Origin of the sequence: Streptomyces sp. LN549 (assembly GCF_043203805.1) — a bacterium.
Classification (GTDB): Bacteria; Actinomycetota; Actinomycetes; order Streptomycetales; family Streptomycetaceae; genus Streptomyces.
Window position 1 is genome coordinate 1,205,691 of record NZ_JAZHRI010000002.1, and the last position, 461,373, is coordinate 1,667,063.

The 461,373-nt window shown below is 70.5% G+C and carries 382 protein-coding genes, 7 tRNA genes, 3 rRNA genes, 7 pseudogenes and 2 riboswitches (2 of these 401 running past the window's edge); of the genes and pseudogenes, 151 read left to right on the forward strand and 248 right to left on the reverse strand.

Annotation, left to right across the window (positions count from 1 at the left end; translation table 11 throughout):
- The 3 genes in view from SH922_RS05370 to SH922_RS05380 are tightly spaced (each overlapping or abutting the next) and all read left to right on the forward strand, a layout consistent with a single transcriptional unit that may run on beyond the window.
- On the forward strand, nucleotides 1-496 hold the 3' portion of the coding sequence (locus SH922_RS05370; protein ID WP_393063471.1) for a CoA transferase subunit A. It extends 353 nt beyond the left edge of the window; 496 of the gene's 849 nt are visible here — the last part of the coding sequence; its start codon lies off the left edge, out of view; it ends in the stop codon at nucleotides 494-496.
- On the forward strand, nucleotides 493-1,272 hold the full coding sequence (locus SH922_RS05375; protein WP_393055215.1) for a CoA-transferase subunit beta: 780 nt from the start codon (nucleotides 493-495) through the stop codon (nucleotides 1,270-1,272). Before SH922_RS05370 ends, SH922_RS05375 begins: the two co-directional genes overlap by 4 nt.
- Nucleotides 1,269-2,336, forward strand: a complete 1,068-nt coding sequence (locus SH922_RS05380; RefSeq protein ID WP_393055217.1) for an NAD(P)H-dependent flavin oxidoreductase — start codon at nucleotides 1,269-1,271, stop codon at nucleotides 2,334-2,336. Before SH922_RS05375 ends, SH922_RS05380 begins: the two co-directional genes overlap by 4 nt.
- Nucleotides 2,337-2,510: 174 nt before the next feature.
- Here the strand turns inward: SH922_RS05380 and SH922_RS05385 are convergent.
- Nucleotides 2,511-2,966 (reverse strand): annotated as a pseudogene (locus tag SH922_RS05385) (helix-turn-helix domain-containing protein); the annotation flags it as partial.
- A gap of 70 nt (nucleotides 2,967-3,036) precedes the next feature.
- Nucleotides 3,037-4,473, reverse strand: coding sequence for a helix-turn-helix domain-containing protein (locus SH922_RS05390; RefSeq protein ID WP_393055219.1), 1,437 nt, complete (start codon nucleotides 4,471-4,473; stop codon nucleotides 3,037-3,039).
- Between the two features lie 268 nt (nucleotides 4,474-4,741).
- On the opposite strand from SH922_RS05390, the gene SH922_RS05395 reads away from it, so the two are divergent.
- Nucleotides 4,742-6,109 carry a M64 family metallopeptidase gene (locus SH922_RS05395; protein WP_393055221.1) on the forward strand — a complete coding sequence of 456 codons (1,368 nt, stop codon included), beginning with the start codon at nucleotides 4,742-4,744 and terminating at the stop codon, nucleotides 6,107-6,109.
- Nucleotides 6,110-6,183: 74 nt separating this feature from the next.
- On the opposite strand, the gene SH922_RS05400 is transcribed toward SH922_RS05395, so the two are convergent.
- The 5 genes from SH922_RS05400 to SH922_RS05420 all read right to left on the reverse strand — a co-directional run bounded on the left by SH922_RS05400 (nucleotide 6,184) and on the right by SH922_RS05420 (nucleotide 11,277).
- Nucleotides 6,184-7,143, reverse strand: coding sequence for a DUF4862 family protein (locus tag SH922_RS05400; RefSeq protein WP_393055223.1), 960 nt, complete (start codon nucleotides 7,141-7,143; stop codon nucleotides 6,184-6,186).
- A 394-nt stretch (nucleotides 7,144-7,537) separates the two neighbouring features.
- On the reverse strand, nucleotides 7,538-8,695 hold the full coding sequence (locus tag SH922_RS05405; protein WP_393055225.1) for an acetyl-CoA C-acetyltransferase: 1,158 nt from the start codon (nucleotides 8,693-8,695) through the stop codon (nucleotides 7,538-7,540).
- Between the two features lie 34 nt (nucleotides 8,696-8,729).
- The gene (locus SH922_RS05410) at nucleotides 8,730-9,323 is read right to left on the reverse strand and encodes a TetR/AcrR family transcriptional regulator (protein WP_393063472.1); all 594 of its coding nucleotides are present in this window, start codon (nucleotides 9,321-9,323) and stop codon (nucleotides 8,730-8,732) included.
- A 5-nt stretch (nucleotides 9,324-9,328) separates the two neighbouring features.
- The gene (locus SH922_RS05415; protein WP_393055227.1) at nucleotides 9,329-10,114 is read right to left on the reverse strand and encodes an SDR family oxidoreductase; all 786 of its coding nucleotides are present in this window, start codon (nucleotides 10,112-10,114) and stop codon (nucleotides 9,329-9,331) included.
- The gene (locus SH922_RS05420) at nucleotides 10,111-11,277 is read right to left on the reverse strand and encodes an acyl-CoA dehydrogenase family protein (protein ID WP_393055228.1); all 1,167 of its coding nucleotides are present in this window, start codon (nucleotides 11,275-11,277) and stop codon (nucleotides 10,111-10,113) included. The genes SH922_RS05415 and SH922_RS05420 overlap by 4 nt, the downstream gene beginning before the upstream one ends.
- Nucleotides 11,278-11,323: 46 nt before the next feature.
- On the opposite strand from SH922_RS05420, the gene SH922_RS05425 reads away from it, so the two are divergent.
- The 5 genes from SH922_RS05425 to SH922_RS05445 are packed head-to-tail and all read left to right on the forward strand — an operon-like array spanning nucleotide 11,324 to nucleotide 16,255.
- Nucleotides 11,324-12,172 carry an enoyl-CoA hydratase gene (locus SH922_RS05425; protein ID WP_393055230.1) on the forward strand — a complete coding sequence of 283 codons (849 nt, stop codon included), beginning with the start codon at nucleotides 11,324-11,326 and terminating at the stop codon, nucleotides 12,170-12,172.
- Nucleotides 12,172-13,347: an acyl-CoA dehydrogenase family protein gene (locus SH922_RS05430; RefSeq protein ID WP_393055232.1), complete on the forward strand. Its 1,176-nt coding sequence runs from the start codon at nucleotides 12,172-12,174 to the stop codon at nucleotides 13,345-13,347. Before SH922_RS05425 ends, SH922_RS05430 begins: the two co-directional genes overlap by 1 nt.
- The gene (locus tag SH922_RS05435) at nucleotides 13,347-14,333 is read left to right on the forward strand and encodes an acyl-CoA dehydrogenase family protein (protein WP_393055234.1); all 987 of its coding nucleotides are present in this window, start codon (nucleotides 13,347-13,349) and stop codon (nucleotides 14,331-14,333) included. Before SH922_RS05430 ends, SH922_RS05435 begins: the two co-directional genes overlap by 1 nt.
- 24 nt (nucleotides 14,334-14,357) lie before the next feature.
- Entirely contained in the window at nucleotides 14,358-15,431 is a 1,074-nt protein-coding gene (locus tag SH922_RS05440) for an acyl-CoA dehydrogenase family protein (RefSeq protein WP_393055236.1), read from the forward strand.
- A gap of 35 nt (nucleotides 15,432-15,466) precedes the next feature.
- On the forward strand, nucleotides 15,467-16,255 hold the full coding sequence (locus SH922_RS05445; RefSeq protein WP_393055237.1) for an SDR family oxidoreductase: 789 nt from the start codon (nucleotides 15,467-15,469) through the stop codon (nucleotides 16,253-16,255).
- A 103-nt stretch (nucleotides 16,256-16,358) separates the two neighbouring features.
- On the opposite strand, the gene SH922_RS05450 is transcribed toward SH922_RS05445, so the two are convergent.
- Nucleotides 16,359-16,490, reverse strand: coding sequence for a hypothetical protein (locus tag SH922_RS05450; protein ID WP_393063473.1), 132 nt, complete (start codon nucleotides 16,488-16,490; stop codon nucleotides 16,359-16,361).
- A gap of 83 nt (nucleotides 16,491-16,573) precedes the next feature.
- Nucleotides 16,574-16,729, reverse strand: a pseudogene (locus SH922_RS05455) (flavin-dependent monooxygenase); the annotation flags it as partial.
- Nucleotides 16,730-16,904: 175 nt separating this feature from the next.
- On the opposite strand from SH922_RS05455, the gene SH922_RS05460 reads away from it, so the two are divergent.
- Together SH922_RS05460 and SH922_RS05465 are read left to right on the forward strand one after the other, a co-directional pair.
- Complete coding sequence (locus SH922_RS05460; protein ID WP_393055239.1) at nucleotides 16,905-19,070, forward strand: prolyl oligopeptidase family serine peptidase; 2,166 nt, start codon at nucleotides 16,905-16,907, stop codon at nucleotides 19,068-19,070.
- Between the two features lie 73 nt (nucleotides 19,071-19,143).
- Entirely contained in the window at nucleotides 19,144-19,599 is a 456-nt protein-coding gene (locus SH922_RS05465; RefSeq protein WP_393055241.1) for a Rieske (2Fe-2S) protein, read from the forward strand.
- A 30-nt stretch (nucleotides 19,600-19,629) separates the two neighbouring features.
- Here SH922_RS05465 and SH922_RS05470 read toward each other — a convergent pair whose 3' ends face one another.
- Nucleotides 19,630-20,280, reverse strand: a complete 651-nt coding sequence (locus tag SH922_RS05470; protein ID WP_393055243.1) for a cysteine hydrolase — start codon at nucleotides 20,278-20,280, stop codon at nucleotides 19,630-19,632.
- 112 nt (nucleotides 20,281-20,392) lie between these two features.
- On the opposite strand from SH922_RS05470, the gene SH922_RS05475 reads away from it, so the two are divergent.
- From SH922_RS05475 to SH922_RS05490, 4 genes are all read left to right on the forward strand, one after another.
- Complete coding sequence (locus SH922_RS05475) at nucleotides 20,393-20,869, forward strand: pyridoxamine 5'-phosphate oxidase family protein (RefSeq protein WP_393055245.1); 477 nt, start codon at nucleotides 20,393-20,395, stop codon at nucleotides 20,867-20,869.
- Between the two features lie 290 nt (nucleotides 20,870-21,159).
- On the forward strand, nucleotides 21,160-21,771 hold the full coding sequence (locus SH922_RS05480) for a TetR/AcrR family transcriptional regulator (protein ID WP_393055247.1): 612 nt from the start codon (nucleotides 21,160-21,162) through the stop codon (nucleotides 21,769-21,771).
- A 49-nt stretch (nucleotides 21,772-21,820) separates the two neighbouring features.
- Nucleotides 21,821-22,492, forward strand: a complete 672-nt coding sequence (locus tag SH922_RS05485; protein WP_393055249.1) for an enoyl-CoA hydratase-related protein — start codon at nucleotides 21,821-21,823, stop codon at nucleotides 22,490-22,492.
- 99 nt (nucleotides 22,493-22,591) lie between these two features.
- Nucleotides 22,592-22,729, forward strand: coding sequence for a hypothetical protein (locus SH922_RS05490; RefSeq protein ID WP_393055251.1), 138 nt, complete (start codon nucleotides 22,592-22,594; stop codon nucleotides 22,727-22,729).
- A 125-nt stretch (nucleotides 22,730-22,854) separates the two neighbouring features.
- Here SH922_RS05490 and SH922_RS05495 read toward each other — a convergent pair whose 3' ends face one another.
- Complete coding sequence (locus tag SH922_RS05495) at nucleotides 22,855-23,046, reverse strand: hypothetical protein (protein ID WP_393055253.1); 192 nt, start codon at nucleotides 23,044-23,046, stop codon at nucleotides 22,855-22,857.
- Nucleotides 23,047-23,079: 33 nt separating this feature from the next.
- Here SH922_RS05495 and SH922_RS05500 point away from each other — a divergent pair, with 33 nt between their 5' ends.
- A complete protein-coding gene (locus SH922_RS05500) occupies nucleotides 23,080-23,565 on the forward strand; it encodes a pyridoxamine 5'-phosphate oxidase family protein (protein ID WP_393055255.1) in 486 nt (161 codons plus the stop codon).
- A 104-nt stretch (nucleotides 23,566-23,669) separates the two neighbouring features.
- Here the strand turns inward: SH922_RS05500 and SH922_RS05505 are convergent, their stop codons facing one another.
- Nucleotides 23,670-23,900 (reverse strand): hypothetical protein, encoded by a 231-nt coding sequence (locus tag SH922_RS05505; protein ID WP_393055257.1) that lies wholly within the window; start codon nucleotides 23,898-23,900, stop codon nucleotides 23,670-23,672.
- 123 nt (nucleotides 23,901-24,023) lie between these two features.
- Here SH922_RS05505 and SH922_RS05510 point away from each other — a divergent pair, with 123 nt between their 5' ends.
- Nucleotides 24,024-24,527, forward strand: a complete 504-nt coding sequence (locus SH922_RS05510) for a DUF4265 domain-containing protein (RefSeq protein WP_393055259.1) — start codon at nucleotides 24,024-24,026, stop codon at nucleotides 24,525-24,527.
- An 81-nt stretch (nucleotides 24,528-24,608) separates the two neighbouring features.
- Here SH922_RS05510 and SH922_RS05515 read toward each other — a convergent pair whose 3' ends face one another.
- A complete protein-coding gene (locus SH922_RS05515; RefSeq protein ID WP_393055261.1) occupies nucleotides 24,609-25,532 on the reverse strand; it encodes a LysR family transcriptional regulator in 924 nt (307 codons plus the stop codon).
- Nucleotides 25,533-25,570: 38 nt separating this feature from the next.
- Between SH922_RS05515 and SH922_RS05520 the strand changes: the two genes are divergently transcribed.
- Nucleotides 25,571-26,689, forward strand: coding sequence for a DMT family transporter (locus SH922_RS05520; RefSeq protein WP_393055263.1), 1,119 nt, complete (start codon nucleotides 25,571-25,573; stop codon nucleotides 26,687-26,689).
- A 1-nt stretch (nucleotide 26,690) separates the two neighbouring features.
- Here the strand turns inward: SH922_RS05520 and SH922_RS05525 are convergent, their stop codons facing one another.
- Nucleotides 26,691-28,022, reverse strand: a complete 1,332-nt coding sequence (locus SH922_RS05525; RefSeq protein WP_393055265.1) for an aminotransferase class I/II-fold pyridoxal phosphate-dependent enzyme — start codon at nucleotides 28,020-28,022, stop codon at nucleotides 26,691-26,693.
- 35 nt (nucleotides 28,023-28,057) lie between these two features.
- Between SH922_RS05525 and SH922_RS05530 the strand changes: the two genes are divergently transcribed.
- Nucleotides 28,058-28,759, forward strand: coding sequence for a pyridoxamine 5'-phosphate oxidase family protein (locus SH922_RS05530; protein ID WP_393055267.1), 702 nt, complete (start codon nucleotides 28,058-28,060; stop codon nucleotides 28,757-28,759).
- A gap of 55 nt (nucleotides 28,760-28,814) precedes the next feature.
- Here SH922_RS05530 and SH922_RS05535 read toward each other — a convergent pair whose 3' ends face one another.
- The 4 genes from SH922_RS05535 to SH922_RS05550 form a co-directional block, all read right to left on the reverse strand.
- Nucleotides 28,815-29,771, reverse strand: coding sequence for a DMT family transporter (locus SH922_RS05535; protein ID WP_393055269.1), 957 nt, complete (start codon nucleotides 29,769-29,771; stop codon nucleotides 28,815-28,817).
- Between the two features lie 171 nt (nucleotides 29,772-29,942).
- Nucleotides 29,943-31,382 carry an NF041680 family putative transposase gene (locus SH922_RS05540; RefSeq protein ID WP_393055271.1) on the reverse strand — a complete coding sequence of 480 codons (1,440 nt, stop codon included), beginning with the start codon at nucleotides 31,380-31,382 and terminating at the stop codon, nucleotides 29,943-29,945.
- 301 nt (nucleotides 31,383-31,683) lie between these two features.
- On the reverse strand, nucleotides 31,684-32,688 hold the full coding sequence (locus tag SH922_RS05545) for a DMT family transporter (protein ID WP_393055274.1): 1,005 nt from the start codon (nucleotides 32,686-32,688) through the stop codon (nucleotides 31,684-31,686).
- 136 nt (nucleotides 32,689-32,824) lie between these two features.
- Complete coding sequence (locus SH922_RS05550; protein WP_393055276.1) at nucleotides 32,825-33,259, reverse strand: nuclear transport factor 2 family protein; 435 nt, start codon at nucleotides 33,257-33,259, stop codon at nucleotides 32,825-32,827.
- Between the two features lie 86 nt (nucleotides 33,260-33,345).
- Between SH922_RS05550 and SH922_RS05555 the strand changes: the two genes are divergently transcribed.
- Nucleotides 33,346-33,921: a TetR/AcrR family transcriptional regulator gene (locus tag SH922_RS05555; RefSeq protein ID WP_393055278.1), complete on the forward strand. Its 576-nt coding sequence runs from the start codon at nucleotides 33,346-33,348 to the stop codon at nucleotides 33,919-33,921.
- 9 nt (nucleotides 33,922-33,930) lie between these two features.
- Here SH922_RS05555 and SH922_RS05560 read toward each other — a convergent pair whose 3' ends face one another.
- Nucleotides 33,931-34,464: a Clp protease N-terminal domain-containing protein gene (locus SH922_RS05560; protein WP_393055280.1), complete on the reverse strand. Its 534-nt coding sequence runs from the start codon at nucleotides 34,462-34,464 to the stop codon at nucleotides 33,931-33,933.
- A 244-nt stretch (nucleotides 34,465-34,708) separates the two neighbouring features.
- Here SH922_RS05560 and SH922_RS05565 point away from each other — a divergent pair, with 244 nt between their 5' ends.
- Both SH922_RS05565 and SH922_RS05570 read left to right on the forward strand, forming a co-directional pair.
- The gene (locus SH922_RS05565; protein ID WP_393055282.1) at nucleotides 34,709-34,903 is read left to right on the forward strand and encodes a hypothetical protein; all 195 of its coding nucleotides are present in this window, start codon (nucleotides 34,709-34,711) and stop codon (nucleotides 34,901-34,903) included.
- Nucleotides 34,904-34,981: 78 nt separating this feature from the next.
- Nucleotides 34,982-35,413 (forward strand): SRPBCC family protein, encoded by a 432-nt coding sequence (locus tag SH922_RS05570; RefSeq protein WP_393055284.1) that lies wholly within the window; start codon nucleotides 34,982-34,984, stop codon nucleotides 35,411-35,413.
- A 102-nt stretch (nucleotides 35,414-35,515) separates the two neighbouring features.
- Here SH922_RS05570 and SH922_RS05575 read toward each other — a convergent pair whose 3' ends face one another.
- Nucleotides 35,516-36,142, reverse strand: a complete 627-nt coding sequence (locus SH922_RS05575) for a PadR family transcriptional regulator (protein WP_393055286.1) — start codon at nucleotides 36,140-36,142, stop codon at nucleotides 35,516-35,518.
- A 167-nt stretch (nucleotides 36,143-36,309) separates the two neighbouring features.
- Here SH922_RS05575 and SH922_RS05580 point away from each other — a divergent pair, with 167 nt between their 5' ends.
- Complete coding sequence (locus SH922_RS05580) at nucleotides 36,310-37,131, forward strand: PhzF family phenazine biosynthesis protein (protein WP_393055288.1); 822 nt, start codon at nucleotides 36,310-36,312, stop codon at nucleotides 37,129-37,131.
- A gap of 65 nt (nucleotides 37,132-37,196) precedes the next feature.
- Here SH922_RS05580 and SH922_RS05585 read toward each other — a convergent pair whose 3' ends face one another.
- Nucleotides 37,197-37,976: a CPBP family intramembrane glutamic endopeptidase gene (locus tag SH922_RS05585; protein ID WP_393055290.1), complete on the reverse strand. Its 780-nt coding sequence runs from the start codon at nucleotides 37,974-37,976 to the stop codon at nucleotides 37,197-37,199.
- Nucleotides 37,977-38,160: 184 nt separating this feature from the next.
- Between SH922_RS05585 and SH922_RS05590 the strand changes: the two genes are divergently transcribed.
- Nucleotides 38,161-39,948, forward strand: coding sequence for a substrate-binding and VWA domain-containing protein (locus tag SH922_RS05590; protein ID WP_393055292.1), 1,788 nt, complete (start codon nucleotides 38,161-38,163; stop codon nucleotides 39,946-39,948).
- 119 nt (nucleotides 39,949-40,067) lie between these two features.
- On the opposite strand, the gene SH922_RS05595 is transcribed toward SH922_RS05590, so the two are convergent.
- Nucleotides 40,068-41,573 carry a glutamate-cysteine ligase family protein gene (locus tag SH922_RS05595; protein ID WP_393055294.1) on the reverse strand — a complete coding sequence of 502 codons (1,506 nt, stop codon included), beginning with the start codon at nucleotides 41,571-41,573 and terminating at the stop codon, nucleotides 40,068-40,070.
- A 481-nt stretch (nucleotides 41,574-42,054) separates the two neighbouring features.
- On the opposite strand from SH922_RS05595, the gene SH922_RS05600 reads away from it, so the two are divergent.
- Both SH922_RS05600 and SH922_RS05605 read left to right on the forward strand, forming a co-directional pair.
- Complete coding sequence (locus SH922_RS05600; RefSeq protein ID WP_393055296.1) at nucleotides 42,055-42,648, forward strand: hypothetical protein; 594 nt, start codon at nucleotides 42,055-42,057, stop codon at nucleotides 42,646-42,648.
- A gap of 339 nt (nucleotides 42,649-42,987) precedes the next feature.
- Nucleotides 42,988-43,194: a DUF5999 family protein gene (locus tag SH922_RS05605; protein WP_136326371.1), complete on the forward strand. Its 207-nt coding sequence runs from the start codon at nucleotides 42,988-42,990 to the stop codon at nucleotides 43,192-43,194.
- A gap of 93 nt (nucleotides 43,195-43,287) precedes the next feature.
- Here SH922_RS05605 and gcvP read toward each other — a convergent pair whose 3' ends face one another.
- Nucleotides 43,288-46,173 (reverse strand): aminomethyl-transferring glycine dehydrogenase, encoded by a 2,886-nt coding sequence (gene gcvP / locus SH922_RS05610; protein WP_393055298.1) that lies wholly within the window; start codon nucleotides 46,171-46,173, stop codon nucleotides 43,288-43,290.
- Nucleotides 46,174-46,366: 193 nt separating this feature from the next.
- A riboswitch (glycine riboswitch) is annotated at nucleotides 46,367-46,463 on the reverse strand.
- A gap of 101 nt (nucleotides 46,464-46,564) precedes the next feature.
- On the opposite strand from gcvP, the gene SH922_RS05615 reads away from it, so the two are divergent.
- Nucleotides 46,565-46,945 carry a PRC-barrel domain-containing protein gene (locus tag SH922_RS05615; protein ID WP_393055300.1) on the forward strand — a complete coding sequence of 127 codons (381 nt, stop codon included), beginning with the start codon at nucleotides 46,565-46,567 and terminating at the stop codon, nucleotides 46,943-46,945.
- On the opposite strand, the gene SH922_RS05620 is transcribed toward SH922_RS05615, so the two are convergent.
- The 13 genes from SH922_RS05620 to SH922_RS05680 form a co-directional block, all read right to left on the reverse strand.
- Nucleotides 46,870-48,318 carry a DNA polymerase IV gene (locus SH922_RS05620; RefSeq protein ID WP_393055302.1) on the reverse strand — a complete coding sequence of 483 codons (1,449 nt, stop codon included), beginning with the start codon at nucleotides 48,316-48,318 and terminating at the stop codon, nucleotides 46,870-46,872. The two genes, SH922_RS05615 and SH922_RS05620, sit on opposite strands and share 76 nt — an antisense overlap.
- 93 nt (nucleotides 48,319-48,411) lie before the next feature.
- Nucleotides 48,412-49,029, reverse strand: a complete 618-nt coding sequence (locus tag SH922_RS05625; protein WP_393055304.1) for a MerR family transcriptional regulator — start codon at nucleotides 49,027-49,029, stop codon at nucleotides 48,412-48,414.
- A 167-nt stretch (nucleotides 49,030-49,196) separates the two neighbouring features.
- A complete protein-coding gene (locus SH922_RS05630; RefSeq protein WP_006123076.1) occupies nucleotides 49,197-49,670 on the reverse strand; it encodes a bifunctional nuclease family protein in 474 nt (157 codons plus the stop codon).
- A gap of 53 nt (nucleotides 49,671-49,723) precedes the next feature.
- A complete protein-coding gene (locus tag SH922_RS05635; RefSeq protein WP_393055306.1) occupies nucleotides 49,724-50,467 on the reverse strand; it encodes a MerR family transcriptional regulator in 744 nt (247 codons plus the stop codon).
- Nucleotides 50,468-50,513: 46 nt separating this feature from the next.
- Entirely contained in the window at nucleotides 50,514-51,302 is a 789-nt protein-coding gene (locus SH922_RS05640; RefSeq protein ID WP_393055308.1) for an FHA domain-containing protein, read from the reverse strand.
- A 190-nt stretch (nucleotides 51,303-51,492) separates the two neighbouring features.
- A complete protein-coding gene (locus SH922_RS05645) occupies nucleotides 51,493-52,281 on the reverse strand; it encodes a DUF881 domain-containing protein (protein WP_393055310.1) in 789 nt (262 codons plus the stop codon).
- 5 nt (nucleotides 52,282-52,286) lie between these two features.
- A complete protein-coding gene (locus SH922_RS05650; RefSeq protein WP_003970459.1) occupies nucleotides 52,287-52,619 on the reverse strand; it encodes a small basic family protein in 333 nt (110 codons plus the stop codon).
- Nucleotides 52,616-53,539 carry a DUF881 domain-containing protein gene (locus tag SH922_RS05655; protein WP_393055312.1) on the reverse strand — a complete coding sequence of 308 codons (924 nt, stop codon included), beginning with the start codon at nucleotides 53,537-53,539 and terminating at the stop codon, nucleotides 52,616-52,618. The genes SH922_RS05650 and SH922_RS05655 overlap by 4 nt, the downstream gene beginning before the upstream one ends.
- Nucleotides 53,540-53,693: 154 nt before the next feature.
- Nucleotides 53,694-56,189 (reverse strand): mannose-1-phosphate guanyltransferase, encoded by a 2,496-nt coding sequence (locus tag SH922_RS05660; RefSeq protein ID WP_327712143.1) that lies wholly within the window; start codon nucleotides 56,187-56,189, stop codon nucleotides 53,694-53,696.
- A 112-nt stretch (nucleotides 56,190-56,301) separates the two neighbouring features.
- The gene (locus SH922_RS05665; protein WP_393055313.1) at nucleotides 56,302-56,910 is read right to left on the reverse strand and encodes a CDP-alcohol phosphatidyltransferase family protein; all 609 of its coding nucleotides are present in this window, start codon (nucleotides 56,908-56,910) and stop codon (nucleotides 56,302-56,304) included.
- Nucleotides 56,911-57,057: 147 nt separating this feature from the next.
- Nucleotides 57,058-57,174: ribosomal RNA gene (gene rrf, locus SH922_RS05670) — 5S ribosomal RNA — on the reverse strand.
- A 79-nt stretch (nucleotides 57,175-57,253) separates the two neighbouring features.
- Nucleotides 57,254-60,378: ribosomal RNA gene (locus tag SH922_RS05675) — 23S ribosomal RNA — on the reverse strand.
- A gap of 300 nt (nucleotides 60,379-60,678) precedes the next feature.
- A 16S ribosomal RNA gene (locus tag SH922_RS05680) occupies nucleotides 60,679-62,203 on the reverse strand.
- The 16S, 23S and 5S rRNA genes sit together here, the layout of an rRNA operon.
- Nucleotides 62,204-62,892: 689 nt before the next feature.
- On the opposite strand from SH922_RS05680, the gene SH922_RS05685 reads away from it, so the two are divergent.
- Both SH922_RS05685 and ptsP read left to right on the forward strand, forming a co-directional pair.
- Nucleotides 62,893-63,342, forward strand: coding sequence for a PTS glucose transporter subunit IIA (locus SH922_RS05685; RefSeq protein ID WP_393055315.1), 450 nt, complete (start codon nucleotides 62,893-62,895; stop codon nucleotides 63,340-63,342).
- A 76-nt stretch (nucleotides 63,343-63,418) separates the two neighbouring features.
- Nucleotides 63,419-65,089 carry a phosphoenolpyruvate--protein phosphotransferase gene (ptsP, locus tag SH922_RS05690; protein ID WP_393055317.1) on the forward strand — a complete coding sequence of 557 codons (1,671 nt, stop codon included), beginning with the start codon at nucleotides 63,419-63,421 and terminating at the stop codon, nucleotides 65,087-65,089.
- A gap of 80 nt (nucleotides 65,090-65,169) precedes the next feature.
- On the opposite strand, the gene SH922_RS05695 is transcribed toward ptsP, so the two are convergent.
- Both SH922_RS05695 and SH922_RS05700 read right to left on the reverse strand, forming a co-directional pair.
- Nucleotides 65,170-66,087 (reverse strand): hypothetical protein, encoded by a 918-nt coding sequence (locus tag SH922_RS05695; RefSeq protein WP_393055319.1) that lies wholly within the window; start codon nucleotides 66,085-66,087, stop codon nucleotides 65,170-65,172.
- A 67-nt stretch (nucleotides 66,088-66,154) separates the two neighbouring features.
- A complete protein-coding gene (locus tag SH922_RS05700; RefSeq protein ID WP_393055321.1) occupies nucleotides 66,155-68,131 on the reverse strand; it encodes an acetoacetate--CoA ligase in 1,977 nt (658 codons plus the stop codon).
- A 242-nt stretch (nucleotides 68,132-68,373) separates the two neighbouring features.
- Between SH922_RS05700 and SH922_RS05705 the strand changes: the two genes are divergently transcribed.
- Nucleotides 68,374-70,725 (forward strand): glycoside hydrolase family 31 protein, encoded by a 2,352-nt coding sequence (locus SH922_RS05705; protein WP_393055323.1) that lies wholly within the window; start codon nucleotides 68,374-68,376, stop codon nucleotides 70,723-70,725.
- Between the two features lie 70 nt (nucleotides 70,726-70,795).
- Here SH922_RS05705 and SH922_RS05710 read toward each other — a convergent pair whose 3' ends face one another.
- Nucleotides 70,796-71,305, reverse strand: a complete 510-nt coding sequence (locus tag SH922_RS05710) for an NUDIX domain-containing protein (RefSeq protein WP_393055325.1) — start codon at nucleotides 71,303-71,305, stop codon at nucleotides 70,796-70,798.
- 114 nt (nucleotides 71,306-71,419) lie between these two features.
- Between SH922_RS05710 and SH922_RS05715 the strand changes: the two genes are divergently transcribed.
- The 6 genes from SH922_RS05715 (at nucleotide 71,420) to glpK (ending at nucleotide 76,969) form a co-directional block, all read left to right on the forward strand.
- Nucleotides 71,420-72,226: a M15 family metallopeptidase gene (locus tag SH922_RS05715; protein WP_393055327.1), complete on the forward strand. Its 807-nt coding sequence runs from the start codon at nucleotides 71,420-71,422 to the stop codon at nucleotides 72,224-72,226.
- A gap of 128 nt (nucleotides 72,227-72,354) precedes the next feature.
- Nucleotides 72,355-72,702 (forward strand): Mpo1-like protein, encoded by a 348-nt coding sequence (locus SH922_RS05720; protein WP_393055330.1) that lies wholly within the window; start codon nucleotides 72,355-72,357, stop codon nucleotides 72,700-72,702.
- Between the two features lie 48 nt (nucleotides 72,703-72,750).
- Nucleotides 72,751-73,230 carry a Zn-ribbon domain-containing OB-fold protein gene (locus SH922_RS05725; protein ID WP_393055332.1) on the forward strand — a complete coding sequence of 160 codons (480 nt, stop codon included), beginning with the start codon at nucleotides 72,751-72,753 and terminating at the stop codon, nucleotides 73,228-73,230.
- Nucleotides 73,227-74,417: a lipid-transfer protein gene (locus tag SH922_RS05730; protein ID WP_393055335.1), complete on the forward strand. Its 1,191-nt coding sequence runs from the start codon at nucleotides 73,227-73,229 to the stop codon at nucleotides 74,415-74,417. The genes SH922_RS05725 and SH922_RS05730 overlap by 4 nt, the downstream gene beginning before the upstream one ends.
- Before the next feature lie 235 nt (nucleotides 74,418-74,652).
- Nucleotides 74,653-75,414, forward strand: a complete 762-nt coding sequence (locus tag SH922_RS05735; protein ID WP_393055338.1) for an MIP/aquaporin family protein — start codon at nucleotides 74,653-74,655, stop codon at nucleotides 75,412-75,414.
- 37 nt (nucleotides 75,415-75,451) lie between these two features.
- Nucleotides 75,452-76,969 carry a glycerol kinase GlpK gene (gene glpK, locus SH922_RS05740; RefSeq protein WP_393055341.1) on the forward strand — a complete coding sequence of 506 codons (1,518 nt, stop codon included), beginning with the start codon at nucleotides 75,452-75,454 and terminating at the stop codon, nucleotides 76,967-76,969.
- Between the two features lie 89 nt (nucleotides 76,970-77,058).
- Here glpK and SH922_RS05745 read toward each other — a convergent pair whose 3' ends face one another.
- From SH922_RS05745 to SH922_RS05760, 4 genes are read right to left on the reverse strand one after another with little or no spacing between them, the layout of a single operon-like run.
- The gene (locus SH922_RS05745; RefSeq protein WP_393055344.1) at nucleotides 77,059-77,664 is read right to left on the reverse strand and encodes an ATP/GTP-binding protein; all 606 of its coding nucleotides are present in this window, start codon (nucleotides 77,662-77,664) and stop codon (nucleotides 77,059-77,061) included.
- A complete protein-coding gene (locus SH922_RS05750; protein WP_393055347.1) occupies nucleotides 77,645-78,067 on the reverse strand; it encodes a DUF742 domain-containing protein in 423 nt (140 codons plus the stop codon). The genes SH922_RS05745 and SH922_RS05750 overlap by 20 nt, the downstream gene beginning before the upstream one ends.
- Before the next feature lie 9 nt (nucleotides 78,068-78,076).
- Nucleotides 78,077-78,520 (reverse strand): roadblock/LC7 domain-containing protein, encoded by a 444-nt coding sequence (locus SH922_RS05755; RefSeq protein ID WP_219568140.1) that lies wholly within the window; start codon nucleotides 78,518-78,520, stop codon nucleotides 78,077-78,079.
- Entirely contained in the window at nucleotides 78,517-81,378 is a 2,862-nt protein-coding gene (locus tag SH922_RS05760; protein ID WP_393055352.1) for a nitrate- and nitrite sensing domain-containing protein, read from the reverse strand. The genes SH922_RS05755 and SH922_RS05760 overlap by 4 nt, the downstream gene beginning before the upstream one ends.
- Nucleotides 81,379-81,780: 402 nt before the next feature.
- On the opposite strand from SH922_RS05760, the gene SH922_RS05765 reads away from it, so the two are divergent.
- Nucleotides 81,781-82,275, forward strand: a complete 495-nt coding sequence (locus SH922_RS05765; RefSeq protein WP_393055356.1) for a hypothetical protein — start codon at nucleotides 81,781-81,783, stop codon at nucleotides 82,273-82,275.
- A 33-nt stretch (nucleotides 82,276-82,308) separates the two neighbouring features.
- Here SH922_RS05765 and SH922_RS05770 read toward each other — a convergent pair whose 3' ends face one another.
- From SH922_RS05770 to SH922_RS05795, 6 genes are all read right to left on the reverse strand, one after another.
- Nucleotides 82,309-87,120, reverse strand: a complete 4,812-nt coding sequence (locus tag SH922_RS05770) for a hypothetical protein (protein WP_393055359.1) — start codon at nucleotides 87,118-87,120, stop codon at nucleotides 82,309-82,311.
- An 85-nt stretch (nucleotides 87,121-87,205) separates the two neighbouring features.
- Entirely contained in the window at nucleotides 87,206-88,159 is a 954-nt protein-coding gene (locus SH922_RS05775) for a hypothetical protein (RefSeq protein ID WP_393055362.1), read from the reverse strand.
- A 142-nt stretch (nucleotides 88,160-88,301) separates the two neighbouring features.
- On the reverse strand, nucleotides 88,302-89,828 hold the full coding sequence (locus SH922_RS05780) for a hypothetical protein (RefSeq protein WP_393055365.1): 1,527 nt from the start codon (nucleotides 89,826-89,828) through the stop codon (nucleotides 88,302-88,304).
- Nucleotides 89,829-89,900: 72 nt separating this feature from the next.
- Nucleotides 89,901-93,554, reverse strand: coding sequence for a hydantoinase B/oxoprolinase family protein (locus SH922_RS05785; protein ID WP_393055368.1), 3,654 nt, complete (start codon nucleotides 93,552-93,554; stop codon nucleotides 89,901-89,903).
- Nucleotides 93,555-93,727: 173 nt separating this feature from the next.
- Nucleotides 93,728-95,149 (reverse strand): HEAT repeat domain-containing protein, encoded by a 1,422-nt coding sequence (locus tag SH922_RS05790; RefSeq protein WP_393055371.1) that lies wholly within the window; start codon nucleotides 95,147-95,149, stop codon nucleotides 93,728-93,730.
- Nucleotides 95,150-95,366: 217 nt separating this feature from the next.
- The gene (locus tag SH922_RS05795; protein ID WP_393055374.1) at nucleotides 95,367-95,759 is read right to left on the reverse strand and encodes an ankyrin repeat domain-containing protein; all 393 of its coding nucleotides are present in this window, start codon (nucleotides 95,757-95,759) and stop codon (nucleotides 95,367-95,369) included.
- Between the two features lie 313 nt (nucleotides 95,760-96,072).
- On the opposite strand from SH922_RS05795, the gene SH922_RS05800 reads away from it, so the two are divergent.
- Both SH922_RS05800 and SH922_RS05805 read left to right on the forward strand, forming a co-directional pair.
- Nucleotides 96,073-96,267: a hypothetical protein gene (locus SH922_RS05800; protein ID WP_018103962.1), complete on the forward strand. Its 195-nt coding sequence runs from the start codon at nucleotides 96,073-96,075 to the stop codon at nucleotides 96,265-96,267.
- Between the two features lie 38 nt (nucleotides 96,268-96,305).
- Nucleotides 96,306-97,898, forward strand: coding sequence for a hypothetical protein (locus SH922_RS05805; RefSeq protein ID WP_393055377.1), 1,593 nt, complete (start codon nucleotides 96,306-96,308; stop codon nucleotides 97,896-97,898).
- A gap of 70 nt (nucleotides 97,899-97,968) precedes the next feature.
- Here the strand turns inward: SH922_RS05805 and SH922_RS05810 are convergent, their stop codons facing one another.
- Complete coding sequence (locus SH922_RS05810; protein ID WP_393055380.1) at nucleotides 97,969-99,468, reverse strand: PLP-dependent aminotransferase family protein; 1,500 nt, start codon at nucleotides 99,466-99,468, stop codon at nucleotides 97,969-97,971.
- 102 nt (nucleotides 99,469-99,570) lie between these two features.
- Between SH922_RS05810 and SH922_RS05815 the strand changes: the two genes are divergently transcribed.
- The 4 genes from SH922_RS05815 (at nucleotide 99,571) to SH922_RS05830 (ending at nucleotide 103,065) form a co-directional block, all read left to right on the forward strand.
- Complete coding sequence (locus SH922_RS05815) at nucleotides 99,571-100,233, forward strand: YitT family protein (RefSeq protein ID WP_393055384.1); 663 nt, start codon at nucleotides 99,571-99,573, stop codon at nucleotides 100,231-100,233.
- Nucleotides 100,230-100,994, forward strand: a complete 765-nt coding sequence (locus tag SH922_RS05820; protein ID WP_393055387.1) for a glycerophosphodiester phosphodiesterase — start codon at nucleotides 100,230-100,232, stop codon at nucleotides 100,992-100,994. The genes SH922_RS05815 and SH922_RS05820 overlap by 4 nt, the downstream gene beginning before the upstream one ends.
- Before the next feature lie 45 nt (nucleotides 100,995-101,039).
- On the forward strand, nucleotides 101,040-102,416 hold the full coding sequence (locus SH922_RS05825; protein WP_393055390.1) for an MFS transporter: 1,377 nt from the start codon (nucleotides 101,040-101,042) through the stop codon (nucleotides 102,414-102,416).
- A gap of 274 nt (nucleotides 102,417-102,690) precedes the next feature.
- Nucleotides 102,691-103,065 carry an RNA polymerase-binding protein RbpA gene (locus SH922_RS05830; RefSeq protein ID WP_003959706.1) on the forward strand — a complete coding sequence of 125 codons (375 nt, stop codon included), beginning with the start codon at nucleotides 102,691-102,693 and terminating at the stop codon, nucleotides 103,063-103,065.
- A gap of 235 nt (nucleotides 103,066-103,300) precedes the next feature.
- On the opposite strand, the gene fxsA is transcribed toward SH922_RS05830, so the two are convergent.
- The 4 genes from fxsA to SH922_RS05850 all read right to left on the reverse strand — a co-directional run bounded on the left by fxsA (nucleotide 103,301) and on the right by SH922_RS05850 (nucleotide 107,383).
- Complete coding sequence (gene fxsA / locus SH922_RS05835) at nucleotides 103,301-103,876, reverse strand: FxsA family membrane protein (protein ID WP_393055393.1); 576 nt, start codon at nucleotides 103,874-103,876, stop codon at nucleotides 103,301-103,303.
- A gap of 69 nt (nucleotides 103,877-103,945) precedes the next feature.
- Nucleotides 103,946-104,713, reverse strand: coding sequence for a polyprenol monophosphomannose synthase (locus tag SH922_RS05840; RefSeq protein ID WP_393055397.1), 768 nt, complete (start codon nucleotides 104,711-104,713; stop codon nucleotides 103,946-103,948).
- Nucleotides 104,714-105,239: 526 nt separating this feature from the next.
- The gene (locus SH922_RS05845; RefSeq protein ID WP_393055400.1) at nucleotides 105,240-106,880 is read right to left on the reverse strand and encodes an amidohydrolase; all 1,641 of its coding nucleotides are present in this window, start codon (nucleotides 106,878-106,880) and stop codon (nucleotides 105,240-105,242) included.
- Between the two features lie 62 nt (nucleotides 106,881-106,942).
- Nucleotides 106,943-107,383, reverse strand: coding sequence for an Lrp/AsnC family transcriptional regulator (locus SH922_RS05850; protein ID WP_350993488.1), 441 nt, complete (start codon nucleotides 107,381-107,383; stop codon nucleotides 106,943-106,945).
- Nucleotides 107,384-107,586: 203 nt separating this feature from the next.
- Between SH922_RS05850 and SH922_RS05855 the strand changes: the two genes are divergently transcribed.
- Nucleotides 107,587-107,988 (forward strand): hypothetical protein, encoded by a 402-nt coding sequence (locus tag SH922_RS05855; RefSeq protein ID WP_393055404.1) that lies wholly within the window; start codon nucleotides 107,587-107,589, stop codon nucleotides 107,986-107,988.
- A 457-nt stretch (nucleotides 107,989-108,445) separates the two neighbouring features.
- Here the strand turns inward: SH922_RS05855 and SH922_RS05860 are convergent, their stop codons facing one another.
- Nucleotides 108,446-109,618, reverse strand: coding sequence for an acyl-CoA dehydrogenase family protein (locus tag SH922_RS05860; RefSeq protein ID WP_393055407.1), 1,173 nt, complete (start codon nucleotides 109,616-109,618; stop codon nucleotides 108,446-108,448).
- Between the two features lie 384 nt (nucleotides 109,619-110,002).
- On the opposite strand from SH922_RS05860, the gene SH922_RS05865 reads away from it, so the two are divergent.
- Entirely contained in the window at nucleotides 110,003-111,277 is a 1,275-nt protein-coding gene (locus tag SH922_RS05865) for a glycoside hydrolase family 18 protein (RefSeq protein ID WP_393055410.1), read from the forward strand.
- 94 nt (nucleotides 111,278-111,371) lie between these two features.
- Here SH922_RS05865 and SH922_RS05870 read toward each other — a convergent pair whose 3' ends face one another.
- Together SH922_RS05870 and SH922_RS05875 are read right to left on the reverse strand one after the other, a co-directional pair.
- Complete coding sequence (locus tag SH922_RS05870; protein ID WP_393055414.1) at nucleotides 111,372-111,524, reverse strand: SCO1431 family membrane protein; 153 nt, start codon at nucleotides 111,522-111,524, stop codon at nucleotides 111,372-111,374.
- 118 nt (nucleotides 111,525-111,642) lie between these two features.
- Nucleotides 111,643-111,783: pseudogene (locus tag SH922_RS05875) on the reverse strand (peptidase C39 family protein); the annotation flags it as partial.
- 557 nt (nucleotides 111,784-112,340) lie between these two features.
- Here SH922_RS05875 and SH922_RS05880 point away from each other — a divergent pair.
- A complete protein-coding gene (locus tag SH922_RS05880) occupies nucleotides 112,341-112,754 on the forward strand; it encodes a GNAT family N-acetyltransferase (protein WP_393055418.1) in 414 nt (137 codons plus the stop codon).
- Between the two features lie 345 nt (nucleotides 112,755-113,099).
- On the opposite strand, the gene SH922_RS05885 is transcribed toward SH922_RS05880, so the two are convergent.
- The 7 genes from SH922_RS05885 to SH922_RS05915 form a co-directional block, all read right to left on the reverse strand.
- Nucleotides 113,100-114,746, reverse strand: a complete 1,647-nt coding sequence (locus SH922_RS05885; RefSeq protein WP_393055422.1) for a glycoside hydrolase family 28 protein — start codon at nucleotides 114,744-114,746, stop codon at nucleotides 113,100-113,102.
- Nucleotides 114,743-116,713: a beta-mannosidase gene (locus tag SH922_RS05890; protein WP_393055425.1), complete on the reverse strand. Its 1,971-nt coding sequence runs from the start codon at nucleotides 116,711-116,713 to the stop codon at nucleotides 114,743-114,745. The genes SH922_RS05885 and SH922_RS05890 overlap by 4 nt, the downstream gene beginning before the upstream one ends.
- A gap of 91 nt (nucleotides 116,714-116,804) precedes the next feature.
- On the reverse strand, nucleotides 116,805-118,361 hold the full coding sequence (locus SH922_RS05895; RefSeq protein WP_393055428.1) for a hypothetical protein: 1,557 nt from the start codon (nucleotides 118,359-118,361) through the stop codon (nucleotides 116,805-116,807).
- A gap of 17 nt (nucleotides 118,362-118,378) precedes the next feature.
- The gene (locus SH922_RS05900) at nucleotides 118,379-120,517 is read right to left on the reverse strand and encodes a hypothetical protein (protein WP_393055431.1); all 2,139 of its coding nucleotides are present in this window, start codon (nucleotides 120,515-120,517) and stop codon (nucleotides 118,379-118,381) included.
- Nucleotides 120,518-120,521: 4 nt separating this feature from the next.
- Nucleotides 120,522-121,409 carry a carbohydrate ABC transporter permease gene (locus SH922_RS05905; RefSeq protein ID WP_393055434.1) on the reverse strand — a complete coding sequence of 296 codons (888 nt, stop codon included), beginning with the start codon at nucleotides 121,407-121,409 and terminating at the stop codon, nucleotides 120,522-120,524.
- Nucleotides 121,406-122,383 carry a carbohydrate ABC transporter permease gene (locus SH922_RS05910; protein ID WP_392667606.1) on the reverse strand — a complete coding sequence of 326 codons (978 nt, stop codon included), beginning with the start codon at nucleotides 122,381-122,383 and terminating at the stop codon, nucleotides 121,406-121,408. Before SH922_RS05910 ends, SH922_RS05905 begins: the two co-directional genes overlap by 4 nt.
- On the reverse strand, nucleotides 122,380-123,624 hold the full coding sequence (locus tag SH922_RS05915; RefSeq protein ID WP_393055437.1) for an extracellular solute-binding protein: 1,245 nt from the start codon (nucleotides 123,622-123,624) through the stop codon (nucleotides 122,380-122,382). The genes SH922_RS05910 and SH922_RS05915 overlap by 4 nt, the downstream gene beginning before the upstream one ends.
- Before the next feature lie 537 nt (nucleotides 123,625-124,161).
- On the opposite strand from SH922_RS05915, the gene SH922_RS05920 reads away from it, so the two are divergent.
- Both SH922_RS05920 and SH922_RS05925 read left to right on the forward strand, forming a co-directional pair.
- Complete coding sequence (locus tag SH922_RS05920; protein WP_393055440.1) at nucleotides 124,162-125,193, forward strand: LacI family DNA-binding transcriptional regulator; 1,032 nt, start codon at nucleotides 124,162-124,164, stop codon at nucleotides 125,191-125,193.
- A gap of 279 nt (nucleotides 125,194-125,472) precedes the next feature.
- Entirely contained in the window at nucleotides 125,473-128,040 is a 2,568-nt protein-coding gene (locus tag SH922_RS05925) for a glycoside hydrolase family 2 protein (protein WP_393055443.1), read from the forward strand.
- A gap of 397 nt (nucleotides 128,041-128,437) precedes the next feature.
- Here SH922_RS05925 and SH922_RS05930 read toward each other — a convergent pair whose 3' ends face one another.
- A complete protein-coding gene (locus tag SH922_RS05930; protein ID WP_393055446.1) occupies nucleotides 128,438-128,614 on the reverse strand; it encodes a hypothetical protein in 177 nt (58 codons plus the stop codon).
- A gap of 200 nt (nucleotides 128,615-128,814) precedes the next feature.
- On the opposite strand from SH922_RS05930, the gene SH922_RS05935 reads away from it, so the two are divergent.
- Nucleotides 128,815-129,228 (forward strand): aldo/keto reductase, encoded by a 414-nt coding sequence (locus SH922_RS05935; RefSeq protein ID WP_393063474.1) that lies wholly within the window; start codon nucleotides 128,815-128,817, stop codon nucleotides 129,226-129,228.
- Nucleotides 129,229-129,232: 4 nt separating this feature from the next.
- Here SH922_RS05935 and SH922_RS05940 read toward each other — a convergent pair whose 3' ends face one another.
- Nucleotides 129,233-130,156, reverse strand: coding sequence for a DUF2690 domain-containing protein (locus SH922_RS05940; RefSeq protein ID WP_393055449.1), 924 nt, complete (start codon nucleotides 130,154-130,156; stop codon nucleotides 129,233-129,235).
- A gap of 244 nt (nucleotides 130,157-130,400) precedes the next feature.
- On the opposite strand from SH922_RS05940, the gene SH922_RS05945 reads away from it, so the two are divergent.
- Both SH922_RS05945 and SH922_RS05950 read left to right on the forward strand, forming a co-directional pair.
- Nucleotides 130,401-131,237 (forward strand): peptidoglycan-binding protein, encoded by an 837-nt coding sequence (locus SH922_RS05945; protein ID WP_393055452.1) that lies wholly within the window; start codon nucleotides 130,401-130,403, stop codon nucleotides 131,235-131,237.
- A gap of 95 nt (nucleotides 131,238-131,332) precedes the next feature.
- Nucleotides 131,333-132,613, forward strand: coding sequence for a GH25 family lysozyme (locus SH922_RS05950; RefSeq protein WP_393055455.1), 1,281 nt, complete (start codon nucleotides 131,333-131,335; stop codon nucleotides 132,611-132,613).
- Nucleotides 132,614-132,808: 195 nt separating this feature from the next.
- On the opposite strand, the gene SH922_RS05955 is transcribed toward SH922_RS05950, so the two are convergent.
- Nucleotides 132,809-134,179 (reverse strand): peptidase C39 family protein, encoded by a 1,371-nt coding sequence (locus tag SH922_RS05955; protein WP_393055458.1) that lies wholly within the window; start codon nucleotides 134,177-134,179, stop codon nucleotides 132,809-132,811.
- A 174-nt stretch (nucleotides 134,180-134,353) separates the two neighbouring features.
- On the opposite strand from SH922_RS05955, the gene SH922_RS05960 reads away from it, so the two are divergent.
- Together SH922_RS05960 and SH922_RS05965 are read left to right on the forward strand one after the other, a co-directional pair.
- Complete coding sequence (locus SH922_RS05960; protein ID WP_393055461.1) at nucleotides 134,354-134,983, forward strand: uridine kinase; 630 nt, start codon at nucleotides 134,354-134,356, stop codon at nucleotides 134,981-134,983.
- 359 nt (nucleotides 134,984-135,342) lie between these two features.
- Nucleotides 135,343-137,256: an AAA family ATPase gene (locus SH922_RS05965; RefSeq protein WP_393055465.1), complete on the forward strand. Its 1,914-nt coding sequence runs from the start codon at nucleotides 135,343-135,345 to the stop codon at nucleotides 137,254-137,256.
- 58 nt (nucleotides 137,257-137,314) lie between these two features.
- Here SH922_RS05965 and SH922_RS05970 read toward each other — a convergent pair whose 3' ends face one another.
- The 10 genes from SH922_RS05970 to ribD all read right to left on the reverse strand — a co-directional run bounded on the left by SH922_RS05970 (nucleotide 137,315) and on the right by ribD (nucleotide 145,848).
- Nucleotides 137,315-138,412, reverse strand: coding sequence for a hemolysin family protein (locus SH922_RS05970; RefSeq protein ID WP_393055468.1), 1,098 nt, complete (start codon nucleotides 138,410-138,412; stop codon nucleotides 137,315-137,317).
- On the reverse strand, nucleotides 138,409-139,779 hold the full coding sequence (locus SH922_RS05975) for a hemolysin family protein (protein WP_393055471.1): 1,371 nt from the start codon (nucleotides 139,777-139,779) through the stop codon (nucleotides 138,409-138,411). Before SH922_RS05975 ends, SH922_RS05970 begins: the two co-directional genes overlap by 4 nt.
- A gap of 184 nt (nucleotides 139,780-139,963) precedes the next feature.
- Entirely contained in the window at nucleotides 139,964-140,416 is a 453-nt protein-coding gene (locus tag SH922_RS05980) for a PH domain-containing protein (RefSeq protein ID WP_393055474.1), read from the reverse strand.
- 22 nt (nucleotides 140,417-140,438) lie between these two features.
- Entirely contained in the window at nucleotides 140,439-141,287 is an 849-nt protein-coding gene (gene hisG, locus SH922_RS05985) for an ATP phosphoribosyltransferase (RefSeq protein WP_393055477.1), read from the reverse strand.
- Between the two features lie 62 nt (nucleotides 141,288-141,349).
- On the reverse strand, nucleotides 141,350-141,622 hold the full coding sequence (locus SH922_RS05990) for a phosphoribosyl-ATP diphosphatase (protein ID WP_018524273.1): 273 nt from the start codon (nucleotides 141,620-141,622) through the stop codon (nucleotides 141,350-141,352).
- A 35-nt stretch (nucleotides 141,623-141,657) separates the two neighbouring features.
- Nucleotides 141,658-142,143: a 6,7-dimethyl-8-ribityllumazine synthase gene (gene ribH / locus SH922_RS05995; RefSeq protein ID WP_148016350.1), complete on the reverse strand. Its 486-nt coding sequence runs from the start codon at nucleotides 142,141-142,143 to the stop codon at nucleotides 141,658-141,660.
- A 50-nt stretch (nucleotides 142,144-142,193) separates the two neighbouring features.
- Nucleotides 142,194-143,492, reverse strand: a complete 1,299-nt coding sequence (locus SH922_RS06000; RefSeq protein WP_393055481.1) for a bifunctional 3,4-dihydroxy-2-butanone-4-phosphate synthase/GTP cyclohydrolase II — start codon at nucleotides 143,490-143,492, stop codon at nucleotides 142,194-142,196.
- Nucleotides 143,489-144,133, reverse strand: coding sequence for a nicotinamide riboside transporter PnuC (locus SH922_RS06005; RefSeq protein WP_393055484.1), 645 nt, complete (start codon nucleotides 144,131-144,133; stop codon nucleotides 143,489-143,491). Before SH922_RS06005 ends, SH922_RS06000 begins: the two co-directional genes overlap by 4 nt.
- Nucleotides 144,130-144,747 carry a riboflavin synthase gene (locus SH922_RS06010; protein WP_393055487.1) on the reverse strand — a complete coding sequence of 206 codons (618 nt, stop codon included), beginning with the start codon at nucleotides 144,745-144,747 and terminating at the stop codon, nucleotides 144,130-144,132. Before SH922_RS06010 ends, SH922_RS06005 begins: the two co-directional genes overlap by 4 nt.
- Nucleotides 144,748-145,848 carry a bifunctional diaminohydroxyphosphoribosylaminopyrimidine deaminase/5-amino-6-(5-phosphoribosylamino)uracil reductase RibD gene (ribD, locus tag SH922_RS06015; protein WP_393055490.1) on the reverse strand — a complete coding sequence of 367 codons (1,101 nt, stop codon included), beginning with the start codon at nucleotides 145,846-145,848 and terminating at the stop codon, nucleotides 144,748-144,750. It lies immediately after the preceding gene.
- Between the two features lie 155 nt (nucleotides 145,849-146,003).
- Nucleotides 146,004-146,134, reverse strand: a riboswitch (FMN riboswitch).
- Nucleotides 146,135-146,398: 264 nt separating this feature from the next.
- On the opposite strand from ribD, the pseudogene SH922_RS06020 reads away from it, so the two are divergent.
- A pseudogene (locus SH922_RS06020) lies at nucleotides 146,399-148,743 on the forward strand (chitinase C-terminal domain-containing protein).
- Nucleotides 148,744-149,197: 454 nt separating this feature from the next.
- Here the strand turns inward: SH922_RS06020 and SH922_RS06025 are convergent.
- Nucleotides 149,198-150,376, reverse strand: coding sequence for an ROK family protein (locus SH922_RS06025; protein WP_393055493.1), 1,179 nt, complete (start codon nucleotides 150,374-150,376; stop codon nucleotides 149,198-149,200).
- Between the two features lie 150 nt (nucleotides 150,377-150,526).
- Between SH922_RS06025 and SH922_RS06030 the strand changes: the two genes are divergently transcribed.
- From SH922_RS06030 to SH922_RS06040, 3 genes are all read left to right on the forward strand, one after another.
- Entirely contained in the window at nucleotides 150,527-151,759 is a 1,233-nt protein-coding gene (locus SH922_RS06030) for an MFS transporter (RefSeq protein ID WP_393055496.1), read from the forward strand.
- 141 nt (nucleotides 151,760-151,900) lie between these two features.
- Complete coding sequence (locus SH922_RS06035; protein ID WP_393055499.1) at nucleotides 151,901-153,292, forward strand: uracil-xanthine permease family protein; 1,392 nt, start codon at nucleotides 151,901-151,903, stop codon at nucleotides 153,290-153,292.
- 163 nt (nucleotides 153,293-153,455) lie between these two features.
- Nucleotides 153,456-154,364, forward strand: coding sequence for a UTP--glucose-1-phosphate uridylyltransferase (locus tag SH922_RS06040; RefSeq protein ID WP_393055502.1), 909 nt, complete (start codon nucleotides 153,456-153,458; stop codon nucleotides 154,362-154,364).
- A gap of 155 nt (nucleotides 154,365-154,519) precedes the next feature.
- Here the strand turns inward: SH922_RS06040 and SH922_RS06045 are convergent, their stop codons facing one another.
- From SH922_RS06045 to SH922_RS06070, 6 genes are all read right to left on the reverse strand, one after another.
- Nucleotides 154,520-155,452: a GNAT family N-acetyltransferase gene (locus SH922_RS06045; RefSeq protein WP_393055505.1), complete on the reverse strand. Its 933-nt coding sequence runs from the start codon at nucleotides 155,450-155,452 to the stop codon at nucleotides 154,520-154,522.
- On the reverse strand, nucleotides 155,449-157,596 hold the full coding sequence (locus tag SH922_RS06050) for a peptidase C14 (RefSeq protein WP_393055508.1): 2,148 nt from the start codon (nucleotides 157,594-157,596) through the stop codon (nucleotides 155,449-155,451). Before SH922_RS06050 ends, SH922_RS06045 begins: the two co-directional genes overlap by 4 nt.
- Before the next feature lie 77 nt (nucleotides 157,597-157,673).
- The gene (locus tag SH922_RS06055; protein ID WP_393055511.1) at nucleotides 157,674-158,513 is read right to left on the reverse strand and encodes an SDR family NAD(P)-dependent oxidoreductase; all 840 of its coding nucleotides are present in this window, start codon (nucleotides 158,511-158,513) and stop codon (nucleotides 157,674-157,676) included.
- Nucleotides 158,514-158,662: 149 nt separating this feature from the next.
- Nucleotides 158,663-159,508: an amidohydrolase family protein gene (locus tag SH922_RS06060; protein ID WP_393055514.1), complete on the reverse strand. Its 846-nt coding sequence runs from the start codon at nucleotides 159,506-159,508 to the stop codon at nucleotides 158,663-158,665.
- The gene (locus SH922_RS06065) at nucleotides 159,505-160,692 is read right to left on the reverse strand and encodes a mandelate racemase/muconate lactonizing enzyme family protein (protein WP_393055517.1); all 1,188 of its coding nucleotides are present in this window, start codon (nucleotides 160,690-160,692) and stop codon (nucleotides 159,505-159,507) included. Before SH922_RS06065 ends, SH922_RS06060 begins: the two co-directional genes overlap by 4 nt.
- The gene (locus tag SH922_RS06070) at nucleotides 160,692-162,062 is read right to left on the reverse strand and encodes an aspartate aminotransferase family protein (RefSeq protein ID WP_393055520.1); all 1,371 of its coding nucleotides are present in this window, start codon (nucleotides 162,060-162,062) and stop codon (nucleotides 160,692-160,694) included. The genes SH922_RS06065 and SH922_RS06070 overlap by 1 nt, the downstream gene beginning before the upstream one ends.
- 310 nt (nucleotides 162,063-162,372) lie before the next feature.
- On the opposite strand from SH922_RS06070, the gene SH922_RS06075 reads away from it, so the two are divergent.
- The 12 genes from SH922_RS06075 to SH922_RS06130 all read left to right on the forward strand — a co-directional run bounded on the left by SH922_RS06075 (nucleotide 162,373) and on the right by SH922_RS06130 (nucleotide 176,632).
- Nucleotides 162,373-163,230 (forward strand): IclR family transcriptional regulator, encoded by an 858-nt coding sequence (locus SH922_RS06075; protein ID WP_393055523.1) that lies wholly within the window; start codon nucleotides 162,373-162,375, stop codon nucleotides 163,228-163,230.
- Nucleotides 163,231-163,439: 209 nt separating this feature from the next.
- A complete protein-coding gene (locus SH922_RS06080; protein ID WP_393055526.1) occupies nucleotides 163,440-165,587 on the forward strand; it encodes a peptidase C14 in 2,148 nt (715 codons plus the stop codon).
- Nucleotides 165,588-165,629: 42 nt separating this feature from the next.
- A complete protein-coding gene (locus SH922_RS06085) occupies nucleotides 165,630-166,886 on the forward strand; it encodes a Gfo/Idh/MocA family protein (protein WP_393055529.1) in 1,257 nt (418 codons plus the stop codon).
- Nucleotides 166,887-166,927: 41 nt separating this feature from the next.
- On the forward strand, nucleotides 166,928-168,181 hold the full coding sequence (locus tag SH922_RS06090; RefSeq protein ID WP_393055532.1) for an ABC transporter substrate-binding protein: 1,254 nt from the start codon (nucleotides 166,928-166,930) through the stop codon (nucleotides 168,179-168,181).
- Nucleotides 168,182-168,287: 106 nt separating this feature from the next.
- Nucleotides 168,288-169,193, forward strand: a complete 906-nt coding sequence (locus SH922_RS06095) for a carbohydrate ABC transporter permease (RefSeq protein ID WP_393055535.1) — start codon at nucleotides 168,288-168,290, stop codon at nucleotides 169,191-169,193.
- Between the two features lie 2 nt (nucleotides 169,194-169,195).
- Nucleotides 169,196-170,143 (forward strand): carbohydrate ABC transporter permease, encoded by a 948-nt coding sequence (locus tag SH922_RS06100; RefSeq protein WP_393055538.1) that lies wholly within the window; start codon nucleotides 169,196-169,198, stop codon nucleotides 170,141-170,143.
- 6 nt (nucleotides 170,144-170,149) lie between these two features.
- Nucleotides 170,150-171,178, forward strand: a complete 1,029-nt coding sequence (locus SH922_RS06105; RefSeq protein ID WP_393055541.1) for an NAD-dependent epimerase/dehydratase family protein — start codon at nucleotides 170,150-170,152, stop codon at nucleotides 171,176-171,178.
- 8 nt (nucleotides 171,179-171,186) lie between these two features.
- Complete coding sequence (locus SH922_RS06110) at nucleotides 171,187-172,242, forward strand: dihydrodipicolinate synthase family protein (protein WP_393055544.1); 1,056 nt, start codon at nucleotides 171,187-171,189, stop codon at nucleotides 172,240-172,242.
- Nucleotides 172,226-173,251: a hydroxyacid dehydrogenase gene (locus SH922_RS06115; protein ID WP_393055547.1), complete on the forward strand. Its 1,026-nt coding sequence runs from the start codon at nucleotides 172,226-172,228 to the stop codon at nucleotides 173,249-173,251. Before SH922_RS06110 ends, SH922_RS06115 begins: the two co-directional genes overlap by 17 nt.
- Before the next feature lie 312 nt (nucleotides 173,252-173,563).
- Nucleotides 173,564-174,676, forward strand: a complete 1,113-nt coding sequence (locus SH922_RS06120) for a DUF6421 family protein (RefSeq protein WP_393055550.1) — start codon at nucleotides 173,564-173,566, stop codon at nucleotides 174,674-174,676.
- A gap of 122 nt (nucleotides 174,677-174,798) precedes the next feature.
- Nucleotides 174,799-175,644: a DUF6202 family protein gene (locus SH922_RS06125; protein ID WP_393055553.1), complete on the forward strand. Its 846-nt coding sequence runs from the start codon at nucleotides 174,799-174,801 to the stop codon at nucleotides 175,642-175,644.
- Between the two features lie 13 nt (nucleotides 175,645-175,657).
- Complete coding sequence (locus SH922_RS06130; RefSeq protein ID WP_393055556.1) at nucleotides 175,658-176,632, forward strand: GNAT family N-acetyltransferase; 975 nt, start codon at nucleotides 175,658-175,660, stop codon at nucleotides 176,630-176,632.
- 124 nt (nucleotides 176,633-176,756) lie between these two features.
- On the opposite strand, the gene SH922_RS06135 is transcribed toward SH922_RS06130, so the two are convergent.
- Nucleotides 176,757-177,650: a RimK family alpha-L-glutamate ligase gene (locus SH922_RS06135; RefSeq protein WP_393055559.1), complete on the reverse strand. Its 894-nt coding sequence runs from the start codon at nucleotides 177,648-177,650 to the stop codon at nucleotides 176,757-176,759.
- Between the two features lie 220 nt (nucleotides 177,651-177,870).
- On the opposite strand from SH922_RS06135, the gene SH922_RS06140 reads away from it, so the two are divergent.
- From SH922_RS06140 to SH922_RS06170, 7 genes are read left to right on the forward strand one after another with little or no spacing between them, the layout of a single operon-like run.
- Nucleotides 177,871-179,559, forward strand: a complete 1,689-nt coding sequence (locus tag SH922_RS06140; RefSeq protein ID WP_393055562.1) for an AMP-binding protein — start codon at nucleotides 177,871-177,873, stop codon at nucleotides 179,557-179,559.
- Nucleotides 179,556-181,100: an MFS transporter gene (locus SH922_RS06145; protein ID WP_393055565.1), complete on the forward strand. Its 1,545-nt coding sequence runs from the start codon at nucleotides 179,556-179,558 to the stop codon at nucleotides 181,098-181,100. Before SH922_RS06140 ends, SH922_RS06145 begins: the two co-directional genes overlap by 4 nt.
- Nucleotides 181,097-182,299, forward strand: coding sequence for an NAD(P)/FAD-dependent oxidoreductase (locus SH922_RS06150; protein ID WP_393055568.1), 1,203 nt, complete (start codon nucleotides 181,097-181,099; stop codon nucleotides 182,297-182,299). Before SH922_RS06145 ends, SH922_RS06150 begins: the two co-directional genes overlap by 4 nt.
- Before the next feature lie 48 nt (nucleotides 182,300-182,347).
- Nucleotides 182,348-185,446: an amino acid adenylation domain-containing protein gene (locus SH922_RS06155; protein ID WP_393055571.1), complete on the forward strand. Its 3,099-nt coding sequence runs from the start codon at nucleotides 182,348-182,350 to the stop codon at nucleotides 185,444-185,446.
- A 49-nt stretch (nucleotides 185,447-185,495) separates the two neighbouring features.
- Nucleotides 185,496-186,488, forward strand: coding sequence for an aldo/keto reductase (locus SH922_RS06160; protein WP_393055574.1), 993 nt, complete (start codon nucleotides 185,496-185,498; stop codon nucleotides 186,486-186,488).
- Nucleotides 186,476-187,231: a sulfotransferase family protein gene (locus SH922_RS06165; protein ID WP_393055577.1), complete on the forward strand. Its 756-nt coding sequence runs from the start codon at nucleotides 186,476-186,478 to the stop codon at nucleotides 187,229-187,231. The genes SH922_RS06160 and SH922_RS06165 overlap by 13 nt, the downstream gene beginning before the upstream one ends.
- Nucleotides 187,232-187,251: 20 nt before the next feature.
- Nucleotides 187,252-188,082 carry a family 3 encapsulin nanocompartment shell protein gene (locus SH922_RS06170; protein WP_393055580.1) on the forward strand — a complete coding sequence of 277 codons (831 nt, stop codon included), beginning with the start codon at nucleotides 187,252-187,254 and terminating at the stop codon, nucleotides 188,080-188,082.
- Nucleotides 188,083-188,192: 110 nt separating this feature from the next.
- Here SH922_RS06170 and SH922_RS06175 read toward each other — a convergent pair whose 3' ends face one another.
- From SH922_RS06175 to SH922_RS06195, 5 genes are all read right to left on the reverse strand, one after another.
- On the reverse strand, nucleotides 188,193-189,893 hold the full coding sequence (locus SH922_RS06175; protein WP_393055584.1) for a flavin monoamine oxidase family protein: 1,701 nt from the start codon (nucleotides 189,891-189,893) through the stop codon (nucleotides 188,193-188,195).
- 50 nt (nucleotides 189,894-189,943) lie between these two features.
- The gene (locus tag SH922_RS06180; RefSeq protein ID WP_393055587.1) at nucleotides 189,944-190,741 is read right to left on the reverse strand and encodes a carbon-nitrogen hydrolase family protein; all 798 of its coding nucleotides are present in this window, start codon (nucleotides 190,739-190,741) and stop codon (nucleotides 189,944-189,946) included.
- A 250-nt stretch (nucleotides 190,742-190,991) separates the two neighbouring features.
- On the reverse strand, nucleotides 190,992-191,447 hold the full coding sequence (locus tag SH922_RS06185) for an Lrp/AsnC family transcriptional regulator (RefSeq protein ID WP_018103925.1): 456 nt from the start codon (nucleotides 191,445-191,447) through the stop codon (nucleotides 190,992-190,994).
- 178 nt (nucleotides 191,448-191,625) lie between these two features.
- On the reverse strand, nucleotides 191,626-193,083 hold the full coding sequence (locus SH922_RS06190; RefSeq protein WP_393055591.1) for an aldehyde dehydrogenase family protein: 1,458 nt from the start codon (nucleotides 193,081-193,083) through the stop codon (nucleotides 191,626-191,628).
- A 196-nt stretch (nucleotides 193,084-193,279) separates the two neighbouring features.
- Complete coding sequence (locus tag SH922_RS06195; RefSeq protein ID WP_393055595.1) at nucleotides 193,280-194,746, reverse strand: GuaB1 family IMP dehydrogenase-related protein; 1,467 nt, start codon at nucleotides 194,744-194,746, stop codon at nucleotides 193,280-193,282.
- A gap of 306 nt (nucleotides 194,747-195,052) precedes the next feature.
- Here SH922_RS06195 and SH922_RS06200 point away from each other — a divergent pair, with 306 nt between their 5' ends.
- Nucleotides 195,053-196,075, forward strand: coding sequence for a terpene cyclase (locus SH922_RS06200; RefSeq protein ID WP_393055598.1), 1,023 nt, complete (start codon nucleotides 195,053-195,055; stop codon nucleotides 196,073-196,075).
- 73 nt (nucleotides 196,076-196,148) lie between these two features.
- On the opposite strand, the gene SH922_RS06205 is transcribed toward SH922_RS06200, so the two are convergent.
- The 5 genes from SH922_RS06205 to fmt form a co-directional block, all read right to left on the reverse strand.
- Complete coding sequence (locus tag SH922_RS06205) at nucleotides 196,149-197,165, reverse strand: sugar-binding transcriptional regulator (protein ID WP_393063475.1); 1,017 nt, start codon at nucleotides 197,163-197,165, stop codon at nucleotides 196,149-196,151.
- Between the two features lie 164 nt (nucleotides 197,166-197,329).
- On the reverse strand, nucleotides 197,330-198,013 hold the full coding sequence (gene rpe / locus SH922_RS06210) for a ribulose-phosphate 3-epimerase (RefSeq protein WP_393055601.1): 684 nt from the start codon (nucleotides 198,011-198,013) through the stop codon (nucleotides 197,330-197,332).
- 216 nt (nucleotides 198,014-198,229) lie between these two features.
- Entirely contained in the window at nucleotides 198,230-198,445 is a 216-nt protein-coding gene (locus SH922_RS06215; protein ID WP_393055604.1) for a DUF6243 family protein, read from the reverse strand.
- A gap of 206 nt (nucleotides 198,446-198,651) precedes the next feature.
- The gene (locus SH922_RS06220; protein WP_393055607.1) at nucleotides 198,652-200,085 is read right to left on the reverse strand and encodes an RsmB/NOP family class I SAM-dependent RNA methyltransferase; all 1,434 of its coding nucleotides are present in this window, start codon (nucleotides 200,083-200,085) and stop codon (nucleotides 198,652-198,654) included.
- Nucleotides 200,086-200,196: 111 nt separating this feature from the next.
- Nucleotides 200,197-201,129: a methionyl-tRNA formyltransferase gene (gene fmt, locus SH922_RS06225; protein ID WP_393055610.1), complete on the reverse strand. Its 933-nt coding sequence runs from the start codon at nucleotides 201,127-201,129 to the stop codon at nucleotides 200,197-200,199.
- Between the two features lie 241 nt (nucleotides 201,130-201,370).
- Here fmt and SH922_RS06230 point away from each other — a divergent pair, with 241 nt between their 5' ends.
- Nucleotides 201,371-201,928, forward strand: a complete 558-nt coding sequence (locus SH922_RS06230) for a hypothetical protein (protein WP_393055613.1) — start codon at nucleotides 201,371-201,373, stop codon at nucleotides 201,926-201,928.
- Between the two features lie 145 nt (nucleotides 201,929-202,073).
- Here SH922_RS06230 and SH922_RS06235 read toward each other — a convergent pair whose 3' ends face one another.
- The 14 genes from SH922_RS06235 to pyrR all read right to left on the reverse strand — a co-directional run bounded on the left by SH922_RS06235 (nucleotide 202,074) and on the right by pyrR (nucleotide 218,887).
- A complete protein-coding gene (locus SH922_RS06235) occupies nucleotides 202,074-204,233 on the reverse strand; it encodes a primosomal protein N' (RefSeq protein ID WP_393055616.1) in 2,160 nt (719 codons plus the stop codon).
- Between the two features lie 174 nt (nucleotides 204,234-204,407).
- Entirely contained in the window at nucleotides 204,408-205,616 is a 1,209-nt protein-coding gene (gene metK / locus SH922_RS06240) for a methionine adenosyltransferase (protein WP_393055619.1), read from the reverse strand.
- A gap of 240 nt (nucleotides 205,617-205,856) precedes the next feature.
- The gene (gene coaBC / locus SH922_RS06245) at nucleotides 205,857-207,059 is read right to left on the reverse strand and encodes a bifunctional phosphopantothenoylcysteine decarboxylase/phosphopantothenate--cysteine ligase CoaBC (RefSeq protein WP_393055623.1); all 1,203 of its coding nucleotides are present in this window, start codon (nucleotides 207,057-207,059) and stop codon (nucleotides 205,857-205,859) included.
- 147 nt (nucleotides 207,060-207,206) lie between these two features.
- Nucleotides 207,207-207,479 carry a DNA-directed RNA polymerase subunit omega gene (gene rpoZ / locus SH922_RS06250; RefSeq protein ID WP_003970369.1) on the reverse strand — a complete coding sequence of 91 codons (273 nt, stop codon included), beginning with the start codon at nucleotides 207,477-207,479 and terminating at the stop codon, nucleotides 207,207-207,209.
- A gap of 92 nt (nucleotides 207,480-207,571) precedes the next feature.
- The gene (gene gmk, locus SH922_RS06255) at nucleotides 207,572-208,189 is read right to left on the reverse strand and encodes a guanylate kinase (RefSeq protein WP_148016321.1); all 618 of its coding nucleotides are present in this window, start codon (nucleotides 208,187-208,189) and stop codon (nucleotides 207,572-207,574) included.
- A 38-nt stretch (nucleotides 208,190-208,227) separates the two neighbouring features.
- The gene (locus SH922_RS06260) at nucleotides 208,228-208,551 is read right to left on the reverse strand and encodes an integration host factor (RefSeq protein ID WP_018524251.1); all 324 of its coding nucleotides are present in this window, start codon (nucleotides 208,549-208,551) and stop codon (nucleotides 208,228-208,230) included.
- Between the two features lie 245 nt (nucleotides 208,552-208,796).
- The gene (gene pyrF / locus SH922_RS06265; RefSeq protein ID WP_393055628.1) at nucleotides 208,797-209,636 is read right to left on the reverse strand and encodes an orotidine-5'-phosphate decarboxylase; all 840 of its coding nucleotides are present in this window, start codon (nucleotides 209,634-209,636) and stop codon (nucleotides 208,797-208,799) included.
- Complete coding sequence (locus tag SH922_RS06270; protein ID WP_393055631.1) at nucleotides 209,633-210,742, reverse strand: quinone-dependent dihydroorotate dehydrogenase; 1,110 nt, start codon at nucleotides 210,740-210,742, stop codon at nucleotides 209,633-209,635. Before SH922_RS06270 ends, pyrF begins: the two co-directional genes overlap by 4 nt.
- Before the next feature lie 116 nt (nucleotides 210,743-210,858).
- On the reverse strand, nucleotides 210,859-214,167 hold the full coding sequence (gene carB / locus SH922_RS06275) for a carbamoyl-phosphate synthase large subunit (protein WP_393055634.1): 3,309 nt from the start codon (nucleotides 214,165-214,167) through the stop codon (nucleotides 210,859-210,861).
- Nucleotides 214,160-215,302: a glutamine-hydrolyzing carbamoyl-phosphate synthase small subunit gene (carA, locus tag SH922_RS06280; RefSeq protein WP_393055638.1), complete on the reverse strand. Its 1,143-nt coding sequence runs from the start codon at nucleotides 215,300-215,302 to the stop codon at nucleotides 214,160-214,162. The genes carB and carA overlap by 8 nt, the downstream gene beginning before the upstream one ends.
- Nucleotides 215,299-215,901, reverse strand: a complete 603-nt coding sequence (locus tag SH922_RS06285; RefSeq protein WP_393055642.1) for a hypothetical protein — start codon at nucleotides 215,899-215,901, stop codon at nucleotides 215,299-215,301. Before SH922_RS06285 ends, carA begins: the two co-directional genes overlap by 4 nt.
- Nucleotides 215,898-217,184: a dihydroorotase gene (locus SH922_RS06290; RefSeq protein WP_393055645.1), complete on the reverse strand. Its 1,287-nt coding sequence runs from the start codon at nucleotides 217,182-217,184 to the stop codon at nucleotides 215,898-215,900. Before SH922_RS06290 ends, SH922_RS06285 begins: the two co-directional genes overlap by 4 nt.
- A 2-nt stretch (nucleotides 217,185-217,186) precedes the next feature.
- Nucleotides 217,187-218,215 carry an aspartate carbamoyltransferase catalytic subunit gene (locus SH922_RS06295; RefSeq protein ID WP_393055648.1) on the reverse strand — a complete coding sequence of 343 codons (1,029 nt, stop codon included), beginning with the start codon at nucleotides 218,213-218,215 and terminating at the stop codon, nucleotides 217,187-217,189.
- A gap of 87 nt (nucleotides 218,216-218,302) precedes the next feature.
- On the reverse strand, nucleotides 218,303-218,887 hold the full coding sequence (gene pyrR, locus SH922_RS06300) for a bifunctional pyr operon transcriptional regulator/uracil phosphoribosyltransferase PyrR (RefSeq protein WP_266776531.1): 585 nt from the start codon (nucleotides 218,885-218,887) through the stop codon (nucleotides 218,303-218,305).
- A 221-nt stretch (nucleotides 218,888-219,108) separates the two neighbouring features.
- Here pyrR and bldD point away from each other — a divergent pair, with 221 nt between their 5' ends.
- Nucleotides 219,109-219,609, forward strand: coding sequence for a transcriptional regulator BldD (gene bldD / locus SH922_RS06305; RefSeq protein WP_018103903.1), 501 nt, complete (start codon nucleotides 219,109-219,111; stop codon nucleotides 219,607-219,609).
- A gap of 198 nt (nucleotides 219,610-219,807) precedes the next feature.
- Here the strand turns inward: bldD and nusB are convergent, their stop codons facing one another.
- The 13 genes from nusB to SH922_RS06370 form a co-directional block, all read right to left on the reverse strand.
- Nucleotides 219,808-220,239: a transcription antitermination factor NusB gene (gene nusB / locus SH922_RS06310; RefSeq protein ID WP_024490948.1), complete on the reverse strand. Its 432-nt coding sequence runs from the start codon at nucleotides 220,237-220,239 to the stop codon at nucleotides 219,808-219,810.
- Between the two features lie 2 nt (nucleotides 220,240-220,241).
- Nucleotides 220,242-220,808, reverse strand: coding sequence for an elongation factor P (gene efp, locus SH922_RS06315; RefSeq protein ID WP_014157376.1), 567 nt, complete (start codon nucleotides 220,806-220,808; stop codon nucleotides 220,242-220,244).
- Nucleotides 220,809-220,858: 50 nt separating this feature from the next.
- A complete protein-coding gene (locus SH922_RS06320) occupies nucleotides 220,859-221,965 on the reverse strand; it encodes an aminopeptidase P family protein (RefSeq protein ID WP_393055654.1) in 1,107 nt (368 codons plus the stop codon).
- Between the two features lie 100 nt (nucleotides 221,966-222,065).
- On the reverse strand, nucleotides 222,066-222,941 hold the full coding sequence (locus SH922_RS06325) for a Pro-rich N-terminal domain-containing protein (RefSeq protein WP_393055657.1): 876 nt from the start codon (nucleotides 222,939-222,941) through the stop codon (nucleotides 222,066-222,068).
- 137 nt (nucleotides 222,942-223,078) lie between these two features.
- A complete protein-coding gene (gene aroQ, locus SH922_RS06330; RefSeq protein WP_326735100.1) occupies nucleotides 223,079-223,519 on the reverse strand; it encodes a type II 3-dehydroquinate dehydratase in 441 nt (146 codons plus the stop codon).
- On the reverse strand, nucleotides 223,516-225,147 hold the full coding sequence (aroB, locus tag SH922_RS06335) for a 3-dehydroquinate synthase (protein WP_393055662.1): 1,632 nt from the start codon (nucleotides 225,145-225,147) through the stop codon (nucleotides 223,516-223,518). The genes aroQ and aroB overlap by 4 nt, the downstream gene beginning before the upstream one ends.
- Nucleotides 225,144-226,328, reverse strand: coding sequence for a chorismate synthase (gene aroC, locus SH922_RS06340; RefSeq protein ID WP_359086583.1), 1,185 nt, complete (start codon nucleotides 226,326-226,328; stop codon nucleotides 225,144-225,146). The genes aroB and aroC overlap by 4 nt, the downstream gene beginning before the upstream one ends.
- 146 nt (nucleotides 226,329-226,474) lie before the next feature.
- Nucleotides 226,475-227,311: a shikimate dehydrogenase gene (locus SH922_RS06345; protein ID WP_393055666.1), complete on the reverse strand. Its 837-nt coding sequence runs from the start codon at nucleotides 227,309-227,311 to the stop codon at nucleotides 226,475-226,477.
- Nucleotides 227,298-229,064, reverse strand: a complete 1,767-nt coding sequence (gene mltG / locus SH922_RS06350; RefSeq protein WP_393055668.1) for an endolytic transglycosylase MltG — start codon at nucleotides 229,062-229,064, stop codon at nucleotides 227,298-227,300. Before mltG ends, SH922_RS06345 begins: the two co-directional genes overlap by 14 nt.
- A 93-nt stretch (nucleotides 229,065-229,157) precedes the next feature.
- A complete protein-coding gene (ruvX, locus tag SH922_RS06355) occupies nucleotides 229,158-229,631 on the reverse strand; it encodes a Holliday junction resolvase RuvX (RefSeq protein ID WP_359140914.1) in 474 nt (157 codons plus the stop codon).
- Nucleotides 229,632-229,639: 8 nt separating this feature from the next.
- A complete protein-coding gene (alaS, locus tag SH922_RS06360; RefSeq protein ID WP_393055671.1) occupies nucleotides 229,640-232,309 on the reverse strand; it encodes an alanine--tRNA ligase in 2,670 nt (889 codons plus the stop codon).
- Nucleotides 232,309-232,659, reverse strand: a complete 351-nt coding sequence (locus tag SH922_RS06365; protein ID WP_393055674.1) for a DUF6167 family protein — start codon at nucleotides 232,657-232,659, stop codon at nucleotides 232,309-232,311. Before SH922_RS06365 ends, alaS begins: the two co-directional genes overlap by 1 nt.
- Before the next feature lie 7 nt (nucleotides 232,660-232,666).
- Entirely contained in the window at nucleotides 232,667-233,107 is a 441-nt protein-coding gene (locus tag SH922_RS06370) for a DUF948 domain-containing protein (protein ID WP_393063476.1), read from the reverse strand.
- A 211-nt stretch (nucleotides 233,108-233,318) separates the two neighbouring features.
- Between SH922_RS06370 and SH922_RS06375 the strand changes: the two are divergent.
- Nucleotides 233,319-235,548 (forward strand): annotated as a pseudogene (locus SH922_RS06375) (ATP-binding protein).
- Between the two features lie 18 nt (nucleotides 235,549-235,566).
- Here SH922_RS06375 and rpsD read toward each other — a convergent pair.
- Nucleotides 235,567-236,181 (reverse strand): 30S ribosomal protein S4, encoded by a 615-nt coding sequence (rpsD, locus tag SH922_RS06380; RefSeq protein ID WP_136327444.1) that lies wholly within the window; start codon nucleotides 236,179-236,181, stop codon nucleotides 235,567-235,569.
- 188 nt (nucleotides 236,182-236,369) lie between these two features.
- Here rpsD and SH922_RS06385 point away from each other — a divergent pair, with 188 nt between their 5' ends.
- Nucleotides 236,370-237,068 (forward strand): DUF2470 domain-containing protein, encoded by a 699-nt coding sequence (locus SH922_RS06385; RefSeq protein ID WP_393055678.1) that lies wholly within the window; start codon nucleotides 236,370-236,372, stop codon nucleotides 237,066-237,068.
- A gap of 9 nt (nucleotides 237,069-237,077) precedes the next feature.
- Here SH922_RS06385 and SH922_RS06390 read toward each other — a convergent pair whose 3' ends face one another.
- From SH922_RS06390 to SH922_RS06405, 4 genes are all read right to left on the reverse strand, one after another.
- Nucleotides 237,078-238,463, reverse strand: a complete 1,386-nt coding sequence (locus SH922_RS06390) for a replication-associated recombination protein A (RefSeq protein ID WP_393055681.1) — start codon at nucleotides 238,461-238,463, stop codon at nucleotides 237,078-237,080.
- Between the two features lie 74 nt (nucleotides 238,464-238,537).
- A complete protein-coding gene (locus SH922_RS06395; protein WP_393055684.1) occupies nucleotides 238,538-239,173 on the reverse strand; it encodes a vitamin K epoxide reductase family protein in 636 nt (211 codons plus the stop codon).
- A 358-nt stretch (nucleotides 239,174-239,531) separates the two neighbouring features.
- Nucleotides 239,532-240,794, reverse strand: coding sequence for a histidine--tRNA ligase (gene hisS / locus SH922_RS06400; RefSeq protein ID WP_393055687.1), 1,263 nt, complete (start codon nucleotides 240,792-240,794; stop codon nucleotides 239,532-239,534).
- 13 nt (nucleotides 240,795-240,807) lie between these two features.
- Nucleotides 240,808-241,494 (reverse strand): MBL fold metallo-hydrolase, encoded by a 687-nt coding sequence (locus tag SH922_RS06405; RefSeq protein ID WP_350996319.1) that lies wholly within the window; start codon nucleotides 241,492-241,494, stop codon nucleotides 240,808-240,810.
- Nucleotides 241,495-241,642: 148 nt separating this feature from the next.
- Between SH922_RS06405 and SH922_RS06410 the strand changes: the two genes are divergently transcribed.
- From SH922_RS06410 to SH922_RS06420, 3 genes are all read left to right on the forward strand, one after another.
- Nucleotides 241,643-242,440: a peptidylprolyl isomerase gene (locus SH922_RS06410; protein WP_393055691.1), complete on the forward strand. Its 798-nt coding sequence runs from the start codon at nucleotides 241,643-241,645 to the stop codon at nucleotides 242,438-242,440.
- A gap of 199 nt (nucleotides 242,441-242,639) precedes the next feature.
- A complete protein-coding gene (locus SH922_RS06415) occupies nucleotides 242,640-243,869 on the forward strand; it encodes a DUF349 domain-containing protein (protein ID WP_393055694.1) in 1,230 nt (409 codons plus the stop codon).
- Between the two features lie 472 nt (nucleotides 243,870-244,341).
- Nucleotides 244,342-244,644 carry an ALF repeat-containing protein gene (locus tag SH922_RS06420; RefSeq protein WP_393055697.1) on the forward strand — a complete coding sequence of 101 codons (303 nt, stop codon included), beginning with the start codon at nucleotides 244,342-244,344 and terminating at the stop codon, nucleotides 244,642-244,644.
- Nucleotides 244,645-244,704: 60 nt separating this feature from the next.
- Here SH922_RS06420 and SH922_RS06425 read toward each other — a convergent pair whose 3' ends face one another.
- Both SH922_RS06425 and SH922_RS06430 read right to left on the reverse strand, forming a co-directional pair.
- Nucleotides 244,705-247,275, reverse strand: a complete 2,571-nt coding sequence (locus SH922_RS06425) for a RelA/SpoT family protein (protein ID WP_393055700.1) — start codon at nucleotides 247,273-247,275, stop codon at nucleotides 244,705-244,707.
- Nucleotides 247,276-247,457: 182 nt separating this feature from the next.
- Nucleotides 247,458-248,201: a metallophosphoesterase gene (locus SH922_RS06430; RefSeq protein WP_393055703.1), complete on the reverse strand. Its 744-nt coding sequence runs from the start codon at nucleotides 248,199-248,201 to the stop codon at nucleotides 247,458-247,460.
- A 172-nt stretch (nucleotides 248,202-248,373) separates the two neighbouring features.
- Here SH922_RS06430 and SH922_RS06435 point away from each other — a divergent pair, with 172 nt between their 5' ends.
- Entirely contained in the window at nucleotides 248,374-248,988 is a 615-nt protein-coding gene (locus tag SH922_RS06435) for a CGNR zinc finger domain-containing protein (protein WP_393055706.1), read from the forward strand.
- Nucleotides 248,989-249,084: 96 nt separating this feature from the next.
- Here the strand turns inward: SH922_RS06435 and SH922_RS06440 are convergent, their stop codons facing one another.
- The 14 genes and pseudogenes from SH922_RS06440 to pgsA all read right to left on the reverse strand — a co-directional run bounded on the left by SH922_RS06440 (nucleotide 249,085) and on the right by pgsA (nucleotide 262,020).
- Nucleotides 249,085-249,636, reverse strand: coding sequence for an adenine phosphoribosyltransferase (locus tag SH922_RS06440; RefSeq protein WP_351002167.1), 552 nt, complete (start codon nucleotides 249,634-249,636; stop codon nucleotides 249,085-249,087).
- Nucleotides 249,633-250,736 carry a protein translocase subunit SecF gene (gene secF, locus SH922_RS06445; protein ID WP_393055710.1) on the reverse strand — a complete coding sequence of 368 codons (1,104 nt, stop codon included), beginning with the start codon at nucleotides 250,734-250,736 and terminating at the stop codon, nucleotides 249,633-249,635. Before secF ends, SH922_RS06440 begins: the two co-directional genes overlap by 4 nt.
- A gap of 1 nt (nucleotide 250,737) precedes the next feature.
- Nucleotides 250,738-252,480, reverse strand: a complete 1,743-nt coding sequence (gene secD, locus SH922_RS06450) for a protein translocase subunit SecD (protein ID WP_393055714.1) — start codon at nucleotides 252,478-252,480, stop codon at nucleotides 250,738-250,740.
- A 146-nt stretch (nucleotides 252,481-252,626) separates the two neighbouring features.
- Nucleotides 252,627-253,112 (reverse strand): preprotein translocase subunit YajC, encoded by a 486-nt coding sequence (yajC, locus tag SH922_RS06455; protein WP_393055717.1) that lies wholly within the window; start codon nucleotides 253,110-253,112, stop codon nucleotides 252,627-252,629.
- A gap of 164 nt (nucleotides 253,113-253,276) precedes the next feature.
- A complete protein-coding gene (gene ruvB, locus SH922_RS06460; RefSeq protein WP_393055720.1) occupies nucleotides 253,277-254,350 on the reverse strand; it encodes a Holliday junction branch migration DNA helicase RuvB in 1,074 nt (357 codons plus the stop codon).
- A 79-nt stretch (nucleotides 254,351-254,429) separates the two neighbouring features.
- The gene (gene ruvA, locus SH922_RS06465) at nucleotides 254,430-255,056 is read right to left on the reverse strand and encodes a Holliday junction branch migration protein RuvA (RefSeq protein ID WP_393055723.1); all 627 of its coding nucleotides are present in this window, start codon (nucleotides 255,054-255,056) and stop codon (nucleotides 254,430-254,432) included.
- Nucleotides 255,053-255,628, reverse strand: a complete 576-nt coding sequence (ruvC, locus tag SH922_RS06470; RefSeq protein WP_393055726.1) for a crossover junction endodeoxyribonuclease RuvC — start codon at nucleotides 255,626-255,628, stop codon at nucleotides 255,053-255,055. Before ruvC ends, ruvA begins: the two co-directional genes overlap by 4 nt.
- Before the next feature lie 133 nt (nucleotides 255,629-255,761).
- Nucleotides 255,762-256,514 carry a YebC/PmpR family DNA-binding transcriptional regulator gene (locus tag SH922_RS06475; protein ID WP_123468415.1) on the reverse strand — a complete coding sequence of 251 codons (753 nt, stop codon included), beginning with the start codon at nucleotides 256,512-256,514 and terminating at the stop codon, nucleotides 255,762-255,764.
- Nucleotides 256,515-256,575: 61 nt separating this feature from the next.
- Entirely contained in the window at nucleotides 256,576-257,169 is a 594-nt protein-coding gene (gene pdxT, locus SH922_RS06480) for a pyridoxal 5'-phosphate synthase glutaminase subunit PdxT (RefSeq protein ID WP_351002152.1), read from the reverse strand.
- Between the two features lie 6 nt (nucleotides 257,170-257,175).
- Nucleotides 257,176-258,096 (reverse strand): pyridoxal 5'-phosphate synthase lyase subunit PdxS, encoded by a 921-nt coding sequence (gene pdxS, locus SH922_RS06485; protein WP_393055730.1) that lies wholly within the window; start codon nucleotides 258,094-258,096, stop codon nucleotides 257,176-257,178.
- Between the two features lie 170 nt (nucleotides 258,097-258,266).
- On the reverse strand, nucleotides 258,267-258,812 hold the full coding sequence (locus SH922_RS06490; protein WP_393055733.1) for a hypothetical protein: 546 nt from the start codon (nucleotides 258,810-258,812) through the stop codon (nucleotides 258,267-258,269).
- A 240-nt stretch (nucleotides 258,813-259,052) separates the two neighbouring features.
- Nucleotides 259,053-260,212 (reverse strand): annotated as a pseudogene (locus SH922_RS06495) (glycosyltransferase family 4 protein).
- A gap of 201 nt (nucleotides 260,213-260,413) precedes the next feature.
- Nucleotides 260,414-261,343, reverse strand: a complete 930-nt coding sequence (locus tag SH922_RS06500) for a phosphatidylinositol mannoside acyltransferase (RefSeq protein ID WP_393055736.1) — start codon at nucleotides 261,341-261,343, stop codon at nucleotides 260,414-260,416.
- Nucleotides 261,340-262,020, reverse strand: a complete 681-nt coding sequence (gene pgsA, locus SH922_RS06505) for a phosphatidylinositol phosphate synthase (RefSeq protein WP_326735128.1) — start codon at nucleotides 262,018-262,020, stop codon at nucleotides 261,340-261,342. Before pgsA ends, SH922_RS06500 begins: the two co-directional genes overlap by 4 nt.
- 436 nt (nucleotides 262,021-262,456) lie before the next feature.
- On the opposite strand from pgsA, the gene SH922_RS06510 reads away from it, so the two are divergent.
- Both SH922_RS06510 and SH922_RS06515 read left to right on the forward strand, forming a co-directional pair.
- Complete coding sequence (locus tag SH922_RS06510; RefSeq protein WP_393055741.1) at nucleotides 262,457-264,682, forward strand: elongation factor G-like protein EF-G2; 2,226 nt, start codon at nucleotides 262,457-262,459, stop codon at nucleotides 264,680-264,682.
- A gap of 147 nt (nucleotides 264,683-264,829) precedes the next feature.
- The gene (locus SH922_RS06515; RefSeq protein ID WP_393055744.1) at nucleotides 264,830-266,500 is read left to right on the forward strand and encodes a hypothetical protein; all 1,671 of its coding nucleotides are present in this window, start codon (nucleotides 264,830-264,832) and stop codon (nucleotides 266,498-266,500) included.
- Nucleotides 266,501-266,616: 116 nt separating this feature from the next.
- On the opposite strand, the gene SH922_RS06520 is transcribed toward SH922_RS06515, so the two are convergent.
- The gene (locus tag SH922_RS06520) at nucleotides 266,617-267,180 is read right to left on the reverse strand and encodes an HIT domain-containing protein (RefSeq protein WP_359084245.1); all 564 of its coding nucleotides are present in this window, start codon (nucleotides 267,178-267,180) and stop codon (nucleotides 266,617-266,619) included.
- A gap of 66 nt (nucleotides 267,181-267,246) precedes the next feature.
- Here SH922_RS06520 and SH922_RS06525 point away from each other — a divergent pair, with 66 nt between their 5' ends.
- Nucleotides 267,247-267,924, forward strand: a complete 678-nt coding sequence (locus tag SH922_RS06525) for a potassium channel family protein (protein WP_393055748.1) — start codon at nucleotides 267,247-267,249, stop codon at nucleotides 267,922-267,924.
- A gap of 28 nt (nucleotides 267,925-267,952) precedes the next feature.
- On the opposite strand, the gene thrS is transcribed toward SH922_RS06525, so the two are convergent.
- The 3 genes from thrS to SH922_RS06540 all read right to left on the reverse strand — a co-directional run bounded on the left by thrS (nucleotide 267,953) and on the right by SH922_RS06540 (nucleotide 271,854).
- Entirely contained in the window at nucleotides 267,953-269,929 is a 1,977-nt protein-coding gene (gene thrS, locus SH922_RS06530; protein WP_393055751.1) for a threonine--tRNA ligase, read from the reverse strand.
- Nucleotides 269,930-270,034: 105 nt separating this feature from the next.
- Nucleotides 270,035-271,288, reverse strand: a complete 1,254-nt coding sequence (locus tag SH922_RS06535; RefSeq protein WP_393055754.1) for a hypothetical protein — start codon at nucleotides 271,286-271,288, stop codon at nucleotides 270,035-270,037.
- Nucleotides 271,288-271,854 carry a DUF4365 domain-containing protein gene (locus SH922_RS06540; RefSeq protein ID WP_393055757.1) on the reverse strand — a complete coding sequence of 189 codons (567 nt, stop codon included), beginning with the start codon at nucleotides 271,852-271,854 and terminating at the stop codon, nucleotides 271,288-271,290. Before SH922_RS06540 ends, SH922_RS06535 begins: the two co-directional genes overlap by 1 nt.
- 191 nt (nucleotides 271,855-272,045) lie before the next feature.
- Here SH922_RS06540 and SH922_RS06545 point away from each other — a divergent pair, with 191 nt between their 5' ends.
- On the forward strand, nucleotides 272,046-272,771 hold the full coding sequence (locus tag SH922_RS06545; protein ID WP_393055760.1) for a 3'-5' exonuclease: 726 nt from the start codon (nucleotides 272,046-272,048) through the stop codon (nucleotides 272,769-272,771).
- 77 nt (nucleotides 272,772-272,848) lie between these two features.
- Here the strand turns inward: SH922_RS06545 and SH922_RS06550 are convergent.
- Together SH922_RS06550 and SH922_RS06555 are read right to left on the reverse strand one after the other, a co-directional pair.
- Nucleotides 272,849-272,920 (reverse strand) — tRNA-Val (locus SH922_RS06550).
- Between the two features lie 39 nt (nucleotides 272,921-272,959).
- A complete protein-coding gene (locus SH922_RS06555) occupies nucleotides 272,960-273,406 on the reverse strand; it encodes an SRPBCC family protein (RefSeq protein WP_393055763.1) in 447 nt (148 codons plus the stop codon).
- 83 nt (nucleotides 273,407-273,489) lie between these two features.
- Between SH922_RS06555 and SH922_RS06560 the strand changes: the two genes are divergently transcribed.
- A complete protein-coding gene (locus tag SH922_RS06560; RefSeq protein WP_393055766.1) occupies nucleotides 273,490-276,009 on the forward strand; it encodes an SCO7613 C-terminal domain-containing membrane protein in 2,520 nt (839 codons plus the stop codon).
- Between the two features lie 36 nt (nucleotides 276,010-276,045).
- Here SH922_RS06560 and SH922_RS06565 read toward each other — a convergent pair whose 3' ends face one another.
- The 7 genes from SH922_RS06565 to SH922_RS06595 form a co-directional block, all read right to left on the reverse strand.
- Nucleotides 276,046-278,790 carry a Tat pathway signal sequence domain protein gene (locus SH922_RS06565; RefSeq protein WP_393055769.1) on the reverse strand — a complete coding sequence of 915 codons (2,745 nt, stop codon included), beginning with the start codon at nucleotides 278,788-278,790 and terminating at the stop codon, nucleotides 276,046-276,048.
- Nucleotides 278,791-278,881: 91 nt separating this feature from the next.
- Nucleotides 278,882-279,463: a hypothetical protein gene (locus SH922_RS06570; RefSeq protein ID WP_393055773.1), complete on the reverse strand. Its 582-nt coding sequence runs from the start codon at nucleotides 279,461-279,463 to the stop codon at nucleotides 278,882-278,884.
- A 6-nt stretch (nucleotides 279,464-279,469) separates the two neighbouring features.
- Nucleotides 279,470-280,336: a carbohydrate ABC transporter permease gene (locus SH922_RS06575; RefSeq protein WP_393055776.1), complete on the reverse strand. Its 867-nt coding sequence runs from the start codon at nucleotides 280,334-280,336 to the stop codon at nucleotides 279,470-279,472.
- Complete coding sequence (locus SH922_RS06580; protein WP_393055779.1) at nucleotides 280,333-281,322, reverse strand: carbohydrate ABC transporter permease; 990 nt, start codon at nucleotides 281,320-281,322, stop codon at nucleotides 280,333-280,335. The genes SH922_RS06575 and SH922_RS06580 overlap by 4 nt, the downstream gene beginning before the upstream one ends.
- 13 nt (nucleotides 281,323-281,335) lie before the next feature.
- Nucleotides 281,336-282,619 carry an ABC transporter substrate-binding protein gene (locus SH922_RS06585; RefSeq protein WP_393055782.1) on the reverse strand — a complete coding sequence of 428 codons (1,284 nt, stop codon included), beginning with the start codon at nucleotides 282,617-282,619 and terminating at the stop codon, nucleotides 281,336-281,338.
- Between the two features lie 176 nt (nucleotides 282,620-282,795).
- Nucleotides 282,796-282,867: transfer RNA gene (locus SH922_RS06590), tRNA-Val, on the reverse strand.
- 54 nt (nucleotides 282,868-282,921) lie between these two features.
- The gene (locus tag SH922_RS06595) at nucleotides 282,922-283,413 is read right to left on the reverse strand and encodes a TIGR02611 family protein (RefSeq protein ID WP_393055785.1); all 492 of its coding nucleotides are present in this window, start codon (nucleotides 283,411-283,413) and stop codon (nucleotides 282,922-282,924) included.
- 190 nt (nucleotides 283,414-283,603) lie between these two features.
- Here SH922_RS06595 and SH922_RS06600 point away from each other — a divergent pair, with 190 nt between their 5' ends.
- Entirely contained in the window at nucleotides 283,604-284,017 is a 414-nt protein-coding gene (locus tag SH922_RS06600) for an SsgA family sporulation/cell division regulator (RefSeq protein WP_003959770.1), read from the forward strand.
- 332 nt (nucleotides 284,018-284,349) lie between these two features.
- Nucleotides 284,350-284,925 (forward strand): CGNR zinc finger domain-containing protein, encoded by a 576-nt coding sequence (locus tag SH922_RS06605; RefSeq protein ID WP_393055787.1) that lies wholly within the window; start codon nucleotides 284,350-284,352, stop codon nucleotides 284,923-284,925.
- Nucleotides 284,926-284,929: 4 nt separating this feature from the next.
- Here the strand turns inward: SH922_RS06605 and SH922_RS06610 are convergent, their stop codons facing one another.
- From SH922_RS06610 to SH922_RS06625, 4 genes are all read right to left on the reverse strand, one after another.
- Complete coding sequence (locus tag SH922_RS06610) at nucleotides 284,930-285,085, reverse strand: hypothetical protein (protein WP_164494018.1); 156 nt, start codon at nucleotides 285,083-285,085, stop codon at nucleotides 284,930-284,932.
- A 189-nt stretch (nucleotides 285,086-285,274) separates the two neighbouring features.
- Nucleotides 285,275-286,246 (reverse strand): acetylxylan esterase, encoded by a 972-nt coding sequence (locus SH922_RS06615; RefSeq protein ID WP_393055791.1) that lies wholly within the window; start codon nucleotides 286,244-286,246, stop codon nucleotides 285,275-285,277.
- Between the two features lie 71 nt (nucleotides 286,247-286,317).
- A complete protein-coding gene (locus SH922_RS06620) occupies nucleotides 286,318-287,337 on the reverse strand; it encodes a LacI family DNA-binding transcriptional regulator (RefSeq protein WP_393055794.1) in 1,020 nt (339 codons plus the stop codon).
- 205 nt (nucleotides 287,338-287,542) lie between these two features.
- Entirely contained in the window at nucleotides 287,543-288,004 is a 462-nt protein-coding gene (locus SH922_RS06625) for a hypothetical protein (protein WP_393055797.1), read from the reverse strand.
- A gap of 215 nt (nucleotides 288,005-288,219) precedes the next feature.
- Between SH922_RS06625 and SH922_RS06630 the strand changes: the two genes are divergently transcribed.
- Nucleotides 288,220-288,735 carry a DsbA family protein gene (locus SH922_RS06630; RefSeq protein WP_393055800.1) on the forward strand — a complete coding sequence of 172 codons (516 nt, stop codon included), beginning with the start codon at nucleotides 288,220-288,222 and terminating at the stop codon, nucleotides 288,733-288,735.
- A gap of 293 nt (nucleotides 288,736-289,028) precedes the next feature.
- Here the strand turns inward: SH922_RS06630 and SH922_RS06635 are convergent, their stop codons facing one another.
- The 3 genes from SH922_RS06635 to SH922_RS06645 form a co-directional block, all read right to left on the reverse strand.
- Complete coding sequence (locus SH922_RS06635) at nucleotides 289,029-289,865, reverse strand: GNAT family N-acetyltransferase (RefSeq protein WP_393055803.1); 837 nt, start codon at nucleotides 289,863-289,865, stop codon at nucleotides 289,029-289,031.
- A gap of 96 nt (nucleotides 289,866-289,961) precedes the next feature.
- Nucleotides 289,962-290,783, reverse strand: coding sequence for an aminotransferase class IV (locus tag SH922_RS06640; protein ID WP_393055806.1), 822 nt, complete (start codon nucleotides 290,781-290,783; stop codon nucleotides 289,962-289,964).
- Nucleotides 290,780-291,817 carry a chorismate-binding protein gene (locus tag SH922_RS06645; protein ID WP_393063477.1) on the reverse strand — a complete coding sequence of 346 codons (1,038 nt, stop codon included), beginning with the start codon at nucleotides 291,815-291,817 and terminating at the stop codon, nucleotides 290,780-290,782. The genes SH922_RS06640 and SH922_RS06645 overlap by 4 nt, the downstream gene beginning before the upstream one ends.
- 163 nt (nucleotides 291,818-291,980) lie before the next feature.
- On the opposite strand from SH922_RS06645, the gene SH922_RS06650 reads away from it, so the two are divergent.
- The 5 genes from SH922_RS06650 to SH922_RS06670 all read left to right on the forward strand — a co-directional run bounded on the left by SH922_RS06650 (nucleotide 291,981) and on the right by SH922_RS06670 (nucleotide 292,423).
- Nucleotides 291,981-292,053, forward strand: a tRNA-Gly gene (locus SH922_RS06650).
- Between the two features lie 37 nt (nucleotides 292,054-292,090).
- Nucleotides 292,091-292,164: transfer RNA gene (locus SH922_RS06655), tRNA-Cys, on the forward strand.
- A gap of 1 nt (nucleotide 292,165) precedes the next feature.
- Nucleotides 292,166-292,237 (forward strand) — tRNA-Val (locus SH922_RS06660).
- Nucleotides 292,238-292,256: 19 nt separating this feature from the next.
- A tRNA-Val gene (locus tag SH922_RS06665) sits at nucleotides 292,257-292,328 on the forward strand.
- A 23-nt stretch (nucleotides 292,329-292,351) separates the two neighbouring features.
- Nucleotides 292,352-292,423: transfer RNA gene (locus SH922_RS06670), tRNA-Val, on the forward strand.
- A 109-nt stretch (nucleotides 292,424-292,532) separates the two neighbouring features.
- On the opposite strand, the gene SH922_RS06675 is transcribed toward SH922_RS06670, so the two are convergent.
- The 4 genes from SH922_RS06675 to SH922_RS06690 form a co-directional block, all read right to left on the reverse strand.
- Nucleotides 292,533-292,817 (reverse strand): zf-TFIIB domain-containing protein, encoded by a 285-nt coding sequence (locus SH922_RS06675; RefSeq protein ID WP_393055809.1) that lies wholly within the window; start codon nucleotides 292,815-292,817, stop codon nucleotides 292,533-292,535.
- Between the two features lie 68 nt (nucleotides 292,818-292,885).
- Complete coding sequence (locus SH922_RS06680; protein ID WP_393055812.1) at nucleotides 292,886-293,992, reverse strand: phosphotransferase family protein; 1,107 nt, start codon at nucleotides 293,990-293,992, stop codon at nucleotides 292,886-292,888.
- A 319-nt stretch (nucleotides 293,993-294,311) separates the two neighbouring features.
- Nucleotides 294,312-294,521, reverse strand: coding sequence for a hypothetical protein (locus SH922_RS06685; protein ID WP_359143113.1), 210 nt, complete (start codon nucleotides 294,519-294,521; stop codon nucleotides 294,312-294,314).
- A gap of 186 nt (nucleotides 294,522-294,707) precedes the next feature.
- On the reverse strand, nucleotides 294,708-294,968 hold the full coding sequence (locus tag SH922_RS06690; protein WP_356317275.1) for a hypothetical protein: 261 nt from the start codon (nucleotides 294,966-294,968) through the stop codon (nucleotides 294,708-294,710).
- A 205-nt stretch (nucleotides 294,969-295,173) separates the two neighbouring features.
- Here SH922_RS06690 and SH922_RS06695 point away from each other — a divergent pair, with 205 nt between their 5' ends.
- Nucleotides 295,174-296,454, forward strand: a complete 1,281-nt coding sequence (locus tag SH922_RS06695) for a protein kinase (protein ID WP_393055817.1) — start codon at nucleotides 295,174-295,176, stop codon at nucleotides 296,452-296,454.
- A 145-nt stretch (nucleotides 296,455-296,599) separates the two neighbouring features.
- Nucleotides 296,600-296,992, forward strand: coding sequence for a hypothetical protein (locus SH922_RS06700; protein WP_393055820.1), 393 nt, complete (start codon nucleotides 296,600-296,602; stop codon nucleotides 296,990-296,992).
- An 83-nt stretch (nucleotides 296,993-297,075) separates the two neighbouring features.
- On the opposite strand, the gene SH922_RS06705 is transcribed toward SH922_RS06700, so the two are convergent.
- The 8 genes from SH922_RS06705 to SH922_RS06740 form a co-directional block, all read right to left on the reverse strand.
- A complete protein-coding gene (locus SH922_RS06705) occupies nucleotides 297,076-297,975 on the reverse strand; it encodes a TrmH family RNA methyltransferase (RefSeq protein WP_393055823.1) in 900 nt (299 codons plus the stop codon).
- 64 nt (nucleotides 297,976-298,039) lie between these two features.
- Nucleotides 298,040-299,293 carry a uroporphyrinogen-III C-methyltransferase gene (cobA, locus tag SH922_RS06710; RefSeq protein WP_393055826.1) on the reverse strand — a complete coding sequence of 418 codons (1,254 nt, stop codon included), beginning with the start codon at nucleotides 299,291-299,293 and terminating at the stop codon, nucleotides 298,040-298,042.
- A 244-nt stretch (nucleotides 299,294-299,537) separates the two neighbouring features.
- Complete coding sequence (gene cobT / locus SH922_RS06715) at nucleotides 299,538-303,065, reverse strand: nicotinate-nucleotide--dimethylbenzimidazole phosphoribosyltransferase (RefSeq protein WP_393055829.1); 3,528 nt, start codon at nucleotides 303,063-303,065, stop codon at nucleotides 299,538-299,540.
- A 333-nt stretch (nucleotides 303,066-303,398) separates the two neighbouring features.
- Nucleotides 303,399-304,628, reverse strand: a complete 1,230-nt coding sequence (cbiE, locus tag SH922_RS06720) for a precorrin-6y C5,15-methyltransferase (decarboxylating) subunit CbiE (RefSeq protein WP_393055833.1) — start codon at nucleotides 304,626-304,628, stop codon at nucleotides 303,399-303,401.
- A 113-nt stretch (nucleotides 304,629-304,741) separates the two neighbouring features.
- On the reverse strand, nucleotides 304,742-305,419 hold the full coding sequence (locus SH922_RS06725) for a GNAT family N-acetyltransferase (protein ID WP_359084279.1): 678 nt from the start codon (nucleotides 305,417-305,419) through the stop codon (nucleotides 304,742-304,744).
- A gap of 101 nt (nucleotides 305,420-305,520) precedes the next feature.
- Nucleotides 305,521-306,387: a MetQ/NlpA family ABC transporter substrate-binding protein gene (locus SH922_RS06730; protein WP_393055838.1), complete on the reverse strand. Its 867-nt coding sequence runs from the start codon at nucleotides 306,385-306,387 to the stop codon at nucleotides 305,521-305,523.
- A 73-nt stretch (nucleotides 306,388-306,460) separates the two neighbouring features.
- Nucleotides 306,461-307,132: a methionine ABC transporter permease gene (locus SH922_RS06735; RefSeq protein ID WP_350994075.1), complete on the reverse strand. Its 672-nt coding sequence runs from the start codon at nucleotides 307,130-307,132 to the stop codon at nucleotides 306,461-306,463.
- The gene (locus tag SH922_RS06740) at nucleotides 307,129-308,178 is read right to left on the reverse strand and encodes a methionine ABC transporter ATP-binding protein (protein WP_393055843.1); all 1,050 of its coding nucleotides are present in this window, start codon (nucleotides 308,176-308,178) and stop codon (nucleotides 307,129-307,131) included. The genes SH922_RS06735 and SH922_RS06740 overlap by 4 nt, the downstream gene beginning before the upstream one ends.
- Nucleotides 308,179-308,803: 625 nt before the next feature.
- Between SH922_RS06740 and SH922_RS06745 the strand changes: the two genes are divergently transcribed.
- Together SH922_RS06745 and SH922_RS06750 are read left to right on the forward strand one after the other, a co-directional pair.
- On the forward strand, nucleotides 308,804-309,163 hold the full coding sequence (locus SH922_RS06745; protein ID WP_362549649.1) for a hypothetical protein: 360 nt from the start codon (nucleotides 308,804-308,806) through the stop codon (nucleotides 309,161-309,163).
- Between the two features lie 2 nt (nucleotides 309,164-309,165).
- Complete coding sequence (locus tag SH922_RS06750; protein ID WP_393055847.1) at nucleotides 309,166-309,603, forward strand: hypothetical protein; 438 nt, start codon at nucleotides 309,166-309,168, stop codon at nucleotides 309,601-309,603.
- Between the two features lie 3 nt (nucleotides 309,604-309,606).
- Here the strand turns inward: SH922_RS06750 and SH922_RS06755 are convergent, their stop codons facing one another.
- From SH922_RS06755 to SH922_RS06765, 3 genes are all read right to left on the reverse strand, one after another.
- Nucleotides 309,607-310,110 carry a GNAT family N-acetyltransferase gene (locus tag SH922_RS06755; RefSeq protein WP_393063478.1) on the reverse strand — a complete coding sequence of 168 codons (504 nt, stop codon included), beginning with the start codon at nucleotides 310,108-310,110 and terminating at the stop codon, nucleotides 309,607-309,609.
- Between the two features lie 37 nt (nucleotides 310,111-310,147).
- Nucleotides 310,148-310,714 (reverse strand): sigma-70 family RNA polymerase sigma factor, encoded by a 567-nt coding sequence (locus SH922_RS06760; RefSeq protein WP_393055850.1) that lies wholly within the window; start codon nucleotides 310,712-310,714, stop codon nucleotides 310,148-310,150.
- 149 nt (nucleotides 310,715-310,863) lie between these two features.
- Nucleotides 310,864-312,018 carry a glycerophosphodiester phosphodiesterase gene (locus SH922_RS06765; RefSeq protein WP_393055853.1) on the reverse strand — a complete coding sequence of 385 codons (1,155 nt, stop codon included), beginning with the start codon at nucleotides 312,016-312,018 and terminating at the stop codon, nucleotides 310,864-310,866.
- A gap of 234 nt (nucleotides 312,019-312,252) precedes the next feature.
- Between SH922_RS06765 and SH922_RS06770 the strand changes: the two genes are divergently transcribed.
- Entirely contained in the window at nucleotides 312,253-312,924 is a 672-nt protein-coding gene (locus SH922_RS06770; RefSeq protein ID WP_350994084.1) for a lysophospholipid acyltransferase family protein, read from the forward strand.
- Between the two features lie 187 nt (nucleotides 312,925-313,111).
- On the opposite strand, the gene SH922_RS06775 is transcribed toward SH922_RS06770, so the two are convergent.
- The gene (locus SH922_RS06775) at nucleotides 313,112-314,656 is read right to left on the reverse strand and encodes an MFS transporter (protein WP_393055858.1); all 1,545 of its coding nucleotides are present in this window, start codon (nucleotides 314,654-314,656) and stop codon (nucleotides 313,112-313,114) included.
- Nucleotides 314,653-315,204, reverse strand: coding sequence for a TetR/AcrR family transcriptional regulator (locus SH922_RS06780; protein WP_393055861.1), 552 nt, complete (start codon nucleotides 315,202-315,204; stop codon nucleotides 314,653-314,655). The genes SH922_RS06775 and SH922_RS06780 overlap by 4 nt, the downstream gene beginning before the upstream one ends.
- Before the next feature lie 85 nt (nucleotides 315,205-315,289).
- Here SH922_RS06780 and SH922_RS06785 point away from each other — a divergent pair, with 85 nt between their 5' ends.
- Complete coding sequence (locus SH922_RS06785) at nucleotides 315,290-315,811, forward strand: hypothetical protein (RefSeq protein WP_393055864.1); 522 nt, start codon at nucleotides 315,290-315,292, stop codon at nucleotides 315,809-315,811.
- 22 nt (nucleotides 315,812-315,833) lie between these two features.
- On the opposite strand, the gene SH922_RS06790 is transcribed toward SH922_RS06785, so the two are convergent.
- The 3 genes from SH922_RS06790 to argH all read right to left on the reverse strand — a co-directional run bounded on the left by SH922_RS06790 (nucleotide 315,834) and on the right by argH (nucleotide 319,273).
- Complete coding sequence (locus tag SH922_RS06790; RefSeq protein ID WP_393055867.1) at nucleotides 315,834-316,724, reverse strand: sigma-70 family RNA polymerase sigma factor; 891 nt, start codon at nucleotides 316,722-316,724, stop codon at nucleotides 315,834-315,836.
- Between the two features lie 78 nt (nucleotides 316,725-316,802).
- Nucleotides 316,803-317,774, reverse strand: coding sequence for an aldo/keto reductase (locus tag SH922_RS06795; RefSeq protein WP_393055870.1), 972 nt, complete (start codon nucleotides 317,772-317,774; stop codon nucleotides 316,803-316,805).
- A gap of 65 nt (nucleotides 317,775-317,839) precedes the next feature.
- Entirely contained in the window at nucleotides 317,840-319,273 is a 1,434-nt protein-coding gene (gene argH / locus SH922_RS06800; protein ID WP_393055873.1) for an argininosuccinate lyase, read from the reverse strand.
- Between the two features lie 306 nt (nucleotides 319,274-319,579).
- Here argH and SH922_RS06805 point away from each other — a divergent pair, with 306 nt between their 5' ends.
- On the forward strand, nucleotides 319,580-320,173 hold the full coding sequence (locus SH922_RS06805; protein WP_393055876.1) for a pyridoxamine 5'-phosphate oxidase family protein: 594 nt from the start codon (nucleotides 319,580-319,582) through the stop codon (nucleotides 320,171-320,173).
- A gap of 94 nt (nucleotides 320,174-320,267) precedes the next feature.
- Nucleotides 320,268-320,966, forward strand: a complete 699-nt coding sequence (locus SH922_RS06810) for a L,D-transpeptidase (protein ID WP_393055879.1) — start codon at nucleotides 320,268-320,270, stop codon at nucleotides 320,964-320,966.
- Between the two features lie 2 nt (nucleotides 320,967-320,968).
- Here the strand turns inward: SH922_RS06810 and SH922_RS06815 are convergent, their stop codons facing one another.
- The 5 genes from SH922_RS06815 to argC form a co-directional block, all read right to left on the reverse strand.
- Nucleotides 320,969-321,505 (reverse strand): arginine repressor, encoded by a 537-nt coding sequence (locus tag SH922_RS06815; RefSeq protein ID WP_136327514.1) that lies wholly within the window; start codon nucleotides 321,503-321,505, stop codon nucleotides 320,969-320,971.
- 10 nt (nucleotides 321,506-321,515) lie between these two features.
- Nucleotides 321,516-322,727, reverse strand: coding sequence for an acetylornithine transaminase (locus SH922_RS06820; protein WP_393055884.1), 1,212 nt, complete (start codon nucleotides 322,725-322,727; stop codon nucleotides 321,516-321,518).
- Nucleotides 322,724-323,638, reverse strand: a complete 915-nt coding sequence (gene argB / locus SH922_RS06825; protein ID WP_350994104.1) for an acetylglutamate kinase — start codon at nucleotides 323,636-323,638, stop codon at nucleotides 322,724-322,726. Before argB ends, SH922_RS06820 begins: the two co-directional genes overlap by 4 nt.
- Entirely contained in the window at nucleotides 323,635-324,789 is a 1,155-nt protein-coding gene (argJ, locus tag SH922_RS06830) for a bifunctional glutamate N-acetyltransferase/amino-acid acetyltransferase ArgJ (RefSeq protein WP_393055889.1), read from the reverse strand. The genes argB and argJ overlap by 4 nt, the downstream gene beginning before the upstream one ends.
- A gap of 88 nt (nucleotides 324,790-324,877) precedes the next feature.
- Nucleotides 324,878-325,906 (reverse strand): N-acetyl-gamma-glutamyl-phosphate reductase, encoded by a 1,029-nt coding sequence (gene argC / locus SH922_RS06835; RefSeq protein WP_393055892.1) that lies wholly within the window; start codon nucleotides 325,904-325,906, stop codon nucleotides 324,878-324,880.
- A 1,204-nt stretch (nucleotides 325,907-327,110) separates the two neighbouring features.
- Here argC and SH922_RS06840 point away from each other — a divergent pair.
- The 7 genes from SH922_RS06840 (at nucleotide 327,111) to SH922_RS06870 (ending at nucleotide 353,815) form a co-directional block, all read left to right on the forward strand.
- Nucleotides 327,111-332,294: an acyltransferase domain-containing protein gene (locus tag SH922_RS06840; RefSeq protein ID WP_393055895.1), complete on the forward strand. Its 5,184-nt coding sequence runs from the start codon at nucleotides 327,111-327,113 to the stop codon at nucleotides 332,292-332,294.
- Nucleotide 332,295: 1 nt separating this feature from the next.
- Nucleotides 332,296-335,535: a type I polyketide synthase gene (locus SH922_RS06845; protein ID WP_393055898.1), complete on the forward strand. Its 3,240-nt coding sequence runs from the start codon at nucleotides 332,296-332,298 to the stop codon at nucleotides 335,533-335,535.
- A 14-nt stretch (nucleotides 335,536-335,549) separates the two neighbouring features.
- Nucleotides 335,550-343,730 carry an amino acid adenylation domain-containing protein gene (locus SH922_RS06850; RefSeq protein ID WP_393055901.1) on the forward strand — a complete coding sequence of 2,727 codons (8,181 nt, stop codon included), beginning with the start codon at nucleotides 335,550-335,552 and terminating at the stop codon, nucleotides 343,728-343,730.
- Nucleotides 343,731-343,778: 48 nt separating this feature from the next.
- Entirely contained in the window at nucleotides 343,779-344,906 is a 1,128-nt protein-coding gene (locus tag SH922_RS06855) for an LLM class flavin-dependent oxidoreductase (protein WP_393055905.1), read from the forward strand.
- A gap of 138 nt (nucleotides 344,907-345,044) precedes the next feature.
- Complete coding sequence (locus SH922_RS06860) at nucleotides 345,045-345,425, forward strand: flavin reductase family protein (protein ID WP_393055908.1); 381 nt, start codon at nucleotides 345,045-345,047, stop codon at nucleotides 345,423-345,425.
- A 10-nt stretch (nucleotides 345,426-345,435) separates the two neighbouring features.
- The gene (locus tag SH922_RS06865) at nucleotides 345,436-348,063 is read left to right on the forward strand and encodes a class I SAM-dependent methyltransferase (RefSeq protein WP_393055911.1); all 2,628 of its coding nucleotides are present in this window, start codon (nucleotides 345,436-345,438) and stop codon (nucleotides 348,061-348,063) included.
- A 70-nt stretch (nucleotides 348,064-348,133) separates the two neighbouring features.
- Nucleotides 348,134-353,815: a biotin carboxylase N-terminal domain-containing protein gene (locus tag SH922_RS06870; protein WP_393055914.1), complete on the forward strand. Its 5,682-nt coding sequence runs from the start codon at nucleotides 348,134-348,136 to the stop codon at nucleotides 353,813-353,815.
- Nucleotides 353,816-353,973: 158 nt separating this feature from the next.
- Here the strand turns inward: SH922_RS06870 and SH922_RS06875 are convergent, their stop codons facing one another.
- Nucleotides 353,974-354,447 (reverse strand): MarR family winged helix-turn-helix transcriptional regulator, encoded by a 474-nt coding sequence (locus SH922_RS06875; RefSeq protein WP_393055917.1) that lies wholly within the window; start codon nucleotides 354,445-354,447, stop codon nucleotides 353,974-353,976.
- 73 nt (nucleotides 354,448-354,520) lie between these two features.
- Here SH922_RS06875 and SH922_RS06880 point away from each other — a divergent pair, with 73 nt between their 5' ends.
- From SH922_RS06880 to SH922_RS06895, 4 genes are all read left to right on the forward strand, one after another.
- Nucleotides 354,521-354,895 carry a cupin domain-containing protein gene (locus SH922_RS06880; protein WP_393055919.1) on the forward strand — a complete coding sequence of 125 codons (375 nt, stop codon included), beginning with the start codon at nucleotides 354,521-354,523 and terminating at the stop codon, nucleotides 354,893-354,895.
- 96 nt (nucleotides 354,896-354,991) lie between these two features.
- On the forward strand, nucleotides 354,992-356,503 hold the full coding sequence (locus tag SH922_RS06885; protein ID WP_393055922.1) for an MFS transporter: 1,512 nt from the start codon (nucleotides 354,992-354,994) through the stop codon (nucleotides 356,501-356,503).
- 414 nt (nucleotides 356,504-356,917) lie between these two features.
- Nucleotides 356,918-357,439 carry an NADPH-dependent FMN reductase gene (locus tag SH922_RS06890; protein ID WP_393055925.1) on the forward strand — a complete coding sequence of 174 codons (522 nt, stop codon included), beginning with the start codon at nucleotides 356,918-356,920 and terminating at the stop codon, nucleotides 357,437-357,439.
- Nucleotides 357,436-357,981: a flavin reductase family protein gene (locus SH922_RS06895; protein WP_393055928.1), complete on the forward strand. Its 546-nt coding sequence runs from the start codon at nucleotides 357,436-357,438 to the stop codon at nucleotides 357,979-357,981. Before SH922_RS06890 ends, SH922_RS06895 begins: the two co-directional genes overlap by 4 nt.
- A 160-nt stretch (nucleotides 357,982-358,141) precedes the next feature.
- On the opposite strand, the gene SH922_RS06900 is transcribed toward SH922_RS06895, so the two are convergent.
- Nucleotides 358,142-358,741: a hypothetical protein gene (locus tag SH922_RS06900; RefSeq protein WP_393055931.1), complete on the reverse strand. Its 600-nt coding sequence runs from the start codon at nucleotides 358,739-358,741 to the stop codon at nucleotides 358,142-358,144.
- Between the two features lie 142 nt (nucleotides 358,742-358,883).
- Here SH922_RS06900 and SH922_RS06905 point away from each other — a divergent pair, with 142 nt between their 5' ends.
- Nucleotides 358,884-359,624 carry an esterase/lipase family protein gene (locus SH922_RS06905; RefSeq protein WP_393055934.1) on the forward strand — a complete coding sequence of 247 codons (741 nt, stop codon included), beginning with the start codon at nucleotides 358,884-358,886 and terminating at the stop codon, nucleotides 359,622-359,624.
- 101 nt (nucleotides 359,625-359,725) lie between these two features.
- Here SH922_RS06905 and rox read toward each other — a convergent pair whose 3' ends face one another.
- From rox to SH922_RS06925, 4 genes are all read right to left on the reverse strand, one after another.
- A complete protein-coding gene (gene rox / locus SH922_RS06910; protein ID WP_393055938.1) occupies nucleotides 359,726-361,168 on the reverse strand; it encodes a rifampin monooxygenase in 1,443 nt (480 codons plus the stop codon).
- A gap of 421 nt (nucleotides 361,169-361,589) precedes the next feature.
- Nucleotides 361,590-363,383, reverse strand: a complete 1,794-nt coding sequence (locus SH922_RS06915) for a hypothetical protein (protein ID WP_393055941.1) — start codon at nucleotides 363,381-363,383, stop codon at nucleotides 361,590-361,592.
- A gap of 68 nt (nucleotides 363,384-363,451) precedes the next feature.
- A complete protein-coding gene (locus SH922_RS06920; protein ID WP_393055944.1) occupies nucleotides 363,452-365,098 on the reverse strand; it encodes a TlrC/CarA/OleB/SrmB family ABC-F type ribosomal protection protein in 1,647 nt (548 codons plus the stop codon).
- Between the two features lie 288 nt (nucleotides 365,099-365,386).
- Nucleotides 365,387-365,776 (reverse strand): DUF5997 family protein, encoded by a 390-nt coding sequence (locus SH922_RS06925; protein ID WP_393055947.1) that lies wholly within the window; start codon nucleotides 365,774-365,776, stop codon nucleotides 365,387-365,389.
- A gap of 57 nt (nucleotides 365,777-365,833) precedes the next feature.
- Between SH922_RS06925 and SH922_RS06930 the strand changes: the two genes are divergently transcribed.
- The 5 genes from SH922_RS06930 (at nucleotide 365,834) to SH922_RS06950 (ending at nucleotide 371,214) form a co-directional block, all read left to right on the forward strand.
- Entirely contained in the window at nucleotides 365,834-366,640 is an 807-nt protein-coding gene (locus SH922_RS06930; RefSeq protein WP_393055950.1) for a LysR substrate-binding domain-containing protein, read from the forward strand.
- A 103-nt stretch (nucleotides 366,641-366,743) separates the two neighbouring features.
- The gene (locus SH922_RS06935) at nucleotides 366,744-367,256 is read left to right on the forward strand and encodes a DinB family protein (protein WP_393055954.1); all 513 of its coding nucleotides are present in this window, start codon (nucleotides 366,744-366,746) and stop codon (nucleotides 367,254-367,256) included.
- A gap of 129 nt (nucleotides 367,257-367,385) precedes the next feature.
- Nucleotides 367,386-367,883: a peptidylprolyl isomerase gene (locus SH922_RS06940; protein WP_393055957.1), complete on the forward strand. Its 498-nt coding sequence runs from the start codon at nucleotides 367,386-367,388 to the stop codon at nucleotides 367,881-367,883.
- Between the two features lie 153 nt (nucleotides 367,884-368,036).
- Nucleotides 368,037-368,780, forward strand: coding sequence for a Clp protease N-terminal domain-containing protein (locus SH922_RS06945; protein ID WP_393055960.1), 744 nt, complete (start codon nucleotides 368,037-368,039; stop codon nucleotides 368,778-368,780).
- Nucleotides 368,781-368,970: 190 nt separating this feature from the next.
- Nucleotides 368,971-371,214: an MMPL family transporter gene (locus SH922_RS06950; protein ID WP_393055963.1), complete on the forward strand. Its 2,244-nt coding sequence runs from the start codon at nucleotides 368,971-368,973 to the stop codon at nucleotides 371,212-371,214.
- An 84-nt stretch (nucleotides 371,215-371,298) separates the two neighbouring features.
- Here SH922_RS06950 and SH922_RS06955 read toward each other — a convergent pair whose 3' ends face one another.
- The 3 genes from SH922_RS06955 to SH922_RS06965 form a co-directional block, all read right to left on the reverse strand.
- On the reverse strand, nucleotides 371,299-371,874 hold the full coding sequence (locus tag SH922_RS06955; RefSeq protein ID WP_393055966.1) for a histidine phosphatase family protein: 576 nt from the start codon (nucleotides 371,872-371,874) through the stop codon (nucleotides 371,299-371,301).
- Nucleotides 371,875-371,935: 61 nt separating this feature from the next.
- Nucleotides 371,936-372,367 (reverse strand): GNAT family N-acetyltransferase, encoded by a 432-nt coding sequence (locus SH922_RS06960; protein ID WP_393055970.1) that lies wholly within the window; start codon nucleotides 372,365-372,367, stop codon nucleotides 371,936-371,938.
- On the reverse strand, nucleotides 372,364-373,833 hold the full coding sequence (locus tag SH922_RS06965) for a PLP-dependent aminotransferase family protein (RefSeq protein WP_393055973.1): 1,470 nt from the start codon (nucleotides 373,831-373,833) through the stop codon (nucleotides 372,364-372,366). The genes SH922_RS06960 and SH922_RS06965 overlap by 4 nt, the downstream gene beginning before the upstream one ends.
- Between SH922_RS06965 and SH922_RS06970 the strand changes: the two genes are divergently transcribed.
- Together SH922_RS06970 and SH922_RS06975 are read left to right on the forward strand one after the other, a co-directional pair.
- Nucleotides 373,832-374,809, forward strand: a complete 978-nt coding sequence (locus SH922_RS06970) for a DMT family transporter (protein WP_393055976.1) — start codon at nucleotides 373,832-373,834, stop codon at nucleotides 374,807-374,809. The genes SH922_RS06965 and SH922_RS06970 overlap by 2 nt on opposite strands.
- Nucleotides 374,810-374,851: 42 nt before the next feature.
- Nucleotides 374,852-375,073 carry a DUF1918 domain-containing protein gene (locus SH922_RS06975; protein ID WP_393055979.1) on the forward strand — a complete coding sequence of 74 codons (222 nt, stop codon included), beginning with the start codon at nucleotides 374,852-374,854 and terminating at the stop codon, nucleotides 375,071-375,073.
- Between the two features lie 42 nt (nucleotides 375,074-375,115).
- On the opposite strand, the gene SH922_RS06980 is transcribed toward SH922_RS06975, so the two are convergent.
- Nucleotides 375,116-376,393 carry a glycoside hydrolase family 10 protein gene (locus SH922_RS06980; protein ID WP_393055982.1) on the reverse strand — a complete coding sequence of 426 codons (1,278 nt, stop codon included), beginning with the start codon at nucleotides 376,391-376,393 and terminating at the stop codon, nucleotides 375,116-375,118.
- 186 nt (nucleotides 376,394-376,579) lie between these two features.
- Here SH922_RS06980 and SH922_RS06985 point away from each other — a divergent pair, with 186 nt between their 5' ends.
- On the forward strand, nucleotides 376,580-377,440 hold the full coding sequence (locus tag SH922_RS06985) for a 3-hydroxybutyryl-CoA dehydrogenase (RefSeq protein ID WP_393055985.1): 861 nt from the start codon (nucleotides 376,580-376,582) through the stop codon (nucleotides 377,438-377,440).
- Nucleotides 377,441-377,497: 57 nt separating this feature from the next.
- Here SH922_RS06985 and SH922_RS06990 read toward each other — a convergent pair whose 3' ends face one another.
- The 9 genes from SH922_RS06990 to infC all read right to left on the reverse strand — a co-directional run bounded on the left by SH922_RS06990 (nucleotide 377,498) and on the right by infC (nucleotide 387,401).
- Nucleotides 377,498-378,028 carry an NUDIX domain-containing protein gene (locus SH922_RS06990; RefSeq protein WP_393055988.1) on the reverse strand — a complete coding sequence of 177 codons (531 nt, stop codon included), beginning with the start codon at nucleotides 378,026-378,028 and terminating at the stop codon, nucleotides 377,498-377,500.
- Nucleotides 378,029-378,091: 63 nt separating this feature from the next.
- Nucleotides 378,092-379,432, reverse strand: a complete 1,341-nt coding sequence (locus SH922_RS06995) for a transcriptional regulator (protein WP_393055991.1) — start codon at nucleotides 379,430-379,432, stop codon at nucleotides 378,092-378,094.
- Nucleotides 379,433-379,859: 427 nt separating this feature from the next.
- Nucleotides 379,860-382,370 (reverse strand): phenylalanine--tRNA ligase subunit beta, encoded by a 2,511-nt coding sequence (gene pheT / locus SH922_RS07000; protein ID WP_393055994.1) that lies wholly within the window; start codon nucleotides 382,368-382,370, stop codon nucleotides 379,860-379,862.
- Nucleotides 382,370-383,497 carry a phenylalanine--tRNA ligase subunit alpha gene (gene pheS, locus SH922_RS07005; protein WP_145762505.1) on the reverse strand — a complete coding sequence of 376 codons (1,128 nt, stop codon included), beginning with the start codon at nucleotides 383,495-383,497 and terminating at the stop codon, nucleotides 382,370-382,372. The genes pheT and pheS overlap by 1 nt, the downstream gene beginning before the upstream one ends.
- A 126-nt stretch (nucleotides 383,498-383,623) precedes the next feature.
- Nucleotides 383,624-384,775 (reverse strand): ATP-binding protein, encoded by a 1,152-nt coding sequence (locus SH922_RS07010; protein WP_393055999.1) that lies wholly within the window; start codon nucleotides 384,773-384,775, stop codon nucleotides 383,624-383,626.
- Nucleotides 384,776-384,912: 137 nt separating this feature from the next.
- Complete coding sequence (locus tag SH922_RS07015) at nucleotides 384,913-385,755, reverse strand: TrmH family RNA methyltransferase (RefSeq protein WP_393063479.1); 843 nt, start codon at nucleotides 385,753-385,755, stop codon at nucleotides 384,913-384,915.
- 126 nt (nucleotides 385,756-385,881) lie between these two features.
- Entirely contained in the window at nucleotides 385,882-386,265 is a 384-nt protein-coding gene (rplT, locus tag SH922_RS07020; protein ID WP_024494113.1) for a 50S ribosomal protein L20, read from the reverse strand.
- 107 nt (nucleotides 386,266-386,372) lie between these two features.
- Nucleotides 386,373-386,567: a 50S ribosomal protein L35 gene (gene rpmI / locus SH922_RS07025; RefSeq protein WP_003970213.1), complete on the reverse strand. Its 195-nt coding sequence runs from the start codon at nucleotides 386,565-386,567 to the stop codon at nucleotides 386,373-386,375.
- Nucleotides 386,568-386,687: 120 nt separating this feature from the next.
- Nucleotides 386,688-387,401, reverse strand: coding sequence for a translation initiation factor IF-3 (gene infC, locus SH922_RS07030; RefSeq protein ID WP_393056003.1), 714 nt, complete (start codon nucleotides 387,399-387,401; stop codon nucleotides 386,688-386,690).
- Between the two features lie 362 nt (nucleotides 387,402-387,763).
- Here infC and SH922_RS07035 point away from each other — a divergent pair, with 362 nt between their 5' ends.
- The gene (locus SH922_RS07035) at nucleotides 387,764-388,126 is read left to right on the forward strand and encodes a DUF1844 domain-containing protein (protein ID WP_136327541.1); all 363 of its coding nucleotides are present in this window, start codon (nucleotides 387,764-387,766) and stop codon (nucleotides 388,124-388,126) included.
- 207 nt (nucleotides 388,127-388,333) lie between these two features.
- On the opposite strand, the gene SH922_RS07040 is transcribed toward SH922_RS07035, so the two are convergent.
- On the reverse strand, nucleotides 388,334-389,062 hold the full coding sequence (locus tag SH922_RS07040; protein ID WP_393056007.1) for an SseB family protein: 729 nt from the start codon (nucleotides 389,060-389,062) through the stop codon (nucleotides 388,334-388,336).
- A gap of 86 nt (nucleotides 389,063-389,148) precedes the next feature.
- On the opposite strand from SH922_RS07040, the gene SH922_RS07045 reads away from it, so the two are divergent.
- A complete protein-coding gene (locus SH922_RS07045) occupies nucleotides 389,149-390,075 on the forward strand; it encodes a serine hydrolase (protein ID WP_393056010.1) in 927 nt (308 codons plus the stop codon).
- Between the two features lie 18 nt (nucleotides 390,076-390,093).
- On the opposite strand, the gene mycP is transcribed toward SH922_RS07045, so the two are convergent.
- Together mycP and SH922_RS07055 are read right to left on the reverse strand one after the other, a co-directional pair.
- Nucleotides 390,094-391,290 (reverse strand): type VII secretion-associated serine protease mycosin, encoded by a 1,197-nt coding sequence (gene mycP, locus SH922_RS07050; protein WP_393056013.1) that lies wholly within the window; start codon nucleotides 391,288-391,290, stop codon nucleotides 390,094-390,096.
- The gene (locus SH922_RS07055; protein WP_393063480.1) at nucleotides 391,287-392,054 is read right to left on the reverse strand and encodes a hypothetical protein; all 768 of its coding nucleotides are present in this window, start codon (nucleotides 392,052-392,054) and stop codon (nucleotides 391,287-391,289) included. Before SH922_RS07055 ends, mycP begins: the two co-directional genes overlap by 4 nt.
- A gap of 1,036 nt (nucleotides 392,055-393,090) precedes the next feature.
- Between SH922_RS07055 and SH922_RS07060 the strand changes: the two genes are divergently transcribed.
- Nucleotides 393,091-394,293 (forward strand): amino acid deaminase/aldolase, encoded by a 1,203-nt coding sequence (locus SH922_RS07060; RefSeq protein WP_393056016.1) that lies wholly within the window; start codon nucleotides 393,091-393,093, stop codon nucleotides 394,291-394,293.
- Nucleotides 394,294-394,425: 132 nt separating this feature from the next.
- Here SH922_RS07060 and SH922_RS07065 read toward each other — a convergent pair whose 3' ends face one another.
- From SH922_RS07065 to SH922_RS07080, 4 genes are all read right to left on the reverse strand, one after another.
- Nucleotides 394,426-395,352: a DUF2510 domain-containing protein gene (locus tag SH922_RS07065; protein WP_393056019.1), complete on the reverse strand. Its 927-nt coding sequence runs from the start codon at nucleotides 395,350-395,352 to the stop codon at nucleotides 394,426-394,428.
- 74 nt (nucleotides 395,353-395,426) lie between these two features.
- Nucleotides 395,427-396,215 (reverse strand): 3-oxoacyl-ACP reductase, encoded by a 789-nt coding sequence (locus SH922_RS07070; RefSeq protein WP_393056022.1) that lies wholly within the window; start codon nucleotides 396,213-396,215, stop codon nucleotides 395,427-395,429.
- Between the two features lie 6 nt (nucleotides 396,216-396,221).
- On the reverse strand, nucleotides 396,222-397,586 hold the full coding sequence (locus SH922_RS07075) for an aldehyde dehydrogenase family protein (RefSeq protein ID WP_393056026.1): 1,365 nt from the start codon (nucleotides 397,584-397,586) through the stop codon (nucleotides 396,222-396,224).
- A gap of 8 nt (nucleotides 397,587-397,594) precedes the next feature.
- Nucleotides 397,595-398,962, reverse strand: coding sequence for a glutamine synthetase family protein (locus SH922_RS07080; protein WP_393056029.1), 1,368 nt, complete (start codon nucleotides 398,960-398,962; stop codon nucleotides 397,595-397,597).
- Nucleotides 398,963-399,076: 114 nt separating this feature from the next.
- On the opposite strand from SH922_RS07080, the gene SH922_RS07085 reads away from it, so the two are divergent.
- On the forward strand, nucleotides 399,077-399,775 hold the full coding sequence (locus SH922_RS07085; protein WP_393056032.1) for a gamma-glutamyl-gamma-aminobutyrate hydrolase family protein: 699 nt from the start codon (nucleotides 399,077-399,079) through the stop codon (nucleotides 399,773-399,775).
- 193 nt (nucleotides 399,776-399,968) lie between these two features.
- On the forward strand, nucleotides 399,969-401,033 hold the full coding sequence (locus SH922_RS07090; RefSeq protein ID WP_393056035.1) for a methyltransferase domain-containing protein: 1,065 nt from the start codon (nucleotides 399,969-399,971) through the stop codon (nucleotides 401,031-401,033).
- A 161-nt stretch (nucleotides 401,034-401,194) separates the two neighbouring features.
- On the opposite strand, the gene SH922_RS07095 is transcribed toward SH922_RS07090, so the two are convergent.
- Together SH922_RS07095 and SH922_RS07100 are read right to left on the reverse strand one after the other, a co-directional pair.
- Nucleotides 401,195-402,160, reverse strand: a complete 966-nt coding sequence (locus SH922_RS07095; RefSeq protein WP_393056038.1) for an aminoglycoside phosphotransferase family protein — start codon at nucleotides 402,158-402,160, stop codon at nucleotides 401,195-401,197.
- Between the two features lie 62 nt (nucleotides 402,161-402,222).
- The gene (locus SH922_RS07100; RefSeq protein WP_393056041.1) at nucleotides 402,223-403,155 is read right to left on the reverse strand and encodes a LysR family transcriptional regulator; all 933 of its coding nucleotides are present in this window, start codon (nucleotides 403,153-403,155) and stop codon (nucleotides 402,223-402,225) included.
- A gap of 70 nt (nucleotides 403,156-403,225) precedes the next feature.
- On the opposite strand from SH922_RS07100, the gene SH922_RS07105 reads away from it, so the two are divergent.
- A complete protein-coding gene (locus SH922_RS07105) occupies nucleotides 403,226-404,374 on the forward strand; it encodes a TDT family transporter (RefSeq protein ID WP_393056044.1) in 1,149 nt (382 codons plus the stop codon).
- 19 nt (nucleotides 404,375-404,393) lie between these two features.
- On the opposite strand, the gene SH922_RS07110 is transcribed toward SH922_RS07105, so the two are convergent.
- The 3 genes from SH922_RS07110 to SH922_RS07120 form a co-directional block, all read right to left on the reverse strand.
- Nucleotides 404,394-404,939, reverse strand: a complete 546-nt coding sequence (locus SH922_RS07110; protein WP_393056047.1) for a helix-turn-helix domain-containing protein — start codon at nucleotides 404,937-404,939, stop codon at nucleotides 404,394-404,396.
- 171 nt (nucleotides 404,940-405,110) lie between these two features.
- Nucleotides 405,111-407,747: an ABC transporter permease/substrate binding protein gene (locus SH922_RS07115; RefSeq protein ID WP_393056050.1), complete on the reverse strand. Its 2,637-nt coding sequence runs from the start codon at nucleotides 407,745-407,747 to the stop codon at nucleotides 405,111-405,113.
- Entirely contained in the window at nucleotides 407,740-408,804 is a 1,065-nt protein-coding gene (locus SH922_RS07120; protein WP_393056052.1) for a glycine betaine/L-proline ABC transporter ATP-binding protein, read from the reverse strand. Before SH922_RS07120 ends, SH922_RS07115 begins: the two co-directional genes overlap by 8 nt.
- 319 nt (nucleotides 408,805-409,123) lie before the next feature.
- Between SH922_RS07120 and SH922_RS07125 the strand changes: the two genes are divergently transcribed.
- Nucleotides 409,124-410,032: a 5'-3' exonuclease H3TH domain-containing protein gene (locus SH922_RS07125; RefSeq protein WP_393063481.1), complete on the forward strand. Its 909-nt coding sequence runs from the start codon at nucleotides 409,124-409,126 to the stop codon at nucleotides 410,030-410,032.
- Nucleotides 410,033-410,112: 80 nt separating this feature from the next.
- The gene (locus tag SH922_RS07130; protein WP_393056055.1) at nucleotides 410,113-410,955 is read left to right on the forward strand and encodes a siderophore-interacting protein; all 843 of its coding nucleotides are present in this window, start codon (nucleotides 410,113-410,115) and stop codon (nucleotides 410,953-410,955) included.
- Nucleotides 410,956-411,092: 137 nt separating this feature from the next.
- Here SH922_RS07130 and SH922_RS07135 read toward each other — a convergent pair whose 3' ends face one another.
- The gene (locus SH922_RS07135; RefSeq protein WP_393056059.1) at nucleotides 411,093-411,731 is read right to left on the reverse strand and encodes a MerR family transcriptional regulator; all 639 of its coding nucleotides are present in this window, start codon (nucleotides 411,729-411,731) and stop codon (nucleotides 411,093-411,095) included.
- Nucleotides 411,732-411,837: 106 nt separating this feature from the next.
- Here SH922_RS07135 and SH922_RS07140 point away from each other — a divergent pair, with 106 nt between their 5' ends.
- Both SH922_RS07140 and SH922_RS07145 read left to right on the forward strand, forming a co-directional pair.
- The gene (locus SH922_RS07140) at nucleotides 411,838-412,800 is read left to right on the forward strand and encodes a hypothetical protein (RefSeq protein ID WP_393056062.1); all 963 of its coding nucleotides are present in this window, start codon (nucleotides 411,838-411,840) and stop codon (nucleotides 412,798-412,800) included.
- A complete protein-coding gene (locus SH922_RS07145; RefSeq protein ID WP_393056065.1) occupies nucleotides 412,797-413,288 on the forward strand; it encodes an ABA4-like family protein in 492 nt (163 codons plus the stop codon). Before SH922_RS07140 ends, SH922_RS07145 begins: the two co-directional genes overlap by 4 nt.
- 26 nt (nucleotides 413,289-413,314) lie before the next feature.
- Here SH922_RS07145 and SH922_RS07150 read toward each other — a convergent pair whose 3' ends face one another.
- The 3 genes from SH922_RS07150 to SH922_RS07160 form a co-directional block, all read right to left on the reverse strand.
- Complete coding sequence (locus SH922_RS07150) at nucleotides 413,315-414,094, reverse strand: ABC transporter permease (RefSeq protein WP_393056068.1); 780 nt, start codon at nucleotides 414,092-414,094, stop codon at nucleotides 413,315-413,317.
- Entirely contained in the window at nucleotides 414,091-415,101 is a 1,011-nt protein-coding gene (locus tag SH922_RS07155) for an ABC transporter ATP-binding protein (protein WP_393056071.1), read from the reverse strand. Before SH922_RS07155 ends, SH922_RS07150 begins: the two co-directional genes overlap by 4 nt.
- 215 nt (nucleotides 415,102-415,316) lie before the next feature.
- Nucleotides 415,317-415,979: a helix-turn-helix transcriptional regulator gene (locus SH922_RS07160; protein ID WP_393056074.1), complete on the reverse strand. Its 663-nt coding sequence runs from the start codon at nucleotides 415,977-415,979 to the stop codon at nucleotides 415,317-415,319.
- 188 nt (nucleotides 415,980-416,167) lie between these two features.
- On the opposite strand from SH922_RS07160, the gene SH922_RS07165 reads away from it, so the two are divergent.
- The 7 genes from SH922_RS07165 to SH922_RS07195 all read left to right on the forward strand — a co-directional run bounded on the left by SH922_RS07165 (nucleotide 416,168) and on the right by SH922_RS07195 (nucleotide 423,260).
- The gene (locus SH922_RS07165; protein ID WP_393056077.1) at nucleotides 416,168-416,752 is read left to right on the forward strand and encodes a sigma-70 family RNA polymerase sigma factor; all 585 of its coding nucleotides are present in this window, start codon (nucleotides 416,168-416,170) and stop codon (nucleotides 416,750-416,752) included.
- Nucleotides 416,749-417,540: an anti-sigma factor domain-containing protein gene (locus tag SH922_RS07170; RefSeq protein WP_393056080.1), complete on the forward strand. Its 792-nt coding sequence runs from the start codon at nucleotides 416,749-416,751 to the stop codon at nucleotides 417,538-417,540. Before SH922_RS07165 ends, SH922_RS07170 begins: the two co-directional genes overlap by 4 nt.
- Before the next feature lie 104 nt (nucleotides 417,541-417,644).
- Complete coding sequence (locus SH922_RS07175; RefSeq protein ID WP_393056083.1) at nucleotides 417,645-419,273, forward strand: molybdopterin-dependent oxidoreductase; 1,629 nt, start codon at nucleotides 417,645-417,647, stop codon at nucleotides 419,271-419,273.
- Nucleotides 419,274-419,378: 105 nt separating this feature from the next.
- Nucleotides 419,379-420,029 (forward strand): fasciclin domain-containing protein, encoded by a 651-nt coding sequence (locus SH922_RS07180; RefSeq protein ID WP_393056085.1) that lies wholly within the window; start codon nucleotides 419,379-419,381, stop codon nucleotides 420,027-420,029.
- Nucleotides 420,030-420,182: 153 nt separating this feature from the next.
- Nucleotides 420,183-421,718 carry an amino acid permease gene (locus tag SH922_RS07185; RefSeq protein WP_393056087.1) on the forward strand — a complete coding sequence of 512 codons (1,536 nt, stop codon included), beginning with the start codon at nucleotides 420,183-420,185 and terminating at the stop codon, nucleotides 421,716-421,718.
- Nucleotides 421,719-421,722: 4 nt separating this feature from the next.
- Nucleotides 421,723-422,712: an ADP-ribosylglycohydrolase family protein gene (locus tag SH922_RS07190; RefSeq protein ID WP_393056089.1), complete on the forward strand. Its 990-nt coding sequence runs from the start codon at nucleotides 421,723-421,725 to the stop codon at nucleotides 422,710-422,712.
- A gap of 98 nt (nucleotides 422,713-422,810) precedes the next feature.
- Entirely contained in the window at nucleotides 422,811-423,260 is a 450-nt protein-coding gene (locus tag SH922_RS07195) for an SPW repeat protein (protein WP_393056091.1), read from the forward strand.
- Between the two features lie 97 nt (nucleotides 423,261-423,357).
- Here the strand turns inward: SH922_RS07195 and SH922_RS07200 are convergent, their stop codons facing one another.
- Nucleotides 423,358-424,014, reverse strand: coding sequence for a TetR/AcrR family transcriptional regulator (locus SH922_RS07200; protein WP_393056093.1), 657 nt, complete (start codon nucleotides 424,012-424,014; stop codon nucleotides 423,358-423,360).
- Between the two features lie 156 nt (nucleotides 424,015-424,170).
- On the opposite strand from SH922_RS07200, the gene SH922_RS07205 reads away from it, so the two are divergent.
- From SH922_RS07205 to atzF, 4 genes are read left to right on the forward strand one after another with little or no spacing between them, the layout of a single operon-like run.
- The gene (locus SH922_RS07205; protein WP_393056095.1) at nucleotides 424,171-424,989 is read left to right on the forward strand and encodes an urea amidolyase associated protein UAAP1; all 819 of its coding nucleotides are present in this window, start codon (nucleotides 424,171-424,173) and stop codon (nucleotides 424,987-424,989) included.
- Nucleotides 424,986-425,609, forward strand: coding sequence for an urea amidolyase associated protein UAAP2 (locus tag SH922_RS07210; RefSeq protein WP_393056097.1), 624 nt, complete (start codon nucleotides 424,986-424,988; stop codon nucleotides 425,607-425,609). Before SH922_RS07205 ends, SH922_RS07210 begins: the two co-directional genes overlap by 4 nt.
- Complete coding sequence (locus SH922_RS07215; RefSeq protein ID WP_393056099.1) at nucleotides 425,606-429,154, forward strand: 5-oxoprolinase/urea amidolyase family protein; 3,549 nt, start codon at nucleotides 425,606-425,608, stop codon at nucleotides 429,152-429,154. Before SH922_RS07210 ends, SH922_RS07215 begins: the two co-directional genes overlap by 4 nt.
- A gap of 11 nt (nucleotides 429,155-429,165) precedes the next feature.
- Nucleotides 429,166-430,854: an allophanate hydrolase gene (gene atzF / locus SH922_RS07220; RefSeq protein WP_393056101.1), complete on the forward strand. Its 1,689-nt coding sequence runs from the start codon at nucleotides 429,166-429,168 to the stop codon at nucleotides 430,852-430,854.
- A 117-nt stretch (nucleotides 430,855-430,971) separates the two neighbouring features.
- Here the strand turns inward: atzF and SH922_RS07225 are convergent, their stop codons facing one another.
- The 12 genes from SH922_RS07225 to SH922_RS07280 form a co-directional block, all read right to left on the reverse strand.
- Nucleotides 430,972-433,806, reverse strand: a complete 2,835-nt coding sequence (locus SH922_RS07225) for a DEAD/DEAH box helicase (protein WP_393056103.1) — start codon at nucleotides 433,804-433,806, stop codon at nucleotides 430,972-430,974.
- A 44-nt stretch (nucleotides 433,807-433,850) separates the two neighbouring features.
- Nucleotides 433,851-434,759: a diacylglycerol kinase gene (locus SH922_RS07230; RefSeq protein ID WP_393056105.1), complete on the reverse strand. Its 909-nt coding sequence runs from the start codon at nucleotides 434,757-434,759 to the stop codon at nucleotides 433,851-433,853.
- An 18-nt stretch (nucleotides 434,760-434,777) separates the two neighbouring features.
- Complete coding sequence (gene tatC, locus SH922_RS07235; protein ID WP_393056107.1) at nucleotides 434,778-435,734, reverse strand: twin-arginine translocase subunit TatC; 957 nt, start codon at nucleotides 435,732-435,734, stop codon at nucleotides 434,778-434,780.
- 49 nt (nucleotides 435,735-435,783) lie between these two features.
- A complete protein-coding gene (gene tatA, locus SH922_RS07240) occupies nucleotides 435,784-436,074 on the reverse strand; it encodes a Sec-independent protein translocase subunit TatA (protein WP_359143882.1) in 291 nt (96 codons plus the stop codon).
- A 228-nt stretch (nucleotides 436,075-436,302) separates the two neighbouring features.
- Nucleotides 436,303-436,500 carry a hypothetical protein gene (locus SH922_RS07245; protein ID WP_393056109.1) on the reverse strand — a complete coding sequence of 66 codons (198 nt, stop codon included), beginning with the start codon at nucleotides 436,498-436,500 and terminating at the stop codon, nucleotides 436,303-436,305.
- Nucleotides 436,501-436,547: 47 nt separating this feature from the next.
- Nucleotides 436,548-436,817: a hypothetical protein gene (locus SH922_RS07250; protein WP_393056111.1), complete on the reverse strand. Its 270-nt coding sequence runs from the start codon at nucleotides 436,815-436,817 to the stop codon at nucleotides 436,548-436,550.
- Between the two features lie 18 nt (nucleotides 436,818-436,835).
- Nucleotides 436,836-437,792 (reverse strand): WYL domain-containing protein, encoded by a 957-nt coding sequence (locus tag SH922_RS07255; protein WP_326664073.1) that lies wholly within the window; start codon nucleotides 437,790-437,792, stop codon nucleotides 436,836-436,838.
- 13 nt (nucleotides 437,793-437,805) lie between these two features.
- Nucleotides 437,806-438,759, reverse strand: coding sequence for a helix-turn-helix transcriptional regulator (locus SH922_RS07260; RefSeq protein ID WP_393056113.1), 954 nt, complete (start codon nucleotides 438,757-438,759; stop codon nucleotides 437,806-437,808).
- A gap of 171 nt (nucleotides 438,760-438,930) precedes the next feature.
- Nucleotides 438,931-439,305, reverse strand: a complete 375-nt coding sequence (locus SH922_RS07265; protein WP_393056115.1) for an FKBP-type peptidyl-prolyl cis-trans isomerase — start codon at nucleotides 439,303-439,305, stop codon at nucleotides 438,931-438,933.
- A gap of 43 nt (nucleotides 439,306-439,348) precedes the next feature.
- Nucleotides 439,349-440,305 (reverse strand): FKBP-type peptidyl-prolyl cis-trans isomerase, encoded by a 957-nt coding sequence (locus tag SH922_RS07270; RefSeq protein ID WP_393056117.1) that lies wholly within the window; start codon nucleotides 440,303-440,305, stop codon nucleotides 439,349-439,351.
- Nucleotides 440,306-440,447: 142 nt separating this feature from the next.
- Complete coding sequence (gene pafA / locus SH922_RS07275; RefSeq protein WP_123468669.1) at nucleotides 440,448-441,809, reverse strand: Pup--protein ligase; 1,362 nt, start codon at nucleotides 441,807-441,809, stop codon at nucleotides 440,448-440,450.
- A gap of 9 nt (nucleotides 441,810-441,818) precedes the next feature.
- A complete protein-coding gene (locus tag SH922_RS07280; RefSeq protein ID WP_393056120.1) occupies nucleotides 441,819-443,078 on the reverse strand; it encodes an MFS transporter in 1,260 nt (419 codons plus the stop codon).
- 132 nt (nucleotides 443,079-443,210) lie between these two features.
- Here SH922_RS07280 and SH922_RS07285 point away from each other — a divergent pair, with 132 nt between their 5' ends.
- Nucleotides 443,211-444,248: a LacI family DNA-binding transcriptional regulator gene (locus SH922_RS07285; protein ID WP_393056122.1), complete on the forward strand. Its 1,038-nt coding sequence runs from the start codon at nucleotides 443,211-443,213 to the stop codon at nucleotides 444,246-444,248.
- Nucleotides 444,249-444,303: 55 nt separating this feature from the next.
- Here SH922_RS07285 and prcA read toward each other — a convergent pair whose 3' ends face one another.
- The 6 genes and pseudogenes from prcA to arc form a co-directional block, all read right to left on the reverse strand.
- Complete coding sequence (gene prcA / locus SH922_RS07290; RefSeq protein WP_393056124.1) at nucleotides 444,304-445,158, reverse strand: proteasome subunit alpha; 855 nt, start codon at nucleotides 445,156-445,158, stop codon at nucleotides 444,304-444,306.
- Nucleotides 445,159-445,217: 59 nt separating this feature from the next.
- Nucleotides 445,218-446,063 carry a proteasome subunit beta gene (gene prcB / locus SH922_RS07295; protein WP_266776881.1) on the reverse strand — a complete coding sequence of 282 codons (846 nt, stop codon included), beginning with the start codon at nucleotides 446,061-446,063 and terminating at the stop codon, nucleotides 445,218-445,220.
- Nucleotides 446,015-446,200 (reverse strand): annotated as a pseudogene (locus SH922_RS07300) (endonuclease domain-containing protein); the annotation flags it as partial. The pseudogene SH922_RS07300 and the gene prcB, both read right to left, overlap by 49 nt.
- A gap of 104 nt (nucleotides 446,201-446,304) precedes the next feature.
- Nucleotides 446,305-446,523, reverse strand: coding sequence for a ubiquitin-like protein Pup (locus SH922_RS07305; protein WP_326735254.1), 219 nt, complete (start codon nucleotides 446,521-446,523; stop codon nucleotides 446,305-446,307).
- A gap of 120 nt (nucleotides 446,524-446,643) precedes the next feature.
- The gene (gene dop / locus SH922_RS07310) at nucleotides 446,644-448,155 is read right to left on the reverse strand and encodes a depupylase/deamidase Dop (RefSeq protein ID WP_393056127.1); all 1,512 of its coding nucleotides are present in this window, start codon (nucleotides 448,153-448,155) and stop codon (nucleotides 446,644-446,646) included.
- A gap of 238 nt (nucleotides 448,156-448,393) precedes the next feature.
- Complete coding sequence (gene arc / locus SH922_RS07315) at nucleotides 448,394-450,160, reverse strand: proteasome ATPase (protein WP_393056129.1); 1,767 nt, start codon at nucleotides 450,158-450,160, stop codon at nucleotides 448,394-448,396.
- Between the two features lie 241 nt (nucleotides 450,161-450,401).
- On the opposite strand from arc, the gene SH922_RS07320 reads away from it, so the two are divergent.
- A complete protein-coding gene (locus SH922_RS07320) occupies nucleotides 450,402-450,713 on the forward strand; it encodes a ferredoxin (protein WP_393056131.1) in 312 nt (103 codons plus the stop codon).
- Between the two features lie 39 nt (nucleotides 450,714-450,752).
- Here the strand turns inward: SH922_RS07320 and SH922_RS07325 are convergent, their stop codons facing one another.
- From SH922_RS07325 to SH922_RS07335, 3 genes are all read right to left on the reverse strand, one after another.
- Nucleotides 450,753-451,343: a hypothetical protein gene (locus SH922_RS07325; RefSeq protein ID WP_393056133.1), complete on the reverse strand. Its 591-nt coding sequence runs from the start codon at nucleotides 451,341-451,343 to the stop codon at nucleotides 450,753-450,755.
- 266 nt (nucleotides 451,344-451,609) lie between these two features.
- A complete protein-coding gene (locus tag SH922_RS07330; RefSeq protein WP_393056135.1) occupies nucleotides 451,610-452,515 on the reverse strand; it encodes a tRNA (adenine-N1)-methyltransferase in 906 nt (301 codons plus the stop codon).
- 73 nt (nucleotides 452,516-452,588) lie between these two features.
- Entirely contained in the window at nucleotides 452,589-453,839 is a 1,251-nt protein-coding gene (locus tag SH922_RS07335; RefSeq protein ID WP_393056137.1) for a site-2 protease family protein, read from the reverse strand.
- A gap of 172 nt (nucleotides 453,840-454,011) precedes the next feature.
- On the opposite strand from SH922_RS07335, the gene SH922_RS07340 reads away from it, so the two are divergent.
- Both SH922_RS07340 and SH922_RS07345 read left to right on the forward strand, forming a co-directional pair.
- On the forward strand, nucleotides 454,012-454,857 hold the full coding sequence (locus SH922_RS07340; RefSeq protein ID WP_393063482.1) for a RecB family exonuclease: 846 nt from the start codon (nucleotides 454,012-454,014) through the stop codon (nucleotides 454,855-454,857).
- A 9-nt stretch (nucleotides 454,858-454,866) separates the two neighbouring features.
- Nucleotides 454,867-455,538 (forward strand): response regulator, encoded by a 672-nt coding sequence (locus tag SH922_RS07345; protein ID WP_393056139.1) that lies wholly within the window; start codon nucleotides 454,867-454,869, stop codon nucleotides 455,536-455,538.
- A gap of 41 nt (nucleotides 455,539-455,579) precedes the next feature.
- Here SH922_RS07345 and SH922_RS07350 read toward each other — a convergent pair whose 3' ends face one another.
- The 3 genes from SH922_RS07350 to metH form a co-directional block, all read right to left on the reverse strand.
- A complete protein-coding gene (locus SH922_RS07350; protein WP_393056141.1) occupies nucleotides 455,580-457,181 on the reverse strand; it encodes an ABC transporter substrate-binding protein in 1,602 nt (533 codons plus the stop codon).
- A 361-nt stretch (nucleotides 457,182-457,542) separates the two neighbouring features.
- Nucleotides 457,543-458,244 carry an HAD family hydrolase gene (locus tag SH922_RS07355; protein WP_393056143.1) on the reverse strand — a complete coding sequence of 234 codons (702 nt, stop codon included), beginning with the start codon at nucleotides 458,242-458,244 and terminating at the stop codon, nucleotides 457,543-457,545.
- A 119-nt stretch (nucleotides 458,245-458,363) separates the two neighbouring features.
- Nucleotides 458,364-461,373, reverse strand: partial view of a methionine synthase gene (gene metH, locus SH922_RS07360; RefSeq protein ID WP_393056145.1) — the 3' portion only. Its footprint extends 503 nt past the window's final position; the window shows 3,010 of its 3,513 coding nt (coding positions 504-3,513); its start codon lies beyond the right edge, outside the window — the gene reads right to left on this strand; its stop codon occupies nucleotides 458,364-458,366.

The following is a 461,373-nucleotide window of genomic DNA, read 5'->3' on the forward strand; positions in this document are numbered from 1 at the left end:
TCTGGGCTCGGACCTGATGGAGGTCAACCCCGCTCTGCGTACGGTCACGTCACCGTACGAGGACGGCGAGCGGCTGGTCGCGGCTCCGGCGCTGCGGCTGGACGCGGCCCTGGTCCACCTCAACCGCTCCGACGTGCAGGGCAACGGCCAGTACCTGGGCCCCGACCCGTACTTCGACGACCTGTTCTGCGAGGCCGCCGACCAGGGGTTCGTCTCCTGCGAGCGGATCGTGGAGACGGCGGACCTGCTGAAGGAGCACGGGCCGCAGACGCTGCTGATCAAGCGGATGTTCGTGGACGGGGTCGTCGAGACACCGAACGGCGCGCACTTCACCTCCTGCGTGCCCGACCACGACCGGGACGAGGCCTTCCAGCGCGCCTACGTCCGGGCCGCACGCGACCCCGAGGCCTGGCCCGCGTTCGTCGAACGGTTCCTGTCCGGGGACGAGGCCGCTTACCAGGCCGCAGTCACCGCGTTCCACCAGGAGGAAGCATGAGCGGCACCGAGACCACCGGCATCCCGAAGGCGAGCCGCGCCGAGTACTGCGTGGTGGCCTGCGCCGAGGCCTGGCGGGACGCGGGCGAGATCCTCGCCAGCCCCATGGGCACCGTCCCGGCCATCGGCGCACGCCTGGCGAGGCTCACCTTCTCCCCCGGACTGCTGCTGACCGACGGGGAGGCCCTGATGATGGCCGATACCCCGGCCGTGGGGACGAAGCCGGGGAGCATCGAGGGCTGGCTGCCGTTCCGGCAGCACCTGACGCTCACCGCCACCGGCCGCCGGCACGTGATGATGGGTGCCAGCCAGATCGACCGGCACGGCAACCAGAACATCTCCTGCATCGGCGACTGGGCCAGGCCCACGCGCCAGCTGCTCGGTGTACGCGGCGCCCCGGTCAACACCCTGAACAACCCCACCAGTTACTGGGTACCCAAGCACTCGGCGCGCGTGTTCGTGGAGCACGTCGACATGGTCAGCGGAGTCGGGTACGACCGGGCGGCCGAGGCCGGTCCGTCCGCGACCCGCTACCACCGGATCCCCGAAGTCGTCAGCAATCTGGGCGTCTTCGACTTCGAGACCCCCGACCGCACGATGCGGCTGCGTTCCCTGCACCCCGGTGTGAGCCTCGAACAGGTCACCGCAGCCACCGGGTTCGCCCTCGCCGTCCCCGACGAGGTGCCGTTCACCCGGGAGCCCACCGAGGCCGAGCTCCGGCTGATCCGCGAGGTCATCGACCCCAAGGGGATGCGCGAACGCGAGGTCCCGGCATGACCGGGCCCGAACCGTTGCCGACCGCGCTCACCGAGCTGACCGGGGTGCGGTACCCGATCGTGCAGACCGGAATGGGATGGGTGGCCGGTCCCCGGCTGGTGTCGGCCTCCGCGAACGCGGGGGCGCTCGGCATCCTGGCCTCCGCGACGATGACGGTCGAGCAGCTCCGCGCGGCGGTCCGCGAGGTGAAGTCCCGTACGGACGCGCCGTTCGGCGTCAATCTGCGGGCGGATGCGGGCGACGCGGGCGAGCGGGTGGGGATCATCATCGACGAAGGGGTGCGGGTGGCGTCCTTCGCGCTGGCCCCCTCCAAGGACCTGATCGCCCGGCTCAAGGACGCCGGCGTCGTCGTCATCCCCTCCATCGGCGCCCGCCGGCACGCGGAGAAGGTCGCCGCGTGGGGGGCCGACGCGGTCATGGTGCAGGGCGGCGAGGGTGGTGGCCACACGGGCGACGTGGCCACCACCGTGCTGCTCCCCCAGGTGGTGGACGCCGTCGGCATCCCCGTGATCGCGGCGGGTGGCTTCCACGACGGCCGCGGTCTCGTCGCCGCGCTCGCGTACGGGGCAGCCGGCATCGGGATGGGTACCCGCTTCCTGCTCACCTCCGACAGCACCGTCCCCGACGCGGTGAAGGCCAAGTACCTGGCCGCCACCGTCAAGGACGTCACGGTCACCACACAGGTGGACGGCCTGCCGCACCGCATGCTGCGTACCGCCATGGTCGACTCGCTGGAGCGCTCCGGCCGCGCCACCTCACTGCTGCGGGCACTGCGGCACGCTTCGGCCTTCCGGAAGGAGTCCGGAGCGAGCTGGCCCCGGCTCGTCCGCGACGGGATGGCGATGAAGCACGGCAAGGAACTGACCTGGAGCCAGGTGCTGTTGGCCGCCAACACCCCGATGCTGCTGAAGGCCTCGCTGGTCGAGGGGCGTACCGACATCGGGGTGATGGCCTCGGGGCAGGTGGCGGGCCTGATCGAGGATCTGCCGTCCTGCTCGGAGCTGGTCGAGCGGATCATGGACGAGGCGCGGGCGGCACTGAAGACCCTGCCTGGGGCGGGCTGACGCTGCGGCTGCCGGCGGGCGAGGGGCGGTCCGGATCCTCGGGCCTCCCCGTGCCCCGGTGGCCCATGCCCCCGCCGGTGCCCGCTCTTGGGCGGAACACACCGAGTGGACGGGTGACGCGTCACCGAAGCGCACGGCGCTCCACGCTGTTCGACGAGGGCCTGTGCCGGGTTCTCCACCCGCCTCAGGACTCCGGCTCGGCGAGGAAGGCGGCCACGCGACGTCGTCGATCGTGAGCCACGGCGTGACGGCCACAGCCGTGGGCGTGAGACCGGCGAACTCCCTGACCTCGCGGTGGAGATGGGACTGGTCGACGTAGCCGCTCTCGATGGCGGCGCCGGCCGCGGTGTGGCCCTGCCACGAGAAGGTGGGCGGCGTGATCGAACCGCACCGGCCGGGCGGCGCGCTTGGGCGCAATGCCGAGCTGGGTCCGGAAGCGGGCCGACAGGCGCTTGCGGCTCCAGCCGACCTCGTCCACCAGGCCGTCGACCCGCACCCGCCCCCGGCCGGCGCGGGTGCGGCGCCAGGCGTGGGCCACTTCCGGATCGACCGGTGGGTGGTGCCCAGCCGTCGGCCGAGGAACTCCCCCGCGATCGTGAACCGTTCGCAGCAGCTCGACCCGGCCGTCCGGCACCGCCTCGTACCGGTGCGCCGACGACGCTCCGTGAAGACCGTCCACGTCCGTCAGCAAGCCCGCGCGTCAGGCCCAGGGAGCGAACGGCGGGCGGGCGGGAGCGGGGCCGAGTGTGGTGGTGCCCGGCTCGGCTCGGTGCCCGAGGCCGGTCCGGTAGGCGTTCAGGGCCGCTTCCGTCCGGCCCTCGCTGCGCAGCAGGTCCCCCAGCAGCCGGCAGATGTCGGCGAGATCTCCGGCAGCGCCCGTCTGTTCGAGCAGGGAGAGCGCCGTGGCGTAGTGCAGCTCGGCGGCCTCGGCGTCTCCGGCCTCCTCTGCGATCAGGCCGAGAAGCCGGTGGGCGCCGCCGGCGTGCACCGCGCCGCGGCCGGGCTGGAGTCCGGCCAGCAGGCTTTCCAGCAGCTCCGCGGCCTCCGTCGATTTCCCTCTCCTGCGCAGGACGTCGGCGAGTTCCACCTCCACCTGCGAGACGTACAGTGCCGCCCGCTTGGACACCAGCATCGAGTGCGCGGTACGCAGTTCCGTCTCCGCTCGCACGAGGTCGTCGTGCTGGGCACAGACATAGCCCCGCATCCAGTGGCAGTGAGCAAGCTCGGTACGGATCTGCAGCTGCTGGTAGAGCTCGGTGGCCCGCTCCAACGACGCCTGGGCGGCGTCGACCCTGCCTTCGGCCAGCAGCGTGCGGGCCACCGTTCGGTGCATGGTGGCGACCAGGGCGGGGTCCGAGACCTGGGACACCAGGGCGAGTGCGAGTTCGGCGGCCTGCGCGGCGCGGGCGTGGGCGCCCATGTCCATGTACGGGGCGATCGAGGCCGTGTAGAGCTGAAGCAACGCTCCCGGGTCGTGCAGCCCGGACGTGTTCAGTTCATCGATCGCGCTTTCCAGCAGGTAACACGAGTAGCGCAGTTGACCGGCCAGGTAGTGGGCGACCGACCGGCCCCGGACCGCCCGCGCACGGGCGGGGAGCGGCTGGTCGGCCAGCGCGTGTTCCGCGGCCTCGAACCGGGCCAGGGCCTCGGTGAGGTCGCCCGTATCCAACGCGCATTCCCCGAGGCCCACGAGCGCTGCCGCCCGTTCGTGCGTGAGCCCGTACTCCTCGGCCCGGCCGAGAATCTGCGCATAGGCGGCGCGCGCGTCGGCGGCGTCCTCAACGGCCAGAATCCGCTGGGCGTCGGCCAGCTCCATGCGCAGGGCGGTGGCGATGTGGGTCGGCTTGCCCGTGGCGAGTTCCTCGTGGGCCACGCCGAGCCGTTCGGCGATGTGCCGGAGGGCGGCTTCTGAGGGCCGCACCTTGCCGGCTTCCAGGGTGGAGACGTAGGCGGCGGTGTACGCGGGTTCGGCAAGCTGTCGCTGCGTCAGTTCGCGCTCCTTGCGGAGCCGCTTCACCCGGCGGCCGATCACGGCCGGTGCGTCCTGCGCCTCCGCCTGTTCCCGGTGCGGCCGGCCGGAAGCCTCGCCTCCGGACGTACGCTCCGGTTCGCCGGTCGCCCTGCTGCTTCCCGCCATGGCTGCCCCTCGTCCTGCGTCCGCCGGTGGTCACCGGCTGCTTCATGCCTCTGCGACTACTGAACCGAGAGACCGCCGGCCGTCGCCGTCCCATACTGCCGCCCGGCCGGCTTCGCGGGCACCGCCGGCCGCGCTCCCCCGTCACCGCCGGGGCCTGCGGGACTGTTGCCAACAGCTCGGCGCCCAGCCTAGGTTATGCGACACGTTAAACATATTTATGTTGTCGCTTTACTTCATTTCCGAGCCGGACGACAGAGTGAGGATTGGCATGCACACCCCCAGAACGGCCGCAATATCCGTGGGCGTCGCGCTCACAGCGATCATGGGGGCGGCCCTCGCCGCTCCCGCGTTCGCCGTGGACCCGGAGCCCACGCAGGAACCGCGTGTCACCGTCGAGTACTTCCCCCAGCCAGGCGGCGAGGGCCGACGGACCGAGGTCCCGGTCAACACGGACACCGTGACCCGTCGTTCCACCGCGCGGAGCGTGACACCCACCGCTGCGGCCACGGACGGGGCGGTCGGAAAGCTCTCCGTGACGGGCTCCTCGGCCGACCGGCTCGACGTGGTGATCGTCGGCGACGGCTACACCGCCGACCAGCAGGACGCCTTCCACACCGCGGCAGCCACGAAGTGGGCGGACATCACCGGCATCGAGCCGTACTCGAGCTATCAAGGCCTGATGAACGTGTGGACCGTCGACGCGGTGTCCAACGAATCCGGCATCACAGGTGACCCCACCGCCGACGTCACCAAGGACACCGCGCTCGGCAGCTACTTCTGGTGCTCGGAGACCGAGCGGCTGATCTGCGCCGACATCGACAAGGTCGCCTCCTACGCCGCCAAGGCCCCCGAGGCCGACCTGGTCATCGTCATCTCCAACTCCACGAAGTACGGCGGCGCCGGCTACTCGGGCCTGGAGGCGGAGGGCTACCCGTTCGACGGCGTCTCGACCCTCTCCTCGGACAACGCGCAGTCGAGCATGATCGCCGCCCACGAGATCGCCCACTCGGTCGGCCTGCTTGCGGACGAGTACGCCTACGACAGCTACGGCACCTGGACGGGTGGCGAGGTCGCCGACATCAACTCCAGCACGTTCACCGCGGAGCAGATGGCCGCAAACCGAACCAAGTGGTACCGCTGGCTCGGCGAGACCGACCCCACGGGCGGCACCGTCGGTACGTACGAGGGCAGTAGCTACTACCCCTTCGGGATCTACCGCCCGACGGCCAACTCCCTCATGCGGGCCCTGAACATCGGCGACTTCAACCTTCCCGGCCGCGAGGCCATGATCGCCGGCTTCTACCGCGAGGCCAACGCACTGAGCAGCGACACCGGCACGAGCAGCGCGATCCTCAGGTCCAGCCGCATCAAGGTCTCCCGGGCCGAGCTCACCGGCCTCGCCGCGCCGGAGCTGCGCTGGTACGTCGACGGCGTCCGGGTGAAGCGGGCACAGGGTCTCACCGCGGCCGTCCCCGCCGCGCTGGGCGTCCCCGCGGACGGCAGGACGCACACCGTCACGGTCGAGTCCCTGGACCGGACCGAGTCGATCCGCGACCCCCGGGTCCGCGCCGAGGCCACCGAGAGCCTGACCTGGACCGTGAAGGCGTCCGGACGCAAGGGCCACCGGCACCACTGACGGACTGCCGCACGACGGCGGACGGCACCGGCCCCTTCGCCGGGCCGGGACTCATGGTCCCGGCCCGGCGGAGCTCAGGGGCGCGCGGTGGTCCCGGCCGGCGCGGGCGCGGCCCCGCACTCGGACAGGAGCCGCATGACGTGGCCCACCTTCGTGAGCCGCTCGTCGACTGTGGCATCGCCGGGAACCTGGATCTTCGCCCCCGCGTAGGAGAACGCGCCCTCGGCCGCGCGGAGACAACGGCGCACTTCGTCGGCGCCCATGAGGGATGTGGGCTCGTCCTCGGTGAGGGGCAGGTGCGCGTCCGCCCACGGTCCCCCGAACTCGTTCGCGGTCGGGCCTGCGCCGGAGAACATGACGCCCTCCAGCAGGCCCTCGGAGGCCAGCCGGCCGATCTGGGCGAGCGGTCGGCCCGGGTCCTGCGCCTCGATCGCCGAACGGCCCCAGTTGATGGTGATACCGATCCCCCCTGCGCGCGCGAGGGCGATTTCGTCCTCCAGCGGCAGGAACCGCTTCTCTCCCGGGACGGCCGGCGCGTACGCGTCGCAGTGCTCCAGGACGAGCCGGGTGGACCAGCCGCCCGCGGCGGGAACGCTCGCCGCGATCTCGTCGAGAGAACGAGCGAACATCTCTCCCACGGCGGTCGCCGAGGGCGCGGTGTGGATGTGGATGGCGGAGACCGACTGCTCGCCGGTGAGCTGGTTCAGCTCTTCGGCGGCGATGCGAGCCTCGCGGAGGAATCCGAGCGCGGCCCGCCGGCCGTCGTGGTCCCCTGAGGCGAGCCCGAAGACACCCGTGGCCCCTACGCGCACCATCGTGCCGGGAATCAGGGTGATCACTGAACGGGTGAAGCGCCCGCGCATCTGAGCGGCCAGCCAACGCACGTCCTCACCGAGGCCGTCGCGGAACGGGATCTCCAGCCCGTCAGCGATCCCCCGGCCGGCGAGCCCGTCGTAGAAGTCTTCCTGGTCGGCACGCAGGGAGGGCAAAGCCGCATACGCCCCCACCAGTGCGGCAGGCAGTTCTGTGTTCATGATGTCGGGTCTCCCATACTGATGCGTCGCGGGCGTCGCCCGGTGCCGTCGACGCGGGCACCGTGATGATCGACGGTCATGAGGTCGTCGCGCCGGGCGCCCTGCCGATGGGGGCGCAGCGAGCCGCGCAAGGCTCCACGGCGCGAGCGCCCTGAAGCTCCGCTGCGGCCACTCTGCCTCCTTCGGTTCTCCGGTCCAGGGGCGAGCCTATCGAAGATCAGACGTCAGATGTCGGGGATGGACTCTCGGCGTCGATGCCCCTCGGCAGCCGCCCCTGCCCGGGCGACCGGCCGGCACGGGGAGGGTCCCGATAGCGGTCGCCGGTGGCCCGCCCTGCTACGAGTCCACCGGGTAACGGTTTCCGGGCCCGGCGTTGAGCTTCCGGGCGCCGCGTTCAGAGGCGCTCGATGATGGTGACGTTGGCCTGGCCGCCGCCCTCGCACATGGTCTGCAGACCGTACCGGCCGCCGGTGCGCTCCAGTTCGTGGAGGAGCGTCGTCATCAGCTTGGTTCCGGTCGCGCCCAGCGGGTGGCCGAGCGCGATGGCACCGCCGTTGACGTTGACCTTGTCCGGGTCGGCGCCGGTCTCCTTCAGCCAGGCCAGCACGACCGGGGCGAACGCCTCGTTGATCTCCACCAGGTCGATGTCGCCGATGGACATGCCGGCCTTCTTCAGGGCGTACGCCGTCGCCGGGATCGGTGCCGAGAGCATGCGAATCGGGTCCTCGCCGCGCACGGAGAGGTGGTGGATGCGGGCCCGAGGGGTGAGGCCGTGTTCGGCGACGGCCCGTTCGGAGGCGATGAGCATCGCGGAGGCGCCGTCGGAGACCTGTGAGGAGACCCCGGCGGTGAGCCGGCCACCCTCGACGACCGGTTTGAGGCCGGCCATCTTCTCCAGCGAGGTGTCGCGGCGCGGCCCCTCGTCCACCGTCACGTCGCCGTACGCGACGGTCTCGCGGGTGAAGCGGCCCTCATCGATGGCGCGCACGGCCCGCTGGTGGGAGCGGAGTGCGAAGTGCTCCATGTCCTCACGGGAGATGCCCCACTTCTCGGCGATGAGTTCGGCGCCGTGGAACTGGTTGACGGGCGCGTCGCCGTAACGGGCGCGCCAGCCGACGGAGCCCGCGTAGGGGCCGTCGGTGAGACCGAGCGGTTCGGCGGCCTGGCGGCTGGCGAAAGCGATCGGGATCATCGACATGTTCTGGGTGCCGCCGGCGACGACCAGGTCCTGGGTGCCGGACAGGACGCCCTGGGCTGCGAAGTGGACGGCCTGCTGGGAAGAGCCGCACTGCCGGTCGACGGTGGTGCCGGGCACTTCCTCGGGGAGGCCCGCGGCAAGCCATGCGGTGCGGGCGATGTCCCCGGCCTGGGGCCCGACGGTGTCCAGGCAGCCGAAGACGACGTCTTCCACCGCGGCCGGGTCGACCCCGGTGCGCTCGACCAGCGCCTTGATGACGTGGGCCCCGAGGTCGGCGGGGTGGACGGCGGACAGCCCGCCCTTGCGCCGGCAGACCGGGGTGCGTACCGCTTCGACGATGTAGGCATCGGCCATGACTGCTCCTTGGATACGAGGTGGTGACGATGCGTCAGGTGCGGGTGGTGATGCCCGCGAGGACCATGGACAGGTACTGACGGGCGATCTCCTCCGGGCTGTGGGTTCCGCCGGGTCGGTACCAGGAGGCGGCCACCCAGACGGTGTCGCGGACGAACCGGTAGACGAGCCGGACGTCGAGGTCGCTGCGGAAGTCCTGCTCGGCGACACCGCGTTCCAGCGTGCGCAGCCAGACGCCCTCGAACATCAGCTGGGAGTCTGCGAGATGGGCGAAACGCGGCTGGGCGGAGAGGTGCTTGGACTCCTTCTGGTAGATGGCGACCGCGGGCCCGTGCCGGTCGATCTGCCGGAAGGACTGGATGACGAGCGCCCCGATGGTCTCCCGGGGTCCGAGCCCGGCGGCGAGCACCGTGTCGTAGCACGCCCACAGCTCGTCCAGGAAAGCGGTGAGGATCTCGTCCAGCATCGCCTCCTTGGAGTCGAAGTGGTAGTACAGGCTGCCCGCGAGCATCCCGGCGGCGTCCGCGATGCGGCGGACGGTCGTGGCGTTGTAGCCCTGGGCCGCGAACACCCCGGCAGCGGTCGCGAGGAGTTCGGCACGTCGCTCGGCGTTGGGGTTCGGGGTGATCGCGTTCACGCCCTCTGACTGCTGACGGAGACGGTCTCCCCGGTCATGTACGAGGAGTAGCCGCTGGCCAGGAAGACGATGACGTTGGCGATCTCCCAGGGCTCGGCGTACCGGCCGAAGGCCTCGCGTTCGGTGAGTTCGGCCAGGAGCTCGGGGGTGGTGACCTTCACCAGGTGCGGGTGCATGGCCAGGCTCGGGGCGACGGCGTTGACGCGTACACCGAAGTCGGCGGCCTCCAGTGCGGCGCACCGGGTGAGGGCCATGACACCGGCCTTCGCCGCGGCGTAGTGGGCCTGGCCACGCTGAGCCCGCCAGCCGATGACGGAGGCGTTGTTGACGATGATGCCGCCCGGTGCGCGGTCCTTGAAGTGGCGCAGGGCAGTACGGGTGCAGCGGAAGGTGCCGTTCAGGGTGACGTCGAGGACCTTCGACCACTGGTCGTCGGTCATGTCGACGAGGTCGGCGGTGCCGCCGAGCCCGGCGTTGTTGACGACGATGTCGAGGCCTCCGTGGCGCTCCGCGGCACGTGCGAACAGGGCGTCGACCTGTCGCTGGTCGGTGACGTCACAGGGCAGTGCGGCGACGTTGTCCGCGCCGAACTCGTCCGCGAGAGCGGCGGCGCTCTCCTTCAGGCGGCGTTCGTGGGCGTCGCCGATGACGATCCGGGCGCCCTCCTCCAGGAACTTGCGGGCGGTCGCTCCGCCGATCCCGGCGCCCGCGGCGGCGGTGATCACCGCGGTGCGTCCGGCCAGGAGGGAGTGGCCCGGTACATAGGGCGGCTGCGGGGTCACGGGCGGATCTCCTTGGGCAGGCCGAGGACGCGCTCGGCGATGATGTTGCGCTGGATCTCGTTGGATCCGGCGTAGATGGTGTCGGAGCGGGAGAACAGGAAAAGCCGCTGCCAGTCGTCGAGTTCGTAAGGAGCTTCGGGGGCGGTCATGCCGCCGGCACCCAGGACGCTCATGGCGAGTTCGCCGAGTTCCCGGTGCCAGGTGGCCCAGACGATCTTCCCGATGGACGCCTCGGGACCGGGTGCGCCGGCCGCGACACCGTCGAGCATGCGCAGGGCGTTGCACCGGATGGTCTCAACACCCGTCCAGGCGCGGGCGAGCCGGTCGCGGATCAGCGGGTCGTCGGCGGCGCCGTTGCGCCGGGCCAGACCGATCAGGGTTTCCAGCTCGCGCCGGAAGCCGACCTGCTGGCCGAGGGTGGAGACGCCGCGTTCGAACCCGAGGGTGGCCATGGCGACCCGCCAGCCGTCGCCGGGTTCGCCGACGATGTGCGCGGCGCGGGTGCGGGCGCCGTCGAAGAAGACCTCGTTGAATTCGGAGGTGCCGGTCAGCTGCTGGATGGGCCGTATCTCCACGCCGGGCTGGTCGAGCGGGACCAGGAGGTAGGACAGGCCCGCGTGGCGGGTGGAGCCCGCCTCGGTGCGGGCGACGACGAAGCACCACTGGGCGTCGTGGGCCAGTGACGTCCAGATCTTCTGCCCGGTGACCACCCAGTCCTCGCCGTCCCGCTCGGCGCGGGTCCGCACGTTCGCCAGGTCGGACCCGGCGTCCGGTTCGCTGTAGCCCTGGCACCACAGTTCCTCGACCGCGACGATCGGCGGCAGGAAGCGGGCCCGCTGCTCGGGTGTACCGAAGGCCACCAGGGTCGGGCCGAGCAGCTGCTCCCCGATGTGGTTGACCCGGGCGGGGGCGTCGGCCAGGGCGTACTCCTCGTGGAAGGCGACCTGCTGCTCGATGGTCGCGCCCCGGCCCCCGTGCTCCTCGGGCCAGCCCACGCAGGTCCAGCCTTCGGCCGCCATGTGCCTTTCCCAGACCAGCCGTTCGGCGAAGGCCTCGTGCTCACGTCCGGGTCCGCCGCGGCCGCGAAGGCCCGCGAAGGCACCGGTGAGATGGGCGGCCAGCCAGCCGCGGATCTCGGTGCGGAACTCCTCGACGCTGCTCATGGGGGTACGTTAATCTATCAAACACTTGTTAGGGAAGGAGGGGCCGATGTCTGCTGCCCATGACGAACCGGTGCGCTACGAGAAGCAGGGCCCGGTCGCGACGGTGACCATGAACCGGCCGGACTACCGCAACGCGCAGAACTCCGCGATGACCTACGCCCTGGACCGGGCGTTCTACCGCGCGGCCGACGACAGCGAGGTCAAGACCGTCGTCCTGGCCGGGGCGGGCGAGCATTTCTCCGCCGGCCATGACATCGGCACCCCGGAGCGGGACGCGCATCTGCCGTTCGAGCGCCGGGCGGGGCTCTGGTGGGACCACTCGGACAAGGCGGGCGCGGAGAGCCGCTTCGCCCGCGAGTCCGAGGTGTATCTGGGGATGTGCCGCCGCTGGCGGGAGCTGCCCAAGCCGGTCATCGCGTCCGTGCAGGGCGCGTGCGTGGCGGGCGGTCTGATGCTGGCCTGGGTGTGCGACCTGATCGTGGCCTCGGATGACGCCTTCTTCGCCGATCCCGTGGTCCGGATGGGCATCCCCGGCGTCGAGTACTTCGCCCACCCATGGGTGATGCCGCCACGGATCGCCAAGGAGTTCCTCTTCACCGGTGACCGGATGAGCGCCCGGCGCGCGTACGAGGTCGGCATGGTCAACCGGGTCGTTCCCCGGGCCGAACTGACCGACCGAACTGCGGAGTTGGCGTTGCGCATCGCGGATATGCCGCGTATGGGCCTGGCCCTGACCAAGCGTGCGGTCAACCAGGCCGAGGACCTGCAGGGCATGCACACCGGTATGGACTCGGTGTTCGGCCTGCACCACCTGGCGCACGCGCACAACGCCGAGACCGCACCGGACGCCCTCGGCGGCATGGACATCCGGGCGATGAAGGAGGCGGGCGCCTGATGGACCTCGACTTCGACGCGGCCGACGAGGCGTTCCGTACCGAGGTACGCGACTGGCTGGCCGCTCACGTCCCGGCCAGTCCCCTGCCGTCCCTGGAGACGGCCGAGGGCTTCGCCGCCCACCGGGAGTGGGAGGCCACCCTGTCCGCCGACCGCTGGTCGGTGGTCTCCTGGCCCGAGGAGTTCGGCGGGCGCGGAGGCTCCCTGCTGCGCTGGATGGTCTTCGAGGAGGAGTACTACGCCGCCGGGGCTCCCGGCCGGGTCAGCCAGAACGGCATCAACCTGCTGGCCCCTACCCTCTTCGAGCACGGCACCGCCGAGCAACGGGCCCGGGTCCTGCCCGCGATGGCACGCGGTGAGGTCATCTGGGCGCAGGCCTGGTCCGAGCCGGAGTCCGGCTCGGACCTGGCCTCCCTGAAGTCGACGGCCGTACGGACCGAGGGCGGCTGGCTGATCAGCGGCCAGAAGACCTGGTCCTCCCGGGCAGCCTTCGCCGACCGGGCCTTCGGCCTGTTCCGCAGTGACCCGGACGCGGACCGGCCGCACCGGGGGCTGACCTATCTGATGTTCCCGCTGGACGCCGAGGGTGTCACCGTGCGGCCCATCGGGCGGCTCGACGGGAAGCCCGCCTTCGCCGAACTCTTCCTGGACGAGGTGTTCGTACCGGACGATGACGTCATCGGCGAGCCCGGTCAGGGCTGGCGGGTCGCGATGAGCACCACCGGCAACGAGCGCGGGCTCACCCTGCGCAGCCCGGGCCGCTTCACGGCCGCCGCGGACCGCCTGACCGCCCTGTGGCGCGAGTACGGCGACCCGGCGGACACGGCGCTGCGCGACCGGGTCGCCGACGCGGTGATCGGGGCCCGCGCCTACCGGCTGTTCTCCTACGCGGGGGCCTCCCACGTCCTGCACGGCGAGGGCGGGCCCGCCGGGGCCGCCTCCAGCCTCAACAAGATCTACTGGTCCGAGCTTGACATCGCCCTGCACGAGACGGCGCTCGACCTGCTCGGCCCCTACGGCGAACTCGCCGACCACGCCCCCGAATCGCCGGACCACGGCAGCTGGTCCGAGGGCTACACCTTCTCGCTGGCCGGTCCCGTCTACGCGGGCACCAACGAGATCCAGCGCGACATCATCGCCGAGCGGCTGCTCGGCCTGCCGAAGGGACGCCGCTGATGCGTTTCCTCCTGGACGCCGAGCAGCGGGATTTCGCCCGCTCCCTCGACGGCCTGCTCACCTCCTGCGACACCCCGGCCGCGATACGGTCCTGGGCGGCCGGCGACCACGGCCCGGGAAGGGCCGTCTGGGCCCGGCTGGCCGAGGCCGGGGTGTTCGCACTCTCGGTTCCGGAGAAGCACGACGGATACGGCCCGCTGCCCCTCGAACTCACCCTCGCCTTCGAGGCACTGGGGCGCCACGCCGTCCCCGGCCCCCTGGTCGAGACGGTTGCCGCAGCGGCCCTGCTGGACCGGCTGGGCGACGCCGGTGTCGCAGCCGACAGACTGCCCCAGATCGCCTCGGGCGCATCGGTCGCCTCCCTCTGCCTGACCTCGCTCGGCCCGTACGCCCTGGATGCCGACGCTGCCGACGCGGTGTTCGTGGTGGACGGCGACACCCTGCGCGTCGCCGCCGGACCGGGGCCCGTACAGCCCTCGGCCGACCCAGGGCGTCGGCTGTCGCGGCCGTCGGACGGGACGGTCATCGCCCAGGGCCCCGCGGTGGCCGCGGCCGCCGGACACGCGGCCGATGTGGCCGCACTCGCCACGGCGGCCCAGGCGCTCGGAGTCGGCCGGACCCTGCTGACCCGCACCGTCGCCCACGTCACGCAGCGCACCCAGTTCGGCGTGGCGATCGGCTCCTTCCAGGCGGTCAAGCACCGGCTGGCCGACACCCTGCTGGCCCTGGAGTTCGCCGAACCACTGGTGCACGGCGCCGCGCTGGCACTCGCCGCCGGCGACCGCGGGGCCGGGCGGGACATCGCCGCGGCCAAGGTCACCGCGGGCGAGGCCGCGTACGGGGCGGCACGCACGGCCCTCCAGTTGCACGGCGCGGTGGGCTACACCGACGAACTCGACCTGTCCCTGTGGATCCGCAAGGCCCGGCCGCTGCGCGACGCGTGGGGCACCCCGGCCGCATGCCGGGCCCGCGTCATGGCCACCTGACCGCACGCCGAGGGGAGCAGCCCGATGAGACTGACGCAAGAGCAGGATGAGCTGCGATCGGCCGTACGGTCGCTGCTGACACAGCATCACGACAAGTCCGCCTGGGCTCCGTTGGCCGAGCAGATCGGAGCGGCGGGTCTCGCCGTGCCCGAGGGGTACGGCGGGGCGGGCGGCGGCGCCCGCGACATCCATGTGCTGATGGAGGAGCTGGGCCGGAGCCTGAGCCCGCTGCCGTGTCTGGGCTCCTCCGTGATCACCGTGGGGGCGTTGCTGGCCTCCGGCGACAAGGAGGCGTGCGGGCGACTGCTGCCGGGGCTCGCCGAGGGCACCTCGGTGGGCACCGTGGCCTGGGCGGAGCACGGTTCCTGGGATCAGGCCGCGATACGCGCCGAGGCCGTGCCTCGTCCTGGCGGCGGCTGGGTGGTCTCGGGGGCCAAGGAGCACGTGCTGGACTGGCCGGGCGTCGACGTCCTGCTCGTCGCGGCCCGTACGGCTTGCGGGGTGTCGCTCTTCGAGGTGGCGCCCCACGCCGCCGGGGTGCGCCGGGAACCCGTCGTGACCATGGACGAGACCCGTCGGCAGGCCCGGTGGGTGCTGGACGGCGCCGAGGGGCGCCTGCTGGGCGGGGACGGTGAGGGCGGGCACTATCTGGAGCACGTGCGGGATCTGGCCTGTACGGCTCTCGCCGCGGAGCAGGTCGGCGCGGCCGAGCGCTGTCTGGAGCTCACCGTCGAGTACGCCAGGAAACGGGTCCAGTTCGGCCGGCCCATCGGCTCGTTCCAGGCGGTCAAGCACCGGCTGGCGGACGCCTACGTCCTGGTGGAGTCGGCGCGTTCGGTGGCGCTGGGTGCCGCGTTCGCAGCCGACGAGGACCCGGGCGCGCTGCCGCGGGCGGCAGCCGTCGCGAAGTCCGTCTGCTCCGAGGCGTTCTCGGCGATGGCCGGCGAGATGATCCAGCTGCACGGCGGGATCGGGATCACCTGGGAGCACGACGCGCACCGCTACTTCAAGCGGGCGCACGGGGCGGGCGAGCTGTTCGGGCCCCCCGCCCACCACCGGGCACGGCTCGCCGCCGGGCTCGGCCTGGCCGCCCGATGAGCGGATTCCGGCAGACGGAGAGGAACGTACGACGCATGGGCATCGACAACCCGTTGGACTTCACCGGACAGGTGGTCCTGGTCACCGGCGGCACCAAGGGCATCGGCGCCGCCATCGCCGGGGCGTTCCTCGGCGCCGGGGCGGACGTGCTGGTCTGCGGCCGCAACACCCCTGAGACGCTGCCCACGGCCGGCGGCCGCCAGGCGGTGTTCGTCCCCGCCGATGTGCGCGATCCGGCGGCGGCGTCCTCGCTGGTGGACACAGCGGTGGAACACTTCGGCCGGCTCGACGTACTCGTCAACAACGCGGGCGGCTCCCCCGACGCCGACGCGGCCACCGTCTCGCCGCGTTTCGTGGAGAAGATCGTCGCGCTCAACCTGCTCGCGCCGTTCTATGTGGCGCAGGCGGCCCACCGCGTCATGCGGGCCCAGGAGGGTGGCGGTTCGGTCATCAACATCGGCAGCGTCTCCGGCCAGGACCCGCAGCCCGGCACCGCTGCCTACACCGCCGCCAAGGCCGGGCTGCTGGCCCTCACCAGGGCACTCGCCCTGGAGTGGGCACCGGCGGTCCGGGTCAACCACATCACCACGGGACTGGTCCGCACCGAGAGCGCGGCGGCGGTCTACGGTGCGGACGGCGGGGCGGCGGTGGCGGGCGTCATCCCGATGGCACGGATGGCGGTGCCCGCGGACGTCGCCCACGCCTGTCTGTTCCTCGCGGGCGGCCTGTCCGGATACATCAACGGCGCGGATCTCGCGGTGCACGGGGGCGGGGAGTTCCCCGCACGCTACCTCGCCGCGAAGTCGGGCGCCGGGCAGAGCTGAGCACGCGAAACGGTCCCGGCCCCTCGCGGGGTACGGGACCGTTCTCGCGTACCGCGCGGTCAGACCAGGTTGTCCTCCACCGTCAGGCCGAAGGCTCCGGGGCCTACATGGCGAGGGCCCGCTCCACGTCGTCGGCGACGTGGACGCTGCCCGCGTGGGCGTCGCGCCAGGCACGTTCGACGAGGTTGGCGCGCCGCAGCGCGTTGCCGCCTGCGGTCCTGAAGAGCAGGTCGATCGCAGCGACGGCCCGTTCGGTTCCCGGACCTGGCCGCGCCGGGTGCGCAGCCGCAGCTCCATGGGTATCTCCCGCCCGGCGGAGGCGAGTTCGGACAGCTCGCGCAGGTTGCGGTCCATCTGCAGCACGATCGCGTCGGTGTCGGAAGCGGCGCGCGCGATCGCGACCTGAGCGAAGGGGCCCTCGGCGAAGCTGCCGCCGCCCGGGCTGAGCCGCACCCGCTCCTGATCACTGATCACGGGGTCACTGAGTAACGGAGCACCGCATCGGACACGCCTGTCGCGTGTGGGTGCGGGGCTCAGCCGTGACTCCGCCGGCGTACGCAGGGCTCCCGCCCCACCGGAGCAGAGCCCTGCATCATATGGGGGCGGACCGGGATGGATCGAGCGGATTTCCGCCTGTCATGGTGTCGCCATGAATCCCCCCTTCGACGCACCCGCCGACGCCCACACGGCCGCCGTGGAGCGCTTCCCCGTCCAGTTCGCCCGCACCCGGCGCTTCTCGCTCGGCATCCCCCGGCAGTTCACCGTCTCCCCCGACGGCGAACGGGTGCTCTTCGTCCGGAGCACCTCGGGCACCGACCCGGTGAGCAGGCTCTGGCTGTACGAGAACGGTGCGGAGCGGCTGCTGGCCGATCCCCTCGGGTCCGGGTTCGCGGACGACGCCCCGGGCGAGGTGCCGCCCGAGGAACTGGCCCGCCGCGAGCGGGCCCGCGTGACCTCCTCGGGCGTGGTGTCCTACGCCACCGACGCTGCTGCGAGACTGGTCGCCTTCGCGCTCCAGGGCGTCCTCTGGGTGCTCCGCACCGACGACGGCGCCTCGCGCCGGGTCGCCACGGCCGGACCGGCCGTGGATCCGCGTCCCTCTCCCGACGGCTCCGTGATCGCGTACGTGTCCGACGGCGCGCTGCGGACCGTACGCGCCGACGGGACGGACGACCGGCCGCTCGCCGAACCGGACGGCGAGCACGTCACGTACGGGCTGTCCGACTACGTCTCGCAGGAGTCGATCGGGCGCTCGCGCGGCTACTGGTGGTCCCCTCGGAGCGATGCGCTCCTGGTCGCCCGGGTGGACACGGCCGGGGTCCGGCGCCGGTACATCGCCGACCCTTCTCACCCGGAGCGGCCGCCCCGCGTGGTGGCGTACCCGGCCGCCGGCACGGCGAACGCGAAGGTGTCGATGCACCTGGTGCGGTTGTCCGGCGAGCGGATCGACGTCCGCCTGCCCGGGGAGGCCGGCGAGGGACACCCCGAAGGTGTCTGGACCGACCGGGCGTTCGAGTACGTCGTGGCGGCGGGCTGGGACCATCGCGGGCCGCTCGTCTCCGTACAGACGCGGGACCAACGGTCGGTCCACGTCCTGGAGGTGGACGACGCGTCGGGCGCGACCCGCACCGCGCACCGGACCCATGACCCCGCCTGGGTCGCTTTGCGTCCGGGCACGCCGCTGCGCCTCGCCTCCGGAGGACTCGTCGTCCCCGCGCGGCCGGGCGGCAACACTCAGGGACTGGACATCGACGGCGCCATGACACCGCCGGGCCTGGAGGTCCGCGAGGTGATCGGCACGGCGGACGGGCGGGTGTTCTTCACGGCGGGCGAGGAGCCGACCGAGATCCACGTCTGGTCGTACGCCCCCGGTGGTCCCGACCGGGGTCCCGTACGTGTCAGCAGCGCACCCGGCGTGCACACCGCCGCGGTCGGCGGATCGACGGTGGTCCTCGACAGCAGGACGCCGGACGGACACACGGTGACAGTGCTGCGCACCGGCGCACCGGCGGGCCGGATCGAGATCCTGGCCGAGGAACCACTCGTCACCCCGCGGCCGCTGGTCCTGAGCCTGGGACAACGGGAACTGCGCAGCAGGCTCTATCTGCCGTCGTGGCACCGGCCGGGCGACGGTCCCCTGCCGGTGCTGCTCAGCCCCTACGCCGGCCACGGCATGCAGGTCGTCCTGGAGGTGCGGACCTGGTGGGTCGCGGTCGCCCAGTGGTTCGCCGAGCAGGGGTTCGCGGTGCTGGTCACCGACGGGAGGGGCACGCCGGGGCGTGGCGAGGCGTGGGAGAAGTCGGTGTACGGCGACCGCCTGACGGCCGTCCTGGAGGACCAGACCGACGCATTGCACGCGGCGGCCGCCCGTCACCCGGACCTCGACCTGTCCCGGGTGGCGATGCGCGGCTGGTCGTTCAGCGGGTATCTGGCGGCGGCAGCCGTCCTGCGGCACCCGGAGGTCTTCCACGCGGCGGTGGCCGGTGCGGCCCCCGCCGACCGGCGGCTCTACGACACCCATTGGGAGGAACGCTTCCTGGGCCACCCGGACGTGCAGCCCGAGAACTACACGCGCAATTCACTCCTGGACGAGGCGGGGGCACTGACGCGGCCGCTCATGCTCGTGCACGGTCTTGCCGATGACAATGTGGCCGTGGCGCACACGCTGCGGCTCTCCGCAGCACTGCTCGCCGCGGGCAGGCCGCACACGGTTCTGCCGTTGTCGGGCGCCGGCCACCTGGTCGGCCAGGAGCAGACCGCGAGCAATCTGTTGCTGCTGGAGCGGGATTTCCTGCGGAAGTCCCTGGCGCGTTGAACACCGATCAACGGCTGCGCGTACCTCTGGACGAAGCGTCGGAGCCGAGAACACCGCGGAAGGACATACCAGCATGAGCGCATCGCAGGACCACGAGGTCCGCATCGGACGCCGGGCCGTCGTCACAGCGGCCGGCGCCGTCTCCGTGGCCGCCGTACTGACCGCGTGCGGCGGCTCGGACGAGTCGGCCGGTTCCGGTGTCGTCAAGCAGGCCGATGACGGCGGGGACGGCGGCGGAGGCCCGGTCCTCGCGAAGACCGCCGACATCCCTGAGGGCGGCGGCAAGGTCTTCGCGGAACAGGGGGTCGTGGTGACGCAGCCCGCGGCCGGTGAGTTCAAGGCGTTCTCGTCCAAGTGCACCCACATGGGGTGCGCGGTGTCGAGCGTCTCCGACGGCGCCATCAACTGCCCTTGCCACGGCAGCAAGTTCGACGTGGCAACGGGCGCGGTCACCGCGGGTCCGGCCACCGCACCGCTGCCCGCCGCCGCGATCACGGTCGAGGGCGACTCGATCAGCCTCGCGTCGTAGCAGGCCTCACTGCCTCCCCGGGCCGCCCGTTCACCCACCCGCCCTGGCCCGCCCGCTCAGCCAGCAGCCGAGCAGCTCGTCGGTCGTGGTCACGGTGGCGACCAGGGCAAGGGTGTTGCGGATCATCACGGGGGTGTAGTCGGCGGGCACCCCCGCAATGGCATCGGACGGCACCACCGCGGTGTACCCGCGGTTCACGGCGTCGAAGACCGCGTTGGGAACGGCCACGTTCGCCGATACGCCGGTGACGACGAGGGTGCGACAGCCGAGGTTGCGGAGCAGGGCGTCCACGTCCGACCCCGCTATCGGCGACAGCCCGTGCAGCCTGCGGACGACGAGGTCCTCGTCCGCCACCTCGATGGGCTCGGCGATCCGTACCGCCGTGGTGCCGGAATGCTGCTGTACGGGCAGCCGCCCCGCGGCACGGAAGAGGCGGGCGTTGCTGTTGGCGCCCCGGCCGTCCGGACGGCGTTCGGCCACCGCGTGCAGTACCTGCACGCCTGCCTCGTGGGCGGCGGAGACCAGCCGCGCGACGTTGTGCAGGGCCCCGGATGACCTGGCCTCCTTGGCCAGTTCGGGCAGCGCGCTGCCGGGTCCCACCACACCCTGCTGGCACTCGACCGTCAGCAGGACGGTGGTGGCCGGTTCGACCTGCTCGGCTAGCTGTTCCCTCGACGGCACTGCTGCCCCTCTCGGCGACGGACCGGGCGCGCGAGGCTAACGCCCATTGCGTGATGAAGGAAGAGGCCCCATGATTTCTGACACATAGTCAGCTACCAGGAGGGGGCTTCTCATGGCCGTCAGTCAGCGGCGGGGCCGCCGGATCATGATGACGAACGAGGAGCGGGACGCCTACCTCACCGACCAGCGCACCTGCCGGGTCGCCACCGTCGGCCCGAACGGCCGCCCGCACGTCGGCGCGCTCTGGTTCTGCTGGGACGGAACGTCGCTGTGGCTCTACTCCATCACCCGGAGCCTGCGCTGGTCGCAGCTGGGCCACGACCCGAGGGTCTCCGTGGTCGTCGACGACGGGGTGGAGTACGGGGAGCTGCGCGGCATCGAGCTCTCGGGCGAGGCCGTCTTCGTCGGCGAGGCACCGCGCACCGGCGAACCCTGCCCGGAACTCACTGTTCCCGAGCGGCTGTTCGCCGCGAAGTACTTCGGCATGGAGACGATGCCGCACGACGGCCGGCATGCCTGGATGCGGCTCACGCCCGACGCCGTGACGTCCTGGGACTTCGGCAAACTGGCCGGTCCGACAGGCACATGAGCGCCCGGGAACCGAAGGGCCCCGACGGCCGCACCCGCTGATAGTGAGCTCCGCGGCGACCTCGGCGTTCGACAGGCCGCGGCCGACCAGGGTCAGAACCTCGCGTTCCCGGTGGCGACGCCGTCGGCCACCACCCGACGGGGTGGTGCCGGCGGGTTCGGGCCGTGCCACGAACTCCTCGATGAGACAGCGGGCCGCAACCCTCTTGCATGTTCTATGGCATACCCCATAAGTTACTGACAGGTAGTCCGCTTCGTGGGTCGCATCCTCATGGAAGAGGTGGTGAGCAGATGAGTCCGCGCAGGAGCGAAAGCCGCGACCGGATGATCCTCAGTGCCGCCGCTCTGCTGCGTGAGTACGGGGCGAGCGCGACCAGCATCGATCGGGTGCTCGCGCACAGTGGAGCCCCGCGGGGCTCGGTGTATCACCACTTCCCCGGCGGGCGTGCACAGCTCATCGACGAAGCGGTGGCACTGGCAGGAGACTTCATCGCGGGCCTGATCGACGCCGCCATGCAGGCGGACGATCCGGTGGAGGCCGTCGACGCGTTCTTCGTGCTGTGGCGCGACCGGCTCATGGAGAGCGGCTTCAGGGCCGGCTGCCCGATCGTGGCGGTGGCCGTCGAGACCAACGACGACGCACCACAGCTTGCCCGCTCCGCCGCCGCCGTCTTCGCCCGCTGGCAGGAGGCCCTCGCGGCCCTCCTCGTCCGGCACGGCCTGACCGAGGAACGCAGCCGCCGGCTCGGAGCCTTCATCATCGCCGCGGTCGAAGGCGCAGTGATCATGTGCCGGGCCGAGCAGAGCACCGCCCCGATCGAGGCAGCCGCCGCCGAGATCCATGACCTGCTCCTCCACGCCCTGCGCGACCGCCCCGGAGCAGAACCACGGCCTCGGCAGTAGTCCGAAGCCGCTTCACCCAGTCAGCTCAGCTCAGCTCGAAGGAGTCGCCATGCCCTCGCTCGACCGTCAGGACAACGTCTTCGTCCTCGACCTCGGAGATGGTGAGAACCGCTTTCACCCCGACTGGCTCACCGCCGTCGACGCCGCGCTCGACGAGGTGGAGAAGGCGGAGGGCCCCCGCGCCCTGGTGACCACCGCCACCGGCAAGTTCTACTCCAACGGACTCGACCTGGACTGGCTGTTCGCCCACGCCGACCAGCACCAGGACTACGTCGTCTCCGTCCATGAACTGTTCGCACGGATGCTGTCGCTGCCGGTCACCACGGTGGCCGCGCTGCAGGGGCACACCTTCGCCGCCGGTGCGATGTTCTCCCTCGCCCACGACTTCCGCGTCATGCGCGCCGACCGCGGCTACTGGTGCCTGCCCGAGGCTGACATCAACATCCCGTTCACCCCGGGCATGGCCGCCCTCATCCAGTCCCGGCTGGCCCCGCAGACCGCGCACGAAGCCATGCTCACCGCCCACCGCTACGGCGGGACCGACGCCGCAGCCGCCGGCATCGTCGACCAGGCGGTCACCGAGGACGCCGTGCGCTCCACCGCGATCGAGATCGCCCAGGCACAGGTGAACAAGGCCGGCGACACCCTCGGGACGATCAAGACCCGGATGTACGCCCCGGCCCTGGCCACCCTGCGCGACACCACCGACCCGCTCGGCTGATCAGCACCTCCCGACCGCACCAGCCCCGCGCCCTCGGGACGTATCTACCTCCAGGGGCGCGGGCCGCCGCAGCTGCCTGCCGCAGAGGAGACGGGTCCGATGACCGCCGACACCGCCTGGCACAAGAGCGCGTGCGTCCCGTGCGAGAACAACTGCGGCATCCAGATCCAGACGGACGGCAGCTTCTCCCCCATCGACCGGGACACCGCCATACCCGAGATCGCCGCCCTGCTGTGAACCGCGCGAAGCTCCCACGGCGGCGAATCGATCCTCCACTACGGCGGCGGCGGACAGGACAACCACCTCGGCGTCCCCTCCTCGGGGCTTCACAGCAGAGCTGCGGATCGATGCCGGTCTCGCGTTCAGCGTTGGACGACGTCCTTGCCGACGTCACGTTCGAGCAGTTGCACGTCCAGGCCGCCGGCGGCGCAGCGCTCGGCAGGTTCGCCGGCCACTGTCGAGCGCGGCGCGACTACGGCGGGCGAGTAGACGGCGATTCGGCCGCGGGTGTCGAGAAGGTGGCGTCGTCTCCGTCCCAGGGACAGAGCGGCCACGAGCGGCCGCGCGACAGCAGAGGACGACTAGTCATGGACCCCAAGCAGATCGCACAGGAACTGGCCGACGCCGACGAGCTGTTGAGCCAGGCGTCAATGGCGCGGCTGGCATACAACGGACTCGACGGGCGGCCACGCGTCGTCCCGATCGGGATCTTCTGGACCGGCGACGAGATCGTCATGTCCACCGCGGCCACGGCGCCCAAGGTAGAAGCGCTGTCCGCCCGCCCCGAGGTTGCCCTGACCATCGACGCCGGCGACAGCCCCGGCTCGGCCAAGACGCTGTCGGTGCGCGGCGTCGTGCACCTCAGCATCGTCGACGGGGTGGTTCCGGAGTACCTCGCGGCCGCGCGGAAGAACTTCGACGCCGAGTTCGCGGCCGAGTTCGAGCGGAACTGCCGGGCCATGTACGACCAGATGGCACGTATCGCGGTCGAGCCGCAATGGGCACGGTTCTACGACTTCGGTGCCGGCCGAGTGCCGCAGTTCCTCGCCGACCTCGCCAAGAAGTCGAGCTGACCGCGTCGCCGTGGAGACTTTGAGCGCGCGGACCCTCCAGGTACGAGACCACTGCGCCCTCGAAGCCGTCCTCCGATCACCTGGCCCAAGCCTCACTTCGACGATCACGGAGGACATCCGCATCCGCGTGCGTCGCGCCTGGGCTCAGCTCCCCTCGGCACCTCGATGTCGTAGACCAGCGCATACCTAATGTCCCGGGCCTGGCGTAGGTCGTAGCCCGTCGCGTCCACGATCACCTTGAGTGCTCTGAGGGTGTCGCCACCCAGCATGAACACGCGCGCATCGGCCTGCGCCTCGGCCGGAACCGGCAAGGCACGGTCTCGCCTTGGATCCACGCTCCGCGGGATCCTCGGCAGCCCGCCCTCCCTTTTTCCTGCCCCTGAACACCATCGGTTCCGGTCCGAGGGCAGCCGGACCTTCGTTCGACGTGTGCGGGTGAGTACGCGATCATCTGGACCGTGACCTCTACGACTCCATCCGAGCCCAGCGCTGCCGAGAGCAATCGGATCAAGGTGTGGTATCGATTTGTGCCGCGTGAAGGCTGGCTTCCCCATGACACCGAGGGGCTCTGGGCCACGCGTCTGAGCGGCGACACCGCCAGGGTGGAGAACGTCCCCTTCTTGCAGGACGGGGTGGCCGAGGGCGAGATCGTGCGGTTCGTGACTGACACTGACGGCGTCCACTGGGCGAAGGAACGGGTTGAGGCATCGGGTAACTGCACCATCCGGGTCCTGCCCGTTCCCTCCGGCCCACTGGGGGGAAGTGCTCAGGCTGTGCACGAGCGGCTGTCGCCGTTCGACCTGGGCGGCGAGGTTTTCAGCGAGGAGTTCCCGTTGGTCGCCCTCACCGTGCCGGCCGATGCAGACCTCGGTGGAATCAAGGCGTTGCTCGTCCGCGGTCAGGAGGATGGGTGGTGGCACTTCGAAGTCAGCTGTGTCACCGATGCATGGCGCGACTCGTAGAGCCGGTTCCGCCACTCGGCCATGCTCTCGACTTCGACGCAGCCGCCTCGGACGGCTCGACGGACTGGAGCTCAGGAGAACTCACGAGACGTCGCACAACGGATCGTCCAGCTCCCGCCCCGACTCCCGCAGCGCCGCGACCGCCGCCCGGATCGAAGGACGCCGGTCCGCGTCCGCCCGCCACACCGCGTGGACGTGCCGCCGCATCTTCTGCCGCACCGGCACCAGCCGCACCCCGTCGGGCACCGGTCCGCGGCCCAGCCGGGGCGCGACACAGACACCCATTCCCGCAGCGATCAGGGCGAGTTGGGTGTGGTGCTCGCCGGCGAGGTGGGTGATGCGCGGTTCGATCCCCTTGGAGCGGAGGGTGAACATCAGCCAGTCGTAGCAGAATTCGCCCTCGGGCCAGGACACCCAGTCGTCGTCGGCGAACTCCTCCAGGTCGACCGTGTCCCGCTCCGCGAGTGGATGGCCGGACGGCATGGCGATGTCCGGTGCGTCGTCGAGCAGTTGGGCACGGGCAAGGCCGCCCGGGACCGGCAGCCGCTTGTTGCTCCAGTCCAGCACCACGGCGAGATCGAGGTCGCCTCTGAGTACCGCCCGGATTCCGTCCTCGGGTTCCAGTTCCTGTGTACGCACCCGGAGTTCGGGATGGTCGGCGCGCAGGGCGAGGAGCGTCGCCGGAAAGAGTCCGCGCGCGGCGGTGGGGAACGCGCCCAGCCGGATCTCGCCCACCACCTCGCCCCGTTGGGCCTCGATGTCGGACTGGGCGAGCTCGACCTGCGAGAGGATCCGGGCCGCGTGGTCGGCGAGCAGCTGCCCCGCGTCGGTGAGCCGGATCCCGCGGCCGTTCCTGGCCAGTAGTTGCTGGCCCACTTCCCGCTCCAGTTTCGCCATCTGCTGCGAGACGGCGGACGTGGTGACGTGCAGCCCCTCGGCGGCGCCACTGACCGAACCGAGCCGGGCCAGGGCGTCCAGGGTTCGCAGGCGCTCCAGGTTCAACATGTAAGCAATGCTACGTGGACTTCCACACAAAGTCTCACTTGTGCTACGAGATTGTATTGGCCATCGTTGACCTCATGAGCGCCCCACCCGCACCGAGAAGCCCGGCCGCCGAGACCACCCGCGCGCCGAGCACCGAGCAGACGTCCACGGCCACCGCGCCCCCGGGAATCAAGCGGACCACCCCGGCGTCGCCTCTCGCCGATCCCGCGGTCCTCTCCGGCCGCACGGCACTGGACTGGCGGCTGCGTTTCGCGGCGCTCTCGCTCATCTGGGGCTTCAGCTTCCTCCTGATCAAGGTCGGGACCGATGGCTACGCGCCGTTCCAGGTCACTCTGGGCCGGCTGTTGTCAGGGACAGCGGTCCTGGCCGTGGCCATGGCGGTCAAGCGGGAACGGCTGCCGCGAACCGCCCGCACCTGGGGCCATCTGGCCGTCGCCGCCTTCTTCCTCAACGCCCTGCCGTTCTCCTTGTTCGCCTACGCGGAACTGACCATCCCGTCGACCCTGGCCGGCATCTGCAACGCGACCTCCCCCCTGTGGGGCATGGCACTGTCCCTCGTCGCACTCTCCGAGGACCGCCCGACCCGCCGCCGCGTCGCCGGACTCGGACTCGGCTTCCTCGGCGTACTCACCGTGCTGGGCGCCTGGCAGGGCTTCTCCGGCCTGGACTTCAGCGGTACGGCGATGGCGCTCCTGGCCTCCCTCAGCTATCCGATCGGCTGGATCTACGTCCGCCGGACCCTTGCGGGCACCGGTTCGTCGGCTCTCGCGCTCACCGGCAGCCAGCTCTTCCTCGGTACGGTGCAGCTCGCCCTGGTGACTCCTCTGTTCACCTCGGTACCCGACGGGTTCCCGCTGTGGCCCACCCTGGCCGTCGTCGCTCTGGGGGCCCTGGGAACAGGCCTCGCCGTACTGCTCCAGTACGGCCTGGTAGCCGAGGTCGGCCCGACGACCGCGCAGATGGTCACCTACTTCATCCCCGTGATCGCCACCGCCGCCGGAGTCGCCGTGCTCGGCGAGCAGCTGAGCTGGAACACCCCGGTCGGTGCCCTCGTCGTCCTGGCGGGTGCCGCTCTGACCCAGAGCAGGCCCCGCGCCGCCCAGGCGTCCGCCCCGCCGGAGCCCGTACCTGGACGGCGGACCAGGGAGCTGTCGTAGCTCATCCGTAGCTCAATGGATTCGCGGGCCCCGCCGCTGCCGCCACCGCGTCCGCGAGCGGCCCGATGTCGGCGTCGGTGAGCGGCGACACGGTGAGCCGGATCCCCTGAGGAGCGGTCATCCGGAAGCGGGCTCCGGGCGCCACCGCCCAGCCCGCGTGCAGCAGCCTCGCCACGGCCCCCGTCTCGTCGCTCACCGGAACCCACACGTTCATCCCGCTGCGTCCGTGCGCCTCGACGCCCCGGTCCTTCAGCGCCCGCACGAGTGCGTCCCGCCGGCGCGCGTACGCCAGAGCCACCTCTCGGGAGTCGACCGCGCCCGTCGTCCACAGGTGAACCACCGCCCTTTGCAGCAGCCGGCTGACCCAGCCGGGACCGAGCCGCTGCCGGCCCGAGACCCGGTCGGCGGTGACGGCGTCCCCGGTCAGCACGGCGACACGCAGGTCCGGCCCGTACGCCTTGGCCACGGACCGCACGAACGCCCAGCGGTCCGTGGCGCCGGCCAGGGGGTGCAGCGGCAGGTCGACGATGGCGTGCCCGTGGTCGTCCTCGATCAGCAGCACGCCCCGGTGCCCGGCAAGGACCGCCCGCAGTTCGGCCGCGCGGCCGGCCCCGATCGCGGCTCCGGTCGGATTCTGCGCCCGGTCGGTGATGACGGCCGCACGCGCACCCGCCCTGAGCGCGGCGTCGAGAGCGTCCGGCAGCGGCCCGTCGTCGTCGACGGGAACCGGGACCGGACGCATGCCCAGCGCCGGGACGAGATCCAGCAGACCGCCCCAGCCGGGATCCTCGACCGCGACCGCGTCACCGGGTCTGAGATGGGCGACCAACACCCTTTCGATCGCGTCCAGCGATCCCGAGGTGGCGATCACCGGCCCGGCCGGAACTCCGTCCGCGTCGAACCCTGCGCGGGCCAGCGCGGCGAACTCCGGGTCCACGGGCTCCTGCGCATACATCCCCGGCGCCCGTGCGTACGCCTCGGTGACCGCAGCGAAGGCTTCACCCAGCGCGGGCAGCAGCGCCGGGTCGGGGTTGCCCTCGCCCAGGTCCCGCACACCTGGCGGCGCCTCCACCCGCACCGACCCGCGCGCCGTGCTCGCCGGCCGCGGCCGGACCCTGCTGCCCCGGCGCCCCGCCGTCTCGATCACGCCCCGCTCCCGCAGGGTGCGATAGGCAGCCGCCACCGTATTGGGATTCACCTCCAGCTGACTCGCCAACTCCCGCATGGGAGGCAGCACTTGTCCGGGCGCCAGCTCACCCGAACCGACCGCCTGCTCCACACTCGCGGCAATCTCCGATGCACGCCGCCCACTGATCCGATACTCTCCTAGCACAAAGAACAGTATGCACTAGTGCAATGGAGTACGCAATGCCGGAGAGCGAGCCCCAGCAGACCACGGCCCCGGACCCCGAAGCCGCAACCGCCTACGACCCGACCGGGCGCACGGTTCCGACCCGTTCCCGCGAACGGGCATCGTACGACCGGGAACAGGTCCACTCGATACTCGACGAGGCGTACGTCTGCCACCTCGGCTTCGTACGGGACGGCGCGCCCGTCGTCCTTCCCACGCTCTTCGGCCGGGTCGGCGAGCGGCTCTACGTACACGGCTCGACCGGCTCCCGCCCACTGCGGGCGGCGGGCAGGAGCGACGGGGGGCTGGCCGTGTGTCTGACGGTGACGCATGTCGACGGGCTGGTGCTCGCACGGTCCGCCTTCCACCACTCGCTCAACTACCGTTCCGTGGTCGTCCACGGCGTGGCGCACACGGTGACCGACCCCGAGGAGCGGCGCGTCGCCCTCGACGCGATCGTGGAGCAGGTCGTACCCGGGCGTTCCAAGGACTCGCGGCCCGCCGACGAGAAGGAGCTGGCGGCGACCGCCGTGATCCGGCTGGACCTGCGGGAGGTCTCCGCCAAGATCCGGACCGGTGGCCCGAACGACGACGAACGCGACCTCGCACTGCCCCACTGGGCGGGCGTCGTCCCCCTCGCGCCCGGCTACGCCACACCGGTCCCTGCGGACGACCTCGATCCTTCGATCGTCGTCCCGGAGTACCTCAAGGCGCTCTGAACCGGCCTGAGGTGGCGGGGCCGTGCGAGGGCCACCGCCCCGCCACCTCTTCCGCTCACACGGGGACGGCCGCCTCCCGGCGGGCCTTCGCGGCGCCGCGTGTCTCCGCGGCGGCCAGCCCCACCACGGCCGTGAGCAGCAGCAGCGTCCCGGCAACCGTCGCCGGTGTGAGCTGCTCGTGGAGCACGACGACAGCGATGACCGCCGCACTGACCGGCTCGAGCAGCATGATCACCGACACGGTGGCGGCCCGTACCACCGCCGCGCCCGCGAAGTAGAGCGCGTAGGCGAGCGCGGTCGGGATCGCCGCGACGTACACGAGCAGCGTCACCACCTGCGCCGCGTGCTCCGTATGCGGGACGAGCCCCTCACCGGCCGCCAGAGGCAGCAGAACGGCCGCGGCGATTGCGAACGCCCAGGCGCTGGTGGCGAGCGGGTCCGCGCCGCCGCCGTCACGGCCGAGCCAGCGGGTGAGCAGGGTGATCGCGGCGTAGCCGGCCGCGGAGAGCAGAGCCAGCGCGATTCCGGCAGGCCGCACCGTCCCCGCGTCGCCTCCGAGCACCAGTACGGCAAGTCCGGTCAGCGCTCCGGCCACCGCGGCGAGTCCGCCGAACCCGAGGCGCTCCCCCATCGTCAGCCGGGCTCCGACGGCGATGAGGACCGGGCCCGCGCCGAGCGTCACCACGGTGCCGACCGCGAGGCCGGTGGCCTGGACGGCTGCGAAGTACGCGGTCTGGAACACGGTGAGACCGATACCGGTACCGAGAATGCGCAGCAGCCGCCGGCGCCCGGACTCGGTAACGGCAGCTGCGCGGCCGGGCCGTAGCGCGAGCGCGGCAAGCAGGAGCACGAGGCCGCCCGCACAGCGCCAGAACGACAGGCCGAGGGGGCCGAGATCGCTGGACTCGAAGAGCAGTGAGGCGGCGGCGCCGGCCGTACCCCAGGCCACGCCGGCGATGATCAGATAGCAAAGGCTCCGCCCGACGGGCAGGCCGGAAGCAGGGTTCGACACGTGACTTCTCCAGAGGAAGACAGGAAGGTGGTCGCTCGGCTCCGCACGCGGGCAGCGACGAACCGCTCGGGGACTGCCCGAGCCCGGTCTTCGTCAGGTGTGCCTGCCCGCGCTAGGCGGCAGGCGGCGGAAGTACGGTCAAACGCATGATCCTCACCCTAAGCTTGACGTTTATGCAGCTCTGCTGCTTGCGGCGGCTCCCGTGAGGTTTGGTTGGTCCTGTTTCCCGACGGGGTGCTCGCGCGCGCGGTGCTTGTTCTTCGTCCCGATTGGCCTGCCGGGGCCCGCAGTGGTGGGTTTCGGTGCGCTGGCCGGCTGAGGCGCTTTCCTGTGGAGGCGGCGAAATCCTCGACGGACGCGCGCAGGTGTGAGGCGCCCTTGGCGGGCGGGCCGTTCCCAGGGATTGCGGAGGTCTTCTGCGAGGGGCCGGGCAAGGCGGAGTTGGGTGTGGGCTGCGATGACGAGCCATGTCCAGCGATCGGCGGCGGCTGGCTCGCGGAGTTTAGGAGCGGTCCACCCCAACGTCTGCTTGAGCATCCTGAAGGTGTGCTCAAGGTCGAATCTGCGCAGGAATGCCTGCCAGAGCCGGTCTACATCCCCAGCAGTGGCGGCGGTGGCCGACCACCACAGCCAGACCGGCCTGGGGCTGCGGTCTCCGCGGAGGTGGTCGACCTGAAGACGGATCACGGTGCCTTCGATGACCGGCAAATCTCCTTCGGGGTGGTCGGCCCAGGCCGAACGCCGGACCAGTAGCGGGTGCAGGCGGTCCCAGGCACTGGCAACGGCCTTCCCGTAGTGAGTGGTGTCGGACACCGTGGTGACCGTCGGGACCGGCTGAGTAGCCGCAACCTCGAACGCGAACTCCGCCCCGCGCTTGGGCTTGCGCCCACGTTTGCCCGCCGGCTGCGGTGTGGGCGGGAAGTACAGGACGCGGTCCGAACGCATCCGGCCCAGCAGTTCCACGGGCAGGTCCGCGAGCAGGTAAGCCAGACGGGTCACGTCATAGCCGGCATCGACGACGACCAGGACGGGCGGGTCACTGATCTGCCACTGGCCTGTCACGTACAGCCGCTGAAACACGTCCCGGACCTGGGCGGCGGTGACGGCGATCGCGTCGTCCCACGGACACAACCGGACCACGTCCAGCAGGGCAGTCCACGAGGTTCGCCCCGGTTCCAGAGCGGCCACGAAGGAATAGGGCCACCCGGGGATCATCTGGGCCGAGCCTCTGCCACGACCGTACGTGTGGCAGAACAGCCGATCCGGGCTGGTATTCGCGTCCGGCCTCAGCCAGTTGCTCACGTCGACCGCCAAGACCAGCTGGCCCGAAGCCGTGCGGGGAAGCGGCAGCCCTACCAGCGTTCTGCGCAGCCGTGCCACATCCAGATCCCCGCTGTTCAGCCCGCCGTACAAAGCGCCATGCCCGCGCCGATGCTCGGGCACCAACGACAGCTCGACCAGCGTCCTCACCGGACCATCCGCGCACAGCAGGGCATCACTCAGCTCGAACAGCGCATCGCGTCGGCCGGTCAGACAGGCATAGAGCTCCGTCCGGAAGCATGACAGTTCGGCAAACGCATCCCGCGGGACGCCGTGTTGCAGCAGACTCATAGTTACGGCCTTCGTGTTGATCCCATGTCTCTGTGACGGAGCACAGGATCAGGCGAAGGCCGCTATTACGTCCGGAACTTAGGCAAACCCATCAGCAAGTTCGAGGCCGTGTTCGACGGCAGACCATAAACGCCAAGCTAAGGGCTGTCCCGCAATTCCTGGCGGGCGCGCGACGACAGCTACGGCACCTCGCCGCGTTGTCGGAACGCCCGAATACATCCAGTATTCGGGCGTCCCTCCGCCTTGCGATGCACCGCATCTGACGCCGCGCGCTGATCCACCAGGAATTACGGGACAGCCCCTAGAAGGCGGCGCGACCGGCAGGCAACTCCGCCTCGGTCGCCGTACGCTCCTCGCTCGCCCCTGAGGCAATGGGGCCGGAGGGCGCCTTCGGCGTCGACGACTGCGCGATGAAGGCGCCGGTCAGCACGAGCGCACCGCCGATGAGCTGCGGGGCGGCCAGATGCTCCCCGAGCAGCACCCATGCCAGCACGGTGGCGATGACGGCTTCCAGGCAGGCGACGACGCCCGCCACCGCGGGCGACAGCAGCCGCACCGAAATGACGCCGGTCACGTACGCGATGACGGTGGCGAGCAGCACGATCCAGACGAGGAGCAGCCAGGCGGGCACGCCCGAGCCGTTCATGTCGGTGTCGCCGCCGAGTACGGACCAGTCCATGCCCCACGGCCGCGCCACGACAGTGAGCACGGCGGCCCCGATCAGCAGACCGTAGGCGATGACACCGACCGGATGGGGAGGCTCGGCGCCCTCGGCCGAGTCGGCGCTGCCCTGATCGGAGAGGACGAAGTAGCCGACCTGGCAGCAGGCGGCACCGAGGGCGAGCAGCAGCCCGACAGCGTCGAAGCTCAGCCCGGACCACACCTCGACCACACAGGCCAGACCGCCCACCGCGAGGACGACGCCGACGGCGGCCGCCCTGGTCACCGGCCTGCGCTGAACGAAGCGCACCCAGCCGAGGACGAGCGCCGGCGCCAGGTACTCGACGAGCAGCGCTACGCCCACCGGGATCCGGGAGATGGCGGCGAAGTAGCAGGCCTGGACGCCTGCGACGGCAAGGAGTCCGAATCCCAGCAGCAGTACGGGGCGGCTGCGGACCAGGTCCCGGTGGCGCCAGGCCACGGGCAGCATCACGAGCGCGGCGCCCGCCACCCGGAGCCACACCACATGGAGCGGGTCGAGCCCCGCCTCGATGAGCGGCTTGGCCGCCACTCCGGAACCGCCGAATGCGAAGGCCGAGGCGAGGGCGAGTCCCAGGCCGGCGCTTCTCCCCTGAGACGCGTGCATCGGCACATCATGACAGCTGCCGTCAGGAGCGTCACCCCTGTGACGCCTGACCCGGGTAACACTCCGATGTCATTGGCACCCCTGACATGCACGGCCGGACACCGACCCGCGCGTCCAACCCCGGACCGGACGGCCCCTACGCGCCGGACGCGCCGGCCGCACGGGCGACAGCCAGGGCGTCCATGTAGTCGCGTACCCGCGTGATCAGACCGTCGCTGACGTCGATGATCAGCAGTCCGGGGACGGTGGCGTGGTCGCCTCCCGCCGACCGGACCACCACCACGTGCTCGGCGATGACCGTGCCCGGGTCCTGGGACGCATGGACGACCACATCCCTGATCTCCACCACCTGGAACGAGCTGGCGCCCCAGGCCGCGCGGTACCCGCTCCGCACCGCCTCGCGGCCCGCGAAGCGGGCGGGGAACCGCGGAGCGGAGAACGGAAATTCGTGCACCGCGTCCACGGCGTACAGATCGGCCAGGTCGTCGGCCGACTTGTCCAGCATGGCCCGGTGGTAGCGGTCCAGCACCGCGCGCGGCGTACGGGAGTCGACTCCCGGAGAACCCTCCATGAAGCTCACCTCATTCACTCAACGACTGTTGAGTGAATGACGATAGGAACCGGTACGGCATCGGTCAACAGCTGTAGAGTGAATCCGTGACCACCCGCCCCACCTCCCGAACGGACCGCCGCCGGGCCACCGAGGCACGCATTCTCGACAGCGCCCGCGAGCTGTTCGCCGCCAAGGGGTTCGACCGCACCACCATCCGCGCGGTGGCCGCATCGGCAGGCGTCGACCCGGCCCTGGTGATGCAGTACTTCGGTTCCAAACGCGGACTGTTCACCCAGGCGGTACAGGCACCCCCCGCACCCCGGGCGTCAGGGGACAGCAGGGCACTGCTCGACCATCTACTGGCCACCCTGGGCGTCAAGCTGGGCGGACTGCCCGACGGCACACTGGCGATGCTGCGCTCGATGCTCACCGACCCGGCCGCGGCCGATCACGCCCGCCAGGCGCTCGACCGACAGATCGCCGGCATCGGTGACGCGCTGTCGGCAGACGGGGACAACAGTGAAGCGGACCTGCGCGCCGCGCTGATCGTCACCACGATGGTGGGCGTCACCATCGGCCATCAGCTGCTCGGCCTCGCCCCTCTCCGGGACGCCCCCGCCGACCGCGTCGCCGCCCTGCTCCGCCCGGCCCTTGATGCGCTCGCGCAGCCGTCGGACTGAATCCGGAAGTCACCCCTGGGGAGACGCCTCCACGATCCGGTCCTCGAGCAGCGCCGCGTCGACGCCCGCCCGCCCCAGCACCTCGACGGCCCGGCACTCCCGGTCCGCGGTCAGCGCCGCGAGCAGGTCGACGCCGCCTGCTCTCTCGCGCCCCAGCGACCGCGCACGACGGTACGCACCCACCATCGCGGACGCGGCGGAGGGCGACCAGCCCTCGGCACCCGAGTCCGCCACCACCGGGAGTGCGCCCGAGTCCTCAACCGCCCCCTGCCAGCGGAGCCCGTATCCGATGCTGCGCTGGACGAGGTAGCCGAGCACCCTGGTCAGCTGCGGGCCGCCGTCGAACGCGGTGCGGACCTCGGGGTCCGACTCGATGAGGGAGTGCAGCAGATGAGCCGTGTCGATCTGCCGGTCGCCGTCCCGCAGCGCGCGCCTGCGCGCGCCCGTCACCACGGCGGCCAGCTCCACGGTGAGTCCGGCGTCGAACTCAGCACGATGGTTCGGTGCGGGCTGCTGAGGGATCCGCGGTGTCCTGTTCTGCACCCTTCCACCCCATCAGCCGAAACAGGCCCGAGCGTCCCCGGAGAGTCCCATTGCCGCATCCCACCCGAGTCGGGCACAGAGGAGCGAGGCCTCCTCCTTACGGATGAGATCACGTCATATCGGGAACTAATTCCTGCTACCGGCGCGCGCCGCCTTGCCTTGCACTCCCGGAGCAACCGAAAGCATCCCCGTACACGTCTCACCGACTGGAGCACCGTTGCGGCGGCGGGAGGGGGTGCCGTAAGTGAGCTGGCTCGTCTCGCTGCCGGCGCTCGACGGGTACGACTACGTCTACCGGGTCCACGCCCCGTCCGACGCCCTGCGCGCGGATCTCTTCTGGGCGGCGTTCCACTGCCACGACGACGGACCGCACCCCCGCGCCTGCGACCGGTTCGACGCGGCCCTGATCTGGCGGACCGGACCGGCCCAGCAGATCTGACGCCTCATCAGTATTGAATGTTCTCGCCGCTGCGGCTACGTTCCGCGACACCGTAACCCGTCGAGAAGGGGTGGTCGCATGGCCGAAGTCAGTGCAGAGGCGCGCATCGCAGCACCGGCCGGGAAGGTCTGGGCCCAGCTGACCGACTTCAGCACGTACGGGGAGTGGAACGCCACCCATACAAGCTTCCCCAAGGGGGGTCCGGCCACGCTCGAACTAGCGGGCACCTATGAGGAGAACATGAAGCTCATGGGGTTCCCCGCCGAGGTGACCTGGACGGTGTCGGAGCTGGAGAACGGCCGCCTGCTGACGACCACGGGAAAGGGGCCGATGGGCGTCAACCTGAAGATGAGCTACGTACTGACGCCGGACGGGAACGCCACCACGATCCGCATCGACGGCGAGTTCACCGGCGCAGCGGTCTCCCTGATGGCCGGCAAGCTGAAGGACTCCGCCACCGCGGCACTCATCGAGTCGCTGCGCAAGCTGGACGGACTGATCGTCGCCTGACCACCCGCAGAACGGCGACCACGCACCGGACGCGTCGAAGGGCCTCGCGGTACTGCCGCGAGGCCCTTCGGCATACCCCTGTCCGCTTCTTCCACCGTCGGCTCAGTCCTCGTCGGCGAGGATGAGGTAGAGCTTCTTGCGGGCGTCGTTGACAACCGCCAGCGCCTTCTCACGCTGATCGGCCGACCCGGTCTTCCAGACCTGCCCGAACGCCTCCATCAGGCCGAAGCCGGCCTGCCGGATCTCGTTCACGCTCTCCCAGTCGATGCCTCGGCCGGCTTCCTCCCAGGGCGCGTCGGGCCCCGACTCCGCCTCGGCCCGGCCGGTATCGGTGAGGGTGAACAGCTTCTTGCCGCCCTCACTCTCACTGACGATCAGGCCCTCGTCCTCCAGCAGCTGAAGGGTCGGATACACCGAGCCCGGACTGGGCCGCCAGGCCCCGCCGCTGCGCTCGCCGATCTCCTGGATCATCTCGTACCCGTGCATCGGCCGGTCCTTCAGCAGCGCGAGGATCGACGCACGTACGTCACCGCGGCGCGCCCTTCCCCGGCCGCCACCCCGGCCTCGCCCGCCACCGAAGGGGCCGCCGCCGAAGGGGCCGCCGCCGAACGGCGGACCGAACTGGCCGAAGGCCGCCCGACGCCCCTCGAAGTCGCCCCGCTCGTGCTGACCGGGCCCGCAGGGGCCTCGCCCATGTCCGTGACCGTGCTCATGTCCATGTGAACGCATGACCGTACTCCTTCTCGTAATGATCGTTGCCCTATCGCTGTACTGTCGCGATGCCTCAACGATATATCGGTACCAGTCGCTTGGCAAACCCCTTCGCCGGATTTCCGGGCCGCCGACCCGGAATTGGCCTTGGCCTGCGGCTTTGCCGCACCCCTACCGTCGGACCCATGAGAATTCGAATCGTCGACGCGTTCACCGACCGCCCCTTCGCCGGCAATCCCGCCGGTGTCCTGCTCCTGGGACCGGAGGGCTTCCCCGAAGACAGCCGGCTTCAGGAGATCGCCGCGGAGCTGAACCTCTCCGAGACCGCGTTCGCCCACCCGCTGCCACCGGGCGGTGCCGCGGACTGGGCGCTGCGCTGGTTCACCCCGGCCACCGAGGTCGACATGTGCGGCCATGCCACGCTTGCCACGGCCCACGTCCTGCACACCGCATCGGTCGCGAGCGGAACGGTGCGCTTCGCCGCGCGGTGCGGGGTGCTCACCTCGACCACGGCCCCGGACGGATCGATCTCACTCGACTTCCCCACCGCACCGCTGACGCCCGAAGCCACGCCGCAGGGGCTGGCCGCCGCCCTGGGTGCGGAGCCCGTATCCGTGCACGACACCGGCCCGCACGTCGGCGACCTGCTCGTGGAACTGACCGACGAGGCGACCGTGCGGGCACTCGCCCCGGATTTCGCGGCCCTGGCCGCTCTCTCCCGGCGCGGTGTCGTCGCCACGGCCGCGGCCGACGCGGCCGACGGCGGCTACGACTTCGTCTCCCGCGGCTTCTTCCCCGCCGTGGGCATCGACGAGGACCCGGTGACGGGCAGTGCCCACACCGTGCTCGCGCCGTTCTGGTCCGCCCGGCTCGGCCGCGACGAGCTGACCGGCCTGCAGGCGTCAGCCCGGTCCGGACTGGTCCGCACGTCGCTGCGCGGCGACCGCACACTGCTGACCGGCCGTGCGGTGACGGTCGTGGACGGCGAACTGCTCGTCACTCTTTGACGACGCCGGGAGGGGGTGCGCGGCACGTCCCGCACACCCCCTCCCGGCACGCACCCCTCCCCCGCTCACGGCGTCGGCAGCCAGTCCACCTTCCCGGCGAGCAGCGCGTAGCCGACGAACGCGCCGATGTCGAGCAGGGCGTGCGCGGCGACCAGCGGTCCCACCCGCTGCCAGCGGCGGTACAACAGCACGAAGACGACGCCCATCACCATGTTGCCGACGAAGCCGCCGACACCCTGGTACAGGTGGTACGAGCCGCGCAGGACCGAACTGGCCACCAGCGCGGCCATCGGGGTCCACCCCAACTGCCCCAGCCTGCGCAGCAGATATCCCACGACGATCACTTCCTCCACCACGGAGTTCTGGATCGCAGACAGGATCAGCACCGGGAACTTCCACCACACGTCAGGCAGTGACTCGGGGACGACCGTGAGGTTGAAACCGGCTGCCCGGGCGACCAGGTAGAAGGCCAGACCCGCACTGCCGATACCCGCCGCCACCAACGCCCCGCGCCCGAGGTCGAACCCCGGCCTCGTCCGGTCGAAGCCGATGGCCCGCAGCCCCGCGCCCTCCCTGAGCAGCAGGTGCGCCACGAGGGCGACAGGCACCAGCGCCGTGGTGATCCCGAAGAGCTGCCAGGCGAGATCCAGCCATGGGCGTCCCGGCGCGTAGGAACTGTTGAGGGTGGCCGCCTGATCCTTCAAACCCCCTGGTTTCGTCAGGGATCCGACAAAACTGATCAGGGCAGATACTCCGCTGGCCCCCAGCGAGAGAGCCAGTACCAGCACCGTTTCGGACCGCAAGATCCGTCGTGATACGGCCTCCTGAGGATAAGAATCAGCCACACGCCCCGCCTCCACCTGTACACCTGCCCGCAGTTGTGCATTCACGTCCCATGCCGCTCCCCGTCCCGCTAGGGTCTCGAATGCAGGTACGAAGATCATGCGCGACAGGCCGGGGGACGAGCACCATTGCCGATGGTGTGGTCCCCCTTTTCCTTGTTCATCCTCAAGGAGGGGCACCACCGACATGGGACGTCACAGCTTGCCCGACGACTACGCCACGGACGAAGGCGGGGACCGTCCGCCGCGCCGTCGTCGCACCGTGGCCATCGCCACCATGCTCGTTCTCGCCGTGGCTGCGGGAACGGCGGTCGCGGCACAGGGCGGCTTGCTGTCGTTCTCGAAGTCCTGCGAGGACACCGCCGTACACCTGTCCATGATGACGTCACCGGACATCGCTCCCGCCGTGCGTGCCGTCGCCGACAAGGCACGCAAGGACGACCTGAGATCCGACGGCCACTGTGTGGACGTGGACGTGGTGGCCCGCGACTCGTACAAGGTCGCGGACGCGCTCGCCCGCGGCACCCGGGCACCGGACTACCAGATGTGGCTCCCCGACTCCGACCTCTGGCTGAACCGGGCGAAGGGCACCGGAGACGCCATCCCGATCGCCCCCGGCGACTCCGTCGCCTCGTCACCCGTCACACTCGCCATGGTGCCCTCCGCCGCCAAGACCCTGGGCTGGCCGGAGAAGAAGTACTCCTGGGCGGAACTGACGGCCGCGGCCATGGAGTCCGACAAGGTGCGCCTCGGCTCGGCCGACCCCGCACGCAGCGCCACGGGCCTGCTGGCGCTGACGAGCATCGGAATCTCCTCCGACAAGTTGGGCGGAGACAGCGACACCAGAGCCGCGGCCACCGCCAAGCTGCTCGCCCAGCGGATGTCGGACGGCGACGCCCAGGTCGTCGAGACCCTGCCCCAGGACAGTTCCGACGCGGAGCAGGGCAATCCGGCACGCAACCAGGCGGTGCTTCTCTCCGAACAGGCCGCGTTCGCCCACAACGCCGAGTCCACGGACGGCGGCAAGCTCGACCTCTTCTACCCCAAGGACGGCGCCCCGCTCCTCAACTACCCGTTCACCCTGGTCAACGAGGACGAGCAGACGACGGAAGAGAGCCGGGCGGCGCTACGGTTCATGCTGCTGCTGTCCGAGGACGCCGCCCAGCGCACGCTGGCGGAGCACGGATTCCGAACCGTCGACGGCACGGCGGACGAGGGCCTCGTCGCCTCGGCCGGCGGCAAGACGCCCCAGCCGTACGCCACATCGCCCGGGACAGCGCCCTCGGACGAGACGTTGCAGGAGACGCTCGGCATGTGGACGATCACGGTGCAGAGCGCGCGGCTCACCACCGTCGTCGACGCATCGGGATCGATGGCCACGATCGTGCCGGGCCGCAACCAGTCCCGGATGGACGTCACCAAGGCGTCCCTGATCCAGGCGCTCAACCAGTTCACCCCGAACGACGAGATCGGCCTCTGGGAGTTCGCCACCACGCTCGACGGCGAGAAGGACTACCGCAGGCTGGTGGCGACCAGCCGGCTCGGCGACCCGGCCAAGGGAGGCGGCACACACCGCGAGAAGCTCGCCGCGGCGTTCGCCGCGCTGCAGCCCGTGCCCGACGGTGCGACAGGCCTGTACGACACCGCGCTGGCCGCCTACAAGGAGGCACAGCGCACCTACGTGAAGGGCAAGTTCAACGCTGTCGTGATCCTCACGGACGGTTCGAACCAGGATGAGCAGTCCATCTCGCGCACCGCCCTGATCGCCGAGCTCAAGAAGATCACCGACCCGGAGCGCCCGGTGCCGCTGCTCGCCATCGCGGTCGGCCCCGACGCCGACCGCGAAGAGGTGAACGAGATAGCGAAGGTGACCGGCGGCGGCGGATATCAGGTCAGCGACCCGGCGGAGATCCAGGCGGTGATCCTGCAGGCCGTCATGACCGCGGGACAGAGCGGTGGCGCAGCCGGGGAGTAGCGCGCACGGCCAGGGCACGGCCCGGGCGGACCGCTCCCGCAGCGGCCGCGGGAGCGGTCCGCCCCGAGAGCACGGCATGTCCGCAACAGCGGCGGGACAACCGGCCGCCCCGGCCCGCCTCACCGTGCGGGAAGGTCCACCGGCCAGGTGTGCACGGGCTCGCCGTCCTGCATCAGTTCGGCGTAGCGCCGGGTCATGGCGGCGAGTGCCTCAGCCCGCCCCAGCCCGGCCTCCCGGGCCCGGTGGTAGGTGTCCGCCTGCCAGGACGCGCCGTTCGCCCGCCGCCTGCAGCGCTCCTCGATGATTCCCAGGTAGTGGTCCCGGTCCGCGGGCTCGATGTTCCAGGCGTCGAGGCCCGCGGCGGCCAGGGGCAGCAGCTCGTCCCGCACGAGCTTGACCGCCGGAACCCGGGTCAGCCCGCCGGAACGGCCGGGCCTGGGCCAGAGCAGTTCGGCGTCGATGCCCCGGCGGCAGGCGGTCTCGAAGTTCTCGGCCGCGGCAGTGAAGGGCATCCTCGTCCACACCGGACGGGATTCCTCCGCAAGAGCCCGTACGAGTCCGTAGTAGAGCGCGGTGTTGGCGATCACATCGGCGACGGTCGGTCCCGCGGGCAGCACCCGGTTCTCCACCCGCAGGTGCGGGACGCCGTCCGCGAGCCCGTACACCGGGCGGTTCCACCGGTAGACCGTGCCGTTGTGCAGGACGAGCTCCTGGAGTCGCGGCACCCCCCCGTCGTCGAGGACCCGTAGCGGGTCCTCCTCGTCGCAGATGGGCAGCAGCGGGGGGAAGAAGCGGAGGTTCTCCTCGAAGAGCTCGTACGCCGAATCGACCCACCGCTCACCGAACCAGGTCCTCGGCCGCACCCCCTGGTTCTGGAGTTCGGGCGGCCTGGTGTCCGTGGCCTGCTGGAAGAGGGGCGGCCGCGACTCCCGCCACAACTCCCGGCCGAACAGGAAGGGGGAATTGGCCCCCATGGCCACCTGGACCGCCGCGACGGCCTGGGCCGCGTTCCACACGTCCGCAAAGCGTTCGGGAGTCACCTGCAGGTGCAGCTGCACCGACGTGCAGGCCGCCTCGGGCGTGATCGACCCGGAGGTGCAGACCAGTCTCTCCACACCTTCGATATCCAGGGAGAAATCCTCGCCGCGCGCCGCCACCATTTGATCGTTCAGCAACGCGTAGCGGTCCACGTCCGAGAGATTGGACCGGACCATGTCGTCGCGGCCCAGGGTGGGAAGTATTCCGATCATCATGATCCCGGCGTCGACCTCGGCGGCCTTCCGGTCGGCATATCCGAGACCGGTCCTCAGCTCTTCGGCCAGCTGGTCGAGAACGCGGCCTGAAAGATTGTGGGGAACTATGTTCACTTCGAGATTGAACATCCCCAGTTCTGTCTGGAAATCCCGGCTCGCGATGCGATCCAGAACCTGCCCATTCAACATCTTCGGCATACCGTCGGCGCCGGCCAGATTCAGCTCGATCTCCATGCCCATGAGGTTGCGCGGCCGGTCGAACCTCCGCTCCGCCAGGAGCCTCCCCAGCCCCTCCAGGCACTGGTGGAGCTTCCTCCGGTACTTCTGCCGGTCGGACAGGTCAAAGGAGCCGGCAACGACCTTCTCCCCCATCGAAGCATCCCTCCTCGAGTGGGCAGCCCGCGGCCCAGGCCGCTCGCGTCACGATCGATAATGCCCAGGCGGAGAGATCCATAACGCCCCACGGACGCCGCGCACCCGCTAATCTGATGACCGAGGCCCGGGGCACATTCACTCGGCATGACGCAGCGCGCAGATTCCCCGTTCGGCACGCCGGGAAAGCGCCGGTACGTTTCAGCCTACCGCGATGCGGGAAAAACCCGAGGCGGTGGCTGCGCCGCTCGCACCGAATCAGCATAATCTCCGCATAATTGAGTCCGGATACCGCCTTGTCGGCAATAGCCGTGGCGGCTAGTGGAAACACCGCGTGAACACGTGTCGTATAAACTCCGCGGACGAGGCAGAGAGTTGACGCACCGGCCCAGTCACCGGCCTCCTCTGGCCCCGCCCGCCGACAGCGCCGTCTGCACCCGCCCACGCTCCACCGTGTCTCCGAAGTGAGAGGCGACCCACTATGCCGCTGCATGTACCCCCGGCTCCCGCGCCCGCTCTGCGCAGCGTTCTCGCGGCGCTCGGTTCACCGACCGCGGTCCGCGAGGCCCGCACCCCCGCTCTGCGGTCCGCCCAGGGACCGCTGAGCCCCGAACACCCGCTCCCCGTCCACGTGCTGGACCGAATCGGCCCGGGCGGGCTCGCCCCCACCACCCGGCTCGCCGCATGGCGCTTCCTGATCCGCAGCACGGAGCGTGCCGTCGCCGCGGCGGACACGATGCTCACCCCGGACGGCTGGGCGTTCTCGCACTTCTTCGAAGGCCCGTACATCGCCTCGACCGAACTCGCCCTGCGCCAGGCGGACGCGGCGGCAACCCCCTACCAGCCGCGACTGCTGTCCATCCCCGAGCTCTACATGCTGGCCCTGTGGCTGCACGGGGACACCGAGGCCGACGCGTCCGGCGGGTCTCCCGCCCCGGCCGATCTGCTGGTACCGCTCGCTCCCGCCCCACCGGGTATCGCGGCACACCGTCCGCACCGGGTCGCTGATCTGCTCCCCGTGATCACCACCCGTATCACACCCGGCCCCGGCCCCCTGCTCGGCTCTCCCGCCTGATCACCTCCCCCCCCACTTGATGGCACTGTGCCCCGCCACCGGATCCGGTGGCGGGGCACAGTGCCATCAAGTGGGGGCACTCGTGCCCATCTGGGCACTCGTGCCCATCCGGACTAGCCCCATCCGGCCACCCCGAACCACCCGAAGTGACAGTGCAGTTGCGTTGAACCGTCCGGGCGGGTGATGCGTCATGAGAGGAGAAGAAGTGCTGCTGCGAAATCCCTGCGGATTGACGCCCGTGGGGCAACACTGGGACCGGACCGATCGATACGGGGGGCGGCCATGAACACCACTTCAAGCCGCAGGACACTCAACTCAACGCAGCGAAAGAACCCATCCATGTGTCAGCACCAGCCACCCTGCCCGACAGCCGACTCAGCCGACCGGGAAGCCGCCCGCCTGGTGGCGCACCATCCGGAACAGGGCTGGAGCCTGCTGTGCAACGGCGTCCTGCTCTTCGAGGACACCGGTGAGCTGCTCCCGGACGGGCAGATCATCGCCCCGCACCGACCCCTGGGAACGGGCCGGGTGGTGAAGGCGGCCTGAGCCGCCGGTACGGAAAGGGGCCGGCCCGGAGAAGTCTCCGCACCGGCCCCCACGCATGTCCGCGTCACGTCCCCGTGTTCCGGCGTCCCGGAATCAGCTGTCGTACTCCTCCAGCGGCGGGCAGGAGCAGACGAGGTTGCGGTCACCGAACGCACCGTCGATCCGGCGCACCGGCGGCCAGTACTTGTCGGCGGCCGAGACCCCGGCGGGGAAGACGGCCACCTCACGGCTGTAGCCGTGATCCCACTCCCCGCCCAGCGCGGCCGCGGTGTGCGGCGCGTTGCCCAGCGGGTTGTCGTCCGCGCTCCACTCGCCCGAGGCCACCTTCTCGATCTCGCCGCGAATGGCGATCATCGTGTCGCAGAAGCGGTCCAGCTCCGCGAGGTCCTCGCTCTCGGTCGGCTCGATCATGAGCGTCCCCGCGACCGGGAACGACATGGTCGGCGAGTGGAAGCCGTAGTCGATGAGGCGCTTGGCGACGTCGTCGATGCTGACGCCGGTCGCCTTGGAGATGGGGCGCAGGTCCACGATGCACTCGTGCGCGACCAGTCCGGCCGGGCCGTTGTACAGGATCGGGTAGTGCGGCTCCAGCCGCTTGGCGATGTAGTTGGCCGCGAGTACGGCGACCTGCGTCGCACGCTTGAGGCCCTCGCCGCCCATCAGGCGTACGTAGGCCCAGGAGATCGGAAGAATTCCGGCGGAGCCCCACGGAGCGGCCGAGATCGGTCCGACACCGGTCTCCGGACCGGCGGCGGGCTGCAGCGGGTGGTTCGGGAGGTACGGCGCCAGGTGCGCACGCACACCGACCGGACCGACGCCGGGACCGCCGCCGCCGTGCGGGATGCAGAAGGTCTTGTGCAGGTTCAGGTGCGAGACGTCGCCGCCGAAGTGACCCGGCTTGGCCAGGCCGACCAGTGCGTTGAGGTTGGCCCCGTCGACGTACACCTGGCCGCCGGCGTCGTGCACCTCGGCGCAGATGTCGGCGACGTGCTCCTCGAAGACACCGTGGGTGGACGGGTAGGTGATCATGAGCACGGCGAGCTCGTCGCGGTGCCGCGCGATCTTGGCGCGGAGGTCCTCGATGTCGACCTCGCCGTCGTCGGCGGTGTTCACCACGACGACCTTCATGCCGGCCATCACGGCGCTCGCCGCGTTGGTGCCGTGCGCGGAGGACGGAATCAGGCAGACGGTCCGGCCCTCGTCGCCGTTGGCGCGGTGGTACGCGCGGACGGCCAGCAGCCCCGCGAACTCGCCCTGCGAGCCGGCGTTCGGCTGGATGGAGACCGCGTCGTAGCCGGTGACCTCCGCGAGGCGCTCCTCCAGCTCACGGATGAGCGTCAGGAAGCCCTCGGCCTGCTCGGCCGGTGCGAACGGATGCAGCGCGCCGAACTCGGGCCAGGTGATCGACTCCATCTCGGCGGTCGCGTTCAGCTTCATGGTGCAGGAGCCGAGCGGGATCATGCCGCGGTCCAGCGCGTAGTCGCGATCGGCGAGCTTGCGCAGGTAGCGCAGCATCGCGGTCTCGGAACGGTGCTGGTGGAAGACCGGATGGGTGAGGAACGCGTCGGTGCGCAGCAGGCCCTCCGGCAGCGCGTCGGCGGTCGTGGCGTCCAGCGCCTCGATGTCGCCTCCGGCGCCGAAGGCGGCCCAGACGGCAGCGATCTGCGCGCGGGTCGTGGTCTCGTCACACGCGAGCGAGACCAGGTCGCCGTCGACGAGCCGCAGGTTGACCCCGCGGTCACGGGCGTCGGCGACCACCTCGGCGGCCTTGCCCGGGACCCGGACGGTGAGCGTGTCGAAGTGGCTACCGGTCACCACGTCGACACCGGCGGCCCGCAGCCCCTCGGCCAGGATGGCCGCGTAGCGGTGGGTGCGCCGCGCGATCGTCCGCAGCCCGTCGGGGCCGTGGTAGACGGCGTACATGCCGGCCATCACGGCGAGCAGTACCTGAGCGGTACAGATGTTGCTGGTGGCCTTCTCACGGCGGATGTGCTGCTCGCGGGTCTGCAGGGCCAGCCGGTACGCCTTGTTGCCGTCCGCGTCCACGGAGACACCGACGAGGCGGCCGGGGAGGCTGCGGGCGAACTTCTCGCGTACGGCCATGAAGCCGGCGTGCGGTCCGCCGAAGCCCATCGGCACACCGAAGCGCTGCGTGGTGCCGACCGCGATGTCCGCTCCGAGGTCGCCGGGCGAGGTGAGCAGGGTGAGCGCCAGCAGGTCCGCGGCCACGGTGACGATCGCGCCGAGCTCGTGGGCCTGCTCGATGACGGGCTTGATGTCCCGTACGGCTCCGGAGGCGCCCGGGTACTGCAGCAGCACGCCGAAGACGCCGCGCTCGGCGATCTCGGCCGGGATGCCGTCGGTGAGGTCGGCGACGACGACCTCGACCCCGGTCGGCTCGGCGCGGGTCTCGATGACGGCGACGGTCTGCGGCAGGGTGTCGGCGTCGACCAGGAAGACGCCCTTCTTCACCTTGCCGACGCGCCGGGCCAGTGCCATGGCCTCGGCCGCGGCGGTGCCCTCGTCGAGCAGCGAGGCGCCGGAGGTGGGCAGCCCGGTGAGCTCGGCGACCATCGTCTGGAAGTTCAGGAGGGCTTCGAGACGGCCCTGGGAGATCTCCGGCTGGTACGGCGTGTAGGCCGTGTACCAGGCAGGGTTCTCCATCACGTTGCGAAGGATCACCGGCGGGGTGAACGTGCCGTAATAGCCGAGGCCGATCATCGGGGCCAGGACGTGGTTGCGGTCGGCGAGGAGGCGCAGCTCGGCCAGCACCTCGGCCTCGGTCCGGGCCGTCGGCAGCTGCAGCGCCTCGGCGCTCCTGATGACATCGGGCACCGCAGCCGCGGTCAGCTCGTCGAGCGAGCCGTAACCGACCTGGGCGAGCATCTTCGCCTGTGCCTCGGCATCGGGACCGATGTGGCGCTGCTCGAAGGGGATTCCCTGTTCGAGCTGGGTGAGCGAAGTGCGACGGGGGGTCATGATGGAGGCCTCCTGGTCTGTCACGACCTGCGAGGGGCACCACGGCGCGGGGTGCCCGAACGGCCTCCCCCTCTGTCATCTCAACCTGAGAGCTTCACCGGTGCCCGCGGGGCGCACCGGCTTTCACCGTCGGTGAGGGAGAGGTCCGGCCCGGCCGAGGCCGTGCGAAACCCGCCCTGCTTTCCAGAGTGACCTCGTCCGTGCGGTACGGGGGCCTGAGAGATTCCGGGGAGGATTTGCTCCTTCGGCGCCTCCGGACTTCCTCCGGAGGACTCTCCCGCACAGGGTCAGCAGCCATTGCCAGCCTACCAGCGGGGTATGCGGTGGAAGTCTCGAGTGGCCAATGCCACGGATCTGCACTTCTGTAGTGCCTGTGGAGTAGCTGCGACCCATGGGAGGCACCGTGCAGACCGACATCGATCCGCGCAGCCTGATCGGCCGCAAGGCGTTCGACCGCAAGGGCACCAAGATCGGAACCGTGGACGAGGTGTATCTCGACGACGCCACCGGTGTGCCCGAATGGGCGGCCGTACGTACCGGACTGTTCAGCCGGGACGCCTTCGTCCCGTTGGAGCCCAGCGAATTCGTCGAGGACACGCTGCGCATCCCCTTCGACCGCGCCCTGATCAAGGACGCACCCGACTTCGGCGTCGGCCGTCACCTCTCGCCGGAACAGGAGCTTCAGCTCTACCGGCACTACGGTCTGGACTCGGCGCCGGGCGAGAGCGCCCCCGACCGCGACTTCGGCAGGCTGGCGGGCCAGGACGAGTAGTCCACCGGGTTCCGCACGAGCGGCAGCGGATCGGCCGGCTGCAGTTCCGGATCATCGATACGGAACGTACGGACCCGGCCGGGCGCCGATTCCGGTTCCTCGAATCGCACCGTCACCCGCCCGACCCCGCTGCCCTGCACCCAGCCGTGCCCGTGCGTGTCGTGGTGTACGTCGTGACCGGCCGGCCAGCGCCGCGCCGCGAGCTGCTCCGCACTTTCCTGCGCGGGCTCCTCGCCCGCCGGCTCTCCCTCGTCCACGCCCGCCTCGGCGGTGTCGGGGAGCTCGGCGGCCGTCCGCTCGTCCGCCGCCTGGGCGAACAGGTCCTCCTGGGTGAAGTCGGCGAGCCCTGTGACGCCGACGCCCAGCAGCCGCACGCCGCCGGTGGTGTCCACGGACTCCAGGAGCCGCGCAGCGGCCTCTCTGACGACCGTGGGGTCGTCGGTGGGCCCTCGGAGCGTCTCGGAGCGGGTGAGGGTCGAGAAGTCGTAGCGCCGCACTTTCAGCACCACCGTGCGCCCCGACCGCCCGGCACCCCTCAGCCGCCGGACACACCGGTCGGCGAGCCGCTCCACCTCTGTCCTGACCCGGACGCGGTCATGCAGATCCGTGTCGAAGGTGTCCTCGACCGAAACCGATTTCGCGTCCCGCTCGGCGACCACGGGCCGGTCGTCGTACCCGAACGCCATGCGGTGCAGAGAGCTGCCGTGTGCCTTGCCCAGCAGCCGTACGAGTTCCGCCTCGCCCGCCTCGGCTAGGTCGTTGACCGTGGTCATGCCGGCGCGGCGCAGATGGTCCGCGGTGGCGGGGCCGACGCCGGGCAGGGTACGCACCGTCATGGGCGCAAGCAGTTCCCGCTCCGTGCCCGGCTCTATCAGCAGGATCCCGTCGGGTTTCGCCTCCTCGGAGGCGATCTTCGCCAGCATCTTGGAACCTGCGAGCCCGACGGAGCCGCTGAGGCCCGTGACCGCCTCGATCGCCCCGCGCAGCTGTACGCCGATCTCCAGGGCCGAAGCCGCGTCGTCCGCCGTGCCGCCCGCCTCCAGGTCGACGAAGGCCTCATCGAGGCTGAGGGGCTCGACAAGGGGCGAGAGGCGCCCCAGCAGCTCCATGACCTGGTCGCTCACGGTCCGGTAGAGCGTGAAGCGCGGCACCAGATAGGCCGCGTTCGGTGCCAGCCTTCTGGCCTGCGCCATCGGCATCGCCGAGTGCACGCCGAAACGCCGCGCCTCGTACGAGGCGGTGGCGACGACTCCCCGGGGGCCCAGTCCGCCCACCACGACCGGCTTGCCGCGCAGGCTCGGCTTCGCCGCCTGCTCCGCAGACGCGTAGAAGGCATCCATGTCCAGATGCAGGATGGTGGGCGCGGCTCTCACATCAACCGATGGTGCCCTACGGCACTGACAGCCGCCCTGCCACGACGGCGGGCACACCCCGGATTTCCGGGGCGCGGCCGCGCTCCCACCCGGTCAGCCCGCCCGGTTGCGCCGACGTGCGAGCTCGTCGGTGGGGTTGTTGCCGATCAGCGTCTCGCCGGTGTCCACGCGCTCCCCGTGCAACTGCGACAGCGCGGCGTCCACGTCCCGCCACACCACCCCGACGGCGATACCGAAGACTCCCTGGCCCCCTTGGAGCAGCTCGACGACCTCGGCGGGCGAGGAGCACTCGTAGACGGTCGCTCCGTCACTCATCAGCGTCATGCGCTCGAGATCCTGGAAGCCGCGGGCTCGCAGGTGCTGCACGGTGGTGCGAATGTTCTGAAGCGCCACCCCGGTATCGAGGAAACGCTTCACGATCTTCAACAGGACGACGTCCCGGAAGCTGTAGAGCCGCTGCGTGCCCGACCCGTAGGCCGGGCGGACGCTCGGTTCCACCAGGCCTGTGCGGGCCCAGTAGTCGAGCTGCCTGTAGGTGATACCCGCGGCTGCGCACGCCGTCGGGCCCCGGTAGCCGATCTCGTTGGCCGATGTCACGCCGTCCCCCGCCACCGCATCCGGCGCAGCCGGTTGCCTGATGGTGTGGCCGGCTGTACTCCCCTGCTGCGGATACGGCCCACCTGCTGCCGTACCGTCGCCGCTGCTTCTCACGCCGACCTCCGTCCTTGACCTGCCCACTCGAAGGTAGGCAGTCACCCGGGGTGCGTCAACGATCGCCACACTCGGCACGCCGAGTGATAATCACCCTGAGAGTGGTTTCCCGTGACCTACAACCGGGAAAGGCTTGTCGGATGCGCTGGCGGGAACCCCTTGGGACGTCACTGACTGTTCGTACCGAAGTCCTCCGGTGAGATCTGGTCGAGGAACTCGCGGAACTTCTCCACCTCGTCCTCCTGCTCGTCGGGAATCGCGATTCCCGCATCGTCGAGCACCCCGTCACTGCCGTAGATCGGCGTGCCGGTGCGCAGGGCGAGCGCTATGGCGTCGGAAGGCCGCGCGCTCACCTCGACTCCGCTGGCGAAGACCAGCTCCGCGTAGAAGACCCCTTCTCGCAGATCCGTGATCCGGACCTCGGTGAGCTCCTGGCCGACGGCCTCGAGCACATCCTTGAAGAGATCATGGGTCAGCGGCCTGGCCGGAGCCATGCCCTGCTGAGCGAAGGCGATCGCGGTCGCCTCACCAGGACCGATCCAAATGGGGAGGTACCGATCGCCTCCCACTTCACGCAGGAGCACGATCGGTTGATTGGAGGGCATTTCCACCCGGACACCCACAACGTCGAGCTCGTTCACACAGCAACCCTAGGACGTGCTCGGCAGGTTTGGGTAGTCGGGCCCCATCGGGATCAGTGGAGACGAATCTGCAGAGCGGTCTGCACGAGGGCCGAGTGCAGCCGCACAGAGAGCTCGGCGAGCTCCTTCGCGGTGGCCTCGGCATGCGCTCTGGTCTGCGGATTCCGGTGCCGGCGCAGCGGTGCGACGACCTGCTCGATCAGCCCCGCCTCCCGGTCCGCAGCCGCTCGCATCGCGCGCAGATGACGCGGTTCCAGACCGAATCGCCCCAGATCCGCCACAAGCCTGGCGATGGTGACCGTCTCGGCGTCGTACCCACCCTGCGCCGACGGTGCGACAAGACCGTACGACTCCCACACATCCAGGTCACTCTCGGTCACCTCGGCGGCGGCAAGGAGCTCGGCACGGCCGATGCGGGCCGCGGTGGCCCGCCCCGGCCCACCGGTCCAGCCGCCGTCAGCCAGGTCCGGCTCGCCGCCCGGGGAGGGCAGAGCAACCTGTTCACCCCGAGCGAGGGCGTCCAAGTGCTCCCGGATGACCTTCAGCGGAAGATAGTGGTCCCGCTGCATCCGCAGCACCTGAGCCAGCCGCTCAACGTCGTCGGGACGGAACTTCCGGTATCCGGAAGGTGTCCGCTGCGGCTCGACCAGCCCCTCGGCCTCCAGGAAGCGAATCTTGGAGATAGTGACTTCGGGGAACTCGTCCCGCAACTGCAGGAGCACCGTGCCGATGCTCATCGGACGGTCGTCGGCGGTGGCGGTGCCGTGTCCGGCACCGCCCGTCGGTGTTCTCAGCATGGACCTTCCTGGGGGTCCTCCCCCCGACGGAGTCAGGGGGCGGGGGTCAGATGCCGCGCTGGCTCGCGTAGAAGACCAGCCGGTACTTGCCGATCTGCACCTCGTCACCGTTGGACAGAGCCACGGAGTCGATGCGCTCACGATTGACATAGGTGCCATTGAGGCTGCCCACATCCCCCACCGTGAAGCTGCCGTCGGGGCTCCGACGGAACTCCACGTGACGCCGCGACACCGTCACGTCGTCGAGGAAGATGTCACCCTGCGGGTGGCGGCCGGCCGTGGTCAGCTCGCTGTCCAGGAGGAAGCGGCTGCCCGAGTTGGGCCCCCGTCGCACGACCAGGAGTGCCGAACCGAGCGGCAGCGCGTCCACAGCGGCCTGGGCCTCGGGCGAGAGTGACGGCACGGACGTCTGCCCGGTCGCCTCCGCCTCGTAGGCCTCCAGGCCCGAGATGGAGATGGTCGACGTCGTCTCCGACGCCCGCTCCGGAATCCCGCCCCTGAGCGGCGCACCGCAGTTGGAGCAGAAACGGCTGGCTTCCGCGTTGCGATGCCCGCACCTCGTACAGACCGGCATGGACGAAGCCTCCTGCCTCGGGGTGAACCCTCCACCCGTACTTGAGGTTGAGGGTTCTCCGAAACCTATGCGGCCGGGACCAGCAGGGTCAACAGACGACGCGCCGGAACCACCCGAATTGTCACCCCCCGAACCTGCCACCTGATCACGGAAGAGGGGGCGCTCGCCGCCCTGCTCCTCAGTCTGACCATGGCGCGGTGCGCGATGGCGTGCAGCTTCATCGCGAGCGCTCTTGCCGAACAACTTCCCAAACAACTTCACGGGCGATTCCCCTTGACCGAAACAGACCCGCCCGTGGGGCAGGACGAACCCTGAATGAACACACCTGCCGACCCGGACATCTTCACAACGTCCGTATCCACTCGACAGTTTCCACCACGCACCACCATTACGATGCGGCGACCCCCCGCAACCTCCTGCCCGTGTCCCCCGAGGCCCACGCGTCCCGGGTTCACTGGGCCGACGACCGAGAGTAGTCAGGCCGCTCCGCCGGTCGCAAGGCGTCAATGACGATGTCCTCGGACTGCGCCACATGCACCGTGGCCTGCTCCTTCTCCAGCGTCTGCACCACACCGCCGGGGATGTTCAGCGCCGGTTCCAGGTCCTGCGGCTTGCCGATGACCTTGAAGACGTAGGGAGCGGAGATCTTGCGGTCGTCCACCTTGACAGCTCCTCCGTCCCCGGAGAAGTACGTATTGGCCACCACCCGCACGCCGTTGACCTCGATCGCCTCGGCGCCGGCCGCCCGGAGCTCCTGAAGGGCATCGAGCAGCATGTCGGCCTGCACCGCGCCCCCGGGGTCGTTCACCGTGAGGGTGATACCGGGGCCGTGCACCGCCACGGTACCCGCGAGGATGCCGAGTTGACGCTCCTTCTCCACTGTCTGCTTCCGCGCCTCTTCCGCCTGGTCGGAACTGTTCTCCAGTTCCGTGCGCTGGTCGACGAGGCGCTGCTTCTCGTCCTCCAGCCGCTGCGTTCGGTCGTCCACCTCGTCGAGGATGCGGACCAGGTCCTCCTGGCGGGCGCCGCGCAAGGCGCTGTTGTCGCTGTTCGACCGCACCTGGATGGCAAGGCCCAGGCCGAGCACAAACAGCAGCACCGCGACGATGAGTTGGGCGCGGGTGACCCGGGGCGGCCAGATTCCGGCCATCAGCCGCTGTCGCCCGGTCAGCTCCCCTGGAGCCTCCTCGGCCCGCTCGCCGGGCTCTTCGCGGTCGCCGTTGAATGCGTCGTTGCTCATCGGCGTCAGGCCCGGAAGACGTGCCGGCGGATCGCGGCGGCGTTGGAGAAGATCCGGATACCTAGGACGACGACCACGCCGGTGGAGAGCTGCGCTCCGACGCCCAGCTTGTCGCCCAGGAAGACGATAAGCGCGGCCACGACCACATTCGAGAGGAACGAGACCACGAAGACCTTGTCGACGAAGATGCCGTCGAGCATGGCCCGCAGACCACCGAAGACGGCATCCAGAGCCGCCACGACCGCGATCGGGAGGTACGGCTCGACCACCGCCGGCACTTCGGGCCGGACCAACAGTCCGACCACGACTCCCACGACGAGGCCCAGTACGGCGATCACGATGTGCCCTTCCCTGTGTCTGCCGCACCACTGCCGGTGTCTGCGGCCTTATAAGGCTCTGCTGTCCGTACGATCAGGCTCGGGGCCGCCGGGAGGCTCACCTTCTCCTGGACGGAGATGCTCGTCCGGATGTCGAAGGTGTCCTTCAGCGCCTGCAGGTACTGGCCGTCGGCACTGTCCTGGAATTCGGCGCCGAGCTTCTTCCCGTCCCCCACCGCAAGCACCGTGTACGGCGGCACGAGCGGTTTGTTGTCGACCAGTATGGCGTCGCCCGCGGCGCGGATCGCCGACAGGGCGGTCAGACGCTGTCCATTGATGGCGATCGCTTCGGCGCCGGACTGCCACAGGCCGTTGACGACCCGCTGCATGTCCCGGTCGCGGACCCGGCCCGTGTCGGAGAATCCGCTGCTCTCGCGCGGTCCGCCACCACCCTGGTCGGTGTCCTTCGCATCGTCGACGACAAGCTTCACCCCGGGACCGTGCACAGGTGTCGCCCCGGAGAGCAGGGCCACCAGCTCGGCCTGGTCACCACCATGCTTCTCCAGCGCCTTGCGCTGACGCCTGCCCACGTCGTCGCGGATCTCCTCCACGTTCGCTTCAAGGGTGTCGGCCGTGGACGTCTCCGCGTCGATGCGGTCGATGAGTTCCTCGCGCTCCTTGGCCAGGACCGGCGCGGCAACCCGCGCCTGAGCGGCACCGAGCGTCACGACAAGCGCTGCCAGCACCAGACACGCCGCGAAGCCGAGCTTCGCCTTGAGGGTCCGGGGCATCCCCGTACGCCCGTCGGCCTTGCGACGCGCCGCCGCCTCGGCATATCCGTCGTCCAGGCTGTGGTCCATCACATTGGTCAGCAGCGACATGGACGCGTCGGGACGCGGGGGCGGCGAGGCGGTACTCCGATCGGGGGGCTGCTGCGACATGCCGCACATCGTCGCATGTCGCAGCGGCTACCGCCGAATGGCCCCACCGATGTCCGGGACGCAGTCGCGCGACTCCCCCGGCCGCACCGCGGAATCCGGGCCGGGTCCGGATGCCGGGGCGGCACCGCTCACCCGCCCCGGCAATCCGATCACGTCATTGACCTGCGCTGTCGACGATCGCGGACCATTCGTCCAGGAGCGCCTGGGCCGAGGCATCGTCAGGCCCTTCGGCCCACAGATGCGTGACCGCTTCGGCCCGGTCCGGCAGCACCATCACCCACCGCCCGTCCGCCTCGACGACCCGCACACCGTCCGTCGTGTCCACGTTGCGGTCTCCCGCTGCCTCGACCACACGTCGCATCACCAGGCCCTTGACGGCCCACGGGGTCGCCAGATCACGCCGCAGCACGTGCGCACGCGGGATGCGTGCGTCGATCTGGCTGAGTGTGAGCTGCGTTCTTGCCACCAGCCCGATGAGCCGGACGAACGCGGCGGAGCCGTCGAAGACGCTGCTGAACTCGGGAACGATGAACCCGCCGCGTCCGTCCCCGCCGAAAATGGTCCCTTCCTCGCGTCCCACCCTCGTCAAATCGTCGGGCGACGTCGTCGTCCACTCGACCTGGGTCCCGTGGTACGCGGCCACCTGCTCGGCTACGCGGGTAGTGGTCACGGGCAGTGCCACCCGGCCGCTGCGACGCTCCGCGGCGACGAGGTCGAGCATGACCAGCAGGGCCCGGTCGTCCTCCACGATCCGGCCTCGCTCGTCGACCAGCGAAAGCCGTTCACCGACCGGGTCGAACCGGACGCCGAACGCCGCCCTCGCCGAGGAGACGATCTCCCCGAGCCGGACCAGCCCCGACCGGCGGGTCTCGGCCGACTCGGTCGGCCGGGATTCATCGAGGCCGGGGTTGATCGTCAGCGCATCCACACCGAGCCGTCCCAACAGGCTGGGGAGCACCAGCCCCGCACTGCCGTTGGAAGCATCGACCACCACCTTGAGCCCGGCGTCGGAGATCCCCGCGGTGTCCACGTTCCGCAGCAGGGATCCCGTGTACGAGTCGAAGACGCTGGACGGGAAGTGGAGATCCCCGATCTCGCCAGGGAAGGCACGGCGGTATTCCTGCCGGGCGTAGACCCGGTCCAGCTTGCGTTGCCGCGCCTGGGAGAGGTCCGCTCCCCGTTCGTCGAAGAACATGATGTCGACGGAGTCGGGAACACCCGGCGAGGTACGGATCATGATGCCGCCGGCGCTACCGCGTGCGGTCTGCTGGCGGGCCACGGGCAGGGGAACGTTCTCGAGGTCGCGGACGTCGATGGCGCTGGCCTGAAGGGCCGAGATGACCGCGCGCTTCAGTGCCCGGGCACCACGGGAGTGGTCACGTGCGGTGGTGACCGTGGAGCCCTTCTTCAGTGTCGTCGCATACGCACCGGCCAGCCTGACCGCCAGTTCCGGCGTGATCTCGACGTTCAGGATCCCCGATACTCCTCGTGCGCCGAAGAGGTGCGCCTGCCCGCGCGACTCCCAGATGACCGAGGTGTTGACGAACGCGCCGGCCTCGATGGTCTTGAAGGGGTAGACGCGAACATTTCCCTGGATGATCGATTCCTCGCCGACGAGGCATTCGTCGCCGATGACCGCCCCGTCCTCGATCCGCGCAGCGCGCATGATGTCGGTGTTCTTGCCGATCACGCAGCCGCGCAGGTTGCTGTGATCCCCGATGTACACGTTGTCGTGCACCACGGCCTTGTGAAGAAAAGCGCCGCTCTTCACGACGACGTTCGACCCGATGACGGTGTGCTCCCGGATCTCCACGCCGGCCTCGACCTTGGCGTAGTCACCGATGTACAACGGCCCCCGCAGCACCGCGTCGGGATGCACGTCCGCACCCTCGGCCACCCATACACCGGGGGAGATCTCGAAACCGTCGATCTCGACGTCGACCTTGCGTTCCAGCACGTCGGCCTGGGCCTTCACATAGCTCTCGTGCGTGCCGACGTCTTCCCAGTAGCCCTCGGCGATATAGCCGTAGATGGGCTTGCCTTCCTTCATGAGCTGCGGGAACACGTCACCGGACCAGTCCACGGAGACATCGGCCTCGACGTAGTTGAACACCTCGGGTTCCATGACATAGATGCCCGTGTTCACGGTGTCCGAGAAGACCTGGCCCCAGGTCGGCTTCTCCAGGAAGCGTTCGACCTGACCCGCTTCGTCCACGATGGTGATCCCGAATTCCAGGGGATTCGGGACGCGGGTGAGACAGACCGTGACCAGTCCGCCCTTTTCCTTGTGGAAGGCGATGAGGTCGGTGAGGTCGAAGTCGGTGAGCGCATCACCGGAAATCACGAGGAAGGTGTCGTCCTTCAACGCCTCTTCGGCATTCTTCACACTGCCCGCTGTACCGAGCGGTTTCTCCTCGTTTGCATAGCTGAGCTCCATCCCGAGCTCTTCGCCGTCTCCGAAGTAGTTCTTCACGAGCGACGCGAGGAACTGGACGGTCACGACCGTCTCATTGAGCCCGTGCCGTTTGAGCAGGCGTAGCACATGCTCCATGATCGGCCGGTTGGCTACGGGCAGGAGCGGCTTGGGCATGCTTGAGGTCATGGGGCGAAGGCGAGTGCCTTCACCACCTGCCATCACGACGGCCTTCATGTCGGAACGTCCTCCTTGAAGAGACGACGGTCTAGCCGACTTCGCCCGTCCGGGCAGCATCTGTGTCATCAGCCGCGGGCCGGCCACGCTGCGCGGCACCGCATCAACGAGCTCAATCGGCTACTGCATCCGCCTTGACCAGCCGGCGGACCTGAACCACGTAGAGGATCCCTGCCCACCAGTAGAGCGTTGTACCCCATCCTGCGAACGCCCATCCGAAAATAGTGGCCAGCGATGCCAGCCAACCACTTCCGTCACTGAGCAGCAACAAGGGAAATGCGTACATCAGGTTGAACGTGGCCGCCTTGCCCAGGAAGTTCACCTGAGGCGGCGGATAGCCATGACGGCGAAGGATTCCCACCATCACGAGAAGCATCAGTTCACGGGCGAGGAGCGCGGCGGTGAGCCAGAGCGGGAGGATCTCCCGCCAGGTCAGGCCGACAAGCGTGGAAAGAATGTAGAGACGGTCGGCAGCAGGGTCAAGCAGCCGTCCGAGGCTGCTGATCTGGTTCCACCGGCGCGCGAGCTTACCGTCGAGGTAGTCGCTCACACCGCTGAACATCAGTACCAGAAGCGCCCAGCCGTCGCTCTGAGGCCCGCCGAACTCGGGTCGGAGAATCAGCCACAGGAAGACAGGTACGCCAACGAGGCGAGCCATGCTGAGGATGTTGGGGATGGTGAGGACCCGGTCCGTCTGAACGCGAGTCTCCTGGACCTCCACCCGGGGGCCTCCTGTGAATGAACGTGCCGATGATGCCCCCTGACCCTACCCTCAGCGATGGCCGGCAGATGCACAGGGGTGCAAGGAACATCCTGGGAACGCAGAAAAGCCCCGTGCCACAAGGGCACGGGGCTTTTCATAAAAGGAGTTCGGCGGCGTCCTACTCTCCCACAGGGTCCCCCCTGCAGTACCATCGGCGCTGAAAGGCTTAGCTTCCGGGTTCGGAATGTAACCGGGCGTTTCCCTAACGCAATGACCACCGAAACACTATGAAATTAACCAACACCGGAACAAAACACGGCCGTTCGTTATTTCAGAACTAACACAGTGGACGCGAGCAACTGAGGACAAGCCCTCGGCCTATTAGTACCAGTCAGCTCCACCCGTTACCGGGCTTCCACATCTGGCCTATCAACCCAGTCGTCTACTGGGAGCCTTAACCCTTCAAGAGGGTGGGAATACTCATCTCGAAGCAGGCTTCCCGCTTAGATGCTTTCAGCGGTTATCCTTTCCGAACGTAGCCAACCAGCCATGCCCTTGGCAGGACAACTGGCACACCAGAGGTTCGTCCGTCCCGGTCCTCTCGTACTAGGGACAGCCCTTCTCAATATTCCTACGCGCACAGCGGATAGGGACCGAACTGTCTCACGACGTTCTAAACCCAGCTCGCGTACCGCTTTAATGGGCGAACAGCCCAACCCTTGGGACCGACTCCAGCCCCAGGATGCGACGAGCCGACATCGAGGTGCCAAACCATCCCGTCGATATGGACTCTTGGGGAAGATCAGCCTGTTATCCCCGGGGTACCTTTTATCCGTTGAGCGACAGCGCTTCCACAAGCCACTGCCGGATCACTAGTCCCGACTTTCGTCCCTGCTCGACCCGTCGGTCTCACAGTCAAGCTCCCTTGTGCACTTACACTCAACACCTGATTGCCAACCAGGCTGAGGGAACCTTTGGGCGCCTCCGTTACTCTTTAGGAGGCAACCGCCCCAGTTAAACTACCCATCAGACACTGTCCCTGATCCGGATCACGGACCCAGGTTAGACATCCAGCACGACCAGAGTGGTATTTCAACGACGACTCCACAACCACTGGCGTGGCCGCTTCAAAGTCTCCCACCTATCCTACACAAGCCGAACCGAACACCAATATCAAACTATAGTAAAGGTCCCGGGGTCTTTCCGTCCTGCTGCGCGAAACGAGCATCTTTACTCGTAGTGCAATTTCACCGGGCCTATGGTTGAGACAGTCGAGAAGTCGTTACGCCATTCGTGCAGGTCGGAACTTACCCGACAAGGAATTTCGCTACCTTAGGATGGTTATAGTTACCACCGCCGTTTACTGGCGCTTAAGTTCTCAGCTTCGCCGACCCGAAAGTCAGCTAACCGGTCCCCTTAACGTTCCAGCACCGGGCAGGCGTCAGTCCGTATACATCGCCTTACGGCTTCGCACGGACCTGTGTTTTTAGTAAACAGTCGCTTCTCGCTGGTCTCTGCGGCCACCCCCAGCTCACCGAGTAAATCGGATCACCAGTGATGGCCCCCCTTCTCCCGAAGTTACGGGGGCATTTTGCCGAGTTCCTTAACCATAGTTCACCCGAACGCCTCGGTATTCTCTACCTGACCACCTGAGTCGGTTTAGGGTACGGGCCGCCATGAAACTCGCTAGAGGCTTTTCTTGACAGCATAGGATCATCCACTTCACCACAATCGGCTCGGCATCAGGTCTCAGCCTTAATGTGTGACGGATTTACCTACCACACGGCCTACACCCTTACCCCGGGACTACCACCGCCCGGGCTGGACTACCTTCCTGCGTCACCCCATCGCTTACCTAGTACAAGTCTGGTTCGTCGGCTCCACCACTACCCTCAACTCCGAAGAGATCGGGCCGGCTTCACGGACTTAGCATCGCCTGATTCAGTATTGGGCGTTTCAAAGCGGGTACCGGAATATCAACCGGTTGTCCATCGACTACGCCTGTCGGCCTCGCCTTAGGTCCCGACTTACCCTGGGCAGATCAGCTTGACCCAGGAACCCTTAGTCAATCGGCGCACACGTTTCTCACGTGTGTATCGCTACTCATGCCTGCATTCTCACTCGTGAACCGTCCACAACTCGCTTCCGCGGCTGCTTCACCCGGCACACGACGCTCCCCTACCCATCCACACAGGCGTTGGCCCTATATGTGTGAATGACACGACTTCGGCGGTACGCTTGAGCCCCGCTACATTGTCGGCGCGGAATCACTTGACCAGTGAGCTATTACGCACTCTTTCAAGGGTGGCTGCTTCTAAGCCAACCTCCTGGTTGTCTCTGCGACTCCACATCCTTTCCCACTTAGCGTACGCTTAGGGGCCTTAGTCGATGCTCTGGGCTGTTTCCCTCTCGACCATGGAGCTTATCCCCCACAGTCTCACTGCCGTGCTCTCACTTACCGGCATTCGGAGTTTGGCTAAGGTCAGTAACCCGGTAGGGCCCATCGCCTATCCAGTGCTCTACCTCCGGCAAGAAACACACGACGCTGCACCTAAATGCATTTCGGGGAGAACCAGCTATCACGGAGTTTGATTGGCCTTTCACCCCTAACCACAGGTCATCCCCCAGGTTTTCAACCCTGGTGGGTTCGGTCCTCCACGAAGTCTTACCTCCGCTTCAACCTGCCCATGGCTAGATCACTCCGCTTCGGGTCTTGAGCGCGCTACTAAATCGCCCTATTCGGACTCGCTTTCGCTACGGCTTCCCCACACGGGTTAACCTCGCAACACACCGCAAACTCGCAGGCTCATTCTTCAAAAGGCACGCAGTCACGACGCACCGAGCAAGCTCGATGCGCGACGCTCCCACGGCTTGTAGGCACACGGTTTCAGGTACTATTTCACTCCGCTCCCGCGGTACTTTTCACCATTCCCTCACGGTACTATCCGCTATCGGTCACCAGGGAATATTTAGGCTTAACGGGTGGTCCCGCCAGATTCACACGGGATTTCTCGGGCCCCGTGCTACTTGGGTGTCTCTTAAACGAGCCGTTGATGTTTCAGCTACGGGGGTCTTACCCTCTACGCCGGACCTTTCGCATGTCCTTCGCCTACATCAACGGTTTCTGACTCGTCTCACAGCCGGCAGACCGTGAAAAAGAGATCCCACAACCCCGCATGCGCAACCCCTGCCGGGTATCACACGCATACGGTTTGGCCTGATCCAGTTTCGCTCGCCACTACTCCCGGAATCACGGTTGTTTTCTCTTCCTGAGGGTACTGAGATGTTTCACTTCCCCTCGTTCCCTCCACACTGCCTATGTGTTCAGCAGTGGGTGACAGCCCATGACGACTGCCGGGTTTCCCCATTCGGACACCCCCGGATCAAAGCTTGGTTGACAGCTCCCCGGGGCCTATCGTGGCCTCCCACGTCCTTCATCGGTTCCTGGTGCCAAGGCATCCACCGTGCGCCCTTAAAAACTTGGCCACAGATGCTCGCGTCCACTGTGCAGTTCTCAAACAACGACCAGCCACCCATCACCCCACCCTTACAGGCGAGTTCACTGGGGCCGGCAACCGAAGGACGACCTTTACGGCCGTACCTTCAGATACCCAACAGCGTGCCCGACCCGACCGATCACCCTCACGTTCCACGCCGAAGCAGTACTAGTGAAAACAACCTGTCGTGCCGAATAGTCAACGTTCCACCCATGAGCAACCAGCACCGAACATTCGCCGGTGTACTGGCCTCTGACCAAACCGAAGCCTGGTAAGAAGTGCTCCTTAGAAAGGAGGTGATCCAGCCGCACCTTCCGGTACGGCTACCTTGTTACGACTTCGTCCCAATCGCCAGTCCCACCTTCGACAGCTCCCTCCCACAAGGGGTTGGGCCACCGGCTTCGGGTGTTACCGACTTTCGTGACGTGACGGGCGGTGTGTACAAGGCCCGGGAACGTATTCACCGCAGCAATGCTGATCTGCGATTACTAGCAACTCCGACTTCATGGGGTCGAGTTGCAGACCCCAATCCGAACTGAGACCGGCTTTTGAGATTCGCTCCGCCTCGCGGCATCGCAGCTCATTGTACCGGCCATTGTAGCACGTGTGCAGCCCAAGACATAAGGGGCATGATGACTTGACGTCGTCCCCACCTTCCTCCGAGTTGACCCCGGCAGTCTCCTGTGAGTCCCCATCACCCCGAAGGGCATGCTGGCAACACAGAACAAGGGTTGCGCTCGTTGCGGGACTTAACCCAACATCTCACGACACGAGCTGACGACAGCCATGCACCACCTGTATACCGACCACAAGGGGGGCACCATCTCTGATGCTTTCCGGTATATGTCAAGCCTTGGTAAGGTTCTTCGCGTTGCGTCGAATTAAGCCACATGCTCCGCTGCTTGTGCGGGCCCCCGTCAATTCCTTTGAGTTTTAGCCTTGCGGCCGTACTCCCCAGGCGGGGAACTTAATGCGTTAGCTGCGGCACCGACGACGTGGAATGTCGCCAACACCTAGTTCCCAACGTTTACGGCGTGGACTACCAGGGTATCTAATCCTGTTCGCTCCCCACGCTTTCGCTCCTCAGCGTCAGTAATGGCCCAGAGATCCGCCTTCGCCACCGGTGTTCCTCCTGATATCTGCGCATTTCACCGCTACACCAGGAATTCCGATCTCCCCTACCACACTCTAGCCTGCCCGTATCGACTGCAGACCCGGGGTTAAGCCCCGGGCTTTCACAACCGACGCAACAAGCCGCCTACGAGCTCTTTACGCCCAATAATTCCGGACAACGCTTGCGCCCTACGTATTACCGCGGCTGCTGGCACGTAGTTAGCCGGCGCTTCTTCTGCAGGTACCGTCACTTTCGCTTCTTCCCTGCTGAAAGAGGTTTACAACCCGAAGGCCGTCATCCCTCACGCGGCGTCGCTGCATCAGGCTTTCGCCCATTGTGCAATATTCCCCACTGCTGCCTCCCGTAGGAGTCTGGGCCGTGTCTCAGTCCCAGTGTGGCCGGTCGCCCTCTCAGGCCGGCTACCCGTCGTCGCCTTGGTAGGCCATTACCCCACCAACTAGCTGATAGGCCGCGGGCTCATCCTTCACCGCCGGAGCTTTTAACCTTCCCCCATGAGAGGGAAAGTGTTATCCGGTATTAGACCCCGTTTCCAGGGCTTGTCCCAGAGTGAAGGGCAGATTGCCCACGTGTTACTCACCCGTTCGCCACTAATCCACCCCGAAGGGCTTCATCGTTCGACTTGCATGTGTTAAGCACGCCGCCAGCGTTCGTCCTGAGCCAGGATCAAACTCTCCGTGAATGTTTTCCCGTAATCGGGTAGACACCACGAGAGCGGAACGACCAGGTCGGAATATGACCGATCGTCCACTGAATCCTCGCTGTGTGCATTGCCTACCAGGCCAGAGACCTGTTAGGACTTTTCAAAGGAACCTCGAACCTGCCGAAGCAGGTCGGGGTATCAACATATCTGGCGTTGACTTTTGGCACGCTGTTGAGTTCTCAAGGAACGGACGCTTCCTTTGTACTCACCCTCTCGGGCTTTCCTCCGGGCGCTTCCCTTCGGTCTTGCGTTTCCGACTCTATCAGACTCTTTCGTGTCCGATTCCCGGTCGAAGCGGGCCTCGCATTTCTCGCCTTTCAGGAATTCGCTTTCGCGCTTTCCCTTTCCGGCGAGTCCGACCCTATCAGGCCTTTCCGCTCTCCCCGGCCGGCGCCCCGCGAGCATGCGGGTGCCCGATATCGGGTTAGGGTTTGGGCTTGATAGTCGCCGCCGACCCCCGACTCAAAGTCGCGTTGGGGCCAGGCAGGAGTACGACAGTACAGGCTGCCGGGAGTCGAGGCAAATCGTTTCCGGTGCACCCCTAGGTCCTCGAACCACCAGGACTCGGGCGGAACCGGGACTTCTTATGACTTACGCTGCTGAGCAGTACGCCGTCCCCCTACAAGCCGCGGCGGCGCCATTGAAGCTCCACTCTGGGAGGCTCCCCCATGACCACTGTGACGTCCCCTCTTGCCGGACGTGCCATCGGGCTCGCTGCCGTACCCGACCCGGTCTTCTCCGGGGCGATGGTGGGCCCCGGCACCGCCATCGACCCCGTGCGTGAGCCGTCCGAGGCCGTCTCGCCCGTCGACGGAATCGTCGTCTCCCTTCACCCGCACGCCTTCGTGGTCGTGGACAGCGAGGGCCACGGGGTGCTGACCCACCTCGGCATCGACACGGTCCAGCTCAACGGCGAGGGCTTCGAGCTGCTGGTGAACAAGGGTGACACCGTCACGCGCGGCCAGGGCGTCGTCCGCTGGGACCCGGTTGCGGTCGAGGCGGCCGGCAAGTCTCCGGTATGCCCCGTCGTTGCGCTGGAGGCGACTGCCGATTCGCTGTCCGACCTCATCGAGGACGGCGACGTGAAGGTCGGCGACACACTGTTCGGCTGGCAGTAACGCGTTCGGCGCAGTGACAGCCGACTGGATATCCACCGCGGGGGCTTCGGCCACCGCACAACCGGAGACGGGTGCAATGCAGACAACGCTGCGAGGCGTAGGCGTGAGCCACGGTGTGGCGATCGGCGAGGTACGGCACATGGGCACAGCAGTGCTCGAACCGCCGGCCAAGCAGATTCCGGCCGAGGAGGCCGAGCGCGAGCAGGGGCGGGCCCGGCAGGCTGTGGAGGCCGTGGCGGCCGACCTCATCGCGCGCGGCAACCTGGCCGGGGGCGAGGCACAGCACGTGCTGGAGGCCCAGGCCATGATGGCCCAGGACCCTGAGCTCATGGCGGATGTGGACCGGCGTATCGCTGTCGGCAGTACCGCCGAACGCGGTGTGTACGACGCGTTCGCCTCGTACCGCGCGCTGCTCGCCGGCGCCGGTGAGTACCTGGCCGGCCGGGTCGCCGACCTCGACGACGTACGCAACCGCATCGTGGCCCGCCTGCTCGGCGTACCGATGCCCGGCGTGCCGGACAGCGACGAGCCGTACGTGCTGATCGCACGCGACCTGGCGCCGGCCGACACGGCGCTGCTCGACCCGACGCTGGTCCTCGGCTTCGTCACCGAGGAGGGCGGCCCGACGAGCCACAGCGCGATTCTGGCGCGGGCGCTCGGTGTGCCCGCCGTCGTGGCACTGCCCGGCGCCGGCGAGCTGGCCGAGGGCACGGTGATCGCCGTGGACGGCAGCACCGGTGAGATCTTCGTCGAGCCGAGTGCCGAGAAGCGGGCGGAGATGGAGAGCTCCGCCGCCGCGCGCAAGGCAGCGCTCTCGGCGTCGACCGGTCCGGGCGCCACGTCCGACGGACACAAGGTGCCGCTGCTCGCCAACGTCGGAGGGCCCGGCGATGTGCCGGCGGCCGTCGCAGCCGGCGCGGAGGGGGTGGGGCTCTTCCGTACCGAGTTCCTCTTCCTCGACGACAGCAAGCAGGCTCCGTCCGAGGAGAAGCAGATCGCCGCGTACCGCGCGGTGCTGGAGGCCTTCCCCGAGGGCCGTGTCGTGGTGCGGGTGCTGGATGCCGGGGCGGACAAGCCCCTGGACTTCCTGACTCCGGCCGACGAGCCGAACCCGGCGCTGGGTGTGCGCGGGCTGCGCAGTCTGCTGGATCACCCCGACGTGCTGCAGACCCAGCTGACCGCTCTGGCGAAGGCGGCCGAGGGGCTGCCGGTCTACCTCGAGGTCATGGCACCCATGGTGGCGGACCGTGCGGATGCCAAGGCCTTCGCCGACGCCTGTCGTGCGGCCGGGCTGCAGGCGAAGTTCGGCGCGATGGTCGAGATCCCGTCGGCCGCGCTGCGGGCGCGCTCCGTGCTGCAAGAGGTGGAGTTCCTGTCGCTGGGCACCAACGACCTGGCGCAGTACACCTTCGCTGCCGACCGTCAGGTGGGTGCGGTGTCCCGGCTTCAGGACCCGTGGCAGCCCGCCCTGCTGGATCTGGTCGCGATGTCGGCCGATGCCGCCAAGGCCGAGGGCAAGAGCTGTGGTGTCTGTGGTGAGGCCGCCTCCGATCCGCTGCTGGCCTGTGTCCTGACCGGTCTGGGTGTGACGTCGCTGTCGATGGGTGCCGCGTCCATTCCTTATGTACGCAGCACTCTGGCGAAGTACACGCTCGCCCAGTGCGAGCGTGCCGCGTCGGCCGCGCGTGCGGCCGACTCCGCCGAGGAAGCGCGCGTTGCCGCGCAGGCGGTGCTGTCGGGCGAGTAGGACACCACGCAGGACCCGGGGTCCCGCGATGTGTGAGAAGGGGCTTCCCGCCAGTGATGGCGGGAAGCCCCTTCCGGCTGTCAGCGGTGCTCCTCCGGTTCGTCGGCACCGATGTCGAAGCCCGCGCAGTACTCCACGCCGGATTCGGGGGCGACGGGTTCACCGGTGTCGGCGTCGGTGCAGTAGGCGCTGAACACCTCCCCCGCGGTGAGCGGGGCGAGGCTGCCGCCGGTCAGGCGCCAGCCGTGGACCCGGTCCGCGGTCCCCGGAGCGCTCGTCCGCAGGACGACTCCCCCATGGCTTTCCAGGGCGATGCCGACGGCCAGCACGGTCACGAATTCGGCGCCCTCCGCCGAGTCGAGGTGCGCGGGGCCGGTGGTGTCGCGCTCGGTGTGCAGGGCGGCGAGCAGCTGCTCGTTCTCCGTGGGAGTGCTGCAGACCAGATGATGCGTGCCGGGGCCCGCCGCCTCCAGGGTGCGCAGCATCAAGTGGGAGGCGCGGTCGAAGGCGGCGCGGCCGATGTCCTGTCCGCAGTCCGCGCAGTCCCCCAGTCCGGCCAGGAGCATCGTGGCGTACTCCCAGGTGGCCTGCCGGACCGCGCGGGCGACCAGGAGCGGGATCAGGGTGTCGATGGGTTGTCCGGTGTAGGCGACGGTGGCGCCGCAGGCCGCGACCTCGGCGGTGAACCGGCTGCGGCCCGCCGGGGTGTCGGGTGCGATTCCCGATTCGGCGCAGAACTCCGCGTACTCCTCGGGATCGAAGAGGGCGACCGTGGTGTGCATGCCCTGCGCGGCGAAAGCCCTGAGCAGGCCTTCCACCTGCTGCAGATAGACGGAGTGGTCGTCGAAGGTGAAGGTGCGGTAGCGCCGCATCGCCGCGAAGTCCTGCTCATCGGTCAGGAGGCCGATGGTGCTCGGTGCTTCGCGGCGCAGCGTGCGTCGCATCGTGGTGCCGGTCCGGCCGCGGACGATGGCCCGCTTGTTCCTGGTCTGCGCCATGATTCCCCCAGTGCGCTGTCGAACATTGCTCACTCAGAGTAATGACGGGCACTGACGGTGGCCCCGGTCAGCGGCGCTTGCGGGCCAGCTCCTCGTAGAAGTGGAGGAGTTCCAGGTTGTCGATGGAGCCGGGGTTGACGGCCTTGGCCAGGGCGGTTCCCTGGAGCAGCCGTTTGACCGGAACCTCGATGCGCTTGCCGGTGAGGGTGTGCGGGATGCCGGGGACCTCGATGACCTCGTCCGGAACGTGGCGCGGTGAGAGGTTCTCGCGGATGGTGCGCTTGATGCTGTCGCGGAGGTCGTCGTCGAGTGCGGCGCCTTCGGCGAGGTGGACGAACAGCGGCATCCAGTAGCCGCCGTCGGGTTCTTCCAGGCCGATGACGAGGGACTCGCGGATTTCGGGGAGACGCTCGACGGCTTCGTAGATGTCCGCGGAGCCCATGCGGACCCCCTGCCGGTTGAGCGTGGAGTCGGAGCGGCCATGGATGACGACGGATCCGCGGTCGGTGATCGTGATCCAGTCCCCGTGCCGCCAGGTGCCGGGGTACGTCTCGAAGTAGCTTTCGCGGTAGCGGCTGCCGTCGGGGTCGTTCCAGAAGCGGATCGGCATGGACGGCATGGGTTCTGTGACGACGAGTTCGCCGACCTCGCCGGTCAGCGGCCGGCCCGCGGGGTCCCAGGACTGGAGGTCCGTGCCGAGGCAGGCGGCCTGGAGCTCGCCGATGTGGACCGGGAGGGTGGGGACCGCTCCGGCGAAGCAGCTGCAGACGTCGGTGCCGCCGCTGACGGAGGCGATCCACAGGTCGTCGGCGACTTCGTCGTGGAGCCAGCGGAATCCGTCGGGCGGGAGCGGGGAGCCGGTGGTGGCGACGCACTGGATGCGGGAGAGGTCGAAGTCCCGCCCGGGGTGGATTCCGGCCTTGCGGCAGGCCATGACGTAGGCGGCCGACGTACCGAACAGGGTGGCGCCGGTCTGTTCGGCGACGCGCCACTGGGCGCTGACGTCCGGGTAGCCGGGGCTTCCGTCGTACAGAACAAGGGTGGTGCCGGTGAGGAGGCCGGAGACGAGGAAGTTCCACATCATCCAGCCGGTGGAGGTGTACCAGAAGAAGCGGTCCTCGGGGCCGAGGTCGCAGTGCAGGCCGATCTGCTTGAAGTGTTCGAGCAGGATGCCTCCCTGCGACTGGACGATGGCCTTGGGGAGGCCGGTCGTGCCGGAGGAGTAGAGCACCCACAGCGGGTGGTCGAAGGGGACCTGCTCGAAGACCGGCTCCGTGTCCGCCGCCGTGAGGGCGGACCAGTCGAGGGCGCCTTCGGGTGCGTCGGTGCCGAGCAGCGGGATATGCACGACGGCGCGCAGTGTGGGCAGTTCCCGGCGCAGCTCGGCGACGGTGTCCGCGCGGTGGTGCTCCTTGCCGCCGTAGCGGTAGCCGTCGACGGTGAACAGGACGACGGGTTCGACCTGCTGGAAGCGGTCGAGGACGCTGCGGGCGCCGAAGTCGGGGGCACAGGACGTCCAGACGCCCCCGACCGCGGCGGTGGCGAGGAAGGCGACGACCGCCTGCGGGATGTTGGGGAGGTAGCCGCTGACGCGGTCGCCCGGGTTGACGCCGAGGGCGCGGAGTTCCGCGGCGAGCGAGCCGACCTGACGGCGCAGTGCGGACCAGGAGACGGGGACCTGGGTGTGGGTCTCGTCGACGTGGAGCAGCGCGGGGGCGCCGGCGTGAAGGGGGTCCTCCGCCGTGCGCAGCGCGTGTTCGGCGTAGTTGAGGGTCGCGCCGGGGAACCACTGCGCGCCCGGCATGGCGCGGTCGCCGATGACGGTCTCGTACGGGGTGGAGAACCGTACGTCGAACCATTCGGCGACGGCCTGCCAGAAGGTGTCGAGCTCGTCGACGGACCAGCGGTGCAGGCTCGCGTAGCCGCCCTCGGCCGGTGCTCCGTGGCGCTCGGCCGCCCAGCTCTGGAAGCGGGTGACGGCTGCGGCCGCGATGCGGTCCGGGCCGGGCTGCCACAGGGGGGCTTCGTCGGCTGCTGAGGTCATGGGGCGGCTCCCTGGCTGTACGGGTACGCGGGGTGTGTGCGTGTGTCGCGCGCACGGGCTGGGGTGTGCGCGTGAGGCGGCTTCACGGACGATGCCATGTGATCGTCTCTCGCACCAGGGTTGCCCGCCCATGGTCGCGTGTCCCGATATGTGGTCCGGCCACGCTCCGTCCCGGCCGGCCACGGGTGAACGGAAGTTGAACAGAACCCGATACGGGATCACCGGGTGGCAGGGTGAGCTGCATGGACGGTCGTGACCTGGTGCGCTCGGTGAAGTTGGTCGGTTCGAAACAGGGGCTGCGTACGGTGCGCTACGCGTGGCGGCGGGCGCGGGCGGATGCGCGGGCCCTGCCTGCGCGCGGTCCGGAGCGGGCGCGGGTGCCGGGGAACCTGATCGGTGCGGAACCCGAACCGGGCGGCGGTGTGGTGAGGTTCGCCCGTTCGGAGCTGCGGATCCGGGTGGCGGTGGGCGGGGCCGTCTTCTGGGGGTGGGACGGCGCGGAGCCGTTGCCTTCGTACGCGCTGCCTGGGGCTGCGCCCGACGCCGATCCGCGGGCCCTGCTGGAGCCGGACAAGGACGGCGGCTGGCAGGTGGTGTCGGAGCGGCTGACGGTGGTGGTGTCCAGGCTGGGGGCGGTGGAGCTGCGGACGCCCGGCGGGGTGGTGCTGAGGCGGGAGCTGCCGCCCCGGTGGTGGGAGCCGGCGGCGGGTGGTCCGGCGCGGTGGGTGCAGCGGTCCGAGGTCCCGGCGGACGCACGGTTCTTCGGGCTGGGCGGGCGGGCTGCGGGCCCCCGGCTCAGGGATGGCGTGTACGGGCTGTGGAACACCGATCCGGGCGGGCGGTTCGGGCCCCAGGACGATCCGCTGTATCTGACGATGCCGGTGCAGGTGGTGGTCTCGGACGCGGGGACGCATCTGGCGTTCCACGACAACTCCTGGGCGGGGCGGGTGGCGCTGCGCGAGGGCGAGGAGGGGGCGGGCTCCGGTCATGACCGGCCGGGGACGTCCGAGGTCCGGATGGACGGGGGGCCGCTGCGCTGCTGGGTGGTGGTGGGTACCCCGGCCCGGGTGCTCCAGGGGTGGTCGGCGCTGACGGGTGCTCCGGCGCAGCCGCCGTCGTGGGCGCTGGGTCCGCAGCATGCGCGGTGGGGGTTCGGGAGCGAGCGGGAGGTGCGGCGGATTGCCGCGGGGTACCGGGAGCGGGGGCTGCCGTTGTCGGTGCTCCATCTGGACATCGACCACTTCGACGCGCACCGGGTGTTCACGGTGGACCGGGAGCGGTTCCCCGATCTGCCGGGGCTGGCGAAGGAGCTGCGCGAGGACGGGGTGCGGCTGGTGTCGATCGTGGACCCGGCGGTGGCCGCGGTGCCGGGGAACGCGGTGTTCGACACCGGTGCGGCGGTCGGGACCTCGGGTGCGTTCGTCCGGGACGGCCGGGGGCGGACGGTGCACGGGGAGGTGTGGCCGGGTGAGTGTGTGTATCCGGACTTCACCGATCCGCAGGTGCGCGCGTGGTGGGGCGGGCTGTACGAGGAGAGGCTGGCGCAGGGGTTCTCCGGTGTCTGGCACGACATGAACGAGCCGGTGTCGTTCGCCGCGTTCGGTGAGCCGACGCTGCCGCGTTCGTCCCGGCACTCGATGGAGGGGCAAGGCGGCGATCACCGGGAGGCCCACAACGTGTACGGCCTCGCGATGGCGCGTGCCGGGTACGAGGGGTTGTGCCGGCTGCGGCCGCAGGAGCGGCCGTTCCTGTTCTCGCGGTCCGGCTGGGCGGGGATGCAGCGTTACGGGGGCACCTGGTCGGGCGACGTGGCGACCGGCTGGCCCGGGCTGCGGGCCTCGCTCGCGCTGGTGCTGGGTCTCGGGCTGTGCGGGGTGCCGTACTCGGGGCCGGATGTCGGCGGGTTCGACGGCTCGCCGTCGCCCGAGCTGTATCTGCGGTGGTTCCAGCTGGGGGCCTATCTTCCGCTGTTCCGCACGCATGCGGCGATCGACGCGGGGCGCCGGGAGCCGTGGGAGTTCGGTCCGCGAGTGCTCGACGGGGCGCGGGAGGTGCTGTTGGAGCGGGAGCGGCTGCGCCCGTACTGGGTGACGCTGGCGCACTTGGCCCGGCTGACGGGGGCCCCGTATGTGCGTCCGCTGTGGTGGGCGGCGCCCGGTGACCGGGCCCTGCGGGAGTGCGAGGACGCGTTCCTGCTGGGTGACGCGCTGCTGGTGGTGCCGGTGCTGGCGCCAGGGGTCGGGCAGCGGTCGGTGCGGCTGCCGCCGGGACGCTGGTACGACACGGTGAGCGGTGCGGCGTACGAGGGGCCCGGGCAGGTGGTGGTCGACGCGCCGCTGTCGCGGGTGCCGGTGCTGGCAAGGGCCGGCGCGGTGATTCCGGTGCGGGGTGCGGACGGTGGGCTCGAACTGGAGGTGTGGGCTCCGGTGAAGGGGGTCGGCGGGGGCGGCTCGGTGGTCCGTGACACGGGTGACGGATGGGAGCCGGCGGTGGTCGAGCGGTACACGACGCGGCTGGTGGGCGGGCGGGTCGTGGTGGAGCGGGACGGTGAGGAGGGTCTGGTGGACTGTCCGGTCCGGGTACGGGGGACCTGAGCGGACCGCACCCCCGCGGTCCGGTCCGGGTGCGGGGGTGTGAGCTCTGAGCGTAGAGCTCTGAGTGCGGTCAGCGGTAGCGGCCTGCGAACCAGGAGCGGACAGCCTCGGTGTGCAGGGGGAAGGCGAGCGCTTCGGGTGTGTGCAGTACTGCGTATCCGGAGGTCTCGTCGGTCGGCACGGACGGCGGGAGCGCGGCGGCCGGGCGTGCGGGGAGCAGCCCGAACAGGAGCAGATAACCGTCGGGGTCGCTGAGGACGTCGGCGAGGCGGACGTCGTCCCGGTCGGCCTCGATGCCGGTCTCCTCGCGGAGTTCGCGTACGACCGCGTGCTTCCAGTCCTCGTCGTGGTCGACGAAGCCGCCGGGGAGAGCGGTGCCGCCGAGGCAGGGTTCGATGGTGCGGGTGATGACGACGAGTCCGGTGCCGCCGTGGCCGGTCACGGGGAGCAGGGCGACGGCGACCGGCAGTGGGTTGCGGTAGGCGGTGGCTCCGCAGGCGGTGCAGGTGCGGGGCCATGTGCCGGGGGCCGGGAGTGCGTTGTACGGCACTCCGCAGCTGCCGCAGTGGGAGTTCTTCACGGCTTTCTCCGTTCCTCGTCGTCTCGGGCCCGCAGGGCGTGTGAGCCGGGCGGACACGCGCGGACTGTATCCGATCGCCCGCCCGGGACGGCTCGGCTAGTGGACGATGTGCTCATGACAGGTATTGGTTCCGTTTTCCGTGTCCTGGCAGCGACTGCCGCCACTCTGCTCGCCGTCACCGCCGCCGCTCCGGTGGCGCAGGCGAAGCCCGAGCCGAAAGCCCCCAGGGAGTTCGTCGCGCTGCGCACGGTCGATCCCACGATCATCCAGGAGATGCGCTACCCCACCGGGCACGACTTCATGGGTGTGCCGGTGGACGGATACCGCCAGTCGTTGTGCATCCTGACCCGGCCGGCGGCCGAGGCCCTGCACCGGGCCCAGGTCCGGCTGCTGGCGCAGGGGTACTCGCTGAAGGTGTACGACTGCTACCGGCCCCAGCGGGCCGTCGACCACTTCGTGCGGTGGGCGAAGGATCTCGACGACGAGACGATGAAGGGCGAGTTCTATCCGCAGGTCGACAAGACCCGGCTGTTCGCGGACGGTTACATCGCCGAGAAGTCCGGGCACAGCCGGGGCAGCACGGTGGACCTGACGCTGGTGCGGCTGCCGGCCCTGCCGACCAGGCCCTACCGTCCGGGCGAAGAGCTGGTTCCGTGCTATGCCGCACAGGCCGACCGCTTCCCGGACAACTCGGTCGACATGGGGACCGGATTCGACTGCTTCGACACGCTCTCGCACACCGACGACCCGAGGATCCAGGGCGTTCAGCGCTCCAACCGCCAGTTCCTCAAGAAGACGCTCACCGACGCCGGATTCGTGAATCTGGCCGAGGAGTGGTGGCACTACACGTTCAAGCCCGAGCTGTTCCCGGACACGTACTTCGACTTCCCGGTGGCCCGCAGGTCCGTCGCCGGCCACTGAAGCGGCACGTCCGGGGAGGAGAGCGAGCGGGCGGCCGGGACCACCCCCGTGGGTTCCGGCCGCCCGTTCTTCTTCTCGGACGCGGATCGGCCGTATCCGGTTGCCGGTCCAGCCATTACGGTGCCGGTATGGCACAGCAGACGTTCGATTCGTACGAAGAATTCTGGCCCTACTACGTCGCGATGCACTCCCGGGCCGCGACCCGCTGGGTCCACCTCACCGGCACCCTGACCGGCCTCGCGATCACCGCCTACGGACTGGCCCGCGGCCGGAAGCGGTATGCGGCGGCACTGCCGCTGATCGGGTACGGGACCGCCTGGCCCGCCCATTTCCTGATCGAGAAGAACAACCCGGCCACCTTCGGTCATCCCGCCTGGTCGCTGCGCGGGGACGCACAGATGATCGGCATGATGCTGGCCGGCCGCGACCGGGAGCTCGCGGAGACCGCTGCCAAGTGGCTCGCCGACAACAGCTGACCGTGGCACACTTCTGACGTTCCGTCAGATCCAGTGCCGGGAGGGGCTTTGCCGCGCAAGCGCATACCTGTGGTGGCCGGGTGGTTCACCGAGGACGGTCCGGAGGAGGACTTCCGGCTGCTGGGCACCCGCTGCCCGCTCTGCTCGTCGGTCTTCTTCCCACCCCAGAAGGGGCTCTGCCGCAATCCGGGCTGTACGGGCGGCGAGCTCGCCGAGGTGCCGCTGTCCCGGCGCGGCACGGTCTGGTCGTACACCGACGGCCGCTACCGGCCGCCCGCCCCCTACCTCTCGGATCCTGAAGTGCCCTGGGAGCCGTGCACGCTGGTGGCGGTGGAACTGGCGGCCGAGCGGATGGTCGTGCTCGGGCAGGCGGCGCCCGGGACCGGCGTCGGGGATCTCGCGGTCGGGATGGCGGTGGAGGCCGTACCGGGAGTGATGGACTCCGGCCCCGGTGACGACGACGGTACGGTGCGGACCACCTGGCACTGGCGGCCGGTCGCCGACGGTTCCGGGGACGGTGCGGCATGAGCGGGGACGTGGCCGTCCTCGGGGCCGGAATGCATCCGTGGGGCAAATGGGGCCGCAGTTTCGTGGAGTACGGCACCGTCGCGGCCCGCAACGCGCTCGGGGACGCGGGCATCGAGTGGCGGGACGTGCAGTCCGTGGTCGGCGCGGACACCGTGCGCGGCGGCTATCCGGGGTATGTGGCCGGGGCGACGTTCGCCCAGGCGCTGGGCTGGCAGGGCGCCCGGGTGACCAGTGTGTACGCGGCCTGTGCGTCGGGGGCCCAGGCGGTCAACACCGCCAGGGCGCAGATCCTGGCCGGCATGGCGGACGTGGTGCTCGTGGTGGGCGCGGACGCGGCGCCCAAGGGGTTCTTCGCACCGGCGGGCGGCGAACGGCCCGACGATCCGGACTGGCTGAGGTTCCGGGTGCTCGGTGCGACCAATCCCGCGTACTTCGGGCTGTACGCCCGCCGCCGGATGGCCCTGCACGGGGACACTCCGGACGACTTCGCCCTGGTCAAGGTGAAGAACGCGGCAGCCGGCGCGCTGAACCCGAACGCCCGCTACCGGGCGCCGGTGAGCGCCGAACAGGTCGCGGCCTCCGCGGTCGTCGCCGATCCGCTGCGGCTGCTGGACATCTGCGCCACCTCCGACGGCGCGGCCGCCCTGGTGCTGTCCAGCATGGAGTTCGCGCGCCGCCACGGCGCCGCGGACCCCGTCCGCATCCGTGCCGTGTCGACCGTGACGCCCACCTACCCGAAGGCGGTGCTCGACCTGCCGGACATCGCCACGGATTCGGCGGCCGCCGTCGAACCGGCACCCCTGAGCTTCCGCGCCTCGATCGCACGGGCCGCGTACGAGGAGGCGGGCATCGGCCCCGAGGACCTGTCCCTGGCCGAGGTGTACGACCTCTCCACGGCGCTTGAGCTGGAGTGGTACGAGGACATCGGGCTGTGCGCTCAGGGCGAGGGCGCGTCGCTCGTGCGCACGGGAGCGACGGCGCTCGGCGGACGCATTCCGGTGAACCCGAGCGGCGGGCTCGCGTCCTTCGGCGAGGCGGTGCCGGCCCAGGCCATCGCGCAGGTCTGCGAGCTGACCTGGCAGCTGCGCGGCACGGCCGGGGAGCGCCAGATTCCGGGCGCACGGGCCGGAATCACGGCGAATCAAGGACTGTTCGGTCACGGCTCCGCAGTCGTGGCGCTGCGCTGAAGCGCCACCCCCCAAAGGCACCGACCACCAACAGCTGTTGTTGTCCGCCTTCTTGACGACCCATCAAGCACGGTGAACACTCCGTTCCCAGCCGATGTCGCCCTCCCACTCCACGGCGGCCGGCTGGTCCCACGCTCGTCACGGTCGCCGGGCGGGGCACGGCATCTGCCTGCTCTCGGCCGCCGTAGCCATGGAAGCGCCCGGCGAAACCCGCCGGACAACCACTGGGAGCGCCATGAGCAATGGAGACATCTTTGCCGGGGAAGTTCTCGGAACGGCCATCCTCATCCTCTTCGGCGCGGGCGTCTGCGCCGCCGTCACGCTCCACCACTCGAAGGCCAGGGGCGCGGGCTGGGTCGTCATCGCCTTCGGATGGGGCTTCGGCGTACTGGCCGGGGCGTACACGGCCGCCCCGCTGTCGGGCGGACATCTCAATCCGGCGGTGACCGTCGGCATCGCCGTCGACACCGGCGAGTGGGACAAGGTCCCCCTCTACATCCTGGGTCAGCTGACCGGCGCCGTCATCGGAGCGGTGCTGGCCTGGCTGACGTACTACGCGCAGTTCCGCGCCAACGCCGACGAGGACACGTCCGGGCCCACGCTCGGGATCTTCGCGACCGCTCCGGAAATCCGGAATCCGGTGGCCAACCTCGTCACCGAGACCATCGCGACGGCCGCTCTGGTGCTGCCCATCCTGGCCTTCGGGAAGAACGTGGGCATCGGGATCGGCCCGGTCGCGGGGGCCGGTGCCGGCATCTACGGCTCCGGGATCTCCGTACTCCTGGTGTCCCTCCTCGTGGTGGGCATCGGTCTCTCGCTGGGCGGGCCCACCGGCTATGCCATCAATCCGGCCCGTGACCTCGGTCCCCGGTTGGTGCATTCGCTTCTTCCGATACCTAACAAGGGCACTTCGGACTGGAGTTACGCCTGGATACCGGTCGTGGGGCCGCTCCTGGGCGGGCTGCTGGGCGGTCTCGCGTTCAACGCCGCGTTCTGAGGACCGGGCCGGAAGTACCCGACGGACAAGGGGAGTCATGACGATCAGGTATGTCGCCGCCATCGACCAGGGCACCACCTCCAGCCGCTGCATCATCTTCGACCAGGACGGTGCCGTCGTCGCCGTCGACCAGCGCGAGCACCGGCAGATCTTCCCCCGCCCGGGCTGGGTGGAGCACGACGCCTCGGAGATCTGGACCACCGTGCAGGCCGTCGTCGCCGGCGCCCTGGACCGTGCCGGGCTGCGGGCGGACCAGCTCACCGCGCTCGGCATCACCAACCAGCGCGAGACGACCGTGCTCTGGGACCGGGCCACCGGGGTCCCCGTCCATCACGCCATCGTCTGGCAGGACACCCGTACCGCCGCTCTCTGCCACGAGCTCGGCGGCACAGACGGGCAGGACCGGTTCCGCGCCACCACGGGCCTTCCACTGGCCAGCTACTTCTCCGGCCCCAAGGCGGCCTGGCTGCTGGACCACGTGCCCGGGCTGCGCAGCCGGGCCGAGCGGGGCGAGATCGCGTTCGGCACGATGGACTCCTGGCTGATCTGGAATCTCACGGGCGGCACCGCGGGCGGCGTCCACGTCACGGACGTGACCAACGCGTCGCGCACCATGCTGATGGATCTGGAGACGCTCCAGTGGGACCGCTCCGTCCTGGCCGCGATGAACATCCCGGAGGCGGTGCTTCCGGAGATCAGGTCGTCGTCGGAGGTGTACGGGACGGCCGTGGGCGCGCTCGCCGGGGTGCCGGTGGCCTCCGCCCTCGGCGACCAACAGGCCGCCGTCTTCGGGCAGGCCTGTTACGACCCGGGCACGGCCAAGAACACGTACGGCACCGGCAGTTTCCTGCTGCTGAACACCGGGAACCGCCCCGTGGCCTCCAAGAGCGGGCTGATCACCACCGTCGGCTACCGCATCGGCGACGAACCGCCCGTCTACTGCCTGGAGGGGTCGATCGCGATCACCGGGGCACTCGTGCAGTGGTTCCGGGACCAGCTCGGGATCATCGAGAGCGCCGCGGAGATCGAGACGCTGGCGGCAAGCGTCGAGGACAACGGCGGGGCGTACATCGTGCCCGCGTTCTCCGGGCTGTTCGCGCCCTACTGGCGCTCCGACGCCCGGGGGGTGATCACCGGGCTTACCGGCTACGTGACCAAGGCGCATCTGGCACGCGCCGTCCTGGAGGCGACCAGCTGGCAGACGCGTGAGGTCGTCGACGCGATGTACCAGGACTCCGGGGTGCCGATCACGACGCTCAAGGTGGACGGCGGCATGACGGCCAACCATCTGCTGATGCAGCACCAGGCGGATGTGCTGGGCGTTCCGGTGATCCGGCCGAGGATCTCGGAGACCACATGCCTGGGCGCGGCGTACGCGGCGGGGCTGGCGACCGGTGTGTGGTCGGGTCTCGACGAGCTCAGGACGCACTGGCAGCGCGATGTGGAGTGGCAGCCCCGGATGGAGCCGGAGGTCCGCGAACGTGAGTACGGCAACTGGCGCAAGGCGGTCGAGCGGAGCCTCGGCTGGCAGGAGGAGGGCGATGACGGGCAGTAGGGCGCAAGGGCTCTCTGCCCTGCCCGTCCGATGACTCGCGGCCCGTACCCTCGTCGGCGGGGGTACGGGCCGCGTTCCGCCCGCAGGCCCTACGTGGTGGCGGGCTCGCGGAGCCGGTCCACCCGGGCCACCGCGTGTTCGACGACGGCCACGAGGACGTCCCGTACGGACGAGCGGTCCCGCGCGTCGCACATGAGCACCGGCACCTGCGGATCCAGGTCCAGGGCCGCCTGCACCGTCTCGGTGGGGAACTTGTCCGCGCCCTCGAAGCAGTTGACGGCGACGGCGAACGGGATCCCGCGGCGCTCGAAGTAGTCGACCGCCGCGAAGCAGTCCTCGAGCCGGCGGGTGTCCGCGAGAACGACCGCGCCCAGGGCGCCCTGGGCGAGTTCGTCCCAGAGGAACCAGAAGCGGTCCTGGCCCGGGGTCCCGAAGAGATACAGCACGAGGTCCTCGCGGAGCGTGATCCGCCCGAAGTCCATCGCCACGGTCGTCGTGGTCTTCGCCTCGACACCGTTCAGGTCGTCCACCGGACGTCCTGCCTCGCTCAGTCTCTCCTCCGTACGCAGCGGCCTGATCTCACTGACCGCGCCCACCAGGGTCGTCTTGCCCACTCCGAAACCGCCCGCCACCAGGATTTTCAGGGTAACGGGCTCAACGGGCCGCCTGTTGCGGCTAGAGCGCCCGAAGGCCATTGATCACCTCGCGAAGAATGCTCACGTCCGGCAGCTCGGCCGGCGGAACGGGACGGGTTACGTGCACCAGCTCGTCCTCGACGAGATCACCGACCAGGACCCGGACCACCCCGACGGGGAGGTCCAGACCGGCGGCGAGCTCGGCGATCGACTGGGGCATGTCACTGCAGAGTTCGACGATCTCCACGTGTTCCGGAGAGAGCATCTGGTCCCTGCCGGGGTCGTCGGCCGCGGGTTCGGGCATGACGATCGCGATCAGGTCGAGGCGGTGACGGGACGCGCTGCTGGTACGTCCCCTCGTCATCGCATACGGGCGGACCACCGGCCCCGCGTCGGCGTCGTACCAGCGCGAGGACTGCGGGTCGCCCGGGGTCTCCGGGGTACGGGACGTGTCGGCGCTCATCCCATCCACTCACCCTCCGGACGACAGACCGGTCGTCCGTGGAGCGTTGGCCAGGTGGGCTCCCACGCGCTTGACCATCAGCGTCATCTCGTACGCCACCTGCCCGACGTCCGAGTCGGAGTCGGCGAGGACGGCGAGGCAGCTGCCGTCACCGGCCGCCGTGACGAACAGGAACGCCTCGTCGAGCTCGACGACGGTCTGCCGGACCCGGCCCGCGTCGAAGTGGCGGCCGACGCCCTTGGCGAGGCTGTGGAATCCGGAGGCGACAGCTGCCAGGTGTTCGCCGTCCTCCCGGGTCAGGTCCTTGGACGCGCCGGTGGGGAGACCGTCGCTGGAGAGCACCAGCGCCTTGCGGATGCTGGCGACGCGCTCGACGAGTTCGTCGAGGAGCCAGTTGAGTTCACCTGACCCCTGACGTGCGGAGTTGAGTGCTGCGGCGTTCGGTGCGGTCATGGACCGTCCCCTCCCGGAGTGGTTCCTTGTGCTGTGTCGCGGTGGCCGGTCACGTCCTCGGCGTTCTGCAGACGTCCGCGCTGCCAGCCGCGCTGGAGCGAGGCCATGCGGTTGCGTACCTCGTCGGCGTCCCGCTCGATGTCCTCGGCGCTCTCCACCGGGTCCGGGCCTGCCGCGCCCGTGCCCTCGCGGAGCTGCGGGGCGAGGCTGGCCTGACGGATCCGGCGGGGCAGTCCGCCCACGGTGTCGGGAGCGGCCGACGGGGCCGGGACGGCGGATGTGGACGACCGGGGCGCCGGCACCGACGGAGTGGCCGGCGGGGCTTCGGTGTGCCCGGTGGGCGGCCGGAAGCCGGTGGGCTGCCGGGGTTCGACGGGGCGGCGCCGGTCCTCGTGCGGAACGGGGCCGGTCGCCGTGGGGCGGGCCGAGGTGCGCGCGGGCTCCGGATCGGCGGTCGTGGGGTGGGCGCGGCCGCTCCCGTCGACGCGGCGGCCCCGGTCGGTGACCAGGGTCGGCGGTTTGCGACGGGGCAGCGGGCGCGTGCCGTCCGGCTCCGCCGTGCGGTCGGCCGCCTGCTGATGCTGTTCGCGGTCGTCGTCGCGCCGGAGCTCGCGGGCGCGGAAGATGCCGCCTCGCTCGCTCTCGGTGTCGTCGAGGTCGGAGACTCCGTCGAGCACGGGGTCCAGGCCTCGGTCGGCGACGGCTTCGAGGAGCGGGTCACGGCCGAATTCCCGGGGAGAGACCGGTCCTTCGAGCTCGACCGGGCCGTCCAGCGAGGCTGGGTCCAGCAGCCCGCTGGGGACCGGGGAGAGGCTGCCCGGCCGGTCCTGCGGACGAGCGGCGGCGAGGCGGCGGTCCGCCGTGCCGTCCCCGCTGCCCGCCTTCGGGTCGCTGCCCGGCCTGCTGCTGGCGATCGCCTTCTCGGACCTGCGGTCGAGACGGAATCCCGTGCCGTGCGAGTCCGGGGCGTCCGTGAGCAGCGCCGCCGGAATGAAGACGACTGCGGTGGTACCTCCGTAGGGGGAGGTCTGAAGCGACACACGGACGTTCTGGCGCTGGGCCAGCCGGCTGACGACGAAGAGGCCCAGCCGGTCGGTGTCGGACAGTTCGAACTCGGGGGTTTCGGCAAGCCGGAGATTGGCGTCCAGGAGTACTTCGGGGGGCATCCCGAGGCCGCGGTCGTGGATTTCGAGGGTGAAGCCGTTGGCGACCTGCTCGCCGTGCACCTGGACCGCGGTGTGCGGGGGCGAGAACACCGTGGCGTTCTCCAAGAGTTCGGCGATGAGATGGGTGAGGTCGGCGACGGCGGGGCCGCCCACGCCGATCCGCGGGAGCCTGCGGACCTCGATCCGTTCGTAGTCCTCCACCTCGGCGACCGCGGCGCGCACCACGTCCATGAGCTGGATGGGCTTGCGCCACTGGCGGGAGGGTGCGGCTCCGGAGAGGATCACCAGGCCCTCGGCGTGGCGCCGCATCCGGGTGGTGAGGTGGTCGAGGCGGAACAGGTCGGCGAGTTCGTCGGTGTTCTCGGTGCGGCGCTCCATCGTGTCCAGGAGCGTCAACTGGCGGTGCAGCAGCACCTGGTTGCGGCGGGCGAGGTTGACGAAGACCTCGGAGACGCCGCGTCGCATGTCCGCCTGCTTGACGGCCGCCTCGACCGCGGCCCGCTGGAGTGTGTTCAGGGCCTGACCGACCTGGCCGATCTCGTCCCGTTCGTACTGGAGGTGCGGGGACTCGGTCTCGACGTCGACCTGTTCGCCCGCGGCGAGGCGGCGCATCACGCTCGGCAGCCGCACTCCGGAGACCTCGTGGGCGTCCTTGCGCAGCCGGGAGAGGTCACGGACGAGCTCACGGCCGATACGTACGGAAACGAAGACGGAGACGAGCAGAGCCAGGAATCCGAGCACCCCGGCGACGCCCGCCTTGATCAGGACGCCGTAGCCGGCGGGCCTGCCCCGGTCCTGGAAGCGGTTGTTCATCTCGGTCGAGTCGTTGGCCAGCCGGTCCAGGACCGGCGGCGCCACCTCCTGCCAGCGGGTGGTGTCCACGGCAAGGGAGTTGCGGGTGGGCCCCTGGGCGAGGAGTTTCTCCTCGGCGGCGCGCAGCGGTTCGCTGTCGGGGCCCGTCCAGTACTGCTCCACGCGGCGGCGCTCGGACGCGGGGAGCACTTGGAGGTTGATCTCGTACAGCAGTCCCCGGTTGGCCACGAGGTCGGAGATCTGCCGGAGTTCGGGGTCGGTGAACCGTCCTGCCAGGAGTCCTGAGGCGACCAGTGCGTCTTCCCTGGAGAGCATCTCGCGGGCGCGCGAGACGCCTGTCAGTGCCCGGACCTGCTTGTCCATGGACACGTTCTCCATCGTGTGGAGGCCGGTCAGAAAGCGGTAGCAGGGGTCGATGAGGCGGTTGTAGTAGTCCATCGCCTTGGCCCGGTCGATGGTTCGCCGGTCGACTGAGTCGCGGAGGGCGTCGAGTTCCTCGACCGCTCCGAGGATCGAGCCGAGCTGGGTCTCGGCGTCGGGGCGCAGTGCGTCGCGGATGTCCTTCTGCTGCGCACTCGACGTCACGCGCTTCACGACCCGGTCGGTGACCGCGCGCTGCGTGCGCAGGATCGGCAGGGCGTCGGAGGCCCGCGGGTCGGCCAGGAAGACGAGGGTCTGGCGGCGCTCGTTCTGGACGGCCCGAACGGTGTCCTCCAGAGGGTGGCCGACCTTCTCGACGACGGTGCTCGCGCTCAGCAGCTGGCCTGCCTCACGCCCGGTCAGATAGGTGGCGAAGCCCCAGAGTGCGGTGAGGGAGACGAGCGGCACCAGAAGCAACGCCACGATCTTCCTGCGGATGGACTTTCCGCGAAAGCGCATGGCCTCCCCCAGCTCGGCCCCGCGGGGCGGGGATGGTGTTCCGTCAACAAACGGCGCGAGCCTACTACCGACTCACAGACAACTCGAAGGCGTGTCCGGACGATTTTCGGCCGCCTTACCGGGAGTTGACCATGAGTTGTCCCGGTATTCCGGGAGATGAAATTCGCGAATGCGACAGAAGACTCCGATCAGAGCGGCATATTCCTCCTTCTGTCGGTTGGCTGGATCTCTTCGTTCCGCACCGGACCGAGGGAATCTTCACCTTCCGGCACTCGTCTGTCTGTACGGGGGCAGGAGAGCTGCAAGGGTGCACTGGGCAGCACGGGACATCCCGTGCGCGTAGAAAGGGTGCATGCGGGGCAGCAGACCTGAAGTCGGACAGTGGTGGGGAGTTGAAAGTCCTTGGACACGCAGGAGCGTCAAGGTGCGGTGAGAGTGCCACCGGCCCGGGCGGCGAAGGAGACAGACACCGCAGCCGCGGAGACCCGGGGCCGGCCGGAGGATCCGCGGCAGCCACTCTGGGTCGAGGAGCCGGCTACGCGTCGGCGGATGCCGGATCCGGTGCGCACGGCAGCCGTGCGGGCCGTCATCATCACGTCGCTGACACTCATCCAGGCCATGGTCGCCTTCCTGGCCGAGCTGACCGGTTCCTGGCTGGCCTTTCCGATGGTGCTGGGCGGTGTGGCCGGCACGGTGGTCGCGACCTGGTCGGTCCTGGACGTGTGGGTCACCCGGCAGGTGTGGAATCAGCGCAACGGTGTGGTGTCGGAGCCCAGCAGTTCGGCCCGTCAGCTGCGCCGCGAGCGGCGCGCGGCGAGGCGGGCGGCGCGGACCGCCGAGCGGGACGCGGCGCGGATACGGCGGCGGGACGCGGGAAGCCGTCTCTCCCGCGCCTGACCCGCGCCCCGCCCACTTCCCTTTCTGTTCCTTCTACGGGGCCGTGCCGGGCTCCGGAGCCATGCGGTGTGTGTCCTCGGTCCGGGCCGCGGGGACATCCGGTGTCTGAGCGGACCGCTTGAACATCCGGGTGGCGGTGATCTCTCCGTGCACGGTCTCGCCGCCCGGGTCCTGCTGAGGCAGTCCGGGGCGCAGGTGCTCCTCGACGCTGATGTACTTCAGCCCGGCCCTCAGGTCCGCGTCATTGCGCAGCCTGATCACCAACGGGAATTCGGCGAGCGCCGTCGTGTCGAAAAGCCCCGTGGTGTACAGCAGCTGGACGCCCAGCGCATCCGCGACCGCCCGCTGGAGCTCCAGCAGATACGTGGCGTTGGCGCGGCCGATGGGGTTGTCGAGGAACAGCGTCCCCGCATGCCGGTGCTGATGCCGGTCACGGCCGCGGTCGTTGCTGCGCAGGGCCGCCATCGTGCAGTACAGGGCGATGGCCGCGGTGAGCAGCTGACCGCCGGAGAAGACGTCGCCCATCTGCCCGACCGGCACCCGCTCGGCTCGCAGCACGGCGTCCGGCTTGAGGATCTCCACGGCGATACCACGGGGCTCCAGCGCCGCCTGTACGCCGCGCAGCAGCAGCGACATCCCGTCGCGGCGCAGGTCGGAGTTCTTCTTCAGGGCCGCCTTGGTCGCCTCGTCGATGACTTCGCCGAGCCGTTCGGTGAGGGTGGCCTGGTCGGGTTCCTCGAAGCGGATCCGGAGGAATTCCTGGCCGGACCACTCCCCCAGGCCCTCGGGGAGCCGGGAGAGCCGCTGGGCGGAGCGGAGCGTGGTGAGCGCGGAGTCCACCAGGCCGCGCAGCCGGTCGACGATGGAGTCGCGGTTGCGCTCCAGCTGGGCCAGTTCGTCGGTGAGGACCCGCAGCCGGGGTGCGAAGGCCGTCGCCCACTTCTGTGCGTGCTCGGGCAGCGCCGCGGCCGGGAGTTCGCGGATCTGCTGGCGGGCCGGGGTGCGGACCTGTTCGTAGCGGGTGGAGTTGGCGTGCCGCACGAGGACGTCGCTCGCCTCCCGTACGGCCGCTTCCGCGGTGGACAGGTCGGCGGCGCAGCCGCGCAGTGAACGGCGGGCCTCCGCTGCGGACTGCCGGGCCTCCTCCAGGCTGCCGGGATACGGCTCGGGGCTCTCCGGGTCGTCCTCGGCGCCGTGGTCCCGCAGGAGGTCGCGCAGCAGGGCCGCTGTCTCGTCGAAGCCGCCTGCCGAGTCCTCGGCGGTGCGGTGGGCGTGGAGCAGCTCGGCGTGGGCGGCGCGGGCGGTGTCCAGTGCGGCTGTCGCGGCGGCGAGTTCGCCCGTCGCGGTACGCAGCAGCGCCTGGGCCTGTTCGGCGTCGGCGGGAACCTGGTCGTCGGGGAGTTCGGTGTGCAGGCTCTCGCCGTCGGCCGGGGCCAGTCGCTCGGCCTCGCCGCGCAACCGCCCCAGTTGCTCGCTTGCGGCCGATGCGCGCGTCTCCAGGAGCTGGACCAGGGACTCGGCGCGGGCGGCGGCGGCCTGCCGGGAGGGCCCGTCGGCGCCGTCCGTGCTTTCCAGGAGCTGGGCGGCCCGGGTGCGGACCTTGTTGGTGAGCCGGTCGAGCTCGGCCAGTGCGGCGCTCTCGTCGCTCTCCGCGCGCGCCTGTTCGGCGCGCAGGTCGGCTCCGACGCCGACCTTCTCGTAAAGCTGGGAGGCCGCCCGGTATGCCTCGCGCAGGGCGGGCAGGGTGTGCCGCGGGGCGCCCGCCTCCGGCTCCGGGAGGTGCTCAGGGGCGCCGGCGATCTCGGCCCGTTCGGCGCGCAGTGCGCGGGCGGTGCGGCGGGCGTCGTCGGCCGCGCGCTGGGCGGCCCTGCGGTCCTCGTCGGCGGCGCGGGCCCGCTCCAGGCAGACGGTGGCCCGGGCCTCGGACTCGGCCGCCTCGTCGACCAGTTCGCGCAGCTTGACCTGCCAGCCCGCCCTTTCGCGGAGCCGGAAGGCGAGTCCGGCGAGCGCGTCGGCGGCACGGCGGGCGCGCTGGGCGGCCTCCTGGCGTTCGTCGCGGACGCGGGCGGTGTCCCCCGCCGCCTCGTCGGCCTCGGCCCGCACGGTACGGGCCTCGGCGAGAACGGCCTCCGCCGTCTCGGCGGCCGTACGGGCGGTGCGGGCGGCTTCCGCGAGTTCGGTGAGCATGCCTGGCGGGCAGTCCGCTCGCCAGGAACCGATACGGGCGGCGAGCGAGCGGTCCCCGGTGAGGCGGGCCGCCAGCGTACGGATGTCCTCGTCGCGGGCCGCGGTCCGGCTCCTGAGCGCCTGCCGTTCCTCGTCGGCTGCGTGCTCGTCGTGCATCGCCGGGTTCGGCGGGACGAGGAACACCCCGTCGGTGCTCGCGGCGGATCCGGCGGCGGGGTCCGGCACGGGGGCGAGCAGCGCGGCAGCGGTGCCCACGGCCACGGCGGAGCGCGGCAGGAGGGCAGCGGCACCGAGGACTTCACGGGCGCGGGAGTGCGCGTCCGGGTCCGTGATGACGACGCCGTCGACGAGTTCGGGTCGGGCCGCGAGCACGGCCGCGTGGTCCGCGGGATCGACGGCCTGGGCGAGGTAGCGCCACCCCGGCAGCGCCGGGATGCCGTGCTCGCCGAGGTACTCGACGGTGGCGAGGACGTCGGGCCCGGGCGGCAGCAGTCCGCCGTCGCCGAGCGCGCCCAGGATGCGGGAGTCGTCCGCCGCCGCGGTGCGCAGTTCGAAGAGCCGCCGTTCGGCGGAGGCGACGCCCTGGTCGAGGAGATCCCGCAACTCCTCCGCGCTGCGGTCGAACTCGTCTGCGGTGAGGGGCTGTTCGGCGGACCTGGGCTGTGCGGCCGTGGCGGTGTGGGCACCGTGAGCGGCCTGTCCGGTGCCGTCCGGGGCGGCGGGGCCGGGCTCCGCGCCCACGCCCTCGTCGTACTGCTGCTGGTCCTCGGCACCGCCCTGCGTGGCCCGCCGGGGCCGGGGAACACCTCCGGCGGTGGGCAGACCCAGGAGGTCGGCGAGGCGGTGGTCGGCGGCGATGGACTCGGCGGCCCTGAGCTCGGCCTCGTACGCCTGCTCCGCGGCGCGTGCGCCGTCGGCGGCCCGCGCCGCGGCGAGTTCGGCCCGGCTCTCGGCCGCTGCGGCCTGCCTGGACCGGTCCGCCGCGGCCCCGGCGGCCTCGCGGGCGGTGTCCCAGGCGGCTACTGCGGACTGCTCGGCATCGTTCGCGGCGAGCGCGGCGCGGGCCGGGTCCGCGCCCGGCGCGGTGTCGTCGAGCCAGCCCGCGCGGACGGCTTCGGCGGTCTCCTGCTCCACCTCGGCCAGGCGCTGGCGCAGGTGGCCGGCCTCGCTGCGGGCGCGCTGGGCCTCGGTGGCAGCGGTGGTGGCGTCGCGGTGAGCGGCCTCACCCGCGGTCTGGAGGGTGCCGGAGCGCTCCTCCTCCTCGTTGGCCACGCTCTCGCCCGCTTCGGCGGCGGTGTGCAGGGCCCGTACGAGATCGCCGGCCGCGGTGGCGCGTGCGGCCAGGGCCGGGGCGGCGTCGCGCTCGGCCTCACGGATGGCGACGGCTACGCGGGCGGAGCGGTCGGCGGCGGCCCGGTGGCGGAGCACTGCCTCGGCGGCCTGCCAGGCGGAGTGCAGGGTGCGGGCGTCGCCGAGTTCGCGGCGCTGGGCCGCGGCGCTCTTCTCGGCCACGGTCAGGGCCAGGGAGGCGTGCCGGTAGGCGAGCTCGGCGGCGATCAGGGCGCTGCGGCTTCGGGCGTCCTCGGCAGCCGTGACGGTGTGGGCGGCGCCCGTGACCTGCTGGGCGAGCTCCGCGGTCCGGCCGCGCTCCAGACCGGCGCGGACGGAGAGCCTGCGGGCCAGGGTGCGGGTGCGTCGCTCGGCACCGGCGTGGACGTCCCGGGTCCTGGCGCGGGCTTCGGCGGCCTCCACGATGCGGCCGAGCAGGTCGACGGAGCCTGCGGTGAAGTCGCGTTCGGCGGTGAGCTCGGCGCGGCGGCCCAGCTTGTTCCCGAAACCGCTGACGAGGTCGGCGAGGCCGTCGGTGTCGCGGGTGTCGGTGACGGCACGCAGCAACAGATCGGTGAAGTCGGAGTCCTTCTTCACCGCGAAGAGTCCGGCCGCCTCGCCCTCGTCGGCGTTCATCTCGCGCTGGTAGCGGAAGAGTTCGGGGTCCAGACCCAGGTCGCCGAGGTGCTCGTTCCAGCGGTCGTGGATCTCTTCCCAGTGCACGTCGAGGTGCTGGTAGAACTTGCCCGCCTCGGTCAGGGCGTCGCGGAAGCCCTTCATGGTGCGGCGCCGGCCGCGGGCGCCGGAGACGCCTTCGGCGGGGCGGCCGACCGAAGTGGCCTCGGCGACGGGCAGCGAGTCGAGGCTGAGCCCGGGTCCGGGGCGGAAGGAGTACCAGGCCTCGGCGAACTTCCTGGGGTCGTTGGAGACCTGGCGCCCACGCCACTCGCTGACCTTGCCGACGACCACGCACTCGCCGGTCAGCGTGTGCTGCCACTCCAGCGCGACGTGTCCGCAGTCCTCCGCGAGCAGGAATTTGCGCAGCACGCCGGAGCTGGCGCCGCCGAGGGTGTTGCGGTGACCGGGCAGCATCACCGAGAAGATCAGCTTCAGCAGGACGGACTTGCCGCCGCCGTTCTCCAGGAAGAGCACCCCGGCGGGCGCGGGCCGACGCGGCGGGCCGACCGGCTCGTCCTCGAAGAACTCCGCCTGGGCCGGTGCGGGGTGGGGCACTGGCTCGCCGACGCCGCGCAGGTCGAGCACGGTGTCGGCGTAGCGGGCGCCGGCAGGCCCGATGGAGTAGAGGCGGACCCGGGACAGCTCGTACATGGCGGCGGACTCTCGTCGTTCAGGCAGCGGGAAGGAGACGTCGATGGCGGGGCCGGTCAGCGGCCGGCCCGGCTGTGGGGGCCGGTCAGCTGTGGAACGGCAGACCGGCGTCGGCCGCCAGCTCCAGGTCGTCGGGGTCAGGTGGCGGCAGCAGGGTCGCCGATCCGTCGGTGACCGGCACCACGCCCAGTTCCAGGAGCTCGGCCATGGCGGCACCGCCTGCCATGTCCCGGACCTGGAGCTGGTAGCGGGCGGTGGTGCGGAAGGCGCCTCCGGCGTCGTCCCCGGTGCGCTGGAGGAAGCCGGAGTCGGTGAGGAAGGCCACGGCCTTGCCGACGATGCCGGTGGTGGACCCGGCCAGCCGCCGGGCGTCCTTCGTCGCTCCGGTGGCGCTGCGCCGGGCGTAGATCCGCCAGCCGGCCTCCAGGCCGGGGGCGTCACTGGCCGGGTCGGAGTTGTCGCCGTGTTCCTCCGCGCGCTCCTCCAGGCGGTGGCACGCCTGGCGGACGAAGGCGTCGACGCCGTTGACCGTGATCCGGCCGATGTACGCGTCGTCGGCGAGGTCCTCGGGGCGGGGGAAGGCCATCGCGGCGACGGCCAGGTGCGCGAGCCCGTGGAGGAAGCGGTCGGCGGAGTCCGAGGAGGCCCGCCGGGCGTAGTCGCCCATGCGCACGGCGAAGACCGAGTCCTCGCCCGCCGTGACGGCCATGCCGGCCCGGGTGGACACCTCCAGTACGACGAGGCCGAGTCCGGTGGCCACGGCGTCGGCGAGCCGGGCGAAGGCCGGCTCCTCCCGGTAGCGGCGGAGCAGCTCGGCGTACTCGGCGTCGCGTGCGGGCAGCAGTTTGGGCTGGAGCCCGAAGGCGACGAGCCGGGAGGCGTCCGCCGCATCGGCGGGGGTGACCGCGGCGGGGGCCGCCGACGGCCCGGAGACGGGCCGGTCCGCGGGGTAGCCGGCCATGGGCGTCGCCCGGTCGGCCGGGTGTGCGGCGGTCGGCTCGTTCCACGCGTCGGCGTGCTCTGCGCGGTGGTCGCTCACGACGGTCGCTCCTTGTTGCGGAAAGTCTTCGGTACGGGGTGGCCGGCCCGGGTGCCTGTGGCTGCGCCGTGCGGGGCGGCGCCCCTTCTCACGGGGGTGGCGCCGGCTCTCACGGAGACGGCCGACGCGTGCCGGGGCGTTCTCATGTCGCCTCCGAGCGGTCGGCTGCCATGCCGGCGGCGTCCAGCAGGGCCATGCCCACGATCAGGTCGGCGCCGCCGAACTCGGGGTCCTCGAGCGGGGTGCCGTCGTCCACGGAGAACAGCAGCCGCCGCTCGCCCTGGCGGTATGCGGTGCCGACCGGCGGGCTGGCGGCGTGCACCGCGAGCAGGGCGACCAGGTAGGGCAGGTCCGCGTCGCGCCGCCGGGCCTCGGCCAGGAGTCCGGACAGGCGGCGCGGTGCGTCGTGTTCCAGGTCGAGCAGCTGCATCGCGGACGCCAGCTGCTCCTCGCTGAACCGGCTGTCGTCCGGGGTGGCGATCAGATCCGGCTCGGGCATCTCGGCGCCCAGGTGTTCCCGTTCGAGCGGCGGGGTGAGCAGCATGTCGACCAGGTCACCCACCCGGACCGACGTGGGGGTGCGCAGCCCGGTGCCGCGGGCGAAGAACGCGTCGGTGGCCCGGATGGCCTGCTCGACGGGGAGCGGCAGCAGCGGGGCCAGGAGCTGTCCGTACAGGTCGAGTCCCGTGCGGGCGGCGGGCGCGGCGAAGGCCTGGCGGTCCTGTTCGGCACGGAACAGCGGCCCGGCCTCCAGGAGGCGGGACTGGAGCTGGGTGTGGCGGCGGATGCAGTCCTTGACGATGTCGACGAGCTCGGCGGCGCGCCTCTTGTGCTCGGGCTCCTCGGCCTCGTCCCGGGCCTTGCGGATGTTGGTGAGGATCGCGTTCTCGTGGCGGTACCGGTCGGCGACGTGGTCGAGTGCCTCGGCGATCATGTCGGGCACGGCGTTGAGCCAGTCGACCGCGCGGACGTTGCGCCGGGTCGCGTCGAGAGTCTTGCGGAGCGTCTGCGCGTACTGCACGGTCCGGTAGCGGGCCTGCTCGGCTGCGAGCTGGGCGTCGGCGAGGCGGCCCCGGCTGATCAGGACCTCCAGCTTCACCTCGGCGGCGATCTGGGCGCTGGTGACGTCCGTGTCGAGCGCGCCGACCAGGACGTTGACCGCTTCGTCGGTGGCCCGCAGGTAGACGGTGCCGCCGTATCCCGGGACTTCCTCGATCAGTTTGAAGTCGTAGTCCCGGCGGACGTACACGCCGTCGGACCCGAAGGTGCCGTAGACCGCCCGGAAACCGCGGTCCACACTGCCGACGTTGATCAGGTTCTCCAGCACCCAGCGGGCGACCCGTTCGTGCTCGGCGACGGGGCGGCTCGGGGCCTGTGCGGCGACGCGCGGAAGCAGTCTGGCCACTATCTGGTCGTGGTCGGCTCCGGTGTCGAAGTCCATGTTGAGGGTGACGTGGTCGATGGCCGCGAGGGCGACCTCGGCCATCGCGTACACGGTGTACTCACCGGCGAGGTTCGCCTTGCGCACGTCGAGGTCGTGCAGCGGCGCCGTGCAGGCGAGGGCGCGCAGCCGCCGCGAGAGCCCCTCGTCGGCGGCCGGGCCCGGTGCGGGCCGCGGCCCCGCGCTGAGCTGGGGCGCAGCGTTTTCCGTGTAGGCAGGCGAAGTCACGCTGCACAGATTAGGTCCTCGGACTGACAACGGTCGAAACGGCGCAGATGCGGCCGGTTGCCCCGGAGTCGGTCATGCCCCGCCGTGGGGGTCTCCAGGGGCCCGGTTGCCGGTCGTGTCCGGGGCTCCGTAGCCCCCGCCGCCCGGGGTGCGGATGACAAGTACGTCCCCGGCGTCCAGATCGGCGGTGTCGCAGCCCTTCAGCGGGGTACCGCCGCCGTCGGCGCGTTCGATGTGCTGGCTGCCCAGGGCACCCGTCCCGCCGCCCGCCATGCCGTACGGCGGGACGCGGCGGTGTCCGGTGAGCAGCGCGACCGTGACGGGTTCGAGGAAGCGGATCCGGCGTTCCACCCCGCAGCCGCCGCGCCAGTGGCCGGCCCCGCCGCTTCCCTCGCGCACCCGGAAGCTCTCCAGCAGCACCGGGTAGCGCCATTCGAGGATCTCGGGATCGGTGAGCCGCGAATTGGTCATGTGGGTCTGTACGGCGTCGGTGCCGTCGAAGCCGTCCCCCGCACCCGAACCGCTCGCCAACGTCTCGTAGTACTGCACCCGGTCGTTGCCGAAGGTGAGGTTGTTCATGGTGCCCGAGCCCTCGGCCTGGACTCCCAGGGCGAGGTACAGCGCTCCCGTGACGGCCTGCGAGGTCTCGACGTTGCCTGCGACCGTGGCCGCGGGGTGGACGGGTGCCAGCATCGAGCCCTCCGGAACCCTGATCTCCAGCGGGGTGAGGCAGCCGCTGTTGAGCGGGATGTCGTCGGCCACCAGGGTCCGGAACACGTACAGCACGGCGGCCATGACCACCGACTTCGGCGCGTTGAAGTTGCCCGGCTGCTGCGGTGAGGTGCCGGTGAAGTCGACGACCGCGCTGCGGGCTTCCCGGTCCACTGTCAGAGTCACCTCGATCACGGCACCGTTGTCCGTCTCGTACCTGCAGTGGCCGTCGTGCAGTCCGGCGACGATGCGGCGCACGGACTCCTCGGCGTTGTCCTGCACGTGCCCCATGTAGGCGTCGACGACGTCGGGGCCGAACTGATCGACCATGCGGCGCAGTTCGGCGATGCCCTTCTCGTTGGCGGCGATCTGGGCGCGCAGGTCGGCGAGGTTGGTGTCCGGGTCCCGGGAGGGGTATGCGGCGGTGGTGAGCAGCTCGCGGGTCTCGGTCTCGCGGAAGGTGCCGTCCCGTACCAGGAGCCAGTTGTCGAAGAGCACACCCTCCTCGTCGACGGTACGGCTGAAGGCCGGCATCGAGCCGGGAGTGATGCCGCCGATCTCGGCGTGGTGGCCCCGCGAGGCCACCAGGAACCTCAGTGCGGGACCGCCGTCCGTCTCGTCGAACACCGGCGTCACGACGGTCACGTCGGGCAGATGCGTACCGCCGTGGTACGGATCGTTGATGGCGTACACGTCGCCGGGTCGCATCGTCCCGTCGTTGCGGCGCAGCACTTCCTTGATGGACTCCCCCATGGAGCCGAGGTGTACCGGGATGTGCGGCGCGTTGGCGATCAGGTTGCCGTCCGCGTCGAAGAGGGCGCAGGAGAAGTCGAGCCGCTCCTTGATGTTGACGGAGTGGGCTGTGTTCTCCAGGCGCACGCCCATCTGCTCGGCGATGGACATGAAGAGGTTGTTGAAGACCTCCAGCATGACCGGGTCGACCCGGGTGCCGACGGCCTGTCTCGCGGGGCGCGGAAGGGCGCGGGTCAGGATCAGATGACCGGCGGCGCCGAGGACGGCCTGCCAGCCCGGGTCCACGACGGTGGTGGCGTCGGCCTCGGCGATGACGGCCGGACCGGTCACGGTGTCCGTGGGCCGCAGGTCCGCTCTGCGGTGGAGGGCGGCGTCCTGCCTGCGGCCCCCGGCGAACATCCGTGCCGTTTCGCGGGACTGCGGTGCGGTGGCCTCGCCCCGCTCCGGTCCGGACGGTCGCGGTGCGGCTTGCTCCCCCGCCGTCCCGGTCGCCTCGGCGGAGACCGCCTCGACGACGAGCGGCCGGTCCATCGTGAAGCCGTAGCGTGCGCGGTGTTCGCCCGTGAACGCCTCGGTCATGGCGGTCACCGTGTCCAGGTCGACGATGAGGCTCGCGTCGGTTCCCTCGTACCGCAGGAGTACGCGCGAGCGGGTGCTGATCGCGCTGTCCGGGACGCCGTCGGAGCGCAGTTCACCCCGGGTACGGGCGGCCAGCGCGTCGCAGAGCTCATCCAGGCGGGCCCGGGCGGAGGCGTCGAGCGGCGCCTCGACGGACTGTTCGCGCATGGCGGTGGCGTCGGCCAGCCCGATGCCGTAGGCGGACAGTACACCGGCCAGCGGGGGTACGAGGACCGTGTCGATGCCGAGGGCGTCGGCGACGGCGCAGACGTGCTGTCCGCCGGCGCCGCCGAAGCCGGTGAGGGCGTACCGGGTGATGTCGTGCCCGCGCTGCACGGAGATCTTCTTGACCGCGTTCGCCATGCCGAGCACGGCGATCTCCAGGAATCCGGCGGCTGTTTCGGCCGCTGTGCGCCTCGTCCCGGTGGCCCGGGCGACCTCGTCGGCGAGTGTCTCGAAGAGTTCGCACACGATGTCCGCGTCGAGGGGCAGGTCGCCGTCCGGCCCGAAGACGGCGGGGAAGTGGGCCGGCTGGATCCGCCCGAGCATCACCTGGGCGTCGGTGACGGTCAGAGGTCCGCCCCTGCGGTAGCAGGCCGGGCCCGGCACAGCTCCGGCCGAGTCGGGGCCGACCCGGTAGCGCCGGCCGTCGAAGTGCAGGACCGAACCGCCGCCCGCCGCGACGGTGTGGATGTTCATCATGGGGGCGCGCATCCGAACGCCCGCCACCTCGGTGCCGAGCTCGCGTTCGAACTCGCCCGCGTAGTGCGAGACGTCGGTGGATGTGCCGCCCATGTCGAAACCGATCACCCGGTCGTATCCGGCCTGCGCGGAGGTGCGGGCCATGCCGACGACGCCGCCGGCCGGCCCGGAGAGCACCGCGTCCTTGCCCCGGAAACGGGCGGCCTCGCGCAGGCCGCCGTTGGACTGCATGAACATCAGCCGGATGCCGTCGAGCTCGGCGGCGATCGTGTCGACGTACCGGCGCAGGATCGGCGAGAGATAGGCGTCGACGACCGTGGTGTCGCCGCGCGGCACCAGCTTGATCAGTGGGCTGACCTCGTGGGAGCAGCTGATCTGGGTGAACCCCGCGGCACGGGCCTCGGCGGCGACCGCCTTCTCGTGGTCCGGGTGGCGGTAGCCGTGCATGAGGACGACGGCAGCGCTGCTCAGGCCGTCGCCTCGCGCCGCACGCAGCCGCTCCGCCACCGTGGCCCGGTCCAGGGGCCTGACGGTCCGCCCCTGGGCGTCGACCCGCTCGGGGACCTCGATCACCCGCTCGTACACGGCCTCTGGTAGCAGGATGCGGCGGTCGAAGAGCCGGGGCCGGTTCTGGTACGCGATGCGCAGGGCGTCCCGGAAGCCTTCCGTGATGACCAGGACGGTGGGTTCGCCGCGCCGCTCCAGCAGGGCGTTGGTGGCGACGGTGGTGCCCATCTTGACGGCGGCGACCCGGTCGGCGGGGACCGGTTCGTCCGGTGTGAGCCCCAGCAGCAGCCGGATGCCGGCCACGGCGGCGTCCCGGTGGCGCTCCGGGTCGTACGAGAGGAGCTTGCGGGTGACCAGCCGCCCGTCGGGGTCCCGGCCCACCACATCGGTGAACGTGCCGCCTCGGTCGATCCAGAACTCCCAGCGTCCGGTCATCCCTCCATAGTGGCGCGCGGCCCTTCGTACGGGGCGCAGGGCGCGGTGGGGATCCGGCTGGGAGTGGCGGGAGGCCCTGGGTGACGGGGCGGAATGGCGCGGCGCGCCCCCGACGCGCTGCGTTCCTGCGGTTCCTCGGCTGTGCGGTTCCCGGGGCGGGGTGTCCGGCCCCGTCAGACCGCCGGTGCGTCCGGTCCGATCCTGCTGCGTACGGCCGACTGCACCTCGGCCTCCTCGGCCGGATCGGCTGCCAGCCGGCGCAGGCGCTCGGCCACTCTGATGTCACCGGTCTCCGCGTGGCGTGCGGCGACCTCGCGGGTCGTCTCCTCGCAGTCCCACAGGCATTCGACGGCGAAGCCGGTGGCGAAGGAGGGGTCGGTGGCGGCAAGGGCCCGGGCGGCCCTGCCCCGCAGATGGGAGGAGGACGTCTCCCGGTAGACGTGGCGCAGCACGGGAGCGGCACAGGCGATGCCGAGCCGGCCGGCGCCGTCGACCAGGGACCACAGCCGAGGCGCGTCCGGCCCCTCGCCCCGTACGGCGTCACGCAGGGCTCCGAGAACCAGCGGGGCGTCCTGCGGGCCGCCGCGACCGGCCAGCACACCGGCCGCCGAGGCACCGAGCGCGTCGGGCCGCCGTGCCCAGCGGCGCGCACGTTCCACGGCGGGTTCGCCGCACATCCGCTCGAAGGCGGCGACGGCCGCTTCGGCGACGGTGCGCGGGGCGCTGACCGTCGCGGCCTCGATCAGGTCGAGCACGGCCGGGTCGCGGACCTCGGCGGCGAGGTAGTGCAGCGCGGCGCAGCGGGCGCCTTCCGGACCACTGCGGGCGGCCTCGACGATCACGGGCCGGTCCTCGGGCCCCGCCACCGCGGAGAGGCAGCGGGCGGCCGGCACATGGAGGGAGCTGCCGCGGTCGAGCCCTTCCTGGGCCCAGTCGAACACCGCCTGGACGCTCCATCCGGGGCGGGGGCCACCGGGCCGCATCTGCCGCTGCCAGCGGTCGAACGAGCCCTGTTCGGAGGCGGCTCGGACCCGGGCGCCGACCGAGGCGTGCGGATCGTCGGCCCACAGCCGCCAGGGGCGCGGCTCGTAGGCGTCACGCACGGTGGCGGCCAGCTCGGCGCGGCCCTCGGCGTTGTCCGGGAACCGGGCGAGCACGGGCACGGCGAGGGACCGGAGACCGGCGTCGTCGTCACGCAGCGCCAGCTCGTCCAGGGCCCAGGCCCAGTTGGAACCGGTCGCGGCGTAGCGCCGCAACAGGGCCAGGGCGTCGTCGCGGCCGTACGAGGCGAGGTGTCCGAGGACCGCCAGGGCCAGACCGGTCCGTGAGTCGTCCGTGTCGAGGTGGTCGTCGGCATCGCACAGGTGCCGCTCGATCTCCTCGATCCCGCCGTCGAGGTCGAGGTACAGGCGTGCGTAGTAGAGGGAGCGGTTCTCGACCTGCCAGTCGTGACGCGGGTCGCTCAGGACGCAGTGGTTGAGAGCCGCCAGGGCCTCGGGGCGTGGTGCGGCGAGTGCGTGGAGCGTGCCGTCGCCGCGGCCCCTCTGCAGCAGACCGAGCAGGGTGCCGCTCGGCGCTATGAACGGATCAAACATGGGAAAAGCCTCACATCAAGCTGTCGACGCAACCGGGACTGTGCAGTTCCACGTGCCGGGTGGGCACTAGGCCGCGCAGCAACATGATCGGCCGACCGCCGTCTTCTGCCTGGTGTAGAGCATCTTCCTGCCTCTCGTCGGTGGCCCGAATCGGGCCCGCGACGTCATGATGACCCAGCCATTTCGCCACCGCGACCACATTTACGGCGAAGCCCGCTCAGCGGGCGCCGAAGAGTTCCAGCAGGTCGGCCTTGCCGAACATGCGCGCCGTGTCCAGCGCGGAGGGCGTTCCGGCCGCCGGATCGGCCCCCGCGTCGAGCAGGGCCTTGATCACCGCGTCCTCGCCCTTGAAGACGGCTCCGGCGAGCGGCGTCTGCCCGCGGTCGTTGGCGCGGTCCGGGTCGGCGCCGCGGCCTGTCAGGACCGTGACGGCGGGAGCGTGCCCGTGGTAGGCCGCGAGCATCAGCAGCGAGTCGCCCCGGTCGTTGGTGAGGTTCACCGGGACACCGGCGTCGACGTAGGCCGCGAGGGCGTCGGCGTCGCCGTGGCGTGCCAGGTCGAAGACCTTGGTCGCCAGCTCGACCACCTCGGGATCAGGGGTTTCGCTCATCGGGGGACCGCCTTCCTTTAACCGTTCGTGCTGCTGCCCGCCCGCCGGGGCGTGCGCCGCGTGGGCCGTACGAGTGAATCGACAGGGTACTGCCCGGGGCCGCACATGCCCCGGCCCACCCATGGCAAAGGATCACGTCGAGTGACGACGGGAGTCGGCCCGGCCCCGGATTTTCGTTCCGTCGACGCTTCCCTGTCCGCCAGTCCAGTGAAAAAACCGACTTTTCACCCAATTACAGCTTTTATCATATAGATACTTCCGGTGAGCTTGGAAGGACTCATGGTGACTGTCCCCCCAACCAGGAGAACCACTCATGATCCTTTCCATGTCAGGCGTCGTCATCCTCGGCATCATCGTCTTCCTGTTCTTCAGGAAGGACGGCCTCAAGGCATCGCACGCCCTCGTCACCGCCCTGTTCGGCTTCTACCTGGCCGGCACCGCCATCGCACCGAGCATCACAGCGGGCGGAGCGAGCCTCGCCGGCCTCTTGGGCGGGATCAAGTTCTGACCCTCCGCTACCGCTCCCACCCCCTTCAGGAGACCGACGTGGCCCGGCGACCACTCCCCCGCATTCTGAGCAGCGGCAGCGCTTCGATCACTCGCAGTCGAGAGTTCGCGCGCACGGCCGCCGACAGCGCCACCGACGTGCTCCATCCGCTGATCATGATCACTCGTGGTCTGCGGCTGCTGGCCGGTGCAGGACGGCAGAAGTGGGCCGCGACACCCAAGGACCGGCGTGGTCCCACGCTGTTCCTCGTCGCGGCCTGCGTGCTTGTGGTCGCGCTCATCCCGTACGGGCCGCTGCTGGCCCTCGTCACGGTGATGGGCGCCGCCGCATGGAAGGGACGGGAACGCACACCCGTCAAAACCGGCCCCGACGAGGCGGAGACCGGGCGCCTGCAGGCTCTGTACGAGGCGCTCGTGCCGTACTTCTCGACGGCCGACGACCCCAGTCCGCTGTTCACCCACGGAGGCGACTGGGACAAGGTCTTCAGCGGATACGAGTTCGACGGCGACGGCCGTGTCAGCAGTCTCCGTGTGACGTATCCCGCCTACTTCACCGACAGCGAGGCCACTTCCCGCGCCCGGATCGAACAACTGCTGCACGCCAAGTCGGGCCGTGGCCGGGAGTACCTGTTCAGCTGGGACGAGGAGGGCAACCAGCTCGTCATGAACGTGCTCGACGCCCTGCCCACCTCCCTCACCGCCCAGCGCTTCGTCACCGCCCCCGGCGAGACCGTCCTCGGCTTCACCGACGACGACGCGGTGCAGCGCACGGTGCCGGTGAGCGACGGCGACGGGACCCGGGACGCACCCGGAGTCGTCTGGCGGACCGGCGCGCGCTCCACCGAGCCGCACCTGCTGATCGCCGGGCAGCCCGGCAGCGGCACCACCACGCTCCTGCGTTCCATCGCCCTGCAGGCGCTCCAGCACGGCGACATCCTGATCGTCGAAGGCAGCGGCACCGGCGAGTACGCGTGCTTCACCGGGCGCGAGGGAGTCCTGGCCGTCGAGTGCGGACTGGCCGGGGCACTGTCCACCCTGGAATGGGCGGCCAACGAGACGGAGCGGCGTCTGATCGATGCCAACCGGGCCCGGCAGGCCGGCCACGCCGCCCCCGAGGACACCCGACGCCCCCTCTGGATCCTGCTGGACCGGCCGAGCGTGCTCGGCCACCTCGCCGCCGCGGGCGACGGACCCGATCCGCAGGAACTGCTCCAGGTGCCCTTGCGTCATGGCAGGGCCGCCAACGTCACCGTGGTGATGACCGAGCAGTTCGACAGCCTGGACGCCCTCAGCGACACCGTCCGGTCCCACACCAGGGCCCGGGTCGTGCTCGGCCACTGCTCGCCCGGCCAGATCGAGTCCGTCCTCGGCCTGGAGCCGCACACCACCCCCACTCCGGACGTCCCGCCCGGCCGTGGGTACGCACGGCTCGGCACCGGCCAGGTGCTGCGCATCCAGGTGCCGGCCACGCCCGACCCGTACGACGACGCGACGAGCGAGGCGCAGCGCCAGGCGGTGCTCGACCTGCTCCCCGAGCGGCGCACCGCGGTCGAGGCGAGCGTCCCCGACCCGGTGATGGCGGACACCGTGACCGCTTCCGTCGCCGTCGAGGGCCTGACCCTCAGCGACTGACCCGGGCATGCGGCGAGGGGGCCCGGGGACCGATCGGTCCCCGGGCCCCCTCGCCGCATGCCGCCGGCGCTCAGGCCACGAACGTACGGGGCGCCTCGGCCCCCGCGCCCGCCCCCGAACCGACCAGCCGGGCGGCGGCCGCGAGCCGCAGGGCCGCCTCGTCCGCCACCGGGCCGCCGACCGTGAACGGCAGCCGTACGTAGCCCTCGAAGGCCCCGTCGACCCCGAACCTGGGTCCGGACGGCACCCGCACCCCGACCCGCTCCCCGGCCACCGCGAGCCGTGACCCGGAGAGCCCGCCGGTGCGCACCCAGAGCGTCAGCCCGCCGCGCGGCACGGTGAACTCCCAGTCCGGCAGCTCCCGGCGCACCGCCGTGACGAGCGCGTCCCGGTTGTCCCGCGCCTGCTCCCGGCGGATCTGGACGGCCTGCTCCCAGCCGCCGGTGCGCATCAGCCAGTTGACGGCCAGCTGTTCGAGGACCGGGGTCCCCATGTCCGCGTAGGCACGGGCGGCCACCAGGCTCCGGATCACGTCCGGCGAGGCGCGGACCCAGCCGATGCGCATTCCGGCCCAGAACGCCTTGCTGGCCGATCCGACGGTGAGCACGGTGCTGCCGGCCGGGTCGAAGGCGCAGACGCGGCGGGGCATGTGCACGTCGTCGTCCAGATGCAACTCGTGCATCGTCTCGTCGACCACCAGGACCGTGCCGGCCGACCGGGCGGCGTCCACCAGTGCACGGCGGCGGTCCTCGTCCGCCAGGGCGCCGGTGGGGTTGTGGAAGTCCGCGACCACGTACGCGAGCCGGGGCGCCGCGTCCCTCAGCACCTGGCGCCACCGGTTCATGTCCCAGCCGCCGAGCCCCTCCTCCATGGCCACCGGCACGAGGCGGGCGCCCGCCTCCCGCATCAGCTGGAGGATGTTGGCGTAGCTCGGGGACTCCACCGCGATCCGCTCACCGCGGCCGGCGAAGAGGTGGCAGATCGCGTCGATGGCGCCCATCGCGCCGGTGGTGACCATGATCTGCTCGGGCATCGTCGGGATGCCGCTCCCGGTGTACCGGTCGGCGATCATCTGCCGCAGCGCGGGGAGGCCGGCCGGATAGTCGCCGTGGGTGTGGGCGTACGGGGTCAGCTCCTCCAGAGCTCCCTGGACGGCCCTGGTCAGCCAGGGCTCGGGGGCGGGCAGAGACGCACAGCCCAGGTCGATCATCGAGCCGAGCGCCTCGGGCGGCAGCGGTTCCAGTCCGCGGGCGGGCAGCGGGTTGCCCGCGGGGACGGCCGTCCAGCTGCCGGCCCCGCGCCGCGACTCCAGGAAGCCTTCGGCCCGCAGTGCCTCGTAGGCCGCGGCGACCGTCGTACGGCTGACGGAGAGGGCGAGTGCCAGTTCACGCTCGGCGGGCAGTCGGGCGGCCACCGGGACGCGGCCTTCCAGCACGAGCAGCCGGACACCGTCGGCGAGCGCGCGATACGCGGGCGGGCGGCGGCTGCCGGGGCCCGCGGGCCGGGGCTGCTGGGCGTGGAGCTGCCGCGCGAGCTGTGCCGCGCCGACGGCCGAAGTCCACTGCGCCATGAGAATCAGTCCACCTTCCTCGGATTGGCCATAGTTGGCAGCCAATCCCCTGCCACAGAGTGACATGCAGCAGTCCACGACCACCACACCAGGGGGCACCACTTGTCCATCACCGCCGTGCCGCGCGGATCACACCTCCCCCGACGGCTGATCCAGCTCTACGCGGGCCTGGCGCTGTACGGGGCGAGTTCGGCGCTGCTGGTCGTCGCCGGTCTCGGACTGGAGCCCTGGGGCGTACTGCACCAGGGGCTCGCCGAGCGCACGGGGATCAGCATCGGGGTCGTCTCGATCATCGTCGGCGCGATCGTGCTGCTGCTCTGGATCCCGCTCCGGCAGCGCCCGGGCCTCGGCACCGTCTCCAACGTCTTCGCCGTCGGTCTCGCGATGGACGGCACCCTCGCCCTCGTCCCCGAGGTGCACGGGCTCGCGGCCCGGGCCGGGGTGATGGCGGCGGGGATCGTCCTCAACGGTGTGGCGACGGGGCTCTACATCGCCGCCCGGTTCGGCCCCGGACCGAGGGACGGGCTGATGACCGGGCTGCACCAGCGGACCGGCCGGTCGATCCGGCTCGTCCGCACGGCGCTCGAGATCGCGGTCGTGGTCACCGGGTTCCTGCTCGGCGGCTCCCTCGGCGTGGGCACGGTCCTGTACGCCCTGGCCATCGGCCCCCTCGCCCAGTTCTTCCTGCGCTTCTTCGCGATCACGGACAGTGGTGGCACCACGGTCGTCCCCCGGACATCCGGGCAGGCCATACTGCCGCAGTGACTTCCGTACGCCACCCCTATCTGGACCACCCCGCACCGCTCGCGTTCGCCCACCGAGGCGGAGCGGCGGACGGGATCGAGAACACCGCGGCCGCGTTCCGCCGGGCCGCCGACGCCGGGTACCGCTACTTCGAGACCGATGTGCACGCCTCGGCGGACGGCCGGCTGGTCGCCTTCCACGACGCCACCCTGGACCGGGTCACTGACTCCCGGGGCCGGATAGCGGAGCTGTCGTGGAGCGAGATAGAGCGGGCCCGGGTGGCGGGGCGCGAACCGCTGCCGCTGTTCGAGGAGCTGCTGGAGGCGTTTCCCGAGACCCGCTGGAACGTGGACATCAAGTCGGAGCCCGCGCTCGTGCCCCTCGTGGAGCTGATCCGCCGGACGGACTCCTGGGACCGGGTGTGCGTCGGCTCCTTCTCCGAGGCGCGGGTTGCCAGGGCACACCGGCTGGCGGGCCCGCGGCTCGCCACGTCCTACGGTGTCCGCGGCGTCCTGGGGCTGCGGCTGCGTTCGTTCGGCATCCCGGCGGCGCTGCGCGCAGGTGCGGTCTGCGCGCAGGTCCCGGAGAGCCAGGGCGGCGTGCGCGTCGTCGACCGGCGCTTCGTGCGGGAGGCGCACGCGCGCGGGCTCCAGGTGCACGTCTGGACGGTGAACGAACCGGAGCGGATGGCCGCGCTCCTGGACCTCGGGGTGGATGGCATCATGACCGATCACATCGAGACGCTGCGTTCGGTGCTGAGCGAGCGGGGGGCCTGGGCCTGACGCCGGCCCGGTGACGTCTCCACGGGGAGAGACGAGGGGTACGCAATGAGCGCCGAGACCACGGACACCGCCGGGCCTGCGGACGGCACGGCGGCCGGGGCGGCAGACGCCGACGAGCGACGCCGCGAGCAACGCGGCTGGTACTTCTACGACTTCGCCTGCTCCGTCTACTCGACGAGCGTCGTCACGGTGTTCCTCGGGCCGTATCTGACGTCGGTCGCCAAGGCCGCCGCCGACGCCGACGGCTACGTCCATCCGCTGGGCATCCCGGTTCGCGCCGGGTCGCTGTTCGCGTACGCGGTCTCGGCCTCCCTCGTCGTGGCGGTCGTCCTCATGCCGATCGTGGGCGCGGCGGCGGACCGCACGGGCCGCAAGAAGCCGCTTCTCGCGGCGGCGGCCTACACGGGCGCGACCGCGACGGCCGCGATGTTCTTCCTGGACGGGCACCGCTATCTGCTCGGCGTGTTCCTGCTCATCGTGGCGAACGCCTCGATCTCCGTGTCGATGGTGCTCTACAACGCCTATCTGCCGCAGATCGCGGGGCCCGAGGAACGCGACGCCGTCTCGTCCCGGGGCTGGGCCTTCGGCTACACGTCGGGGGCTCTGGTCCTCGTCCTCAATCTGATCCTCTACACCGGCCACGACTCCTTCGGCCTCTCCGAGTCGGATGCCGTACGTATCTGTCTCGCCTCCGCCGGTGTCTGGTGGGGCGCCTTCACCGTCATACCGCTGCGGCGGCTGCGCGACCGGAAGACGAAGCCGGGCAGCACCGAGGCGGTCGGCTCCGGATGGCGGCAACTGAGGGCGACCCTGCGCGACATGCGCCGCCACCCCCTCACCCTCTCGTTCCTGCTGGCGTACCTCGTCTACAACGACGGTGTGCAGACCGTCATCTCCCAGGCATCCGTGTACGGCTCCGAGGAGCTGGACCTGAGCCAGACGACGCTGATCACGGCGGTACTCCTGGTCCAGGTGCTGGCAGTCGCCGGCGCGCTCGGAATGGGGCGGATGGCCCGGACCTACGGTGCGAAGCACACGATCCTCGGGTCGCTCGTCATCTGGACGCTGATCCTCGTCGCCGGCTACTTCCTGCCCGCCGGCTCACCACTCTTCTTCTACGCGCTGGCCGCGGCGATCGGCCTGGTCCTCGGTGGCAGCCAGGCGCTGTCCCGGTCGCTCTACTCGCATCTGGTGCCGCGCGGCAAGGAGGCCGAGTACTTCTCCGCGTACGAGATGAGCGACCGCGGACTGAGCTGGCTGGGGCCACTGGTGTTCGGCCTCGCGTACCAGCTGACCGGCAGTTATCGGGATGCGATCATCTCGTTGGTGGTCTTCTTCGTGGTCGGTTCCGTACTGCTTGCGAGGGTGCCGGTCCGGCAGGCCGTGGCGGCCGCCGGAAATCCTGTTCCCGAACGGATTTAGACGTTGAAGTGAAAGGCCGGTAGTGTACGCCTTTGGCCTGCCCGGAGGACCGTTACTGCGAGTGGAAGAATCCAAACCGTTGGGTGACAACTTCCGCCAGATGTGACAAACCGGGCATAGGCGGGTACCTGAACACTCGCAAACCTGAAAAAGCAGCGGCACGACGGGCGACGCATGACCGGCAACGGGAATCTTTGCCGCCGACCGGACGTTGACCGGATGACGACGACAGCGACATTTGTCCTGTGGGCGACAAGCCCGGGAGGCACGATTCATGAGTGAGCGAGCTCTCCGCGGCACGCGACTCGTGGTTACCAGCTACGAGACGGACCGCGGCATCGATCTGGCCCCGCGCCAGGCGGTGGAGTACGCATGCCAGAACGGACATCGATTTGAGATGCCGTTCTCGGTAGAGGCGGAAATTCCGCCGGAGTGGGAGTGCAAGGCGTGTGGCGCCCAGGCACTCCTGGTGGACGGGGATGGCCCCGAGGAGAAGAAGGGCAAGCCTGCGCGTACGCACTGGGACATGCTCATGGAGCGGCGCACACGCGAGGAGCTGGAAGAGGTGCTGGCCGAGAGGCTGGCGGTTCTGCGCTCCGGCGCCATGAATATCGCAGTGCATCCGCGGGACAGCAGGAAGTCTGCCTGACCGCGTAGCACCGCATCGAGACAGAGCCGCGGGCCGCGACACCTTGTGTGTCGCGGCCCGCGGCTCTGTGCGTGGGCCTTGGGCGGCCGGCTGTGGCGGTGCGGTGCGCGTTGCCGTGGAGCCGGGGCCGGTCGAGCTCGGCCTCGTCGGGCCGCGGTCAAAGATGTCCTCCATCGCCGCACGGGCTTGAATCTGCCGGGCTCGGGCCTCGTTCTGACGGGGTCGGGTCCGGTGGTTACGGCGTCAGGGGCGGGCGCGGGTTGTCGTCCGGGCGGGAGGGCTCCTCGCGGATCACCTCACCCTGGACGACCTTGCCGTCCGGGCGGTGCATACGGGCCTGCTGGAAGGCGTCCGAGAGGCTGCCGGGGCCGGCCGCCCTCATCCGCCGTTCCAGCGAGCGCTCCGCGTATCTGCTGAGCGCCGACCGGACCGGGGGTACCAGGAGCATCAGTCCGGCCACGTCCGAGATCATCCCCGGAATCATGATCAGGAGCCCGGCGAGCATCAGGAAGCCATTGCCACGGGTGCTCGAAGGGGTGGGAGACGAACCGCCGGCCCCCTGCTGTCCCGGCATCTGCTGGAGCGTCTCGGTGAGATTACGGAAGGCGCGGCGGCCGGCCCGCTTCATCACCACGGCCCCGAGGACGACGCCCGCGGCCAGGAGCAGCAGCACGGCGAACCCGCCTGCCGCGTCCGCCACCACGGTGAGCAGCCAGATCTCCAGCACCGCCCAGGCGGCAATGGCGAGGGGTACGAAGGTCCGGGCGCGCGAGCGCCTGCGGGCGGTCGGGGGCGGTGTGCCGGTCGTCATGCCCCCAGTGTGCCTGGACCGGCGTCCGAACGGGGTAAGGGGGTGACGGAGGCCGGTCCCCGCTCCGGGTCAGGTCGTCCGGCGGCCGAGCACCCGGTTGGCACGCGTGGTGACACCCCACGCCGTCACGCGCCAGAGCGCCTCGACCAGGATGTCGCGGCTCATCTTGGAGTCGCCGACCTCCCGGTCCACGAAGGTGATCGGGACCTCGACGACGTGGAAGCCGGCCTCGATCGCGCGACGGGCCAGGTCGACCTGGAAGCAGTAGCCCTGCGAGGCGACCTCGTCCAGGCCGATGCCCTGCAGCGTCTCGGTGCGGAAGGCCCGGTAGCCACCGGTGACGTCCCGCGTCTGCAGTCCGAGCAGCAGCCGGGAGTACGTGCTGCCGCCGCGGGAGATCATCTCGCGGGACTTGGGCCAGTTGACCACTCGGCCGCCCGGGACCCAGCGGGAGCCGAGCACCAGGTCCGCACCCTTGAGTGCGGTGAGCAGGCGGGGCAGCTCTTCGGGCTGGTGGGAGCCGTCGGCGTCCATCTCGACGAGGACGCCGTAGTCGTGGTCCATGCCCCAGCGGAAGCCGGCGAGGTAGGCGGCGCCCAGCCCTTCCTTGCCCTTGCGGTGCAACACGTGGACCTGGTCGTCGGTCGCGGCGAGTTCGTCGGCGAGCTTGCCGGTGCCGTCCGGGCTGTTGTCGTCGGCGACCAGGATGTCAGCCTCCGGCACGGCGGCGCGCACCCGGCTGACGATCGGCTTGATGTTCTCGGCCTCGTTATAGGTCGGAATGATCACCAATGCTCTGCCGAGCGGGCCGTATCGCCTCTGACCGCCGTCGTTCACTTACTGCCCCTTAAGTCCGTACGCAGATGCACACCATATCGAGCGCGGCACGCACACTGACCGACCCGGTCGGGCGGCGTGGGAAGCGGTGGCGGACAGAAGAGCGGAAGTACGGACAGAACTGCGGATCGGGGCCCGGCGCCCTTCGGGCCGACCTGGGACCCGCCGGCTGCGGATCGACCTAGAGCCGTTGTCTACTGAACGTCCGGGCCCCACCCGGGTCGCACCCTCCGCCCGGCTGAAACCTTCCCTCGCCCCCGAGGCGCGGGCGCTGAACCTGGCTGTCAGTAATGGTGGGCCGGTGCGGCACACCACCCCATGACCCAGCGGCGTTCGACGACTGCGTGGAGGTTTACCGGTCGGACGTCCTGTGGTGGACTCGGCCGAACCTACCGGCCAGCGGGCGCATTCTGTCAATAGTTGCCTGACCTGCATCGTTTAGCGAACTTGCCTGGTCAGTCCCGAAGATCCCCAGGTCGCGGCAGAACGGGGGCGGCTTCGATCGGCGGTACGAAATGTCCGCACGTCACTCGTTCGGCCGTACGTAGACAGTTTGTCCGAAGACAACCGTGCGCAGGCAGACCGGGAGTTCACCACCGGGGCTGAGGTCAGGCAGTCCGGGCGTTCCCGACCTGGGGTCCGTCGACCAGCGCGCCACCCGGTCGTCCGGGGCCTGGACCACCAGCTCCGCGGTACGCCAGACCGCGTAGTCGGCCGGGGCGCCGGGCACCAGGGTGCCCGCGTCATCACGGCCGACCGCCCGCCAGCCGCCCCGGGTGTGGGCGGTGAAGCCGGCCCGTACCGAGATCCGGTGCTCGGGCGTCCGGTGGAACGCGGCGGCCCGCACCGTCCCCCACGGGTCCAGTGGGGTCACCGGGCTGTCGGAGCCGAACGCGAGGGGCACACCGGCCCGCAGGAGCGCCGCGTACGGGTTGAGGGTCCTCGCCCGCCCGGCACCCAGCCTGCGGGCGTACATGCCCTCCTCGCCGCCCCAGGCGGCGTCGAAGGCGGGCTGGACCGAGGCGGTGAGGCCGAGTTCGGCGAAAGCGGCCACCGTCTCCGGCGTGAGCATCTCCGCGTGCTCCACACGGTGCCTGGCGGCCCGCACCCGGCCGAGGCCCACCTTCTCGGCCGCTGCCCTGATGCCGTCGACGACGGCGGAGAGCGCCGCGTCACCGATGGCGTGGAAACCCGCCTGGAGCCCGGCCTCGGTGCAGGCCGCGACATGGGCGGCGATCTGCGCGGCGTCCAGATGGGCGGTGCCCGGGACAGGTGCGTCGGCGTACGGCTCGTGGAGGCAGGCGGTGTGCGAGCCGAGCGACCCGTCGACGAAGAGGTCCCCCGCCGCACCCACCGCGCCGAGCTCCCGGACCCGCCGGGCGTCCTTCTCGTCGCCGACCTGTTCGGCCCAGTAGCCGAAGACCCGCGGCCCCGGCTCCCCCGCCGCCAGCTTCAGCAGCGAGGTGAAGTCCTCCTCGTCGGAGATGTCGGGCCCACCGCACTCGTGGACCGTGCCGATCCCGAGGGACGCCGCGTGGGCCAGTGCGGCGCGCTGGGCGTCGGCACGCTGCCGCGGTGAGACGGCGTCGTGGGCGGCCGCGCGCACCGCGTGGTGGGCGGCGCCCGTCAGCGGCGCGTCGGGCCGGTAGCCGGCCATCGAGGCGACCTGGGGGACGAGATCGAGCAGCGCGGTCGTGACGACCGCCGAGTGGACGTCGATGCGGGGCAGATAGACCGGCCGCCCGCCCGCCGCCGCATCGAGCTCGCCGCGCGTGGGCGGGCGCTGCTCCGGCCAGCGCGTGGCATCCCAGCCGTGCCCCAGGACCACCCGGTCGGCGGGGTGGGCCGCCACGTACGTACGCACGAGGGCCAGCGCCTCGCCGAGGGTGCGGGCGCCGGAGAGGTCGAGGCCGGTGAGGGCCAGACCCGTCGACGTGGTGTGGACGTGCGCGTCGGTGAACGCGGGAGTGACCAGCGCCCCCTCGAGGTCGATCACTTCGTCGACACCGCTCGCGAAGGCGTCGGCGGCCCCCTCGGAGCCCACCCAGGCGACATGGCCGCGTTCGACCACCATGGCGGTCGCGAAGGGGTCGGCGGGGCTGTGGACGTCTCCACCGCGCAGCAGCACGGTGCGGTGTTCGCTCTGGGGGGCGGTGCTCTCGGTCATGAGGACCAGTCTCCCGCCTGCCGGGGCCCACGCCGTGCGCGGCCCCCCTTACGGCTCACCGGTCAGATCTGCGGCGGGCGCGCCTCGTAGGCCGTGGAGAGGACGACGGTGGTGCGGGTGGAGACGCCGGCGAGCGAACGGATCCGGGTGAGCAGGTGCTCCAGCTCCCGCGGGGTCGCGACCCGCACCTTGAGGATGTAGTTCTCGTCGCCCGCGACGCTGTGACAGGCCTCCAGCTCCGGGACGCCCGCGAGCCGCTCAGCGATGTCGTCCGGCGCACTCGGGTCGAAGGGCTTCACCGAGATGAACGCGGTCAGGGGCAGGCCGACAGCCTCGGGGTCGACGACCGCGGCATAGCCCCGGATCACCCCGCGCTGCTCCAGCCTGCGGACGCGCTGATGAACGGCCGAGGTGGACAGGCCGGTGGCCTTGCCCAGGTCGGTGTAGCTCATCCGCCCGTCCTTGACGAGCAACTCCACGATTTGACGGTCCAGCTCCTCCATATGGATCAATCTATGGCCCCTGGCCCCCCAGGCACAGCCGTGAAGGGGCGGTGAAGGGCACCTGTGGCGGGCATGTGACGAATGCCACAGGTTTACGCACCGGTAGCCGAGCCCCTCGCGGTTACGGCGGATTCCCGGCGGGAAGTGCTTGCTGTGGTCGAGGCCGCGGCGCCTTGTCGGCCCACCTGAGGGGGGAATTTCCCATGCAGAGCCTGAAGCTCACCGGACGTACCGAACCGGAGCCCGTTGATCCTTTCGAGGACACCGCTCCCGACGCGTACGACACTTTCGAGATGTACCGGGTCGTCTGCCCGGACTGCGCGCAGCCCATCGCGCTCCTGGCGGACGAGGACGTGCTGCCGGAGCACGCACTGTGCCCCACCCCGTGGAACCCGTTCGTTCTGACGGTGTGTGCCGGCACCGGCCGCGCCGCGTCGAAGGCCCGGCCCGCCGATGAGTCGGCCGACGCCCAGGAGCAGGAGACGGCCCTGCTGCTCACGCTCCCTCAGGGACTCGACTGGAGGATGCAGCCGTTCTCGCACGCCGGGGGAACCGGCTCGCGCCCGCTCCGGGTGCCCCACCAGCTGCGTCGCGACGCCGCCTGAGGCCGACGCCGTCGAGGGGCACACACGCGCCGGAGACGGACTGCCCGCACCACCGCGGCCGGGCCGCGGTGGTGCGGGCAGTCGGCAGCAGCTCCGGCCGCGTGCGGCGCGCCAAGAGGACCTGGCGAACAGTCGCCCGAATCGGCTGAGCAGTGACCCGGCCCGGCTCCGCACCGTTGGCCCGGCATGACCCTGCTGCACTCCACGGCCGGCCCCGGTCGCCGCCGTCTCGCCGCTCCGGCCTCCGAAGAATCGGTTCCGCAGTCCCGCACCTCGCCGACACCTTCCGAGCCGCCCCGCCCGGCGCCGCGCTCGGCACCCCACTCGACCGATCCGCCCATCTACCGGTCGCTGCTCCGGCACTGGGAGAGCACCGGCAGGACCCTGCCGGGCCGCCTCGACCAGGAGTGGAACCGGATCATGACGACGCCCGTGTGGTCGGACCGGCCGCCGCGGGTCAGCGCGTCTCAGGACCCGCGAGGTGGCGGGCGATGACCATCCGCTGAATCTGATTGGTGCCCTCGACGATCTGCAGCACCTTCGCCTCGCGCATTAGCCGCTCGACGGGGAAGTCCAGGGTGTAGCCGTACCCGCCGAGCACCTGGACGGCGTCGATGGTCACCCGCATCGCGGCGTCCGTGCAGAACAGCTTGGCCATGGCCGCCTGCCGCGAGAAGGGGCTCCCCGCGTCGCGCAGCCGGGCGGCCTCCAGGTAGAGCGCGCGACCTGCCTCGATCTGCGTGGCCATGTCGGCGAGCATGAACCGCAGCCCCTGGAAGTCCGCGATGGGGCGGCCGAACTGCTTGCGCCCGGTGGCGTAGGCCACGGCCTCGTTCATCGCCGCCTGGGCCACGCCGACGGCACAGGCGGCGATGCCCAGCCGGCCGGAGTCGAGCGCGGACAGGGCGATCGCGAAGCCCTGCCCCTCCTCCCCGATCCGGCGCGCGTCAGGTACCCGGACACCGTCGAAGTGCAGCTGGGCGGTGGGCGAGCCCTTCATCCCCATCTTCTTCTCGGGGACGGCGGCGCTCAGGCCGGCGGCGTCGCCGGGGACGAGGAAGGCGGTGATTCCGCGGGGGCCCTCGACGCCGGTGCGGGCCAGGACCGTATAGAAGTCGGCGATGCCGCCATGGGTGATCCACGCCTTGGTGCCGGTGATGACCCAGTCCTCACCGTCCCGTACGGCCTTGGTGCGCAGCGAGGCGGCATCGGAGCCGGAGGCGGGCTCCGAGAGGCAGTAGGCGCCCAGCAGGCCGCCTCCGAGCATCGCCGGGAGGTGTTCGGTCTGCTGGTCCTTGGTGCCGTAACCGGCGACCGCGTGGCAGGCGAGGGAATGGACGCTGACGCCGAGTCCGACGGTGAGCCGGGCGGCGGCGAGCTCTTCGAGGACCTGGAGGTACACCTCGTACGGCTGGTCCCCGCCGCCGTGGGCGGAGTCGTAGGGCAGGCCCAGCAGTCCGGACTCGGAGAGCAGGGTGAAGACCTCGCGCGGGAACCGGCCCGCGTCCTCCTCCTCGGCGGCCCGCGGCGCGATCTCCCGCTGGGCGATGTCGCGGACGAGCTCGATGAGCTGCCTGGACTCCTCGGTGGGCAGACGGCGTTCCACCAACTGCGGGGCACGGTCGGACATGACGGCGCTCTCCTCCCTGTCGGGCGTTGCGGCGGTCGCGCGCGAGGGGTGTGAGCGGCGCCGCCGGGGGACCTCCGGACTATGCCCGGAAAACACTGCTGTCCAGCCGATGTTGCCCTCCCGGATTACGAGAGGCGCAGGCCGACGGCTGCAGCGGGTTGAGTATGCCCGATCGGACGGTATCCGTCACCGGTTGGCAGAACACGGCCGGAAACGGCCGATGGCCGCCGGAACGATCACCGGAGTTGGTCCGAACCATTGACCCAACTGGTCTAGTCCATCTACGGTTCCCAGCGAACCCGCTTTCCGCGTTCATGCCAAGTTCGCGTGTCCGCCGGAAGCCGGTCGTCCACTGGCACGTCCCCTCCCCCACGAGGAGCAACCATGACCGGACTGCATCGCCCGGGGGCCCGCATGCGGGCTCTCGCCGCTGCCGCCTGTACCGCCGCCCTGGGCGCCGCCCTGCTGGGCGTCGCGGGCACCGGGTCCGCCGGAGCGGCCCCCGCCGCCCAGCAGGCCGCCGCACCGGCAGCAGAACCGGCCGCCCCCACAGCGGCCGGCAGCAAGGTGGTCGGATACTTCACCAACTGGGGTGTCTACCAGCGCAATTACCACGTCAAGAACGTCGAGACCTCCGGCTCGGCCGACAAGCTGACGCACATCAACTACGCCTTCGGCAACGTCCAGGGCGGCAAGTGCACCATCGGCGACTCCTACGCCGACTACGAGAAGGCCTACACGGCCGACCAGTCGGTCGACGGGGTCGCGGACACCTGGGACCAGGAACTGCGCGGCAACTTCAACCAGCTGCGCAAGCTCAAGAAGCTGCACCCGGACCTCAAGATCATCTGGTCGTTCGGGGGCTGGACCTGGTCCGGCGGCTTCGGCGAGGCGGCGCAGAACCCGGCCGCGTTCGCCGAGTCCTGCTACAACCTGGTCGAGGACCCGCGTTGGGCCGATGTCTTCGACGGCATCGACATCGACTGGGAGTACCCCAACGCCTGCGGTCTGACCTGCGACACCAGCGGCCGTGACGCCTACGGCAACCTGCTGTCGGCCCTCCGCTCCAAGTTCGGCGCGGACAACCTGGTCACCTCGGCGATCAGTGCGGACGGCTCCGACGGCGGCAAGCTCGACGCGGTCGACTACGGCGGCGCGTCCAAGTACGTCGACTGGTACAACCCGATGACGTACGACTTCTTCGGCGCCTGGGACGCGAAGGGGCCGACGGCCCCGCACTCCCCGCTGACCTCCTACACGGGCATCCCGAAGGAGGGCTTCAACAGCGCGGCGGCCATCGACAAGCTGAAGGCACAGGGTGTCCCGGCCTCGAAGCTGCTGCTCGGCATCGGCTTCTACGGCCGCGGCTGGACCGGCGTCACACAGGCCGAACCGGGCGGCACGGCGACCGGCGCGGCTCCGGGCACGTACGAGGCGGGCATCGAGGACTACAAGGTCCTCAAGAACAGCTGCCCCACGACCGGCACCGTCGCCGGCACGGCGTACGCGCACTGCGGCACCAACTGGTGGAGCTACGACACCCCGGCCACCATCGGCACCAAGATGGCGTACAAGAACCAGCAGGGCCTCGGCGGCACCTTCTTCTGGGAGCTCAGCGGTGACACCACCGACGGCGAGCTGATCAAGGCGATCAACTGACGTCGTCGCGGCAGGAATGAGGGGGCGGGGAGCCGGGCGGGCTCTCCGCCCCCGTCACGTCCGGGCACGAACGCGGGTCACATGACGAACGCGGTCACATGAGGCCGAGCTGCGTGACGAACATGGCGATCACGACGACGAGTGTCCAGCCCAGAACGTTCTCCAGCAGTTTGGAGCCGCCCTCGGGCCCGCCGGTCCGCACGCGGCGGCGGGCAGGGGTGGTGGTTGCGGCGGCAGTCGCGGTCATGGCATCTCGTTCGGTCGGCCGGCAGTCGTTGTCCCCCGAGGACCCGACCACAGTGCCAGCCCGGCAGGCCCCCGGGGTAGAGATCTGCGTCACTGTCCCCGGGGCCGGCCGGACCGCGTCAGCGGATGCCGACGGCCGCCAGGGCCCGGCGCTGGGCGGGTGCCGGGTGGGCGGGGAAGTACAGGTAGCAGACGCCGCCTGTGCCCGACACCACACTGCCGCTCGCGTTGTAGCGCTTGGTACGGAGCCAGATCGTCTCCAAATGGGAGGGCGCCACCTACCACGTGACGCCCTCCCGCACAAACATGCAGGTCACAGGCATGGAGCGTGTGAGACATATCGAGCGCAGATGCGCCCGTGCTGACCCGGTGCTGGGTTCCATTGGCGTCCGTTCGGGACCGTTCGGGTGCAGCGCGCTGGTTCGGTGCTGACCTCGCGCCCCTCGCCGCCGGGCAGACGTCTGCTCATTTGGCGCGGCCGCCTTCCTCACTACCGTCCTCGCGAGCAGCCGAAGCAAGCGTAGGGGAATTGTTCGTGCGTGAGCCGAGGTGGGACGTCAAGGCGCTTGCCGCCTATCTCGGGAAGCCGACTTCTTGGGTGTGCGACAACCATCTCAAGGAAGAATTGCCGAGCTTCCGGGTAGGCCAACAGCTACGGTTTCCTCCAGCGGAGGTTCGACAACGGGCAGTACAGCTAGCCCCAGCCATGCGGAACGACTGTACGACGCCGTCCTCACGCTCGCCCTAGAGCACGCAGACGACCCCACGAACGTCCCCGCGTCCGCCGCGGCGGTCCTGCATCAGGTCCGTCCACGCGATGCGGAACGCATGGCCCGACTGGCCATCACACACGCAGGCAAGGTCCTGCGCCATCCCCATACTCCGACCAACTGGTACGAGGCGGTTGGCGCCGTGCGTGCGCTCGCTGCGACGGGTCAGTGTGTCGGTTGGCTACTGCTTCGACGATGCAGCGTGGGGCCACGGCTACGCGACCGAGGCCGCGCGTGCTCTGCTGCGGTGGGCATTCGACACGCTGGCCCTCAATCGCGTCCAGGCTGAGACCGATACGCGCAACGTGGCTTCTGCCCGCGTGCTGGAGAAGCTCGGCTTCGTGCGCGAAGGGACGTTGCGGGAAGACTGCGTCGTCAACGGCGAGGTCTCTCACTCATGGGTCTACGGGCTGATCAGGCGGGAGTGGCAGCCGTCGTCCGAGCCGGTTCCCGCCCACTGAGTTCCGTCGCTCGGCACCCGGGGTCGGCTGACCCCAGGCAACTGATCACTGCGCCTCATCCACACGCAACGGCGAACCGGACAAGGAGTTACACGGCTGCCGTCGGCTCTCGCGGTGCCGCACCATCCGGCCGGTGACCCGGCAGGGTACGCGAAGCCGCCGAACTCGTATGCCACGCCTCACGCTCGGCAGACCGTTGGCTCGGCGGTTTGGCGGACACTTCCTCGCAGTTCTCCTTCTGTCGTACCCCTCTCCCCGCAGCCCGGACTGCCCTGGTCAGGGCAGCGACGGACCTCAACTCGGTCACCCGGTAACCGTGCTCGCCGGGCACCGGCTGCCGGAAGGTCACTTCCGGGTGTCGTCTCCGATCACGCTGTCCGGGGTCGCCCCGCCGGTGGTCTCGACCGCGGTCGTAGCCCTGGACAGCTCGTTGCCGGCAAGGGCGATGTCCGTGGAGCGGGCCCCGCTCACCTTGAGGTAGACGTCGGTGCCGTGTGGGGCGCGGGAGCTGCTGAAGAAGGCGTCCCGGGTGTCCCTCAGCTCCAGCAGGGCGCTGCCCGGCCCGGGGCCCGTGCCGTTCAACGTATCCACCGAGAGGTCCACCACGTCGTCCGCGACCAGCAGCGGGCGCGGATCGGGCACGGTGGAACGGATCTCGGTGCCGGAGATCCGTACCCCGCGAGCATGGCGGACATAGAGGCCGTAGGCGGGCAGACGGCCGAACATCCTGGCTTCCGGATACTCGGCAACCTCCTCGGGGATCTCCCGCTCCACCCACTCGCGGCGACCGCCCTCGTCCGTGTCGATGCGGATCCCCGAGAGGACGACGTCCTCGACGGGCTGCTCGGCCAGCCCGGTGATCGAGGAGGTGAGGATCGCTCCGGTGGCCTCGATGCCGGAGATACGGATCCGGCGCAGACGGCCGGGCACCGGGTCGGGCTGCCCCCATCCCCGGTTGCCGAGCCGGATGAAGACGGGGGTACGGGTGTTGCGCATCCGGATGTCCGAGACGCTCACACCGTCGACCCAGCCGCCGTCGACCATCTCGATGGCGATGCCGGCGATGACGCGTTCGTTGAGCGGTACATCGGCGTTGTGGATCACCGAATTGGTGAACGTGATGTCCTCGAAGCCGCCCCTGGTCGCGGTGCCCAGCTTGAAGGCGTTGCAGCAGCAGGAAAGGACGCAGTTGGTGATGACGACGTTCCGGGTGACCCCGAGGCCGCCGTAGGGGTTCTCGCTCTTCAGACAGATCGCGTCGTCACCGGTCTCGATGTCGCAGTCGGCGATGATCACGTTCTGGCAGGCGGTCGGGTCGATGCCGTCGGTGTTGATGCCGTCGATCGGATTGCGGATGACGATGCCGCGGATGATTACGGTGTCGCAGGCGATGGGGCGCAGCGTCCACCCCGGCGAGTTGCGCAGGGTGACGCCCTCGATGCGTACGTTCCGGCATTCGGCGAGCTCGACCATGGGCGAGGGTCGGTCGTTGTTGCCGACCGGCTTCCAGTTGTGGGTGACGACGTCGGCCCAGAACCGGTCCGGCGGAGTGACCGGCCGGCCGGACGGTTCCCAGAATGCCGGGCCCTGACCGTCGATGGTGCCCGTACCGGTGATGGCGATGTCGGTGGCGCCGCGGGCGAACACCAGATGCCGCTGGCCCGCGTCGCAGTCGGCGGGCGGCCCCTCGTGCGGCGGGTAGTCCGCGAGGTCCGTGCTGCCGAGGAGGATCGCCCCGGCCTCCAGATGCAGGGTGACCCGGCTCCTGAGCTCGATGCCGCCGGACAGATAGGTGCCGGGCGGCAGGTGGGCGACGCCGCCGCCCGCGGCGTAGGCCGCGTCGATTGCCGCCTGGATCGCCGCGGTGTCCTTCGTACGACCGTCGGCCACCGCCCCGAAGCGGTCCACGGAGAACACCGGCGGTCCCCCCGCCTGCCGGTGTTCCCGGACCGGCGAATGCGCCGTAGCGGCAGCTTGCTGGGACACGGTCATGCTGTTACCACCCTTGCCACCGCGGCCCCGAACGGTTCGAGCACGATCTGCTCGGTGAGATCCCGGCCGTCCAGAACGTCCTCCAGACGGAAGCCGGCCCCGTCCTGATCCGGATGGGCGGTGACCGTGTCGCCGGACACGTTGACCAGCCATGCGTACCGCTGCCCCGAGGAGTGGAGCAGTCCGTCGACGTGGACCCGGGCGTCGTCCACGGTGAGGAAGGGGCGCACGCACGCCTGCGCCGCCAGGGCGCGGTAGAGGCGGTGTACGTCGTCGTCGCGGTGCGCGTCCGGTGTCGCGGAGCCGAAGAACTCCACGGGGTACGTGGCGAGATACACCGCGCCCCTGCCGTGGTCGCGCCGCACCAGCGCCGGGCGGCCCCGTCCGTCGCGGGCGACCACGACGCAGTCGGCGCTCTCCTCGTCCAAGGGCAGCATGGCCCGGGCGTCGGCCGGTCCGGAGACCGGGAAGCGCAGTGTGTCACCGGCCTTGAGATTGCCCAGCGGCTCGGTGAACTCCCAGGCGACGACCGGGTCGACCGGCTCGTTCAGACCGTACCGAAGTGTGTGCGAAGCGCCGATCAGCCGCTCGATGGGAGGCCACCAGGCACCGCGGTGGGAACCGCCGGCGCCGGCGAACCAGGACATGTAGACGTGGCTGCCCTGGTTCGCCCATTCCAGCAGCAGGTCGAAGGTCGGAGCGGTCAGCAGCTTGTTGGACGGGACGAGTACCAACCCGGATCGACGCGGCGTGTCCAGTTCGCGGCTCAGGGCCGGGGCGAGATCGGCGGCCCTCGCCGAAAGGTACGCGTGGTGGCTCACCGTCGTGATCGCGGTCCGCTCCGCGACCGAGACCCGGGGATGCTCCTCCAGGTGGGACGGGATCAGGATCGAGGTCTCGGTGTCCGGGCGGGCGCAGTTGTCGAAGTCGACTGCGTCGAGGAGGCGCCGGAAGGTGTCGATCTCGGCAAGGGCGGGCTTCGGCGTGCCGTCGGAGCGGGTGATGCCGAAGCCCAGCTCGAAGGGGCGGTGTCGGTAGGGGTCGACGGACTCCAGGGAGAAGTCGGTGTTGTTCCAGGCGAGCCAGCCGGTGGCTCCGGCGAGCAGCGTGTGGTGCAGCACCTGACGGTAGTAGTGGGCGGCGTTGCGCTCCGAGGAGAGCGCCGCGGAGACGCCGAACTCCTCCATCACCACCGGCTTGCCGAAGTGACTCATCTCGCAGGCCCATGCCGCCGCGGTGTGCACCCGTACCTGGTCGTCGCCCATCGGGTAGGTGTGCGGGCCGACGAAGTCGACCAGGTCGTCCTGGCGCCGGATCCGGAAGCCGTTGTCCTTGCCGGTGGTCTCCATCGTCCAGGCGCCGTCGCCCAGCGACACCGGCAGCCGGGAGCCGCCGGCCCGTACGGCCTGGGTGCAGATCAGGCCCCAGGCCCGGACCTCGTCGGGAGTGGCCGGTCCCGCGAAGATCGGGAACTCGTTGCTGATCAGCCAGCCGGCGACCGCGGGGTCCGCGCCGATCCTCCGGACGATCTCCCGGATGAAGAACGCCTGCTGGCCCAGCATGAAACCGTTCGTGTAGAGGTTGCGGCCCTCCCGCCACGGCACGTCCCAGTCCTCGCCGGACATGTGTCCGACCAGGAAGGTGGGAATGGTGGGCATCCCCATCTCCGCACTGGTCCGCAGGAATTGCCGGTACCGCTCGACGAAGTCCTCGTCGATCCGGTCGGGTTCAGGGTGGAAGTCCGGCCAGAACAGGAACGACCGGGTCACGTTGGTTCCGTGCTCGCGCAGGGTGCGCAGTTCCTCGCGGACGACCTCGTCGTCGTAGTCCCGCCACATGAAGAGGCTGCCGTGCCGTGACCAGTAGTTCGCTCCGAGCCAGAGGCCGGCATCGAGCCTGGGAGCCGGCCGTGGCACAGCGGTGCTGCTGCCGGCCTGGGGGGTGGGGCGGGAACTGGAGTCGGTCATCTGCTCTCCGTTTCGTTGACTGGGTGCCCGGCCCGGGGCCGTGGCGGAGGCGGCCGCCACGGCCCCGGGCGCCGAGTGATCGGGGTCGGGATCAGGTGGGCGGCGCCTGGAGGTGGACCGCCTCGATGCCGCGGTTCACCTCCCGCATGATGTCGGTCATGTCGTAGTAGGGCTGGTCCTGCTGGTTGGTCAGACCGACGTTGAACGCTTCGGTGGCGCCCGGCTTGTGGGTCACCGCCTGGTCGTAGGCGGAGAACCAGGCGAAACCGACGAAGGCCCGGCTCCCGGCCTGTGCCTCGACGAAGGCCCGGTACTTCTCCCCGCGGTCCCGCTGGCTGGTCGCCGTGGTTGCCGCGTTGGCCGCGGTCATTCCCCTCTCGGGGAACATGAAGGAGAACTCCAGGGTCAGGATCGGCTTGCCGTAACTCTCGTACTGCCGCAGATAGTCGACGCTGGTCGAGTACCAGTCGAAGGAGATGGCGTCGAGGTACTCGCGCCCGCCCACGTTCCACTCCGGACTGGTGCGCCAGGTGGGTACCAGGGAGCCGCCGAGGAAAAGATGGTGCGGGTCCTGCTTGTGGATCGCCTTGCGTACCTTCTTGAAGTACGTCTTCGAGGCCAGCGTGATGAACGCCGTGACGTCCGCCGCGGGCACCCGGGCGATGCTGATCGGGACGTCCCCCAGGGAGTGGAAGGAATCCGCGTCGGTGCCCAGAATGACGTTGACCCGGTCGATGTCGTCGCCGTAGGTGTCGGCCAGGTACCGGACGAAGGCGGTCTTCGCCGCGAGAGTGGAGTCGCGCTTGACCACCTCGGCGACGACGTCACGGCTCCAGCCGCGTTCGTTCTCGAAGAAATACCCGATGAGCCACGGGTTTTTGCGGTTCCCGTGCAGATCGAAGGTGCGGTCCAGCTTGGCCGAGAAGTCGGGGTCGAACGGGTCGATTCCCCACAGCACCCGGATCACGTCGGGAGGTGTCGGCGCCTGAGCGAGGTACGGCATGACGACTTCGGTGTCGAGCGTCCACTTTCCCTGGGCGTTGAACCCCCAGTCGATCATGCGTTTGGCGACCGTCCTGCGCCACTTGGGCCGGTAGTCGTCCCCGTACTTCCGCGCGAGGTTGGCCCTGAGGAAGCTCACGACGTGTCCCTTGTCGTCCTCGGTGTAGCAGGACGCGAACTGCACGGGGTCCGGCAGTTCCTCGAAGAGGTCGACGAGTGTGCCGTCCGGGTTCTTCCACCAGGTGCCGTACCCCCACTCCTCGGGAGAGAAGGCGTCCACGGCCTTGAGGATGAACAGATGGCCGTCCGGGGTGACGAACCACCACCGGCCGTCGATCTGCTCCAGCCGGAAGTAACCGGTGGCTCTGTGTCGTCCGAGCTCCTTCAGGCCGCCGTACCGGTCGTACCGGACCCGGTCCGGAGCGACGTGGGCCAGCCTGGCGGCCTCCTGCGCGTATTCACTGCGCAGTTGCTCGTCCGAAACGACCTTTCCGGGCCAGTCCTGGTGGAGGTACTGCCCGTAGCGGTCGACCAGCCAGGTGGCCCCTGCGAGTTGAGCCGGCGCGTCCGCGTGCGCGGGCGAGGCGAACTGGGACAGTGCGAGCGCGGCGGGAACGCCGCGTATCAGGGTGCGTCGCGAGATCATGGATCGAACTCCTTTGCTCAGTCCGGGCACACGGACTGGGTACCGGTGATGGGGAGGGGCGCATCCTGGTGTCGCTGTTCCAGCTCCTGGTGGGTCTGCGTCATGACGTTGGTCATGGCGGTGTAGGGCTGGTCCTGCTGGTTGACCAGGCCGAAGTTGAAGTTCTCCCCGTCGGACGCGCGACCGGTGATGGCCTGGTCGTAGTAGCTGAACCAGCCGGACCCGACGAAGACCGGGCTCTCGGCCTGTCCCCAGCTGAACTGCTGGTGCATGGTGCCGCGGTCGGCGATGTCGTCGGCGCTGACGGAGCCGTTGATGCTGCGCAGGCCCCGGTCGTGGACGTTGAACGAGTGCTCCAGGTTGAGCACGGGCTTGTCGTACGGCTCGTACTTGTCCAGGTAGGTCGCGCTGTTGCTGTAGACGTCGACGGAGATGGCGTCCACGGACTCGCGCCCGCAGACCTCCCACGCCAGGGTGGAACGCCAGCCCGGCACCAGGGCGGAGCCGAGGAACAGGTGATTTCCGTCGTACTTGCTGAGCGCCTTCCGGACGGTCGAGTAGTAGGTCTTGGACGCCTCGCCGATGAATTCGGTGCGCAGGGTGCTGCCAGTGGGCACCTTCGCGGAGAGGTTCGTGGTCTCCAGGGTCTCCTTGGTGCCCGCGGGAGTCCCCAGCTTGTTGTTGGTCTCCGTCAGGCCGTAGGTGTTGATCATGTAGGCGACGAAGGCTGCCTTGGCCGGAGACTGGCCGTCGACGTCCGCCAGTACCTTGGTCATCACGTCGTCGTCCCAGCCCCGTTCGTTGTCGAAGAAGTAGCCGATCAGCCAAGGACTGTTGACGTTTGTCTGGACGATTCCGGTTGGGGAACCGAGCTGCTTGTCGAGCGCCGTGGCGAATGCCGGGTCGAACGGGTCTATGGCGTATGTAGTGATGTATTTCACCGTCTTCGAGTCCGGTGCCGTGATCTGGCCTATCCAGGGCATCTGGAGGCCCCCATCGCGGGACCACTTGGACTGCGCGTTGAAGCCCCACTTGGTCAGGCGCTTCTTGGTGATGTCGCGCCACGGCGTCGCCCAGTCCGTGACTGGGTACTTGCGCATCAGGTTCGCCTTGACGAAGCTCATCTCCTTGCGGTCACTGCTGTAAGCAGCGGCGTAGGTCGCCTCGTCGGGCAGGGCCGAGAATTTCCCGAGCTGCAGACCACCGGAGTCCTTCACAACCGTGGCGTAGCCCCAGTCGGTGGCAGAGGTGGCGTCGATTCCCTTGAGAATGAACTTGTTGCCGTCGGGGGTGATGAACCACCACTTGCCCGTGCTGGCATCCTTCTTCAGGCTGAAGTAACTGGGGTGGTCCTCGGTAGTGCCGAGCGCCTTGACGCCTCCGTACTGGTCGTACTTGGCCGGGTCCAGCGTGACGCCGGCCAGCGCCGCGGTTTCGTCCGTGGCGTCCTGCTGCAGTTGCTGGTCGGAGGTCAGCTTCCCGGGCCAGGTCCCGTACAGGTACTGGCCGTAGATGTCTGCCAGCCGGGTGGGGACGGACACCTCCGCATCCAGCTGTGACTGGTCGTACGGGGCAGGAGTCGGGTCGACGGTGCCGCTGCCGGCCGTGAAGGTGACTTCGGAGAGCGGGAGGTGCAGGAACTGGTTGACGCGCGTCAACTTGATGCGTACGAACCGGGCCTGCGTGTTGTTCATCGCGACGGTGCGCTGGTAGTCCAGCTGGCTGCGGTCCCAGGCTTCGCTGTGCGCGACGCGGTAGGCGGTGCCCGCTTCGGTCCGGTAGGTGACCTCGATCTCGTCGAAGCCCCAGAATGCGTTGTCCGCCGTACTCGTGATCGAGATGCTGCTGAGCGGGCGGTCGTACAGCAGGTCGAAGACGAGGGTCACGCTCTTGGGTGCGCCCGAGGAACCCTCCCATCCGACGCAGTCGGTGGTGCTGCCGTTGAAGAGCTTGCTGTCCTGGAACGCAACCACACGATCGCTGCCCGCTTCCGGGTGCATCGACGTGGATGGGCTGCTGGCGTAGTAGTTCCCGTCGGTGACCGTTTCGGCCCGGGCGCGCTGAGCGCCCAGCAGCTGTACGGACAGGAGCGTCAGCAGCAACGCCAGCACCATGCGCAGCAGCCGGTGCCGCCGCAAGGCCATGCGTACGGTCATGGGGTCATCCCTTCAGACCGGTGAAATTGATTCCGCGGACGATGTGGCGCTGGAACACCAGGTAGAGCAGCAGCGGAGGGATGATCGTGATGAGCATCCCGGCGATGACCTGGTTCTGTTGCGTCGTCTCGGCGAGCCGTGGCAGCGCGACCGACAGTGGTTGCGCGTCGGGGTCGGAGATGACGATCATGGGCCAGAGGAATTCCTTCCAGGCGCTCATGACCGCCAGCAGGGACACCACGGCGACGATCGGGCCGGACATCGGCATGATGATCTGCCAGAACAACCGCCAGGGTCCGGCTCCGTCGACCTGGGCCGCCTCGTGGAGTTCGCGGGGCAGACTGTCGAAGAACTGCTTCATGATCAGTACGTTGAAGGCGTGTGCCCCCGCCGGCAGCCACACCGCCCAGGGCGTGTTGGCGATCGACACGCCGGTGAAGGGCATGTGGAGCACCACCAGGTAGAGCGCGACCAGCGAGGTGGTGCCGGGTATGAAGAGGGTGGCGAGCACGGCGTAGTAGACGACGCGGCCGTACCGGGGGCGCAGTACCGACAGGGCATACGCGCCGCAGGTCGCCACCAGCAGCTGGAAGAACCAGGAACCGCCCACCAGGACCGCTGTGTTGAGCAGGTACCGGCCGAGCCTCAGCCTCTCCCAGGCGCTGGCGAGATTGCCCCACTGGAAGACGGAGGGCCACAGCCGCAGTGGATCCCTGAGAATCTCCTGGGTGGGGGACAGGGCCCCCTTGACCGTCCACAGGATCGGTCCGAGGCCGGCGATCGCGACCACGACCAGGATGACGGGCTGCGAGATCCTCAGGGTCCAGCGTACGGAGGGGCGGCGCCGGTCGGCCGGTGAGATCACGCCGCGGAACTGGTCGTCGTCGCTCATGAGGTGCTCCACTTGCGGGTCAGTCGCAGATAGACGGCAGACAGCAGGGCCAGTGCCAGGGCAAGCAGCACGCTGAGTGCGGCGGCGGTGCCGTAGTCGCCGTTGAGGAACGCGTACCGGTAGATCAGCAGCAGGATGCTCACGGTCGAGTCCTCCGGTCCGCCGTCGGTGAGGATGAAGGGCTCGGTGAAGACCTGGAAGGTGCCGATGATCTGGAGCAGCAGCATGATCAGGATGACGCCGCGCAGCTGTGGCAGCGTTACGTGCCAGATGCGCCGCCTGATCGATGCACCGTCCAGCTCGGCGGCCTCGTACAGGTCGGCCGGCACGCTGGACAGCGCCGCCATGTAGATCAGTGTGGTGCTGCCGGCGTTCGCCCAGGTGGCCGCCAGCACCAGGCTCGGCATCGCGGAGGCCGCCGACTGCAGCCAGGGGTACGGGCCGAGGCCGATGTAGCCGAGGACCTGGTTGAAGAGCCCGAAGTCCGGGTCGTAGAACCAGCGCCAGAGCATCAGTGCGACCACCGGCGGGACCACCACGGGGAGGTAGATCAGCACCCGGAAGACCCCGCCCAGTCGTCTGAGCTCGGTGACCAGCATCGCCAGCATGATGGGGACCGGAAACCCGATCACCAGGGCCAGGGCGACGAACCAGGCGGTGTTCCGCAGCGTGGTCCACAGGAGGGGGTCGTTGAACAGGAACTGGAAGTTGTCCAGCCCGACCCAGGTGGGTGGGTTGACCAGGTCGGTCTCCTGGAAGCCGAGGATGACACTCCGGCCGATCGGCCACCAGGCGAAGCAGCCGAAGAGCAGCAGCAGCGGCAACAGGAAGAGTAGCGAGGCGAGCCCGAAGCCGCGACGACCCGGCGGGCGGAGCAGGGCGAGACGCGAACCGAGGCCGCTCGGCCGGGTGGTGTCCGGCTGCTCCTTCCGCGGTGGCGCGGTGGTACCACCGGCGGGCTGGACGATGGTCATCGCTGGGCCCGCTCCAGTGCGGGGACGGCCTTCTTCTCCGCCTTGTCCAGCTCGGACCCGGGGTCGGCGCTCTTACGGGTGAGCACGGCCGTCACGGCGCTGTCCAGGGCGGCGTACACGTCCTGGGCGGCCACCGACGGCTCGACGACGAACTCCTGCTGCTTCACACCGCTGTTGAAGGGCGCGAAGTTCTCGAGCGGGACGGTGGCGTGCTCGTTCCGGGCCTTGTCGACGGGGCCGCTCACGGTGGGCTGGTAGAGGGGAACGGTCGGCGTGCCCACCGGGATGCCGTCGGCGGCCTCCGCCTTCGCCCGCGTGCCAGCCTCCGCCGGGTCGTGCTTAGCCCTGAGGTAGTAGTAGTCGATCCACTTCACCGCGGCTTCGCGCTGGGCTGCGTCGGCCTTCGGATTGATCACGGCCATCTTGCCGCCGAGCATGGTGGCCGACCGGCTCGCCGAGGGCAGTGCGGCGACACCGTAGATCTTGGGGTCGCCGTTGTACTTGGTGATGTGGTCGACGTAGGTGCTGGGCGTCGCCATCATCATGCCGATACGGCCGGCCGAGAACGACTTCTGGATCTCGCCCGCGTCCCGCAGCTGCTGGGTGCCCATGGAATTGTCCTGCCAACGCAGCGCCTTGAGCCATTCCAGGGCCTGCTGCACCGGTGTGTCGTTGAAGGCCGCGACCTGCTTGCCGCCCTCTTCCTTCTCGATCCGGCCGCCGTACGTGTACGTCATGGCGGTCAGCGTCCAGCCGCCCGTGTTGTTCGTCGTCGGCTGCGCGTAGCCCGGCAGGCCGGTCTTCTCCGAGATCGCCTTCGCAGCCTGCCGGACCTCGTCCCAGGTCTTCGGCGGGTTGTCCGGATCGAGCCCGGCCTTCTTGAACAGTTCCCGGTTGTAGACCAGGGAGAGGGCGAACTCACTGGTGGGCAGGCCGTAGTTGTGCCCCTTGGCATCCGTGCCCGGCGCCAGCGCGCGCTTGTCGAACTGGTCGGCGTCCGGCAGAGCCTTCACCTGGTCGGTGATGTCCGCGATCTGGTGGCGGTTGATGAGCCCCTGGGGTTCGGTGAGCGGCACGATGAACGTCGTCTCGAGCTGGCCGCCGGCCAGCCGGGCGGCGAAGGTCTTCGCGTCCCAGACCGCTTCACTCGGCTTGACAACGATGTCCGGATTCGCCCGCTCGAAGGCGGCCACCTGGTCGGTGAACTGATTGCGCAAGGTCATCTGGGTGGTCGGGGGCATGTCCGTCACCGTGATGGTCACTTTGCCGCCGGCGGCATCACTGCCGGAGTCCGAGGACGAGCAGGCCGCGGCGGTGAGTGCGACTACCCCCGCGGTACAGCAGGCGGCAAGTCTGGACCATGGTGTTCTCATCTCATTGACTCCCTGTCCTTGGCGCGCGGCAATTCGGCAAGGGGATGCCCACGGCGCGGATGCGCAGCGGGTGTGACGAAGGAGTATCGGGCGGTCGCGGCACGAGCACATCGGTCGCGACTCCTCGCCCGTCTGCCTGGTGGCAGAGCGGGCGTTACCAGTGGTGCGGCTCCAACTCACTCCCGAGGTAAATCGGTTGAGCTGGGACAGTAGTAAGCGCTTCGATGAGGGTCAAGACTTCCGTCACCATGAATCCTCGGCACCTCTGATGGGTCGTTACAGACCGAGATGACCGCAATTGGGGTGCTCCGCAGATGATTTGACAGCTCATCAATTTTCACCTCGTTCGGAAACCGGTATACCTGCTGGGGTCACACGCGTCCGGTGGGCGCTAGCCTGAGCGTCGTGACCGAAGAGCAGCAGGACCCACGCCGGCGGCCGACGATCTCCGATGTCGCCACACGTGCCGGGGTGTCCAAAGGAGCCGTCTCCCGGACTTTCAACGGGGGCAAGGGCATCAGTACCGCCACCATGGCGAGGATCAGGGCCGCCGCTGCCGAACTCAACTGGACGCCCAGCACCGCGGCCCGCGCCATCGGCGGCGGCCCCGCACGCGCAGTGGGCATGGTGCTGCGCAGACCAACGGAACTCCTCGAACTCGACCCGTTCTTCCCCGCGTTCCTGTCCGGTGCGGAGAGTGCTCTCACCACGGTGGGGTACGCGGCGGTGCTGCGGTTCGTCGCCGACGCCCACACCGAGCGCGAGGCATATGAGCAGATGACCGGTGAACGCCGGGTCGACGGGTTCCTGCTGACCGACCTGCGCCACCGCGACCCGCGCTTCGAGTGGCTCAGCCGGCTTGGCACCCGCGTCGTGGTCGCCGGATCACCGGGCCGCACCTGCCCCTTCCCCTGGGTCAGCACCGGCGGCGCCGACCAGGTCCGCGAGCTGACCCGCCACCTCGTCACCCAGGGACACCGCAACATCGCCCATGTCTCGGGGCCCGCGGGTCTGCGCCATGCACGGAGCCGGCGGCAGCTGTGGGAGGACACCCTGGCCGAAGCGGGACTCGAACCGGGCCCCGTGGTGGCGGGCGACTTCACCACCGAGGGCGGCGCGCAGGCGACCCGCGCACTGCTCGACCGGTCGCCTCGCCCCACGGCGATCTTCTACGCCAACGACCTGATGGCGATCGCCGGGCTGTCCGTGCTCGCCGAGAACGGGGTGAAGGTCCCCGAGGAGATGGCCGTGGCCGGGTTCGACGACATCAGCCTGGCCAGCTACGTCACCCCGGCCCTGACCACGGTGCGCTGCGACTACCGCCGGATGGGGCAGATCGCTGCCCACACGCTGCTGGCACAGCTGCGCAACGAGGACGTGGCCCCCCAGATCACCATCGGCGGCGAGCTCCGCCTACGGCGGTCCACCGGCGCGTGAGCGCACCTGCCCACGGCCCGTCCCCTCCGGCTCAGCATAGGAGCACCGCCTCATGCAATTGCGGACCACAGACCTGCCCCGCACAGTCGAGAGGGGGGCCGCGACGACCGGTTGCGCCCGTCCCCTCCCATCGCGTTCGGTCGGACTGCCGTCCGGCGCGGGCGCCGGCCCGGCCGGCAGCCGGTGCGCTGCCGGCGGCACCCGAAACCGTCTGCCGCACCCGGGTGGCGGAATCGACGTGTCCGCACGCCCGAAGAAGGCCCCGCGGCGGAGGGCGCGATGAACGACGACACCGCCGCCGAACCCGCACCTGCGTACGTGCCCGCCTCCGACCCCGGCGGGCCCGGACACCAGACCCCCGCCGGACGGCACACCACCGATCTCGGCGGCATCTGGGAATTCACGACCGACCCGGAGACGGCCGTGTGGGACCGGCTGCCCGTACCCGGCAGCTGGGACGTGAACGACAGATACGCCTGCCACCAGGGCGACGGCTGGTACCGGCGGACCTTCGACACACCCCGATTCGGTGACGAGCAGGTGGTCCGGCTCCACTTCGAGGCCGTCTGCTACACGGCGACCGTCTGGCTGGACGGCACCCTGCTCGGCACCCACGCCGGCGGGTACACCCCCTTCGAATACGACGTCACCGGGCTACTGACGACCGACGGCAGCCCCAACACCCTCACCGTCAGGGCCAACAACGACGAGGTCGTCGGCGCCACATGGCTCTGGGGAGGAATCTCCCGGCCCGTCTCCCTTGTCGTCGATCCGGCAGTACGTATCGAGAGGCAGCGGGTCACCGCTCACCCCGCACCGGGGGACGGCACCGCCGAGGTGGCCACGGATGTCACCGTGTCCAACGCCCTCGGCCACGACCGCACCGTTCGGCTCGGCGGCATGCTCACCGGCACGTCGGGCCGTGCCCTGCGTTCTGGGACGCTGAGCCCCGAGCCGACCGCGGGCCAGGACCTGACCGTGCCGGCCCGCTCGGTGCGGACCGTCCGGCTGACGACCGTCCTGCCCACCGGCTCGTATGAACTGTGGTCCCCGGACCATCCGGCGCTCTACCGTGCCACCGTCACTCTCAGTCAGGGCGGCCGTCTCTCGCACGCAGTCTCCGACCGGTTCGGCATCCGCAGGATCGAGATACTGCCGGACGGACTGATGCTGAACGGCGAGCGTCTGCGGACCGTGGGCTTCAACCGCGTCCCCGGAGACCGGGTGCACGGCGCCACCGAGCCGCCGTCCGTGATCCGCGCCGAGATCGACCGCATGAAGCGGGCCGGGGCGGACATGACCCGCATCCACCACGTCCCGCAGTCGCCCGATCTCCTCGACCACCTGGACGAGATCGGGATGCTCAACATCGCCGAGATCTCCGTCTGGGGGCAGGAGGCCTGTCTCGACCCGGAACGCTGGATGCCCGAGCTGCGTGAGATGGTGCACCGGGACGCCAACCATCCCTCGATCTTCGCGTGGTCCGTGGCGAACGAGATCAGGGGCACCGAGGAGGCGGGCCGGAACTTCGTCCGGGCGCTGATCGACCGCACCCGCGCCGAGCTCGACGACTCGCGCCCCCTGACGTATGTCAGCAACACCTTCGGCGACATCGGAGGCCCGCAGGACGAGGCACTCCAGTACACCGACTTCATCGCGGTCAACATGTACCGGGACTACGCCGAACGGCTACGGCAGTTGCGCGTGCACTACCCGGACAAGCCGGTCTTCGTCAGCGAATTCAGCAGCGACGGCTACACCTTCACCCCCGACCGCGAGAGCGTCGAGTACGCCTCGCAGTATGACGGCGGGATCCCGGCGGAACTGTCAGGTCTGCCCTGGGTGATCGGCGCCTCCCGGTGGACCTTCGACGACTACCGCAGCCGCTTCCAGGGGACATCCGTCAATCAGCTGCGCGGGTGGGGCGTGCAGACCGAGTGGGGCGGCCTGAAGCGCAGCTACGACCGGATGCGCGCCGCGTTCGCTCCTGTCCGAGGGCTGCTGCCGGCCCCGGTGGACGGCGGCACGCGGATCACGGTCGTCCCGCGCGGCGCGGGCGAACTGCCCAGCCGGGTACTGCGCGGCCACCGGCTGCACTGGCGGGCGGTGGACGCGACAGGCGGCACCGTCGACGAGCGGTACGTCCCACTGCCGGACATCACACCCGGCGGCACGCCCTTCAACCGCGACATCGGATGGCGGACGGACGCGTGGCCGGACAAGGAGGCCATCACCGAGCACGTGGGGCTGGTCGACCCACAGGGGTACGAAGTCGCCGTCGCCGACCTGGCCCTGGCCGCGCCCGCAGCCCCCGGCGTCGCCCAGACCGTTGTGGCCGACGGCGCTCTGCGCGTGGTTTTCGGCCACGTGCCGGGAGCCGACTCGTACCGTGTCGAAGCGGCATGGGAAGGCACCGGCCCGGCGACCTTTTCACGCATCGTCCACAAGGACTGCCATGCAGACATCGCGGGGCTGCTGAACGGAACCCCGTACCGGGTGCGCGTCGTCGCCGTATGCGCGGCGGGCGAGGCCGCGTCCGAGTGGAGGACCGGGCTCACCCCGCGGGCGGACGCCGGGCCGTTGCCGCCGGACGCACAGGCGCTGACGCCGGTGCCGGCCGGCGTCGTGCTCCACTGGCGCGGCGGGGAAGCGGACCTGGCCTGCGCCATCGAGGTCGCCGACGCCCGCAGCGCCGAAGTGATCCACTCCGGGACCACCGCCGTCCGCGGCTTCAGCCGCATCGAAAACCTGGGCTCCGGCCGCCGGGTACGGGTCCGCATCCGGGCACTGCGGGCCGATGGCGTGGCCAGCGCATGGTCGCAGTGGCTGGAGGCAAGGACCGGGTAGCGCGCCCGTCGGGCCGGACAGGGCTGGACAGCGGGCTGTCCACGGCAGTCAGCGAGTCGGCCGGTGGGCCGGGTTCGGGACGGATGCGACCGGCCCCGCCCCCGGCTGCCTCCGAGCCCGCCGGCCTCAGCGGGTCACGGACCTTCCCGCGCATGTTCCGTCTTGCGGCCGCCTCCCCATGCGGCCGCCCGGCCACCAGCGGACGATACGGACTCTGCCGAGAGGCAACGACCGGGGCGGGCGCGCCGGCCCCGCCGACCCGTGCGCCATTACTCGTGGCGGCGCCGGGCGGCAACGCGGCGATACAGAATACGGAGACGTGCGTGCCCGCGGGTCCCCAGGCCGAACTCCTCCGACAGGACGACACCTGCGTCCCTTCCTCGTCGTGCAGAGGGCGTTAAGTCCGTTTCTGGTAGCGGCCCCGTCCGGGCTGGGTGAGGAAGCCTTGCCGAGTGAGGCGTCCGAGGCGGCTGCGGGTGACGTTCACGGCCGGGTCATCTGTGTGCATGCCGAGGAGTTCGTTCAGCTCACGGACCCGGAACACCTGGTCGGGGTGCTGATTGAAGGCGTTCACGATGGCTTGGTAGGCGGAGTTCGACTCGGGCGGATCGGGCTCGGTCCCGGCCGGTGCGAGTTACGCCCCCGCTCCATGCGCGCATTTCGGCATGGACATGCTCAGCGGATGGCCTGCACGGCGATCAATGCCACGATCGAGTGATCACGAACCGAGGAAGATCGGACTTAACGTCCTCTAAGGTCACCTTTGCCGAGCAAGTGCTGGGGCTACGAGCGGACGACACCGCCATTGCAGCGCTTGGTGGAGGACGTCGGCCCCTACCCTGCCGAGCTGCTTGTCGCGACGAAGGTCGGAATGGTGAGGCCGGCCCCCGATACCTGGCACCGCACGGCCACCCGGTCTACTTGCGGTCCTGCGTTGAACCCAGCCTCCGCCGCCTCGGTACGGAACGGCTGGAACTCTGCTACCTCCACCGCATCGACCCGGAGGTGCCGCTCTCCGACCAGCTCGGCACGCTTCAGTTTCAACCGCGACCGGTGGCGGCGGGTCGGCGAGGTCGAACCGGATCTTCGAGTAACGCCCAGCGTCGGAAGGCCATGGCGCTGCTGGCTGCGGAAGATCGGGCTTGTGGTTGGCCTGCTCAAGGGTGCGGTCACCCCGCAACCGGGTAGTCGCTTAATGCGGGCTGGATCCCGCGGTGCCCGTAACGGCGGTGGTGGCGCAGATGGTGCCGCGGCCTTGAATGCGGGCGCACGCTTGGGCGTCGGCGGGGTCGTTGACCGGCGCCATGCGGGTGTGCGCGTTGATTCCCCATCGTTGCTGGTATTCCTCGGTGCTGTCGGGGCCGGCGTTCGTGGGGGTGATCAGGATCCGGTCGCCAGGGGAGGTGTGATTCATCTTGGCCCAGGCTGCGCGGCAGTGGCGGCTGTAGCGCAGCTCGACCACTGCACCGTACTTGCGTCCGACGAACACAGTGACGGCGTCCTTCGAGCAGATGGTGGTCGCGGGATCCAATGAGGTGCAGGACGCGGCCGAGCAGGTAGCGGTGGCCGCTACGGTCGGGGTCAGGCCAGCCGAAGCCGTCGGACCGGGTGCACCGGCTTGGGCCGATTCGTCGTCACCGGCGCCCCATAGCCATACGCCGACGACGGCGCTGGCAACCACGCACACGGCGGCGACCGCCATCCACATGCGCATGCCCCTCTGCGTCTGACGCACTTGTTGCGCCTCGGCCGAGGCGCCGGCCCCGGCCTGGACTTGGACCGGTTCGGTCGGTGCCGGCGGGTTCGGCGTCCGAGGCCCGCCTTCCGCTCGTTGATGCAGCAGCAGTGCATGACGGAGCTCTTCCACGGTCGCCGGTCGCGCACGCTCGGATTCTGAACGAACACGCCATGCCGCTTCGATCGCTTCACGGGAAGGGAGGAGCTGGCCCTTCTCCCAGCGGGAGACCGTCGGCTGATTCGAGTAGACCTTCTCGGCGAGCCGAGCCTGACTCAGTCCGCACTCGCCGCGCCACCGTGCGAGGAGCATGCCCAGCTCGGCCCGGGCTGAGGCCGGCTCCTGCTCCTCGTACACAACGGTCTCCTGCTTGTCGCTCATACCGCCCTCGGTTCACTGCGCATATCCCCAGTTCAGAGCCATACATGACATCCCGTATATGCCCCGTTTATGCGTGCATGACCTGGTGGCGGATCAGCCTAGAGATTCTCCGGCCGGATGCGGGAGGTTGTTCGTGGCCGATGTGAAGGTTTCGGCCACACCCCCTTCCGTGCCTTCGGGCCGCCATGCCCTGTGCACGGGAGAGCCATGTCTCAAAACCCATGACACGAAAGGGCTCACCCGCATGAACACCACGTTGACCCCGCTTCTGCGGAACATTGCCGTCACGGCCGTCTCCCTGGTCGCCCTCGGAGGCGCCGGCACCTTCGCCTCCCCCGCTCTCGCCTCTGCGAGCGACGGTGCGACGGTCGCTCAGGGCGCCCGCGGCCAGCACCTGGCCCCCTCGCGGGGGCGAGCCGCCGCACCGGCCGGCAGCACCGTCCACGCCGCAACGAAGGCATGGCCCCGGCTGAACGCGGGATCCCGTGGCACGGACGTCCGCAGCGCCCAGCACCTTCTCGCCGCGGCCGGACACAAGGTCGCCGCGGACGGCGTGTTCGGCCCCGGCACGGCGAGTGCCGTGAAGGCGTTCCAGAAGAGCCACAGGCTCAAGGCCGACGGAATCGTCGGCGCGAACACCTGGAATGTGCTCGTCACCGGGACCTCGAACGCCCCCGCCCCCGGCAGCGGCCGTCTGACCAACCGGCAGGCCCTGGCACGGCTCGCTGCTGCCGGGATTGAGCGCCCCGCCGGACGCACCAGCCTCGAAGGCGTACGTGCCCGCACCATCGCGGGCGTCATCGCTCTCAAGAAGGCCAGCGGCTGCCCGATCACCATCACCGGCGGCACCGAGTCCGGCCACGGTGCCGGCTCCCGTTCCCACGCCAAGGGCTACAAGCTGGACCTCCGTACCCGGGACGAGGGCGGCTGCGTCACCGGCTGGATCAAGAAGACCCAGCGCAAGGGCAAGCCGCGTGGTAACGACCCCCGTTGGCACGGCAACCTCAACGGCATCTCCCTTGAGTACGTCTACGAGACCCCCAGGCGGGGCGGCGTCCACTGGGACATCACCTTCGTCTGACCCGGCCGCTCCACACGCCGTATCCGGTGGCCGCGCCCTGCCCGGGCGCGGCCCCGCCCCCGAAACACCCGTGACCAGGAATCGGAACAGCAGCCATGAAGCACTCACCCCGCCCCCGGCCTCTCGCCGCCACCGCAACGTGCGCCGTCGCAGCCCTCACCGTGCTCGGCGTCGTGCAGGCACCCGCCATCGCCACCGCTGGCAATACCCCGGCCACCACGGCGGCGCGCGCCGCCGACGCACCGAGCAGGTATCCCGTCAAGGGCATCGACACCAGCCACCACAACCATGACGCGACGGGCAAGGCCATCGCCTGGACGCGCGTCGCGCGCAGCAACGCGTTCGCGTTCCTCAAGGCCACCCAGGGCACTCGCTCTCATGACGGTTGGTTCGCCCGCGACTACCGCGCCGTGTCCGCCACCACCCTCATGAGGGCGCCCTACCACTTCTTCGCCCCAAGGAACACACGCGACGGCGTCGCACAGGCAGACCACTTCGTGCGCACCGTCCGCGCGGCCGGCTACACCGGGACGAAGGCCGGCGACCTCCCGCCGGTCCTCGACCTGGAGAGCGTCCCGGTGAACGGCAAGGACGTCTGTCCGAAGGCCCTGCGCGCCGACCAGTTGCGGACGTTCCTCCAGCGGGTCAAAGCAGCGTTCAGGGTGACGCCCATCGTCTACACGCGCGCGTCGTTCGTGAACGACTGCATGAATGGCAAGGGCGACGTCTTCCGCGGCTATCCACTGTGGCTCGCCCGCTACTCAAGCACTGCGAAGGAACCGCAGAACGTGCCCGGGGCGGGAGCCTGGACCTTCTGGCAGTACACCGAGGCCGAGAAGGTCCCCGGCGTGCCCGGACAGAAGAACACCGTGGGCATCGCCGACCGCAACGTCTACCGGGGCTCTCTCTCCCAACTTCGCGCCATGGCCCACCTCGGCGCCGACCCGCGCCCGCGCCCTGACGCCACCTGGCCCACGCTGCGGCAGGGCAGCCGGGGAACGGACGTGACCACGGCTCAACTGTTGCTCACCTCCCGCGGGTACTCGACCCGTGCGGACGGCTCCTTCGGTGCACGCACCCGGCAGAAGATCAGCGCCTTTCAGCGTGACCGGAGCCTCACCCCGGACGGTGTCATCGGCGCCACCACCTGGAACCGCCTCGTCGTTACCCTCAAGGCAGGTATGAAGGGGCGGGCGGTGACGGCTCTCCAGCATCAGCTGCGGGACAACGGCTATCAAGTCTCCGCCGACGGCGTGTTCGGCCGTACGACAGAGACGAGGCTCAAGGCCTTCCAGCAGGCCCGCGACCTGGGGGCTGACGGGGTGGCCGGTGCGCGTACCTGGACCGCGTTGGTGGCCGGGGGCTCCGGCCACTGAGCTTGGCTCTGTCGGCGACGACCTGCGGCATAAATGGACGACCGTGACCTTGACGAGCGGTCTCCATTCACGAGGTGTCCCGCTGGCTCGGACATCGCTCGATCAAGGTCACGGTGGACCGGTACGGCCACCTCACGCAGGACGGCCAGGAGCGCTGCCGTCAGGTCGTCGAGGCGGCCGTGGGGCCCTACATGGTCACAGCAGGCCGAGAGACCGCAGAGCTCGGTGCTGAGCCGGTGCTGGGTTAGACGGCCAGTAGACGTAACAGACCCCGCCCGTACCGCTCCTGACCTGCCCATTCGCGTCGTACCGTTTGGTGCGGAGCCAGATCGTCTCCCACTCGTGCCGCAGATAGACACGCCGCACCGCCTCGTCGCTCGGCGACGCCGGGTCGTTGGCGATCACGTCGCCCTCCTCGGTGAAGCCGATCACCGTCATCAGGTGGCCGGAGGTCCCGTAACCGGCACCGGTCAGCTCCGTCTTGAGGAACGACTGCGACGTTATGACCGGGATGCCTGCCCGGATCAGGGTCTCCAGATCCCTCAGCGAGCCGAGACGCGTCACCACGGCGCTCATGTCCTCGTACGTCGCCGCGTAGGCGGCGTTGAACGGCCAGTTCCCGCAGCCCTCGTACTGGTTGTCGTACGTGAAGCGCGCCGCGTGGCAGACCTGCGGGTCCTCCAGCCCCGGCTTGACCCAGGAGAGGTCGTCCGCGGAGGGCTTGCGCCCCCAGTACTCGATGATCATCTGCGAGGAGGTGGGGCTGCACCACGCCTCGCCGCCGTTGTCGTACTCGGGATACTGCCCCACGTGCACGTTCTGCGAGAAGCGCGGCACCGCGAGCTCCCGGGCGAGCCCGGGGGCGGAGGCGGGCACGGTGAAGCGGTCGGGGACGTCCGAGGCCATCGCGCCGAGGCGCCACACCGTGGGTGTGAGCCGGGTGCCCGGGGTGCGGTACAGGGTCAGCCGCAGCCGGTAGGACAGCAGGCGCAGGCCGCTCGCCGCGTCGTCCACCGAGAAGGTGTCGGTCCAGATGGAGCTCTTGCCGTCGGTCTGGTCGTCGACGGAGGTGCGGCGGATGTCGCCGTCGCCCGCGGCCCAGCGGCCCATGACGTACCAGGGGGTCTCGGTGCCGTCCGAATAGCTGCCCTGCAGCTCGACCTGGATCCAGGTGCCGGCCGGCGTGTCCGCGTTCCAGGACGCGATCACCTCGGTGGCCGGGACGGCGGAGCGGTGGACCGGCGAGGTCCAGGTGGCGTAGTCCCACGCCGCGGTGGTGCCGGTGTGCGGGTCGGTGTAGTCGGTACGCCCCAGCGGGTGGGCGATCACCAGCCCCGGCCGGCGGCCTGCGACCGCGCGGGTCCCGGCGCCCGAGCCGCAGCGCCAGTCGGTGTACGACGTCCAGAAGTGGTTGTCCACGAGAGAGGCTGCCGCCGAAGGTGCGTCGGGCCGGGTACGGGGCGGAGTCGCGGCGGACGCGGAAGCGGCGGACGACACCGCTCCGGCGCCGGCCGCTGCCGCGATCGCGGCGGTGAGCACGGTTCTGCGTGAGGTCGGACTGGGCATGGGCGAGACCCCCGGTCGTAAGCGGAATGGGGCGGCAGGTGCACGACAGTGCGCCAACTATCGCGGGTCCTCCCCCGGTTCGGCCAGCGATTCGGCTCGCGTCGAAGGACCAATATGGGTCTGGACCACTGGCGTGACCTGCGACTGCTTCGCACCGGCTCGTACGCTGGGGCCATGAACGACCTCTCGCGCCTCGCCGCACGGCTGCGCACCCTGCCGCCGTCCTGCGGGCCCGTCCGGCTGATCGGCGTCGACGGCCATGCAGGATCGGGCAAGAGCACCTTCACCTCCCGGCTCGCGGCGGCGCTCGACGACGCCCCCGTACTGCACCTGGATGATCTGGCCACCCACGAGGAACTGTTCGGCTGGACCGGACGGTTGAGCGAGCAGGTGACCGGTCCGCTGTCGCGCGGTGAATCCGCCCGCTACGCGCCGTACGACTGGACGGCGCGCACCTTCGGGCCGCCGCGCACCCTGGACCCCGCGCCGGTGGTCCTGATCGAAGGCGTCGGCGCGGGACGACGGGCCCTGCGCCCTTCCCTCGCACACCTGTTGTGGATGGACCTGCCGGCCGCTGAGTCCTGGGAGCGGGGCCGTCGGCGCGACGGGCCTGCGCTGAGCACCTTCTGGGACGGCTGGACGGCCGCCGAGGCGGCCCATTTCTCAGCCGATCCCTCGCGCCCCTGGGCCGATGCTCTGGTGCGCCAGTTGCCCGTGGGGTACGAGTGGCTGAAGGGAGCCCCTACGACAGCAGGAATGAACCATTCCGTCACCCATCGTGATCGCCCGGCCCGGCCATACTGAGCAGTCGGAAATCGGACCGGAAGTGCCTCAACCCTGCTTGACCCCGGGGCGGTACAGGTCTTACGTTCTCAATGTGCGGCTTTTCGGAGCCCCCGCAGACGCGAAGCCCCCGGTTGTTCCCCCGTGATCGGGGGCTTCGTCCTGTGCTCGACGCGGGTTTCCGGCCTCAGCGCACCCTCTTCCACTTACCGTGAGTAATGGCCCACCTTCGGCCTGCGGCGCCCTTAGTCGCACACTCCCTGCGCAGGTACGATGCCTCTCGGTGCGGTCAATTCCCGTCCATGGCACAGTGATTCGGCGCGCCTCGGCGGGCTGTCGTGCGGCGGGACATCCTGGGGGCACGGTTTGTGGGGGACCTGATGGACAGCACGCAGGGCGCACAGGCCCCGGCCGACCTCGCGTGGCTGCGCGGCGTGGACGCCTACACGATGGGCGCCTATCCGCAGGCCGAAGAGGAGTTCAGGGCCGCGGTACGCCTCGATCCCGGTATGGCGGACGCCTGGCTCGGCCTCCACGCGCTGCGGGTCGACACGACGACGGCGCTGCTGCACATGTACCGCCATCGTGACCGGTTCGGCGATCAGCGCGGGCGGTACCGACGCACGCTCAACTCCTGGTACTGGCTGGGCTGGTGGGTGCAGCCGGTGCTGGAGAGCCCGCGCGAACTGCTGCTCGCGCACGCCTCGCACTGGCTGGACGGCCGCCATGTCCCGGAACTCGACCGGGCGTTGGCAAGCCTGCCGCCGGTGGACGCCGATCCCCAGGTCCGCTTCCTGCACGCCTGCCGCTCCTACCTCGTCAAGGACTGGGAGCAACTCGTACGCCATACGGAGCAACTGATCGACGATCCGCTGCTCGGCATCGAGGCGGGGCTCTTCGGCGGGATGGCGCGGGTACGGCTGGAGATGTACGGGCAGGCCGAGCCCCTGCTGTCCACCGCACTCATGCGCTGCCGCAGCGAGCAGCCACAGCGCAAGGAACTGCGCTACTGGCTGGCCCGCGCGCACGAGGGCACGGGCCGCAGTGCGGCCGCGCTGCCCCTGTACCGGGCGGTCCACCGGATCGACCCGGCGTTCATGGACACGTCGGCGCGACTGGCCGCGATCGCGGACTACGACGGGCTGGACGGTTCCGAGGAGGCGTCCGGCCTGGCCGCCGTCTCGCTGACCGGCCTGGGGGCCGACGGCTCGTTCGCGGAGGCGCAGCCGGACGGCGACTCGTTACTGGGCACCGATCTGGTGGACGGCCGGGAGCTGCGGCCGGGCGTCGAGGCACAGGACCTGCCGGGCCTCGGGGTGTCGCCGCCCCCGGGCGGGGCGCGGCAGAAGACCGCGGTGCCGGGTCAGAACGCGCCGCAGTCGTTCCCGGCCGGGCCCAGCGATCCCGTACTGCTCGCCGAGGCGCTGGCGGAACTGGAGCGGATGGTCGGCCTGGAACCGGTGAAGCGGCAGGTCAAGGCGTTGTCGGCGCAGCTGAACATGGCGCGGCTGCGGGCGGGCCAGGGGTTGCCCGTACAGCCGCCGAAGCGGCACTTCGTCTTCTCGGGGCCGTCAGGGACCGGCAAGACCACGGTGGCGCGGATCCTGGGCCGGGTGTTCTACGCGCTGGGCCTGCTGGGCGGGGACCATCTGGTGGAGGCCCAGCGGGCGGATCTGGTCGGTGAGTTCCTTGGCCAGACGGCGGTGAAGGCCAATGAGCTGATCGACTCGGCGCTGGGCGGGGTGCTCTTCGTCGACGAGGCGTACAGCCTCTCCAACACCGGATACAGCAAGGGCGACGCGTACGGCGACGAGGCCCTGCAGGTCCTCCTCAAGCGCGCCGAGGACAATCGCGACCATCTCGTCGTCATCCTGGCCGGCTACCCGGAGGGCATGGACCGGCTGCTGTCCACCAACCCCGGGCTCTCCTCGCGCTTCACCACCCGGGTGGACTTCCCCAGCTACCGGCCGCTGGAGCTCACCTCCATCGGCGAGGTGCTCGCGGCGGAGAACGGGGACGCGTGGGACGAGGAGTCACTGGAGGAGCTGCGGTCCATCAGCGGCCATGTCGTCGAACAGGGCTGGCTCGACGAGCTGGGCAACGGGCGCTTCCTGCGCACGCTGTACGAGAAGAGCTGCGCCTACCGCGATCTGCGGCTCTCCGGCTACGCGACGGTGCCGACGCGGGACGATCTGGCGACGCTGCGGCTGCCGGATCTGATGCAGGCGTACGGCGAGGTGCTGTCGGGGCGGGGGCCCGTGGGCCGGGGCCGGCAGGAGCCGCCCGAAGGGTGAGGCGGTCCCGTCCTCGGCCGCCGGGCCCGAAGAGCCCGGCGGCCGAGGACGGTGCGCGCTAGCCGACCAGGGCGGAGAGTTCGTCCGATCCGGTCTGCCGCTCCTCGGTGCGGCGGGGTTCCGCGACCCGGTGGGCCGGGTCCCGTACCTCCCCGACCAGCATTTCCAGCACGTCCTCCATGGCGACCAGGCCGAGCACCCGGCCCGATGCGTCGGCGACCTGGGCCAGATGCGTCGCCGCGCGGCGCATCACGGTCAGGGCGTCGTCCAGGGGCAGCTCGGCCCTCACGGTGGCCATGGGGCGCCACACGTGCTGCGGGACGGCCCGCTCGCCGTCCTCCAGGTCGAGGACGTCCTTGACGTGCAGGTAGCCCATGAACGGGCCGCCGCCCTCCGCGCAGACGGGGAAGCGCGAGTAGCCGGTCCGTACCGTGAGGTCCTCGATCCGGCGCGGGGTGACGGACGGGTCCACCGTGACCAGGGCCGCCCGGTGCAGGAGCACGTCGGTGACGGGCCGGCTGCCCAGCTCCAGGGCGTCCTCCAGCCGTTCCTGCGCCTCCGGTTCCAGGAGCCCGGCCTGTCCGGAGTCCTCGACGAGCCGGTTGAGCTGCTCGCTGGTGAAGACGGCCTCCACCTCGTCCTTGGGCTCGACACCGAAGAGCCGGAGCACCAGCCGGGCACAGGCGCCCAGCGCCGAGGTGACCGGCCGGCAGAGCCGGGCGAAGCCGACGAGGCCGGGGCTGAACCACAGCGAGGTCTTCTCCGGAGCCGCCATCGCCAGGTTCTTCGGGACCATCTCGCCGACGACGAGGTGGAGGAAGACGACAAGGACCAGCGCCAGCACGAAGCCGAGCGGGTGGATCAGTCCTTCGGGCAGGTGGACCGTGTGGAAGACCGGCTCCAGCAGATGGGCGACGGTCGGTTCCGCGACGGCGCCGAGGGTCAGTGAGCAGATGGTGATGCCGAACTGGGCGGCCGCCATCATCTGCGGCAGGTTCTCCAGCCCGTACAGCACCTTGCGGGCCCGGCTCGACCCGGCTGCCGCCAGGGGTTCGATCTGGCTGCGGCGCACCGAGACGAGGGCGAACTCCGCTCCGACGAAGAAGCCGTTCGCCAGGACGAGAAGTCCGGCGAAGAGCAACTGGACCAGGCTCATCGCGCAGCCTCCAGGACCCGGCGGGACGCCCGCGGCGCGGCGGCCGGCGCGGGTGACTCGGCCAGGCGCACGAAGCGGACCTTCTCGGCCCGGTAGTGGCCGACCTGGCGGACGGCGATCCGCCAGCCGGGCAGTTCGGCCCGGTCACCGGGTGCGGGGATCCGGCCCAGCAGGTCGGCGACCAGCCCGGCGACGGTCTCGTAGGGGCCTTCGGGTACGTCGAGGCCTATCCGGCGCAGGGTCAGTACCCGGCAGCTGCCTTCGGCGTCCCAGGCGGGCCGCCCGTCCTCGGGGGCGGCGGCGGCCAGCTCGGGGCGGTCGGCGCCTTCGGCGTCGTGCTCGTCCCGCACCTCTCCGACGAGCTCCTCGATGATGTCCTCCAGCGTGACGACGCCGGCGGTGCCGCCGTACTCGTCGACCACGACGGCGATCGGCTGCTCGTTGCGCAGCCGCTGGAGCAGCTGCTCGACGGGCAGGGTCTCGGGCACCAGCAGCGGCGGCACGGCGATCCGGCCGGCCGGGGTCCGCAGGCGGTCCTGGGCGGGGACGGCCAGCGCGTCCTTGAGGTGGATCATGCCGACGACCTCGTCGATGCGCTCCCGGTAGACCGGAAAGCGGGAGAGGCCGGTGGCACGGGTGAGGTTGAGGACGTCCTCCGCGGTCGCGGAGGACTGGAGGGCGCTGACCTTCACGCGCGGGGTCATCACATGCTGGGCGGTGAGCCCGGCGAGCGACAGGGTCCGTACGAAGAGGTCCGCGGTGTCCTGTTCGAGGGTGCCGGCCTCCGCCGAGTGCCGCGCGAGGGAGACCAGCTCCCCCGGCGTACGGGCGGACGCCAGCTCCTCGGTCGGCTCTACGCCGAGAAAGCGCACCAAACGGTTGGCGACGGTGTTCAGCAGGCCGATCACCGGGCGGAAGACCCGGGTGAACCCCTGCTGGGGTCCGGCGACGAACCGTGCGACCTGGAGCGGCTTGGAGACCGCCCAGTTCTTCGGTACGAGTTCACCGATGACCATCTGGACGGCGGCCGCGAGCAGCATGCCGATGACCACGCTGATGCCGGGGACGGCACCGTCGGGCAGACCGGTCAGGGCCAGGGGGCCTTCCAGCAGCTGTGCGAGAGCCGGCTCGGCGAGCATGCCGACCACCAGTGAGGTGATGGTGATGCCGAGCTGGGTGCCGGAGAGCTGGAAGGAGAGTTCGCGCAGGGCGGCGACGACGGTTCGGGCCCGCCGGTCGCCCTCGGCGGCGGCGCGCTCGGCGTCCGCCCGTTCCACGGTGACGAGCCCGAACTCGGCTGCCACGAAGAACCCGTTGGCGAGGATGAGAAGGAATGCCGCGCTGAGAAGCAGCAGGGGGGTGGTCATGCCGCCGCCTCCACAGAAGGGGCGGCGCAGGTACTACCGGACGATCCGTCCATTGCTGGAGGGAGTCACTCCTTGGGTCGCAGGAAAGCCCCGCGGGCCTCGGGGGCCTCTGGTGCGGGGCGGGGCGCACAGGGCGCCGCCGCCCTCCAGAGTAATCAACGAGAGGCCGTACGGGGCAGGGGGCTCAGCCGTTGTCCTTGCCGGTGCCGCGGTTCTCGGCGAGGGCGCGGAGCATTTTGGCGTCGCGGATGGCCTGTTCCTTGGCGATTCCGGGCTGGATGCCGAGGGCGGGCATGCTGGTCCCGTCGCTGAGGTCGAGGAAGACCCACGGGTCGCCGGCGCGCAGGTTGACGCGGACGATCTCCGCCCAGGACAGCCGCCGGGTGCGGGTGAGGTTGACCACTGTCACCCCGCTGTCGTCCGCCACGATCCTGGGGCGGCTGAGCAGCGCCAGGACGCCGAAGAAGAGCAGCGCGGTGAAGACGAAGCTGGCCCGCTCCCCCCCGCTGAGCTGTTCCAGGGTGAAGGCGACGACGGTGATGACGGCGAACATCACCGCCCCGACGCTCAGCAGGACCACCCGGGTGCGGGTGGGCCGGAAGGTGACCGGAAGGTCGGGGAGTGCGGGGGCTGACATGGTCTTCTTCCGTCTCCCGCCGTCAGAGGCGGCAGGCGTGGATGGCCGTGGTGAGGATGGCGCGTGCGCCGAGGTCGTACAGGTCGTCCATGATCCGCTGCGCCTCCTTGGAGGCGACCATGGACCGGACGGCGACCCAGCCCTCGTGGTGCAGCGGGGAGATGGTCGGCGACTCCAGGCCCGGAGTGAGGGCGACGGCGCGCTCCAGGTGCTCGACGCGGCAGTCGTAGTCCATCATCACGTAGCTGCGGGCCACCAGGACGCCCTGGAGGCGGCGCAGGAACTGCTGGACCTTCGGATCGTCGTCGGGGGCGCCGGTACGGCGGATGACGACCGCTTCCGACTTCATGATCGGCTCGCCGATGACTTCGAGTCCGGCGTTGCGCAGGCTGGTGCCGGTCTCCACGACGTCGGCGATGATCTGGGCGACGCCGAGCTCGATGGCGGTCTCCACGGCACCGTCGAGGTGGACGACGGAGGCGTTGACGCCGACGTCCGCGAGGTGCTTGGCGACGATTCCCTCGTAGGAGGTGGCGATCGTCAGGCCGTCGAAGTCCTGCGGCCCCGCGGCCGTGCCGGGCTTGGTGGCGTAGCGGAAGGTGGAGCGGGCGAAGCCGAGCTGGAGGATCTCCTCGGAGTCGGCGCCGCTGTCCAGCAGCAGGTCGCGGCCGGTGATGCCGATGTCGAGGCGGCCCGAGCTGACGTAGATCGCGATGTCGCGGGGACGCAGGTAGAAGAACTCGACCTGGTTCTCGGGGTCGACGAGGACGAGTTCCTTCGACTCCTTGCGCTGCTGGTACCCGGCCTCATGGAGCATCGCCATCGCAGGCCCTGAGAGTGAACCCTTGTTGGGGACGGCGATGCGCAGCATGAGGTCGGGTTTCCTTTGCGAAAGGGGTGACTGGAACGTGCGGACGGGTGCGGAGGTCGTGCTCAGAGGTGGGCGTAGACGTCGTCGAGGGAGATTCCGCGCGCGACCATCATCACCTGGACGTGGTAGAGCAGCTGCGAGATCTCCTCGGCGGCGGCGTCCTTGCTCTCGTGCTCGGCGGCCATCCAGACTTCGGCGGCCTCCTCGACGACCTTCTTGCCGATGGCATGCACGCCCTTGTCCACCAGTTCGGCGGTACGGGAGGTGGAGGGGTCGCCGTTGGCGGCCTTGAGCTGCAGCTCGGCGAAGAGCTCTTCGAAGGTTTTGTTCGCCATGATGTCCTTAAGAATACGGGGTCCCGGACCCGCACTCAGCGCCAGGGTTCGCTGACCGAGCGGAGTGTGGTGGCGGTGGCGACAGCCGCGGTGACCGCTTCGTGCCCCTTGTCCTCGTTGGACCCGTCCAGGCCGGCCCGGTCGAGCGCCTGCTCCTCGGTGTCACAGGTGAGGACGCCGAAGCCGACGGGGACGCCGGTGTCGACGGCGACCTGGGTGAGGCCGTTGGTGACGCCGTGGGACACGTATTCGAAGTGCGGCGTGCCGCCGCGGATGATCACGCCGAGGGCGACGATCGCGTCGTACCCGCGGCCGGCCAGCACCTTGGCCACGACGGGGAGCTCGAAGCTGCCGGGGACCCGCAGCAGGGTCGGCTCGTCGATGCCCAGCTCGTGCAGCGCGCGCAGTGCACCGTCGACGAGTCCGTCCATGACCTTCTCGTGCCACTGCGCCGCGACGACGGCGACGCGCAGGTCACCGCAGTTGCGTACGGACAGTTCGGGTGCGCCCTTGCCGCTCATGTCTCTCCTACAGCTCGTTCAGGGATGGTTACTACGGGAAATGCGGTTGGCTACTGGTTGCCGCACGTCGACACGGTGGCGGCGTCGAGCCAGGGCAGGTCGTGGCCCATGCGGTCGCGCTTGGTGCGCAGGTAGCGCAGATTGTGCTCGCCGGCCTGCACGGGCATCGGCTCACGGCCGGTGACGACCAGGCCGTGCCGCAGGATCGCGGCGGTCTTCTCGGGGTTGTTCGTCATGAGCCGCAGGCTGCGGACACCGAGGTCCTTGAGGATCTGGGCGCCGGCCGCGTAGTCCCGGGCGTCGGCGGGCAGGCCGAGCTCCAGATTGGCGTCGAGGGTGTCGGCGCCGCGCTCCTGGAGTTCGTACGCACGCAGTTTGGACAGCAGTCCGATGCCGCGGCCCTCGTGGCCGCGCAGATACACGACCACGCCGCGGCCCTCCTCCGTGATGCGCCGCATGGACGCATGCAGCTGGGGACCGCAGTCGCAGCGCTGGGACTGGAAGATGTCGCCGGTCAGGCACTCGGAGTGGACCCGGACCAGGACGTCGTCGCCGTCGCCGATGTCGCCGTGGACCAGGGCGACGTGCTCGACGCCGTCCACGGTGGAGCGGTAGCCGTACGCGGTGAACGCGCCGAAGCTGGTGGGCAGCCGCACCTCGGCCTCGCGGCGGACGGTCGGCTCGGAGGTCCGCCGGTAGGCGATCAGGTCCTCGATGGAAATGATCGTCAGCCCGTGCTTGCGGGCGAACGGGACCAGCTGGGGCAGGCGCAGCATGACGCCGTCCTCCCCCGCGATCTCGACGATCGCGCCGGCGGGCCGCAGTCCGGCCAGCCGGGCGAGGTCGACCGCGGCCTCGGTGTGGCCGTTGCGCACGAGCACCCCGCCGGTACGGGCACGCAGCGGGAAGATGTGGCCGGGGCGCACGAAGTCGCCGGGTCCCGCCGTACCGCCCGCGAGCAGCCGGAGCGTGGCGGCGCGGTCGGCGGCGGAGATGCCGGTGCTCACGCCGTGGGCGGCCGAGGCGTCGACGGAGACGGTGAAAGCGGTCTTCATCGACTCCGTGTTGTGCTCGACCATCTGCGGCAGTTCGAGCCGCTCCAGTTCGTCGTTCTCCATGGGCGCGCAGATGAGTCCGCGGCACTCGCTCATCATGAACGCGACGATCTCGGGCGTGGCCTTCTCTGCCGCGATGACGAGGTCGCCCTCGTTCTCCCGGTCCTCGTCGTCGACGACCACGACGGGCCGGCCGGCGGCGATGTCACGGATGGCCTGCTCGACGGGGTCGAGGGAGAGGTCCTCGACGGGTGCGTCGTGTTCCCGGTGCAACCAGGCGGGCTGGGCAGTCATGCCGTGGCTCCTTCCAGAGCGGGTGTCCGCGTACGCAGCCACCAGTCGCGCATGCCCCACAGGACGAGGGCCCCGTAGACGACGTAGATGAGACCGGAGAAGGCGAGACCGCTGTGGAAGTTGAGCGGTACGCCGACCAGGTCGACGAGGAGCCAGGCGAACCAGAACTCGACCATGCCGCGGGCCTGGGCGAGCATCGCCACGAGGGTGCCGGCGAATATGTAAGCGTCCGCCCACGGGCTCCAGGAGAGCGAGGGGAACGCGGTGAACAGGCCGCCGACCGCGAGGGTGCCGAGGACGGCTCCGCCGAGCAGGTAGCCGCGCTCGCGCCAGGTGGCGAACCGTACGGCGATGGAGCCGTCCTGGGCCTGCTGCCGGCCCCTGGTCCACTGCTGCCAGCCCCACACGGCCACGGCGATGACGATGAGCTGCTTGCCGACGCTGCCCGCCTGGTGGACGGAGACATTGGCGGCGACAAGGACGACACCGGACAGGAGCTGGGCGGGCCAGGTCCAGATCGAGCGGAGCCAGCCCAGGGTGAGGGCGATCAGACCGATCGTGTTGCCGATCATGTCGGACCAGATGATGTGCTGGTCGAAGACGGCGAACGCCTCCGAGTTCAGCCAGTGCAGGGCGCTCACTTCGCCGGCTCCCCGGGCTCCTGGGCGGAGTTGCCGAGCAGCCGCTCGACGTACTTCGCGATGACGTCCACCTCGAGGTTGACCGGGTCGCCGGGCTCCTTGATGCCGAGCGTGGTCAGGGCGAGGGTGGTGGGAATGAGGCTGATGGTGAAGTAGTCGGGTCCGGCGTCGACGACGGTCAGGCTCACGCCGTCGACGGTGATCGACCCCTTCTCCACCACGTAGCGGGTCAGATCAGCCGGGAGGGAGATCTTCACGATCTCCCAGTTCTCGGAGATCTTCCGTTCGAGGATGCGGCCCGTGCCGTCGACGTGCCCCTGGACGATGTGCCCGCCGAGCCGGCCGCCGAGCGCCATGGGGCGCTCCAGGTTGACGCGGGAGCCGGTCGCCAGCGCGCCCAGGCTGGAGCGGTTCAGGGTCTCGGCCATCACATCGGCGGTGAAGTCGTGCTCGCCGAGGTCGACGACGGTCAGGCACACGCCGTTGACGGCGATCGAGTCACCGTGCTTGGCGCCCTCGGTGACCACGGGACCGCGCAGGCGGAATCGGGAGGCGTCGCCGAGGTTCTCGACGGCGGTGACCTCACCCAGCTCTTCGACAATTCCGGTGAACACTCAGTTTCCCTTCGGGGCAGGGCCGGGGACGGCGGTGATGCGCAGATCGGGGCCGATGCGGACGGTCTCGGTCACATCGAGGCGCAACGCCTGGGCGATGGTGGTGATTCCGGCGTCGGCGAGGGCCGCGGGGCCGGCGCCGAGGAGTACGGGGGCGATATAGCCGACGACCTTGTCGACCAGTCCCGCCGCGACGAAGGCGCCGGCCAGGGTCGGGCCGCCTTCGAGGAGTACGGAGCGGACGCCGCGTCCGTGGAGGGCGGCGAGGAGTGCGGAAAGGTCCAGGCCGGGACCGCCGGCCGCGCGCGGCAGCCGCAGGACGGCCTCGTCGGGCAGGTGGCGGGCATCGGCGTCATCGGCGACCGCGATCACGGTGGGCGCGCTCGCGTCGAAGATCCGGGCGCCGGGCCGTACGGCGGTGGCGGCGGTGTCGACGACGACCCGCAGGGGCTGGACGGCGTCGTCGACGCCCCGTACACCGAGCTGGGGATCGTCGGTGCGGGCGGTACCCGAGCCGACCACGACGGCGTCCGCCTCGGCGCGCAGGCGGTGGACGTCGGCGCGGGACTCGGCGGAGGTGATCCAGCGGCTGGTGGCGTCCGCGGCCGCGATCCGGCCGTCCAGGGTCGCCGCGTACTTCCAGGTGACGTGCGGACGGCCGAGGCGCACCGAGGTCAGCCAGGCGGCGTTGACCGCTTCGGCCTCGTCCGCGAGCAGGCCCTGCCCGGCCGGGATCCCGGCGGCGCGGAGAGTGTCCGCACCCCCGGTGGCCTGCGGGTTCGGGTCGCCGACCGCGTACACGACCCGGGCGATCCCGGCCTCGATGAGAGCCTGGGCACAGGGGCCGGTGCGTCCGGTGTGGTTACAGGGTTCGAGGGTGACGTAGGCGGTGCCGCCACGGGCCTTCTCGCCGGCCGCGCGCAGGGCGTGGATCTCGGCGTGCGGCCCTCCGGCGCGCTGGTGGAAGCCCTCACCGACGGGGTGTCCCGTCGCGTCGAGGACGACGCATCCGACGACCGGATTGGGGCTGGTGGAGCCGAGACCGCGGGCGGCGAGCGTGATGGCTCGGCGCATGGCGGTGGTGTCGGCTGCGGTGTCCACCGGGTCCTCCTGCCTCTTCGGGCACGGACTCCGGGGCCTGTCGATGACGACAGATGAAGCGGAACGCTGAACAGGGACGCCGAATGCCCGAAAAACGGATGGATCGGTCGCCCGAAAACCATCCGCCGACGGCGGCGTACCCGCGAAACGGCCCGCCGCGCACTGCCTCCCATCCGGACTTTAACCGTCGGTCCAGGAATCCCACCTGGTCAACCGGCCGCTGGATGCGGACGGGTCGCGGACTATAACCGCCGGTTCGGAATTGCACCGACCCCGGAGTGCGCTGCTGCTGGTACACGATCAGTGTGCCACGAGTGGCCGAGACCCATATGGGTGAACGTTGTGGAGTGGCTCACAAACAGGCTGCGACAGCGGCTCTTTTCGGACACTCGCACTCTATTGGTCCAGACCTATTGACGCAGTGGTCTAGTCCTCTTAATCTCTGCGTCACCTCCGAGGAACGGTTCCGCGGTGTGCGCACACCCGGGAACCAACACGACCCACCCCCTTGCCAGTTGTGTTCTGCCGACCTCCCCAGGAGGAACCGAACGTGCTGTCCCCCACCCGCGCGAGAGCCACGCTGCTCGCAGCCGGCGCCAGTGTCGCCGCACTGCTGATCGGCTCGCTCTCCGCAACCGTGTCGCACGCCGCCGACCAGGAGTCCTGTCGCCCCGACGGGCTCTACGAGACACCCGGCGTGGCCGTCCCGTACTGCTCCGTGTACGACTCCGAGGGTCGCGAGAAGATGGGCGCCGACCACCCTCGGCGGGTCATCGGCTACTTCACCAACTGGCGGACCGGCAAGGACGGCAAGCCCGCCTACCTCGCCTCCGACATCCCCTGGGACAAGGTCACCCACCTCAACTACGCGTTCGCCCACGTCGACGGCGCCAACAGGATCTCGGTCGGCGGTGACGGTCCGGACAACGCCTCGACCGGCATGACGTGGCCGGGAGTCGCCGGTGCAGAAATGGACCCGGATCTTCCCTACAAGGGCCATTTCAACCTGCTCAACAAGTTCAAGAAGCAGTATCCGAACGTGAAGACGATGGTGTCGGTGGGCGGCTGGGCCGAGACCGGCGGCTACTTCGACGACAGCGGCAAACGGGTGGACTCCGGCGGCTTCTACTCGATGGCGACCAACGCCGACGGCTCGGTCAACCAGGCCGGGATCAACACCTTCGCCGACTCGACGGTCGACTTCATCAAGAAGTACGGCTTCAACGGCGTCGACATCGACTACGAGTACCCGACCACCATGAAGGACGCCGGCAACCCGCTGGACTGGGCCCTGTCCAATGCCCGCCGGGCCGGTCTGGTCAAGAGCTACGCCGCGCTGATGAAGACCCTGCGCGAGAAGCTCGACCGGGCGTCCGCCGCCGACGGCAAGCACTACCTCCTCAGCGTCGCCGCACCCTCGTCCGGCTACCTGCTGCGCGGGATGGAGACCTTCCAGGTCCAGAAGTACCTGGACTACGTCAACATCATGTCGTACGACCTGCACGGCGCCTGGAACGAGTACGTCGGCCCGAACGCCGCACTGTTCGACGACGGCAAGGACGCCGAACTCGCCCAGGCGAGCGTCTACTCGACGTCGCAGTACGGCGGAACCGGTTACCTCAACACCGACTGGGCCTACCACTACTTCCGCGGTTCGATGCCGTCCGGACGGATCAACATCGGGCTGCCGTACTACAGCCGCGGCTTCAAGAACGTGCAGGGTGGCACCAACGGACTCTGGGGCAGGGCGGCCTCCACCGACTGCCCGGCCGGTGCGGGTCTGACCAAGTGTGGGGACGGTGCCGTCGGCATCGACAACCTCTGGCACGACCAGGACACCGACGGCAAGGAGGCGCCGGCCGGCTCCAACCCCATGTGGCATGCGAAGAACCTGGAGAAGGGCGTGGTCGGCGACTACGTCACGGACTACGGATTCCCCGCGGACACGAAACTGACCGGCACCTACGTCCGCAACTACGACTCCACACTCGTCGCGCCCTGGCTGTGGAACGCGGAGAAGAAGGTGTTCCTCTCCACCGAGGACGAGCAGTCGGTGAAGGCCAAGGCGGACTACGTGGCCGACAAGGGCATCGGCGGCACGATGATCTGGGAGCTCGCGGGCGACTACGGCTGGAACGCCGCGAAGGGCCAGTACGAGCCGGGCTCCACCCTCACCTCGACGATGTACGACACCTTCAAGTCGGCCGCGCCGTACGGGGCCAAGCGCTCCACCATCGACCTGCCGGCCCAGGCGCTGGACATCGACGTGTCCTTCGACCAGTTCCCGCTGGGTGACTCCAACTACCCGATCAGCCCCAAGCTGAAGATCACCAACAACACGAAGGCGACACTGCCCGGCGGCACGGAGTTCCAGTTCGACTACGCGACCTCTGCGCCGGCCAACGCCAAGGACCAGTCCGGCTTCGGCACCACGATCGTGCGCAGCGACCACACCGCCGCCAACAACATCGGCGGGCTGAAGGGCGACTACAACCGCGTATCGCTGAAGCTGCCGGCCTGGCAGACGCTGGCGCCCGGCGCCTCGGTGCAGGTCGACTTCACGTACTACCTGCCGACGTCCACGCCCTCGAACTGGACGGTGACCTTCGGCGGGCAGTCCTACGCACTGGCCGCCGACCTGGCGCGCGGTACGACGGTCGTCGAGCCCGGCACGGGCGGTACGCCGTCGCCCGACCCGACCGGCACGGGCGGGCCGAGCCCGACCCGACCGGCGGCACGTGCGCCGCGGCGGCGTGGAGCGCGTCGGCCGAGTACGGCGCGGGCGCGACGGTCAGTCACGGTTCGCACCAGTGGAAGGCCAAGTGGTGGACGAAGGGCGACACACCTGGATCCACCGGCGAATGGGGTGTCTGGCAGGACCTCGGGGCCTGCTGACGCGGTAATCGGGGTGCGGGGTTCCGTCCTCAATCGCCGGACGGGCTGGGGTGCGGGTCCTCCGCCGGGGGCGCCCTGTCCGGTGGGTGGGGGTGTGGCCCCTCCGGGGCGTCTCCTCAGAAATGGCGTGTGCACCCGGGACCGCGAGGGACCCGGGTCGTGCGCCATTTCCTGCGGGGACTCCCCTGCACGGCCCCACCCTGCATCAGTCGCGTCTGCACACCGGCCATACGACTGCCGCAGACGCACGGCGGCCGGGTCCGGGGCCGTGCAGGGGAGTCCCCGCAGGACGACGAACAGACACCCGGGCCGCTTCACGTACCCGCAGAACGTTCGTCGTCCGAGGAGACACCCCGGAGGGGCCCCGGACCCCCACCCACCGGGTAGCGGCGAACCCCCGCGGAGACACCCGCACCAGTCAAGCCCGTCCGGTGATTGAGGACGGAACCCCGCCTCACACCACCGGGGTGAACAGCGCGTCCTGAGCCGCCTCGCGGGCGGTGAGCAGCGCGCCGCGCAGGACCGCGGTACCGCCGAGCAGGCCGGCCCTGACCTCGGTGCGCAGCGGGGACATCATGGCCAGCCGTTCCTCGACGCGTGCGGCCAGCGCGTCGCCGCCCGCATGACCGACCTCGCCCGCCAGCAGGACACAACCCGGGTCGAGGACCGAGGCGACCGCGGCGACACCGAGGGCGAGACGGTCCGCGAGGGTGTCGAGGAAGGTTTCGCTGTCGCCCTGCCCCGCAAAGGCCGCGCGCACGGCGACCGCGGCACCGGGCTCCTGTCCCGCAGCCGGTGCGGTGATGCCGTGGGCGGCGGCCAGCTCGCAGAGCGGCGCCGAGCCCACCAGGGAGTGGAAGCCGCCGTCGCAGTTCACGGCCGAGGGGATCCCGATCGTGCCGGGGACCGGCAGGAAGCCGATCTCGCCCGCACCGCCCGAGGCGCCTCGGCGCAGCTTCCCGTCCAGCATCACGGCCGCCCCGACGCCGTGGCCGAGCCAGAGCAGGACGAAGGTGTCGTGGTCGCGGGCGGCTCCGACGCGGTGTTCGGCGACGGCGGCGAGGTTGGTCTCGTTCTCCACGAGCACGGTCGCGGGCAGGCGCTGTTGGAGCGCCCGGACCAGTCGGCGGTGCCAGGCGGGCAGTCCTGTGGTGTCCCTCAGCTCTCCGGTGACCGGGTCGATCAGGCCGGGGGCTCCGATGCCGACGCTGTGGAGCGGCGCCGTGCCGGCCGTGCGCGCCGTGCGTTCCAGCAGGGCGACGGCCTGTTCGACGGCGTCATCGGCCGGGGTGTCGCTGCCGATCGGCAGAGTCGCCTCGGCGAGGGTCACACCCAGCAGGTCGGCGACGACCACGGCGACGCTGTCCGTACGTACGTCGAGGCCGGCCAGATGGGCGCGGTCGGCGACGATGCCGTAGAGCCGGGCGTTGGGGCCGCGGCGGTCGGCTCCCGCCTCTCCGACCACCCGGATCAGTCCCGCGCCCTGCAGTCGTTCGACGAGGTCGGCGACGGTGGGCCGGGAGAGCCCGGTCAGGGTCTTCAACTGCGTGGCCGTCAGCGGGCCGTCCTGCTGGAGGAGGCGCAGGGCGAGCCGGTCGTTGATGGCCCGGGCGGTGCTCGGTGATGCGGGCATGCCGGGATCCTTCCAGATCACTGCCGTAGTACCGGCAGTCTATTTATCAGGCAGGGTTCCTGATAGTTTACTGCCCGCATCGTGGAGAAGGGCGCCGGGGAGCGCCGCGAACCACGCGGACAGAGCATTTCCAGGGGAGGGCACAGCGGTATGACGACGGATTCGACGGTTACGGTCTTCGGAACACATGAGGTGAAGCGGGCCAGGTACGCCGTCGCCGCGGTCTTCACCGTGCACGGCGCGGTGACCGGCAGTTTCGCCACCCGGGTGCCCTGGATCCAGGATCACGCCGGGGTCAGCGCCGGGCAGCTCGGTATCGCCCTGGCCTTCCCGGCGATCGGCGCCTCGCTCGCGATGCCGCTCGCCGGTGCCGTCAGCCACCGCTTCGGCGCCAGAACCGCATTGCGCGGGCTGCTGGCCCTGTGGACGCTGGCCCTGATCCTGCCCGCCCTGGCCCCCAACCTGCTGACGCTGTGTGCGGCGCTCTTCGTGTACGGGGCGTCGGCCGGCATGTCCGACGTGGCGATGAACGCGCTCGGTGTCGAGGTGGAGAACCGCCTCGACAAGTCGATCATGTCCGGGCTGCACGGGATGTGGAGCGTCGGCGCCCTGATCGGGTCGGCTGCGGGCACGGTGGCCGCCCATGTGGGGGCCGACGCGCGACTGCACCACACGATCGTCGCACTCGTCCTGACGACCCTGGGCCTGATCGCCTGTCAGCGCGTGCTGGACCTGCGCAGCGAACCGGACGAGGAACCGCCGCCGCGCTTCGCCCTGCCGCCGAAGTCGGCCCTGATCATCGGCGCGGTCGGCTTCTGCGCGGTGTTCGCCGAAGGGGCGAGCCTGGACTGGTCGGCGGTCTACCTCCGCGACGTGCTGGACAGTTCGGCCGGACTGGCGGCCGCGTCGACGACCGCGTTCGCCCTGACCATGGCGATCGCCCGGATCGCCGGCGACCGGATCGTCGACCGCTTCGGCGCGGTACGGACCGTACGGACCGGCGGTGTTCTCGCGACGGTCGGCGGGGTCATGGTGGTCGCCGCCCCGAACGCGGCCCTGGCGATGTCCGGTTTCGGACTGATGGGGCTCGGCATCGCCGTGGTCGTCCCGCTCGCCTTCGCGGCGGCCGGGCGCAGCGGCCCGAACCCGAGCCAGGCGATCGCGGGCGTCGCGACGATCACGTACACCTCGGGACTCATCGCCCCGTCGGCCATCGGATCCCTGGCCGAGGCCACCTCGCTGGTCGTCTCGTTCGGCGTGGTGTCGGTGCTGGCGTTCGGACTGGTGCTCGGCGCCGGAGTGCTGCGGGCCGGGGACCGCAAGGCCACGACGCCCTCGGACACCGGGGCTCCGAGCGCGGCACCGGCCGGGCCGCGCCCCTGACCTGCGCGGCCACCACCGGTGCGCCCGGAGCCCGGTCGAGAAAGCAACTCCGGTCCGGCACTACCATGGCTCTGATCATTTCCGCGGTGGCACGTGCCCGACGAGGCACTCGGACTCCGCACCTACACACAGGGAGCAACCATGGGCGGCCTCGGCGTGCGCTGGACCTTGCACGGCGACGGGAAGACGCCCGCACCGGGCGCAGTGGTGCGCCCCGACGAGCGGCTCTCCTGGCCCCGGACGTTCGGGCTCGGCGCCCAGCACGTGGTCGCGATGTTCGGCGCGTCGTTCGTGGCCCCGGTGCTCATGGGCCTGGACCCGAACCTGGCGATCATGATGTCGGGTGTCGCGACGGCCATCTTCCTGTTGGCCACGCGCGGCCAGGTGCCCAGCTACCTGGGCTGTTCGCTCTCCTTCGTCGGCGTCGCCGCGACGATCCGGGCCAGTGGCGGCAGCAGTGCGGTCGTCACCGGCGCGGTCTTCGTCGTCGGGGCCGTGCTCTTCCTCGCCGGCCTCGCGGTGCAGCGGTTCGGCGCACGGATCATCCACGCGGCCATGCCGCCGGTGGTGACGGGCGCGGTCGTCATGCTCATCGGGTTCAATCTGGCTCCGGTGACCGCGTCGACGTACTGGCCACAGGACCAGTGGACCGCTCTGCTGGTCATGCTGTTCACCGGGCTGGCCGTGGTCTGTCTGCGCGGCTTCTTCTCCCGTATCGCGATCTTCCTCGGTCTCGTCTTCGGCTACGTCCTGTCCTGGGTCCTGGACCGCGTCTTCGGGAAGATCCACTCGCCCGCGGGCGGGGCGGAAGCCGTGGACCACTGGCGGCTGGACCTCTCGGGTGTGGGGAAGGCCGACTGGATCGGGCTGCCGTCGTTCCACGCCCCGAGTTTCGAATGGTCCGCGATCCTGGTCGCGCTGCCCGTCGTCATCGCGCTGATCGCCGAGAACGCCGGCCATGTGAAGGCGGTCGGCGAGATGACCGGTCGCTCCCTGGACGGCAAGCTGGGCACCGCGATCGCCGCGGACGGCGCCGCCTCGATGCTGTCGACCGCTGTGGGCGGCCCGCCGAACACCACGTACTCCGAGAACATCGGGGTCATGGCCGCGACCCGGGTGTACTCCACCGCCGCCTACTGGGCCGCTGCCTGCTTCGCCCTGCTGTTCGGACTGTGCCCGAAGTTCGGCGCGGTCGTCGCTGCCATTCCTGGCGGGGTGCTCGGCGGCATCACCGTCATCCTCTACGGCATGATCGGCCTGCTCGGCGCCCAGATCTGGCTCAACGCCAAGGTCGATCTGCGCAATCCGCTGAACCTGGTGCCGGCCGCCGCGGGCATCATCATCGGGGTCGGCGGGGTCAGTCTGAAGATCTCCGACAACTTCGAGCTCAGCGGGATCGCCCTGGGCACCATCGTCGTGATCACCGGCTACCACGTGCTGCGGGCCTTTGCCCCGGCCCACCTCAAGACCGAGGAACCGCTGCTGGATTCGGGGACCTCTTCGTACGACGAGTCCGGGCCCCCCGAGCGCTGAGGGTGTCCCGGCCCAGGAGTTACGCCACGGTGGGGCCCGGCGGTACATACGGCGAACAGCGGCCGAACGCCAACGGCAGACGGTGGGTTCATGCGGACCGGCTGATAGCGTCGACGACCGCGGTGCCCGGCGCGGCGCTGCGCCGGGCTATCGGAAGGCACCCATGTCCACCACGATCCGCAGGGCGGTCATCCCCGCCGCCGGCCTCGGCTCCCGCCTCCTTCCTCTGACGAAGGCAACGCCGAAGGAGATGCTGCCGGTCGGTGACAAGCCGGTGATCGAACACACCGTGCGCGAACTCGTGGCCTCGGGCATCACGGACATCACCATCGTCATCTCGGGCGGCAAGGGACTGATCCAGGACCACTTCCGGCCCAACCCCGCACTGGTCGCCCAACTCCGCGCCGACGGCAAGTCCGGCTATGCGGACGCCGTGGAGGAGGTCGGTGAGCTGTCCAGGCTCGGGCACATCACCTACCTCGACCAGCACGGCCCGTACGGCAACGGAACCCCCGTCCTCAACGCGGCACGGAACATCGGCGACGAACCGATACTGGTCCTGTGGCCCGACGACGTCTTCGTCGCGGAGACGCCGCGGGCGCAGCAGCTGATCCGGGCGTACGAAGCAACCAGGTGCCCGGTCCTCGCCCTGATGCCGATGAACCCCGTCGACTCCCGGCGCTACGGCGTGCCCGTCGTCAAGGAGGACATGGGCGACGGTCTCCTGCGCATCACCGGCCTCGTCGAGAAGCCGAAGCCGTCGGACGCCCCCTCCGCGTACGCCGCCATCGGTGGCTACGTCGTCACCCCGGGCATCATCGACGAGCTGCGCCGGCAGACGGAGCACTGGTACGAGCACCGCACCGGCGAGGTCTACCTGACCGACGCGATCAACGTCTACGCACACACCCGCGCCATGTACGGCCAGGTCATCCAGGGGCAGTGGTACGACACCGGCAACCCGCTGGCCTACCTCACGGCCCAGTTCGCCTCGGCACTCGCCGACCCGGAGTACGGGCCCCATCTGCGCAGGCTCGCCCAGGAACTCGGCGACGGCGCACCCGCCGGCTGACACCGGGGAACGGCCCGCGGCAGCCGCATCCTTCCAGCGGCCCGACACCGTCGTCCGGATCGAGCTGCGGGACGAGGGACCGGCCTGACGGTGATCACCGCTCCTGTCACGGTGGCCGGCGTCGCGGTGACGGGCGCGGGCAGCCGTGGCAGAGCTCAGAAACAGTCGCCGTACCAGTGCACCGCGCCGGGCGCCGTGACGGTGGCCCGCACGGACTCGGCCGTTGCGTGCAACGGCCTTGCCATCCCCACGTGTTCCGTCACCTGCCGGGCATCCGCCAGCAGGGCGGGCAGCGCGGCCGCCGCCTCCGGGGCACCGGGCGTCCGGACCCGGGCCCGGGTCAGCCCCGCCGCCCGGCCGCGCGAACCGACCGCGGCCAGCAGGGTCTCCAGGCTTCCGGCCGCGCCCGCGAACTCGCGCACCTCCACGCAGTCCCCCGCGTGCTGCGCCACGATCCAGCCGACGAGCGCCCCGGAGCCGGGGTCCACCGCCACGAGCGGCCGCTCGGCCGGGCCGTACCAGGCGGGCACGCGGACCGCCCAGTCCTCGGGCGCCCGCAGCGAGCTGAGCGGCCGGCTCGCGTTGTACGCGTGGTGCAGCGCGGCCACCTCCACGGCGTCCTGTGCCGTGGCCTCACGGACCGGGAAGGCACCCGGAGCGGGTGAGGGGGCGAGGGTCCCCTCGGTGTGCTCGCTCGCGAACTCCTGCCAGCCCGAGCTCCGGTACACACCGGGCGTGCCGGTGAACAGCAGCGACCACGCGCACTGTTCGGCGGTCATCGTGCGCTCCGCCGCCGCCAGCAGGCGTCGGATCAGCCCCTGGCCCCGGGCCTCGGGGCGGGTGGCGACGCTGCCGATGCCGCCGACGCGCTGCGGGGTGCCGGCCGCGTCACGGATCAGCCGCGGCACATAGACGACGACCGCGTCGATCCCGCCGCCCGCGGCGTTCTGCGCGACGAACGTGTGCCGGTGGCGGTCCGGGTCGAGGGCGTGCAGGGCCGCGATGTGCGGGGCCTCGAAGCACCGCTGCCACAGCGCGGCCAGGGCGGGATCGTCCGCGGGGGTCGCGGTCCGGATCAGGGCGGTCACAGAACGAGGTTCCCTTCCGTGCGCACCGAGTCGCCGTCCGCGGGCATCGCACTGCGACGCGTGCCGTCCTCCACGCACGCGGTGTGCAGGACCGAGCCGAGGGCGTCCGGGGCGAGGTGGAGTGCGCCGCCGGTGAAGCGGCTGCCGGTGGCCGCGTAGTGGTTCGTGCCGTCGGCGATGCGCACATGGGCGGTGTCCGGTCCGGCGGCCGTGCTGCTGAGCGCGGTGATGTCCCAGGTCACCTTCCCGGGCCCGGAGGCACGGCCCAGCAGCGCCCCGGCCTTGTTGCTCCCGGTGAGGCGGGTGCCACCGGTGACGGTGATCCGCTGGTCGCGCACGGCACTGAGTTCGAAGCCGGTGTTCTCGTAGCGGCCGCCGTCGATCCGCAGATCCGCCGATCCGACGGAGAGCGGGGCCGCGTTCTCAGCGCCGGTGACCGTGCAGTCGGTGAAGTGGACCGGGCCCGCACCTCGCAGGATCGCACCGTCCACTCCCTCGAACGTGCAGCGCACGAAGTGGACGGGCGCGGTGACCGGGGTCTGGACGAGGACGGAGCCGGCGGGCAGGGCGAAGGAGCAGTCACTGATGGTCGTCGGACGCGTGGAGCGGGCGGAGCGCTGCGCGACGGCGAAGGTCTTCGCGGTGCAGCCGCGTACCTGGGCCCCGTCTGCGTTCACGGTGAGGGTGCCGGCCTGGTCGAAGGTGGGGCGCGCGATCACCGTGATGTCCTCGAGGGTCAGATCCGTGATCTTCGTGTTGGCGGTGAACCAGGAGCACACGTGTCTGCGTACGGTGATCCGCTTGGCGGAGATGCCCCACTGGGCCCCGGAGTTGGCGATGTCCATCAGCCCGGAATTGCCGTCGAAGAGCAGGTCGTGCTCGTACTGGCCATGGGTGGTGAAGGGGTTGCCGCCGGCGTCGTCGCCGTCGCCGTGACAGTTCACGACGGTGCAGTAGGCGGAGGCGGTCAGGTCGTTGAGGTGGCGCACATTGCTGGTCGTGCAGTCGGCGACCCGCCCGTACAGGCAGTAGATCTGCTGGGTGAGGTAGCCCGCGCCGCCGTACTCGACCGTGGGCGGGTTCTTCAGCGAGCAGTCCTCGGTACGGAAGCGGGTGCACCAGCGGCGCATGATGACCGGCCAGAAGGTGCCGGTGGCGTGGATACCGGAGACGTCGCAGCCGACGGCGTACTCGAAGCTGACGGGGTGGGATCCGGTGTACTCGTCGGGTCCGGCGCCCTCGAAGAGCATGTTGCGGATGTGGGTGTTGCGGACGGGCTCGATCCGGGTCCAGGTGAGGTTGCGGCCGGCGGCGAGCTCCCAGCCGTTGAGGTAGCCGATCCGGACGTGGCCGGCGTCGACGATCTCGGTGATCTCGACCAGTTTCTGGAGCTCGCGCTCGTCACCGCCGCCGCCGGCGACCGGGTCGACCTGTACGGCCCACCACTGGCCGACCGAGAACGCCTTGGCGTCGGGCACCGGGAAGGTGTCGGTGAGTTCGATGACGTTGGCGGAGAGCGCGTGTCTGACGGTGGTGTCGGTGACGGTGCCGCGGAAGGAGAGGACGGCGCCGAAGGGGTTGTCGTGGGTGTTCTTCTCGATGCCCGTGGTGCGGATGTGGTGTCCGCCGAAGTCGAGTTCGATGTTCGAGCGGTCGAAGAGGTGCCGCTTGCTGAAGAGGAGGTCGGTGTGGGCCTCGATGCGGTGGACGCTGTGGTCGTTGACCATGGCGTCGAGGGCGGCGTCGGCGGGGGTGGTGGCGTCGAAGTGGCCGAAGGTGCGGAAGTCGAGGGTTCCGGTGTGGAGCTGGTGCCAGCGTCCGGTCTTCGCGCTGTTGGGGGCGATGACGGTGCCGCCGTTGTGGGCGGTGGTGGACTTCTTGTTCCAGCGCAGGGCCATGGTGCCGCCGTCGCCGGGGGCGTTGTATCCGGCGAGGATGACCTGGGTGCCGTCGGTGAGGGGCTTGGTGTTCAGTGCGCGCAGCGCGGCGACCGTGTCCAGGTGCAGGACGTCACCGGCACGGGCGGGTGCGGCCTGCGCCGTACCGGTGGCCACGGCCGTACCGGCCATGACCAGACCGGCCAGACCCGAAGCCCGCAGCACGGAACGACGGGACGAAGCAGAGGGCGAAGCATGAACGGACATGACGGAGGTGCTCCTCGCGTTGTCGATGCGTGCTCGATGGGAACCGGCCACCGGTGGGGCGCGGTCGGATGGAGCGGTCAGATCGTGTTGCGGTACGGCGGCATGAAGCGCATCCGCGGCATCTGGTCGGCCAGCACTCCCCCGTCGACGACGAGCCGTGTCCCGGTGAGGTACGCACCGGCGTCCGAGGCGAGCAGCAGCAGTGCGCCGACGCATTCGTCGGGCTGCGCGTACCTGCCGAGCGGAATGCGCTCGCGGTACGCGGACTCGAAGGCCTCCCGGTCGAAGGGGAACTCACCGTCGATGGGGGTCTCGACCATGCCGGGGGCGAGGGTGTTGGCCGTGATGCCGTGCGGGGCCAGCTCGACCGCCAGGGTCTCGGTGAGCAGTTGGGCGGCGGCCTTGGAGGCGTTGTAGTGGGCCAGGCCGGCCTCCGCCACGAGGGCGTTCTTCGAGGTGATGGTGATGATGCGGCCGGCGACGGAGTCGGCCGTCATGTGTTCGGCGATCCGCTGGCTGAGGAAGAACACCGCGTCGACGTTGACCCGCATGATGTGTGACCAGCTGGCCGGGGTGATCTCGTTGAAGCGTTCCAGGGCCGCCGTGCCCGCGTTGTTGACCAGGATGTGCAGCGGCCCGGCCTCGGCGCGCACGGTGTCGACGAAGGCGGGCAGTGCGTCGATGTCCGCGAGGTCCTGTCCGTGGACACAGCAGCGTCGGCCGAGTGCCTCGACGGCCGCGGCGGTATCGGCGACGCCCTCGGCACCGGGCAGGTCGACCAGGACCAGATCGGCGCCCGCCTCGGCGAGGCCGACGGCGAAGGACCGGCCGAGGCCCCGGGCGGCACCGGTGACGACCGCGGTGCGGCCGGTCAGGTCGAAGCGGTCGGTGCCGCGGGGCGGGACGGCTGCGGTCATGACGGGGTTCCTTCGGACGGGGAGGGACGAGAGGTGGGCCGCCGCGCCGGGACACAACAGGGGGAGCGCGGCGGCCCGGCTGCGGACCGGCACCAGGTACCGGGGGGGTGACCCGGGTGCCGGCCCGCAGGCTGTGGGGAACGGCCCGGTCAGCCGTTCAGGCCCAGCAGATCGAGCGAGGGCCGGTGGATGATCTCCTCGATCGCGTCCGCGTCGAGCGGCGGCAGCCCGGGGATGCCGGGAATGCGGGCGATCTCCCGCAGCCCCTTCACCGAGTCGTCGACCGTCGTGAACGGGTAGTCGCTGCCGAACAGCACCTTGTGGAAGACCCCGTAGTCCTGGACCAGCCGGAGGCTGTGCCAGAGCTGGAAGGGCCGGTAGTGCAGGGCGCTGAGGTCGGCGTACACGTGCGGGTGCTTGCGGATGACCGCGATGCACTCGCCCTCGAAGGGGTGACCGAGGTGGGCGAGGACCATCCGCAGTTCCGGGTGGCGGATGGCGACGGCGTCCAGGTGCCGGGGCATCGCCCACTCCAGCGGTGCGCTGGAGACGAACGTCGTGCCCGTGTGCACCAGGAGCGGCAGCCCGTGCCGTTCGGCGTACGTGTACAGCTCGTCGTACTCCTCGGCCGCCGGGTCGAAGCCCGCGTACATCGGCATCAGTTTGATGCCGCGCAGGCCCAGCTCCTGGTGGCCGTAACGCAGTTCCTCCTGCCAGCCGGGCTGGGTGGGGTCGAGCGCCAGGTAGCCGATGAGCCGGTCGGGGTGTTCTCCGACGTACGCGGCCACGGCGGCGTCGTCGACCCACAGACCACTGCGCCGGGCCTTGCCGCCGACGACGATCGTGCGGGTGGACTCGGGTGCGGTGGCAGCGTAGTCCTCCCACTTCACCGTGAGGTCGACCTCGCCCGCGTGGGCACGGGCGGAGTCGGAGCTGAACGGGTCGGTGAAGTCGTGGCTGTGCCGGAAGAGATGGGAGTGGACGTCGACGATCATGTGCGGTTCCGCTTCTCCCAGCCGTCGGCGAACATGTTCCAGAAGCGGTGACTGGGCGGGTGTTCCTCGAAGACCTCGTCGACGAGTTCGACGCCGAGCCCCGGGGCGGTCGGCAGGCCGATGCGGCCGTCCTTCATCGGAAGGGTGCCCTTGAGGGCGTCGAAGACGAACGGCTCCAGGAGCCCGTCGAAGGTCTCGAGGATCTTGAAGTTGGGGATTCCGAGCGCCGCGTGCACCGAGACGGTGGTGCAGAGCGGCGAGTTGGAGTTGTGCGGGGCCACGAGCATGCCGTGCGTGTCGGCGATCGCGGCGAGCTTGCGGACCTCGGTGAAGCCGCCGGCCATGGAGAGGTCGGGCTGGATGATGTCGACGGCGTTCGTCGCGAAGAGCTGTTTGTACTCGTAGCGGTTGTGGAAGTGCTCGCCGCCGGAGATCGGGAACGTGGCGCGCTGCCGCAGTTCCGCGTACCGCTCGATGTGGGTCCAGGGCATCGGCTCCTCGAACCAGCCGATGTCGAAGGGCTCCAGCTCCCGCACGAGACGGGCGGCGGTCGGCATGGCGAACCGGGCGTGACCCTCGATGAACAGGTCGGTGTCCGGTCCGATGGCCTCCCGGACGGCGGCGACGAGATCGATGGAGCGGCGCAGTTCGGCCCGCTCCAGCTCGTGCAGGCCGGGGCCGAAGGGGTCGAACTTGAGGGCGGTGTAGCCCTTGGCCACGGTCTCCTTCGCCTTGGCTGCGAAGGTCTCGGGCTCGCGTTCCCCGGTGTACCAGCCATTGGCGTACACCCGGACGTCGTCGCGGCAGGCACCGCCGGTCAGCCGGTAGGCGGGGACGCCGAGCGCCTTGCCCATCAGGTCGTACATCGCCTGGTCGAGGCCGGACAGCGCGATGCCGCCCATGTCGCCGCCGCGCAGGAAGTCGCCCTGGTAGACGCGGAGCCAGAGCTCCTCGATGTCGAAGGGGTCGGCGCCGATCAGGTGGCGCTGTGCCAGGGCCTCGGTGAGGGCGCAGACCTCGCGCACCCGGTACGGGTGGGTGATCTCGCCGATGCCCGTCAGGCCCTCGTCGGTGTGGACGCGGACGTAGCCGAAGTCGCGCCAGGAGGTGCCGAGCATCAGGGTCTCGACGCGGGTGATCCGTCCGGCGGGGCCGGCGGGGCGGGTGCGGTTGACGGTCAGCATCAGCGGGTCGCTCCACCCATGGTCGAGGTGTTCTCCAGGTCGCGGGCGCCGCCGTCGGCGAGGACTGCCTTGACCGCGGCCTCGGTGCCCTCGATCAGACGGTCCACGTCGGCGTCGGTGTGGGCGTAGCTGATGTGGCTGCGCTTGAGGTTGAGCGGAAGCTCGAACAGGCCGTGGTCCAGGAGCTTTCGGCGGTAGCCGACGAACATCGAGGCGTGGTTGTTCAGCAGGTCCGCGTACGTACGGGGAGCCTCGCCCGGCATGAAGTAGCTGACGAAGACGGAGCCGTAGCCGGTGACGACCGCGGGGACGCCGAGCCGCTCGTACAGTCCGGTCAGTTCGGTGCGGACCCGGTCGCCGAGCCGGAAGACGTGGTCGTGGACCGGCTCCTCGCGGAGCTTGCGCAGCGTGGCGAGGGCGGCGGCGACGACGGACGGGTGACCGTTGTACGTGCCGGCGAAGAAGGCGGGGGCGCCGGGGCGGGTGGAGAAGAGGTCCATCAGGTCGGCACGGCCGCCGATCGCGCCGACGGGGGCGCCGTTGGCGATGGCCTTGCCGAGGGTGGTGAGGTCGGGGGTGACGCCGGAGATCTTCTGCCAGCCGCCGATGTCGTGGCGGAAGCCGGTGATGACCTCGTCGAAGACCAGGACGCTGCCCGCCTTCGTGGTCTCCTCGCGCAGGGTGGTGAGGAACTCCTGGTACGGCAGGAGCGCGCCGACGTTGTGCGGAACGGGTTCGACGATGACGGCGGCGATGTCCGGGCCGTGTTCGGCGAAGGTGCGGCGGACGGCCTCGCTGTCGTTGAACGGCAGGACGAGGGTGGCTTCGAGGACCTCGGGGAGGATGCCGGCCGAGATCGGGTCGTGTCCCCCGACCTTGGACGGGTCGGAGATGACGTTGAGGCTGACCGCGTCGTGCCAGCCGTGGTAGCACCCCTGGAACTTGACGACCAGGCGGCGGCCGGTGGCGGCGCGGGAGACGCGCAGCGCGTGGAACGTGGCCTCGCTGCCGGTGCTGGTGAGCAGCACCTTCTCGATCGAGGGGATCAGCTCGGTGAGCTGTTCGGCGAGGAGTACTTCGCCCTCGGTGACGCCGACGCCCATGTGGCCCAGCGTCGCGCCGGCTTCGGCGGTGGCGCGGGCCACGTCGGGGTCGTTGTGGCCGAGCAGCGGGGGGCCGAACGCCGAGTGGAAGTCGGTGTACTCGCGTCCGTCGGCGGTACGGAACCGTGCGCCGTGGGTCCCGGTGACGACCAGGTCGGTCAGTCCGGGAACGCTGCGCTGACCGCTGTTCACGCCGCCGGGTACGACCTGGCGGGCGCGCTCGGCGAGTCGGGCTCCGGATTCGTTGCCTACCGGGCCTGAACTCATGGTGCTTGCTCCTTGCGTCGAGAGTCGTCGGTTTTCGCGGGCCCTGCCCGGCCCGTGAGTCCCTGGCGCCATCCGCCCGGCAGTCGCCGCAGGAAGAAGGTGATCCGTGGTGCTCGGTGGTGCGTTTCGCATTTTCAGAACACTGTTCTGTAGAGCAGAACAGTGCCTGGATATTACGTCCGGGCCGAATGGCGGTCAACCCCTTCAGGGAGCTTCAAGCCCCGCGTATCGGGCTCTCTTTGCCACGGAAGTGCCGCGAAAGTGCCACAGAGGCACCTAGGCGACCCCGCAGGCACTAGGCTGTTCTGCTATGACGAACAGTGCTGCCCCAGAAGAGCCGAAGTACTGGGTCAAGAGCGTGGCCAGGGCAGCGGACATCCTCGAAGCGCTCGCCGCCCCATCCCAGGGGAACGGCCTGAGCGTCACCGAGGTGGGCCAGGCCTGCTCCATCTCCAAGAGCGCCGCCTTCGGCATGCTCCAGACCCTGCGCGCCTACGGCCTCGTCTCGGACGACGGCGAGGGCATGAACCGCCGCTACCGGCTGGGCATGAGCCTGGCCCGGCTCGGCGACCGGGCGAGGTCCCAGGTCTCGCTGCGCGGGGTCGCCCATCCCGTCCTGCGCGACCTCACCCGGGCCACCGGCATGGCGTCCCGGCTCGCCGTGCCCGAGGACGGCCACGCGGTCGTGGTCGACCAGGTCGAGCTCGACCAGCGCGTCCGGCTCGATCTGCGGATGGGCCAGCGGGAGCTGCCGCACTGCACGGGTCTGGGCAAGGCGCTGCTGTCCGCCGTCCCGCAGAGTGACGCCGCCGCCGTGATCGAACGGTTCGGGCTGCCCCGGCGCACCTCCCGCACCATCACCGACCCGGCGACGTTCCTGTCCCATCTGCGCGATATCGCCCGGGTCGGCTACGCCCTGGACGACGAGGAGGACGCCGAGGGCATCATCTGCATCGGCGCCCCGGTCTTCGACGACCGTTCGGTGTGTGCGGGGGCCGTCTCCATCACCGGTCTCAAACTGGGCCTGCCGGCCTGGCGCTATCAGGAGCTGGGCGGCCAGGTGCGGGACGCGGCCCGCCGGATCAGCGTCTCGCTGGGCTGGGTCGACGACCCCGACGCCGCCACTGCGGACACGGACACGTCTCATTCCGACGGAATCAGGTCTTGACCAATCGGCGTAACCGGCCGTATGTTCCCTGCCAACTGAGGTGACTTTCACCGGTCACCGCCGGTTTACCCCTCCCGGTCCGCTTCCGGCGCCTGCCCACCGCGTCGTGAACACCCAACGGCCGGACCCTTTTTCAGCCATCCGCCTCATGGCAGTCCACCGCAGGAACGCTCCCTCCCTCGTCGCACTTCTCGGAAGGCGAAGTCCGCATGAGCGTTCCGCACCACCACACCTCTGCTTCGTCCCGTCGTTCCGTGCTGCGGGCTTCGGGTCTGGCCGGTCTGGTCATGGCCGGTACGGCCGTGGCCACCGGTACGGCGCAGGCCGCACCCGCCCGTGCCGGTGACGTCCTGCACCTGGACACGGTCGGCGCACTGCGCGCACTGAACACCAAGCCCCTCACCGACGGCACCCAGGCCATCCTCGCCGGATACAACGCCCCCGGCGACGGCGGCACCATGGCCCTGCGCTGGAACAAGAAGTCCACCACCGCCCACAACGGCGGCACCATCATCGCCCCCAACAGCGCGAAGGCCGGACGCTGGCACCAGCTCCACACCGGAACCCTCGACTTCCGCACCTTCGGCCACTTCGACGCCACCACCCCCGCCGACGCCGCCCTCGACGCCATGGTCAACGACCACAGCGTCCACCGCATCGAGGCCCACACCGACCTCCTCTTCACCAAGCGGCACCTCTTCGACCGCTCGAACATCGAACTCGACTTCGGCGGCCACCACATCCGCACCACGGGCATCGAGAAGAACACCCACGACAACCCCTTCGGCGCCGTCCTCTCCTTCCGCGGCACCGTCACCGACACCACCGTCGAACACACCCTGAGCGCGGCGATGCCGGACCTCTCGGACCTGTTCGAGGTCGGTGACTCCTCGAAGTTCTCCGTCGGCCAGTGGTGGGCCGTGGAGATCAACGCGCTGGCGGGGAAGTACGAGAAGGAGATCCAGCGCCTCGTCCAGGTCACCGATGTCGTCGACGAGACGCACATCCGGGTCAACTACCAGATCGGCTGGGACCTGGCGGCCGGCCGCACCCTGACCTGGACCCGCGTCGAGCCCGTCGACCGCGCCCACGTCCGCAACATGGTCTTCGAGGGCTGGGGCGAGGACGAGATGACCGGCTCGCACCCGGTCGCCTACGAGTACGCGGTGCGCTGTGACGTCTCCGGCATCGAGGCCGTCGGCACCTTCTGGCCGGTGGTGATGCGCCGCTGGTGCACGTACTACCGCACCGAGCAGTGCTCGCTGACCAACCCGAAGTCCGTCACCTACGGCGGCGCGGGCTACCTCACGCAGCAGATCTACTGTCTGTACGGGCACGTGGAGGACTGTCACACCTCCAACGCCCGTCACCTCAACGACTTCACGGCCTCGGCCTACTGCTACGTCACCAACTGCCATGGCGACGGTGACGACGAGGGGCCGTTCGTCACGCACGGCCAGTTCGAGCACGACCTCGTCTACACCGGCAACTCCGGCCTGATGACGTTCGCCAACTCGGGTGCGGCCTGGGGCGGCAGGGCCAAGCGGATCACCGTACGGCGGCACGCCTGCTCCTGGTTCGTCGCCCGCGTCAAGATCACCGATCTGACGCTGGAGGACGTCCTGGTCATCGGGAAGCCGTCCCTGGCCGGCTCCGGGATGCTCTGGGTCAACGCGGACGGGGTGCAGATGCGGGGCTGTACGGCCACCGGTCCGCTGATCGTCTCCCGGGCCTCGGATCTCTCCGCCCGTCCCAACGTCATCGCCGACTCCTCCTTCGCCTTCGCGGCGGGCGCGGAGATCACCCAGGCAGGCGTCACCGCCCCTCTCACCCTCCAGCGCACCACGCTGAAGGGCGTCGACGGCGCCGTGTTCAACGGCACCGGGCCGCTCGTCCTCGACCAGTGCACGCTGACCGGGTCCAAGGACACCGCCCCCGTCTCGCTCGCCCACGCCGACATCACCGTGCTCGGTGGCGAACTCCGGGACAGCGGAATGAAGTTGACGGCAGCCAAGGACCAACGCCTCCGCATCGACGGAACGCGGCTGTCCGGTACCAACAAGGACGGCGCCCTGCTCGCACGTACCGGCTCCGGCCGGACCGTCGACTGGCAGCTCACCGGCCTCGACTCGACCGCACCCAAGGGCACCGCCCATGTGCTGCTCACCGAGGGCACCAACCGCTACCGGGCCACCGGCTCCACCTTCACCGGTGGCCGACTCGAACTACGGCCCGCGGCCTTCGGCGGCGCCGGCCATCTGCTGCACACCGGCTGTGTCGAGGACGGCACCGAGCGCACCGCACTGCCGGAGGAGGGCGACCGCGTCGCCCACACCGCGGCCACGCTGCGCTTCTGACCACCCCTCCCGTCGAGTACCACCGAGCACCAGGGATTCCCCGTGTCCACGCATACCCCGATCACCGGCCGGCCCGTACGGGTCGCCCTCGTCGGCGCCGGCAACCGCGGTCTGACGTACGCCGAGTGGATCAAGGCGCACCCCGAGCGCGCCGAACTCGTCGCCGTCGCCGATCCGCGCCCCGCGGCGCGGGCCGCCGCCGGTGCGCCCGTCGAGTTCGACGACTGGCGGCCGCTCGTCGACCACCGCATCGCCGACGCCGTCATCGTCGCCACCCAGGACCGCTTCCATGTGGAGCCGGTGCTGGCCCTGGCCGAGGCCGGCTACGCGATCCTCGCCGAGAAGCCCCTCGCCCCGACCGAGGAGGAGACCCGCCGGATCGTGGAGGGGGTGGAGCGGGCCGGGGTCCTGTTCGCGGTGTGCCACGTCATGCGGTACACCCCGTACACCGACCTGGTGAAGGAGGTCGTGGACTCCGGTGTGCTGGGGCAGCTGGTCTCGATCGACCATCTGGAGCCGGTCGGCTGGTGGCACTACGCCCACAGTTACGTACGCGGTCCCTGGCGCAGCGAGAAGGACTCGTCGCCGATGCTGCTCGCCAAGTCCTGCCACGACCTGGACTGGATCACGTACATCATGGGCGGCCGGATCGAGCAGGTCACCGGCTTCGGCGGGCTGAAGCACTTCCGGCCCGAGAACGCCCCGGCGGGGTCCGCGGACCGCTGCCTGGACTGCGCGGTGGAGTCCGGCTGCCCGTACAGCGCGCTGAAGCTGTACATGCCGACGCTGCGCGAGAAGGGCGCGGTCTGGCCGGTCACCCACGTCACCGAGGCGACCGACGAGGCCGGTCTCGTACAGGCGCTGCGCGAGGGCCCGTACGGGGTCTGCGCGTACCGCAGCGACAACGACGTGGTCGACCACCAGGTCCTCGCCATGCAGCTGTCGGACGGGGTGACCGCGACCTTCCAGATGGTGGCGTTCACCGAACAGACCCACCGCCAGACCCGGATCTTCGGCTCGCACGGCTGGCTCGTCGGCGACGGCGAGCGCGTCACCGTGCAGGACTTCCGGACCGGTGAGTCCAGCGTGCACGAACTCGGCACGTCCGGTTCGAACGCGGCCGACGGGCACGGCGGCGGGGACGCCGCGCTCGTCGAGGCGTTCGTCACCGCCGTCGCCACCGGTGACTCCGGGGCCGTCCGCTCCGGCCCCGCCACCTCGCTCGGCAGTCATCTCGCGGCGTTCGCCGCCGAACGTGCCCGGCACACCGGCACCGTCCAGACGGTCCCGGCGCAGTGACTCCCCCGCTTCCCACCCTCACGTCCTCGGAGGACCACCTCATGTCCCGTCTTCTCACCCGTCGTTCCAGAGTCCGCGCCCTCGCCGCCCCCGTCGTGGCGACCGCGCTCGCCGCCGGTGTGCTCGCCGGCTGTTCCAGCAACGACGACGGCAACACCGTCACCATGTGGACCTACCCGGTCATCTTCGACGAGGCCAAGAACAAGGAGTACTGGGACGGCCTGGTCAAGGCCTTCGAGAAGGAGCACTCGGGCGTCAAGGTGAAGGTGGAGACCTTCCCCTGGGCCAACCGCGACACCGCGCTGGCCACCGCGATCGCCTCCGGCAAGGGCCCGGACGCGGTCTACCTGATCCCTGACCAGCTGCCGAAGTACGCGAAGAACATCGTCTCGGCCGACGAGTACATGCCGGCCGACGCCAAGTCCGACTACACGGACTTCGCGCTGAAGTCCGTCACCGTCGAGGGCAAGGCGCTCGCCACTCCGATCCTGACCAGCGCCAACCCGCTGATCTGCGACAAGCGCGTGTTCGACGCCATCGGGGAGAAGAGCTACCCGGCGAGCTGGGCGGACCTGGAGGCGCTGGCACCGAAGCTGAAGAAGAAGGGCTATTACGCCACCAGCTACAGCGGCGACACCCAGCAGACGCTGAACATGACGTTCTACCCGCTGCTGTGGCAGGCCGGCGGCGACGTCTTCTCCGAGGACGGCAAGAACGTCACCTTCAACGACGCGGCCGGCGTCAAGGCGCTGACGTACCTGAAGAAGCTGGTCGACGGCGGCTACACCGACAAGGACCTGGTCACGACCACGCCCAAGCTGGAGCAGACCCCGACCGCCAAGGGCAAGGTGGCCTGCACCTGGCAGAACACCCCGGCGGACGTCGAGCCCTTCTGGGGCAAGGAGAACATCGTCGTCCAGCCGCCGCTGAAGGAGACCGCTTCGGTCGGCTACGGCACGGTGGGCGCGCTGTCCATGCTGAAGGGCGCCGACAAGAAGAACACCGGCGACTGGCTGAACTTCGTCGCCGAGTCGAAGAACACGGCCGGTCTGCAGAAGGCCGCGGGCTTCTTCCCGGCCCGTAAGTCCGGCGGCGACCTGTACCCCGACGACGCGCTCCAGACCGCCGTCGGCGCCACTCTGCCGAGCATGAACGTGGGCCCGCTGCAGGACAAGGCCCGTGAGGTCCAGGGCCTGCTCGCGCCGGAGATCCAGGCGGCGCTGCTCGGCAAGAAGAGCCCGCAGGACGCACTGGACGCCGCGCAGAAGGCCGCGCAGGCGATGCTCGGCCGCTGACACCCGTCGCGGGGCCGGGGTCCGCGCCGCATCCGGACCCCGGCCCCGCGCCCCCTGGGGCACTCCCCCAACGCCCGTAATTCCCCCGTACCGCAAGGAGATCCCCGTGGCAGTCGTCGCGGAACCCACCCGCCGGGGCCGTCGCAGCGGGCCGCAGGCGCGCCGCGAGGCCCGGATCGGCCTGCTCTTCGTCCTTCCGTGCTTCCTGCTGTTCCTCGCATTCCGGTTCGGTCCGGGTGTCGCCGGTGTGCTGATGAGCTTCACCGACTACTCCCTCACCGGCGGCGGCAGCTTCATCGGGCTCGACAACTTCACCCGCCTGTGGGACGACCCGCTGTTCTGGCAGGCACTGAAGGTCACCGTCCTCTACACGGTGCTCGCCGTGCCGGGCACGCTCATCGCGTCGGTGTCCCTGGCGCTGATCACCCGGCGCGCCTTCCGGGGCGCCAAGTTCTTCCGGTCGGTGTTCTTCCTGCCGGTCGTCACCTCGCTGGTGCTGGCCGCCACCGTCTTCGTGTGGATCTTCTCGACCGGCGGCCCCTGGTCCACCCTGATGGGCTGGTTGGGGATGTCCGAGGGCTCCTGGCTCTCCGACGACGTGCTGGTGCTGCCCGCGCTCGCGATCGTCGGCGTCTGGTCCCGCTTCGGATACGGGATGCTCATCCTGCTCGCCCGGATGCAGGACATCCCGCGGGAGCTGGAGGAGGCCGCCCTCACCGACGGGGCCGGCCCGTGGCAGCGGTTCCGGTACATCGTGCTGCCGCAGCTCAAGCCCGCCCTGTTCTTCCTCGCGGTCATCGAGACGACGGCCTCGTTCCAGGTCTTCGACGCCGTGTACACGATGACCGGCGGCGGCCCCGCCAACTCCAGTTACACGCTCGTCTTCCAGCTCTACGACGCGGGCTTCAAGTACTTCGACCTGGGTTACGCCTCCGCCATCGGGGTCGCGCTCTTCGTGCTGACCGTGGTGGTCGCGGTGATCCAGCGGCTCGTGATCGGGAAGGACCAGTGACCATGACCGCAGCACCCGCAGAGACGAAGGCCCCGCCCGCCGGCCCGGCTTCCGCACCCCCGGACCGGGCCGCGCGCCGCGCCGAACGCAGACTGCGCAAGCTCTCCGAGCAGGACACCGTCCCGTACGGCATGCGCCCCACCGGCGGCGGCCGCATCGCACGCGGCGTGCTGCTGACCGCCGCCGCGCTCGTCACGGTCTTCCCGTTCTACGCGATGGTCGTCCTCTCCCTGAAGCCGTCCGCGGCGGTCGACTTTCCCGGAAGTCTGCTGCCGTGGCCGCTGACCGGCGAGGCGTACGACACCGTCATGGGCGCCCAGGACGTGCCGCGCTGGCTGTTCAACACGCTGATCTACTCGGTCGTCTCGGTCGTCGGCGTGCTGCTGCTCGCCTCCCTCGCCGGGTACGCCTTCGCCAAGAAGCGCTTCCCGGGCCGGGAGACGATGTTCTGGTCGTTCCTGTCGATGGTGATGGTCCCGTACCACGTCACGATGATCCCGACCTTCGCGATGATCGCGAAGCTGGGCGGTGTCGACACCTACTGGGGTCTGATCGTGCCGACCCTGGCCAACGCTCAGGCGGTGTTCCTGATGCGGCAGTTCATCCAGGGGCTGCCGGACGAACTCTTCGAGGCGGCCCGGCTCGACGGCTGCAGCGAGTGGCAGATCTTCTACCGGATCGTGCTGCCGTTGCTGAAGCCGATCCTCGCCACACTCGGCGTCTTCGTCTTCCTGTGGCACTGGAACGACTTCCTGTGGCCGCTGGTCATCGGCCAGTCCACCGACATGCGCACCCTCACGGTCGGCATCGCCTCGCTCCAGCAGCAGAACGTGCCGCTCAATGTGGTGCTCTCCGGCTCCGTCATCGCGTTCGTGCCCATCTTCGCCGCGTACATGGTGGGCCAGCGCTACTTCACCGAGGGCGTCACCGCGTCCGGAATCAAGGGATAGCCACACATGTTCACCGATGAGGCCGCACTCGAAGAGCGGCTCGCCACCCCCTCCCCCGCGCTCGTCGCCGATCTCGGCCGCCTCGAAGGCGATCTCCTGGTGCTCGGTGCGGGCGGCAAGATGGGCCCCAGCCTGTGCCGGCTGGCGCGCCGGGCGCTGGACGCCGCGGGCCGTACGGACGTGACCGTGTACGCGGTCTCCCGCTGGTCGGACAAGGCGGCGGCCGAGGAGCTGGAGGCGGCCGGGGTCCGTACCGTCGCCTTCGACCTGATGGACCCGGCCGCCGATCTGGCCGAACTGCCCGACGCCGGCAATGTCGTCTTCATGGTCGGCGCCAAGTTCGGCTCCGCCGGGGCGCCTTCACATGCCTGGGCGGTGAACGCCGCGATGCCCGACCGGGTGGCGCGGCGCTGGCCGGGTTCGCGGATCGCCGCGTTCTCCACCGGCAACGTCTATCCGCTGGTGCCGGTCTCCTCCGGCGGCTGCACCGAGACGGACCCGGTCGGGCCGGTCGGCGAGTACGCGATGTCGTGCCTCGGCCGCGAGCGGATCTTCGATCACGCGGCACTGACCCGCGGCACCAGGGTCGCCAACATCCGCCTCAACTACGCCGTGGACCTGCGTTACGGCGTCCTCGCCGACATCGCGTACCGCGTGCAGGCCGGCGAGGCCGTCGATGTGACGACCGGTCATGCCAACGTGGTGTGGCAGGGGTACGCGAACGAGGTCGCCCTGCGCGCCCTGCTGCACGCCACCGACGGCGAGGCGTTCACCCTCAACCTCACCGGCCCCGAGACCGCGTCGGTGCGCCGCATCGCCCAGTGGTTCGGTGAGGAGTTCGACCGTGAGCCGGTGCTCGCCGGTGCGGAGGCGCCCACCGCGCTGCTCTCCGACGCGAGCCGCTGCCACGCGCTGTTCGGCTACCCGGACGTCGCTCTGCGCACCCTCGTCGAATGGCAGGCCGACTGGCTGCGCCGCGGGCTGCCGCTGTCCGGCAAGCCCACCAAGTTCCAGGTACGTGACGGAAGGTTCTGATCCACTCCATGTCCACTCCCTCCCTCCGGTCCACGCCCGCGCTGGAGCTGCTCGCCCAGGGCGCGGCCATCCCCGCCCACCCGCTCGCGCTGCACGCGGACGGCACCTTCGACGAGCGCCGGCAGCGCGCGCTGACCCGGTACTACCTCGCCTCGGGCGCGGGCGGCGCCGCCGTCGCCGTGCACACCACCCAGTTCGAGATCCGCGAGCGGGAGGTGGGCCTGTTCCGGCCCGTGCTGGAGCTCGCCGCCGAGACGATCGACGCCGAGGCCGGCCGCCCGTTCGTGAAGGTCGCCGGTGCCTGCGGCTACACCGCCCAGGCCGTATCGGAGGCCGAGACAGCCGCCGCGCTCGGCTACGACGCGGTGCTGCTCAGCCCGGCCGTGCCCGGGGCGGACGAGAAGGGGCTGCTGGAGCGGGCGCGGGCGGTCGGCGAGGTGCTGCCGGTGATCGGCTTCTACCTCCAGGAGGCCGTGGGCGGGCGGTACTTGTCCCCCTCCTTCTGGTCGGCGTTCACCGACCTGCCGCACACCGTCGCCGTGAAGATCGCCCCGTTCGACCGCTACCGCACCGCCGATGTCGTACGGGCGGTGGCGGCGGCGGACCGGGCCGATGAGGTGGCCCTGTACACCGGCAACGACGACGACATCATCGGCGATCTGCTCACCCCGTACGAGACGGCCGCCGGCACCCCGCGCTGGTTCGCGGGCGGGCTGCTCGGCCAGTGGGCGGTGTGGACGAGCTCGGCCGTGACCCTGCTCGACGACGTCCGGCTGGCCCGTGCCGGGGATCACGAGGCGATGGTCCGCTGCCTGGCCCGCCGCTCCGAGCTCACCGACGCCAACAGCGCGGTCTTCGATGTGCGGGGCGCCTTCCGCGGCTGCATCGCCGGGGTGCACGAAGTGCTGCGCCGCCAGGGCCTGCTGGCGAACATCCGCTGCCTGGACCCGGCCGAGACGCTCTCCCCCGGACAGGCCGACGAGATCACGCGGGTGGCCGCGGCCTACCCTTGGCTGACCGATGACGCCTTCGTTGCGGAGCACCTCGATGCCTGGCTCTCCTGAACCCGCCGACCGCTCCTCACGGGTGGTCGTCGCCGTACCGCCGGGCCTGCGCGCCCAGTTCTTCACCGCCGAGGTGTGGCAGGAACTGGAACGGGCGGCCGAACTCACCGTCGTCGACGACCACTCCGACCGGGCGGCGGTCGCGGCCGCGCTGCCCGGCGCCCGTGCGCTGATCACCTCGTGGCGGGCGCCCAAGGTGGACGCCGGTCTGCTGCAGCATGCCGACCGGCTGGAGCTGGTGGCGCACACCGGTTCGGCGGTCGCCCCCTATGTCACCGAGGACGTGTTCCGGCGCGGCATCCTGGTCACCCAGGCCGGTGACGAGATGGCCCGCCCGGTCGCCGAGGTCGCGCTCGCCTTCACGCTCTCGCTGCTCCACCGGATCCAGCGCTTCGACCACGCCCTGCGCGGCGGGCTGGAGTGGGCGGCGGCGAGCGAGGCCCCGCCGCGCCACGAGATCCACGGCAGCGACATCGGCGTGCTCGGTGCCTCCCGCACCGGACGCGCCTACATCCGGCTGGTGCAGGCGATGGGGGCGCGGGTGAGCGTCACCGACCCGTTCCTGTCCGAGGCCGATGCCAGGGCGCTCGGTGTGACGTCCGTACCGCTGGAGACGCTTCTCTCCCGCAGTCGGATCGTGGCCGTGCACGCACCGGTCACCGAGGAGACCCACCGGATGATCGGCGCCGCACAGCTGGCGCTGATGCCGGACGGGGCGGGGCTCGTGAACACCGCCCGGTCGTGGCTCGTCGACGAGGACGCACTCCTCGCCGAACTGGCCACGGGCCGGCTGGACGCGGCGATCGACGTCTTCGACGCCGAACCGCTGCCCGCCGGCCACCCCTTCCGCGCGCTGCCGAACGTGCTGCTCACCCCGCACCAGGCGGCGGGCAGCGTCGAGTGCCGGCAGCGGCTGGGCACCAGCGCCGCCAACGAGGTCCTACGGCTGCTCGCCGGGCGTCCCCCGGTCCACGCCGTCACCACCGACGCCCTCACCCGGCTGCACTGACCCCTCAGTGTCGCCGATCACGATGTGCGACCGGCACAGTCGGGGACATAACGCCCCGACTTCATGAGCCAGTTGACCTTGAACGGGGGCGTAGGGACGAGCCTGAACCTGGATCTGGTCAGGCACTGTCGGCGCGGTTAGGCTCCCTCTTGGTCACCGCGTCGTCGGTGATCACCGCGACCTTTCCCGGACCGTGCGGCAGCGGAGCTGTGTGCTGCCGCACTCAGGGCAAGTCATTGCGGACGCGAATTCGGCCCGCCGGGTGGTTCGTTTCGCGTCACGGCTCGGATGGGTAGCCAGGAAGGGCGTCTGATGGACGACATGAGCTCGGTGTTCGCCGAGGTGGACACATTGCGGAACGGGCTCCCCGAGCGTGCTTCGTACCGCTCTGAAGCAGCCTTGAAGGAACTGGCCCGCCAGATCGAGAACACCCGGAGTCTTTCCCGGCAACCGGCCGCGCAGGCATTCCTGGAGGACATCCACTCGTTCACCCCCGGTGAACGTCTGCGCGCCACGAAGGAACACATCAACAGCCGTAGGGACAACCATCTCTTCTCGCTGTTCGACGCTTCGTACTTCCCGAAGCTGTCCCTGGACTACCTGACCTACGAGGAACTGCCCGCGGACGCGCATCTGGCCCAGCGGTACGCCAGCAGCACCGCCCCGGTGCGCATCACCGGGCGGTCGGCCGGATTCCGTTCCCGGGTGGTCGTGGCGCTCTTTCCGGAGAATCACATCGACGGGCTTCAGGACCCGGACGACCTCGTCTTCTACTTCATCGACAAGTTCGTGGAGAGGCACAACCGGATCACCCGGGGAATGATCGACGCGGTGATGGCCAAGGACAGCTTCCCCCTGATCCAGGGGGCCTCGGACGCGACGATCGAGCAGGCGTCGTCCTGGTGGGTGCGGCTGCACGAGTACCACCACCGGCAGGGCGACATGCCCATCCCGGACTTCCTCGACGCGAAGAAGTACAAGCCGCTGGCCGGGCTCGAGGAACTGCGGGTGGACGTCTCCGCGATGCTCGCGCTGCTGGGCGACGAGAAGCTGCCCCGCGAGGAGTCGCTCACCGCCTACGAGTACATCCTGGCGGAACGGCTGCTGCGCTACGCGGTGGAGGGCATACCGCGGCCGAACTACGACGCGGTGGCTTCACAGTTGCTCTTCGGGTATCTGCAGAAGCACGAGGGCATCCGGGTCAAGGACTCGGTCATACAGCTGAGCCCGGAGATCCCCGACGTGCTGGCGCAGTTCCTCGCCGAGATCCACGCCATCGAGGCGCACATCCGGCAGGAACCCGTGGCGGCGGTCCGCAAGCGGCTGATCGCACTCACCGACAAGTACACCGACTACGACCCGGTGGCCCGTGACTACCGCTACGTGCCGTTCTTCGCCGAGGTCAAGCAGAAGCTGGGCATCTGAGGGCTGTCCCGGACTCCCCGGTGGAATACGGGACAGCCCCTCAGTCCCGGGGCCGGACAGGTCCGGGGCCCAGGCCCCCTCGGGGCTGTCCGCAGGAACTCTCACCAGTATCAGGAGTGTTTGTGACCACTGCCGTTGAACTCTCCACCGCCGACCGCGACGCACTCGACGAACGGGTGGACAAGGAAATCGACAGAGCGCGTCTACGACGTGCCGACAACAGCTTCTTCGGCAAGGCGCGGAGCGTGGATTCCGTCACCCCGCAGGGCGCGCTCGACATCGCCGTCTGGTGGCGGGTGATGACGAAGAGCTTCATGTTCAGCACTCTCGCCGGGCTGGGCACCATGGCCCGTACGTTCTCCACCCGGGAGGCACCGACGCGTGATCTGCTCGGCGCCTTCCAGACGGTGTACCAGGTCATCGGTGACGACTTGGACAACGCTGCCCCGGAGTTCAGCGCGGTCGCCCCGACAGGCCCCGCGGGAATTCACTACATCTGGTGGGACGACACCATCGTCGCGCCACTGGCCTCGCGGCTGGGCCCGGCGGCGCAGCGGAGCGCGGAGGATCTTCCCGGCCCCGTGGTCGACCTGCTGACCAACATGGAGCGGCTGGCCGACTCCCCGCTGGGCGCCGCCGTCCAGCTCCGGGTGGTGGAGACCATTGCGCTGGACATCGCCGTGGGCTTCCGCCGGATGTACTCGAAGGTGTGGGTGGACGGGGAGAAGGTCTTCGGCGAGACCTCTCAGTTCGCCTGGATCGATGCGCATATCAAGGCGGAGACGGTGCATGCCGCGCAGGTCAGCGACGAGGAGACCGGCATGACGATGATGGTGACCACGGAGGCGGAGGCCGCCGAGTTCGAGCGGCTGGTCGCGGAGTACGTGGACAGCTGGTCCGGTGCGCTGGAGTGCTTCGCGGGCAGGCTGGCCGGCGCTCCGCCGGCGTCCGCCGCGGCGACGGTCTGAGGGGGAGAGACCGTTGGAGGTCGTCGACCGATACGGTCTCGCGCTGGCACTGATCGAGGCCGGGGAACTGGCGGACGAGCCCTGGCTCGACGCGGATCACCCGGTCGACGTCGTACGGGTGATGCATCCACCCGCGGCAAGCTGGGACGAGCTCGCCGCCCGGGGGTTCGTGCACAAGCCGTCCGTGCTCACCTGGGTGTCCGAACTGGGCGCCGACGAGGATGCGCACCTGGCAGGGCTGCACCGCACGGCTCGCAAGTCGATACGGCAGGCCCGGCGGGATGCGGACTCGGCCGGCCTCCGGATCGTGCTGGAGGATCCGGTGACGCCGGGCTCACTCGACGGGTTCTTCGCGCTCTACGAGGACCGGGTGGCCGAGATGCGGTTCGGCGTTCCGTTCGCGCTGGACTACCGGGACGCGGTGCTGCACGGGCCGCGGAGGTTCTTCGGTGTCTTCGGCTACGAGGGGGACGAACTGGCCGGGGGCGTACTGGTGTTGGAGTGCCCTGAGGTGGACCTGCTGCTGCTCCGGTTCTCCGCGGTCAGCGCCCGGTGGCGCCGGTCCAGCCTGGCCCGCACGCTCTACCTTGCGGCCATGCAGGCCGGGCGGGACCGGGGGTACACCCGGGGGTCCATGGGGAACGAGCCGAATCTGCTGGGCCATCTCACACAGCCGGGACTGCTCCTCTTCAAGACCGGGATGGGTTTCCGGGCGGTGCCCTCACAGGAGTGTGCCGATCCGCAGGGCGGCGACGAGGCGGATCTCGTCCTGCGACTGGACGCGCTGAGCGATCCGACCATGATCCTGGGTTACGCCCCGCAGGATGCCCGGGACCGGGACCGGGGAGGTGCACGGCTGACAGGCCATCTGATCAGCAAAGCACCCGTGGATCCGACGCTCTACCATGCGCCGTTCCTGACGGCCGTGACTGTGCGGGCCCCCGGCGCCGTGCCCGGATTCACTTCGGGCCGCACGCCACCGGAGTGACCGGGAGATCCACGCGGTCCGGACCGAGCAGGGAGTCCCGTGCGAGGCCGGTGATCTCGTACGGGTTCCCAGCGCCACCGCGCCGACTGCGGTCTCCGCTGTGGCGTCCCGGGGCCCCGACGTGTCAGGCCTTCGCGGCGACGTTCTCCTCGACCCAGTCGTACACCCCGCCCAGCACCTGCCGGTGCTGCTCCCGCCCCATCAGGGCGAGGAAGCCGGGGATGGGGTTGACCTCGAGAATCACATAGCCGTCCGAGGTCGGCAGGATGTCCAGCCCGGCAAGGGTCATTCCCATGGCGCGCGTGGCCCGCAGTGACAGATCGATCAGCTCGTCGGGCGCGTCGAAGCGCTCGTAGCTCGCGCCCTCCACCGTCTTGCAGCGCCAGGAGCCGGCGGCCGGGAGCTTGAGGACGTTGAGCGGGGTGGCGTCGCCCGCGACGACGATCCGGTACTCGCCGCCCTCGGTCGGGACGTACGGCTGACACACCAGGGTGGGGAAGCGGGAGAGCAGGTCCTCCGCGGTCTCCTTGCCGGCGATCGGGTCGACGATGCGCTCCACATCGATCCCGCGGTAGCCGAAGGAAGGCTTGAGGATCACCGGCCCCCACTCGGCGCAGGCAGCCTCGACGTCCGCGAGTGACGTCACGGACCGCACCGGCGGTACCGGCAGCCCGGCCGCCGCCAGCCGCTGCGCCATGAGGAACTTGCTGTATCCGGTGACCCAGACGTCCGCCGGATCGAACAGGCGGACCCCGGGGACATTGCTCAGCATGCTCAGCCGCTCAACCCGGTCCTGCCAGTCGTCACCATAGAGCTTGCACCGGTTGATGATGGCCTGAAACGAATCCGCGGGCTCGCCGCGCAGCGTCAGCGTGGGGCCTGAGGGACCCGGGCGGTACGCCATGTCCTCCAGCGTGAAGAACGAGGTCTCGTGGCCCCGCTCGCGCCCGTACTCCACCAGATGATGGCCGTCGGGATCGATCCCGGAGTAGTCCCACCCGAGCAGACCGATTCTCACGCCGCCTCCAAGAACTCACGTGCCGCTCCGCACACAAGTCGCACTCCAGTGCTGATCGAGCGATCCTGACCTGCACGCCGAAGGTATGTCAAGGGAGAATCCCGTGGCCTGAGTTGAGTTGTTTGTCTGCTGAAACGGTGCGCACACACAGGGCTTCCGCGACCCTCCGTAATCCTCTAGGCTCAGCCGCTCGATCGCGTTACTCATGTGGGGATACTCGATGACGAGAGGTGCCGCGGTGGGTAAGTGGGACACGCTGGTCCGGCCTGGACCGGACATTGCCGCCGCGTATCGGGCGGCGGGCTGGTGGCGGGAAACGACCTTCCTGGACGACCTGTCCGCGGCGGCCCGCGACCGGGGGGACCACCCGGCCGTGTTCGCGTACGAGGGCCGTGGCCCGGCCAAGGAGATCAGCTATGCCGAACTCCAGGTTCTCGTGGAGAGGTTCGCAGCCGCGCTGAGCGAACTCGGCGTGGGGCGTGGGGATGTGGTGGCGCTCTACCTCCCGAACCGCTGGGAACTGACCCCGCTGTATCTGGCCTGCCACCGGGTGGGCGCCGTGGCCACCCCGGTGATCCCCGCCCTGGACGTCCGCGAACTGGGCCATGTCCTGCGGGAGAGCGCGGCGAAGGTCTGCGTCACCGTCGACCGCTTCCAGGACGCCGACTACGGCGCCCGCCTCCAGGAGGCCGCCCCGCCGACGCTCGCGCACCGGGTGGTGTGCGGCGACGCCGAGGCGACCGGCGCGCTCGACTTCGACGCGTTCTTCGTCCGTACGCCCTGGGAGGACCGCCGGAGCGTGGACGAGGCCGACCGACTGGGCCCCGACGAGCCGGCGTTGCTGCTCTACACCTCGGGGACCACCGGCCGGATGAAGGGCGTGGTCCACAGCCAGAACACCCTGCACGCGGCGGTGCTCGCGGTCTCCGTGCCGCACGGGCTGACCGGCGACGACGTCATCTCCATCCCCAACTTCGCCACCCACATGGCCGGGCTGTCGTACGCCTGTTACATGCCGGTGCTGCTCGGTGCCACCTGTGTCGTGCAGGACGTGAACCGGGACATGGAGCTGCTCCTCGACCTCATCGCGCGGCATCGCGTCACATGGGCGTACGCCTCGCCCGCCTATCTCCTGGACATGCTGGACGTGCAGGCCGAGGCGCCCCGTGACACGTCGAGCGTGGTGCAGATCGTCTCCGGATCGGCGCCGATCCAGCCGCAGTTGATAGCCCGGATGCGGGAGGTCTTCGACATCCCGGTGCGGGCCCTGTGGGGCATGACGGAGAACGGCGCGGTCACCGTCACCCGGGCCGACGACCCGGAGGGCTGGGCGGGCCACAGCGACGGCCGCTCGGAGCCGTCGATGGAGCTGCGGATCGTGCCGACGACGGGCACCGAGGGCGGCACCGACACCGGTGGCGGTCGGCTGCTGGTGCGCGGCGCCTCGCAGTGCCTGGGCTATCTCGGCCAGCGCGAGGTGTATGAGGCGTGTCTGGACGAGGACGGCTGGTTCGACACCAGTGACCTGGCCCGGGACGACGGCCGGGGCGGCATCCGCATCGTCGGCCGCTCCGTCGACCAGGCCGTCCGGGCCAACGGCCAGAAAGTCTCGACGCTCGAGGTGGAGTCGGTGCTGATCCGGCACCCGGGCGTGCGGGAGGTGGCGCTCGTGGGCTACCCGGATCCGCGCATGCCCACCGCCGAACTGGTCTGCGCCGTGGTGGTGGCCGAGGGGGAACCGCCCACGCTGGCGGAACTCCGCGGGCATCTGGCAGAGGAGAAGATGGCCGAAACGCTCTGGCCGGACCGGGTCCAGTTCGTTTGGGAGCTGCCAAAGAACTCCCTGGGGAAGATCCTCCGCCATCCGCTGCGCAAACGCCTTGAGGTCGAATACACCACGCACCGATGACAGCGGCCCCGCAGGCGCCGCGGACTCCCCCGGACGCGAACGCCACGGCGGATTCGGACGCGGGCACCGGCCCGGTGACGACCGCATCGCGGCGGCGAGCGGTGGCGCTCGCCGTCATCTCCGTGGCGCAGCTGATGTTCCTGCTGGACGCCACCATCGTCAATGTCGCGTTGCCCAGCATCCAGGGCTCGCTGCGGCTGAGCGGATCCGATCTGGAGTGGATCGTCGCCTCGTACTCCGTCGCCTTCGGCGGGCTGCTGATACTCGGCGGGCGGCTCGGCGACATCCTCGGGCGGCGGCGGATGTTCACGACGGGGATGGCGCTGTTCACCGTGGCCTCGCTGCTCGGCGGGTTCGCGCAGGAGCCGTGGCTGTTGATCGTCTGCCGCACCGTGCAGGGTGTCGGTGCCGCGGCCGCCTCGCCCGCCGCGCTGTCGTTGATCGCAGTGACCTTCCCGCAGGGGCGGGAACGCGACCGGGCCGTGGGCTGGTACACGGCCGTGGCCACGGCGGGCGGCGGTGTGGGGCTGCTGGCCGGGGGCGTGATCACCGCGTATCTGTCCTGGCGCTGGGTGATGTTCGTGAACGTCCCGATCGGGGCAGCGGTCCTCGCCCTCTCCTGGCGGGTGCTGCGCGAGACGCCCCGGCAGCGCGGCAGGTTCGACGTGTCCGGAGCGCTCACCGGCACTCTGGCCGCGCTGCTGCTGGTGCACGGCCTGATCAGCGGCGCCTCGGAGGGCGGGCACTGGACCGACCCGTCGGTGCTCGTGGCACTCGGCGCGGCGGCCGTGCTGCTCCCGACGTTCGTGGTGATCGAGAGACGCGGCAGCCAGCCGCTGGTGCCGCTGCGGCTGTTCGCCGGCCGGACCAGGTGCGGCACGTACGCGGTGCTGGCGCTGACCAACACCGCGATGTTCGGCATCTTCTTCTTCCTCACTCTCTTCCTCCAACAGGTCTGGGACTACAGCCCGCTGGACACCGCGTTCGTCTACATTCCGCTGACCTGCCTGCTCGTCGCCGGCGCAAAGGCCGCCTCACGGCTCGTCACGTTCCTCGGCGCCCGCGCGCTGGTCTGCTGGGGCCTGCTGGCCGCATCCGCCGGAATGCTCTGGCTTTCCCGGATCGGGGAGTCCGGGGGGTACGCCACCGGGATGCTGGTGCCCACCGTGCTCACGTACGCGGGACTCGCCGTGACCGGCGTGCCGCTGACGCTGGCCGCGCTGGCGGACGTGGCCGACGAGGACTCCGGCGCCGCCTCCGGACTCCTCAGCATGGCCCGGCAGATTGGTGGCGCGATCGGGCTGGCGGTGCTGGGCACCGTGGTCTGGTCGACGGTCGGTGCGGCGGCGGACACCACCTCCGCCGAGGACGCGCTGGCCGAAGGCATCGGCCGCGGCTTCCTGGTGGCGGGCGGAGTCGCCGTGCTGTCGCTGCTGGTGGCGTTCTTCACCATGCCCCGGCACGGGGCCGTGCGCGGAGAGCAGGCCGGGCCCGGTGACTCCGCCGCGGCCCGGGACGCCGGCGAGCGGGGGAAGGGGTGAGCACTTCGTCCGCGTCAGCCGGTACGGCCGACTTCCTGATCATCGGCGGTGGCATCGCGGGCGCCGCCGCCGGATACTTCCTCGCCCCGCACGGCCGCGTCGTCCTCCTGGAGGCCGAACGGTCCCCGGGCCTCCACGCCACCGGACGCTCCGCCGCGCTGTTCTCCGAGTACTTCGGGAACGCCACCGTACGGGCGCTGACCGTCGCTGCCCGCAGCTTCTACGAGGCCTCGCCGGACGGCTTCACCGCCGCCCCGCTGCTCACCCCGCGCGGCGTGCTCGCCCTGGAAACGCCCGGCACCGCCCCGCAGTTCGAGGCCGCCCGGGCAGCCGGGGCCACCGCGCCGCAGCCGGTCCTCGAGCTGGACCGGGAGCGGGCGCTGGAACTCTGCCCGGTGCTGCGCCCCGGGGCCTTCGACCGCGCGCTGTACAGGCCGGGCGCCTGCGACATCGATGTGGACGCCGCCCACCAGGGCTTCCTGCGGGGGCTGCGCGCTTGCGGCGGCAGCGTGGTGACCGGCGCCCGGGTCCACGCCCTGCGCCGACAGGCCGGGAACTGGCGGGTCTCCGCAGCGGAGAGGGAGTACACCGCGCCGGTCGTGGTGAACGCCGCCGGCGCCTGGGCCGACGACGTGGCGCGACTGGCGGGCGTACGGCCGGCGGGGCTCGTGCCGCGCCGCCGCACCGCCGCGCTCGCCCGGATACCGGCCGGGGTCCCCGGGGATCGCGAAGGCCCAGGGAGCGCCGCCCTCCTGGCGGCGGACGTATCGGGCTGGCCCATGATCACGGACGTGGCGGACACCTTCTACGCCAAGCCCGAGTCCGGCGGTCTGCTGCTCTCCCCGGCGGACGACACCCCCGCACCGCCCGGCGACGCCCGCCCCCGTGACCTCGACGTCGCCACCGCCGTCGAACGCTTCGAACGGGTGGCCACCCTCCGCCTGCGGCACATCAGCCACGCCTGGGCCGGCCTGCGTACCGCCGCCCCGGACGACACACCCGTGATCGGTCCCTGCCCCCGCACGGCCGGCTTCTACTGGCTGGCCGGTCTGGGCGGCTACGGAATCCAGACTGCCCCCGCGGCCGGTGCGCTACTGGCCGCACTCGCCACCGGAAACCCACCCCCGTCTGCGCTCGCCGAGCTGGTCACGGGCCTCACTCCCGCCCGTGACCACGGAGCTGAACGCGAGGAGCGGTGAACCCGCCTCCTCGCGCCCTCACCTGTCACCCTCAGAGAGTTCGGAGACATGTCGGAAAACATCTGGCAGACCGCCGGCAGCCGTGTCGATCACGGTCCGTACCGCCCCGTACACAGACTGATCGAGGAACAGGCCGACAGGACCCCGGACCGCACCGCGCTGATCCACCGCGGAGCCACCCAAACGACCTTGACGTATGCGGAGTTCGACTCGCTCGCCAACGGCCTGGCCGCCGATCTGACGGCGGCCGGTGTCGGCCCCGGTGTCATGGTGCCCGTCGTCATCGGCAACAGCGTCGAACTGCCGCTGTGCATGGTGGCGCTGATGAAGGCGGGCGCCGCCTTCGCGCTCTGTGACCCGGCCTGGCCGGACGAGCGGCTGCGCTCCGTGCTGGAGGAGCTGGACCCGCCGCTGGTGCTCACCTCCGGGCCGCTGGTCTGCACGGGCCGGCTGGCGCAGGTCGTCTCGGCCGGGCGGATCACGCCGAGCACCGTGCGCCCCGGTCCGACGCCGGGACCGGAGCAGCCGGTCTACGGGGTGTTCACCTCGGGCACGACGGGGACACCGAAGTGCGCCGTGAATCTGCACGAAGGACTGACCAACCGCTTCCGCTTCATGTCCCGCTACTTCGGCGCCACCGGCGAGGAAGTGGTGCTCCAGAACAGCCGCCACACCTTCGACTCGGCGATCTGGCAGCTGCTGTGGCCGCTGACGACAGGTGGCCGCACCGTCGTACCCGAACAGGGCGAGTTCCTCGACCTGGAGCGGACCGTCGACACGATCCACCGCTACCGGGTCACCATCACCGATTTCGTCCCGGCCATTCTCGGCATGCTGCTCGCACTGCTGGAGGCCGAGCCGGGCGCGGTGCGCAAGGTCGACTCGCTGCGCCATCTGGTGGTCGGCGGCGAGGAGATCATCCCGCACGCCGTGCACCGGCTGCGCGCGCTGCTCCCCGGGCTCGGGATCACCAACGGCTACGGCCCGTCCGAGACCTCCATCGGCATGGTCTTCCACCGCATCGACGGCGGCGAGGGCGACCACATCCCGCTCGGGCGCCCCATAGACAACTGTTACGTGGTGGTCACCGACGACCGGCTGCGCCCGCTGCCCGCGGGCGTCACCGGCGAGATCGTCATCGGCGGCGCCTGCGTCGGTGCCGGATACCTGGGCGACCCGGCCCGCACGGCCGAGGTGTTCGTACCCAACCCGTTCCCGGCGATACCCGGCGCCACCCTCTACCGGACCGGTGACCTCGGATGGTTCGACGCGGCCGGACTGCTCCGCTTCACCGGCCGCCGCGACCGGCAGACCAAGGTGGACGGCGTCCGGATCGAACTGGCCGAGATCGAGACCACCGCCGAGGGCTGCCACGGCGTCATCCAGGCCAAGGCGCTGACCCTCCGCCGGCAAGGACGCAACCGGCTGGTCGTCGCGGCGGCCTCCGAGGAGGGCACCACACCCGCGGCGCTCCGCGCCCATCTCGTGTCGACGCTGCCGCGCATCCAGGTGCCTCAGCACTGCCTCGTGCTGGAGTCCCTGCCGCTTTCCGACAACGGCAAGGTCGATCTGCGGGCGCTGCGGCTGCTCGTCGAGGAGAAGCTGGAGTCCGAGGCACGCCCGGTCCCCCGTCCCATCGGCTCCCTCGCCGAACGCGTCGCCGAGGTGATGCGTACGGTCCTCGACCTCCCCTCGTTCGGGACGGGAGACGACTTCCTGCGACGCGGCGGCGACTCACTGGCCGCCCTGAGCGCCCTGCTGCGGATCAGGGAGACTGCGGGGCTGACGGTGGGGCTCGCAGAGCTGTACGAGCACCGCACGCCGGACGCGCTGGCGGCGGCGCTGGAGGGCCCGCCCAAGGGAGGCGGGACGGGAGGGCCCGGCGGGTCCGCGGCGTTCGGAGGGCGCCCCGCCGAGGCGGGCAGTGATGAGGCGTCCGCCGTGGCCGCACTCATGGAGCGGGACTCCGCCCTCCCCTCCGACCTCGCCGAAATGGCCGCCCGCGCCCAGCGGTTCGCAGGCACCCCGGTGACACTCCCCCCGCGCACCGTCCTGGTCACCGGTGCCACCGGCTTCGTCGGGGCGAGGTCCCTGCACCGGTTGCTGTCGGCCACCCCGGCCCGCGCCGTCTGCGTCGTGCGGGCCCGCGACGACGCCCACGCCCGAGACCGGGTCGTACGGACGCTGAGCGCCCAGGGGCTGTGGGACGAGTCCCTCGGGGAACGCCTGGAGGCACGCGCCGGCGAACTGGGCGCCCCTCGGTTCGGCTGGACGAGGGAGACCTGGGAGACGTACGCCGCCGGCTGTGACGCCGTGCTGCACATCGGGGCCATGGTCAACTTCCTTCTCGACTACCGGGCCCACCGCGCCGCCAATGTCACCGGCACGGCCGAGGTGCTCCGCTTCGCGCTCTCGGTGCGGCCCAAGCCGCTGCACCACGTCTCCACCCTCGGGATCCTCGAACAGCACGCCTCCTGCACTCCGGGCCGCATCCGGGAGGACTTCGATCCGTCCGCCGCCACCACACCGAGCGGCGGGTACAGCCGCTCCAAGTGGGTGGCCGAGCGGCTGCTCACCGACGCCCGCAGACGTGGCGCGCCGGTGACGGTCTATCGGCTCGGCGAGGTGATGCCCGCCGCCGACAACGGCGTGCCCAACCCGAGGGCGCTCACCCATCTGCTGCTGTCCGCAGCGCTCCGGCTCACGGTCCGGCCCGACGTGCCCATGCACTCCGACTACACGCCGGTGGACGAGGCGGCCGCACGGCTGATCGCCGGGCTCGCCGAGCCTTCCGACGGAGCCGTCTACCACGTCTTCCGGGACGGCAGCGTGGACTTCGCCGCGCTCGACCTGGCGTGTCCGGACCGTGGGGGCGCCCTGCGTGCGGTGCCGCCCGCGGAGTTCATGGCCGCGCTGCGGGAGAGTGCGGCCGGGGGCGGGGAGCCCGCCGTGACCGTGCTGCACGCTCTGCTGACGGCGCTCCCCGCCACCGGGCCGGACGGTGTACCCGACTTCCGGAGGCTGCTGGCGGACAACCCCGGGCTGTTCGCCAAGGAGGCGTGCGCCGCCCTGGACGCGCGGCACGGCTTCCGGGAACGGCCGCTGGAGGCGGCCCTGGAGGCCTACTGCACCACGCTCACCGCCTGAGCAAGCTACGCGGCCACCGCGTACGCCCCTATGAAACGAGAGGACGACCGTGCACTACCGCACCATGGGACGACTGGGCTGGCAGGTCAGTGAGATCGGCTACGGCATGTGGGGTATCGGCGGAGGCCCCGGAGGATTCACCGGCTGGGACTACGACGTGGCCCCGGACTGCCTGGATCTCGCGGTCGAGAACGGCTGCACGTTCTTCGACACCGCCTGGGCCTACGGCCGGGGCGTCAGCGAACAGATGCTGGGCGCCCTGCTCCGGCGGCATGCCGACCGCACCGGCAGGGACCGGCTGCGGGTGGCGACCAAGATCCCGCCGCTGAATCGGGAATGGCCACCCGGCCCGGACGACACGCTCGACGACGTCTATCCCCGCAGCCACATCCGCGAGTACGTCCACCGCAGCTTGGAGAACTTCGGGACCGACCGGATCGACCTGCTCCAGTTCCATGTCTGGGAGGACCGCTGGAGCGGCCAGGAGAGCTGGCAGCAGGCGGTCGCCGATCTCAAGGCGGAGGGTGTGATCGACGGCTTCGGCATCAGCGTCAACCGCTGGGAACCTGTCAACTGCCTGCGGGCCCTGGACACCGGCCTGGTCGATGTCATCCAGGTGATCTACAACATCTTCGACCAGGCGCCGGAGGACGAACTGTTCGCCCGCGCCCTGAGCGACGGCATCGGCATCATCGCCCGCGTCCCCTTCGACGAGGGCGGCCTCACCGGCACCCTCACCCGCGACACCGTCTTCCCCGAGGACGACTGGCGTGCCGTCTACTTCGGCCCGGAGAACCTCGGCCCGACGGTGGAGCGTGCCGAACGGCTGAAGAAGGTACTGCCCGAGGGCATGTCGCTGCCGGAGCTCAACCTCCGCTTCATCCTGCACCATCCCGCCGTGAGCACGGTCATCCCGGGCATGCGCAGGCCCGAGCACGTACGCGCCAACCTGGCGGTCTCCGGGGCCGCGCTCGACCCGGCGCTGCTGGACGAAGTGCGCGGCCACCGCTGGGACCGACAGCCCACAGCGTGGTCGATGTGACCGTCATCGCCCTGTGGGCCCATCCTCGTTCGGTCTCCACAGCGTTTCTGCGCATGATGGTCGAGCGCGGCGACGTCACGGTCGTGCACGAGCCGCTGGTGCTGCTCACCGACCACGGCCAGGTCACCGTCCCCGCCGTCGACGGCGGGGACGTGGCCGATGACGCGCAGGAGCGTACGGTCACGGTCCGCACGCCCGCCGAGCTCCTGTCCCAGCTGACGGAACTGGGCACCCGGAAGCCGGTCTTCTTCAAGGACACGCTGGAGTACCACCACCAGTACCTCTTCGACCACCCGGAGCGGATCGCCTCCTTCACCCACACCTTCATCGTCCGCGAACCCGCCAGGACGATCGCCTCCCACTACGCGGTCAAGCCCGAACTGGCCTGCCACGAGATCGGCTACGAACACCAGTACGCGCTCTTCGAGCTGGCCTGGAAGGTGACCGGCAAGCGCCCCGTCGTCATCTCGGCCGAGCGCCTGCTGGCCGACCCGCCCGCCGTGGTCGCCGCGTACTGCGAGCGTGTCGGCCTGCCCTACCTGCCCGAGGCGTTGACCTGGCAGCCGGGCGAGCGCGCCGAATGGCGGCAGAACGAGCGTTGGCACCGGGACGCGAGCGCCAGCTCGGCCTTCAGCGCCCCGGAGCGCGAATACGCGGTCACGGTCGAGAACGACACTCAGCTGCGCGGCTTCTACCAGCACCACCTCCCGTACTACGAGCGGCTCATCGCGCACGCCTGCTGAGCCAGGAACAAGGAGAGTCCATGACGAGCAGCACACCGTCCACCCCGGGCGAGCAGTTCGCCGCCGCCTACCTCGCCGACGCCGAGAAGGCCGAGGTGCACTTCCCCTTCACGCTCACCGACGTGTTCGAAACGGGGAAGCAGGGTCAACGGCTGACGGCACGTAACCTCTTCCGCACCCAGCGGGCCGAAACGCAGACCGTGCGCTCCTGGCACGAGACCCGACCGACCGGCACCGGAAACCCCGACGGCGGGGCGAGCCCGGAGGGACGGCTGCGGGAGGCGTCCTTCCGCTTCTCGCTGGCCGAGTACGACGTCGCGCCGATCACCGCCTGGGTGCAGATCCCCGACGGCCTCGCCGACGAACCGGAGGGCCTGGCCTCGTTCATCGACCGTCGGCTCATGGTGCGGCTCGGCACCGCGGAGAACCGGGCGCTCACCCTCGACGTGCTCCGGCACCCTGATGTGGCGCGGCTGCCGTACCAGGGTTCCTACATCGACGGGGTGCTCGCCGCATTCAACGAGATAGAGCAGGCCGGCGGCACCGGCCGCGCCCTGATGGTGAACTCCCGCGACTACTACGCCGAGCTGGTGGGCGCGGGCAGCCTGCTGGGCGACCTCACCCGTGAGGAGGTGAAGATCAGCCGGCACCGCCATGTGGCGCCCGGCTGCGCGCTGGTGGGGGACTTCGCGATGGCCGCGAGGCTGCTCGAATCCGGCCAGTCGGTGATCAAGGTGGCGGAGCCGCCGGAGGGGACCTTCGAGCAGCCGGGCACGGCAGTCTGTGCGCAGGTGTACGAATCCGTTGCCGTCCAGCTGCCCACGCACTTCTTCCACGTGGTGCCCGCCTGACCGGTCGGTGGCGGACCGCGGACGCGGTGCCTGTTTCCCCGGCAGACCTACGACTGCCGGGGAAACAGGCCTGCGATGCGGAGGCAGCCCACACCCGGCCGTGAAGGGCCTCAGTCCTCCGGGAGTTCGACCGGGGCGATCTCGTCGAAGACGTCGCCGGGGCCGGGGTTGGTGCCGTCGGTCGCACCGCCGAACTGGGTCATCACACCCCAGACGGCGTTCAGCGCGGTCTGCACGGCCCCCTCGGCCCAGCCGGCCGTCCAGGAGATGTCGTCGCCCGCCAGGAACAGGCCCCGCTTGTCGGCGGGCAGCCGGTCCTGCATGAAGTGGGTGAACAGCCGTCGCTGGTAGCGGTAGTGGCCGGGCAGGTTGGCCTTGAACGCGCCCATGAAGTAGGGCTCGTTCTCCCAGGAGACGGTCACCGGGTTGCCGGTGATGTGCTTGCGGATGTCCACGTTCGGATAGATCTCGCCGAGCGACTTCAGCATGACGTCCATGCGCTCGGTAGCCGAGAGCGGCAGCCACTTCAGACTGTCGTCGCACCAGGTGTACGAGAGGCAGATGCTGGCCGGCTTGTCCGGGCCGTCGTCGAGGAGGTACGTGCCCCGCGTCATCCGGTCGGTGAGCGTCATCGACATGGCGTCGCGCCCGGTCACCTCGTCCTTGTCCAGCCAGAACGGCCGGTCGACGGGGACGAACAGCTTGGACGACTCCATGTAGTGGGTGCGCTCCATCGCCGTCCAGTGATCGATCGGGAAGAGCGCGTCGTCGCAGGCGATCTTGGAGAGTAGCAGCCAGGACTGTCCGGTGAAGACGGCCGCCCGGAAGGTGCGGATGTCGCCGGTGGCGTCGGTGACGGTGACCCGGTTCCCGGCGGTGCGGTTCAGCCGTGTCACCGCGGGACGCGGCTCGCCTCCGTGCAGCGAGGCCAGCGAGGTGCCGAGCGGCCAGTGCACGATCTTCTGCGGTTCGCGTTCCCACAGGCGCAGCGGGAGCTGCTGGCTGCCGCCGACGATGGAACGGTGGTGGTCGTCCGCCTCGCTGTAGACGACGCGGAGGATCTCCAGGATGGAGTTGGGGAAGTCGGTGTCCCAGCCGCCGGTACCGAAGCCGACCTGGCCGAAGATCTCGCGGTGGCGGAAGGACTTGAAGGCGTCGGAGTCGCAGAGGAAGCCGTAGAAGGTCTGGTTGTCGAGCTTCTCGACGAGGCGGGCCCAGATCTCCCGGATCCGCGGCACGTCGCGCTCGCGCATCGCCCGGTTCATGTCGGAGAAGTCGGCGCCCTCCTCCAGGCAGGCGTTCCAGGCGTCCATCACATCGCGGTAGACCTGCGGGAGGTCGTCGACGGTCTCGGCGTAGTGCGACTCGCCCTTCAGGTCGACGACGGTCGACGGGGTGACCGGGGAGAGCGGGTTGGGGAACGGCTTCGTCTCCAGGCCGACCAGGTCGATGTAGTGCTGGAGGGCGGTCGAGGACGGCGGGAAGCGCATCGCCCCCATCTCGGCGGTGAGCGGCTCGCCGTCCGTGGTGCAGCCGTCGAACTCGACGGTGCGCAGCCGTCCACCGATGCGGTCCGCCTCGTAGACGACGGGCCTGAGGCCCATCTTCATCAGCTCGTAGGCGGTGACGATGCCGGAGAGCCCGCCGCCGATGACGGCGACCTCGCTGCCGTGCTCGGTCGCCGGTATCTGACCGATGCCGGCGGGGTGCGCGAGGAAGTCGTCGTACGCGTAGGGGAAGTCCGGCCCGAACATGGTGATCGGCGGGGCTGCGTCGGTGTGCGGGACGGCCGGGGGCACCGTGGACGTCATGGGGTACGGACTCCTTGCGGGTACGGGTGGGTGAAGGGGGCGCGGCGTACTCAGACGAGGGAGCCGTACAGACCGGGGCGGCGGTCGCGGAGATAGGGGTTACCGGCCCGGGAGGCGGTCAGCAAGCTGGGGTCGACGTCACCGACGACGAGCTCCTCACCGCGTCCCGCACGGGTGCGGACCGTGCCGTCGGGACCGGCGAGGGCGCTCAGGCCGACGAATTCGAAGGGGCCCTCCGTGCCGGTCCTGTTGGCATAGGCGACGTACAGCTGGTTCTCGAAGGCGCGGACCGGTACGAGGGACTCCGCGACGAACGGGAAGGGGTGCATCAGCGCGGTGGGCACCAGCAGGAGATCGGTACCGGCGAGTGCGTGCGCCCGTACGTTCTCCGGGAACTCGACGTCGTAGCAGATCAACAGGCCGATACGGATGCCGTCGAGCTCGGCCTGGACGACCGGCCGGTCGCCGGGGGTGAACCACCGCTCCTCGAAGTCGCCGAAGAGGTGGGTCTTGCGGTAGTTGGCGAGCGCGGTCCCCTCGGGTCCGATGAGCTGCGCGGCGTTGTACAGGGCGTCGCCTTCGCGCTCCGGGTAGCCGTAGTGGACGCCGATGCCGTGCCGGACGGCGATTTCGGCGACGGCCCGGGCGGCGGGCCCGTCGGCGGCCTCGGCCAGCCGGGGCACGTCGTCGCCGATCGCGTACCCGGTCAGGAACATCTCGGGGCAGACCAGCAGCCGGGCACCGCCGGCGGCGGCCCGTCGCGCGGCGTCGTCGAGCAGGTCGAGGTTGCCGGCCACCGAGCCCGGAGTTCCGGAGCTCTGGAGCAGGGCGGTGCGCAACGGCGGCATGGCTGACCTCGAACGATGCGGGTGGGCGGGGACGTATCGACGGTACGTTCCGCGGTTCCCCCGGACAAGGCGCGACCGTTGCGCACCGACCGCCGATCCGTTGCGCGGGATCTGGGGTGGGCGGCGATTCATTGCGTCCCGGGTTCGGGATCCAGCCCGTCCCGCGTTCGAGGACGGAACCGCTGCCGGAGGACCGGCCGCCTCTCGTCACCGGCGGGCCTGCACGACCCGCGTCATCGAGGCCGCACCGCTACCCCGGCGAACCCGACGAGTACCGCCGCAGCAGCGGGGAGAGCACCAGCACGGACTTCGTCCGCTCGACGTACGGCTCGCCCGCGATCCGTTCCAGCACCTGCTCGAAGTGGCGCATGTCCGCGGCGAACACCTGGACGAGCGCGTCGGCGTCCCCGGTGACCGTGGACGCCGAGGCGACCTCCGGGTAGCGGGCAAGACCCTGTTTGATCGACTCCGGTGAGGTGTTGCGGCTGCAGTAGATCTCGATGTACCCCTCGGTCTCCCAGCCGAGCGCCGCCGGATCCACCCGGACCGTGAACCCCGTGATCGCCCCCTCGGCGCGCAGCCGGTCCACCCGGCGTTTCACCGCCGGTGCGGACAGCCCGATGATCGAGCCGATGTCGGCGTAGGAGCGGCGGGCATCTTCGGCGAGGGCGTGGACGATGCGTTCGTCGAGGTCGTTCAGTCGCACGTCGTACGGGTCACTTCTCTGCGATGGCGAGGGCCTTGGCGCGGCCGGGGCACGGCTGTTCCGGGGGCGGCGGTGCCGCCCCCGGAAGTAGACCATGGGCCCGCCCGGCAGGGCGCGCTCATCGCAGGTGGCGCCGGGTCGGAAGGGGATCAGAAGGGAGCAGAGGATCAGAAGGGAATCAGAAGGGGAACTGCGAGCGCCCGTGCTGCACGGAGATCCACTTCTGGGTGGTGAAGGCCTCCAGCATCGAGTCGCCGTTCAGCCGCCCGAGCCCGGAGTTCTTCTCGCCGCCGAAGGGGACGATGGGCTCGTCGTGGACCGTGCCGTCGTTGATGTGGATCATGCCGGTGCGGATGCGCTGCCCGACCCGGACACCACGCTCGATGTTGCCGGTGTGCACGGCGCCGCTCAGCCCGTACGGGGTGTCGTTGGCGATCCGGACCGCCTCGTCCTCGCCGTCGAACGGCACGAGGAGCGCGACCGGGCCGAAGATCTCCTGGGACAGCACGGGAGAATCGGGCGCCAGGCCGGTGAGGACGGAGGGGCTGACGACGTTCCCGTCGGCTCGTCCGTGCAGCAGCGCCGTCGCGCCGGCCTCGACGGTCTGGTCGACGAGCGTGGCGATGGCCTCGGCCTGGGTCGAGTTGATCAGCGGGCCGATCTGGGTCGCCGGGTCGGCCGGGTCGCCGACGCGCAGGGAGGCGACCTTCGCGACGAACTTCTCGGTGAACTCCTGCTCCACCGCGCGGTCGACGAGGATGCGGTTGGCGGCCATGCAGACCTGCCCCTGGTGCACGTACCGGCTGAAGACCGCCGCGTCGACGGCGTAGTCCACATCGGCGTCGTCGAGCACGATCAGTGCGCTGTTGCCGCCGAGCTCGAGCACGGAGCGCTTGAGGTTCGCCGCGCACACCGTCGCGACGTGCCGCCCGACCTTGTCGGAGCCGGTGAAGGAGATGACCTGCGGTATGGGATGCTCCAGCAGCGCGTCACCGATCTCCGCGATGTCGGTGACGACGACGTTCAGCAGACCGGCCGGCAGCCCGGCGTCCTCGAACACCTTGGCCACCAGGGTGCCACCGCAGACCGGGGTGTTCTGGTGCGGCTTGAGCACCACGGCGTTGCCCAGCGCCAGGGCCGGCGCCACGGACTTCAGGGACAGCAGGAAGGGGAAGTTGAAGGGGCTGATGACCCCGACCACGCCGACCGGCACCCGGTAGACCCGGTTCTCCTTGCCGGGCGTCGGCGAAGGGAGGATCTGCCCGGTGGAACGCAGCGCCAGCTGTATCGCCTCGCGGAGGAACTCCTTGGCCAGGTGCAGCTCGAAGGCAGCCTTCAGCCGGGTGCCGCCGAGCTCGGCGACGATCGCGTCACCGATCTCGTCCTCGCGCTCCTCGACGACCCGCAGGGCCTTCTCCAGCACCGCTCGCCGGGCGTACGGGTTGGTGTCGGCCCACGCCTGCTGAGCGGCCTCGGCCGCGCGGTATGCCTGGTCCACCTCATCGGCCGTGGCGACCGTGATGGAGGCCAGCTTCTCCCCGTCGAACGGGTTGAAGTCGATGATGTCCCAGGACCCCTTGCCCGGCCTCCACTCTCCGTCGATGTACTGATGGGCCAGGTCAGTGAAGAAGGACATGAGATCCCTTACCGCAGAGTGGCGGGCAGCTGATTGAGATTCATATTACTTATTTTTCAACTGAGTTGGTATGCGTCTCAGCCCCGCCCGACCACCGCTTTCGGCCATGTACCGCCCCGGTGAGCGCCCGGAAAACACCGGTGCCCCTCCCGGCGTGAACAGCCGGAAGGGGCACGGTCGGTACGAGGTGCGTCGGTCAGCTCCAGCTGGCGTGCAGCGGCTTGCCCTCCGCATAGCCGGCGGCACTCTGGACGCCGACGACCGCCTTCTCGGCGAACTCCGCGAGAGAACCCGCACCGGCGTAGGTGCAGGAGGAACGGACGCCCGCGATGATCGAGTCGACCAGGTCCTCGACGCCGGGACGGGACGGGTCCAGGAACATCCGCGAGGTGGAGATGCCCTCCTCGAAGAGCGCCTTGCGGGCCCGGTCGTACGCCGACTCGTCGGAGGTGCGGTTCTTCACGGCGCGCGCGGACGCCATGCCGAAGGACTCCTTGTAGAAGCGGCCGTCGGCGGACTGCTGAAGGTCGCCCGGGGACTCGTACGTCCCGGCGAACCAGGAGCCGATCATCACGTTGGAGGCGCCGGCGGCGAGCGCCATGGCCACGTCGCGCGGGTGCCGGACACCGCCGTCGGCCCAGACGTGCTTGCCGTACTTCCTCGCCTCCGCGGCGCACTCCAGGACGGCGGAGAACTGGGGCCGTCCCACGCCGGTCATCATCCGGGTGGTGCACATGGCGCCGGGTCCGACGCCGACCTTGATGATGTCGGCGCCGGCCTCGATGAGGTCGCGCACACCCTCGGCGGCGACGATGTTTCCGGCGACGATCGGCACCTGCGGGTCCAGCGCCCGGACGGCTCGCACCGCACTGATCATGGATTCCTGGTGGCCGTGCGCGGTGTCGACGACGAGGGTGTCGGCGCCGGCGTCGAGGAGCTGCTTGGCCTTGCCCGCGACATCGCCGTTGATCCCCACGGCGGCCGCGATCCGCAGCCTGCCCGCAGCGTCGGTGGCGGGCGTGTAGAGAGTGGCGCGCAGTGCGGCCTTACGGGTGAGGATGCCGACGAGCCGGCCGTCCGCGTCCACTGCGGGGGCGAGCTTGCGGTTGGCGCCGTCGAGCTTGTTGAAGGCGTCGCGCGGGTCGATGTCCGCGTCCAGCAGCACCAGGTCCTTCGACATGACCTCGGAGAGCTGGGTGAAGCGGTCGACCCCGGTCAGGTCGTGGTCGGTGACCACGCCGACGGGCCGCTGCTCGCCGTCGACGACGACCCCGGCGCCGTGGGCGCGCTTGGGCAGCAGGGACAGGGCATCGGCAACCGTCTGGCCGGGGGCCAGCACGATGGGGGTGTCGAGCACGAGGTGGCGCGTTTTCACCCAGCTGATGACCTCGGTGACGACCTCGATCGGGATGTCCTGCGGGATGACGACGAGCCCACCGCGACGGGCGATGGTTTCGGCCATCCGGCGGCCCGCGATGGCCGTCATGTTCGCGACGACGAGCGGGATGGTGGTGCCGGTGCCGTCGGGCGAGGACAGGTCGACCCCCTGGCGGGATCCGACCGCCGACCTGCCCGGAACCATGAAGACATCGTCGTACGTGAGGTCGTACGGGACCGAGGGGGACTCTGTGTATCGACCAGTGCCGGGCTCAAGAAAACGCATAACACTCATTTTTTCATACGAAATGATGCAGGTCGCGTCCACGAAGACACAGCAAATGACTCCCGCCTTCGTATATTCCTCCAAGGAACAGGATCGGGAGTCCCGGGCAAGTGGAACCTGCCTTGCCCGCAGACCCTACCCGAGAGGCCTGCGAATCATTCGTGATCATCATCCCTGGACCTGGTGACTGGGGGTCAGGTAGCTTCAAACGCGCAGGTCCCGCGGGTCACCCAACACCCCGGAGCATCAGGCGGAGGCGTCACAACTCCCGCCACACGTACGACCGGAGAGGATGACGACCCGCCCGTGGAGAGCGAACTTCCGGACATCTACTGCCCGTTCCCCCAGCGGACGAACCCGCACGTCGGACACGTACGGGACCATCTCGACAGCTGGACCCGCAACACCGGCCTGGTGCACCGGGATTCAGCCAGAGACCGCTTCGAGCAGGCGGACTTCGGAGCCTTCGTCGGCATGGTCTACCCGACCGCCGACAGCAAGAATCTGGACCTCGTCGCCGACTGGTTCGTCTGGCTGTTTCTCGTCGACGACCAACTGGACGACGGACACCTGGGCCGCAGCCCGGACCGTGTACGGGACGTCGTCGCGCTCATGCAGTCCGTGGTCGAGGGCACCGGCACGGGCACCCTGGCCAACGAGCGACTGCCGGCCGCGGTCGTCGCCCTCACCGACCTGTGGCAACGCACGACGCCGGCCGCCGCGGCGCACTGGCGGCGGCGCTTCACCTGGCACCTGATCACCTATCTCACGACGGCCACCACCTGGGAGGCCGGGAACCGCGCGGACGGCGTGGTCCCGTCCGAGGCGACGTACATCGAGAAGCGCCGCCACACGGGCGCGATACACGTCTGCATGGACCTGATAGAAATCGTGGCCGGCATCGAGGCGCCCGAGTCGATCCACAACGACCGGCGCTTCATCACCGCGCTCGAAGCCTCGTGCAACGTCGTGTGCTGGGCCAACGACGTCTACTCGTACGAGAAGGAACAGGTGCTCGGCGAGATCCACAACCTCGTCCACCTCGTCCGGCACCACCGCGGCTTCGGCAAGCAGCAGGCGCTGGAACACGTCTGTGCGCAGATCGCCACGGAGACCGAGCGCTTCCTGACCGCGGAGGCCGAGCTGCTGGCCGCGTACCCGCAGCTCAGCTGGATGCTGGAGCCGTATCTGGACGGGATGCGGAGCTGGATGCGCGGGAACCTCGACTGGTCCCGGCAGACGCCGCGCTACAACCCGGCCGACGTCAGCCAGTACAAGGAGCCCGAGCAGTATCTGGAGGCGAGCGTCCTGGGCGTCCGGCAGGAATGACCGGGCATGGCGAAGCAGCCGGAAGGGGGCGGGCGGTGTCGTCACCGCCCGCCCCCTTCCGCTACGTTCCGGGTCAGTCCCCGTCCGGGTCGGCCCGCTCCAGTGCGGGGCGGCGCGGCGCGGCCGAGTCCGTCAGCAGGTAGTCCGCCGCCGCCGTGTCGGTCACCAGGCTGGTGACGAGACCGGACCGCAGCACCGCTCCGATCGCCGCGGCCTTGCGCTGGCCTCCGGCGATCGCCACCACCTCGGGGATCCGGCGCAGCCGGTCCGCCTCGACCGTGATGCAGCGCTCGCCGAGGTCGCGGCCGACCCGCCGCCCGTCCGCGTCGAAGAGATGCGCCGACATCTCGGCGGCGACGCCGAGTGAGGCGTAGTGCTCGCGCTCCTCATCGGAGAGCATGTCGTGGACGGTGGAGATCCCGGGCTCCCAGGAGCCGATGGAGACGGCAGCGACGGTCACCTTGTCGAAGTACTCGAAGGCGCGCGCGATGCCCGTCTGGTGGCGCAGCGCGGCGGCCGTCGCCGGGTCGGGGAGCAGCATCGGCGCATAGATCGGGTGGGCCTCGCCGCCGGACACCTGCGCGGCCCGCCGGACGGCCTCGACCGAGCCGCGCTCGGCCGTTCCCGCGTCGTACACCCCGGTGAGCTGCACGACCGTGCACGGTGGCAGCCGGTCGAGGGCCGCCGCCATGTGGATCGTGGAGCGTCCCCAGGCGAGCCCGAGCACATCGCCCTCGTTCACCAGTTCGCCGAGCAGGTCGGCCGCGACCTCGCCCAGGTTCTCGGGGTCGGCCGCGTCGTCCTGCTCCTCCGCCGGGGATTCGACCACGACCGCGTGGCGCAGCCCGTAGCGGGCGCGGAGCGCGTCGGAGCGCTCGGCGTCCAGCTCCGCGGGGACCCGGATCTCGATCCGTACGAGGTCACGTTCCAGGGCCGTCTCCAGGACCCGGGCCACCTTGAAGCGGCTGACGCCGAACTCCTCGGCGATCTGGATCTTGGATTTGCCCTCGAGGTAGAAGCGGCGGGCCATGGCCGCCGCCTGCACCAGCTCCGCGGGCCCCATCCGCAGGGCGGACCGGCCCGCCGACATTGCAGACACCGCGTTCTCCTCACTGCTGTTCACGCTCTCGATACGCCGTTCATCCTGTCAGATACGGCGATCCTTGATCGGTCCCGTCGGACCGCGTTCATCTGCACTTGGCCTGGCCGCCCTGCAATCGGGGGCCGGAGCGGGTGTCTGCGCCGTCATCGGCGTCAGTGGCCGCACGCCCACCCCGCCGAGGCGATGGCCCCGTCGGCCTTGGCGCGCAGGGCACGGACGGCTTCGGCCGGGTCCTTGGCGCCGTACACGGCGGAACCGGCGACGAAGACGTCCGCCCCCGCCTCCGCGCACCGCTCGATCGTGGACTCGGAGACGCCGCCGTCGACCTGGAGCCACAGTTCGAGTCCGTGCCTGGAGATCAGCTCACGGGTGCGGCGGATCTTCGGCAGCATGATGTCCAGGAAGGACTGGCCCCCGAAGCCCGGCTCCACCGTCATGATCAGCAGCATGTCGAGCTCGGGGAGCAGGTCCTCGTACGGCTCGATGGGCGTCGCCGGCTTGAGCGCCATGGACGCGCGGGCGCCCTTGGCCCGGATCTCCCGCGCCAGCCGGACGGGGGCCGCCGCGGCCTCCGCGTGGAAGGTGACGGATCCCGCCCCCGCCTCGACGTACTGCGGGGCCCAGCGGTCCGCGTCCTCGATCATCAGATGGCAGTCCAGCGGCGTGCTGGTGGCCCTGCTGAGCGATTCCACGATCGGGACGCCGAGTGTCAGATTGGGCACGAAGTGGTTGTCCATGACATCGACATGGAGCCAGTCGGCGCCGTCGACGGCCTGCGCCTCCTCGGCGAGACGTGCGAAGTCGGCGGAGAGAATACTGGGGTTGATCTGGGCCATGGGGCCAAGCCTGCCACGTCCTGGGGCACTTCCCCGCTTCGGTGCGCTCCAAAGCCTCACGGGATCATTACAGTTCGCGCATTCCCGACCTTTCACCCCCGGCCCGAGTCCCTCGTGGGTTCCAATGCGGAATTCCCTGTTCGTACGGCAGCAGGGCCAGGACCGCGCGTCGCGGTCCTGGCCCTGCCCCGTGCGCCGCCCTGCGGCGGCGGTGCGTCAGCTCTGTGCGGTGTCGTCGCCCGCCTGCCCGGCGCCCTCGGCGGCGGCTGCCTTCTCGCGCATCTTGCGCACCAGCTCCGCCTTCTGGTCGGCTGCACCCTGCCGGTCGAGGTTGCGGTGCGGACCGTTGTTCTGCCGTTCGGCGCGGGACAGCCTCTTGCGCTGGCCGCCGCCCATGCCCACGGGGTTGTTGATGTTCTTGCTCACGGTCACGGGTTCTCCCGGTAATGATGTGAAGTGATCTACGGATTGATGGGTGGGGACGGGCGGCGACGTCGAAGGCGGACGTGAAGGTTCACAGCCACGCGCGAACCGACGGACACCCGTTCGTCTCACTGCTGTGGCCCATGAGCCGGACGTGGGCCACAGACAATGAGAAAAGGTCATTCATGCCGAGACGCTGACATCTCCCGGGGCGATCAGGCGGTTCGCCGCAGCAGGGCCAGATACATCGCGTCGGTGCCGTGCAGATGCGGCCAGAGCTGGACGTCCGGTCCGTCGCCCAGTGCGGGCACTCCGGGCATCAGCGGGCGGGCGTCCACCCACTCGGCCTCGACGGGTGCGCCGCCGCGGCCCTTGAGCACGTCCTCGACGACCACCCGGGTCTCCGCCAGGTGCGGCGAGCACGTCGCGTATCCGACGACGCCGCCGACCCGTACGGCTTTCAGCGCCTCGCGCAGCAGTCCCCGCTGGAGGGGCGCGAAGCTCTCCAGGTCCTCCTTGCGACGGCGCCAGCGGGCCTCCGGACGGCGGCGCAGCGCACCGAGGCCCGAGCACGGGACGTCCATCAGGATCCGGTCGAAGGTGTCGGGCAGCCACGGCGGGCGGGTGCCGTCGGCGGTGATCACCTGGTACGGGCCGGGGTTGCCGGCCAGCGAGCGCTCGACGAGGCGGGCCCGGTGGGGCTGCTTCTCGGCGGCCAGCAGTGCGGCGCCGCGGCCGGCGGCGAGGGCTGCCAGCAGTGCGGCCTTGCCGCCGGGGCCGGCGCAGCCGTCGAGCCAGCGGGTGTCGCTGCCCTCCAGCGGGGCGTTGGCGAGGGCGGCGGCGACGAGCTGGCTGCCCTCGTCCTGGACACCGGCCCGGCCCTCCTGCACGGCGCTCAGGGCGCCGGGCTCGCCGCCCTCGGCCATCCGCACGGCGTAGGGGGACCATCGGCCCGGGAGGCCGTTCTCCTCGCCGAGCGCGTCGAGCAGTTCATCGGTGGTGGAGCGCCCGGGGCGGGCGACCAGGGTCACCTCGGGCCGCTCGTTGTCGGCTTCGAGGAGGTCCTCGATGCCCGCGCGGCCGCCGCCCAGCGCGTCCCAGAGAGCCGAGACGACCCACCGCGGATGCGAGTGCACGACCGCCAGGTGGTCCTCGGCGTCGTCCTCGTACGAGGGGGCGACCCGCGCCACCCAGCCGTCGAGGTCGTCGGCGGACACCTTGCGCAGCACGGCGTTGACGAACTTGGCGCGCCCCTCCCCCAGCACCACCCGGGCCAGCTCCACGCTCGCGGAGACCGCGGCGTGGGTCGGGATGCGGGTGCCGAGCAGCTGGTGCACGCCCATGTTCAGTACGTCCAGCACCGGCGGGTCGACCTCGACCAGCGGCCGGTCGATGCAGGCGGCGACGATCGCGTCGTACGTGCCCTGGCGGCGCAGCGTCCCGTAGACCAGCTCGGTCGCCAGCGCCGCGTCCCGGTTGTCGAATTCGCCCTTGGCCCGGGCCTTCTTCAGCAGCGGGGGCAGAACCAGGTTGGCGTACGCGTCGCGTTCGTCGACGGCCCTGAGGGCCTCGAAGGCGAGGAACCGGACCGGGTCCTTCTGCGGGCGGCGGTGCGGCTTGGCGGGACGGCGACGCGGCTGGTCGTTCACGTGAAAGGTGCTCCGCTGATGGTGAGAGGGCGAACCCTCCCAGCGTACGTCCCCGCCCCGGCCCGCCGGTCCACGAGTGGCCCAAGGGCCTCTCGCCCTACGGGACAGCCCTCAGATCCCCACGAGCTCGCCCGGGACGATGCGCACCCCGCGCGCCCAGTCCGCGGCGCGCATCGGCTTCTTGCCCTGCGGCTGGACCCAGAGCAGCTCGATCGCGTGCGATCCGGTGCCCACGTACACGTTGTTCTTGGCCGCGGACAGCTCCCCGGGCGCCAGATCGGCCCGGTCCACGACGGGCACGGCCTGGATCAGCTTGAGGCGCTCCCCGCGGAAGAGGGTCCAGGCGCCGGGGGCCGGGGTGCAGCCGCGGACCACCCGGTCGACGCGCAGGGCGGGCGCCGACCACTGGACCTGGGCGTCCTCGACGGTGAGTTTCGGTGCAAGGGTGATGCCCTCGGCGGGCTGCGGCACGGCGTGCAGGGTGCCTTCCTCGATGCCGTCCATCGTCGCGGCGAGCAGTCCGGCGCCGGCGAAGGCCAGCCGGGTCAGCAGATCGCCGCTGGTGTCGGTGGGCCGCACCTCTTCGGTGAGGACGCCGAAGACCGGTCCGGAGTCGAGCCCCTCCTCGATGAGGAAGGTGGAGGCCCCGGTCACCTCGTCGCCCGCCATGACGGCGTGCTGGACGGGCGCGGCGCCGCGCCAGGCGGGCAGCAGCGAGAAGTGGAGGTTGACCCAGCCGCGGGCCGGGATGTCGAGCGCGGTCTTGGGCAGCAGCGCCCCGTAGGCGACGACGGGACAGCAGTCCGGCGCGATCTCCCGGAGCCGCGCCAGGAAGTCCTCGTCGCGTGGCCTGGCCGGCTTGAGCACCTCGATACCGGCCTCCTCCGCCCGCTCGGCGACGGGACTGGCCACCAGCCGGCGACCGCGCCCAGCGGGCGCGTCGGGCCTGGTCACGACGGCGGCCACCTCATGGCGACCGGAGGCGATCAGGGCGTCCAGTGCGGGTACGGCTACCTCGGGGGTGCCTGCGAAGACGAGCTTCATGGGTGGCTGACTGCCTCTCAGGCCGAAACGTTACGGTGACGAGCAACGCATAAGTCTATGGGCCCGGAGGCCGGGAGGGCGCTGGGGGGCGTACGCACGGTTGCGCGCCCCTCACATATGCGTATACGCCCCCGGAGCGTGACCAGATCCACCGGTGAGGCGTTGGTCAAGAGAGATTGACCGAAGCGAGCCGCCCTGGTGCGGCCCGATCCCTTTCAACGCCGGTTCGAGAGGCTTCTTCATGGCCGACCACGCAACCCACGACGCCCAAGCGCGGGCCAGCCTGCATCTTCTGGTGCGGGACATCGAGCGGGTCCGGCGGCAGGTGGACGCATTGCGCACACTCACCGCGCAGCTGGGCAACGTCTACCGTCCGCGCCGCTCCGGCCCCTCCGCGGGCTTCGTCGTCTACGGCAGGGCCCCGGCCCCCACCGTCAGGCTGGCCCAGGAACTGCGGGACAGCGTCGAGACCCTGGTCACGGCGGCAGTGGACTTCGACCGTTCGCTGGGCTTCTCCTGGGACGCGGTGGGCTCCGCACTCGGAGTCACCAAGCAGGCGGTCCACCGCCGCTACGGCGCACGGCGCGCCGCTCCTCAGCCGGTGCCGGCCGAGAGCGCGGCCGAGAGCGCGGCCGAGGACATGGCGCAGCGTCCGGTGCCGGCGGTCCCGGCGTCCCCCGCAGGCGCGCTGCCCTCCGTCCCGGCGGCGCGCTCGATGCCGCCGCAGCCGTCCGCTGACCGCCCCCCGCTGCGCGAGGAGCTGCGCCCGGGCGCCTTCCCGGGACCGCGCAACGGCTGACGGCACGACCTGTGCCTGTCCTGCAGTGCTCCGGCACGCCGGGGCAGGCACGGCGGCGTCCGCGGTCGGACCGTCCCGCAGGGCACGGCCAAGCGCCGCCCGGGCGATTGCGTCCGCCCCGAGCAAGGCGACCGCAGCGGCTCCGTCACCCGATGTCCGGCGGGTCCACCCTGATCCGCACCGCACCGCCGGCGCCACCCCCGCCGCCCCCACGGGACATCCGTGCCGCCTGCGCCCCCTTCAGCGCGGCCGCCAGCGCCGCCCCGCTGCCCGGTGGCACCCTGACCAGGGTCCGCTCCCAGGCCTCGCCCACGGGCGCGTCCAAGGAGCGGCGGGGCCGTCCGGGCTCACCGCCCGGTACCGGCACCGGACCGAGCACCTGGGCGTCCGGCGGCAGCTCCGCGGCGGCCAGGAACGCGGCGAGCGCCTCCGGCGTCCCGGTCACCGAGGCCATCCGGGACACCGGCGGAAAGCCCAGCTCGGCCCGTTCCGCGAGTTCACGCCGAGCGTGTCCGACCGGGTCCCAGCGCACCAGCGCCTGCACGGGCCGCAGCGTCGGCTCGGCGACGATCACCACCGTTCCGCCCTCCGGCTGCCCCCGTACCAGCGCTGCGGCGGCCGTCCAGCGGCGCAACGCCTCCTCACCGGCCCGCAGGTCGGGCCGGCCGACCATCGCCCAGCCGTCCAGCAGCAACGCCGCCGCGTACCCGCCCTCGGCTACCGGCTCGGCGCCAGGTGTGCTGACCACCAGCGCGGGCTGGTCGGGAACCGAGTCCAGGATGTGGTCACGGCCGGAGGTGCGTACCGGCACGGCGGGAAAGGCCCGGCCGAGCTCCTCCGCGGTCCGGCGGGCGCCGACGATCCGGGCTCGCAGCCGACGGGAGCCGCAGGCGACGCAGTGCCAGGACGTCTCGGCCTTCCCGCACCAGGCGCAGTTCAGATCCTGCTGGTCGGGCGCCTCCAGCGGTCCGGCACAGTGCCGGCACCGCGCGGGCTCCCGGCAGCGTTCGCAGGCCAGCCGGGGGGCGTAGCCACGGCGCGGCACCTGCACGAGCACCGGTCCCGTGCGCAGCCCGTCACGCACCGTCTGCCAGGCCAGGCTCGGCAGCCGGGCGGTCCGGGCGGCGCCGTCCCGCGCGAGTTCGCCGTCGCCGACGGTGCGGACCAGGGGCGCCGCGATCCGCAGCTGTTCCCGGTCCGCGCGCAGCGGCAGCGCCCAGCCGCTCTCGACCAGCTGCGCGGCGTCCACGGTGCAGCTCGTCCCGCCGAGCAGGAAGGCGCACCGGCCGTGCGCGGCCCGTAGCTCCAGGACCTCGCGGACGTGCGGGAAGGGGGCGTTGTCATCGCTGTGGCTGGAGTCCCCGTCGTCCCAGATCGCGACCAGGCCGAGGTCGGCGACGGGGGCGAACATCGCGGCCCGGGTCCCGACGACCGCCCGGACGGATCCGCGGCTCACCGCAAGCCACTCCCGGTAACGCTTTTCGGGCCCCGAACCGGCCGTCAGAGTTGCGTGGCGGCCCTCGCCGAGCAATCCGGTCAGGGCCGCGTCGACGCGCCCCGCGGTCCGCCCGTCGGGAACGACGACCAGCGCGCCGCGTCCCGACGCGAGGGTCGCGGCGACGGCAGCGGCGATCTCCTGGGGCCAGTGCGGTCCCGGGAGCGCGGTCCACACCGCACGGGGCGCTCCCCCGTCGGCCAGCGCGGACAGGAAGGCGGGGCCCTGCGCGTACCGCTGCCAGGTACCGGGCGGCGGCGGCGGGGGCGGCTGCAGCGGCTCCGGCGACGGCTTGGCCTCGGCCCGGGCGTTCCGCGGCGGCACCGCGAGCTGGAGGACATCGGCGAGGCTGCCCGCGTACCGGTCGGCGACGGCCCGCGCGAGTGCGAGCAGCTCCGGGCCGAGGACCGGTTCGGGCGAGACGACGGAGGCGAGCGCGGCCAGCGCCCCGCCGTAGTCGGACTCGGCCAGCCGCTCGACCAGGTATCCGTCGATGAGCCCGCCACCCTCGCGGCGCCCTCCCCGGACATTGCGCCCCCCGGCACCGAATCGCACCCGGACCCGCACGCCGGGCTGTGCCTCGGCGTCGAGCTCCTCGGGCACGGCGTAGTCGAAGTACTGGTCGAGGTGGAGCGCGCCCTTGTTGACCAGCACGCGCGCGACGGGCAGCTCCTTGGCGAGGGCGGCCCCGCGCCAGGTCCGCGGTTTGGCGCGCGGCACCTTGGCCTGGCGCACGGTCTCCCGGATCAGCGCAAGCTGCTCCGGTGCCCCGGCATCGGGCTCGTCGGACCGCTTGTCGTCGCTGCTCACAGCCAAATTCCTACCAGACGCCACTGACAGCCGAGGCCGCCGATCACCCGGGGCCGCACGGACGGGCCGGCTCGGGCGGCCCTGACCGGACACGGACGCGCGGGAGCCCGGACACCGTGAAGGCATCCGGGCTCCGGCGTACGTGCGACGCCCCGGGAGGGGCGGCCGGCAGGCCTACAGGCCTGCGGCCTTGCGCAGCGCGTCCACGCGGTCGGTGCGCTCCCAGGTGAAGTCGGGGAGCTCGCGGCCGAAGTGCCCGTACGCGGCGGTCTGGGCGTAGATCGGGCGCAGCAGGTCGAGGTCGCGGATGATCGCGGCCGGGCGGAGGTCGAAGACCTCGCCGATGGCGTGCTCGATCTTCTCGGTCTCGATCGAGGCGGTGCCGAAGGTCTCGACGAAGAGCCCGACCGGCTCGGCCTTGCCGATCGCGTATGCGACCTGCACCTCGCACCGGGCGGCGAGGCCCGCCGCGACGACGTTCTTGGCGACCCAGCGCATCGCGTACGCGGCCGAGCGGTCCACCTTCGACGGGTCCTTGCCCGAGAAGGCGCCGCCGCCGTGACGGGCCATGCCGCCGTAGGTGTCGATGATGATCTTGCGACCGGTCAGGCCGGCGTCGCCCATCGGGCCGCCGATCTCGAAACGACCGGTCGGGTTGACCAGCAGGCGGTAGCCGTCGGTGTCGAGCTTGATGCCGTCCTCGATGAGCTGGTTGAGGACGTGCTCGACGACGAACTCGCGGATGTCCGGAGCGAGCAGCGAGTCGAGGTCGATGTCGCTCGCGTGCTGCGAGGAGACGACGACCGTGTCGAGACGGACGGCCTTGTCACCGTCGTACTCGATGGTGACCTGGGTCTTGCCGTCGGGGCGCAGGTACGGGATCGTCCCGTTCTTGCGGACCTCGGACAGCCGGCGCGAGAGCCGGTGCGCGAGGTGGATCGGCAGCGGCATGAGCTCGGGCGTCTCGTCGCAGGCGTAGCCGAACATGAGGCCCTGGTCGCCGGCGCCCTGCTTGTCGAGCTCGTCCTCGTCGCCTTCGACCCGCTTCTCGTACGCGGTGTCGACGCCCTGTGCGATGTCGGGCGACTGCGCGCCGATGGACACCGAGACGCCGCAGGAGGCGCCGTCGAAGCCCTTCTTCGAGGAGTCGTAGCCGATCTCCAGGATCCGGTTGCGGACCAGTGTCGGGATGTCGGCGTAGGCCTTGGTCGTGACCTCACCCGCAACATGCACCAGACCGGTGGTGATCAAGGTCTCGACGGCGACGCGCGACGTCGGGTCCTCGCGCAGAAGTGCATCGAGAATGGTGTCGCTGATCTGGTCAGCGATCTTGTCGGGGTGACCCTCGGTGACTGACTCCGAGGTGAAGAGACGGCGGGACACATCGCTCCCTGGGGTTGCAGCGGCTGCTGGCTGATCATTGGCGGTCGGCCCGGGAGCTGCGCCCGGTACGAACCGCGACCAGTTTATCGGTCGGCTCCGGCTGTCGGACAACATGTCTCGCCCTTTGGGAGATCTGTGACATGCGGCACCGCCGCCCGGCGCTGCCCGAGGGCCGCCACGGAGGGCCGTTCGTGCCCGTATTGCAAGGGATCGGCCCATCGGGGCGGCGGCACGGGAAATTCACCCGAGACGCGCCGACACGAGATCCCAGACCGTGTCGGCGAGTGCTTCCTTGGGTCCGTAGGGCACCGGGGTCTCGCTCCCGTCGGTCGCGAGCACCACGGCCTCGTTCTCCTCCGAGCCGAAGGTCTTGCGCTCCCCCACCTCGTTGACCACCAGCAGGTCGCAGCCCTTTCGGCGCAGCTTCTCCCGGCCGTTGGCGAGGACGTCGTCGGTCTCGGCGGCGAACCCGACGACGATCTGCCCCGGTGCGGCGCGGTCGGCCGCCACCTCGGCGAGGATGTCGGGATTGCGCACGAGGGCGAGGGGGGCGGGCTCCTGGCCGTCCTTCTTCTTGATCTTCCCCGTCACGTACTGAGCCGGGCGGAAGTCGGCGACGGCCGCCGCCATCACCACGACGTCGGCGTCCGCCGCCGCCTTCAGTACGGCCTCGCGCAGCTGCTTGGCGGTGCCGACGCGGACGATGTCGGCGCCGGACGGGTCGGGCAGACCGGTGTTGGCCTCGACGAGCGTGACCCGGGCGCCGCGGGCGACGGCGGTGCGGGCGAGTGCGTACCCCTGCTTGCCTGAGGAACGGTTGCCGAGGTAGCGGACCGGGTCGAGCGGCTCACGGGTGCCGCCCGCGCTGATCACCACGTGCCGGCCGGCGAGGTCGGGGGCGACGGGACCGCGGGCCAGGACGCGGCGGCAGACCTCGAAGATCTCCCCCGGGTCCGGCAGCCGGCCCTTGCCTGTGTCGACGCCGGTGAGGCGCCCGACGGCGGGCTCGATGACGACGGCGCCCCGGCGGCGCAGGGTGGCGACGTTCTCCTGGGTGGCCGGGTGCTCCCACATCTCGGTGTGCATGGCGGGCGCGAAGACGACCGGACAGCGGGCGGTCAGCAGGGTGTTGGTGAGCAGGTCGTCGGCCAGGCCGTGGGCCGCCTTGGCGAGCATGTCGGCAGTGGCGGGGGCGACGACGACGAGGTCGGCGTGCTGGCCGATCCGCACGTGCGGGACCTCATGGACGTCGTCCCAGACCTCAGTGGAGACCGGATGGCCGGAGAGCGCCGACCAGGTGGCTGCGCCCACGAAGTGGAGCGACGACTCGGTCGGGACGACCCGTACGTCATGTCCGGACTCGGTCAGCCGGCGCAGCAGCTCGCACGCCTTGTACGCGGCGATGCCCCCGCTGACCCCCAGAACGACCTTCGGCTTGTCCACTGCGTCTCCCCGCACTCGGATACGTACGCCCTCCGTACGTCACCCATGCTGCCTCACCGCCGCGGGCGCGGACTCCTCGCCCCGGGACACACCACAGGCCCGGCGGTCACGACCGCCGGGCCTGTGGTGAAGGTGCGTTCTTCCTGCTTACTGCGCGGGGCCCTCGATGGCCTCGGAGGTGAGCAGGCCCGCGTTGATCTCGCGGAGCGCGATCGAGAGCGGCTTCTCGTGGACGTGGGTGTCGACGAGCGGACCGACGTACTCGAGGAGTCCCTCACCGAGCTGCGAGTAGTACGCGTTGATCTGACGCGCGCGCTTGGCGGCGTAGATCACGAGGCTGTACTTCGAGTCGGTTGCTTCGAGGAGCTCATCAATCGGCGGGTTGATGATGCCCTCGGGCGTGGTGATGGAAGAGGACACTCTCTGCCTTCCGAAGGGGGTGAAGATCAAAGAAATCTTTGACAGTCAGGGGCTTTGTGGCCGGTGCCCCCGTGTCGGTGCGGTCATTGTGCTCATTCACCGCCGGCACGGTGGCCGGAAGCCTCCAGCATCAAGGCTAGCAGCTCACGCGCCACATCCTCGACGGAGGTGTTGACAAGCGTCGTATCGAACTCGGATTCGGCGGCCAGTTCGACCTTCGCCGCGCCGAGACGGCGCTCGATCACCTCGGGCGCCTCGGTACCGCGGCCGGTGAGCCGGCGCACCAGCTCGTCCCAGCTCGGCGGGGCGAGGAAGACCAGCTGGGCGTCCGCCATGGACTGCCGGACCAGCCGGGCACCCTGGAGGTCGATCTCCAGCAGCACCGGCTCACCGGCCTCCAGCCGCTCCTGCACGGCGCGGCGCGGCGTGCCGTAGCGGTTGCCGGCGAACTCGGCCCACTCCAGCAGCTCGCCGTTGGCGATCAGCTTGTCGAACTCCTCGTTGTCCACGAAGAAGTAGTGAACGCCGTTGCGTTCGCCGGGGCGGGGCTTGCGGGTCGTCGCCGACACCGAGAGCCATACCTCGGGGTGGACCTTGCGCATATGCGCGACGACCGTGCTCTTGCCGACCCCCGAGGGGCCGGAGAGCACGGTCAGCCGCGGACGTACGTCCGGGGGTACGGGGGACGTCCCCCGGGATGTTGCAACCATGGAGCGATTATCCAGGTTCTCAGGAGTGCCTGAGAACGTCAGGCGGCGCTGCCGCCGAACTCACGCTCCAGGGATGCGATCTGGTTGGAGCCGAGACCCCGGACCCGGCGGCTCTCGGAGATGCCGAGCCGCTCCATGATCTGCTTGGCGCGGACCTTGCCCACGCCGGGCAGGGACTCCAGCAGGGCGGAGACCTTCATCTTGCCGATGACGTCGTTCTCCTGGCCCGACTTGATGACCTCATGGAGGGAGGCGCCGGAGTGCTTGAGTCGATTCTTGACCTCGGCCCGCTCCCGGCGAGCCGCGGCGGCCTTTTCGAGCGCGGCTGCGCGCTGTTCAGGGGTAAGGGGCGGAAGAGCCACGCCTACGTCACCTCGGATGTCGATCTGTCGGATACGGACCGGTGAGGCTGCGGGATCGCCCCTCACCTGGTGAGCCGCGAACAACCTGTGCTCGTTGGCTCTCGACGGAGACTAGCGGCCAAGGCCGCCGGAGTCAGCGAGAACGGACTAAAAGTCCTGGTCAGCCTTAGCCGACCAGGACATTCCTGGCATAACACCTGAGTTTTTTGGTCAGGATTCCGTCAACAGCCTGTTACGTGACAGTGTCAGCCGTCCGAGACGGCCGCGCGGACCTCGTCCGCGAACCGTTCGGCGGCTTCGCGCAGCCCTGACGCGTCCGGCCCGTGGCGCAGCACGCCCCGGCTGACGCTGGGCACCACATTGCCGACCGCGTCGCCGAAGACGCCCGGAAGATCCGCGGGCGTGGCGCCCTGGGCGCCGATGCCGGGAGCGAGCAGCGGGCCGTTGATCGCGAGGTTCGCACCCGCGTCGCCGAGCGTCGCCCCGACCACCGCGCCCACCGAGCCGAGCGGGGTGACCCCCTCGTTCTCGGCGGCCATGTGGTCGAGCATCACCTGGGCCAGCGAACGGCCGTCGGCCGCGGTGGCGCGCTGCACCTCGGCACCCTCCGGATTGGAGGTGAGGGCCAGCACGAAGACGCCCGAGCCGGAGATCGCCGCCGCGTCGAGCGCCGGCCGCAGCGAACCGAAGCCGAGGTACGGCGAGACCGTGACCGCGTCCGAGAACAGCGGCGAGTCCTTGTCCAGGTAGGTCGCGGCGTAGGCGCCCATGGTGGAGCCGATGTCGCCGCGCTTGGCGTCCATCAGGACCAGCGCGCCCGCTGCCCTGGCCTCCTCGACGGCCTTCTCCAGTACGGCGACGCCGCGCGAGCCGAACCTCTCGAAGAACGCTGACTGCGGCTTGAGCACGGCGACCCGGTCGGCCAGTGCCTCGACGACCGTACGGGTGAAGCGCTCCAGGCCCGCGACGTCGTCGCCGAGCCCCCAGGAGCTCAGCAGGGACGCGTGCGGGTCGATGCCGACGCAGAGCGGGCCACGGGTGTCCATGGCGTGGCGCAGACGTGCGCCGAAGGGTTCCTGGGTCATTTCACGGCCTTCCGGGTTTCCGCGCCGACCGCGTCGGCGAGGGTCGCGTACGGGGAGGCGGCCAGGCGCGCGGCCAGGCCCTTGTGGATCGCGCGGGCGTAGAACGGGCCCTCGTAGATGAAGGCGCTGTAGCCCTGGACGAGCGTGGCGCCCGCGAGGATGCGCTGCCAGGCGTCCTCGGCGGTCTCGATGCCGCCGACGCCCACCAGGGTGATCCGGTCGCCCACGCGCGCGTACAGGCGGCCCAGGACCTCCAGGGAGCGCTCCTTGAGGGGCGCGCCGGACAGACCGCCGGCCTCCTCGACCAGGGAGGCCGGGGACTTCAGTCCCAGGCCCTCGCGGGCGATGGTGGTGTTGGTGGCGATGATGCCGTCCAGGCCGAGCTCGACGGCGAGGTCGGCGACGGCGTCGACGTCCTCGTCCGCGAGGTCGGGGGCGATCTTGACGAGCAGCGGGACGCGGCGGGCGGTGACGGTCCGGTCGGCCGCCTCGCGCACGGCGGTCAGCAGCGGGCGCAGCGACTCGGTGGCCTGGAGGTTGCGCAGTCCGGGCGTGTTGGGCGAGGAGACGTTGACGACGAGGTAGTCGGCGTGTGCGGCCAGGCGCTCGGTGGACTTCACGTAGTCGGCGGCGGCGTCGGCCTCGGGGACGACCTTCGTCTTGCCGATGTTGACGCCGACGGTGGTCCGGATGACCGGCACGCGGGTGGCCAGGCGCTCGGCCACGGCGGCCGAACCCTCGTTGTTGAAGCCCATGCGGTTGATCAGCGCGCGGTCCGCGACCAGGCGGAACAGGCGCTTCTTCGGGTTGCCCGGCTGCGGTTCGCCGGTGACCGTGCCGATCTCGACGTGGTCGAAGCCGAGCATGGCCATGCCGTCGATCGCGATCGCGTTCTTGTCGAAGCCCGCGGCGAGGCCGAAGGGGCCGTGCATCCGCAGACCGAGGGCCTCGGTGCGCAGCTCCTCGTAGCGGGGGGCGAGCGCGGCGGCCACGAAGGTGCGCAGGACGGGAGTGCGGGCGGCGAGGCGGATCCAGCGGAAGGCCAGGTAGTGGGCCTGCTCGGGGTCCATACGCTTGAAGACGAGCTGGAAGAAGAGCTTGTACATCGGGGTGTGTCCTCGGTGGTGTCTCGGCGCGTCGGTGTTCTCACGAAACGGTGGTTCGCGAATCGCTGTTCTCGCGAAGAGGGGGACACCGTTTCCGGTGTCCCCCTCTTGGGCCGCTATTCGCGCGCTGCCGTCAGATGCTCCGCGTGTTCCTGGAGGGAACGTACGCCGACGTCTCCGTGGTTGAGGGCGTCGATGCCCTGGACGGCCGCGGCGAGCGCCTGGACCGTGGTGAGGCACGGTACGGACCGGGCGACGGCCGCGGTACGGATCTCGTAGCCGTCGAGCCGGCCGCCGGTTCCGTACGGCGTGTTGACGATGAGGTCGACCTCGCCGTCGTGGATGAGCTGGACGATCGTCCTCTCGCCGTTCGGGCCTTCGCCCTCGGACTGCTTGCGCACCACGCGCGCGTTGATGCCGTTGCGCTTGAGCACCTCGGCCGTGCCGGAGGTGGCCATCAGCTCGAAGCCGTGGGCGACCAGCTCACGGGCCGGGAAGATCATCGAGCGCTTGTCGCGGTTGGCGACGGAGATGAAGGCGCGGCCCTTGGTGGGCAGCGGCCCGTACGCTCCGGCCTGCGACTTGGCGTACGCCGTGCCGAAGACCGAGTCGATGCCCATGACCTCACCGGTGGAGCGCATCTCCGGGCCGAGGACCGTGTCGACGCCGCGGCCGTGGATGTCGCGGAAGCGCGACCACGGCATGACGGCCTCCTTGACGGAGATCGGCGCGTCCAGCGGCAGGGTGCCGCCGTCGCCGTGCTTCGGCAGCAGACCCTCCTCGCGCAGCTCCGCGACGGTCGCGCCCAGCGAGATGCGGGCGGCTGCCTTCGCGAGCGGTACCGCGGTCGCCTTCGAGGTGAAGGGGACGGTGCGGGAGGCGCGCGGGTTGGCTTCGAGGACGTAGAGGATGTCGCCGGAGAGCGCGAACTGGATGTTGATCAGTCCGCGTACGCCGACGCCCTTGGCGATGCCCTCGGTCGAGGCCCGCAGCCGCTTGATGTCGTAGCCGCCGAGGGTGATCGGGGGCAGCGCGCAGGCGGAGTCACCGGAGTGGATGCCGGCCTCCTCGATGTGCTCCATGACGCCGCCGAGGTAGAGCTCGGTGCCGTCGTAGAGGGCGTCGACGTCGATCTCGATGGCGTCGTCGAGGAAGCGGTCGACCAGGACCGGCCGGGTGGGGCTGATCTCGGTGGACTCGGCGATGTACGAGGAGAGCCGCGTCTCGTCGTACACGATCTCCATACCGCGGCCGCCGAGCACGTAGGACGGGCGGACGAGGACGGGGTAGCCGATCTCGTCGGCGATGGCCTTGGCCTCGGCGAAGGTGGTGGCGGTGCCGTGCTTCGGGGCGGGCAGGCCGGCCTCGGCCAGCACCCGGCCGAACGCGCCGCGGTCCTCGGCGGCGTGGATCGCCTCCGGGGAGGTGCCGACGACGGGCACGCCGTTGTCCTTGAGCGCCTGCGACAGGCCCAGCGGGGTCTGGCCGCCGAGCTGCACGATGACACCCGCGATCGGGCCGGCGAGGGACTCCGCGTGCACGATCTCCAGCACGTCCTCGAGCGTCAGCGGCTCGAAGTACAGACGGTCGGAGGTGTCGTAGTCGGTGGAGACGGTCTCCGGGTTGCAGTTGACCATCACGGTCTCGTAGCCCGCGTCGCTCAGCGCGAAGGAGGCGTGGACGCAGGAGTAGTCGAACTCGATGCCCTGGCCGATGCGGTTGGGGCCCGAGCCGAGGATGATCACCGCGGGCTTGGTGCGGGACGCGACCTCGCTCTCCTCGTCGTAGGAGGAGTAGAAGTACGGCGTGTTCGCGGCGAACTCGGCGGCACAGGTGTCGACCGTCTTGTAGACCGGGCGGATGCCGAGCGCGTGCCGCACCTCGCGGACGACGTCCTCGCGCAGGCCGCGGATCTCGGCGATCTGGACGTCCGAGAAGCCGTGCCGCTTGGCGTCGGCCAGCAGCTCGGGGACGAGCTTGTCGGCGGCGGCCAGCTCGTCGGCGATCTCCTTGATCAGGAAGAGCTGGTCGACGAACCAGGGGTCGATCTTCGTGGCGTCGAAGACCTCTTCCTGGGTGGCGCCGGCCCGGATCGCCTGCATGACCGTGTTGATCCGGCCGTCGGTCGGGCGGACCGCCTCGGCCAGCAGCTCGGTCTTGTCCCCGGGCTCGCCGGTGAAGGAGAACTGCGAGCCCTTCTTCTCCAGGGAGCGCAGCGCCTTCTGCAGCGCCTCGGTGAAGTTCCGGCCGATCGCCATGGCCTCGCCCACCGACTTCATGGTGGTGGTGAGGGTGGAGTCGGCGGAGGGGAACTTCTCGAAGGCGAAGCGCGGGGCCTTGACCACGACGTAGTCGAGCGTCGGCTCGAAGGAGGCCGGGGTCTTCTCGGTGATGTCGTTCGGGATCTCGTCGAGCGTGTAGCCGACGGCCAGCTTGGCGGCGATCTTGGCGATCGGGAAGCCGGTGGCCTTGGAGGCGAGCGCCGAGGAGCGCGAGACGCGCGGGTTCATCTCGATCACGATGACCCGGCCGTCGGTCGGGTCGATGGCGAACTGGATGTTGCAGCCGCCGGTGTCGACGCCGACCTCGCGGATGATCGCGATGCCGATGTCACGCAGCCGCTGGTACTCGCGGTCGGTGAGCGTCATCGCCGGGGCGACGGTGATCGAGTCACCCGTGTGGACGCCCATCGGGTCGAAGTTCTCGATGGAGCAGACGACCACGACGTTGTCGTTCTTGTCGCGCATCAGCTCCAGCTCGTACTCCTTCCAGCCGAGGATGGACTCCTCCAGGAGCACCTCGGTGGTCGGGGAGAGCGTGAGGCCCTGTCCGGCGATGCGGCGCAGCTCCTCCTCGTCGTGGGCGAAGCCGGAGCCGGCGCCGCCCATGGTGAAGGAGGGACGGACGACGACGGGGTAGCCACCGAGCGTGTCGACACCCTTGATGATGTCGTCCATGGTGTGGCAGATGACGGAGCGGGCGGACTCGCCGTAGCCGATCTTGGCCTTGACGGCTTCGACGACGCCCTTGAAGAGCTCGCGGTCCTCGCCCTTGTTGATGGCCTCGACGTTGGCGCCGATGAGCTCGACACCGTACTTCTCCAGGACACCGTTCTCGTGCATCGAGATCGCGGTGTTGAGAGCGGTCTGGCCGCCCAGGGTCGGCAGCAGCGCGTCCGGGCGCTCCTTGGCGATGATCTTCTCGACGAACTCGGGGGTGATCGGCTCGACGTACGTGGCGTCGGCGATCTCCGGGTCGGTCATGATCGTCGCCGGGTTGGAGTTCACCAGGATGACGCGCAGGCCCTCGGCCTTGAGGACGCGGCAGGCCTGGGTGCCGGAGTAGTCGAACTCGGCGGCCTGCCCGATGACGATCGGACCGGAGCCGATGACCAGGACGGACTGGATATCGGAGCGCTTAGGCACGCTGGCCCTCCATCAGGGATACGAAACGGTCGAAGAGGTACGCGGCGTCGTGCGGGCCGGCGGCTGCTTCGGGGTGGTACTGGACGCTGAAGGCCGGCCGGTCGAGGAGCTGGAGGCCCTCGACGACCTGGTCGTTCAGGCAGACGTGGGAGACCTCGGCGCGCCCGTAGGCGGTGTCGGAGACCTTGTCGAGCGGGGCGTCGACGGCGAAGCCGTGGTTGTGCGCGGTGACCTCGACCTTGCCGGTCGACCGGTCCTGCACGGGCTGGTTGATGCCGCGGTGGCCGTACTTCAGCTTGTACGTGCCGAAGCCGAGCGCGCGGCCCAGGATCTGATTGCCGAAGCAGATGCCGAAGAGCGGTGTCCTCCGCTCCAGGACGCCCTGCATGACGGAGACCGGGTGGTCGGCGGTGGACGGGTCACCGGGGCCGTTGGAGAAGAAGACGCCGTCGGGCTCGACCGCGTACACCTCCTCCAGCGTGGCGGTGGCGGGCAGGACGTGCACCTCGATGCCGCGCTCGGCCATCCGGTGCGGGGTCATGCCCTTGATGCCGAGGTCGATCGCGGCGACGGTGAACTTCTTGGTGCCGATCGCGGGGACGACGTACGTCTCCTTGGTGGCGACCTCGGCGGAGAGGTCGGCGCCGCTCATCTCGGGGGCCTGGCGGACCCGGGCGAGGAGTGTGCCCTCGTCCGCGATGGCGTTGCCGGAGAAGATGCCGACGCGCATCGCGCCGCGCTCGCGCAGGTGGCGGGTGAGGGCGCGGGTGTCGATGCCGCTGATGCCGACGACGCCCTGGCTCACGAGCTCCTCGTCGAGCGAGCGCCGCGAGCGCCAGTTGGAGGGCACCCGGGCGGGGTCGCGCACGACGTAACCGGCGACCCAGATCTGCTTCGACTCGTGGTCCTCGTCGTTCACACCGGTGTTGCCGACGTGCGGGGCGGTCATCACGACGACCTGGCGGTGGTACGAGGGGTCGGTCAGCGTCTCCTGGTAGCCGGTCATGCCGGTGGAGAACACCGCCTCACCGAAGGTCTCCCCCACAGCCCCGTAGGCGCGGCCGCGGAAGGCGCGGCCGTCCTCCAGGACGAGTACGGCGGGAGCTTTGGCGGCTCCCCGGGTGGAGATCGTCATCGTGCGGTGCCTTCCGTAGTGCTGGTGAGATGAGTGCTGGTGAGGCCGTTGACGGCTTCGACCCAGGCGGCGTGTTCGGCCGAGTGGTCGGAGCGGAATCCGGAGTCGATCAGCTGGTCGCCGAGCGCCCAGGTGATGACGAGCAGACCGCCCTCGGGCAGGACCTTGCCTGCGAGTGCCTTGTCGGTCCGGGCGCCGCGCAGCTCGGCGGCGGGGACGAAGAAGTCCGTCGCGCCGGGCCGTACGACGTCGAGGCCCTGCTCCGTGAGGGTGAGCTCGACGCGGCTGCGGGTGCCGAGGCCGTGGGCGACGATGCGGTCGAGCCACTGTCCGGCCGTCGTCGAGGCGTGGTAGCGCCCGGTCAGTGTGAGCAGCTTCTCGCCGTCCGCGAAGCCGTCCGGGGTGGTCGCGAGGTCGGAGAGACCGGACTGGAGGCTGCCGCGCCACTTCCATCCCTGGCGCATCAGCCAGTAGACGAAGGCGATGAGGACGATCAGTCCGATCACCCAGCTGATGCGGGCGGACCAGTCGGTCACTTCCGCCGACTTCGGCTCGGCGGCCAGTTGGTACAGCTGGTGGGTGGGGCTGAGTGTTGTCACGCGAGTTTCCCGTCGACGACCGTGGCACGGCCCCGCAGGAAGGTGTGGGTCACTCGGCCCGGCAGCTCGCGCCCCTCGTAGGGGGTGTTGCGGCTGCGGGAGGCGAAGCCCGCGGGGTCCACGACTCCACGGTATGCCGGATCGACCAGGGTGAGGTTGGCGGGCTCGCCCTCCGAGACGGGCCGGCCGTGTCCGTCGAGGCGGCCGATGGCGGCGGGGCGGAACGACATCCGGTCGGCGACACCGGCCCAGTCGAGCAGCCCGGTCTCGACCATCGTCTGCTGGACGACGGAGAGCGCGGTCTCCAGGCCCACCATGCCCATGGCGGCCGCGGCCCACTCGCAGTCCTTGTCCTCGTGCGGGTGCGGGGCGTGGTCGGTGGCGACGCAGTCGATGGTGCCGTCGGCGAGGGCCTCCCGCAGGGCCAGGACGTCGGCCTCGGTGCGCAGCGGCGGGTTCACCTTGTAGACCGGGTCGTAGGACCGTACGAGCTCGTCGGTGAGGAGCAGGTGGTGCGGAGTGACCTCGGCGGTGACGTTCCAGCCCTTGGACTTGGCCCAGCGGACGATCTCGACGGAGCCGGCGGTCGACAGGTGGCAGATGTGCACCCGGGAGTCGACGTGGGCGGCGAGCAGGACGTCGCGGGCGATGATCGACTCCTCGGCGACGGCGGGCCAGCCGCCGAGGCCGAGCTCGGCCGAGACGATGCCCTCGTTCATCTGGGCGCCCTCGGTGAGACGGGGCTCCTGGGCGTGCTGGGCGACGACCCCGTCGAACGCCTTCACGTACTCCAGGGCGCGGCGCATGATCACCGCGTCGTCGACGCACTTGCCGTCGTCGGAGAAGACCTTCACTCCGGCGGCGGAGTCGTGCATGGCGCCGAGTTCGGCGAGCTGCTTGCCCTCCAGGCCGACGGTGACGGCGCCGATGGGCTGCACGTCGCAGTAGCCGGACTCCTTGCCGAGCCGCCAGACCTGCTCGACGACTCCGGCGGTGTCGGCGACCGGGAAGGTGTTGGCCATGGCGTGCACGGCGGTGAAGCCGCCGACCGCGGCGGCCTTGGTGCCGGTCAGGACGGTCTCGGAGTCCTCGCGGCCGGGCTCGCGCAGGTGGGTGTGGAGGTCGACCAGGCCGGGCAGCAGGATCTGGCCCGCCGCCTCGATCACGGTGGCGTCGCCGGCTTCGAGCCCGGTGCCGACCGCCGCGATGTTCTCGCCGTGGATGAGGACGTCCGTGGGTTCGCCGCCGAGGACCTTCGCGCCGCGGATAAGGATCTTGCTCATGGTTACTTGTTCTCCTCGGTACGGGCGGGGACAGCAGGGCGCGCAGCGCTTCGATCAAGGGTGGCGGCGGGGGCAGTGGGTGCGGCGGGCTCGGAACCGCCGAGCAGCAGGTAGAGCACAGCCATGCGGATCGAGACGCCGTTGGCGACCTGCTCGACGACGGTGCACCGGTCGGAGTCGGCGACCTCGGCGGTGATCTCCATGCCGCGGACCATCGGGCCGGGGTGCATGACGATGGCGTGCTCGGGCATCTTCGCCATCCGCTCGCCGTCCAGGCCGTAGCGGCGGGAGTACTCGCGCTCGGTCGGGAAGTACGCGGCGTTCATCCGCTCACGCTGCACACGAAGCATCATCACCGCATCCGACTTCGGCAGCACCTCGTCGAGGCTGTAGCTGATGTCGCAGGGCCACTGCTCGACGCCGACGGGGACCAGGGTGGGCGGGGCCACCAGGGTGACGTGGGCGCCGAGGGTGGTCAGCAGATGGACGTTGGAGCGGGCGACCCGGCTGTGCAGGATGTCGCCGACGATCGTGATCCGGCGGCCGTCGAGGTCCTTGCCGAGTCCGGTGTCGGCCCCGACCAGCCTGCGGCGCATGGTGAAGGCGTCCAGCAGGGCCTGGGTGGGGTGCTCGTGCGTGCCGTCGCCGGCGTTGACGACCGCGCCGTCGATCCAGCCGGAGGTGGCCAGGCGGTACGGGGCGCCGGAGGCGCCGTGCCGGATGACGACGGCGTCGGCGCCCATCGCCTCCAGCGTCAGGGCGGTGTCCTTGAGCGACTCGCCCTTGGATACGGAGGAGCCCTTGGCGGAGAAGTTGATGACGTCGGCGGACAGCCGCTTGGCGGCCGCCTCGAAGGAGATGCGGGTCCGCGTCGAGTCCTCGAAGAAGAGGTTCACGACGGTACGGCCGCGCAGGGTCGGGAGCTTCTTGATCGGCCGGTCCGCGACCCTGGCCATCTCCTCGGCGGTGTCGAGGATCAGGACGGCGTCGTCGCGGGTGAGGTCGGCGGCCGAGATGAGGTGGCGCTTCATCTGGGTGTTCTCCGGGTGGCTGGAGGGTTCAGGCGTGCGGGCGTGCGGAAGCCGCCGTACGGCAGGTCGGCCGTACGGAGAAGGCAGCTACTGCTCGACCGCCGGGGCGGCCTGCTCTACCCCGAGCAGCACGGCGTCGCGGCCGTCCTCCTCGGCGAGCTGGACCTTGACCGTCTCCCGCAGCGACGTGGGGAGGTTCTTGCCGACGTAGTCGGCACGGATCGGGAGTTCGCGGTGTCCGCGGTCGACGAGGACCGCGAGCTGCACCGCGCGGGGCCGGCCGATGTCGCCGAGCGCGTCGAGTGCGGCGCGGATCGTGCGGCCGGAGAAGAGGACGTCGTCGACGAGGACGACCAGGCGGCCCTCGATGCCCTCACCGGGGATCTCGGTGCGTGCCAGGGCGCGCGCCGGGCGCATCCGCAGATCGTCGCGGTACATGGTGATATCGAGCGATCCGACCGGCATCTTCCGGCCGGTGATCTCTTCGAGCTTGTCGGCGAGCCGGCGGGCGAGGAAGACGCCCCGGGTCGGGATGCCGAGAAGCACCACATCGTCGGCGCCCTTGGCGCGTTCGACGATCTCGTGGGCGATGCGGGTCAGTACTCGGGCGATGTCGGGAGCCTCGAGAACGGGGCGTGCCGCATTGCCGGTGGCGTCGTGCTGTGCGTCCATAAGAAACGGACCTCCTTCTCCGCCTCACTGGACGGATCTTAAAGGACGTCGAAATTGCGTCATCCACGTTACCAGGGCCTGAGCAGGGGCCTTGTCCCACCCCCGGGAGGTGCCGGTCCGGACCATTCAGCTTGACGCACCCAAGTAACGCTGCGTAACCTCACAGTGAGTTACCAGCCACGCGGCGGAGCCGCACAATGTTCCAGCGTCCGGGGAGCCTTATGTCCAGCGAATACGCAAAACAGCTCGGGGCCAAGCTCCGCGCCATCCGCACCCAGCAGGGCCTCTCCCTCCACGGCGTGGAGGAGAAGTCCCAAGGCCGCTGGAAGGCCGTCGTGGTCGGCTCGTACGAGCGCGGCGACCGCGCCGTGACCGTGCAGCGCCTTGCCGAACTGGCTGACTTCTACGGCGTTCCGGTGCAGGAGCTCCTGCCCGGCACGACGCCCGGCGGGGCTGCCGAGCCGCCGCCGAAGCTCGTTCTCCAGCTCGAGCGCCTCGCCCACGTCCCGCCGGAGAAGGCCGGACCCCTGCAGCGCTACGCGGCGACGATCCAGAGCCAGCGCGGCGACTACAACGGCAAGGTGCTCTCGATCCGCCAGGACGACCTGCGCACGCTGGCCGTGATCTACGACCAGTCGCCGTCCGTGCTCACGGAGCAGCTGATCAGCTGGGGCGTCCTGGACGCGGACGCGCGCCGCGCGGTCGCTCACGACGAGGGCTGACCACCCCAGCAGAAACGTACCGCCGGGTCGGCGGGGCCCTTCCCGGGCGCCCCGCCGGACCCGGCGTTTCCGTTTTCCGGGCCGGACTCACCACTGGCCGCACGAGCAGCTCCCAGCGGCGCCGAGCCGCTCGGAGCATGCCGAAGGGCCCACGGTCGGGTGACCGTGGGCCCTTCGTCGGCAGAACGCCGCCGGAGGCTACTGCTCCCGGCGAAGGTTCGGCTTGAGGTCCTTGAAACGGGCCAGCAGGCCGTTCACGAAGGACGGGGAGTCGTCGGTGGAGAACTCCTTGGCGATCTGCACCGCCTCGTCGATCACCACCGCGTCGGGTGTCGCGTCCACCCAGATCAGCTCGTACGCACCGAGCCGCAGGATGTTCCGGTCGACGACCGGCATGCGGTCGATCTCCCAGTCCACGGCGTAGGTGACGATGAGGTCGTCGATTCGGTCCGCGTACTGCGCGTACCCCTCGACGAGCTCCATCGTGTACTCGGTGACCGGCGGCTGGCGGGTGTCGGACCGCGAGTGCCGGACCCAGTCCGCGAGGACCGTCTGCACGGACTCACCGCGCTGGTCGGCCTCGAAGAGGATCTGGAAGGCTCGCTTGCGGGCCGTGTTCCGGGCAGCCACGGTTAGCTGTTCACCCGGCCGAGGTAATCGCCCGAGCGGGTGTCGACCTTGATCTTCTCACCGGTGGTGATGAAGAGCGGGACGCCGATCTCGTAGCCGGTCTCCAGCGTGGCGGGCTTGGTGCCACCGGTGGACCGGTCGCCCTGGACGCCCGGGTCCGTGTGCTGGATGGTCAGCTCGACGGCGGCCGGCAGCTCGACGTAGAGCACCTCGCCCTCGTGCTGGGCGACAGAGGCGGTGAAGCCCTCGATCAGGAAGTTGGCGGCGTCGCCGACGGACTTGCGGTCGACCATCAGCTGGTCGTAGGTGTCCATGTCCATGAAGACGAAGTACTCGCCGTCCATGTACGAGAACTGCATGTCGCGCCGGTCAATGGTGGCCGTCTCGACCTTCACGCCGGCGTTGAACGTCTTGTCGACGACCTTGCCGGAGAGCACGTTCTTGAGCTTGGTGCGCACGAAGGCCGGGCCCTTGCCGGGCTTGACGTGCTGGAACTCGACGACGGACCAGAGCTGGCCTCCGTCGAGCTTGAGCACCAGGCCGTTCTTGAGGTCGTTCGTGGAAGCCACGGTTGCGGAATCTCCTGGACTGAAGCTGGTGGAACGGCCAAGGATGCGCGCTAGAGCGCGAGCAGCTCCTTGGTCGTAATGGTGAGTAGCTCGGGTCCGCCGTCCGCCTCGGGGCGCACGACGAGCGTGTCATCGATCCGGACTCCGCCCCGGCCCGGGAGGTGGACCCCCGGTTCGACGGTGACCGGCACACAAGCGTCCAGTTTACCCATGGCTGCAGGTGCCAGCTGCGGGTCCTCGTCGATTTCGAGCCCCACCCCGTGCCCGGTCCAGGGTGCGAGGCCCTCACCATGGCCCGCGGAGTCCAGTACATGACGGGCCGCGCGGTCCACGTCACGGTAGGCGGCACCGGGCACGAGCGCCTCGCGTCCGGCCCGCTGAGCGGCGAAAACCAGGTCGTAGAGCTCGATCTGCCAGTCGGCCGGCGCTGTACCGATGACGAAGGTGCGGCCGATCTCGCACCGGTATCCGCGGTAGTTGGCACCGAGGCAGACGGAGAGAAAATCTCCTTCTTCCACCCGTCGGTCCGAGGGCCTGTGGCGGCCCCGGCCGGAGTTGGGGCCGGTGGCGACGGAGGTCGCGAAGGCCGGGCCGTCGGCGCCGTGGTCCACCAGCCGGCGTTCCAGTTCGAGCGCGAGATGCCGTTCCGTGCGGCCGACCAGGATCGATTCGAGCAGCTCTCCCAGCGCCTGGTCGGTGATCTCGGCGGCGATCCGCAGACAGCCGATCTCCTCCTCGTCCTTGACGATGCGCAGCTGCTCGACGGTGGCTCCGAGGTCGGCCAGCCGGAGCTTCGGGGCGACCGAGGCCATGGCCCGGTGCCGGGCGACCGTCAGGTCGTGTTCCTCGACGGCCAGGGACTCCGCCCCGCCGGCCGTGGCCAGATCCGCGGCGGCCACCACGGGATCACCGCCGGTCACCGGCAGCAGGTCCACCCGGAGGTGTTCGTCGGTGCGCCCGTCGGCCGGATCACCGGTCGGAGGGCGCGCGCAGAGCAGGACGTCCTCGTCGGGGCCGAGCAGCAGCACGGCACCCGGGGGCGCTCCGCCCGCCAGGTAGCGGACATTGGCGGGGCGGGAGACCAGGGCGGCCGCGGATCCGACGGCGGCGCACCGGTCGCGGAGCAGCCCGCGGCGGACGGCGTACACCTCTGACATACATCGAGCGTACGAGCGCGGGCCCGGGCCCGCCCGGTCAGCGCACCCGACCGGGGTGCGGCGGCCCCTCAGCGGACGGGCGGCCCCGCCGGGCGCCGGCTCACCAGGCCGGGGGGCTGGCGAGCGAGCGGGCGAGTATGTCGTCCAGGACGCGGGCGGTGGTCTCCACGTCGTACGTGGAGTTGTCGATGATCGGCAGCCCGGAGCCGTACCAGCCGGCCATCCGGCCGTGGATCCGGGCGACCTCCTCGTCGGAGAGACGGCGGTTGCCGCTGCGGGCGGCGTTGCGCTCCAGCACGATCTCCAGGCCCGGCAGCAGGACGACGGGAAGCAGTCCGGGGCCGACGTGGCGTTTCCAGCCGCCGAGGCCGACGACGGGCCGGTCCGGGAAGACCGCGTCGTCGAGGATGCAGGAGATGCCGTTGGCCAGGAAATTGCGGGCCGCGAAGCCGCAGGTGCGGCGGGCCAGGCGGTACTGGGCCTCCGACTGGTCGTTCCATCCCGCCTGGGGGTCGGCGAAGCCGGAGCAGACCCACTCACGGACGTCGTCGAGGCTGACGTGGGCGGTGGGGACCCGGCGGCGGGCGGCCCAGAGCTTGGCCACCGTGGTCTTCCCGGCGCCTGCCGGACCGATCAGGAGCACGGCGAGGGTCGCGGTGCCGGTGCCGGGCCCGGCGGGCGGTGCGGGCAGTGGTACGGGCCCGCCCGGCGGCAGCTGGATGTGCCCGGTGGTCTCCCTGGAGACCGGGGCGGAGGCCTGGTGCGGCGCGGGCCCGGTCCAGCCCTGCCCCTGCGGGGCGGGCGGCGCCGGGGGCGGCGGGCCCGGGTGACCGGCAGGGGGCTGAGCGGGCGGGCCGGCCGGCGGAGGAACCGGCGGGCCGGGGTGGCCGGGGTGCTGGGCCTGGTGCGACCAGCCGACGGGTCCGTTTCCGGGTCCCTGGGGCGGCGGCAGCGGGGCCCCCACTGCGTGCTGCATCCGGTGGCACTCCGTCTCGTACAGGCAACTGGCGCTGGTGGAACGGCAACCGTACCTTCCCCGGCCGCCACGGAGGGAACGGCCGGGGAGGGTCCATAGTGCCCCTTCGGCCAGTCGGCTTCCGGTGCACGGGTGCGTCAGTCCGTCAGTTCGTCCGCGAGTGCGCGCAGGGCGAGCCGGTAGGAGCCGATGCCGAATCCGGCCACGGTCCCGGTGGCGACCGGTGCGACCACGGAGTTGTGACGGAATTCCTCCCGGGCGTACGGGTTCGAGATGTGGACCTCGATCAGCGGGGCGGTGCGCTGGGCGGCCGCGTCCCGCATCCCGTACGAATAGTGCGTGAAGGCACCCGGGTTGAGAACGACCGGAATTGAGCCGTCCGCGGCCTCGTGGAGCCAGCGGATCAGCTCCCCCTCGTCGTTGGTCTCCCGGACGTCGACGTCGAAGCCGAGCTCCTTGCCGAGGGTGCGGCAGGTGTCGACGAGTCCGGCGTACGAGGTGGCCCCGTAGACATCGGGCTCGCGGGAGCCCAGCCTGCCGAGGTTGGGTCCGTTGAGGACGAACACCCGGCGGGTCACGCCGACACCTCACCGTAGGCGGCGAGCAGAACGGCCGGGTCGGGGCCCTCCAGGACGGTGGGCTTGCCTAGGCCGTCCAGGACGATGAAGCGCAGCAGGTTGCCGCGGGACTTCTTGTCGACCTTCATGTTCTCCAGCAGCTTGGGCCACTGGTCGCCGCGGTAGGTGAGCGGCAGTCCGACGGACTCCAGGACGGCGCGGTGCCGGTCGGCGGTGGCGTCGTCCAGGCGTCCGGCGAGGCGGCCCAGTTCGGCGGCGAAGACCATGCCGACCGAGACGGCGGCGCCGTGGCGCCACTTGTAGCGCTCGTTCTTCTCGATCGCGTGGGCCAGCGTGTGCCCGTAGTTGAGGATCTCGCGGAGCCCGGACTCCTTGAGGTCGCTGGAGACGACCTCCGCCTTGACCCGGATGGCCCGCTCGATGAGCTCGGCGGTGTGCGGTCCGGCCGGTGTGCGCGCGCCCTGCGGGTCCGCCTCGACGAGGTCGAGGATCACCGGGTCGGCGATGAAGCCGGCCTTGATGATCTCCGCCATGCCGGAGACGTAGTCGTTGACGGGCAGCGAGTCCAGCGCGGCCAGGTCGCAGAGCACCCCGGTCGGCGGGTGGAAGGCGCCGACGAGGTTCTTGCCCTCGGCGGTGTTGATGCCGGTCTTGCCGCCGACGGCCGCGTCGACCATGCCGAGCACGGTGGTGGGTACGGCGATCCAGCGCACTCCGCGCAGCCAGGAGGCTGCGACGAAGCCGGCGACGTCCGTGGTGGCGCCGCCGCCGATGCCGACGATGACGTCGGTGCGGGTGAAGCCCGTCTGGCCGAGCGCCTTCCAGCAGTAGGCGGCGACCTCGACGGTCTTGGCCTCCTCGGCGTTGGGCAGCTGGATGGCGATGGCCTCGTAGCCCTGGTCCGCGAGGTCCTGACGGACCGCCTCGCCGGTTTCGGCGAGCGCCTCGGGGTGCAGGACCGCGACGCGCTGGGCGCGGTCGCCGATGAGCGTGGGCAGCTCACCGAGGAGCTGCCGGCCGATCAGTACCTCGTACGGATCGGTGCCCGCGCTGCCGGCGATCTGGATGCGGGTGGGGGCCTGGTCGGTCATCGTTCGTTTCTCCCGGCCGGACGGTGCGTCCGGCAGCTCCAGTGCGTCGAGGACCGCCTGGGCGACCTCTTCCGGTGTGCGCTCGTCGGTCGCGACGACCGCACGGGCCACCTCCGTGTAGAGGTGGCGGCGGGCCTCCATGAGCTCGCGCCACTGCCGGCGCGGGTTCACGGCGAGCAGCGGGCGCGCGGTGTTCAGCCCGACCCGCTTCACCGCCTCGTCGACGTCCATCGAGAGGTAGACGACGGCGTGATCCGCGAGCAGGGCGCGCGTCGCCTCGTCGAGGACGGCGCCGCCGCCGAGAGAGAGAACGCCCTCGTGCTCGGCGACCGCGGCGCGGACGGCCTCCCTCTCGAGTGCGCGGAAGTGCTCCTCGCCCTCGTCGTAGAAGATCTCCGAGATGGGCTTGCCGGCCGTCGCCACGACATCGGCGTCGGTGTCCCGGTAGCCGGTGGCAAGCCGGTCGGCGAGCAACTCGCCGACCGTGGACTTGCCGACGCCCATGGGACCGACCAGGACGATCAGCGGACCGCTCATCGGATCTGGAGGTGGTCGAGGTACGACTGGACGTTGCGGTGGGTCTCGGCGACGCTGTCGCCGCCGAACTTCTCCGCGACCGCGTCGGCGAGCACCAGCGCGACCATCGCCTCGGCGACGATGCCCGCGGCCGGAACGGCACAGACATCGGAGCGCTGGTGGTGCGCCTTGGCCGGCTCACCGGTCACCACGTCGACCGTGGCCAGCGCGCGCGGCACGGTCGCGATCGGCTTCATCGCGGCGCGGACGCGCAGCAGCTCACCGGTGGTCAGGCCGCCCTCGGTACCGCCTGCGCGACCGGAGGCGCGCCTGATCCCGTCGTCCGTCACCAGGATCTCGTCGTGCGCCTGCGAACCGGGCACCCGGGCGAGGTCGAAGCCGTCGCCGACCTCCACGCCCTTGATGGCCTGGATGCCCATGAGCGCGGCGGCGAGGCGGGCGTCGAGCCGGCGGTCCCAGTGCACGTGCGATCCGAGGCCGACCGGCACTCCGTACGCCAGCACCTCGACCACACCGCCGAGCGTGTCGCCGTCCTTGTGGGCCTGGTCGATCTCGGCGACCATCTGCTTGCTCGCGGTCGCGTCGAGGCAGCGCACCGGGTCGGCGTCGAGCTTCTCGACGTCGGCGGGGACCGGGTAGACCCCGTACGGCGCCTTGGCCGCCGCCAGCTCCACGACGTGGCTGACGATCTCGATGCCGGCCGTCTCCTTGAGGTACGACCGGGCGACGGCGCCGAGTGCGACGCGGGCCGCGGTCTCCCGGGCGCTGGCGCGCTCCAGGATCGGCCGGGCCTCGTCGAAGCCGTACTTCTGCATGCCGGCGAGGTCGGCGTGGCCGGGCCGGGGGCGGGTCAGCGGGGCGTTACGGGCCTGGGCGGCCAGTACGTCGGGGTCGACCGGGTCAGCCGACATGACCTGCTCCCACTTGGGCCACTCGGTGTTGCCCACCATCACGGCGACGGGCGAGCCCATGGTCAGGCCGTGCCGGACCCCGCCGAGGAAGGTGACCTCGTCCTTCTCGAACTTCATCCGGGCGCCGCGCCCGTAACCGAGCCGTCGCCTGGCGAGCGCGTCCGCCACCATCTCCGTGGTGACGGGGATACCGGCGGGAAGACCCTCCAGCGTCGCCACCAGTGCGGGGCCGTGCGACTCTCCGGCGGTCAGCCAGCGCAACCTGCTCAACGGTGCTCCTCATGCTCGCGCCTGTAACTGCAACGGCGCGACCGGGTGCGCGGCCCTGGCCCGCCGCCCTCGATCCTCCCACGACCGGGCCCCCCGGCCCGCCGCCGGTCCATCAGACGGACGGACCGGGCGGGCCGGATGTGCGGTCAGCGGGCGGCCAGCGCCTGTTCGCCGGCCCGCCGCATGGCGGCCAGCGGCGCGGGCGAGCGGCCCGTCATCTGCTCGACCTGGAGGACGGCCTGGTGCACCAGAAGGTCAAGACCTCCGACGATTGCACCGTCGCGGGCCGCCCAGGCGGATGCGAGTCCGGTGGGCCAGGGCTCGTACAGCACGTCGAAGAGCGTGCCGGGATGGTCCGGTACGGCGTTCATCAGCCCGTCCGTGGTCCCGGCCGGCGTGGTCGCGATGATCAGCGGGGCGTACAGCGCCTGCTCGGCCTCCGCCCAGTCCGCGATCCGCACCTCGACCCCGAGCCGTTCGCCCCAGCCGCGCATCTCGTCACCGCGCTCGCGGCTCCGGACGTAGGCGGTGACCGGTCCCGTACAGATCTGCGAGAGCGCGGCGAGAGCGGACGAGGCCGTGGCTCCGGCACCGAGGACGGCGGCGGTTTCGGTCTTCTCGACACCGCGCTCGTGCAGGGCGGCGATCATGCCGGGGATGTCGGTGTTGTCGCCGGCCCGCCCGCCGTCCTCGGTGAGGACGACCGTGTTCACGGCCTCGACGGAGGCCGCGGTCTCGCTGACGGAGTCCAGCAGCGGGATGATCGCCCGCTTCAGCGGCATGGTGAGGGAGAGCCCGGCCCAGGAGGAATCCAGGCCCTCGACGAAGCCGGGGAGCGCCGCCTCGTCCACGTCGAACCGGTCGTACGACCAGTCGTCGAGGCCGAGTTCGGCGTACGCGGCCCGGTGCAGGACCGGGGAGAGCGAGTGCGCGATGGGCGAGCCGAGGACGGCTGCCCGGTTGCGCCGGTCAGTCGAGGCCATGCAGTTCCTTGAACTTCTCGTTGAGCTTCTCGTGCTCCGCGGCCGTCTTGGTGAACTGGGTCTTCTTGCCGTCGAGCGAGATGAAGAACATCCAGCCGCTGGAGGTGGGACTCAGGGTCGCGCGCAGGGCTTCGTCCCCGGGGTTGCCGATGGGGCCGGGCGGCAGACCGGCGTGGTAATAGGTGTTGTAGGGATCCGGATTGGTCCGGATCTCGTTCGACCTGATCTTGATCTCGCTCTGGTTCTTGAGGTAATTGAACGCCGAGTCGAATTCGAGCTTGCGGTTCGTCGCCACGTTGTCGGACTTCAGGCGGTTGTAGACGACTTCGGCCATCTTGCGGAAGTCGTCATGCGTGAGGCCTTCCGCCTGGACCAGGCTGGCCACGGTGAGCACCTGCCACGGACCGTCCAGGTTGTACTTCTTGGCGGTTCCTTCGAGGTCGAGATCCTCGTACTCCTCGTTGGACCGCGAGACCATCTTCTTGAGAATCGTCTCCGGCTTGGTTTCCTTCGTGACCGGATATGCGGCCGGGTAGAGGAATCCTTCCAGCGGGTCCTTGATGTCCTTGTTCCTGCCCACCCAGCCGGGGAGGCCCAGATCGGCCTTCTTGGACGTGGCGACGGCCTTGGTCGTGCCCGCCTTGAGGTTCAGCTTCGCGTCGATCTTCGCGTAGACGGCGACGTTGCGGGAGCCCTCGGGGATGATCAGAAGGTTCTGGCTCTTCGGGTCGACCATCATCTTCACGGCCTCGGCCGCCGACATCTCCTCGTGGAGGAGATAGACCCCGGCCTGGATCGACTTCCCCTTGGGGTTCTCGTTCTGCGCGGAGACGAACGCGTCGACGCTCTTGACCACACCCAGCTTCTTCAGGATGTTGCCGATGTCGTACCCGTACGAGCCCTTCGGGATCTCCACCTCGACCGAACCCGAGCCGCTGCCCGAATAGTCGGGGGCCGAACCGAACTTGTCCTTGTAGAACGAGTAGCCGAAGTAGCCCACTCCGCCGAGACCGCCGGCCAGGACGAGGGAGACGACCAGACAGGCGCAGCCGCTGCGGCCCTTCTTCTTCTTGCCCTTGCCGCGCCGCTCGCCTCCGCCGTCACCGCGGCGGGACTCGCGCGGGTCGTCGTCGTAGTCGTCGTCCTTGGCTTCGCCCTCGTCGTCCGCGCCCGTGAAGAAGGGGTGCGTCTCCTCCGGCTGGAACTCGGGGTCCCAGTCCGGGTTCTGCGCCGGGGCCGGTGCGGGTTCGGCCTCGCGGCGGCCCGGGGGCTGCGGCGGCGGGTAGGCCTCCGGGGTGCCGTAGTAGTCGTTCGTCTCGCCGTAGCCGTACTGGTCGGCGGGCTGGCCGTCGTACGGCATCGCGGCGGGCTGCTGACCGGTGTCCCACCCGCTGTTGTACGACGGCTGCTGGGCGTACGGGTCCTGCTGGGCGTCGTACGGGGGCTGCTGCTGGTACTGCGGCTGCTGGGCGTACGGGTCCTGATGCTGCTGTTGGTGCTGCTGCTGGTGCTGCTGGTGCTGCTGCTGGTGCTGCTGGTGCTGCTGCTGCTGCTGGTAAGGGTCCTGCTGCTGCGTGTACGGGGCCTGCGGCTGCTGCTGGGCGTACGGGTCCTGCGGGTAGGGCTGCTGCTGGCCGCCGTACTGGCCCTGGCCGGGGGCAGGCTGCTGCCCGCCTCCCCATCCCTGGTCCCCGTACAGGGGATCCTCGGGACGCCACGGTTCGGAGCCGGGGCCCCGGCCATACTCAGTCATCGATCCCCTTGAGCCGCGAGACGCTGTTCCGTCTCTTTGCTGTGCGGTTTGTTCGAACACCGCCGCATCGCGCGGAACGTTACCGTATCGCGATCAGACAACCACTTCGACGCCCTCGCCGGGCGGATTGCCCGAAGCCCGTTCGGACTCCAGAGCGTTCTGAAGGATCACCACAGCGGCAGCCTGATCAATGACGGATCGGCCCTTTTTGGACTTCACGCCTGATGCGCGCAGCCCCTGACTGGCCGTCACTGTGGTCATCCTCTCGTCCACCAATCGCACCGGAATGGGTGCAACCGCGCGGGCGAGCACATCGGTGAAGGCGCGGACCTTGGCCGCTGCCGGTCCCTCACCACCGCCCAGGGACCGGGGCAGACCGACGATGACCTCGATCGGCTCGTACTCCGCGACGATCTGTCCGAGCCGCCGGTGGGCGGCCGGGACGTCGCGTCCCGGCACGGTCTCCACCGGCGTGGCCAGGATCCCGTCGGGGTCGCAGGAGGCGACCCCGATCCGGGCGTCCCCGACGTCGATCGCCAGGCGGCGACCGCGGCGCATCTGCGTCATGTCCGACGTCACGCCGTCTCGGTGACGAGGCGTTCGACAGCGGCGACGGCGTCGCCGATGGCGTCCGGGTTCTGGCCGCCGCCCTGGGCGACGTCCGGCTTGCCGCCGCCACCGCCGCCGAGCGTCTTGGCGGCCGTACGGACCAGGTCACCGGCCTTCAGGCCGCGCTCGCGGGCGGCCTCGTTGGTGGCGATGACGGTCAGCGGGCGGCCGTTGGCCGTGGTGAACAGGGCCACGACGGCCGGCCGGCCGCCCTGGATGCGCCCACGGACGTCGAGGACGAGCTTGCGCAGGTCGTCGGCGGAGGTGCCGTCCGGCACCTGCCCGGTGACCAGGGCGACGCCCCGTACGTCCTTGGCGGAGTCGACCAGGCCCGCGGCGGCCGCCAGGACCTTCTCCGCGCGGAACTTCTCGATCTCCTTCTCGGCGTCCTTCAGCTTGCCGAGCATGCCCGCGATCTTCTCCGGGAGCTCCTCGGGACGGCCCTTGACCAGCTCCTGCAGCTGGGCGACGACCGTGTGCTCCTTGGCGAGGAAGTTGTACGCGTCGACGCCTACGAGGGCCTCGATGCGGCGCACACCGGAACCGATGGACGACTCGCCGAGCAGCTTCACCAGACCGAGCTGGGCGGTGTTGCCGACGTGCGTGCCGCCGCACAGCTCCTTGGAGAAGTCGCCGATCGTCACGACCCGGACCCGCTCGCCGTACTTCTCGCCGAACTCGGCGATGGCGCCCTGCTTCTTGGCCTCGTCGATCGACATGACCTCGGCCTGCACGTCGAGCTCCCGCGAGAGGACCTCGTTGATCTTCTGCTCGACGTCGACGAGGACCGTGCCCGGTACGGCGGCGGGCGAACCGAAGTCGAAGCGGAAACGGCCCGGGGAGTTCTCCGAACCGGCCTGGGCGGCCGTCGGGCCCAGCGCGTCACGCAGCGCCTGGTGCGTGAGGTGGGTGGCGCTGTGGGCGCGGGCGATCGCGCGGCGGCGGGTGTTGTCGATGGTGGCGAGGGCCGAGGCACCGACCGTCACCTCGCCGACCTGGACCGAGCCCTTGTGGACGGAGACGCCGGGGACCGGCTGCTGGACGTCGCGCACCTGGATGACGGCGCCGTTGTGGAGCCGGATCCGGCCCTGGTCGGCGAGCTGGCCGCCGCCCTCGGCGTAGAACGGGGTGCGGTCCAGGACGACCTCGACCTCGTCGCCCTCGGAGGCGGCGGGCGAGGAGACGCCGTCGACGAGGAGACCGACGATGGTCGACTCGCCCTCGGTGGAGGTGTACCCCGTGAACTCGGTGACGCCGGAGTTGTCGGCGACCTCACGGTAGGCGGACAGGTCGGCGTGACCGGTCTTCTTGGCCCTGGCGTCGGCCTTGGCCTTGTCCCGCTGCTCCTGCATGAGGCGGCGGAAGCCGTCCTCGTCCACGGACAGGCCCTGTTCTGCGGCCATCTCCAGGGTGAGGTCGATCGGGAAGCCCCAGGTGTCGTGGAGCAGGAACGCCTTGTCACCGGCGATGACCCGGCCGCCGGCGGCCTTGGTCTCGGTGACCGCGGTCTCCAGGATGTTGGTGCCACCCTTGAGGGCCTTGAGGAAGGCGGCTTCCTCGGCGAGGGCGACGGTCTCGATGCGCTTGCGGTCGGTGATCAGCTCGGGGTACTGCTGCCCCATCGTGTTGATCACGACGTCGACCAGCTCGTTCACGACCGAGCCGGTGGCGCCCATCAGCCGCATGTTGCGGATCGCCCGGCGCATGATGCGGCGCAGCACATAGCCGCGGCCCTCGTTGCCGGGGGTGACACCGTCGCCGATGAGCATCACGGAAGTGCGGATGTGATCGGCGACCACGCGGAGCGAGACGTCCGTGCCCTGGGCGGCGCCGTAGCGCACCCCGGTGAGCTCGGTTGCCTTGTCCATGACGACGCGCAGGGTGTCGGTCTCGTACATGTTCTGCACGCCCTGCAGGATCATCGCGAGGCGTTCGAGGCCGAGACCGGTGTCGATGTTCTTGGAGGGCAGGTCGCCGAGGATCGGGAAGTCGTCCTTGCCGTCACCGGCGCCGCGCTCGTACTGCATGAAGACCAGGTTCCAGATCTCCACGTACCGCTCGTCGTTGACGGCCGGGCCGCCCTCGACGCCGAACTCGGGGCCGCGGTCGTAGTTGATCTCGGAACAGGGGCCGCAGGGGCCGGGGACGCCCATGGACCAGAAGTTGTCCTTCTTGCCCAGGCGCTGGATGCGCTCGGCGGGAACGCCGATCTTGTCGCGCCAGATCTGCTCGGCCTCGTCGTCGTCGAGGTAGACCGTGATCCACAGCCGCTCGGGGTCGAGCCCGAATCCGCCGTCCGCCACGGAGCTGGTCAGCAGCTCCCAGGCGTACTCGATGGCGCCTTCCTTGAAGTAGTCGCCGAAGGAGAAGTTCCCGCACATCTGGAAGAAGGTGCCGTGCCGGGTGGTCTTGCCGACCTCTTCGATGTCCGGTGTACGGACACACTTCTGCACGCTGGTGACGCGCGGGGCGGGCGGCTTGACCTCGCCGAGGAAGTACGGCTTGAACGGCACCATGCCGGCCGGGACCAGCAGCAGAGTCGGGTCGTCCGCGATGAGCGACGCCGAAGGGACAACGGTGTGACCGCGCTCCTCGTAGAAGCTCAGCCAGCGGCGACGAATTTCAGCCGACTCCATCAGTGGTCCTCATTCCGGTTGTACGAGTTGTAGGTGCGTGACGTGCGGGGAAGCGTGCGGTGCGCCTCGGGCTCGGCCGCCTCGACGGCGAAGTGGCGCTGCACGGGGAGATCGGGGTCGACGGGCGCTTCGAGCCCGAGGGCCTCGCCCAGTTCGGCCTCGCGCCTGGCCATGCCCTCGCGGACGTCCAGGGCGAAGTCCTTGAGCTTGTGACCGGCCACGAGCGCCTTGTCGGCGGCCTGCGCCGCGAGGCTCTCGGGGGTCAGCTGCTTGATCTTCCGGTTGACCTTGGCGGTGGCCCAGACGCCGGCGGCTGCGCCGGCGGTGAACCAGAACGTACGGCGGAACATCGCTGCGTCAGTCCTTCGATCCGCGGGGGTTTCTGCCGTTGCGCTTCCTGCCACGCGCGGACGGCACGGTCCGGCCGACGATCACCGCGCGCCGGGAACGCGCTTCCGGTTCGGGACTGGACTTGCGGCCGATGGCCTGCCGGACCCCGTAACCGAACGCCGCGACCTTGACCAGCGGGCCGCCGAAGGTGGAGGCGACGGTGGTGGAGAGCGCCGAGGCGTTGGAGGTGACTTCCTGGACGTCCGTCGCGATCGCGTCGACCTTGTCGAGCTGGGTCTGAGCGGAACGTACGGTCGCGGAGGCGTCGGCGAGCAGCGGGACGGCCTGTTCGGTCACGTCCGCCACGAGCTTCGTGGTCGCCCTGAGCGTCTGGGCGAGCCTCACCAGCACGACGGCGAGGAACGAAACCAGGATCGCCCAGAAGACGGCCACCAGGATCCCGGCCACCTCACCACCGGACACAGTGCACCGCTCTCTGACTTGTCGTCTGTCTGTCTTGTTTCCTGCGCTTCGGCGACGGCCGTCGCGGCGGCCGGTCACCGTCCCCGAGCCTATCGCGCCGGGGCTCGCGCCTTGTACCGCATTGTGGTCCGGCCCGGCGGGAGTTCCCACAACAAGATTGTACGGAGCGCTTTCGGGCCAGTACTCTGCGTGTTTCATGCGACGCCCTCAGCGCCCCTTTCCGTCCCCCGACGATTCGAGCCCTCCAGCCGCCTCCCACGAAGCGCCCGCACCCTGCCACCCGGGCAATCTCCCCGCGGAGCTGAACAGATTCGTGGGGCGCGACGGCGAGTTGGCCGATGTCGTCGGGCTGCTGGAGGAGTCCCGACTCGTCACCGTCATCGGGGTGGGCGGGGTCGGCAAGACCCGGCTGGTCACCAGAGTGGCGGCGCTCCTGGAGAAACGGTACTGCGACGGGGTCTGGCTGGTGGAGCTGTCCGCGGTCCACGATCCCGTGCTGCTGGAGCATGCCCTGGTCGACGCACTGGGCCTCACCGATCACACGAGCAGGCCGCCCCGCACGACACTCCTCGAACACTGTGCCGAGCGCCGACTCCTCCTGGTGATCGACGGTTTCGAGCATCTGGTTGACGCCTGCGCGGAGTTGGTACGGGATCTGCTGCGTCGGGCCCCGCAGCTGCGGGTACTGGCGGCCGGCCGGCTGCCGCTGGACCTCGACGGCGAGACCGGATACCCGCTCGCGACCATGGGCGACGAGGACGCCTTGCTGCTGTTCGCCGTGCGGGCCGCCTCGGTGCAGCCCGAGTTCCGGCTGACCGAGCACTCCCGGGGCGCCGCCCTGGAACTGTGCCGCCGTCTCGACTGCATTCCGCTCGCGCTGGAGCTGGCAGCCGGCCGGCTTCGCGCCCTGTCGACGGAGCAGGTGCTGCAGCGGCTGGACGACCGGTTCCGGCTGCTGACCGGCAACAGCCGCAGTGCGCTCCCCCGCCACCAGACGCTCCGTACGGCCATCGGCTGGAGTCATGAGCTGTGCGCCCCGGAACAGCGGCTGTTGTGGGCGCGGCTCTCCGTCTTCGCCGGGCAGTTCGACCTGGAGGCGGCCGAGTACATCTGCAGCGGCCCCGATCTGCCGGCCGACTCGGTACTGGACGTACTGTCCGGGCTGCTGGCGCAGTCCGTGGTCCTGCGGGAGGACTCGGCCGTCGGCACCCGCTACCGGATGCTGGACACGGTGCGGGAGTACGGCGCCGAGTGGCTGGCGGCCACGGGCGACACGGACCGGCTGCGCCGCCGCCACCGGGACTGGTTCCTGGGGCTCGCGACCTGGTGCGAGCTCGACTGGTTCAGCCCGCGGCAGGCCGAGGTGGCCGCCCGGGTGGAGAGCGAGCTGCCGAATCTGCGGCGGGCCATGGAGTGTTCGCTGGAGAGCCCCGAGGAAGCGCACCTCGCGCAGTACCTGGCGGGCACGCTCTGGTTCCTGTGGGTCGGCTGTGGACGCCTCTCGGAGGGCCGGCACTGGCTGGAACACGTACGGGAGGAGGAGACGCCGTACGACTCCTCGCGGCTGAAGGCGCTGTGGGTGCTCGGGTACGTCGCGGTCCTCCAGGGCGATCCGGTGGGCGCGATCTCGGCACTGTCCGAGTGCCGGGAGGAGGCGGATCTGGCGGGTGACGCCCTGGCGTCGGCGTACGCGGTGCACCGCACCGGCTGCCTGGCCCTGGTCACGGACGACATGGCGCGCGCGCACGAACTGCTGGAGGAGGCGCTCGGCCGCTACCAGGAACTCGGCGAGCTGAACAGCAACGTACTGATGGCCCAGGTCGAGCTGGCCATGGCGACCGGATTCCAGGGGGATCTGGACGGCGCGGTCGTGATCTGCGAAGAGGTCCGGGAGATCTGCGAGGACCACGGGGAGCGGTGGGCACTCAGCTACGCGCTGTATGTCCTGGGGTTCGCCGCACTGCAACGGGGCCGCCCCGGCAGGGCGCGGGAGCTGCTCGAGGAGTCGCTGGCCATCAGCCACACCTTCCACGACCGCCTGGGCACCGTGCTCACCCTGGAGCTGCTGGCGCTCGTCACGGTGGTCGAGGGCGACGCCGCCGAGGCGGCTCTGTTGCAAGGCGCCGCCGACGGCATCTGGCCGTCGGTGGGGCTGCCGCTGTTCGGCTCGGCGCACTACGGCAGGCCCCGCGCCCGGTGCGCGGAGCTGGCCCGTCATGAGCTGGGCGAGACGCTGTACGCGTCGGAGCTGCGCGCCGGCGGCAGGCTGGGCACGGACGCCGTGGTGGCCAGGGCCCTGTCGGGCCGGCCCGGCGAACGGCAGCCGGCGGCGGGCCCCGACGGACAGGAACCCCTGCCCTCTGCCGGGAACACGCGAAAGCCCGCCGCCTCCCCGATCGGAGAGGGGCGGGCCTGAGCGCTGGTGAAGAGCGACTACGCCTGAATCAGCGAGCGTAGTACTCGACGACGAGCTGCTCGTCGCAGATCACGGGGATTTCCTTGCGGTTCGGGTCCCGGTCAAGGCGGAAGGCCAGGGCCTTCAGGTTCACCTGCAGGTAGCGCGGGGTCTCACCGTCGGTGTCGTAACCACCCTCGCGGGCAACCTGGAAGGGGTACTTCTCGCGGCTGCGCTCGCGGACCATGACGATGTCGTCCGGACGGACACGGAACGACGGCTTGTCGACCTTGCCACCGTTGACCTCGATGTGGCCGTGGACGACCATCTGGCGAGCCTGGTAGATCGTCTTGGCGATACCGGAACGCAGGACCAGCGCGTCGAGGCGGCGCTCGAGCTCGACGACCAGCGCCTCGCCCGTCTTGCCTTCGGCCTTCTTGGCGCGGTCGTACGCACGCGCCATCTGGCGCTCGCTGATGTCGTACTGGGCGCGCAGACGCTGCTTCTCGAGCAGACGGACCTTGTAGTCCGAGTTCTGCTTGCGGCCACGGCCGTGCTCGCCCGGCGGGTAGGGGCGGGCCTCGAAGTACTTGACGGCCTTCGGCGTCAGCGCAATGCCGAGCGCGCGGCTCTTCTTGACCTTGGGACGCGACTGATTAGGCACGTTCTCCAGACCTCCGTTGTAGGTTAGGTTAGGCTCACCTTACTCAAGGAGATCGCATGTCTCGCCCTGGGAACACCACACACGTCACGGACAGCACTGACAGCGTCGACGCACTCAAAGGCGTCGATACGACGGAGGACCGATCAGATCGTGGTCAGCCGCGTCCCAGCGGGCTTGAAAACACACGGATGCCGTCAGCAGCCGAGCGCACACGAACTCTCGTACAGAGTACCTGCTCCGCGGTGCTGCTCATCCCCGGGCTGGAGAGCGCGGGCTCGGACCAGCTGATGCCCCTGTCCCGGAGCATGGGTCCGGACGGCGACCTGTTCCTCGAATTCCCCGCTGATTCCCCGGCCGTACGGGCCGCGGCCCACGCCCAGGACGACGAGCTGACAGCCGTGCTGGAGATCACGGACGTCGCCCCGGTCGCCGTACCGCACCGCATCCGCGGCCGGGCCCGCGTCTGCGGATGGCTCACGTCCGTACCCGGGGTTGCGGGCCCCGGCCGGATGCTGCTGCGGCTGGAGACGGGCGAGGCCCACGTCGAGGACCTCTGGGGTGCGGAGGCGGTCGAGCCGGAGGAGCTGGGGGACGCGGCCCCCGACCCCCTCGTCGCCCACGAGGCGGAGCTGCTGCAGCATCTGCACGCGGCGCACGGGGACCGGCTGGGGACGCTGAGCGAGCTGCTCGGCGAGCGGGCGGCCCAGACGGGCGCGAACCCGCCGTCCGTCGTACCGGTCGCGCTGGACCGGCACGGGTTGCGGGTCCGCTTCTTCGAGCGGAACGGGCCCTGCTTCGACGCGCGCTTCGAGTTCCCCGAGCCGGTACGCGACGTGGTGGAGCTGCGCCACGCCATGCGCACCCTCTTCGAAGCGGCCGCGCACTGACACGGTCCGCTACGAACCGTCCGGCGCGCTCGCGCCGCCGTCGGTGTCCGCACGGCCCAGACGCTCGCGGACCCGGTCCGCCACGTCCGCGTACCGCGCCTCGGCCCCGTAGCGGGTGGGCCGGTAGTAGCGCTTGTCCCGGACGGCGTCCGGGGCGTACTGCTGGGCGGCGATGCCGCCGGGGACATCGTGCGGGTAGACGTAGCCCTGGGCGTGGCCCAGCTTCGCGGCGCCCTTGTAGTGGCCGTCGCGCAGATGGGCCGGGACCGCGCCGGCCAGGCCCTTCCGTACGTCTTCCTGGGCGGCGAAGATCGCCAGCGTCGCCGCGTTGGACTTCGGGGCGAGCGCCAGCGCGATGGTGGCGTGGCTGAGGGTGAGCGCGGCCTCGGGGAAGCCGATCATCGCGACTGCCTGGGCCGCCGCGACCGCGGTGGGCAGCGCCGTGGGGTCGGCGAGACCGATGTCCTCGCTGGCCGAGATCATCAGCCGCCGGGCGATGAACCGGGGGTCCTCACCCGCCTCGATCATGCGCGCCAGATAGTGCAGCGCCGCGTCCACGTCGGAGCCGCGGATCGACTTGATCAGGGCACTCGCCACGTCGTAGTGCTGATCGCCGTCCCGGTCGTACTTAACGGCCGCCCGGTCGACGGTCTCCTCCAGGGTGAGGAGGGTGATCTCTTCCTCGTGCTTGGACATCGCCGCGCCGGCCGCCGCCTCCAGCGCCGTCAGCGCCCGGCGCGCGTCGCCCCCGGCGATGCGCAGCAGATGTTCCTCCGCGTCCTCGGGCAGGGTCACCGCGCTTCCGAGTCCCCGCTCGTCGGTCAGGGCCCGCCTCAGCAGAGCGCGCAGATCGTCGTCGGTCAGCGACTCCAGCGTCAGCAGCAGCGAGCGCGAGAGCAGCGGCGAGATGATCGAGAAGTACGGATTCTCGGTGGTCGCCGCGATCAGTGTCACCCAGCGGTTCTCCACGGCCGGGAGCAGTGAGTCCTGCTGGGCCTTGGAGAAGCGGTGGATCTCGTCCAGGAAGAGGACGGTCTCCTTGCCGTAGCCACCGGTGGCGCGACGGGCGCCCTCGATCACGGCCCGCACTTCCTTGACGCCCGCGGTGATCGCGGAGAGCTCGACGAATCGTTTGTTCGTGGCCTTGCTGACCACGTACGCCAGGGTCGTCTTCCCGATGCCGGGGGGACCCCAGAGAATCACCGACGAGGGACCGGCCGGTCCCCCGCTCCCCTCGCCGACGAGGCGGCGCAGTGGCGAGCCCGGCTTGAGCAGATGCTGCTGGCCCACGACCTCGTCGAGGGTACGGGGCCGCATCCGGACAGCGAGGGGGCTGCTGGACGGGTCCTTCTCCTGGCGGTCTTCGGCAGCTGCGGTAAAGAGGTCGGGCTCCACGTTCTGAAGCCTATGTCACCGCACTGACATCCCGGCCGGGCCGGTGGGGCGCCCGGCAGCGGCGTAAGGGCCGGTCAGCTGGTCCAGAAGTCCCACCAGCGGGTCAGGATCAGCATGCCGATGATCCCGATCCACAGGACCGGGGGCACCCAGTGGAACTCGGTGAGCCCGTTGCGCAGCCAGCTCGGCGCGGGAATGATCCGGTGCTTGATGTTGTGCGTGGTGACGTAGCAGAACATGAGGATCGTGGCGACCCAGGCCAGGCAGCACCACAGGCACAGCGAGTTGATGTTGTACAGCGACTGGTACTGGAGCCAGGTGCAGAACCCGACGCCGAACAGCGTGCCCGCGTTCATCCCCAGCCAGTACCAGCTGCGGAAGCGCGCTCCCGCCAGCAGGGCCAGACCGATCCCGATGATCACGGGGTAGGCGGCCATGCCGAGCATCGGGTTCGGGAAGCCGAAGGCCGACGCCTGGTCGCTCTTCATGATGTTGCCGCAGGCCACCACCGGGTTGAGACTGCAGCCCGGGACGAAGTTGGGGTCCTCCATCAGCTTGAGCTTGTCGATGGTGATGACCCACGCGGCAAGGAGTCCGGCAGCGCCCGTGATCACCAGCAGCAGTGCCAGCGCGCGACTGCCGCCGATGGTCCTCTTCCCGCCGTCCTCGTCCTGGTCGGAAGAGGGATGGTCAACCGCTGCAGTCGTCATATCGCCGTTCCGTCAGTGAGTGGCCTGCTGGGGCACGGTCATTGTGCCGCACGGCCGCACAGGACTTCCGTTCGATGAACATAAAGATGCGCGCGCGGGCCGCGGGTGCCACGGCACCGGAACGAGGGGGTGCCGGGCCGTCGCCGCCGTGACAAGGACATCTGTGCGCGTCCTCGGACGGGATCCGCCCCACCCCTGGACCGTCACTCCGCCCCGGAGCGAAATCGCCCGGCAGGATGAATGAGTGCCCGCCGCGTTGACGACGGGGGAACGGGGCGCCCACAGCCCACTGTTGAGAGGGCTGCCGGCGCTCCCCCGTCGTGGGCGGGCCCGCACGGGCCCGCCCACGACGGATGGTTCACGCGAGGCGCGTGCGGACCGCCTCGGTCACCTCGGCCAGGGGCACTGCCGTCTGCTCGCCGGACTCCATGTCCTTGAGCTGGACGATCCCCTCGGCCAGGTCGCGCTCTCCGGCCACGATCGTGAAGCGCGCGCCCGAGCGGTTGGCGCTCTTCATGGCGCCTTTGAGCCCGCGGCCCCCGAACGCGAAGTCCGCGGCCACACCCTCGCGGCGCAGCTGAGTGACGACGCCGAACAGCACGCGCCGCGCCTCCTCACCGAGCGGAACGGCGAAGACGCTGGTGGTGGAGGGCAGTTCGAGCTCGATGCCCTCCGCCTCCAGCGCGAGCACGGTGCGGTCGACGCCGAGCGCCCAGCCGACCGACGGAAGGGCCGGTCCGCCGATCATCTCGGACAGACCGTCGTACCGCCCGCCGCCGCCGACCGCCGACTGCGAGCCCAGACCGTCGTGGACGAACTCGAACGTGGTGCGGGTGTAGTAGTCGAGGCCGCGCACGAGCTTCTCGTCGTCCTCGTACACGACACCTGCCGCATTGAGCAGGTCCCGGACCTCCTCGTGGTACGCCTTGCAGGCGTCGCACAGGTAGTCGCGCAGCACGGGGGCTCCGGTCAGCTGCTTCTGGACCTCGGGGCGCTTGTCGTCGAGGACCCGGAGCGGGTTGATCTCGATGCGCCGGCGGGTCTCCTCGTCGAGGTCGAGCTCGCGCAGGAATCCCTGGAGCGCGTCGCGGTAGACGGGCCGGCACTCCTTGTCGCCCAGCGAGTTCAGCAGGATGCGGAACTCACGCAGCCCCAGGGTGCGGTACGCCTGGTCGGCCAGGATGATCAGCTCGGCGTCCAGGGCCGGGTCCTCGGCACCGATCGCCTCGGCGCCGACCTGTGAGAAGTGGCGGTACCGGCCCTTCTGCGGGCGCTCGTAGCGGTAGTACGAGCCGGAGTACCAGAGCTTGACCGGCAGGTTGCCGAGCTTGTGGAGGTTGGCCTCCAGGGCGGCCCGCAGTACGGACGCGGTGCCCTCGGGGCGCAGGGCGAGCTCGGAGCCGCCCTTGGTGGTGAGGGTGTACATCTCCTTGGTCACGATGTCGGTGGACTCACCGACGCCGCGGGAGAAGAGGGCCACGTCCTCGAAGCCGGGGGTCTCGATGTAGCCGTAGCCGGAGTTCTTCAGCGGTGCGGAGATCGCCTCGCGCACGGCGAGATACTTCGCGGAGTCGGGCGGGGTCAGGTCGTACGTGCCCTTGGGGGCCTTGAAGGTGCTCACGATTTCGCTCTCGTCACATTCCTCGTCGGGGCGCGTCCATACCGCTCAGATACGGATTGGTGGCGCGCTCGCGGCCGATGGTCGTCTGGGGGCCGTGGCCGGACAGCACCACGGTCGAGTCGTCGAGCGGCAGGCACACGCGGGCCAGCGACTCGAGGAGCTCGGCATGGTCGCCGCCGGGCAGGTCGGTGCGTCCGACGGAGCCGGCGAAGAGCAGGTCACCCGAGAAGAGGACCTGCGGAACGTCCGCGGCCTCGGGCATCCTGAACGTCACCGACCCCTTCGTATGGCCGGGCGCATGCGAGACGCCGAACTCCATGCCGGCCAGCAGCAGCTGCGCGCCGTCGCTCAGCTCCTTGACGTCGTCCGGCTCCCCCACCGTCAGCTCGCCCATGAGCGGCATCCCGATGGAGCGGCCGAGGGCCTTCTCCGGGTCACTCATCATGTAGCGGTCCTCGGGGTGGATCCAGGCGGGGACGTCGTGCGCGCCGCACACCGGGACGACCGAGGCGACATGGTCGATGTGGCCGTGGGTGAGGACGACGGCGACGGGCTTCAGCCGATGCTTCTTCAGCGCTTCCTCGACCCCGGAGGCGGCCTGGTGGCCCGGGTCGATGATCACGCACTCCTCACCCGCGGCGGGGGCGACCAGGTAACAGTTGGTCCCCCAGGCCCCGGCGGGGAACCCGGCAATGAGCACGATCGTCCTTAATGGTCGTCCGACGAGGGAGGTCGGCTGCGAGGTCGCAGCAGTTCAGAGCCTACCGGCGCTCCTCATTCCACAGCTAACCCATATACGGTACGGGGCAACCCAGGCCCGATCACACGACGTACAAGGAGATCACCCGGTGGTCAGCAGCGATCAGCGGCGGCGGCAGCTCGCCAGGGAGAAGTTCGAGCGGCAGCAGCAGCGCCGGGAGGACGCCCGTCGAAGGACGAGGCGGCTGACCGTCGTCATCGCCTCCGCAGTGGCCGTGGTGGCAGTCATCGGCGGTGCCACGTACTTCGCCACCAACGGCGACGACGACAAGGACAACAAGGCCGGCGCGGCCGCGAGCCAGAGCCCGTCGGCCCCTCCCTCTCCCTCGGTGAGCGAGAAGACCGAGCCCGAGCCCGGGATGGAGATCGACAAGACGGCGAAGTACACGATGTCGCTCAAGACGAGCCAGGGCGACATATCGTTCGCGATGGACGCGGCGAAGACCCCGCACACGACGAACTCCTTCAAGTCGCTGGCCGACAAGAAGTTCTTCGACGGTACGAAGTGTCACCGGCTGACCACACAGGGCATCTTCGTCCTGCAGTGCGGTGACCCGAAGGGCGACGGCACCGGTGGTCCCGGCTACACGATTCCCGACGAGAACCTGACCGCGCTGGGCAAGGCGGGCGCCGACGGCAAGGTGACCTACCCGGCCGGCACGGTGGCGATGGCCAACACCGGGCAGGCGCACACCGGCGGCAGCCAGTTCTTCCTCGTCTACAAGGACAGCAAACTGCCGCCCAGCTACACGCCGTTCGGCACGATGGACCAGGACTCGCTGAAGGCCGTCGAGGCCATCGGCAAGGCGGGAGTCACCGGCGGCGCCGCCGACGGTGCACCGAAGAAGGCCGTGAACATCTCGAAGGCGGCCGTCGACAAGGCGTGAACCGCGGCGGACCCGGCAGGATCTCCGTCCAGCAGTCACTCGGTGCGGCCGGATAATTTTCGGCCGCGCTGAGTGCGGACAGCCGGGCGGCCCGTCGCCTAGATTGGCGTTGTGCAGGGCGGGCGCAGCCCGCCCCAGGAAACTGTGGACGATGCCAGGGGGGCGAGCCCCCTCACGGGCATCAGGTGGAGGAGGCGCTGTGAGCAGCGACCCGTGGGGCCGTGTCGACGAGACAGGCACCGTGTACGTGCGTACAGCCGATGGCGAACAGGTCGTCGGATCGTGGCAGGCCGGTTCTCCGGAGGAGGCCCTGGCTTATTTCGAGCGCAAGTACGAGGGCATTGTGGTCGAGATCGGCCTCCTCGAACGGCGGGTGAAGACCACCGACCTGTCGGCGAAGGACGCGACGACCGCCATCGAGCATCTGCGGGGGCAGGTCGACGAGCATCACGCCGTCGGCGACCTGGACGCCTTGCGCAAGCGGCTGGACGCCCTGGTCGCGACGGTCGACTCGCGGCGCGAGGAGCGCAAGGCGCAGAAGGCCAAGCAGACCGACGAGGCGAAGCACGCCAAGGAGGCGCTGGTCGTCGAGGCCGAGGAGCTGGCGCAGAGCGAGCAGTGGCGCTCCGCGGGCGAGCGGCTGCGCGCACTCGTCGACACGTGGAAGGGCCTGCCCCGGCTCGACCGCAAGTCCGACGACGAGCTGTGGCACCGCTTCTCGCATGCGCGCTCGGCGTTCTCCAAGCGCCGCAAGGCCCACTTCGCCTCGCTGGACGCCCAGCGCGAGGAGGCCCGCAAGGTCAAGGAGAAGCTGGTCGTCGAGGCCGAGGCGCTCTCCGGGTCCACGGACTGGGGCCTGACGGCTGCCCGCTACCGCGACCTGATGACGGAGTGGAAGTCGGCGGGCCGCGCCCAGCGCGAGGCGGAGGACGCCCTGTGGGAACGCTTCCGAGGCGCCCAGGACGTCTTCTTCGCCGCTCGCAACGGGGTCTTCGCCGAGCGCGACGCGGAGCAGGGGGAGAACCTCACGCTCAAGGAGGAGCTCGCCGTCGAGGCCGAGAAGCTCGTGCCGGTGAAGGACCTGAAGGCGGCCAGGGCCGCGTTCAGGACCCTCAACGAGCGCTGGGAGGCCATCGGCCATGTGCCGCGTGACGCCCGCCCCAAGGTCGAGGGGCGGATGCAGGCGGTGGAGCGGGCGCTCCAGGAGGCCGAGGAGTCGGAGTGGCGCCGGACCAACCCGGAGGCACGGGCCCGTGCCGCGGGTCTGACCGGGCAGCTCCAGGCGGCCGTCGACAAGCTGCGTACGCAGATCGACACGGCTCGCGCCTCGGGCAACAACGCCCGTGCGGACAAGCTCGCCCGCGAGCTTGAGGGCCGCCAGGCGCTCCTGGACCAGGCGCTGAAGGGCCTGGAGGAGTTCGGCGGCTGACACCCTCCGGATGTCGGCTGAGGGGCTTCCCCGCGTTCGCGCGGGGAAGCCCCTCTCGCGTGCCCGGCCGTACGACGCGTGTGCCGGTCCCCGCCGTGTCGTCGCTCTGCGGCCGCCGCCCCGTCAGGCGTCGGCGGCGGCCCGGCGTGCGTGGACGGCAACGAGAAGCCGTGACGACTGCCGGAAGCCGGCAGTGAACCGAGGCAGGGGCGGGGCAGGGGGAATGGTTCCCGCACCGGCGCGCTTCGTGCGAAAGCCGGGTCCGCCGAGATCACCACCTCCTTGAGGCAGGTCCACGGATGAGACTGACCCGTGCCGTCCTGACCGTCGCGGCCACCGCCCTGGCCGTGCCCTTCTCCTGACCGGCCCGGCCTTCACCGCCGGGACGGCTTCCCCGGCCGCCGCCGTGTCCGCGGCGGATGCGGCGGATGCGGCGGATGCGGCCGACGGCTCCGGCACACCGGTGAACGAGATGTCCGACGACGACCTCCGTGCCGCGATCCTGCGCATCCGGCGGACGAGGACAGCGGCAGGAGGGTCGTCCGGGAGGCCAACGAGGCCTTGGACAACGGCACATCGGAAGCATGAGGTACTTCCTGGAGACCGGCTGCCCCGGCTCGCCCGGGCCGAGGACGACAGCGTCGCCCTCTTCCGCACCCTCGGCGACCCGGACATCAGCGAGGCGCTGCGCACGGCGGTCGGCGAGGCGATCGGCGGCACACCGGAGGAGATGCGGTACTTCCTGGAGTACGGCCAGTACGAGATCGACGCCTGAGTAGTGGCTGCCGGCGACGTGGGCCTGAGCCCCGTCGCCGGCGGGCCGCTGAGCTCGGCCCTACGGCCTGCGGGCCGAGGTCACCCGGTAGACGTCGTAGACGCCCTCCACGCTCCGTACGGCCTTCAGGACGTGCCCGAGGTGCTTGGGGTCGCCCATCTCGAAGGTGAAGCGCGAGGTGGCGACCCGGTCGCGGGACGTCTGCACGGCCGCGGACAGGATGTTGACGTGCTGGTCGGACAGGATCCGCGTGACGTCCGAGAGGAGCCGGGACCGGTCCAGCGCCTCGACCTGGATCGCGACCAGGAAGACCGAGGACTGGGTGGGCGCCCACTCGACCTCGAGGATCCGCTCCGGCTGCTGCGAGAGCGAGTCGACGTTGACACAGTCCGCCCGGTGCACGGAGACGCCGCTGCCCCGGGTGACGAAGCCGATGATCGGGTCGCCGGGCACGGGCGTACAGCAGCGGGCCAGCTTGACCCAGACGTCCTCGACGCCCTTGACGACGACACCGGGATCCGCCTTGGCCCGGCGCTTGTTGCGTCCGTGCGAGGGCGGGGAGCTCTCCGCCAGGTCCTCGTTGGCCGCGTCCTCGCCGCCGAGCGCCTGCACCAGCTTCTGTACGACGCCGGCCGCCGCCACATGTCCCTCGCCGATCGCGGCGTAGAGGGACGAGATGTCGGGGTAGCGCATCTCGTGGGCGAGCGTGACGAGCGAGTCGCCCGTCAGGATCCGCTGGATCGGCAGGTTCTGCTTGCGCATGGCCCGCGCGATGGAGTCCTTGCCCTGCTCGATCGCCTCGTCGCGGCGTTCCTTGGAGAACCAGGCGCGGATCTTGTTGCGGGCCCGCGGCGACTTGACGAAGCCGAGCCAGTCGCGGGAGGGCCCGGCGCCGGCGGCCTTGGAGGTGAAGACCTCCACCAGGTCGCCGTTGTCGAGCGTCGACTCGAGCGGTACGAGCCGCCCGTTGACCCGTGCTCCTATGGTCCGGTGGCCGACCTCCGTATGGACGGCGTACGCGAAGTCGACCGGTGTCGCCCCCGCGGGAAGCGCTATGACGTCGCCCTTGGGCGTGAAGACGAAGACCTCGTTGCGGGAGAGGTCGAAGCGCAGGGACTCCAGGAACTCGCTGGGGTCCTCGGTCTCCTTCTGCCAGTCCAGGAGCTGGCGCAGCCACGCCATGTCGTTGACTGTGTCCTGGCCTCGGCCGGTGTTCTTGGGGACGTCGGTACGCACCTTGGAGGCGCCCGCGACGGCTTCCTGCTTGTACTTCCAGTGCGCGGCGATGCCGTACTCGGCGCGGCGGTGCATGTCGAACGTACGGATCTGCAGCTCGACGGGCTTGCCGCTGGGGCCGATCACCGTGGTGTGCAGCGACTGGTACATGTTGAACTTGGGCATCGCGATGTAGTCCTTGAACCGGCCGGGGACCGGATTCCAGCGCGCGTGCACCGTACCGAGCGCCGCGTAGCAGTCGCGGACCGTGTCGACGAGGACCCGGATGCCCACCAGGTCGTAGATCTCGGCGAAGTCGCGGCCCCGCACGATCATCTTCTGGTAGACGCTGTAGTAGTGCTTCGGCCGTCCGGTGACGGTGGCCTTGATACGGGCCGCACGCAGGTCGGACTGGACCTCGTCGGTCACTATGGCGAGGTATTCGTCGCGCTTGGGCGCCCGCTCGGCGACGAGGCGGACGATCTCGTCGTACATCTTGGGGTAGAGGATCGCGAAGGCGAGGTCCTCCAGCTCCCACTTGATGGTGTTCATGCCCAGGCGGTGGGCCAGGGGGGCGTAGATCTCCAGCGTCTCGCGGGCCTTCTTCTCCTGCTTCTCCCGCTTGAGGTAGCGCATGGTGCGCATGTTGTGGAGCCGGTCGGCGAGCTTGATGACGAGGACCCGGGGGTCCTTGGCCATGGCGACGACCATCTTGCGTACGGTCTCGGCCTGCGCGGCCTCGCCGAACTTGACCTTGTCCAGCTTGGTGACGCCGTCGACGAGAAGGGCGACCTGGTCGCCGAAGTCGCGGCGCAGCGTGTCCAGGCCGTACTCGGTGTCCTCGACGGTGTCGTGCAGCAGCCCGGCCATCAGGGTGGCCGGATCCATGCCCAGCTCGGCGAGGATCGTCGTCACGGCGAGCGGATGCGTGATGTACGGGTCGCCGCTCTTGCGCTTCTGGCCGCGGTGCCAGCGCTCGGCGACCTGGTAGGCCTTCTCGATCTGGCGCAGCGTGGCGCTCTCGATCTTGGGGTCGTTGCTGCGGACGGTACGCAGCAACGGTTCCAGTACCGGGTTGTACGGGCTGGAGCGCTGCACGCCGAGGCGGGCGAGCCTGGCCCTGACCCGGTTGGACGAGCCGCCGGTACGGGCCGCGGGGCCCACGGGGGCGGCCGGTGCGGCCGCTGCGGGCTTGGAGGGCGGCTTCGGTGCGGTGGGGGGCGGGGAGGCGGGGACGGCCGGCTGCGCGGGGGAAGCGGGCACGGGTCCGTTCGCCCCGGCGGGGGCCGGACCCTTGCCGGGCTCCGGAGCCGGGGGCTTCGGCTTCTCCGCGGGCTGCTGCGTCGCGGGCGTGGCTGGGGCCGCCTCGGGCTTGTCGGGCTGCGGGGCGGCGACTGGCTGGGCCTCGTCTGGCAAGAGCACTCCTCGTGCGGATCCGGACACCCGGAAAGGCCATCGTATCGACCCTGCGGGCGGTCCTCCCCCGGGGACCGTGAGAGCCCTCACAACGCCGTACGGGCACCCGGCTGTTCCCGGGTGCCCGTATCGGTGCGCGTCCGCGGTGTGGTGCGCACCGTCCGGTGCTGTTCAGGCCATGATCAGAGTACGACGCGGTAGTGGGTGGTCAGGCGCCGCTCGTCGTCCAGGACGTGGAAGGCCAGGCCGGGCGGCTGGTCGCGGTCCGCTGCCGGACCGGCTTCCCAGGGCATGCGCAGGGTCCAGGTGATGGCGGGCCCGACGATCAGCGGACGGGCGGCGAACGTCGAGGCGGCCGCGGTGTGGGCGTGGCCGGTCAGGACGGCGACGACCCGAGGGTGCGCGGCGAGCAGGTCGGCCAGCCGTCCGGGTTCTTCGAGCATGCCGGAGTCGGGCAGGGGGTGGTGGAGTTCGACCGGGGGCTGATGGAACGCGATCAGCGCCGGGGTGTCCTGCGGCAGCGCGGTGAGGGTGGTGTCGATCCAGGCGAGCGTTTCGTCGTCGAGGCGCCCCTCGTCGCGGCCCGGAATCGTGGAGTCGCACATCAGGATGGCGGTGCCGGCGATGTGGCTGTACTGGTTGACGGGGCCGTGGCCGGGCGCCTCGCCGAGCAGGGCCTTGCGGTACGCCGGCCGGGCGTCGTGGTTTCCGGGGCAGGTGAGTACCGGGAACGGGGCGGCCAGGATCCGGGCCGCTTCCTCGTACTCGCTCTCCGCCCCGTGATCGGCTATGTCCCCGGTGACCAGGAGCGCGTCGACCGGGCGGGGCAGGGCGCGCAGGTAGTCCATGACGCGGGTGGCGCGCCGGGTCGCCCTCTCGCTGCCGTCCAGGTGCAGGTCACTGATCTGGGCAAGTAGTGCCGTCATCCTTCTGTCTCCTCCATGGCGGGCTCGGGCCGCCGAGCGGTACCGGGCAGGTGTCGCCACCTCTCCCCGCACCTAACGGAAGTTTTTGTTTTTTCCATTAGGACCTTAGGGTGTACGCGGGGATGTGATCAAGTGGTCGTCGATTCGGCACCGAGAGCGAGAGGGGCGTCCCGTGGAGCGCTGGCCGGCACTGGAACTGGCGAGCACGATCCGGCACGACGGGGACGGTGGTGTCACCGACGATCTGGCTACTGTCCAGGGAACGACCCGCTGGATTCACGAGCAGGGCGACCTGCCGGCCGGCCATGTCCCGGCGGGCGGACTCGTGGCGGACGAGGACCTCAGACTCGGGATCGTCGGGCTGCGGCGGGCCGTCCGGGCCCTGTTCGCCCACGCGGTCGCTCCCGCTGCGCCCAGCCCGGCTGACGCCCATCACCTGATGCCTGTCGGCGAGGCCCTGGCACATGTCAACGCGGAGGCCGCCCGGGAGCCGGTCGCCCCGCAGATGGACTGGCCTCTCGACGACGCCCCCACCGTCCGGCTGCTGTCGGCTCAGGACGATCCGCACGTGCGGCTGGTAGCGGCCCTGGCCCGCTCCGCCATCGACTTCCTGACGGGCCCGCAGCGCGAGCAGTTGCGCGCCTGCACCGCGCCCCGTTGCGTGCGCTACTTCGTCAGGAGTCACGGGCGGCAGGAATGGTGCAAGCCCTCATGCGGAAACCGGGCACGGGCGGCGCGTCACTACAGGAGCCGGCGCGCGGCGAACGAGGACACCTCCCCGTCCTGACGGCCTTCAGGGCGATGGGGGGCGGCACTGCGGATACGCGAAGAGGGCACCCGGATCGCTCCGGGTGCCCTCTTCGCTGTGCGTGTACGCGGCCGGTCAGACCGTGATCAGGGCCTCCAGCGGAGCGCCCTGCAGGTGCGGCGCCAGGCGTTCACGGCCGGCCAGGAAGCCCAGCTCCATGAGGACGCAGACGCCCGCGACCGTGGCCCCGGCCCGCCGGATCAGCTCCAGCGAGGCCCCGGCGGTGCCACCCGTGGCCAGGACGTCGTCGATGACCATGACGCGGTCGTCGGCCGACAGGTCCTCCGCGTGGACCTCGATCTCCGCGGTGCCGTACTCCAGCTCGTACGCCTGGCCGAGTGTGGCTCCCGGCAGCTTCCCGGCCTTGCGGACGGGGATGAAGCCGAGGCCGGCCCGTACCGCGACCGGCGCGGCCAGGATGAAGCCGCGGGCCTCCAGGCCGACGATCTTCGTGGCACCGTGCCGGACGCACAGTTCCGCGAGTGCGTCCGTGAGGGCCGTGAACGCGACCGGGTCCGCGAGCAGCGGAGTGATGTCCTTGAACATCACGCCCGGCTTCGGGTAGTCCGCCACGTCACGGATCCGGCTGAGCAGCAGGTCCCTGGTGCTCTCGGTGGTGCTGGTCATCGACGCTTCCCCGGGGTCCGGCCGTGGCCCCTGGGGGGCTCCTGGCGCTGTCCGACGACCGCACCGGCGGGCGCGGTGTCCTCGACGGACCGCTCGTCCTCCTGCTCGGCCTCGTTGAGCTCGCCCTTGGCGGCGGCTGCGGCACGCTTGGCGAGGATCCGCTTCTTCAGCGCCTTCATCTGCGGTTCGCGTTCCTTGAGGTCGGCGACGAGCGGAGTGGCGATGAAGATCGAGGAGTACGCACCGGCGGCGAGACCGACGAAGAGTGCCAGCGAGATGTCGTTCAGCATGCCGGCGCCGAGAACACCGCCACCGATGAACAGCAGACCCGCGACCGGCAGCAGGGCGACGACCGTGGTGTTGATCGAGCGGACCAGCGTGCCGTTGATGGAACGGTTGGCGATCTCGCTGTACGTCCACCGGGTCTGCTTGGTGATCCCCTTCGTGCCCTCCTTGAGGCTGTCGAAGACGACGACCGTGTCGTAGAGGGAGTAACCGAGGATCGTCAGCAGACCGATCACGGTGCCCGGGGTGACCTCGAAGCCCACGAGCGCGTAGATGCCGACCGTGATGGTGATGTCGTGGATCAGCGCGACGAGGGCCGCGATGGCCATTCGCCATTCGAAGGCGATCGCCAGGTAGATCACGACGAGGACCATGAAGACGCCGAGGCCGGTCCACGCCTTGTTGGCGATCTGCTCACCCCAGCTGGGGCCGACCAGGTCGGCCGCGATCTTCTCGGCCGGGACGTCGAGACCCTTGGAGAGCTCGCCCTTGATCTGGTCGGACTTCGCGGTGTCGACCTCGGTGATCTGGATGCGCAGACCGCCGTTGCCCAGCTTCTGGACGATGGCCTGGTGCCCGGACGAGTCGGTCGCCAGCTTCTCCGCGTCGTTGACGGACACGCTCGTCTTCGGGGTGGTGAAGACCGCGCCGCCCTTGAACTCGATGCCCATGTTCAGGCCGCTGACCGCCAGGCCGACGATGGCCGTGATGGTGATCAGGATCGAGATGCCGTACCAGATCTTGCGCTTGCCGATGAAGTCGTAGCCGACCTCGCCGCGGTAGAGACGGGCGCCGAGATTGCCGAGTCGCGACATCTCACGCCTCCTTCGGGTCGGTAGGGGCGTTGACACGGCGCGAACGGCGCAGCGGCGGCTTGGCGCCGAGCCGCTTCGGGTCCAGTCCGGACCACGGGTGACCGCTGGCGAAGAACTTCGTGCGGGCCATGAGCGTCATGACCGGCTTGGTGAAGAGGAAGACCACGACCACGTCGAGCAGGGTGGTGAGGCCGAGCGTGAACGCGAAGCCCTGGACCTTGCCGACGGTGACCACGAACAGGACCGCCGCCGCCAGGAACGACACGAAGTCGGAGACGAGGATGGTGCGCCGGGCGCGCGGCCAGGCGCGTTCGACGGCCGGGCGAAGTGTGCGGCCCTCGCGGATCTCGTCCCGGATGCGTTCGAAGTACACGATGAACGAGTCCGCGGTGATACCGATCGCCACGATGGCACCACAGACCGCGGGCAGGTTCAGCGCGAAGCCGATGGCCGGGCCGAGCAGCGACATGATCGTGTAGGTCAGGATGCCGGAGACCAGGAGGCTGAGAAGCGCGATGAACGCCAGCCCGCGGTAGTAGGCCACCAGGTAGATGACCACCAGGGCCAGGCCGATGGCGCCCGCGATGAGGCCTGCGCGGAGCTGCTCGCCACCGAGGGCGGCGGTGACGGTGGTGACGCTCTGCTCCTGGAAGGAGAGCGGCAGCGCACCGTAGGAGAGCACGTTGGCAAGCTCCTCGGCGGACTGCTGGTTGAAGCTGCCGGAGATCTCGGCGTTGGCGCTCAGCGCCGTACTGACCGAGGGAGCCGAGACGACTTCGCCGTCGAGCGCGATGGCGAACTGGTTCTGCGGCGACTGCTGCTGGGCGAGCTTGCCCGTGGTCGTGTGGAACTTCTTGGCGCCGCCGCCGGTGAACTCCATCTGAACGATCCACTGACCGTTCTGCTGGTTGATCGCCGCCTTGGCACTGTCCACGTCCGTGCCGTCGACCTCGGCCGGGCCGAGGACGTACTTGGCACTGCCGTCCTGCTCACACGCGACGACCGTGTCGGTGGCCTTGGCGCCCTGGCTCGCCTTGGAGCGGGAGGCCTTGCTGGAGCAGTCCAGCGCCTCGAACTTCTTCTGCAGGTCCGCGGCGGCCGCCTGCTCCTCGGCGGAGGCGGTCGGGGTGGAGCTCGCCTCCGGCGTGGTGCTGGCCTTGGGCGTGGGCGTGGAGTCGGCCTTCAGGGCGCCGGTGACCGCACGGCCCTGAGTGGTGGCGCTCGCGGTGGGCTTCGCGGACGGGCTGCTCGCCTTGTCCGAGGCTGAAGCGCTCGGCGTGGCGGACGGGCTGGCCTTGTCGGAGGACGAGGCGCTCGGCGCAGGCGTGGGCGTTCCCTGGGCGACGGTCAGCACCGGCCGGAAGTAGAGCTTCGCGGTCGTACCGACCTGCTCACGGGCCTGGGCGGAGTTCGTCCCCTTGGGGATGTTGACGATGATGTTGCGATCGCCCTGGGTCTGGACCTCGGCCTCGGAGACACCAAGACCGTTGACGCGGCGCTCCATGATCTGGACCGCCGTGTCCATGTTGGTCTTGTTGATCGCCGACTCCTGGCCGGGCTCGGCCTTCGCCTCCAGCGTGATGGACGTACCACCGGCCAGGTCGATGCCAAGTCGCGGCGTCGGCTGGTCGGCCAGGAACATCCCGCCGGTGAGAGCGACCATGGCGATCAGGATCAGAGCCAGGGAACGCCCCGGCCTGCCCTGACCGCCGGCCGGTCCTCGGCCCTTCTTCGGTGCTGCCACCTTCTCGTTTCTCCCTGTCCAACCGCCCCGCGCCGGGTACGCGCCCGAGCGGCCACGAAGTTTAGTGGGGACCCGCCCCCGCAGAAGACCGCACGGTCCGGGGATGGCCGGATGCCTGTGGGCTCACGGCATCCCCGGGTCGTGTGCTACTTCGCGTCGGCCTCGCCGTCGGCCTTGCCCTCGGACTTCTTGTCGGCCTTGTCGTCGGCCTGCTCGGCGTCGTCCGCCTCGGTCTTCTTGACCAGGTCGGTCTTCGCGTCGTCCGAGGTGTCCTCGTCGGCTGCTTCGGCCTCGGTCAGCGAGGAGGCGTCGTCCGGCACGATCGCGCCGTCGACGTCGAGCTCCTCCACGTCACCGTGGACGATGCGGTTGTACTCCGCGTCGTCGAGGACGGCACCGATGGCGTTCTTCGCGTAGATGGCGTGGACGCCGGGGGCGACCTCAAGGAGAACCGTGTCGTCGTGAAGCTCCTTGACGGTGGCGTACATGCCCCCGATCGTCCGGACGCCGGTGCCGGGCTGCATTTCATTGCGCATGTTCGCAGCCGCCGCCTGCTTCTTCTTGGCGGACCGCGTCATCAGGAACATGGCCCCGATGAGCACGATGAAGGGGAGGAGAGTCACGGGATTCACGGGACGATTTTCCTTCGCACGACCGCGCTGGAAGGCGGCCTGGTCTACGGGGGTGGGTACACCGACCTTTAAGGGCGGCATCGGCGGAGTCTAAGCGAGTCCGCATCGATGGAACAACGCCCAGCATGGCACCGTGGTTCCTCTGTGGGTCAACCTGTGATGCATCACGCCCCGAACAGGCCCTGTTGTCCCTTTCCGCCGTGCTGCGGAGGCACCAGCCCGAGATGGGCCCAGGCGGCCGGGGTGGCGACCCGCCCCCTCGGCGTCCTGGCTAGCAGCCCTTCCCGTACGAGGAAGGGCTCCGCGACCTCCTCGACCGTCTCGCGCTCCTCCCCCACGGCGACCGCCAGCGTGGACAGGCCGACCGGACCGCCGCCGAAAAGTTTCAGCAGGGCGCCGAGGACAGCCCGGTCCAGCCGGTCCAGTCCCCGGGCGTCGACCTCGTACACCCGCAGTGCCGCGGCGGCGATCTCCCGGTCGATCCTGCCGTCGGCCTTGACCTGGGCGTAGTCCCGGACCCGGCGCAGCAGCCGGTTGGCGATACGGGGCGTGCCGCGCGAGCGCCCGGCGATCTCGGCGGCGCCTTCGACGTCTATCGCGACGTCCAGGAGACCGGCCGAGCGGTGAATCACCCGTTCCAGTTCATTCGGGGCGTAGAACTCCATGTGCCCGGTGAAGCCGAAGCGGTCGCGCAGCGGGGGCGGCAGCAGTCCCGCCCTGGTGGTCGCGCCGACCAGGGTGAAGGGCGGCAGCTCCAGCGGGATGGCGGTGGCCCCCGGACCCTTGCCGACGATCACGTCGACCCGGAAGTCCTCCATGGCCATGTAGAGCATCTCCTCGGCGGGCCGGGACATGCGGTGGATCTCGTCGAGGAAGAGGACCTCGCCCTCCTGGAGCGAGGACAGGATCGCCGCCAGGTCGCCCGCGTGCTGGATGGCAGGGCCGGAGGTGATCCTGATCGGTGCGTTCATCTCGGCCGCGATGATCATCGAGAGGGTGGTCTTGCCCAGCCCAGGGGCCCCGGAGAGCAGCACGTGGTCGGCGGTGGCGCCACGGGCCCGCGCTGCCTTGAGGACCAGGTCGAGCTGTTCGCGCACCTTCTCCTGACCGACGAACTCGTCGAGGTCCTTGGGGCGCAGCGCCGCCTCGACCGCGGTGTCCTCGCCGTCCGCGCCGGCGTCGACGAGTCGCTCGTCGAGGAGCTCGTCGGTGTCGGGTCCGGTCTCGTCCCAGTTCATCTCGTCAGTCCCGCCTCGGGTGTTTCGGTGCCGTGCCGTGGGATGCCAGGCCGGGCGTCAGGGTGTTGCCCGGGTGCGCTCAGCGCGTGCGGTTGAGGGTCTGCAGGGCGGCGCGCAGCAGCTGCGGCACGGGCGGCTGGGCGCCTTCCGCGAGGGCCGCCTCCGCCTGCGGTGCCACGGCGGACACCGCTTCGTCCGCCTCGCGGGTGGCGTAGCCGAGACCGATCAGGGCAGCGTGGAGCTGGTCGCGCCAGGCGGCGGAGACCGCGGTGCCGATGCCCTGCTGGCCGATGTGGGCGCCGACGGGCTCGCCGAGTCTGTCCTTCAGTTCGAGCAGGAGCTTCTGGGCGCCCTTCTTGCCGATGCCGGACACGGCGGTGAGCGCCTTCTCGTCGCCGGTGGCCACGGCGATGCGCAGGGCGTCCGGGCTGTGCGTGGCGAGCATGGCCTGGGCGAGCCGGGGCCCGACCCCGCTGGCGGTCTGGAGGAGCTCGAAGACCTGCCGTTCGTCGTCGTCGGCGAAGCCGTAGAGCGTCAGCGAGTCCTCCCGTACGACGAGCGAGGTGGCGAGCTTGGCCTCCTTGCCGATGCGGAGGCCGGCGAGGGTGTTCGGTGCGCACTGGACGGCCATGCCGATGCCGCCGACCTCGATCACGGCCGTGGTCGGGGCGAGCGCGGCGACGGGGCCGCTGACGAAGGCGATCATCGGGGGACCTTCCGGACGGGGGCTGCTGCGGTGCGCGGGACGCGCGGGGTGCGGGCAGCCGCTGCGGCCGCCGCGTGCGCCTGCTGGAGGCGGTTGAGCGCGGGGGCGCGCCAGATGTGGCAGATGGCGAGGGCGAGGGCGTCGGCGGCGTCCGCGGGCTTCGGCGGGGCGTCCAGGCGCAGGAGCCGGGTCACCATGGCGCCGACCTGTGCCTTGTCCGCGCGTCCGCTGCCGGTCACGGCGGCCTTGACCTCGCTGGGCGTGTGCAGGGCGACCGGGATGCCGCGACGGGACGCACAGAGCATGGCGACCGCGCTGGCCTGGGCGGTGCCCATCACCGTACGGACGTTGTGCTGGGCGAACACCCGTTCCACGGCCACGCACTCGGGCCGGTGTTCGTCGAGCCACTCCTCGATGCCGCGCTCGATGGCCACCAGCCTGTGGCCGAGCTCCGCGTCGGCGGGGGTGCGCACGACTCCGACGCCGAGCATCGTCAGGGGACGGCCCGCGACGCCTTCGACGACTCCGACGCCGCACCGGGTGAGCCCGGGGTCCACGCCCAGTACCCGCACGATTCGCCCCCTCCCTGCCGATCGGTCAACTGTTCCCGCAGGCTATCGGCTCGCACTGACAATGCGACGGGCCGACGGGGTGTGTCCCCGTCGGCCCGTCCACGTGAAGCCGCGCCGGTCACCCGGCAGCCGCTCAGGCGTCGACCTTCTCCATGACCTCGTCGGAGACGTCGAAGTTGGCGAAGACGTTCTGCACGTCGTCGCTGTCCTCCAGCGCGTCGATCAGCTTGAAGATCTTGCGCGCGCCCTCTTCGTCGAGGTCGACCTGCATGGTGGGCAGGAAGTTGGCCTCGGCCGAGTCGTAGTCGATGCCCGCCTCCTGGAGCGCGGTGCGGACCGCGACCATGTCGGTGGCCTCGCTGACGACCTCGTAGCTCTCGCCGAGGTCGTTGACCTCCTCGGCGCCGGCGTCGAGCACCGCACCCAGCACATCGTCCTCGGACAGCTCGCCCTTGGGGACGATCACGACGCCCTTGCGGTTGAACAGGTACGAGACCGAACCCGGGTCGGCCATCGAGCCGCCGTTGCGCGTCATCGCGACACGTACGTCGGACGCGGCACGGTTGCGGTTGTCGGTGAGGCACTCGATGAGCACCGCGACACCGTTCGGGCCGTAGCCCTCGTACATGATCGTCTGGTAGTCGACGCCGCCCGCTTCGAGACCGCCACCGCGCTTGACCGCGGAGTCGATGTTCTTGTTCGGGACCGAGCTCTTCTTCGCCTTCTGGATCGCGTCCACAAGGGTCGGGTTGCCCTCGGGGTCCACCCCGCCGGTGCGGGCCGCGACCTCGATGTTCTTGATCAGCTTCGCGAAGAGCTTGCCGCGCTTGGCGTCAATCACGGCCTTCTTGTGCTTCGTCGTAGCCCATTTAGAGTGGCCGGACATCTGCCTTCTCCTTCGCGTCACCAAATTCCGTACGAACCCGAGAGATCCTACCGGGGTCGAGTCAGCTGACTGCGCGCACCATGTCGACGAAGTACGCGTGAAGCCGGTGGTCTCCGGTCAGTTCCGGGTGGAATGACGTGGCAAGGGCGTTTCCCTGCCGTACCGCCACGATGTGGCCGCCGTGCTCGGCGACCACCTTGGCCTGCGCGCCGACGGACTCGACCCAGGGGGCCCGGATGAAGACGCCCTCCACCGGGCCGCCCTCGATCCCGGCGACCTCGACGGCCGCCTCGAAGGACTCGTTCTGCCGCCCGAAAGCGTTACGTCGCACGATCATGTCGATGCCACCGACGGTCTCCTGGCCCGAGCGCGGGTCGAGGATCTTGTCGGCGAGCATGATCATCCCGGCGCAGGTGCCGTAGACCGGCATCCCGGCCCGCACCCGCTCGCGCAGCGGTTCCAGCATGCCGAACAGGGCAGCCAGTTTGGACATCGTGGTGGACTCGCCACCCGGAATGACCAGGCCGTCGACCTCGGCGAGTTCCTCGGGACGCCGGACCGGCCTGGCCAGGGCGTCCGCCGAGGCCAGGGCGATCAGGTGTTCCCTTACGTCGCCCTGGAGAGCCAGGACGCCGATGACAGGGGTGTCGCTCATCAGTGACTACCAGCCACGGTTGGCGTAGCGCTCGGCCTCGGGCAGGGTGTCGCAGTTGATGCCGACCATGGCCTCGCCCAGGTTGCGGGAGGCGTCCGCGATGATCTTCGGGTCGTCGTAGAAGGTGGTGGCCTTCACGATGGCGGCGGCGCGCTTGGCCGGGTCGCCGGACTTGAAGATGCCGGAGCCGACGAAGACGCCCTCGGCACCGAGCTGGCGCATCAGCGCAGCGTCGGCCGGGGTGGCGACGCCACCTGCGGAGAAGAGGACGACGGGCAGCTTGCCGAGCTCGGCGACCTCCTTGACCAGCTCGTACGGGGCGCGGAGGTCCTTGGCGGCGGCGTACAGCTCGTTGTTGTCGTAGCCGCGCAGCCGGGCAATCTCGTTCTTGATCTGCCGCAGGTGGCGGACGGCCTCGACGACGTTGCCGGTGCCCGCCTCGCCCTTCGAGCGGATCATGGCCGCGCCCTCGGCGATGCGGCGCAGGGCCTCGCCCAGGTTGGTGGCGCCGCAGACGAACGGGGTGGTGAAGGCGAACTTGTCGCTGTGGTTGACCTCGTCGGCCGGGGTGAGGACCTCGGACTCGTCGATGTAGTCGACGCCGAGGGACTGCAGGACCTGGGCCTCGACGAAGTGCCCGATGCGGGACTTCGCCATCACGGGGATGGAGACGGACTCGATGATCTCCTCGATCATGTTCGGGTCCGACATCCGGGCCACGCCGCCGTCCTTGCGGATGTCGGCCGGCACCCGCTCCAGGGCCATGACGGCCACGGCGCCCGCGTCCTCGGCGATCTTCGCCTGCTCGGCGTTGACGACGTCCATGATCACGCCGCCCTTGAGCTGCTCGGCCATGCCGCGCTTGACGCGGGCGGTGCCGGTGGCGGGGGCGTCGGCGGACTGCGGGGTGGTGGGAAGCGTGGACACGGATCGACCTCACTCGGAGAAAAGATTGCTGGGCGTGCAGGGGTGATGCACTGCTGAGCAAACTCTCCGGCACCAGTCCACAGCAAGGGCCAATAGGAGGCCGGTGGATCGTTTTGGTCCGGCACGGCGGCGGGCGCGGGTGTGCCGCCCCCGCCTCGCGGCGGCCACGGTCAGCTGACCGGGCGGTCCGCGAGGGCGACCGGCGGCTCGTCGTCCATCTCGAAGGCCAGCGGGAACGGGGCGTGCCCGGCCAGCCGGAACCAGCGCACCGTACGGTGACGGCGCAGCGCACGTGCCGCCCGCACCGCGTCGTTGTGGAACCTGCGCGCCATCGGGACCCGGCGTACCGCCGCGGCCAGTTCCGAAGCGGCCTCCTCGCCGCCCGGGATCTCCTTCACCGCCTCGACCTGCGCCCGCTCGCCGAACACCGCGCGCAGGGCGGTGCTCAGCTCGCTCTCGGTGACCTCGCGGTGCTCCTCCTCCGCCTGGCGGGCGGCGTGCGCGGCCTCGTACAGGACGATGGAGGCCGCCGGGTCGAGGACCCCGGACGTGGCGAGTTCCTGGGTGACCGAGGCGCGGCGCAGCAGTTGGGCGTCGAGGGCGGCGCGTGCCGCGTCGATGCGGGTGTGCAGCCGGTCGAGACGGCCGGCGGTCCAGCTGAGATACAGGCCGATCGCGACGAGCACGACGGCGGTCCAGATGAGGGTTTCGGTCACGGGCGGCAAGGCTACCGGTGAGCGGGCGCCGGACGGGGCCGACTGTCACGGGGCGGTCGCACGCGGCCCGGACCGGGCGGCGGACATGGCCGCCACCACGAGGCGGCCGCACGAGCCCCGGACCGGCCTGCGGCCCCGGCCGGCCGCCGAGGGATCAGTCCCGGGCCAGCCCGAACCGGGCCCGCAGCCCCGTGCGTTCGTCCGCGGCCACCGACGCGGCCCCGGCCGGCCGCCGAGGGATCAGTCCCGGGCCAGCCCGAACCGGGCCCGCAGCCCCGTGCGTTCGTCCGCGGCCACCGACGCGGCCCCGTCCGCCACATCTCGTACACCGCGAGGATGTCCGCTCCGACCGTCGACCAGTCGAAGCGCCGCACATGTGCGCTGCCGCGCTCGCGCAGCTCCGCGCGCCGCTCCGGGTCGCCCAGCAGCCGGATCGCCGCGCCGGCCAGGGCGTCCGCGTCCTCGTTGGCGAACAGCTCCCCCGCCGCGCCCAGGTCCAGGACCTGGGCGAACGCGTCCAGATCACTGGCCAGGACCGGAGCGCCCGCCGACATGGCCTCGACGAGGATGATGCCGAAGCTCTCGCCTCCGGTGTTGGGCGCGACGTACACGTCGACGCTGCGCAGCAGCCGTGCCTTGTCCTCGTCGCTCACCATGCCGAGGAACTCGACGCGCTCACGCATCTCCTTCGGCAGCGAGGCGACGGCCTCCTCCTCGTCGCCCCGGCCCGCCACCAGCAGCCGCGTGTCGGGACGTGCGGCCAGGATCGCGGGCAGCGCCCGCATCAGGACGGGCAGGCCCTTGCGGGGCTCGTCGATGCGCCCGATGAAGCCGATCGTGCCGCCCTGCCACTCGGGGCGGGGTTCGGCCGCGGCAAAGAATCCGACGTCCACCCCGTTGGGGATGACCACCGCGTCCCCGCCCAGGTGCTCGACCAGGGTCCGGCGTGCGTACTCGCTCACCGCGATGCGCGCGCTGATCTTCTCCAGCGCCGGCTGGAGGATCGGGTACGCAGCGATCATCGCCCGGGAGCGCGGATTGGACGTGTGGAACGTGGCGACGATCGGCCCCTGGGCCGCCCAGCACGTCAGCAGCCCCAGCGACGGCGAGGTCGGCTCATGGATGTGGATCACGTCGAACGTGCCGTCGTGCAGCCACCGCCGCACCCGCGCCGCAGACAGGAAACCGAAGTTCAGCCGGGCGACGGAGCCGTTGTACGGCACGGGCACGGCCCGTCCCGCGGACACCACGTAGGGCGGCAGCGGCGTCTCGTCGTCGGCCGGTGCCAGCACGGAGACCTGGTGTCCGAGCCGGATCAGATGCTCGGCCAGATCACGGATATGGAACTGCACGCCGCCCGGTACGTCCCAGGAGTACGGGCAGACGATGCCGATCTTCACTGCTAGGGCCTTTCGTTCGGGTCAGGCCGGATCAGGGAGCGGAGTCCGGTGCGTGCAGCTGCAAGGCGGAGGGGGAGTCACTGCGGAGCATTGGCGGCCGCCGCCAACGCGGGAGGGGGTCCCCCCTGGTCGTGCGAAGCCGAGACCTCGGGGAAGTGCGTGCCGGACCCCGCGAGCCCGGCATGACCCAACCGAAAGGCCCTAGTCTCCGCGGGGTTCGAGGTCGGCGAGCCAGAGCCGTTGCAGCATGTGCCAGTCCTCCGGGTGCTCGGCAATGCCCAGGGCGAACGCGTCGGCCAGGGCCTGTGTCATCGCGGACGTCTTCTCGGCACGGTCACCTGAGCCGGGTACCTCCACGGGCGGATGGATCCGCGCCTTCATCACCGGCGTGTCGTCGTAGGAGAGGGTGACCGGCAGCAGCAGCGCACCGGTCTGCTGGGCCAGGAGCGCCGGCCCTGCGGGCATCCGGGCGGTGTCGCCGAAGAACGTCACCTCGACACCTGAGGCCGACAGGTCGCGGTCGGCGACCAGGCAGACCAGACCGCCCTCGCGCAGCCGGCGTGCCAGCGTCCCGAACGCGGTCCCGCCGTTGTGCGCGAGAACCTCCATGCCCAGGCCCTCGCGGTACGCCACGAACCGGTCGTACAGCGACTCGGGCTTGAGCCGCTCGGCAACCGTGGTGAACGGAACCTTCAGGTCCGTGGTGACCCACGCCCCCGCCAGGTCCCAGTTCCCCAGGTGCGGCAGCGCGAGGAGGACCCCGCGCCCCGCGTCGAGTCCCTCGGTCAGCCGGTGCGCGTCCGTCACGTCGATGGACGCCTTGATCCGCTCCGGGGTCCACGTGGGCAGCCGGAACGACTCCATCCAGTAGCGCATGTACGAACGCATCCCGGCCTTGGACAGCGCCGCGAGCCGGGCCGGACTCGCGTCCGGCACGACACGAGCCAGATTCGACTCCAGCCGCAGCACGCTCTTGCCGCGCCGCTTCCACACCTGGTCGGCGATGGTGCGGAACATCGCCTGCGCGGCAGGCTCGGGAAGCTTCTTGACCGCGGCCCAGCCGAGCCCGTACAACCCGTCGCTCAGCCGTTCCTTCGGGCCGGGCTTCGCTTCCCCCGGCGCGCCGCTCACTGCGCCGCCTCGCTCCCCCGGTCGGCCGCAGCCGACACCGCGGCGGCCGCATCGGCCTCGGCGGATTCACGGCGCACGGTCACGACGCGCTGCACCAGCGTCACCAGGCTGCCCACGGCGACGATCCACAGCGCGATCGGCAGCAGGATGTCGATCCCCGGCACACCGAACTTGTGGAGACCGGCCAGACCGGCCGCCACCAGCGAGATCACCAGGCGTTCGGCACGCTCAACGAGCCCGTTGACCGCCACCGGCAGACCGATCGACTCACCGCGCGCCTTGGTGTACGAGACCACCTGGCCGCTCGCGAGACAGAAGATCGCGACAGCGCACAGGATGTTGTCGTCGCCGCTGCCCGCGTACCAGAGTGCGAAGCCGGCGAAGATCGCCCCGTCGGCGACCCGGTCGAGCGTCGAGTCGAGGAACGCGCCCCAGCGGCTGGAGATGCCCGCCTGTCGCGCCATGTTGCCGTCGACGAGGTCGGAGAAGACGAAGATCGTGATGACGATCGTGCCCCAGAAGAACTCCCCCATCGGGAAGAAGACCAGCGCACCTGCCATCACTCCGGCCGTGCCGATCAGAGTGACCGCGTCAGGACTCACGCCCAGACGGAGCAACAGTGCGGCGAACGGCGTGAGGACACGCGTAAAGAATGCACGCGCGTACTTGTTCAGCATGGCCTTCCCGAGGGGTCGGTGGGCCGCATGGCCCCATCGGCCACCGGCTGGAGGGTGCTGAAGGTCCTGGCCGGATCAGGGAGCAGCGTCCGGTGCGTGCGACTGCAAGGCGCCGGAGCGTCCCCGCGGCTCCGCCATGGGGACGTTTCGGCAACGCCACAGACGTGCGTCCCGGGCGCCGCGAGCCCGGCCAGGCCCTTCAGCACCCTCCTGGCCCATCGTAGTCACGCCCGCCGCACTCCACCGTCCGGGCACCCTGGGGGGTGTCGTGCGACGGCGTACGGCGTATGGACGCGACCCGGACGGAGTGGAAAGCTCGGAACTACCGCGGGCGTCGTCGTAGCCGCCGCGGCGGCTCCTCCGTGCCCGTGCAACCGCTCCCCATCCCCGCGCCGGCGGGCCCCCTGCCGGCGCCACCACCCGGGAGGCACGCGCCATGGGCGACAAGGCACACACGCACACCGGAGCCGCCGGAAGAGCAGCGACGGCCGACCACCCCTCCGCCATCCGGAACGTGGTGCTGGTCGGCCACAGCGGCTCCGGCAAGACCACCCTCGTCGAGGCCATGGCACAGACCGCGGGCGCGGTCAACCGGGCAGGCCGGGTCGAGGACGGCACCACGGTCTCCGACCACGACGGGATCGAGCAGCGCCGACAGCGCTCCGTATCGCTCTCCCTCGTCCCCGTCGAATGGGACGGAGTCAAGATCAACCTGCTGGACAGCCCCGGCTACGCCGACTTCGTCGGGGAACTCAGGGCCGGTCTGCGCGCGGCGGACGCGGCCCTCTTCGTCGTCTCGGCCGCCCAGGAGGCCGGCGCCGTCGCCGGCACCACCCGCGCCGTCTGGGAGGAGTGCGCGGCGGTCGGCATGCCGCGCGCCATCGTCGTCACCCACCTGGACACGGCGCGCACCTCCTTCGACGCGATGACCCGGATCTGCGGCGAGATCTTCGGCGGCGACGACCCCGACGCCGTGCTCCCGCTCTACCTGCCGGTGCACGGCCCAGAGGCCGCGGACGGACACGCCCCGCTGACCGGACTCACGGGACTGCTCACCCAGCAGATCTTCGACTACTCCGGCGGCGAACGGAGGGAACATCCTCCCGCCGAGTCCGAGCAGACGCCGCTGGCCGACGCGCGCAACCGGCTGATCGAAGGGATCATCGCCGAGAGCGAGGACGAGACGCTGATGGACCGCTACCTCGGCGGCGCGGCCATCGACATCAGGACACTCGTCGACGACCTCGAACGCGCCGTCGCACGCGGCACCTTCCACCCCGTCCTCACAGCCGCCCCCGCCACCGGCGGTGCCCGCCAGGGCATCGGCACCGTCGAACTCCTCGACCTGATCACCGGCGGCTTCCCCACCCCGCTCGAACGCCCCCTGCCGGCCGTCACCACCCTGCACGGCGCCTCGCTCCCCGCCCTGGACTGCGACCCGCAGGGCCCCCTGGCCGCCGAAGTCGTCAAGACGGCCTCCGACCCCTACGTCGGCCGGCTCTCGCTCGTCCGCGTCTTCTCCGGCACCCTGCGCCCCGACGACACGGTGCACATTTCCGGCCATGGACTCGACGACCCCGGACACGAGACCCGGCCCCTCCACGAGGCCGAGATCCGCGTCGGAGCCCTCTCCTCCCCCTTCGGCAAGCAACAGCGGCCCCTCACCGCCTGTATCGCCGGCGATCTCGCCTGCGTCGCCCGGCTGGACACCGCCGAGACCGGCGACACCCTGTCCGCCCCGGACCACCCCCTGCTGATGGAACCGTGGACCATGCCCGACCCTCTGCTGCCCCTCGCCATCGAGGCACACAGCAAGGCCGACGAGGACAAGCTCTCCCAGGGGCTGGCACGCCTCGTCGCCGAGGACCCGACCATGCGCCTGGAACAGAACCAGGACACCCACCAGGTGGTTCTGTGGTGCCTCGGGGAAGCTCACCTGGACGTGGCACTGGACCGGCTGCGCACCCGTTACGGCGTACAGGTCGACGCCGTCCCCCACCGCGTCGCGCTGCGCGAGACGTTCGCCGGGCCGTCCACCGGACGAGGCCGCCACGTCAAACAGTCCGGCGGCCACGGGCAGTACGCCATCTGCGAGATCGACGTCGAGCCGCTGCCGCCGGGCTCGGGCATCGAATTCGTCGACAAGGTCGTCGGCGGATCGGTGCCCCGCCAGTTCGTCCCGTCCGTCGAGAAGGGCATCCGTGCCCAGGCCGCCCGCGGCGTCGCCACCGGACATCCGCTGGTCGACGTGCGCGTGACCTTGCGGGACGGCAAGTCCCACTCCGTGGACTCCTCCGACGCCGCGTTCCAGACCGCCGGCGCCCTGGCCCTGCGCGAGGCCGCAGCCGACGCCCGCATCCAGCTCCTGGAACCCGTCGCCGAGGTCCGCGTCCTGGTCCCCGACGACTACGTCGGCCCCGTCATGAGCGACCTCTCCGGCCGCCGCGGCCGGGTGACAGGCACCGTGCAGTCCGGCGCCGGACGCACCCTTGTGCGGGCCGAGGTACCGGAACTGGAGATCGGCCGCTACGCGGTCGACCTGCGCTCCCTGTCCCACGGAACCGGCAGGTTCGACCGCAGCTACACCCGCCACGAGGCCATGCCCCCACAGCTCGCCGATCGCCTGCACGAACAGCGGGAGAACGGAACGAAAGGCGCATAACGACCTCTTCCGCGCAGCGTTGTCCACAGGGCCGGACGGCGTACCGATCCGGACGATACGCTGTGCTCCCAGCTCAGAAAGTGTGCCGGGCCCGGCAGTTGGGAAACAGCCGCAGGAGCGGTTCCTCGGCGGCGAGTGGGGGCGACAGTGGCCAGCAACGGATTCGATTTCTCTCCCGGAGCGCAGATTCCGCTCCAGGGGGCGGCAGGTGCGGCGGTGGCGACCAACGCCCTCGCCTCTGCCGCGTACCGCGACAGCCCGGTGGAGGAAATCCTCAAAGCCAACAGCGAGTGGCACAAGTCCGAAGTGAAGGAAGGGCGTTCCAAGCTCTTCAAGTCCGTCTACTTCAAACCCAACCTCGGCGAGGCCTTCTCCCGCGCCGTCCAGGAACGCACCCTGGGCGGCGCCCGGAAGGCCCTCATCCAGTCCTTCGGCAGCGATCCCCAGACGGTCGTCGAGCACTGCCTGTCAGCGACCCGGCTCCGCAAGGCCCGCGACACCAAACTCACCGCCGTGACAGTCCTGTTCGGCTTCGCCTTCCTGCCCGGGATGCTGCTGTGGGTCATCGCGTTCCGCCTGCGCGACGGACTCGCCAACACCAAGGACAAGGGCCTCGCCGCCATCGGCAACGCCCTGCTGCCCATCATCGGCATCGCCGCCCTGTTCCTCCTGATCAAGATGCCCCTCACCGGGCTCCTGGGGCTGTATCTGCGAGCGATGATCGTGGCCCCCGTCATCGGCTGGCTGATCGCCAAACGGATCGCCGAGGCCTCCGCCCAGGACATGCGCGCCCGCTGGGAGGGACTGCTCTCCGGCGGCGGCGTCATCGCCAAGATCCCCGAAGCAGTACCGAAGAACCCCAACGAGACGGCCCGCGAGGCGCTGCGCCAGGGCCTGGAGAAGCTCTCCGCCGAGCAGCAGTCCAACTCCGTCTTCTACGCCGGCCCCAAGGGCATCCTCGGCATGGGCACCCGCTGGGGCAGCTGGCAGCTCGCCGAGGATCTCGTCGCCAAGGACCCCGGCAAGGAGTTCCACCAGTTCCGCAGCTGGGACCTGATACGCGTCATCCACGACCAGCTCAAGATGCTGGAGCGCGGCCCGCTGAACACCGGCGGTTTCCCCACGCCCTCGGTCACCCACTGGATCGTGTCGCCCGTCGGAGAGAACGCAGACGAGGTGTCCCGCCCCCAGGGCGAGGACGTCGCCACCTTCCAGGTCAAACCCCATGAGATACAGCGGATCTGCAACCACCAGCAGTTCGGCGGCGGCGACCGCCACTACCTGGGCGTCCAGTTCACCCTCTGGGACGGCCAGCTGGTCATCACCATGATGATCACCGTCACGGTGCTCTTCGAGACCCTGCGCATCGAGGTCACCGGACACGCGCTCGGCCCGGTCCACTCCCTGTTCACCAGCAAGCCCGCGGCCAAGAAGAAGACGGTCAACAAGACCGTCAGGTTCTGGGAGACCCGCGACATCACGCTGGCCCTGGTCGAGTCCAAGGAAGTCGTCCGCCTCGCCCTGCGCGCCCCCTTCACCTGGTACCCGCCGCTCCTCGACTACCTCGGCGGCAAGATCGCCCTGCCTGAACCCTTCGGGCTGCGGCACGCCTGGGCCGAGAAGCCGTGGCGCCACCGCTTCATGGCCGACGACGCGATGCGCGCCGCCACCCCCGTCCTGCGTGTCGTGCACAGCGCCGCCATGAAGGTCCTGGCGGAGAACGGCGTCGACACGGAGCGCTTCGACAACCGCTCGTCGATACTGAGCGGACTCGTCCAGGACCCCAGCCCACGCAAGGCCGACATCTACGACGCCTAGGGCCTTTCGTCTGAACCCCGCGAGCCCGGCATGATTCAAACGGGGCGCCCTAGGGCCAACGGCAAAGGGCGCCCCGGAGAACCGGGGCGCCCTGCACGAGGGAAGAAGGGCCGGGATCAGACGGTGCGCGGCCAGGCGTCGGCCAGCATCGCGCGCGTGTCGGCCAGCAGCTGCGGCAGCACCTTGGTGTGACCCACCACCGGCATGAAGTTGGTGTCACCACCCCAGCGGGGCACCAGATGCTGGTGCAGATGCGCGGCGATACCCGCACCGGCCACCGCACCCTGGTTCATCCCGATGTTGAAACCGTGCGCCCCCGACGCCGCCCGCAGCGCGGTCATCGCCCGCTTGGTGAAATCGGCGAGCTCCACCGTCTCAGGACCGTCCAGCTCGGTGTAGTCCGCGACATGCCGGTACGGCACCACCATCAGGTGCCCGCCGTTGTACGGATACAGATTCAGCACGGCGTAGACCTTCTCGCCGCGCGCGACGACGAGCCCGTCCTCATCCGACTTCGAGGGAATCTCGCAGAACGGACAGCCGTCGCCGGCCTCCGGGCCGGTCGGCTTGTTCTCGCCCTGGATGTACGCCATCCGGTGGGGCGTCCACAGGCGCTGGAACGCATCGGGCGTTCCCACTCCGATCTGCTGCTCCGGCTCACTCGTCATGCCGATCAGCATATTGCGTACCCCACGCGAAGCGTGTCGCCGGGGCCGATCCCGTCCACTCGGCGCGATGCTGGCCCGATGAGCGACCGCACCCCGGCCCGGCCCTCCCCCGCATTCACCCTCTGGGAGCAACGCACCGAGGTACCGCTCTTCGCCGCCTCGCTGCTCTTCCTGCTCGGCTACGCGGTCCGCGTCCTGGCCCCGGACGACGCCGAGCCGTGGCACGACCTCGCCCTCGCCCTGGTCGCCGCCACCTGGCTGCTCTTCCTCGTCGACTACGCCGTACGGATCCGGCTCAGCGGCCTGGGCCGCCGATTCGTCCGGGTCCGCTGGCTCGACACGATCGTGCTCATCCTGCCGCTGCTGCGCCCACTGCGGCTGGTCAAGGTCTACACAGCCATCCAGAAACGTCACGACGAACCGCGGCTGAGCCTGTATGCGCGGGTGATGTCGTACGCCGGCCTGACGGCCCTGCTGCTCGGCTTCTCGGCGTCCCTCGCGGTGTATCACCAGGAGCACGACGCACCGGGCGCCTCCATCCGGACCTTCGGCGACGCGGTCTGGTGGGCGTGCGCGACGCTCACGACGGTGGGGTACGGGGACGCCGTGCCGGTGACACCGTGGGGCCGGGTCGTCGCGGCGGGGCTGATGGCCTGCGGGCTGGCGCTGCTGGGGGCGGTGACAGGTTCGTTCTCGTCGTGGCTGATCCAGGTGTTCCGGCGGGAGGACGAGAAGGGGCCCCCGGTGAGCGGGTAGCTCACCGGGGGCCCCTTCCGGGCACGGATCAGACCTGGACGCGGTCCTCGACGGCCTTGGCGATCTTGGAGATGGCGTCCTCGACCGGGATGCCGTTCTCCTGCGAACCGTCGCGGTAGCGGAACGAGACGGCACCGTTGGCCATGTCCTCGTCGCCCGCGATGATCATGAAGGGCACCTTGGCCTTCTGCTGGTTGCGGATCTTCTTCTGCATCCGGTCCGACGACGCGTCCACGTCGACCCGCAGCCCCTGCTTGCGGGCCTTGGCGGCGAACTCCTGGAGGTACGGGATGTGCGCGTCGCCGATCGGGATGCCGACCGCCTGGACGGGCGCCAGCCACACCGGGAACGCGCCCGCGTAGTGCTCGAGGAGCACCGCGAAGAAGCGCTCGATGGATCCGAACAGGGCGCGGTGGATCATGACCGGGCGCTGCTTGGTGCCGTCGGGGCCGGTGTACTCCAGGTCGAAGCGCTCCGGCAGGTTGAAGTCGAGCTGCACGGTCGACATCTGCCAGGTACGGCCGATGGCGTCCTTGCACTGCACCGAGATCTTCGGGCCGTAGAACGCGGCGCCGCCCGGGTCCGGGACCAGCGGGAGGCCCTGCTTCTCGGCGACCAGACGCAGTGTCTCGGTGGCCTCCTCCCAGACCTCGTCCGAGCCGACGAACTTCTCCGGGTCCTTGGTGGACAGCTCGAGGTAGAAGTCGGTCAGACCGTAGTCGCGGAGGAGGTTCAGGACGAAGGTGAGCGTCCGGTCCAGCTCCTCCGCCATCTGCTCCTTGGTGCAGTAGATGTGTGCGTCGTCCTGCGTGAAGCCGCGCGAGCGGGTCAGGCCGTGCACGACGCCCGACTTCTCGTACCGGTACACCGTGCCGAACTCGAAGAGACGCAGCGGCAGTTCACGGTACGAGCGGCCGCGCGCGTCGAAGATCAGGTTGTGCATCGGGCAGTTCATCGGCTTGAGGTAGTAGTCCACCCCGTCGTCGAGCTGCATGGGCGGGTACATGCCGTCGGCGTACCAGTCCAGGTGGCCGGACTTCTCGAAGAGCTTGCCCTTGGTGGCGTGGGGGCTGTAGACGAACTCGTAGCCCTCCTCCTCGTGGCGGCGCCGCGAGTAGTCCTCCATGGCCCGGCGGATGATGCCGCCCTTGGGGTGGAAGACCGCGAGGCCGGGGCCGATCTCGTCCGGGAAGGAGAAGAGGTCCAGCTCGTTGCCGAGCTTGCGGTGGTCGCGCTTGGCGGCCTCCTCCAGGAACTCCAGGTGCGCCTTCAGCTCGTCCTTGGTCGGCCAGGCGGTCCCGTAGATGCGCTGGAGCATCGGGTTCTTCTCGCTGCCGCGCCAGTAGGCGGCGGCGTTGCGCATCAGCTTGAACGCGGGGATGAAGCGGGTGCTCGGCAGGTGGGGACCGCGGCAGAGGTCCTTCCAGCACAGGTCTCCGGTCTTCGCGTCGAGGTTGTCGTAGATGGTCAGCTCGCCGCCGCCCACCTCGACATCCGCTCCGTCGTCCGAGGAGGCGGAGCCCTTGATACCGATGAGCTCCAGCTTGTACGGCTCGTCGGCGAGCTCCTCGCGGGCCGCCTCGTCCGTCACGACCCGGCGGGAGAACTTCTGGCCCCGCTTCTGGATCTCCTGCATCTTCTTCTCGATGGCCTTGAGGTCCTCGGGCGTGAACGGCTTCTCGACGTCGAAGTCGTAGTAGAAGCCGTCCTTGACCGGCGGGCCGATGCCCAGCTTGGCCTCGGGGTGCAGCTCCTGCACGGCCTGCGCCATCACGTGCGCGGTGGAGTGCCGCAGGATGTTGAGGCCGTCCTCGGAGGAGATCAGCACGGGCTCGACGGTCTCGCCGTCGGCGAGCACGTACGCGAGGTCCTTCAGTTCACCGGCGATGCGGGCGGCGACGACGGTGCGCTCACCGGGGAAGAGCTCGGCTGCCGTAGTGCCCGTCGTCACCACGCGCTCTTCCCGCTCGGAATCGCGTTGGATGGTCACACGGACGTCTGACACCGGTCTCTCCTGACTGAGGGGGCGCACCCGCATTCCCATGGCGGACGCAATGGGAATCGTACCGAGCCGACGGCCCCCATAGCGAAATGGGCCGCCTCCGCCCCGCTACTCCCCCGTGCACGCCTCCTCGAAATAGTCGACGTTCTCCTGGAGCGACTTCATCAGCCGGTCCCGTTCCTCCTCGTCCACCTGTACCGGAACCACCTGCGAGGCCCTGGTCAGCCGCCGGAAACCGCCCCGGCTCTCCAGCCTGCCCTCCACCCGCACCGGCAGCCCCACCAGGTGCGCCTGGCCGGCGATCCGGTAGGCCTCCTCGTCGAGCTCCAGCCGTACGTGCGGCACCTCGGCGCCCGCCAGGACCCGCAGCCGTACGATTCCGGCCCCGCGCGGACCCGAGCGGCGCAGGCGGACGACGGCGCCCGTGATCCGTACCGCCACCGCGGGCTCCTCCCGGAGGTAGCGGGCGCCCGCCCGGCGCAGGGCCGGCAGGTCGCCCGGTGAGAACTCGACCGGTTCGGGGCGTGCCGGGCAGCCCTCGGGGGCTCCTGCGGCAGGCGCCCAGTCCAGTGCGATCCCGGCCCCCTCCGAGCCCCGGACGAGCGCGATGACCGCCTCGGTCAGTTCGCGGCTGACGCCCGCCTCGACGGCGGTGTCGAAGGCCTCCATGCCGCCGGTGGCCCGTTGGTAGTCGACGGCCTCCCGGGCGGCGTGCAGGGCGTGGTAGAGCCGTACGGCAAGGGGGCGGCCCGCCTCGACGGGGACGAACGCCGTGAGGTCGCGGCCGCCCGGTGCGGGGCCGATGAGGACGGAGCCGAGCGTCGCGAGGGCGCGCCGGCGGTGGCGGGCGCCGTGGTAGCCGGCCCGGCCCCGGACGGCGAGTGCGCCGGCCAGCAGGATCTGCCGGGCCGCGCCGTGCAACTGCTCCGACCCGGTCCAGCTGGCGGCGCCGGCGGCCGGTTCGGGCACGTCGCGCCACCAGCGGATCTCGTCACTGGGGACGGCGAGCGAGACCAGGACCTCGCGGGCGGAGGGTGCGGCGCTGCGGGCCAGGGCGGTCAGTGCCTCCCCCAGCAGGTCCTCGCTGTCGGGGAACGCGGTGGTGTCGGGCACGAGCAGGCTGGTGGAGCCGCCGGGCGGGCCGGGCGGGGTCCAGCGGCTGTAGCGGCCGGCCGCACCGCCGCGCCGCCGCCAGCCGTGCCGGGCGAGCAGGACGCCGAGGACCGCGGGGTCGACGCGGGCAGGATCGGGGAGGCCGCCGGCCGGTGAACCGGTGGGCCAGGGCCCCGCCTGTTCACCGGGGTGGGGACGGACGGCTGACGGGAACACTTCGTTGACGGACTCGTCCATCGGCCGGTGCATCAGGGTCTCCCTCCCGCCCCGACACGGGTCATGATCTCGCAGAGCGCTCGGTCGTCGAAGATGCGCGAGGTCGGGATCCGCACGGTGGTCCGGTGCCGGCCGGTCACGGCGTGACCGGCCAGGTTGGTCCAGTAACAGCAGTGCCGCAGGTCGAGGCGGTCGTGTCCGGCCCGCAGCCAGTCGTCCTGGCTGCGGGGCACGAGCATCACGACGAGGATCTTGTGCACGGACACGGGGGTCCGTGCGAGCTTCACGAGGTGGGCGTTGTCGAGCGTGAAGGCGAACGTCGGGCCGGGCGGACCGGCCGGTATCTGGTAGGTGCATTTCAGCTGGACCTTGATGGTCACCTCGTCGTCGACGACGTGGCCGGGGGCGCCGTGGCTGACGTGCCAGTCGATGCCGTTGTCGGGGAAGGGCTGCGACAGGGAGCACCCCGCCGCGGCCGCGACCGCGTGCAAGTAGCCCACCTGGAGGGTCTCCATGCAGGCGGTGGTGGCGAGTGCGCCGCGCAGCGGTTCGGTCCGCTGGGGCAGCAGCCCACTCGGGTCGGGCTGCGCGAGCGCCATGGCTCCGTATGCCTTCCGGGCTGTGCCGATGAGCAGGTCGGACGCGGCGGTGTGTCAACTTCCAGCCCCGTCACCTGTGTTGTCACCGCACAGGACCGCCCTCAAACGGCGTATCAGGCAAAGGGTGCGGGTATCACCGAACCGGGCAGAGGAATCACACCATCTGCCGCTCGGGCGCGAGGAGTTCGGGGATGACTCATTGGTACGAGGGGCCGCTGGCCGCTTTCGACACAGAGACGACGGGAGTGGACGTCGAGCAGGACCGGATCGTTTCGGCCGCGCTCGTCGTCCAGGACAGTGCCGGCGGGCGGCCGCGTGTCACCCGCTGGCTGGTGAATCCGGGAATTCCGGTGCCCGTGGGGGCGACGGAGATCCATGGCCTGACCGATGACCACCTGCAGCGCAACGGGCGATGGCCCGCGCCGGTGGTCGAGGAGATAGCCAGGGCGCTGGCCGAGCAGAGTGCGGCGGGCCGGCCGCTGGTCGTGATGAACGCGCCGTTCGATCTGACGCTGCTGGACCGGGAGCTGAGGCGGCACCGGGCGTCGTCACTCGCCGGCTATCTGGAGAACACCTCGCTGTGCGTGCTGGATCCGCGGGTGATCGACAAGCATCTGGACCGCTACCGCAAGGGCCGGCGCACGCTCACGGATCTCTGCGAGCTGTACGGGGTGATGCTGGACGGGGCGCATGACGCGGCAGCCGATGCGGCTGCGTCGCTGGAGCTGGTCCGGGCGGTGGGGCGGCGGTTCTCCACCCGTCTGGAGCGGCTGTCACCGGCGGAGCTGCACACGCTCCAGGCGGTGTGGCACGCCGCCCAGGCGCGTGGCCTCCAGGCCTGGTTCGCCAGGAGCGGCACGCCGGAGACGGTGGATCCGGCCTGGCCACTGCGTCCGGAGCTGCGCGCCGCTGCGTGAGCGGAGTGCGGGTGTTCACGTCCGGACACGCAGAGGCCGGTCCGTCGGTGTCGCTGACGGACCGGCCTCTCCCGGGGTGGGCGATACTGGGTTCGAACCAGTGACCTCTTCGGTGTGAACGAAGCGCTCTCCCACTGAGCTAATCGCCCGGGAACGGGTTGAACCATACAGGGCTCGGCGGGTGTGGTTCAAACCGCTTCCAGCCGAGCCGCGAGACCGCGTCGTCCGGCCCGCATCATCAGGGTGTGATTGGCCCGGAACACGGCCCGTCCCGGCACCGCGAGGACCCGCATCAGCGCGCGGCGCACCACCACCTCCTGTTCGTACGTGGCACGGCTCCCGGCACCGTGCGGCACGACGGTCCAGCGCGCCCAGCCTTCGAGGTCGCCGGTGAGCGTCACTTCGAGGACGCCGCCGGGCACGTCGCGGCGGTTCGCGTGCATGGTCATGACGAGGTCGTACGGGAGGAGGGAGCGGATCCGGGCGGTTCCGGAGGCGTCGTCGACGGGGGTGACCTCGCGGACCTGGGGCCACCACTGCGGGTAGTGCTCGACGCGTTCGAGATGTGCGTAGACGGTGCCGGGCGGGGCGGGAAGGTCCCAGACACTGACAAATCGGTAGTGGCTCCAGTTCATGTCTCCAGGATGCGCATACTCAGCCGGGGATCTGAGTACCCGTGCGCATGCCCGGTAGCGTGGCCGGCACCACACTCGCCTCCATGGAACATGTGCCGCCACCCGCCGAGGAACTGGTCATCCTCGACCGCGAGCTCGCCCGGCTCGATCTCCGCCGGTCCCAGCTGCTGACCCGTCGTACCTGGCTGCTGAGCGTGCTGCAGGCGCCCGGTCCTGGGCCGGCCGCGCCGCAGTACCCGCCACCTCACACCCCTGCCGGGGCTCGGGCCGGGGCTCCGGCCTCCTTCGCGCCGCCGTTCGCGCCGTCTGTTCCCCCGGTCCGTACCCGTAGCGCGCAGAATGTGCTGCTCATCCTCGGCGGACTGCTGCTGACGATCGCCGCGATCGCTTTCACCCTGGTCAGCTGGGGTCAGATGGGGATCGGCGGCCGCTCGGCGGTCCTGACCGCGGTCACGGTGGCGGCTCTGGCCGCGCCCGCGATGCTCCTGCGGCGGGGCCTGTCCTCGACGGCGGAGGCGATCGGGGCGCTGGCGTCGGTGCTGATGGTGCTGGATGCCTACGCCCTGCACGGGGTCGCGGTCCCGGAGGCCGGCGCGCTCGGGTACGCGGCGGCCGCCTCGGCCGTGCTGGCGGTGCTCTGGGCGGCCTACGGCCTGCTGCTGGACCGCCTGCGGCTGCCGCTGCCCCTGGCTGTGGTCGGCGCGCAGCTGCCGCTGGTGCTGTGGGCGTGGGCCGAGGAGGCGGACGCCCTGGTGTTCGCCGTCGCACTGCTGGCGACGGCGGCGCTGGACTGTGCGATCGCGCTGTGGTTCAAGGGAGTTGCGGTCCGGGTCACGGCCTGTGCCGGTCTCTGGGTCACCGGTGGTTCGGGGCTGCTGGTGGCTCTGGTGAAGTCGCTGTCGGCCGAGGGGCCGGCCGGTGCGGTGGTGCCGGGGGTGCTGCTTCTGGCCGGTGCGGTGATCGCTCTCGCGGGGGCCCGGCGGGCGCCGGTGGCTCTCGCCGGGGCCGCAGGTCTGGTGGCCGGACTGGCCGCTGTCGCCGCGGTGGGCGGCGTCCTGGCCGCTGGGGTGGCCGGTGGCTGGGCGGTTCCGGTGTATCTGGTGTGCGGCGGGCTGCTGTTGCTGGGCGTCCGGGCTCCGCTGGGGCGTCCGGCCGTGCGGGGGCTGGTGTGGGCGGCGGGCTCGGTGACGGCCGCGTCGGTGCTGTACTCGGCCACCCCGGTAGCGGTGGTGCTGGTGGGTCCGGTGGCTCAGCTGGGCCGGCTGTGGTCGGGGACGCCGGGCGGAGGGGTCCGGGGAGCTCTGGGGGCCACGGATCTGCCGTGGCAGCAGATGGCTGCGGCCCCGGTGGTGCTGCTGACGGTGGCTGCGGCGCTCGGGGCTGCGTACCGGTCGTGGGAGGGCGTGGTGCGGTGGGCAGGTCCGGCGCTGTCCCCCGGTCCCGTGTGCCGGACGGCCGCCGCGACGTGGGCGGTGGTGGTCGGCTGGGCGGGGCTGACGGTGCTGCCGCCCGCGCTGAACGTCTCGTACACGGCGGCTGTTTCGTTGCAGTCGATGCTCGTCGCGGTGGTCCTGACCCTCGCGTTGGGCGCGTTGCGCCGCGGGATGACGAGTGTGGCGGTGACCGCGTGGGTGTGCGCGTCGGTCGGTGCGGTGGGCGTGGCGTTGCTGTCGCTCGGTGCGGAGCCGGCCACCTACGCGGTGTTCGGGGCACTTTTGCTGATGTTCGCCGGCGCTGCGACGGCGTTGGACGCGCCTGAGGACCCGTCGCGTTCTGCGGTGTTCGGGACCGTGCAGGCGGTGGTGGCGTGTGCGGCGGTGGTCTGTGCCGCGGTGCTCGCCGTCGCGTTCGGTGCGTCGATGGGCCTCGCGGTGTACGAGGCCGCGCCCGTGCTGCTCGTCGTCCCCGCGGTGACGGCCGGGCTGGGTGCACGGCTGAAGGGGCACGCGGTGGCGCTGCCGCTCGAACTGACCGGCGGGGCGGTGGGCCTCGCCGCGGTGGTGGCGGCTCTGGGTGACCCGCCGTTCCTGGCCCTGGTGCTGGCCCTCTGCGGCGTACTGGCGGCGGGTACGGCGCTGCGCCCGGAGCGGCGGGAGGCGGCCGGGTACACGGCGACCGCGCTGTTCGTCCTGGCGTCCTGGGTGCGCCTGTCCGCGTCCGGGGTGTCGTCCCCGGAGGCGTACACGCTGCCGGTGACCGTGCCGGCGCTCGTGATCGGTGTGCTGCGCCGTCGTCGCGATCCCGCGGCGTCCTCGTGGACTGCGTACGGGGCGGGCCTGGCGGTGACGCTGGTACCGGCACTCTTCGCCGCCTGGGGCGACCCGCACTGGCTGCGGCCGCTGGTGCTGGGGGTGGCGGCGCTGGTGATCACTCTGCTGGGGGCGCGGTTGCGGCTCCAGGCGCTGCTGGTGCTGGGCGGCGTGGTGCTGGCGCTGGACGCGCTGCACGAGCTGGCGCCGTATGTGGTGCAGGTGGTGGGTGCGATGCCGCGCTGGGTGGCACCCGCGCTGGCCGGCGTACTGCTGCTGGCGGTGGGGGCGACGTACGAGAAGCGGCTGCGTGATGCCCGGCGGCTGCGGGAAGCCCTGGGCCGGATGCGGTGACGTACCGCATGCCGGCCCGGGGCGCCCTCACGGGCCTCAGGCCGGCATGCGGTCGCCGACCAGTGCGAGGTTCTCGATGGCGGCGAGTCCGTACAGCGCGGTGTCGTTGGTGTAGACCCAGTTGGCCTCGCTGCCCGGGACGGTGGTGACCGGGCCGCTCACCTTCTCGGTCTTCCAGGGGGCGGATTCCTTGTAGCCGTCACTGTTGTAGAACTTCTCCCAGGCACGGGCGGCGAGCTTCTCGTCGCCCGTCTGCACGGCGGCGTACGCGTCCATCCGGGAGTGGCCCTGGAAGAGGAGCAGGCTGCCGAAGTCGGAGCCGTAGCGGGCGGTCTGTTCGGCCTTGGTGGCGTTGAAGTACCGGCAGTAGTCGAGGTACGCCTCCTTGAACTTCGGCATGTCGACCAGGCCGATGAGTTCGGCGCACAGTTCGTTGAGCCCGAAGACGCCGGACAGGTGGGAGACGCTGACGACGGGTTCGGTCGCGACGGCGAACTTCCCGGTGTCCAGGTCGTAGAGGCCGCTGCCCTGGACGAATCCGTTGGGCTGGGCGGCGATGGTCTCCATGGTGCCGAGCACCCGGGCCCTGGCCTTCTCCGCCTGCGGTCCGCCGCGCTCCCATTCGGTGAGCCACGCGGAGACGAGTCCGCTCCAGTCGGTGCCGAAGCCGACGGACAGGGCGTGCCGGTCCGGGGTGTAGGGCTCGGTGCGGATCTTGCGGAGCGGGTCGAGGCCGAGGAAGGTCTCGTCGGAGTCGACGTTGGCGCGCATCAGGTCACCGACGCGTTCGTCCGCGGTGAGGAAGTAGTAGAAGCGCCGGTAGGTGGTGTTGGCGATGCGCTGCTGCTTGGCGCTGTCCGCGTAGTGCTGGACGCCGTGGCGGGTGCCGAGACCGGCCCAGTCGCCGAGGTGGTAGACGTCGACCTCGCCGGTGTGGCGGGTCATGGCCTCGGCGAAGCGGAAGATGTCGGCGCGTCCGGAGCGCAGGTAGGCGTACCAGAGCCAGAGGTCGGGCGAGAGTTCGGAGTTGTCCCAGGCATAGCCGCCGACGTCGTAGCGCCACTGGTGCCGGGCGGGGTCGTACGAGTGCATGATGTCGCCGTAGTCCCAGAAGCCGTACCAGCGGCGCATCTCGACCTGGTCCTTGTAGTACGTGAACAGGAAGTCCAGGTGGTCCTCGATCTTCGCCTTGGCGGGGGTGGAGCGGTCGACCGGGGAGAAGAGCCCGCCGAAGACTCCCGCCCCGGTGAGCTGGGCCGTCGGGGCCACGAGCTGCGGGAGGGTGCGCACGGTGCGGGTCTGCTGGGCGAGGGCCTCGGCGCTGGGGGTGGAGTCGTTGGCCCAGAAGACGAGTTCGCTGGTGCGGGCGATGCCGTACGGGGTGCCGAAGCCGGGCTCGTAGTCCTCGTAGGTGATGTTGAGGCCTTCGAGCTGTTCGGCATAGGTGTCCTGGCCCAGGCCGTCGTGGTAGAAGCGCAGGTCCATCGGTTCCGCTTCGGGTGACCAGAGCCAGAGGGTGACCTCGGCTGCGTCGGTGTCGGCGCCGCGGATGTCGAGCTGGGCGGGGAACTTCTCCCAGAAGTCGCGCAGCCCGAAGGAGAGTCCGCCGCTCGCGCCGCCCACGTATCCGAAGCCGGAGGCGCGCCGGCCGCCGCCGGCGGCGATCCATCCGTGGCCCTTCTTGGTGCGCTTGCGCAGTGAGAAGCCGTCGGCGGAGAGCTGGCTGAGTGTGTAGTCGCCCCAGGTGGGGATGAGCGGGAGACGGGTGGTGACGCGCTGGTCCCAGGTGGCCGGGTCGGGCAGCTTCGTGCCCTCGAACTGGGCGGCCTGGACGGCTGCTCCGGGGTCGCGGCGCAGTCCGGTGATGCCCTTGACGGCTTCGCGGAGCATGCCGCTCTCGTCGCCGCCGATGCGGATGTGGCGGTCGTAGGTCTCGTCGCGCATCGGGACGGTGAAGCGGACACCGAGGCCGCGGATGAAGTCTCCGCTCGCCTTGCCGGGTTCCTGGGTGCCGTCGAAGGTGACGGTGTGCATCATGCGGAACGATTCGGCGCCCGCGTAGAAGTAGAGCCGGACGGAGAACGGGAGCCAGGAGCGGTTGCCGTGGCGGTGCTTGCCGTCGATGCGGACGACGGCGCGGACGGGGCCGCTCTGCTCCACCTCGGTCTTGCTGATGGCGCTCTCGAAGCGTTCGTACTTCTCCTGCCCCTGGTCGCCGTCCTCGAGCTCGCCCTGGCGGATCAGGACGAGGCGGCCGTCCTTGGCGATCTCGGTGGAGCCTCGCGTGAGAGAGGTGACGAGCGAGGAGCCGGTCCTGCCGATCTTCGCGGTGATCACTCCGGTGGAGACGGTGATCGAGCCGCCGCTGCTCTTGACGGTGACCTTGTCGGCAGCAGTGGCGGGTTCACCGGTGGTGAGGGTGAACTTCTTGGCGCCGCCGGCCTCGGGTCCGACCGCGTGGGCGGTCCACTTCAGGGATCCGTCGGGCCATTTGGCGGTGGCCCAGGTCTGGACGGGGACGGCCTTGCCGTCGGCGGTCGCCAGGGCGAACTTCTGGTCGGCGGGGAAGCGGCCCTTGGCCCACGGGACACCGAAGGTGGAGCCGGGGGCGGCACCGAGGCCGTCCTCCTCCAGCCAGCCGATCTCGACGGGGCCTTCGGCGGCCTTCGCGGTGGCGGCGGTGGCCTGCTGGGCGGTGTCGCTCAGCACCCAGGAGAAGGGGGTGGCCGCGCCGGCGACGGCGGCGGCCTTGAGAACGGTGCGGCGGGGGATCGGGGACATCACGACTCCAGTTCGTGGCGAGAATGGGCATGACTGATCGCACGCTGACGCGTGGTGGGAAGTGGTCCGGTAGGTGGGTCCGGCCGCCGGGTCAGCGGCGGTCGGCGGCGACCGCGGCCGCGGCCAGACAGCCGAGCGCGGGCGCGGCCAGCGGCGGAATCTGCCAGGCGGCGAGAGCCAGGGCGACGAATCCGCCGACGAGCAGCAGTGATCCTGCCGGATCGGTGAAGGTCCGGCGCCCGGCGGCCCGCGCGGTCTGTGCCCAGGGGGTGCCGGGCCGCCAGGCGGCGGCCGTACGCAGCCCCCAGACGGCGACGGCCGGCAGACCGAGCAGGCTCACGGCGATGAGCGGACGGCCGCCCGGCAGCAGGCCGGACCGGGCGACCTGCCAGTCGAAGGCGAGCAGCGCGAGCGCCGCCCACCACAGCAGGGAGATCCGCCAGCCGCCGCGGAACGCCTCCCGTACATCGGCGGCGAACTCCCGTACCCCGCCCGCCTCACCGGCCAGATACCGGCGCAGGTGCCTGCTCCCCGCGGCGAAGGCCGCGGGGAACGTGACGAGCGGCAGGGCGGCGACGGTGATCCACACGCCGGTGAGCAGGCATTCGGAGAAGACGCTGAATCGCTCCCGGACGAAGGAGGTCCTGGGTACGGTTCCGGATTTCGTCGCCACGGGTGTTCAGCCCTTCAGGCCGGAGGTGGCCATGCCGTCGATGAGGTAGCGCTGGAAGGCCAGGAAGAAGGCCAGTACCGGCAGCAGCGCCACCAGTGACATCGCGATCATGCCGCCGTAGTCGGCGACGGCGTCCTGGTCGATGAACATCCGCAGCCCCATCGAGACGGTGTACTTGTCCGGCTCGTTGAGGTACAGCAGGGGGCCCATGAAGTCGTTCCAGGACTGGATGAAGGTGAAGATGGCGCTGGTGATGAGCGCGGGCCGGCACAGCGGCATCACGATCGACCAGTAGATCCGCAGGTGACCGCAGCCATCCAGCCGGGCGGCCTCGTCGAGTTCCTTGGGCAGTCCGCGCATGAACTGGACCATCAGGAAGACGAAGAACGCGTCTGTGGCGAGGTACTTGCCGATCAGCAGCGGAGTGAAGGTGTTGATCAGCTCCAGCTTCTGGAACATCACGTACTGCGGAATGATCAGTACGTGGTACGGGAGCAGCAGCGTGCCGATCATGATGGCGAACATGATGTTGCGCCCGGCGAAGCGGACCTTGGTGAAGGCGTAGGCCGTGAGCGAGCAGGAGAGTACGACTCCGATGACCGAACCGACCGAGACGTAGGCCGAGTTCAGGAAGAACTTCCAGATCGGGATGTCGGCGATGCCGTCGGCGAGCCGCCGGTAGTTGTCGGCTATCGGGTCGGTCGGGAAGAGGTTCAGCGCGCCGACGATGTCCTCGCTCGGCTTGAACGAGGCGCCGATCGTCCACACCACCGGGTAGAGAACCACCACGAGGAGGGCGAGCGCGCCGATGTGCCAGGCGAGGGAGCCGGGGAGCCGGCGTCGTACGGTGGCTGTGGTGTCCATCGGGGTCATCGGCCCCCCTCCTCGTAGTGCACCCAGCGCTTCTGGGACCAGAACAGCACGGCGGTGACCAGGCCCACGGCGACGAGCAGCAGCCATGCCATGGCGGATGCGAAGCCCATCCGGCTGTTCGCGAAGCCCTGGTCGTACAGGTAACAGGTGTAGACGAGTGTCGCGTCGGCGGGGCCGCAGCTGCCGTTGCTGACGATGTAGGCCGATCCGAAGATCTGGAAGGAGTGGATGGTCTCCAGCAGGACGTTGAAGAACAGCACCGGCGAGATCATCGGCAGGGTGATGTTCCAGAACTTCCGCCAGGCACCGGCCCCGTCCACGTTCGCCGCCTCGTAGAGCTCCCGGGGGACCTGCTTGAGGCCCGCCAGGAAGATCACCATCGGGGCGCCGAACTGCCAGACCGTGAGGGCCACCAGCGCGTAGATGATCATCTGCGGGTCGCCGATCCAGCCGCCGGCGTCGATGCCGAACAGCTGCTGTCCGCGGTCGACGACGGCGTCGTCGGAGAAGAGGGCGCGCCAGACGATGGCGGCCGAGACGCTCGCACCGATCAGCGACGGGGCGTAGAACGCGGCCCGGTAGAAGGACTGGCCCCAGCGCTTCTGGGCCAGCAGCATGGCCACGGCGAGAGCGGCGGCCAGCTTGATCGGGGTGCCGATCACCACGTACCAGGAGGTCACCTTGACCGACTGGCGCCAGCGGGGGTCGGCGAACATGTCGGTGAAGTTCTTCAGGCCGACCCACTTCGGGGCGTCGAACAGGTTGTAGTCGGTGAACGCGAGGTACAGCGAGAACACCATGGGGCCGGCGATCAGGAACAGGAAGCCCGCGATCCAGGGCGACATGAAGAGATAGCCGGTCAGATTCTCGCGGTGGCCCCGCGGTCGCGGTGCGGGGCGGGTCTTGCGTCCCGGGCCGCTCCGCTCCACGGCGGCGAGGTCCTTGTCGAGGACCGGGCCGCTCGTGGAGGTCTGGATGTGAGTCACCGCGTCACTCCTCTCAGTTCGAGGCGAGGGCGGTCTTGGCCTCGGAGAAGAACTGCTTCACGGAGTCCTCCGGCGAGGCCTTGCCCAGGGACATGTCGCCCGCGATGCGCAGGAACGCCGCCTCGACGACGTCGGCGCCGGCCGGGTGCGGGGTGATGGGCTCCAGCACGCCGGCCTTGGCGATCTCGGTCTCGTACGCGGCTATCGCCTTGCTCGGGGCGTCGGTGGGCTGGAAGGCCTCGAACTGCGCGGTGGTGGCGGGGACTCCACGGTCGTAGCCCATGATGCGGGCGACCGCGGGGTCGTGGGTCATGAAGCTGATGAAGGTCGCGACCTCGGCGGGGTGCTTGGTCCGGGCCGTGCCGCTCAGCATCAGCGAGCCGAGGTACTGGCCGGTCTTCTTGCCGTCGGTGCTCGGGATGGGCGCGAGGCTGTAACTGCTCTTGCCCTCGGCGCTGTAGCGGACCGAGAAGTTGTCCCAGGTGAACTCACCGGCCGAGAGGCCCTTGGCGAGGGCTGAGGCAGGCTTGATCTGCTCGACCTTCTTCTGGTCGGCGTAGACACCGGACTTGACCCGGTCGAGCGCCTCGGTCCAGTAGGGCAGCAGTTCGTTCTCGCCGAAGCCCATGCCCTCCTCGGTGAAGAACGCCTTGCCGTTCTGGCGGAGGACCAGGTCGTACAGGTACATGACGCCGTGGGGACCGGAGTCGCCGGCTATGCCCTGGCCGGACTTGATCTTCTGCAGGCCCGCGTACCAGTCGTCCCACGTCCAGCCGAGGCTGTGGTCGACGCCGGCCTTCTCGAAGACCTTCTCGTCGATGACGAGGGACATCGAGTTGCTGCCGACCGGTACGCCGAGCAGCTTGCCGTCGATCTCGGCGAACTTCTCCAGTCCGGCGCGGAAGCCGTCCAGCTGGAGGTTGCCCTTCTTCGCCTGCGGGTTGAGGTCGAGCAGGACGTTCTTCGCCTCGTACTTGCGCAGGAAGGTCACGGCGTTCTGGATGACGTCCGGCGGGTTGCCGCCGGCCGCCTGGGTGTTGAACTTCTTCCAGAAGTCCGGGTACTGCTGGAAGTCCGTCTTCACCTTGATCTTCGGGTGCTTCTTCTCGAAGAGCTTGACGCACTCCTGGACCTTCTTCGCCCGGTCGTCGGCGCCCCACCAGGCATGCCGGATGGTGACCGGCCCGCTCGACCCGCTGCCCGAGCCGCAGCCGGCCGCGGTCAGCCCGAGACCGGCAGCCGAGAAGCCCGCGAGCTTCAGCATCTGCCGCCGGTCCATGCCCTGGTTCCGAGACATAGTTCGCCCCTACGCTTGATTGAATCGTTTTAGAAAGCGCTTGCCGGGTCAAAGTAAGGAGCGGCACCGGCGACGTCAATGGTTGGGACGAAAATCGATCGAAGCGCTTCAACGGGATACCCGGAAACGCCGACGGCCCGGAAGCTTCTTGAAGCTTCCGGGCCGTCGGTCCGGGGTGGGCGATACTGGGTTCGAACCAGTGACCTCTTCGGTGTGAACGAAGCGCTCTCCCACTGAGCTAATCGCCCGGGCGCACGCCAAACATTACCCCATGTCAGCGGCGCCCCCCGACCACCTCCGGGTCACTCGTGGATCTTCCACGGCATGACGATTCCGAACTTCCACACATAGATCCCCACCAGCACCGCGATGATCACGAGCCCGATCGCCGTGAGCGCGATGTTGCGCCGCCGGACCTTGGGATCGAGCGCGCGCTGGGCGGCCTCGGTGACCTTCCGCCGCGTCCAGCGCAGCACCAGCTGGGCCCAGACGAACTCGGTCGCCCAGATCGCCATGCCACCGAAGATCACCAGCCAGCCGGGGCCCGGCAGCGGCAGCATGACGATGCCCGCCGCCACCACGGCCAGGCCGACCACGAACACGCCGACCTGCCAGCTCAGGTGCAGCGTCCTGGACGCCTTGATGAACCCGGGCGCCCTGGAGCCGAGCTCCCGGTCCTCCTTCGTCACACCCTCCGTGACGTCCCCCGTCACGCTCTTCGGTACGTCCCCCGTCGCGGGCGCCGGATCCGCCGATGCGGCGGCCCCGTCCCGCTCGTCACTCTCCGCATTCATGGGGGCCAACCTACCGGAACGCTCCTCGTCACCGGAATGGCCGCATAACCCAAAGTTACACACCGCTGTACTAGCTACCTGAAGGATCACAAAACGGTCAGAGGGGTTTACAACGCCACCGTAGGTGGCATGTCGATTTCGCCGACGTGCGAATCCCCGAGCGCACACTGAGCGAAAGGCCCTGGCGCTTATGAACACCACGGTCAGCTGCGAGCTGCACCTGCGCCTCGTTGTGTCGAGCGAGTCCTCACTGCCTGTACCCGCGGGCCTGCGGTATGACACGGCCGATCCGTATGCCGTGCACGCCACCTTCCACACCGGAGCGGAGGAGACGGTCGAGTGGGTTTTCGCCCGCGACCTCCTTGCCGAGGGGCTGCACAGGCCCACCGGCACCGGAGACGTCCGCGTCTGGCCATCCCGTAGTCACGGCCAGGGCGTCGTCTGTATCGCACTGAGCTCCCCAGAGGGCGAAGCCCTGCTGGAGGCCCCTGCACGAGCCCTGGAGTCGTTCCTGAAGAGGACCGACGCCGCGGTTCCGCCGGGGACCGAGCATCGTCACTTCGATCTCGATACGGAGCTCTCACACATCCTGGCCGAGAGCTGAGCCAGGCAGAGAGCCGCACGGCGCCGTCGACTCGGGGAGACGGCGCCGCACGGACAACCTCATACGGCTGACACCGGCGCCGCCACCACGGAATCCACCGTGGTGGCGGCGCCGGTCCGCGTTCCCACCACGCCCCTGCCGCCCCGGCACGCCCCCACCGAGGCCCTCACGCACCCCCAGGCACCCGCGGGCACCGCTTCGTTCCGGGTCTGGTCGACAGGTGCGCCCCAGGGGCCCCAAAGGCCCCTCGCGCCCCTGCGCGCCGGAGGTGAGCCAGTAGAGTCAGCCGCCATCGGCGGGCGTCCGCCCGCCGGAGGCCAGGGAGCGGAAGCGTGCTGATCCCCCACGACACCCGGATCGCCCTCGAAACGGTGGTCGATCTGGTGAACACCGCGCCGGAGAGCGAGCAGCCCGAGGGCGGCTCCCCCGTCGACGGGCTCGCCGACATCGAGGCGTTGTACGCGTTCGCCGGACGCCACCGGGTGAGCGGGGTGAACGAGCTCGACGACAAGGACCTCCGCGCCGTCCACGACGCACGGGCACGGTTCGCCGACGTCTTCGCCGCGGCCGACGCGCAGGTCGCCGCCTCGCTCGTCAACGCGCTCGTGGCCGCCGCGGGCACCACGCCGCAGCTCAGCAACCACGACGGCTACGACTGGCACGTGCACTACTTCGCGCCGGACGCCTCGCTGGCCGACCACCTGGCAGCCGACTGCGGCATGGCCCTCGCGTTCATCATCGTGGCCGGCGAGACGGAGCGGCTGCGGCGCTGCGAGGCGCCGGACTGCCGGCGCGCCTTCGTCGACCTCTCGCGCAACCGCTCCCGTCGCTACTGCTCCAGCCGCACCTGCGGTAACCGCCTGCACGTCGCCGCATACCGGGCGCGCCGCAGGGAAGCGGCCGGCTGACGGCTCACAGCACGAAGAGATCGTGCAACGCGGCCATCAGCAGCAGGCCGCCGATCACCGTGAGGAAGATCATCAGAGGGGGCTGGGAAAGCGCGAAGAGGCAGCCACGCGGCTCTTCGGCAGGGGGTGCGGGGGCATCGCCCCGGGAGGTGTCCACCATCTCGGGACGATCATGACGCAGACCGGCCCTCATTGGCGGTCAACACACCTTTTCGTGACGGGAGTTCACCCCCCGAAGGGTGCACCGAATCGCTCCGGCGTCCGATCACGCGTCAGGCTTTCGGAACTCCGCTCCCCCGTCAGGCTTCGGAACTCCGCCCCCGAGCCCCCGGCCCGCGGTCCGGTCCCGTCAGCCCAGGTCGCGCAGCATACGCAGCTGCACCCCGCGATGGGCCGATGCGCCACCCTCGTGGCCGTTCCAGGGGTAGACCTCGATCTCCTTGGGGCCTGCCCAGTTGTTGTAGGCGGCGAAGACCGTGGACGGCGGGCAGATGGGGTCCATGAGGGCCACGGAGTACAGCACCGGCATGTCCGCCCGGGCGGCGAAGCTGATGCCGTCGAAGTAGGAAAGAGTCCGGAACACCTGGTCGGCGTGGCCGTGCTGGGTTGCCAGGAAACGCACGATCTCCTGGTACGGGTCCTTGTCGGTGATCTCGACGGCCCGCCGGTAGTGCGTCAGGAACGGTACGTCGACGAGCGCGGCCTTGACGTGGGGGCTCAGCCCCGCCACCGCCTGGGCGATGCCGCCGCCCTGGCTGCCGCCGTGCACGACGATCCGGTCCGGGTCGACGGACGGGTGGGCGCGGGCCACCTCGACGGCGCGCACCGCGTCGGTGAACACCCGGCGGTAGTAGTACTCGTCGGGGTCGAGGATCCCGCGGGTCATGAATCCGGGCGACTGCGGGTTGGCGCCGCCGTGCGGGTCGGCGGTGGAACCCGCCGAGTGGCTGTTGACGGCACCCTGGCCTCGGGTGTCCACGACCAGGGTGGCCCAGCCGGCGGCGGGCCAGACCAGGTGGTCGAGAGGGAGTCCGCGCCCGCCGCCGTAGCCGAGGTAGTGGACGACGGTCGGCAAGGGCCCCTCGGCGCCGGCGGGTACGTTCAGCCAGGCACGTATGCGGTGGCCGCCCCAGCCGGCGAACGACACGTCCTGGACATCCACGTTGCTCAACGCGGCGTCGTAGGCGATGAATTCGGCGTCCAGCGGGTGCGCACCGGCCTCGTCGAGGGTGCGGCGCCAGAAGGCGTCGAAGTCGTCGGGTTCACCGGACTCCGGCCGGTAGGTGCGGAGTTGGTCCAAGGGCAGGTCGAACAGGGACACGGCGTCTCCATTTCGGGCATGCGGAAAGGAACGGCAGAGGACGGTTCGGGGTGAGGGCCGGGCGACAGGGCTCAGCGGGGCGTGGAGCTCGATGCGCGCACGACGAGTTCCGGCTGGAGCACGACGCTGCGGTGCTCGTGGGTACCGTCCTCGTCGTCCGCCTCCTCCAGCAGGAGTTCGGCGGCCATCCGGCCCATCACGACCGCGGGCTGGCGGACCGAGGTGAGCGGTACGGCAGCGGCGGCGGCGAATTCGATGTCGTCGTATCCGACGATGGCGATGTCCTGCGGCACCCGTACCCCCGCCGCGTACAGGGCCTGGAGCACGCCCAGGGCGAGCAGGTCGTTCGCGCAGAACACGGCGGTGGGGCGCGGGACGAGCCCGAGCAGGCGGGCCCCGGCGTCACGGCCCGCCGCCACGTCGAGGCGGTCGGAGGGGATCTCGACGAGCGCCTCGGGCTGGAGCCCGGCCTCGGAGAGCGCGGACAACGCGCCCTGACGGCGGTCCCTGATCTGGTGCAGGTCGCCGGGTCCGCTGACGTACGCGACCGAGCGGTGCCCGGCCGAGATCAGATGACCGACGGCCAGGGTGCCGCCCCGCACGTCGTCGACGGAGACGGCGCACGTCCCCGTACCGGATGCCACCCGGTCCACCAGAACGTAGGGAATCCGGTGGCGGGCGAAGGACTCGAGGTTGCGGCCGGTCGCGTCGGCCGGGGTGACCAGTACGCCGCATACGCGCTGTTCCGCGAAGAGGCCGAGGTATTCGGCCTCCTCCGCGGGGCTCTGGCCGCTGTTGCAGACCATGACACCGAGTCCCGCCTGCCGGGCGGCGCGCTCGGCGCCGCGGGCCACGTCCACGAAGAAGGGGTTGCCCATGTCCAGGACGAGGAGCGCCATGATCCGGCTGCGGCCGGCCCTGAGCTGGCGGGCCGACTCGCTGCGGACGTATCCGAGCTCCTCGATGGCGGCCAGCACCCGGGCCCTGGTATCGGGCAGCACTGCCTCGGGGCGGTTGATCACATTGGAGACCGTGCCCACGGAGACCCCGGCCTGCCGGGCCACATCCTTGATCCCTGCCACACGCGCCACTAGTCCTGCCCCACTGCCCCGGCCGCGCTCGTCAAGCGGCGTCACCCCATCGTACGGACGGAGTGAATGAATTGTTTCAATCCGGTCGGGACGCTAGCCCTCCGGCTGAACGCCGTCAAGGATCATGCCTGAATCGATTCAGGCATGCAGGGTTCGCCCGGCCTCCGAAGCGGGCCGGGGAGTGCGCCGGAGGCGGGGGCGGCTGTCAGATGCCGTGCTTCTTCAAGATGGCCTCGATGTCACTGAAGTCGTCGCCCTGCCCTGCGGCGGCGGACTGCTGCTTCGGCTTCGGCTTCTGTCGCGGCTCGGTGGCCGGTACTCCCGCCCCCAGCGAGGAGGCCGAGGCCGCCGGCGCCACCGCTTCGCCCTGCGCGGCCCGGGCCGCCGCCTTGCGCTCCTTGCGGGTGCCCCCGCCGCGGCGCTCGATCGCACGCGTCGTCATGAACAGCAGCCAGGCCACCCCCAGCACCCCGAAGCCGAGCCAGACGCTGGGCTTGAAGGCGATGTCCGACACCCACTCGACGACGCCGGTCAGCACCAGGCCGATCGGGACCAGGGAGTAGGCGGCGATCCTGGTCGCCGTGAGGAACCGCTTCCGGTACGCGGTGACGGCGGCGATGCCCAGGCCCGCCGCGGACACCGCGGAGCAAATGGTCTCGGCAAGCATCAGTGCCTCCAGGCGCAGGGGAAACGTCCCTTCCATCCTGCACCGGCGACGGGGCGGGCGGCCATGCTCCGAGCCCGCATCAGGGACATTTCAGGGCCGGGATCCTCCCCAGGTGCCGTTCGGCCCACACCGGGGCCGGTTTGAGGCGCCGACCGCCGCCTGCTCCACCCGATGCCGGTCGCGGCGCCCCCCGTGTGTCCTGGGAGACTGGCCCCATGAGCGATTCCACCCCCGCAGCACCGGTCGTCCTCGATGTCTGGTGCGAGCTCCAGTGCCCCGACTGCCACCACGCCCTCACCGATGTGCACGCCCTGCGCGCCCGGTACGGCGGCCGGATCGACATCCGTTTCCGGCACTTCCCGCTGGAGAAGCACCAGCACGCCCACGCGGCGGCGCAGGCCGCCGAGGAGGCTGCGGCGCAGGGCAAGGGCTGGCCGTACATCGAGGCGGTGCTCGCCCGCACCGCCGACCTCGGCCGTACCGGCGAGCCGCTGCTGGTCGAGCTGGCGGGGGAGCTGGGTCTGGACGCCGAGGAGTTCGACACGGCCCTGATCGACGGCCGGCACATGCTGATCGTCGACGCCGACCAGGCCGAGGGCAAGGCGATCGGGGTCACTGGCACGCCCACGTACGTGATCGGTGGCGAGCGTCTGGACGGCGGCAAGAGCCAGGAAGGACTGCGCGAGCGGATCGAGGCGATCGCCGACCGGCTGCTCGCCGGACAGGGCTGAGGGGGGAGAGCGGGCCGGCTGCCGGCGACGCCCCGGCGCCGCCCGCCCACCCGCACGCACGGCCCCGCGCGCCGCTTTGACCCGCCGCCCGGTTGGATCAGGCCGGACAAGGGAGCGGGGTCCGGTGCGTGCAGTCGCAAGGCGGAGGAGCGAGTCACTGCGGAGTCGGCGACCGACGACAACGCCGGAGGGGTCCCCCTGGTCGAGCGAAGCCGAGACCTCGGGGGAGTGCGTACCGGACCCCGCGAGCCCTGCATGATCCAAACGAGAGGCCCTGGCCGCCGGGTGCCGGGTCAGAGCGGTTTGGCCAGGTTGTACCGGGTGGGCTCGTAGCCGAGCGACTCGTACAGCCGGAGCGCCGGCCTGTTGGCTGTGACGACGTGCAGGCCCAGCAGAGTGTCGCCGGCCGCGAGCGCGAGGCGTTCGGCCTGGAGCATCAGCGCCCGGCCGTATCCCCGCCCCCGGAAACGTTCGTCCACCTCGACATCGAAGACGTAGCCGATCAGCCGGCCTGGGTGCATCTCGAACTGCGCCACCCAGACGAACCCCACCTTCTCGTCCTCATGGACGAGGTGATGCAGCTGCGCGCCCTCGGTGGCGAGCCCCTGCGGCAGATGCCTGGCGTGCGAGGCGCGGGCCGCCCGCAGCGCCGACTCCTGCGGGATGCCGCGTGCCACCAGGCTCTCCGCGTACCCGGCGATCGCGCCGCCCTCCCAGGCCGTGTACTCCTCGGGCGCCATCGGCCGTGCGCTCAGTCCGCCGGGCAGTGCCGGGGGTTCGGAGGGCAGCTGCTTGACCATGTTCCGGCTGCGTTCGGTGTAGCCGAGTGCCGCCGTCAGCCGTTGCCCCGCGGTGTCGTCGGCGGCGACGCCCGTCTGCACCTGGGTGCAGCCCCAGCCCCGCAGCACCTCCTCGGCCGCCAGCGCGGCGATGGTGCCGCGTCCACGACGCCGGACCGGTTCGTCGATCCGCAGGGCCCGCAGCTCCCCCGTACCGCCGCCCGAGCCGGGCGCGGTGCCGATTTCGACGGCGCCGACCGGCCGCCCGTTGTCGCAGACGTCGTACGCCCGGCTCTGTGCGCCGTCGGCGCCTGACTGGATCGGCCCGGACGGCCGGAGTGTCGTGGTCATCAGAGGTTGTCTATCCCCTGCGCACGGGCCCGTCATCCGCTTTTCCGGTGCGAGTCCGCGGGACGGGCCCGCGCCCGTCCCTGGCGGGCGTACCGGTCACGGGTCCAGATCGTCGGCGGCCCGCTCGTCGAAGACGCGCATCGCCTTGGCGGTCACCGGTCCCGGACCGCCGGGCAGCTCCCGGCCGTCGACCCGGTGGACGGCCTGGATGTCGCGGAGGGTGGAGGTCAGGAAGATCTCCTCGGCCCGGTCCAGAACGTCGAACGGCAGGTCCGTCTCCTGCGCCCCGGTCCACTCCACGGCCAGTGCGCGGGTGATCCCGGCCAGGCAGCCGGAGGCGACCGGCGGGGTGTGCAGCTGTCCGTCGAGGACGACGAAGACATTGGAGCCGGTGCCCTCGCAGAGCCGGCCGACGGTGTTGGCGAACAGCGCCTCGGAGGCTCCCTGCTCGCGGGCGCGGGCGAGGGCGACGACGTTCTCCGCGTACGAGGTGGTCTTCAGCCCGGCGAGCGCGCCGCGTTCGTTGCGCGTCCAGGGAACCGTGATGACCGCGGTGGTGTCCGGGCGGCGCTTGACCTCGTCCAGAGCGACGACCAGTCCGGGTCCGGCGGTGCCACGGTCGGAGCCGAGCGGCGAGATCCCGCCGGTGTAGGTGATGCGGAGTCTGCCGAGCGCGGCCGGGTTCGCCTCGATGACGGCGCCGCAGGCCCGGCGCACCTGGTCCAGGTCGGGCGCGGGCAGGCCGAGGCCCAGGGCGGAGCGGGTCAGCCGGTCGAGGTGGCGGGTGAGCGCGAACGGCCTGCCGTCGGCGGTCCTCACCGTCTCGAAGATGCCGTCGCCGACGGTCAGCCCGTGGTCGAGCACGGACACCCGGGCATCGTCGGCGGCCCGCAGTCCCCCGTTGACCCAGATCTTCATGGTGCGGTCCTTCCGGTTGCTTCGTATGCGCCCGACGCTACCGCGAGCAGCCTGGACGCCTTCAGTTCGGTCTCGTCCCATTCGCGTTCCGGATCCGAGCCCCAGGTGATGCCGGCGCCGGTGCCGAACCGCAGCACCGGGACGGCGCCCGTGTGGTCGGTCCAGAAGGTGCGGATGCCCACGGCGAGCGAGGCGGTGGCCCGGTCGGCGTCCACCCAGCCGATGCCGCCGCAGTACGGGCCGCGCGGGGCGGTCTCCAGTTCCTCGATGATCCTCAGCGCGCTGGACTTGGGTGCCCCGGTCACCGAACCCGGCGGAAAGGCCGCGGCAAGCAGCTCCGGCCAGCCGGCGCCGTCGGCGAGCCGGCCGCGCACGGTCGAGACGAGGTGGACGAGGCCCGGGTGCTTCTCGACGACGCAGAGGTCGGGGACCGTGACCGAACCGGCGGCACAGACCCGGCCCAGGTCGTTGCGGACCAGGTCGACGATCATCACGTTCTCGGCGTGGTCCTTCTCCAGCAGATCGGCCTCGGTGCGGCCGGTGCCCTTGATCGGTCCGGACGAGACCGTGCGACCGTCCCTGCGCAGGAACAGCTCGGGTGAAGCGGTCGCGATCTCCACACCGTGACCGGGAAGCCGAATCGTTCCTGCGTACGGGGCCGGGTTGCCGCGCGCCAGGAGTGCGGTGAGGGCGTCCACGTCCGCCGCGGTCGGATCGGGCAGCGGCGCCGTCATCACACGGCAGAGGTTGGCCTGGTAGACCTCGCCCGTCGCGATGTACGCACGGATACGTCGTACACCCGCCGTGTACGCGGCGCGGTCGAGGGAGGAGGTCCAGTCACCGGCGGCAGGGCCGCGCCATGCGCCGCGCACCGGTGCGGGCACGGCCGCGGTGCGCACGGTGGCGAAACGGGCGCAGACGAGCCGGCCTTCGAAATCGGCCGACACCGCCCAGAAGCCGGACGAGTCGAGGGCTGCGGGATCACTGGTCACATCCTGCAGATCGGAGGCGACGAGGCCGCCGAAGCGGGCCATTGGGGCGAGGTCGTGCACGTCGGTGAGTCTAGGACGGCGCGCGGTGACCTGCGCCGGGGCGAGCGCACCTCAGCACGCTGCACAAACGCGTTTTTGTACTGGCCCCGGAATCCGCTAGAGTTCAACACGTCGCCGGGACACGCAAGTGAACCGGAACCGACAAGCGGACGTAGCTCAGTTGGTAGAGCGCAACCTTGCCAAGGTTGAGGTCGCCAGTTCGAACCTGGTCGTCCGCTCGCAGAAGGTGGGGGATCTTCCCGAACCCCCGCCCCTGGTGGAGTGGCCGAGAGGCGAGGCAACGGCCTGCAAAGCCGTCTACACGGGTTCAAATCCCGTCTCCACCTCCAAGGACGATTAGCTCAGCGGGAGAGCACTTCCCTGACACGGAAGGGGTCACTGGTTCAATCCCAGTATCGTCCACCGGTCCGCAAGGACCCCCGCGCGATTAGCTCAGCGGGAGAGCGCTTCCCTGACACGGAAGAGGTCACTGGTTCAATCCCAGTATCGCGCACGCAGTACACGCAGGGTCACCCTGCGCGATTAGCTCAGCGGGAGAGCGCTTCCCTGACACGGAAGAGGTCACTGGTTCAATCCCAGTATCGCGCACAGCCCGAAGCCCCGGTCGTCTCGACGACCGGGGCTTCGTCGTTGTCCCGCGCGCCCGCGCCGCGGCCCGGACATGTTCCGTCCGGACCGCGGCGCGCGGTGGTCCGGATCAGGACGAGAAGAGCATCCGGCCGAAGCTCTTCTGCCGGTAGTGGCCCTGGTGGTGTCCACCGTGGTGCTGCGGGGCGCCCCAGGCGGGCGCGGGGGCGGCCGGGTAGGCCTGCGGGGCGGGCGGCGCCGGCGGAGCCTGCTGCGTCCACTGCGCCTCGATGCGGGTCAGGGACTCCAGCTCGCCGTAGTCCAGGAATATCCCCCGGCAGCCGCTGCACTGCTCGATCTGAATGCCGTTGCGGTTGTACGTCTGCATCTGTGCGTGGCACTTGGGACACTGCATCTGCGGGCTCACTCCTCGCCGTCGGTTAGCCGTCGCCGGAATGCATGCCCGGCGGCGGTCGGTTCACCCTACGACGAGTGGTCGGCGGCCAACTCGGGCGGGAGAGCGGCAATTCGGGCACAGGCGTCGATCATCACCTGTTCCACCTCATCCGGAACCCTGCGCTCCGCCGCGGACTTGGCGAGGGCCAGCGCCGCCGTCTGTACGGTCAGGGCACGGGCCGCGAGGTCCAGCTCGGGCCACGGGTCGCCGTCGGCGCGTACCGCGGGGCCGCCCGCGGCCCGGTAGGCGCCCAGGAAGCGGAACCAGACCTCGGGGGGCAGCAGCCCGGCCGCGTACCAGGCGGCGGGGCGTGCGAGGTCCCAGGCGGGGTCGCCCGGTCCCGAGTCGTCGACGTCGATCAGCAACCACGCACCGTGCGGCGCGGGATGCCGGACGAGCTGGCCCAGGTGCAGATCGCCGTGGCAGAGAGCGGGCGCACGGTGCGCGGGAGCGGGGGCCTCGTCCCGCACCCAGGGCGGCAGCCCGCGCCAGGCCGCGAGCACGGGGGCCGTGGCCGGATCGCCCGGCCGGGCCGCCCGCATCCGGGCCACGGCGAGCGCGGCCTTCGCCGGGCCCCTCATGGCGGGCAGGACGAGCGGCGTCGCCCGTACGTCCGGTGCGCCGGAGCCGGGGCCGGGGCCGGGTCCGGGGCCGGGGCCGGGTCCGGGGCCGGGTCCGGGTCCGGGTCCGGGTCCGGGCTGACATGGCACAGGCCGGGCGCGGTGGAGGCGGGCCAGCAGGACAGCCGCCTCCTCCCATGGCGCCGTGTCGGGGTCGCCCGGGTCCACGGGCTCCCCGTGAGGCCACAGGGTGACCGGACGGCCGTGCAGCTCGGTGAGGTACGGCGAGGCGGCGCCGGACACCGCCGGTCCCGCGGCGGGCTGTACGACGAGAGGGGTGAGCAGGATGCCGGCCAGACCGGGGTCGGCGGCCAGGCCGAGACGTACGGACAGCGCGGCAGTGTCCGTACCGGCGGCGTGGGCCTTGGCGACGACGGGGCCGCAACGGACCACGGTGCCGTCCGACCGGTCCGCGAGGACGGCCGGCGCCGGGCAGGCGCACCGGGGTCCGGAACGGGCGTGCGCCGCTTCATGGGCCAGGGCGCCCAGCGCACGTACGACTGCGGTGGTCACGGACTCCCCCGGTGGCACAGGATCGGCGGGCCCGGCCGGCGCCGCACCCGCCGCAGAGCGTACGCGGACCGCGCCGGCCGACCGGTGCACGGGGTGTACGCCTTCGGGGCCGGGCCTCCGGGCCGGTTCTCCGGACCACCGGGGCCCGGGCTCCGGACCATGCAGCATCCGCCCGTGGCCGTACGGCCCCGGACAGCGCGATGTCCGGTCAGCTCCCCAGCTGACCGGACAAACGCTGCCGTCCGCCGCACCCCCGTCCCCACGGGGTTGTTGGCCGGATGTCCCGGTCCGGACCGCTCTTCCGGACCCGGGGCGCCGCTCAGCGCCCCAGCATCACGCCCACGGACGACGCCTGTGTGACCACTGCGTCCCAGCCGCCGAAGACGACTACGAGCAGGGCCGCCAGAGGAAGAACCATGGCCGTCGCCACCAACGGGTGGCGCTTGCCGGACGACGGGCGGCTGCCGAACGAGGCGTAGGCCCTGCGTCCCTGCGTGCGGATCATCGTCCGCGCTGCCGTGTCCGCCATGATTCCTCTCCTGACCTGATGTGGAGCGGCGGGCGTTTGACCTCGGGGGACGAGTGCGACGCCCGCCGCATGACTTCAACATTAGGGATCCGGGAAGCGGGCGGCGTCATGCCCGCGTACCGAATGCCGGGCCTCCCGGAGGATGAGCCGTGGGCACTCGGCGTACTCCCCTGGGTGGAGACGGTCCTACCCGGCGTTGGGGTCATCCCGGAGGGGACGCTCGGAGGCGTCCTCCCTGGGAACCGGTTGTTCGACCAGGGCGAGCACCCTGGTCGCCATGAAGCGGGCGGTGCGCACCACGGAGCCGTTCCTCGTGACTTCACTCACTTCGACCACCCCTCGGCGGACCGCCGTCTCCACCCTGCGCCCTGCTCTGGAGGCCACCATTTCGTAGGTTCGGGTCGTGTCCCCGGCGTCCACGACTATCTCGACTCGATCGCCCTTCATTGATCCAATCCCCCTTCTGCGACGGACCATTGAGATCTCGCACGGGCCTGGGAGCATGGATCCGCGGCTCCCTGACCACTCCTCAAGTTTCCCACCCGGCACTGACAATCGATTCTCCGGCGAGGGCGCGGCCTCTGAGCGCCCCGGGCGACGGGTACGTAAGCTGTGCCTCGTCAGGCGGACCAGGCAGCGGGGATGGGCAGACATGGCGATGATGCGGCTCCGGCGCGAGGACCCGCGTGTCGTCGGCTCGTTCAGGCTGCACCGGCGACTCGGGGCGGGCGGCATGGGTGTCGTCTATCTCGGCTCGGACCGGCGGGGCCAGCGGGTGGCGCTGAAGGTGATTCGGCCCGACCTGGCGGAGGATCAGGAGTTCCGCTCGCGGTTCGCGCGCGAGGTGTCCGCCGCCCGGCGGATCCGCGGCGGCTGTACGGCACGGCTGGTCGCCGCGGACCTGGAGGCGGACCGCCCGTGGTTCGCGACACAGTACGTCCCGGGGCCCTCGCTGCACGACAAGGTGGCCGAGGAGGGTCCGCTGTCTGCCGCGGAGGTGGCCTCGATCGGGGCCGCGCTCTCCGAGGGCCTGGTGGCGGTGCACGAGGCCGGTGTCGTCCACCGTGACCTGAAGCCGTCGAACATCCTCCTGTCCCCCAAGGGCCCGCGGATCATCGACTTCGGGATCGCCTGGGCGACCGGAGCGTCCACACTCACGCACGTGGGTACCGCCGTGGGTTCACCCGGCTTCCTCGCGCCCGAGCAGGTGCGGGGCGCGGCGGTGACGCCCGCGACGGACGTCTTCTCCCTCGGTGCCACGCTGGCGTACGCGGCCATGGCCGATTCGCCTTTCGGGCACGGCAGTTCCGAGGTGATGCTGTACCGCGTGGTGCACGAGGAGCCTCAGTTGTACGACGTGCACGACGCGCTCGCTCCGCTGGTGAGCGCCTGTCTGGCGAAGGACCCGGAGGAGCGGCCCAGCACGCTGCAACTCTCCATGCGGCTCAAGGAGATCGCGGCGCGGGAGGCGCAGGGACTGCACGAGAGCCGGCCGCCCGCCCAGCGTTCGGCACAGGAGGCCGACCGGCCGACCGGCCGTCTGGACGGCCCGTACACCGAGCAGCAGACGCGCCGCGCGCCCGGCCCCGCTCCGTTGTCCCGGCCGCAGAGCCGGCAGGCGGCGGCGCCGCGTCCGGCGTCGCCCCGCACCGGGGGTTCGCGGCCCGCGCAGCAGCCGCCGCGCAGTACGACACGGTCGGGCAGGAGGTCTCAGGGCGCGGTCGGGACGAACGGCAGGCCCGGTACCCGGCCCGGCACACGCTCGACGTCGACCGGCCGACGTCCTGCCAATCCGCGACTGCTGCGGCAGCGGTTGGTGGTCTTCGTCGTGGTGACGCTTTTGGTGGCGCTGGGTATCGCGGCGGCTCAGGGCTGCCAGGGCCCGGCCCGTGGTCTCGGCGCGGGCCAGACCCAGGGGCAGGGCGAGCAGTAGCCACGCACCTCGGAGCCACCAGCTTTCCGGACGGCCCGGGGCCACCGCGCAGCGGTCGGACGCGGCGGCCCCTGCCCGGTTCCCGGCGACGGAGCTGAGTACTCGTACTCAGGTCGCCGTCCCTGTGGCATGGAAGGCTGACGCCATGACGAACCGCAGGACTGCCCGCTGGGTGAAGGGCGTTGCGGTGTCGGCGGTGTCCGCCGTCGTCTGCTGTTGGATCTGGACGTCCTGCAGGGAGTGGGCCTTCGGTGTGGCGGCGGCCGATCAGGACGCGTTGTTCGCCGGGGGGTTCCTGGAATTGCTGTTCGCGGGGGTCGCCGGGGTGATGTCCATGCCTCTGCTGCTGTGGGCGGGGATGCGGGTGCTGAGGGAGCGTGGCAACCATCTGCTGGTCATGGTCGGTGCGGTGACCTGGATCTTCCTCGGCGGCCATGTGGTCGAGGACGACGTCGGCGTCGGCGCGACCGCCGGGTTCCTGGCCCTGTTCGCGGCGCTCGGGAGTCTGCTGGCCGGGGTCCGGACAGATGGCGAGTAGGCCGCCGGGTCGCTGCCGCGTTCCTGCGAGCCCGGGCAACCGCCCGTGAGCTCATGACGCGAGCACGATCCTGGGCTTCCGGGTCAGTCGGACCTCGGCCGGGTGGCGTAGAAGGCGACAGCTGAGGCAGCGGCCACGTTCAGGGAGTCGACGCCGGCATCCATCGGGATGCGCACATGCTCGTCGGCGGCCAGTAGCGCCCCGGCCGACAGTCCCTCCCCCTCCGTGCCCAGCATCAGGGCGAGCTTCTCGTGACGACGGCCGGCGAGCTCGTCCAGAGTGATGGAACTCGCCGAGATGGCGAGGGCCGCGAGCACGAAGCCGTCCTTCCGGATGACATCGGCGTCACGCGGCCATGACTCGAACCTGGCGTACGGGACGGCGAGAACAGCGCCCATGGACACCTTCACGGCCCGCCGGTAAAGAGGGTCGGCACAGCGCGGGGTGAGGAACACGGCGTCCACTCCCAGAGCCGCCGCGTTCCGGAAGGCCGCACCCAGATTGGCGTGATCGACGATGTCCTCGAAGATCGCGATACGACATTGACCAGCACGTTCCTGTGGCCCTGAAGGCGGGATCGCGCCGGTGTCCGTGTGGTCGTCGCCGGCCTCCGTGCCGGCTGCGCGACGGATCGTGCGGAGCAGTTCGTCGGCTGTCGGCAGCGGCTTGCGCTGCATGGAGGCGAGGGCGCCGCGGTGCACGTGGTAGCCGGTGACACGTTCGGCCAGTTCGGGGCTGACCGCGTAGACGGGCGCCGGAACCTCGTCGATGACGTCGCGCATCAGGTCGACCCACTTCGCCGAGAGCAGCATGGAACGCATCTCGTACCCGGCGTGCCTGGCGCGTCTGATCACCTTCTCCCCCTCGGCGATGAAGAGGCCCTCGGCGGGCTCTCGCCTGCGCCGGAGCTCGACGTCGGTCAGACCGATGTAGTCGCTCAGACGGGGGTCGTCGGGGTCGTCGACGGTGATGAGATCAGCCACAGGTTGATACTGCCTTGTCCGGTGTGTGGTGCCAACGGTCTGGAGAAAGATCCGTTACCGATGGTTACTCAGTGGTCCGTCCGGCGGCCGCGACGCCGACGGCGACGACGTCGCCGATGACGATGACGGCGGGCGGGCGGACGTCCTCGGCCACGACCCGCTCGGCGACCGTCGCGAGCGTCGCGTCGACGCGGCGCTGGGCAGCGGTGGTCCCTTCCTGGACCAGCGCGACCGGGGTCTCGGCGGACTTGCCGTGGGCGATGAGCGTACGGGCGATGGCGCCGATCTTGTCGACGGCCATCAGGAGGACCAGGGTGCCGCGCAGCCGGGCGAGTGCCTCCCAGTCGACCAGTGAACGCTCGTCTTCCGGGGCGACGTGGCCGCTGACCACGGTGAACTCGTGGGCGACACCGCGGTGGGTGACGGGGATGCCGGCCGCTCCGGGCACCGAGATCGAGCTGGAGATGCCCGGGACGACGGTGCACGGGATGCCTTCGGCGGCAAGCGCCTGGGCCTCCTCCATGCCGCGCCCGAAGACGAACGGGTCGCCGCCCTTGAGCCGGACGACCGCCTTGCCGGCCTTGGCGTGCTCGATCAGCGCGTTGTTGATCGCCTCCTGCGCCATGTAGCGGCCGTAGGGGATCTTGGCGGCGTCGATCACCTCGACGTGCGGCGGGAGTTCGTCGAGCAGGTCGCGCGGGCCGAGCCGGTCCGCGATGACGACGTCCGCCTCGGCGAGGAGGCGGCGGCCGCGGACGGTGATCAGGTCCGGGTCTCCGGGTCCACCGCCGACCAGGGAGACACCGGGGGCCCGGGTGCGGTGGTGGGGGGCGGCGAGGGTGCCGTCGCGCAGGCCCTCGACGATGGCGTCGCGGACGGCGGCGGAGTGGCGCGGGTCCCGGCCGTGCGCGTCGGTGGTCAGCACCGCGACCGTCACGCCCTCGCTGCGGCCGGTGGCGGGGGTCCAGGCGGTGGCGGCGTCCGCGTTGTCGCTGCGGACGCACCAGGTGCGGGTGCGCTCGGCCTCGGCGGAGGCGGCGTCGTTGGCCGTCGTGTCGTCGGACGCGATGAGGGCGTACCAGGTGTCGGCCAGGTCGCCTTCGGCGTACGGGCGACGCTCCCAGCGGATCTCGCCGGCGTCCGCCATCGCCTCGACGGACGGGGTGGCGAACGGTGATACGAGGACGATTTCGGCGCCGGCCGCGATGAGGGCGGGGAGGCGGCGCTGCGCGACCTGGCCGCCGCCGACGACGACTACGCGGCGCCCGCTCAGGCGCAGTCCGACGGGGTAGGCGGGGTGATCGACGTGCTCGGCCATGGCGGTGCGGGCTCCTCGTGCGATGCGGGGGCTGCGGCCGCTGCGGCGGTGGAGCGGCTGTGACGTGCGGTGTTGTGGGGCGGGGTTCACGATACGGGGTGGGGTGCGCGGGGTGGCAGGCGTGGGCGCCTCGCGGCCGGCCTGTTCCCCGCCCCCTTCCCGTGACCGGGAGTCCGCCCCCGGGCTCGCTACTCGAACGCCGGAGGGGCTGGTTCTCAAGCCCCTCCGGCATCGGAGGTGCGGGCTACTTCTCCGTGACACCCGCCGAGTCGAACGTCGCCACCTCGTGCATCGCACGGGCCGCGCTCTGCACGATCGGCAGCGCCAGCAGCGCGCCCGTGCCCTCGCCGAGGCGGAGGTCGAGGTCGACCAGCGGGCGCAGACCCAGCTTGTTGAGCGCGGCGACGTGGCCGGGCTCGGCGCTGCGGTGGCCCGCGATGCAGGCGGCCAGGGCCTCCGGCGCGATGGCGCGTGCGACCAGGGCCGCGGCACCCGCGCTCACACCGTCGAGGATGACCGGCGTGCGGAGCGATGCCCCGCCGAGCAGGAACCCGGCCATCGCTGCGTGCTCCAGGCCGCCCACGGCAGCCAGCACGCCGATCGGGTCGGCCGGATCCGGCTGGTGCAGGTCGAGCGCGCGGCGCACCACATCGACCTTGCGGGCGTGCATCTCGTCGTTGATCCCGGTGCCGCGGCCGGTCACCTCGGCCGGGTCCATCCCCGTGTACACACAGATCAGGGCGGCCGACGCCGTGGTGTTGGCGATGCCCATCTCGCCGGTCAGAAGGCCCTTGTTGCCTGCCGCGACCAGGTCGCGGGCGGTCTCGATACCGACCTCGATCGCGGCCAGGACCTCCTCGCGGGTGAGCGCGGGGCCCGTCGTGAAGTCCGCCGTTCCGGCGCGCACCTTGCGGGGCAGCAGGCCGGGGGTCGCGGGCAGCTCCGAGGCCACGCCGACGTCGACGACGCACACCTCGGCACCGACCTGGGCCGCGAAGGCGTTGCAGACCGCGCCGCCGCCGAGGAAGTTGGCGACCATCTGGCCGGTGACCTCCTGCGGCCAGGCCGTGACGCCCTGGGCGTGCACGCCGTGGTCGCCCGCGAAGATCGCGACGGCCGCGGGCTCCGGGATCGGCGGCGGGCACATCCGGGAGAGCCCGGAGAGCTGCGCCGAGATGATCTCCAGCATGCCGAGCGCCCCGGCCGGCTTGGTCATCCGCTTCTGCCGTTCCCACGCCTCGCCCAGCGCCTTGGCATCCAGCGGCCGGATGCTGGAGATGGTCTCCTGGAGCAGGTCGTGCGGCTCCTCGCCGGGCAGGGCACGGCGGCCGTACGTCTCCTCGTGGACGACCCAGGACAACGGGCGCCGCTTGGACCAGCCCGCCTGCATCAGCTCCGGCTCCTCCGGGAACTCGTCGACGTAACCGACACAGAGGTACGCCACGACTTCGAGGTGCTCGGGCAGGCCCAGGGCACGGACCATCTCGCGCTCGTCGAAGAAGCTGACCCAGCCGACGCCGAGGCCTTCGGCGCGTGCGGCGAGCCACAGGTTCTCGACGGCGAGCGCCGAGGAGTACGGGGCCATCTGCGGCTGGGTGTGCCGGCCGAGGGTGTGCCGGCCGCCGCGGGTGGGGTCGGCCGTGACGACGATGTTGACCGGGGTGTCGACGATCGCCTCGATCTTCAGTTCCTTGAACTGCTTCGCCCGCGCCTTGGGGAGCGACTTCGCGTACGCCTCGCGCTGGCGCTGCGCCAGTTCGTGCATGGAGCGGCGGGTCTCGGCGGAACGGATGACGACGAAGTCCCAGGGCTGCGAGTGCCCGACGCTGGGCGCCGTGTGGGCGGCCTCGAGGACCCGCAGGAGCACCTCGTGCGGGATGGGGTCGCTGCGGAATCCGTTACGGATGTCGCGGCGCTCGCGCATGACCCGCATGACGGCCTCGCGCTCGGCGTCGTCATAGCCGGGGGCGGGTGGCGAGGCGGGGGGCGCCTCTTCGGCCTCCGGGGCCGGGGCATCGGAGACTTCGGGCTCGCCGGCCGTTGCGGGAGCAGCGGCCTGGGCGGTCTCCACGAGCTCGGCGGCCCGGGCCAGCGGCTCGGTCGTCCCGGTGGCCTCGGGCTGTACGGGCTCGGGGTGGCTGTCCGTGAGGTCCGGGGTCTCGATGACCTCGGGGCCCGTCTCCGCTTCGGGCACGGCCACGGGCTCCGGGGCGGTGGTCCCGATGACCGCCACCGCTTCCGCCACCTCGGCCGTCCCGGGCTCCGCGACGAGGGCCACGGGCTCCACCGGCGGCTCGGTCACGGGCGTCGGGGCCGGGTCGGGTGTGGTCGGCAGCGAGCCGGCCACGGGCACGAACCGGCCCGGGGACGCTCCGTCGGGCACCGGCTCCACCGGCGGCTGCACGGCTGCCGCGACCTCGACCGGGACTGCCTCGGCCTGTGCTTCCGCGGCGGGTCCGGTCTCGGTGGCCGCGGCAGGGGCCAGCGGGGCTTCGGCGGCCGCATCCTCGACGGGCGTGGCTTCGGCAGGCACGGCTTCGGCGGCCGACTCATCGGCGGGTACGGCCTCGACCGGGGCTACGGCCTGGGCGGGTACGACGGCCTCGGCGGATGCGACGGCCTCGGCGGGTACGACGGCTTCGGCGGGTGCGACGGCCTCAGCGGGTGCGACGGCCTCAGCAGGCGCGGCCTCGGCCGGTGCCACGTGCACGGGTGCGGGTTCCGCCGGGACCTCGGCCTGAGGGGCCTCCTCGGGCGCCTCGGCCGGCACCATGACCGCCGCGGGTGCGGGTACCGGCTCCTCGGCCACGACGGGCGCGGGCTCGACGGCTACCGGCTCGACGGCTACCGGCTCGACGGGCTGCGCGATCGGCGCGGGCTCCTCCGCCTGCACCTCGGCCACGGGCTCCTCGGTCACCGGTTCCGCAACGGCCGTCTCCGGGACGACCGTTTCTGCTGCCGTCACCTCCGGTACCGACGGCTCCGCCTCCACGGCGGCCTGCGGCGGCGCCTGGGCCGCCCACTGGCCTGCGCCCTGCGGCGGGATCTCGCCGAGCTGCGGTCCCGGGAGCGCGGCCACCTCGTCGGCCGGCAGCTCGAAGTACTCGGGTTCGGCGGTGGCCGGGCCGGCGTGCCGTGCGGGGGCCTGAACGGCAGCCTGCGTCTGGGGCTGGACCTGCGGCTGGGGCGTACCCGCCGGGCCCCGGTCGGCCAGCGAACGGACCACGCCTGCGGACGTACCACCGTAGGAGGGGCCGGATTCGGCGGAGGCCGGGCCGCGGTGCAGCGGGCGGCGCACGGGTGCCTGGGTCTGGGCCACGGGAACCTGGGCCTGCGCCGGTGCGGGGACGGGTGACGGGATACGCACACCGCCGAGGTCGACATGCCCGGAGTTGCGGCCACCGGACTCATGGGTTCCCTGGCCGCTCGCCTGGAGCGACTCGGCGGCGGCCTGCTGCATGGCGTACGCCGGGACCTGTTCCTGGAACTGGGCCGGGACCTGTGCCCCGCCGTCACCCAGCAGCATGTGCTGCTGCTGCGGCTCAGGGCCGGGCTGGTACCCGCCGCCCTGCTCGGGCATCGGGGCCTGGCCGGCCTGGGGTTCGCTCCAGGCGCCCTGAGGACTCGGCATCAGCAGGAGGTCGTCGTCCTCGGACGCATGCTCGGAGGGGTCGAGGAAGGTGTAAGCGTCCGGGGCGGGGATGCCCGTCTGCTCCACCATGCCTGCGTTCTCCGGCAGTCCCTCGCCCGGGATCTGGCCGGTGTCACTCATGCGTACCCCTCGCCCATCGTCAGTGCTCCTTCGGCCCTTCGCCCGGGACGCCCGAACACGGCACGCCGGTGCTCGTCCAATGGGACGAGCGGGCGCGCCGCGCGGCACGAGTCGGTCGCGGACATACTGCATTCTCGCGGCCGTTCGCCGCCGCGGCAGTTCATTTCGCCACGGCTCGCTGTGGACTGCGCCACGTTGCGCGTCCCCCGGTTCTGCCGTACCACAACGGGGGCCAAAACAGTCCCCTTTTCCGGACATTGACGAACGAAGCGACGAACGTCCGGGAGCGGTGCAACGATCGGCCAGCCTACCTCGCACCGTATGCCGACCGGGTCAGGGGGCAAGGTCCGAACGCAGTGCGGAAAGCAGGAAGACGACCGTGCGTTCGCGCTCCGACCATGCGGCCGTGTCGAGTTCGACGGACTGGAGGAGGGAACAGGCGACCGTGTAACCGTTCTCCGTGAGGGCCGCGCCCAGGGCCTCGGCCTCGTCCCGGGTCGACGCGTGCGTCACGATCCGCTCGGGCCTGCGGTCGGCGACGGCGATGACGACAGGGGCGCCGCCTCCCCCGATCCGTACCACGTCGGGCTCGGGCAGCCGTTCCAGCACGTGCGGAGCCCGGCCCTCGACGACCTGGAGCTGGACTCCGAAGGCCCGGGCGGCCGCGGTGGTCCGGGCGCAGGCGTCCGGGTCGCTGTCGACGGCCAGGACCGCCGCACCGAAGCGGGCGGCCTCCACGGCCAGGGCGCCGCTGCCGGAGCCGATGTCCCAGAGCAGGTCGCCGGTCCGGGGCCCGAGGTGGGCGAGTTGAGCGGCGCGGAGTCCGGGGGCCTCGCCCTCGCCGCTCTCGCCCGCCCCGGTGCCGGGGTAGGCGTCGGCGGGCAGCGCCCAGCCGCGTACGCCCTGGGGGTAGGCAGGGTGGCGGCCGGCGATCCAGGCTCCTTCGGCCCGCTGTTCGGGTCCGCCGCCGATGACGATGACGACGTTGGGGTCGCGCCAGACGTGGTCGGCGGCGGTGTCGGAGGTGACGACGGTGACCTGTTCGCGGTCGGTGCCGAGTTCCTCGCAGATGACGAAAGTGCGGTGGACGCCTTCGAGCAGGAGGGCGAGTTCGGCGGGTCCCGCACCGGGCGAGGTGAGGACCGCGACCTTGTGGTGGGCGCGGCAGACGTTCACGGCGCGGCGCAGGGTGCGGGGGTGGGCGACGACCGTCTGGGCGTCCTCCCACGGCATGCCGGCACGGGCGAAGGCGGTGGCGACGGAGGAGACGGCGGGCACCACTTCGACTTCCAGGCCGTGCTCGGGTGCGCGCAGCGTGCGGACGACACCGAAGAATCCGGGGTCACCGTCGGCGAGAACCACGGCGCTGCCGCGGTGCCCGGCGATCCGGCGGGCTGCGAGGTCGACGGAGCCGAGGCGGATCCGCTCCGCGCCGTGCGGGACTTCGGGCAGCGCGAGGTGGTGGGCGGCGCCGGCGACAAGGGTGGCGGCCGAGAGCGCGGCCGTGGCCGCTCTGGTCAGTGGCGAGCCGTCCCAGCCGATCACTGTGACCCGGTCGGCCATCTGTCGTCAGTCTCCTGAAGTTGTCGCAGGTGGGGATGGTTACCCGGGGGGCAGGGTGAGGCTACCTGGTCCGGACCAGCGCGGCATCGGTGCCCCGGAAAATTCGGATGCTCTCAGTTCCAGTCGTTGTAGGTGCCGTAGCCACCGGCGTCGGCGAGCTCTTCGGCCACCCCTTCGAGGTCTTCGGGAAGCAGGCCCCAGACGATCAGATCGGTCCTGATGTCGGTCCATCCTCCGTCCTCGGTCTGTGAACGGGCTATGCGGGCGTTGCGCAGGACTCCCTCGCTGATGCAGCCGAGCTTCTGTGCGACCTGCTGTGAAGCGGTGTTGTCGGCGGCGGTACGCAGCTCGATGCGCTCGAAGGCCTGGTCGCGGAAGAGCCACTGGGCCAGGGCGAGGACCGACTCGGTGGCGTATCCCTCACCGCGCGCCCACGGGGCGGTGATGTAGGCCGCCTCGGTGGCGCGGGTGCGCCAGTCGGTGTTGCGCAGCCGGACCGAGCCGACGAGGCGCTGGGTGAGGAACTCGGTGACGGCGAGCACGATGCCGTCACCCTTGGTCCGCTGTGCAGGAGCGATCCTGCGGACCCAGCGTTCGGCGTCGACCTGGGTGTAGGGGTGGGGTGCCTCGGTCCAGGCGATGACGAGTTCGTCGTTCATCATCTCGATGTACGCGGGGACGTCAGCCATGTCGAACGGGCGCAGCACCAACCGGTCCGTGCTGATGGAGATGTCCGGAAAGGTGGAAGTCATGCGCAGCTCCATGCCGAAGACCGTGTAAAGGCACAGCATGCAGCATCGGGCGGAGCTTGTGCATGGCCGGGTCGGCACGACGGAGCCCCGCGCACCCGGGCGGGGTGTGCGGGGCTCGTCGGACAAGTGCCGTGCCGGGGTCAGGACTTGGCTGCGGTACCGAAGGCCGGGATGACCGAGCCCTGGTAGCTGTCCTCGATGAACTTCTTGACCTCGTCGGAGTGGAGGAGCTTCACGAGCTTCTCGACGCGGGCGTCCTTCTCGTTGCCCTTCTTCACGGCGATGATGTTGGCGTACGGGTTGCCGTCCGCCTTCTCCAGCACCAGGGCGTCCGTGGCGGGCTTGAGGTCGGCCTCGATGGCGTAGTTGCCGTTGATGACGGCGGCGTCCACGTCATTGAGGGCGCGGGGGACGGTTGCGGCCTCCAGCTCCTTGAACTCCAGGCCCTTCTTGTCCGTGATGTCACTCAGCTTGGCGCTGGTGCCGACGCCGTCCTTGAGGGTGATCAGGCCGTTCTCGGCGAGGAGCTGGAGCGCACGGCCCTCGTTGGTCGTGTCGTTGGGTACGGCGATGGTCTGGCCGGACTTGATGTCGCCCAGGTCCTTGACCTTCTTGGAGTAGAGGCCGAGGGGCTCCAGGTGGACGGTGCCGACGGAGACCAGGTGAGTGTTGTTCTTCTTGTTGAAGTCGTCCAGGTAGGGCTGGTGCTGGAAGAAGTTGGCGTCGACCTGGCCGGTCTCGGTGGCGGTGTTCGGCAGGACGTAGTCCGTGAACTCCTTGACCTCCAGCTTGAGGCCGGCCTTGGCCGCCAGGTTCTTCTTGACGAAGCCCAGGATGTCGGCGTGCGGCGTCGGGGACGCTGCGACGACGAGGGCCTTGGAGGTGTCGGCGTTGGCGCCGGTCCCGGACTTCGACGCCGGGTCGGAGTCCGTGCCGCAGGCGGTGAGGCCGAAGGCGAGGGCGGCGGTGGCGGCGGCAGCTGCGGTGATCTTGATGTTCTTACGCACGAAGAGTGCCTCTTTCAGGTGGTGATGGTGGTGCGCCCGGACAAGGAGTGCGGGCTTGTGGGGAGGAGAAGTCTCAGGAGGTGGTGCGGCCGCGGCGGGCCAGCAGGCGTACGGCTCCGTCGCCGATCAGCTGGATCACGGTCACGATGACGATCAGCAGCGCCACGGTGATGAGCATGAACTGGTTGTCGAAGCGCTGGAATCCGTAGGTGACGGCCTTGGATCCGAGGCCTTCGCCGCCGACCGCGCCGGCCATCGCGGAGTAGCCGATGAGCACGATCACGGTGGTGGTGACGCCGGAGACGAGGGACGGCAGCGCTTGAGGCAGCAGAACCTTGCGGACGATCGTGGGGATGGAGCCGCCCATCGACTGGACGGCTTCGACCAGCCCGTGGTCGACCTCGCGCACCGCCGTCTCGACGAGCCGGGCGAAGAACGGGATGGCGCCCACGGCGAGCGGCACGATCATCGCGGTCGGGCCGATGAAGGTGCCGACGACCCACGTGGTGAAGGGGATCAGGGCGATCAGCAGGATGATGAACGGCAGCGAGCGGCCGATGTTCACGATCACGCCGATGACCTTGTTCACGGGGGTGTTCTGCAGCAGTCCGCCCTTGTCGGTGAGGACGAGCAGGACGCCGAGCGGCAGTCCGACCAGGACGGTGACGGCCGCGGACCACAGGACCATGTAGAGGGTGTCGACGGTGCCCTGCGTCAGCAGCGGCTGCATTTCGGACCAGGTCACTTCGCCACCTCCTTGGTGAGCGGTGCGGGAATGATGACGGGTTCGGTCTCGACGACCTCGGCCTGCAGGCCCTGCTCACGCAGGAAGCCGATCGGGACGACGTTCTCCTCGAACCGGCCGGGCAGCTCGATGCGCATCCGGCCGATCTGCTTGCCGCCGACGGTGTCCATCGCGGCGCCCAGGATCGAGATGTCGATGTTGTACGTACGGGAGAGCTGCGAGATCACCGGCCGGCCGGCCGCGTCGCCGTGGAAGGTGACGTCGACGACGGTGCGGTCGGGACCGGAGGCGGTGCCGCCGACCGGGAACAACTCGTGGGCGAGTTCGGAGCCGGGGGTGGCCAGCAGGTCGCCGACGGTTCCGGATTCGACGATGCGCCCCTTCTGCATCAGCGCGGCGGAGTCGCAGATCGTCTTGACGACGTCCATCTCGTGCGTGATGAGCAGGATGGTGAGACCGAGCTGCTGGTTGAGGTCGCGCAGCAGCTGGAGGATGGAGCGGGTGGTCTCGGGGTCCAGGGCCGAGGTCGCCTCGTCGGAGAGCAGCACCTTGGGGTCACCGGCGAGTGCGCGGGCGATGCCGACGCGTTGCTTCTGGCCGCCGGAGAGCTGCCCCGGGTATGCCCTGGCCTTGTCGGCGAGGCCGACCAGGTCGAGGAGTTCGAGCGCCTTGCGGGACCGTTCGCGGCCGGTGACGCCGAGGATCTCCAGCGGGAGTTCGACGTTGCCCTGGACGGTGCGGGAGGCCAGCAGGTTGAAGTGCTGGAAGACCATGCCGATGCGGCTGCGCGCCTCGCGCAGGTCCTGGCCGGCGCGGCGGCCACGGCCCGCGAGAGCGGTGAGGTCCCGGCCTGCCACGGTCACGGTGCCGGAGGTGGGGCGCTCCAGCAGGTTGACGCAGCGGATGAGGGAGGATTTTCCGGCGCCGCTCTGCCCGATGACGCCGTACACCTCGCCCTCACGGACGTGCAGGTCGACGCCGTCCAGGGCGGTGACCTCACGGTCGCGCGACTGGTAGACCTTCGTGAGGCCCGTAGTGGTGATCACAGGGTTTCCGTCACTGTCGAGTGCGCGGCGCGGTGTCCGCCGGGCACGGGGCATTCGTCCGGTGAGACTGTCCGGACGTTTCGATCGGACGTTCCGAGCGGGTGTCCCGGCACGGCCGGTACACGGCGGTGGCCGCGGGGCAGCGTGCTGGGAGGCGCGTTCCGCTGGGTGCGGACGGCTCGGGCTCGGTCTCGCTTCGGGGCGCGAGGCTCAGGCGTGGGCCCTCAGAAGGCGCGCATTCGACACATACAACGAGCACCGGGCGTCGTGATCGCCTCGGTCGCAAGGGTGCGGCTGCTCGTCGTGGTCATGGGCCAAGTAAAACAGACGTGAGGTTCCCGCCGAACCGGCTGTCCGGATAGCGGACAGCCGTGGATGGTCCGGCGGCTCCGGCCGGCGGGCCGTGGAGAGTTCCGGTCATAACGCTGCGACCTGCATCGATACGATCGATGAGCCCTCCGCGACACCACCCTCCACCGGCCGGGGACGCGTAGGTATGTGGCCAAGGCCACGATCACTCGCCCGTCCCCCGTGGCCCGGCCGCGGGCCCTCGTCCCCACCGGCAGCGACGTGCGGGCACGGGGGCGCACGCAACGGCCCCCGGGGCCCGTAATACCCTCGGCTCATGCTTGACGCCCTGACGATCGCGGTCGGCGTGGCCGCCCTCGCCCTCGCCGCCTGGTGCGGATTCGCCGCCTACCGGGACCAGCCGACCAAGGACTGGCACTTCATCGGAATGGCCGTGGTCTCGCTGCTGGCACTGGCCCAGCTGGTGGTGGGGATCGTGCAGATGGCCCGCGGCGAACGGCCGGAGCAGGGCATGACCATCTTCATCGCGTATCTGATCGGGGCCTTCCTCGCCGTACCGGCGGCGGGCTTCCTGTCGCTGAGCGAGCGGACCCGGTGGGGTTCGGTGACGGTGGCGGCGGGCGCGGTCGTACTGGCCGTTCTCGAAGTACGGCTCTACGACATCTGGGGAAACTGACCGTGACCGACACCGATCGCACCCCCGCAGCGGCCGGCGGCGAGAAGCGGCCCTTCGATCTGGGCACCGGTCCGGGACGGGTACTGGTCTGGTTCTACGGCGTGTTCACCGTGGCGGCGGCGTCCCGCGCGATCGTCGAGATGATCCTGCACTTCGAGAAGGCCCCGCTGCCCTACGTACTGTCGGCGGCCGCCGCGGCCGTCTACGGCTTCATCACGTACTCGCTGGTGCGCGGGGGCGAGAGGGCGCGGCGGACGGCCCTGGCGTGCTGCGCCGCCGAGCTCGCCGGGGTGCTGATCGTGGGTACGTGGACGCTGATCGAACCCTCGGCGTTCTCGGACGCCACGGTCTGGTCGTCCTTCGGCCGGGACTACCTGTTCATCCCGGTGATCCTTCCGGTCACCGGGATGATGTGGCTGCGCCGCGCCCGGACCGCGTGACTCCTAGGCGCTCGTCACGTAGGCGGGCGCCGAGGCCGTCTTCTCCAGCAGGATCATCCGGACGCCGTCCTGACCGGTGGCGTTGCCGACGGGGGCGTAGCCCGCGCGCCGGTAGAGCCGCAGATTGCTTTCGCTCAGGTGCCCGGTGTGCAGCCGGAAGCGGGTGGCCGACCGCTGGTCGGTGAGTCCGGCCTCCGCCGCGCCCAGCAGGCGGGCCCCGAGGCCGTGCCCCTGGAGCCGGGGGTGGACGCAGAGCCTTCCGATCTGTCCGGTGCCGTCCTGGTCCGACGTACCGCGTACCGAACCGACGACTTCCTCGCCGAGCCGCGCCACGAACACCAGGTTCGTGGCGATTTCGGCGCGCACCGAGTCGAGGGTCTGGACGAGGGGGTCGATCCGGTAGTTCCCGTACAGCTCCGCCTCGCTCTGAAAACAGAGGTACTGAAGTTTCAAGATCTGTTCGGCGTCCTGTGCCTTCGCCGCCGAGATGATCACGCTCATGCCCATCTGCGCATACCTCTCGCTCACCTGATCCGCCGGTTGTCTACCGCTCCTTTCCCCGCAGTTCAGGAGCTACAACCTCCGCCGCCAGCATTCTGCGCAGACATCCAAGGCATCGGGAACGGATCGGACCCAAACTCCCCTGTGACATACCCAACTCCCCTGCGATTTCCCGGTAGGTGGGGTCGCTCGGGGCGAGCAGCGCACGCAGTAAGCGAGCACAGGAGCCCGGGAGCCGGTCCACGGCAGCGTGCAGGACCCGGCGTTGGTCGGCGCCGAGGGCGGCCCGCTCCGGGCAGCCGGAGTGGTCGGCCGCGGCCTCGTCACGGTAGGGACGCTCACGCCTGGCGGTGCGGCGGGCCCGGCGGGCCTCCGCCCTGACGGTGTCCCGCACCCACCGGGCGGGGTTCGCGGGCAGCCCCTGGTCCACCAGCCGCTCCAGAAGCCGTAGCCATACGGCCTGTTCGAGATCGGCGGGGTCGACGGCGGCGCCGGTGGCGAATGCCGCGGCCTCCGCCGTCGCCTCGGCGGTGACCAGCGGATGGAGCGAGCGGACGACGGCAGCTGCGCCCGGGGCGGGCAGGGCCTGAGGAAGATCGATGAGCGTCACGCCCCCAGCCGACCCGCTGTACCGGCCGCCGGGTGCCGAACCTGCCGGGACCACCCGACCGGGGCACGCCCCGGCCGGGTGCTGACGTTCCCGGACGTGACCGCTCCGTACGGCGGCCGGGAAGGAGAGAGCAGGGGATGGGGCTGCCGCTACTCGCCGGCGAAGTCCGCCGCCGCGAGCAGCGCCGTGTCCGGGTTGTCAGAGAAGATCCCGTCGATTCCCGTGGCGAAGTACGCCGCGAAGGCGCCGAAGGCGTCGCCGTAGGCATTGGGGTCCGCACCCCGGCGGAAGTCGGCGGGCAGGAAGGTGTTCTCGTTGCGCATCGTGTACGGGTGCAGGATCAGGCCCTGCGCGTGCGCGTCCCGCACCAGGGTGGTGGGCGTGGTGAGCCGGCCCGAGCCGTCCTTGGGGATGATCAGGTCCAGGGTGGGGCCGATGCCCTGCGCGAAGGACGCCATCCACTTCAGGCCCGCGGGCTTCACCAGGTCGTCGGTGGTGCGCGGGTCGCCGGAGGTGACGAAGTCCCAGGGCTTGGAGCCGGCGCCCGAGAGCAGCACGACACGCGGGGTGGCGACGAGCTTCGACAGGCGCTGGATGCTGCCGGGTTCGAAGGACTGGAGGATGAGCGGCGACTGCGCGCGGTGCCGGTCGTAGCGGCGCAGCAGCTTGGCCAGTGGCTCCTCCAGGCCGAGGCCCAGGCCGCGGAAGTAGGTGGGGTGCTTGGTCTCGACGTACAGCCAGACGGGCTTTCCGCGCTTGCGGCCCTCACGGTCGGCCCAGCGCAGGACCTCCTCGAAGGTGGGGACCTCCCAGCGGCCGTCGTACAGCGTGTTCTTCTGGCGGTTGCCGGGGATGCGCTCCTTGGCGCGCAGCGTCTTCAGCTCGGCAAGGGTGAAGTCCTCGGTGAACCAGCCGGTCAGAGGGGTGCCGTCGACCGTCTTCGTCGTCCGGCGGCTGGCGAACTCGGGGTGGGCGGAGACATCGGTGGTGGCGGTGATGTCGTTCTCGTGGCGGCATACGAGATGGCCGTCCCTGGTCGGCACCAGGTCCTGCTCGATGATGTGCGCGCCCATGTCGAGAGCCAGCTGGTAGGAGCCGAGCGTGTGCTCGGGACGGTAGCCGCTGGTACCGCGGTGTCCGATGACGGTCGGCACCGGCAGGTCGAGGCGGTGGCCGCCGCGCCCGGCGGACTTCCCGGCCGCCTGCGCCGTTCCGGTGACACCGAGGGCCGCGGTGCCGAGTACCGCGGCACCCACGCCCATGACGGTCCGTCGTCCGGGACTGGCCTGTGCACGCTCTGTCATGAATGCTCCTCGCATATGATGTCCGGCACCTGTCGGGCGAGGACCGAGCGTAGGCAGCGACGCGGTCCGGACGGCGCCATCCGGGCGAACATGGCGCAAACACACGTCAACACTGCGTATCCACTGAGTGAACCCGATGTGCGATCAGCGAGTACCCGCGAGTATCGTCCTCACCTGCATGGACCCTCTCAATTCGTCGTTTCGGCCGGCCCGGCCACTACACCGGAGGAACCGTTGTCCCGACTCGCACTCATCAAGGCAGTGCTCGGACCGATCCTGCGTCTGCTGTTCCGCCCCCAGGTGGAAGGCGCTCAGAACATTCCGGGGACCGGGCCGGTGATTCTCGCGGGCAACCATCTGACGTTCATCGACTCGATGATCATGCCGATCTGCTGCGACCGGCCGGTGTTCTACATCGGCAAGGACGAGTACGTGACCGGCAAGGGCCTCAAGGGCCGTCTGATGGCCTGGTTCTTCACCGGCAGCGGCATGATCCCGGTGGACCGGGACGGCGGCCGAGGCGGTGTCGCGGCACTGATGACGGGCCGCCGGGTGCTGGAGGAGGGCAAGGCCTTCGCGATCTACCCGGAGGGCACCCGCTCCCCCGACGGCCGCCTCTACCGTGGCCGGACGGGCATCGCGCGACTGACGCTGATGACGGGTGCTCCGGTGGTGCCGTTCGCGATGATCGGCACGGACAAGCTGCAGCCGGGCGGCGCCGGCCTGCCGCGGCCCGGCAAGGTCACGGTCCGCTTCGGTGAGGCGATGGAGTTCTCGCGCTACGAGGGCATGGACCGTGACCGCTATGTGCTGCGGGCGGTGACGGACTCCGTGATGGCCGAGGTGATGCGGCTGTCCGGCCAGGAGTACGTCGACATGTACGCAACGAAGGCCAAGGCTGCCTGAGCCGGAGCGCAACGGCGAGGCACAGGGCGGCGGGAAGGGCCCGTACCCCGGTTGGCGGACACAGTGTCCGCGGCCGGCGGTACGGGCCCTTCCGCGTTTCCGTGTGCCCCGGCCTCCCGTACGGCGGGTGGCCGCACGGGCGGGGCGAGGAGGGCGGACGAGACCGTGCGGCCGGGGTCCGCCGCCCTCAGTCGGGCACGATGCCTTCCTCCAGCTTCTCGCCGCGCAGCAGGAACCAGGCAGCGACCGCCGTGGCCATCAGGACGACGGCGCCGATGGCGGAGGCGGCTCCCAGTCCGTCGACGAAGGCGTCCTGGGCTGCGGAGACCAGGGTCGTCGCCTGCTGCTCGGGAAGCGCCTCGGACGCCTCGACCGCACCGCCGAGTGACTCGTGGGCCGCCGCCGCGACGTCGGGCGGGGTTCCGGCGGGGGCGGTGAAACCCTGGTAGACCCCGGTGACGATGGAGCCGAGCAGGGCGATGCCGAGAGCGGCGCCGAGCTCGTACGCCGTTTCGGAGACCGCGGACGCCGAGCCGGCGTGCTCCTTCGGGACGCTGGAGAGGATCACGTCGGAGGTGACCGTGAAGGCGAAGCCCGCGCCCACGCCGACGACCAGCAGGAGTGCGCCGATCAGTGGATAGGCGGTGTCCTTGTGGACCGCGGCGACCGCTGCCAGCGCCAGCCCGATGCCCGCGAGACCGCCGGCCACCACGGACCGCACGGAGAAGCGGCGGGCGGTGGTTCCGGCCAGCAGGCCCGCGGTGACCGCGCCGATGGCCGCGGGCAGTTCGGCGAGTCCGGCCTCCAGCGGTCCGCGTCCCTGGACCAGTTGCAGGAACTGGGAGAGGAAGAAGACCAGGCCGGAGAGGCCGAGGATGGTCAGCAGATCGGCGAGGACCGCGCCGGAGAAGCCCCGGTGGTGGAAGAGCCGCATGTCGAGCAGTGGTGCGGGCAGCCGGAACTGCCTGCGTACGAACCAGACGAGCGCCGCCAGGCCGCCCAGGCCCGACAGTGCGACCTCCCAGCTCCCGCCGTGTGCGGCGAGCTCCTTGATGGCGTAGACGACCCCGATCATGCCGACCAGCGACAGCGCCACGCTCACCAGGTCCCACGGTCCGGGCGCCGGGTTCTTCGACTCGGGGATCATCTTGATCCCGACCACGACGAGCACCGCCATGACCGGCACGTTGATCAGGAAGACCGAGCCCCACCAGAAGTGCTCCAGAAGGAATCCGCCGACGACGGGCCCGACCGCCGCACCGGCCGAGGCCATCGCTCCCCAGATGCCGATCGCGAGACTCCGCTCGCGGGCGTCGTGGAAGAGATTGCGGATCAGGGCGAGGGTGGACGGCATCAGGGTGGCGCCGGCGACGCCGAGCAGGGCCCGCGCCAGGATCATCATCTCCGGCGAACTCGCGTACGCGTTGAGCACCGAGACCGCACCGAAGGCGGTGGCACCGCACAGCAGCAGTTTCTTGCGGCCGATGCGGTCGCCGAGGCTGCCCATCGAGACCAGGAGTCCGGCGATGACGAAGGAGTAGACGTCGCCGATCCAGAGCAGCTGGGTGCCGGTCGGTTCGAGGTCCTCGCTGAGGAACGGGGTCGCGAGGCCCAGCACGGTGGCGTCGATGGCCACCAGCAGCACCGCGAGCACGAGCACGGACAGCGCGATCCACCGCCCGGGGCGGTACAGCTCGGGCGCGGGCTCCGGGTGCTGTTCCATGCTGCTCATTGCTCCACGCTCCGGCGTGCGCCGCCGAGCAGCAACTCGACGATCATGTACGAGGAGTCCTTTGCGGCCACCCGGCCCGTCTGAACGGCCCACGCGGCGCTGCTGATGAGCCCGTAGAGCGCTTCGGTCAGCCAGGCCGGGGTCAGGTCGATGCGGATCTCGCCGCGCTCCTGGCCGCGCCGGAAGAACGCGGCCACCCGGGCGTCCAGCCGGTCCCAGCCGTCGTTCTGCTCATCACCCTCGAAGAGCTGATTCTCGGTCACGAGAAAGGAGAGCAGCCCGGCGCTCGGCTCGATCGCGGCGACGAAGCGGCGCAGCGCCTCCTCCGAGGTGCCCTCGTCCAGCACCGCGGCATCGAGTGCCGCTCCGAACTCCTGGATCCCCAGCCCCTCCAACGCCCTGACCAGGGCGTCCCGTCCGGCGAAGTGCCGGTGCAGGGTGGCGCGGCCGATGCCTGCGGCTTTGGCGACCTCGTCCATGGTGGCCGTCGATTTTCGGGTCAGCAGGGCAGCGGCGCTGCGCAGGACCTGCTCACGATCAAGAGTCATGAGACGACACTAACCCACTTGAGACATTAATGTCTCACCGGAAATGGGCTCGCGCCGCTCAACGGAAGCGGAGGAGCATGTCGGCATGAAGCCGCTGCTGCTGATCGACATCGACGGTCCGCTCAATCCGTACGCAGCGCTCACCCGCCGCCACGTGCCGGAGGGATACACCAGACACCGCATGCGGCCGACAGGGTGGACCGCCGGCCCGGCGCTGCCCGTTCTGCTCAACCCCCGGCACGGCGACGAACTGCTCACACTGGCCGGCCGCTACGAGCTGATCTGGGCGACCACCTGGAAGGACGAGGCGAACGAGTGGATCGGGCCGCACCTCGGGCTGCCGCCACTCCCGTACATCGACTGGCCGGACATGCACGGTGCCGCACCGGACGGGACGTACTGGAAGACGCAGTACGTCGTGGAGTACGCGGCCGGGCGGCCGTTCGCGTGGGTCGACGACGAGATCACCGAGCGGGACCGGGCGTGGGTCGCTGAACACGGGGCGGGCGGGGAGAGCCTGCTGCTGCAGATCGATCCGCGGGTCGGGCTGGAGCGGCCCGACTTCGACGCGCTGGCCGCTTGGGCGGACGGACGGGGCAACGGCTGATCCCCGCCCCGCCGGGTTCGGCTCAGTCGTTGAGCAGGATCAGGTCGATCCCGGGCAGCTGCCCGGGATCGTTGATCACGAACAGCTCGACGACCTTTCCTCGCTCGATCGTGAACCGCATGACCGAGAAGTGCTGGCCCTCCCCCGTCGAGACGACGGCCGGAGCACCGTCGACCAGGGCGAACTGTGCCGACCGGGCGAACGGGGCGAACATGAGCGCCTGCCGGGCCACGTTCGCGGCCCCGCGCACGAGCGAGGCGGCTCCGGCCGCACCTTGGGACCGGGCCACCACATCCGGGTCGAGCACGGCGACGAGCGCGTCGAAGTCGCCGCTGCGGGCGGCGGCGAGGAAGGCGTCGACGACCTCCCGCCGTCGGGCCGCCCCGGGGTCAGGGAACGGGTCGGCGCCCTGCACCCGGCGGCGGGCCCGGCTGGCGAGCTGCCGGGCGGCGGCCGGGGTGCGGTCCACGATCCGGGCGATCTCGTCGAAGGGCACCGCGAACATGTCGTGCAGCACGAAGGCCAGGCGTTCTGCCGGGTCCAGTGTCTCGAGCACGACGAGCAGCGCGAGGCCCACCGAGTCGGCGATCAGCGCCTGCTGCTCCGGGTCGGCACCGGGCTGCGGGCCCAGGACCCGGCCGGGCTCGTGCGCATCCGGCGCGCCGGTCTCCAGGGGTTCCTCCCGGCGGGAGCGGCGCGAGCGCAGGATGTCCAGGCAGACCCGGCCGACCACGGTGGTCAGCCAGCCGCCCAGGTTGTCGATCGCCGCGCCGTCGGAGCGGCCGAGGCGGATCCAGGCCTCCTGGACGGCGTCCTCCGCCTCGCTGTCGGAGCCGAGCATCCGATAGGCCACAGCCTTGAGATGGGTCCGGTTCTCCTCGAAGCGTGCCGCCAGGAACTCGTTTCCGTCCACAGCCGTCCTCCTGCGTCGCGTGCCGTCACCACCCTGACGTACCGGAGCCGTCCGATGTGACGGGAGCGCAGGAAGGGCTCAGCTCCACGGGAGCGACGCACGGTGCCGCCAGTACGCCTCCGGCTCCTCCACCAGCGCGTCCAGCGCGGCCCTGCGCTCCTCGTCGAGGTCGAGGACGGCCGCGTGGAGGTTGCCGGCGAGCTGGCCGACGGTCGCCGCGCCGGAGAGCACGACACCGGCCCAGGGCTGGTGCAGCACCAGCGCCAGGGCGACCGCGTCGCTGCCAAGCCCCTCCTCGCCGGCGATCTCCCGCATCACGGCGGGGGCCTCCGTGCCCGCGAGCCGTCCGTTGGCCATGGCTTCCTTGACGATGACGGTGAGCCCCGCGGCATGGGCCTCGGCGAGCGCCGGCCCGGCGGAGGTCTCCAGTGCGTTGTAGGTGGCCTGGACCGTACGGAAGAGGGGTTCGCCGTCCACCGTGACGGTGAGGGCGGCCCGGATCGCCTCGGCCTGGGCGGGTCCGCTGGTGGAGAGGCCGACGCTGACCCCGTCGGCGGCGAGCGCGGCGAGCCGGGCGTGCAGGTCCTTGTCGGTGAGGGCCGGGCTGTCGGGGGTCACCGAGTGGATCTGGTAGAGGTCGAGCCGGTCGCCGAGCAGGGCGGTGGTCTCGGCGCGCTGACGGTCGAACGTGGCGAGGGTGTGGTCCTTGACCTCGTGCGCCTCGGCGTCGACGTTCCAGTCGGCGGTGTAGGTGTAGCCCCACTTGCTCCCGACCACGACGTCTCGGACCTCGGGCCGGGAGTTCAGCCAGTCGGCGAGGAACTCCTCCGAACGGCCGTAGGAGCGGGCAGCGTCGAAGTACCGGACGCCCTGCGCGTAGGCCGCGTCGAGCAGTTCGTGCGTACGGGCGCGCAGCGCGTCGACGGTGCGCTCGTCGGGCAGGTCGCGCTCGCGGTGGAGGTTGATGTAGCCGGGCCTGCCGACCGCTGCCAGGCCGAACCCGATGTGGGCGGTCGGGGTGGTCGCTGTGGTCAGTCGGGCGAACGGCATCGCGGGCTCCTCGTCGTGGGCAGGAATCTCGACTACCCCCAACGTAGCCCGCGATGCCCGTCCGGCTACTTGCGGGCCGCCGCCCAGGCGTGCTGCGTCGCCAGGTCCGCCTTGACCTCGGTCAGCTGGACGGCGACCGCCGAGGGCGCCGTGCCACCGCGGCCATTGCGTGAGGCGAGTGCGCCGGCCACGTTGAGGACCGTGCGGACCTCGGGGGTGAGGTGCTCGGAGATCTTCGCGAACTGCTCGTCGGTCAGTTCATCGAGCTCGATGCCGTGGCTCTCGCACTCCTTGACGCACTCGCCGGCGACCTCGTGGGCGACGCGGAACGGCACGCCCTTCTTGACCAGCCACTCGGCGATGTCGGTGGCGAGCGAGAAGCCGGCCGGGGCCAGCTCCTCCATGCGCTCGCGGTTGACGGTGAGGGTGGCCATCATCCCGGTGAAGGCGGGGAGCAGGACTTCGAGCTGGTCACAGGAGTCGAAGACCGGCTCCTTGTCCTCCTGGAGGTCGCGGTTGTACGCGAGCGGCAGGGCCTTGAGCGTGGCCATCAGGCCGGTCAGGTTGCCGATGAGCCGTCCGGACTTGCCCCGTGCCAGTTCGGCGATGTCGGGGTTCTTCTTCTGCGGCATGATCGAGGAGCCGGTGGAGAAGGCGTCGTGCAGGGTGACGAAGGAGAACTCCTTCGTGTTCCAGATGATGATCTCCTCGGCGATCCGGGAGAGGTTGATGCCGATCATCGCGGTGATGAACGCGAACTCGGCGACGAAGTCCCGCGAGGCCGTGCCGTCGATGGAGTTGCCCACCGAGCCGTGCTCGAAGCCGAGATCGGCGGCGACCGCCTCGGGGTCGAGCCCGAGCGAGGAGCCGGCGAGTGCGCCGGAGCCGTACGGGGAGACCGCGGTCCGCTCGTCCCACTGCCGCAGCCGCTCCGCGTCCCGGGACAGGGGCTGCACATGGGCCAGGACATGGTGGGCGAAGAGCACGGGCTGGGCGTGCTGGAGGTGCGTACGACCGGGCATGGCCACGTCCGGGTGAGCCTCGGCAAGGCCGACGAGGGCGTCCTGGAGCTCGGCGATCAGACCGCCGATGATGCGGGCGTGGTCGCGCAGGTACATCCGGAAGAGCGTGGCGATCTGGTCGTTGCGGGACCGCCCGGCGCGCAGCTTGCCACCGAGGTCGGGACCGAGCCGCTCCAGCAGCCCGCGCTCCAGGGCGGTGTGGACGTCCTCGTCGGCGATGGTGCCGGTGAAGGAGCCGTCGGCGACATCGGCTTCCAGCTGGTCGAGCCCGGCGGTCATCCGCTTCAGCTCGTCCTCGGTGAGCAGGCCCGCCTTGTTGAGGACGCGCGCGTGGGCACGGGAGCCGGCGATGTCGTACGGCGCGAGCCGCCAGTCGAAGTGGACGGACGCGGACAGCCTGGCCAGCGCCTCGGCCGGACCGTCCGCGAAGCGGGCGCCCCAGAGACGTACGTCGCCGTTGCCGTTGCCGTTGCTCACTGCGTGCTCCTAGGAAGAACCAGGGGGTTGGATGTGCGACCGCTTCCCCGTGCGAGTGCAGCACACTCGGCCACGGATGCCTGCTCACGGCGCGATCCACTGTGCAGCCACTGCCGCAATCACTAACAGGCATAACTATGCGATCCTCTGTATGTTTTGTCAAAGCAGTGAAGAGGCGTCCCGTACGTGGACCGGCCGCGGGCGGTGCGGCTGACGGCGCGGCGGCTGCTCCGGGCGGCCGCGTACATCCGTCCCACCCGTTGGAATCCCCTGCCGCCCCGGGAGCCGGAGCGGACAATCGTCCCCATGGGAAAGACGTATGAACGCATGGACGGACGGCTGCGCACCTTCATCGAGGCGCAGCCGGTCTTCTTCACCGCCACCTCCCCGCTGGACGCCGATGGCACGGTGAACCTCTCGCCCAAGGGCGTCAGCGGATCGTTCGCTGTCCTCGACGAACAGACCGTGGCCTACCTCGACTTCGCCGGGAGCAACGCCGAGACGGTCGCCCATCTCCGCGAGAACGGGCGCATCACGCTGATGTGGTGCGCCTTCCAGGGGCCGCCGAACATCGTGCGGGTCCACGGCCGCGGCGAGCCGGTCTTCCGTGACGACCCCCGGTTCCCGGAACTGCTCGGACGGTTCGACAGGGTGGACCCCTCACTGCACGGGCTGCGGGCGATCATCGTGGTGACGGCCGAACTGATCCGGGACACGTGTGGATACGGCGTCCCCTTCATGTCCTACGACGAGGACCGCACGCTGCACGGGCAGCGCTTCGCCCGGGAGGACGACGCCTCGCTCAGCGCCTATTTCGAGAAGAAGGAGCACATCGCCACCAGCATGGACGGGCTGCCGGGGCTGCCGCTCCCGCTGCCGGTCATGCCGCCCTCGCCGTGACGCCGCCGGCCCTCTGGGGTGAGGACGTGAGCGACTGGGCCGTACGGAGCAGGTGCGCAGGTGGCCCGGCGGCGGCCGCTCTACGGTCCGGGGCATGCGCAGACTTCTGGTGACCGGTTCGGTCCTGCTCGCTCTCGCCTGCCTGCTCGGGGCCCGTCCCCCGGCGGTGCCGCTGCCCCTGCGGCTGGCCGGCACAGGCGGCGGCAGCCAGCTCATCACGGCCGTCGCCTCCGGCACCTCCTCCACCACGGGCACGGTCACCTGGTGGAGTCTGCGCGCCGGACGCTGGGTGGCAGCCGGGTCCGCGCCCGCCCGCTTCGGGGCGAACGGGCTGGCCGAGGGGGCATCGCGCAAGCAGGGAACCTTCACCACGCCCACCGGGCTGTACGGCCTGCCGTACGCCTTCGGGGTGAAAGCGGCCCGGCCCGGCACGCGTTATCCGTACCGCCGGGTCAGTGACCGGTCGTGGTGGTGCCAGGACAACGCGGCGCGCGCCTACAACCGGTGGGTGGAACCGCGGCCCGCCGGCTGCCGGGCCACCGAGGCCGAACACCTGATCACGTATCCGACGCAGTACGCCCGGGCCCTCGTCGTCGGGTTCAACTACGACCGGCCGGTACGGGGCCGGGGCGCCGGGATCTTCCTGCACGTCAATGGACGCGGCGCGACCGCCGGCTGTGTCTCCGTGCCGGCGGCCGCGATGGACCGGATCCTGGCCTGGGCCGATCCGGCCCGCCGTCCGCATCTCGCGATCGGGACCCGTTCGGGCCCGACCGCGATCACGCGCTACTGATGTCAGCGCTCGTTCTGCGCGAGCCGCAGCAGATGGTCTGCGAGCGCCTGCCCGCCGGCCGGATCGCGGCTGATCAGCATGAGCGTGTCGTCCCCTGCAATGGTGCCGAGGATGTCGTGCAGCTCGGCCTGGTCGATCGCCGAGGCGAGGAACTGGGCGGCGCCCGGGGGCGTACGCAGCACCACCAGGTTCGCCGAGGCCTCCGCCGAGATCAGCAGCTCGGCGGAGAGGCGGCGCATCCGCTCCTCCTTGGCGGACCCGCCCAGCGGTGCGTGCGGGGTACGGAATCCGCCCTCGCTCGGCACCGCGTAGATCAGCTCGCCACCGGTGTTACGGATCTTCACCGCACCCAGCTCGTCCAGATCCCGGGAGAGCGTCGCCTGGGTGACGCTCAGCCCGTCGTCCGCGAGGAGCTTGGCCAGCTGACTCTGCGAGCGCACCGGCTGCCGGTTCAGGATGTCCACGATCCGGCGGTGGCGTGCGGTGCGGGTCTGCGGCACGGACGGCCCGCCGTGCTCGGAATCCTGCGCCTCGGTCATCGTCGTCGCCTCATTCTCCGGTCTGTCCCTCTCCGGATCGTCCGTCCCCGCATGCCGCGTCGAGGGCACCGGGCAGCGCCTGGAGGAACGCGTCCACCTCCGCCTCACCGATGATCAGCGGCGGCATCAGCCGTACGACATCGGGGGCGGGCGCGTTCACCAGGAGTCCGGCTCCCTGAGCCGCCTGCTGCACCTGGGGCGCGAGGGGCTCGGTGAGCACGATACCCAGCAGCAGGCCGGAGCCGCGGACGTGGGAGACCAGGGGGTGCCCCAGGCCCTCCACACCGTCACGGATCCGCTCACCGAGCCGCTTCACGTTGTCCAGCGCACCGTCGGCGGCCAGGGTGTCCAGGACCGCGAGTCCGGCGGCGCAGGCGATCGGGTTGCCGCCGAACGTCGTGCCGTGCTGGCCGGGGCCGAGCAGATCGGCCGCGGCGCCGAAGGCCACCGTGGCGCCGATCGGCAGGCCGCCGCCGAGCCCCTTGGCGAGGGTGACCAGATCGGGCTCGACGCCTTGGTGGGCCTGGTGCTCGAACCAGGTGCCGCACCGGCCGATCCCGGTCTGCACCTCGTCGAGGACGAGCAGGGTGCCGGTGGCCCGGGTGATCTCCCGGGCCGCTTCCAGATAGCCCTTGGGCGGGACGACCACGCCGTTCTCGCCCTGGATGGGCTCGATGATGAGCAACGCGGTGTCGGTGGTCACCGCGGCCCGCAGCGCCTCGACGTCCCCGTACGGTACGTGCGTGACGTCACCGGGCAGCGGGACGAAGGGCTCGCGCTTCTTGGGCTGGCCGGTGAGCGCGAGGGCCCCCATGGTCCGGCCGTGGAAGCCGCCGTCGGTGGCGACCATGTGGCCGCGGCCGGTCAGCCGCCCGATCTTGAACGCGGCCTCGTTGGCCTCGGCGCCCGAGTTGGAGAAGTAGACCTTGCCGGTGCGGCCGAAGAGCTGGAGCAGCCGTTCGGCGAGGGCGACGGGCGGCTCGGCGACGAAGAGGTTGGAGACGTGGCCGAGGGAGGCGATCTGGTGGGAGACCGCCTCGACGACCGCGGGGTGGGCGTGGCCCAGCGCGTTCACCGCGATGCCGCCGACGAAGTCGAGGTACTCGGTGCCGTCCGCGTCCCACACATGGGCGCCTTCGCCGCGGACCAGGGGCAGTCGGGGGGTGCCGTAGTTGTCCATCAGCGCTTGCTGCCAGCGCTGCGTGAGTTCCTGGTTGCTCATGACTCCCCCTGTGTTCCGGTCGTTGTGTCGGGCACGACCATCGTGCCGATTCCTTCGTCGGTGAAGATCTCCAGCAGGATCGAGTGCTGGACCCGGCCGTCGATGACGCGGGCGGTCTCCACGCCGTTGCGTACGGCGTGCAGGCAGCCCTGCATCTTGGGCACCATGCCGCTGGAGAGTTCCGGCAGGAGCTTCTCCAGCTCGGTGGCGGTGAGGCGGCTGATCACGTCGTCGCTGTTGGGCCAGTCCTCGTAGAGGCCCTCGACGTCGGTGAGGACCATCAGCGTCTCGGCGCCCAGCGCGGCGGCGAGTGCGGCGGCCGCGGTGTCGGCGTTGACGTTGTAGACGTGGTTGTCCTCCGCCGAGCGGGCGATGGAGGAGATGACGGGGATACGACCGTCGTCCAGCAGCGCCTGGATGGCCCCGGTGTCGATCGCGGTGATCTCGCCGACCCGGCCGATGTCGACGGCCTCGCCGTCGATCACCGGGCGGTGCTGGATCGCGGTGATGGTGTGGGCGTCCTCACCGGTCATGCCGACGGCGAGCGGGCCGTGCTGGTTGAGCAGCCCGACGAGCTCGCGCTGGACCTGTCCGGCCAGCACCATCCGTACGACGTCCATCGCCTCGGGCGTGGTGACGCGCAGTCCGGCCTTGAACTCGCTGACCAGGCCCTGTTTGTCGAGCTGGGCGCTGATCTGCGGGCCGCCGCCGTGGACGACGACGGGCTTGAGGCCGGCGTGCCGCAGGAAGACGACGTCCTGGGCGAAGGCCGCCTTCAGCTCCTCGTCGATCATGGCGTTGCCGCCGAACTTGATGACGACGGTCTTGCCGTTGTGCCGGGTCAGCCAGGGCAGTGCCTCGATGAGGATCTGCGCCTTCGGGAGTGCGGTGTGCTTCCGCGCGGCACTCATGAGCTGTACGCGCTGTTCTCGTGGACGTAGTCCGCGGTGAGGTCGTTGGCCCAGATGACGGCCGACTCGGTGCCCGCGGCGAGGTCGGCGGTGATCTTGACCTCCCGGTACCGCATGTCGACGAGGTCGCGGTCCTCGCCGACTCCCCCGTTCTTGCAGACCCAGACGTCGTTGATGGCGACGTTCAGCTGATCCGGATCGAAGGCCGCCTTCGTCGTGCCGATGGCGGACAGGACCCGGCCCCAGTTGGGGTCCTCGCCGTGGATGGCGCACTTGAGGAGGTTGTTACGGGCGATGGAACGGCCCACCTCCACGGCGTCGTCCTCGGTCGCGGCGTTCACGACCTCGATGCGGATGTCCTTGGAGGCGCCCTCCGCGTCGCCGATCAGCTGCCGGGCGAGGTCGTCGCAGACGGCCCGTACGGCCTCGGCGAACTCCCCCTGCTCCGGGGTGATTCCGCTGGCCCCCGAGGCCAGCAGGAGCACGGTGTCGTTGGTGGACATGCAGCCGTCGGAGTCGACCCGGTCGAAGGTGGTCCGGGTGGCGTCGCGCAGGGCCGTGTCGAGGCCGGGGGCTGCGACGTCGGCGTCGGTGGTGAGGACGACGAGCATCGTGGCCAGTCCGGGTGCGAGCATGCCCGCGCCCTTGGCCATGCCGCCGACGGTCCAGCCCTCGCCGCCCGCGACCGCGGTCTTGTGGACGGTGTCGGTGGTCTTGATGGCGATGGCGGCCTTCTCGCCGCCGTGCTCGCTCAGGGCGGCCGCGGCCTTCTCGATGCCGGGCAGCAGCTTGTCCATGGGGAGCAGCAGACCGATGAGCCCGGTCGAGGCGACGGCGATCTCACCGGCGCTGTGGCCTTCGAGGACCTCGGCCGCCTTCTCGGCGGTGGCGTGGGTGTCCTGGAAGCCCCGCGGTCCCGTACAGGCGTTGGCGCCACCGGAGTTGAGGACGACGGCGGTGACCTCGCCGCCCTTGAGGACCTGCTGCGACCAGAGGACGGGCGCGGCCTTGACACGGTTGGAGGTGAAGACGCCCGCGGCGGCGCGACGCGGACCGTTGTTGACCACGAGGGCCAGGTCCGGGTTACCGCTCTCCTTGATCCCGGCGGCGATGCCCGCCGCCGAGAATCCCTGTGCTGCCGTGACGCTCACTGCTTCTCCTCGTTCGCTTCTCCGGCCGCGCAGTGCGGCCGTGCGGCTTTCGTCGTCGTCCGCAGCCCGGCGGCTGCGTCTTCGTCGCTCACGGAGCGACGCCGATCGTGGAAAGTCCTGTGTCCTCGGGCAGTCCGAGAGCGATGTTCATGCTCTGCAGGGCCCCGCCCGCGGTGCCCTTGGCGAGGTTGTCGATGGCGCTGATCACGATGATCCGGCCGGCGGACTCGTCGTACGCGACCTGGATCGATGCGGCGTTGGAGCCGTACACGGCGGCTGTCGCGGGCCACTGCCCCTCGGGGAGCAGATCGACGAACGGCTCGTCCGCGAAGGCCTTCTCGTACGCGGCGCGAAGGGACTCGGCACTCACGCCCGGCTTCGCCTTGGCACTGCACGTGGCGAGGATGCCGCGGGGCATCGGGGCGAGGGTCGGGGTGAAGGACACGGTGACCGGTTCACCGGCGGCCGCGCTGAGGTTCTGGATCATCTCGGGCGTGTGCCGGTGGCCACCGCCGACGCCGTACGGCGACATGTTGCCCATCACCTCGGAGCCGAGCAGATGCGGCTTGGCCGCCTTGCCCGCACCCGAGGTACCGGAGGCGGCGACGATCACAGCCTCGGGCTCGGCGAGCTGGGCCGCGTACGCCGGGAAGAGCGCGAGCGATACGGCGGTCGGGTAGCAGCCGGGCACCGCGATGCGCTTGCTCCCCGCCAGTGCTGCCCGCCCACCGGGCAGCTCGGGCAGACCGTAGGGCCAGGTCCCTGCGTGCGGCGAGGCGTAGAACTTCTCCCAGTCCGCGGCGTCCTTGAGCCGGAAGTCGGCCCCCATGTCGACCACGAGCACCTCGTCACCGAGCTGCTCCGCCACTGCGGCGGACTGTCCGTGCGGCAGGGCGAGGAAGACCACGTCGTGCCCGGCGAGCACCTCGGCGGTGGTCGGCTGGAGCACCCGGCCGGCCAGCGGCCGCAGATGCGGCTGCAGGGCGCCGAGCGGCTGGCCCGCGTTGGAGTTCGCGGTGAGGGCCCCGATCTCGACTTCGGGGTGCACCAACAGAAGGCGGAGCAGCTCACCGCCGGCGTATCCGCTCGCCCCTGCCACTGCTGCACGTACCACCATCGAAATCCTCCTCGTCGATGGCATGACTATACGCATCTCTGCACTTTTATGCAAAGACATGCGACCATCCGGCGGGAGCCTCGCGGCGCGACCGAGGGCCCCGCCCGGCGGACGGGTCCGCTGATCGGCGAATGAACGCGTAACACCGCGCAATGACGACGTAACCAGGCCCAGGCCCCACGGAGGCGGATCTTCACCCGGAGCGCTTCGCCGGCCCCGCACAGCAGTCCCTCATCGACGAGATCGCTTCCGCATGCCGGAGCACGGGGCGGGACCCGCCGGCACTCACCTTCGGGGCACGAGGATGCCGTGGAGTACCGGCTCGACCACCGGGCGCGACGGCCAGGGTGACGATCCGCCCTACCGCATGGGGCGGGTCTCGGGTTCCTGCCGGGCCGACGCCGGGACGTCAGCGGCTTCGGCCTGCCCGCCCGACCCGGCCGAAGGCCTCCACACCCGAACAGGCCCGGACGTCCGTGGCGCAAGTCAGTTGCACGCCGCGATCGCCAATGAAGAGGGAGTACCGGGCCTACGCCGCGCCGCTTTCCGGTCCACTGCACCCTGCAGTTCATCGCGGCAGCACCCATGGTCATGACAATTCGCCACCAGCAAGCCGCGCCCCGTTCCCGCCCCGGCCCATGGGCAGCCGCGGCCCTCTCCCGCCAGGCCTGCGCCCGCAGGTAATGGGAGAGGGCGTCGAGCATGCCCAGCCGTGCGCCCGGATACCCCGACCACGGCATCCGTCACCCCCGGGCCACCCACCATCCAGCTCCCGCCGGCCACCACCCGGGCCCGCCCATTGCCTATCCAAACGGAATTGGACTTCCGCACCAGGATTCAGCGACCGAGCCCAACTTCCGCCTATCTAAACGGAATTGACCTCGCCACCCGGGTCCAGCGGCCAGGCCTGCCCACTGCCTATGTAAACGGAATTGCCCTCGACACCAGGGCTCAGCGAGTCGATCTTGGTGCCAAGTCAAGGAGCTTGACAAGCCGACGCGACGCCTGCCAAGGTCATCCATCGCGGGGTGCCCCTGAGAGAAATTCAATTTCGGGGCACCGGGGGGAAGGGCACGACAACTTATGTAACGGCACTGTTAACACACCCTCTTTGGTCATATTGACTCTTGCTCCTTGGCGAGTCGAATGAGGGTGCACAAAAGCATCTTTCATATTTCGGGTAGCCTTCGGGGGGTGGCTTTGAATGGAAGCAACACAGTCGGCCGATCATCCGGCTGCCGACCTGGCCGCTGCGGTGCGCGCCGAGTTGTCCGCCCGGCTGGGCATGGATCCCGCCGCTCTGCGTGACGACATCGTCTTCTCCGCCTATGGACTCGACTCGCTCAAGGCCGTCGGATTCGTCGAGGCGCTCGGCGAACTGATGGGCCGTCGGCTTCCGGCCACGCTCCCGTGGGAATGCCCGACGGTCGAGCGGCTGGTCGCGCGGTTGATCGGCGGGCAGGAGCTGGAACCCACGGTCCCAGGAGCGATGGAGGGTCCGGGGGCCCCTGTGAGCGGCGAGCCCGTCGCCGTCGTGGGCATGGCCTGCCGCTTCCCGGGCGCGGACGACATCGATCAGTTCTGGCAACTGCTGAGCGACGGCGCCGACCTGGTCGGACCGCCACCGTCGGGGCGGCGGAAGCCCGGATCAGGACCGCGTGAAGCGGGATACCTGCGCGGCCCCGTCGATCGGTTCGATCCGCTGTTCTTCGGTATCTCCCCGCGCGAGGCGCAGGAGATGGATCCGCAGCAGTCCCTGTTCCTCGAAGTGGCCTGGGAGGCGCTGGACGCCGCGGGGCTCGGCGACGGCAGGCTCACCGGCAGCCGCACCGGGGTGTTCGTCGGCGCCATCTGGCATGACTACGCCGACTTGGGAGCGGCACCGGCCGGCCCGGCCTCGGCGTACATGGCGAGCGGGCGTTCCCTGAACATGATCGCCAACCGCTTGTCCTACTCGCTCGGGCTTCGCGGGCCGAGCCTGGTGGTCGACAGTGCGTGTTCGTCCTCCCTGCTGGCCGTGCACCTGGGCTGTCAGAGCCTGGCCACCGGGGAGTCGAACGTGGCCGTCGTGGGCGGGGTCAACCTGCTGCTGGACCCGCGGACCACGGAGGCGCTGCAGGGCTTCGGCGCTCTCGCGCCGGACGGCCGGTGCAAGGTCTTCGACGCGAGTGCCGACGGATTCGGCCGGGGCGAGGGCTGCGGCGTCATCGTCCTCAAACCCTTGTCGCGCGCGCTCGCCGACAACGACCGGATCTGGTGTGTGATCCGGGGATCGGCCGCCAACAACGACGGGCAGAGCAACGGCCTGACCGCTCCGAACCCGATCGCCCAGCAGGAAGTGCTCAGCCAGGCCTACAGAACGGCGGCGGTCGATGCGCGCGACGTCGCGTACATCGAGACGCATGGCACGGGAACCGCTCTCGGCGATCCGATCGAGGCCTCTGCCCTCGGCGCGGCGCTCACCGTGGGGCGGAAGCAGGACGCACCGGACTTGGTCATGGGCTCGGTGAAGGCGAACATAGGCCACCTCGAAGGCGCCGCGGGCATCGCAGGGATGATCAAGGCGGCGCTCTGCCTGCAGCATCGCCGGATCCCGCCGAACCCGCACTTCGCGACCCCGAACACGCACATCGACTTCGAAGGACTGCGCCTGCGCGTTCCGCGCGAGAGCGAGGCCTGGCCGGAGAACGCGCGCCCGCTCGCCGGAGTCAGCGCGTTCGGCTGGGGCGGCACGAACGTGCACGTCGTTCTCGAGGGACGCGACGAGCCCCTGACCCGTGAGCTGCCCGTGGCCGACGCCCCGGAGCAGACCGCGTCGTCGGTCGCTGCGCCGACGGGCATGCCGAGCCCGGACATCCTCTTCGCCTGCTCCCCGCACGGGCACCAGTACGCGGAAATGGGTGTCGAGATGATGCGCGCGGAGCCGATCTTCCGCGCCGCTGTCGAGGAGTGCGACCGCGCCTTCATCCCGCTGGCGGGCTGGTCCCTGGCCGAGAAGCTCGCCACGGGCCAGGAGGACAGGAAGCGCCTTGACGTGGTCCTGCCGCTGCTGTTCGCAGTGCAGGTCGGCCTGGCCCGCTGGCTGGAGCACACCGGGGTGCGTCCGGCCTCGGTGGTCGGGCACTGCATCGGCGAGATCCCGGCGGCCGTGATAGCCGGAATCCTCGACGTGGAACAGGCGACGTCGCTGGTCTACCACTACAGCCGGTACCAGTACCAGATGGCCCGCCCCGACCACGGCATGGCCGCCCTGGAGTACACGGTGGCCGAGGTGCGGGAACTCCTCGGCCCGGAAGAGGGCGCGGTGACCGTGGCCGCATGCAACGGGCCGCGTTCCACCGTGATCTCCGGCGACCGCCCTCGGCTCGAAGCAGTGGTGGCCGCGGCGAAGGCGGCCGGTGCCCAGGCCGGCATGATCGACGTCGATGTGGCCGGACACGGCCCGGCGATCGAGCAGGTCATCGAGGACCTGGTGCGCGACATCGGCGAGTTGCGCCCCCGCCCGGGTCGAATACCGATGATCTCCTCGGTCACCGCGGAGCCGCTCGACTGGCGTGAGGTCGACGGCGCGTACTTCGCGCAGAACCTGCGCTGCCTGGTCCGATTCGACGACGCCGTACGCCGGGCGATGACTGACGGCGCCTCGGTACTTCTCGAGATCACCGCCCATCCGGTGCTGCTGCACGCGTTGACGCAGCTCACCGATGAGGCCGCCGCCGCCGTCGGCGACACCGACGGCGCCGAAGGCCTCCCCGTCGCGCTCGGCACCATGCGGCGCGGCGACGCGCGCGGCGGGCTGTCCGACACTCTCAGCCGGCTGCGGACGCTCGGCTGGGAGCCGGTGCCGCCGGACGAGCCGAAGGCGCATCTGCTGACCCTCTCCGCGCAGAGTCCGCAGGCGCTGCTCCAGTACGCCGAGGACACGGCCCGCGCGCTGCGCACGGCAGGGCCGGAGATCACCGTGGCAGACGTCTGCCGGGCCACGGCCCGCCGCACCGTCTTTCCGTACCGGCTCGCCGCGGTCGGGCGGGATCTGCCCGGCCTGGCCGATGACTTGGACCGGCTCGCCAAGGGCGGCGACACGGAGGCCGCCCGGGCCTCGGAGCAGCCCGCCGTCGGCCGGCCCCGGACCGCGTTCGTGTTCCCGGGTCCGGACTCGCAGTGGCCCGGCATGGCCCGGAGACTGATGGCCGAGGAGCCGGTGTTCGCGGCGGCGCTGCGCGAGTGCGACGCGGAGGCGGCGCCGATGCTCGGCCGGTCGATCCTCGAGGAGCTGCGCTCGAACGCGGCCGACGTGCCACTGACCGGTCAGCGCGTCCAGCTCGCCCAGCCGCTGCTCTTCTCCGTCCAAGTGGCACTCGCCGAGCTGTGGCGGTCCTGGGGAGTTGAGCCGGACGTGGTGACCGGCCACGGGACGGGTGAGGTGGCGGCGGCGTACACGAGCGGGGCACTCACCCTGCACGACGGCCTTCGGATCATCTGCCTGGGCAGCGCTCTGCTCGGCGGGACATCCGGGCACGGCGGGGTGCCGGCCGATGTGGCCGCGCACAGCCCGCAGATGGACGGCCTGCTGGAGCGGCTGAGCGAGGTTCGGCCGACCGCGGGCCGGGTCCCGATCCACTCGACCGTACTGAACCGGCTCGTCGACGGCTCCGGCATGGATGCCGCGTACTGGTGCGACAACCTGCGCGAGCCTGTGTCGCTTTCGGACGGGGTCCGGTCGCTGCTCGACGAGGACATCTCCGTGTTCGTCGAAATCAGCCCGCACCCGGTCCTGACCACTGCGATCGATCAGACTGCCGCGCACGCCGGGCGGCAGGTGACGGTCGTCCCGTCGATGCGCCGCGACGAGGACGGGCGCGCTGTCATGCTGCAGTCGCTCGGGGCCGCCTTTGTCGCAGGTGTCGAGGTCGACGGGAGCACGGCTCTCCACCCCGGCGAGCCCCGCCTGGTGGACCTGCCGCCCTACCCCTGGCAGCGCGAGCACTTCCCGATCCCCGGACTCTCCGGTGCTGAGCGCGAGGTGCACTCCGAGTACGCGGCCGGCACGGGTCTGGTGCTCGGCGCCCGGCTCGACTCGGCGGTCGAACCCGGGCTGCACTACTGGCAGACGCGGCTGACCTCCGAGATACCGGAGGTCGCGGACCACCAGGTCCGGGGCATCGCGGTGGTGCCGGGATCGGCCTACCTCGCGCTGGCGACGGCTGCGGTCGACGAGGTGATACCGGGAGCGGAACTCACTGTTTCCGACCTGTTGTTCGCCTCCGCACTCGCACCGCAGACCGGACGGCCGCGGCTCGTGCAGTCGGTGCTGTCCGAAGAGGGCAGCGGCGCCCGCTTCCGCGTCTTCGACGGCGGAGGGGGTCCGAACCCGGTCCTGCTCGCCGAGGCCGTGTTCCGGGCCGAGGACGTCACGCCGGACGGGCGCAGCCCCCTGCGCCACGACATGGAGCTCTCCGCGCCGGACGTCCTCACGGAGGACGGCTTCTACCGGCTGCTGGCCGACAACGGCGTCGAGTGCGGCCCCGAGTACCGGCGGGTGACCGCCTTCCGGGCCCTCGACGGTGGCGCAGTCGCGCAGGCCACGCTCACGGCGCGGGATCTCGCGCTGTCGGGTACGCGGCTGCCGCGCTCCGCGTACGACGCTGCTTTCCAGACAGTCAGCGCCGCCGTGCTCAGCGGTGGCAACCCGGGCGGTTCTGGTGTGGTGCTGGTCGAGGGAGCCGATTCGATCTCCTTCGCCGGCAAGCCGTCCGGCACGGTGTCCGTTCACGTGCGGCTCGAGGCGGACGGCGCCGGGGGTACCCGGGCCGAAGTGCAGATGCTGGACTCCGCCGGCGGCGACCTGATGACGATCCGCGGGCTGCGTGTGCGCCGGTCCGACACGTTACGGATCGCGTCATCCGCCGCGGAGTCCGGCGGTTCTGTGCAGGCCGCGGAGTCTGCTCAGCCCGCGGCCGCCGAGAAGTCGGTGTCGGCGCTGCTCACGGCGGCCGACCCGGTGGCCGAGGTCGAGTCCACCCTGCGGACGGCCATCGCACGGATCGTGGGCACGAGTCCCGAGCGCGTGGGCGCCGACCAGCCGTTGCACGAGCTCGGCATGGACTCGCTCATGTCGGTCGAGCTCCGCAAGAGGCTGGAACGCAAGTTCAGCGTGGAGCTGTCTTCCAGCCTCATCTTCAACTACCCGACGGTCCGGAAGCTCGTGCCGTACCTCAGCGACAAGATCGGGCTGGGTACGCCGCGGCATGACGCCGACTCTGTGCGGCCGCCCGAGCCGGTGCCGCCCGGAGCCCCCGACGAATCCGCGCTCCTGCCTGGTGCGGATGACGGAGACAGCCTGATACGGGAGCTCGAACTCCTCGAAGCACGCATAGAGGACCTCTGACATGACAGATTCCCCCATCGTCGCGTCCCGGCCTGCGCCCGACGCCGCACGAATCGTCGCACGCCTCCGGGAACGCATCGAGAAGCTGGAGCGCACTCGCAGCGAGCCGATTGCTCTGATCGGCGTCGGCTGCCGGTTACCGGGCGGCGTCCGGTCCATGGAGGACTACTGGGACTTGCTCTCCGGCGGCGTGGACGCCATCACGCCCATCCCCGCCTCGCGGTGGGACGGGCCGTCCTTCTACGACCCCGACCCGGAGACGCCGGGCCGGATGCGCATGCAGTACGGCGCCTTTGTCGACGGGGTCGACGAGTTCGACCCCTACTTCTTCGGCATCTCGCCGCGCGAGGCGTCCCGGATGGACCCGCAGCAGCGGCTGTTCCTCGAGGTCGCCTGGGAGGCGCTGGACCGGGCCGGACTCTCCCGGGAGGCGCTTGCCGGCACTGCGACGGGCGTGTTCGTGGGGGTGAACTCCGCTGACTACCTCCAGCTCCAGGTGGCCGACCCGTCCTGGGCGGACACGTACACGATCACCGGCGGGACCAACTCGCTGATCGCGAACCGGCTTTCCTACCTGTTCGACCTGAGCGGCCCGAGTCTGACCGTGGACACCGCCTGCTCGAGCTCGCTCGTCGCGGTGCACCTGGCCTGCCAGAGCCTGCGCAGCGGCGAGAGCGACCTGGCCGTGGTCGGCGGCGTGAACCTGATTCTCTCCCCCTCGACGGCGGTCGCCCACGCGAAGGGCATGCCGCTGTCCCCGGACGGTCGATGTCGCACTTTCGACGCTTCCGCGAGCGGATACACGCGCGGCGAGGGTGTGGTCGCGGTCACGCTGCGCCGGCTCAGCGACGCGGTGGCCGCGGGCGACCCGGTCATCGCGGTGATCCGCGGCTCCGCGGTGAACCAGGACGGGCTGAGCAACGGTCAGACCGCGCCGAACGGCCGGGCGCAGCAGGCGGTGATCCGGCAGGCGCTCAAGTCCGCCGCCCTCGAACCGAACCAGATCACCCTCGTCGAGGCGCACGGCACGGGCACGGTTCTCGGCGACCCGATCGAGGTCGAGGCGCTGGCCGCGACCTACGGGCGCGCGGACGAGGCGCCGCCGTGCGTGCTCGGCTCGGTGAAGACCAACATCGGTCATCTGGAGTCGGCTGCCGGACTGGCCGGGCTGGTGAAGGCCGCACTGTGTCTCAAGCACGGGCGGATCATTCCCAACCTGAACTTCGACCGTCTCAACCCGAACATCGATCTGACCGGCACGCGGCTGGCCATCGCCGAGCAGGGCCAGGACTGGACGGCGGCCGAGCGCTTCCGGCACGCGGCGGTCAGCGCCTTCGGTGCCGGCGGGACGAACGCGCACGCGATCCTCGGACCGGCGCCCACACCCGCGCCCGCACCCCCGGCCGCGCCCGCCCCGGCGCCGCCGTACATCGTGGCGATGTCCGCCCGCACCGAGGACCTGCTGGCCGCGACGGCGACCGCGCACCGGGACTTCCTGCACGCGGCCCCGGCCGGCGACGCGGAGTTCCGGGCCATCGCGCACACGGCGAGCGCCCGGCGCACGCACCAGGAACACCGTCTCGCTGTGGTGGCCCGCACCGCGAGCGAGGCGGCGGACCGGCTGAGCGCCTGGTCGGAGTCCGGATTCGCACCCGGTGTGGTGAGCGGGCGTGCCGAGGATGCGCCGACCGGCGCGGTGTTCGCCTTCTCCGCGCACGCGCAGAGCGGCTGGGCGGAGACCGTGCGGCAGCTGTCGCAGGACAGCCCCGCTTTCCGGGAGATGCTCGACGACTGCGACGACGCTCTGCGCCCGTGGCTCGGCCGCAGCATCCACGGCCTGATAGAAGGCATCGACGACGAGCAGCGGATCGACCTGGTGCAGCCGGTGCGGTACGCGATCAGCCTCGCCCTGGCCGCCTGGTGGACGGAGGCGGGAATCCGCCCGCAGGCCGTCGTCGGTCACGGGTTCGGCGAGGTGGCTGCGGCTCGGTTCGCCGGGGTGCTCGACCGCACCGACGGCGCCCGGGTGATCTGTGCGCAGAGCGCGGCGGTCGAGGCGCGGCGGGGACACGGAGGGATGCTCGCGGTCGCCGCGTCGGCTGACCGGCTCGCCGAGCTGGCCCGGCGTTTCGACGGGCTCGCGGTGGCCTCGTCGGAAGGGCCGCTGTCCGCTTCGCTCTCCGGCCCGCAGGACGCGCTGGAGAAGGCAGCAGCCGAGCTCAAGGCGGAGAACATCCCGTCACGGCTGGTGAGCCAGGCGGTGGCGACACACAGCTCGGCCATGGACGAGATGCGCGAGGGACTGCTCGCCGCGCTGTCCGGGCTGACTCCGCGCCAGGCCGATCCGCAGATCATCTCCTCGGTGACCGGGCAGGTCCGCGAAGGCGCCGACTTCGGGCCCGAGCACTGGTTCGAGAACATGCGGCGCACGGTCCGCTTCTGGGACGCGGCGCAGACCGCTATCGGCCTCGGTGCCGGTGCGTTCGTCGACTTGAGCCCCAGGCAGCCGCTCGCCAGCAGCCTTCAGCAGGCACTCGCCGACGCCGGGGTGCAGGGGCTGGCCGTGCCCGCACCGAACTCCGGCGCCTCGGCCGGGGAACCCCTGCTGCTGGGCGCTGCGGCGCTGCACTGCGCAGGCATGCGGATACGGTTCGACGAGCTGCTCGGTCCGCCCGCCCTGGCCGTGCCGCTGCCGCCCCAGCCGTGGCAGCACGAGCAGCTCTGGTACCGCGAGCGCGACACCCCGGCCGCCCTGCAGGCACCGAAACCGGCCGCGCCGCAGCGGCGCCGCGTGTCCGTCGATGCCGAACTGGCCGGCCGACTGCGTACGCTGCCGCCGGCCGAAACGGTGCCGGCCGCTGCGGACTTCGTCCTCGGTCTGGTGGCCGCAGCCTTGGAGTTCGACTCCCGGGAGCTCGACCCGGACGCGGGCTTCTTCCAGCTCGGCATGGACTCGCTCATGGCGACGAACGTGCATGCGCGGATCGTCGCCGCCCTCGGCATACCGCTCCCGGCAACAGTGATGTTCGAACACGGGTCGGTCAACGCGCTCGCCCAGCATCTGGCCGAGGTGGCCGCACCCGAGACCGGGACCGCCGAGGTGCCCGTACCCGACGCCGGGACCGCTGAGGCGTCCGTCCCCGAGGCCGACGCTCTGAACGTGGACGCAGCGGATCTCGCGGATACCGAAGGCCTGTCGGAAGAAGATCTCATCATTCTGCTCAGCTCGGAAATCGACTAGTGAGGGATAGGGCTTTGACCATCGACACAGCTGAGCCCAGTTCGGCCCGCGAAGTGCTGGCCCGGAGCCTGGTACAGATCCGCACTTTGCGGGCACGCCTCAACGAGGCGGAGCAGGCGAAAACCGAGCCGATCGCGGTGATCGGCATGGGCTGCCGGCTGCCCGGCGGCGTGCGGAGCCCGGAACAGTACTGGGATTTCCTGCTCCGGAGCGAGAGCGGGACCGTGCCGGTCCCACCGGAACGCTGGGACCCGAAGCGGTGGGGCGGCATAGCGGGCGGCGGATTCCTCGACGAGGTCGACCGCTTCGATGCCGGGTTCTTCGGCATCTCTCCACGCGAGGCCGCCGCTCTCGACCCGCAGCAGAGGATGTTCCTCGAGGTGGCCTGGGAGGCCCTGGAGCACGCGGGGCAGGCGCCGGACCGCCTGGCCGGCAGCCCCACCGGCGTCTATCTGGGCGTCACCACCTACGACTACGTCCAGAACCAGATGCAGCAGGTCGTCGCCGACGAGCTGGAGATGTACTGCACCACCAGCAACGCCTCGACGTTCGCGGCCGGCCGGCTCTCCTACTGGCTCGGCCTGAGCGGCCCGAGCCTGTCCGTGGACACCGCCTGCTCCTCCTCGCTGGTCGCGGTGCACCTGGCCTGCCAGAGCCTGCGCTCCGGGGAGACCTCGATGGCGCTGGCCGGCGGTGTCAACGTCCTGCTGAGCCCGGAGTGGTTCCTGCTGATGTCTCAGGCCGGGATGCTCGCCGAAGACGGCCGATGTAAGACCTTCGACGCGTCGGCCGACGGCTACGGCCGAGGCGAGGGCTGTGGCGTGGTGGTGCTCAAGCGGCTGTCCACCGCGCTCGCGGACAACGATCGCATCGAGGGGCTGATTCTCGGCTCCGCTGTCAACCAGGACGGCCGCAGCAGCGGCATCACCGTGCCGAACCCGGCGGCGCAGACCGAAGTGGTGCGGGCAGCGCTGCGCGCAGCACGGATCGAGGGCAACCGCGTCGGGTACATCGAGGCGCACGGCACGGGCACCCCGCTCGGCGACCCGCTCGAACTGCGGGCGCTGCGTGCCGCGCTCGGCGCGCCGGCCGGTTCGGAGCCCCCGCTGGTCGGTTCGGCCAAGACCAACTTCGGTCACCTGGAGGCCGCGGCCGGCGTCGTAGGGCTCATCAAGGCCCTGATGACGGTGCAGCACGGCACCGTACCGCCGCACCTGAACCTGAGCACCGTCAACCCGGCGATCGATCTGGACCAGCTGCACCTGCGCATCCCGGTCGAGCCGACCGTGTTCCCCGCCGGGGACGGGCCCCGCGTCGCCGGAGTCAGCGGCTTCGGCGTCAGCGGCACCAACGCGCACGTGGTGGTCGGCGAGCCGCCGGCACCGGAATCGAGCGCGAACGCGCCCGAGCCGCGCAAGGACCATCTGCTGACCCTGTCCGCGAAGAGCTCCGCGGCCCTGGGCGAGCTGGTGCACGCCTACCAGGACCGGCTGGCGGCCGCGGACGAGCAGGAGCTGCCCGACCTCTGCCACACGGCGGCTGTGGGCCGCGCCGCGCTCCCCTTCCGGGCCGCGGTGGTCGGCCAGACCGCGCAGGCACTGCGCGAAGGACTTGCCGAGGCGATCGAGCTGCCGGCCGAGGACACCTCGCCGAACGTGCACACGGGCCGGGTGAGCGCATCTGCCCGGCCTCGCGTCGCCTTCCTGTTCACCGGCCAGGGGTCGCAGTACGCGCCGATGGCTGCCTCGCTCTACCGGACCGAGCCGTTGGTGCGCGAGCTGTTCGATCAGGCCGACGAGCTGCTCGAGCCCGTGCTGGGCCGCCGCTTGCTGCCGCTGATGCTCGACGGCTCGCTCGACTCCGGGCTCATCGACGAGACCCGCTACACCCAGCCGGCCCTGTTCATTCTCGAGTACGCCGTCGCCCGGCTGTGGCGCTCCTGGGGCGTCGAGCCGGCCGCCCTGCTCGGCCACAGCGTCGGCGAGCTCGCCGCGGCCTGTGTGGCCGGGGCGATGGACTGGACCGAGGGCGCACTGCTGGCCGCCCACCGCGGCCGGCTCATGCAGGAGCTGACTCCCGCGGGCGCGATGGTCACCGTGTTCGCCGACACCCAGCGGGTGCGCGAACTGCTCGCGCAGGCCGGGGAGGGGCTCTCGCTCAGCGCCATCAACGGCCCGCAGAGCGTCGTGGTGGCCGGCGCGCCGGAGGCGATGGAGCGCTTCCTGCCCGTCCTCGCCGAAGCGGGCATCAACTCAAGGCCGATCAAGACCTCCAAGGCCTTCCACTCGCCGCTCATGGAGCCGATGCTCGACCCGTTCGAGGCCGAGGCCGAGAAGATCGCGTACCGGGCGCCGCAGATTCCGTTGTTCTCGAACGTGACCGGCAAGTCCCTCAGCGGCGAAGGCTGTATCGGCGCCGCGTACTGGCGCCGGCACGCGCTGGCCCCGGTGGACTTCCACCGCGGGATGCAGGCCGTGTTCGACTCCGGATGCACCGTGTTCATCGAGGTCGGGCCGAGCCCCGTGCTCAGCGGCATGGCCACGCGGTTCGCCCCGCAGTCCGATTCCGGCCCCGACTTCCTGTTCCTGCCCTCGCTGCGGCAGAAGCAGGACGACAACCGGGTGATGCTCAACGGCCTGGCCGCGCTGCACACCCGCGGCGTCCCGGTGGACTGGGCGAAGGTTGACGCCGGCCGCGGCCGGCGCAAGGTCGCCGCACCCACGTACCCGTTCCGGACCGATCGGCACTGGTACACCCCGAGCACGCAGACTCCGGATGCGGCGACTTCGGCCTCCCTGGTCCCCTCGGCGAACGGGCGCCCGCCCGTCGCCACGACGGGCGCTTCCACAGCCGACGGGGCCGGCACCGGCGGCGCGCTGCTCGGCGCATCGATCCCGTGTGCTCTGGACAGCCGTCTCTTCGACGCACGGATCGACCCCGCGTCGCACGCCTGCCTGCGGGACTGCGTCATGGACGGGATGCCGGTGGTCAACGCCGGCGTCTATCTCGATCTGGCCATGTCGGCCGCGCGGCGGGAAGGCGTGACCGGGCCGATCGCCATCGAGGACTACTCGATTCCCCAGAGCCTGATAGCCAGCGAGGTGTGTGCCGGACAGCTCGCGCTCGAACCCATCGACGAGGCGCGTTACGCCTACCGCTTCTTCGCCCGCCCGGAGAGCGCCGGCGACTCCGCCGCCTGGGCACTGCACGCCCAGGGGCGCGTCGGCCCCGGAGTGCCCGGGACGGCCTCCGCCGCCATCGACGAAGCGGAGCTGGCCGCCGAGTTCGCGCAGCAGACCAGCGGCGAGGACCACTACAGGCAGCTCTGGCAACGCACGATCTACCTGGGTGGGTCGGCCCGCTGGATCGACCACATCTGGCACCGGCCGGGCGAGGCCGTTGCCCGGATACGGCCGGCCGCGGCCGGCGAGGCCGACCCGTATCTGCTGCACCCGGGCGTGACCGACTCGCTGCTGCAGATGCTGATCAGCTGCATGCCCGAAGGCGGCACGCCGGACGAGGCCTACATGCTTCTCGGCATCGATCGCCTCACGTTCCACGGCCACGACGGCAGTGAGCTCTACTGCCGCACCACGGTGACCCGGTCCGGCTACGCCGGCGACGTGCTCACCGCGACGCTCGACGTGCGTGACGCCGGGGGCAACCCGGTGGTGTCGGCCGACGGCGTGTACATGAAGCGCGCGGACAAGGACGCGGTCACGCGTCAGCAAACTGACGCGAGGACGAACAGCCCGGCGCGCCCGGGGGCCGCGCGGTCCGCCAAGCCGACCGGAGCGTCCGGTGCCGCACGCGCACGCATCCTCGCCCTGCCCGCGAACGAGCGAGCGGCCGAGACCCTGAAGCTGGTCACCGGAACCGTCGCGGGCGTGCTCGGATCCCAAGCCGAGGACCTCGCCCTCGACGAGCCGCTCCCGGCCCTGGGGCTCGACTCGCTGATGGCGCTGCAGGCCAACGACCAGTTGACCCGCCAGCTGTCGGTGTCGCTGCCGCTGGTCGCCTTCATCGAGGGCTGCGACATCAGTGGCCTGACCGATCTGGTGCTCGACGCGCTCGGTGAGCCGACCGGCGGGGACGCCGTACAGGGCTCTGATCCGGGCGCGGCCGCGAGCCTCGAACTCGCGGCGGACGAGCCACCGCGGATCGTGCCCGACCCGGACGCGCGGTTCGAACCGTTCCCGCTGACCGACCTCCAGCAGGCCTACCTGATCGGCCGCACGGACGCGTTCGAGCTCGGGAACGTCTCGACCTACTTCTTCACCGAGGTCGACCTCGAAGGCGCCGACCTGGACCTCTTGACCGACAAGCTCAACGCGCTGATCGCCCGCCACGACATGCTCAGGGCCGTCATCAACAACGACAGCACCCAGCGCGTGCTGCCCGAGGTGCCGCGTTACGAGATCCGTACCTACGACGTGTCAGGGCTCGAAGCCGACACCCGCGACCAGAAACTGGCCGCCCTGCACGAGGAGATGCGCGACCAGGTCCTCGCCGCGGACCAATGGCCGCTGTTCGACGTTCGCGCCAGCATCCTGGGCGAGGGGCGCATCCGCCTGCATGTCGCGCACGAGGCGCTGATCAGCGACGCGTGGGGCGCGTCGACGGTGTTCCGCGAATGGGCGCAGTCCGTCCGCGGCGAGGAGCTGGACGAGCCGGCGGAGATCACCTTCCGCGACTACGTCATCGCGGCCAAGGAACTGGAGCAGGGCCCCGAGTACGCGGCCTCGCTCGAGTACTGGCGCGGCCGGGTCGCCGAGATGCCGCCCGCACCCGAACTGCCGCTGGCACGCGACCCTGCCACCGTGCACCGGCCGCACTTCGTGCACCGCGAGCACCGGCTCGACCGCGAGGCCTGGACAGCGTTCCGGGAGCATGCGAAGGCGGCCGGGGTCACCGCGTCCGCAGCGATCTGCGCCGCGTACACCGAGGTGATCGCGCAGTGGAGCAAGAACCCCGACTTCACCCTGAACATGCTCTTCTTCAACCGGATGCCGCTGCATCCGCAGGTGGACTCGATCGTGGGCAACTTCAGCTCGACCATTCTGCTGGAGGTGCACGCGGGCGGCAGCACCCCGTTCGGCGAACGTGCCGTGAAGGTGCAACAGCAACTGTGGCAGGACCTCGAGCACAGCCGGGTGAGCGGTGTCCGGGTGCTGCGGGAGATGAACCAGCAGCGCGGCGAGTCGGTGCGCGCATCCGTTCCGGTCGTGTTCGCCAGCACGGTGAACTTCGCCGCCCGGGACACCCGCGCCGCGGGTACCGGCCTGGTTCAGCACCTGCTGTCCCTCGGCGACAGCGGCCGCGAGGTCTCCAGCGCCATCCGCACCCCGCAGGTGTGGCTCGACCACCAGGTGATCGAGGACGACGGAGAGCTGATCGTCAACTGGGACGTGGTGGAAGAGCTCTTCCCGGCCGGCCTGATCGACGCGATGCATGCCGCTTACGTCAGCCTTCTCAACGAGCTGGCCGCCTCGCCGACGGCTTGGAACAGCCCGATCGCCCCGCTCCTGGGGCAGAAGGAGCTCGCTGTACGGCACCGCGTCAACGCCACCGCGGGCCCGCGGCCCGAGGAGCTGCTGCACGCCGGGTTCATGGCCAACGCGGCCGAACGGCCCGAGCGGGTAGCCGTGATCACGCCCGACCGGAGCCTCACCTACGGTGAACTCGACGCGCTGTCGAACCGGATAGGCAACTGGCTGCTCGAACACGGCACCGCCCCCGAGCAGCTGATCGGCGTGGTGATGCACAAGGGCTGGGAGCAGGTCGCCGGGGCACTCGGCATCCTCAAAGCGGGTGCCGCCTACGTGCCGATCGACGCCGCGGTCCCTGCCGAACGGTTGCGCACGTTGTGCAGGACCTCCGGCATCACCGTGGCGCTCACCCAGCCCGGCGGGCCGGCGGACGAGTCCTGGCCCGACGGCGTGGAACGGCTCGTGGTCGACGACGAGACGCTCGCCGCGCTGTCCGACGCGCCGACTCCCCCGTCCCCCGCGGACCCGGGCGACCTGGCGTACGTCATCTTCACCTCCGGCAGCACCGGAACCCCCAAGGGGGTCATGATCGAGCACCGGGCGGCCGGCAACACCATCGCGGACGTCAACGACCGGTTCACCGTGACCGACCAGGATCGTGTGCTGGCCCTGTCGGCGTTCAACTTCGACCTGTCCGTCTACGACGTGTTCGGCATGCTCTCCGCCGGCGGTGCGATCGTGCTGCCAGATCCGGACGCCGCACACGAACCGTCCCGGTGGGCCGAACTCGCCAGGAAACACGGCGTGACGATCTGGAACAGCGCCCCGGCCCTGATGGAGCTGTTCGCCCAGCACCTCGCCTCGCCGACCGCGCAGGCGCCGGACCTGGTCCGCGTCGTGATGATGAGTGGCGACTGGATACCGGTGACCCTGCCGGATCTGATCCGGCGCGGGCTGCCCGGCGCGGCGATATGGAGCCTGGGCGGCGCGACCGAGGCGTCGATCTGGTCGATCTGGTACCCGATCGAAAGTGTCGACCCGCAGTGGACGAGCGTCCCGTACGGCGTGCCGATGCGCAATCAGCAGTTCCACGTGCTCGACGAGCAGTTGCGCCCGCGCCCGGCCCTGGTCCCTGGCCAGCTCTACATCGGCGGCGACGGCCTGGCCCGCGGGTACCACGCCGACGGGGAGAAGACGCGCGCCTCGTTCGTCAGGCACCCGGCCACCGGTGAGCGGCTCTACCGCACCGGTGACATGGGCCGGTACCGGCCCGACGGCGTGATCGAGTTCCTCGGCCGCGAGGACGATCAGGTCAAGGTGCAGGGATACCGCATCGAGCTGGGTGAGATCGAAGCAGCGATCTCGCACTGCGAGGGCGTGCGCGCCACCGTGGTGCAGGCGCTCGGCGACCGGCAGGGTCCCAAGCGGCTGGTCGCCTACGTGGTCCACCAGCCCGACGCCGACCCGGACACCGGCAAGCTCGAGTCGGCGCTGCGCGCCGTGCTGCCGGAGTACATGGTGCCGAGGCAGTTCGTGCTGCTCGACGAGATGCCGCTCACCGCCAACGGCAAGGTGAACCGCGCTGCGCTGCCCGATCCGTCCATGGGCCTCGGCGAGGCCGCCGGCCGGGCGCCCGAAGGCGAGACCGAGACCCGGCTGGCCGCGATCTGGGCCGAGTTCTTCGACCCGACGCTGGTCACCGCAGACGCCGGCTTCTTCGCCCTGGGCGGCGACTCACTCACCGCGGTGCGGCTGATGGCCCGCATCGAGGCCGAGTGGGAGCGGGTGCTGCCGGTGTCCCTGCTGTTCGCCCGGCCGACCATCGCCCAGCTGGCCGAGGCGCTGTCCGACCTCGGCAGCACACACCGGCGCGAGGCTCTGGTGCAGGTGCGCACGGAAGGTGAACTGCCGCCGCTGTTCTTCGTGCACCCGGTCGGCGGCGACGTGCTCTGCTACGCGGAACTGGCCGCGCGGGTCGGTGGCGACCGCCCCTTCTATGCGCTCCAGACCCCTGACGACCTGGACGCGCCGACGCTGACCGACCTGGCCGCCCACTACGTCGAGGAAGTCATCTCGGCCCAGCCGGACGGCCCCTGGCTCCTCGGCGGCTGGTCGATGGGCGGTGTGGTCGCGATCGAGATGTCCCGGCTGCTGGCCGCGTCGGGCCGGAAGGCGGACCTGGTCGTCGCGGTGGACCTGCTCGAAGCGCCGGGCCCGGCGACCGGCGGGCCACTCGGCGACGACGACCTGCTCGACTGGTTCGCCCGCGACCTGGCCGGACTGTCGGGCAGCGACTGGACGCCGCGCTCCGCGGCGGACAGCGGCGAGAAGGGCAGGGACGAGGACGGCGGCGAGACGGTGCCGTCCGCACATCCCGACCGCATCCAGTCCCTGCGCCAGTCCCTGGTGAGCGCCGGCGTGTTGCCGTCGGACATCGGCGCCGAGGCCTTCCACCGCATCATCGAGCGCTTCATGGCCAACTCGCGCCTCCTGGAGGCCCACCGCCCGGCCCCGTCCGGGGTCCGCACCCTGCTGCTTCGCGCGGCGGACGGCGGCGCGGACGAGAAGACCGCCGCGGCCTGGGTGGACATGCTGGGCGGCGAAGACGCAAGCGTCGAAGCCGTGCCCGGTGATCACTACTCCGTCGTCGCGCCGCCTGCCGTGGACGTCGTCGCAGACGCGATCCGGCGAGCCCTGAACCCCTGACCACACCGGCAAGCAATCTCCTGACGAAAGACGATAGGACACCCCACCATGCGATTCGGCGCGTTTCTCCCTCCGTTCCACCGCCTCGGCCAGGACCCGACCGCGAACCTGCAGCATGACCTGGAGCTGATCAGCCGCCTGGACGAGCTCGGCTTCAACGAGGCCTGGGTCGGCGAGCACCACTCCGGCGGCTGGTCCACCGTCGCCTCGCCGGAGCTGCTGCTGGCCGCCGCGGCCGAGCGCACCCGGCGCATCATGCTGGGCACCGGCGTTGTCAGCCTGCCCTACCACCACCCGCTCACCGCGGCCGACCGGATGGTCCAGCTCGACCATCAGACCCGTGGCCGGATCATGTTCGGCATGGGCGCCGGGGTGCACCCCTCGGACGCGTACATGATGGGTATCGCCGCCAGCGACCAGCGGCGGATGATGGCCGAGTCGCTGGACGCGATCCACCACTTGCTCACCAGCACCGAACCGTTGACCCGCAAGACCGACTGGTTCGAACTGCGTGAGGCCCGGCTGCAGATGCGGCCGTACACCCAGCCCTGTTTCGAGATGATGGCAGCAGGCACGGGCACCGAGCGCAGCATGCGGCTGGCCGGCAAGTACGGCATCAACCCGTTGACCTTCGCCGGACTGGCCGGACGGGAAGCCCCGCCACTCGGCAAGCTGTGGGAGACCACCGAGGACGAGGCCGCGAAGAACGGCACCACGGTGGACCGGAGCAAGTGGCGCGTGGCGATCTGCACCCACATCGCGGAGACCCGCGAGGAGGCGTACCGGCAGGTGCGCCAGGGTGCGGCGGAGTGGTTCCGCAGCTACGTCAAGGGCACCCTCGGCGCCGTGGGCGACCTGCCGGAGGGGCGCGAGGTGGAGCACATGGTGGAGACGCGCACCGCGATCATCGGGTCCCCGGAGGACGCGATAGAGGCGATCGAGTACCTGAACGAGCAGAGCGGCGGCTTCGGCAGCCTGCTGCTGACCGTTCAGAACTGGGCCAACCGCCGGCAGACCATGGACAGCTTCGAACTGTTCGCCTCGGAGGTCGCGCCGCACTTCACCGGCTCGGTGCAGGGCCTGCGCGATTCGCAGGCCTGGGAGGCGTCGCTCCGCGACGACTTCTCCGCGCAGGTCCGCGAGGCGTCCCGGGCGGCGGCAAGCGGCGGGGTATGACGGACCCGCACCGGACGGCGGCCGCCGGCCGCCGTCCGGATGAGAACGAACCGATCGAGCAGACGATCCGCACCGAGGGCTGAGAGCGGGTACGGGTGAGGGATCTCCTGCGCGTCGGATGAGCAGGCCCCCGCGGCCGTGGCCGCCCGGGACTTCTCCGAAGCCATGTCAACGGTGGCGGCGCCACTGGTCATCGCCGCCACCCGGGACGTCGACAGCACGCCCTCGGGCTTCACCGCCTTGTCCCTGACCTCGGTCTCGCTCGCCCCCGGGCTGATGCCGGTGCGCACCTCGAGCTGCCACGGCGTGATGACGAAGGCCGAAGGGTCTGCCGTCGACTTCCTTTCCCAGCGGCACCGCGCGCTGGTCCAGATCTTCGTCACCCCGGGCGCGGACCGCTCAACGGCCGACAGGTTCGGGCCCGGGGACGGCTCCGGCCGGCCCTTCCTGCCGGCGAACCAAGCAGAAGACTCAATGCGGTCACCAGGCTCGCGTTATCAGCTGACCACGGATGGTTAAGGGGTATTCAGTGCCTTCTGAGACGACAATAACCGCCACGCTCCAATCAACCGGCAGTGAGGCACCGGCGGATTACGCGGCCAATGCACGCCGCCGTAATTTCCTCTACCAAGATGGCGTGGTCATCTCCTCGATCATCCGCGCGCTCGGCTCACTCGGCCTGCTGGAATCCGGCCCCGGTGAACAATGCGGCCTTCCCGAAACCGGTTACCTGGGAGTGGTTCGGCGCTGCCTGGCGAGCGTCGGCTGGTTCGACGCCGAGGCCGAGCCGGCAGCGTGGACACCGTCCGGGCTAGCGGCCCTGCGTCATCGCGATCAGTTGCTACAGGCGGGCCAGTTCCTTGCCCGGTTCGCCGGCAGCGCACCCGACTCGTGGAATACCCCGTGGGATGCCGAGACCTCGGATGCTTTCTCGGCCGCAGTCGGGCGCTTGGAGGAATGGCATGCAGGCATCGAGCAGGACGAGTTCGTAGGGGCCTATCTGGAAGGAACGCTGCTCGTACCGGCCATGCTGTCACTTCGCGCTCACGAAGGCAGCGACCGGCTCCCGCAGGACGTGGAGCGTCTCCTGGCCCTGCTCGGCTGGGTCGATGCCGAATGCCAATGGACCCCGAAAGGCCTGGCCTTCCGGAATTTCAGCGATCACTTCGGCCTGGCGGGCTCCTACCTCCCCATGCTGGCCCGCCTGGAAGAGCTGCTCCGCGGCGAGCTCGTGGTGAGTCCCGGAGGCGATGAGTGGCATTGCGAGAACAAGCTCAATGTGCAGGCCGGCTCGGCTGCTCGTCGCCGGTACTTCGCCGATGCGGACCCGATCTTCCGGGAGATGTTCGCAAACGGCCGGCCGCCGGCGTTCATCGCCGACATGGGATGTGGTGACGGCAGTTGGCTCGCCCACCTGCATTCCATGATCGGAGACAGCGTCCGCTACGTCGGCATCGATGCCAGCGCGGTCGCTCTCGACGAGGCACGGCAGAAGCTGCAGGCTGCCGGCGTACGCGACCCGCTGCTCCTGCTGGGTGACATCACATCGCCACTGGAACTGCGGGCCCAACTGGCCGAACACGGACTGTCGATCGAGGACGGCCTGCACATCCGCTCGTTCGCCGATCACGGCCGGACCTACCACGGCGGATCGCCGTCCGATGTCCCTGGCTCGGCGTCCGGCGCGTATGTGGCGCCCGACGGCACGCCGCTGTCGGCCGCTGCGGTCGAGGCGGATCTCGTCGCACATCTTGAGCGTTGGAAGCCTTATGTCGGCAAGCACGGCATGGTGCTTCTTGAGGCGCACTGTGTGCCTCCGCAAGTCGCGTCCCAGCATCTCGGCACGCTGCACTCGGTCGCTTTCGATGCCTACCGTGGCCTGGCTCACCAGTATCCGGTCGAGTATTCGACGTTCATGAACTGCTGCCGGAGGGCCGGCCTGACCGCGGTCAGCCACCTCGAACGCCGCTACCCGGCCACGCGGCCTTTCGTCGCGGTCTCGGTCAACCGATTCGTGTGCGCACAGCCCAATCCCCTGGAGGTCATCCAGCTACGTGGCCAAGACGGGCAGCACCGGGCGACCGCGGTTACGGGACAGGACCTCGTGACGACCGTGCAGGCGGGCGACTGGCGCCCGGAGCCGGGATCCGACCTGGACGACGGACGCGGCCTGCACGAACTGCTCTATTTCGACGGCGACCTGTCCCAGCCCCGCAGGTGGTCCTCCGGAGCAACCGGAGTCGTGGTCCGCGAGGTCATGGCTGCGATCAATGCGCGCGCCGAGCAGGCCCGCAGGGGCGACGTCATCCGGGTTCTGGACTACGGCGCAGGCACCGGCCTGGCGTCGATCGAACTCTCCAAGGTCTGCATCGCGCAGGATCTCCCTGAACGTCTTGCCGGTCTCGGCATCGGCTTCGAGCTCCACCTGGTCGACCTGCCGCACGGGTGGTTCGCTCAGGGCTACGAACTCCTCAAGGACGTCCCCTGGGCCAGGTTCCACTCTCTGCGAGGAGAGGGTGGGCAATTCCGTGATCTTCTCGAAGTCATGGAAGGCGATCACGTTGACGTGGTGATGGCCAACATGGTGTTCCACCTGCTCCGCGAAGGACCGATGCGGCACGCAGCCGCCTCGATCGCGGCTGTGCTGGCGCCCGGCGGAAAACTGGTCTTCAACGCGCCCGACCTCGCGCCCGCCACCAGGAACTCCGTTCTTTTCCACGACCCCAACCGCCTGCTCCGACGGCACTGGCTGAATGCGCTGGAGACGGCCGACCCGTCCGGTCTGCCCTCGCCGCTGCGCGAGGCCGTCACCCGCGCGCGTTCTGAGCAAAGACTGAACGCCCAGGAGCGCGCGGACCGCCGGATACTGCCCACACCGCAGTCCGTCGAAGGGGTTGCCGCAGCTCTCGAGCACTTCATGACCGGCACCACAACCAGTCAGACGTTCGAGCTGCTGGCCGAGGAAAACCTGGCGACGGCCCTCGTCCCGTCGAATCAGGCGGAGTACCTCGCCGAGATCACTGACCGGACGACTCGAGAGGCAGTCATTCGCCACATCGTGCGCGAATATGTCTTCCCGGAAATCTCGAAGGGGCCGGCCGGAACTGGTATCGGCTACAACATCGAGTGGAAGTTCGGCGTCTTCGAGCGCCTCTAGGGTCTTCTCTCCCTATTGCTGTCCAACAGCATTTCCGGCGCCGCAGAATATTCAGAAGGAGGCCTGGCCGGTGTTCAGCCGTATTGCCATTGTTAACCGCGGGGAGGCCGCGATGCGGCTGATCCACGCTGTCCGTGACCTGTCCGCGCAGACCGGGAAGGTCATCGAGACGGTAGCGCTGTACACCGACGCCGACCGCGGCGCCACGTTCGTGCGGGAGGCCGACCGGACGGTCTGCCTCGGCGCGGCCGCGGACCGTCCCTATCTCGACATGGCGGTCCTGGAGAACGCCCTGGCGGAGTCGGGCGCGGACGCGGCGTGGCCGGGCTGGGGTTTCGTCGCGGAGGACCCGGCGTTCGCGGAGCTGTGCGAGAAGGCCGGGGTCACGTTCATCGGCCCGTCCGCGGAGGCGATGCGCCGGCTGGGCGACAAGATCGGCGCGAAGCTGATAGCCGAGAGGGTCGGCGTTCCGGTTGCCCCGTGGAGCCGCGGCCCGGTCGCCACCCTGGAGGAGGCGCACCGGGCGGCGGAGCGGATCGGCTACCCGCTGATGCTGAAGGCCACCGCCGGCGGCGGCGGGCGCGGCATCCGGGTCATCACCTCGGCCGCCGACCTCACCGGGGCGCTGGAACGGACCAGTTCCGAGGCGCTGCGGGCCTTCGGCAACGGCACGGTCTTCCTCGAGCGGCTCGTGACCGGGGCGCGGCACGTCGAGGTCCAGGTCATCGCGGACGGGCAGGGCACGGCCTGGGCCCTCGGCGTGCGGGACTGCTCGGTGCAGCGCCGCAACCAGAAGGTCATCGAGGAGTCCGCCTCCCCACTGCTGTCCGCGGAGCAGGTCACGGACCTGAAGACGTCCGCTGAGCGGCTCGCCCTCTCGGTCGGCTACCGGGGCGCCGCGACCGTGGAGTTCCTCTACCACCCGGACGAAAAGCAGTTCGCGTTCCTCGAGGTGAACACGCGCCTGCAGGTCGAGCACCCCGTCACCGAACTGACCACCGGCACCGACCTGGTGCGGATGCAGCTGCACGTCGCATCCGGCGGGCGCCTTTCCGGGGACCGGCCCACCGAGTCCGGGCACGCCGTCGAGGCGCGGCTGAACGCCGAGGACCCGGACCGCGACTTCGCGCCCGCGCCCGGCCGCATCGCCCGCCTGGTCCTGCCGGCCGGGCCGGGGATACGTGTCGATACCGGTGTCAGCGAGGGCGACACGATTCCCGCGGACTTCGACTCGATGATCGCCAAGGTCATCGCGTACGGCCGCAACCGCGAAGAGGCCCTGGCCCGGCTGCGGCGCGCCATGACCGAGACCAGCGTCGTCATCGAGGGCGGCGCCACCAACAAGAGCTTCGTCCTGGACCTGCTGGTCCAGCCCGAGGTCACCCACGGCAGCACCGCGGCCGGCTGGGCCGACACCGGCTGGATCGACCGGGTCCGCGCGCAGGGCCGTCTGGCCGCCCACGAGCACTCCGGCGTCGCCCTCGTCGCCGCGGCGGTCGGGGCGTACGAGGACGAGGAGGAGGCGAGCCGGCAGGCGTTGCTGGCCGCCGCCCGCGGCGGGCGGCCCCAGGTCCGCCACGACCCCGGACAGGCCCTCGACTACAAGCTCCGCGACGTCTCCTACCGGGTGCGGGTAGCGCGCCGCGGGCCGGACCGGTTCCGGGTCGAGATCGCCGCCGGCGGCGACGTCGCCGTGGCCGAGGCCGTGCTGGAGCGGTTCGACGGCTACAGCGGCGCCATCACGGTCAACGGGCAGCGGTTCCGGCTGACGGCATCCGTGCACGGGCCCGTGCACCAGGTCGAGGTCGACGGCGTCGCGCACCGGGTCAGCCGCGATGAGGGCGGCGTGGTCCGCTCTCCCGCCCCGGCCCTGGTGGTCGCGACCCCGGTCGCCGCCGGGGACGAGGTCGCCGAGGGCGACCCGGTCCTGGTGCTGGAGTCGATGAAGATGGAGACGGTGCTGCGTGCCCCGTTCCGTGCCCTGGTCCGCGAGTGCTCGGCCCCGGTCGGCACCCAGGTCGAGTCCGGTGCGCCGCTACTGCGCCTGGAGCCACTGCCCGACGAGGACGGCGCGTCCGGCGAGGGCGCAGCGGTCGCCGGCGCCGTGGACCCGGAGGGGCAGGCCATCGACCTGCCGACGGTGGCGGACAGCGGGTCGGCCGAGGACCTGGCCGGCGCGTGCCTGCGGGACCTGCGCGGCCTGTTGCTCGGGTACGACGGCGACGCCGACGACCGCAAGTCCCTGACCGCCGGGTACCGGGACGCCCGTACCGAGCTGGGCGACGAGCTCGTCCCCGCGGAACTCGACCTGCTCACCGTCTTCGCCGACCTGTCGGAGCTGAGCCGGAAGAGGGCGGTCCACCATGCCGGGGCGGCGGGTTCGGACCTGTCCGCGCCCGCGAGGTTCGTGCACAGCCCGCGCGAGCACTTCCGCGCCTACCTGCGCAGCCTCGACGCGGACCATGCCAGGGTTCCCGATGCGGTCCAGGCCCGGCTGCGCCGGGTCCTGGCCCACTACGGCGTCACCGGGCTGGACCGGACGCCGGAGCTGGAGACGGCGGTCTTCCGGATCTTCCTGGCACAGCAGCAGATGACCGGCGGCGCCGTCATCATCTCCGAGCTGCTGCGGCAGTGGCAGACGAGCGCACCGCCCGCAGGGCCCGCCCGTGAGCAGGCGAGCTCTGCCCTGGCACAGCTCATCGAGGCAACCCAGGCACAGTTCCCCACCGTGTCCGACCTCGCCCGCGGCGTCGTGCTCCGCTGGTTCACCCAGCCGCCGCTGCGCCGCAGCCGGGCCCACGTGTACGCCGCGGTCCGCGCGCACCTGCGCCACCTCGACGCGAACCCGGCCGCCGCTGACCGCGGCGACCGCATCCGGGCGATGGCCGCCGCCTCCGCGCCCCTCGTCCGGCTGCTCGGGCAACGGATCATCCGCTCCGCGCGCCCGGCGGGCGCCGGCCGGCCCGGCCCGGATCACACGCCGCTGCTGGAGGTCCTGACCCGCCGCTATTACGGCAACCGCCGCCTGACGAACGTCACCGTCGCCGGTATCGCCGGGTACCGGTTCGTCACCGCGGAGCACACCGGAACCCTCACCGCCGGCCAGGCGGCCGCCGTGACCCACGTCGCGGCCACCACCACGGACATAGCCGGCCTGCCCGACGCTGTCGCAGCCACCGGGGCCCTGTCCGGCCGGGTGCCCGGCGGCGGCCTGGCCGCCGACATCTACGTCGCCTGGGCCGGCCGGTCCACCGCCGACGAGATCGCCGCGGCGGTCACCAGCGCCGTCACGGGGCGGCCGGCGCCTGCCGGGGTCGTCCGGATCACCGTCACGGTCGCCGGCGCCGCGGCCACCGTCATGCAGCATCACTTCACCTTCCGGCCCGACGAGGGCGACTGTCTGACCGAGGACCGGCCGGTCCGCGGCCTGCACCCGCAGATCGCCGAGCGCCTGCAGCTGGGCCGGCTCCGCGAGTTCGGCCTCACCCCGCTGCCGTCCGCGGACGAGGACCTGCACCTGCTGCGGGCCGTCGCGAAGTCCGACGGCAGGGACGAGCGGCTGATCGCGATGGGCCAGGTCCGGAACCTGACCCCGCTGCGCGACTCCGACGGCCGGCTCGTCGCCCTGCCCGAGGTGGAGGACACCCTCGCCGCATGCCTCGACGCGATCCGCGCCGCCCGGTCACAGCGGCCGGGCAGCAGGGCCACAGGGACCAACCGGATCCTCATGTACGTGTGGCCCTCCAGCGACTTCAGCGCGCAGGAACTGGCCCCGCTCATCCGCCGGATCCGCCCGTCCGTGTCGGGCGCCGGACTGGAAGAGGTCCAGCTCGTCCTCCGGCAGCGCCGGGCGACCGGGGAACCGGCCGAGACATCCGTGCGGATCACCGACGGCGCGGTGGGAGCCCCGGTGCTGCACACCGGCCCGCCGCCGACCGACGTGATCCTGCCGCTGGACGACTACCGGCAGAAGGTCCTGTCCGCGGCCCGCCGTGGCGCCGTCTACCCCTACGAGCTCACCGGTCTGCTCGCCGGGGACAACGGCACGTTCACCGAGTACGACCTCGAGCCAGGCGAGGCCTCCGGCGCCGTCGGTCCCGGCGCCGGTCACAGGCGCCTCGTCCCGGCAGGCCGCCCGAAGGGGAACAACACCGCGGGCATCGTCGCCGGCGTCATCACAACGCCCACCGACGTGTACCCCGAGGGTGTCACGCGCGTGGCGCTGCTCGGCGACCCGACGAAGTCCCTCGGTTCCCTGTCCGAGCCCGAGTGCGCCCGCGTCATCGCCGCCCTCGACCTGGCCGAGGAGATGCGGGTCCCTGTCGAGTGGTTCGCCATATCCGCCGGGGCGCAGATCTCCATGACCTCGGGCTCGGAGAACATGGACTGGGTTGCCGCCGCGCTCAAGCGGATCGTCGAGTTCACCCAGGCCGGCGGCGAGATCAACATCGTCATCGCCGGGATCACCGTCGGCGGCCAGCCGTACTGGAACGCCGAGGCGACCATGCTCATGCACACCAAGGGCATCCTGGTCATGATCCCGGACTCGGCGATGGTCCTCACCGGCAAGCAGTCCCTCGACTTCTCCGGCGGCGTGTCCGCCGAGGACAACTTCGGCATCGGCGGCTACGACCGGGTCATGGGCCCCAACGGCCAGGCCCAGTACTGGGCACCGGACCTCACCGCCGCGGCCGCGCTCCTCATGACCCATTACGACCACGCCTACATCGCGCCCGGCGAGAAGGTGGCGCGCCCGGCCCCGACGACCGACCCGGCCGACCGGGACATCAGCGGCTACCCGCACCCGGCCGACGGGAGCGACTTCACCACTGTCGGGGAGATCTTCTCCACCGCGTCCAACCCGGACCGCAAGAAGCCGTTCGACATCCGCACCATGATGCGGGCCGTGTCCGACCAGGACCACCCGGTGCTGGAGCGGTGGGCCGACATGGCCGACGCCGAGACCTCCGTGGTCCAGGACGCCCGCATCGGCGGACGCCCGGTCTGTCTGATCGGCGTCGAGTCCCACTCCGTGCCCCGGCACGGCTTCCCGCCCTCCGACGGCCCGGACACCTACACCTCCGGCACGCTGTTCCCCATGTCGTCGAAGAAGACGGCGCGGGCGATCAACTCCGCCTCCGGCAACCGGCCGCTCGTGGTCGTGGCGAACATGTCCGGGTTCGACGGCTCCCCGGAATCGATGCGCAAGGTCCAGCTGGAGTACGGCGCCGAGATCGGCCGGGCGGTCGTCAACTTCGACGGCCCGATCGTGTTCTGCATCGTCTCGCGCTGCCATGGCGGCACGTTCGCCGTGTTCTCCAAGGCGCTCAACCCGAACATGACGATCCTCGCAGTCGAGGGCTCGTTCGCCTCCGTGCTCGGCGGCGCCCCCGCCGCCGCGGTCGTGTTCTCCGGCGAGGTCCGCAAGCGCACCGCCGCCGACCCCCGCGTCGCCGGCCTCCGCGCAAAGGCGGCCGCGGCCGGGACGGCCGACCGCGCCGCGCTCAATGCGGAACTGGCCGAGGTTACCGAGGCCGTCCGGGCGGCGAAACTCAGCGAGGTCGCCGCCGAGTTCGACGGGATTCACACGATCCAGCGGGCCGTCGAGGTCGGCTCGGTCGACAGAATCATCAGCGGGGCGCAGCTGCGCCCCGCGATCATCAACGCAATCGAGACCGGGCTGGGGTGTGAGATGGCGGCCCGGGTCGGATTCGGGGACACGGACGTCGAACTGGTCCCGTCCTACGGGTGATGGTGAAAATGAAGAATTCATCCGACCTGCGAGATCAGCCCCGACTGCTCTCGCTCAGCGATGCCCATGGTGGCTTTCCCGAGACTCAGCGGACAGTCGATGCCCGGGATCTCAGGAAAGCCCTCCGGAAAGCCATACGGAAAGAGCGACGCCCCTGGTCACCAGGTCGGTCGCAGCGGAGGAATATCGCCGCCGCTCAGCGTCCTGATCACCTCTGCCAGCGTCATCCGCAGGGTGTACATCGATATCCTCCCAGTCCGGCCTATGATTTCGGATTCGAGATCATGCAGCACGGCACCGGCAACATCAAGGTGCACATAAGCCTTTTCGGTCAGCTGAATCAGCTGGCGGCGACCACCGGACGGGTGCTCCACGCGCACCACGTAACCAAGCTCCTCGAGATGCGTGACCATGCCACTCACCGCCTGCTTGGTAATTCCTAGCTCGGCGGCCAGTTCCGTCCCAGTCGCGCCATCGCCCTTGAGCACCTGAAGCGCCATGCCGTCTATCGGTCTGATCTCTTCGTAACCGTGCTCGTTGAGCCTGCCCACGAACTCCCCGAGCAACAGCTGGAACGTCATCCCGACAAGGTAGATGAGCTCGTAGTCAGTCAGTTCATCCGCGCTTTCCATAGTTCCATCTTGACACATCATCGCCCGCCCCCATTAGACTGTGTCAAGCAACTTGACACAGGAGGCTATCACCATGAACATCATCAACCCGTCCGAGGACCGGACAATCAAGACTGCGTCTGCCGTGATGTACGGCCTCGCCGCGCCGAGCCAGGGCAGCGAGCAGGTGGCGACCTGGAAGGTCTCGGTGATCGACGGAGGCGTGTCCCCCGTCCACGTGATCGACAAGGACCAGATCTGGATGCCGATCGCCGGCTCCTTCGAGTTCACCGTCGACGGCGAGACCGAGCAGGTCTCGGCCGGCCAGGCCCTGGTGGTGCCGGCCGGGTCCGTGCGCCAGTTCCGCAGCACCGGCGAGCCGCTCGAGGCACTGGTCGCCATGCAGGCCGGGGCGCTGGTGAGCATTCCTGGCACCGAAGGTGCCAACCCCATCCCCTGGACCGTCTGATCGGCACAAGGCCCCCCGGCCACCGCTCCTGACTGGTGATCGGCTCCGCCAGGCGGGCCGTCACACAGCGTCAGTCCCCTCGTCCGAAGGAACGCAATGTCGAAATCCTCGACCCCACCACCCCAGGTGGCCGACCGGTCAGCCGAGCGCCGGTTAACGATAGCCCTCGTCGTGATCGTGACCTGCCAGCTCATGATCATGCTGGACTTGACGATCGTGACCACCGCCCTGCCCACCATCCAGGAGGCACTGGGCTTCTCCTCGGCCAACCTCACCTGGGTCATCAACGCCTATGGGGTGGCCTTCGGCGGCCTGCTGCTGTTCGGCGGCAGGCTCGGCGACGTGTTCGGCCGCCGCACGGTCTTCATCGTCGGCGTGGCGGTGTTCACGATCGCCTCCCTCGTGGGGGGCTTTGCCCAGAACCCCGGCTGGCTGCTCACCACCCGGGTGATCCAGGGGATCGGCGCGGCTGTCGCCGCGCCGAGCGCACTGTCACTGATCGCCACTACCTTCACCGCACCGGCCGCCCGGGCACGGGCCCTGAGCTACTACACTGCCGCGTCCTCGGCAGGCGGCTCCCTCGGCCTGCTGGTCGGCGGTGTTCTCACCTCTTGGGCCAACTGGCGCTGGGTGATGCTGGTGAACGTGCCGATCGGCGTCGTGATCATCGTGCTCGCCATCCGCTTCATTCCCCAACTGCCGCATGTCCAGGGCAAGCTCGACGTGTTCGGTGCGATCACCGGCACGGTCGGTCTGATCGGCATCGTCTACGGGTTCACCCACGCCGCTGACGGCGGCTGGGGCAGTGGACAGACGATCGCCGCCTTCGCGGTGGGAGTCGTGCTGCTCATCGCATTCCTGCTCGGTGAACGGCGTGTGGCCCAGCCGATCATCCCGCTGGCTCTGTTCGCCAGCCGGAATCGGGCCGCCGCCTACGCCGGCATGCTGATGTTGCCCGGGGCCATGTTCGCCGGTCTCTACTTCCTGATGGTGTACGCGCAGGGCTCGCTGGGATACAGCCCGGTCGAGGCCGGCTTCGCGGTCGTTCCGCTGACCCTGGGCGTCTTCTCCTCCCGTTGGACCTTCCCGCCGTTGGTGAAGAAGTTCGGCCCGAAGAACCTCGTGATCGCCGCGGCGGTGCTGATCATCATCGGCCTGCTCTGGCTCAGCCAGATGACCCCGTCCACGGGCTATTCCTTCGTAGTGGTCCCCACGATCTTCTGCGGCGTCGGCGTCGGCATCGCCTTCACATCGCTGAACTTCACCGTCCTCGCCGGTCTGCCACCGCAGAACGCCGGCGCTGCGGCGGGCATGTTGCAGACCATGCAGCAGGTCGGCGGTGCGCTCGGTATCGCCGTCCTCAGCACGGTCTACATCTCCCGGCTGGAGGACGCGCTCGAGAACGGCAGCACCGCGCATGGTGCGGTAGCGCATGCCGCAGGCGACGCCCTGGGCGGCGGCGCGGCGTTCATCGCCGTCCTCCTGCTCATCGGGCTGTTCGGCTTGGTGAAGATGGCTGCTCCCGCACCTGCACCTGCACCCGCACCTGCTCCTGCTCCTGCTCCTGCTCCTGGAACACAGCCCGCTGGGCAGGCCGGGGGGGAATAGCCTCTGCGAAGATCCGCAGTGCCCCGTAAGTAGGGGGGCAGGGTGAACGCCCGACCTGCCTGGCGTGGCTGAAGACCTCGGTCCGCCAGGCAGGTCGCGCTTGAAAGCTGAACCTCCGTGCCACAGGCCGACGGCCTGTGGCACGGACAAGACCTTACTGACATCAGCCGGATCCAGTCGCAGAGCGGCGAGCACCCGACGGTGCGTCATGTGCTGATGCGATCCACTGTTGGAATGTTGACCGGGCGGCGACCAGGCCCGTGTCCGGAGGGGCGCTGCAAGCCGGCGTGACCCGCCCCCGGGACACAGCTCTTGGTGGCACCTTCCGAACTGGCGCGCGCGCCCGGATGCCGCTGCAGAGCAGGCAGTTGACGGGTTCGCTCGCCACCATCGTGATGACGATTGGAGGCTGTCGTGAGAATCAGCGTTGTCGCGGGGAACCCCAAGGCAGGTTCGCGGACTCTCGGCCTAGCTCAAGCACTTGCGGACGCCATCGCCGAGCCTGGTGACGAGATCACGACGATCGACCTGGCCGAGCACGTGGCGGAGATCTTCGCGTGGCCCTCCGTCCACATGGCGGAGCTGAACGACACGGTCGCCGCGAGCGACCTCGTGATCTTTGCCTCGCCCACCTACAAGGCGACCTACACGGGCCTGCTGAAGAGCTTCCTCGACCGCTACCCGACCCTCGGCCTGAAGGACGTGTGCGCCATCCCTCTGATGATGGGGGCCGACAACGGCCACTCCATGGCCCCCGAGGTGAACCTGCGCCCGCTCCTGGTTGAACTCGGTGCCCTGGTGCCGACCAGGGGCTTCTACTTGGAGACCCCGCTCATGGAGCGCGCGCACGAGGTGGTCGGTGCCTGGGTCGAGGCGAATGCCGTCGGGCTCCGCCAGATCCGTGCCGCCTCCGGTTTCAAGGCTGGCGCGATATGACGATCGCGGGCCTCGATCGGCGGTTCGGCACCGATGCCGCGGTCCTCGCGCCTGCGGTCGCTCACTCCGACCAGGTCCGCGCCGTCTTCGGTGGGTTCCCCGCGGCGGTTGTGGCCCTCTGCTCGGTGGTCGACGGATCGCCTTATGGGATGGTCGCCACATCGCTGGCGGTGGGAGTCTCCTACGACCCGCCCATGGCGCTGTTCTCGGTGCGGAACGACTCCTCGACGTGGCCCGTCCTGAAGAAGGCCGGGCGGATCGGCGCCTCGGTGCTCGCCGAGCACCAGGGCGCGGCTTGCCGCCAGCTTGCGGCGAAGGATGCGGACAGGTTCGCCGGCCTCAGCACGCGCGTGACCGGACACGGGCCGCTCTTCGTCGAGGGCGCGAGCTCCTGGATGGACTGCGAGGTCGCCGGGGAACTCCCCGCGGGCGACCACACGGTCATCACCTTCCGGATACACCAGGTCGGGCACGGCCCCGAGACCCCACTGCTCTTTCACGACGGCCGGTTCCCGCGGATGCGCCACGAGCACGTCTCCTGAGACCGCCTTGCTTCCCCCGGCACCAGCGGTGAGCCGACGGGATGACCTACGACCTGGTGCGCGACGGAGAACGGCCGTCGCGCACCAGGTCGACCGGATGGGAACGCCGCGGTTCGGCACCGTTGACGGCTGAGCCCGTCCGGCCGGTCGGGAATCCGGGTCAGCCGAACCAGACCACCAGGCGAACGTTCTCGTTCCCGTACCCGGCCGCCAGCTCTCTCATCGACGCCCACACCGGGGCCCAACGGCCGTCCGGCGGAACGAACATCCCGGCCGTGAGGACCACCGGCCGGTAGACGGAGCCGTTCAGACGAACCTGGCCGCCCGGCGGCCATTCGGACGGGAACAGGTCCTCGCCGAAGAGCTCCTCCGCCGCGTCGAGCACGTCAACCGGCGCCCGGACCACGTCTTCCAGGACGAGCTCGCCGTCCGGCCCCGGCCGCCACTCCCCCAGACGGTTCCCGTCGGGGCCGTCGCAGAGCGGTGCGTCCCAGTCAACCGCCGCGATCTCGGCCCACGTCGCGTACGAGTGGCTGTGGTTCAGTTCGTCACACTCCTTCGGCACCTCCTCGCAGGCGTCCTCCGGCCATCCCCGCTGGTCGAACAGGGGCCGCTCCACCCCGAGGCTCCCGCCGTAGCCGAACAGGCACTCGCGGGCGTACCGGGCCTTCCAGAGGTCGAATCCGAGCAGGTCGACCTCCGCTTTCCACGCCCCGCCCGCCGTACGCGTCTCGATCAATCCGTCGAGGTAGGTCCCCATGGACGCCGATGTTAAGGGCGGTCCGGCGGATCAGGGCCGGACACCGGTGAAATCGCCGATGCCGCCCGCGCCGCGCACCCCGACTCTGATCCAAGCAGGCATCTGCATCCCCGCCTCCCCACACCCTTGTCAGGAGTGCTCCATGCGTCGTCGTTCACCCCGCCGGCTTCTCGGCGTTCTCGCGGCTGCCGCGGTCGCGTTCACCCTGTTCGGCTCGCCGTCGACGGCCGGCGCGGCCGAGACCGCGGCCACCTCGACCACACGGTCCGCCGAAGCCGCCGTTCAGCCCCTGTCGACCAGCACCCCGGTCGTCTTCGTCCACGGGTACACCGGCAACGCCTCCAACTGGGTCACCGCCATGAGCGTCTTCCAACTCAACGGCTGGTCCAGCTCCAAGCTCTTCGCCTACGAGTACAACTCCTACGGCAACAACGTCACCAACGCCCAGGGCCTGGCCTCCTTCGTCAACAACGTGAAGGCCCGGACGGGCGCGAGCAAGGTCGCGATCGTCAATCACTCGATGGGCGGCCTCGTCAGCCAGTACTACCTGAAGGTCCTGGGCGGGAACACCAGCGTCAGCCACCTCGCCTCCATCGCGGGCGCGAACCACGGAACCACGTTCGCCAGTGCCTGCCTGATCTACACGACCTGTCAGCAGATGTACCCGGGCTCGTCGTTCATCTCCCAGATCTCCTCCGGCGACGAGACACCGGGCGACACCGCTTACGCCACCTGGTACTCGGCGTGCGACGGCGTCATCCTCCCGTACACCAGCACCAGGCTGAGCGGCGCGACGAACCACAACGTGGCCTGCCAGACCCACATCGGGTACCTGGCGGACACGATCGTGCTGGGACAGATCGCGCGCTTCGTCGCCTCCTGACCCGCTGCGCCGACCGGACACGTCCCGTCCCCACCCTTACGGGTGCCGGGGACGGGACACCGGTCGTGCGTGGCCGGCCGGGACGCCCGGTGGCGCCGGGCTCAGTGGGCGGCAGCGCCGAACCACCGGGGCAGCCGGTCGAGCAGCTCCTGCTGGTCCTCACCGGCCCACGCCACGTGGCCGTCGGGACGCAACAGGACTGCGGGCACGTCCAGTTCCTCGCTGACGTCGACGACGTGGTCGACCCGGTCCGACCAGCCCGCCGCCGAGAACCGACCCGTCCGGTCGAGGAGCAGCCCGCGCCCCTCGTGCATCAGCGAGTAGAGGCGTCGCCCGCCCTCCAGCTCCACGTCCCGCATCCGGCGGCCGAGCAGTTCGTGGCCCTCGCCGAAGTCGTAGCGGATGTCGACCGCGGTGATCATCCCGGTCACGTACCGGTTGACCTCCTCGAAGTCCAGCAGCTTCGCGAACAGCTCACGCAGCGCGGTCGCACCCGGATCGGTCCCCAGCAGCGTGATCTGCGCGCGGGTGTTGGCCAGCACGGCGGCGCCCACCGGGTGCCGTTCGGCGTGGTAGCTGTCCAGCAGTCCCTCCGGTGCCCAGCCGTCGACCGCGGCGGCCAGTTTCCAGCCGAGGTTGAACGCGTCCTGGACGCCGAGGTTGAGCCCCTGCCCGCCGGTCGGCGGGTGGATGTGCGCCGCGTCGCCGGCCAGCAGCACCCGGCCGGTCCGATAGCGCTCGGCCTGCCGGGTGGCGTCGCCGAACCGGGACATCCAGCGCGGCGAGTGCACGCCGAAGTCGGTGCCCGCGACCGCCCGCAACTGCTGCCTGAAATCCTCCAGCGTCGGCGGGGCCGTACGGTCCTCGGTGACGCCGTCGGCGGGCACGACGACCCGGCACACCCCGTTCTCGGCGGGGCTGACGCCGAACCGCAACTGGGTCCTGCGGACCTCCGCGACGACGGCGGCGATCTTCTCCGGATCCTCGGTCACCTCCATCTCTCCCAGGAGCGTCTCGACGGTGGCGGGCTCGCCGGGGAAGCCGACGCCGAGGAGCTTGCGGACCGTGCTCCGGCCGCCGTCGCACCCGACGAGATAGCGCGAGCGCAGTTCGGTGCCGTCCGCCAGCTCGACGGTCACACCGGCATCGGCCCCGTCTTCGGACTGACTCAGCCCGATCACTTCGCAGCCGCGCCGGATCTCGGTACCGAGTTCGACGGCACGCTCTTCGAGCAGCCGCTCCGTGACCGGCTGCGGAGTGGCGACGCCGTACGGATGAGCCGTCTCCAGCTGCTCCGGCCACGCCGTGGCGATGCCGCCGAAGAGACCACCCACCTGGAACTTCTCACTCACCGCCAGGAACCGGTCCAGCAGGCCGCGCTGGTCCATCATCTCGACGCTGCGCGCGTGAAGGCCCTGTCCGCGGGACTCCCCCGTCGGTCCGGTCAGCTTCTCCAGCACGACCACGTGCACGTCGTGCAGCCGCAATTCGGCGGCCAGCATCAAACCGGTCGGTCCGCCGCCGACCACGATCACGTCAATCATCGAAACACCCATTCAAGAGATCAGACTTCGGCCTGCCGCTCCGGCGCGGTTCGCCTGCTCGCCCATCCGCATCCGTGCGGTCGGTCGCTCCGGCGGTTCAACCGGGCCCGGACGGCCCTTGCTTCGACGAGAATGCGCAGCCCTCGCACATTCGCCGTCTCCGCAGGTTCCGGCTGCGGTCGATCATCTTGCGGCACACCGGGGGCCTTGCCGCAAGCCCCCCGGTGCGCTATATCTTTAAGAAGGCAAGGAGTGGGAAAACCTCCTTGCCTTTCTCTTTCGGCATTTCGCAGCGTTCTCGACGCTCCCGTCCTTCTCGACGTTCCTCTCCTTCTCGGCGCCCCTGTTCTTCTCGGCGCCCCTGTTCTTCTCGGCGCCCCTGTGTTCTTCTCGGAGCTCCTGGCAGGCACGCCCACGTCCCTCAGCCGGTCACCGCCAGCAGTTCCCGTGCCAGCTCCCTCGCCGCGAGGTCCGGGTGCGGGGTGCCGTCGCAGGGAAAGGAGCTGACGACGCGGCGCTGTGAGGAGACGATGTGCTCGACCGCGGGGCGGGCCGCCGCCGGGAGCAGGCGCATCGCCGTGAGTGCGCGCAGCGCGCCGAGGTGCGGTTCGTGCAGGCCGCCTCGGCGGGTCAGCCGGTCCGCGACGACCGGCGCCGCGGCGGGCGGGCGGCCCGGGACACGCGAGAGCGGGGCAGCCGCGCCCGCACGGACCGCCCGGGGCGGCGCCGTCAGCCGTTCTTCCAGCAGCGGCATCAACACGGCGGCCGCTGGGCCGAGTTCGCCCGCCACCCGGACCGCTGCCGCACGTCGCGCCACCGCGTCCGGCAGCATGTGCACCGCCCGTACAGCCGGCTCGGCGTCCCCGTCGACCCGCACCAGCGCCAGCGCTGCCGACACGTCACCCGCCACGGCCCGTGCCCGCAGGGCTCGTGCCGCCTCCCGGCCGGCCGCCGGCCCCAGCACGGCCAGCACCCCGGCCGAGGCGGGCAGCGGCCGGACCAGGTCGTCCACGCAGCCGGCCGCGAGCCCGGGAAAGGGAAGCAGGGCGTCGAGCCACTCGGCACGAGGCCGGGCCGCGACCCGCCGGGCCACCGGTTCTGCATCCGCGCCGAACACCTCCACCGCCGTGGTCACGACCGCGCCGGGCGTGCCGAGAGGGGTCAGCTGCAGCGAGGCCGCCTCCTCCGGCAGTTCGTCCATCAGCCGCAGGACGAGGCCGAGGGCGCCCGGCACGCGCAGCCGCACCGCGGCAAGCGTTGCCGCGATCCGGACGTCGGGGGCGTCGGACCGCAGCCGGGGCTCCAGCCACGGGGCCGTCTCCCCGCCCGGCAGCGCGGCACCCACGCGGGCCACCCGGCAGAGGCCCTCGGCGTCCGTTGCCGTCGCCGCGAGCCACGGCAGGACGTCCCTCTCACGGTCGCGCCAGGTCTCGGTGAGCTCCCAGGCCATCGGCAGTCCTCGCTCGACGGCGCGCAGGGCGGCGTCCGGGTCGTCCATCAGCCGTTGCGTGAGCGGGACGTGGGAAGCGGGCCACGGATGGTGCGTGTCGCCGTCGCCGGGTGCGGCCTCCCGGGCGTCGAGCGCCGATTCCACGAGCGCGGGCGGCAGCGGCAGCGGGGCCGTACGCAGCAGGTCCGTCGCCGCGGCCCTGCGCACCGACGGCTCCGGCGCGGAGAGCAGGTCCTGGTTGCGCACCCTGCTGAGGTCCGGCGAGACGTCGAGCAGGCCGAGGGCCGTGACGAGATCCGCCCGCACCTCCGCGTCGTCCTCCGTCTCCAGCCGGGCCCGCAGCAGCGGGAGCAGCGGCAGGGAGGCCTCTTCGCAGGCGGCGATGATCCACACCATGGTGCGCCGGACGCCCGGGTCCCGGTCTGCCGCGAGTCCGAGGAGAGCCGGAAGGACCGTGGCCACCGCCCGTCGCGCCTGCGGCCGTTCGCGTCCCGCGCCGTCGGCCGCGCTGTGCAGCAGCCACAGCAGCGGCTGCCGGTCGCCGGGCCCGTCCAGGGCGAGCCGCGCGACGAAGTGCACGGCCGGCGCCGTCGCCGAGTAGACCGAGCCCTGGTGGCAGAGGGAGACGTACAGCTCGTCCACGGCCTCGTCGCGGATCCCGGCGTCCGTCGATCCGGCCGCCCGCAGCAGAGCGGGGACATCGTCCGCCGGCCCGTAGGCGTGCTCCAGTGCCGCCCAGTCGATGTCGTCGATCCCCTCCAGCATGGGCGTAACCCTAAGGGCTCCCTGGAGGGGGCGGCGGTGTCACCGCCGTCCCCTCCGAGCCGGCCGGCTCAGGGTCCGCCGGTGACGGCGCCCTCACTCATTTCCAGCCGGGTGCCCCTGAACCGCGTCCGCATCCGGCGGTCGTGGGTGACCAGCACCAGCGCGCCCGTGTAGCCGGTCAGCGCCGCCTCCAGTTCCTCCACGAGAGCGGGCGAGAGGTGGTTGGTCGGCTCGTCCAGCAGGAGCAGGTCCACCGGCTCGCTGACCAGCCGGGCGAGTTCGATGCGGCGCCGCTGGCCGTACGAGAGGTCCCCGACGCGCAGCCGCAGGGCGGCCGGCTCGAACAGGCCGAGCGACAGCAGCCGGTCGGCGTGCTCGTCCCGGTCGCCGGGGCGGCCGTGGGCGAACGCCGACAGGACGGTCGCACCCGGCGGCCACGGTGTCTCCTCCTGGCGCAGGTGCCCCACCTTCCCGGCGACTCCCACGTCGCCCGTGTCCGGCCGGAGTTCCCCGGCCAGGACCCTCAACAGGGTGCTCTTGCCGGCGCCGTTGGGGCCGGTGACCAGCAACCTCTCGGCCGGTCCGATCCGTAGCTCCGGCACCTTCAGCCGGCCCTCGACGACGACATGGTCCAGGGACGCGGCCGGGGTCTCGCCCGGACCGCTCGCGGTGGCGATGCGGGCCGTGAAGGACAGGAGGTCCGGCGGCGGTGTCACCGGGTTCGTGGTGAGCCGCTCGACCCGCTCCTTCGCATTGCGGATACGGCTCATCGCGCCGTGGGCGCGCCCGCGCGCACGGAACGCACCGGCTCCGGAGCCGGGCTTCGTCAGTTTGCGCGGGATGGCGTCCAGGCGGACGGCGTTGGTCTCGGCCACCCGGTGGCTGCGGTCGAGTTCGGCCCGCCACTCGTCGTACCGCTCCTGGCGCCGCCGGCGTTCGGTGGCCTTGGCGGTGAGGTAACCGGCGTAGCCGTTGCCGTGGCGGGAGACGCGGCCGCCGTCGACCTCCAGGACCGTGGCGGTGATGCGCTCCAGGAACATCCGGTCATGGGTGACAGCGACGACCGTTCCGCGGTGGGCCCGCAGATGGTCCTCCAGCCAGCCGACCGCCCGGTCGTCGAGGTCGTTGGTCGGCTCGTCCAGCAGGAGCAGTTCGGGGCGGGACGCGAGTGTCGCGGCCAGCGCCAGCCGGGACCGCTCGCCGCCGGAGAGCGTGCCCAGCGGCCGGTCCCGGGACAGCCAGGGCAGGCCCAGCCCGTACATCGCGGTGTCCACCCGGGTGCCGGCACCGTAGCCGTCGCGCGCCTCGTACTGCTCGGTCAGGCGCGCGTACGCGGCGAGGGCCGACTCCAGCTCCGGGCCGGGCGGTGATTCGGCCAGCGCGGACTCGGCCCTGCGCAGTTCGGATTCGAGGGCGCGCAGCTCCCCCAGCGCCACGTCGACGGCGTCCTGGACCGTGGCCTGCGGAGTCAGCCCGATGGCCTGGGCGAGATACCCCGTCCCGCCGGGCGCGATGACGGACACCTCGCCCGTGTCGGGCCGTTCCTCGCCCGCGAGGAGACGGAGCAGTGTGGACTTGCCTGCCCCGTTGTCGCCGACGACACCGGCCTTCTCGCCGGGCGCGAGGCTGAACGAGACCTGTCGGAGCACGGTGCGGTCGCCGTAACGCTTGGTGACGCCGTGCAGGGAGAGTTGTGCGGAGTGTGCTGGGTGCATGGATCAGCCCCTGTTCCCGGACATGCCGAAAGAACGGATTCGAGGACGAATTCGGCACCACGACGGCGGAGCTGAGCTCTACGCGGTCGTGGGCGGGGCGATCACAGCGTTCCCATGGGGACCACGGTACGCAGGGTCCGGCCGGCCGTCATCCGCTTTTCGGGCCGGCGACTGCGCGCCGAGCAGCTGCCATTGCGCGGAAACGACGTGTGGGTGGCCTCCGTCCCGCCGGTCGGCGAGGGAACGGAGACCACCCACATGACGGTCTTCGGGAGTCGGGTGCGAGCGCTACGACGCGTCCTTGCGCTCTGCGTTCCGCTCCTTGATGCGTACGGTTTCCTTGCGGACCTCCGCCTGCGTGGCCCGCTCCTTCTGCAGCCACTCGGGGTTGTCCTGCTTCAGGGCGTCGATCTGTTCCGTGGTGAGAGCGTCCGTGACGCCTCCGCGGGCGAGGCCGGAGATGGAGACGCCCAGCTTGGACGCGACCACCGGGCGCGGGTGCGGGCCGTTGCGTCGCAGTTCCTGCAGCCACTCGGGCGGATCGGACTGGAGAGCCGCCAGCTCGGCGCGCGAGACGACACCCTCCTGGAACTCGGTGGGGGTGGCCTCGAGGTACACACCCAGTTTCTTCGCCGCGGTCGCGGGCTTCATTGTCTGGGTGGTCTGGTGCGACGTCATGGTCCAAGAGTATCGAGCGTGTGCGCCACCTCTGACCACGACCGGTAACCTGGCGGGGTGACAGGCTCGGAAGTATCCCCTTCGTTCCGGCTCGCGTATGTCCCGGGGGTGACGCCCACCAAGTGGGTGCGTATCTGGAACGAGCGCCTGCCCGACGTCCCCCTGACTCTCGTCGCGGTGCCCGCCGCCGAGGCGCCGGCCCTGCTGCGCGACGGCGGCGCCGACGCGGGCTTCGTCCGGTTGCCGGTCGACGGCCCGGATCTCAGCGCGATCCCGCTCTACACCGAGCAGACCGTCGTCGTGATCCCCAAGGACCACGTGGCGGCGGCGGTCGACGAGGTCTCCCTCGCGGAGCTGGGCGACGACATCGTGCTGCATCCGCTCGACGACACCCTCGGCTGGGAGGAGCTCCCCGGCAAACCCGCGATCGAGCGCCCGGCCACGACGGCGGACGCCGTCGAGCTGGTGGCGGCGGGAGTGGGTGTCCTCGTCGTCCCGCAATCGCTCGCCCGACTGCACCACCGCAAGGACCTCACCTACCGTCCGCTGTCGGACGCGCCCGAGTCGCGGATCGCGTTGTCCTGGCCCGAGGACAGGACCACCGACCTGGTGGAGGACTTCATCGGGATCGTCCGCGGACGGACCGTGAACAGCTCTCGGGGCCGCAGCACGGCGCCCGCGGAGCCGAAGCCGAAGTCGAAACGCACCGAGAGCGGCGGTACGCGGCGCAAGCCCGCGGCGGGTGCGTCCGCGGGGAAGAACCCGCGGGGCGGCTCCGGTGGCGCGAAGGGGACGAAGGGTGGCGCGCGCGGTGCCAAGGGTGCGTCGGGCGCCAAGCGCGGCAAGCCCCGCCGCCGGCCGTAGGACGGAGCGGCCGACGCCCGGCCGTGATCATGGCGGCCCGGCTGTCGGACCCGTTCGGTAGACCCGGTTGTCAGACCCGACTGTCCTGGCAGCATCGGTGATCATGACGAGCACCGAACGCCCCATGCCGCCCCTGAACGCCGACGAGCACACCAACATGGCCGCCTGGCTCGATTTCTACCGGGCCACCGTGGCGGTGAAATGTGCGGGCCTCACCGACGAGCAGGTGCGCCACGCCTCCGTACCCCCGTCGTCGCTGACCTTGATGGGACTGGTCCAGCACCTGACGGAGGTCGAGCGGAACTGGTTCCGCCGGGTACTGACCGGCGAGGACCTCCCGCCCGCCGACGGGACACCGGCAGGCCCCGGCGGCCACGACGGAGGGTTCGAGCTCTCCGGCGGCCGGACCTTCGCGGGAGCCTGCGCCGGCTGGCAGGAGGAGATCGCCGTGTCCCGGGCCAACTGCGCCGCCCGGTCGCTGGAGGACACGGCCCCCTTCATGGGCGGCGAGGTGAGCCTGCGGTGGATCTACACCCACATGATCGGTGAGTACGCCCGCCACAGCGGCCACGCCGACCTGCTGCGGGAGCGGATCGACGGCAGCACGGGGGTGTGACGGAGCGGGCGCGACCGGGCCGGGGGCTTTGGCGGAGTGTCCACCACATGCCCCTGGCCGGTCACCCGTGAGCGGTGTTTGGACGCGCCCGCCCGTCGGAGCCACGGGAGCAGATGTCAGGATGGTTCCATGACGAGCAAGGTTTACTTCGACATCACCATCAACGACGAGCCCGCCGGGCGGATCGTCTTCAACCTGTACGACGACGTCGTTCCCAAGACCGCGGACAACTTCCGCCAGCTGGCCACCGGCGAGCACGGCTACGGCTACAAGGGTTCGTCCTTCCACCGGGTCATCCCCGAGTTCATGCTGCAGGGCGGCGACTTCACCCGCGGCGACGGCACGGGCGGCAAGAGCATCTACGGCGCGAAGTTCGACGACGAGAACTTCAAGCTGGCGCACACCAAGCCCGGCCTCCTCTCCATGGCGAACAGCGGCCCGAACTCCAACGGCTCGCAGTTCTTCATCACGACCATCGTGACCTCGTGGCTGGACGGCAAGCACGTGGTCTTCGGCGAGGTCGCCGACCAGGAGAGCATGGACCTGGTCACGAAGATCGAGGGCCTCGGCTCGCAGAGTGGTCGCACCAAGGCGAAGGTCACCATCGCCGACTCCGGGACCCTCTGACCCCGGATCGCTCGCAGACCAGCGCACCGGACGCGCCGGCCGACGACACCGTCGGCCGGCGCGTTCTGTCGTGCCGGGGCGGCGCCGCGCCCCGGACGCGATCACTGTCAACCGACAGTTGACACCGTCGTACTGTCAACCTACCGTTGACACATGACGAATCCCGTGGGCATGACGAATCCCGTCCGTCTCGACGACCTCATCGCAGCCATCAAGAAGGTCCACCCCGACGCCCTCGACCAGCTTCAGGACGCCGTCATCGCGGCGGACCACCTCGGCGACGTTGCCGACCACCTGATCGGCCACTTCGTGGACCAGGCGCGGCGTTCCGGTGCGTCCTGGACGGACATCGGCAAGAGTATGGGCGTGACCCGGCAGGCAGCCCAGAAGCGGTTCGTGGCCAAGGACCCCGGCGAGCTGTCCGAGCTCGACCCCAGCCAGGGCTTCAGCCGCTTCACCCCGCGCGCGAAGAACGTGGTGATGGCCGCACAGAACGAGGCCCGCGCCGCGGGCAACGCCGAGATCGGCACCGAGCACATCGTGCTGGGGCTGCTCAGCGAGCCGGAGGCACTCGCCGGGGCGTTCATCAAGGCGCAGGGCGTGGCCCTGGACACCGTCCGCCAGGCCGCCGAACAGGCACTGCCGGCAGCTGCGGAGGGCGAGCTGCCCGAGCTCATCCCGTACAACGCCGCTGCGCGCAAGGCCCTGGAGCTCACCTTCCGGGAGGCTCTGCGGATGGGGCACAACTACATCGGCACGGAGCACATCCTGCTGGCCCTGCTGGAGCACGAGGACGGTGCCGGGCTGCTGACCGGCCTCGGGCTCGACAAGGCGACGGCGGAGACCGCCATCACCGAGGCACTCACGCTCATCGTCGGCGCGCAGCAGAAGGGCTGACCGCCCCCGGACGCCCTCCGGCGCACGGCGGCCCCGGCCTGCCGCCACTACCGGCCGTGCGGCGGAACGGGCAGACCGGCGAACGTGTCGCGAGCCACGGTTTCCGTACCCGCCTCTACGTTCTCGAAGTGGACACACGGGACGCGAAGCGCCCCGGCCGAACAGCCCGTCCCCTTCTCCGGAGAGCGCCATGGCCCCGCCCAGCGGCAGCAGTACGTACGCACCACCGGCGCGCAAGGGCGGGGGGTGGCTGCTGCGGCTGGGCGAATGGTGCGCGCGCCACTTCGTCGTGGTGATCGTGCTGTGGGTGGTCGCCCTCGGCGGGCTGCACGCCCTCCAGAGCGCGTTCGGAGGCACGTACTCCGACGACTTCAGCCTGCCCGGCACCCAGTCCAACACCGGCGCCGAGCTGCTGAAGGCGCACGATCCGGCGGCGGGCGGCACCGGGGCGCAGGTGGTCCTGCACGATGCGCAGAAGCCCCTGACCGAGGTGCAGAGCCAGGTCGACCAGGTGGTGGCGAACCTCCAGAAGCTGCCGCACGTCCTGTCCGCCCAGAACCCGCTGCCCTCGTCCTCCTCCGCGACATCCACCTCGTTGTCCAAGGACGGCAAGACCGGGTACATCACCGTGCGGTTCGACGTGAACCCGACCTCGCTGGACGATTCCTATCTCGACCAGGTCGACACGGCGGTGAAGCCGCTGCGATCCGCCGGTGTGGAGGTCGAGTACGGAGGCCCGCTGGGAGAGCTGGCCAGGCCGGAGACCAAGGATCTCACCAGCGAGGCCGTCGGCTTCGCCGTCGCCGTGGTCGTGCTGCTCATCGGGTTCGGCAGCATCATCGCCGCCGGCGTCCCTCTGCTCACCGCGCTGATCAGTGTGATCGTCGGGCTGAGCTGTCTGTCGCTGGTGGCCGCGGCCACCACCTTCGCGAGCGTCTCACCCACGCTCGCCACCATGATCGGACTGGGTGTCGGGATCGACTACGCACTCTTCCTGATCACCCGTCACCGTCAGCTCGTCATGGACGGCGCCGATCCGGTCCGGTCCGCCGGCCGGGCGGTGGCCACGAGCGGACGCGCCGTCCTGGTGTCCGGCTGCACCGTCATCGTCGCGCTGGCCGGTCTGTACGTCTCCCGGGTGAGCTTCATCGGCAAGCTCGGGGCCGCGGCCGCCGTCACCGTGATCACCGCGGTCATCGGCGCGATCACCCTGGTCCCGGCCCTGCTCGGTCTCGTCGGCCGGCGGATCGACCGCTACCGGGTCCGGCCGCCGGTCGCCGAGGGCGGGGCCGGGCCCGGCGCCGAGGCGAAGGGCGGCTGGCACCGCTACGCCCAGCGGGTGGAGCGGCGGCCCTGGTGGTTCCTGCTCGCCGGGCTGGTCGTGGTGGGGGTCCTCGCGATCCCGCTGTTCTCCATCCGTCTCGGGCACATCGACGACGGAGCCGATCCGACGAGCTTCACCGACCGGCGGGCGTTCGACCTGATCTCCACGGGTTTCGGACCCGGCGCGAACGGCCCGTTCACTCTGGTCGTCGATCAGCAGTCGGTGCCGAGCGCCGACCGCTCAGCGCTGGCGAGCAGCCTCCAGAAGGCGCTCACCGACGTCCCCGGCGCGGCCAGCGTCAGCCCGTTGCAGCCCACGGACGACAACGCGCTGCTCGTCGGCACCGCCCTGTCCAAGGAGGCCCCGCAGGACGCGGGCACGACCACGCTCTTCAACCACCTCAAGGACGACGTACTGCCGCAGGGGGTGTCGGGCACCGACGCCTCCGCCTATGTGACCGGGACGACCGCGGCGCAGGAGGACTTCCTCGACATCATCGCCCGCAGGCTTCCCCTGATCATCGCCGTCGTGGTCGGCCTCGCCTTCATCATCATCCTCATCGTGTTCCGCGGCGTCCTCGTCGCGGTCAAGGCGGCCGTCCTCAACCTCCTCTCGATCGCCGCGTCGTACGGGGTGGTGGTGGCGGTCTTCCAGTGGGGCTGGGGCGGACCGTCCCTGGGGGTCTCCGGAACCGTGCCCATCGAGAGCTACGTACCGATGATGATGTTCGCCATCGTCTTCGGCCTGAGCATGGACTACGAGGTGTTCCTGATCGCCCGGGTGCACGAGGCCTGGCTGCGGACCCGGGACAGCAAGGGCGCGGTGGCACACGGGCTGGAGATCACCGCACGGGTGATCACCTGCGCCGCGCTCATCATGGTCAGCGTCTTCGCCGCCTTCGTCATCAGCGACAACATCGTGGTCAAGATGCTCGGGCTCGGACTGGCGGTCAGCGTCCTCGTCGACGCCACCATCGTCCGGCTGCTGCTGGTCCCCGCGGTGATGACGCTGCTGGGCCGGAGCGCATGGTGGATGCCCCGGTGGCTTGACCGGATCCTCCCCCGCATCGACACCGAGGGCGAGTCGGTCCCGCCGTTGCCGTCTCCGTGACGCTCCCGGAAACCCCTCCGGTCACGGCGACACGTACACCGCCTCGGCCGGCTCCGCCTTGCGCGCACCCGGGGGCGGCTGCGGTCAGCGGGACCCCGTTTCCAGGCGGAGGCTCCAGCGGCGGGGCAGGCCGGTGAGCGTGACCGTGGAGAGCGGGCGGACGTCGACGTTCCAGTACGTCGACGGCGGAGCCTTCAGCGCGTAGACGAGGGCGGCCCGGACGACCGCCGGTTCGGCTACGGCGACGATGGAGCCGTCGCAGGCGGGGCGGGTGTCCAGCCAGTTGCCGATCCGGGAGATGAACGCGAGCAGCGGCTCGCCGCCGTGCGGCGCCGAGCGCGGGTCCGCCAGCCAGGCGTCCACGGCGGCCGGCTCGCGCGCGGTGACATCGGCGAGCGTGCAGCCACGCCAGCGCCCCATGTCGCAGTCGCGCAGGTCGGGCTGGACCAACGGCGCGAAGCCGAGCGCCGCCCCGGTGGCGCGGCTGCGGGCGGTCGGCGAGCAGTAACGCAGCTCGGCCGCGCCCAGGGGCACCAGGGCCGGGGCGGCGAACTGGACCTCGTGCCAGCCGGCCTCGTCGAGCGGCCGGTCGTCGTCGAAGCGCTCACCGAGCAGGGAGGAACTGCGTGCCGCGGCGACGAGCGAGACTCGAACACTCATGGGCGCGATCGTGGAGCCGATCGCCGCGCAGGTCAAGAGTGCCGCCGTAAGCGCTTCCGGCTCAGGCGAACCGGAGGCACATCCATTGGTCCGGGTTGTCGAGCGGCCGAAAACCGGCCTTCTCGTACACACCGTGGGCATCGGCCGTGGCGAGCAGGAACCTGCGGACACCGGTCGGGGCGAGGTGGTCGCGGGCCGCCGCGACGAGCCGTCCGCCCAGGCCGTGCCCGCGGGCTGCGGGGTCGACGTACACGTCACAGAGCCAGGCGAACGTCGCGAGATCGGTCACCACCCGGGCGTATCCGGCCTGTTCGCCGGACACGAGGTCGTAGGCACCGAAGTTGAGCGACCCGGCGATGGCGCGATCCTGATGTTCCCGAGTGCGCCCCAAGGCCCAGTAGGTGTCGGTGGAGAGCCAGTTGTGGATCCGGTCAGCGTCCAGCCGGCTGGGGTCGGACGATATCTCGTAACGTTCCTGGGGCGTTCCGGTCATGACCCGACCCTATCGGCCGGGGTGTCGAGCACGCCCTCCCAGGCGGTGCTCAGCCGCCGCACACCCTCGGCGATCTCGGCGAGGCCTGCGACCGCGACAAAGCTCAGCCTGACCTGGGGCGAGGGAGGTTCGGCGCAGAAGTAGGGCCGCCCCGGCGCGATGGCGACACCGCCGCGCAGGGCCGCGGCGACCATGGCGGACTCGTCCGCACCGGCGCCGGAATCGGGCAGACGCACCCAGACGTTGCCGCCGCCCGCGGGGATGTGCGGCAGCGCGAGGCCGGGCAGCTCCTGGCGCAGCGCGGTGATCATGGCGGTGCGGCGGATGCGCAGCTCCGCGGAGACGGAGCGCAGATGACGGCCCCAGGCGGGAGAGCCGACGAGTTCCAGCGCGGCCTCCTGGAGCGGCCGGGGCACGAAGAGGCTGTCGACGACCTGGATGGCCCGCAGCCTCTCCAGGACCGGCCCCCGGGCCGCGAGGGCGCCCACCCGGAAGCTGGGCGAGGTGGCCTTGGTCAGCGAACAGACGTGGACGACGACTCCGTCGGGGTCGTCGGCGGCCAGCGATGCGGGAAGCGGTCCGGCGTCGTCGTGCACGAGGTGGCGGGCGAAGTCGTCCTCGATGACGAACGCCCCCGCCCCGCGGGCGATCCGTACGACCTCGGCACGCCGGCCGTCGGCGAGGACGGCACCCGTCGGGTTCTGGAAGAGGGGCTGGCACACCAGGACACGGGCGCCGGTGGCCCGGAAGGCCGCGTCGAGGAGATCGGGCCGCACACCGTCGGCATCGACGGGGACGGGGACCGGCCGCAGCCCGGCGGCCCGGGCGGCCGCCAGCATGCCGGGGTAGGTGGGCGACTCGACGAGGATGGGCGCGCCGGGCTGGGCCAGCGCCCGCAGCGCGGTGGCCAGGGCGCTCTGGCCGCCCGCGGTGATCAGCACATCCGCCGCGGTGAGCGCGGGGCCGATCTCACGGGCGAACCAGGCGCGCAGTTCGGTGAGCCCGTCGGTGGGCGGCCGGCTCCAGGCACCGGGGCGGCGGCCGGCCCGGGCGAGGGCGGCCGCCATGGCCCGCTCGGGCTGGAGCGAGCTGTGCAGATAGCCGCCGTTGAACTCGACGACCCCCGTGGGTGGCGGCGTCAACGTGACCAGGAGACCGGACGCGTCGACCGTACGGGGCACCACCTCGGGCCCACCGTCGCCGCTGAGCGACACCTCCTGCCAGGAGGTGTCGGCGGGCGGGCGTACACCGGTGGGTGGCTGCGCGCGAAATGCGCCGGAGCCGGGACGGGTGACGACGAGCCCCTCGGCGGCGAGCTGGGCGACGGCCCGCGAGACGGTGACGGGACTGGCCCGGAACCGTTCGACGAGTGCACGACTGGACGGCAGCTTCTCACCAGGTGAGTAGCGGTTCAGTTCACCCCGAAGCACTTCAGCCAACTCGGCGACGCTGTTACGCTCTTGCATGACAGCACAGGATAGCGCTATTACGGGTCCCACAGTAGCGGTTGGTCGGTCGGGGACCGGGCCTGCATCGGGTGGCCCCGCACCTCTCGCGTCCCCCGATTCCCTCCCTGCGAGCCGGAACGGCACCCTGCTCGCCCTGCTCGGAGTGGTCTCCTTCTCGCTGACCTTCCCCTCCACCGCCTGGGGCCTGGAGAGCTTCGGCCCTTGGTCCCTGGTGGCGCTGCGCAGTCTGCTGGCCGCCGCGATCGCGGGCGGTGTGCTGCTCGCGGCCCGGGTGCGGGTGCCGGAGCGGCAGCACTGGGCCGGCCTCGCGGTGGTGGCGGGCGGGGTCGTCGTGGGCTTCCCGCTGCTGACCACGCTGGCGCTGCAGACCTCGACGACCTCGCACGCGGCCGTGGTGGTCGGCCTCCTGCCGCTGACCACCGCGATGTTCTCCTCCGTACGTACCGGATCGCGGCCTCCTCGCGCGTTCTGGATCGCGGCGCTCGCCGGAGCGGCGGTGGTGATCGCCTTCACCGTGCTGCAGAGCGGCGGTGACCTGTCGGCCGGGGACCTCTACCTGTTCTGCGCGCTGCTGGTCTGCGCGGCGGGCTACACCGAGGGAGGCAGACTGGCCAAGGTGATGCCGGGCTGGCAGGTGACCGGCTGGGCTTTGATCCTCACCGTGCCCCTCGCGGCGGCGGGCGCCGCGGTCGCGTTGCCGTACGAGCCGGTGCGGCTGACCGCGCACGGGGTGATCGGACTGGTCTGGGTGTCCGTGGCGTCGACCTTCTTCGGCCTGTACGTCTGGTACCGCGGCATGGCCGAGATCGGCGTCGCCCGGGCCAGCCAGCTTCAGCTCGCGCAACCCCTGCTGACGCTCATCTGGTCGTTCCTGCTGCTCGGCGAGGAGGTCACCCCGGCGGCCCCGGCGGCGGCGGTCGCCGTCCTCGTCTGCATCGCTGTCACTCAGCGCGCCGGAGCCCGCCGGTCATAGACTTGTCGACATGGAACGCCACCCGTGAGGAGGTCACTCCCGATGGAGGCACACACCGGCGACCGGCTGCTGACGCACGGCAGGACCGTGGGGCAGCACGACCGGGTCGCAGAGATCGTCGAAGTGCTCGGGGACGGGGGAACTCCTCCGTACCGCGTCCGCTTCGAGGACGGACATGAACACCTGATCGCCCCCGGCCCCGACAGCGTCGTCCAGCACACGCCCGCCCGGAACCGGGACCAGGGATTACAGGTCAGCCCTTAGAGGCGTCCGGGCCCGCACGAGCGCCGTGCAACCGGCAGCCGGTCAGCGGGGCGGGCGCGCCCGCGAGCGATAGTGGTCGGCCACCACCCGGTCCATCGCGCCGATCCGGTCCGTGACCACGCTCTTCCCCGAGAAGTAGACGTGGCCGCGGACCTGGTCGTACGCGGCGGCGAAGTCGACGTGCCGGGACAGCTCCGCAGGGTCCTGCCAGGCCGCGGACTGGGCCGGGTCCCCCGCCTTGTACAGGGCCTCGCCGATGAAGAGATCCACGCCCGTACCCCGGACCACCTCGCCCCACCAGGGCACCAGTGCCGCGTAGTCGGCGGGAGCGAAGCCGATGTTCCAGTACAACTGCGGGCAGACATGATCGATCCACCCCTTCTTGACCCAGCCGCGGGTGTCGGCGTACAGGTCGTCGTAGGTCTGCACGCCCGCCTCGGTCCGCGAGCCGAGCGGGTCGGTGGAGGCGTTGCGCCACACGCCGAACGGGCTGATGCCGAACCGGACGGTCGGCTTGAGCGCCTTGATCCGCTCCGACATCTCCCGCACCAGCTTGTCGGTGTTGGAGCGCCGCCAGGCAGCCAGGTCCGGAAAGCCCGCGCCGTACGTCGCGTACGCGGCACCGTCCGGGAAGCCCTGGCCGGCCACCGGGTACGGGTAGAAGTAGTCGTCCCAGTGGACGGCGTCGATGTCGTAGCGGCGGACCGCGTCGAGCATCGCGTCCTGGACGAACGCCCGGACCTCGGGCAGTCCGGGGTTGTAGTAGAGCTTCCCGCCGTACGGCACGACCCATTCGGGGTGCAGCCGCGCGGGATGGCGGGCGGACAGGCGGGAGGGATCGGCGTGGTTGGCGACCCGGTACGGGTTGAACCAGGCGTGCAACTCCAGGCCGCGGGCGTGCGCCTCCTGGACGGCCGTGCCCAGCGGATCCCAGCCCGGGTCCTTTCCCTGGACGCCGGTGAGGCACTTGGCCCACGGCTCGTACGGTGAGGGCCACAGCGCGTCGGCGCTGGGGCGGACCTGGAGAATCACCGCGTTCAGCCGTCGGGCGACGGCCTCGTCGAGGTACGCGATCAGCCCGGCCCGCTGCTCCGCGGCCGACAGCCCCGGCTTCGACGGCCAGTCGACGTTCTCGACCGTGGCCACCCACATGCCCCGGAGCTCGCGCCGGAGCACATCGCGGGGCCCGCCCGGCCTGCCCGTACGGTCCCCGTCCCGCGCGGCCGCGGCGGCGTCACCTGCCATTGCCGCCGAGGCCATCACCCCCGCGACCGTCACGGCCGCGCCCGTCACGAACTTCCTTCGGGCCATTTGCCGCATATCACCGCACCTGCCGTTTCCGTCCTAGTCCTCAGCCCCGGAATCCGGGCGTGAAGCCGAGCATGCCCGCCCCGGCCCGCAATCCCCGGTAAGGCGCGGAGTAACGTCGTGGGGTCGTGGTGGAGCCCGGAATCAGACGGAAGCCGCCGAACGGAGAACAGCGAAAGGCACGAGGTGACGGACTCTATGGCCGACATTGCACGCGTCGGAGTGGTGGGCTGTGGCCAGATGGGCGCAGGCATCGCGGAGGTGTGCGCCCGCAGCGGCCTCGACGTCAAGGTGGCCGAAACCACCGGCGAGGCGCTGGAGATCGGCCGCACCCGGCTCCACAACTCCCTCTCGAAGGCCGCCGAACGCGGCAAGATCACCGCTGAGGAGCGCGACGAGACCCTCGGCCGTCTCAGCTTCACCACCGACCTCGGTGAGTTCGCCGACTGCGATCTCGTCATCGAGGCCGTCGTGGAGAACGAGCAGGTCAAGACCGAGATCTTCCAGGTGCTGGACCAGGTGGTGACCCGGCAGGACGCGATCCTCGCCTCCAACACCTCCTCGATCCCGCTGGTGAAGCTGGCCGTCGCGACCTCCCGCCCGGACCAGGTCATCGGCATCCACTTCTTCAACCCGGCCCCGGTGCAGAAGCTCGTCGAGCTGATCCCGGCACTGACCACGTCGGACGAGACGATCAAGCGCGCCGAGGCCATGGTGCAGGACATACTGGGCAAGCACCCGATCCGCGCCCAGGACCGTTCCGGTTTCGTCGTCAACGCGCTGCTGATCCCGTATCTGCTCTCCGCGATCCGGATGTTCGAGTCGGGCATCGCCAGCCGCGAGGACATCGACAACGGCATGGAGATGGGTTGCGCCCACCCGATGGGCCCGCTCAAGCTCGCCGACCTGATCGGCCTCGACACGGTGGCCTCGGTCGCCGACTCGATGTACGCCGAGTACAAGGAGCCGCTGTACGCCGCTCCCCCGCTGCTCCAGCGCATGGTGGACGCGGGCCGGCTCGGCCGCAAGACCGGTTCCGGGTTCTACCCGTACGCCTGATCCCGCTCGCACTCGCGTGCGAGGGGCCGTCGGCCCCTCGCACGTCGGCGGCCCGGTTCAGCCCAGCCGTAAGTGGTGCAGCATCATCAGCCCGGCGGCCATCCCCGCGGCCGGGACCTCGCCGCGGGCGATCATGTCGGGCACCAGCTTGAGCGGTACCCACTCACGGCGCGATGACTCGAAGTCGTCGACGGGGTGACCGGTCCAGCCGGCCTCCTCGCCCCAGTAGAAGTGGTGCCGGGCGTCGGTGAGCCCGTTCGACGTCTCCACGGTCAGCAGGGGGTGCAGCGGGCCGGGGCGCCAGCCGGTCTCCTCCTCCATCTCCCGGGCGGCCGCGGCGGCCGGCTGCTCGCCCTCCTCCACCACCCCGGCTGCGAGCTCCCAGCCCCAGCTGTCGGTGATGAACCGGTGCCGCCAGAGCAGCAGGACCTCATTCGCCTCGTTGACGACCGTGGCCGCCGCGACGGCACGGAGCCGGATCACGAAGTGGTCGAGGTGGTGACCGTCGGGGAGTTCGACATCCGCCAGATTGACCCGGAACCAGCGGTTCTCGTACACAGTCTGTTCGTTCAGATTCGTCCACTGCACAGTTCTGCCACCTTCTGACTAGTAGGTGGCCATATCGCAGCAGACCTCGAGTCACAGCGGTACTCACAGCGGTACGCGCAGCGCACCGTCGACGAGATCGGCGGCCCGTTCCGCCTCGGCGCTGCCGCTCGCGATCAGGTGTCCGCGCACGGCCCGCAGCCGGTCGCGCAGCCGCTGCGACTCCATGCCCCTGGCGCGCTCCGCCATTTCCGCCGCCGTGACCGCGGCCCGGTCGGCCTCGCCCTGCCGCAGCTCGATCGTGGTCAGCATCGCCAGCCGGTGGACCCGGCCCCGGTCGTGCGCGGGGGTCCGCACCGCGGCTGCGGCGTGCTCCCTGGCCGCCGGCAGGTCCCCGAGACCGAGCAGGGCCTCCGCCACCTGTACGTCGACCAGACCCGGCTGTACGTACCCCGTCTCGTCCGGCTCCTGGCCCGGCCGGATCCGTTCGGCCTCGGACTCGGCACGCCCGATGCATCTCAACGCGCCCGGTCCGTCGCCGAGATGGGCGTACGCCTTGGCCTGCATCGCATGGAGGTCGGCCGCCAGTGCGGGGGTGATGTCGCGTCCGGCGGCCCGCAGCGCCGCCTCGGCGAAGGCGACGGACTGCCGGTACTCGGCAAGGAACAGTGACTGGTTCACCAGCAGGGCGATCACATAGCCGCCGAGCCCCCGGTCCCCGCTCGCCTTGGCCAGCCGCAGCGCCTGGTGGAAATAGCGCTGGGCGAGCCCGTGTGCGTCGGAGTCGTACGCGCAGATGCCCGCCACAGCCACCAGAGCACCCGTAGCGCGGTGCAGTTGACGCCCCATCGCGTCGCTGTAGCCGCCGCGCAGCAACGGGGCGGTCTCGCTGTTGAGGAAGCCGACGATGCGCGCACGCGTCGCGATTCCGCCCGCCTTGCGGTACATCAGTTCGTAGTGGGCGCGAGCGGCCCGCAGGGTTGCTATGTCGGCCGGACCGACCCGGTGCGGGCCGGAACGGGACACGTCGGCGTCCTCCGGCGGGTTCTCCCACTCCCAGACAGGCATCACCGCGGTCGTTCCCGTGACGGCCGGGGCGGCGACGACATGCGGGCGCTGCTGTTCGTCGGAGCGCCACACGGCGGTGGCCCGCTCGACGAAACCGGTGAGCGAGGAACCCTGCACGGGCGTGTGGCCTCCGCGGGCCGCCAGACCGATGTCGTCGAGCGAGACGGCCCTGCGCAGCCGGTTCCCCAGCACTTCGCAGATCAGGTCGGGCGTCTGACCGCGGGGCCGCTGGCCCTTCAGCCAGCGGGCGACGGCGGTGTGTTCGTAGCGCAGCCCCAGCCCCCGGGCGCGGCCGGCCTGGTTCACATGTGCGGCGAGCCCGGCCCGGGAGAAGCCCGCCTCGTCGATCAGAGCCTCTAGCAGAGTATTGGGCTCCATTGCCCCCATTGCCCCCTCCGAAGGGTCGGCACGCCAGGACGTGTCGCCCCAGTGGAGCACGATTCACACGGGGTGTGAACGGAATGCCCGAACCGTCCCGCTGCGCACGCTGTCGCACCGGTCCGCGGATCGCTTGAATGAGTCCCTCGCAAGAGGCGGCCGGGTCGTCTGCTCCCCCTCGTACAGCACGACGACCCGCACCCGCGCCGTCCGCTCTGCCGACCTGCCCGACACTCCGCGGCAGCGCGGACGGCGCCGGATCGCACGACCCACTGCCCACGGATCGGAGGGTGGCTGCGGGGTCGGCCGGGAACCGGATTCCCCGGACCGGCCGGATCCCGCGTGCGGTCCTCCGCCTCTGGGCGAGCACGCAGGAGGGGCGTATCCGGTGGCCGGATACGCCCCTCCTCACTGTGCGGGCGGGCTGCTACGCGCCGCGCAGCACCGCACCCGTACGCTCGGCGGCCAGTGCCACCGCCGCGTCCCGGGCGGCGCTCGCCTCGTCGACGGTCAGCGTGCGGTCCGCTGCACGGAAACGCAGCGCGTACGCCAGGGACTTGCGGCCCTCGCCGATCTGCTCGCCCGTGAAGACGTCGAACAGCCGCAGCGACTCGAGGAGTTCACCCGCGCCCGCGCGGAGCGCCTGCTCCACGTCGGCGGCGGGCACGCCCTGGTCGACGACCAGTGCGACATCCTGGGTCGCCACCGGGAAGGTGGAGATCCGCGGCGCCTGGAGGGCGCCGTCGACGGCCTGCTCCAGGACGTCGAGCTCGACCTCCATGGCACAGGTGCGCTCGGGCAGGTGGAGTTCCTTGATGACACGCGGGTGCAGCTCGCCGGCGTGACCGAAGAGGATCTCCTCACCGTTGACCGTGACGTACAGCGCGGCGCAGCGGCCCGGGTGCCACGGCGCGTGCTGGTCGGCGCGGACCGTGAGGTCGACACCGGCCTCACGGGCGATGGTGCGGGCGGCCTCGACGGAGTCCGCCCAGTCGGCCGGTCGGCCCTTGCCCCACCAGCCGGCCTGCTCGCGGGCGCCCGCGAGGACGACCGCGGCGCGGCGCGGCTGACGCGGCAGCGCGGCGTTGAGCGAGGCGATCTCCTCGTCGGAGGGGCGCCGGTCGACCGGCAGCCGGACCGGCTTCGTCTCCTGGCCGGTGGGCCGGAAGACCAGACCGGTCTCGAAGAGCGCGAGGTCGTGGCTGCCGCGGCCGTCGTTGCGCCGCAGTGCGCCGAGGAGGCCCGGCAGCAGCGTGGTGCGCAGCGACGGCTCCTCGTCGGAGAGCGGGTTGACGAGCCTGACCGTACGGCGGCGGGCGTCGTCCGCCTCCAGGCCCAGCTGGTCCAGGACCGCTTCGCCGGTGAACGGGTAGTTCAGCGCCTCCACGTAACCGGCGCCGGCCAGTGCCCGGCCGACCCTGCGGTGCAGCCGCTGGCGGTCGGTGAGCCCGCGGCCGGAGGGCGGCGTCGGGAGCGTGGACGGGAGGTTCTCGTAACCCTCCAGCCGGATGACCTCTTCGGCGAGGTCGTTCGGCTCGTTGAGGTCGGGCCGCCAGGACGGGGCCGTGACCAGGAGCTCGTCCTGCCCGTAGACGTCGCAGCCGACCTCCTGGAGGCGGCGCACGACGGTCTCGCGGCCGTAGGCGACACCGGCCACCTCGTCGGGGTGGTCGGCCGCCATCGTGATGGTCCGCGGACCGGACGGGGCGGTGACCTCGGTGACGCCCGCCTCGGCGGTACCGCCGGCGAGCAGCACGAGAAGGTCGACGGTGCGCTGCGCGGCTGCCGCCGCGGCCTGCGGGTCGACACCGCGCTCGAAGCGCTTGGACGCCTCGGAGGCCAGCTTGTGGCGGCGCGCGGTGCGGGCGATCGAGATCGCGTCGAAGTGCGCGGCCTCGATGACGACCTCGGTGGTGTGGGCGTCCTCGGAGGCGTCGGCGATCTCGGTGTTGGCCCCGCCCATGACGCCCGCCAGGCCGATCGGCCCGCGGTTGTCGGTGATGACGAGGTCGGCGGCGTCCAGGACGCGGACGGTGCCGTCGAGCGTGGTGAGCTTCTCGCCCTGCTCGGCGCGGCGCACCCCGATCGGACCGTCGATCCGGGTCCGGTCGTAGGCGTGCAGCGGCTGGCCCAGTTCGAGCATCACGTAGTTGGTGACGTCGACGGCGAGCGAGATCGGCCGCATTCCGGCCTTCTGGAGCCGGCGCCGCATCCAGATCGGCGAGCGGGCCTCGGGCTGCAGACCGACGACGGTGCGCGCGGTGAAGCGGGAGCAGCCGATCGGGTCGGAGACCTTGACCGGGTAGCCGAACGCGTTGGGCGCGGGCACGTCCAGGAGGGCCGGGTCGCGCAGCGGCAGGCCGTAGGCGATGGCGGTCTCACGGGCGACACCGCGCATCGACAGGCAGTAGCCGCGGTCGGGCGTGACGGCGATGTCGAGGACCTCGTCGACGAGCTGAAGCAGCTCGATCGCGTCGGTACCGACCGCGTGCTCCGGCGGCAGCACGATGATGCCGTGCGTGCCGTCGTCGCCCATGCCGAGCTCGTCGGTGGAGCAGATCATGCCGTGCGAGGTCCTGCCGTACGTCTTGCGCGCGGCGATCGCGAAGTCGCCGGGCAGCACGGCGCCGGGCAGGACCACGACGACCTTGTCGCCGACGGCGAAGTTACGGGCACCGCAGACGATCTCCTGCGGCTCGCCGGTGCCGTTGGCGGACCCGACGTCGACCGTGCAGAAGCGGATGGGCTTCTTGAAGCCCTCCAGCTCCTCGATGGTCAGCACCTGTCCGACGACCAGCGGGCCCTTGAGGCCGGCGCCGATCTGCTCGACGGTCTCGACCTCCAGGCCGACGGCGACGAGCTTGGCCTGTACGTCACGGCCGGTCTCGGTGGGCGGCAGGTCGACGTACTCCCGCAGCCAGGAAAGCGGGACGCGCATCAGATCTCCATCCCGAAGGGCCGGGTGAACCGGACGTCGCCTTCGACCATGTCTCGCATGTCTTCTACGTTGTGGCGGAACATCAGCATCCGCTCGATGCCGAACCCGAAGGCGAATCCGCTGTACTTCTGGGGGTCGACACCGCAGGCGATGAGCACCTTGGGGTTGACCATGCCGCAGCCGCCGAGCTCGATCCAGCCCTCGCTGCCGCAGGTGCGGCAGGGGCGGTCGGGGTTGCCGACGGACTCGCCGCGGCAGACGTAGCAGACCATGTCCATCTCGGCGGACGGCTCGGTGAACGGGAAGAAGTTCGGCCGGAGCCGGGTCTTCATGTCCGGGCCGAAGAGCGCCTGGACCATGTGGTCGAGGGTGCCCTTCAGATCGGCCATGGTGAGGCCCTCGTCGACGGCGAGCAGCTCGATCTGGTGGAAGACCGGGGTGTGCGTGGCGTCGAGCTCGTCGGTCCGGTAGACCCGGCCGGGGCAGACGACGTAGACCGGGGGCTCGCGGTCGAGCAGGGTGCGGGCCTGGACCGGCGAGGTGTGCGTACGCAGGACGACACCGGACTCGTCGTTCTTCGCGCCGTCGGCGCCCTCGACGAAGAAGGTGTCCTGCATCTGCCGGGCCGGGTGGTCGGGCACGAAGTTCAGGGCGTCGAAGTTGAACCACTCGGCCTCGGCCTCGGGGCCCTCGGCGACCTCGTAGCCCATGGCCACGAAGACGTCGGCGACGCGCTCCATGATGGTCGTCAGCGGGTGGCGCGCACCGGCCGGGGTGCGGTCGTACGGCAGCGTGACGTCCACCGCCTCCTCGACCAGGACCCGGGCGTCCCGCTCGGCCTCCAGCTCCGTCTGGCGGGCAGCGAGTGCCCTGCCCACGGCGGCGCGGGCCTGGCCCACGCGCTTGCCGGCCTCGGCCTTCGCCTGCGGCGGCAGCGCGCCGATCTCGCGGTTGGCGAGTGACAGGGGCGAGGTACCACCGGTGTGCGCGGTCTTCGCCTGGGCGAGCGCGTCGAGGTCGCCCGCGGCGGCGAAGGCGGCGAACGCCTCGTCCCGGATGCGCTCGATCTCTTCCGGTTTCAGTGCCTCGACCTCGACTGGGTCGTACGACTTGTTCGGTGCCGACATCTCTTCCCGTACTTCCGATTGGCTGGTGGCGCGGCCCCGCTCGACGACTGGAGGACGCAAAGGTGCCAAAGGTCGAGTCTAAGGGCCACAGGATGTGTGGGCCGCCCGTGGTCCGCTCAGGCCCCTCTACTTCATGTAGGCCGGCGTGCTCACGGGCAGAATAAATCGGAACTCGGCGCCGCCCCCGGGGCCGCGGCCGACCGTGATCGTGCCGCCGTGCGCCTCGACGATGCCCTTGACGATGTAGAGGCCCAGGCCGGTGCCGCCGCGCTTGCTCCCCCGCCAGAAGCGGGTGAAGACACGGCCCAGCGACTCCTCGGGGATGCCGGGGCCTTCGTCGCTCACGGTGACCGCCGTTCCCTTCTCGTCGCTCTTCGCCGGTGCGGCTGCCACCTCGATGGTGACGGTTCCCTCGCCATGGCGCACCGCGTTTTCCAGCAGGTTGCCGAGCACCTGGTCGACCTTGTCCGGGTCGGCCCACACGGTGGGCAGCGGCTGGCAGGTACGGACGAGGAACCGGCCGGGGTCCTGGCCGGAGGCGGTGAGTGCCTGAACGTGGCGTTCGACGGCGGCGGAGAGGTCCACGGGCTGGCGGCGCACCTCCAGACGCCCCGAGTCGATCCGGGAGATGTCCAGGAGCTCGGTGATCAGGCGGGTGACGCGGTTGGCGTCGGCATAGACGGTCTCCAGCATCAGCCGTTTCTGGTCATCGGTGAACCGTTCCCACTTGGCCAGCAGCGTGGCGGTGAAGCCCTTCACGGACGTCAGGGGCGAGCGCAGCTCGTGGGCAACGGTCGCGATGAGTTCGGCATGGCTGCGCTCGGTACGGCGGCGGGCCTCGGTGCCGCGCAGGCTGACCACCAGCCGGCGCACAGGGCCGGTCGGGCTCTCGCGTACGTAGCGGGCGGAGACGAGGACCTCGCGGCCACCCGGCAGCAGGAGGTTGCGTTCGGGCTGGCCGACGCGGGTGGCGAGGCCACCGTAGGGGTCGGTCAGCTCCCACCAGCGGCGGCCCTTGAGGTCCTCCAGCGGCAGCGCGTGTTCCAGCGGGCGGCCGAGGGCGGCGGCCCTGGGAACGGCGGTGATCCGCGCGGCGGCGGAGTTGAAGCAGATGACCCGGCCGGTCTCGTCCGCGACGACGAGTCCGTCGGGAAGGTCGTCCGGATCCAGTGGCTGGTCCCGGGATCCGATGTCGCCGACGGTGACGCCGTCCGGATCCTCGGCGGCGCGCACGACGGCCGCATGTGTCGCCCGCGGTCCGCTCATGCCGACAGCCATATTCCCGTACCCCACCTCTCGAACCGGTGCAGTGGGCCCCCGAGTTCGTCACCCTACTAGTCGTCGGTGACGGAGCGACACCCTGCGGGGCCCCGCGCCGGGTGGCGGCGGTCGGGTGACCTCGGACGGGCGGTCTCTCAGCCGGCGCTGCGGCGGGGCCGCTGGGCGCGCGCGGAGGCGTACAGGCAGACGGCGGCCGCGGTGGCCAGGTTGAGGCTCTCCGCCTTGCCGTGGATCGGCACCCGCACGACGGCGTCGGCCAGCGCCCGGGTCTCCTCGGGCAGGCCCCAGGCCTCGTTGCCGAAGACCCAGGCGGTGGGCCCGCCCATGGTGCCGGCGTCGAGCTCGTCGTCGAGGTCGTCCTGGCCCGCGCCGTCGGCGGCGAGGATCCGTACGCCCGCGTCCCGCAGCCCCTGCACGGCCTGCTCGACGGGGACGCCGACGGCCACCGGCAGGTGGAAGAGCGAGCCGACGGAGGCGCGCACCGACTTGGGGTTGTACAGGTCCACGGAGGCGTCGGTGAGGACGACCGCGTCGGCGCCCGCGGCGTCCGCGCAGCGCAGCACCGTACCGGCGTTCCCGGGGTCGCGGACGTTCGCCAGGACGGCGACCAGCTTCGGCCGCGCGGCGAGGATCGACTGGAAGGGGGAGTCGAGGAAGCGGCAGACGCCGATCAGTCCCTGCGGGGTGACGGTCTGGGACACGTCGGCCAGGACCTCGCTGTCGGCCAGGTGCACCCGGGCGCCCGCGTCGAGGGCGGCGTCGACGATGGCTTCGTACCGCTCGGCGGCCTCGACGGTGGCGAACAGCTCGATGAGGGTCGGCTCGCCGTCGCTGCCGCGGTGGTCCGCGGCCTCGCGCACGGCCTGCGGCCCCTCGGCGATGAACCTGCGCTCCTTGCCGCGGAAGTTGCGCCGGGCCAGCCGCCGGGCGGCGGCGACCCGTGGCGAACGCGGGGAGATCAGTTCGGGGGTGCCCATGTCGGCGGCGAGCCTCTCTGCGTACGAAGGTGCTGGGCCGGACAGGCCCCGGGCGTGCAACGCACCGGACCCGCAGACGACGAGCGCCTGCGGGTCCGGCTCAAAAGCCAAGAAGTGCGGCCTGGATCAGGCGGCCTTCGGGGCGTTGACGTCGCTCGGGAGGGCCTTCTGGGCAACCTCGACGAGGGCGGCGAACGCGTTGGCGTCGTTGACCGCGAGCTCGGCCAGGATCTTGCGGTCCACCTCGATGTTGGCGGCGTTCAGACCCTGGATGAGGCGGTTGTACGTCATGCCGTTCTGGCGGGCCGCAGCGTTGATGCGCTGGATCCACAGCCGACGGAAGTCGCCCTTGCGCTTCTTGCGGTCGTTGTAGTTGTAGACCAGGGAGTGGGTGACCTGCTCCTTGGCCTTGCGGTACAGGCGCGAGCGCTGACCGCGGTAACCGCTGGCGGCCTCGAGAATTGCCCGGCGCTTCTTGTGGGCGTTGACTGCCCGCTTGACGCGTGCCACTTGTTAACTCCTTGTAGCGGGGCCGTGGTCGTACTCACACGGCCCGGAAACGAATTGGTCCCGGTCGGATCGAGGGCGCGTCCCCGGTGTCACCGGGGACGACGGCCTCACTTGCCGAGAAGCTTCTTGATCTTCTTGGCGTCGGCCGGAGCCACGACGACCGTGCCGGTCAGCGAGCGAGTCTTCTTGGACGACTTGTGCTCGAGCAGGTGGCGCTTGCCGGCCCTCTCGCGGAGCACCTTGCCGGAGCCGGTGATCTTGAAGCGCTTGCTGGCACCGCTGTGCGTCTTGTTCTTCGGCATCGCGCCGTTCTCTCCTCGTCAGTGGCGCCCCTCTCGGTGCGAGCACCGGACTGCAGGGGCGTCAGATCTTGGTGGGACTCCGGGGGGACCCGGGGGCGCCTGGATGGCAGCCCCCGGAGGTCACGCCTCGGAGGGTGTCTCGGCCGGAGCCTCGGAGGTCGCCTCGGCGGGAGCCTCGACATCCTCGTCCGCAGCCTCGGCGTCGTCGTGGGCGTAACCCTGACGCTCCGCCTTGCGGGCGGCCTGGGCCTCGCGGGCCTCGGCCATGGCTTCGGTCTTCTTCTTGTGCGGGCCAAGAACCATGATCATGTTCCGGCCGTCCTGCTTCGGGTTGGACTCGATGAAGCCGAGTTCCTCCACGTCCGAAGCGAGACGCTGGAGCAGTCGGAAGCCCAGCTCGGGGCGGGACTGCTCACGACCACGGAACATGATCGTGATCTTGACCTTGTCGCCCTGCTTGAGGAACCGGACGACGTGACCCTTCTTGGTGTCATAGTCGTGCGGGTCGATCTTCGGCCGGAGCTTCATCTCCTTGATGACCGTGTGCGCCTGGTTCTTGCGCGCCTCACGGGCCTTCATGGCCGACTCGTACTTGAACTTCCCGTAGTCCATGAGCTTGCACACGGGCGGACGGGCGGTAGCCGCCACCTCGACCAGGTCGAGGTCGTACTCCTGTGCGAGTTCCAGGGCCTTGGCAAGCGGAACAATCCCGACCTGCTCGCCGCTGGGACCGACAAGTCGCACCTCGGGCACGCGAATCCGGTCGTTGATGCGGGGCTCGGCGCTGATGGATCCTCCTCGGTAGCACCACGCGGCCGCCTGGCAGACAGCCACGTAACGTCTGTTTCAACAGACCAACCGGTCAGGACCATGAAAAATGCCCCGCCGGGACACAGGCGGGGCTCCTGAACAACCGGAACACCGCCGCGGTCAACCGCGGGGCGCATCGGGCGGCTCCATCGTCCGTACGGAACGATGGGCGCCACCTGACCGGTGACCCGCCGTCCTGAGGACGGCCAGGTGGGAGATCGGAGCCTCCACTTGTGGGCCGGGCACATAGATGCCCAGCCGGTCGTTACACAAGGTTAGCAGCTCCCCCGGGGTGGTGCGAACCCCGCGCCCGGACCACGGCTTCGGGAGCCGGGGCGCGGCTCCCGGCGAAGGGAGCCGGCCGCCGTGGGCCTATCGTATGGCGCATGAGTGACGCGACCCCCACCAGTGATTCCCCCGGCTTCGACGAAATGGCCCGCGACATCGCGGAGGTGCCCGCGGTCGAGGTGATCGTGACGGTCGCGGTCAATCTGATGAGCGCCGCAGCCGTGAAGCTCGGCCTGACCGAGGACGGCGACGAGCACAAGGACCTCGACGAGGCCCGCAAGCTGGTCCACGCACTGGCCGGCCTGCTGGACGCGAGCACCACGGAGATCAGCTCCTTCCACGCGGCCCCGCTGCGCGACGGCCTGAAGTCCCTGCAGCTGGCGTTCCGCGAGGCCTCGCTCGTACCGGACGAGCCGGGCCAGGGCCCCGGCGAGAAGTACACCGGCCCGGTCTTCGGCTGAGCCCGCCCCGCCCCTTCCGTTCCTTCCCGCCCGTGAGCCCCCTGCCCGACCCGGCAGGGGGCTCACGGCGTCGGTGGCCGGATCAGGCCACGACGGACTGCGCCTGCCGACCGGGGAGGGGATGGGCCAGCCGGTGCGCGAGCGCCGCGATCACTCCGCCGATCAGTGGCGCCGCCAGGAACAGCGCGCGTTGAGCCGGTCGGGTGATCAGCGCGTGAACAGGGCCTCACCGGGCGTGTGGGCGTCGGCCGGGAGCAGCGCGAGGTCCAGGCCACGGACCAGTCGTGCGCGCAGCACCTCGTTCGCCGCCAGCAACCGCGCAACCCGGCCGGCCGTCTCGGCGGGGTCGGCACCGTCCTCCAGCACCAGGGCGAGAGTGCCGTCGGCGCGGCCCGGCCCCAGGTGCGCGCGGAGCACCGCGGGCTCGGCGGCGACTGCGTCACGTACCGCCGCGGTGACAGCCGGGTCGTCCAGCGGGTCGGCGCTGGTACGGCCCTCGGCGAGGGCGAGCAGGGCTGAACCGGTCAGCTCGAAGGCCACTGGCCCGGCGAGGTCGAGCACCACCGTGTCGGCCTTCTCGTGCACTGCGGCCTGGAGGGCCTGGTGCAGGGGTACGGCGACGGGGCGGGCCTGCGGGTCCCAGCGGGCCAGCGAGGCGGTGGAGGTGAAGGCGGGCAGGGCGCGGCGGTCGCCGGCCTGGAGGGTGGGGACCGCCATGTCGCTGGTCTTCTCCCGGCGCAGCCCCTTCTCGTCCTCCTCCACCTCACCGAGGACGGCCACCACGGGAACCAGGAGACGAGCCCCCCTGAGGGCTTCGAGTACCGGGCCGACGGCCTTGCGGTCCTCGGCCCAGGCGGCGAGTGCCGCGGCCAGGGCGGGGTCGGCCGTGCCGTCGTCATCGGAGTATCCGGGGTCCGGGATGTTCTTCTGTGCCACAGGGCGAGCGTAGTGCCTGGGCTTTCTCATCCCCCCGACAGGTCGGGCTCAGCCTCCTCTCAGCTGGGCTTCCTAGCGTCCGGACCATGCCCCGACACAGAGCCCGCAGATCCGCCCTGTCCGCGACCGTGGCGGCCACAATCGTGCTGGCCGGTTCGGCCGCCGGGGGTGCGTACCTGACCGGCAGGTCGCCGGATCAGTCGCCCGCCGCCGCGGCTTCCGTATCGTCCGTCTCACCGGCTGCGACCGCTCCGGTCGCGGCGGCGAGCGAGGAGCCGGTGGTGGATCTGGACACGGAACTGGCTGCGGCCGTCGAACCACTGCTGGCCGGCTCGGGCACGGCGGCCGTCTCGGTGGCCGTGCTGGACAGCGGCAGCGGGACGCGTGCGGTGTACGGGGGATCGGAAGCGACCTACGACACCGCGAGCATCGTCAAGGTCGACATTCTCGCGGCGCTGCTGCTCCGGGCCCAGGACGAGAAGCGTGAACTGACCGCCGGCGAACACGCTCACGCGGTCGCGATGATCGAGCGGAGCGACAACGACTCCGCCACCGCGCTGCTGGCGGCGGTGGGCGGGGCGGCCGGTCTCGACGCCGCCAACGAGCGGCTCGGACTCACCACGACGACGGCGGCGAAGGCGTGGGGGCTGACCCGGACCACGGCGGCCGATCAGCTGACGCTGCTGGAGGCGGTGTTCGGCACGGAAACCGACGCGGAGCTGAGCGAGGAATCCCGGGCCTCCCTGCGGGAACTGATGGCACAGGTCGAGGCCGACCAGCAGTGGGGGGTGTCGGCCGCGGGCAGCGAGTGGGCGCTCAAGAACGGCTGGATGCCGCGTACCGCCACCGGGCTGTGGAACATCAACAGCATCGGGCAGGTGACGGCGGACGGGCGGACCTACCTGGTGGCCGTGCTGTCCGGCGGTCAGCGGACCAAGGAGACGGGCATCGCGCTCGTCGAGTCGGTGGCGAAGGCGGCGGTGGGAGTGGTGCGGGCCGGGACCGCGGGGTGAGGGCGGGGTGAGGGCTGCTCAGCGACGAGGGGCGGGCGGGCGGCCGCCCCGGCCGCGCCACAGCACGACGGCCAGGGCCAGCAGGAGCGCCCCGAGGCCGCCCGCCGCCGGGGCCAGCCAGCCGGCAGGACCGTCGTCCGCGCGGGGCGGGGTGGGCCCGGAGCCGAAGTACTGCTTGCGGTAGCCGGCCGCGGCGGAGCCGGTGCGCAGCCCGGCGGGGCTCGGTGAGCCGCCGGCCTTGATGGCCGCGGCCGGGTCGACGATGCCGTAGCCCCGGGCGTCGTCGCGGCCGGTCGACGGGGCGCTGCGGGCGGTGTCCGTGAGGAGCTTCTTGATCTGGGCGGGCGTCAGGCCCGGGTGGGCGGCACGCACCAGCGCGACCGCTCCGGAGACGAACGCCGACGCCGCGGAGGTGCCCCACTCCACGTAGTACTTGCGGTCGGGCGCGGGAACGACGATGTCGACCCCGGGTGCGCTCACGGTGGCGTACCAGCGGCGGGTGGAGAACGACGCGTGGGTGCCGTACCGGTCGACCGCGGCGACCGCGATCACGCCCGGGTAGGCGGCGGGGTAGGAGATGTGGTCGCCCTTCTCGCCCCCGTTGCCGGACGAGGCGACGACGACCGCGCCCTTCTTCAGCGCGTACTGGATGGCGGCGTCCTCACCGGGTTCGGGGTGCGCGGACGCGCTGTCGTCGCCGAGGGAGAGGTTGATGACGTCGGCGCCGTGGTCGGCGGCCCACCGGATGCCGTCGGCGAGGGCGGTGCCCCGGGACTTGCGCGCCTTGGCCCGCGCGGGGTCGCTCGCTTCGAGGATGACCCGGACGGGGAGGATCTTCGCCTCGGGCGCGATGCCGATGACCCCCTCGTCGTGTCCGCTGCCGTGGCCCCGGCCGGCGATGATCCCGGCCATCGCGGTGCCGTGCCTGGCCCACGAGCGGTCCCCGCGTCCGGCGCCGAAACCGATCATGTCCTTGCCGGGGAGCACCTGGCCCGCCAGGTCGGGCAGGCTGCCGTCGACCCCGGTGTCGACGACGGCGACGGTGATCCCCTCGCCGCGGGTGGTCTGCCAGGCCCGGTCCGTGTGGAGGGCGTCCAGGCCCCACTGCTGGGCCCGGATCGTGTCCGCCCCGGCCGGAAAAGCGGGCAGCAGCGCGAGCGCGGTGGCGGCGCAGACCGCGCCGAGGAGCCTGCGGGGGCGGATGTGGCGGGTCATTCGGGCTTCTCCGTGAGGTCGGCGACGGTTCTGCGCAGTCCGCGCTCGACCCGGTCGGCCACGCCCTTGGCCTCGTGCCCGAGTCCGGCCTGGGCGGCCGCAGTCGTCGCGTTCAGCGCCATGGCCTTCTCGGCCGGCTGCGGGTCGGTGACCTTGCGCCCGTCGGCGAACCCGGAGACGGCGAACACGACGACCGGCACCTCGGTCAGCGCGTGCACGGTCCAGCTGGCCCGCTGCCGGTCGCCGAATCCCGCGGCGGGGCTGTTCTTCACGGCGTACGTGCGGGGCATCAGGTCCGTGCGCGCGTCCAGGTGCTCGGTGCTGAAGCGGTTGCTCAACGCCCGCATGGCCTCGGTGTCGGCCTCGGTGAAGACCAGTCCGACCGTGGTGACGCTACTGCTGGTCGCGTCGGTGTACGTGGCGCGGAGCAGGCGGGCGCAGCCGACCGGCCGGAGGGTCTTGAGCAGCAGCGGGTCGAGCGACGCGTCCGTGCAGCCGCTGTCCGGGGCCACGGCGATCCTGGTCCAGACCCGGTCGGCGCCGCCGGGCCCGGCCCCGTCGCCCTTGAGCGTCCGGGGGAAGAGCGTGTCCACCGGGACGCTGTGCCAGGCGTCGCGGCCCACGGTGTAGGCGCTGTGGGCCGCAGGATCGGCGGAGGAGTCGCTGGTGAGCCAGCTGCCGGTGGCGGCCCCGCCGATCAGCCCGAGCCCGAGCACGACACAGACCGCGGCCGCCGCGGCCCTGAAGGGGCGTCGGGTCCGCACGGGCCGGAGCCGGGTGGTGGTCTCGGCCGGCGTCTCGGCCGGGGGGCGGGTGTGCGGGGGCCGGTAGGCGTACGGGGTGGCTGCCGCGGGCCGGACCGGCGGGCCGCCTAGTTCCACGGCGCCCACGGGCCGCCGCCGGGTCGCCGCGGGGGGCGTGGCGGGCCGGGCCGGGGCGCCTGGGGACGCGGGCGCGTCGGCACGCGGGGCCGGGGGCACGGGGCGGAGCCGGGCGGTCGTCTCCACGGGGGGCAGCGTGGTCGGGGATGCGAAGGGGGGCGCGGCGGGAACGGGGACCTGGGTACGGGGTGCGGACGGGGCCTGGGGCGGGGTCCCGGTCGGAGCCGTCGCCGGGGGTGCGGAAGAGGGCCGCGGCGGGGCCGGCGGCCGTTCCGGCGCCGGGTCGGCGGGCCGGTGGGTGGTCGTGGACCGCGGCGGAACGGGTTCCGCGTCCGGGATCGGAGCCGGGTGCGGGACCCGCGCCTGTTCCTGCGCCTGTGTCAGTGCAGGAACCGGTGCCTGTGTCTGTGCCTGCGCCTTGGGAAGATCCGAGAACCTCATGCCCCTCACCCCGGTGGCCGAGGCCCGGGCGATGCCGCCCGGCGTGTGCCGCGTCGTCACCGGACCCGTTCCGGGGCCTTCCGGTTCAGGGCCGCTGTCGACGGTCTCGCGGGTCGCCGCTGTCTCGGCCTCTCGGCCGTCCGGTGCCGGAGGCGTGGCCGACTGCGGGCTTTCGGGGCGGGGCGGCGGGGTGGCGTTCACGGGCCGGTCGGCAGGCGCCGTGGCGAGCGGTGGCGGGGTGCTCGGGCGTGGCGGTACGGGAGCGCGCTGCGCCTCGGTACTCATCCGCCCCCCTGGTCCGTTCCGTACCGCACGCGGATCGGCTGCACAGGCAGGCCCGTTGCTCGCCGCGTGCCCGTCACTCTACGGGTTGGGGAGGCGGTCTTGGGAGCGGGCCGCCGTGCCAGGGCCTGTCCGGAGTCGATCTGCGCAGATCGTCCCCCTACCCAGCGGTACAGCTGTCTGGCAAGCTGCGGCCATGACTGCCCGTGCCGCTGACCGGACCCGCTACAACCGGGCCACCGCCCATCTCGACGCTCCGATCGCCGTCGTCGATCTGGAGGCGTTCGACGCCAACGCCGACGACCTCGTCCGGCGTGCGGGCGGGAAGCCCATCCGGGTGGCGAGCAAATCGGTGCGCTGCCGCGCCCTGCTGGAACGGGTGCTGGCCCGTCCCGGGTTCGCCGGAATCATGTCGTTCACGCTCGCGGAGTCGCTGTGGCTGGCGCGGGCCGGCTTCGAGGACGTCCTGCTGGCCTATCCGTCGGCCGACCGCTCGGCCTTCGCGGAGCTGGCCGCGGACCCGAAGCTGGCCGCCGCCGTGACCGTGATGGTGGACGACCACGCACAACTGGAGCTCATCGACGCGGCGCGGGCCGGGGGCACGGAGGAGGTCCGGGTCTGCCTGGAGCTGGACACCTCACTGCGGATGCTCGGCGGCCGGGTCAGGATCGGAGCCCTGCGTTCGCCGCTGCGCTCCCCCGCCCAGCTGGCGGAGCTGGCCAGGTCCATCGCCCGCAGGCCCGGTTTCCGGCTGGTGGGGCTGATGGCGTACGAGGGCCACATCGCCGGCGTGGGCGACTCACTCGCCGGACGGCCGCTGCGCTCCCGCGCGATCCGGCTGATGCAGGCCGCGGGCCGCCGGGAGCTGGCGGCCCGTCGGGCCGAGGTGGTGCGGGCGGTACGGGCCGTGGCACCGGACCTGGAGTTCGTGAACGGCGGCGGCACCGGCAGTGTGCAGCACACCGCGGCGGAGCCGGCCGTCACCGAGATCGCGGCCGGTTCCGGCCTCTACGTGCCGCGGCTGTTCGACAACTACACCTCGTTCACGGCCCGCCCGGCGGCCCTGTTCGCCCAGCCCGTGGTGCGTCGGCCCGGCGTGGGCGTGGTGACGGTGCTCGGTGGCGGCTACCCGGCGTCCGGGGCGGCAGGTGCGGACCGGCTGCCTGTCCCGTACCTGCCGGAGGGGCTGCGTTACGACCCGCAGGAGGGCCCCGGCGAGGTGCAGACTCCGTTGCTCGGCGCCCCGGCCGACGATCTGCTGATCGGCGACAAGGTGTGGTTCCGGCACGCGAAGGCCGGTGAGCTGTGCGAGCGGTTCGACGAGCTTCAGCTGATCGAGGGCGACCGGGTGACGGCGACCGTGCCCACGTACCGGGGCGAGGGCCGCACCTTCCTCTGAGCCCTCTGAGCCTTCTGGGCCGACAGCCTCTCGGAGGCTGTCGGGTGACGTGAGATCGGAAAGCGGACGCGGTCCGGTGCGTGCGGTTCCAGGGCGCCGGGATGTCCTCGTAGCGAGCTGCTGGGACATTTCTCAGGGGGCGACGGAGCTGCCGACGCCCCCGCCGGTCTCGCTGTCGCCGATCGGCCGGATGCCCTTCGTGAGGGTGTCCATGAGGGCGAGCGGCGGCCCGTCGGGGCCCGCGTCGAAGGCGTAGCGGACGACGACGGGCGACTCGCTGCCCACGGCCGAGGGGAAGACGAGTGACTGCACATAGCCGCCCGGCCCCTTGGCGGTGACGACCCGCCAGCGCACATGGTATCCGGTGCGTCCGGCGACGCTGACCGGGCCGCCGGCGATCTGCCGGTGGGAGATGATGCCGCCGTGGATCCGCCGGCCGACGATGTCCTCCTCGTACGCCCGGTCCGCGGCGGCGCCGATGTCCTCCTTGGCGAGCGCCTCGGGCGTGGTGGCGTCGGTGCCGCCCGGGGTACGGGTGGTCACCGTGCCGTGGTAGCAGAACGAGGTGGATGCCCCGGGGCAGTCGTAGGAGCCGGTGGTGCGCATCGTGAGCAGTTGCCCGGCGCTGCGTTCGGGCCGCTCCCAGCCATCAGGGATCGGCAGGGTGATGCCGTTGAGCTGGTCGACGAGCACCGTGGGGTCCTCGTCGGCCGGTGAGCCGTCCGGCGACGGGCTCTCGTCGCCGGGTGCCGCGTCGGTGGCCGTACCTGCGGCCTTCGGCGCGGAACTGCCCGACGGGGTCGCGGTGGGTGCGGCGGCGTCGTCCCTGCCGAACAGCATCGCGCCCGTCACGGCCACGCCGACGACCACTGCGCCGGCCGCCACGAGCGCGATGGTCCTGGCGCTGCTGCTGCCCCCGCCGCCCTGACCGGGCCCGAACGGCTGGGGCACGCCGGCACCGGGTCGGGTGTGGGCGGTCCAGGCGGCGCCGTCCCACCACCGCTCGTTGCCGGGTGTGGCCGTGTCCGGAAACCAGCCGGGCGGTGGCGCGTTGCTCATCGCTCCACTCTAGGGCCTGTCCGACTCCGCTCCGCCGGACAGGCCCTGGGTTCCGCAGCCGGTGGCCGGCCCCTCTACAGGGGCGTGACGTAGGCGCCGGAGATCCCGCCGTCGACGAGGAAATCGGTGGCGTTCACGAACGAGGAGTCGTCGCTCGCCAGGAACGCGACGGCGGCCGCGATCTCGGTCGCCTCCGCGAACCGGCCGAGTGGAATGTGCACGAGCCGGCGGGCCGCGCGCTCCGGGTCCTTGGCGAAGAGTTCCTGGAGCAGCGGGGTGTTGACCGGCCCCGGGCACAGGGCGTTGACCCGGATCCCCTCACGGGCGAACTGGACGCCCAGTTCGCGCGACATGGCCAGCACACCGCCCTTGGAGGCCGTGTACGAGATCTGCGAGGTCGCCGCCCCCATCCTGGCGACGAACGAGGCGGTGTTGATGATCGAGCCCCGGCCCTGGCGCCGCATATAGGGCAGGGCCGCCTTGCAGCAGAGGTAGACGGACGTGAGGTTGACGTCCTGGACGCGCTTCCAGGCCTCCAGCCCGGTGGTGAGGATGGAGTCGTCGTCGGGCGGCGAGATGCCGGCGTTGTTGAAGGCGATGTCGACGGACCCGTAGGTGTCGTACGCCGCCTTGAACAGGGCCTCCACCTGATCGGGATCGGTGACGTCCACGCGTACGAAGGTGCCGCCGACCACTTCGGCGGCCGCCTTGCCCGCGGTCTCGTCGATGTCGCCGCAGACGACGTGCGCCCCCTCGGAGGCGAGCCGGTGGGCGGTGGCCAGGCCGATGCCGCTGCCCGCGCCGGTGATGACGGCGGTGCGGCCGACAAGGCGGCGGCAGATGTTCTCGTTGTCCGTGGTCATACCGGTTCAGGCCTCCGTACTGAGGAAGACGTTCTTGGTCTCGGTGAAGCCGGTGAGGGCGTCCGGGCCCAGTTCCCGGCCGAGGCCGGACTGTTTGAACCCGCCGAACGGGGTCCAGTAGCGGACCGCGGAGTGGGAGTTGACGGAGAGGTTCCCCGCCCGGACAGCCTGCGCGACACGCAGCGCGCGTCCCACGTCACGGGTCCAGAGCGATCCGGCGAGGCCGTACTCGGTGGCGTTGGCGAGCCGGACGGCGTCCGCCTCGTCCTCGAAGGGCAGGACGACCGCGACCGGCCCGAAGACCTCCTCGGTGGCGAGGGGCGCGTCCGGAGGTACGTCGGTGAGCACGGTGGGCGGGAACCAGAAGCCGGGGCCCTCGGGCGCGCTGCCGCGGATGGCGACGGCGTCCTCGGGGACGTAACCGCGCACCCGGTCCAGCTGTGTGCGCGAGATGAGCGGGCCCATCTGGGTCTTCTCGTCGGCCGGGTCGCCGACGACGACCGCCGCGAGGGCCGGGCCGAGGAGTTCCAGGAAGCGGTCGTACACCGTGCGCTGGACGAGGATCCGGGTGCGGGCACAGCAGTCCTGGCCCGCGTTGTCCAGGAAGGACAGCGGGGCGGCGGCCGCGGCGGCTTCGATGTCGGCGTCGGCGAAGACGATGTTGGGGCTCTTGCCGCCGAGTTCGAGGGTGATCCGCTTCACCTGCCGGGCGCACTTGGCCATGATCTGTCTGCCGACGCGGGTGGAGCCCGTGAAGACGATCTTGGCGACTCCCGGGTGCTCGACGAGGGCGTTGCCCGCCTCGTCGCCCGCGCCCGGCAGTACCTGGAAGAGGTGCTCGGGAAGGCCTGCCTCCAGGGCGAGTTCCGCGAGCCGGATTGCGGTCAGCGGGGTGGTCTCGGCGGGTTTCAGGACGACGGCGTTGCCCGCGGCGAGCGCGGGGGCGGTCCCCCAGGCGGCGATCGGCATGGGGAAGTTCCACGGGGCGATCACCCCGATGACTCCCAGGGGTTCGAGCAGGGTGATGTCGATGCCACCGGGGACGGGGATCTGCCGGCCGCTGAGCCGCTCCACTCCCCCGGCGGCGAAGTCGAGCAGATCGCGGACATTGCCCGCCTCCCAGCGCGCGTTGCCGATCGTGTGCCCGGCCTCGCGGACCTCGAGCCTGGCCAGCTCCTCGGTGTGGGAGTCGACGGCGACGGCGAAACGGCGCAGTAGCCGGGCCCGGTCGGCGGGGGCGAGCGCGGCCCAGACCCGTTGGGCCGCGGCGGCACGGGTGACGGCGGCGTCCACCTCGGCCGCCGAGGTGGCGGGGACGGTGACGAGGAGTTCCTCCGTCGCCGGGTTCAGGACACGGTGCTCTCGGATCAAGGAGGCCCTCACAGGCGTTCGAAGGAGCGTCGGAGCTCCCAGTCGGTCACCGCTGCGTCGAAGGCGTCGAGCTCGACGCGTGCCATGTTGCGGTAGTGGGCCACGACTTCGTCACCGAAGGCCTCGCGGGCGATCTCGCTGTGCTCCCAGAGCTCGGCCGCGTCACGCAGGTTGGTGGGGACGTGGTCGTACGCGGCGGCGTAGGCGTTGCCCTCGCACGGCTCGGGAGGTTCGAGCGCGTGATCGATGCCGTAGAGGCCCGCGGCGACGAGCCCGGCGACGGCGAGGTACGGGTTGACGTCGCCGCCGGGGAGGCGGTTCTCCAGGCGCAGGGACTGGCCGTGGCCGACGACGCGGAGCGCGCAGGTGCGGTTGTCGTGGCCCCAGGCGACGGCGGTCGGGGCGAAGGAGCCCGGCTGGAAGCGCTTGTAGGAGTTGATGTTCGGCGCGTACAGGAGGGAGAAGTCACGCAGTGCGGCGAGCTGGCCTGCCAGGAAGTGCCGCATCACCGGGGACATGGTGCCGTCGCTGTCCGCCATGACGCTGCGTCCTGGTTCGCCGGTGGACCTGAGCGAGAGATGGATGTGGCAGGAGTTGCCCTCGCGCTCGTTGAACTTGGCCATGAAGGTGAGCGCGACGCCCTCCTGCGCGGCGATCTCCTTCGCGCCCGTCTTGTAGACGGCGTGCTGGTCGCAGGTGACCAGGGCTTCGTCGTACCGGAACACGATCTCGTGCTGGCCGGGGTTGCACTCTCCCTTGGCGGACTCGACGGTGAGGCCCGCGCCCGCCATCTCGTTGCGGATGCGGCGCAGCAGGGGCTCGACGCGGCCGGTACCGAGGACGGAGTAGTCGACGTTGTACTGGTTGACGGGAGTCAGATCGCGGTAGCCGCGGTCCCAGGCCTGCTCGTAGGTGTCCTTGAAGACGATGAACTCGAGCTCGGTGCCGACGTGGGCCGAGTAGCCGTGCTCCGCGAGGCGCTCCAGCTGGCGGCGCAGGATCTGGCGGGGCGCGGCGGTGACGGGTGAGCCGTCGGCCCAGGTGAGGTCGGCGGTGACCATCGCGGTGCCCTCGTTCCAGGGCACGCGGCGCAGAGTGGTGAGGTCGGGGCGCATGGCGAAGTCGCCGTAGCCGCGGTCCCAGGAGGACATGGCGTACCCGTCGACCGTGTTCATGTCGGTGTCGACGGCGAGGAGGTAGTTGCAGCCCTCGGTGCCGTGCGCGACGACCTCGTCGAGGAAGAAGGCGGCGGCGAAGCGTTTTCCCTGGAGGCGTCCCTGCATGTCGGGGAAGGCCAGCACCACGGTGTCGATCTCACCGCTGTCGACGAGGAGGTGGAGTTCCTCGACGGCGAGCGGGGCTGTTCGGTCGGACACGGATGGATCCTCTCCTCGCGGGCCGACAGATGATCCAAATCTACGGGCGGGGCAAGGGATTTGGATACGGTGCCGGTTCGTTCCGCGTGCCGTGCGAGTGAAGTGAGGCGTCCGATGAACCGTCCGCTGATCGGGATCAGTACCTATCTGGAGGCCTCGGCCCGCTGGGGCGTCTGGGACCTGCCGGCGACGCTGCTGCCCGCCGGTTACGCCCGGCTGGTCCGGGAGGCGGGCGGTGTGGCCGTGCTGCTGCCGCCGGACTCGCCGGAGCTCGCCGCGTCGGTGGTGGCCCGGCTCGACGCGGTGGTGACGGCGGGCGGGCCGGATGTGGATCCCGCGCGGTACGGGGCGGAGCGCGGCCCGCGGACCGGCCCGCCCGCACCGGAGCGGGACGGCTGGGAGGCGGCGCTGATCGTGGCGGCGCTGGAGTCCGGCACACCGCTGCTCGGGATCTGCCGCGGTATGCAAGTGCTGAACGTGGCGCTCGGCGGCACGCTGACGCAGCATCTGGACGGGCACGCGGGTCCTGACGGGGCGACAGGGGTTTTCGGTACGCACACGGTGACGCCGGTCGCGGGGACGCTGTACGCCTCGGTGGCACCCGGCCCGTGCGAGGTACCCACCTACCACCACCAGGCCGTGGACCGGCTCGGCGCGGGCCTGGTGGCTTCGGCGCATGCGGCGGACGGCACGGTGGAGGCGGTCGAGCGGCCGGGGCCGGGGTGGGTCCTCGGGGTGCAGTGGCACCCGGAGATGGGTGAGGACGTGCGGGTGATGCGGGCGCTGGTGGCGGCGGCCTCGCCGGCCGCCTGAGGGCCGGTACGCGCTCGACGCGACCGGTGGTCCCGCGGTATCGGCCACGGTCCCGGACAGCCGGCGGCACCCCGTCCGCGTAGCGTGGTGCAGACGAGAGAATCCGTCGCCGTCCCGTCGGGCCGCTCGCCGTGAGTGCGATCGGCCGCCTTCCCCGCCTCCCCCTCGTGGCCCGATGGCGAGAGGAGGAGCGATGTCCGTCATCACGCCGGATACGGTGAAGCAGGAGGCGTTCGCGGGACGCATGGTTCAGGTGTTGAACGACACCTGCCTGGGTCTCATGGCGGGCCTGGGCCACCAGAGCGGTCTGTTCGACACGATGGCCGGCATGGCGCCGGCCACGAGTGGGGAGATCGCGGAGGCCGCCGGGCTGAACGAGCGTTACGTACGGGAGTGGCTGGGCGCGATGGTGGTCGGGGGCATCGTCGACTATGCGCCCGAGCAGAGCACGTACGCGCTGCCGCCCGAGCATGCCGCCTCACTGACGCGGGCGGCCGGGCCGGACAATCTGGCCCGGATCGCGCAGGACTTCGGCATGATGGGCGAGGTCGAGCAGCAGGTGCTGGAGGCGTTCCGTACCGGGGGCGGTCTGCCGTACTCGGCGTTTCCGCGGTTCCAGAGCCTTCAGGCGGAGGAGTCCGGGGAGGTCTTCGACCTGGCACTGGTGAACGGGATCGTTCCACTGGTGCCCGGTCTCACGGAGCGGTTGCGCGCGGGCATCTCCGTGCTGGACATCGGTACCGGCCACGGTCACGCGGTCAACGTCCTGGCCAGGGCCTTCCCCGCGAGCCGCTTCCAGGGGCTCGACATGTCCGAGGAGGGCATCGCCGCCGCCCGCGCCGAGGCAGCCGCGCTGGGACTGGCCAACACCGCCTTCGATATCGGCGACTGCTCCGAGATCTCCGGCTCCTACGAGCTGATCACGGCGTTCGACGTCATCCACGACCTGGCCCGGCCGGCGCGCACGCTGGCCGCCGTCGCCGCCGCCCTGGCACAGGACGGCGTGTTCCTGATGGGGGACATCGCGGCGTCCAGCCGCCTGGAGGAGAACATCGACCACCCGCTGGGCCCGGCGCTGTACACGTTCTCGGTGTTCTACTGCATGAGTGTCTCGCTGGGCGAGGGCGGTGAGGGCCTCGGCACGGTCTGGGGTGAGCAGACCGCCCGGAAGATGCTCGGCGAGGCCGGATTCGGCCGGATAGACACCCAGCGGGTCGAGGGCGACATCCTGAACGTCTACTACGTGGCGCGGCACTGAAGGGCTGTCCCGCAATTCCTGGTGGATCAGCGCGCGGCGTCAGATGCGGTGCATCGCAAGGCGGAGGGACGCCCGAATACTGGATGTATTCGGGCGTTCCGACAACGCGGCGAGGTGCCGTAGCTGTCGTCGCGCGCCCGCCAGGAATTGCGGGACAGTCCTTAGGAAGTGCCGTCAAGCGCGCCGCCGAGCCGACCGCGCAGCCAGTCCAGGGCGGTCGCGCCCTGCGCCGCCTGGAACGCCCTGACCGTCGGCAGGCCCGGCGGGTCGGGGAGCAGTGAGTGCGCGACGAAGTAGCCGGTCAGGGCGGCGAGTACGGCGGTGACTCCGGCGGGGTCGGCGTCCCGGCCGAGCGGGTGGGCGGTGAAGAGGGTCTCCGGGTCGGGGCCGCCCTGAGCCGCCATGCACGGCAGCATCGCCAGCAGGTCGAACCAGGGCGCGGCACGCATCGCGTGGGGCCAGTCGACGAAGACGACCTGGTCCTCGGTCAGCAGGATGTTGTCCGCGCGCAGGTCACCGTGGACGAGGCTGTCGCCGGTGACGTGCTGCGCCCAGCCGGACTCCAGTTCCGCGAGAGCGCCGAGCCGGCGGGCCGCCCAGGGGTCCAGGCGGGCGGTGTCCCCTGCCGCGTGCAGGGTCCGCCAGCCGGTGAACATCGTCGCCTCGCGCTCACCGGCGGGGGGCGCGTCGACAGGGGCCGGGGTAAGGGTGCGGGACAGGTCACCGACGGCCGCCAGGACACGTTGCAGCTCGGCCGGCTCCCAGGGGACGCGGGGCTGGTGTCCTTCGATGTCCTCCAGCACGAGCGCGACGCAGGTCCCGTCGTCGTACGAGCCGAGCAGCCTCGGTACGGGGGCGTGCGGCGGGAGCGCCGCGGTGTGGCGGGCCTCGGCGCGGTGCAGGTCCGGGCTGCCGGGGTTGGTCTCGGCGCTCACCGCCTTGACGAAGGCGCGCCGTCCGTCCGCGAGCCGGACCCGGGCGGCGACGCCGGGCGAGAAGCCGCAGCTCTGGCTCCGGGCTTCGACGACCGGCGCGCCGAGGATGTCCTGGACGGCGCTCCGTACGGTGTCGGGCAGGTCGGCCCAGTAGTGGCGGACGCCTGTGGCGGGCGGTGCGGTCACGGTCATCCGCACATCCTTCCCGCCGCCGGGCGGGCGGGCCACCGGTTTCTGACGCCCCCACCCCGGCCTCAGTCGCCGGACGGCCCCGAACGCGTCAGGGCGAGCAGGTCGCGGGCCGGGCCCGTGGGGCGGTGGCCGGCGGGCCAGACGGCGCGGAGCTGGCGGCGCAGGCGGACACCGGCGATCGGGACCTTGACCAGGCGCCGGGCGGAGAGTTCCTCGCCGAGGGCCAGTTCGCTCAGGACGCAGGGCCCGGCGCCGCTCTCCGCCGCGCCCTTCACCGCCGTGGTGGAGGAGAGCTCCAGGAGCGGCTGGGCCAGTCCCCCGTGCACGGCGAGGGCGGCGCCCAGGACCTGGCGGGTGCCGGAGCCGTGCTCGCGCAGGATCAGCGGGGTCCCGGCCAGCTCCTTCGGGGTCAGTGCGGTGCGGCGGCGGGCCCAGGCGTGCGACGGGGCGACCACGACGACCAGGCGGTCGTGCGCGATGACCGTGCCGTCCAGCCCCTCCGGCACGGAAAGCCCCTCGACGAAGCCGAGGTCCGCCTCGCCGGTCAGCAGCCGTTGCGCGACCACCGCGGAGTTGCCGGCGAGCAGCGACACCGCGGTGTCCGGCCGTTCGCCGCGCAGCGCTATCAGCCAGCCGGGGAGCAGGTATTCGGCGATGGTCATGGAGGCGGCGACCCGCAGCCGGGAGTCGCGGCGGTCCCGCAGCGCCTGGGCACCCGCGTCGAACGCCTCGGCGGCCTCGACGACCCGGCGCGCCCAGTCGGTGACGAGCGCGCCCGCGTCGGTGAGGCGGGAGCCGCGGGGCGAACGGTCAAGGAGGGCGAGGCCGAGCTGCCGTTCCATCGAGCGGATCCGGCTGCTGGCGGCGGGCTGGGTGATGCCGACGTCCCGGGCGGCGCGTCCGAGGCTGCCGTGCCGGGCGACGGCGAGCAGCAGCTCCAGCGCACCGAGATCGGGTACCCGGTGGGACAGAAGTGCGGGCGCGTCGCTGATCATAAGTCCACCTTATGACCTCATAGGGCGGGACTCCCTGGTGGGGGACGATCCGCGGGCCGAGAATCGTGGCATGGCCATCTTTCCGCAGACCCGCACCGCTCCTCCGTACGCCGGCACCGTCCGGCGGCCGGCCCTGCGGCACTTCGGCCCCAATTGGTACGCGACCGTCATGGGCACCGCGATCGTGGCCAGCGCCGGCGCCGCCCTGCCCGTGCACGTCCCCGGGCTGCGGGCGGCCTGCACGCTGGTGTGGGTCCTCTCGGCGGTTCTGCTGGCCGCCGTGCTCGCGGCCCGCGCCGGGCACTGGGCCGCACACCGCGACCAGGCCCGCGCGCATCTGCTGGATCCGGCGGTCGCGCCGTTCTACGGCTGTCTCTCGATGGCTCTGCTGGCCGTCGGCGGTTCCGGGATGGTGGTGGGCAGGGACGTGATCGGCCATCAGGCGGCCCTGGTGCTGGATGTGCTGCTGTACACCGCGGGCACACTGACCGGACTGGCCGCGGCCGTGGCGATTCCGTATCTGATGATCGTGCGCCACCGGCCCGAGCCCGGCACCGCGTCCCCGGTGTGGCTGCTGCCTGTGGTGGCTCCCATGGTGTCGGCCGCTCTCGGCCCGCTGCTGGTGCCGGAACTTCCCGAGGGCCAGTGGCGGGAGGCGATGCTGCTCGCCTGCTACGCGATGTTCGGGCTGAGCCTGCTGGCGACGCTGGTGATGCTGCCGCTGATCTTCGCCCGGCTGGTCCACCGCGGTCCGCTGCCGCTCGTGCTGACGCCCACCCTGTTCCTGGTGCTCGGCCCGCTGGGTCAGTCGACGACCGCGGTCAATGCGCTGGCCGATGTGGCGCCGGGTGCGATCCAGGCACCGTACGCCTCCGCGCTCGGGGCGTTCGCCGTGCTGTACGGGGTGCCGGTCATGGGGTTCGCGCTGTTGTGGCTCGCGCTGTCCGTCGCCCTGGTGGTGCGGGCGGTGCGGGGCGGGATGACCTTCGCCATGACGTGGTGGGGCTTCACCTTCCCCGTCGGTACGTGCGTGACGGGCGCTGCCGGTCTGGCCCGGCACACCGGTCTGGCGGCGTTCACCTGGCTGGCCGTCGCCCTGTACGTCCTGCTGGTGGCGGCCTGGGCGGTGGCCGGGGCGCGCACGCTGCGCGGGCTGCTGAGCGGGATGCTGCTCGCGGCGCCGCAGGGGCCCGCGCCGGTGACGGCCCGTACCGCGTGACATACGGCGCGCCGGTTGCTCAGCGCCGTGGGTCGAACGTGGCGTCGATGTGCTCGGCGACCGCGACGACCAGCAGCCGGGTCCCGGGGACCGTGGCCCGCCAGCGGTGGCGCACCCCGCCCGAGAGGAACAGCGTGTCGCCACGCTCCAGCCGGTAGGCCTGCCCCTCGGCCTCCACCTCGGCGGCGCCCTCCGCCACGTACATCACCTCGTCGTTGCGGTGCTGGAACTCTCGCCCGAGGTCGAGCTCGCCGGTGAATTCGAGGGCACTGAGCTGGTGGCGGCCGCGCACCACCCTGCGCACACCGTCCTCCTGCGCGCCACGCACGACGTCGACCGCGCGCGCCGAGTCCGCGGCGGCGCGCAGGCGTGCGGTGGTCGTCTCCAGGGCTTCGGCGACCCGGTCCAGGGAACGGGCACTGGGTCTGGCCCGTTCGTTCTCGATCTGGCTGAGAAACGGCACGGACAGACCGCTGCGTGCGGCGACCGCGGCCAGGGTGAGTCCCAGGGATCTGCGCTGTCGGCGGACCGCGGCGCCCACCCGGAGTGTTTCCTTGTCGTCCATGTCCGGCTCCCTCCCGACTCGCCATCCTTCCGGTTGCCAGCACCTTACGCACACCGTTACGCGAGGACGGAGGGGAAAGAGTCGTCCGGACAGCCCGAAAGGGGTGGGCACCGCCACCGGCGGTGCCCACCCCTTTCCGTGCCGATGCCCCTGGTGGGGCCGCTGCCACGGCTACTGCTGAGGAGCCATCTTGTCCGCGATGCCCGGATTCATGTCCATCCAGGCCTTCACGGCTTCCTCCTCGTGCCCCGCACCGCGCTTCTGGATCTGGTTCTCCAGGCCGGCGAGCTGGCCCTCGCTGAGCTTGAAGTCCTTGAACCACTTGGTCAGCTGCGGGTAGTTCTGCGGGAACTCCTTGGAGGCGATGGTGTGCAGCCGGTCGCCGTCACCGAAGGCCTTCTTCGGGTCCTGGAGCTTGGTCATCTTGTACTCGCTGTACGCCCAGTGCGGGGTCCACAGCACGACGGCGATGGGCTCCTTCTTGGCGTACGCGCGCTTCAGCTCGGCCAGCATGGCCGGAGTGGAGCCGTCGACGACCTTGTACTCCTCGTCCAGGCCGTAGCCCGGCAGCACGTTCTTCTTGAGGTTCTCCATCGTGGCGGTGCCCGGTTCGATGCCGACGATCCGGCCCTTGAACTGCGAGCCCTTGCCCTTCAGGTCCGCCAGGGACTTCACGTCCTTGACGTAGTCGGGCACCGCGATCTCGATGGAGGTCGGGCCGTACCACGAGCCGATGTCGGTCAGCTTGGAGCCGTACTTGTCCCAGTAGTTCTTCTGGGTGTACGGCAGCCAGCCGTCGAACTGCACGTCGATCTGGCCGCGGGACATGGCGGCGTACATCGGGCCGACCTCGAACTGCTTGAGGTTGATCTTGTACCCGCGGTCCTCCAGGACGGCCTTCCACAGGTACGTGGCGGCGATGTCCTCCTCCCACGGGAACCAGGCCATCTCGACGGCACGGTCGCGCTCGTCCTTGCCGTCGGCACCCTTGGAGGTGGCGGCCTTCTTGACCGGGGTCCACTTGTCGGCGACGCCCGGGTTGGCCTTCAGCCAGGTCTGAACGGCCTCCTGCTCCTTGCCGGAGCCGCTCTTCTGGATCTGCGCCTCAAGACTGGTGAGCTGTTCCTCGGTCATCTTGAAGTTCTTCAGCCAGCTGCCGACCTCGGGGTTGTCGGCCGCGAAGCCCTTGCGGGTCAGCGTGTGAATGCCGTCGCCCTTGCCCCAGAGGTTCTTGGGGTCCTTGAGCTTGGTGAGGTCGTACTGGTTGTACGCCCAGTGCGGCGACCAGAGAGGAACGACGATCGGTTCCTTCTTGGCGTACGCGCGCTTCAGCTCGGCCAGCATGGCCGGGGTGGAGCCGTCGACGACCTTGTACTCCTTGTCCAGGCCGTAGCCCGGCAGGATCTTGTCCTTGAGCAGGCCCGTCTCACCGGCGCTCGGCTCGATGCCGACGATCCGGCCCTTGAAGTCGGACGCCTTGCCCTTGAGGTCGTCGAGGGAGTCGACGCCCTTCACGTACGAGGGGACGGCGAGCTCCAGCGAGGTGGGGCCGTACCAGGAGCCCATGTCCTCCAGGCGGTCCTTGTACTTCTTCCAGTACGCGGCGTGGGTGACCGGCAGCCAGGAGTCGGTCTCGAAGTCGATCTGACCGCCCGCCATGCCGGTGTACAGCGCACCGGCCTCGTACTGCTTGACGTCGACCTCGAAGCCGCGCTGCTCCAGCAGTTCCTTCCACAGGAAGGTGGAGGCGATGCCTTCGTCCCACGGGATGTAGCCCATGCTGATCTTCTTGCCGGCCCCGATGTTCTTCGGGTCGGAGCTCGCGGTGCCGTCCGTGTCCGAGGAACCGAACATGCCCATGCCGCCGGCGACGAGCGCGAGGACGACGATGCCGACCAGGGCGACGACGGGCTGCGGGCGGTAGTTCCACACCTTGAGTCCGCCGGTCACCGACTGCGCCTTGGCGAGCGCGCGGCGGGCGAGCGGGGAGACCTCGCGGCCCAGGGCGCTGGTCATGCGGTCCAGGTACATCGCCAGGACGACGATGGAGACGCCGGCCTCGAAGCCGAGCCCGACGTCGACGTTGCCGATGGCGCGGTAGACGGAGCCGCCGAGGCCGCCGCCGCCGACCATGCCGGCGATGACCACCATGGACAGGCCCAGCATGATGACCTGGTTGATGCCCGCCATGATCGTGGGCAGCGCGAGCGGCAGCTGCACCCGCAGCAGGGTGTTGCGCGAGGTGGTGCCGAAGGCCTCGGCCGCCTCGACGAGTTCGCCGTCGACCTGGCGGATGCCGAGTTCGGTCATCCGGACGCCCGGGGGCAGCGCGAAGATGATGGTGGCGATGATCCCGGGGACCACGCCGACGCCGAAGAAGATGACGCCGGGGATCAGGTAGACCATGGCGGGCATGGTCTGCATGAAGTCGAGGACCGGCCGGGTCACCGCGCTGACGGTCTTCGAGCGGGACGCCCAGATACCGAGGGGTACGGCCAGGACCAGCGTCACGATGGTCGCGACGAGCACCAGGGTGAGGGTGTCCATCGCTTCGTCCCACAGCTCGACGGAGTCGATGAGGGCGAAGCCGACGAACGCGAGCACACCGGCGAGCAGGCCGCGCAGCCACCATGCGATGACGGCGACGATGCCCGCGAAGAGCAGGGGCGCGGGGGCGGAGAGTACGGCGGCGATGCCGTCGAACATGCCGCTCACGACGGAGCTGATGGCGTCGAAGAGCCAGGCCAGGTGGGTCTGGAGCCAGTCGACGGCGGAGTCGACCCAGTCGCCGAGATGGAGCCTAAACACTGGCCACCTTCTTCAGCGAGGCCTGGGCGCCCTGGGGAGCCTCGGTGGGGGTCATCGGCTCACCGAGGACGGCGAGCAGCCGGGCCCTCGGCACGACACCGATGAGCTTGCCCTTGTCGTCGGTCACGGCGACCGCGACACCGCTCTGCGAGCAGGGCGTGAACAGCTCGATGATCGGGGTGGACTCGACGACGGTGGCCGGTGCCTCCCGAAGGACGTCGGCGGGCGTACGCAGTTCCTTGCCGTCGTCGGTGGTGGTGCCCATCACGGTGTGCGGTTCGGCCATGATGGCGCCCGCGGTCAGCACCCGGGAGCGGTCCACGTCCTGGGTGAAGGACGCGACGTAGTCATTGGCCGGGGTGACGAGGATGTCCTCGGCGGTGCCGAGCTGGACTATCTCGCCGTCGCGCATCACCGCGATGCGGTCGCCGAGGCGCATGGCCTCGTTGAGGTCGTGGGTGATGAAGACGATGGTCTTCTTCAGCCGCTTCTGCAGCTCCAGGAGCTGGTCCTGCATGTCACGGCGGATCAGCGGGTCGAGCGCGCTGAAGGACTCGTCCATCAGGAGCAGGTCGGCATCGGTGGCGAGCGCGCGGGCCAGGCCGACGCGCTGCTGCATACCGCCGGACAGCTCGTCGGGCCAGGACTTCTCCCAGCCGGCGAGGCCGGTCATCTCCAGTGCCTCGGCGGCGCGGCGGTTGCGCTCGGCGCGCGGCACGCCCTGCACCTCGAGGCCGTAGCCGGCGTTCTCCAGAACGCTCCGGTGCGGGAAGAGGGCGAAGTGCTGGAACACCATGCTGATCTTGGTGGAGCGGACATGGCGGAGCTGGGCGGCGGTCAGGGCGGTCAGGTCCTGGCCGTCGAAGAGCACCTTGCCCGCGGTGGGCTCCAGCAGCCCGTTGAGCATGCGCAGCAACGTGGACTTGCCGGACCCGGACAGACCCATCACGACGAAGATCTGGCCCGGTTCCACGGTGAACGATGCATCGATCACCGCTGCGGTCGTTCCGTCGGCGCGCAGCTCGTCGCGGTCCGTGCCGCTCTCGAGCTTCTGCACGGCTTGATCGGGTCGTCTGCCGAAAACTTTGTACAAGTGTTCGGCTTGCAGCCTTGACACATACACCTCACGCGTTGAACCGAGAACGGTCTGCCACCCCCTCCGGCAGACCGTGGAGCGGTGCGGATTCGGTCCGCATGGCACGTGCACTAGTTGAAAGTGCGACGTGGTCCGCTCCGGTGCCGCGCCTGCCCCCGCTTACACAGGGCAAACATCAGAGTGACCCAGCTCACAAAAGAGCGGCCGGGGTCCGGGAACCGCGTCCGCGGCGGCCGCTGTCGGCGGGGTGCGGCATCATCGGGGTGTGACGCGACGCCTGATGCTCCTCGACACCGCTTCCCTCTACTACCGCGCCTACTTCGGGGTCCCCGACTCGGTGCGCGCACCCGACGGCACACCGGTCAACGCCGCGCGCGGGCTGCTGGACTTCATCGGCCGGCTCGTACAGGACCACCGGCCGGACGATCTGGTCGCCTGCTGGGACGCGGACTGGCGTCCGCAGTGGCGCGTCGACCTGATCCCCTCATACAAGGCGCATCGCGTCGCGGTGGAGACCGGCGAGGGACTGCCCGACGAGGAGGAGACGCCCGACACCCTGGCCCCGCAGGTGCCGGTCATCGCGGACGTCCTCGACACCCTGGGCATCGCCCGGGTCGGCGTCGCGGGGTACGAGGCGGACGATGTGATCGGCACGCTGACCGGCCTGGCGACCGGCCCGGTCGACATCGTCACCGGCGACCGGGATCTCTACCAGCTGGTGGACGACGCCCGCGGGGTGCGGGTGCTGTACCCGCTGAAAGGCGTCGGCTCCCTCCAGGTGACCGACGAGGCCTGGCTCCGCGAGAAGTACGGGGTGGACGGCTCCGGTTATGTCGATCTGGCACTGCTGCGCGGCGACCCGAGCGACGGACTGCCGGGCGTCCCCGGCATCGGCGAGAAGACGGCGGCGAAACTGCTGGACGCGTTCGGCGACCTGGCCGGGATCATGGCCGCGGTCGACGATCCGGCCGCCAAGCTGACGCCCTCGCAGCGCAAGCGGCTCGACGAGGCCCGTGACTACGTGGCCGTCGCGCCGACCGTGGTCCGGGTCGCCGGCGACGTACCCCTGCCGGATTTCGACCCCGCGCTGCCCGCCGAGCCGCGCGACCCCGCGACGCTCGAAGCCCTTGCGGACCAATGGGGACTGGGCGGAGCACTCCAGCGTCTGCTCTCCACACTCGCCGCCTGAGGTGTTAGGTTAGGTAACCCTAAGACCAATGTCCCGTGTATGGGCCAACGGTCCGGCATCCTGAGCAGGGAGACAACCTCGTGGCAGAACGACCGGCGCGGCAGGCACCCAAGGCGCAGGGTGCGCAGGTCCTGCGCACCGAGCAGATCACCCCGCACATGATCCGGGTGGTGCTCGGCGGTGACGGTCTCGCCGACTTCACGCTGTCCGGCTTCTCCGACCATTACGTCAAGCTGTGCTTCGCCCCCGAGGGCGCCGAGTACACGCACCCCTTCGACATGGCCCGCATCCGCGAGGAGTTCCCGCGCGAGCTCTGGCCCACGACGCGTACCTACACGGTGCGTTCCTGGGACCCGGACGCCCGGGAGCTGGCGATCGACTTCGTGGTGCACGGCGACGAGGGCCTCGCAGGCCCGTGGGCGGCGCGCGCGGCCGCGGGTGACCAGGTGACCTTCCTGGGCCCCGGCGGTGGTTACGGCCCCGACGCCTCGGCCGGCTGGCACCTTCTGGTGGGCGACGAGAGCGCCCTGCCGGCCGTCGCCGCGGCACTGGAGCAGATGCCCGCGGGCGCGGTGGTGCACGCGTTCATCGAGGTCGCGGACGCCTCGGAGGAGCAGAAGATCGCGTCGCCGGACGGCGTCGAGGTCACCTGGCTGCACCGGGGCGAGCGCCCGGTGGGCGAGGCGCTCGTCGCCGCGGTGAAGGCGCTGGAGTTCCCCGCGGGCGACGTCCAGGCGTTCGTCCACGGCGAGGCGGGCTTCGTCAAGGAGATCCGCCGCCACCTGAGGCTCGACCGCGGGATCCCGCTGCCGCAGTTGTCGATCTCCGGCTACTGGCGGCTCGGCCAGAACGACGACGCCTGGCGCTCGGTCAAGCGCGAGTGGAACGAGCAGGTGGAGCGCGAGCAGGAGAGCGCCGCGTAAGCCCCCTGCCGCGAACCGCCCTGTGCCCCGGTCCATGGACCGGGGCACAGCCATGTCCGCACACCGGCCCCACGGCACGGCCCCACAGCGCCGGACCCACAACACCGGTCCCGTAGCCGGGACGCGGCGGCGCCGGCTCAGCCGCCCGCCTCCTCGCCGTACAGCCGTGCCGACGCGTCCACATGGGCGAGCCGTCGCAGAGCGGCGAACATCGCCTCGCCGAGCACCGTGCCGACCACCACGCTCTCCACCAGGTCCTCCCGTGCCACGCGGCGCCCCACGTAGTCGAGGTCGATCCGTGCGACCTGTTCGGCGGCCGTCGCGTAGTCGTCGAGCAGTTCGACGAAACTGCCATACCCTGCTCGGCGCAGCGCCACCAGCACTTCGGCCAGCGACTCCCCGCCGGGGCTGCGCGCCTCGGACAGCCAGCCCCTGCGCTTCAACAGCTCCGCCACGTCCTCACGGGCGTCCTCCAGCTCGGGCCCGGGGTCGTCACCCTGCAACGGCGCGATGCGCTTCGCCGCCGCGCCCAGCACGTCGTGCACGGGCTGAGCCGGATCCTCCATCGCGCGGAGCACCTCCCCGATGGCCGACAGCGGGAGCCCTCCGACGTCCAGCAGGACCCGGATCAGCCGCAGCCTGCGCTCGTGTCCGTCGTCGTAACTCGCCTGGTTCGGGCTGGTCAGCCGCCCGGCAGGCAGCAGCCCCTCCCGTACGTAGAACTTGATCGTCGGTACCGGAACTCCGGACCTGCGGCTCAACTCACCGATGCGCACCGCGTGTTCTCCCTTTTCCCGCTTGCCAACCCGCACTCCATCATAGATAGTTTCACTATCGGATAGCAGAGAGCGCCACTATCCATAATCGACTCTGGGGGATCTCATGCCGCAATGGCGTACCTGGCACCGCCCGTTAGTCCTCTTCGCCGCCGCCATGGCCGTGATGACGGTCGTCTCGGGTGTCGGCCTGCTGGTCGACGACCGGGTTCTGGCAGGCTCGGCAATCTGGTTCAAACCCTTCAAGTTCGCGGTCTCGTTCGTCGTGTACGCTCTCGCGCTCGCCTGGATGCTGACGCTCCTCACCCGGGGCCGGCGCGCCGGCTGGTGGGCCGGGACCGTGGTCGCGCTCTCCAGCCTCGTCGAGATGGCGATCATCACGGCGCAGGTCGTCCGCGGGAAGCGCAGCCACTTCAACCACGCCACACCGTTCGACTCATCGCTGTTCGCCGCAATGGGCGCCACCGTGGTCATCCTGTGGACCGGCACCCTGGTCATCGCGATCCTGCTGCTGCGCGCCCGTATCGCGGACCGTGCCTCCGCCTGGGCGATCCGCTCGGGTGTGCTCCTTGCCCTGGTGGGCGCAGGCTTCGGCTTCCTCATGACGCAGCCCTCGAAGGAGCAGCGCGCGGCAGGAAACCTCGACACCGCCGATGTGGTCGGTGCGCATGCCGTGGGCGTACCGGACGGCGGGCCCTCGATGGCGCTCACCGGCTGGTCGACGACCGGCGGTGATCTGCGCATCCCGCATTTCGTGGGGATGCACGCACTCCAGTTGCTCCCCCTGTTCCTGCTGGCGCTGGTCACGCTGGCGCCGCGCTTCGCCCGGCTGCGCGACCCCCGGGTCCGACTGCACCTGGTGATGGTCACCTCCGGTGCCTATGCGGCGGTCACCGCCCTGGTCACCTGGCAGGCGCTGCGCGGCCAGCCGCTGATCCACCCGGACGACGCGACCCTCAGCGCCGCGGCGCTCGTTCTGGCCGCCACCGCCGCCGGCGCGTACGGCGCATTGCGGCCGCGCTCCGGGGCGCACACCTCCCCCACCGTCGAGAAGGAGTTCGTGTCATGACCGGTGCGCTCTTCGAGATCTCGTTCGTGCTGGCGGCGCCGTTCTGGCTGCTCATGATCTTCCTGCCGGGCCGGGCGGTCACGGCCCGGGTCGCCGCCTCACCCCTGACGGTCCTGCCGGTGCTCGCCGTCTATCTGGCGATGGCCCTTCCGGTCCTTCCCGAGCTCTGGGCGGCGGTGAGCAGCCCGGACATCGACACGTTCCGTGAACTGACTGCGCTGTCCAACGGGGCGGGAGCGGTGTGGGCGCAGGTGATCGCCTGGGATCTGCTGCTGGGCCAGTGGATGTTCCTGGAGAGCCGCCGGCTGGGCATCTCGCCATATGTGATGGGCCCGCTGCTCGTACTGACGATTCTGCTCTCGCCGTTCGGACTGCTGCTCTTCCTGGCCCTGCGCGCGGTCCGGCAACGCGGAACCCGGCCCAGGAGCGAACTCCCGGGCCGGGCGGAGGGTGCGGCGCCGGTGGACCGGCCCGTACCCGGCCGATGACGCCGGCCAGGTCCGGGCACCGGCGCTCAGACGGACTTCTGGTACGCGCGGAAGGTGCGGGTCGACAGCCAGACCGCTATCACAGCGAGCACCAGCAGCGCTCCCCCGCGGCTGAGCACCAGGACCCGGTCGGGATCCGCGCTCAGCGCCGAACGGCCGGCCACCATCGCCCAGTTGACCGGGTTGAAGTCGGCTGTGTGCCGCATCCACGAGGGCATCTGGCTCGGGGCCATGAAGGAGGTGGAGAGGAAGGTCAGCGGCAGGAGCAGGAAGGTGTTGATGCCGATGATCGACTCCCGCTGGCGGACCAGCATGCCCAGGGCGTTGGAGAACGCGCCGAACACCGTACCGAGCAGGATCGAGGCGAGGACCAGGATCAGCAGTCCGCCCACTCCGCCCGGGTAGGTGGCGCCCGCGGCCCAGCCGAGCAGGACGATGATCACGGACTGCACGGCCGTGCTGATGCCGTTCTGCACGACGTTGGCGTTCATCAGCGCGTTGCGGCTGACGGGCGTCGTCAGGAAGCGGTTGAGCGTGCCACGCTCGATCTCCTCCAGGGTGCCCATGCCGGCCCACATGCTCGACCCCAGGGCGCTCATCACGACGATGCCCGGGATCAGGTAGTCCAGGTAGGACGTGGTGCCGAAGCCGCCGAGTTCGACGACCTTCCTGAAGAGGTTGCCGAACAGGAACAGCCAGATCACCGGCTGGATCAGCGAGATCACCAGGAAGACCGGCTGCCTGAGAATCGCCGTGAGCTGGCGCTGGGTCATGTACCAGGTCTGGGCGAGTGCCTGACTGCTCATCGGGCGCCTCCTGCGGCGGGTGCAAAAGCGCTGTCGGGGCCTGCGGCCTCCGCCTCGGAGAAGCGGCGGCCGGCGTACCGCAGATAGACGTCGTCCAGGGAGGGGCGGGCGACGGTGGCGGCGGCCACGGCGGCACCGGCCCGCTCCAGGGCGGCGAGCAGCACCGGAACGGCGGCCGCGCCGTCCTCGGCGCGGACGCTGACCCGGCGTCCGTCGACCAGCACCTCGTACACGCCGGGCAGTCCGCCGAGTGCGGCGGTGGCGGCCTCGCGGTCGCCGTCGGCGCGCAGCTCCATATGGACGGCGTCGCCCCTCAGTTCACCCTTGAGCTCGTCGGGAGTGCCCTCGACGACGATGCGGCCGCGGTCGACGATCGCGATGCGTTCGGCGAGCCGGTCGGCCTCCTCCAGATAGTGCGTGGTGAGCACGATGGTCAGGCCCTCCTCACCGGCCAGCCGGGAGATCTCCTCCCACATCGCCGTGCGGGCCTCCGGGTCGAGCCCGGTGGTCGGCTCGTCGAGAAAGAGCACCTCGGGGCGGTGGACCAGGCCGAGCGCCACGTCGAGCCGGCGCTGCATTCCGCCGGAGTACCCCTTGACCTGGCGCTTCCCGGCGTCGGCGAGATCGAAGCGGTCCAGGAGCTCGTCGGCCCGGCGCTGGACGGCGGCGCCGCGCATTCCGTACAGCCGGCCCTGGAGCACCAGGTTCTCCCGGCCGGTGGCGACCGGGTCGGCGCCGGACTTCTGGGCGACCACGCCGATGGCGCGGCGGACCCGGTCGGGGTGGCGCAGCACGTCGTGGCCGGCGACGGACGCGGAGCCGGAGTCCGGGCGGGCGAGGGTGGTGAGGATCTTGACGGTGGTGGACTTCCCGGCGCCGTTGGGCCCGAGGAGCCCGAAGACGGTGCCGGGGGCGACGGTGAGGTCCATCCCGCTGAGCGCGGTGACGTCACCTGGATAGGTCTTGATCAGCTGCCGCGCCTCGACGGCGGGCGCACGGGTGCTCATGGCGGAGCTCTCCTGTGGTCGGCGGGGCACTCGGTGCTCCGAGTGCCCGTGGGGCCGAGCCGGTCCGCGAGTGGAGTGCCGGGCTATCCTGGGTGTGCCGCACCTCGATCGCCTGGCGTGCCTTCACGGCTTGTCCGGTCCGGGGTTCGAGACCTCGGCGGGTGCTGCTCCAACAGCTCCTGCCGGGGTCTTTTTCTCTTGGTCCGCCCCTTCCGTCACGCCTTGCGTTCGGGGTCGAGGGCGATGTCCTGCTCGTCCAGGTCCTGCCAGTCCTGGGGCACCTCACCGGTCTCGTGGAACGACTTCCATTCCTCGATGCCGCTGATGGTGGAGTCGGTGAGTTCCTTGACGAAGCCCCTGATCCACTCCAACTGCGCCTCGATCATGTGGAGCTGGTACTCGCTCTCCACGACGAAGACCCGGGGAAGCGTGTCACCCAGCTGGGTGAGCACCCCCCGGAGCGCCGCGGCCCGGACGGTCTGCGCCTGCTCGCGGTCCAGCAGGAGCTGCGCCACTTCGTCCGGCGGCAGCACCGGAAGCAGCGAGAGGGCCGTGTCGAAGACGGGGAACTCGGCGGCCGGCACCGCGATCAGGTCGGACAGCCAGTCCAGCATCTCGGCGCGCCCGGCCTCAGTGATGCCGTACAGCGTGCGCTCCGGGCGGTTGCCCTGCCGCTGCACGCCCGTGACCTCCACATAGCCGTGCTTCTCCAGGTTCTGGACCACGGTGTAGAGCGAGCCGAAGTTGATCTTGACGCTGTGTTCCTTGCCCCGCCGGCGGAGGGTCTGGGCGATCTCGTACGGATGCATGGCGCGCTCCGCGAGCAGCACCATCACCGTGAGCGCCAGTGGATTGCCGAGCTTTCGCCGCTTGGCCACCCGCCCCACCTCCTCACTCCGTCGCCAAATACTCGTAGCCGAACATATCGCGAGCATCCGCGGCCGTCAACCACGATGTATCGCGAAATTCGAGGAGCGTGGAAGTATCTCGCCCCCTGACCAATCCGCGCTGCCACCGGCTCCGAATCCCTGTTGGAGACCGTTGAACACCCTGGGAGGAAGCCCGCGTGAAGGAAGCAGTGCACATCAGCGGATCGGCCTCGGTGGGGCCCGATCTCCAGGAGCTGCTGGGGATGGTCGCCCGGGGCGATCAGGACGCCTTCGCCCAGGTGTACGAGGTGGTCTGCGGGCCGGTGCTCGGACTCGTGCGCAGCGTTCTGCGTGATCCCGCCCAGTCGGAGGAGGTCGCGCAGGAAGTGCTGGTCGAGGTGTGGCGCACGGCTCCGCGCTTTCAGGCCGCCCGCGGGAGCGCCATGAACTGGGTGCTGACGCTGGCCCATCACCGCGCGGTGGACCGGGTGCGCTCCGTGGAGGCCACGACGGCACGGGAGCACAAGGCCGCGCTCCTCGACCGCACGCCCGCCTTCGACAACGTCACCGAGCAGGTCGAGATCCGGCTGGAGCGGGAGCAGGTACGCCGCTGCATGCGGACCCTGTCCGAGCTGCAACGGGAGTCCGTCACCCTGGCGTACTACCGCGGGCTGACCTATCGCGAGGTGGCGGAGCTGCTCGCGGCACCGCTGGGAACGATCAAGACTCGACTGCGCGACGGACTGATCCGGCTGCGCGACTGCCTCGGGGTGAGCGCATGAGCGACGCCGGCCTTCACACACTGACCGGGGCCTACGCCCTGCACGCGCTGCCGGAATCCGAACGCCGGGATTTCGAACGCCATCTGGGCGACTGCGAGGCCTGTTCCGTCGAGGTGCGCGAGCTCTCGGAGACCGCGACCCGGCTCGGGCTCGCCGTCTCCGCCACACCGCCGCGGGAGCTGCGCGCGAGGGTGCTGCGGGAGGTCGCGACCGTACGCCAGGAGCCGCCGTCCGGCGGTGGCCGCGCCCGCACCTGGGCCCCGGGCCGCACTGCCACGGGCCGCACCGCCACGGGCCGGACCGGCCGGTGGCCGGCCTTCGCGCTCGCCGCGAGCCTGGCCGCGGCGGCCGGCTTCGGTGGCGTCGCGGTGTGGCAGCACCAGGAGGCACAGGACGCCCTGGAGCAGGCCCGTGCCGCACAGGGGGAGAACGCACAGCTCGCCCAGGTCCTGGCCGCGCCCGACGCACAGTCGCGGTCCGGGACCCTGAAGGACGGTGGAAAGGGCACGGTCGTGGTGTCCAGGAGTCAGAACAGGGCCGTGTTCCTCGCCTCGGGACTCGCCGAGGCCCCCGGCGGCAAGGTCTACCAGTTGTGGTTCGACGACAACGGCACGATGCGCTCCGCGGGCCTGATGCGGGCGTCGAGCCCCTCGTCGACAACGTATGCGGCCCTGCTCGACGGGCCGCTGGACGGAGCCACGGGCATGGGGGTCACCGTCGAACCCGCGGGCGGCTCGGCGCAGCCGACGTCGGCCCCGCTGGCGCTGATGAACCTGCCGTCGGCGTGAGCGGCGCCGTGGACGGGCCCCGGTACAGCCGTTCGGCCGGGAGCGGCTCACATTCATTCGGATGACCGACCAATCCGCCGGGCATCGGGGAACGAATCCCGGATGTGAGTGAAGATCGGAACGACACGCGGAACGGGGCCCCCGGGCCCCGGCGGTCCCGCTGGGCACGCACTGTCCTCGCCGCGCTCAGCGGTGTGATCGCCGGATTCTGCGCCCTGGCCGTCGCCGAACTCGTCGCGGCGGTCGTCCGTCCCGAGGCGGGTCCGGTCGCGGCGGTGGGCGGTGCGGTGATCGACCGCACTCCCCCGGCGCTCAAGGACTTCGCCGTACGGAACTTCGGCACGAACGACAAGCTGGTGCTGGAGCTCGGCATTCTGGCCCTGCTGGCGGTCTTCGCCATGGCGGTCGGGGTGCTGGCGCTGCGACACCGGCTGCCGGGCTCGGCGGCCGTCCTGGTTTTCGGGGTGATCGGGGCAGTCGCGGCGGCGGGGCGGCCGGAGGGCCGCGTGTCCGACGCGCTGCCCTCGATGGTGGGTGCCGTGGTGGCCGCGGGAGTGCTGTATCTCCTGGCCGGACGGCTGGCACCGGTTTCCCGTCCCTCTCCCGCGGCTGGAGAGGGGGGCGGGGAGCCGGCCCGCGGCACCTTCGACCGGCGGGGCTTCGTCATCGCGGCGAGCGCCGCGGCGGCGGCCTCGGCCGGTGCCGGGCTGCTGGGGCGGCGGCTCACCTCCGCCGTGCAGGCCGGGGCAGCCGCCTCACGGCGCGACCTCGTCCTGCCCGTACCCGCCTCGGCGGCTCCTGCGGTACCGGCGGGCGCCGATCTGCACATCCGGGGACTGAGCTCGTTCGTCACCCCGAACAAGAGCTTCTACCGGGTGGACACGGCACTCGTCGTACCGCGCCTCGACGCCGCCGAATGGCAGCTGAGCATCCACGGCAAAGGGGTGAGCAAGCCCCTGACGCTCAGCTTCCAGGACCTGCTGCGCCGGGAGATCGTCGAACGCGACATCACCCTGGCCTGTGTCTCCAACGAGGTGGGCGGGCCGTATGTCGGCAACGCCCGGTGGATCGGTGTGCGGCTGGCGGATCTGCTGCGGGAGGCCGGGGTGAAGCCCCCGTCCCGGGGCGGGCCCGCCGACCAGATCGTGGCGCGTTCGGTGGACGGCATGACGATCGGCACGCCCGTCGAAGCCGTCATGGACGGGCGCGACGCGCTGCTGGCCCTCGGCATGAACGGTGAACCGCTGCCCTTCGAGCACGGTTTCCCGGTCCGGATGGTCGTCCCCGGCCTCTACGGATACGTGTCGGCCTGCAAGTGGATCAAGGACATCGAGCTCACCACGTTCGACGACTACGACGCCTACTGGGTCAAGCGGTCCTGGTCCCGGCAGGCCCCCGTCAAGACCGAGTCCCGTATCGACACCCCCCGCCCCTTCGCCTCCCCGAAGGCCGGCACGATCCCGGTCGCCGGGGTCGCCTGGGCCCAGCACCGCGGAATCCAGCGGGTCGAGGTCCGGGTGGACGGCGGCCCGTGGAACACCGCCCGGCTGGCTGCCGAGGACAGCCGGGACACCTGGCGCCAGTGGGTGTGGGAATGGCCGGCCACCTCCGGCGACCACACCCTCGAGGTCCGCGCCACGGACGGCACCGGCGCGACCCAGACCGATCGGCGCGCCGGCACCGTACCCAACGGCGCGACCGGCTGGCACTCGGTGGTGGTCGACGTGTCCTGAGCGGACGCCCCCATGCCCGTTCCGTACGGACCGGGCACCCGTCGCACATCCCATCCCGACCACCGACCGCGACCACGCGGTCACCCATCCCACCAGGAGAACACCATGAAGGCCACCCACGCCCGTCGCGCCGCCGTCGCACTCTCCGCTGCGGTCGTCCTGCCGCTGGCCCTGACGGCCTGCTCCGGCGACTCGAAGGACAGCGCGGCCGGATCCTCCGCGACTTCGGCGAAGGCCTCGGACACGGCCTCGGCGCCCGCCGACGACACGACCCCCATGAACGAGCCCTTCGGCCCGGCCTGTTCGACGGTGCCGAAGGACGGCGCGGGCTCCTTCGACGGCATGGCGAAGGACCCGGTCGCCACGGCCGCCTCGAACAACCCGGCGCTCTCCACGCTCGTCACCGCCGTCAAGAAGGCCGGCCTGGTCGACACGCTGAACAGCGCCCAGAACATCACGGTGTTCGCCCCGACCAACGACGCCTTCGCCAAGGTCCCGAAGGCCGACCTGGACAAGCTGCTCGCCGACAAGGCCGCGCTGACCAAGGTCCTCACCTACCACGTGGTGGGCCAGAAGCTGACCCCGAAGCAGCTGGAGAAGGGCTCCTTCGACACGCTGGAGAAGAGCGAGCTGACGACGTCCGGTTCGGGCGTGACGTACACGGTGAACGACTCCTCGAAGGTCGTCTGCGGCAATGTCCAGACCGCCAACGCGACGGTCTACATCGTCGACACGGTGCTGATGCCCGCCAAGTAGCGGTTCCGCACGGGGACTCCGCAACCGTCCGCCCGGCAACGCACCGGAGGACGTGAGCACTTCGGCCCCGCGCGGACACGGCCGCGTCACGCCCCCGAAACAGCGCGTCCCTAATTTCTGTCGCCCGACAGGAAATCGGCGACAGGGGCTGACATGACCGCCACCGCACCAACGGACGTACGACCGGATCCCGCCGGAACCGGCCAGGGCGACCACGCCTCCCTGGCCGGTTTCGGCTATCGCCAGGAACTGCACCGGTCCATGGGGCGGTACGCCTCGTTCGCGGCCGGCTTCTCCTTCATCTCCGTCCTGACGACCGTCTTCCAGTTCTTCGCGTTCGGCTTCTCCTTCGGCGGGGCCGCCTTCTTCTGGACCTGGCCTGCGGTGCTCGTGGGCCAGCTGCTGGTCGCCGCTTGCTTCGCCGAACTCGCCGCCCGCTACCCGCTGTCCGGGGCCGTCTACCAGTGGTCGACCCGGCTGAGCACTCCCGCGTTCGGCTGGTACGCCGGCTGGATCATGGTGATCGGGCAGATCGTCGTGGTCGCCGCGGCAGCGCTCGCGCTCCAGGTGGTGCTGCCCGCGATCTGGTCCGGATTCCAGCTGATGGGCGGGGACCCTGCGCCCACCACGGCGTCGGGCGCCGCCAACGCGGCTCTGCTGGCCGTGATACTCCTCGCCCTCACCACGACGGTGAACCTGCTCGACAACAAGGTCATGTCGGCGGTCAACCGGATCGGGGTGACGGCGGAGATCATCGGTGCCCTTCTCATCCTGGTCCTCCTCCTCACCCACACCGAACGCACCCCCGGCATCACACTGCACACCGGAGGGCAGGGCGGGGCGCTCGGTTCCCTGCTGGTCGGTTCGTTCACCGCGGCCTACGTCCTGATCGGCTTCGACAGCGCGGGTGAGATGAGCGAGGAGACCCGCTCCCCGCGTCGCACCGCACCACGCACGATCCTGCTCGCACTGGCCTCGGCCGGGGTGCTCGGCGGACTGCTGGTGCTCGCCGGCATCCTGGCCGCGCCCGACCTGACCGACGGGCGGCTGGCCACGGAAGGCCTCTCGTACGTGCTGACCAGCAGCCTCGGCGACGGCGTGGGCCGGCTCCTGCTCGCCGACGTGGCGGTCGCCGTCGCGGTAGCCACGCTCGCCATCCAGACGGCCGGCTCCCGAATGCTGTTCTCGATGGCCCGCGACGGGGTGCTGCCCTGCTCGTCCCGCCTCGCCAAGGTCTCCCCGCGCACCGGAATGCCCGCCGCGCCCGCCCTGCTCGTCGGCGCTGCGGCCGCGGCGCTGGGACTGCTCAACCTGGCCTCCCCGGAGGCGTTCCTGGCGATCGGCACCACGTGCATCGCGATGCTCTACCTGGCGTACGCCATGGTCACGGGCCCGATGCTGCTGCGCAGACTCCGCCGCCTCCCTCTCTCCCCCGCCACCGGACCGCTCCACGACGAGACGGGCCGCCCCCTCTTCTCCCTGGGCCGTTGGGGACTTCCGGTCAACGCCGTGGCCTTCGTGTACGGAGCCTTCATGACCGTCAACCTGGCCTGGCCCCGCGCCGCGGTGTACGACCCGGCGGGCGGGCACTGGTACTTCCAGTGGTTCACGGTGCTGTTTCTCGGCGCCACGGTGCTGCTCGGCGCGGCCTATCGCGCGTACGCGAAGCGGTCGCCCTCCGTACTCTGACCGGATGGACTCCCTGAGCAGGCAAAACCGGGCGGCCGGTGCGGTGGTCGGATCGGCGGTGGGCGACGCGCTGGGCGCACCCTTCGAGTTCGGCCCTGTGGGTGTGTACACGACCCGCTTCCCTGACGGTGCCGGGACGATGTGCGGCGGTGGTGGCTGGGACCCGGGCGAGGCGACGGACGACACGCAGATGGCCGTGCTGGTCGGGGAGTCCCTGCTGGAGCGCGGCGGTCTCGACCTCCCTGACCTGTTCGGCCGGTTCCGGCGGTGGGCGGCCGGCGAGCCGAAGGACATCGGCCTCCAGACCGAGGATGTGCTGACCAGCGGTGATCCGTGGGACACCGCCGCGGCGCTGCACTTCCAGATCAACGGCCGGGCCGCAGGCAACGGTTCACTGATGCGCGCCGCCACCTCAGCCGTGTATTTCGCCGGGCCGGAGCGGCCGGAGGCGGACGCCCGGGCCGCGACCATGGACGCGGCCCGCCGGATCGCCGCACTGACGCACGGCGACCGCGCGGCCTGGGAGGGCACCGCCGTACTGCACGAGCTGATCCGGGTGGCACTGGACGGGGCCGATCCGCTCGCCGCCGTCCCTGACGCACTGGCCGCCGTGCACGCCGATCACCGGGAGCGGTGGGCCACCGTCCTCGCGCCCGGCTGGCATCCGGACCGGGCGACGGAGTTCAACGGCGCGGTGTGGCCCTGCCTGGGCACCGCACTGTGGGCGCTGCGCACGACGCGTTCGTACGAGGAAGCGCTCGCCTCGGCGATCGACGCGGGCGGGGACACCGACACCGTGGCGGCGGTGACGGGGGCTCTGGCCGGAGCGGTGTACGGGCTCGGGGCGATCCCGTCGCGCTGGACCGGGCCGCTGCACGTGCCACTGCCGGGGTACGGCGCCCGGGTGCTGCGTACACCGGAACTGACCCTGCTGGCCGGGCGGCTGGACGGCCGGTGCACCGAAGCGGTTCCTGCGGATATCCAGCTGCCTTGAATCTACACATAAGCAGCATATAAGGGCACAATGGCATTGCGGGCCGCTTGTCGCACACAGCGGTGACCGGGCCCGCAGGACCGAAGGAGACGAACCTCATGCCAAACGTCTCGCACACCGGCCACGACATGGCCGGGCACCCCGACGTCTCCGAAATGCGCGACCGCTACGACCGGATGATGGGTGGCCGCGATGTGGCACTCGTCGACGGACCGGTCTTCCTCGTCGGGCTGTACTGCGCCGTCTCGCCCTGGGTGCTCCACTTCACGACCTCCCAGGCCCCTCTCGTGACACACAACCTGATCATGGGTATCGCCATCGCCGTGCTGGGACTGGGATTCACGGTGATGCCGCAACGGATGTACGGCCTGAGCTGGGCCATGTGCGCCATGGGCGCCTGGATGATCATCTCGCCCTGGGTGGTGGGCAGCAGCCCGGACATGGGCGTCGTGCTCAACAACGTCATCATCGGCGGCCTGACCGTCCTGCTGGGGCTGGTCTGCGCGGGCGCATCCATGAAGATCGGCAGCAGCGGCAACCGCACCTAGGAGCTTCCTCCGCACGACAGAAAGGACCACCGCCACCGACCGGGCCCGCAGGACGCGGACCCGGCCGACCGCGTGACACCGACGTCACTCCCCGGGATCACCCGCGGCGTTCCGGCGCCGCCCCCACAATCCGCAGGGCCGCGTCCGCCGTCGCCGCCGCGAACGTCTCCGTCGCACGCTCGGGCCCCGACAGATGCACGAGGATCACGCCCTCGATGAGCCCGAAGACCAGGTCCGCACGGAGCCGCGCCTCGCCCCCGTCGAGCGCCGCGCCCGCTTCGGTGGCGGCCAGCAGTTCCCCGTACGCGGACCGCAGCGCCGCCCGCACCCGGTGGAAGTCCGCGAACCGTTCGGCCCGCACCTCCGGCAGTACGTACAGCGCCCCCAGGTTGTACGGGCCCCCGCACAGCAGCGCCACGTCCGCCCGGCACAGCTCCCACAGGCGGTCCTCGGCCGGCCGCGCCCCGTCCGCGAGCAGCTTCTCGGCGAGCGCGAGCGACGGGGTGACGGTGGACTCCAGGAGCGCCGCGAGCAGATCCTCCTTGCCCGCCACGTAGTGGTACATCGTCGCCTGGCGCATGCCGGCCCGTTCGGCAACGGCACGGGTGGTGGTCGCCGCGTATCCACGGGTGGTGAACAACTCCGCCGCCGCGGCCAGAAGTTCGTCCCGCGCGGACAGTCCGCTGTCCGGGCGCTGGGTGGCGCGCGGCCGGCCGACCCGGCGCCCGCCGCCGGTACCTGAGGTGCTGGACATGGGCCGATCGTCGCACATCCCCACCCGCCACGATCTTGGTGAGTACTCGGTAACTCCCGCGCAACGAACGGGCAATGGCCACGACTCCCCGGCGTCCTAATTTCTGTCGCGCGACAGAAACAAGCATCGGCACCACGTCGAGCCGGAGGTTGAGCCATGGCGACAGCGACAACACACGGGGCCCGGGACCACGCACGTGCCCAGGGCGGCTCCCGTACCGGGTCCATGCCGGTGGTGCCCGCCACCGACTGGCCGGACGCCGCCCCCGGCACGCCGGTCTGGGCCGAGACGGTCGCGGGCGGCAACTACACGCACCGGGTCCTGGCACGCGGCACCGAACTGCGGCTCACGGACCTCACCGGCGACGCCTGCGCCCATCTGCTGCTGTACGCCGACGGCCGGCCGTGGGAACGGCTCAACACCGCGGACACCGTCAAGGTCCAGTGGAACGCCTATCTGGGCGCCGGCCGGCTGCTCCTGTCCGACCAGGGACGGGTGCTCGCCTCGGTGACCGCCGACTCCTCGGGCCGTCACGACGCGCTGTGCGGCACGTCCACGCTGCGGCGGAACACCGCACGGTACGGCGACGGCACCCCGCAGTCGGCCTCCCCCGCCGGCCGGGAGCTGCTCAAGCTCGCTGCCCTGAAGAACGGTCTGGAGCCGCGCGACCTGCCGCCGTCCCTCTCCTTCTTCCAGGGCGTACGGATCGGGGAGGACGGCACGGCGGAGTTCACCGGCTCGGCGGGTGCGGGCGCCTCGGTGACCCTGCGCGCCGAGCAGGACCTGACCGTACTGCTCGCGAACGTCCCGCATCCGCTGGACCCCCGCCCCGCCTACACCAGCACCCCGCTGGAGGTACTGGCCTGGAGCGCACGGCCGACCGCCCCGGGCGACGCCCTCTGGGACGCCACTCCGGAGGGCCGCCGCGCCTTCCTCAACACACTCGACTTCCTCACCGCCCGGGGGCTCGCATGACCACGACCGCCACGGTCCTCTCCACCACCGTCATCCCCGCCCGCGCGGCCTGGTCCGCGACCGTCCGGGCCGGCGAACACCTCACGCTGACGGATCTGCACGGCAACCAGGCGGTGGACTTCCTGGTGTACGACGCCCACGACACGGCCATCCGCTACAGCGCGCCCGACACGATCCAGGCCCGGGGCGGCATCTTCCTCACCACCGGCAGTGTGCTGATGTCGAACGAGCACACCCCCCTCATGACGGTCACCGCGGACACCTGCGGCCGTCATGACACGGTGGGCGGCGCCTGCTCCAAGGAGTCCAACACCCTGCGCTACGGCCACCACACCTGGTCGCAGCACGCCTGCGTGGACAACTTCCTGACCGAGGGCGCCCGGCACGGGCTCGGCAAACGCGACCTCGTGTCCAACATCAACTGGTACATGAACGTGCCCGTGGAACAGGACGGCACGCTCGGCATCGTCGACGGGATCTCCGCACCCGGGCTGAGCCTCACGCTGCGGGCCGAGACCGACGTCCTCGTGCTGATCTCCAACTGCCCCCAGATCAACAACCCCTGCAACGGTTTCGAGCCGACGGCGGTAGAAGCCACCCTCACCGGGACGAGCCGATGACCTTCGACACACCTGCGGCCTTCGACACGCTGCTGATCGCCAACCGCGGCGAGATCGCCGTCCGGATCATCCGTACGGCCCGCCGCCTCGGACTGCGTACGGTCGCCGTCTTCTCCGACCCCGACCGTTCGGCCCCGCACGTCCGGCTCGCCGACGAGGCGGTACGGCTGGGCCCGGCGCCCGCCAAGGAGTCCTATCTGGACGCCGATCTGGTGCTGCGCGCCGCGAAGGACACCGGGGCCGGGGCCATCCATCCCGGGTACGGATTCCTCTCCGAGGACGCGGAGTTCGCCCGGCGCTGCGAGGACGCCGGGATCGTCTTCGTCGGCCCGACCGCCGCCCAGCTGGAACTCTTCGGCGCCAAGCACACCGCACGCGCCGCGGCCGAGGCCGCGGGCGTGCCGCTCGCCCCCGGGACCGGCCTCCTGCCTGATCTGCCGTCGGCGCTGGCCGCGGCGGAGCGCATCGGCTATCCCGTGATGCTGAAGGCCACGGGTGGCGGAGGCGGAATCGGCATGTCGGCCTGCCGGTCGACCCCGGAGCTCGCCGACGCCTGGGAGCGGGTGCAGCGCGTCGCCGCCGCGTCGTTCTCCTCGGCGGGGGTCTTCCTGGAACGCCTGGTGGAGGACGCCCGCCACGTCGAGGTGCAGGTGTTCGGCGACGGGCACGGCCGGGTGGTGACGTTCGGCGACCGCGACTGTTCCCTCCAGCGCCGCAACCAGAAGGTCCTGGAGGAGGCCCCCGCCCCCGGCCTCCCCGAGCGCATCCGCACCCGGCTGACCGACTCCGCACGGGAGCTGTGCGCCTCGGTCGGCTACCGCTCGGCCGGAACGGTCGAGTTCGTGTACGACGCCGCGCGGGCCGAGGCGTACTTCCTGGAGGTCAACACCCGCCTCCAGGTCGAGCACCCGGTCACCGAGGAGATCCACGGCGTCGACCTCGTCGAGTGGATGCTGCGTCTGGCCCAGGGCGACACCGCGGTCGTACGGCAGCCGGACGCCCCGCACGGCCACGCCGTGGAGGCGCGGGTCTACGCCGAGGACCCCAGCCGCGACCACCGCCCCGGTGCCGGTCTGCTGACCCGGGTCGCGTTCCCCCGGGGCGAGGGCCTGCGGGTGGACAGCTGGATCGAGACGGGCACGGAGGTGACGACGGCGTACGACCCGATGCTGGCCAAGGTCATCGCGTACGGCACCGACCGCGCCGAGGCCCTGGCCCGGCTGGACGCGGCGCTCGCGGCGACCCGCATCGACGGCATCGAGACCAATCTCGGGCTGGTCAGGGCCGCACTGGCCGACGACCGGGTCCGTACCGCGGCGCACTCCACGGCCACGCTCGCCACGATCGACGACCCGACGCCCCGCATCGAGGTCGTCTCCGGCGGCACCCTCACCACCGTTCAGGACTGGCCCGGCCGCACCGGCTACTGGCAGGTCGGCGTACCGCCGTCGGGCCCCATGGACGATCTGTCCTTCCGGCTGGGCAACACGGCTCTCGGGAACGCCCCGGGCGCCCCGGGGCTGGAGTGCACCCTCCAGGGCCCCACCCTCCGCTTCACCCGTCCCACGACCGTGTGCGTCACCGGCGCCCCCGCTCCGGTGACCCTCGACGGCGCACCGGTCCCGCAGTGGGAGCCGCTGACCGTCCCGGCGGGTGCCGCGCTCGCGATCGGCGCACCGGCGGAACACGGGCTGCGTACGTACGTCCTCTTCGCCGGCGGCGGTCTGGACGTGCCGGAGTTCCTGGGCAGCGCGGCCACGTTCACGCTCGGCGGCTTCGGCGGACACGGCGGCCGGGCCCTGCGCACCGGCGACGTCCTGCACGGCGGGGGCCCCGCACCGGCGGCGCTCCCCGTGCCGGTGCCGGAGCGGCCCCGGTTCGCGGCCGGCTGGCACATCGCCGCGGCCGAAGGCCCGCACGCGGCGCCGGAGTTCTTCACCGAGGAGGACATCCACGACTTCTACGCGGCCGACTGGAAGGTCCACTTCAACTCGGCCCGCACCGGCGTCCGCCTCATCGGCCCGAAGCCTCGCTGGGCCCGGACGGACGGCGGCGAGGCGGGACTGCACCCGTCCAACATCCACGACACTCCGTACTCCGTGGGCGCGGTCGACTACACCGGCGACATGCCCGTACTCCTGGGCCCGGACGGCCCCTCCCTCGGCGGTTTCGTCTGCCCGGCGACGGTGGTGACGGCCGAACGCTGGAAGCTGGGCCAGCTGCGGCCCGGCGACACCGTCCGCTTCATGCCGGTGACGGTGACCGGCGAACCGCGCCCGGAGATCACCGACGGCGGCATCCTCTACCGCGACGACGTCCTCACCTACCGCCGCAGCGGCGACGACAACGTCCTGGTCGAGTACGGCCCGATGCAGCTGGACCTGGCCCTGCGCATGCGCGTCCACGCCCTCATGGAGGCGCTGACGGAGGCGGCTGTTCCCGGTATCACCGGTCTGACGCCGGGCATCCGCTCGCTCCAGATCCAGACGGACCCCGCGGTCCTCGCCCAGACCGGACTGCTGGACCTGCTCCACCGCACCGAGGCCGCGCTCCCGCCCACCGACGCCCTGACCGTCCCCTCCCGCACCGTGCATCTCCCGCTGTCCTGGGACGATCCGGCGACCCGCGAGGCCATCACCCGCTACATGGCAGGGGTACGCGACGACGCGCCGTGGTGTCCGTGGAACATCGAGTTCATCCGCCGGGTCAACGGCCTGGACACGGTCGACGACGTCTACCGCACGGTGTTCGACGCCGAGTATCTGGTGATGGGCCTGGGAGACGTGTACCTCGGCGCTCCGGTGGCCACCCCGCTGGACCCGCGGCACCGCCTCGTCACCACCAAGTACAACCCGGCCCGGACCTGGACCGCGGAGAACTCCGTCGGCATCGGCGGCGCCTACCTCTGCATCTACGGCATGGAGGGGCCGGGCGGCTACCAGTTCGTCGGCCGCACCACCCAGGTCTGGTCGGGCTGGCAGCAGCGCGGCGCCTTCGAGCCGGGCTCGCCGTGGCTGCTCCGCTTCTTCGACCGCATCAAGTGGTATCCGGTGGAGGCGGACGAACTCCTGGAGCTGCGCGCGGACATCGTCTCCGGCCGCTTCGTCCCGCGGATCGAGGAGGGCGAGTTCTCACTGGCCCGGTACGAGGAGTTCCTGGCCGGGAACGCCGAGTCGATCGGCGCCTTCCGTGCCCGCCAGGGCACGGCCTTCGCCGCCGAGCGGGACGCGTGGGAGGCCGCGGGCGAGTTCGCCCGGGCCGACGCCGCCGACGCACCGGCGCCGCCCGCCGCCGAGGTGACGGTGCCGCCGGGCGGCCGGCTGGTGGAGGCCGAGTTCGCGGCATCGGTCTGGCAGCTCGATGTGGCCGAGGGTGACATCGTGACGGCAGGTCAGCCGCTGCTGGCACTGGAGGCGATGAAGATGGAGTCCCGGGTGCATGCCCCGGCCGACGGTGTGGTGGAACGGATCCTCACCCGGCCGGGCGCCCAGGTCGAAGCGGGCACGGCACTGGTGACCCTCGCCCCGCCCACCCGTACGAACTGAGGAGCACCCTGATGTCCGACCCCACGCTCACCCGGGTCCGCGCCGCGTACGCCCGTATCGCGGCGGTGGACCGCCCGGAGATCTGGATCGGCCTGCGCCCGCAGGCCGATCTGGAGGAGGAGGCCCACGCCCTCGACACCCGGCTGTCGGCAGGCGAATACCTCCCTCTGGCCGGCCGGCTGCTGGCCGTCAAGGGCAACATCGACGTGGCCGGCCTGCCCACCACGGCGGGCTGCCCCTCCTACGCGTACGAACCCGCCGCGGACGCCCCCGCCGTGGCCCGTCTCCGGGCCGCCGGCGCCCTGGTGATCGGCACGGCCAACCTGGACCAGTTCGCCACGGGTCTGGTCGGCACCCGCTCCCCGTACGGCGCGGTCCGGAGCGCCCCCGCCCCCGAACGCATCAGCGGCGGTTCCAGCTCGGGTTCGGCGGTCGCCGTCGCGCTCGGCATCGCGGACCTCGCACTCGGTACGGACACGGCGGGCTCGGGCCGGGTCCCGGCGGCGTTCAACGGCATCGTGGGGCTCAAGCCGACCCGCGGTCTCGTCCCGACGGACGGCGTGGTGCCCGCCTGCGCGAGCCTGGACTGCGTCACTGTCTTCGCCCGTACGCTCCCCGAGGCGGAAGCGGCGCTCGCCCTGATGACCACGCCCACCGCCCACCCCGTCCCCGCCCGTGTCCCGGGGCCGTGGCGGATCGCGGTGCCGCCCACGGAACAGCTGGGCGAACTGGACCCCGGCTGGGCTGACGCCTACGCAGCCACCGCGGACCGCCTCCGCGCGGCGGGCGCCGTCCTGCGGCCGGTCGACCTGACCCCGTTCACGGAGGCGGCGGCCATGCTCTACGAGGGAGCGTTCGTCGCGGAGCGCTACACCGCGGTGGGCGCGTTCGTCGACACCGGCCCCGCGGACCTGGACCCCACGGTGGCGGGCATCATCACCGCGGCCCGGGACATCCCGGCACACCGCCTGTTCGCGGACCGGGACCGACTGGAGCGGCTCCGTGCCGCGGCCGAGGCCGCGCTCGGTGACGCCGACGCCCTGCTGCTGCCCACGACGCCCGGACACCCCACGCTCGCGGAGGTGGCGGCCGACCCGTTGGGCGCGAACGCCCGCCTCGGCCGGTTCACCAACTCCACCAACCTGTTCGACCTGTGCGCGGTGGCCGCGCCGGCGGGCGAGGTGGCCGGCCTGCCGTTCGGCGTGATGCTGATCGGTCCGGCCCACACGGACGAACGCCTGACCCGGATCGCCACCCTGCTGACCCCGCCGGTCCGCATCGCGGTGGCGGGCGCCCACCTGACCGGTGAGCCGCTCAACCCGCAACTCCTGGCGCTGGGCGCCCGCCTGATCCGCACGACCACGACGGCCCCCGTCTACCGCCTGCACGCCCTGGCGACAACGCCCCCCAAGCCGGGCCTGGTCCGGACGGGCGAGGGAGGCGCGGCCATCGAGACAGAAGTCTGGGAACTCCCCGCCGAGGGCCTGGGCACCCTCACAGCAGCCCTCCCGCACCCCATGGTGCTGGGCCGGGTGGACCTGTCGGACGGCACGACGGCTGCGGGCTTCCTCTGCGAGCCGTACGCGGTGGAGGGGTCAGAGGACATCACGGGTCACGGCGGCTGGCGCGCCTACAGATCCACCCTAGCCAACGACTTCCCCGGCCCCTCCGGTCCTCCCGGCGCCCCCTCCGGCGTTTGAGGAGCGGGGGTCCGGGGGCAGAGCCCCCGGTTACGGGAAGGGGCGGGTGGGGAACAGGACCGCCGCAGGCGCAACCTCATCCGCACCCGGCAACGCACGGCACCCCGCACCCCCGCCTCACCCCACAGAGCTGTAAGCCACCACTCCCCGCAACACCTCATCGACCGCCTTGCGCGCATTCCTCCCCACCGAGCTCCCCTCACGCGGAGCCGCCGCAGCCACCTGCCCCAGAACGTCGATCACCTGCTTGCACCACCGCACGAAGTCCCCCGCCGGCATCTCCGCCTCGCGCAGCACCTCGTCCAGCGTCCGCCCGGACGCCCACATGTACACCGCCCAGGCGAATCCGAGATCGGGTTCACGCTGTCCGACCCCCTCCGCCTGGTTGATCTTGAAGTCCTCCTCCAGGGCGTCCAGACGCCCCCAGATCCGGACCATCTCGCCCATCGCGGTCTTCGCCGGCCCGGACGGCAGCTTCGGCGCCACCGCGTCATCCGACTGCCGCGCCTCGTACACCAACGCCGAGACACATGCGGCGAGTTCGGCAGGGTTGAGGCCCTCCCACACGCCCGCCCGCAGGCACTCGCTCGCCAGCAGGTCCAGCTCGCCGTACAGCCGGGCCAGCCGCCGCCCGTGCTCGGTGACCTCGCTGCCCCGGAGGTAGTCGAGCTCGGTGAGCAGGGCCACGATCCGGTCGAAGGTGCGGGCGATCGTGTTCGTCCGCCCCTCGATGCGGCGCTCCAGCTGCTGGGTGTCCCGCTGCAGCCGGTGGTACCGCTCGGCCCACCGCGCATGGTCCTCGCGCTCGTCGCACCCGTGGCAGGGGTGGGCGCGCAACTCGGCCCGGTAGCGCGCGATCTCGCGGTCGTCGGCGGCGACAGCGCGCTCGCGGCGGTGCCGGTCCGGCACGATGTGCCCGGCCTTGGTCCGCAGCGCGGACGCCAGGTCGCGGCGCGACTGCGGCGAGCGCGGGTTGAACGACTTCGGGACGCGCATCCGCTCCAGCGCCTCGACCGGCACCGGGAAGTCGATCGAGGCCAGCCGCTTCACCTGGCGCTCGGACGTCAGCACCAACGGCCGCGGCCCGTCGTGGTATTCGAGCCCGCGGTGTCCGTGCCCGTTGGTCCGCCCGGCCGGCAGCCCCGGGTCGAGGACGAGTGCCAGACCGGCGAACTTGCCGGTGGGCACGTGGATGACGTCTCCCGGCTTGAGCTTCTCCAGGGACGCGGCCGCCGCGGCCCTCCGCTGCGACGCACCCTGCTTGGCGAGCTCCGTCTCCCGGTCCTTGAGGTCGCGGCGCAGCCGCGCGTACTCCTCGAAGTCACCGAGATGGCAGGTCATTCCCTCCTTGTAGCCCTCCAGTCCCTCCTCGTTCTTCTGGACCTGCCGGGAGATACCGACCACCGAGCGGTCCGCCTGGAACTGGGCGAAGGAGGTCTCCAGCAGCTCGCGAGAGCGGTGCCGCCCGAACTGCTGGACCAGGTTGACGGCCATGTTGTAGGAGGGGCGGAAACTGGAGCGCAGCGGATACGTACGCGTGCCCGCGAGTCCGGCCAGCGCGCCGGGGTCCATGCCACGCTGCCAGAGCACCACCGCGTGACCCTCGACGTCGATTCCGCGCCGGCCGGCCCGGCCGGTCAGCTGGGTGTACTCGCCGGGTGTGATGTCGGCATGCTGCTCGCCGTTCCACTTGACGAGCTTCTCCAGGACCACGGAGCGTGCGGGCATGTTGATGCCGAGCGCGAGGGTCTCCGTCGCGAAGACCGCCTTCACGAGCCCGCGTACGAAGAGCTCCTCGACGACCTCCTTGAAGGTCGGCAGCATCCCGGCGTGGTGCGCGGCAATGCCCCGCTCCAGTCCTTCGAGCCACTCGTAGTAGCCGAGGACGTGCAGGTCCTCGGTGGGGATGGACGCCGTGCGCTGCTCGACGATCTCCCGGACCAGCCGGCGCTTGTCCTCGTCGTTGAGCCGCAGCCCGGCGTGCAGGCACTGCTGCACGGCGGCCTCGCAGCCGGCCCGGCTGAAGATGAACGTGATGGCGGGCAGCAGTCCCTCGGCGTCCAGCCGGTCGATGACCTCGGCGCGCGACGGTGTCCAGATCCGGCTGCGCTGGCGCCGCTCGCGCTCGCGGTCCGCCTCACGCACCATCTTCCCGCGGCGGCGCTCACGCGGGTTGTATCCGCGCTGGTTCTCCATGCGGGCGAGCCGGACCAGGTCGGGGTTGACCTCACGGCGTCCGGACCCGCGGCCGCCGTGGTCGCTCTCCTCCTCGAAGAGGTCGTACATCCGGCGGCCGGCCAGCACATGCTGCCAGAGCGGCACCGGCCGGTGCTCGGAGACGATCACCTGGGTGTCGCCGCGGACGGTGTCCAGCCAGTCGCCGAACTCCTCGGCGTTGGACACGGTCGCGGACAGCGACACCAGGGTGACGGATTCGGGGAGGTGGATGATCACTTCCTCCCACACGGCGCCCCGGAAGCGGTCGGAGAGGTAGTGCACCTCGTCCATCACCACGTAACCGAGGCCGTTCAGCGCCTGGGAGCCCGCATACAGCATGTTTCTCAGCACCTCGGTGGTCATGACGACCACCGGTGCATCGGCGTTGACGCTGTTGTCCCCGGTCAGCAGGCCGACCTTGTCCGCGCCGTAGCGCTTGACCAGGTCGGCGAACTTCTGGTTGGACAGGGCCTTGATCGGCGTGGTGTAGAAGCACTTGCGGCCCTGGGCCAGGGCGAGGTGAACGGCGAACTCGCCGACGATCGTCTTGCCCGAACCGGTCGGGGCCGCGACGAGCACGCCCTTGCCGGCCTCCAGCGCGGTGCAGGCCTCGATCTGATAGGGGTCCAGACCGAACTCGTACATCTCGCGGAACGGCCCGAGTGCGGTCGCCTGCTCGGCGGCTCGGATCCGGGAAGCCTGGTATCGCTCAGCTGGTGAGAGGTCCTCTGTCATCTTGTCCACGAGCCTACCCGCCGCCTGTGACAGTCACTCGATCTTTAATTCCCCGTGGGGGAACGCACCTCCAGCACCCTGACGGCTCCCCGTACACACGTGGCGGTCAACGGCAGCGCGCCGAGCGGCTCACCGTCCGCGTACGCGGTGACACCGACCGCTTCGAGCGCGATGGTGGAGACCCGGTGCACAGTGACGACGGGGTGGCCGAGGTGCGTCCCCTTGTAGACCTTGGGGAACACCTTGAGGAGAGTGGTGCGGCTGCAGTCGCCGACGACCGTCACGTCGAAGAGGCCGTCGTCCATGACGGCATCCGCGCAGATCCGCATGCCGCCGCCGTAGGTGGACCCGTTGCCGACGGCGATGAGGGTCGCCTCGATCTCCCGGAAGGGCCCGCCGTCCAGACTCATGCGGTACTGGATGGGCTTGAAGGCGGCGAGTTCGGCGAGGATCGCCAGGTCGTACTTGAACCGGCCGCCGACCCAGCGCATCCGGTTGCCGCGGTCGTTGACGCGGGAGTCGAAGCCGGAGGCGAGCACGGACCCGAACCAGCGCTCACCGACCCGGCCGAGGTCGATCTCGCGTACGGCACCGCCCTTGAGCGCCTCGGCGGCCAGCCGGCCCGCCGCCGCGGGGTCCCGTATCGGCATGCCGAGAGCGCGGGCGAAGTCGTTGCCCGTACCGACGGCGACGACACCGAGCGGGGTCAGGGTCCCGGCGACCGCCTGGAGGGCGAGGGACATCATCCCGTCGCCGCCGACGGCTATGAGCGCGCCCGTTCCCCCGGCCACGGCCTCTCGCGCCCGGCGCAACGCGTCGTCGGCGTCCTCACCGAGCACAGTACGGACGGAGAATCCGGCGTCCCGCAACGCGGAAGCGGCCGGCTGCGCGGCGTGCGCGCCCCGGCCGCGCCCTGCGGTGGGATTGACGAAAAGGGTGATCTCGCTGGTCACCCGGGGGACCTTACAAGGTCAGGTGATGTCGTCGTAACCGTCTCGCCGGCTCGATCGTCCGCCGTCCAGTTCCCCGTCAGCCTGCGCGGGCAGCGAAGCCGACACGTTCTCCATGTCGCCGATGTCCTCAGGCGTGAGATCCAGCTCCGACGCCTCGTCGTCGTCCAGCTCGGCGTCGGGGTTGCCGCGACGCCTCCGCCGGTCGTTGGCCATGCAGATGCCGAGCGCGATGAAGTAGAGCAGCACGATCGGTGCCGCCAGCGACACCATCGTCAGCGGGTCACCCGTCGGGGTCGCCACCGCTGCGAAGACCGTGATGCCCATGACCATGGCGCGCCACCAGGACGCGAGCCGCTTGGCCGTGAGCACTCCGGTGAAGTTCAGCAGGACGAGCAGGAGCGGCAGCTCGAAGGCGAGACCGAACACGATCACCATGCGCGTGACGATGTCGAGATAGTCGTCGACGGGCAGCAGGTTCGTCGTGTTGTCCGGTGTGAAGTCGAGCAGAACCGCCGCGGTCTGCGGCATCAGGATGTACGCGAGCGCAGCTCCCACGCAGAACAGCGGCACCCCGGCGCCGACGAAGCACAGCGCGTACTTCTTCTCGTTCTTGTGGAGGCCCGGGGCCAGGAACGCCCAGAGCTGGTAGAGCCAGACGGGAGTGGAGAACACCACGCCCGCCATGAGGGAGACCTTGAGGGCGATGGAGAACGGAGCGACCAGTCCGTTCACCGTCATCTCGGCGCAGGGGTGGCCGTTCGCCTGCTTCTTCTGGCCGTTGGTGCAGCCGACCGACTCCAGGATCGGGCGGATCAGGAAGTCGATCAGATCCTGGTAGAAGAAGGCAGTGACCGACGTGATCACGATGACCGCCACGACCGCGATCAGCAGTCGGTTACGCAACTCACGCAGGTGATCAGCGAGAGGCATCCGCCCCTCGCCGTCCTTCTCCTGCTTGCGGGCAGACTTGAGCAACCCACTTCCCTCGTCTCGTGCGGCAGCTGTCGGGGAGACCCGTCAGCGATCAGCTCTGGGTGGTGGGCTTCGCTTCGTTCACCGGGCGGGAGCTCGTCACATCGCCGGGAGCGGCCTGGATCGTGCGCGCGGCGGCGGGCTGCTGAGCACCCTGGTCGGCGACCGTGTCCGTCGTGGCCACCGGCTCGTCGTCCTTCTTCATCGCCTTGGCCTCGCTCTTGAGGATGCGGGCCGACTTGCCGAGCGAACGCGCCATGTCGGGAAGCTTCTTGGCGCCGAACAACAGCAGGATGACAGCGATGATCAGAACGATCTCGAGAGGCTTCAGATTGCCCATGATGTGCTTCCTTCTCGCTGAGGCGGCTGGAGGTGGGCTCGCTGCCCTTTGGGTCGGACACACGTCCGACCATTTCGCTGGGAGCGATCGTAACCCGCGGGAGTAAACGCGAGGCAATGCCTATGCATACTTTCAACAGCGGCCCGCACCCCCTGCCAGGGCCGTCACCAGCAGCGTACCCCCCGCAACTGCGAAAGAGGAGGCCGCGCCCACCCGGATCGAACAGGCCGGTCAGCGCAGGGTTTCGCCCGTGGACGCGAGATTCGTGGCAGCGCGCTCCAGGTCCTCGGCGGCCCGGTTGATGCGCTCAGTGGTGCTTGTCACCTGGTGACCGAGGCGCTGGGCCTCGATGAAGACCTTGACGGCCAGCACGCCGAGGACGGCGATGCCGAGGAATCCCAGGGCGATGGCGAGCATGGGCCAGAACATGCGCAGAGCCTCGATGTGTCTAGTGTCCGAAGGTCCGGAGTGGTGTCTCAGACACCGGTGTGCAGGCGCAGTGTCCGCACACCGCCGCTGGTGAGCAGTTCCACTATTCGCTCCCCCGCGGGCCTGCGCACCGATGCGCCGCAGGCGGGGCAGGTGAAGGAGTAGAACGTGGTCCGGCTGCTCGCACCGATCGCGAGACGGAACTCCGCCGCCGCGAGTTCGAACCGCGCGCGGCACTCCGGGCAGGCGGCCTTGAACCGTACGGATTCGGGAACGACCACGGTCGGCACACCGGACACCACAGACATATTGCCCATATCTCCTCAGGTATCCCCTCAGGCCAGACCGTCGTACGCCGCGAGAGCCGCCCGGGCCGCGGTCCGGGCGCTCCGCGCCAGCTCCGGAGGCGAGACGATGCGCCCCTCCCCGCCGAGCCGCAGCGCGAGCCTGCGCAGCGATGCGGGGTCGGGGGTGCGCAGGGTGATCCGCAGGCCGCCGTCGGGCAGTTCCTCCGCGCTGTCGTGCGGGTAGTACTCGGCGACCCAGCGTCCGCCGGGGCCGACCTCGACCACGACCTCCGGATCCTCGGCGGCCGGCTGGACCAGACCCTCCGACAGGTCCCGGAGCTCCAGCTCCGGCGGCGCGGCCGGCTCGTCCAGCAGCCGGATCTCGGCAACCCGGTCGAGGCGGAACGTACGCCGGTCCTCGGAGGACCGGCACCAGGCCTCCATGTAGGTGTGACCGACGGCGAACAGCCGGATCGGGTCCACCTCGCGCTCGGTCAGCTCGTCGCGCGCAGGCGAGTAGTAACGCAGCCAGAGCCGGCGGCGTTCGGAGATCGCCCGGTCCACGTCGGCGAAGACGCCGCCCTCGGACTCGAAGGTGACCGAGAGCCGGGAGCTCGCGGCCCCGACCTCACCGGCTGCGGCCTCCAGCTTGGCGGTGGCCCGCAGCAGCGCCTGCCGGTCGCTCTCGCGCAGTCCGGGCAGCGTCGCGACGGCGCGGGCGGCGACCAGCAGCGCCGTCGCCTCGTCGGCCGCGAGCCGCAGGGGCTCGGCGACGTCGTCCGGATTGTGCCACCAGATGCGGTCGCCGTCCGTGTCGATGTCCAGCAGATCGCCGCCGCGGAAGCTCGTCCCGCACATGGGCAGGACGTCGAGGTCCGAGATCAGCTCGTCCTCGGTGATTCCGAACGCCCGGGCGACGTCCTGGACATGGGCGCCGGGGCGCTCGCGCAGATACGTCACCAGAGAGAGCATCCGGCGGGTCTGGTCGATGGCGTTCGTGGCCATGAATACGGTCCCCTCAGTCCTTGGCCACGGCGCGCAGCCGGTCCACCACGTCGGCCCGCAGATCCGCAGGTTCGGTCACGACGACGTCCGGACCGAACTCGACGAGCCAGGCGTCCAGACCGTGTCCGTACGGAATCTCCAACTCCTCCCACCCGTTCCCGAGTTCCCGGACCGATATCGCCCGGGCCCGCAGCGGGTAGCCGGAATCGGCCCGCAGCCTGATCAGCGCGGTGCGCGTCGCCGTCTCGCCCGCCCAGCTCTCGACGGTCTCGCGGACGGTGACCACGTCGGGCACCTCGGCGGTGAAGGCCCCGGCCCGGGAACGGACCTTGCCCGCGATCCGGGAGAGCCGGAACACCCGCTCCGCACCCCGCCCTCGGTCCCAGCCGGCCAGGTACCAGTGTCCGCGCCAGCATTCCAGCGTCCACGGCTCGACCTGGCGCTGCTCAGGGCGTGCCGCGTTGGCCTTGCGGTAGTCGAAGGTCACCGGCCGGCGGTCGCGGCAGGCCAGCATCAGCGGCTCGAACGCGGCCTCGTGGACGGGGATACGGGGTTCGAGGGCGCTGTGCACCTCGTACGCGTCCTCCGCCTCCGGCATGCCCGCGGCCCGCAGCTTCTGCAGGGCTCCGCTGGCGGCACCGGCCAGCCGGGCCTGCTGCCAGACCTTGGCGGCCAGCCCGAGGGCCGCGGCCTCCTCGGCGTCCAGCGTGATCGGGGGCAGCCGGTTACTGTCGCGGCGGGCGAGGTAGCCGGTGTCGCCGTCCAGGTTCTCCACGGTCTCGATGACCAGACCGAGCTCGCGCAGATCGTCCTTGTCGCGCTCGAACATCCGGTTGAAGGCGTCGTCGGAACCCGCTTCGAGATAGGCCTCGATGGAACCGCGCAGTTCGCGCTTGCTGAGCGGGCGCCGGGTCCCCAGCAGACACAGTGCCAGGTTCATCAGCCGCTCGGCCTTGGCAATCGCCATCGACGCCCTCTCTGTTTGCTCTACGACCCTCGACCGTACCGCTCCGGAGCGTCCGGACAAAAGCTAGTGCCGCGGCGGGCAACGTTTGCCCGCGACGGGGCAAACGTTGCCCGCCGCGGCACTAGGGCCCGCGCCTTGCGGCACGGGCCCTCGGAGCGCAGGGGCGCGAGATCAGACGGCGACCAGGTCGCAGACGAAGATCAGCGTCTCGCCCGGGGCGATCGCGCCGCCGCCGGCGCCGCGGTCACCGTACGCGAGGTGCGCGGGGATGGTCAGCTGGCGACGGCCACCGACCTTCATGCCCTGCACGCCCTGGTCCCAGCCCTTGATGACCTGACCGGCACCGAGCTGGAACTGGAGCGGGGTGCCGCGGTTCCAGGAGGCGTCGAACTCCTCGCCGGTGGAGAACGCCACGCCCACGTAGTGGACGGAGACGGTCTGGCCGGCCTTGGCCTCGGCGCCCTCGCCTTCCCAGATCTCCTTGATCTCCAGGTCGGCCGGCGGCTCGCCACCCGGGAAGTCGATCTCGGGCTTCTCGATGCTCACTGACTTGCTCCTCTAAATGATGAACTGGGCAACCGGGACAGTCTTACATCTTTGCCAGGATGTCCACGGCGAAGACGAGCGTCGAGTTCGCGGGCACGGACTGCTGTGCCTTGTCACCGAGACCCTGGTCCGGCGGGATGACGAGCAGCACACGGCTGCCGATCTTCTTGCCGATCAGGCCGTTCTTGAGCCCCTTGAGGGTGACCTGGGCGAGCGGGAAGGAGGCGGTCTTGCCCGTGGCGTAGGTGTTGTCGAACTCCTTGCCGTCCTTCCACAGCTTGGCCACGTAGTTCACGACGACCGTGTCGGTCTCCTTGACGACCTCGCCCTTGGACTCCAGGACGTAGTTGGAGACCAGCTTCTTGGGCGGGGCGACCTTGCTGGGGATCGTGAGGGTCGGCGCCTTGCCGTCGGTGTTCGTGCCCACCTTCGGCAGGTCGACGTTGTCCTGGGCGACCGCGGTGCCCTTGGCGGATGCCGGGATCTGCTTCGCCTTCAGGATGTCGACGACGAAGACGAGGGTGGCATTCGGCTTGATGTCGCCCTGGCCCTGCGCACCGTAACCGAGGTCCGGCGGGATGACGAGCTCGACCCTGCTGCCGACCTTCTGACCGACCAGGCCCTTGTCCCAGCCCTGGATGACCATGCCGGCACCGAGCGTGAGATCGAACGGCTGCTTGCGGTCGAAGCTGTTGTCGAACGGCTTGTCGGAGTCCCAGGCCTGCCCCAGGTAGTTGACCTGGATCGCGTCGCCGTTCTTGAGCGTGGCGCCGTCACCCTCACTGATGACCTTGGTCTTCAGCTCTTTGGGCGGCGTTCCCGTGCCCTTGGCCAGAGTGGGCTTCTCGCCGAACTTCGCGCCCGCGGTGATGGCGGGGAACCCGCCCTTCGCGGGGGCGGACGCGGAGGCGGAAGCGGAGTCGGAGCCCTTGTCGTCGCTGCCGCAGGCCGCTGACACCAGCAGCAGGGGGACGACGAGAAGGCCGGCAATTCGGCGCACTGGTTCCTCAGATCTCAGACGGCACATTTGTTGGGACGCAAGCCCCAGGGGGTCCCCGACACTCTAGGGCGTGCGCAGGGCCCCGTACGAGGAACGTACGGGGCCCGAGTCGCACGAGAGCCGAGGCGCGTCCTGCGCCGGCTCACATACCCGCGATCAGCTTCTCCACTCGGTCGTCGACGGACCGGAACGGGTCCTTGCACAGCACCGTGCGCTGCGCCTGGTCGTTGAGCTTGAGATGGACCCAGTCGACGGTGAAGTCCCGCCGCTGCTCCTGGGCCCGCCTGATGAAGTCGCCCCGCAGCCGCGCCCTGGTCGTCTGCGGAGGCACCGACTTGCCCTCGAAGATCTTCAGGTCGTTGCAGATACGGGCGGCCTGGCCCTTGCGTTCCAGCAGGTAGTACAGGCCCCGGCGGCGGTGGATGTCGTGGTAGGCGAGGTCTATCTGGGCGACCCGCGGATTCGACATGGTCATGTTGTGCTTGGCCCGGTACCGCTCGATGAGCTTGTACTTCATGACCCAGTCGATCTCGGTGCCGATCCGGTCGAGGTCCTCGGCCTCGATCGCGTCGAGCGTACGGCCCCACAGTTCGAGGACCTTCTCGACGTTGCCCGTGCGGATGCCACGGCGGTCCACGAAGTCCACGGCCTTCTCGTAGTACTCGCGCTGCACCTCTATGGCGGACGCCTCGCGGCCGCTGGCGAGGCGGACCTTGCGCTGCCCCGTGATGTCGTGGCTGACCTCACGGATCGCCCGGATCGGGTTCTCCAGGGTCAGATCCCGCATCACCGTGCCCGCCTCGATCATGCGGAGCACCAGGTCGGTCGCGCCGACCTTGAGGAGCATGGTCGTCTCGGACATGTTGGAGTCACCGACGATGACGTGGAGACGGCGGTAGCGCTCCGCGTCCGCGTGCGGTTCGTCGCGGGTGTTGATGATCGGACGGGAGCGCGTCGTCGCGGAGCTGACGCCCTCCCAGATGTGCTCGGCACGCTGGCTGACGCAGTAGACGGCGCCCCGGGGGGTCTGCAGCACCTTGCCGGCGCCGCAGATCAGCTGCCTCGTGACGAGGAAGGGAATGAGGATGTCCGCGAGCCGGGAGAATTCTCCGTGCCGGGCCACGAGGTAGTTCTCATGGCATCCGTAGGAGTTTCCCGCCGAGTCGGTGTTGTTCTTGAAGAGATAGACGTCGCCTGCGATTCCCTCCTCGTGCAGGCGGCGTTCGGCGTCGACAAGCAGGCCTTCGAGAATGCGCTCGCCGGCCTTGTCGTGGGTGACCAGCTCGGTCAGGTTGTCGCATTCGGGGGTTGCATATTCCGGATGCGATCCCACGTCGAGGTAGAGGCGGGCGCCGTTCCGCAGAAAGACATTGCTGCTGCGGCCCCATGACACAACACGGCGGAAGAGGTAGCGCGCCACTTCATCAGGAGACAGTCGGCGCTGTCCCCTGAACGTGCACGTGACGCCGTACTCGTTCTCCAGCCCGAAAATGCGGCGGTCCATGACTGAACATTACGCCTGATGGCCCGAGCTGAAACCGGGTTCGACGGCACCGTTTCGATCATTTTCCGATCCTCGCACCGCAACAGCACTATGTCCGGGAGCTGCGAGGACCTTTCCGGTGGCCAGCAGAACGAGCAGCGCGGCCACTCCACCGGCCCCCGCCACGGCGAAACTCCACGCCGTCCCGCCCAACTCCACGGCCGGGCCCGCCACGGCCGTGCCCGCCGCCGCGCCCACCCCGAACGTCGTCACGAGCCAGGAGAACGCCTCCGTCACCGTGCCCCGCGGGGCGTGCCGGTCGACGACGATGAACGAGCAGGCGATGGCCGGGGCCAGGAACACTCCGGCGACGGCGGCCAGCACGGTCATCGCCACCACACCGGGCGTCAGGATCAGCGGCAGATAGCCCAGTGCCAGCAGCGCCACGATCACCCGGAGCCGGCGCTCGGGCGGTCCTGACCACTGCCGTGCCCCGTACACCGCGCCGCCGATCAGCGCGCCCAGGCCCAGAGCGGCCATGAGCCAGCCGTAGACGGACTCCCGGCCGTGGTCGTCGGCGTACGCCACGCCCGCCACCGTGATGGAGCCCAGCGCCAGCCCGATGAAGAAGAAGGAGCCGAGCAGCGCCAGCAGCCCGGGCGAGCGCAGGGCCCCCAGCCAGTGCGCCTCGCGCGGCGCGGAGCGCCAGGCCCTGGAGGGCTCGGACAGGACGACGGAGAGCGCCCCCAGGACGCCGATCGCGTTGATGACGAGCAGTGCGGCGGCCGGCGACCAGAGGGAGACCAGCACGGTCACCAGCAGCGGCCCCACCGTGAACATGACCTCCTGCGCGACCGCGTCCATGGCGTAGGCACGGTGCACCCGGTCCTCGCTGCCGAGGACACTCGGCCACAGGGCCCGCAGGCCCCCCTCCAGGGGCGGTGTGGCCACCCCTGCGACGGCCACGGCCGCATAGGCGAGCGGCAGCGAACCTAGACCGGCCACGGCGAGCAGGACCATGCCGAGGGCGGAGAGGACGGCGGCGGGCAACTGGACGCGCGGCTGGCCGTAGAGGTCCACGGCGCGGCCCAGCAGCGGCTGGCCGACTGCCGTGCCCAGCCCGTACACCGCGGCGAGGGCACCCGCGAGGGCGTAGCTGCCCCCTTCCGCACGGGTGAACAGCACGATCGCGATGGGTGCGGTGCCGTTCGGCAGCCGGCCCACCAGGGTGCCCGTCAGCAGCCGGGCGGCATGCCGCGCCCGGAGGATGTCCAGATATCCCGCGGCCATGTCCCCGCCCTCTCCTTGGAGCGCCTTGCGGCCACCCGAGGTTTTACGTATAACTTCCGGGTTCATACGTACCATGAGCCCAGTCCGCAGGTCCACCTCGCAGCGCCTGCCCAGACCGGCCCGGAGGCCCGCGTGACCAGCCCAGCACCGCCCGGCACCCCCCGGCCCACCAGCCGCGATGTCGCGCGGGCCGCAGGCGTCTCCCAGGCCACCGTCTCCCTGGTCCTCGGTGACAAGTGGCGCGGCCGGGTCTCCGAGACCACCGCCGGCCGGGTGCGCGACGCCGCCCGCGCCCTGGGCTACCGGCCCAACCTCGCCGCCCGCAATCTGCGTCTCGGCCGCACCAGGACCGCCCTGCTCGTCGTCCCCGCACTGACCAACGAGTTCTTCGCCCGGGTCTACACGGGGGCCGCGGCGGTCGCCGCCGAGCACGGCTTCGGCGTCGTCCTCTACCCCTCACCCGACGGCACGGGACCGGCCCGGGATCCCTTCGCCTCGGCGCGCGCCGCCCTGGACGGGGTGATCGCCTCCTCCATGGCCGCCGACGCCCTCGGTGCCCTGCACGGTGCCGGTCTCCCCCTGGTCATGCTCGACAGCGACCCCGCGGCGCCCGGACCCGCCGCCCGGGTCAACCTCGACATCGCCGACGGGATGCGGCAGGTGACGGAGCATCTGCTCGCCCTCGGCCACCGCCGATTCATCCATCTCGCCTCGGCCGTCGACTCCTGGACGTTCGCGGTCCGCGCCCGCGCACTCCACGACTCCCTGAGCGGTGTCCCCGGCACCGAGGTCCTCACCGTCCCTGCCGCACTGGACGTACGGGCCGGCCGCGAGGCCACGGAACGCGCGCTCGGGGCCACGGGGCCACGGCCCACCGCCATCGTCTGCGACGACGACATCCTGGCCGCGGGTGCGTGCAAGGCCGCCCGGCGGCTCGGCCTGCGGGTTCCGGACGACCTCTCCGTCACCGGTTTCGACGACCTGGCCCTGGCCACGGCCGTCGAACCCGAGCTCACCACCGTGCAACTGCCCGCCGAGCAGGTCGGCCGCCGCGGTATGAGCGCACTGCTGGCCGTACTGGACGGCAGGCCGGCCGAGTCCGGCGGCCTGCCGGTGCGGCTGATCGTCCGCGGCTCCTCCGCGCCTCCGCCCGGCCGCCACCCGGCATGACAGTGCCCCGGCCCGCCGAGGAGGCGGACCGGGGCACGGAGACCGGCAGAGCCGGCTACTCCACGTCGCCGCCCGAGTCGGTGGAATCACCGGCACCAGGGGCGGCCTTCTTCCCGCCCGTCTTGCCGGTGTCCGTCGTTGCCGCGGAGGTGTCCGCGCCCTCGCCGTCCTCTGTATCCGAAGGGGCGTCAGTCGGCGTCGAATCGGCGCCGTCCGCCTCCAGCAGCCGGGCCAGCTGCCGGCCGATGATCCGCTTGAACTTGCGCTGCTGCGGCCTCGTACGGTCCAGGACCGCTACCTCCAGCCGCTCTGCGGGGATCTCCCGCTCGCTGCCGTTGGGATCGCGGGACAGGGCCTGCACCGCCAGCTTCAGGGCCTCGGCGAGGGACATCCCGTCACGGTGGCGCTGGTCCAGGAAGGTACTGATCTGTTCCGCGTTGCCGCCGACCGCGACCGAACCGTGCTCGTCCACGATCGAGCCGTCGTGCGGCAGCCGGTAGATCTGGTCGCCCTCGGGCCCGGCGCCGACCTCGGCGACCACCAGTTCCACCTCGTACGGCTTCTCGGCCGCACTGGAGAAGATGGTGCCGAGCGTCTGGGCGTAGACGTTCGCCAGCCCACGCGCCGTCACATCGTCGCGGTCATAGGTGTATCCGCGCAGATCTGCATAGCGCACTCCGCCGATGCGGAGATTCTCGTACTCGTTGTACTTGCCGGCGGCGGCGAAACCGATCCGGTCATAGATCTCGCTGAACTTGTGCAGCGCACGGGACGGGTTCTCGCCGACGAACACAATGCCGTCGGCGTACTGCAGCACAACCAGGCTGCGACCACGGGCGATGCCCTTCCGGGCGTATTCCGCCCGGTCGGCCATGGCCTGCTGAGGTGAGACATAGAACGGCGTCGACACCGGCTATCCGTCCCTTTCTGTCAGTGGCAGGAGCATCGAAGAAGCCTCGGAACGGGCGGTCAGAGCAGCGCGGCGCGCGGGCCGTCGGGCTGTTCCAGCCGGCGTTCCAGAATCGAGCGGGCAATCTCGGAGGATTCCGTCTCGGTGAGCTTCCGGAAGCCCTCGTCGGTGATGACGGTGAGGATCGGATAGATACGACGGCCCACGTCCGGTCCACCGGTCGCGGAATCGTCGTCCGCCGCGTCGTACAGCGCCTGCACGACCAGCGTGAGCGTCTGCTCCTCCGTCAAGTCCTCGCGGTAGAGCTTCTTCATCGAGTTACGGGCGAAGATCGATCCGGAGCCGGTCGACGCGTACCCGTGCTCCTCGGAACGGCCGCCGGTGACGTCGTAACTGAAGATCCGGCCCCGTTCACGGTCGACGTCGTAGCCGGCGAAGAGCGGCACCACGGCGAGACCCTGCATGGCCATCGCCAGATTGCCCCTGATCATCGTGGAGAGCCGGTTCGCCTTGCCCTCCAGGGAGAGCTGGGCCCCCTCGACCTTCTCGAAGTGCTCGAGCTCCAACTGGAAGAGCTTGACCATCTCCACGGCCAGACCCGCCGTACCGGCGATACCCACCGCCGAGTACTCGTCGGCCGGGAAGACCTTCTCGATGTCGCGCTGCGCGATCATGTTGCCCATGGTCGCCCGCCGGTCACCGGCCAGGACGACGCCGCCCGGGAAGGACGCCGCGACGATCGTGGTGCCGTGCGGCGCCTCGATGGCCCCCTTCATGGGCGGCAGCTGCCGGTTGCCCGGGAGCATCCCGGGCGACTGGTCGGACAGGAAGTCCATGAACGAAGAGGACCCGGGCGTCAGGAAGGCAGCTGGTAGACGCCCGGTGCTACGAGTGTTGGCTTCCACGCGTTTCCCTCCAGGTAAGCGATGGCCCTGCGCTAGGCGTCAGGAGCATCTCCCAACTTGCCTACGGCCGAATTGCAGTTGAAGCACCGTATGCCACGGACCCTACCCGTCCGACCGGGGTGATCCACATGTGTGGCGGAGGTATTCGGAGCGATCACGATCCGTGCCCGCGGTCGTGCGGCACGGGCGGAGGCCCGTGCCGCACGCCGGTCACCGGTCACCGGTCAGGGTGCCGGGCCGGTTACTCCCCGCCCTTTTGCACAAATGAGCGAACGAAGTCCTCGGCGTTCGCCTCCAGGACGTCGTCGATCTCGTCGAGGACGTCGTCGACGTCGTCGCTCAGCTTCTCCTGTCGCTCCTTGAGGTCCTCGGAGCCCTGCGCATCCTGCGCCTGCTCCTCGACCTCTTCGGTGGAGCGCGTCGCCTTCTGCTGTCCGCCGCCGGTGTCCTTGGTCGCCATATAGCTCACCCCGCTCGGTTCGAAGCACTTGATCAGACCCTACCTACGGGGTCCGACATTGGCCCGGTACTTGTCTCAACGTCCGGAGGTCATCGGAATGATTCCCAGTCGGCGGCCCTTTCAGCCGCCCGACAGCACCCGGACCAGCTCTTCCGCGGTGCGGCAGCGGTCCAGGAGTGCCTTGACGTGGTCGCGGGTGCCCCGTAGCGGCTCCATGGTGGGCACCCGCTGAAGGGAGTCGTGGCCCGGCAGGTCGAAGATGACCGAGTCCCAGGATGCCGCGGCGACGTCGTCCGCGTACTGTTCCAGACAGCGACCGCGGAAATACGCTCTGGTGTCCTCCGGAGGCGCCGTACGGGCCTTCTCGACCTCGTTCTCGTCCAGCAGGCGCTTCATCCTGCCGCGGGCCACCAGACGGTTGTAGAGGCCCTTCTCGGCCCGTACGTCCGCGTACTGCAGGTCCACCAGGTGCAGGCGGGCCGCGTCCCAGTCCAGGCTGTCGCGACGGCGGTAGCCCTCCATGAGCTCCCGCTTGGCGATCCAGTCCAGCTCACGGGACAGACTCATCGGATCGTTCTCCAGCCGGTTGAGCGTGTCCTCCCAGCGGATCAGGATGTCCTTGGTCTGCTCGTCGGCGTCTGCGCCGTACCGCTCCTCGACGTATTTGCGGCCCAGCTCGAAGTACTCCATCTGAAGCTGGACAGCGGTGAGTGTCCGGCCGCTGCGCAGAGTGATCAGCTGCTGGAGGTCGGGGTCGTGGGAGACCTGGTGCAGGGTGCGCACCGGCTGGTCGACGGCCAGGTCGACGTTGATGAAGCCGTCCTCGATCATGGAGAGGACCAGCGAGGTGGTGCCCAGCTTGAGGTAGGTGGAGATCTCCGAGAGGTTCGCGTCGCCGATGATCACGTGGAGCCGGCGGTACTTCTCGGCGTCGGAGTGGGGCTCGTCGCGCGTGTTGATGATCGGGCGCTTGAGGGTGGTCTCCAGGCCGACCTCGACCTCGAAGTAGTCGGCGCGCTGGCTGATCTGGAAGCCGTGCTCGTGACCGTCCTGGCCGATGCCGACCCGTCCGGCGCCGGTGACGACCTGGCGCGAGACGAAGAACGGCGTCAGATGGCGCACGATGTCGGAGAACGGCGTCTCGCGCTTCATCAGGTAGTTCTCGTGCGTGCCGTACGAGGCGCCCTTGTTGTCGGTGTTGTTCTTGTAGAGGTGGATCGGCTGGGCGCCAGGGAGCTGGGCCGCGCGCTCGGCGGCCTCGGCCATGATGCGTTCGCCGGCCTTGTCCCACAGGACGGCGTCCCTGGGATTGGTGATCTCCGGCGAGCTGTACTCGGGGTGCGCGTGGTCGACGTACAGCCGTGCTCCGTTGGTGAGGATGACATTGGCCAGGCCGATGTCCTCGTCGGTGAGCTGGCTGGAGTCGGCGGTCTCACGGGCGAGGTCGAAGCCTCGCGCGTCGCGCAGCGGATTCTCCTCCTCGAAGTCCCAGCGGGCGCGGCGCGCCCGGTGCATCGCCGCCGCGTAGGCGTTGACGATCTGGGACGAGGTGAGCATGGCATTGGCGTTGGGGTGGCCGGGCACGGAGATCCCGTACTCGGTCTCGATGCCCATTACTCGCCGTACGGTCATGCGGCCCTCCTTGCCCGGCGTCGCTCCCTTCCGGGGGCGGCGCTCAAGTACCGCTGCTTTTCCGGTGCGTGCGCGGTTCGCCCGTTCCCGCACTGCGCGACCGGGCGGTATGCCAGAGCCTAGAGCGCCTCTGTGCCGGTGGGGAGATCAATTACGTCATTACTGCGGTGTCGTGGGAGCTGTCCGGAAAGCAACCGGCTGCGGATGCCCCGCCGGGCATCCGCAGCCGGTCTGCGTTCTAGAGGTACTGCCCGGTATTCGCCACCGTGTCGATGGATCGACCGGTGTCCGCGCCCTGCTTTCCGGTGACGAGTGTGCGGATGAAGACGATCCGCTCACCCTTCTTGCCGGAGATCCTGGCCCAGTCGTCCGGGTTGGTGGTGTTCGGCAGGTCCTCGTTCTCCTTGAACTCGTCCACGCATGCCTGGAGGAGGTGGGAGACGCGCAGGCCCTTCTGGCCCTGCTCGAGGAATGCCTTGATGGCCATCTTCTTGGCCCGGTCGACGATGTTCTGGATCATCGCGCCGGAGTTGAAGTCCTTGAAGTAGAGGACTTCCTTGTCGCCGTTGGCGTACGTGACCTCGAGGAAGCGGTTCTCCTCGGACTCGGTGTACATCCGCTCGACGACCGACTGGATCATGGCGTGAGCCGCGGCCTCCTTGGAGCCGGTGTGCTCGGCCAGATCGTCCGCGTGCAGGGGCAGCGAGGGCGTGAGGTACTTCGCGAAGATGTCCTTCGCGGCCTCTGCGTCCGGACGCTCGATCTTGATCTTCACATCGAGTCGGCCGGGTCGCAGGATCGCGGGGTCGATCATGTCCTCGCGGTTGGAGGCGCCGATGACGATGACGTTCTCCAGGCCCTCGACGCCGTCGATCTCGGCGAGCAGCTGGGGGACGATGGTGTTCTCCACGTCCGAGCTGACGCCCGATCCCCGGGTACGGAAGAGGGACTCCATCTCGTCGAAGAAGACGATGACGGGGGTGCCCTCACTGGCCTTCTCACGGGCACGCTGGAAGACCAGGCGGATGTGCCGCTCGGTCTCGCCGACGTACTTGTTGAGGAGCTCCGGACCCTTGATGTTGAGGAAGTAGCTCTTCCCGGCCGGCTGGCCGGTGACTTCGGCGACCTTCTTGGCAAGGGAGTTGGCGACGGCCTTGGCGATGAGTGTCTTGCCGCAGCCGGGCGGACCGTAGAGCAGGATGCCCTTCGGCGGCCGCAGTTCGTGCTCCTTGAAGAGGTCCGGGTGAAGGTAGGGGAGCTCGACCGCGTCCCGGATGAGCTCGATCTGGTCGCCCAGTCCACCGATCTTGTTGTAGTCGATGTCCGGGACTTCTTCGAGGACGAGCTCTTCGACCTCGCTCTTGGGGACGACTTCGTAGACGTAGCCGGACCTGGGTTCGAGCAGCAGGGCGTCGCCGGGGCGGATGGTGATGTCCAGCAACGGCTCGGCGAGCCGCACCACCCGTTCCTCGTCGGTGTGCCCGACCACCAGGGCGCGTTCGCCGTCCTCGAGGATCTCCTTGAGGGTGACGATGTCCCCGGCCCGCTCGAATTCCATGGCCTCGACCACGTTGAGCGCTTCGTTGAGCATGACCTCCTGGCCGCGCCGGAGGTCCCCGAGCTCGACGCTGGGGCTGACGTTCACCCGGAGCTTGCGGCCCCCGGTGAAGATGTCGCAGGTGCCGTCCTCGTTGGCCTGCAGGAACACACCGAAGCCGGCCGGTGGCTGTGCGAGCCGGTCGACCTCTTCCTTGAGGGCCACGATCTGGTCTCGGGCCTCACGGAGTGTGGCAGCGAGCCGCTCGTTCTGTGCGGACACGCCTGCAAGGTTGGTCTGGAACTCGACGATCCGCTCTTCGAGAATCCTCGTATGCCGCGGAGAGTCGGCGAGCTTACGTCGCAGGACGGCGATTTCCTGCTCGAGATAGGCGACCTGGCCGGCTGGGTCATCGGACCCCCGCCCGGGCCGGATGCCGCGGTTGATGTCGTCGTCGTGGGCTGCCACGGTCCTCACCTCCTCCAAGGGGAGCTGGACGCTTCCTGACCCTACCTGGGTGGGTGATGATTGAAACCCCTAGATCACAAAGACTCTGAGGTGTGTCCGATCTTCACCCTTGCGCTCTCCCTCGTGTCAGGGGAATACCCACCCTTCAACATCGGAAAGCGGCCGGTTGTATCGTCGAACTGTTCAACACCCGCCAGGGCTGGCTTTTTTTGGTTCGGACACGCAGGAAACGGCAGGAGAAATGACCGTGCAGCAGGACGCTCCCACCGATGGCGAGACGCAGGACCTGGAGGTCTGGATCGACCAGGACCTCTGCACGGGGGACGGCATCTGCGTGCAGTACGCCCCGGAGGTCTTCGAGCTGGACATCGACGGTCTCGCGTATGTGAAGAGCGATCAGGACGAGCTGCTCCAGGACAAGGGCGCGACCACGCCCGTCCCGCTGCCGATCCTTCAGGACGTGGTCGACTCGGCCAAGGAGTGCCCGGGCGACTGCATCCACGTACGGCGCGTTTCGGACAGGGTCGAGGTCTTCGGCCCCGAGGCCGCCTGACCGCGGTCCCGGACGGAACGGGGACACGCCGGGCGACAGTCAGACGCCGGCGCCGGCGGGGTCCTCCGACTGGCTGCTCCGCACGAAGGCACCGTTCTGCCACTGCCAGGTGACCTTCTCCTGCTCGTCGGGGCAGCAGGAGGGAACCGAGGGCGATGAGTAGCCGAGCAGCGTCGCGGAGACGACGCCGTCACGCACCGCGAAGTCGCCGACGCTGACCTTCTGGACGGGATCCACCAGGGTCGCGACGATGCGTGGTGCGGCCCCGCTTCCCTGTGTGAGGACGTAGACGCCGCTGGGCGGAGTGCCCGATCCGGCCGCGCAGTGGACCACCGCGACGGTTTCCGGACGGCCGTCGCCGTCCAGGTCACCGGGGGCCTCCTTGGCCACGGTGTGGCCTGCCCCGGCGCATTCCAGGTGGAAATCCGCACGGTCCGGGTCGGGGGCGGCAACGGGCGCCGCACCGTGCTGCGCCGCGGTGCGGTGCGTGGCGGTGGAGGCCGAGGCGGTCGCGTCGGGCTGGAGCAGACCGGCTGCCGCGACGACGGCGGCCATGGCTGCCGCGGTGGCGAGCCAGTGCATCGGCTTGGTGCCGGTGTGCGCGAGGTCCGGGAGCGCGGAGGTCTGCACGCGGGATGTCTCCTGTGGTTCCTGTGGTGCGGAATGCCGGAAATGGCGGTGCCCTCGGCGGGACGTCGGCGGCGGGGTGGGGGTGGCCAGCATCGTGCCACACCTCACACGGCAGTGGAACGGTGGGGTCGCCACCGAAACCGTTCCCCGTCCGTCCCCCGCTCTCGGGCAACGCAAAGGCGCCGCCGCCGAGTTCCCGGGTCGGTCCGGGAACTCGGCGGCGGCGCCGGCATGCCGGGGCGCGTGCCGGAGGCTGCGCCCCTGGTTCAGTCGCGGGCGGAGCCGCTCTGGCTGCCCGGGCCGGTGTAGTCCTCGCCGTAGGCGCCCTTGGAGGGACGGCGGCGGCGCGGCGGGGCCTGGACTCCGTCGGCCAGCCGGCGGGCGGTGACGAGGAATCCGGTGTGGCCGATCATGCGGTGGTCCGGGCGGACGGCGAGACCCTCGACGTGCCAGTTCCGGATCATCGATTCCCAGGGCTGCGGTTCGGCGAAGCAGCCGATCTCACGGATGGACTCGACCGTCCGCGAGAGCTGGGTGGTGGTCGCGACGTACGCGCAGAGGATGCCGCCGGGGACCAGGGCCTTGGAGACGACGTCCAGGCACTCCCAGGGCGCGAGCATGTCCAGGACGACGCGGTCCACGTCGGTTTCCGTGAGGTTGTCCTGGAGGTCGCCGACGGTGAGCTGCCAAGCGGGATGCGGGCTGCCGAAGTAGCGCTCGACGTTCTGCTGGGCGATCTCGGCGAAGTCCTCGCGGCGCTCGTAGGAGTGCAGCATGCCCTGCTCGCCGATGGCACGGAGCAGGAACGTGGAGAGTGCGCCGGATCCGACTCCGGCTTCCACGACGCGGGCGCCGGGGAAGATGTCGCCGAAGGCCAGGATCTGACCCGCGTCCTTGGGGTAGACCACGGCGGCGCCGCGGGGCATGGACAGGACGTAGTCGGGGAGCAGGGGGCGCAGCGCCAGGTAGACGACGTTTCCCGTGGTACGGACAACACTGCCCTCGGGAGCACCGATCAGCTCGTCGTGCGAGAAAGAACCCTTGTGGGTGTGGAAGTTCTTTCCGGCTTCGAGCGTGAAGGTGTAGTGGCGTCCCTTGGGATCCGTGAGCTGGACCTGGTCCCCGACCTTGAAGGGCCCGCGTCGGCGGGCGGCACCGGTCGGTTCAGACATGTGACCAGCGTACCGGTGTTTCCGGGGGCTCCGACCGCCCGCCCGGGCGCGGCAGACGGGCTCGGGTGACCTCTCAGGCGGCGGGGCGGGCCATGGCGGCGACGAACGCACGCTCGACATCGGCGGTGGACAGCACTCCGTAGATCTCACCGGTGTCCTCGACGACGAGGTACTCGGTGGCGGGGCTGGCCTTGAGACGGTCCAGGAGGGCCTCACCGGCGAGTTCGGCGGAGACCTTCATGCCGTCGGTGAGGTCCTGGGCGAGACCGCTGACGGCGACCCAGGGGCGACGGTGTTCGGGGACCGCGACGATGGCGGTTTCCCGGACGACGGCCGTGGGTTCGCCGGTCCCGTCGACGACGACGAGGGCGCGGGCGCCTGCCTCGTTGGCCCGGCGCAGGGCCTCGGAGAGCGGGGTGTCGGCCTCGACCGGGACGGCTCGCCGGGTGAGGGTGCGGGCCTGCAGGTCGGGGAGGTGTTCGCGGAGCCGGGCCATGCGCAGGCTGTTGCCCGCACCGGTCCAGATGATGGCGGCGAGGATCGCGGCAAGCAGGGCGTCGGTGACGGTGTCCATGCCGCTGATGTCGCGGTCGCTGGTCCCGAGGGCCCCGGTGTGGGTGAGGAGGGGCAGGCCGATGAGGGTGACGACGGCGAGGGCGCGGCCGACCCAGGCGGCGGCGACGGTGCCGCTCATCGGGCGGCCGGTGATCTTCCACACGACGGCGCGGAGCATCCGGCCGCCGTCGAGCGGGAGGCCGGGCAGGAGGTTGAACGCGGCGACGATGAGGTTGGAGATCATCAGTCCGCCGAGCAGCACGCCGGGCACGGTGCCGGCTTCGACGAACTTCATCGGTACGTAGAAGACGCCCGCGAGGACGAGGGAGAGCAGCGGGCCGACGAAGGCGAGGACGAATTCGCGGCCCGGGGTCTCGGATTCCTTCTCGATCTCGGAGACGCCGCCGAAGAACTGGAGCTGGATGCGGCGGACCGGGAGCTTGTAGCGCAGGGCGACGACCGTGTGCGCGAGTTCGTGGACGAGCACGGAGGCGTAGAACGCGATCGCGAAGAAGAGGGCGACCAGGTAGCGCACCGCACCCAGCTCGGGCAGCACGCGGTCGAGCTGGCCGCCGAAGACCCAGGTGATCAGGGCTGCCACGACGAACCAGCTGGGTGCTACGTAGACCGGCACTCCGAAGGGGCGGCCCATGAGGATGCCGCCTCCCGGCTCTTCCCCGCGTCCCGGTGTGCCCTTGTCGGGGCCGTCGCCGGGGGGCTTGCCCCCTGCGCCGGGCTGCGGCCGCCCGCTGTTGCCGCTCTCGTCCACGAGGTCCCTTCGGTCGGTGCCGTTTCGGCACGATCATGCAGTGTTCGAGGGTCTGTGGTCGATGGTATGCCGATTGGTGTCAGTGGCGGGTCGTAGGGTCTTCGTCATGACCTCAGTACCGCGGCCGCCCCAGCCGCCCTCGTCCCTTTCGCCGTCGCGGGCGAGCGATTTCATGCAGTGCCCCCTGCTGTACCGCTTCCGTGTCATCGACAAGCTGCCGCAGAAGCCCAGCGAGGCGGCTACCCGGGGCACGCTGGTGCATGCGGTGCTGGAGCGGCTCTTCGACAATCCGGCCCCGGAGCGCACGCCGGACCGGGCCACGTCGCTGATCCCGGCCCAGTGGGACCGGCTGCTGGAGTCGAAGCCGGAGCTGTCGGAGCTGTTCGCCGAGGATCCGGAGGGCGAGCGGCTGTCGCGCTGGCTGTCGGAGGCGGAGCGGCTCGTGGAGCGCTGGTTCTCGCTGGAGGATCCGACGCGCCTGGAGCCGGCCGAGCGGGAGATGTTCGTCGAGACCGAGCTGGATTCGGGGCTGCGGCTGCGCGGGGTGATCGACCGGATCGACGTGGCGCCGACGGGCGAGGTCCGGATCGTGGACTACAAGACGGGGAAGGCGCCGCGTCCGGAGTACGCGGAGGGCGCGCTGTTCCAGATGAAGTTCTACGCACTGGTGATCTGGCGGCTCAAGGGTGTGGTGCCGCGCCGGCTCCAGCTGGTCTACCTCGGCAGCGGCGACGTGATGACGTACGACCCGGTGGTGGCGGACCTGGAGCGCGTGGAGCGCAAGCTGCTGGCGCTGTGGGACGCGATCTCGCTGGCCACGGAGACGGGTGAGTGGCGGCCGCGGCCGACGAAGCTGTGCGGCTGGTGCGACCACCAGGCGCTCTGCCCCGAATTCGGCGGGACTCCCCCGGTCTATCCGCTGTCGGTGCGGCCGGCGGAATCGACGCAGGATGTCCAGGGCAGAATGGACCCGGTCCGGGCTGAGGCCGGCCGGCCTGAGGCCCTTGAAGGACATTGAGGAGATCCCGTGGCAATCCGCGTCCTACTGGTCGACGACCAACCGCTGCTGCGCACCGGCTTCCGGATGATCCTGGAGGCGGAGGGCGATCTCGCGGTGGTGGGTGAGGCCGGTGACGGTCTCCAGGCGCTCGATCAGGTGCGCGCGCTGCAGCCCGATGTGGTGCTGATGGACATCCGGATGCCGCGGATGGACGGAGTCGAGGCGACGCGTCAGATCACCGGTCCGGGCCGGGACGGCCCGGCGAAGGTGCTGGTGCTGACCACGTTCGATCTCGACGAGTACGTGGTGGAGGCGCTCCGCGCCGGCGCCAGCGGCTTCCTGCTGAAGGACGCCCCGGCCAATGAGCTGGTGCAGGCGATCCGGGTGGTCGCCGGCGGCGAGGCGATGCTGGCCCCCAGCATCACGCGCCGGCTGCTCGACAAGTACGCGGACCATCTGCCGTCCGGCGAGGAGCCGGTGCCGGACACCCTGCACACGCTCACGGACCGTGAGGTCGAGGTCCTGAAGCTGGTGGCACGCGGCCTGTCGAACGCGGAGATCGCCGCCGATCTGTTCGTCAGCGAGACCACGGTCAAGACGCATGTGGGTCATGTACTGACGAAGCTGAGGCTGCGCGACCGGGTGCAGGCCGCTGTGTACGCGTACGAGAGCGGACTGGTGCGCCCCGGCGCCCAGTGACCCTGTGCGGGGTGGGCGAGCCGGGGCGGTGTGCCGGCGGTTCAGCTGGTGCCGCTGCCGAGTTCCCAGAGGTGGATGTCGGCTGACGAGGTGACCGCCCATTCGACACCGGTGAGGCCTTCGCGGGAGGCGACGTACTGCTTGCCCTGCCAGAGGGGAAGGACGGGGACGTCCTCCGCGACGATGTCCTGGAGCTGCTGGAAGGTCTGTGCGGCGACGCTGCGGTCGGCCTCGCGACGGGATTCCGGGATGAGCGACTTCTGGGCCGCGGTCGACCGGTAGGGCGAGTTGAGGAAGTTGTCCTTGTCGAGGAACGGCGCCGTGTAGTTGTCCGGGTCCGGGAAGTCGGGGAACCAGCCCATGCCGTACACGGCGTAGTCGCCGCGCACCTCGGCGGGACGGTACTTCGCCCAGGGGGTGCCCTTGACGGTGACGTCGAAGAGCCCGGTGCCGTTGAGCTGCCGCTTCAGCGTCCTGAACTCGTCGGCGGTGGCCTCGCCGTAGTAGTCGCTCGTGTAGTTCAGGGTGAACTTCACGGGGGTGTCGATCCCGGCGCGCTTCAGGATCGTGGCGGCCTTGGCGGCACTGGGTTCGCCGTACTTGTTGAAGAACGAGTTCGTGTGTCCGGTGATGCTGGACGGGATCAGTGAGTACAGCGGCTCGGCCGTGGTGCCGTACACCTCGCTCGCGATCTCACCGCGATCGATGATCTGGGCCATGGCCTGGCGGACCGCCTTCTTCTTCACGGCGGAATTCTCGGTGTCGAAGCCGAGGTACCGGATGGCGAGTCCGGGCATCTCGGTGAGCTTGATGCCGTCCTTGGGGTGCTCCAGCATCTGCTGGGCCTGCTTCGGCGCCATGGTGCGCGTCATCATGTCGATCTTCTTCTCGTCGAGCGCCTTGCCCATGGCGGTGGCGTCCGGGAAGGAATCCAGTTCGACCTTCTCGTTCAACACCTTGAGATCCCCCTTGTAGCGGGGGTTCCTGGTGAAGACGACCTTCTCCACGCGGCCGTTCTTCACTTCCGGCTCCATGGTGTAGGGGCCCGATCCGTCCACCTGGAATCCGCTGCGCGGCGTGGTCGCCGGGTATTTGTCATGCTGGACTATTCCGGCGGGCGGTGTCGCGAGTTTGTACGGGAAGGTCGCGTCCGAAGTCCGGAGGTGGAATACGACCTCCCGGTCACCCGTGGTCTCGACGGTGTCGATGTTGTTGAGCAGGGCCACCGGACCGTTCGTGGATTTGATCCGGATCACGCGGTCGATGGAGAACTTGACGTCCTCGGCGGTGACCGGGCTGCCGTCCGCGAAAGTCAGGCCGCTGCGCAGCTTGCAGCGGTAGCTCTCGTTTGCCGTGTCGGTGAAGAGGCAGCTCTCGGCCGCCTCGGGCTCCGGCTGGCCGCCGCTGCGCGGGATGTGCATCAGGGTCTGGACCGTCTGCCGCAGTACGTTCCAGACACCGGCCTCGTAGCCGATGGCGGGGTCGAGAGGTGCGGGGGCGTCCTTCGAGGCGACGAACTGGTCCGTAGTGCCGACAACGATGGCGCCGTCGCCATCGCTCCCGCCGTCCGACACGCCGCAGGCGGCGAGTACGGGGGCGAGCAGGCCGACGACGGCCGGCAGCACCAGAGTCTTGCGGTTCATCGTGGACGTTCTCCCTCATGCGGTCATGGAGAAAACGACATTAGTAGGCGCCGCCGGTATTGCCTGACCGGTGCCGCCCCCAGGTATTCAGAGAGACGGGCAAGTCAACGTCGAGCCGATTTCCTGCCCCCGGAATGATTCGTACACGGATTCACCAATCGGGACACTTGGGTACACCCGACGGGAGGCGCGGCAGATCCCAGGGGCTTCTCGATCATCGAATGAGTGATGAACGTCACGCGACGGGCACCTTTTCAGATTGACATGCACCCGCATTGTCGACACCGGGGTGCGACATAAAACGCACAGCCTCGCGTGAGAGCTTTTCCATTCATTCACAGAAATACTCTCGGTATGCAGATCACCGCATTCCGGTGACCAGGCCCCTGAGGAATGCGAGATCGACTTCTTCGAGCGAACCGACGACCACTCGGCCGGCGGCCGGAGCGATCGGCGACACGGACGGCACGGCGACCACCCGGCACCCCGCGGCCTCCGCGGCGGCCACGCCGGTCGCGGTGTCCTCGATGACCGCACAGAGCCCCGGGTCGGCCCCGAAGCCGCTCGCGGCCGTGAGGTAGGGCTCCGGGTGGGGCTTGGTGCGGGTGACCTCGTCGCCCGCGACGGTGAGCGCGAAGTGGTGATGGCCCACCGAGTCCAGGACCCGGTCGATGATCCGGCGGTGCGAGGCGGAGACGAGGGCGGTGGGGACCTCGTGTCTCGCCAGCTCGGCGAGCAGCCTTGCCGCGCCCGGCATCAGCGACACTCCGCGGGCGATGCGCTTCTCGAAGCGGTCGTTGAGCAGCACGGTCAGCTCGTCGAGCGTGACATCCGCGCCGGTGACGTCCATGAGGTAACCGGCGCTGCGGGTCATCGGGCCGCCGACGACCACGTCCTTCCACGCCTCGTCCAGCCGGTGCCCCAGATCGGCGAACACCTCCACCTCGGTGTCCCACCAGAAGCCCTCGGTGTCGACCAGGGTGCCGTCCATGTCGAGAAAGACGGCCTGCAGGGCGGCACCCTCGGCCGTACGGGTCGGGGACGCGGGGATCGTACTGGTCATCCGGCACACCTTCCATGAGGGACGAGAAGGCCGGCCACCTTTCCCGGAGGGAGGGCGACCGGCCTGCACTGGACCGACCAGTGTACGACTCGTGCTGCTACCGCGCGTCGAACGGAGCCTTACCGCGCGTTGAAGTACTTGGCTTCGGGGTGGTGGATGACGATGGCGTCGGTGGACTGCTCGGGGTGGAGCTGGAACTCCTCCGACAGGTGGACCCCGATCCGCTCCGGCTGGAGCAGGTCGGCGATCTTCGCCCGGTCCTCCAGGTCCGGGCACGCACCGTAGCCGAGGGAGAAGCGCGCGCCTCGGTACTTGAGCGCGAACATGTCCTCGACGTCGGCGGGGTCGTCGCCGGCGAAGCCGAGCTCGGAGCGGACCCGGGCGTGCCAGTACTCGGCCAGGGCCTCGGCGAGCTGGACGGACAGACCGTGCAGCTCCAGGTAGTCACGGTAGGAGTTGGCTTCGAAGAGCTTGGCGGTCTCGCCGCCGATCTTCGAGCCGACGGTGACGACCTGGAGGCCGATGACGTCGGTCTCGCCGGACTCCTCGGGGCGGAAGAAGTCCGCGAGGCACAGGCGGCGGCCTCGGCGCTGGCGCGGGAAGGTGAAGCGGGTGCGCTCCGAGCCGTCCTCGTGGAGCAGGATCAGGTCGTCGCCCTTGGAGACGCAGGGGTAGTAGCCGTAGACGACGGCGGCCTCGAGGAGGTTCTCGGTGTGCAGCTTGTCGAGCCAGCCGCGCAGGTGCGGGCGACCCTCGGTCTCGACCAGTTCCTCGTACGTCGGTCCGTCGCCGGCCCGGGCCTGCTTGAGGCCCCACTGCCCCTTGAAGAGGGCGCCCTCGTCGAGCCAGGAGGCGTACTCCTTGAGCTGGATGCCCTTGACGACCCGGCTTCCCCAGAACGGCGGGGTGGGGACGGGGTTGTCGACGGCGACGTCGGAGCGGACGCCCTCCTCCGGCTCCTCGACCTCCAGCACGGCCGTGTCACGCTTGGGCACACGGCGCTGCTTGAGCTCGGGGAGAACGGCACCCGGGACACCGCGCTTGACCCCGATGAGCGCGTCCATCAGCCGCAGGCCCTCGAACGCGTCCCGCGCGTAACGGACCTCACCCTCGTAGATCTCGTGCAGGTCCTGCTCCACGTAGGCGCGGGTGAGGGCCGCGCCGCCCAGGATGACCGGGTAGTCGGCCGCCAGCTTGCGCTGGTTCAGCTCCTGGAGGTTCTCCTTCATGATCACGGTGGACTTCACCAGGAGACCGGACATCCCGATCACGTCGGCGCGGTGCTCGTCGGCGGCTTCCAGGATCGCGGAGACGGGCTGCTTGATGCCGATGTTGACGACGTTGTAGCCGTTGTTGGACAGGATGATGTCGACGAGGTTCTTGCCGATGTCGTGGACGTCACCGCGGACGGTGGCCAGGACGATGGTGCCCTTGCCCTCGGCGTCCGACTTCTCCATGTGCGGCTCCAGATAGGCCACCGCGGTCTTCATGACCTCGGCGGACTGGAGCACGAACGGCAGCTGCATCTGGCCGGAGCCGAAGAGCTCGCCGACGACCTTCATGCCTTCCAGCAGGGTGTCGTTGACGATGTCGAGAGCGGGACGGGTCTGCAGGGCCTCGTCGAGGTCGGCCTCCAGTCCCTTCTTCTCGCCGTCGATGATCCGGCGCTGGAGGCGCTCGTCGAGCGGCAGCGCGAGGAGTTCCTCGGCCTTGCCCTCCTTCATCGACTTCATGTTGACGCCCTCGAAGAGCTCCATGAGCCGCTGCAGCGGGTCGTAGCCTTCGGCGCGGCGGTCGTAGATCAGGTCGTGGGCGACCTTGACCTGCTCCTCCTCCAGCCGGGCGATCGGCAGGATCTTCGACGCGTGCACGATCGCGGAGTCGAGACCGGCCTTGACGCACTCGTCGAGGAAGACGGAGTTCAGGACGACGCGGGCCGCCGGGTTCAGGCCGAAGGAGATGTTCGACAGGCCCAGCGTCGTCTGGACGTCGGGGTGGCGCTTCTTCAGCTCGCGGATCGCCTCGATGGTGGCGATGCCGTCCTTGCGGGACTCCTCCTGCCCCGTACAGATCGTGAAGGTGAGGCAGTCGATGAGGATGTCCGACTCATGGATGCCCCAGTTGCCGGTCAGGTCCTCGATCAGCCGCTCGGCGATGGCGACCTTGTGCTCGACGGTGCGGGCCTGTCCCTCCTCGTCGATGGTCAGCGCGATCAGCGCGGCGCCGTGCTCGGCGGCCAGCTGGGTGACCTTGACGAAGCGCGACTCGGGGCCGTCACCGTCCTCGTAGTTCACGGAGTTCAGGACCGCGCGCCCGCCGAGCTTCTCCAGCCCGGCACGCAGCACGGGCAGTTCGGTGGAGTCCAGCACGATCGGCAGGGTGGAGGCGGTGGCGAAACGGCCGGCCAGCTCGTTCATGTCGGCGACTCCGTCGCGTCCGACGTAGTCGACGCACAGGTCGAGCATGTGCGCGCCCTCGCGGATCTGGTCGCGGGCCATCTCCACACAGTCGTCCCAGCGCGCCTCCAGCATCGCCTCGCGGAACTTCTTCGACCCGTTGGCGTTCGTACGCTCACCGATCGCGAGGTACGAGGTGTCCTGGCGGAACGGCACGGTCTGGTAGAGCGAGGCGGCTCCGGGCTCGGGGCGCGGGTCGCGGACAGCGGGGGTGAGGTCGCGGGCCCGGTCGACGACCTGGCGCAGATGCTCGGGCGTCGTACCGCAGCAGCCGCCGATCAGGGACAGGCCGTAGTCGGTCACGAAGGCTTCCTGCGCGTCCGCCAGCCCCTCGGGGCCGAGCGGGAAGTGCGCGCCGTCCTTGGTCAGCACGGGCAGACCCGCGTTCGGCATGCACATCAGCGGTGTACGCGAGTGCCGGGCCAGATAGCGCAGGTGCTCGCTCATCTCGGCCGGGCCCGTCGAGCAGTTCAGCCCGATCAGGTCGATGCCCAGCGGCTCCAGGGCGGTCAGCGCGGCGCCGATCTCGGAGCCGAGCAGCATGACGCCGGTCGTCTCGAAGGCGAGCGAGCAGATCAGCGGCACGTCGATGCCCAGGGCGTCCATCGCCCGGCGCGCGCCGATGAGGCTGGACTTGGTCTGCAGCAGGTCCTGCGTGGTCTCCACGATCAGG

Excerpts from the sequence above, each read along its gene's own strand:
- SH922_RS05810 (WP_393055380.1), bottom strand. The coding sequence starts at position 99,468 with ATGGCGCAGTGGACTTCGGCCGTCGGCGCGGCACAGCTCGCGCGGCAG.
- SH922_RS05760 (WP_393055352.1), bottom strand. The coding sequence starts at position 81,378 with ATGCGCTTTCGCGGAAAGTCCATCCGCAGGAAGATCGTGGCGTTGCTT.
- SH922_RS05955 (WP_393055458.1), bottom strand. The coding sequence starts at position 134,179 with ATGCCCAGTCCGACCTCACGCAGAACCGTGCTCACCGCCGCGATCGCG.
- SH922_RS05730 (WP_393055335.1), top strand. The coding sequence starts at position 73,227 with ATGAGCGGGGACGTGGCCGTCCTCGGGGCCGGAATGCATCCGTGGGGC.
- SH922_RS06025 (WP_393055493.1), bottom strand. The coding sequence starts at position 150,376 with ATGCCCGCATCACCGAGCACCGCCCGGGCCATCAACGACCGGCTCGCC.
- SH922_RS05860 (WP_393055407.1), bottom strand. The coding sequence starts at position 109,618 with ATGTCCGACCGTGCCCCGCAGTTGGTGGAACGCCGTCTGCCCACCGAG.
- SH922_RS05685 (WP_393055315.1), top strand. The coding sequence starts at position 62,893 with ATGACCACTGTGACGTCCCCTCTTGCCGGACGTGCCATCGGGCTCGCT.
- SH922_RS05825 (WP_393055390.1), top strand. The coding sequence starts at position 101,040 with ATGAGCGCCGAGACCACGGACACCGCCGGGCCTGCGGACGGCACGGCG.
- SH922_RS07350 (WP_393056141.1), bottom strand. The coding sequence starts at position 457,181 with ATGAACCGCAAGACTCTGGTGCTGCCGGCCGTCGTCGGCCTGCTCGCC.
- pgsA (WP_326735128.1), bottom strand. The coding sequence starts at position 262,020 with ATGCTGAACAAGTACGCGCGTGCATTCTTTACGCGTGTCCTCACGCCG.
- SH922_RS06420 (WP_393055697.1), top strand. The coding sequence starts at position 244,342 with ATGTCCGACGACGACCTCCGTGCCGCGATCCTGCGCATCCGGCGGACG.
- pyrR (WP_266776531.1), bottom strand. The coding sequence starts at position 218,887 with ATGGACGCACAGCACGACGCCACCGGCAATGCGGCACGCCCCGTTCTC.
- gmk (WP_148016321.1), bottom strand. The coding sequence starts at position 208,189 with ATGGTTGCAACATCCCGGGGGACGTCCCCCGTACCCCCGGACGTACGT.
- SH922_RS07015 (WP_393063479.1), bottom strand. The coding sequence starts at position 385,755 with ATGGGCACCCCCGAACTGATCTCCCCGCGTTCGCCACGGGTCGCCGCC.
- SH922_RS05750 (WP_393055347.1), bottom strand. The coding sequence starts at position 78,067 with ATGAGCGCCGACACGTCCCGTACCCCGGAGACCCCGGGCGACCCGCAG.
- mltG (WP_393055668.1), bottom strand. The coding sequence starts at position 229,064 with ATGACTGAGTATGGCCGGGGCCCCGGCTCCGAACCGTGGCGTCCCGAG.
- SH922_RS06635 (WP_393055803.1), bottom strand. The coding sequence starts at position 289,865 with ATGACCACGACACTCCGGCCGTCCGGGCCGATCCAGTCAGGCGCCGAC.
- SH922_RS06120 (WP_393055550.1), top strand. The coding sequence starts at position 173,564 with ATGGACGACATGAGCTCGGTGTTCGCCGAGGTGGACACATTGCGGAAC.
- SH922_RS06725 (WP_359084279.1), bottom strand. The coding sequence starts at position 305,419 with ATGCTGTGCCTTTACACGGTCTTCGGCATGGAGCTGCGCATGACTTCC.
- SH922_RS06060 (WP_393055514.1), bottom strand. The coding sequence starts at position 159,508 with ATGATCGTCGACGTCCACTCCCATCTCTTCCGGCACAGCCACGACTTC.
- SH922_RS05905 (WP_393055434.1), bottom strand. The coding sequence starts at position 121,409 with ATGAGCGACGACGACCAGTTCCGCGGCGTGATCTCACCGGCCGACCGG.
- SH922_RS05915 (WP_393055437.1), bottom strand. The coding sequence starts at position 123,624 with ATGCCCCCGACCACCCAGATGACCTTGCGCAATCAGTTCACCGACCAG.
- pheT (WP_393055994.1), bottom strand. The coding sequence starts at position 382,370 with ATGCGCGTCCCGCTTTCCTGGCTGCGGGAGTACGTCGACCTGCCGCCC.
- SH922_RS05770 (WP_393055359.1), bottom strand. The coding sequence starts at position 87,120 with ATGTACGAGCTGTCCCGGGTCCGCCTCTACTCCATCGGGCCTGCCGGC.
- argC (WP_393055892.1), bottom strand. The coding sequence starts at position 325,906 with ATGGTGGTACGTGCAGCAGTGGCAGGGGCGAGCGGATACGCCGGCGGT.
- SH922_RS05390 (WP_393055219.1), bottom strand. The coding sequence starts at position 4,473 with ATGGCGGGAAGCAGCAGGGCGACCGGCGAACCGGAGCGTACGTCCGGA.
- SH922_RS05615 (WP_393055300.1), top strand. The coding sequence starts at position 46,565 with ATGGGAGGCACCGTGCAGACCGACATCGATCCGCGCAGCCTGATCGGC.
- SH922_RS07305 (WP_326735254.1), bottom strand. The coding sequence starts at position 446,523 with ATGGCGACCAAGGACACCGGCGGCGGACAGCAGAAGGCGACGCGCTCC.
- gcvP (WP_393055298.1), bottom strand. The coding sequence starts at position 46,173 with ATGACCCCCCGTCGCACTTCGCTCACCCAGCTCGAACAGGGAATCCCC.
- SH922_RS05475 (WP_393055245.1), top strand. The coding sequence starts at position 20,393 with ATGGCCGTCAGTCAGCGGCGGGGCCGCCGGATCATGATGACGAACGAG.
- SH922_RS07225 (WP_393056103.1), bottom strand. The coding sequence starts at position 433,806 with ATGACAGAGGACCTCTCACCAGCTGAGCGATACCAGGCTTCCCGGATC.
- SH922_RS06540 (WP_393055757.1), bottom strand. The coding sequence starts at position 271,854 with ATGGCGCTCGCGCAGCCCGACCCGAGTGGGCTGCTGCCCCAGCGGACC.
- SH922_RS06575 (WP_393055776.1), bottom strand. The coding sequence starts at position 280,336 with ATGACCCCGATGGACACCACAGCCACCGTACGACGCCGGCTCCCCGGC.
- SH922_RS06525 (WP_393055748.1), top strand. The coding sequence starts at position 267,247 with ATGAGCGACCGCACCCCGGCCCGGCCCTCCCCCGCATTCACCCTCTGG.
- SH922_RS05880 (WP_393055418.1), top strand. The coding sequence starts at position 112,341 with ATGCGGAACGCATGGCCCGACTGGCCATCACACACGCAGGCAAGGTCC.
- ruvA (WP_393055723.1), bottom strand. The coding sequence starts at position 255,056 with ATGATCGCCTTCGTCAGCGGCCCCGTCGCCGCGCTCGCCCCGACCACG.
- SH922_RS06075 (WP_393055523.1), top strand. The coding sequence starts at position 162,373 with ATGACGAACAGTGCTGCCCCAGAAGAGCCGAAGTACTGGGTCAAGAGC.
- SH922_RS05515 (WP_393055261.1), bottom strand. The coding sequence starts at position 25,532 with ATGTTGAACCTGGAGCGCCTGCGAACCCTGGACGCCCTGGCCCGGCTC.
- SH922_RS07215 (WP_393056099.1), top strand. The coding sequence starts at position 425,606 with ATGACCTTCGACACACCTGCGGCCTTCGACACGCTGCTGATCGCCAAC.
- SH922_RS06050 (WP_393055508.1), bottom strand. The coding sequence starts at position 157,596 with ATGTCCGTTCATGCTTCGCCCTCTGCTTCGTCCCGTCGTTCCGTGCTG.
- SH922_RS06900 (WP_393055931.1), bottom strand. The coding sequence starts at position 358,741 with ATGGGGACCTACCTCGACGGATTGATCGAGACGCGTACGGCGGGCGGG.
- SH922_RS06555 (WP_393055763.1), bottom strand. The coding sequence starts at position 273,406 with ATGAACTGGAGCCACTACCGATTTGTCAGTGTCTGGGACCTTCCCGCC.
- SH922_RS06895 (WP_393055928.1), top strand. The coding sequence starts at position 357,436 with ATGACGATCGCGGGCCTCGATCGGCGGTTCGGCACCGATGCCGCGGTC.
- SH922_RS06920 (WP_393055944.1), bottom strand. The coding sequence starts at position 365,098 with ATGCACCCAGCACACTCCGCACAACTCTCCCTGCACGGCGTCACCAAG.
- SH922_RS06320 (WP_393055654.1), bottom strand. The coding sequence starts at position 221,965 with ATGTCAGAGGTGTACGCCGTCCGCCGCGGGCTGCTCCGCGACCGGTGC.
- SH922_RS06080 (WP_393055526.1), top strand. The coding sequence starts at position 163,440 with ATGAGCGTTCCGCACCACCACACCTCTGCTTCGTCCCGTCGTTCCGTG.
- SH922_RS07250 (WP_393056111.1), bottom strand. The coding sequence starts at position 436,817 with ATGGGCAATATGTCTGTGGTGTCCGGTGTGCCGACCGTGGTCGTTCCC.
- SH922_RS07210 (WP_393056097.1), top strand. The coding sequence starts at position 424,986 with ATGACCACGACCGCCACGGTCCTCTCCACCACCGTCATCCCCGCCCGC.
- SH922_RS05990 (WP_018524273.1), bottom strand. The coding sequence starts at position 141,622 with ATGGCGAACAAAACCTTCGAAGAGCTCTTCGCCGAGCTGCAGCTCAAG.
- SH922_RS07340 (WP_393063482.1), top strand. The coding sequence starts at position 454,012 with ATGCAGTGCCCCCTGCTGTACCGCTTCCGTGTCATCGACAAGCTGCCG.
- SH922_RS05600 (WP_393055296.1), top strand. The coding sequence starts at position 42,055 with ATGCCGCTGCATGTACCCCCGGCTCCCGCGCCCGCTCTGCGCAGCGTT.
- SH922_RS06190 (WP_393055591.1), bottom strand. The coding sequence starts at position 193,083 with ATGTCCTTCTTCACTGACCTGGCCCATCAGTACATCGACGGAGAGTGG.
- SH922_RS06100 (WP_393055538.1), top strand. The coding sequence starts at position 169,196 with ATGACCGCAGCACCCGCAGAGACGAAGGCCCCGCCCGCCGGCCCGGCT.
- SH922_RS07280 (WP_393056120.1), bottom strand. The coding sequence starts at position 443,078 with ATGGCCGCGGGATATCTGGACATCCTCCGGGCGCGGCATGCCGCCCGG.
- SH922_RS05635 (WP_393055306.1), bottom strand. The coding sequence starts at position 50,467 with ATGCTGAGAACACCGACGGGCGGTGCCGGACACGGCACCGCCACCGCC.
- SH922_RS06180 (WP_393055587.1), bottom strand. The coding sequence starts at position 190,741 with ATGCCGCCGTTGCGCACCGCCCTGCTCCAGAGCTCCGGAACTCCGGGC.
- SH922_RS07205 (WP_393056095.1), top strand. The coding sequence starts at position 424,171 with ATGGCGACAGCGACAACACACGGGGCCCGGGACCACGCACGTGCCCAG.
- SH922_RS06885 (WP_393055922.1), top strand. The coding sequence starts at position 354,992 with ATGTCGAAATCCTCGACCCCACCACCCCAGGTGGCCGACCGGTCAGCC.
- SH922_RS07320 (WP_393056131.1), top strand. The coding sequence starts at position 450,402 with ATGACCGTGCAGCAGGACGCTCCCACCGATGGCGAGACGCAGGACCTG.
- SH922_RS06035 (WP_393055499.1), top strand. The coding sequence starts at position 151,901 with ATGGGCGGCCTCGGCGTGCGCTGGACCTTGCACGGCGACGGGAAGACG.
- fmt (WP_393055610.1), bottom strand. The coding sequence starts at position 201,129 with ATGAAGCTCGTCTTCGCAGGCACCCCCGAGGTAGCCGTACCCGCACTG.
- SH922_RS06145 (WP_393055565.1), top strand. The coding sequence starts at position 179,556 with ATGACAGCGGCCCCGCAGGCGCCGCGGACTCCCCCGGACGCGAACGCC.
- SH922_RS05490 (WP_393055251.1), top strand. The coding sequence starts at position 22,592 with ATGACCGCCGACACCGCCTGGCACAAGAGCGCGTGCGTCCCGTGCGAG.
- rox (WP_393055938.1), bottom strand. The coding sequence starts at position 361,168 with ATGATTGACGTGATCGTGGTCGGCGGCGGACCGACCGGTTTGATGCTG.
- SH922_RS05950 (WP_393055455.1), top strand. The coding sequence starts at position 131,333 with ATGAAGCACTCACCCCGCCCCCGGCCTCTCGCCGCCACCGCAACGTGC.
- SH922_RS06630 (WP_393055800.1), top strand. The coding sequence starts at position 288,220 with ATGAGCGATTCCACCCCCGCAGCACCGGTCGTCCTCGATGTCTGGTGC.
- SH922_RS05695 (WP_393055319.1), bottom strand. The coding sequence starts at position 66,087 with ATGGCGCAGACCAGGAACAAGCGGGCCATCGTCCGCGGCCGGACCGGC.
- SH922_RS06600 (WP_003959770.1), top strand. The coding sequence starts at position 283,604 with ATGAACACCACGGTCAGCTGCGAGCTGCACCTGCGCCTCGTTGTGTCG.
- SH922_RS06170 (WP_393055580.1), top strand. The coding sequence starts at position 187,252 with ATGACGAGCAGCACACCGTCCACCCCGGGCGAGCAGTTCGCCGCCGCC.
- SH922_RS05440 (WP_393055236.1), top strand. The coding sequence starts at position 14,358 with ATGAGACTGACGCAAGAGCAGGATGAGCTGCGATCGGCCGTACGGTCG.
- SH922_RS05645 (WP_393055310.1), bottom strand. The coding sequence starts at position 52,281 with ATGAGCAACGACGCATTCAACGGCGACCGCGAAGAGCCCGGCGAGCGG.
- SH922_RS05795 (WP_393055374.1), bottom strand. The coding sequence starts at position 95,759 with ATGAGCGAAACCCCTGATCCCGAGGTGGTCGAGCTGGCGACCAAGGTC.
- SH922_RS07200 (WP_393056093.1), bottom strand. The coding sequence starts at position 424,014 with ATGTCCAGCACCTCAGGTACCGGCGGCGGGCGCCGGGTCGGCCGGCCG.
- cbiE (WP_393055833.1), bottom strand. The coding sequence starts at position 304,628 with ATGGCCGACCGGGTCACAGTGATCGGCTGGGACGGCTCGCCACTGACC.
- SH922_RS06475 (WP_123468415.1), bottom strand. The coding sequence starts at position 256,514 with ATGTCCGGCCACTCTAAATGGGCTACGACGAAGCACAAGAAGGCCGTG.
- SH922_RS05830 (WP_003959706.1), top strand. The coding sequence starts at position 102,691 with ATGAGTGAGCGAGCTCTCCGCGGCACGCGACTCGTGGTTACCAGCTAC.
- argB (WP_350994104.1), bottom strand. The coding sequence starts at position 323,638 with ATGAGTGCCGCGCGGAAGCACACCGCACTCCCGAAGGCGCAGATCCTC.
- SH922_RS06440 (WP_351002167.1), bottom strand. The coding sequence starts at position 249,636 with ATGACCAGCACCACCGAGAGCACCAGGGACCTGCTGCTCAGCCGGATC.
- SH922_RS06940 (WP_393055957.1), top strand. The coding sequence starts at position 367,386 with ATGACGAGCAAGGTTTACTTCGACATCACCATCAACGACGAGCCCGCC.
- SH922_RS06950 (WP_393055963.1), top strand. The coding sequence starts at position 368,971 with ATGGCCCCGCCCAGCGGCAGCAGTACGTACGCACCACCGGCGCGCAAG.
- SH922_RS06905 (WP_393055934.1), top strand. The coding sequence starts at position 358,884 with ATGCGTCGTCGTTCACCCCGCCGGCTTCTCGGCGTTCTCGCGGCTGCC.
- SH922_RS07255 (WP_326664073.1), bottom strand. The coding sequence starts at position 437,792 with ATGGCCACGAACGCCATCGACCAGACCCGCCGGATGCTCTCTCTGGTG.
- SH922_RS06765 (WP_393055853.1), bottom strand. The coding sequence starts at position 312,018 with ATGACAGAGCGTGCACAGGCCAGTCCCGGACGACGGACCGTCATGGGC.
- SH922_RS05405 (WP_393055225.1), bottom strand. The coding sequence starts at position 8,695 with ATGGCCGATGCCTACATCGTCGAAGCGGTACGCACCCCGGTCTGCCGG.
- SH922_RS06325 (WP_393055657.1), bottom strand. The coding sequence starts at position 222,941 with ATGCAGCACGCAGTGGGGGCCCCGCTGCCGCCGCCCCAGGGACCCGGA.
- mycP (WP_393056013.1), bottom strand. The coding sequence starts at position 391,290 with ATGACCCGCCACATCCGCCCCCGCAGGCTCCTCGGCGCGGTCTGCGCC.
- SH922_RS07180 (WP_393056085.1), top strand. The coding sequence starts at position 419,379 with ATGAAGGCCACCCACGCCCGTCGCGCCGCCGTCGCACTCTCCGCTGCG.
- SH922_RS07260 (WP_393056113.1), bottom strand. The coding sequence starts at position 438,759 with ATGGCGATTGCCAAGGCCGAGCGGCTGATGAACCTGGCACTGTGTCTG.
- SH922_RS07355 (WP_393056143.1), bottom strand. The coding sequence starts at position 458,244 with ATGACCAGTACGATCCCCGCGTCCCCGACCCGTACGGCCGAGGGTGCC.
- SH922_RS06755 (WP_393063478.1), bottom strand. The coding sequence starts at position 310,110 with ATGGGCATGAGCGTGATCATCTCGGCGGCGAAGGCACAGGACGCCGAA.
- SH922_RS06595 (WP_393055785.1), bottom strand. The coding sequence starts at position 283,413 with ATGAATGCGGAGAGTGACGAGCGGGACGGGGCCGCCGCATCGGCGGAT.
- SH922_RS05700 (WP_393055321.1), bottom strand. The coding sequence starts at position 68,131 with ATGACCTCAGCAGCCGACGAAGCCCCCCTGTGGCAGCCCGGCCCGGAC.
- SH922_RS06105 (WP_393055541.1), top strand. The coding sequence starts at position 170,150 with ATGTTCACCGATGAGGCCGCACTCGAAGAGCGGCTCGCCACCCCCTCC.
- SH922_RS07155 (WP_393056071.1), bottom strand. The coding sequence starts at position 415,101 with ATGAGCACCCGTGCGCCCGCCGTCGAGGCGCGGCAGCTGATCAAGACC.
- SH922_RS06545 (WP_393055760.1), top strand. The coding sequence starts at position 272,046 with ATGACTCATTGGTACGAGGGGCCGCTGGCCGCTTTCGACACAGAGACG.
- SH922_RS05540 (WP_393055271.1), bottom strand. The coding sequence starts at position 31,382 with ATGAGTCTGCTGCAACACGGCGTCCCGCGGGATGCGTTTGCCGAACTG.
- SH922_RS07330 (WP_393056135.1), bottom strand. The coding sequence starts at position 452,515 with ATGTCTGAACCGACCGGTGCCGCCCGCCGACGCGGGCCCTTCAAGGTC.
- SH922_RS05395 (WP_393055221.1), top strand. The coding sequence starts at position 4,742 with ATGCACACCCCCAGAACGGCCGCAATATCCGTGGGCGTCGCGCTCACA.
- SH922_RS05755 (WP_219568140.1), bottom strand. The coding sequence starts at position 78,520 with ATGACCGCACCGAACGCCGCAGCACTCAACTCCGCACGTCAGGGGTCA.
- SH922_RS06975 (WP_393055979.1), top strand. The coding sequence starts at position 374,852 with ATGGAGGCACACACCGGCGACCGGCTGCTGACGCACGGCAGGACCGTG.
- SH922_RS05870 (WP_393055414.1), bottom strand. The coding sequence starts at position 111,524 with ATGACCGCGACTGCCGCCGCAACCACCACCCCTGCCCGCCGCCGCGTG.
- SH922_RS05980 (WP_393055474.1), bottom strand. The coding sequence starts at position 140,416 with ATGTCAGCCCCCGCACTCCCCGACCTTCCGGTCACCTTCCGGCCCACC.
- SH922_RS06565 (WP_393055769.1), bottom strand. The coding sequence starts at position 278,790 with ATGTCCCCGATCCCCCGCCGCACCGTTCTCAAGGCCGCCGCCGTCGCC.
- SH922_RS06140 (WP_393055562.1), top strand. The coding sequence starts at position 177,871 with ATGACGAGAGGTGCCGCGGTGGGTAAGTGGGACACGCTGGTCCGGCCT.
- SH922_RS05465 (WP_393055241.1), top strand. The coding sequence starts at position 19,144 with ATGAGCGCATCGCAGGACCACGAGGTCCGCATCGGACGCCGGGCCGTC.
- SH922_RS05970 (WP_393055468.1), bottom strand. The coding sequence starts at position 138,412 with ATGAGCCTGGTCCAGTTGCTCTTCGCCGGACTTCTCGTCCTGGCGAAC.
- SH922_RS06640 (WP_393055806.1), bottom strand. The coding sequence starts at position 290,783 with ATGAAGATCTGGGTCAACGGGGGACTGCGGGCCGCCGACGATGCCCGG.
- SH922_RS06175 (WP_393055584.1), bottom strand. The coding sequence starts at position 189,893 with ATGACGTCCACGGTGCCCCCGGCCGTCCCGCACACCGACGCAGCCCCG.
- SH922_RS06810 (WP_393055879.1), top strand. The coding sequence starts at position 320,268 with ATGCGCAGACTTCTGGTGACCGGTTCGGTCCTGCTCGCTCTCGCCTGC.
- bldD (WP_018103903.1), top strand. The coding sequence starts at position 219,109 with ATGTCCAGCGAATACGCAAAACAGCTCGGGGCCAAGCTCCGCGCCATC.
- SH922_RS06115 (WP_393055547.1), top strand. The coding sequence starts at position 172,226 with ATGCCTGGCTCTCCTGAACCCGCCGACCGCTCCTCACGGGTGGTCGTC.
- SH922_RS06875 (WP_393055917.1), bottom strand. The coding sequence starts at position 354,447 with ATGGAAAGCGCGGATGAACTGACTGACTACGAGCTCATCTACCTTGTC.
- SH922_RS05430 (WP_393055232.1), top strand. The coding sequence starts at position 12,172 with ATGGACCTCGACTTCGACGCGGCCGACGAGGCGTTCCGTACCGAGGTA.
- SH922_RS06695 (WP_393055817.1), top strand. The coding sequence starts at position 295,174 with ATGGCGATGATGCGGCTCCGGCGCGAGGACCCGCGTGTCGTCGGCTCG.
- SH922_RS07110 (WP_393056047.1), bottom strand. The coding sequence starts at position 404,939 with ATGGACGACAAGGAAACACTCCGGGTGGGCGCCGCGGTCCGCCGACAG.
- SH922_RS05480 (WP_393055247.1), top strand. The coding sequence starts at position 21,160 with ATGAGTCCGCGCAGGAGCGAAAGCCGCGACCGGATGATCCTCAGTGCC.
- SH922_RS05550 (WP_393055276.1), bottom strand. The coding sequence starts at position 33,259 with ATGGAGGGTTCTCCGGGAGTCGACTCCCGTACGCCGCGCGCGGTGCTG.
- SH922_RS06560 (WP_393055766.1), top strand. The coding sequence starts at position 273,490 with ATGGAACATGTGCCGCCACCCGCCGAGGAACTGGTCATCCTCGACCGC.
- SH922_RS06290 (WP_393055645.1), bottom strand. The coding sequence starts at position 217,184 with ATGAGCAAGATCCTTATCCGCGGCGCGAAGGTCCTCGGCGGCGAACCC.
- SH922_RS07095 (WP_393056038.1), bottom strand. The coding sequence starts at position 402,160 with ATGACCGTGACCGCACCGCCCGCCACAGGCGTCCGCCACTACTGGGCC.
- SH922_RS06840 (WP_393055895.1), top strand. The coding sequence starts at position 327,111 with ATGGAAGCAACACAGTCGGCCGATCATCCGGCTGCCGACCTGGCCGCT.
- SH922_RS07070 (WP_393056022.1), bottom strand. The coding sequence starts at position 396,215 with ATGACCACGGACAACGAGAACATCTGCCGCCGCCTTGTCGGCCGCACC.
- SH922_RS05900 (WP_393055431.1), bottom strand. The coding sequence starts at position 120,517 with ATGACCGTACGCATGGCCTTGCGGCGGCACCGGCTGCTGCGCATGGTG.
- SH922_RS07245 (WP_393056109.1), bottom strand. The coding sequence starts at position 436,500 with ATGTTCTGGCCCATGCTCGCCATCGCCCTGGGATTCCTCGGCATCGCC.
- SH922_RS05570 (WP_393055284.1), top strand. The coding sequence starts at position 34,982 with ATGGCCGAAGTCAGTGCAGAGGCGCGCATCGCAGCACCGGCCGGGAAG.
- SH922_RS05745 (WP_393055344.1), bottom strand. The coding sequence starts at position 77,664 with ATGGCCTTCGGGCGCTCTAGCCGCAACAGGCGGCCCGTTGAGCCCGTT.
- SH922_RS05445 (WP_393055237.1), top strand. The coding sequence starts at position 15,467 with ATGGGCATCGACAACCCGTTGGACTTCACCGGACAGGTGGTCCTGGTC.
- SH922_RS07170 (WP_393056080.1), top strand. The coding sequence starts at position 416,749 with ATGAGCGACGCCGGCCTTCACACACTGACCGGGGCCTACGCCCTGCAC.
- SH922_RS06295 (WP_393055648.1), bottom strand. The coding sequence starts at position 218,215 with ATGAAGCGCCACCTCATCTCGGCCGCCGACCTCACCCGCGACGACGCC.
- pheS (WP_145762505.1), bottom strand. The coding sequence starts at position 383,497 with ATGTCGGCACCGAACAAGTCGTACGACCCAGTCGAGGTCGAGGCACTG.
- SH922_RS06815 (WP_136327514.1), bottom strand. The coding sequence starts at position 321,505 with ATGACCGAGGCGCAGGATTCCGAGCACGGCGGGCCGTCCGTGCCGCAG.
- SH922_RS06805 (WP_393055876.1), top strand. The coding sequence starts at position 319,580 with ATGGGAAAGACGTATGAACGCATGGACGGACGGCTGCGCACCTTCATC.
- SH922_RS06205 (WP_393063475.1), bottom strand. The coding sequence starts at position 197,165 with ATGTCGGCGGGCCGGTCCGCCCTGCGGATGGGGCCCGCGGAGCTGGTG.
- SH922_RS07140 (WP_393056062.1), top strand. The coding sequence starts at position 411,838 with ATGCCGCAATGGCGTACCTGGCACCGCCCGTTAGTCCTCTTCGCCGCC.
- dop (WP_393056127.1), bottom strand. The coding sequence starts at position 448,155 with ATGACCGTACGGCGAGTAATGGGCATCGAGACCGAGTACGGGATCTCC.
- fxsA (WP_393055393.1), bottom strand. The coding sequence starts at position 103,876 with ATGACGACCGGCACACCGCCCCCGACCGCCCGCAGGCGCTCGCGCGCC.
- SH922_RS06385 (WP_393055678.1), top strand. The coding sequence starts at position 236,370 with ATGCCGTCAGCAGCCGAGCGCACACGAACTCTCGTACAGAGTACCTGC.
- SH922_RS05945 (WP_393055452.1), top strand. The coding sequence starts at position 130,401 with ATGAACACCACGTTGACCCCGCTTCTGCGGAACATTGCCGTCACGGCC.
- SH922_RS06980 (WP_393055982.1), bottom strand. The coding sequence starts at position 376,393 with ATGCGGCAAATGGCCCGAAGGAAGTTCGTGACGGGCGCGGCCGTGACG.
- SH922_RS05975 (WP_393055471.1), bottom strand. The coding sequence starts at position 139,779 with ATGACCACCCCCCTGCTGCTTCTCAGCGCGGCATTCCTTCTCATCCTC.
- SH922_RS06855 (WP_393055905.1), top strand. The coding sequence starts at position 343,779 with ATGCGATTCGGCGCGTTTCTCCCTCCGTTCCACCGCCTCGGCCAGGAC.
- SH922_RS05890 (WP_393055425.1), bottom strand. The coding sequence starts at position 116,713 with ATGACCGACTCCAGTTCCCGCCCCACCCCCCAGGCCGGCAGCAGCACC.
- SH922_RS05735 (WP_393055338.1), top strand. The coding sequence starts at position 74,653 with ATGAGCAATGGAGACATCTTTGCCGGGGAAGTTCTCGGAACGGCCATC.
- SH922_RS07105 (WP_393056044.1), top strand. The coding sequence starts at position 403,226 with ATGGCCATCTTTCCGCAGACCCGCACCGCTCCTCCGTACGCCGGCACC.
- SH922_RS06030 (WP_393055496.1), top strand. The coding sequence starts at position 150,527 with ATGACGACGGATTCGACGGTTACGGTCTTCGGAACACATGAGGTGAAG.
- SH922_RS07150 (WP_393056068.1), bottom strand. The coding sequence starts at position 414,094 with ATGAGCAGTCAGGCACTCGCCCAGACCTGGTACATGACCCAGCGCCAG.
- glpK (WP_393055341.1), top strand. The coding sequence starts at position 75,452 with ATGACGATCAGGTATGTCGCCGCCATCGACCAGGGCACCACCTCCAGC.
- SH922_RS07035 (WP_136327541.1), top strand. The coding sequence starts at position 387,764 with ATGAGTGACGCGACCCCCACCAGTGATTCCCCCGGCTTCGACGAAATG.
- cobT (WP_393055829.1), bottom strand. The coding sequence starts at position 303,065 with ATGAGTGACACCGGCCAGATCCCGGGCGAGGGACTGCCGGAGAACGCA.
- SH922_RS05940 (WP_393055449.1), bottom strand. The coding sequence starts at position 130,156 with ATGAGCGACAAGCAGGAGACCGTTGTGTACGAGGAGCAGGAGCCGGCC.
- rpe (WP_393055601.1), bottom strand. The coding sequence starts at position 198,013 with ATGGCCCAGATCAACCCCAGTATTCTCTCCGCCGACTTCGCACGTCTC.
- SH922_RS05545 (WP_393055274.1), bottom strand. The coding sequence starts at position 32,688 with ATGCACGCGTCTCAGGGGAGAAGCGCCGGCCTGGGACTCGCCCTCGCC.
- alaS (WP_393055671.1), bottom strand. The coding sequence starts at position 232,309 with ATGGAGTCGGCTGAAATTCGTCGCCGCTGGCTGAGCTTCTACGAGGAG.
- SH922_RS06585 (WP_393055782.1), bottom strand. The coding sequence starts at position 282,619 with ATGTCTCGGAACCAGGGCATGGACCGGCGGCAGATGCTGAAGCTCGCG.
- SH922_RS06270 (WP_393055631.1), bottom strand. The coding sequence starts at position 210,742 with ATGTACAAGCTCTTCTTCCAGCTCGTCTTCAAGCGTATGGACCCCGAG.
- secF (WP_393055710.1), bottom strand. The coding sequence starts at position 250,736 with ATGTCGCGACTCGGCAATCTCGGCGCCCGTCTCTACCGCGGCGAGGTC.
- SH922_RS05380 (WP_393055217.1), top strand. The coding sequence starts at position 1,269 with ATGACCGGGCCCGAACCGTTGCCGACCGCGCTCACCGAGCTGACCGGG.
- SH922_RS05965 (WP_393055465.1), top strand. The coding sequence starts at position 135,343 with ATGGACAGCACGCAGGGCGCACAGGCCCCGGCCGACCTCGCGTGGCTG.
- SH922_RS06700 (WP_393055820.1), top strand. The coding sequence starts at position 296,600 with ATGACGAACCGCAGGACTGCCCGCTGGGTGAAGGGCGTTGCGGTGTCG.
- SH922_RS07045 (WP_393056010.1), top strand. The coding sequence starts at position 389,149 with ATGCCCCGACACAGAGCCCGCAGATCCGCCCTGTCCGCGACCGTGGCG.
- carA (WP_393055638.1), bottom strand. The coding sequence starts at position 215,302 with ATGACGATCTCCACCCGGGGAGCCGCCAAAGCTCCCGCCGTACTCGTC.
- SH922_RS06365 (WP_393055674.1), bottom strand. The coding sequence starts at position 232,659 with ATGTTCCGCCGTACGTTCTGGTTCACCGCCGGCGCAGCCGCCGGCGTC.
- SH922_RS06775 (WP_393055858.1), bottom strand. The coding sequence starts at position 314,656 with ATGAGCAGCATGGAACAGCACCCGGAGCCCGCGCCCGAGCTGTACCGC.
- SH922_RS07190 (WP_393056089.1), top strand. The coding sequence starts at position 421,723 with ATGGACTCCCTGAGCAGGCAAAACCGGGCGGCCGGTGCGGTGGTCGGA.
- SH922_RS06785 (WP_393055864.1), top strand. The coding sequence starts at position 315,290 with ATGAAGCCGCTGCTGCTGATCGACATCGACGGTCCGCTCAATCCGTAC.
- ruvB (WP_393055720.1), bottom strand. The coding sequence starts at position 254,350 with ATGAACTGGGACGAGACCGGACCCGACACCGACGAGCTCCTCGACGAG.
- SH922_RS06780 (WP_393055861.1), bottom strand. The coding sequence starts at position 315,204 with ATGACTCTTGATCGTGAGCAGGTCCTGCGCAGCGCCGCTGCCCTGCTG.
- SH922_RS06090 (WP_393055532.1), top strand. The coding sequence starts at position 166,928 with ATGTCCCGTCTTCTCACCCGTCGTTCCAGAGTCCGCGCCCTCGCCGCC.
- SH922_RS07010 (WP_393055999.1), bottom strand. The coding sequence starts at position 384,775 with ATGGCTGTCGGCATGAGCGGACCGCGGGCGACACATGCGGCCGTCGTG.
- SH922_RS06510 (WP_393055741.1), top strand. The coding sequence starts at position 262,457 with ATGGGCGACAAGGCACACACGCACACCGGAGCCGCCGGAAGAGCAGCG.
- SH922_RS06625 (WP_393055797.1), bottom strand. The coding sequence starts at position 288,004 with ATGCTTGCCGAGACCATTTGCTCCGCGGTGTCCGCGGCGGGCCTGGGC.
- cobA (WP_393055826.1), bottom strand. The coding sequence starts at position 299,293 with ATGGCCGAGCACGTCGATCACCCCGCCTACCCCGTCGGACTGCGCCTG.
- SH922_RS06915 (WP_393055941.1), bottom strand. The coding sequence starts at position 363,383 with ATGCTGGAGGGGATCGACGACATCGACTGGGCGGCACTGGAGCACGCC.
- rpmI (WP_003970213.1), bottom strand. The coding sequence starts at position 386,567 with ATGCCGAAGAACAAGACGCACAGCGGTGCCAGCAAGCGCTTCAAGATC.
- SH922_RS07085 (WP_393056032.1), top strand. The coding sequence starts at position 399,077 with ATGAACCGTCCGCTGATCGGGATCAGTACCTATCTGGAGGCCTCGGCC.
- SH922_RS05460 (WP_393055239.1), top strand. The coding sequence starts at position 16,905 with ATGAATCCCCCCTTCGACGCACCCGCCGACGCCCACACGGCCGCCGTG.
- SH922_RS07060 (WP_393056016.1), top strand. The coding sequence starts at position 393,091 with ATGACTGCCCGTGCCGCTGACCGGACCCGCTACAACCGGGCCACCGCC.
- SH922_RS05715 (WP_393055327.1), top strand. The coding sequence starts at position 71,420 with ATGACAGGTATTGGTTCCGTTTTCCGTGTCCTGGCAGCGACTGCCGCC.
- SH922_RS06070 (WP_393055520.1), bottom strand. The coding sequence starts at position 162,062 with ATGAGTTCAGGCCCGGTAGGCAACGAATCCGGAGCCCGACTCGCCGAG.
- SH922_RS06955 (WP_393055966.1), bottom strand. The coding sequence starts at position 371,874 with ATGAGTGTTCGAGTCTCGCTCGTCGCCGCGGCACGCAGTTCCTCCCTG.
- SH922_RS05885 (WP_393055422.1), bottom strand. The coding sequence starts at position 114,746 with ATGACCGTGTCCCAGCAAGCTGCCGCTACGGCGCATTCGCCGGTCCGG.
- SH922_RS06345 (WP_393055666.1), bottom strand. The coding sequence starts at position 227,311 with ATGGCCTCGACTGACCGGCGCAACCGGGCAGCCGTCCTCGGCTCGCCC.
- SH922_RS05420 (WP_393055228.1), bottom strand. The coding sequence starts at position 11,277 with ATGAGCAGCGTCGAGGAGTTCCGCACCGAGATCCGCGGCTGGCTGGCC.
- SH922_RS06230 (WP_393055613.1), top strand. The coding sequence starts at position 201,371 with ATGGCCGACCACGCAACCCACGACGCCCAAGCGCGGGCCAGCCTGCAT.
- SH922_RS06675 (WP_393055809.1), bottom strand. The coding sequence starts at position 292,817 with ATGCAGTGTCCCAAGTGCCACGCACAGATGCAGACGTACAACCGCAAC.
- SH922_RS05785 (WP_393055368.1), bottom strand. The coding sequence starts at position 93,554 with ATGACCGGACGCTGGGAGTTCTGGATCGACCGAGGCGGCACGTTCACC.
- SH922_RS06960 (WP_393055970.1), bottom strand. The coding sequence starts at position 372,367 with ATGACCGGAACGCCCCAGGAACGTTACGAGATATCGTCCGACCCCAGC.
- SH922_RS06110 (WP_393055544.1), top strand. The coding sequence starts at position 171,187 with ATGTCCACTCCCTCCCTCCGGTCCACGCCCGCGCTGGAGCTGCTCGCC.
- SH922_RS06970 (WP_393055976.1), top strand. The coding sequence starts at position 373,832 with ATGACAGCACAGGATAGCGCTATTACGGGTCCCACAGTAGCGGTTGGT.
- ruvX (WP_359140914.1), bottom strand. The coding sequence starts at position 229,631 with ATGACGCAGATGCGCCGCGGTCGCCGCCTGGCGATCGACGTCGGGGAC.
- SH922_RS07090 (WP_393056035.1), top strand. The coding sequence starts at position 399,969 with ATGTCCGTCATCACGCCGGATACGGTGAAGCAGGAGGCGTTCGCGGGA.
- SH922_RS06645 (WP_393063477.1), bottom strand. The coding sequence starts at position 291,817 with ATGGCCCGCTTCGGCGGCCTCGTCGCCTCCGATCTGCAGGATGTGACC.
- SH922_RS07100 (WP_393056041.1), bottom strand. The coding sequence starts at position 403,155 with ATGATCAGCGACGCGCCCGCACTTCTGTCCCACCGGGTACCCGATCTC.
- SH922_RS05575 (WP_393055286.1), bottom strand. The coding sequence starts at position 36,142 with ATGCGTTCACATGGACATGAGCACGGTCACGGACATGGGCGAGGCCCC.
- SH922_RS06795 (WP_393055870.1), bottom strand. The coding sequence starts at position 317,774 with ATGCCGTTCGCCCGACTGACCACAGCGACCACCCCGACCGCCCACATC.
- SH922_RS05425 (WP_393055230.1), top strand. The coding sequence starts at position 11,324 with ATGTCTGCTGCCCATGACGAACCGGTGCGCTACGAGAAGCAGGGCCCG.
- SH922_RS07125 (WP_393063481.1), top strand. The coding sequence starts at position 409,124 with ATGCTCCTCGACACCGCTTCCCTCTACTACCGCGCCTACTTCGGGGTC.
- aroB (WP_393055662.1), bottom strand. The coding sequence starts at position 225,147 with ATGAGCGGTCCGCTGATCGTCCTGGTCGGTCCCATGGGCGTCGGCAAG.
- SH922_RS06965 (WP_393055973.1), bottom strand. The coding sequence starts at position 373,833 with ATGCAAGAGCGTAACAGCGTCGCCGAGTTGGCTGAAGTGCTTCGGGGT.
- SH922_RS06195 (WP_393055595.1), bottom strand. The coding sequence starts at position 194,746 with ATGCGTTTTCTTGAGCCCGGCACTGGTCGATACACAGAGTCCCCCTCG.
- SH922_RS06945 (WP_393055960.1), top strand. The coding sequence starts at position 368,037 with ATGACGAATCCCGTGGGCATGACGAATCCCGTCCGTCTCGACGACCTC.
- pdxT (WP_351002152.1), bottom strand. The coding sequence starts at position 257,169 with ATGAGCGACACCCCTGTCATCGGCGTCCTGGCTCTCCAGGGCGACGTA.
- SH922_RS06040 (WP_393055502.1), top strand. The coding sequence starts at position 153,456 with ATGTCCACCACGATCCGCAGGGCGGTCATCCCCGCCGCCGGCCTCGGC.
- SH922_RS06935 (WP_393055954.1), top strand. The coding sequence starts at position 366,744 with ATGACGAGCACCGAACGCCCCATGCCGCCCCTGAACGCCGACGAGCAC.
- SH922_RS07065 (WP_393056019.1), bottom strand. The coding sequence starts at position 395,352 with ATGAGCAACGCGCCACCGCCCGGCTGGTTTCCGGACACGGCCACACCC.
- SH922_RS06820 (WP_393055884.1), bottom strand. The coding sequence starts at position 322,727 with ATGAGCAACCAGGAACTCACGCAGCGCTGGCAGCAAGCGCTGATGGAC.
- SH922_RS06065 (WP_393055517.1), bottom strand. The coding sequence starts at position 160,692 with ATGCTGACCGTCAACCGCACCCGCCCCGCCGGCCCCGCCGGACGGATC.
- SH922_RS05705 (WP_393055323.1), top strand. The coding sequence starts at position 68,374 with ATGGACGGTCGTGACCTGGTGCGCTCGGTGAAGTTGGTCGGTTCGAAA.
- SH922_RS06055 (WP_393055511.1), bottom strand. The coding sequence starts at position 158,513 with ATGACCGCAGCCGTCCCGCCCCGCGGCACCGACCGCTTCGACCTGACC.
- SH922_RS05790 (WP_393055371.1), bottom strand. The coding sequence starts at position 95,149 with ATGTTTGATCCGTTCATAGCGCCGAGCGGCACCCTGCTCGGTCTGCTG.
- SH922_RS05435 (WP_393055234.1), top strand. The coding sequence starts at position 13,347 with ATGCGTTTCCTCCTGGACGCCGAGCAGCGGGATTTCGCCCGCTCCCTC.
- SH922_RS06690 (WP_356317275.1), bottom strand. The coding sequence starts at position 294,968 with ATGAAGGGCGATCGAGTCGAGATAGTCGTGGACGCCGGGGACACGACC.
- ribH (WP_148016350.1), bottom strand. The coding sequence starts at position 142,143 with ATGAGCGGCAAGGGCGCACCCGAACTGTCCGTACGCAACTGCGGTGAC.
- SH922_RS05660 (WP_327712143.1), bottom strand. The coding sequence starts at position 56,189 with ATGAAGGCCGTCGTGATGGCAGGTGGTGAAGGCACTCGCCTTCGCCCC.
- SH922_RS06610 (WP_164494018.1), bottom strand. The coding sequence starts at position 285,085 with ATGGTGGACACCTCCCGGGGCGATGCCCCCGCACCCCCTGCCGAAGAG.
- SH922_RS05925 (WP_393055443.1), top strand. The coding sequence starts at position 125,473 with ATGAACGACGACACCGCCGCCGAACCCGCACCTGCGTACGTGCCCGCC.
- SH922_RS06535 (WP_393055754.1), bottom strand. The coding sequence starts at position 271,288 with ATGCACCGGCCGATGGACGAGTCCGTCAACGAAGTGTTCCCGTCAGCC.
- SH922_RS07185 (WP_393056087.1), top strand. The coding sequence starts at position 420,183 with ATGACCGCCACCGCACCAACGGACGTACGACCGGATCCCGCCGGAACC.
- SH922_RS05500 (WP_393055255.1), top strand. The coding sequence starts at position 23,080 with ATGGACCCCAAGCAGATCGCACAGGAACTGGCCGACGCCGACGAGCTG.
- SH922_RS07195 (WP_393056091.1), top strand. The coding sequence starts at position 422,811 with ATGCCAAACGTCTCGCACACCGGCCACGACATGGCCGGGCACCCCGAC.
- SH922_RS05580 (WP_393055288.1), top strand. The coding sequence starts at position 36,310 with ATGAGAATTCGAATCGTCGACGCGTTCACCGACCGCCCCTTCGCCGGC.
- SH922_RS06845 (WP_393055898.1), top strand. The coding sequence starts at position 332,296 with ATGACAGATTCCCCCATCGTCGCGTCCCGGCCTGCGCCCGACGCCGCA.
- SH922_RS05655 (WP_393055312.1), bottom strand. The coding sequence starts at position 53,539 with ATGTCGCAGCAGCCCCCCGATCGGAGTACCGCCTCGCCGCCCCCGCGT.
- hisG (WP_393055477.1), bottom strand. The coding sequence starts at position 141,287 with ATGCTGCGCATCGCCGTCCCCAACAAGGGTTCACTCTCAGGGCCTGCG.
- SH922_RS06685 (WP_359143113.1), bottom strand. The coding sequence starts at position 294,521 with ATGGCGGACACGGCAGCGCGGACGATGATCCGCACGCAGGGACGCAGG.
- SH922_RS05845 (WP_393055400.1), bottom strand. The coding sequence starts at position 106,880 with ATGACCGAGAGCACCGCCCCCCAGAGCGAACACCGCACCGTGCTGCTG.
- SH922_RS05960 (WP_393055461.1), top strand. The coding sequence starts at position 134,354 with ATGAACGACCTCTCGCGCCTCGCCGCACGGCTGCGCACCCTGCCGCCG.
- pyrF (WP_393055628.1), bottom strand. The coding sequence starts at position 209,636 with ATGACCCAGGAACCCTTCGGCGCACGTCTGCGCCACGCCATGGACACC.
- SH922_RS05850 (WP_350993488.1), bottom strand. The coding sequence starts at position 107,383 with ATGGAGGAGCTGGACCGTCAAATCGTGGAGTTGCTCGTCAAGGACGGG.
- SH922_RS05485 (WP_393055249.1), top strand. The coding sequence starts at position 21,821 with ATGCCCTCGCTCGACCGTCAGGACAACGTCTTCGTCCTCGACCTCGGA.
- SH922_RS05895 (WP_393055428.1), bottom strand. The coding sequence starts at position 118,361 with ATGATCTCGCGACGCACCCTGATACGCGGCGTTCCCGCCGCGCTCGCA.
- atzF (WP_393056101.1), top strand. The coding sequence starts at position 429,166 with ATGTCCGACCCCACGCTCACCCGGGTCCGCGCCGCGTACGCCCGTATC.
- SH922_RS05720 (WP_393055330.1), top strand. The coding sequence starts at position 72,355 with ATGGCACAGCAGACGTTCGATTCGTACGAAGAATTCTGGCCCTACTAC.
- SH922_RS06925 (WP_393055947.1), bottom strand. The coding sequence starts at position 365,776 with ATGACGTCGCACCAGACCACCCAGACAATGAAGCCCGCGACCGCGGCG.
- SH922_RS06155 (WP_393055571.1), top strand. The coding sequence starts at position 182,348 with ATGTCGGAAAACATCTGGCAGACCGCCGGCAGCCGTGTCGATCACGGT.
- SH922_RS06985 (WP_393055985.1), top strand. The coding sequence starts at position 376,580 with ATGGCCGACATTGCACGCGTCGGAGTGGTGGGCTGTGGCCAGATGGGC.
- ptsP (WP_393055317.1), top strand. The coding sequence starts at position 63,419 with ATGCAGACAACGCTGCGAGGCGTAGGCGTGAGCCACGGTGTGGCGATC.
- SH922_RS05865 (WP_393055410.1), top strand. The coding sequence starts at position 110,003 with ATGACCGGACTGCATCGCCCGGGGGCCCGCATGCGGGCTCTCGCCGCT.
- SH922_RS05605 (WP_136326371.1), top strand. The coding sequence starts at position 42,988 with ATGTGTCAGCACCAGCCACCCTGCCCGACAGCCGACTCAGCCGACCGG.
- SH922_RS07145 (WP_393056065.1), top strand. The coding sequence starts at position 412,797 with ATGACCGGTGCGCTCTTCGAGATCTCGTTCGTGCTGGCGGCGCCGTTC.
- SH922_RS05375 (WP_393055215.1), top strand. The coding sequence starts at position 493 with ATGAGCGGCACCGAGACCACCGGCATCCCGAAGGCGAGCCGCGCCGAG.
- SH922_RS05800 (WP_018103962.1), top strand. The coding sequence starts at position 96,073 with ATGATCCTTTCCATGTCAGGCGTCGTCATCCTCGGCATCATCGTCTTC.
- pafA (WP_123468669.1), bottom strand. The coding sequence starts at position 441,809 with ATGGACCGCCGCATTTTCGGGCTGGAGAACGAGTACGGCGTCACGTGC.
- SH922_RS06520 (WP_359084245.1), bottom strand. The coding sequence starts at position 267,180 with ATGCTGATCGGCATGACGAGTGAGCCGGAGCAGCAGATCGGAGTGGGA.
- SH922_RS06430 (WP_393055703.1), bottom strand. The coding sequence starts at position 248,201 with ATGACGGCACTACTTGCCCAGATCAGTGACCTGCACCTGGACGGCAGC.
- SH922_RS06745 (WP_362549649.1), top strand. The coding sequence starts at position 308,804 with ATGCTTGACGCCCTGACGATCGCGGTCGGCGTGGCCGCCCTCGCCCTC.
- SH922_RS05595 (WP_393055294.1), bottom strand. The coding sequence starts at position 41,573 with ATGGGGGAGAAGGTCGTTGCCGGCTCCTTTGACCTGTCCGACCGGCAG.
- SH922_RS05855 (WP_393055404.1), top strand. The coding sequence starts at position 107,587 with ATGCAGAGCCTGAAGCTCACCGGACGTACCGAACCGGAGCCCGTTGAT.
- SH922_RS05400 (WP_393055223.1), bottom strand. The coding sequence starts at position 7,143 with ATGAACACAGAACTGCCTGCCGCACTGGTGGGGGCGTATGCGGCTTTG.
- SH922_RS06000 (WP_393055481.1), bottom strand. The coding sequence starts at position 143,492 with ATGACTGCCCAGCCCGCCTGGTTGCACCGGGAACACGACGCACCCGTC.
- SH922_RS06395 (WP_393055684.1), bottom strand. The coding sequence starts at position 239,173 with ATGACGACTGCAGCGGTTGACCATCCCTCTTCCGACCAGGACGAGGAC.
- SH922_RS05590 (WP_393055292.1), top strand. The coding sequence starts at position 38,161 with ATGGGACGTCACAGCTTGCCCGACGACTACGCCACGGACGAAGGCGGG.
- SH922_RS06880 (WP_393055919.1), top strand. The coding sequence starts at position 354,521 with ATGAACATCATCAACCCGTCCGAGGACCGGACAATCAAGACTGCGTCT.
- SH922_RS05910 (WP_392667606.1), bottom strand. The coding sequence starts at position 122,383 with ATGACCATCGTCCAGCCCGCCGGTGGTACCACCGCGCCACCGCGGAAG.
- SH922_RS06995 (WP_393055991.1), bottom strand. The coding sequence starts at position 379,432 with ATGGAGCCCAATACTCTGCTAGAGGCTCTGATCGACGAGGCGGGCTTC.
- SH922_RS05530 (WP_393055267.1), top strand. The coding sequence starts at position 28,058 with ATGCCGGAGAGCGAGCCCCAGCAGACCACGGCCCCGGACCCCGAAGCC.